Here is a 461373-nt window from a genome sequence, read left to right on the forward strand (position 1 = left end):
GCTTTGATTGTGCCAGCCATAGCTTTAGGTTTGCCGATTATGGATACTGCGTTTGCTATTGTACGTCGCTACACGAATGGCAGACCAATTTTCCAGCCGGATAAAGGACACCTGCACCATCGACTGCTGGCAATGGGAATGACGCAGCGTCAGGCTGTTTTACTGATGTATATCATCAGTGCTATACTTGGTATTGCTGCAGTATTGCTGACCGAGGTTGGCGGTTATTATGCGGCAATAATTATAGCGCTTATTATTACAGCCGTAGTTTTCGGTGCGAAAAAGATAGGTATTTTGAACGATCGTTAATTATTAATCTCAGTAAGCTGATTTGGTAATCCATTGCATACCGTATTGAATAGTTGGGAGACGAAGTCGTGAAAAAAATCAAGCTAATGACAGTTTTCGGTACGCGTCCGGAAGCAATCAAAATGTGTCCGTTAGTTTTGGAAATGCAGAAATACCCTGATTTTATTGAACCAATCGTAGCTGTGACGGCGCAGCACCGCGAAATGTTGGACCAAGTGCTGCAGTTATTTGCAATAAAGCCGGATTATGATTTGAATATCATGACCGCTGGACAAACTTTATATGACGTTACTGGCCGGGCTTTGGCAGGATTAAAGGACGTATTGGCAGAGGCACAGCCTGATATGGTGCTGGTGCATGGTGATACAACTACGACCTTTGTCGGGGCTTTGGCATCTTTTTATGCCCAGATTCCAGTGGGGCATGTAGAAGCCGGACTGCGGACAGGAAACAAATTTTCTCCGTATCCTGAAGAAATGAATCGTAAACTTACCGGAGCCATTGCTGATATACATTTTGCTCCTACCTCTACCAGTAAGAATAATTTGCTGAAAGAAAATATTGATCCGGCGGCAATCGTAGTGACTGGTAATACGGTAATTGATGCGTTGCAGACTACAGTTAAAGCTGATTACCGTTTTACGGACTCTGGATTGCAGAAAGCTCTTGCAGGAGGAAAACGCCTGATTTTAGTTACAACGCACCGCCGCGAAAATTTAGGTGAACCGATGCGGCATGTTTATCAGGCTCTGCGAAAGGTTTTAGAAAATCATCCTGATGTTGAAGCAATTTTTCCGGTCCATAAAAATCCTAAAGTAAGAGAAATTGTTGATGAAGAATTGGGTAAGCTTGCGCAGGTGCATTTGATTGAGCCATTGGATTATGAACCTTTTGCCAATTTGATGGCGAAGGTAGATATTGTGCTGACTGACAGCGGGGGGATTCAGGAAGAAGCTCCTGCCCTTGGCAAACCTGTATTGGTTCTTCGTGATACTACGGAGCGTCCTGAAGCGGTTGATGCAGGTACTGTAAAGCTTGTTGGCACTGCTTATGATGATGTATTGAGAGAAACAAGTCTGTTGTTGGATGATAGTAAATATTATCAAAGTATGGCTGAAGCTGCTAATCCGTATGGTGATGGCAGGGCCTGCGAGCGGATCATCAGAAAGATTTTGCATGAAAATGGTTATGACATCAAAATTTTATCTGAATTCAGTCCTAATTAAGATAGACAAAAATTGTGAAAAATATTAAAATTATTATGATTTATTCTTGATTTTTTCCAAAATGCCTATTTTGTTTTTATATTTAGTTGAAGCCGGACAGTTTTATGAGGTAGTAAAAACTGATGAAAATGATTGACTTCACCCCTTTAGTAACAATGGGGTATAAAAAAGTTCTGACAAGATTGGCTATTGCATCTTTTGCAGTAGCTCTTGCCGTGAAAATGGCGGGTTATCAGGAGCTGGCTTCCGGGCTTGCTTTAGGCGGTGCAGTTGGGCTATTGGATACGTTGATTATGTTTGTGGGGATTCAGCGTTCACTGCCGCAGGGAGAGCCAGAAGCGGCGCTTAAAACCATGAAGCGCTTTCGTTGGGTCAGAAGAATAACAGCCGGTGCTTTAGTTATTGTGATGTTAAAGTTGAAATACCATGTTTTTGGTGTATGCATGGGGTTTCTGCTGATACATATATTTTTAATATTTAATCTAATATTTATCGCGTACCAGCTCAATAAAAAGCAGGGCGTGAAGAAAGGAGTGTGAGAGAATGGGAACAGAAGCAGCTGCTATGGCTAAAGAAGCTGAGAACGCAAATGAGATAATTCATTATTTTGCGCAGGAATGGGCGCCAGGAGTTGTAATACATATGCAAACCATGTATATGACATGGATTACAATGGCGATCGTGTTTCTACTGTTCTTTATTGCTTCTAGAAATCCGAAGCTGGTTCCAAGTGGCTTGCAAAACGGAATGGAGTTTTTTATTGATTTCCTAAACGGATTGATGGAAGAGACTTTGGGGATGAAGGGACGCAAGTATATGGCGCCGTTTATGATCACCTTGTTCATGTTCATTTTCATTGGCAATGAACTTGGTATGCTGCCGCAAATCGGTGTACATTGGACTTCCCCGACCAATGATATCAACACTGTTTTTGCGCTTTCTTTAATGGTAGCCTTTGGCGGATATGCAGTTGGTGTGCATCAGCAGGGAATAGGACATTTTAAACATTTTATCAGTCCTAAACCAGGCTTTTTACCGATCCACCTTCTTGATGCTATCACAAAGCCGCTGACCATGGCCCTTCGTCTATTTGGTAATATCCTGGCAGGCGAAATTCTGTTGATCGTTTTGTATCAACTGACTCCGTGGGTCATCCCGGAGCTTTGGGTAATGTTCAGTTTGTTTATCGGCTTCTTGCAGGCCTTTATTTTTACGATGCTTGCTTTAAGCAGCTTTGCCATCGCATTTCATGATGAGCATTAAGCATTAATCAACTCTAAAATTTTTCTTATTTTGAAAGGATGAATGAAATGACTGAAAACGCAATCATTACCGCTGCATCTTTAATCGGCGCGGGTCTTGTTTGTTTAGGCGCTGCAAACGGCGCTGGTACTGGTAACGGTCACCTCTGCGGCAGAACTATCGAATCTATGGCTCGTCAACCGGAAGAATCCGGTAAATTGATGACTACTATGCTGATTTGTGTAGGTTTGGTTGAATCCATGCCTATCTTGTGCTACGTTATCGCTATCGTTCTCGTATTTGCTAACCCCTTCATTAAATAATTTCGTAATGGAAAACCAGAAAAGGAGCGTGCTATAATTGGTTAATTTTAACGCTACACTTATTGCGCAGGTCCTGAACTTTTTGATTCTCGTTTTCATTCTTGCGAAATTTGCTTATAAACCCCTGATGAAGATCATGGATGACCGCAAGAATAAAATTGCCGGCGATTTAGCTGCTGCTGAAACTGCTAAAACTGATGCTGAAAGCATTAAAGCAGAATATGCTGCTAAATTAGCTGCTGCACGTCAAGAAGCTCAAGCCATTATCGACAATGCGCGTAAAACAGCGCAAACTGCGCACGATAAGATTCTTGCTGATACTAAAGCAGAACAAGATCAAATTGTGAAAACTGCTAAAGAAGCTATTGCTCTTGAGAAAAAGCAGGCTCTCAGCGAAATTCGCGCCCATGTTATCAATCTTAGCCTGGTTGCTGCCAGCAAGATTGTTGAACAAAAATTAGGCTCTGAAGAAGACAAAAAATTAGCAGGCGATATTGTTGATGCTGTATTGAAACAATAATTTGCTTGTTGCTCAATAGGCCGGACGAAATTAACACCGCCCTTTAGCGAAAGGCGGTAATAATGAGAGCCGGTATACGGAGGTGATTGGTACAATTATGAAGAGTGAAGAAAATATTGCTTTAATTAAGCAAGAATTGTCCGACTTCAAAATTGATCTTGGTTCTATTAAAGAACTCTTAGATGTAAAAGTTACTACAGCTAAAAAATTAACTGTAGATGAGTATCAATCCATTTCTGCAATTCTTACCGAAAAGTTAGGCCGCGACATTTTCCTTAATAAAAATGTTGATCCTTCTATTCTCGGTGGTATCATCGTTCAAATTGGCGACAAAGTATATGATGCTTCCGCACTTCGTAAACTGAAGAAAATGGAAGTTGTTATGAATGGTATTGACGTTCATGACTATGCTTTGGAAAAACCAGAAGCAATGACTGATGCTCTCAGCGAAAAGCTGGAGAATTACAATGTGGATGTTAACTTAGAAGAGGTCGGTATAGTTGAAAAAATCGGTGACGGCATCGCTACCGTTATCGGTATGAAAAACGCTATGGCCGGCGAATTGGTTGAATTGCCGAACAATGTTTCCGGTATGGTACTGAATCTGAATCCTGACTCTGTTGGTATCGTTTTAATGGGTGGCGAAACCCTCATTAAAGAAGGCGATTTGGTTCGCCGTACCGGCAATATCATGGATGTTCCTGTAGGCGAAGCTTTGCTGGGTCGTGTTGTCAGTGCTATTGGTGCTCCTATCGATGGCAAGGGCGAGATAGCTTATGCAGAAAAACGCCCTGTTGAATCTCCTGCTCACGGTATTGCGGATCGTGAATCTGTTGATACTCCGCTGCAAACTGGTATCAAATGTATCGATGCTCTCGTCCCTATCGGACGTGGTCAGCGCGAACTTATTATCGGTGACCGTGGCACAGGCAAAACTGCTGTTGCTATTGATACTATTATTAACCAAAAAGGCCTCGGTGTTATCTGCATTTATGTAGCTATCGGACAAAAGGCTTCCAACGTAGCACGTATTGTTCGTACTTTGGAACAACATGGGGCTATGGATTATACTATCATCGTTGCAGCTACTGCTGCTGATTCTGCTCCTTTGCAGTATCTGGCTCCTTATGCTGGTGTAACAATGGCAGAATACTTTATGGATCAGGGCAAAGATGTACTTTGTGTATATGACGATTTGTCTAAACATGCTGTTGCTTATCGTGCTATGTCCCTGCTGCTCCGCCGTCCTCCAGGACGTGAAGCATATCCCGGTGATGTATTCTACTTGCATTCCCGTTTGTTGGAACGTGCTGCTAAATTGAATAAAGAACTTGGAAATGGTTCTATCACCGCATTGCCTATCATCGAAACACTGGCTGGTGACGTTGGCGGCTTTATTCCTACTAACGTAATTTCTATTACTGACGGTCAGATCTTCCTGGAATCTGAATTATTCTATTCCGGTATCCGTCCGGCAATTAACTCAGGTTTGTCCGTATCCCGTGTAGGCGGCGCGGCTCAAATCAAAGCAATGAAATCCGTCGCAGGTACTCTGCGTTTGGACTTGGCACAATATCGTGAGCTTGCAGCGTTCGCTCAGTTTGCTTCCGATCTTGATAAAGCTACCAAAGCTCAGCTGGATCGCGGCCAACGTTTGACTGAAATACTGAAGCAAGGCCAGTATGTGCCGTTGCCGGTAGAAAAACAAGTTATGGCTATCTACCTCGGTACTAAAGGTTATTTAGATGATGTTGCAGTAAAAGACATCACTCGCATGGAAAGTGAATTCCTTGATTTCATGGATGCAAACCATCCTGAAATTGGTGCTTCCATCCGTGACGAAAAGAAAATCACCGACGAAAATGAAGCAGCTTTGAAAAAAGCGATCGTTGAGTTCAAGGATACCTTTATTGTCAGTGAAGGTAGGTGATTGACTGATGGCTACTGCACGCGAGATTCATCGCCACATGAAAGGCATCAAAAATATTGGTCAGATCACTAAAGCTATGAAAATGGTTGCTGCCGCCCGATTGCGTAAAGCGCAGGAAAAAGCAGGTTCCAGCCGCCCATATGCTTTGAAGATCAAAGAAGTATTGGCTAATATTGTTTGTGATAAGGGCATGGTGGCCGGATTAGACGCCAAAAAGCATCCTTTGCTGCAAAAACGCGAAGTCAAAAAAATCGGCTATTTGGTTGTATGTTCTGATAAAGGTCTTGCCGGTGCTTATAGCAGTAATGCTTTAAAAAAGGCAGTTGCCGAGATTTCTGAAATTGAAGGAGACGTAGTTATTATCACCAGTGGACGCAGAGCAAGAGATTTCTTTACGCGTCGTGGTTATAATGTTATTTCTTCGCATCTTGGCTTCTCTGATAAACCCAGTTACAATGATGCTGTGGCTATCGCTACCGATGCGGCTGAACGTTTCGGTGATATGCAGTTTGATGAATTGCATATTGTTTTCACTTTATTTAAAACCGCTCTGTCGCAAATTCCGACAAGCGATATCATCCTTCCGGTAGAACCACCGGAAAAAGAAACCGGTGCAACTAAGAAAAGTGTCGAATACCTTTTCTTACCCGAAGCTGAAGAAATTTTGAAGGTTTTGGCACCGCGTTATCTTGAAACTATTGTTTATGCCGCACTGGTACAATCTGCTGCCAGTGAATTGGGCGCTAGAATGACCGCGATGTCTTCTGCTACGGATAATGCCGGCAAGCTGGTTAAGAATCTGGAACTGTCTTATAATAAGGCACGTCAGGCACTTATTACCCGTGAGCTCAGCGAAATCTGCGGCGGCGCCGAAGCATTGAAACAACAATAAGAATAATTCGTAGGGAGGCTAAAACCTTGAATACTGGTAGAATAGTACAAGTTGTTGGCCCTGTTGTTGACATTGAATTCCCTCCGAAAAGTATGCCTGCAATCCTGAACGCTATCAAAATCGATGGTACAACTGACGATGGTAAAGTGAAAATTCACCTTACCTGTGAAGTTATGCAGCATATCGGCTACAATGTAGTCCGTGCGGTTGCAATGAGTTCTACCGATGGTCTTGTTCGTGGAATGGAAGCTGTTGATACCGGTGCACCAATCAGTGTTCCGGTTGGTCCTGGTACTTTGGGCCGCATATTTAACGTATTGGGTGAAACTGTTGACCACGACGAGAGAAAAGTTGATGCTGCCGACTACTGGCCTATCCATAGACCGGCTCCGACTTTCGACCAACAAGCTACAACAACTAAAATTTTAGAAACCGGCATTAAAGTCGTTGACTTGATCGCTCCGTATGCACTTGGCGGTAAGATCGGTCTGTTTGGCGGCGCAGGTGTTGGTAAAACAGTTATTATCATGGAGCTCATCCATAATATCGCTACCGCTCATGGTGGTTATTCCGTATTTGCAGGCGTTGGTGAACGTACACGTGAAGGCAACGACTTGTGGTGCGAAATGAAAGAATCAGGAGTTATCGATAAGACAGCTCTTGTTTACGGTCAGATGAACGAGCCTCCTGGAGCTCGTATGCGTGTAGGCTTGACCGGTTTGACTATGGCGGAATATTTCCGTGATGTTGGCGGCCAGGACGTACTGCTCTTTGTTGATAACATTTTCCGCTTTATCCAGGCTGGTTCCGAAGTATCCGCATTGCTTGGCCGTATGCCGTCTGCAGTAGGTTATCAGCCTACTTTAGCTAATGACATCGGTGCTTTGCAAGAACGTATTACTTCCACCAAGACTGGATCTATTACCTCTGTACAGGCTGTATATGTGCCTGCGGATGACTTGACTGACCCTGCTCCTGCAGGAACATTCGCTCATTTGGACGCTACCACTGTACTTTCCCGTCAAATTGCAGAGCTTGGTATTTATCCGGCAGTTGACCCGCTTGACTCCACCAGCCGTATCCTTGATCCGCTGGTTATTGGTGAAGAGCACTATAATGTAGCTCGTGGCGTACAAGCTATTTTGCAACGTTACAAAGAATTGCAGGATATTATCGCAATTCTTGGTATGGAAGAATTGAGCGAGGACGACAAGCTGACTGTTGCCCGTGCTCGTAAAATCCAAAAATTCCTCAGCCAAGCATTCTTTGTTGCTGAACAATTTACCGGTACTCCCGGTCAATATGTTCCGCTGAAAGAAACAATCCGCGGCTTCAAAGAAATCCTGGAAGGCAAACATGATGATTTGCCGGAAGGTGCTTTCTATATGGTTGGTACCATTGATGATGCCGTTGCTAAAGCTGAGACTATGAAGGCTGAATAATGGCTAATTGTATGCAATTAGAAATTGTCACTCCGGATAAATTGCTTTTCAGCTCCGATGAAATTGTATACCTGGGCCTCCGCACTAATGATGGCGGTATTGGCATCGAGGCTAACCACATTCCTGTTATTGCCAGCTTGGACATCGCGCCGATGAAATATCGTCTGGCAGATGGCACAGAAGGTTATGTTGCGATTTGTGGTGGTTTTATGGAAATGAACGCTAATAAATGCACTATTCTGGCGACTATTGCTGAAATGGCTGACGATATTGACAAAGCCAGAGCAGAAGCGGCTAAAGAACGTGCTGAAGAGCGTTTGAAAAATAAGACCGAAAACCTGGATGTTAACCGAGCTCAGTACTCTCTGAGAAGGGCTATTGCCCGCTTGGGTGCATACAATAAATTAGGACGTTGATCGCATACGACAATTAAATTAAAACCCACTGTGTAAAACAGTGGGTTTTTTACTTGCTAAAAGAACTTTTCTATAGTATTCTGTTGATAAAGGAAGGTGATCAGAAGTGTCGGATCCAATTATGGATATTTCGGGAAATAAAATGCTGCATCTGAAACAAGATCTCGCGTTTCTGCGCCAACGTTTGGCTGAGTGTTCTGAGGAAAGTGCTAAGCAAAGCATTCGCAGGGAGATTATGGAAAAAGAAACTTACTATAATATCCTGGCAGATCGCCAAAGATTAAGCAAATAAAAAACTACCAATCAAATGATTGGTAGTTTTTTATTTGAAAATTATTCTTTAATTAATTTTCCGTTTTGCATCTTATAACAGAAATTTTTGTTTTGATCCCAAAAATTGATACAAATAGAGGAGCCGGCTTGCAGTTCAAAGCGGAGTTCGCTTTCACTAAGCAGATTCTTGTTTATACAAAGGCGGGCAAGTTTATCCAGATCAGCTTCCGGAAGTTCACTTACAGGAACTAAACGATCGCGAGGATATGAATTATTACTGGTACTGATAATGTCCATATAAACAATTTTACCTGTAATATAATCAGAAATTGCTTTAAGCAAAGCATCGATCCCGTCTTGATTAGAAGGGAAAAAACGCGGCGTTTTGAAGTAAATTACTTTGAATTCGTGATCAAAATCATTGCTGAAAATATTGATAGGCAAACCGCCGTTAGGGTTATGGATTGTGATCACTGCTTCATTGGCAGTAGGGATTTTGAAGTCTATCTTTGCATCAGGGCAAATGTGCGAAAGCTTGTTCTGAAGCTCGCGAGCTTCTATTTCTGCATTTATCATAGTTTTTCATCTCCTTTAATCAATATTATAACACTTTGACGCTGTAAACTTGCGAAGAAACTGTGATAAATGTGAAATTTTTCAAAACCATTAAAAGTCATTGTACAAGTACATCAAAAATGATAAAATATTACAGTAAGTTTTATTTTATGGAATTAACTTGTTTTGTATAAATATAGAATTTTTTAGGGGGCTATCTGGGTGGAGAAATTAGTTGTCAAAGGCGGTAATCGTCTGACAGGCTCTGTGAAAACTAGTGGAGCAAAAAATGCTGTATTGCCTATTATTGCTGCGTCGATTTTGGGAAATACCCCAAGTCGTTTAGAGGAGATTCCTGCTCTTGATGATGTACGTACGATTTGTGCTGTTTTAAATTGCCTTGGTATCAAAGTCGATGCCAGTGAACCCCATGTACTGAATATAGATAGTACGGAAATAACTTCCTGTGAAGCACCTTATGAGTTGGTACGCTGTATGAGAGCATCATTTCTTGTCATGGGTCCATTGTTGGCTCGTAAAGGAAAGGCGCGTATTTCGCAGCCTGGCGGCTGTGCGATTGGTACACGTCCGATTGATCTTCATTTAAAAGGTTTTGAAGCTCTTGGCGTAAAAATAGAACAGGGACATGGCTATATTGAAGCTACGGCGCCGAATGGGTTAGTTGGAACTACTATTTACTTTGATTTCCCCAGTGTTGGTGCTACGGAAAATGTGATGATGGCGGCCGCTTTGGCAGAAGGAACTACTATCTTGGAAAATCCTGCGGAAGAGCCTGAAATAGTAGATCTGGCTAACTACCTGAATCAAATGGGAGCAAAGATCCGTGGCGCAGGCACGAATGTTATCCGCATTGAAGGAGTAAAAGAGCTTCACGGTGCTGATCATACAGTAATTCCTGATCGTATTGAAGCTGGAACATATATGATTGCTGCTGCTATGACTGGCGGAGATATCGTTGTAGAGAATGTTCTTACAGAACATCAGAAACCTTTGATTGCCAAATTGCGTGAAGCCGGCGTAACAGTTGAAGAAGATGTCGACAGAGTACGTGTGGTAGGTGGAGAAAAGCTTAAGGCTATTGACATAAAAACCTTGCCTTATCCTGGTTTCCCTACAGATATGCAGGCACAGATGATGGCAATGATGGCGATCGCCGAAGGTCGCAGCAAAGTCACTGAAACAGTATTTGAAAATAGATTTATGCACGTGGTGGAATTAAACCGTATGGGAGCAAGTATTACTGCCGAAGGTCGCAGTGCAGTTGTTGATGGTCCGGCAAAGCTTACAGGCTGTCAGGTGCGAGCAACGGATCTACGTGCAGGGGCAGCAATGATTTTAGCTGGGTTGGTTGCTGAAGGGACAACCGAGATTTGTGATATTTATCATATCGATCGCGGTTATGAAGAAATAGTAGCTAAACTTCAGGGATTAGGCGCTGATATTAAACGTGTCGGCGGGAATGATTAAAAGCGGGTGAAAAAATGTTTTTTAATAGTGTTGATATAGGTATTGATTTGGGGACTGCCAATATTTTGGTTTTTATCAAAGGGAAGGGGATCGTTTTGAATGAGCCTTCTGTTGTGGCAATTGATAAAGACAAAAATAAGATTTTAGCCGTAGGTGAAGAGGCGCGCCAGATGATTGGACGTACGCCCGGCAATATTGTTGCCATTCGTCCTTTGAAAGAAGGCGTTATTGCCAACTATACAATTACCCAAAAAATGCTGGAATACGTAGTTAATAAAGTTGCAGGTAAAAGTTTTTTCAGTAAACCGCGTATTATGGTATGTATCCCTACCGGGGTAACTTCAGTTGAGAAACGTGCTGTTTTAGAAGCTACGATGCAGGCTGGGGCTTCGAAAACATATTTGATAGAAGAGCCTCTAGCAGCTGCTCTTGGAGCAGGTTTGGATATTGCAGCTGCAGCTGGCAGTATGGTTGTCGATATCGGCGGCGGAACTACTGATATTGCCGTATTGAGCTTGGGTGGGGTTGTTGTTGACGCCTCCTTGCGGATTGGCGGCGATGCTTTTGACGAAGCTATTATCAGGCATGTCAAACGCATTCATAATGTTTTGATTGGTGAGCGTACAGCAGAGGAGATAAAAATTAATGTGGCGACGGTGCATCCTGAAGGAAGGCAGGTAGAGCAGGAGGTTCGCGGACGTGATCTGGTGACTGGACTGCCGACTACTATCAAAGTCACGTCTGAGGATGGTCGTAAGGCTTTGAGAGAGTCTGTTGCATCACTGGTTGCATCAGTAAGATCAGTTTTGGAAAAATGTCCGCCTGAATTATCAGCGGATATAGTTGACAAGGGGATTTATCTGACTGGCGGCGGTGCGCTGTTGGATGGTATTTCCCAAGTATTGAAGGACGAAACCGGTATTGATACTTATGTCGCTGAACAACCGCTTGACTGCGTCGCTTTGGGGACAGGTAAGGCTTTAATCGATTTGAATAAACTGCGTCCCGGTTCTATTGTTGGTAACGGTAGTTTGTAAGTGCTAATACACAGTCCTTGCGGCTGTGTATTATTTTTTAGGAGGTTCGATAGAATGTTGCAGACAAAATATTTTTTTAAAATAATATTAACGGCACTTTTGATTTTGCTTCCTGTTCAGGCCTGGGCGGCGACAGTAAATAAAATGCGTTACAGCAGCAGCCCTACACGGGTAAGGATTGTACTTGATACTGATGAAAAAGTTAAGTACAAGGATGATAAACAGGGTTCATCAATAGTAGTGAATATTGATGCAGCTGTTGCTAAAGAAATGAGTGAAAAGGTCAAAGACCCAATCATTAAAAGCGTGGTTTTGAAAAAAGACGGACGTAAGGCGTCTAAATTGGTTGTGTCTCTTAATAAAGAGCAGCAGTATAAAGTATTTGCATTGCAGCAGCCAAACCGTATTGTTTTAGATATTTACCGTATCCTGGTGACTAAAAACACAGTGAACCAGGGCAAAGGATTGCAATATACCTTCTGGCAGGATGATATGGAAGGTCTGCCGATTCAGATGCATATTTTGGAAGTAGCACCGAATAGTGATTATAAAATACTGCCGTTTTCGGGAGCTATAGACAGGAACGGACGTGGAAGGCTGCTGAAAGCCGTTAATACTTTAGGGGCGAAAGCAGCTGTCAATGCTTCATATTTCGATACCAGCGGCTGGATTATTGGCAATCTAAAAATCGACGGCGAGTGGCTTGGTATGGAGGATAAGGCCCGCAGTGCGTTTGTTATTGCTGACGGCAAACCGCAAATCATGAAAGATCTGGCTTATAACGGTAGTGTTATGCTGCCGGCATTGGGCGTAAAACTGCATGTTAAAGGGATCAACAGGGAACGTATTGCGGAGGATGTCGTCATTTATACACATTATTTTGGCCCGTCGACACGAACAAATAGTTTTGGCTGTGAGGTACGTATTAAAGATGGTAAGGTCGCTGAAATCAGTAAAGCAGGGAACCTGCGCATAGACAAAAACAGTGTGATAGTTTCCGCGCATGGAACTAATGCCAAAATACTGGAACAGCTGCAGATTGGCGATAGAGCCAGTGTTCAGCAAACATTGGGGGATACTGTTGCTGATAAAGCTGAAGTGGTTTTGGGTGCAGGTCCGATGCTGGTAGAAGACGGCAAACTAAATGTGCGTTCTGTCAGTGAGCAGATTGCCGGAGATATTGCCTATGGCAGAGCTCCAAGAACCGCTATTGGGGTAAAAAAAGACGGTACTGTGGTGATATTGGTAGCAGACGGACGCCGTACTAATTCTGTGGGGATGACGTTAGATGAAGTTGCTCGTTATATGATTAAACTAGGGGCGGTATCAGCACTTAATTTTGATGGCGGCGGGTCCAGTGAAATGGTACTCAATAATAAGATTTTAAATAATCCTTCTGACGGAAACGAACGGGCTGTCAGTGTAGGCTTAGGCTTATTCTCTAAGAAGAACTGACTTGTCAAAGCTAAATTAGAATAGTATAATACAATATAGGGAGATATGCAGAAATCCCGATGCTTCCTCTTGGAAGGAGTGAGAAAAATGAAAAAAATTAACTGGAAAGTTATTGCAGTGCTGACGGTACTTTGCATTTTAGGCGGAGCTTATACTTTGGCATTCGCAGATACTTCTGTAGATCAGAAAACTACTTTGAATGGCGTTGTTTTGGAAGATGGGCTGGCTGCTGTAGGAATGCAGGTCAGTGAAGGTCAGGTATTGGTTAAAGTCAAAACTATTGCCGGTCCTGCGCCTGCAGCCAGAGCTAATATTGCCGGAAAAGTAACTGCTGTTTTGGTTAAACCGGGCGATAATATCAGCAACGGACAAACTGTGGTGCGTATAGCGGCTAATTAAGAACAAAATTGAAACCGGCGTGCTGCTCTGCTCACGCCGGTTTTGCACTATTATGGAGAGTTATGAAAAAACAGATATTTATTTTAAGCTTAATAATCTGGTGTCTCAGCAGTGCGCTGGTTTGTGCAAATGTGCCGCTGATGCCGGTAGAGGATATTGTTCCGGGTATGCGCGGTATTGCGAAGACCGTCATAGAAGGAGACACTATCGAAGAATTTAATATAGAAGTTTTAGGTGTCATTGGTAACGATGCTATGGGGCATAATATTTTGATTAAAGCCAGTGGTGATGTTATTGATCGCAGTGGTGGTATTGCTCAGGGCATGAGCGGGAGTCCAGTCTATATTAATGGCAGACTTGCCGGCGCGGTGGCATTCGGTAAAGCTTTTACCGATCCCAAGTATTGCTTTTTAACGCCTATAGGCAGGATGCTGGATCTTTTAAATGAACCGGCACCGCGTCCGTCAGAATTTTTACCGAAAAATACACCTTTGATGGCAGGCGGTTTTACAGAGTCAGGTGTACGTTATTTGAGTGAAAAGCTGGAACCGTTTGGACTGAAAGCAACAGGTGTCGGCGGCAGCGGCTCTTTTTCGAGCACGCAGCCTTTACAGCCAGGAAGTGCCGTAGGTGTTTCTTTAATGCGTGGTGATATCCAGTTAGGGGCATTGGGAACAGTTACCTGGGTTGGCGATGACGGTGAAATTTTGGCATTTGGCCATCCTTTTATGCAGCGCGGTGATTCCTGTTATTTTATGAATAAGGCCTGGATTTTAGCTTCTCTGCCCAATTTGGAATCAGCTTATAAAGTTGGTAATATAGGTGAAACTATTGGTACTATCACTCAGGACCGCAGTGCTGGAATTGCAGGTAAGATCGGTCAGGGTCCGCCTGTTGTACCAGTGTATGTTTCTGTTACTGATGGAGCCAGAGGCATCAATAATAGCTCACGTGTGGAAGTTATAGATGATGAAGTTTTGCTGCCGGCAATGCTGGATGCAGTAGCTTATAATACTGTTGCTAAAACTATGGATCGTGAAGGCGGCGGTACAGCAAGATTTTCTTTCCGTATTGATGGCAGAGGTGATATCAGCGGGCCGATCAATGTTCAGCGGGAAAATATGTATTATGCAGCGGCAGGAATCGGCAAACTGATCAATCAGGAATTGGTGGAAGCAGGAACGATTTTAACACAAAATAAATTTGAAAAAGTTGATATTTACGGAGTCAATATCAATATTGTTCTTGATGATAAAGCAGAAGTAGCCGAGATTATCAGTGCTGCAGTAAGGGAAAAAGAGGCTGCACCTGGGGATACTGTCCATATTGATGTGCAGCTGCAGCCTTACAGGGCGCCAAAAGTTACGAAGACCGTACTGTTTAAGATACCGAAAGAGCAGCGGGAAGGTAAATTGCCTCTGACTGTCCGCGGCGGCAGCTCACTGGCATGGATTCAGAATCTGCTGAGGAAACAGCGTGAAGAGGGTGTGCCGGCACAGCAGAAGGATAATCGTAAAACTTTAAATGATTTTATAAAAAGTATCAACGAAGCTGATCAGAATAATGATCTTATTGTGGATATTGCCGCCGGCCAGGGCGCATCTAACGCAGCAATGCAGTCGGGTGGCGGATTTGCGTCTATGCTTGAGGGCAGTCCGATGAAACAAAAAACTACAATGAATTTTATTGTTGACGGTACAACAGATATTGTTATTGATGTAGTAAAATAATTTGTTGACAGAAGCCATAAAAAAGCCATAAAAATAAAGTATATTTAAAAGCAGGGAATTTGAAGTAAAAAATTGAATTATAGACAATTATTGTTTTATTTGTGAGAGAAAGGAGCTTTCGTAATGCTGCAGACTATATGTAACGACATAGGCAAGATTATGCTTGAAGGCTGTGCTAATGCCGGTCGGATGATGCTGCTCTTTACGGATACTCTTAAGCGTATCAGCAAGGCTGACGGGAAGGAAACCGTCAGACAAATGGCGAAGCTGGGAGCTGATTCACTGCCGATAGTTATGATGACGATACTTTTTACAGGTATGGTTTTTTCTGTACAGACAGCGAAGGAATTTGTACGTTTTGGTGCTTCTTCCTCAGTTGGTGGTATTGTAGCCATTGCGATGGGGCGCGAACTGGTACCGGTCTTGACAGGTGTTGTCGTTGCTGGTCGTATTGGTGCAGCCATTGCTGCGGAAATCGGCACGATGAAAGTAACAGAGCAAATCGACGCATTGAAAGTAATGGCTACAAATCCTACAACTTATCTGGTTGTGCCAAGATTTTTGGCAATTGTTTTAATGATGCCGGTGCTGATTGTTTTTGCTAATACAATTGGTAATATTGGCGGTTGGCTGGTTTCTCATTATTATGCCGGAATTAGTACTTTTACTTATATAAATTCTATAAAAATGTTTGCTGAGCCATTTGATATGGTTGGCGGTATGCTTAAAAGTGCTGTTTTTGGCGGTATTATTGCTATTGTAGCCTGTTATAAAGGGCTGGGTGCCAAACAGGGTGCTGAAGGTGTTGGTATCGCTACGACTGGTTCAGTTGTTTTATCTATAGTCCTTATATTTATAACTAACTACTTTTTGTCAATTTTATTGTATGTTTAAAGGAGGTACTGCCTGTGGCAGAACCGATTATAAGTTTAAAAAAATTAAATATTACTTTTGGTGAAAATGTGGTTATAAATAATATTGATCTGGATATCAGACAAGGGGAGACTCTTGCCGTTTTAGGTCCGTCTGGCAGTGGTAAAAGTACTATTTTACGCGCAATGATAGGTTTGCTGCAACCTACTGCCGGAGAAATTTTTGTTCAGGGGGAGCAGGTAAGTTCTCTGGATGAAGATGGCTGGAACAAACTGCGTCAAAAGATGGGAATGGTATTTCAGTATTCTGCTTTATTCGATTTTTTGACAGTTGGTGAAAATGTTGCTTTTGGACTGCGCCAGCATACTGATAAAAGTGAATCAGAAATTCAAAGCATCGTTGATGAGATGTTAGAACTTGTTGGCTTGCCTCAATCAAAAGAACAATATCCGGCTGAGTTATCAGGTGGCATGAAGAAAAGAGTCGGTTTAGCCAGAGCTATAGCTAATAGACCGGAAATAGTTTTATATGATGAACCCACGGCGGGGCTGGACCCGATCATGTCAAATAATATCAGCCGTTTAATCAGGAAAACGCAGCAGCAATTGCAGGTGACATCGGTTTTAGTAACTCACGATATGGAATCAGCTTTTTATGCGGCGGACAGGATTGCTATGCTTTATAAGGGAAAAATCGTCGCTTTGGGCACTGTTGAAGAAATAAGAAATGGTCATAATCAAATTGTGGACGCGTTTGTTCGCGGTAAAGAAATCAGAGAGGAGGCGGTACAGTAATGAGTTCAAACGAAGTAAAAGTTGGCGCTTTAACTTTAGGCGGTATCGGACTTTTAGCAGGAATCATTACTTTTTTAGGCGCTTTCAGTTTCTCTGGCAGCGGTTATAAACTGCAGATTTCTTATCCGCAGGTTGGGGGGCTGATGCCGGGACATGTAGTAAGGTATGCCGGCGTACAGGTTGGCACTGTTAAAGAAGTTAATGTAAATGGTGACAGTGTTGATGTAGTGGCTGATATCAATAAAGATATCAAGATTCCTAAGGGAGCGGTTTTTTCTTTGGGGTCTGATGGTATTTTAGGGGAGCGTTTTGTAGATGTGCTGCCTCCTGTAAAAATGACAGGACAATATATTCATCCCGGCGATAAGCTGGAAGGTGAGCAGGGAACAGGGCTGGATGAGTTTATGAATGCTTCATCTAAAGTTCTGGCAAAAGTTGAGGGGATTGCAGAAGCGCTGAATAACGTTTTTGGCGATCCTGAAGTACAGCGGTCGATGCGTGACGGGTTTGTAAATGCCCGTGATATCAGTAATAATATGAACACTTTTACTAAGGTCATGGCAGATGTTGCTGTAGCTAATCAGCAGGAAATAAATTTGATGGTACAGCAGATGAGTGAAATGGCCGTAAGAATGAATAACGCTGCCAGCCAGATGGAAAACATCATGGTTGAGACAAATAAGGGTGGCGCTGGACAGAATATGGCAAGAATCATTGAAAATCTTGCTAATGCCAGCGGCAGAATCGAAAAAGCCACGGAATTATTGGAAAAGGTCGCAACAGATCCGCAGACTGAAGCTGATATCAAAGCTACTCTGCATAACGCCAGAGAAGCAAGTGATAAGGCTAACAGAATGCTGGGAGTTTTGGATACGGCAAAGGTGCAGGCTGATGTAACACGCAGTGTCAAGGGCAGTGACTGGCGCAGCAATTTGGGAGTTACCTTTACTCCTAAAGAGGATACATTCGTTTATATCGGCGGTTATGATATTGGTGATGCCAACAAACTCGATCTTTCCTTAGGAAAGAATTTTGGGTCTGCTGCTGTAAGTATGGGAGCGATGCAGGGAGAATTTGGCGTTGGCTTTGATTATAGACTGGGAAATTCTTTTAAGCTGTACAGTCAGGTCTATGACTTTAACGATACGAAAGTAAAAGTCGGCGGGGAGTTGAAGCTGACAGATAATCTTTCATTGCTGGGTGAGCAGACTGATGTGCGTAATGGCAACAAAAACAATACTTATGTCGGATTGCGCAGTTATTTTTAAAAAAAGGTTTGACTTTTGGGTTATAAAAAAATATAATTTTCTTATACTGACTAGCCAGTCAGTCGATTGGAGGTACGAAAATAATGTTCAATTATAAAAAGAGCCGAAAGGTGCTGGTGCTTACGGCTGCAGTAAGTTTATTATGCAGTCAGTCGGTTTTTGCCGAAACCTTGGAGCTTGATTTAGACGATGCTGTACAAAGAGCTTTGACAACAAATCCGGCGATTAAGATCGCTGTATCTGAAAAGAAAGGTTCCAGAGCGGAACTTAATGCAGCACGTGCCGGACGTGGTATCAGTATTGATGCGGAACATAGATCTGGACGTGGTGGATATGCAGATCCACAGTGGAATACAGCTACTAGCAGTTATAGCAAAAATCTTGGTAATTCTCACAGTAATTCTATTACCGCTTCGATTCCCATTTATACTGGTGGACAATTATCAGGAACGATAGATCAGGCTAAGGCTAATTACAAAAGCTATGCTTTGGGTGAAACCAAGGCTTACATCGAAATGAAAAAGACGGCTACAGACGGCTATTTCAGCCTGCTGCAGGCTGGCAATATGGAAAACCTCTATCAGGATTCTGTTAATCAGCTGGAAGAGCATCTGAAAAATGTACAGGCGCAATATGATGTAGGCGTTGTAGCCAAGGTAGATGTACTGCGCAGTGAGGTTTCTTTGGCTAATGCACAGCAGCAGCTGATTCAGGCTACTAATAATTATGATGTAGCTGAAGCCTCGTTGAACAAGATTATTGGAACTTCCTTAGATACGACCTTAAAACTTAAAGACAGTCTGCAGTATACTCCTTACGAGAATGATATGCAGTATTGCCTTGATTACGCTTCAATGAACCGTGCGGAGCTGGAGCAAAGCCGTTTAGCTGTAGACGCGGCTAAAGGTGCTGTCAAAGTGGCTAAAAGCGGCTTTTTGCCGAAAGTTACTGCATCTGCAACTGAATCTTGGGGCGGTAGTGGTAGTAACTGGCCTGGTGATGACAAAGAGAACTGGTCCGTAGGCATTGGGGCGACAATGAATATTTTTGACTCTGGCGTTACCTTGTCTAAAGTACATGCGGCGGAAGAAAAACTGCTGCAGGCAGAAGAAACTTATCGTGATACAGTAAATTCTGTGGAACTGGAAGTGCGCAGCAATTATCTGGGACTGCGTGAAGCTGAGAAACGTATCTCTACTACACAGGTAGCGGTCGCTAAGGCTGAAGAAGATTTCCATATTGCGCAGGTTCGTTATATGGCCGGTGTAGGTACTAACCTGGACGTTATTGACGCGCAGGTTGCACTGACCGAGGCAAAAACGAATTTTGTCAATGCTTTGTATGATTACAATACTTCGAAAATTGCATTGGAAACTTCGATGGGTGTACCTGTAGCTGTTACTGCGGCTGCGAATACAACAAATCTGCCGACTATGTCTACAGAAACTGCAGCAGAATAATTATAAAAATCCCGCTCAGGCGGGATTTTTTATTTTATAATTAAAATGAAGGAGGTTTTTGTTTTTTGTCGAAGTAAAATAAGTTGTATTATGACTTTTACTGCGGAGGCAGAACATGAATAAACTATTTCGTTGGTTGCTGGGAATTGCGGCAATAGTCGGCATAGTATATTACAGTATCATAAAATTTATTGTGCCGGGATATTTGGCTCAGATTCCGCCTTTGGTGTCGAATTTAGCTAAGGATTATATTACTGGTTCTATTGATATTGCCCGTGTAGAATGGAATGGTGCCTTAGAATTGTCCGTATTTGATGTGCAGGTGAAGGACAAGAAGCAGCAGTTGATTGCTGATTTGCCAAATGTTAAGCTGCATATCTCGCCTTGGCATGCTCTTTTTAATACAAATAAAGCTTTAGACAGAGTTTCTTTGGAAAAGCCGACTATTTATTTAACACTGAATAAAACAGAGCAATGGAACGTGCAGGATTTTTTGAAACCGTCAGATTCTGATGAGACACCGTTCTATGGAATCTTAGATATTGCAAATGGACATATTGTAACCAAAACTCCATATGGGGAATGGGATTTTGGTTTGAATGGTTCTGTTGACGGTGGGGGTAATCCGAAATTTGCTATTGATGCGAAACTGTTACATGATGAAGACGCTTTGGAACTCAAGGGCCTGATTGACATGAAGGCTGTAGGCAGTTTAACAGTAAAGAGCGACCATTTTGCTTTAACTGCGTTTGCCCCTTTAGCAGAAGAGTTTGGAAAAGTTAAAAATTTCCAGGGTGCTGTTGCGGATGTTAATCTTTTGTGGACTAATAGTGGTGAAGATATCGCTATGTCGGGCACCGTTGTTTTGGAAAAACTGACAGGCGTTGCTGTTTACGGAGATGAGGAATTTCCTGTAGGTATTGACGGAAAGGTTGCTTTTAATGACAAAGCCGTTAAATCAGACAAACTTTTACTGACTGTAGATGGACAGACGGTACAGCTTAATGGGGATCTTGATTTTAAGGACAAGGATAACATTCAGGGGCGCGGGTTACTGACTGCCGACTTACTGAAAATAAAAAATGAAGAAGTTCGAAAACTTTCTGTACCTTTTAGAATCATTGATAACAAGGCACAGATAAATACTGCACGTGCTGAATTTGGCGGAGGCAGAGTTGATTTTCTGGCAGAATATGATCTTGGAAGCGGAAATGTAGTAGCAGCACTTGACGTAGAGCATGTCAAAACTGCGCCGTTGCATGACAGACCATACGATGTTTTTACTGTAGATGGCAGCATGGCGATGAAAGGCATAATCAAAGATGATAAGTTTGAAGTCAACATGGCCGCAGATACGGTGCGTTTAGGTTGGCGTGATTTGCTGCTGCAAAAAGTTGATTTTGACATTGATGCTGACCAAAATGGCCTTAAAATTAATAATTTTTCGGCGTTTACAGAAACAGGAGCATTGTTAGCTCAAGGAACAGTTTCCAGTGCAGGTGAATTTAAACTGCAGGGATCCGTAACAGATTTCCCAATTGCACCTGTTCTTGATTTTATGGGCCAGCAGGGCAGCGGTCTGGCAGCAGTGCAATTTGATGTTTCAGGAACTGAGGATGCGGTTGATTTTACAGGTGTTACTCAACTGAAGCAGGTCAATATAGCTGGACTGGAAATTGAAGAAGCTCATGGTGGACTGAGTATGCAGGATAACATTGTTGTCCTGAAAAATTACAAGGTGACAATGGCCAAAGGTGAAAGTGTTTTAAACGGCAGCATCAATCTCCAGGGTGAAGAGCCTGTTTTTGATTTGGATGTTGAGACAGCAGGAGTAAGAGCCGAACCTTTCATCAAGGTTGTAGCACCGGAAGTGAAGCTTACTGGCAACGTTAATAATATAATGTTTGTAAAAGGGACTTTAACGATGCCGGATATCAGCGGTAAGTTTTTGCTGACCGACGGCAGTGCTGAAGGTTATCTTATAGATAAGATTGAAACCGACTACAGTTATCAGGCCAATAATTTAGTAATCAGTGACTGTGATATTGTTGCATTATCAACAGAGGCCAAGCTTAATGGCCGAATGGATGCAGAAAAAAATCTTGATTTTAAAGTGGATATAAGAGACATTGATCTCAGTGCTTTACCGATTAATGACGATACTGTTGATTTAGACGGATATGCAAATGCACATGGTACCTTGACTGGCACTTTGTCGAAACCATTTTTCCATGGTGACGTCAGCAGTAAATCTATTATGATTAACGGCGAAGAATTGACGGATATCCAATGCAAATTGGATAGTGACGGCGGAATAAAGAATCATTTGCTGGGATCATTTAAGCAGGCGCCTAAAGGTGTGCTTTCTGCAGAGCTTGATTATAACCATGAGCAAAAATTGCTGCAGGGCAATATAGTGGCTATATATGGTAATGTCAGGTCTATACTTAAAATGGCTAAAGCTGATTATAATGTAGATGGTTTGGCTCAGGGCGAAATTGCAATTAATCCGCATGGTCCGGGATCAGGTATTTTTGTTGATGTCTGGGTGGATGATATTTCTATTAATGATCTTAAATATGAAGAAATGAAGTTTAAAGGTCATTTGCAGGATAAAGTCTGGTATTTTGATGATGTCAAACTGATGGAAACAAAGGACGTTACAGATAAGGGAATCGTTGCTGTCGGCGGTAAGGTTGATCTGGCTAATGGGAAGCTGGAACTTGAGGCCGGTGCTGTAGATGCTAATCCTGCGTTGGTAACAGCGTTTATGTCAGATCCTGTTGAAGTTACCGGTGATCTAAATATGTTCGTACAGCTGCATGGAACCTTAAAGGATCCTGAAGGAAACGGTTCTGTGGAAGTGAAAAACGGCAGTGTGGCCGGCATTGGCTTCGATGACTTTACAGCGATGCTTTCGCTTGCGAATGATAATCTGAAAATAGAGCAGGCGATGTTAAATAAAGATATTTATAAGGCCAGTGCCTATGGTGATGTACCGCTGGATTTATTCAGATCAAAAGAACAGCGGCGTGATCCTAACGCGCAGATGAATGTACAGCTTAATTTGGACAATGCGCGACTGGGTATTTTGCAGGTCATTTCGCCAATGGTGGAATGGGGCGTAGGTGAAACGCAGGGTCAGGTTAAACTGGCAGGTACGCTTGAGGAACCTTTGGTTTACGGTGCTGTAAAAATTCCTGATGGGTCTTTGAAATTTAAACATGTACAGACTGTTATTGAAAATATTCATACAGATATAGAGTTTGAAGGCAATAAAGTTGCGCTTAAAGATATTTCAGCCAAGCTTGGCAAGGGTTCATTTAAAGGAAGCGGTACTTATGCGCTGCGCTCCAATGAACGTGAGGCTTATCAGCTTGACCTGGTTGCTGATAACGCAGAAATAGCTTCTGATATTTTTACAGGACGTATCAATGGCAATTTGACAGTAACGCCGCAGAGGTTCATTGTGAGACCAGAAGCAGGAAGCGCGCCGCCTCCTCCTGGAAAAGGTCCTCGCTTTAGTTATCGGCCGCTGCTTAAAGGTGAAGTGCGCTTTGATGACGTGCTCGTCAATATGCCGACAATACCGGAGTTTGGCGAAGGTGAAAGTAATATTGGTCTTGATGTGCAGATAACGCTGGGACCGAAAATCCATTTGTATAATAAATATTTATATGACTTATGGCTTGCCGGAGGATTGCATATCCAGGGCAGTACATTGTATACTAATATAAGTGGCACAATCAGTGCTGATCGAGGCTCGATCAGTTATTTGCGCACACAATTTAAAGTTCGCTCTGCTTCTGCTGCCTGGCCTATACCTGGAAGCGTTCTGCCTACGGTGAATCTTGAGGCTACAGCAAAGTTCCAGCGTTATGATATTGGAATGCGCATTTCTGGACCGCTTGAAGAAATGGACCTACAGCTCAATTCCTCGCCGCCGCTGACCAAAGATCAGATCGTGCGGATGCTGACTCTGCAGCGTGAAGCTACCGGCAGTGAAGGTGTCGACAGCGATGATTTACAGAATTTAATGACTGCCGGTTTGGAAATGGCGGTATTTGGTGACGTTGAACAAATTTTTAAAGAGGCTCTGGGGCTTGATGAATTCAGGGTTTATTCAGGAAAACTGCGGTCTGGTATCGAAATGGATACACGTCGTAACCGTGAGTTCACACCTGATGAACGTAACCAATATAATGTTTTATTCAGTAAATATTTGACGGATAACTTTATGGTTGGTTATACTACCAGTATGGATAATGAGCACCATAGTGTATTTGGTCAGTATGAGATCAGTAAACATTTGAATATAAATTATTCTTTAAATGAAAATAATGAGAATTGGTATGGCCTGGAATATCGGCTAACCTTTTAAATGAAATGAAAGGAGGGAAGCAGATGCTGCAGCAATATTTAACGGAGTTACAAAAAATCAATTTGCTGGAACGGGAAGAAGAACTTGATTTATGGCGTGCCTGCGCTGATGGTGATCAAAGCGCGTACAGGAAAATAATTACTGCTTATCAGCCATTGGTTTTTAAAATAGCAATGGCCTTCCGGCTTACTGAAACACAGACCCTGGAATTGATTCAGGAAGGTACGGTGGGTTTATTGGAAGCGGCTGAAAAATTTGATTATACACGCGGTGTTGCTTTCAGCATTTTTGCTTCCCACCGTATCCGAGGAAGAATGCTTGATTTTCTGCAGGCTGAATATGGCAGCCAGATGTTGTCTTTGGATGGAGTAAATTCAGCAGGCCTTGCCTGGTCTGAATGTTTGGTATCAAATGAAGCTACTCCATTTGAGTTGGCAGAGCGGCATTTTTTAAATGATAAGATAACTCAGGCGATGGAAAGGCTCCCGCAAAAAGAACAGCAGGTTTTGACAGGTATTTATCTGGAAGATAAAAGCGCTGGAGATTTAGCGGCATCAATCGATGTGAGCCTGGGGCACATTTATCGGCTGCAGAAACAAGGTGTACGCAGAGTTAGAGGTATGCTTTCACGATTGATGAACGAATTAAATAAAAGCTAATAAAAGAAAACAGGCGTTATTTAAAACAAGAATTGCTTATATAAGCTTTAATCGTTATATATGGCATATATTAAGAAAATTCGCTATGTGAAAAAATTTTTATATTAGTGATTATATATATATCTTTTATTATTTTAAAATCGCGGAAGGGGGTTTTTACGGTGGCGAAATCCATTTGTGAACATATTCGCAATGTTAAGAGCAGCTTAGAAAATGCTGAAAAAAGTTTCCGTGAAAACAACGGCATGCGCGGTGAATTGGATTTGATGCTGGCTGAAGCGGAAATTAAGCATTTGCGGGAAAAACGCGGCTGGGTTTCTGTTTGGACCAGACAGCGTTTAGCTTTGCTTGCTGCGGCTATCGTAGTATTAGCTGGCTATGGTGGCTGGTTATATGCTGGAACAGTAGAAGAACCTGTGGTGAAGTTGCAAAATCCCGCTGCAGTTATGGCTTCAACTGAGCTGCAGAAAAATTTGCCTCAAACAGAGGCGGCTCCCAATAAAATGGTGCCGACTTTTACAGATAAACCAGAACAAGAACAGAAAACGGTAGTGATACCGTCAGAGTATCCGAAAGAGCAAGTAAAAGAACAGCAGCGTAGTGTGGAGTTGCCTACTGCAGATATGCGGCAGCTTGTGCGTGAAGCGCGCAGAACTTTACGGGATGCTAACTAGTTTAGGGAGGATTTTTGGATGAGAAGAAAAAATATGTTGCGGTCCTTATCTTTGAGCCTGGCAGCGCTTTTGCTGACGACTCCTGTTTGGGCGCAGGAAAACAGTGCGGCTGATGTCGTTGAAAACCAAACCATGACTATCGGTGGGAAAGAGCAGATTGTTACCAAAGCTGCTCTTGAAAAAGCACAGAAAGCACAAAAAGGCAAAGGAAAAGATAAAGGCGGACTGAGTAAAAAGGGGAAAAAGACAGTTTATTATATGCATAATAAGCCATCTGAAGATATTTCCGATCCTCGCTATAAAGGTACTACTGAAGAACAGCCGGCTGAAGCTGGTGATGCTGAACAGCAGGAAGAGGCCAAACGTCCTGTAAGCAGACAGGAAGCTGAAAAAGAGGCTGCCAGAGAAGATGCGGCGAAGTCTGCTCAGGAAGCTGTTGCCAATGCCCCGCAGACAAATACTACAGCAGTCCGTGAAGAAGAGCCGCCAATGCGTCCTCCCGCAGAAATAGAAAAGGCTGCGGCACCGTATTTTGGTCAGCTGGTGACTAAAATTATGGTCAGCGGTAATAATGTGACTCCAACTGAAGAGATTATTAATGTTTTAAAAACTAAACCTGGTATGACTTTGACGTCTGAAGGTTTAGGTAAGGATTTATACGCTATTTATAATATGGGATGGTTCTATGATCTGCAGCCTGAATTTAAACAGGTTCCGGAAGGTGTGCAGGTTACCTATCATGTTATGGAAAATCCTATTTATCAGCAGCTGGCAGTAGAAGGAAATACAAAGATTTCTACAGAAAAAATTGAAAGCTTACTGGATCTTCCCAAAAATCAGCTGATCAATATCAGAGAAGTAAACGCAAAAGTACAGCGTTTGGAAGCTGAATACAATAAAGAGGGTTACATTTTAGCACGTGTTGCGGATATCAGAATGCAGCCTGACGGAACCCTGCTGTTGGTCGTAAATGAAGGTATTGTTGAAGACTTTAAAATTAAGGGCAATACTAAAACTAAAGATTATGTTATTATCCGTGAAATGAAACTGAAAAAAGGCGAACCTTTTAATGCCAAAGATGCCCGCCGCAGTATGCAGCGTATTTATAATCTAGGCTATTTTGAAGATGTTAATATCAAATTGAACCCCGGTCAGCAGCCTAATGCTGTAGAGATTGAGATTTCCGTTGTAGAAATGAATACCGGTACTTTTGGTATCGGTGCCGGCTACAGTGATGCGGACGGATTTATCGGTATGGTATCAGTCGGTGATAAAAATTTCCGTGGTACCGGTGATAAAGTTAATATTCGCTGGGAATTCGGCGGTGCGGATAATAAGAACTATGAGTTCTCTTATACAAAACCTTGGATCGACAGTAAAGAAACAAGCGCAACAATTACTTTGTACGACGTTACCAACGAATATGCGGACTATGACCGTAACGCCGACGAAATTGCCCGTTATGACAAAAAACGTCGTGGGCAGGAATTGACTTTCAGTCGTAAGACTAATAACGAGTATGTCAGCAATTATCTGACGTTGAAGAATCGCGATGATATTTATAAAGGCGCCGTCGACGGCTATAGTACTCAGTATTATGAATCTACATGGTCTGGGAACAGTGATTATAATCCGAAATATGATGGACCAACAGGTGAAGCTGGTGCGAAATATCGCCAAGACAAGAACTTTGGTGTAACGCGCAGTATCGGCGTCGCCAGAGTGTATGATTCACGCGATAATATTTATGATCCGCATGAAGGCAAAAGAAATGCCTATACGATCGAATATGCTGGTTTAGGCGGTGATTTTGACTTTACAAAATACTCCGTTGATTATCGTTATTACTATCGTCAGGGCGCAGAAAATGTTATTGCCGTGCAACTTGGGGCTGGTTATGCTTCTGGTAGGATGCCGCTTAGCCAGAGATTTTCAATGGGCGGCAGCGAGACGTTGCGCGGTTATAAAGATGACCAGTTCAAAGGCAACAGCATGCTGAAGGGCACTGTTGAATATAGAATGCCGATCGTGAAAAAAGTGCAGGGTGTTTTGTTTGTAGACAGCGGTTATGCCTGGGACAAAGACCGTGAAACAGCCTTTGATTTGGGCGAGCTGAAGTATAGTTATGGTGTTGGTTTAAGGATCAACTCACCTCTTGGACCGGTAAAGCTTGATTATGGTTATGGTGATCAGGGCGGACGTTTCCATTTCAGCTTCGGCGGTCAATTCTAAAACAGGCGGTAGTATGCCGTGAAGATTGTAAGAATTTTAGCTGTAGTTTTATTGGCTTGTTTGCTGCCACGGGCAGCAAATGCTGCCATTATTGAAAGTGTAAGCGTTAATGTCCTAGACAGAGGTTCTACCAGTAAGGTTCTGTTAGAGCGGATGTCGGCAAGTATGCAGACTGTTGCTGAACAGCTGCTGCTTGATAAGGACACAGAAAAAGTAGAACCTGTGCGCAGTGAATATACAAGACTTCTGGGAGAAGTTGGGGATAGAGTCCTGAATGGATATCAGATGGAGCAGGTAATGTTGCAGCTGGGGACACAAACGCAGGTTACAATGGTGGTTTCACCCTGGAATGAAGTGATAAATGATGTTTTTGTTGATTTACAGTTTTCAGGAGTCGAAGAAAATACGGCGGCCTTATTGCAGTCGAAACTGCCGGAATTACAAAAACAGCTGGAGGATGTTTTGCAGGGTTCTTCTGCAGATGCGTCCGACTGGGCCGGTGGAGTATTACGCCGGTTAGTAAGGGAAAAGGTTGAAGCTGAACTGCCTGAATTCAGAGCTGCTGTAGATGTGGTGCGTGAAGACAGGCGAACCGTTATACAGGTAGTTGTCTATCCTGTAGGGCAGCTGGTGCAAAGTATTGATTATGAGATGGTTTCTCAGTCTATACCCAATTTGCTGCTGTTAAATATTAAACAGCGTTATGCACAGAAAACACAGGAGTTAAGGGGACTGCCGGTAATATATGTCAGCAGGCATAAAGAAGAGCTGGAAAGATCACTGCTGGCAGAACTCAGTGCAGAGCCTGAAGTAAAAAGACATAATCTGCGTCCAAGCGTAGTTTTGACGCCGGGAGTTAATTCAGGGGTAAGGATTCGTCTGGAATCAGATGAATATAAAATCTGGTTTGAAGGCTACGGTGACATAGGGCGCAATGAGAACAATATTTCCGGACGCGCTCATTTTGGCAAATACATATCAAAACGGGATGAGATTTTCGGAGAGGTCGGAGTGACTTTGGATGATGTCGACTGGGATTTTTCCGCCGGTTATGCGTTGCATCACGGAAAAACGACAGTCAGTTATATGCGACGTAGTCCGCTGGGAGAAAATGTCTATCGCCTGGAACAGGATATAACGCCGAAATGGCGTTTGCGGGCAGAATATTTTTCTGGCAGCGATACTACTGAAATTGGAGTCAGATACCGGATACACGAATTCTTGAGCGCGGAATATGTTTATTCAAATGATAAACCATACTTCAGGATTGTTGGAAATTTGTGATAAAGGTTGAAAGAAAAGATTTTGACTGATATAATTATTTAGTATAATTACAACTGAAAGCAGGGATTTTTATTATGATGCAAAAATTACGTGATCCAAAAAATGTGAAAATGATATCTTTGTTCGTAGCAGCTATCTTTGTTTTAGGCTGTTTTGCTTTAACACTTACCCAAAGTGGTGTTAACAGCGTGGCATCAGCTGCTTCCAGTGAATCGGCTATTGGCGTTGTTAATTATCAGATGCTGCTTTCTCAAGTGCCTGATCTGCAGAATATACAGACAAGTATGAAGCAGGAAATCGATAATGCCCAGAAGGATTTTGATGAAAAAAGTAAAACCATGAATGATACTGAAAAACAGCGTTATTATCAGCAGTTGCAGGAACGGTTATCCAATAAAGAAAAGGAATTAATGGATCCTGTTTTGAAAAAGATTGAAACAACAATCAAAAAAGTTGCTGATAAAAAAGGTTTGTCCGTAGTTGTTGACAAAAATACCGTTGTATACGGCGGTCTCGATATTACTGATGAGGTATCCAAGGCTTTGCAAAGCGGTAAATAATGTCGGACAAGGCCCTTTTTACAAAAGGGCCTTGTTTCTGTTTAACTGCAGGAGGTAAAGTATGCGCTGGTTAACACCGATAATTTTGATAGTCGTATTACTTACTGCTGCCTGTGGTCATGATCCGGGCGGCAAGGATAAAATTGCCGTTATTGATTGGGATAAGGCATTCAGTGCTCATCCTAAACAGACTGTTCTTAAACAGGGTGAAGCTGAATTGCAGAAATTACTGCGTTATCGTGAGGAGCAGGCAGAAATAGCCAAAACTCAGATTGCTGGTTTAACCAGACTGCAGCAGCTGAAACAAAACAGTAAAGCTAATTTTATGGATGCCGGGTTTCAGACACAAATGTATGCTGCTGAAGCAAAAGAACGGAAAAAACTTTTAGATGCTTATGATGCAGCAGTAAAAGAAGCTGATGCTGCTTTAGCCGAACAGGAAAAGGAACTGGAGGATGCGTACCAGCTAAAAATTTTAAATTTGAGATTGCGGCTGGAAGCTATAAAAATGCGTCCTGCAGAACGTGAGGTTGTTCAAAATGAATTAAACCAGGTTCAGTCTGAACGGGAACAGCAAAGACAGCAGATTTTAGCAGCAAAAAATAAAATTATTGGTACTAAAATGGAGCCTTTGGTGGCTGAAACGCAGGCCAGATTAAAACAGCATGCGGAGCAGCTGCAGCAGGAAATGCAGGGAGATATGTCTGGGGTATTATCAAAAGACCAGTCTGATTTGGCGAAAGTTCCGGAAGCTTTGACTAAAGCAATGGCTGCCATCGATAAGCAGGCTGATAAACTGCAGGAAAGTAATGAAAAGCTTAGAGCAGGTATTCGTAACGATATTGAAAGCAATGTGATAAAACTTGCTCACGAGCGGCAGTATACAATCGTCTTTCATAGTGTTAAAGTTAATATCAAAGCGGATGACATTACTGATGATGTTGTGAAGGCTTTGCAGAATATGAAATAACAGGAGCGATAGATTATGAAAAAACAAGTAGTGGCAGGCTTAATGGTGGCAGTTGCAATGGTATCTTTTGGATGCAGTGGGCGTAATGCTGAATTTGGTGTGGTTGATATGAAAGCTGTTGAAAGCAAAGCCGAAATAGTAAAAACGGTGAAAGAAGAGGTTGCTACCAAAGGAAAGGCATTGCAGGAAGAAATGACTAAAGAGATGGAGGGCAAATCTCAGGAAGAACAGAAAAAAATTGTTGAAGATAAAACGGCTGAAATGCAGTTGGTACAATCAGAAGCGCAAAATAAATTAAAAGCAAGCCTGGATTCTGCGTTAAATGCAGTTGCTAAAGAAAAAGGCTTAGGAGCTGTGTTGATTAAAGATGCTGTCCCTCAGGGTGGTGTGGATGTAACTGATTCGGTAATTGAAAAAATGAAATAAAATGTGGCGGGCGGTTGATCTGCCCGCCTTTTTAAAACAGCGGGAGGCAGAGTTATGGAAAAGACTTTGAGGGAATTGGCAGAATATTTGCAGGGGACACTTGAAAATGAAGATCAAAAGTTGATTGTTACAGGCGTAAACGGGTTAGTTGAGGCTGGACCGCAGGATATTTCTTTTGCTGTGCCGCCTCATGTGGAACACTGTCATCTCAGTAAAGCTGGGGTAATGGTTTTAGCACCGGAAGATCCCAAGCTTGATAGACCTGTAATCAGAGTCAAAGATCCGCGTGCAGCTTTTGCGGCCTTGTTGGAGCTTTTTCGGGCCAGGGAGGATGTTGAACGTGTCGTAAGTCCTTTGGCTTTTGTTGCCGCAAGTGCTAAAATTGGTAAAAATGTTGCTATACAGCCGTTTGCTGTAATTGAGGAAGATGCTGAAATTGGTGATGACAGCGTAATTTATCCGCATGTTTATGTTGGAAAGCATGTTAAAATAGGTAAAGCTTGTACCTTTTATCCTCAGGTTACAATAAGAGAAAATTGTGTTATAGGCAATAATGTTGTATTGCAGTCAGGATGCGTTATCGGCGGCGATGGTTTTGGCTATATTACAGATAAAAAGACTGGCAGACACAGCAGTGTACTGCAGGCTGGCAATGTGGTTTTAGAGGATGAAGTTGAAATAGGAAATAATACCTGTATTGACAGAGCTACTGCAGGCAGTACTATTGTTGGTGCGGGAACAAAAATAGACAATCTTGTGCATTTAGGTCATAATGATGTTTTAGGGAAAAATTGTCTGGTCGTAGCCCATGTGGGGATCAGCGGCAGCGTGACTGTTGGTGATAATGTTACGTTTGCAGGACAGGTTGGTACAGTTGGGCATATCACAATTGGTGACAATTGTGTTTTTGGCGGAAAAACAGGTATTACCAATAATGTACCTTCTAATTCGTTTTATGCAGGATTTCCGGCACGTCCGCATAAGGAATGGCTTAAACAGGAAGCGAATCTCAGAAAAATCGGCGATTTGCTGAAAAAGGTTAAAGTACTGGAAGAAACTGTAGCTAAATTGGAAAAATAAGAAACAAGGCGGTGCAAAAGCAGTGCTTGCTTATTATGTGGTTAAGTTTTTCAGCTGGATTATGTGCGTGGCTCCTAAATGTTTACGTAATTTAACAGCTGCGATATTAGGCGGAATTGCGGTTGTTGCTACTCCAAAATGGCGGATGCAAATGGCTGCAGCCAATATACAGGAGTGTCTTGGCGTAGATAAGGCAAGAGCTCAGCAGATAGCAGAGAAAAGTTTGCGCAGATTTGGTAGAATGGTAGTAGAAGTAATGCGCTTCCCTTTGTTAAATAAAGATAATATAACTAAGCTTGTTAATGTTGAAGGCCTGGAATATTTGGAAGAAGCCTATAAACAGAATAAAGGTGTCATTATTGCAACAGGTCATTTTGGCAACTGGGAGCTTTTAGGGGCAACGATTGCTTTGCATGGCTATCCTATGCTTTCTATAACGAGAAAACAGAATAATAAATATATGGATCGCTTCATTAATGAATATCGTGAAATGGTGGGACAAAAGGTTGCCTATAATCGTGGCGAACATGGTTTGCTTGCTATCAGCAGAATACTGAAGGAGAAAAAACTGCTTGGCGTTCTATATGATCAGGATACTAATGACGACGGTGTTGATTTAAAACTTTTTGGAAAAGACAGTATCATTCCTTTAGGTGCTGCTGCTTTATCGCGAATTTATGGATCTCCTGTTTTACCATGTTTTATTCATAATAGTGAAGAGGGCGGTTGTACGGTTAAAATATATCCGCCGCTTTATACGCCTAAGAGCAAGGATAGGGAAAAGGATTTTTATGATGTGACTCAGGAGCTGGTTGTAATTTTGGAGCACGAGATCATCAGTCATCCAGAGATGTGGTTTTGGGTACATGACCGCTGGAAAGACGGGCGTGAGAGATTTGCAGTCAGGAAATAACCGGGGAAAGGCAGGAGGGAATTTTGAAAGAAATAATGCAGCAAACATTGGCAGCTCCTATTGCTTATTCTGGCATAGGGTTGCACTCAGGAAAAGAAGTTGCAATGAAATTATTGCCGGGAAAAGAGAATACGGGTATTGTTTTTGTACGTACAGATCTCTCGGGGCATCCTGAAATACAGGCTTTAGCGGAGAATGTAAGTTCTACGGTTAAAGCTACTACTGTCAGTGAAAATGGGACCGAGGTATTTACAGTTGAACATTTAATGGCGGCATTTTCAATGATGGGCATTGATAATTGCCGCATTGAGATGTCTGCGCCGGAACCTCCAGTAACTGACGGCAGTGCTGCTGTATTTTGTGAGCTGATTTTACAGGCGGGCAGAATAAGGCAGTCGGAGCCAAGAAAAATATATGCTGTTGACAGGGCTTTTTCTGTTTATGAAGATGATAAATATATCACGATTCAACCGTATGATGGTTACAGGATTTCTTTTGTATCTGTTAACGCGCATCCTGCTTTAGGGACACAGTATTTTGATATCGAGCTGACAGAAGAAAAGTTCCTGCAGGAGATCGCTGCTGCCAGAACTGTTGGATTTATGAGTGAAATTAAGCAAATGCAGCAGATGGGACTGGGGCTTGGCGGCAGTATTGAAAATGTTATTATTTTTGATGATGATAAAATTTTATCAGAGACAAGATTTGATAATGAACTGATCAGACATAAAATTTTAGATGTGATTGGAGATTTATATTTATTAGGGCATCTTCGTGGGCATATAATTGCTGTGAAGTCAGGACATGCATTTAATTCTTGTTTAGCAAAGCAAATTCAAGCCTATAGGATCAAGGAGGAGAAATGATGATTACTTTAGACGCTATTGAAATTCAAAAAATTATTCCGCATCGTTACCCAATGCTTTTGGTAGATCGCATTTTAGAGTTGGAACCGATGAAAAGGGCTGTCGGTGTCAAAAATATTACCATGAACGAATTGCAGTTCTTAGGTCATTTCCCTGGTGAACCGATTATGCCTGGTGTGCTCTTAATTGAGGCAATGGCTCAGGTCGGCGGCGTGGCGATGCTGTATCCGGAAGAAAACCGTGGCAAAATTGCGGTCTTTGGTAAGATCGATAACGTACGTTTTCGTCGTCAGGTAGTACCGGGGGATCAGGTTATTACTACAACTGAAGTTGTAAAGATACGTGGAAATATGGGCGTTATTCATTGTGAAGGCAAGGTTGATGGTCAGGTGGCCTGTGAGTGTGATTGTACTTTTGCGATTATGGATCCAAAAAATTCTTAATAAATGAAAAAACGTTAAAATTTGCAGTAAAATGATGAAATAGGAAGTTTTTTGTACGTAATCAGTTAAAACAACCGAATTCAGCGTGCGAAAAAGTAAAAGCTTTGGCAGAATATAGATAATATAGTATAAAGCTGTTTAATTGTTTGATTAAAATTGAGGAGTGAAGGAAATGAGTTCGGTTGTTATTCCTATGCCTAAAATCCATGAAACAGCAATCATCCATCCCAATGCTGTTTTAGGAAAAAATGTTGAAATAGGCCCTTATGCTGTAATCGATGAAGAAGTAGTCATCGGCGACAATTGTAAAATAGGAGCCCATGCGGTGATTCATAAATATACTACAGTTGGTAAAAATTGTAAATTTTTCCCGGGTTGTTCTATAGGTGCTGATCCGCAGGATTTAAAATTTGAAGACGAGAAAACATCGACGGTTATCGGTGATGGCTGTGTTTTTCGTGAATGTACTACCGTCAACAGAGCTACTGGTGAAGGAAATAAAACTATTATTGGTAATAATATACTGATGATGGCTTATACGCATGTCGCACATAATTGCATTGTTGGTAATAATGTTATTATGTCCAATGTTGCAACACTTGCCGGACATGTTATTGTTGAAGACAGGGCTGTTATCGGCGGATTATCAGCAGTGCATCAGTTTTGCAAGATCGGCCGTAATGCTATGATTGGCGGTATGGCACGTGTTGCTCAGGATGTGCCTCCTTTTATGATCGTTGCAGGTGATCCGGCCTTTGTATCGGGTTTGAACAGTGTTGGATTGGCCAGAGCCGGTATGGCTCAGGAAATACGCAGTCAGCTGAAAAAAGCTTTTCGGATTTTATACAGATCCGGATTGCCATTACAGGAGGCTGTTGCTACAATGGAGCAGGAGCTTGACAGCAGCGAGCCTGTTGAGCATTTGATGCGCTTTTTGCGTAATGTAGAACGTGGTATTATTCGTACCCGCAGAGATTAAGGTGGTGACCTGGTGGAGACTATAGGCTTATTGTCGGGAATCGGCCATTTGCCGGTGGATGTAGCTTTATCAGCCAAGTCTATGGGTTATAGAGTTATAGCTGTTGGAGTTGTCCCTGATATAGATCCGGAGTTAGCAGAGGCTGTTGATGCTTATTATGACATTCATATAGGGAAAATTGGTAAGATCATTAGTACTCTGAAGAAAAATGATGTAAAAACAGTGACAATGATAGGAAAAGTTACAAAAGAGCTTTTATATAAAGCAGGAGCTGTTGTTCCTGACCTTAGGGCAATAAAAATACTGGCTTCCGTACCTGACCGTAAAGATGATACCATCATGAACGCTATTGTCAAGGAGCTGGAAGGTGAAGGCATCAAAGTGATGGATCAGACACTTTTGATTCAGCCGTTATTGCCGCCGCCTGGCGTTTTGACCCAAAGAATGCCAACAGAAGCGGAAGTGGCTGACATGGATTTTGGCTTTGCAATGGCGAAAGAAATTGGTCGTTTGGATATTGGGCAGACGGTGGTGGTAAAAGATCGTGCTTTAATGGCCGTTGAAGCTATTGAAGGAACTGATGCCTGCATTTTACGAGGGGGAACACTTGGCAAAGGTGTTATTGTCGCAAAAACGGCAAAACCGGCGCAGGATAACAGGTTTGATATGCCAAGCATTGGCACAAAGACCATGGAATCAATGATAGCAGCCGGAGCGACCGGTTTGGTAATTGAGGCCGGCAGAACGCTGCTTGTAGAAAAAGAAAAAACTCTGGCTTTGGCAGATGCTCACAATATTACTATTGTAGCAAGATAAATGAAAAATAATTGCTAATTATGCAGGCTGAGCGATACGTTCAGTCTGTTTTTGTGTTATAATATAAAATGAATTGTTGTGTAATAAAATAAGAACTAGAAAACTTTTTAAAGTGTTTTGATAGCTGGAAGGGAGCGTTTATGGCTAGAATATTGATTTCTGCCGGAGAAGCTTCGGGAGATATTCATGCTGCTGCGGTGACAAGAGAATTAAAAAATATTGCTCCTGATACTGAAGTTTTCGGTATGGGCGGTGATTGCCTGCGTGAAGCTGGCGGCGAAGTGTTATTTGATATTAAAGAACATGGGGTAATGGGGTTTGCGGAGATTGTTTGCAAATTACCAGCGTTGTTTAAATTGAAAAAAGCTTTTGCCAAAGTAATGGAAGAAAGAAAACCGGACTGTCTGGTGGTTGTTGATTATCCGGGGTTTAATATGCGTTTGGCAAAACTTGCAAAAGCAAAAGGCATTCCTGTAGTTTCTTACATCAGTCCTTCTGCTTGGGCCTGGCATAAAAGCCGTGCGAAGAGCGTTGCTCAGATTGTCAATAAAGTTGCTGCCATTTTCCCGTTTGAATATGAAGTTTATAAAAATGCGGGGGCTGACACCGAATTTGTTGGACATCCTTTGGTGGATATAGTGAAACCGCATCTTAGCAAAGAAGCTGCCTGGAAAAAAGCAGGAAAGAATGCTGACAGGGATTTGATTTTATTACTTCCGGGAAGCCGGTTGATGGAAATACAAAAAATGCTGCCAACGATGTTACAGGCCGCAAAATTAATTTTAAAAAAACGTCCCGATACAGATTTTACTATGCCGCGAGCCAAAACAATTCCTCTGAAAATGCTGGAAGATATGGTAAAAGCTGCAGGAGTACCGGTCAAAATAATAGAAGGTGACAACTACGATGTGATGTTCAGTGCTGATCTGGCACTGGCTACAAGCGGAACAGTGACTTTAGAGGCGGCGCTGTGCGGATTGGGGTCAGTTATCGTTTATAAAACCTCGCCTATTACCGCTTTTATTGCACGCAGAGTTATCAATATACCTAACATCGGCTTGCCAAATATTGTTGCAGGCAAACGTATTTTACCTGAATTGCTGCAGGAAGAATTCACTCCGGAACGTTTGCAGCAGGAGGCTCTGGCACTTTTGGAGCCGGAGCGGAACACGCAGATGAAAAAAGATCTGGCTTATGTCAGTGAGCGTCTGGGAGAGCCCGGTGCTGTACATAGAGTTGCAGAATTGGTTCTGCGTATTGCTGAGGAGAAACAATGACATTATATTTACGAATCTTGAGTTATATAAAACCATATATGCACAGACTGCTTTTTGCTATGGTTTGTACTATTATGGCAGCAGCGGGGAATTTATATATTCCCTGGATTATCAAAGATATGATTGATGAAGTTTTGGCTGATAAGAATGGCACAATGCTGAATTGGATTGCTGCCAGCATTATAGCTATTTTCATCGTACGCGGTTTGTTCTGGTATGGTCAGAATTATTTGATGAGCTACGTTGGGCAAAGCGTAATTATTGATATTCGTGCGGCTGTTTTTAAAAAATTACAGCGTCTCAGCGTATCTTTTTATGACAAGAACAAAACGGGTACGATCATGAGTTATGTTACCAATGATGTCAATGCGCTGCAATCAGCTATGGTTGAGAATACCATTGAGATGATTACAGAAGGATTTATTTTGATCGGTTCTGTAGTAGCGATGATCTATCTGGATTGGCGTCTTACGCTTTTTACAGTCTGCACTTTCCCTGTGGTCTTATGGTTTATGGAATTTTTTGGGAAAAAAATTCGTAAAACCGGCGGCAGAATCCAGGAATGTACTGCGGATATTACTTCGGTTCTGCAGGAGTCTGTGGCTTCTGCCAGAGTTATCAAATCGTTTGTCAGGGAAGATTACGAGGTTGATCGTTTTGACGTAGAAAATAAAGCGAATTTTCGTGCTAATATGAAAAATGCGCAATTGATGGCAACATTGACTCCTGTTGTAGAGCTTGTTGCAGCAATTGGCGTGACAATGATTATCTGGTACGGCGGTAATAATGTTATTAATGGCACGATTACTGCTGGCTCCCTGGTCGCTTTTTTGACCTATGCCGTAAATATTTCTAATCCTATTAAACGTTTAACCAGAGTTATTGGTAATATCCAGAAGGCGTTGGCTGCAGCGCAGCGTGTATTTATGATTATCGACATGCCGGAAGAAATAGCAGAAAGCAGGGATGCTAAGCAATTGCCGGAAGTCAGTGGTAAAGTGGAATTTCAAAATGTTTCTTTTGCATACAATGATAAAGGCAATGTAATTACAGATCTTTCTTTCAGTGTAAAACCGGGTGAGGTAATAGCAATCGTTGGTCCGTCCGGTGCAGGAAAATCCACAATTGCTAATTTACTGCCGCGTTTTTATGATGTAAACAAGGGTGATATCAAAATTGATGGTCACAGTGTCAGAGAGGTTACGTTAGATTCTCTGCGTGAACAGGTTGGTATTGTTCCGCAGGAAACAATGCTCTTTAATGGTTCTGTTTATAATAATATTCTTTATGGACGTCTGGATGCGACTAAAGAAGAGATTGAAGCCGCTGCTAAAGCGGCCAACGCACATGATTTTATCATGCAGCTTACTGATGGTTATGAAACTAAGCTTGGTGACCGAGGGGTTAATCTTTCCGGCGGGCAGCGGCAGCGTATAGCTATTGCCCGGGCAATATTGAAAAATCCACGGATTCTGATTTTAGACGAAGCGACTTCGGCTCTTGATACAGAAAGTGAAAGAGTGGTGCAGGAAGCACTGGACAGATTGATGGTAGGCAGGACTTCTTTTGTTATAGCACATAGGTTATCAACAGTTAAAAACGCAGATAAAATTTTAGTGCTGGAAAAAGGTAATTTAGTCGAATCAGGAACACATGATGAGCTTTTGGCCTTAGATGGGCTGTACGCACATTTATATAAAATTCAGTATCGCAACAAAGAAGCGAAGTGAGGTTAAAGAATGTATATTATTTATAATTTTTTGGTTTTGTGCGTGTGCTGTTTGTTCGTACTGCCTTACTTTCTTTATCGTTGTATCTGTGAAGCAGGTTTTACTACCAGAATGCGGCAAAGTCTGGGAGGGCTGCGTGATGAAGAAATTGCTTCTGTGGCTCAGAAGGACTGTATTTGGATTCATGGCGCTTCTGTCGGTGAAATTGTTGCGACAAGTCCATTAGTTAAAGAAATACGCAAAGCATATCCTGATTCTCCAATACTGGTCTCTGCTGTAACTGTAGGCGGTTATAATATGGCTAAACAGATAATTCAGGAAGCTGATGCTATTATCTATTTTCCTTTGGATATGCCGTTTGTTTCTGAATCTTTTGTTAAACGTATTCAGCCGAGGATATTCATGCCGGTAGAAACTGAGTTGTGGCCTAATTTTTTGCGGGCTATTCGTGAAAGAAATATTCCGGTAATGATGGTTAATGGCCGTATTTCAGAGAAATCAGTAAAAACGTATCGTTATTTATATGGCATTTGGGATGATATGCTGAATACAGTCAGCAGATTCTGCATGCAGTCAAGTATTGACGCTGATTATATCAGTCATTTAGGCGCAGATCCCAAAAAGATTTATGTTACAGGTAATACGAAGTTTGATCAGACTTATGCGGAAGTGACACCAGAGGACCTGGAAAACTATAAAAAAGAATTAGGAATTGAAAATGCTTATCCTGTAATTGTGGCAGGGTCTACACATCCTACTGAAGAAAAAGTTTTATTTGATGTGTTTAATGAAATTATTAAAAGCTATCCTGAGGCCCGTTTGGTTATCGCACCTCGCAAACCGGGACGTGCCGATGAAATCAGTAAACTGGCGAAACAGTATCATTGGGAAAGCGGATTTAGATCAAAACTCCTGGAAATCAAAGGTGCTCGGTCTAAATATCCTGTTTTACTGATAGATACTATTGGTGAATTAGGTCGTATTTATTCTGTTGGTGATGTGGTGTTTGTTGGTGGTTCTTTGATAAAACATGGCGGACATAACGTGCTGGAACCGGCAGCGCATGCCAAACCGATTTTAGTTGGGCCAAATATGCAGAATTTTAAAGATTCATATGCTTTATTGAGTAAGGTCGGTGCCTGCAAGATGATTAATAACAGTGCAGAGCTTACTAAAGAAGTTTTAGATATTGTTGGAAACGATGAACGACGTTTGCAAATGGGAGCAGCATCATTGCAGGTTATTAAAGAAAATCGCGGTGCTGCTGTACGCAGTATTGAATATCTGCAGGATCTGCTGACATTAACGACTGTTGACAGTAAGGTTGAGGCATCCTATCCTACAAATATCAGAAATCTGCATGATGAAGGCGGCGGGCGTCTGCGCCATGGAGATGCGGTGATTCAATATTTATATCAGCTGGCACATGGTCCTAACACCCCATTTTTTGGTTGGATTTTATTGGGGATTTTAAGGATGTTTTCCTATGTATATGAATTTGGTGTTTGCTGTAAATTAGACTTTTATAAATCCGGATTATTGAAACAGAAAAAATTAGATTGCTGTGTCATTTCTATAGGGAATATTACTGTTGGTGGTACAGGAAAAACTCCTACCGCGCAAAAAGTTGCTGTTATTATTAAAAATATGGGTTATCGTGTCGTGATCCTGAATCGTGGTTATCGTTCGCACTGGGATCAGGAGATGGGCGTTGTCAGTGATGGTAAGAAGATTTTTATGACTGCCTATGAGGCCGGTGATGAAGCTTATTTAATGGCGAAAACCTTACCGGGTGTGCCGGTAATTATTGGTAAAAACAGAGCCTTAACAGGTCAGTTTGCTGTGGATAAAATGAATGCTGAGGTTATCATCATGGACGATGGTTATCAGCATTGGCACTTATATCGTGATCTGGACGTAGTTTTAGTTGATACATTTAATATGTTCGGCAATGGCTGTCTTCTGCCGCGCGGGACCTTGCGCGAACCGTTGAGTCATTTGGACAGGGCGGGCTTGTTCCTGCTGACTAAAACAGATCAAAGTTCTCAGTTCAGCCGTCAGGAATTACGCGATACTTTGGATAAGTACAACGGAGATGCTCCTATTATTGAGAGCATCCATCATCCCAAAAATTTTGTGGAAATTGCTGACTGGTATAAAGGCATACATGAAAATGCGAAAGATCTTTCTGAGCTGCAGGGTAAAAAAGTTATGGTCTTTTCTGCGATCGGCAATCCTTCATCGTTTGAGCAGACTCTGGCCTGCATCGGCATTGATATAATTGAAGCTATACGATATCCTGACCATCATGATTACGGAATGCTGGAAATGCAGTATATCAGTGAAAGAGCCATCAGCAAAGAAGTTGTAGCTATGGTAACAACTGGTAAGGACGCTGTTAAAATACCAACGGAATTCATTTATTTTAATAGAGAAATGCCGTTGTATATTTTAAATATGGATATAAAAATTACTGAAGGACGTGAAGTATTTGAGAAAACAATTCTGAACGCCATTCAGAAGGAGACGAACGAGTAATGAAAGTTTTGTGTGTGATACCTGCACGTTACGCTTCTACACGACTTCCGGGAAAGCCTTTGGCACTTATTGCAGGAAAGCCTATGATACAACATGTCTATATGAAAGCCTGTGAGGCCAAACTGCCTGATGATGTTATTGTGGCCACGGATAATGAGAAAGTTTTTGAAACGGTTCATGGTTTTGGTGGTAGAGCGATCATGACATCTCCGGATCATCCCAGTGGTACTGACAGGTTAGCAGAGGTCGCTCTTAATTTTCCAGATGTAGATGTTATTGTCAATGTACAGGGCGATGAACCCATGATACCGCCGGAGATTATTGACCGGCTGGCAAAAGCTTTCGAAGCTGAATCTGATTTAAAAATGGCTACGATGAAAGTATTGATGCGGGAAGAAGATTATAATAATCCAGCGGCAGTTAAAGTTGTTACCGACAATAATGGTTATGCCCTTTATTTTTCGCGCAGCCTAATGCCATATCCCCGTAATAAAACTGAACACTATAAGGTTTATAAGCATGTTGGTATTTATGCTTATAGACGTGATTTCCTTTTGCAATACGCTGCTTTGGCACCTACTGAATTGGAAAAAACAGAAAGTTTGGAGCAGTTGAGAGTTTTGGAAAACGGATATAAGATAAAAGTACTGGAAAGTGATTTTCAAGGTATTGGAGTAGATACTCCGGAAGATTTGGCAGCGGTAAATGAGCTGTTAAGTAAATAAGCGGTTTTATTCCAGAAGGAGGTCGGACATGAACATTGTAAAAGTTGGTGATTATGAAGTTGGACAGGGGCATCCGCTGCTATTGATGGCAGGACCCTGCGTTTTAGAGGGTTATGAGCACAGTTTGATGATCGGTAAGGAAGTTAAAAAAATTGCTGATAAATTAGGTGTGCCTTATGTTTTCAAGGCATCCTATGACAAAGCCAATCGTTCTTCTTACAGCTCTTTCCGTGGACCGGGATTAGAAGAAGGGTTGAAGATTTTAGCACAGATTAAAAAAGATTTAGGTGTGCCTGTTGTCAGTGATATTCATGAAACTATTCAGGTGGAAAAAGCTGCTGAAGTTTTAGATATTCTGCAAATACCGGCGTTTCTTTGCCGTCAAACGGATTTAGTTTACGAAGCAGCAAAAACAGGACGTGTAGTTAATATTAAAAAAGGCCAGTTCCTCGCACCCTGGGACATGAAAAATGTACTGAAAAAAGCTGAGGAGGCAGGCAATCATAATATTATGCTGACTGAACGCGGTGCCAGCTTTGGTTACAATGCTTTGGTTACTGACATGCGCAGCTTGGCAATTATGCGTGAGTTGGGGTATCCGGTAGTGATGGATGCTACTCATAGCGTTCAGATTCCAGGCGGTCAGGGAAAGACTTCCGGAGGTCAAAGCCAGTATGTGCCTCATATGGCCAGAGCTGCTGCGGCTGTAGGCATTGACGCTCTTTTTCTTGAGGTACATGATAATCCGGAAGAAGCGTTGTCTGATGGACCCAATATGGTTCGTTTGGACAAGTTAGAGAAACTTTTAACAGATGTTTTGGCTATTGATAAAATAGTACGCGGTTAGATCTGGTAAGTGAGAGGGAGTTGGAGCATGGAACAAATGTTAGAGCAGGCGCGCAATACTTTGCAAATGGAGGCTGACGCTATTTTAGAGCTCGTACCTCGCGTTGACGAGCATTTTTCTGCAGCAGTGGCTATGATTTTAGACTGTCCAGGACGAGTTGTCATCACTGGTATGGGTAAATCAGGTATCATTGGACGAAAAATGGCGGCTACGTTTGCCAGTACAGGTACACCATCGTTTTATCTCCATCCTGCCGAAGGTATTCACGGTGATTTGGGTATGGTAACCGAAAGCGATGTCGTGATCGCTCTGTCTAATAGCGGCGAAACGGGAGAGGTACTGCATATACTGCCATCCTTAAGGCGTATAGGGGCAAAATTGATTGCTATGGTTGGGAATGCTGAGTCTTCTTTAGCAAAAAATTCTGATATTACTTTAGATGTTGGTGTTTCGCAGGAAGCATGTCCGTTAGGGCTGGCTCCTACATCTAGTACTACTGCCGCATTAGCTTATGGTGATGCGCTTGCTTTGGCCTTGTTGTCCAAACGTAAATTTACTGCCAGTCAGTTTGCTGTTTTCCATCCTGGTGGTTCGTTGGGACGCAAGCTGCTCTTAACTGTTGAGGACATCATGCATAGTGGTGCTGATAATCCTGTTGTTAATGGTGCAACAACTGTTCAGGATGCTTTATTCGTAATTACTGATAAAGGGCTTGGCGCTGTTTCTGTAGTTGACGATAATGAAATTATGATTGGCGTTCTGACTGATGGAGATATTCGCCGTGGGCTGAGTAAGGGGATTGATTTTCTGCAGCGTCCTGTTACTGAACTGATGACCAGGGCCCCTAAAACTATTACTAAAGATAAACTGGCGGCTCAGGCACTGCATCTGATGGAAAGCAACAGTCCTAAGCCTATTACAGTGCTGCCTGTTATTGACGAGGAGCGTCGTGTTATTGGATTATTGCATATGACTGACTTGGTACGTCAGGGTGTGGTATAATGAAAAACATAGAAAAAGCAGCTCAGATAATTAAATTGCTGGTGTTGGATGTCGATGGTGTTATGACAGACGGTTCGATTTATCTTGATGCTGAGCAGGAACTTTTCAAGAGCTTTAATGCTAAAGATGGTATGGGAATCAGCTGCGCTATAAGATGCGGACTGCAGGTTGCGATTATTACCGGTCGCTGCAGTCCAATTATTCGCAGAAGGGCCAGAGAATTAGGGATCGTCGAAGTTTGTGAAAATGTTAAAGAGAAAAGAAGTGCTTTAGCGGAGCTGCTGCAAAAATATAATTTGTCTTTAAATGAAACGGCTTATGTCGGCGATGACCTAAATGATTTGCCAGTGCTTACACAGGTTGGTCTGGCCTGTGCTCCGGCAGATGCTGTAGAAGAAGTAAAACAGGTATGTCATTTTGTAGCAGAAAAAAAAGGCGGCGGCGGAGCAGTGCGTCAAATTACAGAGTTTATTTTAAATGCTCGTGGTGACTGGGATAAAATTGTAAACAGTTATTTACAAGAGGGACAGGGAGACGCTCAATAATGTGGCTTTACTATTTACTGAAAACAATCAGTACCTTGGTATCATGGCTGCCTTATAAGCTGGTGGTGAACATTGGTATCGGCATAGGGCACCTTTATCATACAATTGCAAAAAAACAGAGGATCCGTGCAGAGGAAACTATCAAGGAAAGACTTGGTTATTCTGATGAAGAAGCTAAATGCACGATAAAGTCATTGTTTGTGAAATTAGGCATAACTTTTATGGAAATAATGTATATGCCAGCACTCAATAAAGATAATATTCGTGGTTTGGTTACTTTTGATCGTCCGGATGTGTTATGGGAAGCGTTGAATGAAGGTCATGGTGTAGTTATGCTGGCTTGCCATATGGATAATTGGGAATGGCTGGGTGCTGCTTTATCTTTGTATGGATTTCCTATAAGTGCAGTTGAAAAACCACAGCCTAATAGAGTCTACAGTGATTTTATGAACGAACTGCGCAAAAGCGTAGGTCAGGAAATATTTTCTCGTGGTACAAGTGAAATTCTTGGTTGTGCCAGAGCAATGAAAAAAGGCCGCATGCTGGGCTTGATTGCAGATCAGGATGGCGGATATGACGGTATTTTTGTACCGTTTTTTGGAAAAATGGCAGCTACACCCTCTGGACCGGCATATTTTTCCAGGAAATTTAAAGCTCCTATTATACCTATTTTTATTGTACGTAAAGAAGGTTATTATGGGCATCAGGCAATCGTCAAAGATCCTATTTACTATGAAGATACCGACGATAGGCAGTTGGATGACTATCGCGTTACATTAAAAATGACCAGAATTGTCGAAGAAGTTATCAGGGAATATCCTGATAACTGGTTATGGTTCCAGCATCGCTGGAATACGCCATACACACCTACAGGAAAGGAGCAGGAGCATGTTGAGAAATAAAGGCTTCCAGATGATCGTGGGTGCAATAGTTATAACAGGCGTCATTATTGCCTGGCTTATGCTCGGCGGTGAGGCTCCTTCCAACAATCCAGTTCAGAAAGAAAGCTCTGGGGCGAATGCTAAAGTAAGGAATAGTACTTTGGCCAGAGAAGTGGACGGTAAGAAAGTCTGGGAATTTACTGTTGAAGAAGTTGAACAGATCAAAAGCAGCGGTGAAGCTGTTTTAAAAGGTGTTAAAGGTAAAATTTACCGTGAAGACGGCAGTGTTTTAGAGGTTGTGGCCGGCGGCGGTAAAGTAAAAAATGAGGCAAAGGATTTTGAACTGAATGATAAAGTGGTAGCAGTTCTATCCAGTGGCGGTAAGCTGACTGCCGAAAGCATACGTTGGCAGCAGACTGAAGATGTTATTACAGCTTCGGGGAATGTAAGGCTGCTTAAAGATGATACCTTGGCGACAGGAGACAAAGCTGTTACCAGTAGTGCATTTGAAAGACTGAAATTAGAAGGGCATGCGGAAGTTCAGAGAGGCGGCGATTATAATGAATAAACTGAAAATGACTATCGTTATGATGATAGGGATATTTTTTATGGTGGGCATGCTTGGGACTGCTTGCGCTCAAGGCTCGAATTTCAGTGTGAAGGCTGATACTATTGAATATGATATGCAGTCTGGGGACGGTATGGCCAAGGGAAATGTAGTATTGAAACAAGATGGCGGTACTGCAACTGCTGCTAATGCTGAATTTAACAGCAAAACAAAATCCGGCAGGCTGACTGGCGGTGTTGTTGCTGATCGTGATGACTCGCATGTTGTTTGTTATACATTTGTAATGCATAATGAAGATTATTCTTCGGCGATAGGTGATGCTCGTCTGACTAAAGGTGATAAAACTTTAGCATCTGAACGTGTTGATTATTATAAAAATCGTGAATATGCTGAGACTGTTGGTAGTTGGGCACGTTTGTCCATGGCTGATGGAAGCATTCTGGATGCAGTGAAAATTACTTATGATGGAAAAGTTGGTGTGGCAAATGCGACCGGTGGTGTAGCTATTTCCAGCCCGCCTCGTGATTTGACAGCTTCTGCAGATACCGCTGTTTATGAAACAAATAATAGCGGTTATATAGAACTGATTGGTAACGCAAAAGCGACACAGGATGGGAATACAGTAGAAGGAAATCGCCTGCGTCTGAACAATACCTCTAATAAGGCAGAAGCCAGTGGAAATGTAAAAATTGTTTATGTTCCTAAGCCTGTGGAGAAGAAAGAAAATGTAACTGCAGATGAAAATGCGGCATTACAAATGGCCAAAGCACCTGTGGAGGTCGCCTAGTGATTATAGAAACGAAAGATCTTGTAAAAGAATATTCAGGACGGCGCGTTGTTAATCGGGTCAGTATCACAGTAGAGCAGGGAAGTGTCGTCGGGTTACTGGGGCCTAATGGTGCCGGTAAGACTACGACATTTTATATGATTGTAGGCATTGAACGTCCTGATGAAGGTGTAGTTACTTTAGATGGAGATGATATATCATCTTTGGCAATGTATGAACGGGCCAGGGCTGGCATCGGTTATTTGCCGCAGGAAGCATCGATTTTTCGAAAAATGACAGTTGAAGAAAATATTTTAGCGATTTTAGAAACGACTGTTCTGACTGAGGAAGAACGTGTGAACAAAATGAATTCTTTAATCGAAGAATTTCGTATTGAACACATAAGAAAAAGCAAAGGAACAGAGCTTTCCGGTGGTGAGCGCAGACGTGTTGAAATCGCCAGGGCTTTGGCTACGGATCCTGCTTTTATTCTGTTAGATGAACCTTTTGCTGGAATCGATCCTATTGCTGTATCAGATATCCAGGGAATGATAGCACATTTAGCAAAGCGCGGAATTGGTATCCTGATAACAGACCATAATGTGAGAGAAACTTTAAGTATTGTTGATAAAGCATATATCCTTGCCAACGGTGAAATTTTAATTCATGGTGACAGCGAAACCATCGCTAACGATCCAACGGCACGTAAATATTATCTTGGCGAAAACTTTAGCATGTAGGAGGAATAGGGATGCGTTTACGCTTACTGGATCGTTATGTTTTAAGTGAATTGCTGTACCCTTTTATTTTTGGTATCGCTTCGTTTTCCAGTATTTTTATTGCCAGCTCCATGCTTTTTAAGCTGACACAATACATGACTAAATACGGGGCCTCGGGAGAAACTATTGCCAGATTATTTATGTATAGTTTACCAGAAGTAGTAAATTATACCTTTCCAATGTCGATGCTGCTGGCTTCGCTGATGGCATTTGGTAAATTGTCAGGCAGCAGCGAGATTGTGGCAATGAAATCAGGGGGTATCAGTTATTACCGTATTGTTGCACCTGTACTGATCGTAGCTTTTTTTGTCAGCATGTTTTCTGTTGTTTGGGCAGAGAAGGTAGTGCCGGCGGCAAAAGTACAGTATGGCAGGATTTTAGAATATGAGATTAAAAAGAATACTAAACCGAGAACCCAGGATCATGTTATCATTAAAACTTTGAGTGGCAGTACTCAGAGAATTACTTATGCCCGCCGTTTTGATGAAGAAAAAGGTTTAATGGAAAATATTACGATCGAAGAGTTTGAAAAATCTCATCTGGCGAGAATTCAAACAGCTAAACAAGCTTACTGGGAAAATGGATCCTGGCGTCTGGAAGATGGTACTGTTTATACAATGAACGAAGCGGAAGGCATTAAAAGCACTGCTAAATTTAAAGAGCAGATCATCCCGCTTGATGTAACTCCAAGAGAGATTTCCTGGGAACAAAAAGAACCTGAGGAAATGACAATCAGGGAATTGCGTGAATATATTTCTGTTTTAGAAAGACAGCATCAGCCGACAGCACGCCAGTGGTGTGAAATCTATATGCGGATTTCGATTCCGTTAGCCAGCTTTTTCTTTGCTATGATCGGTGCTCCGTTAGGCACTCAGAAACAAAGAACAAGTTCTTCTATTGGCCTTGGTATCAGTATTATCGTAATCTTTATTTATTATGCGATAATGACACTTACTACAGGTCTTGGTAAAGGCGGGGTGATGAATCCTCTGCTGGCATGTATTATTCCCAATCTGATTTGTTTGGGAGCCGGTGTATTTTTACTGCAGAAGAAAAACGCTTGATTTAAAAAATATATTTTGAAGTAAAGGAGGTGTATTCATGTTCGGATTACGGTTGATTTTAATTCTGGCAGTAGTTGGCGGTTTGATTGCTTTTATTGGTGATAAACTGGGAAGTAAGATCGGCAAGAAAAAACTTTCTGTTTTTGGTTTAAGGCCCTATCATACTTCTGTGTTGATGACCGTTATAACCGGAATTTTGATCGCCTCTATTACTTTGGTAACAATGGCTGTTGCTTCTGACAGTGCTAGAACCGCAATGTTTGGAATGGAAAAGCTTCAGAATGAATTAGCGGCCTTGAACAGAGAAAAAGATCAGGCGTCTGTGGCGTTGGCAAAGGCTCAGGCTGATGTTGCTGAAAAGAATAAGGCAATTCTGGCTTTGGATGAACAGATAAAAGCCAGCGCGGCTGAAAAAGCGGCGATTGAGAATCAGTTAGTTGCTGCTCGTCAGAATTATGAGGAAGCCAAAGGCCAGCTTCAGCAGGCTCAGTCGGCTGTAGGAGAATTGTCGCAGGCTAAGCAGTCTCTTGAAGGGGAAGTAACTAATCTGGAACAGATGACAGAACGTCTGCGGCGAGGAATTTTAGCTATTCGTGAAGGTCAGGTTGTTTTTCGAAGCGGCGAAGTTGTTTATGCAGGAGTTTTAAAAGGCAGTTTAAATGACGAAGAAAATAGTCGGCAAATGCAGTTGTTTTTAGCTACGGCTAATGAAGTGACCCTGCATCGTATGGGAATAGAAGCAGAAGAACCTGTGCAGGCCATATGGATGCCTAATGAGGTAATTGAAGAGGCTTTGACGCGCATTAAAGCTGCGCAGGGGAATATTTTTGTCAGAGTAAGGACTGTTGCTAATATTATTGCTGGAGAACCGGCTGTATGTACGTTGGAATTGGCAGCGGACAATCGTATTTATAAAAATAACGAGCTGATTTTTAGTAAAGAAATAGACCTTGAACAAAGTGAGAGCAGTATGAATGGTGAAATATTAGAGTTTCTGTCTGATATTAACCGTGTAGCTGTTGCTGCCGGAGTCATACCAGACCCGCTTACAGGTAAGGTTGGTAATATGGATGCTGGAACAATGGTCGAAACAGGTGAGAAAATGGCTAAGTATGGCGGGAAAGTTATACTTAAGGCCTATGCTAAAGGTGACATTAACGCTTCTGGACCGGTTTTACTGCGCTTAGAGGTGGAAAATGCCGGAAAATAAAGTATGGTACTTAGGCGTTGATCCTGGTAGTGCTAAAACTGGATTTGCATGGGTAGAGGCAGATGGAAGAATAAAAAAGGTTGCAGTACTGGCAACAGAAACTTTACCAGAAGTGCTGCCGCAAATATTAGGATCTGCTCCAGCTGCTGTGATTTTGGGGAACGGCACTAACTGTGACAGCATAAAAAAAATGCTGATGGAAGTAACTACTGTAATTAAGATATTAATGATAGAAGAAGGCTACAGTACGGAAGAGGCCAGAAATTTGTATTGGCAGGAAAACCCTCCGCAGGGCTGGCGCCGTTTACTTCCTTTGGGTTTGCAAGTTCCGCCTGTTAATTTAGACGGTTACGCAGCGGCTGTTTTGGTACGTCGTTATTTGAAAAAAATAAATACAGTATAATAAAAAGCACAGGAAATTTTCCCTGTGCTTTTTTAGCAGGGAAAATATTGGGCAGCGGCGAATAAAATCAAGGCAGTTTAAAATGGGGGTGGAAAAATGATCAGACTGAAAAAATGTAGTCTGATATGGTTAACACTACTGTTATTGTTGATAGCAACGGCCGTAAATGCGGCAGAAAAAAACTTTGTCGAAATAGATATTTACAGTGTGAATGATTTCCATGGGCACCTGCGTGCTGAAGCTGCTGATCCTGGAATTGCTGTTTTGTCAGGAGTAATTAACGAACTGATGAAGCAAAATCCTGTAGGATCCTTGCTTTTGGGCGGTGGTGATATGTTTTCTGGAACAATTGATGCCAATGAGTATCAGGGACTGCCAGTTGTGACAGCGATGAATAAGATGGGTTTTAGCGCGAATACAGCAGGCAATCATATTTTTGACTATCCTCTGGACGTAATAAAGAGGCAGGCTGCCGCAGCAAATTTCCCTATTTTGGGAGCAAATATTGTTGAGGCTGCAGGTGATAGAGTTGCGGAACCTTTTAAACCATATGTAATGTTGCAGAGGAATGGTTTGACAATTGGTATATTGGGTCTTACTACGGTTGAAACTAAGGAAAAAGCATCGCAGTTTAATTTGCAGAAGGTAAAAATTTTACCGCCGGAACAGATTGCACAGGTATATGTTGATGAGTTGAGAAGGCAAGGGGCACAAATTATTGTTCTACTGACACATATTGGCAGCAGTCAAGGGGAGAAACATGGTATTACAGGGGAGATAGTACCGATTTTGCAAAAAATTCATGGAGTAGATGCCGTTGTCACAGGACATTCACATTTGTGTGTCAGCGGGACATATGGAGATATTCCGGTAATCCAGGCCGGATGCTATGGGGAGGCAGTTGGCAGAATCAATTTGTTATATTCCATGGCAGCTCAGAAGGTTGTTTCTGCAAATTCGCGTATTTATAAATTAAGCGAATTACCGAGAGTACAGGATAATGCAATGGAAAGGTTTTTGGAACCAATATTTAAAAACATAGATTCTAAATATAATGAGATTTTAGCTGTCAATAACCAGGTGCTGACAAATGACCGTAATGGAGAATCAAGAGTCGGAGACTTTTTTATGGATGTTTTGAAAAACGGCTTTAAGGCTGATGTTGCTTTATATAACGGTGGAGCTATACGTGATACTTTGCCGTCTGGAAGGGTAACGGTTCGTGATTTATTGAAAATCTTTCCCTTTGACAGTACCATATATACAGCAGAAGTAAAAGGCAGTGATCTGAGGCAGGTTCTGGAACATGGTATTGGCAACCCGGATATCAGCAGGCTGCGTTTTTCAGGGTTGCAGATCAGTGCTGATATCAGAAGGGAGGAAGGACAGAGAATTAGCAGTGTTACTTTGTCTGATGGCAGCACATTAGCGGATGAAAAATATTATAAGGTCATAAGTAATGATTTTATGTTCAGTGGCGGCGATGGTTTTTACAGCCTGCAAAATGCACGGCATTTGAGGGATTGTGGTAAGGATAAGACTTTTTTTGCTTTTGCGCTGCGAAGCTTGAAAATGGTTGACTATCCTGCTCATGATGAGCGATTACAAATAAAAAAACAGGGAGTCTAAAATGAACGATTTTATGAAACTTAACTGTGATGAATTTTTAGAAAGACTTGCATCTAAAGAACCTGTACCAGGAGGTGGAGGTGCCGCTGCATTAGGTGGAGCCATAGGTGCGGCGTTAACTTCAATGGTTGCCAATCTTACTGTGGGAAAAGAAAAATTTTTATCGGTAGAAGGTGAAATGATTAGGTTGGCAGCCGCAAGTAAATATTTGCGAAAAGAATTGCTTCAGTTGGTACAAGAGGATGCCAGCGTTTTTGAAGCATTTATGAAATGTTATAAGATGCCGAAAGCAACAGATTTGGAAAAAGAACTGCGCCAAATAAAAATTCAGGAAGCTGCTAAAATGGCAGCAGAGATACCTTTGAAAATCGGTGAAAAAGCTCTGGCAGTTTTACTTTTGGCGGCAGAAGCGGCAGAATTAGGTAATCCAGCCGTAATTACAGATGCTGCTGTAGCGGCATTGATGGCCAGGGCAGCTGTACGTAGCGCAGTTTATAATGTAAAAATAAATCTTAATCTGATTAGCGATCAGGACTATTGCTCAGTTCTTGTCGAAAGAATTGCAGCATTGGAGCAAGAAGCCTTATCGGCAGAAAAAAATATTTTGGAGCATACTGATAAAGTTCTGTCATAAAGTAAAATTTGTCAATATTGAGCGAAGTAGGATGAATTGTCTGAAAATTCACAAACAGTTCACTTTTTAGCCCAACTTAGGACAAAGGCTTTTGGTATCCTATAACTGTAAGCCAAGCACTAAGAAAAGCGAAGGTGATATAAATGCATATAAAGGTTTTAGGGCCTATGACGAAACAATGCGAATTGTTATTGCAAAATGCAGCCATCGCGGCTAAAAAACTCAAATGTCATGCTGAGTTTGAACGTGTTAATGATTTACGGCGTGTAGTCGCTTACGGAGTTATGGCCTTACCAGCTTTGGTTATTGATGAAAAAGTTGTTGCAGGCGGCAGTGTGCTGCCTGTTGAAGAAATAATGGAGATTATCAGACATTTGAATTAAATGGCATTAGAGTGAGCTGCTTGAGTATACAAATGTTATATTGATTTTTTACCCCATATCATTTTGATATGGGGATTTTTTTGTTGCTGCATAAAAGTCCCGCCGGGACAGTAAAATAAGACGCTGCGGAAAAGTTTTTTTCTTGTAAGCTCGTTGTAAAATCTAGTATAATAAAAGTCAAGTACAAAATAAAAAGGTGAGAACTGGGGGCAATTATGGTATATTTCTTTGGCTTTCTAGGTGGTCTGGCATTGTTTTTATATGGCATGCAATTGATGGGTGATGGTCTGCAGCGTGCTGCTGGTGAAAAATTGCAGAAAATACTGGAAGCATTGACCGGGGTTTTGATTGTCGGAGTAGCGTTGGGTGCAGCTGTAACTGCTGTTTTGCAGTCCAGCAGTGCAACAACAGTCATGACTGTTGGTTTGGTAAATGCCGGGCTGATGACACTGAAACAGGCGTTCGGCATTGTTATGGGTGCTAATATTGGTACCACTATTACCGCCCAGTTGATTGCATTTAAACTTACTGATTATGTTACTTTGATTTTGGCAATAGGGTTTGCAATGCAGTTGCTTGCTAAACGCCGTCGTGGGAAATATCTGGGGCAGGTACTTCTTGGGTTTGGTATCCTGATGCTGGGCATGAGTATGATGGGACAATCTGTTTTACCCCTGCGCGAGTATCAGGGCTTTGTTGATTTTATTGGCAAATTTTCTCATAATCCGATTCTAGGTATTGGCGTAGGTATTGTAATGACAGTACTTATTCAATCCAGCTCCGCTACTATTGGTATTTTGATTGCCATGGCAAGCCAGGGGTTGATACCTTTGGAAGGTGCAATTCCTGTACTTCTGGGCGATAATATCGGTACCTGCATTACAGCAATCATGGCGGCCTGGCGTGCAAATGTTACGGCAAAACGTGTTGCATTAGCGCATGTGTTGTTCAATCTGATTGGCAGCATCCTTTTCGTGACCTTTATGGGATTGTTCATAAAACTTGTTTTGGCAGTATCACCTGCTCATGATATAGCGCGTCAGATCGCTAATGCGCATACAGCCTTTAATATTATCAATACACTTATTTTTCTGCCTTTTGCTGCTCCTTTTATCAAGCTTGTGGAACGGTTACTGCCTGGCAGTGACGGTGTCATTTCGCGCAAACCGATATATTTGGATGTGAATATGCTTAAAACCCCGTCTATCGCTATGACTCTGGCTGGTAAAGAGGTTGTGCGCATGGGAACCATGGCTCGTCATAATGTTGAACTGAGCATAGCGGCAATGGAAGACATGGACAGCAGGAAAATCGCTTATGTTTTAGAACATGAACCAGTGATAGATGCATTGGAAGAAGAAGTTACCAAATATTTGACGCAAATGAGTGAAACGCAGATGAGCAGGGAATTATCAGCCCGGCATACAGGTCTTTTACATGCCTGTAACGATATTGAGCGTATTGGTGATCATGGTGAAACTTTAGCGAAAAAAGTACGGATGATTTACGAAGATAATGTAAAATTTTCAGATGAGGCTAAAGCCGAGCTGCACACTTTAGGGCAGATGGTGCTAGAAGCCAGCGGCAAAGCTTTGGAAGCCTTGGAAAAAGACGATAAGAAACTGGCTGAAGAAGCCTGGGCATTGTGCCGTCAGGTTAAACAGTATCAGAAAGAGATTCGGAAAAATCATATCGTACGATTGAATGAAAAACGTTGTGATCCGGTTGCTGGCTTTGTAATGCTGGAATTATTAATAAATATGAAACGCGTTTCCGATCATTCAAAAAATATCAGCCAGTTAGTTTTGGGAATTTTTTAAAAGTAAAAAAATATAGAAATTTTTCAAAAAAATGTTGACAAAGATGGCGTTCTGTTCTAAAATACATCTTGTTGCTAATCAATGCGGAAATAGCTCAGTGGTAGAGCACCTCCTTGCCAAGGAGGGGGTCGCGAGTTCGAATCTCGTTTTCCGCTCCACTTGAATATTGGCCCGGCAGAAACCTGCCGGGTTTTTTGTTGCTTCTTGTCAACTTTAGATCCTTGTGATATGATATTATGAGCGATTTATGTCAGTATCTTTTGATATTGGCCTTGAACAAGCTGTTAATTTTGTACACATATAAAACCTAAGGGAGGATTTTTTAATGAACGTATCTGTTGAAAGAGTTGTGAATGACGCAACCCTCAAAATTACTTTACCCGCTGAGGAAGTGAATAAAGGCTTTAAAAAAGCTATAAGCAAAATCGCTAACAGCGTAAACATTCCCGGTTTCCGTAAAGGTAAAGCACCCCGCAACATTATTGAAATGCACTATGGCAAAGATGCCATTAAACAAGAAGCATTCGAAATCGTTGCTAATGATTGCTATACTAAAGCACTTGATCAGGAGAGCCTGATTCCTGTGTCCGACCCCAAAGTTGAAGAATCTGTTTTTGAAGAAAATAAAGATATGGAACTGACTATCAAAGTCACTTTGAAACCTGAAATAGAACTGGGTGAATACAAAGGCTTGTCTGTAGAGAAAAAAGAAGCTGTTGTTGAAGATGCAGATGTTGACGCTGCAGTAGAAGAACTGCGCAGCCGTCAGGCCAAAATGGTAATTGCTGAAGAAGGTACAATTATTGAAAAAGGTGATTTTGCAATTATTGATTTCGCCGGCACTGTAGACGGTGAAGCTTTCAGCGGCGGTGAAGGTAAAGGCTATCCTCTGGAAGTTGGTTCTAACTCCTTTATCCCTGGTTTTGAAGATCAGCTGGTTGGCCTAAAAAAAGGCGATGCTACTGATGTAGAAGTAACTTTCCCTGAAGATTATTTCGTTAAAGAACTGGCTGGTAAAGAAGCTGTGTTCAAAGTTAACGTTCAAGATGTAAAACGCAAAGAGCTGCCTGAGCTGAATGACGAATATGTTGCAGCTAACAGTGAATATAAAACTGTTGCTGAACTGAAAGCTTCGTACAAAGAACGTATGCAGCAGAATGCTGAAAACAATGCGAAGGTTGAATATGAAAAAGCATTGATTGATGCTGCTGTTGCCAATGCTAAATTTGAAGTTCCTGAGATTATGGTCGAAGACCGCATCAGCCAAATGGTTGACGAAATGCGTATGAGTCTGGAAAGCCGTAAAATGACTTTAGAAATGTATATGCAGTATACTGGTATGGATATGGCTAAGATCCGCGAAAACCAGCGTGCGACTGCCGCTGAAAACGTAAAAACTGATTTGGTTCTGGATGCTATTGCTAAAGCAGAAAACATTCAGGTATCTATGGAAGACGTTGATGCTGAATTATCTGCTATTGCTGCTCAACATGGTGCTACGCTGGACGAAGTAAAGAATATCATTAAATCCAATGGTAACATGGGACTTTTGCTTGCAAATATTCTGCGTCGCAAAGCTGCTCACGTTGTTATTGACAACGCAAAATAATGGCATTTTGCCGCCGGCGCTTTAAGCTCCGGCGGCAGATGTGACTTTATTAAAAAATATAACCTTAAAGAAAAGGGGTGTAAGACATGAACTATGTGCCTATCGTTGTAGAGCAATCCAGCAGGGGTGAGCGCTCTTATGACATTTATTCCCGCTTATTGAAAGACAGAATCGTTTTTGTGACCGGCCCTATTGACGACGCGATGGCAAATGTCGTTATCGCCCAGCTGCTCTTCCTGGAATCCGAAGATCCTAATAAAGATATACATCTTTATATCAATAGTCCTGGCGGTAGTGTAAGTGCCGGCTTGGCTATTTATGACACGATGCAGTATATCAAACCTGATGTTTCTACCATTTGCATGGGTATGGCGGCCAGTATGGCATCTGTACTTTTAGCTGCAGGAACTCCGGGAAAACGTTACGCGCTCCCTTATTCCCGCGTGATGATTCATCAACCGCTGGGAGGGGCTCAGGGTCAAGCTACAGAAATTGAGATTCATGCGCGCGAAATTCTGCGTATCCGTGAAGAGATGAATGGTATTTTAGCTAAACATACAGGTCAGTCGAAAGAAAAAATCGCACAGGATACTGAACGCGATTATTACCTGACCAGCGAAGAAGCTAAAGCTTATGGGCTTATTGATGAAGTTGTAACCCGTAAGGCAGCAGCTGAAGAAGCGAAATGATGCATACTAAGGAGATAACAATATGAACTTTGGCGAGGGGAACGACAGCAATATAACTTGTTCCTTCTGTGGAAAAAGAGAAGGCCAGGTCCGCAAGCTGATTGCCGGTCATAACGTCTATATCTGCGACGAATGTATCGAACTTTGCAATGAAATGCTGACAGAAGACCTGAAAGAAACAAATGCTGCTGTTGTCAGTGTAAACGAACTGCCGAAGCCGAAAGAAATTAAAAATATTCTTGACGAGTATGTTATTGGTCAGGAAGAAGCAAAAAAAACTTTGGCTGTAGCGGTTTATAACCACTATAAACGTATTAACTATGAATTAAATAATCCTGCGAAGGATAAAGAAGTAGAACTGCAAAAATCAAATATTCTAATGCTGGGGCCTACCGGCAGCGGTAAAACTTTGCTGGCACAGACGTTGGCAAAGATTTTGCAGGTACCTTTTGCAATCGCTGATGCTACTGCTTTGACAGAAGCTGGTTATGTAGGTGAGGATGTTGAAAATATCCTGCTGAAATTGATCCAGAACGCTGATTTTGATATTGAGCGTGCTCAAAGAGGCATTATTTATATTGATGAGATCGATAAGATTTCTCGTAAATCAGAAAATCCTTCTATTACACGTGATGTATCAGGTGAAGGTGTGCAGCAGGCACTTCTGAAAATTTTGGAAGGTACAGTCGCCAGCGTTCCGCCGCAAGGAGGACGCAAACATCCGCATCAGGAGTTTATTCAGATCGATACTACTAATATTTTATTTATCTGTGGCGGTGCTTTTGCCGGACTTGAAAATATTATCGGTGCACGTATCGGCAAAAAGAATCTTGGTTTTGGTGCTGATATCAAAACAAAAGAAGAAGCAAAAGCTGATACGATCTTTAAAAAAGTTTTGCCTGAAGATTTAATGAAATTCGGTTTGATTCCTGAATTTGCAGGTCGTCTGCCTGTTGTTGTGACACTGGATTCTTTGGATAAAGACGCTTTGATCAAAATCCTGCAAGAGCCTAAAAATGCTTTGATTAAACAATATCAGCATTTCCTGGCTATGGATAATGTAGAACTGGAATTCGAAGACGGTGCTTTAGTGGCTATTGCAGAAGAAGCTCTTAAACGTAATGCCGGCGCCCGCGGTCTGCGTTCTATCATCGAAGAGGTAATGCGTAATGTGATGTATGAAGTGCCTTCACGTATCGACGTTGTAAAATGTGTAGTTACAGAAGCGGCAATCAGAGAACACATGGAACCGAAAATGGTGGTTGCTAGTTAAGCAATTAAAAAAAGAAGGGGAAGGGGCATAGCCTTTTCCCCTTTTTATGTTAAAATAAAGTTGAGTAATGAAAATGCTTTAAAAATATCGTTTGCTGCAGTTAATACTGTTGGCAAAGGAGGGTAATATATGGAAACAAAACCACGTTTAATGCCGTTGCTTCCTTTAAGAGGAATGCTGGTATTTCCAGGTATGATTATAAATCTTGATGTAGGCAGGGAGCGTTCCATTCATGCAGTAGAAGCTGCGATGACTTCCGATAAGCAGATACTTCTGGTATCACAGAAGGAAGCCGTAACGATGGAACCCGGGCAGAAGGATTTATTTAAATATGGTGTCATAGCGGAAATCAAACAATTATTGAAATTGCCAAGTGGAGCTTTGCGGATACTTGTAGAAGGATTAGCCCGAGCCAAAGTAGAAACTATTATCGAAGCTCCGGCTGTCGATACATATTTCCAGGCTAATGCACTGCCGATGGATTCTGTTGTCAGTGAAGATAATGAAGTGGAAGCGCTGCGCAGGATGCTGATTGAAACGTTTGAGCAATGGATTATTGCCAGCAAAAAAGTTAACAGTGAAGTGCTGCTGACCTTTAAGGACCAAACTGACCCAGGACGGGTTGCGGATATGATTGCCGGTTATCTGTCGATAAATATCGAAGAAAAAGAGCAGCTGTTAGAAGCGGTTGATGTTAAAGAACGTATGAATAAACTCTATACGTATTTATGCAAAGAACTGGAAATTGCCGGTCTGGAAAAAAATATTTCACAGCAGGTGCGTAAACAGATAGAACAGAACCAAAAAGAATATTATCTGCGTGAACAGATGAAAGCCATTAATAAAGAACTTGGCGAAGGTGATGAACGTCAGGCCGAAATAGACGAATATAAGAAGCAGATGTCAGAGCTTGATCTGCCGGCTGAAGTTGTTGAAAAAATCAATAAAGAACTTGACCGTCTTTATAAAATGCCGCCGATGATGGCTGAAAGCGCCGTAATCCGCAATTATATCGATGTGCTTTTAAGTTTGCCCTGGGGTAAGTTTACAGAAGATAATTTTGACCTTGAAGTGGCTGCTAAAGTACTGGATAAAGACCATTACGGTTTGGAAAAAGTAAAAGAACGTATTTTAGAGTATTTGGCAGTACGTGCTTTGACCAAACAAAGTAAGGGACCGATTTTATGTTTAGTCGGACCTCCTGGTGTGGGTAAAACTTCTCTGGCACATTCGGTTGCCAGAGCGATCGAGCGTAAATTTACCCGTGTTTCTTTAGGTGGCGTTCGTGATGAAGCAGAAATCCGCGGTCATCGTCGTACATATATCGGCGCAATGCCAGGCAGGATTATTCATGGTATGCAAACCAGCGGTTGCATGAATCCTGTTTTTCTTCTGGATGAGATTGATAAAATGGCTTCTGATTTTCGGGGGGATCCGGCTTCGGCTCTGCTGGAGGTATTAGACCCGGAACAAAACAACACTTTCAGTGACCATTATATTGAATTCCCTTTTGATTTGTCACATGTTTTCTGGATTGTAACGGCTAATACGGTAGAAACTATCCCTCCTGCTCTATTAGACAGGATGGAAGTGATTCAACTTACCAGTTACACTGAGGACGAGAAAGTGAAAATCGGCGAATTGCATTTATTGCCGAAGGAACGTCAGGCACATGGCTTGACTGCAAAAACTTTGAATATTACAGAAACAGCTCTGCGTCATGTTATACGCGAATATACACGTGAGGCCGGTGTACGTAATTTAGAACGGAAAATAGCGGCGATCTGCCGTAAAACAGCACATCGTATTGTGACGAAACAGGTAAAAAGTGCTAAAGTTACCGAAAAAAATCTGACTAAATATTTAGGACCGGTTATTTTTCTGGAAAGCGATCTGACTGCCAAGGCAGAAATAGGTATCTGCACAGGTTTGGCCTGGACCAGTGTTGGAGGTGAATTACTGAAGGTAGAAGTACTGGCTACTAACGGTAAAGGAGGTCTGGTATTGACTGGGCAGTTGGGTGATGTTATGAAAGAATCTGCTCAGGCCGGTTATACTTATATTCGTTCTCGGGCTAAAGAGCTGCATTTGGATGAAAAGTTTTATGAAACTACTGATATCCACATTCATTTACCGGAAGGCGCAATCCCAAAAGATGGTCCTTCCGCCGGCATTACTATGGTGACGGCTATGGTTTCAGCACTGACTAAACGTTGCATAAAAGCGGGTATTGCCATGACTGGAGAGATCACTCTTTCTGGCAAAGTGCTTCCGGTAGGAGGAATTAAAGAAAAAATGCTGGCGGCGCATCGTTATGGTGTAAAAACCATTCTGCTTCCAGAACAGAATATGCAGGATCTGGAAGAACTTCCTGTCAATGTGCGTGCGGCAATAAAATTCATTCCTGTTAATCATATGGATCAAGTGTTGAAATTAGCTTTGGAGGAGTAAGATGAATAAAGGAACCTGGGATATTATTCATGCCCAATATATCACATCTGCTGTCAGAGCAGACCAATATCCGACACCACCGTTAATAGAGGCTGCTTTTATAGGGCGTTCTAATGTTGGCAAATCATCACTGATCAATTCGCTCTGCAGACGTAACGGCTTGGCAAGAGTGAGCTCGACTCCAGGCAAAACACAGACTATAAATTTTTATGGTTTGCAGGCTAAACGCACTACTGAAGGGCAGGAAGAACGTGCTGATTTTTATTTAGTAGATTTACCAGGTTATGGTTTTGCCAAAACAGCTAAAACGAACAAAGATAAATGGTCAGGATTTATCAGTAAATATCTTTCCGGATCTGATAATCTAGGACTGGTCTGTCAGCTTATTGATATCAGGCATAAGCCTTTGGACAGCGATATTGAAAGCTATCACTGGTTACTGGACTGTGGACTGCAGGTTCAGGTTATTTTGACCAAAGCAGATAAATTGTCGAAAAATGCAGCGATGGCTCAAAAAGCATTATTCAAACGGGAGCTGGGACTGGATGACAGCCGTATTATGACCTATTCTGTAACTCAGAATACAATGCGCAGTGAATTGATAGGGCGGATCATGACGGCACTGGAAGGGCATTATTAAGCGAGGGAAATATGTTGAATCGTTTGCTGCTGTTTGTTATGGCAGCCTGTTTAGGAACGTTATTTTTAAAAATGGAATTGCCTATACCATATCTTTTAGGCGGCATTTTTGCTGCAGTAGCCTGTAAGATAGCTGGTTCGCCTGTTACCTGGCCTAAGAATTGGCGTGAATTGGGTTTGCTTGTAGCTGGGTATGGTATTGGCCGTAATTTTACAGCTGATACATGGGAGAAAATGACGCATCAGACCTTTGGGGTACTGGAAGCCACGCTGATAGCTGTAGCTGTTGCTGTTTTAATTGCCTGGTGGACAGCGAGACATACTTCGGCTAATCTGATCAGTTGTGTGATGGGCATTATGCCTGGCGGGCTGACGCAAATGATGCTGATGTCGGAGGATGATCCAAGGGCTGACGCAAATGTTGTTGTCGTTATGCAGACTCTGAGGCTGGTAGGCGTTATTGTAGCAGTACCATTTCTGGTAATCCATGGTTTAGGTGCTCAGGTTATGCAAAACAATGCTATTGTTCAGACAACAGACGGTACGCATTGGCTTATTCTTGTCCCATTGTCGTTTTTAGGCGCTTTTGTTGCGACTAAGTTAAAGGTGCCAACACCGCGTTTGCTGGGGCCGATTCTGGCAACAGCGGCAGGGTCGTATTTTTGGGGAAGTTTACAGCCTGTGCCTGGTTTGCTTATGATGCTGGCACAGGTAAGTATTGGATTATACATGGGCGTAATGCTGGATCCCAAAAAACTTTCGGCTACTAAGGAATTGATGCCTTATATTTTTAGTGGTATCGTTTTGATGATTGGTGTCAGTGTTGTTGTTGCCTGGTCCCTGTCAGAACGGTATGGGTTTTCTTTAGTAACCGCTTTTTTAGCAATGGCTCCCGGCGGAATTGCGGAAATGTGTCTGGCTGGAATGAGTATGGGAGAAGATGTTTCAATCATTCTTACTTACCAATTAGTACGGTTATTGTTTTTGAATATCTGCGTTCCTTTGGGAATCACTATGTATTTTAAAAATAAAAGTCTTGATTAGCAGTATCGTAGCTTACTGAATAAAATAGTAAGCTACGATACTGTTTTATTTGCGAAAAATAATATATGAAAAAATATATTAAAAGACTTGACAAAAGAAATAGTAATAAATATAATTAAGCTAACAAATGAATATTGTAAGCTAAAGGTGCTCTACAGAGCTTAATAGAGAAGTCGGTGCAATTCCGACGCGGTCCCGCCGCTGTAACGAGGAGTAAACTTCAAATGCCACTGGTAGTAATACTGGGAAGGTGAAGTGAGCTATGAATCGGAGTCAGAAGAACTGCCTTAGCTACATCGCTGATTGACCTGCGAGAGACGGGGAGGAGATGCTGCAGAGTTCGTATTTTAGGTAAATACGAAGTGCGAATCTTTTGCTATGAATTTCTGACCGTTTTTCTTAATATTATTTTAAGAAAACGGTTTTCTGTTTTTCTGTGCTTTTGTAAGCGCGTTGAGGTCGAAGTGTGATGGCTAGACCTCGAAAATAAGGTCAGCCATCAGTGTATATATTTATTTGTGACAGGTCTGGACAACCTGCCGGGTTTATTGCCATTCTCAAATTCTCTTTGTGCAAGAACCTTCTTCTCAATTGCCTGCGTAGGGGTGCGCGGCAAGAGCAACCATCACATTTTTTGTGATGGTTGCTTTTTTTGATAAGGGGCTTATAGAGGCAGTTTCGGTAGGAGATTCTCGAACCATTCTGCGATACATAAGTAAGCAAAGTACAGGAGGTGAACATTTACTACCCCGGCACAGAAAATAATTAATGAAAGGATGCCGTATATGGAACAAGATAAAAACCTTACAGCAGAGATTCAGCAGGAAGAAACTTTAGTGGGAACTATCCCTCCGGTTACTTTCGATGAATTTACGCCGCCGTCCTATGAGGAGTGGAAGCAAGAAGTAGTGACTGCTCTTAAAGGCGGTTCTTTTGAAAAGAGTATGTTCACTAAAACTTATGAGGGTATCACCCTGAATCCTATTTATAGATTAGAGGATCAGGAGAAGATTACTCACAATAAAACCTATCCCGGCATGGAAAGCAACCTGCGCGGTGCTAATGCAGGAGGTTATATCCATAAAGTATGGACTATTGCTCAGGAGTGTGATGGAAAAACTCCTGCCGAAGCCAATGAAATGGTTAAATACGAGCTGTTGAAAGGAACTACCGCTGCTAGTGTCGTTTTAGATACTGCGACACGCAAAGGCTATGATCCTGATAAGGCAGAAGTAAAAGATGTTGCTGATATAGGCGTATCTTTGGCTACTGTAGCTGACGTGGAAAAACTGCTGGATGGTGTTGATCTGGAAAAATTCGAAATCGATATTTATGCCGGCGCTTCCAACATCGCTCTTTTGGCTGCTGTAATCACTGTCTGCGAGAAAAAAGGTCTGGCCCTCGAAAAATTACATGGCGCTATTACTGTCGATCCGATTGGCGAACTTGCTTTGGACGGCGAATTAGTTCGTCCGCTGGACGAATATTATGACGAAATGGCACATAGCATTGCCTGGGCTAAAAAAAATGCTCCGCAGCTTAAAACAGTAGTTGTCAATACCGATGTTTATCATAATGGCGGTGCTAACGACATTCAGGAAGTAGCGTATGCTATGAATGCAGCTGTAACTTATATGCGCGCTATGGAACGCCGTGGTATTGATGTCAATACCTTCTGTCGCCACCTGCGTTTTCATTTCAGTATCGGAGCTAATTTCTTTATGGAAATTGCTAAACTGCGCAGTCTGAAAATGGTTTGGGCGCAAATCGTTAAAAATTGCGGTGGGGATGAAGAAGCACAAAAGATCAATCTTTATGTCAGCACTTCTACCTTCTGCCAGACGAAATACGATCCTTATGTAAATCTGCTGCGTGCGGCAACACAATCCTTCTCTGCGGTTGTTGGCGGTATGGACGGCATGTATGTCAAACCTTTCGATCATTGCATTCGTCCCAGTGATGTATTTTCCCGCCGTATTGCCCGTAATATCCAGATCATGGAACAGCATGAATTCAACTTTATTCAGCCGATCGATCCTTCCGGCGGCAGCTGGTATATTGAACCGCTGACAGAAGAATTTACGGAAAAAACCTGGGCTAAGTTCCAGGAAATCGAAAGCCACGGCGGCTTACTGGCAGCGCTTGAAAGCGGCAAAGTACAGGCAGCGGTTAAAGCTATTTTAGAAGAACGTTTTAAAAATCTTGCTACCAGAAAAGATCGTGCAGTCGGCAATAACATGTACCCGAACATGACTGAAGAACTTTTGGAAGTGCCTGAAGTTGATTTCGCAGGAATCCTTAAAGCACGCAAAACTGATTTGGAAGTCAACGTAAAAGTACGCGACAATGCTTATGTAGAAGCTGTACTCAGCGACCTTGGCAAACGTGATGCCAGTGAGTTGGGTTCTTTGATCGCTGATGCTGAAAAAGCATTATTGGCTGGAGCAACTATGGGTGAAATTTCAGCAGCTCTTACCGGCAGTGCTAATGGCGAAAAGGTTGAAGCTATTGCTCCGCATCGCTGGACTGAACGCTATGAAGAACTGCGTATGCGTACGGAAAATTTTGTTGATAAAACCGGTGCAAACGTTAAAATTTTCCTGGCCAATATGGGACCGATCCCGCAGCATAAAGCACGTGCCGATTTTGTTACCTCTTTCATGCAGGTGGCTGCCTTTGAGGTTGTGACAAATAATGGCTTCCTCACTGTCGAAGAAGCTGTTAAAGCAGCGCTTGAGTCCGGTGCCGATGCAGCCATCGTCTGCTCGACTGACGCTACTTATCCGGAACTGGCCCCAGCAGTTACGAAAGGCATCAAAGCTGTAAATCCGGAAATGAAGGTATTCCTGGCAGGTGCTCCCAGCGCAGAACTGAAAGAAATCTGTGATGCTGCAGGTATGGATGATTACATCAGCGTCAAATCCAATTGCTATGAAACCTTGCTCCGTATGCAAAAAGAAAGGGGGATGTTCTGATAATGTCCAGAATTCCTGATTTTAGTCAAATTCCCTTTCAGCAGGCACCCGCACAAGGCGCCGCCGAGTTTGCTGCCTGGAAGGAAAAATTAAAAACTGAAACCGGTAAATCCTTTGAAGAAAATTTTTACCGTACAATGGAACAAATCAACGTAGCTCCTTTATATGATGTGAATGCCTATAAAGACTGCGAACATCTGCATTATATGGCAGGTATCCCGCCATTTTTGCGTGGACCTTATTCAACGATGTATGTAACCAAACCCTGGACAGTACGTCAATATGCAGGCTTCTCTACTGCAGAAGAATCAAATGCTTTCTATCGCCGTAACCTGGCGGCAGGGCAAAAAGGTCTGTCTATCGCATTTGACCTTGCAACTCACCGCGGTTATGACTCCGATCATCCGCGCGTTGTCGGTGACGTAGGTAAAGCCGGTGTTGCCGTTGACTCTATTTTGGATATGGAGATTCTTTTCTCCGGCATTCCTCTGGATCAAATGTCTGTATCAATGACAATGAACGGCGCAGTGCTGCCTGTATTGGCCTTCTATATCCTGGCTGGTGAAGAACAGGGCGTAGACAAATCAGTTATGGCAGGTACGATCCAAAACGACATTCTGAAAGAATTCATGGTTCGTAATACCTATATCTATCCGCCTACAGCTTCCATGCGCATCATCGGTGATATTTTCGAATATACCTCCGCTTATATGCCCAAATTCAACAGTATCTCGATTTCCGGTTATCATATGCAGGAAGCAGGCGCTACTGCTGATATCGAACTTGGCTATACATTAGCCGACGGTCTCGAATATCTGCGTACAGGTACTGAGCATGGTCTTACTATTGACCAGTTTGCACCGCGTTTGTCCTTCTTCTGGGCAATGGGTAAAAACTACTTTATGGAAATTGCTAAAATGCGTGCAGGACGTATGCTGTGGGCGAAAATCGTTAATTCCTTCGGCCCGAAAAAAACCAAATCTATGGCTTTGCGTACACATTCGCAAACTTCCGGCTGGAGCCTGACAGAGCAAGATCCGTTCAACAATATTACGCGTACCTGTATCGAGGCTATGGCAGCAGCTTTGGGGCATACCCAGTCGCTGCATACTAACGCTTTGGACGAAGCTATCGCGTTGCCGACAGATTTCTCGGCTCGTATTGCTCGTAATACTCAATTGTACATTCAGGACGAAACCAAAGTCTGCAAAGTTATTGATCCGTGGGGCGGTTCCTATTATGTAGAGGCACTGACCAATCAGCTGATCCAAAAAGCCTGGGCACATATCCAGGAAATCGAACAGCTCGGCGGTATGTCCAAAGCTATTGATACCGGTCTTCCTAAAATGCGTATCGAAGAAGCGGCAGCACGTCGTCAGGCTCATATCGATTCCGGCGCCGAAAAAATTGTCGGCGTAAACGATTACCGTCTGGAAAAAGAAGATCCGCTTGATATTCTGGAAGTCGACAACACTGCAGTTCGTTTGGCGCAGATCGAACGTTTGAAAAAATTGCGTGCTAACCGTGACAACGATGAAGTTCGCCGTTGTTTGGACGCTATCACCCATTCCATGGAAACCGGTGAAGGCAACTTGCTGGAGCTGGCAGTTAACGCAGCTCGTGCTCGTGCTTCCAAAGGCGAGATTTCTGACGCTGTCGAAAAAGTCTGCGGCCGTCATAAAGCTATCATCCGTTCAATTTCCGGCGTCTACAGCAGCGAATTTGCTGACGAAGATGTTATCAAGGAAGTTCGTCAGATGACAGATGACTTTGAACAGCGCGAAGGCCGTCGTCCCCGTATCTATATTGCTAAAATGGGACAAGACGGACATGATCGCGGGGCGAAAGTTATTGCTACCGCCTTCGCAGATATGGGCTACGACGTAGATATCGGCCCTCTGTTCCAAACTCCGGAAGAAGCTGCGCAGGATGCAGTAGATAATGATGTTCATATCGTTGGTATGAGCTCATTGGCAGCAGGTCATAAAACCTTGATGCCGCAACTGGTAGAAGAACTTAAAAAACGCGGACGTGAGGATATCATGGTCGTTATCGGCGGCGTAATTCCTGCCCAGGACTATGATTATCTCTACGAACACGGTGCAGCAGCTATTTTTGGACCCGGCACCATTATACCTGTCTGCGCTAAAAAAGTACTGGAAGAGCTGAACAGACGCTTGGCGGATTAAGCCATGACAGATACTTATAAACCTTCGTGGGTGCCTGAAGAAGAAAACGATAAATTTGCCTGCCGGGTAATGTACGGTGTTACAGGCGGTCATGAAGGAACTCCAGGTGTAACAGTAGATAAAAAAGACAAAGTAACTCCGGCTATCAAACGCCGTAAGCTGGAAGTCGACGATTACGTCGAAGGTGTCCTCAAATGTGACCGCGCAATTTTATCACGCGCCATCACTTTGGTTGAAAGTAATGCTGCCGCTCATTTTGAGACGGCACAGCAGGTTATCCAAAAACTGCTGCCTTACACTGGTAAATCGACACGCGTTGGGATCACCGGTGTGCCTGGTGCAGGTAAATCCACCTTTATTGAGGCTCTTGGCACAAACCTGTGTCGTGGCGGACATAAAGTCGCAGTACTGGCGGTCGATCCCTCCAGTACTGTTACCAAAGGCAGTATCCTGGGCGATAAAACACGTATGGAACAGCTTTCACGCGAACCGAATGCTTTTATCCGTCCGTCTCCTTCGGGAGGAACTTTGGGTGGTCTGACTCGTAAAAGCCGTGAAACACTGCTTTTGTGCGAAGCTGCCGGCTATGACACCATTTTAGTCGAGACCGTAGGCGTAGGGCAGAGTGAAACTACCGTACGTTCGATGGTAGATTTTTTTCTGCTGGTCGTATTGACAGGCGCCGGCGACGAATTGCAGGGGATGAAAAAAGGCGTAATGGAACTCGCCGATGCAATCGTCGTCAATAAAGCCGATGGTGATAATAAACAGCGGGCAATGGTTACCAGAGCTGAGTATGAACGTATCCTGCAATTTTTACGTCAGGCTACCGAAAACTGGACGACTCATGCCTATACCTGCTCTGCTTATACAGGAGCGGGAATTATGGAACTGTGGAATGATGTTATCGAAGCCTTTATGAAACAAGGCTGGGGAAATGGCGTGTTAGCTGAACGCAGGAAACAGCAGACGCTTTCCTGGGTATATACCATGGTTGAAGAACATCTGCATAATCTGTTTTATCGTTCGCCAGCCATTATTGGCTGCAAAGAAGAGATCGAGCGTGAAGTAGTGGGCGGAAAAATTTCGGCTACTATGGCGGTTCAAGATCTCATCAACAGATTTGCTGCTGCTGAGCTGAGCGGTGTTAATGTTAAAGACAGCTCGCCTTTTGAAATAAAATAATTTTTGGATTCTCCATTGGGGCGCGGCCGCCTGTGGGCCGCGCCATTTTTTAAGGAGGCAATACAGATGAATGATAACCCGGCTATTAAAGGCCTGATAGAATTAATCGAAAAACGTTATGGATTGGAAGTTCTCGACTCTCACTACGTCCTGGTTGATGAAAAATTTAAACAATATAATATGATGCTGTATGTCAAATTACCAAAACAGATGCTTGACGAATTTAAACGCTTATATTCGAATAAAACTAGCGCCATGCATGTTGCGTGGAGCATTGACGATAAAGATAACATTAGATTCCACGCTGCTATTGGCAACAATATCCTTTTGCTTTTAGATTCTCTGCTGTCAAAAGAATGAAAGAAGTGAGAGTAGATGACTAAAAGAAAAACCAGAGCTAGTGTGTGTATTATCGGTTGCAGACGCGACGTTATTAACGCTTAATGAAAAATACGCTTATCTTTTTACAGCATAAGATAAGCGTATTTAAAAATTACGATAGAAGTGCAAATGTTTTCACATAACATAAAATTATTACTAATACTTATTAGTAATATATAACGCAAAAAATATTTAGAAGTTTTTTTACTAAAAGTGTTGACAAGATAATTAGTAATGCTTATAATTAATATAACAAATCAATATTTCATATGGGTGTTCTATGAACTTAAATGTCGATCGGTGTAAATCCGATGCGATCCCGTCACCGTAACAGGTCAGTCCTTGCACAAGCCGAGGTAATACCTGAAGCCGGACAGCAGCCTATATAAGCATCACTGCTTGACCTGCGAGAGACAGGAAGGAGATGTTTTTAACCAATGAGGTTCTGTTTATGTGAGAGTGGCAGAACCGCTTTGACTGATAACATTTGACCGTCTTCGCGCCTTGAGAAGACGGTCTTTTCTTATGATTGTCGTTTTATTCTTGCTGGTCGAAATATTGATTGTTCTACAGAGTAAAAATGCCGGACACATTTTCACTCTGTCCGGCAGATATATTCTGATTTATTTGCTGTTTTCAAGGCTTTCTTAAAAGAATAGAAAATCCTTTCTCTCCTCCTTCGTTGGCAGGCGTAGGGGTGCGCCTGCCAAAACCATCACTTGAACAGTGGTGGTTTTTTTATTTAGTCATGGTGTACTTCGCTGCATGGGTTTACATGGACCATGCAATGTTTTACCTCCGAAAAATTACTTTCAATTGCTTTATGAATATTTTCGGCGATAGTATGTGCTTCCAGTAAAGTCAGGTCGTCGTCAGCGCTTACTTCGACATCTACATAGATGCGGCAGCCAAATTTTCTGGTTTGCAGTACGTCTATGTGGTCAACGCCTTTTTGAGCGTTTATCAGAGCTGTCATCGTATTGATAGTGGCTTCGTCACAGGAGCGGTCGACCATCTTGTCTATGGCATCTTTAAAAATTTCGTATGATGCGTAAACTATCATCAGGCAAATGACTACACTGGCAAGAGGATCTAAAGCAGGATAGCCCATACGGGCGCCTAGAATACCGATAAAGCTGCCTATTGAGGATAATGCGTCACTGCGGTGATGCCAGGCATCTGCCATTAAAGCACTGGAATTTATTTTGGCAGCTGCTTTTTTAGTGTACCAGAACATACCTTCTTTAACGATAATGGAAATTACTGCGGCGATCAAAGCAAGGCTGCCCGGTATTTTCAAATCTTCGGCTGAAGCGTGAAGTATTTTTTCTAAACCTGCGTAACCTATACCAATACCTGTCAGTGCTAAAACTATCGCTAAAATGATGGCGGCGACACATTCCAAACGTTCGTGTCCGTACTGATGTTCTGCATCAGAAGCTTTATTGGATATCTTGACGCCGGCCATAACTATAAAGGTACTGAAGACGTCGGAAGCGGAATGAACGGCATCAGAAATCATTGCGGCAGAATTAGCCAGTATCCCTGCTGCTAATTTACCAACTGAAAGAATTAGATTTACGATGATACTGTTAATAGAAACTTGCATGGCCAGACGTTCGGACTGGGCAATTTTGTCTTGCATGGTGGATAACCTCCCTGGGGTTACTCTTGCAGCGGCACAGATATAATAAAAACATCTGCGGAACTACTACTGTCCCGCAGATGTTTGTTTACGAATCTGCTGCCCGATGGGCCCGGCCGCTAAAACCAAAGGTTTACCGCCTGTTCAGTTTGTACTGTAGCGATATGCAGTGCAAAGAGATTACTTTGATTGTAATTGGTTAGCTGGGGCTTTGTCAAGCAACATTATTTTAATTATTCTTAACTTTACCATAGGTTACTAAAATAGTGCCTTTAGGAGCTGCTAGAGCAGAGCATTGATAGAGAATAATACCATCTTGTTCGGCATTATAGACAGTAATGGTATTGCCGAAAAGATCAGTCAGGTAACCTAGTTTATCACCTTGTTTTATTTTGTCGCCACAACGGCAACTGGAGAACCAACAGCCAGCCTGATCAGTTTCAAGATAAATAACGTCAGTGACATCAACAGGGGTATGTTTTTGTTGTTGCTGTGGACTGCAAAGAAGTTCGAGCTTACAAAGGATATTATGAAGATCGTTTTTATAGGCGTCAATGTCTTCACGCCGGCATAATCCGGCTCCGCCTCGTTCGATAAGGAGAGAAGGGACACCTGAAATGGCGGCATAATTATAGGCACCTGTTGTAGCAGTTGAACGAACCATAAATTTCATATCCAGAACCAAGGCTACTTCGCGCGCTTTTGCAGAAATTTCAGAGTTGGGCAGCCCGGGATAATATACGTATGGATACAATTCTTCATGGATATCACCGCTATGCAGATCAGCATAAAAATCAGCTAAAGGGAAAAAATGTCGACTGAGCAGCCAGGCTGTTTTTTGTGAAAGTGTTCCGTTGACATCGCCGGGGAATTCCCGGTTGAGGTTTTTACCATCATCGGGGGTAACGAAAGCACTGCGTTCCCAAAAGCTTCGAATATTGACGGGATGTATTATAATCAGGCATCCGGAGATAACTTCTGGTTCTATAGCCTGAGATATTTCTATTGCCGCTGCGATACCAGGATATTCGCCACCATGGATGCCGGCTGTTATTAAAAGAGTAGGACCATCATTTTGACCGTTGATGATAGTGATAGGTATTTTTGTATTAGAGTCAAGGACAGGAATGTAAGTTTGCAGTTTCTGCCCTCGTTCTGCTTTTAAACCGCAAATATCCATAGTATCTGACATTTTTATAACTCCTTTGCTTATCAAGTTTTATTTTGTAAGTTTTGATACGATTATTTTAATTTTATTCTTGCTAATCAGTATAACATATGATAGTATGTTCATACAATACCTATTATCAATTAAACTCAAAAACATTTTAGAATGATAACTAAAATACTAGAGGATCTCGACGGAAGGAAATATATCAGTGTGTACAAATGTTTTGACAGACAGGGAATATTTGGGAATTACAATACCCTTTATGCTTTCAACGATGACACAGCCGCTGATGGGAGCGGTTAATACTGCTGTAATGGGACAGCTTCCTGATCCTAAGTATATAGCGGCTGTAGCCTTAGGTGCAATTCTTTTCAATAATATTTACTGGTTTTTTGGTTTTCTGCGTGTCAGTACCTCTGGATATGCCGCTCAAGCTTTGGGTTCTGATTCCAGAGAAGAAGGGTTACTGGCTTTTTTAAGACCGTTGTTCATTGCTGTGATAGTAAGCTGCAGCTGCATAATTTTGCAGAAACCTATTTTGACGGCTTATCTGTCATTGGTTGCTCCGGCTTCGGATGTAGCAGAACTCTGTTCGGCTTACTATGAAATTTTGATTTGGGGAGCACCGCTGGTACTGTTCAATTATGTGTCGTTAGGATGGCTGATGGGGCAGACAAAAGTACGTGCTTCTGTATTTATGCAGGTTTCAAGCAATGTCCTGAATATGATACTTAGTGTATTGTTTGTATTTGTATTACATTTTGATATTGAAGGAGTAGCCTGGGCTACACTTTTAAGTCAGCTTTATGGCGCTGCCGCAGGCTGTTGGCTAATGTATCTTTATGGTAACTTTGATTATAAAAATTTTGATTATAAAACCGTTATAGAGCCTGAGGAGCTAACGAAAATACTTTTGGTCAATACTAATTTAATGATTCGTACGGCTTGCCTGCTGACAGTTAACAATATTATTGCTGCTGCCGGTGCTGCATTAGGAACTGTAGTGCTGGCAGCGAATGCCGTACTGTTTCAGCTGAAAGATATCATGTCGTTCTTGGTCGACGGTATGGCTAATGGTGCTTCTGTTTTTTCAGGAAGGGCTCTGGGACAGAAAAACAGGGCATTATTTTGGCAGATTTTAAAAATGACCTATAAATGGTTGTTTGTGTTGGTGTTTCTGTTAATGCTTGGATTTACATTTGGCAGTACATTTTTAATAAATTGCTTTACAGACTTAGAGGAAGTAGCTGTGTTAGCAGAAACTTACAAATATTATGTTCTTATTTATCCTTTGATAGCTGGCATAGGCCTAGCTCTTTATGGAATGTTTACAGGTGCTACTTATACGGTTCCTATAAGAAATATGATGCTGATTGCTTTAGCTGTATTTTGGCCTGTGGAGAGACTGTTAGTACCTTTACTTGGCAATGATGGCTTATGGATATCGTTTTTAATATTTGTTGGGATTCAGTCTTTAATATTATTTTATTCATTGAGAAAGCTTGGAGAAAAGATTTATAAGATTAAATAAAAGTGTTTACTAAGTATATGGTTTGTGCTAATATTAATACAACTTAATAATTTTATCAAAGGTGCCTCAAGGTTGAATTAGGGAAGTCCGGTGTAAATCCGGCACGGTCACGCCACTGTAAGCGCATATTGCGTAAGTCAGATCGCAGCCTTTGATTTTTGCCATATCCGCGGGTGACGGATCAGCAGCTAGTTCCTGAAATTTGACTTAAATAGGCAGTCTTGCCTGTTTAAACAATATTTTATGATCTCCTGCATCCGTGGTTCATGGCTGCAGGAGATTTTTTTGTAAGGAGATGGGAAGCTTTGAAAAACAAACAGATTTGGGGCAGGATCGGGCAAATCGTATTGGTGCTTTTGGGTATCAGCTTTGTAACATTTGCTTTAGTTATGCTGTCGCCAGGTGATCCGGTCAGGCAAATGATTGCCGGTAATGAGGATATTGTTGTCAGTCAGGTTGAGATTGATGCGCTGAGACATGAATTGGGTTTGGATAAGCCTTTTATTTTTCAATATTTAGATTGGTTAGGAAGAGCGGTACAGGGTGATTTTGGGTTTTCCTATATGGTTAAAAAACCTGTTGTTGAAGAATTGATGCAGTCACTGCCGGCGACATTGATATTAGCGCTGGCTTCTACACTTTTTATGTTGGTGTTTTCACTGCCTTTGGGTATTTATTCTGCTGTCAAACGCAACAGTGTTTTTGATTATGCTGTGAGAGGTCTGACTTTTTTTGGTGTCTCAATCCCTAATTTTTGGATGGGGCTGATGCTATTGTGGATTTTTGGTTTAAAATTAGGCTGGCTGCCAATTGTCGGTGGCAGAGTAAGTCTGGAGACTCTGATTTTGCCAGCTACGACGTTGGGTATAGTTATGGCAGCCAAATATACACGTCAGGTAAGGACGACGGTTTTGGAAGAACTCAATCAGGATTACGTTGTCGGTGCTAGGGCAAGAGGCATGAGTGAAAGCTATATCCTTTGGCGGGAAGTATTGCCGAATGCGATGCTGCCTTTGATCACATTGCTGGGGCTGTCATTCGGCAACCTGCTGGGTGGTGCGGCAGTAGTAGAGATCGTTTTTTCCTGGCCGGGACTTGGTTATTTAGCGGTCCAGTCAATTATTTATCGTGACTTTCAGCTTGTACAGGGGATTGTTTTATGGATCGCCCTTATGTATATGGTCATCAATCTAGTTGTTGATATTTCTTATAACCGGCTTGATCCGCGCCTGCGAAAGGAAGGTAGATAGCATGGAGAATCTTATTAACGGATTAAAGAATAATCGTGCTTTTGCCTTTTCCAGTTTTTTGGTGCTGCTTTTGATAGGGATTGCGTTAGCGGCGCCGTTGCTAGCTCCTTATGATCCGTTGGAAGCTACGATGAAAAATGCTTATCTGCCGCCTTCGAGTGAACATCTTTTTGGAACTGATAAGCTGGGGCGAGATAATTTCAGTCGGGTTTTGTATGGTGCCAGCTATTCTCTGAGCAGTGTTTTGCTGTTGGTAGCGGTCATTTTTGCAGTAGGCACTTTGCTGGGTGTTCTGGCCGGTTATTTTGGCGGTAAGGTAGATACGGTTATTATGCGTATTTCTGATATGATGATTTCCTTTCCCGGGATGATACTGGCCATTGCTATTGCCGGTATCATGGGCGGCAGTCTGATCAATGCGATTATCGCTTTGACTATCGTTACCTGGACTAAATACGCTCGTTTGGCACGCAGTATGGTATTAAAGATAAAAAAACGTGATTTTGTCGAAGCGGCAGTTGTCAACGGCGGTAAACCGACACATATTTTGTGGAAACATATCGTGCCTAATATTTTACCGTTAATGATTATTACAGCAGCTTCGGATATCGGCGCTATGATGATGGAACTGGCAGGGCTTTCATTTTTAGGTTTCGGTTCGCAGCCGCCGGCTCCTGAATGGGGATTGATGCTAAATGAAGGCCGTCAGCAGCTGCAGACGGCTCCCTGGCTGATGTTTTTTCCCGGTCTGGCTATTTTTCTGACGGTAGTAGTCTTTAACCTATGGGGCGACAGTTTGCGTGATGTGCTTGACCCGCGTCAGGAAGATTAAGTTCAGCTGTTGAATAAAGTTTTATATACAGTCAATAAAATAAAAAGGATTTGAAAGGGAGATGTATGATGAAAAAAACTATTAAATTTACAGCAGCTGTTGCAATGATAGGCTTGATGGCATTTGCTTCAGCCGGTTGTGGCGGCGATGACAAAAAAGCTGCGGCAGCCAAAGACACTTTGAAATTTGGCGTTACTAATTTTGCCGACAGTCTGGAACCAACAGATAACTACTTTGGCTGGATTGTTATGCGTTACGGCTTAGGTGAATGTCTGGTAAAATTTGATGAAAAAATGAATTCTACTCCGTGGCTGGCAGAAAATTGGCAGGTCAGTGACGATAAGCTTACCTGGACTTTTAAAATCAATGATAAAGCAAAATTTTCAAACGGTAACAAAGTAACTGCAGAGGCTGTAAAAAAATCTATTGAACGTACTTTTGAAAAAGCCGCCCGTGCCAGAGCAATGTTTGAATATGACAATATCAGTGCTGACGGGCAGACGTTGATGATCAAAACTCACACTCCTGTTGCTACATTACCGGGAATGCTTGGTGATCCGCTTTTTATTATTATTGACACCAGTGTAACTGACCGTGATTATGCTAAGCAAGGGCCTATCTGTACCGGTCCATATATGGTCAATACGTACAGTAAAGCTAAAGCTGTTATGGATGCTAATCCTAATTACTGGGATGGCGAAGTACCGTTTAAGCATGTTGAGATCCCGACTATTGATGATCCCAATACACGCGCTATGGCCCTGCAGTCCGGTGAGATTGATATGGCAATCAATATTGCTCCAGGCGACATGTCGTTGTTCAGCAACAAAGATAAGTACAATATCAGTGCTATTGCTTCCCTGCGTGACGTATTGGCACGTATTAACGTTAAGGAAGGCAAGCCGATGTATGATAAACGTGTTCGAGAAGCGTTGCTGTCATCTTTGGACCGTGAAACCTACTGTAAGGTTTTACTGAAGGACACATTTACTTCTGGCGGACCGTTGATGCCGCCTTCTGTCGATTATGGATTTGATCAGTTAAAAGATCCTAATACCTATAATGTAGAACGTGCTAAGAAACTGTTGGAAGAGGCTGGCTGGAAAGATACCAATGGCGATGGCTATGTTGATAAAGAAGGTAAAAATCTGGAGATGGACTTTATTTTCTACAGCGGTCGCGCAGAATTGCCTTTGTTTGCTGAAGCTACCCAGTCCGATGCTAAAAAGGTTGGTATCAAGGTTAACCTGAAAAATGTTGATTACAATGTTTTGGACGGGATTGGTGTGCGAGGTGAATATGACTTGCTGATTTCCAATATTCTTACTCTGCAGGCAGGCGACCCCGAGGTCTTTATCAATCAGTACTGGAAAACAAATGTTAACGGTAATAATCCGCAGAACGGCAGCGGTTACAGCAATCCTGCCTATGATGCTCTGAGCGATAAGCTGGCAGTAGAATTTGACCCGGCGAAACGTCGTCAATTAGTAATCGATATGCAGAAAATTATTCTTGATGATGCGGCAACGATTATTTTTGGTTATCCGCAGACAAATATGATCAGTAATAATTCTATTGCCAATGCAGAAATTTTACCGTGTGATTATTACTGGCTGACGAAGGAGATCAAGCCTGCCCAGAAATAATCTGTGGGAAGAAGGGACACTGTAATGCTTTTAAAAGTTACAGATTTGGATATCAGTTACGGCAGCAAGGCTACCGTAACTGGTGCCAATATAGAATTGAAAAAGGGTGAGATTTTATCTATCGTTGGCGAGAGCGGCAGCGGTAAAACAACGGTGATACGTGCTATTATGGGCTGTTTGCCGGGTAATGGACATGTAAGCGGCGGCAATATCATTTTTGACGGCAGAAACCTGCTGGATAATACGCCGCAGCAATGGCGTGAAATGTGTGGGACTGAGATTTCTATGATTTTTCAGGACAGCGGTAATATGATCAACCCTATTCGCCGTATCGGCGAACAGTTTATTGATTATATTCTGACTCATGCGCCGCAGATTTCCAGACGGGAAGCTTATGATCTGGCTATTAAGATGCTTGATGATGTAAGGATGCCCAATCCTGACAATGTAATGCGCAGTTATCCGTTCGAATTATCAGGGGGGATGCGCCAGCGTGTAGGTATAGCTTTGGCGATGACCTTCAGCCCGAAACTGCTTTTGGCTGATGAGCCTACAAGCGCGCTTGATGTCACAACGCAGGCGCAGATCATCAGGCAGATCGTTGATGTTCGTGACGAATACAATGCCGCGGTGATCATAGTTACTCATAATTTGGGTGTAGCTTCGTATATGTCAAATAAAATCGTTGTGATGCAGAATGGTATGGTTGTGGAGAGCGGACTGCGGGAAGAGATTATCGGCGATCCACAGCATGAATATACTAAGGAACTGCTGGCGGCTGTTCCGGTTGTGGGAGGTAAGCGTTATTATGCCTGAGAACGTAAAATTACACCCGCATGAGAACTGTAACTGCGACCGTGATGGAGTTGCATTACCGCCAGAAATAGTATTGGAAGTAAAAAATCTGACGAAAAAGTTTCAGGTAGATGGCGGCAAGGTTCTCACTGCCTGTGATAAAGTAAATTTAAATGCTTACAAGGGACAGACTCTTGGCATTATTGGTGAAAGCGGCTGCGGCAAAAGTACTTTGGTCAGAACTATTTTACAGATCCATCCGGCGACAGAGGGCGAAGTAATATTTGAAGGACAGAACATTTTGAAATTGGAGGGAGAAGCGCTTCGCCAGAACCGCCGAAAAATACAAATGGTTTTTCAGGATCCTACAGCGGCTTTTAATCCGAAAATGCGGGTAAAAGATATTTTATGTGAGCCTTTATTGAATTTTGGGTTACTGAAAAATTCTGAAGTTGACGCAAAAGCTGCAGAGTTATTACAAATGGTGGAGCTGCCAGTGGAATTCAAAGACCGTTTTCCTCATAGTATGAGCGGAGGTCAGCGTCAGCGTTTGGGTATAGCCAGGGCACTTTCTCTGGAACCGCAGATTATTGTCTGCGATGAAGCCACTTCAGCGCTGGATGTTTCTGTACAGGAAAAAATTTGTGAATTGCTGGTACGGCTGCAGCGGGAAAAAGATATTACATATCTTTTTGTCTGTCATGATATTGGTCTGGTTGATTTGATGAGCCATCAGGTCGCGGTCATGTATCTTGGTAATGTAGTAGAATTATTGGAAAAAGGTCGTTTGTCTGTTAATGGTGTCCATCCTTATACTAAAGCTTTGATAAAATCTATCTTTAAAGTGGATTTCAAACCTGGAGAAAAAATTCAGCCGTTAGAAGGCGATATTCCGAGTCCATTGGCTTTGCCGCTGGGGTGCCCATTTCAGAGCCGCTGCGAGTATTGCCAGGAAATTTGCAGAAGCGAAAAACCACAATTGCAAGAAATTAAGAAAGGTCATTTTGCAGCCTGTCATTTTGTTAAATAATTTTTTAGTATATTGCAGCAGTCTTAATGGGTGCTGCAATATAAAAATATTTTTTGATGAATAAATACTTATTTATTCATATTTAAACACAGCCAAATAAGTACGCTTTTAAAAATATAAAATCGGTAAAAGTGTGCTTAGCATATATATTTTTTAGGAGTTGATTATGATGAAAAAAACTTTGGTGCTTGCTATGGCAATGGTGCTGGGAGTGACTGCTTCAGTGTATGCCGCTAATCCTTTTTCTGATGTTCCGGCCGGGCATTGGGCTTATGATGCCGTTAACAGACTGGCGGCAGCCGGAATTATTGATGGTTATGGCGATGGTAATTTTGGCGGCGAACGTCTGATGACACGTTATGAAATGGCACAAATTGTAGCAAAAGCTATGGCTAAAGGCGCTAATGTTGACCGCCTGGCTGTAGAATTTGCCGATGAACTGGACAGCTTGGGAGTACGCGTAGCAGCTTTAGAGAAAAAAGCGGATAATGTGAAGATTACAGGACAAATCCGTTATGAATATGCAGGGCGTGACGGAGATTTTAAGAAAGACAAAGGCAGTGTTGCAAAAAATCGTCTGCGCACTCGTTTATTTGTAAATGGCAGTGTAAATGAAGACTGGACTTATACGGCCCGTATTCAAAATGACCAGAATCTTGCTAATGATTCCGGTGATGAAGATACCAAACTCAATCAAGCCTATGTTACAGGTAAATTGGGTGGATTTAATGTTATGGCAGGGAAAGCGCCAGTATTTTTAGCTAATGGCAACCTTTATGACGATACTGCAGAAGTTATTCAGTTAACATATGGTAAAAATGTAAAAATTAGCGGCTATTGGGGGCAAATTACTGAAAAAGATTCCGGTTATATGGCAGATAAGGCCTATGGCGCCAGTTTATCTGGTAAAATCGGCCGCTTGGATTTAGCTGCCGGTTATGATAGATTTGAAGATTTAGATGCCGGGTTTACGAAAATTTCTAATAACGCGGTCTGGAATGCAGGGGCAAATTATAATTTTGGTGACTTTATTTTAGGGGCGATGTATCTTAATTCTGATATTTCTGATAAAGCTGTTGAAAAAGGTGCTGATACGGACGGCTTTGTCATCAGTGCTGCTTATAAGGGTGCCAAGGCCGCCAAACAGGGGACCTGGGGACTTTGGGGAAATTATTATGATCAGGGGGCAGGTACATTTATTGCTCATACGATGAAAGCTGGTGACTGGGGATACTTCACTAAAGAAGGCTTTAAAGGTTATGGTGTTGGTATAAATTATACTTTGGCCAAGAATATGGTTTATAATTTGGATTACTATGATTTGGAAGGTAAAGAAAGCGGACGTGATTCTCAGATTATTTGGAATCGTTTACAGGTAACCTTCTAAATTTGCAGTAACTGAAGCAGGTATTTTGAGAAAGATTAAGGCTATTTTAACAGGCAGTTTCCATATTAAATGAATGGAAGCTGCCTGTATTATTTTTCTCAAAAGTTTTGTAAAATTTTTCAAAAAACTATATATGAATATTTGCTCATGTGTTATAATAAGATTACAGTAAAAGTAAGGAGGCTGGAAAATGAGCAAAACACAGCATGCTTTAGAAAATTTACATGAACATAACAGTCAGGGCTGCGGACATGATCATCATCACGAAGATGAAAGCGGCCATGACCATGATGCAGCCTGTGGCTGTGGGCATGATCATCATGTGCCCGGGCATGCAGATGAATGTCAATGTGAGCTCTGCCATCCACATGAGGAATATTGCGATGTTTGTGGTGAAAGCTTGGAAAATTGTATCTGCAGAATGCCTGATGCTGATTGTATAAAACGAGTTTATGCTTTAAAAAATCTGGGTTGTGCCAACTGTGCCGCCAAAATGGAATATAAGATTAAAGAATTGCCTGGAGTAGAATATGCTTCAGTAAGTTTTGTAACAAAACAGCTGCGTCTATCGGCCAAAAATCACGAGGTATTGCTGCCGGCCATTCGTGAAATCTGTGCTTCTATAGAATCGGATGTAGAAGTTGTGCCACGCAGTGGGATGATGCCGTTCAACTTTGAAAGCAAGGTATACCTGTTAGAGAACCTGGGCTGTGCCAATTGTGCCGCAAAAATGGAGAAGGCTATCAATGATTTGCCGGATGTTTCTGCTGCAACGATAACTTATGCTACGAAACAACTGCGGCTGACAGCGAAGAATCACGCACAATTGCTGCCACAGGTCCAGGCAATTTGCAGTACGATCGAAGCAGGTGTAAAAGTAGTTGAACGTATAGGCAAGCCGGTATTGGCTGAAAATATTAATCAGCGTAAAAAAAGCGGTGGAATACTTTCAATGTCGGATGAACAGCGTTCACTGGCAGAAATAGTGTTTGGCGGAATTTTGTTTATAATCAGCGAAATTACCGGACTCGTGCCGGAAGCTTATCATATTTACTGTCTTGTTGCCGCATATATTCTCTTGGGCGGAAGGATTGTTTTAACCGCTTTAAAAAATAGTACGAAGGGACAGTTTTTTGATGAAAACTTCCTGATGACAGTAGCTACTTTAGGTGCTTTTGCTATCAATCAATATGAAGAAGCTGTTGGAGTTATGCTGTTTTATCGTATCGGAGAATATTTTGAGCATCGTGCGGTTGAAAAAAGTCGTGGTCAGATTATGGAAGCTGTCGATATGCGTCCGGAAGTAGTTAATTTGCTGATTGGTGAAGATGTGCGTGTTATCCCGGCAGAGGAAGCCAATGTTGGTGACATTTTACTGGTACGTGCCGGTGATCGTATTCCTTTGGATGGAGTAGTTATAGAAGGTGAAAGCCTGCTTGATACTTCTCCGGTGACAGGAGAACCTGTGCCGGTAAAACGCAGTTTTGGCGATGAAGTTATTTCTGGTTGTATTAATACGTCAGGGATGCTGAAAATCAGAGTAGAAAAAGTCCTGGCTGAATCTATGGTCACCAAAATTTTAGACTCTGTAGAAAATGCTGCTGCCAGCAAACCACAGTTAGACAGGTTTATAACACGTTTTGCGCGTATCTATACTCCGTTTGTTGTGGCAGTAGCTGTTTTAACTGCTGTGATACCCGGCTTTATAACAGGAAATTGGGAATATTGGACTTATACAGCCTTAACATTTCTGGTTATCAGCTGCCCATGTGCACTGGTGCTGAGCGTGCCTTTGGCGTTTTTTTCAGGCATTGGAGCCGGCTCGAAATATGGAATTCTTTTTAAGGGCGGCGTTACAATAGAAGCCCTGAAAAATGTTAAAGCAGTGGTTATGGATAAAACAGGTACTGTGACCAAAGGGAATTTTGTTGTTCAAAAGCTGGTTCCGGTAAGTGGCATGGAAGAAGATGAGCTGTTGAAGCTTTGTGCCTCCGCAGAACTTGTTTCCAGTCATCCGATTGCTACAAGTATAGTAAATGCGGCCAAAGAACGTGAGTTGAAACTCGAACGGCCGCAAACATTTGAAGAAATTGCCGGTGAAGGATTAGTTGTCGAGGTTTCAGATGGAAAAATTTTGTGTGGCAATAAAAAATTGTTAGAACGTTTTGAAATTGATTTTTCTGTTAGGGAAGAAGATAATTATGGTACGGAAGTGCTGGTTGCCAGAGCCGGAAAGTATTTAGGACAAATAATTATTGATGATACATTGAAAGAGGATGCGGTAGCTGCTGTTACCTCCCTTAAAAAGATGAATTTAACTACAGCCATGCTTACAGGTGATGCGGCAGAAAGCGCACAGGCAGTGGCACGTGCTGCTGGAATTGACGAAGTAAGAGCTAAGCTTCTGCCGCAGGATAAACTCAATGAGTTGGGCCGCTTACGCAAACAATATGGTGGAGTGATGTTTGTCGGTGATGGTATAAATGACGCTCCCGTTTTAGCAGGCGCCGATGTTGGCGCTGCCATGGGCAGTGGTGCTGATGCTGCTATTGAGGCAGCAGATGTTGTATTTATGAACTCGGAAATGCAGGCTATTCCTCAGGCAATTGCCCTAGCGAAGGAAACAACCAGAATTGCCTGGCAGAATGTATTTTTTGCTTTGGCAATTAAGATTATTATCATGGCTGCTGGGTTGGCAGGCTATGCGTCTATGTGGGCGGCTGTCTTCGCCGACACTGGTGTTTCCATACTCTGCGTTTTGAATTCCATTCGTATTTTGTATAAAAAAATATAAATATTATTATTCAATCATTATAAGGACAGCAGATTAAAACATGCTGTCCTGATTTTTTGAAAAAACTTTAAATTTAAAAGTTTAAAGGGATAATAAAATCATTGTACAGGTAAATAATTTTGTTGAAATATTGTGAAAATATCAGAAGCAATAAATTGTTGTTGACAAAATAAGTTAGCAGTAGTAAACTTTAAGAGGTTAGCGAAAGCTAACTTTTTAAAAGTGGGCTAGTTAGCGTAAGCTAATGTGAGGAGGGCAAAAGTATGATGACATTAAAAGAAGTTCCTATCGGTTCTACCGTAACTATCAAAAAAGTTTGTGCCACCGGACCTTTGAAACGCAGAATTGTTGATATGGGTTTGACAAAGGGGACACCGGTGACCGTCAGAAGAGTCGCGCCACTGGGAGATCCATTAGAAGTAACTGTACGCAGCTATGAGCTTTCGCTGCGCAAAGCAGATGCGCAGAACATTCTGGTGGAATAAATTTTGATTTAAAGTTAGTGAAAGTTGATTCGAGGAGGGACTATTTTGAGTAAGACATTAGCACTAGTGGGCAATCCAAACAGCGGTAAAACCACACTATTTAATAATCTTACAGGCAGTAAACAATACGTTGGAAACTGGCCTGGTGTAACCGTTGAACGTAAGGGCGGCAAACTTAAAAAACATGATGGCTTTGAGGTCATGGATCTGCCGGGTATTTATTCTTTATCTCCGTATTCTCCGGAGGAAGTAATAACCCGTAATTATCTTTTGGAAGAAAATCCTGATGTTATAGTTAATACAGTTGATGGATCGAACCTGGAACGTAATCTGTATTTAACGATGCAGCTTTTGGAAATGGGCTGTAAAGTTGTAGTTGCGCTCAATATGATGGATCTTGTCAGAGCTAACGGTGATGTACTGGACACGGAGCTGCTCTCTAAAGAGTTAGGGTGCCCGGTTGTGCCGATTACAGCTACCAGCGGTGAAGGTGTGGAACAGCTCGTGGCAAGGGCGGTGCAGATTGCTCAAACACAATGTGACAGAAAAGACCCCAACAGCTTTTCAGAAGAAGTTGAACGCGTATTGCAGGAAATTGGCGAAATGGTAGCGCCTATGCCGCATATAGAACGCCGCTGGCAATTAGTCAAGGTATTGGAACGTGATGGGCAGCTGCTTGAAAAACTGAAATTATCTCAAGGTGTGTTTGACAAACTAGAGGTCTTGATTACCCGTTTTGAACAGCAGGCTGATGATGATGCGGCAAGTATCATCGCTTCCGGACGTTATCAGAAAATAGACTCAATGCTGCGCAGCTGTTATAAAAGTGCCAATGTTGATTATGCAAATACTGTTTCAGAAAAAATAGATCGTATTGTAACTAACCGTGTTTTGGGATTACCTATATTTTTAGGCATCATGTGGGCTGTTTATTATATTTGTATCCAGACCTTGGGCGATGAAACTATCGGCTGGATGGAAGAATTATTTGAAGGCATCAGTGAATACGCAGGTGCTTTGCTGGAAGCAGCTGGTGCTTCTGAAGTTATGTCAGGGCTCGTACTTGATGGAATCATTGGCGGTGTTGGCGCCGTACTTGGCTTTGTACCGCAGATTTGCCTTTTGTTCTTATTTTTGTCTTTCATGGAAGACTGTGGCTATATGGCACGTGTTGCTTTTATTATGGATCGTATTTTCAGGCAATTCGGGCTTTCAGGCAAGTCGTTTATTCCGATGTTGATCGGTACCGGCTGCAGTGTTCCCGGTATCATGGCAGCACGTACGATTGAAAATGAACGTGATCGTAAACTGACGATTATGCTGACGCCGTTTATTCCTTGTAATGCTAAACTTCCGGTGTTTGCTCTGTTTGCGGCAGCTTTTTTTCCAGAGCAGTCTTGGGTCGGTCCTTCGATGTATCTCTGGGGTATAGTGATGGTTGTAGTTTCAGGTATTCTGTTGAAAAAAACCAAGGCTTTTGCCGGTGAACCGGCGAACTTTGTTATGGAATTGCCTGCATATCACTGGCCGCGGGCAAAAGATATTCTTATTCATACTTGGGAACGTGCCCGCGGTTTTATTGTTAAAGCCGGCACGATAATTTTCCTGGCCTCCGGATTGGTGTGGTTATTGCAATCCTTTGATTTTTCGTTTGAAATGGTTGATGCTCAGGACAGTATGATGGCTGTTATCGGTCATTATCTGGCACCTGTGTTTGCTCCACTTGGCTTTGACAGCTGGCAGACTGCTTTCGCAGCAATTACGGGCTTCTTAGCTAAAGAAGTAGTTGTTTCTACATTTGGTATCTTGGCTGGAGTTGCTGAAGCTACCGAAGAAGATCCGACTTTGATTACCACTATTCAAAGCATGTTCACGCCTGCCAGTGCGTATGCATTTATGATTTTTACATTGCTGGCATCTCCGTGTTTTGCTGCTATTGGCGCGATCAGGCGCGAGATGGGCAGCTGGCATTGGACTTTCTTTGCCCTCCTATATCAAACAGGCTTGGCATATTGCATGGCTTTGCTGATATACCAGATCGGCAGCAGAATGTAATGACTGTGCTGTAGTTTGATGTTTACTTTAAAAACGCAGGCTTTTGCCTGCGTTTTTATTTTTCATATTGTTCACAAATATGGCAGATGTGTTGGCAATGGCATGTTTACTGAATTTTTTATAGCGTTTTTATATAAAAAATTTTTAAAGGTATAGTATTTTTATGGCTGATGTGAGAAAATAATATATGTTTGAGTTTAAAAGTTTGAAGTTGTCAGGGATCAAAGGAGCGCAGAATATTGGAACCGATAAAGAGACAAAGAAAAGAGTCTGATTCAGTATATACGATTATGTTGATACCTCATAAAGGGCACGAACCCAGGAGCATCCATTTTCGCCTCAGCCTGTTGAAAAAGGTTGGTATTGTTTGCGGTTTGCTCTGTTTACTTGGTGCAGGTGTTCTTTTTCAGTCTTCGCATATTTTGTACAAGGCACATCAGGATCAACAGGAACTGTTGACCTACAGGAGTGAAAAAGCTGTTCAGGAACAGAAAATAGGTCAGCTTTTGCAGGAAAATGAAGCTATTGAAAAAGAAATGGCAGAGCTTTCCAAACTGGAAGAGGCGGTTCGGCGAGAGCTTGGTGAAGGCGCAGTGCAGCCTTCACGTTCCGGGATCGACCGCAGTCAGTATCTTGGACAAGGCGGACCTCAGGCGGCTAAAGTAGAAGCTGTTGATATCTATGCTGCGCAGAACAAGGTGCTGCAGGAAAAGGTCAAAGATAGAAAAGCTACGTTGAATGATTTACTTGGCAGATTACGCGAGTTGAACCAGCGCAAAGCAGCGCTGCCGACACTTTGGCCAACTAATGGAGGGACTATTACTTCATATTTTGGCGGACGCAGCGATCCTTTCGGTAATCGTTCTTATGACTGGCATCCGGGAGTTGATATTGCCAATGACTATGGAGCTCCGGTTTATGCCAGCGCGTCTGGCACTATTGAAGAGGCTGGCTGGGTGTCCGGTTATGGCCGTTATGTAAGGATTCAGCATGGATATGGTTACGAAACAGCTTATGGTCATATGAGTAAATTGGCAGTTCAGGCAGGGCAAAGCGTAAGTAAAGGTGATGTCATCGGTTATGTTGGCAGCAGCGGGTATAGTACTGGGCCGCATGTGCATTTTGAAGTGTTGGTCAACGGGCAGACAACAGATCCGTTGGAATTAGTAAGATAATAAAAGGAGAAAACTATGTTTGGGAAAAATAAAAAAGATGTAGTAGCAGTCAGCACCTTGCCTTTGGAAGAATTTGAGTTTTTGCTTGGAAGAAATTCGATCCTGTGCGGCAATTTGCAGACTAAGGGCGCATCGCGTATTGATGGCCACTTTAAAGGCATTATTGTTTCGGAAAACGATGTTTTAATCGGGCCCAACGGTGTGATAGAAGCGAATATTTTTGGGGAAAATGTTACTGTGGCCGGGAATGTTACAGGTAATATAGTGGCCCGCGGCACTTTAGAGATTTTAGCCTCTGGAGTTTTAAACGGTGATATTAAAGCGGGAAGTTTAGTTGTTGAGCCGGGGGCCGTTCTGCGTGGCAACATAGGCGGCATCGAAGGTATTGAAAACCCTGAGCTGTCTCAGGCTGGCGTTTCTGAGTAATAATAGAATTTTGTTTTTACAAATAGCTGATTCGAGAAGAAATGCTTGACACTGTGAGCGGCAATTGATAATATTATAGCTACCTAAATTTATATTTAAAATGACGATGACCGGAAGTAGTAAAAGTACAGAGCTCACAGAGAGGGTATGCCAGGCTGCAACGTACCTAGCTTTATGGCTTTGAAGTCGTCCGTGAGTCGGTAGGCTGAAATCAAAGTAGGTTTATCCGTTAGCGCACGTTACGCGTTTCAAGTGTCCGGACTAAACTTTGATTTAAGTCTGGGAAAATAGGTGGTACCGCGGAGTTTTTCGTCCTGTTCTTAATTTGGAACAGGACTTTATTTATTTTTAGGAGGCAGTAAAATGGCAGAAGAACACAATATTCCTAAAGTTTATGATCCGGCTTCGGTCGAGAAAAAATGGTATAAATATTGGGAAGAACACCGTTATTTCCATGCTGAGGTAGAAGCAGATAAAAAGCCGTTCAGTATTGTTATCCCCCCACCGAATATTACCGGTCAGCTGCATATGGGACATGCGTTAGATAATACTTTACAGGATATTTTGATCCGCTGGCATAGGATGATGGGCGATAATACTTTATGGATGCCCGGTTATGATCATGCGGGGTTGGCTACTCAGATCAAAGTAGAGGAAGTTTTAAAAAAAGAAGAAGGAAAGACCAGGTATGACTTGGGCCGTGAAGAATTTATTAAACGTGTCTGGGAATGGAAAGATAAATATGGTGACCGTATCATCGAGCAGTTAAAAAGCCTGGGTGTTTCCTGCGACTGGGAACGCAAACGTTTCACTATGGATGAGGGCTGTTCACAGGCAGTTCGTGAGGTTTTTGTTTCTTTGTACGAAAAAGGGCTTATTTATCAGGGCAGCCGTATTACTAACTGGTGTGTTAACTGCAATACTGCTTTAAGTGATATTGAAGTTGAACATGAAGATGATGCCGGAAATTTGTGGTATGTCCGCTATCCTGTTGTTGGTGAGATGGAAACTTATCTTACGATAGCCACTACACGGCCTGAAACGATGCTGGGTGATACTGCTGTTGCAGTCAATCCTGAAGATCCGCGCTATGGTCATCTGGTCGGTAAAATGCTGCAGCTGCCATTAACCGAACGTCAGATCCCCATTATTGCTGACAGTTATGTCGATTTAGAATTTGGTACAGGTGCTGTAAAAATTACTCCTGCTCATGATCCTAATGATTTTGAAATGGGTATGCGTCATAATTTAGAGAGTATCGTAGTTATCGGTATGGATGGCTATATGACTGAAGAGGCCGGCAAATTTGCAGGCCAGGAACGTTATGAATGTCGTAAAAATCTGGTACACGAACTGCAGGAAAAAGGTTACTTAGTAAAAATAGAAGAGCATAATCATGCTGTAGGCCATTGTCAGCGCTGTCGCAGTGTAATAGAGCCGTTGGTTTCCAAACAGTGGTTTGTAAAAATGGAGCCGTTGGTAAAGGCGGCTGTAGATTGTGTTGAAGACGGCAGAACACAGTTTGTTCCAGAACGGTTTACCAAAACTTATACCGGCTGGATGGAAAACATTCGTGATTGGTGTATTTCCCGTCAGATTTGGTGGGGGCACCGGATTCCTGTGTGGTATTGTGATGCTTGCGGCGAAGTTATTGCATCGCGCGTTGATATTGATAAATGTCCGAAATGCGGTGGTGCGGTACATCAGGATGAAGATGCTTTGGACACATGGTTCAGTTCAGCTTTATGGCCGTTCTCTACTATGGGCTGGCCTGAAAAAACAGATTTGTTAAAGCAATTTTATCCAACCAGTGTTTTGGTGACAGGTTATGATATCATTTTCTTCTGGGTTGCGAGAATGCTGATTATGGGTATGGAGTTTATGAAGGATATTCCTTTTGATAAAGTCTTTATTCATGGTTTAGTGCGTGACAGCCAGGGACGTAAAATGAGTAAATCACTCGGCAATGGTATCGATCCGCTGGAAGTTATTGAAAAGTACGGCGCTGATACTTTAAGGTTTATGCTGATCACAGGCAATACTCCTGGTAATGATATGCGTTTTTACTGGGAACGCGTAGAAGCAACACGCAATTTTGCTAATAAGATCTGGAACGCATCACGTTTTGCTTTGATGAATATGGAAGGTTATGATGCAGAAGCCAAGCAGGCTCCATATACACTTGCTGATCAATGGATACTTTCGCGGCTGCAGCATACGGTTAAAGATGTTACTGAACTTTTGGGCCGATTTGAGCTGGGTGAAGCAGGGCGTCTTATTTATGATTTTATCTGGAGTGAAGTTTGTGACTGGTACATTGAACTGGCTAAGCCGCGGCTTTATAATAAGGAAGATCCTGAGGCAAGAGCTACGGCACAGCATGTCCTGGCAGAGGTGCTGACATCGGCTATGAAGTTACTGCATCCGTACATGCCGTTTATCACTGAAGAAATCTATCAGTGTCTGCCGCACGAAAGTAACAGTATCATGATTGCACCATGGCCTATTGTTGATGAGAGATTGTTTGATGATAAAGCAGAAACTGGTATGACGGCAATTATGGAAAGCATTAAAGCTATTCGTAATATGCGTGCGGAAGTCAATGCTGCTCCAGGCAAAAAGGTGCCGGCTATTTTGTTAGTGAATGCAGAACTGCGTGAGATCGTTGAAGCCAATAAAAATTATATCAATTTGATGGGCAGTATCGATGAGCTTATAATTGATGATATTGGGGCTGGCAAGCCTGAAAATGCTATGGCCGCTGTTATTGCCGGAATCGAGGTATATTTGCCTCTGGCAGGATTGATCGATGTAGAAAAAGAAACCCAGCGTCTTAATAAAGAACTGGAAAGTATGGATAAAGAAATCAAACGTGTTACCGGTAAGCTAAATAATGCAGGCTTTTTGGCAAAGGCTCCGGCTGATGTAGTTGAAAAGGAAAAGGCTAAAGCAGAGGAACTGAGCGGTAAAATGGAAGCCGTGAAAGAACGTCTGACTTATTTGGCAACTTTAAAGTAACAGCCGAAGCGGCGCGGATACTCCGCGCCGCTTTTTGTGTTTTTACTGTCGTAATTAATTGGAGGTTAAAATGAATTATCAGGAGACATTGGCATATCTGGATAGTTTGGGGAAATTTGGCATTCGTTTGGGAATGGAACGTATTGAAGGATTATTGCGGGAATTAGGGAATCCTGAAAGAAAAATAAAGACCATTCATGTTACAGGAACAAATGGCAAAGGTTCTGTCAGCAGTATGATAGCGAATATTTTGCTTGCTGCTGATTTGAAAACAGGTAAATTTACGTCACCGCATTTGGTAAAGTATAATGAAAGACTTGTTATCAACGGGCAGGATATTGATGATTATAGTTTTGCAGTTCTGATTACTATTGTGAAAAAGGCGGCAGACAGTGTGGTGGCAAAGGGCATTTGTGAGCAGCCGACACAGTTTGAGGTTTTGACTGCTGCTGCTTTTATGTATTTTGCTTTGGAAAATGTAGATTATGCAGTCATTGAAGTTGGCATGGGGGGACTTTGGGATTCAACTAATGTTATCATTCCGGTAGTTTCTGTTATTACTAATGTCAGTTTGGATCACACTGATCGCTGCGGTGCGACTGTAGAACGGATTGCGATGCAGAAAGCAGGAATTATTAAGGAAAATGTTCCGGTAGTAACGGCCGCAGATGGAGATGATGCATTGGGACCGATTAAAGCTGTCGCGATGTTCAAGCAGTCCAAATTGTATATTTATGGCAGTGCTTTTTGGGGCACAGAAGTGAAAAGCACTATGGAGGGGCAGACTTTTACTTTGCATGCAGGTGAGTATTATAGTTCTGACTACAATATTAATTTGCCTGGCGAACATCAAATAGCGAATACATCTTTAGCTGTAGTTGCTGCTAAACTTGTCTCCAAACAGGATGACAGGATCAATGAATTAGCTTTGCATATTGGTGTTGCTAACACTATTTGGCCAGGCAGACTAGAGCGTATTTCTCAAAATCCTGACGTGATTTTGGATGGAGCTCATAACCCGGCTGGAGCAGATGCTTTAAGAAATGCTCTCGATAAATATTATCCGCAGCAGAAAAGGACGTTTGTTTTTGGGATGATGGGTGATAAGGATATGAAAAGCGTCATAGGGAAGCTTTTCAGACCTATGGATACAGTTTATACGGTAAAGGCAGACGAAGGTGGCAGAGCAGCATCTGCTGAAGAATTGGGCAGCCTTATTGGAAATCAGGCTGAAGCTATGAACAGTTTGGCATCTGCGTATGAAGCCGCTGTAACCGGAGCTGATGCAGACAGTGTAATATGTGTATGCGGTTCCCTTTATTTGGTAGGGAATTTTAAGAATATGCTTTTGAAAGCGAAAGCTGGGTGTCATTGATGACTGCTGCAGCCGTAAAATATGCCAATTTAGAAAAATATGTATATTGGCTGTTGTTGGCGACAATAGCTGTTATCCCGCTGCAGCAGGAAGTTTCTTCGGCAATGGTGGCAGTCACTGGCTTCAGTGGCTTTATTGTTGCGTTTTTGCGGCGCCATGAAAAAAGGAAGCCTGTTTTACCACGTTTTGTACAGATTTTATTATGGTTACTGTTATTACTTGGTTATTGGTCGCTGCATAATTCAGCTGATGAGGTATTGTCTACCTACAATTTTATTTATGTTGTCGGTCAATACGCGCTATTGGTCTGGCTGATTTTGCATTATGCTGTTGATAAAAAAACATCTGCAGCTAGTGACTTGGATTTGCACAAGTGGCATGAGTGGCCCAGGCCTCTGCAAATAATAAGTGTGTTTTTGGGAATGTCATTGTTTGTTTCGGTATATGGCATTGTACAGCATTTTACTGGGGTTGTACCTACTGAGGCCTGGGTTGATAATGATGCTTTTCCGGAATTGAAAACACGTGTTATTTCCACTCTGGTCAATCCGAATATTTTGGGCGGATATCTTGTACTGGTTATTTCATTGATTACAGGATTGCTTAGTACAAGTAAAGAAAAAATGTGGCAGCTGGTACTTGGCAGCGGAATTTTAATAGCCGGGCTTTGTTTGCTTTACACATATTCACGTGGGAATTGGGTTGCTTTAGCTGTTGGATTATTGTTGTTTTGCGTATGCTTTTGCCGTCGGGCTTTATTGCCTCTCATAGGCATTGGTATTTTGGGAATGTGGTTTGCCCGTGGCGCAGTATGGCATAGGATAATTTCTATTTTTGGGACTGAAGATACTTCTGTTGCTCTTAGATTTGCCTATCTGGAAAGTACGTTATTTATTATTAAAGAACATCCGTGGGGTGTTGGCTGGTATGGATATCAGTTTATTTATCCGGAATATGATTTTTATCTTAACAATCCTGACGTCATTATGTATCATTGTCATAATTTATTACTGAATATTACGGCAGAACTGGGTTGGCATGGATTGGCAGTATTCTTGCTTTTATGGTTCTGTATTATCTGGAAAGCTGCTGAATTGGCCCGTTTTGGTAAAAGCAGATGGCTTCAGGGTTTTGGCAGAGGTTATTTAATGGCGTCTGCAGGTATTTTAGTGGGCGGTTTGACTGACCATGTTTATTTTAATATGCAAATGGGACTTTTGTTTTGGCTTTTTGCAATTTTAATAATGGTCTGTTCAGAATTTAACAGAAAATTAACAAAAGCATAACCATAAGAGGAAGATTTAGATTTAGCTTTACAGGAAAAACTTGGCAAGTTACAATAAATTCAGGGAAATATGGAATCGTAGGGGGAGCGGAATGAATTTAAATGACGTGCGAAAACTTTTAGACGCTAAAATATGCGTAGGTGAAGAATATCTTGGTCGGCAGGTTGAAACCTGTTGCGGGTCTGACCTTATGAGCGATGTCTTAGCCTTTACAAAATGTAAAACTCTGCTTTGCACAGGGTTGGCTAATATGCAGGTTATAAGAACAGCGGATATGACTGATTTATGCGGTGTGATTTTGGTAAGAGGGAAACTGCCCGGAGAAGATATGCTGAAAGAAGCTGCCCAAAACAAACTCCCGATTATGTCGACAGAATATACATTGTTTGAAGCCTGCGGGATTCTTTATAGTAATGGCTTGAGAGGCTGTTCCAGAAAGGCGGAAGAGCAATGAGTGATTCTAAATCAGTAAAAATGCATTATGATGTTGCCGGTGACGATTTTGACAGGGCTGGTGAAGCTTCTGCCGGATTAAAGCGGTTGCTGCAGAAAATTGGCGTTCCGGCAGATATAATCAGACGTATTGCTATTGGAACATATGAAGCTGAGATGAATGTAATCATTCATGCCGGCGGTGGTCAGGTTGATGCTGAAATTTTTCCTGAAGAGACGGTTGTATATATTGCTGATCAGGGACCGGGAATCCCTGACATTAAACTGGCAATGCAGGAAGGCTGGTCTACAGCACCGGATCATGTAAGACAAATGGGGTTTGGCGCCGGTATGGGTCTGCCGAATATGATGAAGTGTTCAGATGATTTTGATATCCAATCGACAGTTGGCTCAGGTACTAATATAAAGATGAAATTCAAACATATCAGTGAAGACTTATAAGAGGGGTGATACGATGGCTGGAGGATATTTTCATTCCATACGCCTTTTACGGTCTCAGTGTCAAGGCTGTGTAACGTGCGTTAAAGCTTGTCCGACCGAGGCCATTCGTGTCCGCAATGGTAAAGCAGAACTTATAGAAGCACGTTGTATTGACTGCGGCGAGTGTTTACGGCGTTGTGGCTATCATGCTATCGTGGCGGAAACGGATAAACTGGAAGAAACTGAACAATTTAAATATAATATCGCTTTGCCTCCTCCTTCTTTATATGCGCAGTTTCCGCCTGAAACAAGTGCGGCGGCTATTTGGGAAGGGTTACATAGACTGGGATTTGATGAAATTTTTGATGTAGCAGTAGCTTCTGAATATATTTCTTTGGAAATAGCTGCTTACCTGAAAAATTATAACGGTGGCAGAAAACCTTTGATTTCCTGCACTTGTCCGGCGGTTTTAAGGCTGATTCAGGTCAAATTTCCGGAACTCATCAAACAGGTAGTGCCTGTACTTCCTCCAACAGAAGCTGCGGCTATTTATGTAAAAAATGAAGTTATGCAGCGTACCGGCTTAAAGTCTGAAGAAATAGGTGTCTGGTTTATTGCACCTTGCCCTTCTAAAAATGCTAATATCAGGCAGTCCGTTGATGTCCGGCATACACAAATCAACGGCAGTTTAAGTATTGCAGAGATTTATGGAAAAATATTAAAAATCATGGGCGGAGAGATTCAGCCGGATAAAAAGGTGACTGCTGGATCTTCTTATGGTATGAGTTGGGGCAGTTATGGTGGGGAACTGGAAGCTGCAGGAATTGAAAACGGTCTGGCTGTACACGGTATTAATGACGTGTACGACGTGCTGGAGCAAATTTCCCTGAATAAGATGCGCGATGTCGATTATGTAGAGTGTTCTGCCTGCAGTGGCGGCTGTATTGGCGGGCCGCTGACTGCTGAGAATAAATTTGTTGCTGAGAAAAATTTGAAGCTAAGGCTGAGTATTATGAGGCAGAATGAACCTGATGATCGTCTGGCTACCATGGCCCAGAGTATGATATGTGAGGATTTTCCCAAATCGGCTTCCTATGTAAAAAAATTAATCCCGCGGCCGATGATGCAATTAGATGACGATATTTTAGAGGCTATGAAAAAGTTTGAAAAGATGGAGGAGGTCCTCAGATCTTTGCCGGGGCTTGATTGTGGAGCATGCGGAGCACCAAGCTGTCAATGCCTGGCGGAAGACATCGTTCAGGGGAAAGCCAATGAAATTGACTGTATTTTTAAATTAAGGAGCAGTGTAAAACGCCTGGCACATGGTATGCTTGAACTGGCAAAGCAGATACCTATAGCCAGCGAGCCGGAAGAAGAACTGCGGGAGGATGGTGAAAGCGATGCAAGTACGTGAAGTTATTGAAACTTTAGGGTTAAAGCTGATGACACATGAGGTTCCTGTGGATGTGGATGTTATTGGTGGCTATGCCTCTGATCTTCTGAGTAATGTTATGGGGCAGGCGGCTCCCGGTATGATTTGGGTGACAATGCAGGGGCATCAGAATATAGCGGCAGTAGCTTCTTTGATTGGTCTGTCGGCAGTTATTGTGGCAGGCGATGCGCCTATAGAAGAGGATACCCTGAAAAAAGCAGAACAGAACGACGTTTTGATATTGGCTACATCTTTACCTGCTTATGATGTCATTGGAAAGCTTTATGAACTTGGTATCAGGAATGTAAAATGAAAACCGTTATCGGAGATTTTCATGTCCATACCTTGCTTTCCCCGTGTGCTGAAATCGAAATGACGCCGCATCATATAGTGATGCAGGCTGCTGAATATGGTATACAGCTGTTGGCGGTTACTGACCATAATGCTTCGGCTAATGCTGTGGCGGCGATTCAGGCTGGTGAACGTTATGGTATTAAGGTGTTCCCGGGAATGGAAGTTGAATGCAGGGAAGAAGCGCATATAGTGGTTTTGTTTGACAATTTGAAACAGCTGCGGCGGTGGCAGAAAATAGTCGATTTTTCAATGCGTGGCCTCAAAAACATTCCTGAACGGTTTGGAGCGCAATTTGTCGTTGATGATGATGATAATTTTGTTGCAGAAGAGGAAAGAATGCTTTTAGGACCATTGCAGCTATCTGCGCAGGAGGTTGTACGAAAAGTAAACGAAATTGGCGGGCTGTGTTTAGCTGCCCATATAGATAGACCGGCATATAGTTTGCTTGTACAGCTGGGATTTATTCCTAATGATATGGGCTTGCAAGGAGTAGAGATAAGCCGTAACAGTTTAGCAGAGTTGGAGCAGCTGAAATTGAAAAGATTATCTGGGAATTTACCTTATGTCACTAATTCTGATGCTCACAGAATGCTTGAATTTTTGGAAGGCCCCAAGAATAAAATTACCATTGAAGAAGCGACTATTTCAGAATTAAAACTTGCACTTGCAGGAAAAGACGGGCGTAGTTGGTTTCCGGGTTATTTTATTAATGATCTTGAATATTAGTTACACTAAAAGTATAAAGTATACACTATTCATGCTTGAAAATCATAAATAGTGTTGATTATATACGTTTTTTTTGCTATAGTAGTATTCGTACATTAAAGTTTAGGGAAATGGAGAGTGTACTATGAATATGGTTGACAAAAGATGCAGTTGCTGCGGCGGAGAAAATCCTGAAAAGGTGCAGATTGATGCTATTCTGGCTAGATATCAGGGTAAAAAAGGATCTTTGATCCCGATTTTGCAGGAAGTACAGGCTCTGTACAATTATTTGCCCAAAGATGCTTTAGAGTACATTGCTGCCAGTACAGGAACACCCATTGCTCAAATTTATGGTGTTGTTACTTTTTATTCCCAGTTTCACCTTAATCCGCGCGGGCGTAATATTATCCGCGTTTGTCAGGGAACTGCCTGCCATGTACGTGGTGGTAAAGTAATTTTGCAGACTATCGAAAAAGAGCTTGGAATTAAGGCCGGACATACTACGGAAGATCTGCGTTTTACCCTTGAGACTGTTGCTTGTATCGGCGCTTGTGGTTTAGCACCGGTTATGCAGGTTAATGAAGATACTCATGGTCGTTTGACTCCGGACAAACTGTCGGCTATTTTAGCTAAATATCAATAACAATCATGCGTGAATTGTCTTTGCATATCCTTGATTTAGCGCAGAATTCCATAGAGGCAGGAGCTCATAATGTAATAATAGAAATAAATGAGAATGAAAATGGATTTTTTGTTTTTCGTATCAGTGATGATGGACATGGTATGAGTGAGGAAATGGTGCAGAAAATTCGCGATCCCTTTGTGACTACGCGGACTACACGTAAAGTAGGTATGGGAATACCTTTTATGGACATGGTCACTAAACAATGCGGAGGACATTTGTTAATACAATCTCGTAAGGGTAAAGGTACTGTCGTAGAAGCTGCTTTTGCAAAGGATAATATTGATCGCCCGCCTTTGGGTGATATTGTATCAAGTATTAAAGTGCTGCTGGTAGGCACGCCGTATCTGGAACTGAAGTTTATCTATAAGATAGGTACATCGGGATTTGATATTGATACGAGGGTTATCAGATCTCTCCTTGGTGATGAAGCAGACTTTACCAGACCTGAAGTTTATACATGGTTTGAAGAATATTTAAAGCAGGAAATATCGCAGTTGAGGTGTGAGCAGGAGGTATAAAATGAAAACGTTGGAAGATTTGAAGGCCCTACGTGAAAAATTAAAGGCAGACATGAAAGTTCGTCAGAATGACGGCACTAAAATAATCATAGGTATGGGTACATGTGGTATTGCTGCAGGCGCGCGCGAAGTGATGTCTGCCGTTTTGAATGAGCTTGCAGTGCGTAAACTTAATGATGTTCAGGTACAGCAGACGGGCTGTATCGGTATGTGTGAGAAAGAAGTCCTGGTAGATATTGTCCGTCCTGGAGAACCTCGTATTACTTATGGTAAAGTAAAACCTGAGGACGTGAAAAAGATCATTGCAGAGCATGTTGTCAATGGCCGTATTGTTGAAGAAATGGTTGTAGGCAAAATTATGCAAGACTGATTTGATAAAATTTGGAGGGAAATCATATGCAGCACATTAGAGCACACGTCCTGATTTGCGGAGGAACAGGATGTAAATCTGCCGGTTCAAAGGAAGTACAGCTTGCTTTTAGTCGGGCTATTGAAGCTAAAGGCCTGAGCGACGAGGTTATGGTAGTAGAAACAGGCTGCCATGGTTTCTGTGAACATGGTCCGCTTGTTATAGTGTATCCTGAAGGTACTTTTTATTGCCAGGTAAAAGCTGAGGATGTAGAAGAAATAGTTGAAAGCCATTTATTTAAGGGCCGTATTGTTGAACGGTTGCTTTATCATGAACCGCTTACTCATGAAAGTATACCTAATTATTCGGAAATAAATTTTTATAAGAAACAGCATCGGTTAGTTTTAGAAAATTGCGGCGCTATCAATCCTGAACAAATTGAAGAATATATTGCTGTCGGCGGTTATGAAGCTTTAGCTAAAGCTGTAACTACCATGAGTCCTGAAGATGTTATTGAAGAAATCAAAAAATCAGGTCTGCGTGGACGTGGCGGCGGCGGATTTCCTACAGGAATGAAATGGCAGTTTGCTAAAGCGTCTGTAAGTGATAAAAAATATGTTATCTGTAATGCAGATGAAGGTGATCCTGGTGCATTTATGGACAGGAGCGTCTTAGAAGGCGATCCGCATAAGATATTAGAAGGTATGGCTGTCTGTGGTTATGCTATAGGTGCAGATGAAGGCTATATTTATGTACGTGCGGAATATCCGCTGGCCATTAAACGTCTGCGCATAGCTATTGAACAGGCTGAAGCTATGGGGTTGTTAGGTGAAAATATTTTTGGTTCCGGGTTCAGCTTCAAACTGCATATCAAGGAAGGCGCCGGTGCGTTCGTTTGCGGTGAGGAAACTGCATTGATGGCATCAATAGAAGGGAAACGCGGTATGCCGCGGCCAAGACCGCCATTTCCAGCAGTTGCCGGACTTTGGGGAAAGCCGACCAATATCAATAATGTTGAAACTTTTGGTAATGTAGCTGCAATTATTACTAATGGCGCTGACTGGTATGCTGGTTTTGGTACTGAAAAGTCAAAAGGAACTAAAGTATTTGCGCTGACTGGTAAAATAAATAACACAGGTCTGGCCGAAGTTCCTATGGGTATTACTATGCGCGAAATTATTTATGATATCGGCGGTGGTATTAACGGAGGTAAGAAATTTAAAGCAGTTCAAATAGGCGGTCCATCTGGTGGCTGCCTGCCTGAATCAATGCTTGATCTGTCTATAGATTATGATTCGTTAACAGCGGCAGGTGCTATGATGGGTTCTGGCGGATTGGTAGTTATGGATGAAGATACCTGCATGGTAGATGTTGCAAAATTTTTCCTGAATTTTACTCAATCTGAATCCTGTGGCAAATGTACTCCCTGTCGTGAGGGGACTAAGCGTATGCTGGAAGTCCTGACACGTATTACTGAAGGGCAGGGGAGAGAAGGCGATATAGAGCTGTTAGAAGAACTGGCCAGAAATATTAAAGAGACTGCTTTATGTGGATTGGGACAAACTGCTCCTAATCCTGTATTGAGTACTTTAAAATATTTCCGTCATGAATATGAAGCTCATATCAAAGAAAAACGCTGTCCTGCCGGTGCCTGTGAAAAGCTTGCCAATTATGAAATTACTGATGCATGCAAAGGCTGTGGGTTATGTGCACGCCAGTGCCCGGTTAATGCCATTTCCGGAGAAGTGAAAAAGAAACATGTTATCGATGTAACTAAATGTATAAAATGCGGTGCCTGCATGGCGGCTTGTCCGTTTAAGGCCATTACTAAGGGTTAAGGGAGGATTATATAGATATGGAAATGATTACCTTAACGATCAATGGGCAGACTGTACAGGCCCCTAAAAATGCTACTATTCTTGAAGCCGCGCGTTCTGCCGGCATTCATATTCCTACGTTGTGCTATCATTCTGAACTTGCTCCGGAAGGGGCCTGCAGATTGTGTGTCGTAGAAGCTACCGGAGCGCGTACGCTTGTAGCCTCCTGTGTTTATCCTGTTGCAGAAGGTATGGTAGTGAAAACGAATACGGATAAAGTCCGCGCAGCAAGACGAATGGTCGTAGAATTGCTGTTGGCCAATCATCCCAAGGACTGCCTTGCGTGCCAAAAAAGCGGTGACTGTGAACTGCAGAATATAGCTGCTGATTTGGGATTACGCAAGATCAGATTCGAAGGCGGAGCCCGTAAAGCACATACTATTGACGCCAGTAACCCCTGCTTAGTGCGCGATCAGGAAAAATGTATTTTGTGCGGACGTTGTATACGTGTTTGTCGTGATGTGCAGGGAATGAGCGTCTACAGCTTTGCTGAGCGCGGCTTTGACACAATTGTTTCTACTGCTTTTGAACAGGATCTTGGAAAAGTAGAATGTTCTTACTGTGGACAATGTGCGAGTGTTTGTCCTACTGGAGCTATAGTGGAAAAAGATGATACGGAAAAAGTATGGTCGGCTATCAATGATCCTGATAAGATTGTTATAGTTCAAACAGCTCCGGCAGTACGCGTGGCTTTGGGTGAAGAATTGGGTATGGAACCAGGTTCTATCGTTACAGGGAAAATGGTTGCAGCATTGCGCAATCTAGGGTTCGATAAGATATTCGATACTAATTTTTCGGCTGATTTGACGATTATGGAAGAAGGGCATGAGTTCCTCCATCGTTTGACTAACGGAGGTGTATTGCCGATGATAACCTCCTGCAGTCCTGGCTGGGTAAATATGATAGAGCTTAAATATCCTGATTTGTTACCACATCTTTCTTCTGCGAAATCACCCCAGCAAATGTTTGGCGCTATTGCTAAAACCTATTATGCTGAAAAAGCTGGTATTGATCCGGCAAAAATAGTCAGCGTTTCGGTGATGCCGTGTACTGCTAAGAAGGCGGAAGCAGCACGTCCGGAGATGAATGCTTCCGGATATCGTGATGTAGATGTTGTTATTACTACCAGAGAACTTGGCCGTATGATACGGGAAGCAGGACTGGATTTTAAACATTTGCCTGAAGACAGCTATGATTCTCCGCTGGGTACAGGTACAGGTGCTGCTGTTATTTTTGGTACTACCGGTGGCGTAATGGAAGCTGCTCTGCGTACTGTAGCTGATGTTTTAACAGGTGAAAATTTGCAGACTGTTGATTACAATGATGTGCGGGGGATGGAACAGACCCGCGAGGCGGAACTGACTATTGCAGGAAATACTGTAAAAATAGCAGTTGTTCATACTCTTGCTTCTGCACGCAAGATATTAGAGCGTATCAGAGCCGGTGAGGCAGATTATCAGTTTATTGAAGTTATGGCTTGCCCTGGTGGCTGTATTGGCGGCGGCGGTCAACCGATTCCCGTTAATGCAGAAATTAGAAGAGCCCGTAGAGAAGGGTTGTTTGATTGTGATAGTGCCAATGAGTTACGAAAATCACATGAAAATCCGGAAATTAAAGAGCTTTATGATACTTGGTTAGGTAAACCTCTCGGAGAAAAAGCTCATAGTCTACTGCATACGCACTATCATCAACAGATACGTTGAAAGTACTAATTTGATACCACAAAACACCTCTTGAGTAGTTTTGCTCAAGGGGTGTTTCTTTGTAAATTGTAAAGAAAATGCTTGCCATGTTACAGTTTTACTGATATCATATGTAGTATAGCGTTTTAAAGAAAAAATGTTTAAAAACTAAAAAAAGTAGTGATTTTGCCTAAAATTTACTGCTTCTTTATGTGTTATAATAGAGCTGGACACAAAAAGTTCAAAAAGAAATCACAATTAAAGTTTTTTTTTGAAGGATTTTTTGTTGGAATGTCGAAGTAAATTAAGCAGAACTAAATATCTTGGATATGTTTTAGCGGTTGGTAGACAGAAGAACGAAGAAGTTCAACTGAAAGCTTTACCTGCTGACAGTTTGCGATTCAGAGCGTAGCCACTTTGGATAGAAGTAAGCTGGCACTTGGCTATGTTTTGTTTTAGTAAATCAAAACTTCTAAGTGCTCCTTTTTTATGGGTAAAATCTTATTCGGCAAATAATACTTTATGCTTTTATAGTTGGTATTTAGCCGACTAAGTGTATTTTTACTAGTGAAGTTAATAGACTTCGCTGGCATTAGCCACAATTTGTTTTATTTACAAGGAGGAAGGTAAACATGATCGACATTAAAGATCGCGTATGCGAAGCAGTAGCCGGCAAAATTATGAGCGCCGAAGCAGCTGCAGAATTTGTAAAGGATGGCGACAACGTAGGTACCAGTGGTTTTACTCCGTCTGGTTATCCTAAAGCTGTGCCTCTTGCTCTGGCAGAAAAAGGCAAAAAAACTCCTTTCCAAATCAACGTTTGGACCGGTGCTTCTGTAGGTCCTGAAATGGATACCGCAATGACTCAAGCTGGTATCGTTGCTCGTCGTATGCCTTACCAAACTAACAATGATCTGCGTAAAGCTATCAACAACGGTTCTGTAAAATATACTGACCTGCATTTGAGCCATGTTGCTCAAATGACTCGCTATGGTTTCATGGAAAACCGCAGATGTGTAGACGTCGCTATCGTCGAAGCCTGCAAAATCATTGACCTTGGCAATGGCCAGGTTGGTTTGATTCCTACAACTTCCATGGGCAATTCTTCTTCTTATGTTCAATGTGCTGAAAAAGTTATTGTTGAAGTAAATACTTCTCAACCAGTAGAATTGGAAGGCATGCATGACTCCTATGTGCCTTTGGATCCTCCGAATCGTAAAGCTATTCCTGTTGAAAAACCGGAAGATGTAATCGGCACTCCTTATATTCCTTGCGATTTGGACAGACTCGTTGCAGTAGTTCCCTGCGATATTACTGATAAAGTTCGTCCGTTGGGCGAAATCGACGAAGATGCTCAAAAAATGGGTAAAAACTTGGTTGAATTCTTTAAATCTGAAGTTGCTGCAGGTCGTTTGCCCGCTAATCTGTTGCCGCTGCAGTCTGGTGTAGGTTCTGTTGCTAACGCAGTTATCAACGGTTTGGTTAACTCTGATTTTGAAGATTTGACTGTATATACCGAAGTTATTCAAGACGGTATGTTCGACTTGATCGATGCTGGCAAACTCCGCGTTTGCTCTGGTACCGCTTTGAGCCCATCCCCTGATTGCCTCAAAAAATTCTATGACAATGTAGAAAAATATAAAAAATATATCATTCTGCGTCCGCAAGAAGTTGCAAACAGCCCGGAAGTTGCTCGTCGTATCGGTGTCATTGCAATGAACACTGCTATTGAGGTTGACATCTATGGTAATGTTAACTCCACTCATATTTGCGGTACTAAGATTATGAATGGTATCGGCGGTTCCGGCGACTATGCTCGTAATGGTTATCTGACCGTATTCTTCACTACATCTCTTGCAAAAGGCGGAGCTATCAGCTCTGTAGTTCCTTTCTGCTCTCATGTTGACCATACTGAACATGACGTTGATGTTATCGTTTCCGAACGCGGCGTAGCTGACCTTCGTGGTTTGTCTCCAAAAGAACGTGCTTTGGTTATCATTGATAAAGTTGCTAATCCGAAATATCAACCGCTGCTTCTTGATTACTTCAAGAGAGCTTGCGAAGCTTGTGGCAATAGCCAAACTCCGCATATTATGGATGAAGCTTTCTCCTTCCATGATCGTTTCGTAAAAACCGGCACCATGGAAAAATAATTCTTAGTCAAGACGATTGACTGAGATTGTTGTCTGAAATATTTTGCCGGCAGATAGTTAGTTCTGCCGGCAAACTTTACAGCTTATCTGTAAATAAATTCTGTTGACGAGGCCTTCGGGCTTTGCCATATACACCGTCTATGACGGACACTCTCACCATAATTCGGTCAGTCCAAACCGGATTGTGCAAAAACAATATTCTTAAGGAGGATTTGAGAATGGCAAATGAAACTCTGAAAGCTGGATTTGACAAGTACATGGCTGGCGTAGAAGCTAAACTTGCTAAAAATCCCGAACGTGCAAACCTTGAGCCCAACAGGCTCTACACCCCTCTCGACATCGAAGGCTTCGACTATGAGAAGGATCTTGGCTTCCCTGGTGAATATCCTTACACTCGTGGTGTACAACCTACTATGTATCGTGGCCGTTTCTGGACCATGCGTATGTATGCTGGTTTCTCCACTGCGGAAGAATCCAACAAACGTTATCGTTACCTCTTGGCTAACGGTGGCAGCGGCTTGTCCTGCGCATTCGACCTTCCGACCCAAATCGGTTATGATTCTACCGATCCGATGGCTGAAGGCGAAGTTGGTAAAGTTGGCGTAGCTATCGACTCCTTGGCTGATATGGAAATCTTATTTGACCAAATTTCTTTGGATCAAGTTTCCACTTCCATGACCATCAACGCTCCTGCATCCGTACTTCTTTGCATGTACATCGCAGTTGCTGAGAAACAAGGCGTTTCCGCTGACAAACTGCGCGGTACTATTCAAAATGATATTTTGAAAGAGTATGCTGCTCGCGGAACTTACATTTTCCCGCCGAAACCCTCCATGCGTTTGATCACCAATATTTTCGAATATTGCTCCAAAAACGTACCGCTGTGGAATACCATCTCCATTTCCGGTTATCATATCCGTGAAGCTGGTTCCACCGCTTCTCAAGAAATCGCTTTCACCATCGCTGACGGTATCGCTTATGTTGAAGCAGCTATCAAAGCTGGTATGAACGTTGACGATTTTGCTGGTCGTCTGTCCTTCTTCTGGAACGCTCATAACAACGTACTCGAAGAAGTTGCTAAATTCCGCGCTTCCCGTCGTGTATGGGCTAAAGTTATGAAAGAAAGATTCGGCGCTCAAAAACCGAAATCTCAAATGCTCCGCGTACATACTCAAACTGCAGGTTCCATGCTGACTGCACAACAACCGAACAACAACATCGTTCGTGTTGCTCTGCAAACTGCTGCTGCTGTAATGGGTGGTACTCAATCTTTGCACACTAACTCCAAAGACGAAGCTTTGGCATTGCCGACCACTGAGTCTGTAACCATCGCTCTCCGTACTCAACAAATCGTTGCTTACGAATCCGGCTTGGCTGACACCGTTGATCCGTTGGGTGGTTCCTACTATGTTGAAGCTTTGACTAACAAAATCGAAGCTGAAGCTTGGGAATATATCAAAAAGATTGACGAAATTGGCGGCGCTCCTGAAGCTATCGCTAAAGGTTATATCCAAAAAGAAATCCAAGACTCCGCTTACAAATGGCAAATGGACATTGAAAAAGGCGACCGTATTATTGTTGGCGTAAACAAATTCCAACAAGAAGAAGAACCGCCGAAAAACTTGCTGCGTGTTGACGGCTCCGTTGGCAAATTGCAAGCTGATAAGATTGCTGCCCTTAAAGCTCGTCGTGACAATGCTAAAGTTGAAGAAACTTTAGCTGCTCTGGAAAAAGGCTGTGCTGACGAATCCGTTAACCTGATGCCTTTGATTCTTGACGCTGTACGTGCTTATGCAACTGAAGGCGAAATCTGCGGCGTAATGAGAAAAGTATTCGGCGAATATCAATCTCATACTGCTCTGTAATTTAGAGCCAACAATAATAGGGAGGTAAGAAATAATGTCTAATATTAGAGTTTTAGTAGCAAAACCGGGTCTGGACGGCCATGACCGCGGTGCTAAAGTTGTAGCTCGTGCATTGCGCGACGCTGGTTTTGAAGTTATTTACACCGGTATTCGTCTGACTCCGGAACAAATCGCTGAAGCTGCTCTGCAAGACGACGTTAAAGTTGTTGCTTTGAGCCTGCTTTCCGGCGCACACAACACCCTTTTCCCGAAAGTAGTTGAACTGCTGAAAGAAAAAGGTTTGACTGATGTTCTGGTTATCGGCGGCGGCGTTATTCCTGACGCTGACATTCCTGGTTTGAAAGCTGCTGGCATTGCCGAAGTATTCACTCCTGGCACTCCGACTGGCAACATTGTTGAATTCATCAACGCTAACGTAAAATAATTAAGGTTCTCAAAAATTTTGCAGGCCGGGCTTGTCCCGGCTTGCATAATACAATTTTTATTGGACCTCAACAAGGCGGTGTGATCATTGAATATTGTTGAAGGCGTATTAAACCATTCTCGTTTAGCATTAGCGAAAGCTATTACTGCCGTAGAGAACGAGTATGATAACGCTGTTGAAATAATGACAGCCATTTATCCCCACACCGGTAATGCTTATGTCATCGGAATAACCGGACCTCCGGGCGCTGGCAAAAGTACTTTGACCGACAAGCTTGCTAAAGAATATCGTAAACGCGGTAAAACAGTTGGTATTATCGCAATTGATCCTACAAGTCCTTTCTCCGGCGGTGCAATTTTAGGCGACCGTATCAGAATGTTGGACCTTACTGCCGATGAAGGCATTTTTGTTCGTTCCATGGCTACTCGCGGTAGTTTGGGTGGATTATCCCAAAAAGCGGGCGATGCTGTTAAATTGATGGATGCATATGGTTTTGATGTTATTATTGTTGAAACTGTTGGCGTTGGTCAATCTGAAGTAGATATTGTTAAAACTGCTGATACTACAATGGTTGTTGTTATTCCTGGTATGGGCGATGACATTCAGGCTATTAAAGCAGGTATACTTGAGATCGGTGACCTTTTCACGATCAATAAAGCTGACCGTGAAGGTACGGACAAGCTGAACATTGAGATTGAAATGATGTTGGAATTAAATCCCGAACATGTTGGCTGGCGTCCTCCGATCAATCGGACCATTGCCAGCAAGGGTGAAGGTATAGAAGCTGTTGTTGACTCTATTGAAGAGCACAAAGCATATTTGATTGAATCTGATCAATTGAGCAAAATACGCAAAGCTCGTATTAAAAACGAAGTTACTGCTATGCTTAATGACAGGGTCAACCGTTATATCGACAAGAATGTTGTAGCTACTTCCGAATTTGATATTTTAGTTGAAAAACTTCAAATTCGTGAAATTGAGCCGTATTCTGTTGTCGCTGACATTGTTGGTAAAGTTTTAAGATAAAACAACCAAAATTACTTTTAGGAGGAATTTGAAATGTTTAAAACAATTTGTGTTGACCATGTAGGTATTGCTTGCAAAGACCTGGATCTTTCCAAGAAATTCTACACTGAAGTTCTTGGCTTGAGCTGCACTGGTGAAGAAGCTGTTCCTGAGCAAGGTGTAAAAACCGTATTTATTCCCTGTGGCGAAACTTTGCTTGAGCTCCTTGTTGATATCACTGAAAATGGCGATGGCCCTATCGGCAAATACATCGCTAAAAATGGACAAGGTATCCAACATATCGCTGTTCGCGTTGATGATGTTCAAGCAGCTATTGATACCACTATTGAAAAAGGTGCTGCTATGATCGACAAAGCTCCTCGTGGCGGTGCTGGCGGAATGGATATCGCTTTCGTTCATCCGAAATCCGTAGGTATTTTGCTTGAGTATTGCGCTCCGGCAAAAAAATAATTCCGTAAAATACGGAATTACAAAAATCTTTTGAAGATTTTATTTTAAGTTGTTACATACTACACGGATGCGGACCAAAGAGTCTGCATCCGCGTAGATGTATATAAAATAAGGTTCTCCCAATAATGATGGAGGTGTAAGATTTGTCTACTCAAGCAAAAATTGAGAAAATGCTCAAAAAGTCCGAAGTAATTCTGGCTGCAGGCGGCGAAAAACGCGTTGCAAAACAACACGAAGCCGGCAAAATGACTGCACGTGAAAGAATTGCTGCACTCCTCGACGAAGGATCCTTTGTTGAATTGGATCGTTTCGTAAAACATCGTTGCACAAACTTCGGCCAAGAGAAGAAAGAACTTCCTGGCGAAGGTGTAACTACTGGTTACGGCACCATCGATGGCCGTCTGGTTTATGTATTCGCACAAGATTTCACTGTAGAAGGTGGTTCTTTAGGCGAAATGCATGCTGCTAAAATCGTAAAAGTACAACGCCTGTCCCTGAAAATGGGTGCTCCGCTTGTTGGCCTGAACGATTCCGGCGGTGCTCGTATCCAAGAAGCAATTGACGCTTTGGCTGGTTACGGCAAAATCTTCTTTGAAAACACTATTGCATCCGGCGTAGTTCCTCAGATCTCCGCTATCATGGGTCCTTCTGCTGGCGGCGCTGTATACAGCCCGGCACTGACTGACTTCATTTACATGGTAAAGAACACTTCTAAAATGTTCATTACCGGCCCCGCAGTAGTAAAATCTGTTACTGGTGAAGACGTAACCCAAGAACAACTGGGTGGCGCTATGACCCACAACAGCACTTCCGGCGTTGCACATTTTGCTGCAGAAAACGACGAAGACTGCTTGCAACAGATCCGTTACCTGCTGAGCTTCCTGCCTTCCAACAACATGGAATGCGCTCCTATCGTAGAAACCGGTGACGACCCGATGCGTATTGATGACTCCTTGAATACATTGCTTCCGGATAACTCCAACCAAGCATATGATATGAAAGACGTAATCAAATCCATCGTAGACAACGGTGAATTCTATGAATCCCAACAATATTGGGCAACCAATATTATCACTTGCTTTGCACGTATGGATGGTCAAACCGTAGGTATCATTGCAAACCAACCTAAAGTAATGGCTGGCTGCCTGGATATCAACGCATCCGACAAATCCTCTCGTTTTATTCGCTTCTGCGATGCCTTCAACATTCCTTTGCTGAACTTGGTAGACGTACCTGGCTTCCTGCCTGGCTGTAACCAAGAATACGGCGGTATCATTCGTCACGGCGCAAAAATGCTGTATGCATATTCCGAAGCAACTGTACCTAAAATTACTGTAGTAACCCGTAAAGCATACGGTGGTTCCTACCTGGCAATGTGTTCCCAAGATTTGGGCGCAGACCAAGTAATTGCATGGCCGACTGCAGAAATCGCAGTAATGGGACCTGCAGGTGCAGCTAACATCATCTTCAAAAATGATCCTGATGTAAAAGCAAAAACGGAAGAATATATCGATAACTTTGCAACTCCGTACCAAGCAGCAATGCGCGGCATGGTAGACATCGTAATCGAGCCGAAAAACACCCGTCCCACCATCATCAACGCTTTGCAAATGTTGCAGTCCAAACGTGAAACTCGCCCGGCAAAACGCCATGGCAATATTCCTTTGTAATTTGCAGCTTGCAGTATAGTGCTTAATTAATTAAGAAGAATGAGGTGAAATAATGGGTCCTGTAACTACTAATCCTTGGTTGATTGCTGCTATCAATATGACCATAGTTTTTGGCGTATTGGCTATGCTGGGTTTCTTGATGAAAGTTATCTACTTTGTAGATCCTACTCGTCAAAAAAAAACAGCTAATCCAGTAGCAGCACCGGCACCTGCCGCAGCACCTGCTGCTGTTGCAGCTCCTGTGCAGGATGACAGTGAAGTAATTGCTGTTATTGCAGCAGCTGTAGCTGCTCTTGGTCATTCCGCAGAGCAAATAGCCTGCGTACGTCGTCTGCCCGAAGCAAGCTGGACACAGAATGCTCATATTGAAGCAATTAGTGTACGTAAAGAATGCTTCTAATTTGGGGTTAATAATTAATCTATTTTATTACGAGATTTTAAGGAGGATTAACATCCATGAAAAAATATACCATTACCGTTAACGGCACTGCATATGAAGTAGAAGTTGAAGAAATGGGCGGCGCTGCTGCAACAGCTCCTAAAGCTGCTGCTCCTAAAGCTGCACCGGCACCTGCCGCTGCTCCCGCTCCTAAAGCTGCTGCACCGGCTCCGGCTGCAAAACCTGTTGCTGCTGGCTCTGCAACCATTTCTGCTCCTATGCCTGGTAAAGTTCTCGAAGTAAAAGTTAAAGCTGGCGACGCAGTTAAATCCGGCGACGTATTGATGATTCTCGAAGCAATGAAAATGCAAAACGAGATCATGGCTCCGGCTGACGGCACCATTTCTGACGTTCGCGTTTCCGCAGGTCAAACTGTTGGTACCGGCGACGTTATGATCGTAATGTAATTTGCGTCATAAGAAAGCAATAACTTTTATATTTAGAAGAGAGCTTATTTGTGATTGAAACTAGAAGCTCTCAAATAATTGAACATTGGGAGGATATAAATGGAAGCATTTGTAGTTGCTTTACAATCCGTATGGAATGACAGCGGTTTCTCCGCTTTCACCATGGGTAATGCTATCATGATGCTTGTTGGCATCATTCTGCTGTACCTTGCTATTGGTAAAGGCTTCGAACCATTGCTGCTGTCTCCGATCGCATTCGGCTGTTTGCTGGCAAACGTTCCTAAAACCGGTTTCGAAGATCAACCGGGTGTTATGCAGGTAATTCTTTATGGTATTCACCATGAAATTTTCCCGCCTTTGATTTTCTTAGGCGTAGGTGCAATGACAGACTTTGGTCCGTTGATTGCAAACCCGAAAACTTTGCTTTTGGGCGCTGCAGCTCAAGCAGGTGTATTTATTTCCTTGCTGGGCGCTATGATGCTCGGATTTACCGTGCAAGAAGCATCCGCTATCGGTATTATCGGTGGCGCTGATGGCCCGACTGCTATTTACCTGGCTGCAAAAATGGCTCCTAACCTGTTAGGTGCTATCGCAGTAGCTGCATATTCTTATATGTCGTTGGTTCCTTTGATCCAACCGCCTATTATGAAACTTTGCACTACCGAAGCTGACCGTAAAATTGTTATGGCACAATTGCGTCCTGTAACTCGTTTTGAGAAAATCGTATTCCCGATTGCAACCACTATCGTTATCAGCTTGTTGCTTCCGCCTGTAACTGCCTTGATTGGTATGTTAATGCTGGGCAACTTGTTCAAAGAAGCTGGCTGCTTGGATCGTCTTTCTGACACAGCGCAAAATGCTTTGATGAACATTGTAACGATTATGCTGGCAACTGGTACTGGTTTGACTATGAAAGCTGAATCTTTCCTGAACTATCAAACCATCTTGATCATCTGCCTTGGTCTTGTTGCTTTCGCAGCTGGTACTTTTGCAGGCGTTATCTTTGGTAAAATCATGTGTGTTCTGGATGGTGGTAAAACCAATCCTCTTATCGGTTCCGCTGGTGTATCCGCAGTTCCGATGGCAGCACGTGTATCCCAAGTTGTTGGTCAAAAAGCTAACCCTTCTAACTTCCTGCTCATGCATGCTATGGGCCCGAACGTAGCTGGTGTTATCGGCACCGCAGTAGCTGCAGGCGCAATGCTTGCAATGATTGGTGCTGCTAAATAACTAAAATTGAAACAGGTGCATCTTTTATGGTGTGCCTGTTTTTTATTATGCTAATTACCCATATATAAAGGAAATAATATGTTCATTTTAAATTTGGACATAGTTAACCTTCAACTATCAATATTTTAGTTAAATATTGCTTAAAAATCTGTTGCCTGTGCCACATAATTAAAAGTTTTTATTAAAAACTTTTAATTATGTGGCTTTTTGTTTAGATTTCATTTGCTGGCAAATAAAATTAGATGAAAAATACTTTCTTGTTATAATCTAGAAGTGAAATTTTTGTGAAAGAAATAATAAAAAAGTGTGACCTGTGCAACAGAAAAAAAGAACGTTCCTGATTATAATTAGTGTCAGGAATTTTGGAGAACTCTTGATGAATGGCAAAAAGTACCAGTAGTCAAGATCCAAAATTTTACATCCTTAATTTGTAGGGATGTATATAAAAATGTTCTCCTAATAATGATGGAGGTGTAAGATTTGTCTACTCAAGCAAAAATTGAGAAAATGCTCAAAAAGTCCGAAGTAATTCTGGCTGCAGGCGGCGAAAAACGCGTTGCAAAACAACACGAAGCCGGCAAAATGACTGCACGTGAAAGAATTGCTGCACTCCTCGACGAAGGATCCTTTGTTGAATTGGATCGTTTCGTAAAACATCGTTGCACAAACTTCGGCCAAGAGAAGAAAGAACTTCCTGGCGAAGGTGTAACTACTGGTTACGGCACCATCGATGGCCGTCTGGTTTATGTATTCGCACAAGATTTCACTGTAGAAGGTGGTTCTTTAGGCGAAATGCATGCTGCTAAAATCGTAAAAGTACAACGCCTGTCCCTGAAAATGGGTGCTCCGCTTGTTGGCCTGAACGATTCCGGCGGTGCTCGTATCCAAGAAGCAATTGACGCTTTGGCTGGTTACGGCAAAATCTTCTTTGAAAACACTATTGCATCCGGCGTAGTTCCTCAGATCTCCGCTATCATGGGTCCTTCTGCTGGCGGCGCTGTATACAGCCCGGCACTGACTGACTTCATTTACATGGTAAAGAACACTTCTAAAATGTTCATTACCGGCCCCGCAGTAGTAAAATCTGTTACTGGTGAAGACGTAACCCAAGAACAACTGGGTGGCGCTATGACCCACAACAGCACTTCCGGCGTTGCACATTTTGCTGCAGAAAACGACGAAGACTGCTTGCAACAGATCCGTTACCTGCTGAGCTTCCTGCCTTCCAACAACATGGAATGCGCTCCTATCGTAGAAACCGGTGACGACCCGATGCGTATTGATGACTCCTTGAATACATTGCTTCCGGATAACTCCAACCAAGCATATGATATGAAAGACGTAATCAAATCCATCGTAGACAACGGTGAATTCTATGAATCCCAACAATATTGGGCAACCAATATTATCACTTGCTTTGCACGTATGGATGGTCAAACCGTAGGTATCATTGCAAACCAACCTAAAGTAATGGCTGGCTGCCTGGATATCAACGCATCCGACAAATCCTCTCGTTTTATTCGCTTCTGCGATGCCTTCAACATTCCTTTGCTGAACTTGGTAGACGTACCTGGCTTCCTGCCTGGCTGTAACCAAGAATACGGCGGTATCATTCGTCACGGCGCAAAAATGCTGTATGCATATTCCGAAGCAACTGTACCTAAAATTACTGTAGTAACCCGTAAAGCATACGGTGGTTCCTACCTGGCAATGTGTTCCCAAGATTTGGGCGCAGACCAAGTAATTGCATGGCCGACTGCAGAAATCGCAGTAATGGGACCTGCAGGTGCAGCTAACATCATCTTCAAAAATGATCCTGATGTAAAAGCAAAAACGGAAGAATATATCGATAACTTTGCAACTCCGTACCAAGCAGCAATGCGCGGCATGGTAGACATCGTAATCGAGCCGAAAAACACCCGTCCCACCATCATCAACGCTTTGCAAATGTTGCAGTCCAAACGTGAAACTCGCCCGGCAAAACGCCATGGCAATATTCCTTTGTAATTTGCAGCTTGCAGTATAGTGCTTAATTAATTAAGAAGAATGAGGTGAAATAATGGGTCCTGTAACTACTAATCCTTGGTTGATTTCTATCATCAATATGACCATAGTTTTTGGCGTATTGGCAGCCTTGGGTGTTTTGATGAAAATCATCCAATTGGTAGATCCAACGCAAAAAAAAACTGAGAAACCAGTAGCAGCACCGGCACCTGCCGCAGCACCTGCTGCTGTTGCAGCTCCTGTGCAGGATGACAGTGAAGTAATTGCTGTTATTGCAGCAGCTGTAGCTGCTCTTGGCCATTCTGCAGAAGATATCGCTTATGTACGTCGTCTGCCCGAAGCTGGCTGGACACAGAATGCTCGTATTGAAGCAATTAGCGTACGTAAAGAATGCTTCTAAAACAAAGTTAGGTTTTAGCAACACTTAAGTTTAATATATTTTAAACAATTTTGAAGGAGGGTATTCCCTGTGAAAAAATATACCATTACCGTTAACGGCACTGCATATGAAGTAGAAGTTGAAGAAATGGGCGGCGTTGCTGCTCCTAAAGCTGCTGCACCTAAAGCAGCTCCTGCTGCTGCACCGGCAGCAGCACCCAAAGCAGCTCCTGCTGCTGCACCGGCTCCGGCTGCAAAACCTGTTGCTGCTGGCGCAGCTACTATCAGTGCTCCTATGCCTGGTAAAGTTCTCGAAGTTAAAGTTAAAGCTGGCGACGCAGTTAAAGCTGGCGATGTATTGATGATTCTTGAAGCAATGAAAATGCAAAACGAGATCATGGCTCCGGCTGACGGCACCATTTCTGACGTCCGTATTTCCGCAGGTCAAACTGTTGGTACCGGCGACGTTATGATCGTAATGTAATACAAACAAGCTGAGAGACCTTGAAAAGGTCTCTCAACTAAAAAATTTGTAGGAGGAAATTATGGAAGCATTTGTAGTTGCTTTACAATCCGTATGGAATGACAGCGGTTTCTCCGCTTTCACCATGGGTCATGCCATCATGATGTTGGTAGGTATTATTCTTTTATATTTGGCTATTGGTAAAGGTTTTGAACCTTTGCTGTTGTCTCCGATTGCATTCGGCTGTTTGCTGGCAAACGTGCCTAAAACAGGTTTTGAAGACCAACCGGGTGTTATGCAGGTAATTCTTTATGGTATTAATCATGAAATTTTCCCGCCTTTGATTTTCTTAGGCGTAGGTGCAATGACAGACTTTGGTCCGTTGATTGCAAACCCGAAAACTTTGCTTTTGGGCGCTGCAGCTCAAGCAGGTGTATTTGTTTCCTTGCTGGGCGCTATGATGCTCGGATTTACAGTGCAAGAAGCATCCGCTATCGGTATTATCGGTGGTGCTGATGGCCCGACTGCTATTTACCTGGCTGCAAAAATGGCTCCTAACCTGTTAGGTGCTATCGCAGTAGCTGCATATTCTTATATGTCGTTGGTTCCTTTGATCCAACCTCCTATTATGAAACTTTGCACTACTGAAGCTGACCGTAAAATCGTTATGGAACAACTGCGTCCGGTTTCTCATTTTGAAAGAATCGTATTCCCGGTTGTTACTACTATCGTTATCAGCTTGTTGCTTCCGCCTGTATGCTCTTTGATTGGTATGCTGATGTTGGGTAACCTGTTCAAAGAAGCTGGTTGTTTGGATCGTCTTTCCGATACTGCACAAAATGCTTTGATGAACATTGTAACGATCATGCTGGCAACTGGTACAGGTTTGACTATGAAAGCTGAATCCTTCCTGAACTATCAAACTATTTTGATCATTGTTCTTGGTTTGATCGCTTTCGCAGCTGGTACTTTTGCCGGTGTTGTATTTGGTAAGCTCATGTGCATTCTGGATGGTGGTAAAACCAATCCTCTTATCGGTTCCGCTGGTGTATCCGCAGTTCCGATGGCAGCACGTGTATCCCAAATCGTTGGTCAAAAAGCTAACCCTGCTAACTTCCTGCTCATGCATGCTATGGGCCCGAACGTAGCTGGTGTTATCGGTACCGCAGTAGCTGCAGGTGCAATGCTTGCAATGATTGGACCTGTCAAATAATTTATAGTATAAACAGAAATAGGTGCACTTTATCGTGCACCTATTTTTTTTGGAAAAAGAAAAATATAAAGCAAATCATTATGCTGTAGTAAAGAGAAGTACAAGCTTTCTTTATAGTTTCAAGTAATAATGCAGTCCTGAAGCTGGTTAACCAAGATAAAAACATTAATTTTTCTTTTGGTTATTTTGAATAATGTTTTTTGAGTGGACAAAGAATCTTAAATATTGTAAAAATAGTATTATTGTATTATATTAATATACCTTAATGTCAAAAAAGCTGTAAATTAAATAAAACTTACACTTTTAAATTTGAGTGCATAGTGGTATAATGAAGCATAAGGTGTTGCAAGAAAATTCATAGAAAGCAATGCTAAGGATCTTTTACAAAATTCTCTTTATTTTGATATACGCGCCCCGAACGCGCTGTATATAAAATTAATTTAAAAGGAGGAATTATAATGTCCCCAGCAGTAAAATGTCTCATTCTTCTGGCTGTTGTTGCATTGTTATTTGTAACCGAACTCATTCCGCTTGCAATAACAGCTATGGGCGGCGCTATCGCGTGCGGCCTGTTAGGTTTTATCCCTGCTAAACAAGTATTTTCTGGTCTCTCTAATTCGACCGTAGTACTCTTTGCAGGCATGTTCGTAGTAGGTGCAGCCATGTTCTACACAGGTCTTGCACAAAAAATCGGTAATACTGTAGTTCATTTCTGCGGTACCGGTGAAAACAGCTTGATGTTTGGTTTAATGTTTGTTGGTGCTGCTTTGTCTTCTGTATTATCCAACACTGGTACTGCAGCTTGTCTGCTGCCGGTTGCCTTGGGTATCTGCTCTGCAGCTAAAATCCCTGCTTCCCGTCAATTGATGCCTTTGGCATTTGCCTGCGGTCTCGGTGGTATCATCACTATGGTTGGTACTCCTCCGAATATCATCGCTAACGGCGCTTTGGAAGCTGCTGGTATTGCTGACAAATTTGGCTTCTTCGAATTTGCCTGGATTGGTATCCCTGTAACAGTAGCTGGTATCATCTATATGATGTTCTTAGGTAAATACCTGCTTCCGAAAGCTGAATTGGATGCCGACCAGGAAATTGAACAAGAAGTTGAAGCTAACGAAACTTCTGCTTCTAAACAAGTAGTTTCCGGCGTTATCCTGTTGCTCGTAGTTTTGACTATGGCTATCGGCATCAAGGGCGTTTCTTTGGAAATGGCAGCTATTATCGGCGCAATCGTTTGCGTATTGACTGGCTGTTTGACTGAAAAACAAGCTTATGCTTCTATTGACTGGGTAACTATCTTCCTGTTCGCAGGTATGATGCCTGTATCCACTGCAATGGACAAAACCGGCGCTGGTAAATTGATCGCTGAATGGACCGTAGGTCTGATGGGCGGTACTCCGTCTCCGTTAGTTGTTACTGCAGTCTTGTTTATCCTTTCTTGCGCTTTAACACAATTTATGTCCAACACTGCATCTGCAGCTCTGCTGTGCCCGATTGGTGTTGCGATTTCTAAACAACTTGGCGCTGATCCGAAAGCAGTATTGATGGCTATCGCAGTTGCAGCATCCTGTGCATTTGCATCTCCGGTAGGTACGCCTCCGAACACTTTGGTTCTTGGCCCTGGCGGATACAAATTTATGGACTATGTTAAAGCAGGTACCGGTCTTGTTATCGTATCCTTTATCGTATCCCTGATTGTAATTCCTATCGTATGGCCTTTCTTCCCCGGCAAATAATTTGTTAGGAAGATAGACGAAAGTATTATTATAAGAGCAATAAATTAAACAGACGTGATAACTATCACGTCTGTTTTTTTATGTTTTAGCTATGAATAAAAAATTGTCAAAAAGTATCAAAATGGTATAAATATGCATAACGAAGACAGTTAACAGTTTTTGAACTTTTTTGTTATACGAAAATTGTGAAAAAATCTTGAAAAAAATTGGCTTATCTGTTACACTTGTTACTGTAAGCTGTTAATTAAATTTTGTTAACAATTTTGTAACTAAAGATAAGTTTTTTAATAATATGCAAAAAATAGCAAATTTAATCATTCTAGCTTACATATATAATAGGAAGTAATTTGTTACTTCCTTAAAACATTTTTAACTTTTTGAAGGAGGATTCTCATGTCTCAAGCAGTAAAATGTCTTATTATGTTAGCTGTTATTGCTCTGTTATTTGTAACCGAACTCATCCCGCTTGCAGTAACGGCTATGGGCGGCGCTATCGCGTGCGGCCTGTTAGGTTTTATTCCTGCTAAACAGGTATTTTCCGGCCTCTCTAATTCTACCGTAGTACTTTTTGCAGGTATGTTCGTTGTTGGTGCTTCTATGTTTTATACAGGTCTTGCACAAAAAATTGGTGCTTCTATTGTTAAAATTTCCGGTACTGGTGAAAACAGTTTGATGTTTGGTATTATGCTTGTTGGCGCCGCATTGTCCGCCGTATTATCCAACACTGGTACTGCAGCTTGTCTGCTGCCGGTTGTACTTGGTATTTGTTCTGCAGCAAAGATTCCCGCTTCCCGTCAATTGATGCCTTTGGCATTTGCCTGCGGTCTCGGTGGTATCATCACTATGGTTGGTACTCCTCCGAATATCATTGCTAACGGTGCTTTGCAGGCTGCTGGAATGAAAGAGCAATTTGGTTTCTTTGAATATGCTTGGATTGGTATTCCTGTAACTTTAGCCGGTATGCTCTACATGATGTTCTTAGGCAAATATTTGCTTCCGAATAAACAAATTGATGCTGATCAGGAGATTGAACAAGAAGTTGAAGCTAACGAAACTTCCGCTTCCAAACAAATCGTATCCGCAGTAATTTTACTTTGTGTAGTTTTGACTATGGCTATTGGCATTCCTGGTGTATCTTTAGAAATGGCCGCTATCATTGGTGCAATAGTTGCAGTATTGACTGGCTGCCTGACTGAAAAACAAGCTTATGCTTCTATTGACTGGGTAACTATCTTCCTGTTCGCAGGTATGATGCCTGTATCCACTGCAATGGACAAAACCGGCGCTGGCAAAATGATCGCAGAATGGACTGTAAGCCTGATGGGCGGTTCTCCGTCTCCTTTAGTTGTTACTGCAATTCTTTTCATTCTTTCTTGCGGTTTAACACAATTTATGTCCAACACTGCATCTGCAGCTCTGCTGTGCCCGATTGGTATTGCGATTTCTCAACAACTTGGTGCTGATCCGAAAGCAGTATTGATGGCTATCGCAGTTGCAGCATCCTGTGCATTTGCATCTCCGGTAGGTACGCCTCCGAACACTTTGGTTCTTGGCCCTGGCGGATACAAATTTATGGACTATGTTAAAGCAGGTACCGGTCTTGTTATCGTATCCTTTATCGTATCCCTGGTTGTAATTCCTATCGTATGGCCTTTCTTCCCCGGTAATTAAATTTACTTCGGAAAAACAGTAAATTTTATAAAATGAATTATGTAAAAACAGGCGTGTATATCACGCCTGTTTTTTAATACTTGTTTTTGTGAATTTTTTTAGAGGAACGGCTTTAGAGTGTATCCTTTATAGCAAAAATTTGTTATAATAAGAAATGGTCTAAAGGTGTGTTCAGTCCTTGGATAATAGAGAATGAAGGGATTGTTTTGTTTGAACGAAATATATAGAGAAGAATCTCAAGTCAGTGATCGCAGAATGCAGATATCATATGGCGGTTTGGCCGTTATAGTTTTATTATGGATTTATGAAGGGTATCGTTATGTCAATACAGGATATTTTAGCCCTTTAGGTTGGGGCTTTAATATTTTATTTCTGCTGATGTGGATATGGCGTGTTGTTTTTAAGTATACATATATTCTACGTGATGGCGAGATGGAAGTCATAAGCCATGGCGTGGGAATTAGACGCAGTTTTAAAGTGGATTTGACTAAAACTGAAAGTTATACCAATAAATATATCAAAAGTTTTTTTAAGAAAACTAAAATCCGTCATTATATTCACAGGTATTCTTCAGTAGATCCTAATGAACAGCGTTTGTTAGTGTTTACTGAAGGTAAAGATAATAAAAGGCTGGCTGGTATTATTTTTAAATGCAGCGAAAAATTTTTGCGCGAACTGCGCAAACAGATGCCTGATAAATTTTTAAACTTAAATTGAGTTATTGAGAAAGGATGAAAACAATGGAAGCATTGGTAAATGTAGATAGTTCTTTGATTTGTGCTCGTATCATTCAAGTTTTCGTTGGCGCTTTTTTTTATATTTTTATGATTGCTAAGGCAGTTGGATCAGAAAATAAGGCAAAATGGTTCAAAAGACGTATGAAATACACTTTTTTCAATAAAAGAGGTATTTTTGGCGAATATATTAACTTTGGCTATCCTATTACATGGCAGGGTGTAGGTATTTTTGTCGCTATTTACGGCGTTATTTTTGGATTTGGTTATTGGTATGTTTTCATACACGCCTATAATTAAGGAGAGTATTTATGGCAGAAATGAGAGCTGAATTAGTAGGATTATTGATTGAGAAGCATGGTGAAAGAGCGAAAATAAAGCTTGATAAAGATAAAAGTAAAGGGGAAAAAATACCTAAATATTTAGAAGCCTGGTGTCCTATCAATGCCAAAGTTGGCGATGTAGTCGGTGTTGAATATCAGGAAATGAATAAACGTAAGATGCAGATGATATTGTATGGCTTTCCTGTATTGTCAGTGATTGCCGGTGCTGTTTTTGGAAACAGTATCGCTGTATTTTTCGATATTGATAAGACAATGCCTGTGATGCTGGGTGTAGTTATCTGGCTGTTGGTCGCTGTTAATTATGCGCGTATCTTTAAACGGGATGCAGTGCGCGAAGGTGTACAGCCTGTGGTTATAGAAATAGAAGCGCCTGACCCGATAGTTTTTGATGATACTGAAGATGAAAATGAAAAAAAGCAGGAGATGAGCTGATGCGGGTAAGGTTAGCGTCCGGATCTCCGCGTCGTTTAGAATTGTTGCGTCAGATTGGGTTGGATGTTGATGTATACACCAGTGCCTTTGATGAAGTTAGCGGAGCTAACGCTGAAGAAGTGGCAGCTGTGAATGCTTTAGGTAAAGGGCGGGTAGTTGTTGGACAGGCAGGCAGTGAAATACCTGTGATTGCTGCTGATACGATGGTCGTTTTGGAAAATGAAATACTTGGTAAACCATGTGATAATAATGATGCAGCAGTGATGCTGCGTAAATTATCTGGCAGAGTGCATCGGGTTTTGACAGGTGTTGCTGTTTTTTATAAAACACAGAATGTAGTAGAAGTAGTAGAGACTAAAGTATGGTTTAGAAGCTTATCAGAAATTGAGATTAATGCTTATGTTGCGACCGGAGAACCTTTAGATAAGGCTGGAGCCTATGGTATTCAGGGACGTGGTGCAGTTTTAGTTGAGAAAATAGAGGGCTGCTATAATAACGTCGTGGGGTTGCCGCTCACCCGCTTGTATCAAATGATGGCACAAATTGGAGTGAAGGGCTTTTGAGCCAGTGTATAAAAGAATTGTCACTGGATGACAGACCGCGTGAAAAATTGATGCAGCAAGGTGCTGCTGGGTTAAGTAATTCTGAGCTTTTAGCTATCTTGATACGTACTGGCACCCAGAAGCGTTCTGCTTTAAGAATTGCAGAAGAATTGACTGCTTCAGGTGGTTTATATCAAAATATAGCTTGCGTACACAGTGTTGCCGAGCTTGCTGAAGTAAAGGGACTGGGGACAGCAAAAGCTGCAACGATTCTGGCTGCATTGGAATTAGGCAAGCGTATTGCGGCAGCTGGAAGTCAGGTCAAGTTAAAAATAGAGTCTCCTCAAAAAGGTGCTGAGATTTTATTGCCAAGATTGCGTTACGAAAGACATGAAAAATTCTTGGTGTTATTATTGGACAGTAAAAATCAGGTTATAAGAATGGAACAAGTTTCAGAAGGGTCTGTCAATAGTTCGGTTGTGCATCCGCGCGAAGTGTTTGCCCCGGCGTTGCTGCACCATGCTGCTGCTATTTTGGTAGCGCATAATCATCCTTCTGGAGATCCTAAACCAAGTCAGGAAGACAAAGAACTGACTCAGAGTCTGGCAGAGACTGGAATAATTATGGGAATTCCGCTGATTGATCATCTGGTCATAGGCGATGGGATATTTTTTAGTTTTAGAGAGCAAGGTTATTTAGATAAATGAGGTGTTGAAGAATGTTTGGTATTTTTAAAAGTTTTGCTCATGATATGGGAATCGATTTGGGAACTGCGAATACTTTGGTACATGCGAAAGGCAAAGGTATCATTATCAGAGAACCTTCGGTAGTTGCCGTTGATAAAGAGCATAAAGAAGTGCTGGCGATTGGCGCTGAAGCTAAGCAGATGATTGGTCGTACCCCTGGCCATATCGTAGCTATTCGCCCGATGAAGGATGGGGTTATTGCTGATTTTGATATTACCCAGTCGATGCTTAAATACTTTATCAAAAAAGCGATTGGCAAACATTCTTTAGTACGCCCGCGTATTGTTGTCGGCGTTCCTTCTGGTGTTACTGAGGTTGAGAAACGCGCGGTTATTGATGCTACTGTACAGGCCGGCGCAAGAGAAGCCTATTTGATTGAAGAACCAATGGCGGCCGCTATTGGTGCGGGACTGCCCGTGCAGGAAGCTACCGGCAGCATGGTTGTTGATATTGGCGGCGGTACCTGCGAAGTGGCTGTTATTTCTTTAGGTGGTATTGTTATCAGCCGTTCTATTCGTACTGGCGGTGACGCAATGGACGATGCTATTGTCCGTTATATCAGGAAAACATTTAGCCTGCTGATTGGTGAGCGGACAGCGGAAGAAATAAAAATTACTATTGGTACTGCAATGGAACTTGAGGAAGCAACAGAAATGGAAATTCGCGGTCGTGATCTCGTGACAGGGCTGCCTAAAAATCTGCTTATCAATGCGAATCAGGTTTGTGAGGCGTTGAGTGAACCGGTGGCTAATATTGTCGATGCTGTACGCAATACTTTGGAGAGAACTCCACCGGAACTGGCTGCCGATATTATGGATCGCGGTATCGTTATGACAGGAGGCTCTTCTTTGCTGCGTAATCTTGACCGTTTACTGAGTAAAGAAACAGGAATGCCGGTCTATGTTTCTGATGATGCTTTGTCCTGTGTTGCTTTAGGTACTGGTATCGCGGTTGAAAATGTAGATATCTATAAAAAAGGATTTATGGCATCTAATAATAAATAAAGGCTGAATTATTATTGTGAGTAAGAAAAATATGAGCCTGCTTCTGATTGTGATAGCGTTGTTAGCCCTTATGGCTTTAGCTGTTGAAGGAAGAGTACGCTTTCCGGTGTTGAATAGGGCAGTAGTTGCGATCATAAGTCCTGTCAACAGCGGCGTCCAGACATTTACAGGCGCGGCGTCTTCTTTGGGAAATAAGCTGAAAGCTATTACGACAATGGAAGCAGAAAATGAGCAATTAAAAAAAGAGAATGCTGAATTGCGAAGAGCTAATATAGCTATGGCTGAGTTTTATGCCGAAAACCAGCGTTTGACCAAGCTTTTGCGATATAAAGAGCACGTGCCCGAACAAAAATTACTGCCTGCAAAAGTTGTAGGGCGTAATATGGGCGATCTGCAGGATGTTGTAATCATTGATCGTGGTTCGGCAGATGGTCTGGACAAAGAGATGGCTGTTGTTACGGGTGATGGCATCGTCGGGCTGATTGAAGAGGTTTATCCTGATGCTGCTAAGGTCATGCTGATTACCAGCAGCCGTTGTAAGATCGGGGCGCGTATTTTGCGGGCTGATTCCAGAGCCGTTGGTGTTATCTGTGGAAGAAGTATGGAAAATATGCCTTTAGAAATGGAGCATTTGCCCAGGGAAGCTGATGTAAGAAAAGGTGATGTTGTTATTACCAGCGGTTTCAGTGGCAGGCATCCGGCAGGTTTGGTAATTGGGACGGTAAGAGAAACCAGCCCTGAGGCGGCAGGTCTTTTACTGAACGCAGATGTTGACCCTGCTGTTGACAGCAGTAAAGTAGAAGAAGTTTTTGTTGTTACCGGGTACAGCAATCCGGCAGCAGCAACAAGTAAATTAAATAGTAATATCGAAGGGGGACAGGCACAATGAGGAAACTGATTTGGCCCGTCCTGTTTCTGTTATTTTTATCTTTACAGATGAGTTTGCCGCAAACACAGTGGTTTAAATTTGATTTACCGCTTTTGCTGATTTATTGCTTTGCTATGCTGAGAGGTGCATTTGCCGGCGGGATAGCAGGCTTCCTTGTAGGGTTGCTGCAGGATCTTTTAACCGGAGGCATTTTTGGTTTTCATATCTTGACAAGGACTGCGATAGGATATTATGTTGGATATACAAAAGAAAAAGTATTTAAAGACAGTATGTTTTACAATATTGTGGCGGTTGGCGCAATAACAGTTGTTTTGCGGTGCTGTTATTTTATTCTGCAGCTTATTATGGCCAGGGGCTTTTCGGTCTTACTGTTAGAACTGGCTCTGCAGGATACGGTTGCTTATTGCCTGGGAAATATTATTTTTGTAATTCCGTTGTATCTGCTGACCGAAAGGCTGCAGAAGTGGATAGAACTGGATGATGGACTGCATTAAACAAAGGAGGTCAAATTGTGCTGAACAAAAGATACGCGCGCCGCTTGGAAGTTATGCTGGCAGCAGCAGTATGCATATTTTTAATTTTGCTCGGCAGAATGGCCTATTTGCAGCTTTATAAAGGCGATTATTATGGTAATCAGGCTGATGGTAACAGGTTGCGCAGAACAAAGATCACTGCGCCGCGCGGCCTTTTTTTTGATTATAAAGGGCAGGAATTAGTGAATAATCTGCCTGGTTATGCTGTGGCGCTGCAGCGTCAGGGACAGCGTGATAACGAAAAAGTGATCGGAGCATTGTCTGAAATATTAGATATGCCGGAAGAACAAATAAGAAAGCGTATTGCCGCTAATCAAAACAGTTATGAACCAACACGCTTAAAAAGTAATGTTTCTCCTGAGATCGTAACAAAAATAGAAGAACGCAGGCTGGAATTACCTGGAGTTTTGCTGGAATTACAGCCGATCCGAAATTATTTGTATAAAGAACTGGCAGTTCACGCGTTAGGATATGTTGGCGAGGCCAGTGAATATGATATTACTGAAGGCAGCTATAAAGGGATGCCCGGCGGTAGTATCGTTGGTAAATTTGGTATTGAAAAAACTTTTGATAAAGTGATCCGCGGTACAGACGGCAGCTTTGATGAAGAAGTTGATGTTGCCGGTAATGTAGTTAAACAACTGGGCCAGCGTGATCCTATCCCAGGTAAAAGCCTGCAGCTGACCATTGATAGAGGACTGCAGATAGTTATGGAAAAAGCTGTTGATGAGCAATTAGCATATCTGCGGTCCAGCGGTATTGCCCCTAATGCCAGAGCAGCGGCTATTGTAGCGATTGATCCACGCAGCGGTGCGGTAAGAGCGATGGTAAGCAGACCTGCTTTTAATCCTAACCTTTTTGTAAATGGGATATCGGAAAAGGACTGGCAGGTTATAAATAACGATCCTAATTATCCTATGGGAAACAAAGTAATATCGGGCGAATATCCTCCGGGATCAACGTTTAAGATCATTACAGGTACGGCGGCATTGGAGCTTGGCAAGGTAACGCCGGAAGAATTGATTTTTGACTCCGGCCAGCACTGGCTGGTTCCCATGGGCAATGCCGGCGGAGAGGCTCTGGGCTGGATTAATTTCCAGCAGGCTTTAAGTATGTCGGATAATGTATATTTTTATGAAATGGGCAACCGCTTAGGAATCGATAATCTGGTCAATTTTGCACGCAAATTCGGTATGGGTAAAAAAACAGGTATTGAACTTGAGGGAGAAGCTTCCGGGCTGCTTCCGACACCTGAAAATAAACGCAAGATATTTACAGGGGAGGACTGGACTCTGGGCGATACTTTTAACGCTTCTATCGGACAGGGGATAGACCTTGCAACACCTCTGCAGATGGCCGTGATGATGAGCTGTATTGCCGGTGGCGGTATTTATCACCAACCGTATTTAGTAGATAAAGTGCTGAATAATGACGGAAGTACTTTTGAAGTGCGTCAGCATCAGGAACCGTATGCTTTGGGAGTATCACAAAAAACTCTCGAACTGATCAAACAGGGTTTGATGGGTGTAGCACAACCTGGCGGAACGGCTTCTTATTTTGCTGATCTGCCGAAGCCAATGGCAGCGAAAACAGGTACGGCAGAAAATCCGCATGGACGTGATCATGGGTTATTTGTGGCCTATGGACCTGCAGATGCTCCGGAACTGGTTGTTGCAGCAGTAGTTGAGCAGGGCAGTTTCGGTTCCACTTCAGCTGGTCCGATTGTATATAAAGTTTTTGAAGAATGGTTTAGAGAAGAAGGTTTGATACCGCCACAAGCGGTTAAGTAAGCAGAAATTGCGGAAAGGATAGCAAATGCAGCAAAATAGATATTTTCGTAATTTGGACTGGTGGCTGGTTATAGCTATTTTGGGTTTAGTCGGAATAGGTATTTGTCTGATTGCCAGCGCTACTCATTCCTTTGCCGTAGCGACAGGTAAAGCCTGGCATGTTGAACGGCAAAGTCTGTTTTTAGCAATAGATTTGGCCCTGGTTATTTTTTCGCTGCGCTTTGACTATCGCCTGCTTAAAGATATTGCCACCCCCTTATATGTTTTTAATATTATCCTGCTTTTAGCGGTAATGTTTTTAGGACACAGTCAGCTGGGCGCACAAAGATGGATTCAGATCGGGCCTCTTAGTATTCAGCCCTCTGAATTTTCAAAAGCAATAATGATTGTCTGTCTGGCGGCGTTTTTAAATAAAAGATTGGAAACACTTGATAGTTTTACTGATTATTTACCGGCGCTGGCTTACGTTTTTGTACCTTTTATATTGGTTATGAAGCAGCCTGATTTGGGCACGTCGCTGGTTTTTATGGCGATTTTGCTGGGGATGCTGCTCATCAGCGGTTTTAAGGTCAGATGGCTGATGTATATGAGCGGCGCGCTTATTGCTTTAATGCCTGCATTATGGCATATTTTGAAAGAATATCAAAAAAACAGGATCAGGGTATTTTTAGATCCTGAGCTTGACCCTTTTGGGGCCGGCTATCATGTCATCCAATCAAAAATAGCTATTGGTTCCGGCCTTTTGACAGGCAAGGGCTGGTTTTTGGGTACGCAGAGCCAACTTAACTTTCTGCCCGAGAATCATACGGATTTTATCTTTGCTGTCGCCGGCGAAGAATTTGGATTTATTGGTATTATTATTATATTATTATTATATTTGATCGTTATTTGGCGCGGTTTGACCATTGCACTGAATGCCGAAGATGATTTTGGGACCTTGCTGGCAGTGGGCATTACCTTTATGTTTATGTTCCATGTACTGGTAAATATTGGAATGACTGCTGGGATTATGCCAGTTACAGGTGTGCCGCTGCCGTTTATGAGTTATGGAGTGAGCTCGCTGACTACGAATATGCTGTTGGCCGGGTTGCTGCTGAACATCAATATGCGGCGTCAGCAGCTGCAATTTTAGAGGAGGAACAGCATGGAAAAAGAATTGACTATCGATATATTCAGCAGTGTGCAGAAACCTGCTCGATATACAGGCGGAGAATTTAACAGCATTGTAAAAACTTCGGAGGAAACTGAAGTAAGTATTGCCCTGGCCTTTCCAGATATTTACGAAGTTGGGATGAGTTACCTGGGATTTAAAATTTTATATCATATTTTAAACCTTGAAAACGGTATTGCTGCTGAAAGAGTTTATGCACCCTGGGTAGATATGGAAGCAAAAATGCGTGCTAATGCTATTCCGCTGCGAACTTTGGAGACGGAAAAGGTCTTGCAGGATTTTGATTTTGTAGGCTTTACTTTGCAGTATGAGCTTTCTTATACAAATATTCTTAATATGCTTGATTTGGGTCGGATACCTGTAAAAACAGAGGAACGTACAGAAAAAGATCCTTTTATTATTGTTGGCGGACCATGCGTATATAATCCGGAACCTCTGGCAGATTTTTTTGATCTTGCCGTTGTTGGTGAAGGTGAAGAAGTTATGGTCGAGCTGATGGATACCTATAAAAAATGGAAACGTGAAGGTAAGCCTGCTGGCCGGAAAGGTTTCCTGCAGCGTGCGGTAGCGATCAAAGGCATTTATGTACCATCATTTTATGATGTTGCTTATAATGAGGATGGTACGGTAGCAGCAGTTGTTCCTAACTGTGATGCTGCGCCTGCAGCAGTTGAAAAACGAGTTATTTCTGATATGAATACGGTCAATTATCCGGCAGCGCCGATCGTGCCGTTTGGAGAAATAGTGCATGACAGAATTATGCTGGAAGTTTTTCGCGGCTGCAGCCGCGGCTGCCGTTTTTGCCATGCAGGTATGGTTTATCGGCCTGTGCGTGAACGCAGGCCGGAGCTTTTGAAGGAACTGGCGCGTCAACTGGTGGATAATACCGGTTATAACGAGATTTCACTGGTATCTTTAAGTACGGCAGATTATTCTTGTCTTGCGCCGATGATACATGATATGATCGAAGAATTTAAAGACGAAAAAGTCAGTGTGTCATTACCCTCGCTGCGCATTGATAGTTTTTCTGTAGATCTGGCGAAAGAAGTGCAGGCTGTACGGAAAAGCGGATTGACTTTTGCACCGGAAGCAGGCAGTCAGAGAATGCGTGACGTGATAAATAAAGGCGTTACAGAAGAAGATTTGATGAATGCGGTTGGTGCTGCTTTTGCGTCAGGCTGGTCGTCAGTAAAATTATATTTCATGATAGGCCTGCCTGGTGAAACTGATGAAGATGTACTGGCTATCGCTAAACTGGCGAAGGCAGTACAATATAAATATCAGGAAGTAACGGGGCGGCGCGGTGCAAAAGTAACCGTCAGTGCTTCTTCTTTTGTGCCGAAACCCTATACTCCGTTTCAATGGGTACCGCAGGATGATATAGCAGAACTACGGCGTAAACAGTTTTTATTGAAAGACGCGCTTAAAGTAAAAAACATCACCTTCCAGTATCATGACTCTGTGACCAGTGTTATGGAAGCTGTTTTTGCCCGTGGTGACCGCCGTTTAGGAAAAGCCTTATATCTGGCCTGGCAGCGCGGCGCTAAATTTGACGGCTGGAGTGAACATTTTTCTTATGACCGCTGGCTGGAAGCCCTGCAGGACGCAGGCTTGAATAAAGAATTCTATATAGGCCGCGAACGCGGAGCCGATGAATTATTCCCCTGGGAACATATTCAGCCGGCTGTAGCACGCGGTTTTCTGCGCAGGGAATATGAAAAAGCCCTGGCAGAAGAATTGACACATGACTGCCGTCACGGTGTCTGCACCGGCTGTGGTGTTTGCCAAAAACTGGGAGTAAAAATAATCGACTGGAAAGAGCAGGGCTTAGTATGAAATTAAGGATGCAGATAACTAAGGAGAAAGAAATACGTTTTATTTCCCATTTAGAATATGTGCGGACTATTGAAAGAGCTATCCGACGAGCTAAATTACCTGCCGCTTATTCAGAAGGCTTTAATCCGCATTTAAAGTTTTCACTGGCATCAGCGCTCGGTGTCGGCGTTGTCAGTATGGCTGAATTTGTAGAGATAGAACTGGCCGAGCCGATGGAAGTACACGAGGCTGTACAGAAAATGACTGCGGCTCTGCCTCGCGGCATTCGGATTATGGCCGCAGATGTAACTGCGAACAACGCGCCGGCACTGATGGCTTCCGCCGGCGGAGCCGATTATGTTGTTGAGCTTCCCTATTCAGGTGAGTATATTGAGGCCGTAGCTGCTTTTAACGCGTCGCCAAGTGTTATTTACGCCAAGGCAGCGCCAAAGCTTAAAAACAAAATCAAAGAAATCGATGTAAAATTTTATATACCGGAAATATGTGCCAGTCAGAAAAATGATGTGCTGACTTTAAAATTTTCCTGTCGTATCACACCTAATGGCAGTATGAAAGCAGCAGATCTGTTAAATACCCTGAATCAGCATTTTGGAATGCAGCTGCCTGTTGAAAAGGCAGATATTACCAGGCTGGATCTGTACCGTGCAGCTGCTGATGGCAGCCGGCTGCCGATGCTGGAACATATGGACGAGGCTATTTAATAGTTAAGGAAAGGAGGGGCTTTTGTATGGAAACCAAAATTATTATCAGTGCTACGGCAGAAGAAACACGTATGGGACTGACTGAAAATGGCCGTCTGATGGAATATTTAGTAGAACGCAGCAGTGAAAAACATCTTGTCGGCAATATTTTTAAAGGCCGGGTGAATAATGTTGTTCCCGGTATCCAGGCGGCTTTTATTGATATTGGTTTACAGCAGAATGCCTTTCTTTATCTGGGTGAAAGTAATGATATTACTGAAGGTAAGTCCATATTAGTTCAGATAACGAAAGATGCCAGGGGCAGCAAAGGACCTTCTGCAACGCGCGAGCTGACGTTGCCTGGGCGCTATGTGGTGCTTTTACCACTGGCGGATTATATTGGCGTGTCACATAAAATAGAGAATAAAGAGGAACGAACCCGTTTAAAAGCTATTGTTGAGGAAGCAAAGCCTGATGGTATGGGAATCGTCATTCGTACGGCGGCTATTGGTGCCAGTGAGGAAGCGTTGCTGGAGGATATCAGGCATTTGTGTGCTAACTGGCGTGTCATTGAAGCACGCGGTAAAGTAGAAAAAGCTCCTGCAACCTTGTATCGAGAATTAGACTTATCAGTACGTATCGTACGTGATTATCTGACAAATGATGTTTCACAAATTATTCTGGATGACAAAGCAGTATATGGACGTGTCTGCGAGTTACTGAAGAATATGCCGGGCGGTACAACAGGCCGGGTTCTGCTGCATGAAAATCAGGAAGACGTTTTTGCTTACTATGGACTGAGGGAAGAAATAGATACTATTTCTGACAGACGGATAGACTTAAGCTGCGGCGGCTATCTGGTGATCGATTATACAGAAGCTATGACCGTTATTGACGTCAACAGCGGCCGTTACAGCGGCCGTGAAAATTTGGAAGAAACTATTATGCAGATCAACCGTGAAGCGGCAGTCGAGATCGCCAGACAGCTTAGACTTCGGGATATTGGCGGTATTATAGTTGTAGATTTCATTGATATGCATACGCAGGAGCATCAGCAGGAAATACTGCAGGTGCTGCAGCAGGCACTGTCTAGTGATAAAATGAAGCCGCGTGTTCAGGATATTACGGTTTTGAATTTAGTTGAAATCACGAGGAAAAAAGCTCGGCAGAATCTTTCAACGGTCCTGTATGCACCCTGTCCTATCTGCCAGGGCGGCGGCAGAGTACAATCACGCGAAACAATCGCTTTGGAAATAAAACGGCGTCTGCGGACATTACTTGCTAAACCATGTGCATCACGCAGTATTTTGATCTCTGCTAATCCCTGGATGGTAGAATGGCTGCGGGCTAAAGACCTGCGGCAGTGGGAGCGTGAACTGGCCTGTAAGATTAACGTCGAAGCAGATACTGGTCTGCATATAGAAACCTTTTCGATTTTAGACAATACCGGTGTTGACAAATAACGCTGCTTGTAATAAAATACTTGAGTATAGACTGATTAAGTCTGTCCCCAACCGCGCAGAGAGGTTCCGTAAACTCTTTAGAGTACCGAATTTGGCGAGTCTATCATAAGGGAGGTGCAAATAGATGTACGCAATCATTAAAACCGGCGGTAAGCAATACCGCGTTAGCGAAGGCGACGTTCTGAACATTGAAAAATTGGACGTTGAAGCTGGCAGTGAAGTTGTTTTTGACGAAGTTTTGACCGTTGTTGCTGACAGCGATGTTAAAATCGGTAAACCCGTTGTTGACGGCGCTAAAGTAACTGCTAAAGTTGTTGAACATGGCAAAGCTGAAAAGATTTTTGTTTTCAAATATAAAGCAAAATCCAACTACCGCAAACGCCAGGGTCATCGTCAACCGTTCACTAAAGTTGAAATCTCTAAAATCGAAGCCTAACAGCGATGATAACAGTAGATTTATTTAAGAACGAACAGGGCTTGATAACAGGCTATAAGGTCAGCGGTCACGCAGGCTTTGCAGCAGCAGGCGAAGATATCGTCTGTGGAGCGGTCTCTGTTTTGACGCAGACGCCAATCCTTGGCTTGGAACAGCATTTGAAATGTCAGCCGTCCTATCACGTAGATGAAGAAGACGGTATTTTAGAAGTAAACTTGAATAATACTCCGAATGAATTGACTCAGGCTATTCTGGCAACTATGGAATATGGTTTGCTGGGAGTAGCAGAGCAGTATCCGAAGTACGTTCGCATTCATACATACAGGAGGTGAATCGCAATGTTTAAACTGATCCTGCAATTGCATGCTCATAAAAAAGGTACCGGTAGCTCTCACAATGGTCGTGATTCCAATGCTCAACGTTTGGGCACTAAAGCTCACGAAAGCCAATTGGTAACTGCCGGCAGCATTATCGTACGCCAACGTGGTACCAGATTCCATCCCGGCAACAATGTTGGTATGGGTAAGGATTACACTATTTACGCTACTATCGAAGGCCGTGTTAAATTTGAACGTAAAGGCCGCGACAAACGTCAAATCAGTGTTTATCCGGTAGAAGAAGCAGCAATGTAATTTAAAATTAAAAGCACTCACTTATGTGAGTGCTTTTTTATTAAAAAAATAGCAGCAGATAAGTATGGCAGTATTTGTAAAAACCACCCGTAAAACGGGTGGTTTTTATTTTTACTTAGCAAATATTTCTTAAATTATGCTCGAATATTACAACTTCAGGAGTAATTTTATACATCTTTGGTTGTAATATAGCCTGGTGTTTGTTTCTATAATCATCCCTAAGGAGTAAAATAAATACCATAATTCTAACTTTGGCAGTCTATTTGCAGATAGAGACTTCTATTAAAATATAAGTATAAGCCGAAAATATTCACATGGTTGGTATATGGATGCTTTTAAAGATTTTTTAGTGCCAAGTATGCAAATATTTGTAAGTGATATTAAAGGAATAAATATGCAATATAAGTATTTGGAATTCTTTGAGATTATATTTGTTTTGTTGTAAAAAGGCAATTGAAACGATATAATCATTTTACACTGCCGTATAGTTGTTTTGATGTTGTACTTAAGGAGATGAAAATGATGCGCAACACTTTTTCTTCACAGGAGTGGTTGAAATTTATTGGGAAGGAAAAATTACAAACCTTTCAGGATTCTTTTGCCCGTGTTGATAATATCAGTTTATGCTTTTTTGATTTAGAAGGCACTCCATTAACAGTGTGGTCAAACTCAAGTCTTCTTTGTCACCAGATAATTCAAAATAATAAAAAACGCTGTCAGCAGGAAAAAGAAAAATCAATGTGTTTTCTCAAAAAAACTCAGCAGATAAAATTGTTTACGTGTTATTTGGGGTTAACGTATTTTATGTGCCCTGTTTATTATAATAACAAGCTGGTTGCTATTGCCTACGGCGGTGGCATTGCTACAGAGGCGCAGACAGTGCCTCAGGAAATTATAGAACGTTATAATATACCCTTAATGCCTCAGCGTAAGCTGCAGCGGATAGGGGAATTGCTGGTGCAGACAATGGCTCTGGTAAATTTTGATTTAAATGTTGTTGAAAATATTGGGGCGGAAAAAACTGAAGCTGATCTAAATGTTTTTAACGGTATTTTGAGCAGGCGTGAAGCAGAAGTGGCAATGCTTATCTGTCAGGGATTGAGTAATAAACAGATTGCAGAACAGCTTTTTATCAGTGAAAAAACCATAAAAACACATGTCAGCAATATCCTGAGCAAACTTGATATTAAAGATCGGATGCAGTTGATTTTGGAGTATTGCAGGATAGTACCTAATGCGTAATAAAATCGAATGGGGCAAAGAAGATGAGCATAAAGAAAAAACTGAGTATTTTTGTTTTGGTTTTGCTATTGGTACCCATGCTTTTATTAGTACTTTCAACGCAGCATTTTTTTGACAGACAGATCCAGGAGAATGAACGCAACTATTTACAGGTTGCGATGAAAACTGTTCGTAATGATATGGAAAACAGGATGGACGAGATGAGAAAAGCAGGATTGCTTTTCGCAGGTGATTCAGATATTAATAAAGCCATGTATGATGATAGAAACAGACTTGCTATGGCTTTAAATAATTTAAAACGTAATTTTAATTATCTTGACTATGTAGTTATTGTAGATCGAGAGAACCGTATATTGGCAAGCAGTTCTCCCTATCTGTTATATCCAGATGGCAGTGCTGTTAAAATCCTGGCTGCCAGCAGCATGCTGTTTGGGAAAACGCATGTATCAGAAGAAGTTGTCGGGCTTGAAGAACTGTTTACTAAAGATTCATTTGAATATGACAATTTTTCGATCAAAATACTTAACCAGTCTCCGGGGGCGCAGGAGTATCTGCATAAAGCTCTGATGGGTATAGTTGTAGTACCGATCAGAGATAAATCTGCTGATAACGACGTTATCGGAGCTATTGTATTATGTGATGTACTTAATAATGATAACTACTTTGCTGAGCGCTACAGCAGAAATCTGGATAATTCATTTCTGGCTTTTTCCATTGACGGGATAAGGATTGCCTCGAATATTCAGACTGATACTAAAAGTAATTTTGTCGGCAGCAGGGCCCCGCATGAAACAGGTAAATATTTGGAAGACGATAAACAGTATTTTGGAAAAGTGGATGTCGATGATGAAATACATGTTTTTTTAGATCAGAAAATTTTTAACAGTGCTGATGAACCAATCGCTGTTGTAGGAATTGGCATCCCAGAAGAAAAATTTTCGGGAATTGTCAGTAATAATTATAAGTATGTCTTAGGTCTTTTTTTCTTATGTCTGTGGGCCATGCTTATTTTAGGGCAGCTGCTGGCTGAAAAAATAAGCTGTCCGATTGTGCATGTTACCGATTTGACTAGAGATTATTATGAAAAGAATTTTGGTAACAAAGCAATACTTAATGGGAAAAAGGATGACGAAGGTGCTATGCTGCAGGAGATGTTTGAAAAGTTTACAACTCAGTTAGAACTTAGGAAACAGGAGAGCAAACTGTATTTAGAGCAATTGGAATGTGAGCATCAGCAACAGAAGCAACTGGCGTTTGAACTGCAAAAAAACAATGAGCAGCTTGAACTTAATGTTGCGGAAAGAACTAAATATTTACAGGAGGCATTGAATGAGCTGAAGAAAGTAGATGTGGCGAAATCCCAGTTTATGGCGAATATCAGTCATGAATTGAGAACTCCGCTAAATGCTATAATCGGTTCTTCTGAAATTTTAAAGGACGATATATTAGGTGAACTGAATCAGAAACAGAAAAAATATGTAGCTAATATTTTCAGCAGCAGTACTCATCTGCTGCAGCTGATCAATGATATTCTGGATATATCCAAGATCGCCAGCGGGAAAATGACTCTTAATTACAGCGAATTTTATTTGAAAGAAATTGTTTTGCAGACTGTGGAAAACGTGAAAAGTTATGTGACAAGTAAACAGTTAAAAGTAAAGTTGAAATTTGAACCTGATGATTTTATGATCGAAGCTGATGCGGCCAAGCTAAAACAGATTTTATATAATCTGTTATCAAATGCAGTAAAGTTTACCGGAACTGGCGGGCAGATAGAAATCTATGTTTATAAGCGTGAAGATGTTGCCGAATTTATTGTGCGCGATAATGGTATAGGTATAGCCGAGCAGGATCAGAAAAAAGTATTTGTGGAATTTGAACAGGTCGACAGTTCTTATACCCGTGAATACGAAGGTACAGGACTGGGTCTGCCACTGGTAAAAAAGATGGTTGAGATGCATGGTGGATATGTCTATTTAAAAAGTGCTTTAGGTGAAGGAACGGAAGTAATTTTTTTGATTCCGCTGCAGCAGGGAATGAAGAAACAGTGAAAGGTGAGGTGCGTAAATGAAAACTGTTTTGATAGTGGATGATAATATTAAAAACCTGGACTTGTTTAAAGATTTTGTTGAAAGCTGGGGCTATGAAACTGTTACTGCCCAGCAGGGGAAAGATGCTATCAGTTTAGCTGAACGATATCTGCCGGATATTATCCTGCTTGATGTCATGCTGCCGGGAATGAGTGGATATGAAGTTTGCAGGGAATTAAAAGAAAATACAAAAACGCAGCATATCCCCGTGGTAATGATTACTGTTCTTAATGATATTGCGGACAGGATTCATGGCTATAAAATAGGCGCTGACCAATTTTTGGTAAAACCTGTAGACTACAATGAACTGCATGCTATTTTAGACAGTTTATTTGGTAAAAAAAGCATGTTTGATGAAATGGAAAGCAGAGGCACAGTTATTGAGAGCCTGAATGTTTTGCTGAAACAGTGTTTATCCTCGGAAGCTGTGGTTGTTGCTGACCGCAAATTTCATTATTGCCGTAAGCTGTGTGACTATCTCAATCTATCTAAAAATGAAACTGAGCAGGGACTGCTGCTGGTACGGATACAGGATATCATCGCTACTTTATGTAAACAGAAGGGGACTGTCCCCGAGGATGAAATGACTTTTTTAGAGCCGCTGAAAATGGACAAATGGGTTAAACCACTGTTGCTGTATATTCGCGGCTATTTGAACGGTGTTGATGAAACCCTGCAGAGAAAAATTAATGAATACCATTTAGAAAAGCTGGCCGGTATCAGTTTTGTTTTAGACCGCTATGGCAGTATTTTAGTAAGTGAAAACGGCGATGATAACAAAGCATTGTTAAAACTGCGGCAGGAATGCAGCCAATATGCCTACCCGGATGATGTGGTAAGATTATTGGAGCAAATCGTCAATGATGAATTGTTTATGAAAAGTTTAAAAGATAAATAATTGGTATGAAGCCATAGGACTAAAGTATTAGTCCTATGGCTTTTTTGTATTTAATAATACGGCCTAAGGCTCAAGAAGTCAGCTGGGAAATATTGTACAATCGAAACAGAAAGTAATGATACGCAAAGCTTTTGGCAGAGAGGAAGATTTTTATGGCAAGATCATTATCCCCTATAGGTGTTCAACAGGATTTGTCAGGTCGTATTTTTGATATCCAGTCTTATTCTGTACATGACGGTCCCGGTTGCCGTACGCTGGTATTTTTATCAGGATGTCCGCTGCGCTGCGAATGGTGTGCGAATCCGGAAGGTTTAGAGAATCGTGTACGGACTTTATTTAGGGTAATGAAATGCATCAACAGGACTCAAGACTGTACCCGGTGCATCCCAAAATGCCCGCATCAGGCAATCTCTATCAGCGATGAAAAAGAAATACCCCTGGCAATAGACTGGGAAAAGTGCAGACATTGTGAAAGTCATGAATGTGTGGATGCTTGTTTACAGGAAGCTTTTGTCCCGGCTTCCAGAGATATGAAGGTTTCCGAACTGATGAAAATTTTTGACCGTGACAGGCATTACTGGTCTGGTAAAGGTGGGGCTACTTTCAGCGGCGGCGATCCTATGTATCAAAAAGATTTTTTGCAGGCGGTACTGAAGGAGTGCCGTAATGCTTATATCCATACAGCGATTGAAACGAGCGGATTTTTCCCTCAGGAAACCTATTTGACAACTATGAAATATGTTGATTTTGCATTTAATGATCTGAAGCATATGGATTCTGATAAGCATAAAGAGAAAACCGGAGTTCCAAATGAACTTATTTTAGCAAATATCGCGGCATTGGCACAATCAGATTGGTCGGGAAGACTGGTCTTGAGATCGCCTGTTATCGAAGGCTTTAATGACAGTAAAGAAAATATGGCGGCCATTGCAGAGTTTATGCACAGTGTTGGTTTAACGGAATTCAATCTTCTGCCATTCCATCGTCTTGGCGATTCAAAATGGAAGTCTTGTGGTATGGTTTATCCTTACAGTATGTATGAAGCTACGCATCCTGAAAAATTAGAAGCTTTGCAGAAGGTGCTGCTTGATTTAGGCATCAAAGCCTATGTTGGTTCTGACACCCCATTTTAAAATTCCTCAATAAAACAGCGGCAGCGCATTGGTTTTGCTTGGACCAGTGTGCTGCCGCTGTTTTTGTGTTTAGGACCTGCTAGTACCTGAGGTGTATCAGCGTTTGATTTTTTCAGACTTACAACTCCTACTGGCGGCTCAATACTTAAGATTTTTCGCATAGTACACTTAAGGCAACCTAAGGATGCAGCAAGCGTGAATACTGAATGGATGACTGCTTCTAAAAATGCTGCAGGTCTTATAGTGAATTTTATGTAAAAAAGGAGGATTTATTATGGCAAGAAAACTCGTTGACGTATTGGAAGAGCAAGGTATGTCCTTGAATCTCCAAGCTGGCGGTGAAGCGCCGAAAGAGATGGTTGACCGCGAAGTAAAAGAAGGTGCTACAGAAAGAGCTGCTAAGTTGAAAGATATTTATCTGCAGACATTGTCTTCTGTAACCTGCGAATTTCCCTATTGGTATAACCGTGTATTTCAGGCTAATGAGGGTGACATTATGGAAGTGCGCCGCGGCAGAGCATTAAAGGCGGGCTTCGAGCATTTGACTCCCAGTATTTATCCAGGTGAGTTGCTTGTTGGTGCTAAGACCCAGTACTATCGTGGTTCTTTCCCGATGCCGTGGTTATCTGAAGGATTCTTTATGGCGAAGGAAGACGAACTGTACCAGGCCGCTTTAGCTTCCGGTTCTGCCAGTGCTGACCAGGTCAGTGCTTATGGCGCTGGTGGCGGCAACGTAACTGAAAGTTTTGGTAACGTTGTTTCCATTGCCGGTAAATATGGTATCCGCAAAGACGAAGTTCGTGTTTTAACTAAACTGGCTCGTGAGTGGGTTGGCAAATCTGTGGATGATGTTGGTCATCGTTATGAACAAATGGTTCCGGAATATCCGATTAAAGAAGCTGTTATGCGCAGCCTGATTTGTATGTTTGATTCCGGCTATACACTGCCGCAGGGCCGTGAAGTAATCAATTATTTCTATCCGCTGCAATATGGTTATGACGGTTTGATCAAAATGTGTGAAGAAGGTATTGCAGAAACTGCAGGACGTCCTGACGGTGATGGCATTATCGGTATGAGCAGGCTGTATTTCTACGAAGCGGTCAAACTTGTTTTGGAAGGTATCCAAACATGGCATCTGCATTATGCTGATGAAGCCAAACGTTTGGCTGCAACTGAGAAAAATGCTAAACAAAAGAAAGAATATGAAGAGATAGCTGAGATCATGGAGCATATCGCTCATAAACAACCACGTAATTTCCGTGAGGCTCTGCAAATGATTTATATGGTCCATATGGCTTCTGTTAATGAAGATGCTATTTCAGGTATGTCGCCCGGACGTATTGGACAGGTATTATGGCCATGGTTTGAGCAGGATATGGAAGCCGGACGTATCACTGAAGCTGAGGTATTGGAACTTTTAGAATGCTACCGTGTAAAAATGACCTGTATTGATTGTTTTGCTTCAATGGGTGTTGTTGGCGGCGTACTTTCCGGCAATACTTTCAATAATGTCTGCCTGGGAGGTTTGACCCGTGACGGTCAGCCGGCTGCCAACAGACTGGAAATGCTGCTGCTGGAAGCTGGTATGACTTGTCAGACCACACAACCGACACTGTCAGTACTGTATGATGATAAATTGCCGGAAGAATTTCTGTTGAAAGCTGTAGAGTGCGAAAAGAGCGGTACCGGTTATCCGGCCTGGATGAATAACCGCGGCGGTATCGAATTTATCATGAAAAATTACGGGCCGGAAGGTATGAACCTGGAAGATGCCCGTGCCTTCTCGATCGGCGGCTGTTTGGAAACTTCGCCTGGTATTTGGAAAGAACTGGAATTGAATGGCAAGAAATATTGGATCCCGGGCGGCGCAGGCCAGCCGACTTCCGTAGGTGTACATTTTATTTCCAATCCGAAAGTTTTGGAAATGGTTCTTACCAATGGCTATGACAGGCGTATTGATTTGCAGGTTCTGCCACCTCATAACAAAACATTCAAAACTTATGAAGAATTGTATGAACAATTCCTTGAATATTATGATATCGTCATCGATTGCCTTGTAACTACCAATAATATTCAGCATGATGTATGGCGTAAACATAACATGTCGCTGGTAAATTCCTTCCTGAAACCTGACTGCCTGGCAAAAGGCCAGCATATTGGCAATATGGGCTACCGCTACAATGCTACTTATAACATTGAAGACACAGGCACTATCAATATGGTCAATTCTTTGTACAACATTAAAAAATTGGTGTTTGAAGATAAGAAATATACTCTGGAAGAACTTACAGATGCGCTTATTAATAACTTTGGCTTCAAAAATGCTGATGAAATTGGCAGTTTCTCGCTTGAAGCTCAGGAAAAACGTGATGATGATGACGGACGTTACGATCAGATCCACGCAGATTGCCTGAGATCCTTTAAATATGGCAACGATATTCCTGAAGTCGATGGAATTCTGGCTGAATTTGAAGACTGGTACTGTGGCTGCGGCGATAAATATGAATCCTTGTACGCTAAGCCGTTCTATGTTTGCCAGATGTCTGTATCTACCCATGCTCCGCAAGGTGCAGCAACACTTGCATCTGCTGACGGGCGTCTTTCCGGTACTACTTTTGCTGACGCTTCTATGTCTGCATATCCTGGTACTGACCGCAATGGTGCCTATGCATTATTTGAATCCGCTACTTGCTGGGATCACAGCAGATCTCAAAACTCACAGATGAACCTGAAACTGCATCCGAATGCAGTAAAAGGTATCGAAGGTTCTAAGAAATTGTTGGATCTGACCCGTTCTTACATGAGAAAAGGCGGCTTCCATATTCAATTTAATATCGTCGATTCTAAAGTTTTGAAAGATGCTCAAAAACATCCTAATAACTATCGTGATTTGTTGGTACGTGTAGCCGGCTTTACTCAATACTGGGTAGAAATCGGTAAACCGATCCAAGACGAAGTTGTTGCAAGAACCGAATACGAAGGAGTGTGAGTCACAATGGCTAAAAATAATCATGCTGATTGCCGTAATTTTACCCCTATTGACGTTGCTAAAGGTATCTGCCATGCCAATAACGACAGTATTATCCTTATTGACAGCGAAACCTGTCCGATGTTTACGCCTATTGCTAAATGTAAATGCTGCAAATGCTTTATAGAAGCTGACGAAAACAACATTGGTATCTGCGATGGCTTTAAGAAAAAAGACTGGACTTACGGTGATTTGAAAGCCGTATATTGCGAACAGTTTACAAGTAAATAAGTCTATTACAATACTTCCTCCTTAACTAAAGTAAGTTGGCGGATGCAGGAGCCTGCATCCGCCTCTTTTCAAAATGGAGCTGAAATTTGTAATTACTATTAACTCATAATCTTTTATAGATTTTTGAGACGAAGGGATGGTTTATATGGATGCGAAAAAAAACTCTTATTTTGTAGTCGTTGCTGCGTGGCTGGCAGTATTTTGCCTGTTTGGTTACCGCTCTACTTTTGCTATCCTGGCCGGGCCAATGTCGCAGACGATGGGTTGGACCGGGGCACAGGTATCGTTAGGCTATTCGCTGATGATGAGCATTTATGCCATTACAGCGTTCTTTAGCGGTATGATTTTGGATAAATGGGGTACAAAACCTGTTTATACTATTGCCGCAGTTTTTTGTATGCTGGGCTTTTATCTGACAGCGAAGGTTGAATCTTTATATTCTTATTATGCGGCTTATGCTATTTTTGCCGGTATCGGAACAGGTATGCTGTGGGTATCATCTACCATTTCCATTCGTAAATGGTTCGTTGGAAAATATTATGCCAAAATGTGGGGTATTGCTTTTGCCGGTGCCCCAATGGCGCAAATCGTACTCAGTTTGGGCGTGAAACCGATGCTGGTCGAAAATGCAGGACAATGGCGTGATGCAATGACAATTTTGGGTTGGATTTCGCTCGTAGCACTTTTACTGGCGGCATTACTGGCAAAAAAGAACCCGGAACAGTATGGCTTACATGCTTTTGGCGAAGTTCCACCTGCTAAAGGCACGGCAGCCCAACAAGAGTATCCCTGGAAAATTGGAGAGGCTTTTAGCACGTTTCCGATTTGGGGTTCGATTCTGGCATTTTTGACCAGTATGGTTGCTGAATTTTTGATTTGGACTCAGGTCGTTACCTATTGGACCAAAGATTTGAAAATGACTTTAGATAATGCAACTAACCTTTATATCATCATTGGTATCGCCGGTATCTTTACGATGCCGCTTTTGGGTATCGTATCTGATAAATTAGTTGTAGCGATGAAAAATGAGATCAAAGCCAGAAAAACAATGCTTATTTTCGGCCCGGCTGTAGGCGCAGTAGCTTGTTTGCTGCTTATGACAATGGGACCGCAGTCTACCACTTTGGGTGCTTTGATCTGCGTACTGTTTGCAGTTTATTGGGCAATTGAACCGGGTGGCGTCGTTGGCTATGCCGGTGCTATCTATGGGCGCGTCAGTCTGGGCAAATTGTGGGGGCTTGCCACCCTGATTGTTATGGGTATAGGACCGGCGCTGGGCAGCTTTATGGGCGGATATCTTGCCGATACTACCGGTAACTTTATTGCTTCTATCAAATTTGCTCTCTGTTCTTTTGTTCTTTCGGCGATTATAGCTTTTATTTTACCGCTGAAAATAAAAGTGCCTGATCAACAGGGTGTAGTTTTAGAAGAAAACGAAGACTATACAGAATAAATAAGATTTTAAAACAGTACTGTATTTAGAAAATATTTGTTTAGGGGCTGGAAATATGAAAGTATTGGTAATTGGCGACAGCTACGGTTTACCGCGATATGCAAAAAACAGCTTTAATGTAGAACTCGATTACGCAGGAACATATCCCGAGCAGCTGCGCAGGATGCTCAGCGCAAATTTTACCGAGGATGTATGTCTGGTAAATCGCTGCCGCCATGCTAATACAAGCTTAAGTCTTATAAAAGGCGAGGCCAATGAAATAGAATTTTTACGCCCGGATTATACGATATTACAATTGGGTCTGGTAGATTTATGGCCGGCGGAAGGAAGAAAAATCTGGCCGCTTTACTCTGAACAATACGGTCGTGACCCTTGGGTAACGCCTGATGAATATAAAAATAATCTGCAGCTTTTTCTAAATTTTGCCAAGAGCAGAGGGAGCAAAGTGATTGTTATCAATAATCCTCCTGTAGAGAAAGTCCATCTGTTAAAACATGCAGGTTTAGAAAAAAAGATCGTTCTGTATAATAACCTGCTGACAAGATTAACGCTTGGTAAAAGCGTTAATCTACTGGACTGGTATGACAGGATAAAAAGTCTGGATGTGAAATGTATTTTTGGCAGTGATGGTATCCATCCTACCAGAGAAGCGGCAAATTTACTGGCACGATTGTTACTGCAGCAGATAAGCTTATTTGAGGACGGTGTTGTAAATGGATAGAAAACAGCTTTTGGAAAAGATTATCGCCCGTGAAGCAGCGATGTTTATCGCTGTTAAAGCCAGTGAACCAGCTGATTGCCAGGAAATGCTGAAAACTTTTTATCTGATGCGTGAAATGAGCCATTCGGTTTTAGCGGCTGATACACTGACATCGTATTTACAGGACCTGGAAACGGCAGCAGCGGCAGGGCGTAACTTAATGACAGAAAAATATGCCCGTATGGAAAATTTGATACCATCGTTAAATGAAAATGAACTGATTTACAAAATAGTAGATATCGAAAGAGAATGGCTTTCTGAAGTACATAAAAAATATCCTTTGACAATAGCTGTTGAAGGCGGCTTTACTACATACGCAGTTTGCGAATTGGAAACGTATTCTGATGCAACTTTAAATTTATATTATCGTGATATCTTTTTAGCCGCGACACAAAAACGTAATTTAGTTGAAGAACGTTACCAATATCTGTATGGTAATTTAGGATTTAAAGATTTGGAGGAAGTTGAAGCTTTAGCACAAAAGCGTGCTGCCGTAAAGGAGTGAAAAATATGCAGAGAAATGAGATCATGCAGCGGATCATTGATTTGGAGACCGAAATGTTTATGAGTGTCAATGCGGAAGAAGCTGTTCCTGCTAATACCATACCTGCATTTAAGGAAATGCGCCGTATGACATATTCTGTTTTATCGGATAAAACAGTTGCTTTGTGGCTGTGCGATTTGGAAACAGCGAAAAAAGACGGACGTAATGTTATGACTGAAAAATATGCTTTGATTGGTGATCAGATACCAACCCTGCGGGACAATCCACAGATCGAAAGGATCGTTGATATAGAAGAAAAGTGGATGAATGAATTAGCCTTTAAATATCCACATGCTGTTAAAAGAGAACGGGCTAATGCGGAACTTTTTAGAAAGTATGCGTTATGTGAATTGCAGACATGGTCACCTGCTGCAGTAAATTCGTATTTTGAAGATATAAAAAAAGCTATGGAAGAAGGACGAAATTTAGCAGAAGAACGTTATGATAATCTGTATCAGAATATTGGTAAGGGAAGATTGCGTGATGTGGAAGATTCATTAAAATAAAGTTTTCAGTAAGGTTTTTTGTTTATACAAAGAACCTTACTTTCTGTTATAATGGTAAACAGAACACTTAAGAACGGAGTGGTATGATGCTGCGGAAAATTTTATTATTGATGAGTTTGAGTTTTATACTTTCAATAGGGGTTGCCTGCGCTGCTGAAAGAACATATGAAGTGACTGATGGTGGTTGTATTGTCAGCTTGCCTGAACAGTATGCAGTAACAGTTGTGGAAAGGCCGACCGATCCAAATGACGAACTTGGGGTTCAGGTCGCGCAGCTTTCAATAAGTGCCCCTGTTAATAAATCGATGACAATGCATGTTATGGTGGAAAGCAGTAAATTGACAAAAGAATTGCCCGACCTGAATTATAGACCTGGCGGAGTGATGAAGGACTATTTTGCGGAAAATCTGCAAAACAGCGGTTGGCAGGAGCCGGTAGTCGCAGGTGAGCTGCAGAATGGGAAGATGTATTTTATTAAATTCAGCAGCTATATAGCTGACAGCGTAGGGCAGAAATATGACGGACAGATTTATGCCACCCTTAAGAATGGTAATTTGATTTATCTGATGATAATGAGTAAAGAACGGGCTTTGACAGCGGACGAAAAAACATTTTTAGAAACGACTGTCAAAAATTTACAGTTTAAAGATGCTATACTGGTAAATACCAATGCACAAAATAAATAAAAGGTTCCGTACGTTAAGTACGGAACCTTTTATTTATAAAACAAAAAAACGGCTGCGACTCGCACCACCGTAGTCGCAACCGCTTTTTGAGGTTGAAAGGATGAAAATAATTGAGAGAGAAGGGAGGAGGTAATTGCATTTAATGCTTTTGCCTTGTCTATATAATACAGTATTGTAATAGGGTTTGCATCTTACAATGATTACATAATCTGTTTAATATAATTACATAATTATATTAGGGCTAAAAGTTTTTCAAGCTAAACCTCAAAAAAATATTTTGCTTTTTACGAGAAGGCTTGATAAAATGCCATTAAGAATTGGCAGGTGGTGAAAAAATGCAGACAGTGGCATGTTTTGGTGATTCTTTGATTTATGGTTTCCCTTTTGGCCCGCGTACATCGTGGCTTGCTGAAGCTGAAAAAGTCACTGGAGATAAATTCTTAAATTATGGAGTATGCGGTGATTGTACAGATGATATTTTATTTCGCCTGCAAACTATGTTTTTACCGGCTCATATTAAACATATTTTGTTTCTGGGAGGAGCTAATGATATCATTCAAATGCGTCCGCAGAAATTTATTCTGGAAGATTTGGATAAAACCTTGAGATATTGTCAGAGTAAAAACTTTGATTTGGGTATTGTTTTGCCGCTTGTAACGGCGGAAAGCAGGTTAAACGAATATATTTTACCGCTGCGGGATGTAATAAGCGCACGTTTTGCAGAGCGGACATTGCTGCTGGATCTGCAGCCTGCTGTTGGACTGACTGCTGCAGAACTGAAGGATGCTTATCTGGATGGCGTACACCCGACGGCAGCCGTTTACAGGGCGATGGGAACATATGCCGCGCCGCTGCTTAAAAACTGGCTGGAAAAAGATAATAGTAAATAAAGAAACTTTGCTTTCACCGGCCTTTTTGTATTATAATAAAGAAATAGATAAGTAGGCAGGCGTTAAATTTAACGAGACATTTATGCTGAATATTTAATTATTGAAGATAGAGGAGAATATCATGTTTATTGATCGAGCGAGAATATATGTCGAAGCAGGTGCCGGCGGCGACGGCCGCAGCAGCTTCAGACGCGAAAAATTTGTTGAAAAAGGCGGTCCGAACGGTGGGAATGGCGGTCGCGGCGGCGACGTGATTTTAAAAGCTGATAAAAATCTCAATACTTTAATAGATTTTCGTTACAAAAGAAAATTTGTTGCCAAACGTGGCGGACACGGCGGTAATTCCAACTGTACAGGCCCACGTGCCGATGATGTGATCGTAAAAGTACCTCTTGGAACTTTAGTGCGCGATGATGCTACCGGTGTGCGCCTGGCTGATTTAACTGAGGACGGACAGGAATATGTTATTGCTAAAGGCGGCCGTGGTGGTAAAGGCAATGCCTGCTATGTTACAAGTACCAACAGAGCACCGACTTTTGCAGAAAAAGGTGAACCGGGCGAGCTGCGCTGGATAAAGCTGGAGTTGAAGCTTCTGGCTGACGTTGGCCTGGTAGGTTATCCGAGTGTCGGTAAATCCAGTATCATTGCACAGGTTTCGGCTGCAAGGCCTGAAATTGCCGCTTATCATTTTACTACATTGACCCCTGTTTTAGGAGTGGTGCGTATCGATGCTGAACGCAGCTTTGTTCTTGCTGATATTCCCGGACTTATCGAGGGAGCGCATGAAGGTGTTGGCTTGGGGCATGACTTTCTGCGTCATGTAGAACGTACAAAAGTACTGCTGCATGTTTTGGATGTTTCCGGTACCGACGGACGTGATCCTATTGAGGATTTTGAAAAAATCAATTTTGAGCTGTCTCAATACAGTGAACGTTTAGGACGCCGCAAGCAGCTGGTAGTTGCCAACAAAATGGATTTGCCGGAAGGCCAGGAAAATTTCCAGCGTGTTAAAGAATATGTTGAAGCTAAAGGCTATGAAATCGTTAAGGCTTCGGCGGCTACCGGCGAAGGTCTGCAGGAACTGATGTATAAGGCTTATGAGATGCTGCAGAACTTTGAACCGGAACCGGACGAAGAAGAGAATATCATTATGGATGAAATAGACCCGGACAGTTTTGAGATCACGGCTTGTGCGGATGCTGATTTTGAAGTAAAAGGGAAAAATATCGAGCGTTTGGTAGCTATGACCAATTTTGATAATGACGAAGCTTTGTATCGTTTCCAGCTGATTTGGAAAAGCCTGGGGATTGATGCGGCTTTAAAAGAAAAAGGTATTCAGGAAGGTCAAACCGTACGTATCCGCGATATGGTATTTGAATTCAAAGAATACTAAGATTTTAACGAGGGGATTGAGCTGGATGACTTTTGACCGCTCTGCACTTAAAGAAGCTAAACGTATCGTAGTGAAAGTTGGTACCAGTACCATAACTTACGCTAACGGTAAACGTAATTTTGAACAGATAGACCGACTGGCCCGGGAACTTGCCGACTTACAGAATCAGGGTAAAGAAATGATCCTTGTTACTTCCGGTGCCGTTGCTGTAGGGGTAGACCGTCTGGGGCTGTCCGAAAAACCAAAGACTATTCCCGGTAAGCAGGCTGCTGCTGCTGTGGGGCAGGGTATTTTAATGCACACCTATGAGAAGCTTTTTGCCGAATATGGACAGATCGTAGCGCAGGTGCTGCTTACTAAAACAGAATCTTTGGACAGGCACCGCTATACAAATTCCCGCAATACCTTTATGGAGCTGCTGAAAAACCGGGTAATTCCTATTGTCAATGAAAATGACGTTGTAGCTTTAGATGAATTGAAAATAGGCGATAATGACAATATGTCGGCTCTGGTTGCCGGCATCGTCGATGCTGATCTGGTAGTTATCCTTTCTGATGTGGACGGATTATATACCGCAAACCCACAGACACATCCCGATGCGAAACTAGTGAGTATCGTCAGTGATATTACTCCTGAAATTGAGGCCAGTGCCGGTGGTGTTGGCAGCAGCTTGGGTACAGGAGGGATGTTTACCAAGATCCAGGCGGCTAAAGCCGCTACCAGTTCAGGTATCCATCTGGCAATTGCCCGCGGTGATGAAAAATATGCCATAGCCCGTATTTTGCAAGGTGAAAATATAGGTACAGTTTTTGTTTCGAAAGAGAACAGGCTGCAGTTTCGTAAACGCTGGCTGGCTTTTGGAGCCCGTATCATGGGCAAACTTGTTATTGACGAAGGCTGTGCCAAGGCCGTGCGTAAAGCCGGTGGCTGCAGTATTTTACCGGCAGGAATCACGGCAGTTGAAGGACAGTTTGAAGCGGGAAATACCGTCAGCGTTGTCGATATGGCAGGGCACGAACTGGCTCGCGGGTTAAGTCACTATTCTTCAGCCGAGCTGGAGCAGATCAAAGGTGCAAAAACTTCGGAAATAGAAGATAAAATAGGCCATAAAAATTACGATGAGGTTATTCATCGTGATGATCTGGTTATTTTAGGTTAGGAGGTATCTGACATGACAACTTATGAAATGGTGCGTACTAAAGCCGAAGCGGCACATCGTGCGGCCGGTGAACTGGCAGTAACTTCTACCGTGATCAAAAATAAAGCTCTGTTGGCGATGGCAGACGCGCTTGAAGCAGGGGCTGCGGAAATTTTGGCGGCTAATGCCAAAGACATGGAAGCCGGCCGTGCTAATAATATGAAAGAATCGATGTTAGACAGATTGGCGCTTTCCCAGGTACGTATCAACGCTATGGCTGAAGGTCTGCGTCAGGTAGCGCAGCTTGAAGATCCTGTCGGTAACGTTTTAGACGGGCGCAGGCTGCCTAACGGTTTAACTGTGACTAAGGTACGTGTTCCTCTTGGCGTTATCGGGATTATTTATGAAGCCCGTCCGAATGTTACGGCTGATGCGATCGGTTTGTGCGTAAAATCAGGTAATGCGGTTATTTTGAAGGGCGGCAGCGAAGCGCTGCAGTCTAATATTGTCATTGCCGGCATACTTACGCAAGCGGCAGAGGCGGCAGGTATCCCTGCTGGAGCAATACAGTTCGTTGACAGCAGTGATCGCCAGGCAGTAACTGATTTAATAAAAATGAACGGACTGGTCGACGTAGTTATTCCCCGCGGCGGTGCTGGACTTATTCAGGCAGTGGTACAGAATGCAACGGTTCCTGTCATCGAAACAGGCATCGGTGTCTGTCATACTTATGTGGATGCAGGTGCAGACTATGATATGGCGCGTGCGATTGCGATCAATGCTAAAGTACAGCGTCCGGCAGTTTGCAATGCTATGGAAACATTACTGGTGCATGAAGACGCTGCTGCTGAATTTTTGCCGCAGATGCTGACAGAATATTTTGCCGCCGGCGTCACTATTATCGGCTGTGGTAAGACGCAGGTTTTTGATAAACGAATCCAGGCAGCTACAGAAGCAGACTGGGCCACAGAGTACGGAGATCTGCGTTTATCAGTAAAAATAGTAAGCGGATTGGAAGCGGCTCTTGCACATATTGCTAAATATGGGACTAAACATTCTGAATGTATCGTCACCAGTGACTATAACCATGCCCGCACGTTCCAGCAGCGTGTCGATGCTGCTGCAGTTTATGTTAATGCTTCAACACGTTTTACAGACGGCTTTGAATTCGGGTTCGGCGCTGAAATTGGCATCAGTACACAAAAACTGCATGCACGCGGACCAATGGCTTTGCCGGAGCTAACCAGCAGCAAATATCTTATCAGCGGCGACGGACAAATACGTGGTTGATTTTTAAACTAAAAGCAGCCTGCGCCTAGCGCAGACTGCTTTTTCTGTTTTTAGAAATCACTTTTTTGTCATACTTTTTGCAAAAAATGTCATTAAAAAAACACAGAATTTCGTTATCATAGGTTTTGACCAAAAGAATGGAATAAGTTATAATTTTAAACATAGTACGAGCTGATAAGAATTGTTAATTTTACGGAAGTAAAGAGGGATGTATGATGTTAGCATGGATAAAACGTAATAAGTATCTGCTGGGATTTTTGATAGCTGTGATAGCGATCGGTTATTTTGGCTATGGTTATTATAAAAGCAGTACCGAAGTTAAAGAAACGGTGCGGACGGCGACCGTTGAATATGGACATTTATCGGACAGCATATCAGCTACCGGCAGTTTAAGTGCCGTAGATAATGTCGATATCAGTTCCAAAATAACCGGCCGTATCGTTGAAGTCTGTGTTGAAGAGAACGATCATGTCAATGCCGGACAGGTACTGGTACGTTTAGATGATACTTCGCTGGCGGCAACACAAACACAAATGCAGGCCAAAATGGAAAATGCTTTAGCGACTTATAATCGTTACAGTGCACTGCTGGCCAAAGGAGCTATTTCAAAATCTGATTATGATCTGGCAGAAGCCGATTATACAGTTGCGAAAGCAAATTATGACCAGGCTACCTCTAATGTTAATGATACTGTCATCACTACACCGATTTCCGGTTATGTCATAGGCAAACCTACCCCCGTTGGTCAGACGATCAGCTCTGGTATTTCCGAACCTCAGGTCATCATGTCTATTGCCAATCTGGATAATATGCAGATCGAAACCATGGTTGATGAATCTGATATTGGACAGGTAAAAGTAGGGCAGAAAGTAAACTTTACAGTTGATTCCTATCCGGACAGAACATTTGAAGGTATAGTAAGACTGGTATCCCGTAAAGCTGTTACCGAAAATAATGTTATTTATTACACCGTTTATGTAGATGTAGCCAACTCGGAAGGTAAATTGCTGCCAACAATGACAGCCCGCGCAAATATTATTGTCAATGAAGCAGACGGTGTACTGATGGTACCGGCTAATTGCCTGCGTACTGAAGGCAGCAGCCGTTATGTACAGGTTTATAATGAAGCAACAAAAGAGATCCGCAACGTAGATGTTGAAGTCGGTCTGAGCGGTGACGATAAGGTCGCAGTCAGCAGCCCTGAACTTAAAGAAGGCGATAAAATTTTGGTTAAGGCCGCTAAAGCAACGCAAACTAACAGTAATCGCATGGGTGGCCCTCCGATGCACTGATAAAATGAAAGGAGCTGCGCATATGACTGCTGTAATCAGGCTTGAAGATATTATGAAAACATATGTTATGGGCGATGCCGTAGTCCATGCGCTCGATCACGTCAGCGTAGAAATCGGTGTCGGTGAATTTACTTCTATTATGGGACCGTCCGGCAGTGGTAAATCAACAATGATGAATATTCTGGGCTGCCTGGACAGACCAACCTCCGGACAATATTATCTGGATGGCAAAGAAGTCGCCGGCTATAGTGACGATGAACTGGCGCGTACGCGCAATGCTAAAATCGGCTTTGTTTTCCAGAACTTTAATCTGCTGCCGAAACTGTCAGCACAATTAAATGTAGCTTTGCCTTTAGTTTATGCCGGTATTGCCGAAGAGGAAAGGCTGGAACGGGCTAAAACAGCTTTGGAAGCAGTGGGACTGGGTGACAGGATCGACCATAATCCAACGGAAATGTCAGGCGGTCAGCGTCAGCGTGTGGCTATTGCACGCGCACTGATCAATGACCCGGCCATTATTATGGCGGACGAACCTACCGGTAATCTTGATACCAAATCCAGCTATGAAATTATGGATATCTTTAAAAAAATGAATGATAACGGCAAAACGGTAGTCATGGTCACACATGAGCCGGATATCGCCGAGCAGACCAAACGTATTTTAACTATGCGTGACGGTAAGCTGGTCAGTGACGAATGGAGGGCTGACCATGTTTAACGAATCTATCAAAATGGCCATTGACGGAATGATTTCCAATAAGCTGCGTACATTGCTGACGCTCTTGGGCATCATTATCGGTGTCGGCGCTGTTATTGCCATGGTCAGTTTGGGCTTTGGCGTTAAGGAACAGGTCAAAAACAACATTTCCAGTCTGGGCAGTAACCTGCTTATCGTTATGTCCGGTGGACGTACTGCCAGCGGCGCACGCTTGGCAGCCGGTCAGGGTGCGCGTCTGACGGCGGAAGATGCTTACGCTATTGAAAAACAGATCGAAGGCATTGCTTATATTGCCCCGGCTGTTTCTTCATCTTATCAATTAGTTGTCGGCAACCAAAACTGGACTGCCAGTGTTGAAGGAACGACACCTAATGTACTGGATATCCGCAGCTATAAATTAGCTGAAGGCCGTAATATGACTGAACGTGATCTCAGCAGCAGAGCCAGAGTTTGTGTTATCGGACAGACGATTGTCGATAATCTGTTCCCCGAAGGCGATGTTGTTGGCAAAACTCTGCGTATCAATAAAGCACCGTTTCAGGTAATCGGTGTCCTGGAAGCCAAAGGTCAATCGGCTGGCGGCCAGGATCAGGATGACGTGGTATACATACCGCTGACAACGGCGCAAAACCGCATGATGGGTATTACCCACATCAACAGGATCACGATCCAGGCCGAAAATGAAAATGTTATCGACCAGGTGCAGGGCGAAGTAGAACAGCTGCTGCGCCAGCGGCATAAAATCAAAGCAGGCGATGATGATGACTTCACCGTACGTAATCTGGCAGCTTTGATGGAAACAATGATGGAAACTGCTAATACCATTACCCTGCTGTTAGGCTGCATAGCTGCTATCAGCCTGCTTGTCGGCGGCATCGGTATTATGAATATCATGCTGGTTTCTGTTACCGAACGGACACGGGAAATAGGTATCCGTAAAGCACTTGGAGCGACTTACAACAATATTCTGCTGCAGTTTCTGATCGAAGCTATGGTGATCGGCGTTGTCGGCGGTACACTGGGTGTGATTTTAGGTATCGGTTCCTCCTATGCCATCAGCTATTTTGCCGGTTGGCAAACGGTGATCTCCATACCGACTATTATCATTGCGGTGGTATTCTCCGTTGGTATTGGTTTGTTCTTCGGCATCTACCCTGCACGTAAAGCTGCACTTTTAGATCCTATCGAGGCGTTGCGCTATGAGTAAAAATTATTGCAGTGAACATGAAGTTAAGCAAAATATCACTAAAAAAGTAACCTGTCACGAAAAAATGCAGGCCTTCTTAGATTATCTAAGAAGGCCTAAAACTGTTTTTGATTTAAAAGACCGTACTAAAGCACTGCTGCTTTTAGTTGCCATCATTATTGGCGTTCAGTATCTGCTGAAAAGGTTTGTTTTATAAAAGTTTAACACCCGACCTTATGAAAAGGGTCGGGTGTTGTATATTGTTGGGAAAGTGATGATTGAAAAACTAAAATAAATTATGATCCAACAAAATGATAAAAATCTTTTTAAATTATTCATAATTAACTGTATATTTTATTATTTAAAAATCTAATATGTTTTAAATAAAAGTGCTGTTCAAAGATTTTTTTGCCAATTTTTTTTCGTTATACATCATTGAATCTGCTTTTTGGATCATAGTTTGTAGCATTGTATCAGAAAGAATAAATTTATTGGAATGTGAATAGCCAAAATTTGCTGTTATATGTAAATTGTTTTTTGTATCGTAACATATTGCATATAATCTTGCCTTTAATTTATCAATTTTATATTGAATGTGGTCTTCAGTACAGTTTGTTAGTATGATAATGAATTCATCGCCACCGAAGCGTATTACAGAGTCTTGGGTTCTTACATTAGCTACTAAGGTTTGAGCTATATTTTTTAAAAGCTTATCTCCGATTAAGTGACCATAAGTATCATTAATGAGTTTAAAATCTTGTAGATCCATAAAAATAATAGTTAATTTTTCTGGAATTTTAGAGTTTTTATGCTGGAGAAATAGAAATTCGTTTAAATAGCGTCTGTTATATACTCCTGTTAATTCGTCTTCATAAAGTTTTCGCTGAGTTTCGTTGAGCAAAGCAAAAAAATTTTGTCGTTGAATAGGGGTTTCCAGAAGATGATCAGAAGTTCTACTGATAATTTCTAATACTGCTTTTACAATTTCTTTTTCTGTCAATATAATGTAAATTGGTTGCGAAACTACATAGAAAATATTATTTGACAAAAATTCGTGCTTTGTTTTGGGACATTGATCGGTTAATGCACATATACTGCTGCAGATTTCACATCTGTTTTTTTTATCCCATACTTTATAGCATGAATATTTTTCGCGATGAATTTTACCGTTTTTTATTGTTAGAATAGCGGTTTCGATTGGATCCACTAATCTTACAACATCAAATAAAGATTCAAGGTATTTCATAGTGGTTTTTATTTCAGCAATTGAAAAATGTGTTTTCATAATTTTGTGTACTCCAGATGAAATAATAATTATTATTTGCTTAAATTCATAAATAATTATATATGAAAGTTGGATTTTTAAAACCCTAAATTCAAATTTGGCATTGACATAAGATGGCAATTTTATTGTTGCTTTATTATGTCTGTGTTATCGTATTATAATAGAGGTGATATTATGAATTTCTCAGATAAATTAGTATTTTTATTATCGGTTACGCATACTTCGAACATTAAATTGGCTAAGGCTATCAATGTAGATCCATCAATGATTAGCAGATTGAGAAAGGGTCGGCGGAACATACCGAGGAATATCAATCATATAAAAGCAATGGCAAAATATTTTGCTAAGCGCTGTAATGGAGATTATCAACGTTTTACATTAGCTGAAATTTTAGGAATGGAAAGAATAAGAACTTTTACAGAGGAACAGCTTATTGAGGATGTTCTCTTAGAGTGGCTTTCAGGAACGATGAGTGACGGAATAAATAATGCAGGTTTGTTTTTGAGAGCAATAGATTGTTGTATGATTCCCAATAATAAAGGGGAAAGTGATATTGATAAAAATGATGTTTTAAATTTGGAATCCAAAAGAATTAAACACGTGGAAGATGGAATAAATATTTTTTTTGGCAATGAAGGCAAAAGGCAGGCATTGGAACTTTTTTTGAGCAGGATACTGGAGCAAAAAAAATCTTGCATTATAAAGATAACAACAGATGAAAATACAGAATGGTTGCTGGAAAATTCTGAATATACTAAATATTTATCAAAGATATTGAATAAGTTAATCAATATGAAATGTTACTTTAAAATAATAATACCTGCTGTTACAAATCTAAATGGTATTCTTGAATTAATGAATTTATGGTTGCCTTATATATTAAGCGGTAATATAGACATGTATTATTATCCACGTTTAAAGGATGAACTTTTTCGTCGAACCTTGTTCATAGCTTCTGATTGGGCTGTACTTTCGTCTACCTCAATTTCATGTTGTAAAGAACAGGGTCTTACATTATTAGGTTTTGATAAAAAAGTAATTATTGGGTTTGAAAATGAATTTGACGGATATATTATGTTGTGCCGTAAACTTGGAAGAACTTATGATTTTGAGCAGTACAGATCTATTTTTTTTAGGCATGCGTTGGAAAGAACTGGCAATTTTCCTAATTGTATTTCTAGAAGCAGATCACTATCTTTTACTACGATACCTAATGATATCTTGAATAGATTGATGGATAGTTGCGGGATTACTTCTAACAGAACATTTTTAGAGATTATGATGCGGGATAATTGCCATTTGTATAATGTAATAGAAGAACAGCTATTTATAGACATAATGCCATTGGCCGCTTTCAACGATATACTAAAAGGAGTAGTTCCGATTGCCGGATCAGAAATTATATTTGGAAAACAATACTATTATTCTGCATATGATTACAAAAAACACCTTGTTAATTTGTTAGAATTGCTTGAAAGAAATGTAAATTATTATGTGATACTGGATGATGAATATGATATTTGTCAGAATATTATTCATATCAAAGAGGGAGCATATGTTATTTTATTAAGGAAAAAAGAACCAAATTCTATTATTGAAATATCAGAAAATAATATGGTTGCTGCATTTTGGGAATGTGTTTATAGAAAAGTTATAAAAAAATACAAATTGGATGTAAAAAGGAGGGAAAGTATTTTTGAAATAACAAAACTTATTCAGCAACTTGAACATTATGGAGTTTGAAAATAAGCTGATTATTGAATTATCAGTTGTTTAGTAAAAAATATTATTTGACTATATTAAATATTTGCGTATAGCTGTGTAAGCTTACCTGTTTTTAGTATAATATAGCGATAATTTAGCAAGTTGTAGAAATTTAGTATTTATGCATATCTTCTCAAGTTACTGTTGAGAAAGGATTAAAGGTGAACTAAGATAGTATCTGGGCTTTTTCTCCATTTAGTAAAACATTCTTTGTCAATTAGCTATGTACGAGCAAATTTGTACAAGAAATAATTTTTTCAGTCATACTTGGTATGAATGCATTGATAGCCTTCGCAATTTCTTTCATTAATAGTATGGTGTTAAAATGCGTTCTAATGATTTTCGTAATCAGTGACCATGTTGTTTTTTTTAGACAATCTTGTTGCCTCTTTAAATATGTAGTTTCTATACTTGTACTAGTTCTATATTGAAAGTTCTAATTACATTTGCATCCCGCCAAGATATTAATCCTTGCTTATATGTGGTAATTAGAATATCTTTTTTTACGTAAAACTATGATTTGTCCTATTTATATGCTTACCTATGAGAGTGGTGAATTTGTATATAATCAAGGACATAATATTTATGGCACACTTGAACAAAAGGCCGCATTGCGCGCTATTGTAAGTTGAGGTATTATAAAAGTAGATTTTGATGGAATTTTATGTTTTTTTGCAATTAACTAAATTTGGAAAAGTGGAGTATTTTTAGTATTATATAATTAGTATTTTAAGGAGGGTAAATTTATGGAAAATCAATCATATGTGGAATCAGTTAAGCGTACAAGTATTGTACAAAGCTTTTTTGCCCAGGTTTATGGGTGGATGTTTTTTGGACTTTTATCAACGGGGATAGTCGCCTATTATACGGCACATTCTCCGGCGTTGTTAAATCTGATCTTTGGCAGTCAAATAACGTTTTATGCGTTTTTGTTTGCGCCGATCGTGTTGGTTATGATCATCAGCAGCAAAATCAATTCGCTGAGTGCGAGTATGGCCAGCTTTCTGTTTTTTGTTTATTCAGCTGTAACCGGCGTTACACTGTCGGCAATTTTTCTTATGTATACGCAGGAGTCCATTGCAACGACTTTTGGGATAACGGCAGGTACTTTTGGCGCAACAGCTCTTTTTGGATATGTCACTAAAAAGGATTTAAGCAAAATGGGCAGTATCTTGTTTATGCTTTTGATTGGTTTGATCATCGCTTCGGTCGTCAATATGTTTTTGAAAAATGACACTATGATGTGGATTCTTACTTATGTGGGGATCGTTATCTTTGTTGGCCTTACTGCTTACGATATGCAAAAGCTTAAAAAAATCGCTCACAGCATAGATGACGATGAAAGCAGTATTGCTAAATTTGCGGTGCTGGGTGCTTTGACTTTGTATCTTGATTTTATTAACCTGTTTTTACGGCTGCTGCAGATTTTTGGTAAGAAGCGTTAAAAGTTATCTGTTTTGAGAACAGACGGATTGTTTATAGATGCGGGAGATTTTGTTGGTGAATGTAAAAAACAGCTGACCTTTATTTTATGGTCAGCTGTTTTTATTTGTTCAGCAGTTATAAAAGTTGAAAATAGTTAGAGTATCCAATGAAGTATTAAATAGGTATCTTCTGATTAGAATGTCCATTCAGCTCCAAGACGCCAGGTACGGCCATCAATATCGTAAGCATGATTATCGTCAATATTGAAGGTTTTATCAAAAATATTATCGACGCCGGCATAGGCTCGGAAGTTTTTAGTAAACTGTTTGTTGACGATAAAATTAAGAGTGTTATAGGTATATTCGTTATCATAAGTTATGCTGTTATTGGTGGTTCTGGATAAATAGTCTACATACCACTGGCTCCACAAGGTTGCTGTTAATGGATTTGGTTTATTGTCGCTGTAAACTAATTGTACCGTACCGTTGTGTTTTGCGCGTCCGTTTAAAAAGCTGTTATCTGATTTGTCACGGGCGTCTAAATAAGTATAGGTTGCTTTGACTTGCCAGTTATTATTAAAACTGTAACCAACTTCCCCTTCAATACCGTCGATCTCTGCTTCAGAAATGTTTTCGTATTGTGTTCTCATAATTATTGAAGGCGGCATACCGATAATCTGCACAGAGCCGCTTTCAATAAGGTTTTTTACGTTGTTATGGAAATATCCGAGTTTAGTAAAAGCTTTGCCTTTTTCGCCTTCGATACTGATGTCAAAAGAAGTCGATTCTTCTGGTTCCAGATCAGGGTTTCCCAAAACCTGGACGCGCATAGATCCCATGGTTCGATCCATTGAATAATAGAGCTCGGCAATGCTTGGCGCGCGATAACCTTTGCCGTAGTTGATTTTTAAACGGCTGTTGTCGCTTAAATTATAAGTGCTGCCTATTTTAGGGGAAACATGGCTTCCGAAGCTGCTGTGGTTATCAAAACGGATGGAAGGAACCACGAAGAAACGGTCGTTGATTTGCCATTCGTCCTGGATATAAGCTGAATAGGTTTCCAGATTTTTCTCGGAACCATATTTGCTTATTCCGTAGAGAGTATCTTGGTAAACTTTGTCCCCGCCGGCGCCTAGACGAGTTCCTTTATTACCAAGATTGCTGTATTCTGCGCCGTATGTCAAGGTATGCTGATCTGTCAATTTAGAAGAATTTTTTCCTTCGATAACTAAAGTGTTGTATTCGCTGCGATCCCAGTCTGTCCAGTCGATGCCATTCCAGTTAGAACTGGGACGTTTTTGGTTTGCCTTTTTTAATGTATTATAGTAAGCCCTGATATTATAATTGTTTTTGTCATCTTTACCGTAATAATTTATGCTGTAATCAGAACGATTATTGTTATACCATTCGATATTGCTGGAATCAAAGGCTGTAAACTGTTCTTTCATAAAAGAGGCGTCAAAGTCGAGGCCTCTGTTTTTGCCAAGGTCGTAGTTTGCAGAAAGGTTAAGGTAGCGTCGTGGACCGTACATGTTTGTGCTGACGCCATCTGACTTTGATACTTGTTTGCGGATATCTTCAAGATTACCACTAATTTTAAAGCTAAGATTTCCTTGTTTTCCTGAAGCGTAGGTCATATTGGTTCCCATTTCTTTGGAACCTGTATATACGCCGATGCTCGCGCTGGGATCGGTTGCTTTTTTAGTGATAATGTTGATGACACCGCCCATAGCGTCGCTGCCGTATAGTGCGCTGCCGGGGCCGCGAACTATTTCTATACGTTCCACGTCGTTGATATTGATACGGCTCAGTTCGTATACGTTAGCTGTAACACTGGTGTTTTCACCTGCCATCCGTCTGCCGTCGATCAAAATCAAAGCGTGGGAATTATTCATGCCTCTGATTTGAACAACATTACCGGTCATTCCGGTTTCCTGAACGTCAAGACCAATAGACATTCTTAAAGCATCACGGACACTGTAGGCGCCAAGATTTTTGATTTTTTCCTGGGTGATGACTTCTGTTGCCATTGGGACTTTCTTTTCAGATAATGCTGTTTTGGTGGCTGTTACAACATATTCGTCCAGAACGTATTTTTCCAAGTCGTTCTGACTTTTGCTTGTTTCCGCAGCGTAGACATTATTGACGAGTGCGCTGCATAGACATAGGGCTAATAATACCTCCCTGTTTTTCTTAAAACTACCCATCTCATTACACTCCCTTACGTATGGAAATATATTTATTTGCTATGAGGTATTTATAAATTGGCCTCATAAACAAAAACGTGGTTAGCGATCGCTAACCACGTTGATTATTACATAACTTCACAATTTTGTCAATAATAAAGTTAGCTTTAGCTAACTTTATTTGTAATTTTTACGAAACAGTGTAGGGGAAGCAGACAGGATAACAGTTTTCGTCCTTTTGCAGAGTGGTGATCAGAGCTTTTACGTCATAAAGATGTTCGATGACTGGCTCGGTAAAAACTTCACTTACTTGCCCGTCTGCAACTATTTGGCCGTTTTTGACAGCGACTAAACGCTGGCTGTAACGAGCTGCATGGTTAAGGTCATGCAGTACCATAATGACTGTTAACTGTTTTTCGTAATGCAGCCGTACTACTAATTCCATCAATTCCAGCTGATGGTGTACGTCTAAATAGGTAGTAGGTTCATCTAAAAGCAGGATCTGCGGCTGTTGGGCCAGTGCCATTGCCAGCCAGGCTCTTTGGCGTTCGCCGCCTGAAAGTGTATTGATAGAGCGGCTGCGGAACTTATCCAGTTCTGTGATTTTTATCGCTTCTTCTACTGCGGCAAGGTCTTCTTTCTTTAGTGAATCAAAGAATTTCTGGTAGGGCAGACGGCCATATCGTATCAGTTCTTCTACAGTTATGTCGGAAGGAGCGTGAGAGGATTGCGGCAGTACAGAAATTATCTGCGCTACGCTTTCGGTGTTCATAGCGTTAATATCGCTGCCGTTCAGATAAACTGTACCTGCATATGGCGTGAGCAGCCGGCAGAGTGCTTTTAACAGGGTGGATTTACCACTGCCGTTGGGGCCAATGATAGATACGATCTCGGGTTTGGGAAAGCTGATATTCAGATCATCGATTATTTTATGAGCTCCATATTGCAGAGTAATATTTTGTGCTTTTAGTGTGGCTGCCGCGGTATTCATTTTCTCATCCTCCGTTTTAATAGATACAGGAAAAAGGGTGCGCCCAGGAATGACATAAAAATACCTACCGGTACTTCCAGCGGAGTGAACAGGGTGCGTGCGGCAGTATCTGCCAGGGTTACGATAACTGCGCCGCTGATTGCCGAGCATGGCAGCAGATATTCATGGTCAGAGCCAACTATGAGACGCATGATGTGCGGGACTATCAGTCCGACAAAACCGAGCATACCGGCTACGCTGACTGCTGATGCTGCCAGCAAAGCCGAAAGAATGATCAGCAGAGTGCGGATACGTACAACACGAATACCAAGGTTTTTTGCAACTTCTTCGCCTAGCTGCAGGGCATTAAGCTGCCTTGCACATAGAAGTGTTCCCAGAATACCTATAAAACTATAAGGCAGGATCATTTCGACATGGCTCCAGCTGCGGCCTTGAAATCCGCCTGCCATCCACATGACTGTACCCTGTATACGTTCTGAATAAAATACGCTCAAAGCAGTCATACCACCACCGAAAAAAGCGGCGATGGCTACGCCGGCTAAAATCATACGCAGTGGATTGATGCCTTTTTCCCAGGCAAGGAAAAATACCAGGCCAGTAGATAAAACAGCGCCGATAAAAGCGGCGGCAGGTACAAGGTTCATTGCTTCGGGGGCTAAAATCATCAGGAACATAGCAAACAGCCCGGCTCCGGAACTGACACCGATGATACCGGGGTCAGCCAGAGGGTTGCGCAATACGCCCTGCAGGATACAGCCTGCAAGCGCCAGGTTGGCCCCTGTCAATGCTGTGACCAGTGTGCGCGGCAGACGCAATACGTTGACGATACGGGTAGTATCAGCAGTGCCACCTCCTGTAAGTGCAGTATATATATCAGTATAGGTGATCGTTATAGCGCCGCAGGAAATACTTATAAAGAAAGAGAGGAGTAAAAATATGCCTAAAGCACAGAAAATTATTATACGTAATTTATTTCTTTTTTCGAGGCTGATCGGGTTCAATTGCTGCCACCTGCTTTATCAAGATATTGCTTCATGATTTTCATAGCGTCGATAGTGTGCGTGCCTGGATTTACCAGGAATAAGTTTGACGGCAGTTCATAGACGTGGCCTTTTTTTACGGCATTGATATCGTGCCATAGAACATTGTTTTGCATGTCGTTTCTAAGCTTTTTAATAATTTCTGTTCCCTGATCCATGGTGATGATCAGGATAAGATCGGGATTTTCTTTGCCGATATATTCCAGGCTCAGAGGTGCGTAGGCTGAATCTTTGACTGGTGCGGCATCGGCGATGTTACGACCACCGAGGCGTTTTAGAAGATCGCCGCTGAAGCTTTGAGATGTAGCCATGTTGAAGCTGTCTGATGAACCGAAGATGATCATTGTTTTAGGACCAGAAGCAGGAGCTGCATCTTTTACAAGCGCTGAGTAATTTTTTTCTATTTCTTCGCGTTTGATTTGCGCTTGCTGTTCATGGCCTGCTATTTGACCGTAAAAAGAAATGGTATCTAAAACATTTTCGTAAGATGTGATGCTGTTGATGTAAACAGGAACGCCGATTTTTTTGAATGGTTCAATGAGCAAAACGTTAAATGGAACGTTAGTGCCGATAACGAGATCAGGCTTTAGTGACATTATTTTTTCGACGTGAGGGGCATAAATAGCTCCAACATCGGGAATATCTTTGATTTGTTCTTTTATGTCTTCAGGATAGGAATCGCTGGTGGCTTTTCCAGCCGCCTTTCCTCCGATAGCAGTGTAAATTTCTAGATTGGAGGGGTTTAAAAATATTATTCTTTGTGGGTGTTCCGGCATGACAACTGTTTTTCCGATACTGTCGGTAACAGTTAATGTCCCTGGACCGCTCAATTTTGATTCGCTTTGAGCAAATAAAAAATAGCCTGTTAAGGCTAAAAGTAAGACAAAAAATGCTAATACAAATTTTTTCATATAAGCCTCCTAATAGTTAGCGTTTGCTAACTATTAGGATACCACATTAGGCTATATCTTTGTCAATATCGGCCGAAAAATATTTAGATTATAGCATTAAAAAATTTCCTTTTTGCAAAATCTCTAATATAGTTGTGCAAGCTTGCCTGTTTTTGGTATAATATAGTGATAATAAGGAAGGTGGGTAAACGAGTGAAGAGCAAAAAGCTTGGCATTATGGGCGGCACTTTTGATCCTGTTCATTTGGGGCATCTGCAGACAGTCAAGTTTATTTACGAGCATTTGGGCTTGGAAAAAATAATTTTTGTTCCTGCGTTTATTGCGCCTCATAAGGTTGGTCTGGAGTTTGCACCTGCTGCTGACCGTTATCGGATGACGGAGCTGGCAACGGAGCCTTATCCTTATTTTGAAGTTACTGATATTGAATTGCAGCGCAGCGGAGTTTCCTATACTTATGATACGGTTATGGAGTTAAAGGCCCGCTATTCAGAATATGAGCTGTATTTTATTATTGGTGCCGACGCTGTGCCGATGCTGAACACCTGGCACCGCATCAGGGAATTGCTGGCAGAAGTGACTTTTATAGCTGCTGACAGGCCCGGTTATGGGCAGACTATTGACAAGGTTTGCGAATTTTTTGGCGAGCCTGCTAAGAATAAAATTATACTTTTGGATACTCCTGAAGTAGATATTTCTTCGACTGGCATTCGTGAACGTGTCAGACGAGGACTTTCTATTAAGGGTCTGGTACCGGAAAGTGTAGAAAAGTATATTTTAGAGGAGCATCTCTACCAGTCTTAATGGTAGTGAGAGGAGTTGTTATCATGCTGGATATCACAGAAATGAAAAAACTTCTTAAAGCATCTTTGCCTCATAAGCGTTTTAAACATTCTTTGGCTGTATACGATACTGCTCTTGAACTGGCAGTTTTTTACGGACTGGATAAGGAAAAGGTTGGCGTTGGGGCATTACTGCACGATTGCGGGCGTGAGATACCTACGCGTGATCTTTTGATGCATACAATTGCTTTGGGTTTACCGATGGATGATGTCGAAAGGAATCAGCCTATTTTACTGCATGCCAAACTGGGCGTATATTACGCCCGGGAAAAATACGGCGTTACCGATCAGGAAATTTTGGATGCTATCCGTTTTCATACTACTGGTGCGGCAGGCATGAGCAAGATGGCGATGGTTGTCTATCTGGCTGATCTGCTGGAGCCGACCCGTGATTTTGCAGGTATCGAGGAAATGCGCCGGCTGGCTAAGGTTGACCTGGAACAGGCCATGATAAAGGCTTATGCGCAGACGATACGTTATTTGCTGGAATACGACCTTTTGGTACACCCTCATTGCATAGAGGGGTATAACGAATTGGCGGCTAAGTTTAAAAGGCTTAAATTGAATTTGTAGGAGATGCCAATGTCTGTGGAAGAAAATAGAGAAAGCAGGCCTGTCCGCAAGAAACGTAAATTACGTTGGGGCAGGCTGGTATTTGTACTGTTGGTTTTGGCGGTACTGCTGACGGGAGCTTTTTGGGGAACAGTCTGGATCTATGACAATTTTATCAATCCGCCGAAGGTTGATGTTGTTGGTGCCAGCGACAAGATAACCCAAAATGAAAAATTGAACAAGCGCATCAATATTTTGCTTTTGGGTATAGATGACGGTGACAGTGATGCTGCTCCGGATGAACCAAAGCGAACTGACGCGATGATGCTGGCCAGCTTTGACCCCGGCGATAATAAGGTTGCGCTGCTTTCGCTGCCGCGTGACACCAAGGTGCAGATCCCGGGCCGGGCTGGTTGGGATAAGCTGAATGCAGCCTATGCTTACGGCGGTGTGATGATGGCCAAGCAAACGGTAGCCAATCTGCTGCAGGTACCGATCCATTATTATGTTTTAGTGGACTGGCGTGCGTTTATTGATGTTATCGATCTGATCGGCGGCGTTGATTTATATGTGGAAAAGGATATGTATTATGAAGATCCTTATGCCGATCTTGTTATTGATATTAAACATGGCTATCAGCATCTGGACGGTAAGCGGGCAGGCGAATATGTGCGTTTCCGCAAAGATGAGCTGGGTGATATTGGCCGCGTGCAAAGGCAGCAGAAGTTTATGAAAGCGGCGGCAGCACAGATTTTCAATATCGATACGGTGACTAAGATCCCGGCGCTGTTTTCGACTGTTGACAGACATGTGGAGACCGATATGAACACTTTGACGATGATCAAGGCTGCAAACAGCTTTAAGCTGTTTGGTGACGAAAAGGTCAAGTCGGGTATGCTGTATGGTAATTTTGACGATACAGAAGGTATCAGCTATTGGGCTACATCACGCGAGGAAGTTCAAAAATCTTTGGACGAAATCGGCATTCCCTATATGAAAGATGATGAAGATGAACAAGAATAAAGGAGGCGAAAAGATGGATTTTACTACTAAAGAAATTGCACACAAGATCGCGGCGGCAGCCTGCGATAAAAAAGCAAAGGATATTTTGCTGCTGAATATGGAGAACATTTCTCCTGTAACTGATTATTTTATTATTGCCAGCGCTGGAAATAATATTCTAGTTAAAGCTATTGCTGACAATATCGAAGATAAATTGGCGGAGGCAGGCATTTTTGTTACTCACAAAGAAGGCTATGCTGAAGGTCGTTGGATTTTGTTGGATTATGGTAATTGTGTTGCGCATATCTTTATTGAAGAAGAACGCGAGTTCTATAATCTGGAACAACTGTGGGCTGATGCTCCGTCGGAAGAATTTGTGGAGAGCAAAAATGACTGATGAAAAAGACATGGCAAAGCAGCTTAAATATCGTGCGGGTGACGTTGTTACTTTAAAAGTGGCACGTCTGGGCGAAATGGGCGCTTTCCTTGACGCTGGTACGGGCGATACTTCTGATGATATCCTGCTGCATAAGCTGCAGCAGACGGAAGCGGTCAATGTTGGCGATGAAGTTAAAGTCTATTTGTATAAAGATCCGCATGGCCGTTTGACGGCGAGCCAGAAATTACCGAAAATGCGCGAAGGGCAGATCGGTTACGTTAAGGTTTTAAGTGTGACCAAGGACGGCGGGTTTGTGGATATCGGCGCTGAACGCGGTGTATTTTTGCCGTACAGCGAAATGCGAGGGCATGTGTCGCCGGGTCAGCTGGTCTGGATAAAGCTGTATCGCGATAAAACAGGACGCCCTGCTGTCAGTATGCGGGTGGAAGAAGAAATGCTGAAGGCTTCCAAACCTGCTGTTGGTGTCAAGGTCGGCGACAGCGTGACAGGTACTATCTATAATATCCTGCCGGAAGGCTTCTTCATTTTTACTAATCAGCGCTTTTTGGCGTTTCTGCATCGCAGTGAAGTTCCCGGCGGGCGTTTGGATTTTGGTCAGGAGATCACGGCTCGCATCACTTATATTCGTGAGGATGGCAGGGTAAATCTGTCCTTACGCCAGCAAAAAGAAAATGCTATGATCGCCGATGCGGAAGATATTTTAAATTTTTTACATAAACGGAATGGTAAAATGCCTTACTGTGATACTACACCGATGGAAATCATTAAGGAAAAATTTGGTATCAGTAAAGCAGCTTTCAAACGTGCTTTGGGGCATTTGATGAAGGATGGCCTGATCGTGCAGGAAGAAGGCTGGACTATGCTGACTGAAAAAGGACTGCAAAGCGAAAAATAAGTAAAGACTCTCGTTTGGGCGAGAGTCTTTTTTTATGCGCGTTATTTGTGGATGTTAAAAAACATTTCTTAAAGAACAAATATTGGAAATTGTTTAAGAGTAAGGTATAATGTAGACAATAAGAAGTTTGAAATAGAAAGAGGAACTATTATGGACTCTAGCGGCTTAAAAGAAGATATTTTTTACAGTTCCAGCTGGATGCAGGAAATATTGGAAATCAGTAATATTGGTTTATGGCTTTTGGAAATAAACAAAAATAATACTGACGTGCGTCTGTATGCCGATGATAAAATGTTAGAACTTTTAGGGCTGCAGAAGAGTTTATCGCTGGAAGATAACTATAAACATTTTGCGCAAGGCGTGCTTGCAGAAGATCTGGAAATAGTGCAGAAATATATTGAACAGATGCTGACGACCAAAAGGCTGGTAGAGGTTCAGTATCGCTGGAAGCATCCATGGTGGGGCACAATTTTTATTCGCTGCAGCGGCAAGTTATATAAAGAAGACGATAATGCTTATTATATTCGCGGTTATCATCAGAATGCCAGCGATGTTGAGGTCTTAAGACAGGCCAATATCGAAAAGAGCAGGCAGCTGATAGAAGTTGTACGTAAACGTGATTATTATGACGAGCTGTTTCAGTCCGTATTGTGCGGTATCGTTCAATACAGGCCACAGGCTGACGGAAGTATTGTTTTTCAAAATGCCAATATGGAAGCTATCAGGATTTTTGGTTATGAAAAAGAAGAATTCTGGAAGCGTAAATCCTGGCGGATAGAAGATCTGGCTGCGCCGGAAGACTGTGATAGAGTATATCAGAGCATGAACGCGATACTGCTGGGCAAGGGGAAACAGTCTTTTGAATATCGGGCGCTGAGGGCCGATGGTACTTATTGCTGGATCATTGGCAGCGGTGAATATATCAAAAATATTGACGGAGAACGTGTTATTCAAAGTGTTTTTCTGGATATTGATAACAGAAAGCAGATGGAGCTGCTTAATCAGGAATTGCTGGAGCAGGATAAGGGTACTCAGGAACTGCTGCGCCAGGTTCTGGAAGGAACAAAAATTTTCCATTTTTATTATTATCCGCAAAAACGTCTGGAAGTTATGCCGGTAAGAACCAGTAAATATTTTAACTGTAGTATGGAATACAGGAATATTCCGGAAAGCTTTGTGGAAGATTTTGTGAGCGGTGAAAGTAAGGCAGATTGCTATGCGATGTACGAAGCTATTCATAATGGGGCTAAAACTGCATCTTCCACATTCTGTGACAAGAACAAGCAGTGCTGGGTGCGGGTAACAATGACTGTTATGTCATGGGATGATCAGCAGCAGCCGACTTTTGTCATTGGTATCATTGAGGATATCAGCGAGCAAAAAGGAATGGAGCTTGAAAAAATCGAGCTGCAGCCTATTTATAATTTTACGATAGAACATGACTATGATGCTGTTTGCATCTGTGATTTAAACAGTGGTGATTATGTGATGCGTTTTGCCGGTTATTGCGCTCATTACGGCTTGCCGCTGCGTGGCAGCATTAATGAACAGCTGCCGGTATTTATAAAAGAGTTTGTTTGTGAAGAAGATTGTGAGCATTTAAAAAGCTGGAGTATTGATAGTTTGCTGAAGTGCCTGGAGCAGGAAGAGGCTGTCATGCTGTATTTCCGTTCATCCGCTAAAGACGGGTACAGATATAAAGAAGTTAAGCTTTCATATTTTGGTAAATTAAAAGAACGGCTGCTTTTGACGATGCGCGATATCCATGAACGCACGATGCAGGAGGAAGCAAATAAACAAATCATCAGTGACGCATATCAGCTGGCTTTACAGGCCAATCAGGCCAAAAGTGAATTCTTTTCAAAAATGTCGCATGATATCAGAACGCCGATGAATGCTATTATGGGGCTGGCGGCTTTAGCGGCACATTGCGACGACAAAGATCATGTAGATGATTATTTGAAAAAAATTGTCACTTCTGGCAAACATATGCTGGAGCTGTTGAATGAGGTTCTGGATATGTCGAAGATCGAAAGCGGCAAAACAGAATTGAACTCGGAAGCATTTTTATTAAAAGAAAAAGTTGAGGAAGCATTAGATATCATTAAACCTGCTGTTGAGGAGAAACGGCATCAGCTGATTGTGGAAACAGAGGCACTGAAAAATATAACTGTGCTGGGTGACGCGTTGAGACTGCAGCAGATATTACTTAATCTGTTGTCCAATGCCGTTAAATATACGCCTGATGAAGGTGTGGTAAAGCTGACGGTTACTGTTAAGCCGTTACCGCATGATCTGGCTGTTTTTGATTTTATTGTAGAAGATAACGGCATTGGGATGGAACAAAGTTTTATCGAGCGTATTTTTGAGCCGTTTATAAGAGCAGAAGATTCTCGGGTCAGTAAAATACAGGGAACTGGTCTGGGCATGACGATCAGTTTGAACCTGGCAAAACTGATGAACGGGTCGATCGATGTTGAGAGCTGTGTTGGTAAGGGCAGTAAGATCACTGCTTCTGTTTGTCTGAAGGTGCAGCGTCAGAACGGAGTTGCGGTCGAGTATGAACAACCTGCCGGTGATAACGAAAATGCTGCTGATATTGATTATAGCGGTAAACGGGTACTAGTAGTTGAGGATAATGCAATCAATCTGGAAATTGCTTTAGAGTTTTTGAAGCTGTTGGGCTTGACTTGTGAATCCGCTGGTGATGGTGCAGAAGCATTGGAAAAATTCCTGGCGGCGCCTGAAGGATATTATGATTTGATTTTTATGGATATCCAGATGCCAACTATGAATGGCTATGAAGCGGCAAGAGCAATCAGAGCTGCTTCTCGCAGTGATGCGGTCTGGATTCCGATTATTGCCATTACTGCGAATGCTTTTTCGGAAGACGTGAAAATGGCGCTGGCCGCGGGGATGAATGCACACATAGCCAAGCCGTTTGAACTAAAGCTTTTGAAAAAAATAATACGTCAATGGCTGAAATAAGACGACTGAAAGAAGCTCCGTTTTGTAGGGGCTTCTTTTTTGTGTTATAATGCAGATATCTATTTCAGAAAAGAGCGGAGAGAAACCATGGATTATTTTGTCTTGACAGTTGCTTCGTTGATATTATTTGCTGCTACTTTTTTCAGTACTGTAACTGGTTTTGGCTTTGCGCTGATCGCAGCTCCTGTATTAACGATGGTCATGGGGCCGAAAGAGACAGTTGTATTTGTTATTATCGCCGGTGTTATTGTGCGTGTGATCATGATGTGGCGTACCTGGGGAGAATTTGAGTGGCCGACAGTTTTGATAACAGCTGCCGGCAGTCTGTTGGGGATTATTCCCGGAGCGTATCTGCTGAAAGTGGCTGATGCTAATCATTTAAAGATTTTATTAGGGATAGCGCTTTTGCTTGTAACGCTTTTGATGGAATTAAATTTTGTGCCTGAGGTCAAAAATAAAAAGCTGGGACGTGTTTCTGCTGGTTTTTTAAGCGGTTTTTTCAGTGCGACTACCAGTATCAGCGGGCCGCCGATCGCTTTATATTTTTTGAGTGAGAATATGGAGAAAAATTTGCTGCGCGCCAATATGATCTGGATCTTTGCTATCGGCAGTTTTTGTACTTTAGGCAGTTTTTTTGTTGCGGGTACATTTCAGGGTGGAAATTTGATTGCTTTGTCGCTGTATGTGTTGCCGGCAGTACTTTTAGGCTGGTGGCTGGGAGAAAAAATGTTTTTCCGTATCAATCAGCATTTATTTAAGCGCATTGCGCTGCTTGTAGTATTGATAGGCGGGGTAATGACTTTGGGAAGTGGCATCAACGGTGTGCTCCATTGATTTTGTTGTAACATTGTTTACAATAGACAGTGCATAAAAATTAATTTTTTTGAATTTTATGCTTTTGCTTGACACCTTTTTGATACGGGTCTAAAATAACAACAATTAAGTTTTACACAAGAAATTTAAATTAGGTGGGTTGATCGTGGAATCTGTTTTGAGAACTAATTGGGTAAATGAATATGCTTTTGACTTTAGCCGGGGCTATTTTTATTTTAGCGCTGGTTATTTTACTTGCTCAAAACTGCATAATTCTATTACCGTAAACAGATGCCGATACCGTAGCTGAGATATGCTGCTGTAAATAAGAAGATGAATTTTTAATCAGGCTCTCTTACGAGGCCTGATTTTTTTTATTATCTTGTGTAAATAAAAATGAAATTAAGGAGTGGAGATAAATGATTATAGTAATGAAACCGGGGATTCCCGCAGAAGAGGAATTGAGAGTAAAAAGCTTGATGGAAAGTAAGGGGTTTCAGATCCATGAAAGCCGCGGTGCTAATTTTACCCTGTTCGGTGTAGTAGGCGATACGGCTGCCTTCGATATGAATCAGCTGAGAGTATATGACTGCATTGACAAGGTTATGCGTGTGCAGGAGCCTTATAAACGTGCTAACAGGATGTTTCACCCGGAAGACAGTATCGTAGATGTATGCGGGGTGAAGGTGGGAGGCAAACAGATCACGGTAATGGCAGGCCCTTGTTCAGTAGAGACGCGGGAACAGATTATCGGCGTGGCGGAGGATGTGAAGCAAATGGGCGCTGCGATCCTGCGTGGCGGCGCTTTTAAGCCGCGTACTTCTCCATACTCTTTCCAGGGACTGCAGGAAATCGGACTGGATTTATTAAAGGAGGCTAAAGCTGTTACCGGGCTGCCGATCATTACAGAAATTATGTCAGCAGATAAGATAGAACGTTTTGTAGAAGATGTGGATGTGATTCAGGTAGGCGCCCGCAATATGCAGAATTTCGAGCTTTTGAAGGAGCTGGGCAAGACAGATAAACCGATTTTGCTGAAACGCGGTTTGTCTGCGACGATAGAGGAGTGGCTGATGTCGGCTGAATACATTATGGCCGGCGGTAATGATAGTGTTATTTTATGCGAGCGTGGTATCCGAACCTTTGAAAATTATACTCGCAACACTTTGGATCTGAGCGCGATCCCGGCAGTAAAAAAACTCAGTCATTTGCCGGTGGTGGTTGACCCCAGCCACGCGGCTGGTATGTGGTGGATGGTAGAGCCGCTGGCTAAGGCAGCAGTAGCCGTAGGTGCTGACGGACTGATCATTGAAGTGCATAATGATCCTGAGCATGCGTTATGTGACGGAGCTCAATCCCTGAAACCTGAACGCTTCGGCAGGTTGATGCAGGATCTGAAGATCATAGCAGGAGCCGTTGGACGTGAGCTATAACAGGTTATAATTAAATTTAACCATATAAATTAAAAGGAGAGAACAAAAATGATTATTGTAATGAAACCAGGCGCACCGATGCAGGAATGTGAGAAGATTAAAAACGGACTGATCAATAACGGCTTCCAGATCAATGAGATAGTCGGCGTGAATATGACGATCCTGGGCGTTATCGGAGATACCAGTACTTTAGATATCAATCTGCTGCGCGTTAACGATTGGGTAGAAAAGGTCATGCGTGTGCAGGAGCCGTTCAAACGGGCAAACAGGATGTTCCATCCGGAAGACAGCGTAGTGGATGTCAACGGGATCAAGATCGGCGGCAAAAAAATCATCGTTATGGCCGGTCCATGCTCGGTAGAGACCGAAGAGCAGATCATTTCCGTTGCTAAGTCGGTAAAGCTCGGCGGAGCCGCTATGCTGAGGGGCGGAGCTTTCAAGCCGCGTACTTCACCGTATTCTTTCCAGGGATTGAAAGAAAAGGGATTGGAGCTCTTAAAAATCGCTAAACAGGAAACCGGCCTGCCGATCGTTACCGAAATCATGTCAGCTGATAAAATCGAACGTTTCGTGGAAGATGTGGATGTTATTCAGGTAGGGGCCCGGAATATGCAGAATTTCGAGCTTTTGAAGGAGCTTGGCAAGACAAATAAACCAATTTTGCTGAAACGTGGTTTATCAGCGACGATAGAAGAATGGATCATGTCGGCTGAGTATATTATGGCCGGCGGTAATGATAATGTTATTTTGTGTGAACGCGGTATCCGTACCTTTGAAACTTATACCCGTAATACTTTGGATCTGAGCGCGATCCCGGCAGTAAAAAAACTAAGCCATTTACCGATCGTCATTGATCCGAGCCATGCTTCCGGCATGTGGTGGATGGTTGAACCGATGGCCAAAGCTGCTATCGCAGCCGGTGCAGACGGATTGATCATTGAGGTACATAACGATCCCGAGCATGCACTGTGTGACGGGGCACAATCACTGAAGCCGGAACGCTTTGCACACCTGATGGGTGAATTGAAGGGTATTGCGCAAATAATCGGCAGAGAGATGTAGGATATAGTATAATAATGTTAAAAACGGCTGTTTGCTTGATAAAAAACAAGAAGCCGTTCAAATTATCGTAGGATTGTAGAATGGAGAAAGTTTAACGAGGTGAACGTAGTGGAAAGTGGTTTTAGAAGCACGGATTGGCAGCAGCTTACTTTTGCTGTGGTAGGTATGGGACTTATCGGCGGTTCTTATGCCAAAGCGCTGAGGCGCCTGGGCGTAAAGAAGATCATCGGTGTCGATACTGACGGCAAGGTGCTGCGGCAGGCTCAGGAACAGGCTGTTATCGACGAAGCTCTTTGCGGGGCAGGCCCAGGACTGCAGGCGGCAGATGTAGTGATCTGTTCGGTTTATCCGGCAGCTACGCTGGATTTTGTAAAAAGTGCGGTGCCTTTTTTGCAGAGTGATGTTTTGATAACCGATGCTACAGGCATTAAAGGCAGCTTGCCTGAGGACGTGCAGCGACTGCTTACCGGAAGGATGGAATTTATTGCGGGGCATCCGATGGCCGGCCGTCAAGGCAGCGGTTTGGGTATGTCCCAGGCCGAGATTTTTGACGGTGCCAATTATATCGTGGTGCCGGCAGCTTTTAACAGCAGTGGGGCGATCGAATGGCTGAGCAGCTTTGCAGGCGCGATTGGCTGCGGGCAGGTAGTGCAGGTTGATGCCGTTGAGCATGACCGCATTATCGCCTATACCAGTAATTTGCCTCATGCTTTAGCGGTAGCGCTGATCAACAGTGCTTCTTATAATGAAAATACGAAATATTTTATTGCCGGCAGTTTTCGCGATGGAACAAGGGTCGCAGATATCAATCCGTATTTATGGAGCGATTTGTTTTTGGCGAACCGGGAAAACGTTCTGCAGGAATTAGCTGCATTCAGCCAGCAGTTGGAACGCTGGCGCGAAGCGCTGACAGCTGCCGACGCGCAGGCCCTGCAGGAAATGATGCGGGAAGCTGCGATTAAAAGAAAGGATTTGTACTGATGCGTACGATTACAGTAGCGTTAGGTGAGAAAACATATAATATTGAAATCGCAGCCGGGCTGCTGGATCAGATCGGGGCAAAGGCCAGAGTGCTTTCTCAGGCGGTAAAAGCGGCAATCATCAGCGACAGCAACGTAGATCCTTTATATGGCGAAAGGCTGGAACGCAGCCTGGCTGCCAGCGGGTTTGAGGTTACGAGGATAGTTTTTGCCGCCGGTGAGCAAAGTAAAAATTTAACTGTGCTGGGTCAGGTTTATGACGAACTGGCACGGGCAGGCTTGACGCGCAGTGATTTGATCCTGACTTTGGGCGGTGGTGTGCCGGGCGATTTAGGCGGATTTGCGGCAGCTACTTTTTTGCGCGGCATTGATTTTATTCAGGTACCGACCTCGCTTTTAGCGCAGATCGACAGCAGCGTAGGAGGCAAGGTGGCTATTGACCTGCCGTCAGGCAAAAATCTGGCAGGCAGCTTTTATCAGCCAAAAGCAGTATTTATAGATCCGGATTTATTGAAAACTTTACCGCTGCGGTTTTTGCATGATGGTTTGGCTGAAGCGATCAAATACGGCTGTATTCGCGATGCCGGCCTGTTTGCTCAGATCGCTGCTGTTAAAAGTGATCAGGAGCTGCTGGAGCAGGCGGACATTATTATTGAGACCTGCTGTAATATCAAGGCGCGGATCGTTGAAAAAGACGAATTTGACACAGGAGAACGTATGCTGTTGAATTTTGGGCATACTATCGGGCATGCTATTGAAAAATGCTGCGGTTTTACTACTTATACTCACGGTGAAGGCGTTGGCATCGGTATGGTACAAATGACGCGTCAAACGGAGAAGCTGGGCCTTACGGCAGCAGGTACTGCAGAGGAGTTGAGCCGCGTACTGAAAAAGTTTGCTTTGCCGGTAAGTGCAGTATTTGATGCTCAGGAAATTTTACAGGCAATGGCTTTGGATAAAAAAAAGAGCGGTAAAAAAATTAACCTGGTAATTATTGAAAAAATAGGCGTCGGACGCCTGCATAAAATAGACTGGCAGGATATACCTGCCTATATTGGATAGGAGAGCTCATGACGACATTGAAGATTACACCGGCAAAGCTCAACGGCAGTGTTTGCGTGCCGTCATCTAAAAGCATGGGGCACAGGGAAATTATCTGTGCCGGACTGTCGGCGGGAACCAGTATTGTTGATAATATCAGTATGTCTGACGATATGGAAGCTACTCTACGCTGTCTGACTGCATTGGGGATCGGTTTTCAAAAAGTTCCTTCAGAAAGATCAGGACGCACAGCTTTGGCTATTAATGGCAGTGGTAATGTTCGAGTTTCGCAAAGTACTGCCGATTGCGGAGAATCAGGTTCGACATTGAGGTTTATGATCCCTCTGGGGGCATTGTGCGGTGAGCCGCTGACATTTACTGGTCACGGAAAGCTGGTAACGCGTCCGCTGCAGGCTTATTATGATATTTTTGACAGGCAGGAGCTGTCTTATACAACTGCCTCTAACGGGTATTTGCCTTTGACGGTGAACGGTGTGCTGAAAAGCGGCGATTACGAGCTTCCCGGTAATGTCAGCTCGCAGTTTATCAGCGGTCTGCTGTTTGCTTTGCCGCTGCTTGCAGGCGATTCTGTTTTGAAAATTACTTCTGTACTGGAGTCGCAGAGCTATGTGGATCTGACCTTGTCGTGTCTGGCAAAATACGGAATCGTTATCGAACACGAAAATTATTATAAATATCATATCGGCGGCGGTCAGAAGTATCGCTGCGGCAGGAACATGGTGGAAGGTGACTGGTCTCAGGCGGCGTTCTGGCTTGTAGCCGGCACGCTGGGCAGGCAGATTACCTGTACTGGACTAAACAGGGACTCGTTGCAGGGGGATATGGTCGTTGCGGATATTATCAACCGGATGGGAGGGAAAATAACCTGTGATGCCGAAGGTAATCATACGGCCTCGAGTGCGTCGACTAATGGTGTAGTTATCGATGCGGCAGACTGTCCTGATATCATTCCTGTCTTAACGGTACTGGCAGCGGTCAGTGAAGGTACAACTGAAATCATCAATGCAGGACGGCTGCGTATTAAAGAGTGTGACCGTCTGGCAGCGATGACCAGTGAATTGAATAAACTGGGAGCCGCAGTTACAGAACTGTCTGACGGGCTGATTATCAAGGGGCGGCCGGAAGGTCTGCAGGGCGGCTGCGTTGATTCCTGGAACGATCACCGCATCGCGATGAGTTTAGCGGTAGCGAGTCTGGTTTGCAAAAAGGCGGTTATTATTAGTGGCAGCGAATGTGTTCAAAAATCATATCCTGAATTTTGGCAGGATTTTACAGCCTTAGGCGGAATGATCAAAACTGTGGGAACGGGTGAAAGTATATGAGCGGTGTTTATGGCAGAAAAATAAAAATGACGATTTTCGGCGAATCCCATGGTGCTTCTATTGGTCTTGTGATTGACGGGTTACCACCGGGGCTGGGAATTGATATTGATTTTATTAAACGCGAGATGGAAAGGCGTGCTCCGGGCCGCAATCTGCTTTCGACCCAGCGTCAGGAAAAAGACGCTTTTTTGATCCAGAGTGGTGTTTTTGAAGGGCGGACGACGGGGACACCTTTGTGTGCGCTGATCCCTAACAGCGATAGTCATTCTAAGGATTACAGTATTCTAAAAGATAATATGAGACCGGGGCATGCTGATTATTCCGGTAAGATCAAATATAAAGGCTTCAATGATTACCGTGGCGGCGGGCATTTTTCCGGACGACTGACTGCGCCGCTGGTGTTTATGGGAGCTGTTGCCAAGCAGGCTCTGGCTCGGTATGGCATTGTTATAGGGGCACATATCAATAATGTGGGTGAGATTTTTGACAGGAAGTTTGACCCATTGGGAGAAGATGCTGAATTATTGATGAGTCTGCGGCAGAAGGAATTTGCCGTATTGGACGATGTACGTGGGGCAGAGATGCAGGCGCTGATTTTGGAAGCGCGTGAGCGTCAGGATTCTATTGGCGGCAGTATTGAGTGCATGGCGCTTAATTTGCCGGCTGGTTTGGGCGAACCATTTTTTGATTCACTGGAAAGCCGTCTGGCACATGTGCTGTTTTCTATTCCGGCGGTAAAGGGGCTGGAGTTTGGTATGGGCTTCGGTTTCTGCCGCAGCACCGGTTCACAGGCTAATGATCCGCTGTATTATGATGGAGATTCTGTGCGAACTGAAACTAATAATAACGGCGGTATTTTGGGTGGGATTACCAATGGCATGCCTGTTGTATTCAAGGTAGGGTTCAAACCAACGCCTTCTATTTCCCTGCCGCAGAAAACGATAAATGTGGCTGAGCATACGAATACGGTATTGGAAATTAAAGGTCGTCATGATCCCTGTATCGTGCAGCGGGCAGTACCTGTCGTGGAAGGTGTTACGGCCTGGACTGTTTTAGATATGCTGTTGACTGCGGATATTGACGGTGAGGTGTGAGCATGGAAAAATTGGATTTAGAGGCGATCCGCCGCCGTATCGACAAGATCGACGCCCAGCTGGTTGCGGCGTTGGAAGAACGGATGGAGGCAGTGCTGGAAGTTGCGGCCTATAAAAAACAGCAGGGGCTGCCTGTGCTTGATGCGGCTCGGGAAGCTCAGGTGCTCTCAAAGGCCTGTATGCGTTTACAGCATAAAGAGTATGCACCGGCTGTTACAGCGATGATGACGACCATCATGGAGCAGAGCAAGGCTTTGGAGCATGTACTGCTGGCAGAGCCGCGAGTTCTGCCGCAGGAGGAGGTCATGGAGGTTGGCTGTTTTGGAATGCCGGGGTCTTACAGTCATCAGGCTTTGGAGAGATATTTTGCAGGACAGCATATAAACAGACATCATTATGCTTTGTTTGAGGATGTAGTGCAGGCGGTCAAAAACGGTGAGATCAAATACGGTGTTTTGCCGATCGAAAATTCTTCGACCGGAGGTATTACCGAAGTTTATGATCTGCTGCGGCATCACGATTGTTCTATTGTTGGTGAGCAGTGCGTGAAAATAGAGCACAATCTCTTGGGCGTTCAAGGTGCTAAGCTCGAAGATGTTACTACTGTTTATTCACATCCGCAGGGCTTTGCACAAAGTAAAGAGTTTTTTCATCAGTATCCGCAGATGGAGTTAGTGCCTTATTTCAGCACATCTAAAAGTGCAGAAACAGTGAGGGAAAAGCAGGATAAGCATTTGGCGGCGGTGGCTGGTAAGCAGGCTGCGGAAATGTATGGGCTGCAGATTCTTGCCGCCAATATCAACTATAATTCCAATAATTATACCCGGTTTATCGTCATTTCTAACGAAGCGGAACAGGCGCCTAATGCTAATAAAATTACGGTAGTAGTGGCAGTAAAACATGAACCGGGGTCATTATACAGGACTTTAGGACATTTTTATCACAGCGGTTTAAATATGATGAATTTGGAATCCCGGCCGATCGAAGGTAAATCATGGGAATATTTCTTCCACATCGACCTGGTAGGCAACCTGCGTGAAGAAAGAGTACGTCAGGCATTAGAACAGCTTTCCGACAGCTGCGCATATTGTAAGATATTAGGCAATTATCCTGCCGATGGTAGATAGGAGGTTTGTGTTATGGTTCATTTTGGCTTGATTGGAGCGCGTTTGGGACACAGTTTATCACCGCAGATACATCAGCTGATCTTTAAAGAATTGGGTGTCGAAGGAACATATGATCTGCTGGAGATACCTCCTGAAGAATTATATGCGAGCGTGCATGAATTGCGTGGTAAATACTGCGGAGTCAATGTAACCATTCCGCACAAGATCAATGTAATGGCTGCTTTGACTACTTTAAGTATGGAAGCGCAGGCTATTGGAGCCGTTAATACGATCCATTTTCATAACGGTGCAATTCGCGGCTATAATACCGATTATGCAGGTTTTGGGCGTTTGCTGGAAAATAACGGCATCGAAGTACAGGGCAAAAGCGCGGCTGTTTTAGGTACGGGCGGCGCTTCAAGAGCTGTACTTCAATATTTAATCGATCACGGTGTTTCTAAGATATTTTTAGTTTCCCGTAATACTCAAAGCATAGCTCCGTATATGAAAACCTTGTGCAGTAGTGTACCGACGCAATTCGTCAACTACGTACATTTAGAGCGTTATACCGGTGATTTACTGATCAATTGCACTCCTGTTGGGATGTATCCCAAGACCGATGTATCGCCGGTAGGTCTGGAAACTGTCGAGCATTTTGAAACAGCGGTCGATCTGATTTATAATCCCGCTAAAACTTTGTTTTTGCAGCAGGCAGAGCAGCTGGGTAAAAAGGCTGTGAACGGGATGCTTATGCTGGTAGCTCAGGCTGTAGCAGCAGAGGAGATCTGGCTGCAAAGAGAAATTTCAAACGATGTCATTTTAAAAGTTGCCGCTGAGATGGAAAAACAGCTATGAAAAATATCGTCTTGATCGGAATGCCGGGCTGCGGGAAATCAACTTTGGGCAGATTGTTGGCGCAGCATCTGAAGCGTCCTTTTTATGATGCTGATAATGTGCTTGAAAAGCTGGAAGGCAAGACTATCAAGGAGCTGTTCGCAGTCAGCGAAGCGTGCTTCCGCGATGCTGAAACCAGGGCAGTCAGGCATCTGTCAGAATTGGAAGGGTGTGTGATCGCTGCCGGCGGCGGTGTAGTCAAACGCTCAGAGAATATCGAGGTATTAAAAAACGGCGGCATTATCGTTTTTATAGACAGGCTGCCAGAAAAAATTGTACAGGACATAGATACAGAAAGCCGCCCTTTATTAGCAGCAGGGCGGCAGAAAGTTTTTGACTTGTATGCGGAACGAATCGAACTATACCGCAGGTATCACGATCATATCATAGATAATAACGGTGAGCGGGAAGCAGCGTTACAGGCATTACTGGAGTTGGCAAGGAGAGAAAGCTGATGAAAAAAATTTTGGTTTTGAATGGTCCGAATATCAATATGCTGGGCGTACGTGAAAAAAATATTTATGGTCAACAGGATTATGCAGCCTTGTGTGAATATATCGGGCAGGAAGCTGCGGCATTAAATGTGGAAGTAGAAGTAAGGCAAAGTAATTTTGAAGGTGAATTAGTCACGCTGATCCAGCAGGCTTATGGAAAATTTGACGGTATCGTTATCAATCCTGCGGCATTGACGCATTACAGTGTAGCTTTGCTGGATGCTATAAAAGCAGTGGCTTTGCCGACGATAGAAGTGCATTTGAGCAATATCCATGCCAGGGAAGAATTTCGGCATAGATCAGTAACGGCTGCTGCCTGCCTGGGGCAGATATGCGGGTTGGGTTTCCAGGGTTATGCTTTAGCGCTCAGAGCGCTGGCGGAAAAGGGTTAAGCTTATAAAAACTGAAAAAGAAGTAAAAGATGTAAAGCACAACTGGGTTGTGCTTTAATTTTTGTTAATTTCAATATACTCTAGTATATAAACATCAAAAATAAACAATAAATAGGGTTCAAGAACTTTACAAAATTAAATTTTATGTTATATAATTTATGCATAGCAAATTTTGCATACCTGATAGTGAAATTTATATGCTAATATGAATATTAGGAAAATATATGGGGAGGCTTATTCATGATGATTGATTACTGTTCCATCGGCAAAAGAATCAAATTGACGAGGATCAAGCAAGGTGTTCTGCAGAAAGATCTGGCAGAGAAGATCGGTATTTCCAAACCGCATATGAGCAATATTGAAACTGCTCATACTAAAATTGGACTGGAGACACTGGTTGCCATAGCTAATGCTTTGAACACTTCTGTTGATGAATTTTTGAGTGATACTGTCAGCAACAGTCAGGTTATTTTTAATGATGAGTTGAAAACAGTGCTTGAAAGAGCCGATATGGAAGAATTAAAGGTTATTTGCAAACTGGCACGTGTTATTTTGAAAAAGGATTAAAGCTGTTGCAATAATAAAGCAGACTGCGAGCTGTAGCTCGCAGTCTGCTTTATTTTATTTATTCGGGTTTGATTTTAAAAACAGCCGCATAGATGACCGGCAATACGATCAAGGTCAGCAATGTAGCAGCGGACAGCCCACAGGCAATGGCTACGGCCATCGAATTCCAGAAGGGGCTGGTAAACATCGGTATCAGTCCCAGGATCGTTGTAAGTGCAGCCAGCATAATAGGGCGGAAACGTACGATAGCTGATTCCAGTACGGATTCCCAGGGAGATTTGCCGGCCTGCAAATGCAGGTCTATCTGATCTATCAGCACGACGGAATTACGAATGATGATACCAGTCAGGGCCAGGATACCAAGTTCGGCCATAAAACCAAGCGGTGCGTTGAAAATTATCAATCCCAGCATAACGCCTGTTACGCCAAGCGGTGCGGTACAAAGAATGATAAACAGCTTGCGGATATCTTTCAGCTGCAGCATCAGGAGTATCATCATGAGCAGCAGCATTACAGGTACAGGTTCTAACAGATAACCTAAAGTTTTAGCGCTGTCTTCCAAACTGCCTCCGATTTCGATCGTAACGCCATTCGGAAGATTTTGCCTCAGATCTGCTAGGTCATCGTAAACCTGCTGCGTGATATCGTTGCCGGTAACGCCTTCGCCGATACCGCCGCAGACTGTGATTGTCGGCAGCAGGTTACGGCGCCAGATCATACCGTTTTCTGATTCGTAACTGAGACGGGCTACCTGTGACAACGGCACCGCACCTGCAGATGTGGGGATAGTTAAGGTCTCAAGCTCGGTGACGGTAGATCGGTCAACAGGCTGCAGACGGAAAACCATGTCAATAGCCTGGTCTCCTTCCAGATATTGAGCTACGGTATAACCGGAAATTTCGGCCTGCAAAGCAGTGGCGACTTCTTTACGGCTCAATCCCATCTGCCGCAGTTTATCGTTGTCGATGGTAAGTTTAGCAGCTCCGTTTTGCTCCATCCAATCGAAACGCGTCATGGTCACGGCTGGATTCTGAGCCATAACTGTGCGTACTTTTTGTGCATATTCTTTAACAATATTGTCATCCGGACCGGTTACGCGCAGCATCACAGGATAAGCTGCCGGCGGACCCAGCGGGATAGAACGTGAATAACTGACGACATTGGGGAGATTAGCTGCTACAAGCTCGCGTATTTGCGGTTCTAAACGTTTACGGGCATCAATATCTTTAGCAACTACTACCAGCTGTGCATAATTGTTACGCGGTTGGACAGGGTCCATTACGAGGACGAAACGCGGAGCACTTTTTCCAACATAAGAACCGATGCTTTCAACATCAGGATTATCCTTCAGCATATTGGTCAGTTTCAGGGCGGCTTCATCCGTGGCTTTGATACTGCTGCCTTCAGGTAAATTGAGCTCTACCAGAAGTTCAGGACGCACAGAAGCCGGAAAAAATTCCTGCTTGATCAGCGGGACTAATAACAGGGAACCGATAAAGATACTGACCGTGCTCAGAATAACTATTTTCTGGTGCAGCATCGACCAGGAAAGGACGCTGCGAAACTTTTTATAAAAAGCAGTATTGTAAACATCGTTTTCGTTAATGAGCTGTTTAGGCTTGATCCAGGCGTGTCCCAAAACAGGCGCTACAGTTGCTGAAATGACCCAGGAAAGCAGCAGTGCTGTTGAGATAACAGGAAAAAGTGAAGAAGCAAATTCGGCGGCACTGGATTTGGCGAAAAATATCGGCATAAAGCCGGTACAGGTAATCAGTGTACCTGTCAGCAGCGGCATGGCACAGGTTTCAAAGGCATAGCTGGCCGCTTTAGTGCGTTCCCAGCCTTCTGACATTTTGACTTCCATCAGCTCGACGACAACGATCGCATCGTCTACCAGCATGCCCAGAGAAATGATCAGCGCTCCCAGAGATACTTTGTGCAGATCGATGTTCATGGCATACATGCCGATAAAAGTTCCTAAAAGTACCAGCGGTATGCAGACCGAAATGACATAGCCGCAGCGCCGTCCCAGACTGAGCAGACTGACTGCCAGCACGATAAGGATGGCTTCAAGCAGGCTGTCGGTAAATTCACCGATGGCGTTTTTTACTACCTGCGGCTGGTTGGCGACTTGTCCCAGTTCGAAGCCGAGCGGCAGTTCCTGTTGGATTTGCCGAACAGCCTGATCAAGATTTGCACCCAATTTGATATTATTACCGCCGTCTTCCATAGAAATGGCGATACCTACGGCTGGCTGACCATTAAAGTACATTTTCGGTTCAGCCGGTTCAGCATAGCCGCGTTTGATTTCGGCAATATCACCCAGACGGAAGGTACGGTCATTAGCCTGGATCGGAATATTGCTGATATTGGCCAGTGTATCAGGGGAACCGGTCAGACGCAGATAGGTATTAGTGCTGTCACTTTCAGCCATGCCGGACGGTGTGACAGCTGTTTCTGCCTGGATCGTAGAAGCCAGTGTATTGATCGGTATGCCCAGCTGTGCCAGCTTGGCATTAGACATCTGGATATAGATTTTTTCAGGCTGTACTCCTACTAGTTCTACTTTTTTGACATCAGGTATCTGAAAGAATTTATCTTTGATATTTTCGGCTACTACGCGCATTTCCTCATAGGAGAAGCTGTCAGAGGTGACTGCGTAGATATTTCCATAGACGTCGTCAAAACGGTCGTTGAAAAACGGTCCTAAAGCACCATCGGGCAAGTCACCTTTGCCATCATTGACAATATTACGCAATTCCAGCCAGCGCTGTTTGATTTCTTTGACCGGTACTGTATCCTGCAGATAAACATTGATAACAGCAGTTCCGGGACGTGAATAGCTGGTTATCCTGTCAATATTAGGTACTGTCTGCAATTGTTTTTCGATCTTGTCTGTCAGGTGTTCTTCTACCTCTTTAGCGGTTGCTCCCGGCCAGGCTGCCGAAACTACCATTTGCTTGATAGTAAAACTTGGGTCTTCGCTGCGACCTAAGGAATTATAAGAATAGATGCCCATGACCAGACAGAGAAACATAAAAAAGTAAATTATTTGCTTATGTTTGATCGACCAGGCGGCCCAGTTATTTTTCATTGGCTGACACCAGCTTCCAGACGGACGTTTTGGTCTTCTGCCAGTTTGTTGACGCCGCCGACAACGACGATATCTCCCTGCTGCAGACCGTCAGAGATCCTGACGTTATTGCCTTCATAACCGCCGATAGAAACTTCATGGGTATGTACTTTATTATTGGTAACGAGCCAGACCTGAGGGTTTCCTCCTGTTTGATAAATGGCGGTGGCCGGCAGCAAAATACTGCTGTCAGTACCGTTTTGCAGGTGTACTTTGGCAGTCATCCCCAGTTTGACTGCTGCAGGCATTTGCGGTACGGCTACACGAACTTTGTAGGTGCGGGTAACGCTGTCAGCCATTGGTGCTATTTCGCGGATATAACCATCTGCCGAAACGTTTTCTAAAGCCCAGAAATTGATCTTGGCTGACTGTTGAGGATAGATTTTATCCAAATGGTTTTCAGGGACATAGATCTGGATTTCCTGTTCGCCGCTTTGGACAACTGTCACAACAGGAGTTCCGGCAGCTACTACTTGACCCACTTCGCCGCTTACATTGGCTACTACGCCGTCATGGTCTGCAATAAGCTGCGTATAGGATAATTGGTTACTGTTGGTGATCAGTTGGGCCTGGGCTTGACGCAGGCTGGAAGCGGCCGCTTCCATCTGCGTATTATATTGCTCCATCATGGCTTTGCTGACACCACCGCTGTTGTATAAGGCCGTGTAACGGGATGCATTGTCGCGGGCCAGCTTATAATTGGCTTCGGCGGCTGTTACAGCTGCCTGGCTGGCTTCAAAACTCTGCTCGATGTCTTTGGGGTCGATTTGCATCAGGATATCGCCGGTTTTTACTGTATCGCCTAAATTGACGCTGCGGCTGATGATTTTACCGGCAACCTGAAAGGCCAGATCGCTTTTATAACGACCGCGTACCTCGCCGGGATAGGAAGATGTATTATCGACAGTTTCTTTACCGACGGTTACAGTACGGACATAAGGAACTTCTTTTACGATATCGGGCTTTGCGAAAACATTGCTGATTATATGGCACAGCAGCAATATAGCCACTGTTGCTGCCAAAATATACAAATGACGTTTTGTAAATGGAAGCTTGCTGAAAATTTCTTTGATCGACATGTCGGTGCCCTCCTGAACTAATTGGTAATGGAAGACAAATAAGTGTTTAAAGCTTCTTCCAAATAAGTGCTTTCAGTACCATTTTCAAAATGTCCCAGATCACGGATCTGATCATGTGTGAGAAAAAAGAAAACGATGATGCTTTCCAAAGTAAAAGCTACATGTGTAGGCTGCATATTATTACGGATACTGCCGTCAGCTATGGCTTCTGTAACCAGCTCGGACATAAATTTATGGATTTTGTATAAGCGGTTTTTAATAAAGCTGTCACACATAAAAGTGGGGGTCAAAAGCTCGCGGTAAATGAGATGGATACGGTGAGGATGCAGCTTCTGTACCTCGGAAATTGCAGTGATATATTCGCGCAGCTTAGCCAGAGGAGCTATGTCCTTACTGCTGACTCGGGCGATCAGATTTAAAAATAAATTTGACTGTTCGTTGAGAACTTCCTGATAAAGATTTTTTTTGCCGCCGAAATAGTAAGAGATCAAAGCGCTGTTGACCCCGGATTTTTTTGCGATTTCTTTGATGGAAACGCCATTAAAGTGATTAGCTGCAAATAAATCGGTTGCTGCTAAAAGAATTTTTTCTGCTGAAGAGGCAGATGCTTCAACTGGATTCATATAGAACACTCCTTTGAATATTAATTAAACAATTAATTATTAATAATTATATCACCAACTGGATCGTAACGTAAATATGTAAAAATAAGAAAAGACAGTGTAGAATACTTGCTAATCTGCTATAATAAATTAATAAATATCAAGGAAAGAGAGTTTGGCTATGACAGTGGAAACGATACTATTATTGCTGCTGGTTTTAATGCAGGCGGTGATTTTCATAATGCTGTGGCGGCTTCTGCAGACACGGCGGCAGCAGGGACAAGAACTGGGAGCTGAGGTGAACAGTCAGCTGGAAAGCCTGGAACGACGTTTTTATGAGAATGTACGCGATCTGCGCAGCGAACAAAACACTCTGGCCCGTGCGGCCAGAATGGAAAGTCAGGCAGCTTCTGACCGTTTGGGAGAGCAGCTGGATAAAAAACTGGAAAAGCTGACGGAAAGCACTGCGGCTAATTTGGAACAGATCCGCCTGACTGTTGATGAAAAACTGCAGTCGACTTTGGAACGGCGGTTGGGAGAATCCTTTCAGCAGGTCAGCCTGCGGTTGGAGCAGGTTCATCGAGGGTTAGGTGAAATGCAGACCCTGGCCGGCGGTGTCGGCGATTTGAAACGCATCCTTTCTAATGTAAAGAACCGTGGTATCTGGGGCGAAATGCAGCTGGGAGTTTTGCTGCGTGATTTGCTGGCACCGGAGCAATTTGCCGAAAATGTTGCTGTGAAGCAGGGCAGTGCGGAAAGGGTTGAATTTGCGCTGAAGCTGCCGGGCAGCAAGGATGAAACGGTATGGCTGCCGATTGATGCTAAATTTCCGCAGGAGGATTTTCAGCGCCTGCTGGAGGCGCGCGAGCAGGCTGATACAGCTGCTGCCGATATTGCGCTCAAGCAGCTTGAACGGCGGCTGAAAAGTGAAGCCAGGGATATCCAGAATAAATATTTGTGTCCGCCGCAGACGACTGATTTTGCGATCATGTATTTGCCGATCGAGGGGCTGTTTGCCGAAGCGGTAAATTTGCCGGGACTGCTGGATGAGCTGCAGAGAACGTACCGCGTTTGCGTGGCAGGGCCGACTACCTTGGCAGCGCTGCTCAACAGTCTGCAAATGGGTTTTAAAACTTTGGCTATCGAAAAACGTACTGGTGAAGTCTGGCGAACGATCGCTGCCGTTAAGCAGGATTTTGTGACTTTCAGCTTATTGCTCGATAAAACAAAAAAGAAACTGCAGGAAGCCAGCGGGCATATCGACGCTGCAGCCAGACGCAGCCGTGTAATCAATAAACGTCTTGACGGCAGGAAAGACGAAGGAGATACTTTGGAGTGGCAGGAGGAGGTTTTGCATGAACGAGAATAATAACGAACAGGAACAGCCGCTTTATAAGGAGCAGCCCTGGTGGGTGCAGATTTTTGTGGCATTGTACGCTATGTTCTGGCTGACGATGATCTTTGCTGCAGGGCTGAACAGCCTGTACATTGGCAAAATAGATATTGACAGTGTCAGCATGGCTGTTGCTTTGACAGTTGGTATTTATCCTTTGATAAAAATGTTGGAAAAACTGTAAGATGTATTACACAAAAACATTTTTGTGCTGCTTGACAAGCCAAAAGTGTCGGACTATAATTGATACAAGCTTGAAAATTACATAGTTCATTTATCCGACGATGGAGAAAAGTAAGTTGGCAGGCGGCAAAGAGAAGCGGCGGTCAGTGCAAGCCGTAACGTCTAAAAACTGAATTCCGCTCCGGAGGAGACAGGGGTAGCAACCTGTCCGGGTCCGACCGATATATCGGCAATGAGGCCGCGCTGTGCGGCGAAAAAAGGTGGCACCACGTGAGTAGAACTCTCGTCCTTGATTGTAATTGATCAAGCCGGGAGTTTTTTATTTTACAGGTGAATGGAGCGATGGACAATGAAAATTATTGTAACTGAAAAAATTTCCGACAAAGGTGTGGCTTTGCTGCAGGCAGTGCCGGATTTTGATGTAGACGTGCGTTTTGATATCGAAAGGGAAGAACTGCTGAAGATCATTCCTGAATATGATGCAATCGTAGTTCGCAGCGTTACTAAGATCAATGAAGAATTTTATAAGCACGCCACTAATTTAAAGGTGGTTGGCCGCGCCGGCAACGGTGTTGATAATATTGAGATGGAAGGGGCGACTAAACGCGGTATTATCGTTGTCAATACCCCGGAATCTAATATCGTATCGGCTGCCGAGCATACTATCGGTCTGCTGCTGAGTTCTGCCCGTAATGTCGTCAAAGCTCATAAAATGATCGAATCCAGGGTCTGGGACCGTACCGGTTTAAAAGGCAGCGAGCTGCTTGGTAAAACTCTGGGCATCATCGGCCTTGGCCGTATCGGCGGTTTGGTGGCTACCAGACTTCAGGCTTTCGGGATGAAGATCGTAGCTTATGATCCGTATATTGCCGATGCACGTTTCCGTAAATACAGCGCCGAAAAATGTGAAACACTGGATGAATTGCTGGAACAAGCTGATTTTATCAGTATCCATACGCCTAAAACGGAAGAAACTTTTGATATGATCACAGCCAAAGAATTTGCAAAATGCAAACGTGGCGTGCGTGTAGTAAACTGCGCCCGCGGTGGCCTGATCAATGAAAATGACCTGGCGGCAGCTATCAAGGAAGGCATCGTTGCCAGCGCCGGTATCGACGTACTGGTAGACGAACCGAAACCGATCTCGCCGCTGATCGATCTGCCGGAATGTGTCTTAACGCCTCATCTTGGTGCTGATACAACAGAAGCGCAGGATAATGTGGGTATTGCCATTGCAGAAGAGGTCATTGCAGCTTTGCATGGAGAAATGGTGCCGAATGCAGTCAATCTGCCGACTTTGCAGCCGACAGAGCTGAAAGAAATGCAGGGCTACCTGACCTTGGGCGAATATCTGGGCAAGCTTTATTATCAGCTGGAAAAAGCAGCTGTCGAAAAGGTAGAGATCATCTATACCGGCGAGGTTGCAGAAATGGAAACAGGTATGCTGACGCGTGCTGTTTTAAAAGGCGTTTTTGAACCCATCCTCAAGGAACGCGTTAATTATGTCAATGCCGCGCTGACTGCAGAAAGCCGCGGAGTCGACGTTATAGAGAGCAAACATGCAGGCAAACATAATCTTTTAGAGGTCAAGATCCATTCTAAAGGTAATATCTTTACCGTAGCCGGTACTGTCTTTGGTGAAAAAGAGATCCGCGTCATCGAAATCGACGGTTACCAGTTCGACCTTACTCCGGCTCCGTTCATGCTGGTGGCACGCAACCAGGATAAACCCGGTATGATCGGGCAGATCGGCACGCTTTTAGGTGCGAGCAAGGTCAATATCGCGACCATGCAGGTCAGCCGTAATCTTAAAGACGGTAACGCCATGATGTTTATGACCGTGGACAGCGAAGTAGGTAAAGAAACACTGAAACTGCTGCAGGGGCTCGACGGTATCCTGCAGGTCAACCTTGTAAAACTGTGATTACGAGCTTCAACAGAGAAATTGGTATCGTCGTTTTGATGGGTTATGTCGCTTTTAAGGACTTGAACGAGGATATCAACCTTCTTGCATATATCGTGATGGGACTTGCTGTTTGCCATATGTTCATCAAATATAAACGGCGTAACGATTAAAAAAACACCCGTTACTCATTGAGTAACGGGTGTTTTAGTATCTATATCCGATAAATTATTCGGCAAAAATCACTTTGCCGTCTTTAAAGGCCTGGACACGGGCCAGTGATTCTACACGGAAGCCGGCGTCGATAAGGCGCTGACGCCCCGGCTGGAATGATTTTTCGATAACTATGCCGATACCTACTACTTCGCTGCCGGCCTGCTGGACGATGTTAGCCAGACCAAGGGCCGCTTCGCCGTTAGCCAGAAAATCATCGATGATGAGGATTTTTTCGCCGGCCGGTAAAAATTTTTTGAGCACGGTCACATCACTGGTGACTTTTTTGGTGAAGGAGTATACTTTGGTGCTGTAAGCCTCGCTGCTCATAAGCGCCGATTTCTGTTTGCGTGCGAATACTACCGGTACATGCATACACAGACCGGCAGGCAGGGCGCAGGCGATCCCTGAGGACTCGATCGTAAAGATTTTAGTAATGCCGCAGCCTGAAAAACGGCGGTGGAATTCTTTGCCGATCTCCATCATCAATTCAGGGTCGATCTGGTGATTTAAAAAAGAATCGACTTTTAAAATAGCGTCGTTTAAGACCAAGCCTTCGGACATGATTTTTTCTTTGAGCAGTTTCATGGACAAGCACCTCGAACTTTTTACTTTCTTATAATATTATAGAATATGATATTATTGACATTTAGTCCAGTGTTTTTGTAAAAGAAAAACAAAATTCAGAAAAATCACAAAAGAATGATACAAAAAAATCTTGACAAGCATAGAAAATGCTGGCATAATGTAAAACATAGCACGAACAAATTAGCTTTTGTTTGTACAACTTGATAATAAAGGCATTGAATGGGAACAAAGTTGCTGATGTTACCGATTTTAGAGAGACGGCGGTTGGTGAAAGCCGTAGCGGTACAGCGATAAGACTCACCCGGGAGCCGCGTTTCTGAACCAGCAGTAGGAAACGACGCCGGCGCAGCGTTAGGCGTTTAGAGCGAAGGCTCTGAGACAATGAGGTCAAATTAGGGTGGTACCGCGGTGAAAGTCGCCCCTATCTGCTAAGCAGGTGGGGGCGTTTTTTTATACCAATTTTCCATGGGAGGTGGCAAAATGGAGCAGATCCTATCTATCGTAGTGCGTAACCAGCCCGGTGTTCTGATGCGGGTCGCGGGCATGTTCTCGCGGCGCGGCTTTAATATCGACAGTCTGGCAGTCGGCATTACGCAGAATCCTGAATTTTCGCGGATGACTGTTACCATGCAGGCTGACGATGCAACTATCAAGCAGGTCTGCAAACAGTTGGCCAAGCTGGTCGAGGTAGAGGCTGTGAAAGTCCTGCCGCCTAAGGCAAGTGCCAAACGCAGTATGGTCATGGTCAAGGTGCACGCCGGTGATAAACGGCTCGAGCTGCTGCGGCTGGCAGATGTTTTCAGGGCCCACGCTGTCGATGTAACCGGGGAGTCGCTTATCTTTCTGGCTACAGGCATCGATGATAAGCTGAATGCTTTTGTCGACGTGATGCGTCCCTACGGTATCCTGGAAATGGTACAGACCGGCCTTGTGGCGCTGGAACGGGGCGATGCGGCTATGGATGTCAGCAAATCGCGTTATTCCTGGCCTGAAAGCAGTTGTAAACCTTCAGCTATTTAGTAATATGTCAGTTCTCAAAATTAAATAAATCTGGTAAACAAAAAGGAGATGTAGACACAATGGTAAAAATGTATTATGACAAAGACGCAAACTGGGAAATGCTTAATGGTAAAACTATTGCCATTATCGGCTATGGTTCTCAAGGCCATGCACATGCCCTTAACTTAAAAGAAAGCGGCGCTAAAGTTATCGTAGGTCTTTATGAAGGCTCCAAATCCTGGGCCAAGGCAGAAGCGGCAGGTCTGACTGTTATGACTGCGGCTGATGCAGCTAAAGCAGCCGACGTAGTCATGATGCTGATTCCTGACGAAAAACAGGCTGCCACTTATAAAAAAGATATCGCGCCTAATCTGAAAGCCGGTGCTGCTCTTGCTTTTGCGCATGGTTTCAATATCCATTTTGGGCAAATCGTACCTCCTGCTGACATCGACGTGTTCATGGTCGCTCCTAAAGGACCAGGTCATCTCGTACGCCGCGTCTTTACTGAAGGCGCAGGCGTGCCCTGTCTCGTAGCTGTGCATCAGGATGCCAGCGGCAAAGCTTACGACATTGCGCTTGCCTATGCCAAAGGCATTGGCGGTACACGTGCCGGCGTGCTCGATACTACCTTCCGCGAAGAAACTGAAACAGATCTTTTCGGCGAACAGGCTGTGCTTTGCGGCGGTGTTACCGCTCTGATCACTGCAGGCTATGAAACTCTGGTAGAAGCAGGCTATAAACCTGAAAGCGCATATTTTGAATGTATGCATGAAATGAAACTTATCGTTGACCTGATGTATGAAGGCGGTATGGCTAAAATGCGCCACTCCATCTCTGATACTGCCGAATACGGCGACTATGTGACCGGCAAACGTATCATCACCGACGAAACTAAAGCTGCTATGAAACAGGTTCTGACCGAGATCCAGGACGGTACCTTTGCTAAGAACTGGATCCTTGAAAACCAGGCTAACCGTCCGGCGTTCAATGCTATGCGCCGCAAAGGCGCCGAGCATCCGATCGAAGAAGTCGGCAAAAATCTGCGCGGCATGATGAGCTGGATGAAAAAATAATCAGTACACACCTTAGGCAGAGCGGGGCTGAGGCCCCGCGATCTGCTTCGTATAAACTTAGGAGGGTTATAGTTATGGGTATGACAATGACGGAAAAAATCCTGGCCCAACATGCAGGCCGCGATGCGGTCCAGGCAGGTGATCTGCTGGTTGCCCAGGTGGATTTGGTTTTAGCTAACGACATCACCGGACCGCCGGCGATAGCTGAATTTGAAAAAATCGGACGTCCTGTTTTTGATAAGGATAAGATCGCGTTAGTTCCGGACCATTTTTCTCCGTGTAAGGATATTAAGTCGGCAACTATGTGTAAACGCATGCGCGATTTTGCACGTCAGCATGAAATCACCAATTATTTTGAAGTTGGCCGCATGGGTATCGAGCATGCGCTTTTACCTGACAGCGGTCTTGTTGCTCCCGGTGAGATCATTATTGGCGCCGATTCTCATACTTGTACTTATGGCGCTCTGAACGCGCTCAGCACCGGCATGGGTCAAACCGATATTGGTGCGGCTATGGCCAGCGGCACTACCTGGTTCAAGGTGCCTGCCACGATCAAAGTCGAGCTGACCGGTAAACTGCCTAAATATGTCAAGGGCAAAGATATCATTCTTACGCTTATCGGTATGATCGGTGTCGATGGTGCCCGTTATCAATCGTTGGAATTCTGCGGCGACGGCGTTGCCGAACTGGCAATGTCCGACCGTTTTACTATCTGCAATATGGCGATCGAAGCCGGCGGCAAAAATGGTATTTTCCCGGTCGACGAAAAAACTATTGCCTATCTCAATGGTCGTGTCAGCCGTCAGTGGACAGCGGTTACTGCCGATGCTGACGCAGTATATGACCGTGTGATCACTATCAAATTAGATGATCTGGTGCCGGTCGTTTCGTATCCGCATCTGCCTGAAAATACACATCCGGCGTCTGAATCCGGCCATATCAAGATCGATCAGGTCGTTGTCGGTTCCTGCACTAACGGTCGTCTGGAAGACCTGCAGCAGGCTGCTGAGGTGATGCAGGGGCGTAAGGTACATCCGCATGTCCGCGCTATTATTATTCCTGCTACTCAGGAAATTTATAAAGAAGCTATGCGTTTAGGCTATATTGATACCTTTATCGATGCCGGTGCGGCAGTTTCCACCCCTACCTGCGGACCGTGCCTGGGTGGTTATATGGGTATTCTGGCCGCTGGCGAACGTGCTGTTTCGACTACCAACCGTAATTTCCGCGGACGTATGGGGCATGTCGACAGCGAGGTCTATCTGGCCAGCCCCTATGTGGCGGCTGCCAGTGCGATCACAGGCTATATCGCAAGCCCTGAGGAGGTAATGAAATGAGTAAAGTATGGCGTTACGGCGACCACGTCGATACCGACGTTATCATACCCGCCCGTTATTTGAATATTGCTGATTTTGACGAATTGGCCGAGCACGCTATGGAAGATATCGATACTACTTTTGCTTCTAACGTGCAGCCGGGCGACTATGTTGTTGCCGGCAAAAACTTCGGCTGTGGTTCTTCGCGCGAGCATGCTCCTGTCGTTATCAAAGTCAAAGGCGTAAAATGCATTATTGCCGACAGTTTTGCCCGTATTTTTTACCGCAATGCAATCAACATCGGGCTGCCGGTGCTGGAAATTGGCAAGGATGTTGAAAAAATTGCAGCCGGTGATGAATTGGATGTAAATATGGCTGCTGGCGAGATCAAAATCGTTAACAAAGGCATTACTATCCAAACCAAACCATTGCCGGAATTTATTCAAAAGATCGCTGACTGCGGCGGCCTTATCAACTATGTCAAAGGAGAACACCAAGAATGAAGATCACTTTACTGCCGGGCGACGGCATTGGCGTCGAGATTGTTGACGCCGCTGTGGAAGTACTTGATGCTGCTGCCAAAAAATTCGGTATGACTATAGAATATGATAAACAGCTGATCGGCGGCGCCGCTATCGACGCTACAGGAGTACCGCTGCCGGAAGCTACTATTGCATCTGCAAAAACTGCTGATGCCGTGCTTCTAGGTGCTGTGGGCGGACCCAAATGGGATAATGTTGCTCCCGAGATCCGTCCTGAAAAGGGGCTGCTTGGAATTCGTAAAGCGTTGGGTCTGTACTGTAACCTGCGTCCGATCAAGGTTTCCCGTTTTGTCGCACATTTATCACCGCTTAAAAATGAACGCGTCAGCGGCACTGATCTTTTGATCGTACGCGAACTGACCGGCGGCATTTATTTCGGCGCTAAAAATGAAGCTGCTCCTGATGCTGATGGCGTAGAGACGGCTTCTGACGTTGAAATCTATACCCGCCCGGAAGTAGAACGCATTGCCAGATTTGCTTTTGAAGCTGCTAAAAAGCGCCGCGGTAAAGTAACTTCCGTCGATAAAGCTAACGTATTGGCTTCATCCAGGATGTGGCGCCGTATAGTTGGCGAAATGCAGGCGCAGGATTACAGCGGGATCGAACTGAATAATTTCTATGTAGATAACTGTGCTATGCAGCTGGTGCTCAATCCGGGCCAGTTCGATGTAGTGCTTACCAATAATATTTTCGGCGATATCCTTTCGGATGAAGCGTCAGTGATTGCCGGGAGTATCGGAATGCTCCCTTCTGCAAGCCTTGGTGACAGCACCGGTATGTATGAGCCTATTCACGGCAGTGCTCCTGATATTGCAGGGCAGGGCATCGCTAACCCCTTGGGAACTATTTATTCCGTAGCTATGATGCTGCGTTATTCCTTGGATCAGGATGCTGCTGCCGAGGCTATCGAAGCGGCAATTGACAGAGTTTTGGAAAAAGGTTATCGCACTCCTGATCTCTGCGGTGAAGGTCTGACTAAAGTTTCGACCTCGCAGATGGGGCAGCTGATCGCCGCAGAACTGGCCTGATGTATTTTTGAGTATTGGAAGGAAGTGAGTTTATGCAGATGACCGGCGCAGAAGTAATGGTCAAATGTTTGGCAGAGCAAGGAGTTACTACGGTTTTTGGTTACCCCGGCGGGGCGATCCTGCCTTTTTATGACGCTTTGCGTGAAGCGGCTGACATTCGGCATATCCTGACGGCACATGAACAGGGGGCTGCCCATGCTGCTGACGGTTATGCCCGTGCAGGCGGTCAGGTCGGCGTCTGTATAGCGACTTCCGGCCCCGGAGCGACCAATCTGGTTACGGGGCTCGCCAATGCTTTTTTAGATTCGATACCTGTCGTAGCGATTACCGGCCAGGTGCCGGTGGCAATGATCGGACGCGACGCATTTCAGGAAGTAGATATCACCGGGATCACCATGCCGATCACCAAACATAATTTCCTGGTCAAGCGTCCTGAACATTTAGCGCAGACGATCCGGCTGGCCTTCCAGCTGGCGAAAACAGGCCGTCCCGGCCCGGTGCTGGTAGATGTGCCGCGCGATGTGCAGACCGCTTTGCTTGATTATGAGCCGGGCGAGCTGGAACCGCTGGCGAAAGAGCTGCCGGAAGAAAAACAGATCGCTGCCGCAGTGGCGGCAATCAATGCTTCGCAGCGCCCGGTCATGCTTGTAGGCGGCGGTGTTATCAATGCCGATGCGGAATATGATGCCATGCATTTATGCGAAAAGCTGCGTATCCCGGTTGTCAGCACCCTGATGGGATTAGGCGCTATCAGTGCCTACCGCAGTCTGTTTTTAGGGATGACGGGACTGCACGGACACGAACGCGCCAACAACGCCGTTAAGGAAGCCGATCTTATCCTGGCTGTTGGCAGCCGGTTTAACGATCGTGTTACCGGTGAACGCAGCAGTTATAGCGCGAATAAAACTGTTATCCATTTAGATATCGACCCGGCGGAGCTGGATAAAAATATTTATTCCAGTATCGGTATTTCCGGTCATATGAACACAACTTTGCAAATGCTGGAGGCAGGCAGCGTCAAGCATGATCTTGATGCCTGGTGGCAGCTGATCGAAAGCTGGCCCAGTATGGACGAGGACTTCGGCGGCGAAGCTGCACCGCAGTTTTTCAAGGCCCTGAACCCGGTTATCAAAGATAAGGATTATATTATCACTACGGACGTCGGGCAGCATCAGATGTGGGCTGCTCAGCATATCAAGATCCAGTTTGCCCGCCAGTGGATTTCTTCAGGCGGATTGGGAACGATGGGCTTTGGCTTGCCGGCGGCTATGGGCGCACAGCTGGCCCGCCCCAAAAGCAGGGTGATCAGTATCAGCGGTGACGGCGGATTCAAAATGACCGGCTCGGAGTTGTTTACGATCGCCAGCTATAAATTGCCGGTGACGGCGATAGTCTTTAATAACAGCGGCTTAGGCATGATTCGTCAGTTGCAGACCGTGCAGTTCAATAAACGGTTTACTTCCTGCGAAATGCCCGGCTATGTCGATTTTGTCAAATACGGCGAAGCCTTTGGCGTAGCCGGAGAGCATGTCGATACGCCTGAAGCCCTGGCAGCAGCAGTTGAAAAAGCTATGCAGCTGGACGCGCCTTATATCATCGAAGTTGCTCTTGACCCTAAAAATATGGTACAGCCGATGGTCACTCCCGGTTTGGGAATCGGTGACTTTGTAAAATTTAAAGAGCAATAAAAAACCAGCGTGTACTTTATAGTACACGCTGGTTTCTTTTTATTGTCGGTCATTTACGGTTGATAATATTACCGGCACAGTTTTCAGCGTCTGCGCTTGTCGTTGTCATGCAGAAATTTGCGAGCTTTTTTCATACCGCCAATATCTTTGAACATGGTACTGAATTTTTCCAGTTCGATCTGTTTGGAATCAAGGCCTTCATAGCGTACTTCCTTCTGCAGCTTTTGATAGCTGGCCAGTCTGTCCGCGGCAAGTATTCCGTCTGTGATAGCTTGCTGAACGGCACAGCCTGTTTCGTGGGTATGGGTACAATCACGAAAACGGCATTGCTGGGACAGTTCGTCGATATCAGCAAAGCTTTTGGATAAATCAGCCGTTTCTAAACCCAGTTCCCGCATTCCCGGAGTATCGATGACTAAAGCCTCGTTTGTAAGGGTGATGAGTTCGCGTCTGGTTGTTGTATGCCGGCCCTTATCATCATTTCGCAAACCGTTGGTAACAAATTCAGTGCCGGCCAAACGGTTGATAAGAGTTGATTTGCCTACGCCTGAGGAACCGATGAAGGTAGCCGTACTGCCGCACTTCAGGCAGGGAAGTATTTGCTCGTGACCGGCATCGGCCAGTGAAGAAGTGACAAGTATTTCAGCGCCGATGGCAACGGACTCGGCCGCCGCTTTTTTAGCAGCTACGTCATTACATAAATCAGCTTTGGTTAAAATGACTATCGGCAGTGCGCCGCTGCTCCAGGCAATGGCTAAATACCGTTCCAGACGCCGCAGATTAAAATCGCTGTTCAATGACATACAGATGAATATCGTATCGATATTGCTGGCTACTACCTGCTCAGCGTTACCTGTACCGGCAGCTTTGCGGATAAACGCGCTTTTGCGGCGCAGTACATGATGGATGATCGCTCTTCCTTCAAAAGTATCTGTGCGGTCAAGCAGAACAAAATCACCGACGGCAGGGAAATCTGAAAGTGCGGCGGCATTAAAGCGCAGCTTGCCTGAAACCTCTGCCAATACTTCTCCGGTTTCGGTTATGACACGGTAAAGATCCTTATACTGGGCTGAAATGCGTCCGACAGGGAAACAGCCAAAACTGGCTGCTTCTTCAGCGAATTTCGCGGAAAATCCTAATGTTTGTAAATTTATTTTAGACAATTTTTTTATCCTCCTAAAGGTTATATTAAAGCCTTTTGGGAGGTTCGGCAAAATATTAGATTATGCAAACCTCCCGGTCTGCTGCAATATCCGATGTACCATATGTAAACATAAAAAATTCCTCTTTTCTTAATAGATTTATCTGCAGGACATACCTGTATTTTACAGGCTGAACTTTCAGTATGGTTTCATCGTATTCTATAAGTGAATATTTGTCAATAGCGGTATTATATAATTAAATATATTAGAAATATTTAATGTTAAACAGTACTTAAACTGGAGTTTGGATAAGAACTGGTTTTCAAAAAACAAGTTATTGAGTTCGCCATGAGGTTTGTTATACTGAAAGAAAGAGGCGAGAATAATGTTATTAACAGAAAATATATCAGCATTGCATGGATGTGCTGATTGCCCGGAAATTGGCATAATAAAAGCAGTACACGTTTGAAAACGTGTACTGCTTTTTAGCTGTTGTTTATTTGCGGTGTTTCAAGCGGCAGATGAGCTGCGTTATCGTGCCCATAGGGCAATAAACGCACCAGGAACGCGGCTTGAACAGCAGCAGCGTGATGATACCGAGAATGCTGGAGGTCAGCATGATGCTGTAAAATCCAAAAGCAAATTGCGCGACCCATGGCTGCGCACCGCCGCTGTAAGCCCAGTGCCAGGGTACGTCAAAAGTCCACAGCAAGCTGACTGTCTTATGAAAATAGATAGCATGGGTAAAGACCAGGTAGGTAGAAACCAGCATATTGACAAACATCGTTGTAAAAAACAGCAAGAAGCCATAACGGAAGGTATGTGAGCGCAGCCAGGAGGGGATATCGCGTTTTGGTGAAAGCTTCCAGCTGTTGCCGATCAGCTCGAACAGCTGCCCGCGGCCGCAGTATTTATTGCAATATGATTTAGTGCCGAATGTAGAAGCCATGATAAGCGGAATGAAAAAGCACAGCAGTCCCAGCCAGGCGAAAAGAATATTAAAAAAGCCCAGAGCCAGATACAGCGCCGTCAGGACCCAAAGATAATCATACCAGTGATTGCGTTTAGACATCAGCAGTCACCACCTTGATCACCGATGCCGGACATTCGCGGGCGCACAGACCGCAGCCGATGCAGCGAGCCAGTTCTACAACTGCGCTGATACCATCGGGCACGCTGATCGCCTGAAGCGGACAGGCCTTAGTGCAGGTGCCGCAGGATACACAATATTCCTTATCAACTTGCGCATAACGCTTGCTACTCATTTTATCGCCTCACCGACAAGATTCATTCTAACTTTATTGTAACCTATTTATGATCTTTTAGCCATATTTTATTAACTGCAGGTTAAGCCGCAGCGTTGTAAAATTTTCTGCAGTAACACGTATTTTTGCGGTACAATAAAAGAAAGAGAATAATTGCGGATGGAGTGATGGGAATGAAAAAGCAAACCGCATTGATGAACCATTGGCAATTATGTCAATATCTGCGTAAACTGCATCTGCCGCAGGTCGTACCGCCGCCTGACCTGGCGACGCTGAAGCTGCTGCAGGACGCGCATTTGAAATATGTGCCCTATGAGAATCTGGATATTTTGGGCGGCAGGCTGACTTCGCTCGAGCATGATGATATGTTTGCCAAAATCATTATGAAAAACCGCGGCGGCATTTGCTTTGAGCTGAACGGCCTGTATAATTGGCTGCTGGAATCCCTGGGCTATAAAGTCACAAGTTATGCTGCCCGTTTTATCGACAGGCTGGAGGAATACCAGATCCGCCGGCATCGGGTAATGTGCATCGAACTGGAAGATAAACGTTATCTGACTGATGTTGGCGTCAACAGTGAAAGTCCGCGCTGTCCGCTCGAAATGGCAGAGGGCAAAGTGTAGAGTGACGGTATCAGCGAATATAAATTCAGCCGCGATCCGTTCTTTGGCTGGCTGCTGTGGCAGAAGGAATGGCGTAAACCCTGGAAAAGGCTGTTTGGCTTTACAGAAGAACCGCAGCTGGATATGGATTTTATTCCCGCCTGCATTTATACCGACCTTCATCCGGATTCGCCGCTCAATAAAGGCAAAGCGATCTCTGTTTTTCGCGAAGACTGCAATATAACGATCAGGGGAAATCTTTTAAAGTTTTATCTGGGCGGACGTGTCAAATACCGCTATACCATCAATACTAAATACGACTTAAAGGGAGTGCTGTGGGAGTATTTCGGTATTGCCGTCGATTATCCGCTGCCTAATGGCGGTATTGACCAGAATGATTAAATTTTAGCTTGGAAAAAGTTGCTATGATTTGAAACTTTATGATAGAATAAATTAACTAAAAAAAGTGAGATTATGACTGCTGAAAACAGGCAATTTTTATTGCCGCCCATTATCAACAGAATATTGACGCTGCTTACGGAGCAGGGCTTTGCAGCCTATGTTGTAGGCGGTGCCGTACGCGATCTGCTGCTGGGAAAAACACCCGGCGATTTTGACGTTGCAACATCGGCCCGACCCGAGTCTGTTATCAGCATTTTAGAACCGGCCGGGTTTACTGTTGTTGGCGAACTGGGGCAGAATTTCGGTGTCGTCGTTGTGCATCGGGACGGACAAACGGTAGAAATTGCTACCTTCCGCGGCGAAGCCTACGGCGGTGATGCGCATAAACCGGAGCAGGTCTGGTATTGTGACGATCTGGAGGCTGATTTGTCGCGGCGCGATTTTACCGTCAATGCCATGGCTTTGGATCAGTCCGGTAATGTATACGATTATCACGGCGGCAGGCAGGACCTGCAGCAGAAAATACTGCGTACTGTCGGTGATGCGCCTGCCCGTTATCGGGAAGATGCTTTGCGTATGTACAGAGCCTGCCGCTTTGTCGGTCAGCTGGGCTTTGATTATGTACAGCGGCAGGGCGCCGGCCCGGCATTTGGTCAGCCGCAGACGCCGTATTACCTGCCGCAGAGCTACAGCTTTCCTGTTAGCCGCAGTGCCGGGCTATCACTGGAACGTGTGCGGACAGAGCTGGACAAGCTGCTGCTCGGCAAATGGGCCGGCAAGGGATTGATGCTGCTGCTGGCGACAGGGCTGGCGGCCGGCCGCTGCCGTGTGCGTGAACATGGAACTTATCGGGAAATAGATGTTTTGCCGGAGCTGGAGCATTTGGCGGGATTGCCGCAGAACCAGCGTTTTCATTGCTACAATGCATGGGAGCATACTCTGGCGGCTATTGATAACAGTCCGCCTCAGCTGGCAATACGCTGGGCCCTGCTTTTGCACGATGTAGCCAAAGGGCTTCCGGGTATCCGCAGGCTTAATAAAGAAGGTCAGCCCAGTGATCATGGGCACGAAGCTGAAAGCGCCGTTATGGCAGAAGTTATTTTAAGCCGGCTGCGTTATCCGGCCTCCTTTGTCAAAAGAGTGGTCTGGCTGGTGGCGAGGCATATGCGCTTTGCACCGATGCTGGTGACAGGTGAGCGCACATTGCTGCGTTGGCTGCGCAGCGAGGCGGCCGGCGGTAATTTTAAAGACAGTCATGAAATGACTGCTGCTTTTGAACAGCTGGTAGCAGTATTTTTAGCAGATATGGGTGCGACCCACGCCGGTAAGAATACCGAACTGATGGCGGAAGGACGCGCTTTGGGAACGGCGGTGCTGGAACTGGCCCGCAGTAAAATGCCTGTTCATACTAAGGATCTGGCGATCAGCGGCCATGATGTACTTGTGCTTTTAGAAGATAAAAGTAAGATCAGGGCTGCCATGCAATATTTATTACAGAGAGTGCAAAGCACCAATCTGCCTAACGAAAGGTCTGCTTTAGAGGAAGCAGTCAGAGGCTGGCAGAAACGTCACTAAGAAAGAAGGGAAACTAATGCCGCAAAAGAAATTGTTTGCCGCACTGCTTGTTGCAGCATCAGCGTTGCTGATGCTGGGTATGAGTAATGAAAATCAGATACCATATCCGTCAAATTATGATACCAAAAGTGCTGGGGCGTCGTCCTACAATGGACTGGCCAATGTGCCGAAATCGCCTTATTTTCAGCAGCTCGATTTTTATAATATGCAGCCTACTGATTCGCTTGTGCTGCTGCCTAAGTTCCGTACCTATCAGCAAACTACCGAATATACCTGCGGCCCTGCCGCTGCATTGATGGTGGTCGAACATTTTCAGGGACGCAGCGAGGAAGATGAACTGGCGATCGGCAAGATCATGGGAACAAAGTCCTATACCGGGACTAATACTAAAGGTATGGTCAAATATTTTAAGAAAAAAGGCTGGCAGGTAACTTCGTCAGCTGATAAAGATAAAACACCGCAGAATACACAGGAATTTAAAGCATTTGTAGTCGAGCATCTTAAACGCAATGTACCTATTATGGTCGAAAATGTAGACTGGGGCGGGCATTGGCGTGTTATTATCGGCTATGACACGATGGGCACGGATGACATAACCAGCAGTGACGTACTGATTATGGCTGATCCTTATGATACGGCCGATCATTTACAGGACGGCTACGTTGTTGTGCCGGCTGAAAAATTCTTCTATATGTGGTTCGATTCGCATCTGTTTGCAGCCAGTGACCGTAAGCAGCAGTGGCTGGCAGCAGAGCCGCCGGTCGGATATGAACCTCTGATAGATATGAAAACACAGGACGGTACCGCACAATAAAACAATGAAAAGTGAAAAATTGAACCGCAGACTTGCTTATGCAAGTCTGCGGTTTTATTTTTTATCAAAAATACAGTGCTGATGATATTTGCATAGTGATGCTCCTTTCAAAAGTGGTTGGCATAGAGTGTTTTACCCCTGCACTATACATATGGCATTGAGAAGGGTGAAAGTTTACGTGGTCTGTAAAAAATTTTAAAAGTTTTCCGCAGGTGGTTTTTATAACTGCCATGAGTTTTTTAGCAGCAGTTGCCAGCATTTACATGATATTTGTGAAAAATATGTGAAATAATATTTTGACACGTAAACTTTGGTCTTGTTCATTGCCATATGTATTATGAGACAGTATTACTATTCAATGACGTTAGCAGAGTCTTTTAAAAGCATTTAGGTTTTTACTTCTCTCGCAGGTTGTTTTTAAGTAAAACCAAGAAGTGTTAACAAAAGAGTAACTCAATACTAACGTTGTAAGCAGAAGATACTGCCTGTAAATTTTTTAGGACAGAAGGAAGTTGTGCAAGTTTTCATTTATGCAAAAAATCTTGCGCTCAGATAATGATTATGGTAATATATCAAAAATATTGTAAATAGATATAAAATATTTGCAAAAGGAATGATAACTTGTACTGCATAAATTTCAATCAGCAAATACAAAATTTGTTGGGAAAATATGGAAGGAAAGAGAAAAATGAGAAAACAGAAGTTGGAACGGGCGGTTGTATTAAGTTTGATGCTGGCAGCGCTGCAGCAGAACAGTGTTTTGGCCGGCGATGCTATTTCCAAAGAAGAATATACCGGTGATAAAGATAAATATTATTCGTATCAAGACGCGGTATCAATAGATAAATTTGTTGAGAGTCAGTTTAGTTATAAAGCGGCTTCGGCTGTTTCCGCAGGTTCCACTGGTGGAAACGGTTTTAGGATCGAACTGTCCTTTGATAAAAATCTTACTGTTGACCTTGACGATCCGACAGCAGCAACAGATAAGGATGTTTATGCCGTTCGTGCCGGTAATTATGCCACCATAAACATTGGCGGCGAGCTGTTATCGATCACGAATAACGCGATACACAGTGATCCAAATGACTATACTGTTAATTACGGTATTTACGGTTCCCAAACTTCTAAGATCAATATTACAGCGCAGAATACAGAAATAAATTTGGGCGGCAACAGCCAAGGCAAGGATGAGACCTACAATGCAACAGGTATCTATAATGCGGGCATTGAAAATTACGGCGGAGATTTTTTGGCTAAAAATCTCAAAATAACCGGTATGATGCAGGGCAATTTTATCGGTATAAATAATTCAGGAAAATTTGCAGCTGATAATATCGATATTCAGGCTGTCAGCGAAAGCGGTAGTATGTACGGTATCAAGAATACCGGAACGGGCGGGTTGGATTTTAAAGATGTCAATATTGAGCTTGAACTGAAAAGTGGTTATGCGCTGACAGGCATCAAAAGTAAGAGTAATTTGACTGCGGACAATATCAATATAAAATTACAGAATGGAAACACAGGACTGTATGTGACAGATACTGCGTCTGCTCCTGATCTACTTGTCAAGGGTGCTTTGAATATTGATATTGTTACGAGTTCTGAGAGTGCCGTAGGTGCTTATGCCAAGGGCAAGCTTACTGTAGGCAAGGAATTGAACGTTTTCATTGACGGCAGCAAGTCTTTTAATGTCAACGGTATTGTTTCTGATATAGATGACGGGATGACTGATGCTAAAGATAACGTCAAAATGGTTTTGATAGGGCCGAGGGTATTTTATACAACGTATGTTGTCGGCTTTACAGGCAATACGCTTTTGGAGGGACGGAAGAATGACCTGCTGATCACTTTGGACCAAAAGGAAGGAGCAGCGGCGCAGGGACGGGCTGCTATTATGGGGGACAGGATAACCGGTTCTATGGGCAGCCTGGAAACAGGAAATGGTTCAGAAACAAATATTATGATCAATGCCAAGCCTGCGGGTGGTGTAAATCGTTCGAAACTGATCCAGGGGGTCTGGAATTATAGCACCGCTAGAGAGAGCAAACATGCGGCTGGTTCTGTTGTGAATATTGCTATTGACGCGACCGGAATGCAAACAGGTACGGCAAATAAGGATGCTGAATATGGAGTTTTAGGTGTTTTAAGTACGGCAAAAACTGTTTTCGAATCTGGTTCGCAGACTAATGTCAGCCTGCTTGGCAATGCGGTAGATGCCGCGGGACAGAATGGTACTGTAGGGCTCAGCGGCAAAATAACGGCAGCCGGAGATGTAAGTGTCGTTATAGCCAGTGAAGGCGGTATTGGGATCAGAACTGTTGCAACGGTAGCCGGAGAAGCTGCTGAGTATAGCGGTGATGTCATTGTACAGACAAACAAAGGTCTGGCCGTTGGCGTGACTGATTGTTATAGGGATGCGCCAGTACCGGTTACAGGAGGAACTACAGCCAGCGTTACTATTGATCCAGCGGCCGGGAAAACCATACAGCTGACGGGTGATGTGAAGCATTTAACTACGGATGCGGTTAATGGTTCGCTTATTGATATCAGCATGAAAAATGGGCAGTCATTCTTACGTGGAGCCAGCTTGGGGGTCAGCAATGATAAAAACAGGACTACTGATCTGAGTTTTGATAATTCTTCGCAGTGGTTTATGACTGCCGACAGTGAAGCAACCACCTTGGAAAATAAAAATAATGCTGTGGTCGATATGCGGGCTGGGGCAGATAAGTTGGAAGTACGGGATTATAAGGGCACCGGCGGCAGTTTTATTTTAGATACTGATCTAGCAAGCGAGGTCAATGGCGATAAAGTACATATCAAAAATGCTGATGCAGGCACTACTTACGTCAGCGTTAAAGATGTCAGCCTTGCCAATAACATACAGGTAACGGGTATAAAAAACCTGCTATTGATCACTGATGACAGTAAAAATGCTGTTTTCACAGGCAAAGAGTTGAATAACGGCGGTTTGTGGGATGTAACGCCAACAATAAAAAAAGGGACTGAGGCGTTTGATGCTGCGGGTAATGCTGTCGGCACTGAAGAGCAATGGTATCTGACTAAAATAGAAAAAACTGTCAATGACGATACGGAAGTACTGCTGGATGGTGCCGATAACAGCTATGCTTTGTGGCGTAGTAGCAATGATACACTGCGCAAACGGTTGGGCGACTTGCGTTACCGTACGAATGAGCAGGATGGTGACGATTTGTGGGCCCGTTACGTAGGCGGAAAATTTGGCAGCGGCAGTTTTGATGGCAACTATAACCTGTTCCAGCTGGGCTACGATAAAGCCGATAACGAAAAAAGCACTTACGGTTTTGCCATAGACCGCGGAACAGGCAAGGCTGGCTACAGCAGTGGCAGCAGTAAGGATAAGCTGCTGTCAGGCAGCCTGTACGGTACCTGGTATGGAGAAAAGGGCAATTATACTGACGTTGTGGCACGGATAGGTCAGTTTAGTACGGATATCAAATCCTATGGAGAATATGCGGATAAGGCAGATTATAAAGCTCATGCGTACAGCCTGAGCGTGGAATATGGCAAAACGATCAAGGTGAACCGGGAACGGGGCACGTTTATCGAACCGCAGGTGCAGTTTACAGCAGGACGTTTAGGCAGCGCACACTATACTACTGACCGCGGAACGGAAGTGTATGCCGGCGGAATGAACAGCTTCATCGGCCGGGTAGGCTTGGTAGCAGGTCAAAAGGCCAAAGACGGCAGGAGTGATTTTTATATCAAGGGTTCGCTGCTGCACGAGTTCGGCGGTGAACGGGATATCACGATGCAGGCTGCTAACGGAGAAACTCTGGCGACTTCCAAAGATTATGGTGATACCTGGTTTGAGCTGGGTCTTGGGACTAATATCAAACTCAGTAAAACCAGTCAGTTCTACGGCGATATCGAACGCAGCTTCGGGGCCGAGATCCAAAAGAAATGGCAGATCAATGCCGGGGTGAGATTCGAATTTTAAAACTTTAAAATTGTCGGATGTGGCGGATATCACGCGCTATATTTATAGATGCCGCCTGCATCAGCAGGCGGCATTTGTTTTGCAGGAGAAAAGAGGGAACAGGGGTGTCGAAATGAGCGGGCAGAGAATAAAAAAAATTGATACCAGTGAAAAAGATTTTGAGGTTTATACTCAGGTCAAAGACGCTGTCTGCATGATAGATATTGAAAAAAATGAGCTTATCTATATGAATGAGGAAGCCAAAAATATTTCCAGGAAATTTTTGGCTGATGGGAATTATGTTGGCAAAAAGTGTTATGAAGTTTTGCATGGACAAAAAACAGTATGTTCTTTTTGCCAGAATAAGCTGCTTTCCCAGGAGGGTTTCTTATTAGAAGAGGTTTATCAGCCGTTTTTGAAGCGATATTTGCAATTAAAAAGTATTTTGGTTTGTACGAATAATAAAAAAGTGCGTTTTCAGGTTTTATCTGTTATTAATTCAGAAACCATAAAACTGGAAGAAAAACGTATTTATGAAAAACTGGAAGAAATGCGTCGGACGGATATGCTGACAGGAGTTTTTAACCGCTCATACTATGAAGAAGTTGCTGAAAGTATTGCAAATGACCTGCCGGAGACTTTAGGTGTAACTGTTATTAACATCAACGAGATGAAAAGGATCAACGATCAGTATGGTTCTGTTTTTGGCGACGCTATCTTAAAAGAGGTCGGTAAAAGTCTGCTTGAAGTATTTGAGGGCCATTGCTTTCGTATTGACGGCGACGAGTTTGTCGTTTTGAGCATAAACCAGACTAAAGCTGAATTTGAACAAGCTCTGAAAACTTTTAAGGAAAAGATAAAAGCTATTAAAAATGTCAGCACCGCTGTAGGCAGCAGCTGGAAAAGTACTGGTCTGGACATGCAAAAACAGTTTATGACTGCAAATAAAAAAATGAAAGAAGTCAAAGATACATATCATACACATTTGCACAGCATAGACAGAAAATATTTTAAAGCAGCTAAAAAACTGCTGCAGGAAATTCACAAGCGGATGTTTACCGTTTATTTGCAGCCCAAAATAAATTTAAGTGATGAAAAATTAAATGGAGCGGAAGCTTTGGTACGAAAGCTGAACGGTAAAGGCAACCTTGTTCCGCCAATTGATTTTATACCGGAATTGGAACAGAATGGACTGATCTGCTTTGTCGATTTTTTCGTTCTGGAAACTGTTTGCGAATATATACATAACTGGCAGAAACATGGCAAAAAATTTATCAAGGTATCTGTTAATATGTCGCGTACGACTTTACGAAAAAAGAATGTCGTGCAGAAGGCGGTGGCTATTTGCAGCAAGTATCAGATCGAGCCGCAGATGATCGAGATCGAAATTACAGAAAGTATCGGCGGCCTGGAGAAAAAATTAATTACCAGGCTGATGGATGATTTTCATGCTGCTGGTTTCAGTATTGCTTTGGACGATTTTGGCAGCGGGTTTTCCAATATTGCCGCTTTGGCAGAAAATGATTTTGACGTGGTAAAATTTGATAAAAGTTTGATCGATACCATTTTTGAAAATGATAAGTCGCGTACGGTCATTCAGCAGGCGATCAATCTTTGCAACGCGGTAAATAAAAATATTGAAACTGTGGGTGAAGGGGTTGAAACAGAGCAGCAGCTGCAGATTTTAAAGGAGTATGGCTGTGATATTGGTCAGGGCTATCTGTTTTCACGGCCAATACCGGAAGAAAAGTTTTTGAAATATTTTTTGACAGGAGAAAATGGAGAAAAATGTGATTAACAGGTTGGCGATTGAAGTATAAAACAGCGTTATTCAATAAAAATCCCGATGTGGAGCGTGCTTCACATCGGGATTTTTATTAACAGTGCAGTGATTTGTAGAGCTGCAAAATCAATTACAATAATGAATATTAATTTCAAATAAATTTCCCTTGCGTTTTTAAATGACATATGTTATATTAAAGGTGCGTTAGCGAACGCTAACTAAAGCGACTGAATTTATGTTTATATAAGGAGGCAGTTATTATGTCATTGATCAACAAGGAAGTTAACGATTTTAAGGTTCAGGCCTATGTAGGCAACGATTTTAAAGAGGTTACCAAAAAAGATATTTTAGGGAAATGGTCGGTGTTCTTTTTCTATCCGGCTGATTTTACTTTTGTGTGCCCGACTGAGTTAGAGGATCTGGCGAATAAATACGAAGAATTCAAAAAAATCGGCTGCGAGATTTATTCCGTATCCTGCGATACTCATTTTGTTCATAAGGCATGGCATGATGCATCGGATACGATCAAAAAAATACAGTATCCGATGTTGGCTGACCCGACCGGGGCTTTGGCAAGAGATTTCGATGTGATGATCGAAGCTGACGGCCTGGCCGAAAGAGGCAGCTTTATCGTTAATCCGGAAGGTAAGATCGTAGCTTATGAAGTTATTGCCGGCAATGTCGGACGTAATGCTGACGAGCTGCTGCGCCGTGTGCAGGCTTCGCAGTTTGTTGCCGAACATGGCGATCAGGTGTGCCCTGCCAAATGGCAGCCTGGCGCAAGCACTTTGAAACCCAGTCTTGATCTGGTAGGGATCATCTGATCATGGAACGGATGTATGATGTCATCATCATCGGCGGCGGGCCTGCGGGCCTTGCCGCTGCCGTTTATATGGCCCGGGCCAAGTATAAGACGCTGGTTATCGAAAAAGAGAAGATCGGCGGTCTGATCACGATTACTTCCGAGGTGGTAAATTATCCGGGCGTTTTAAAAACTACGGGTAAAGAGCTTACTGAGCAGATGCGTCTGCAGGCAGAAAGCTTCGGGGCGGAGTTTTTACTGGCAGAGGCTTTGGAAAGTAAGCTGGACTGCGATATCAAAGAGGTGCATACCGATAAGGGAACCTTTAAGTCGCTGGGTGTGATCATGGCTATGGGAGCCGTGCCACGGCAGGTGGGTTTTACAGGCGAGTCAGAATACCGCGGGCGCGGCGTAGCATATTGTGCTACCTGTGATGGCGAATTTTTTACTGGTCTGGATGTATTTGTTGTGGGCGGTGGTTTTGCTGCTGCCGAAGAAGCGATTTTTCTGACCCGTTATGCGCGGCATGTGACAGTGCTGGTGCGCGGTGATGATTTTACCTGTGCCGGGTCGATCGCCGATGAAGCGAAACGGCACGAGCAGATAACAGTACTGTATAATACTGCCATGCTGGAAGTCGGCGGAGGAGACGTACTGCGTTATGCTGTTTATGAAAACTGCAAGACCGGTGAACGTACACGTTATGAGACCAGTGACGCGACTTTCGGCGTATTTGTTTTTGCCGGGTATGTTCCTGTAGGCGGCCCGCTGTTGAACGGTTTGGAAACTGACTGTGAAGGTTATCTGGTCACCGATATGGATCAAAAGACTAATCTGGACGGCGTTTATGGCGCCGGTGACTTATGCATCAAAAATCTGCGGCAGGTGGTCACAGCGGTGTCTGACGGCGCTAAAGCGGCTACTTCGCTTGAGAAATATGCTGCACAGCTGCACGATAAGTTGAAGCTGCCGCGTTTTGCAGTAACTAAAAAGCAAATCACGGAGCCGGCAGTTAAGCAGACGGAAGCAGCTGCTGCCGATGACGGCGCGTTTATTTCGGAAGCTATTAAAACGCAGCTGACGCCTGTTTTTGCAAAATTTACAGATGATTTATTACTGCGGGCCGCATTGGATAACAGCCGGGCGGCGGCAGAAATACGCGGCTTTTTAAACGAGCTGACGCCCTTAAGCGCTCATCTGCGCTGGGAAGAAGCCGGGGAGGCTGCAAACGGGCTGCCGTATATCGAGGTCTGCCGTGCGGACGGAACGTCTTTAGGATTCCGTTTTCACGGTGTGCCGGGAGGTCATGAGTTTAATTCATTTATCGTGACACTGTATAATGCGGCCGGGCCGGGTCAGGCTATCAGTGAGGAGCAGTTGGCTGCGGTCAAAGCGCTGAGCGGAAGGAAAAAGCTGCAGGTGGTCATTTCATTGTCCTGTACGATGTGCCCCGAGCTGGTAATGGCAGCCGGCAGGCTGGCAGTTGAAAATGACGGGATCGAGATAGATGTATTTGATATCAATTTGTTCCCGGAGCTGCGCGAGCAATATAAAATTATGAGTGTGCCTTGTCTGATTTATAATGATAAGATCAGCTTTGGTAAAAAGAATATCGATGAACTGCTGCAGCTGATTGGCTGAGATGCAGGTTAATAAAAACAGGTTCACCGCTTTAGCGGTGAACCTGTTTTGTTATTATTGACCAGCTTTCAGCTCAGTCCAGTAACGGTCGTACATAGTGATACTGTCGCCGATATCGGTCAGCCATTCGCCTTTGGGGATGCTTTCTTTGCCAATTTTCAGCATGGGGTCATCAAGATAGGCTTGGGAATGATATTTGAGTGCTTCGTCATTAGGATTGGCGCAGTTCATAAATTCCCAGTTTTTAGCGCTGACCTTGGGGTCGTACATATAGTTCATAAATTTCTCGGCCAGTTCTTTATTTTTACAGCCCTTGGGTATGGCGAAGTTATCTGACCAGATCAGTGAGCCCTGATCTGGGACAACAAAACCGACATTATTATTTTCTCTGTAGGTAAAGGCGGCGTCGCCTGACCACATAATGCCGATCCAGCCTTCTTCAGCAATAAACTTTTGTTTCAGGTTTTCGGTATCGTAGGCAATAACACTGCTGTTGAGCTGCTTCAAGTCTTTGAAGGCTGCTTCTGCCTGAGCCGGGTCAGTGCTGTTATTAGACCAGCCATGTTTTTTCAGGGCTACACTGAAAACTTCGCGGCAGTCATTCAAAAGCAGTACATGTCCTTTATATTCCGGGTTCCACAGATCGTCCCATTTGGCAGGAGTTTCTTTGACATATTTTTTGTTATAGATGATACCGGTGATGCCGGTGGTATAAGGCAGGGTATATTCGCCGGTCTGGTCAAAGGGCAGCTTGCGCAGGTCAGCACTGATGTATTTTGCATTGGGGATCTTGGCAAGATCCAGTTTTTCCAGCATATCCAGCTTGCGCATGGTAGTTACCATATAGTCGGAAGGCATGATGATATCAAACTGGGCTCCGCCTGCCTGCATTTTAGCCAGCAGTTCTTCATTGTTAGAAAAAACGTCATAGGTGATTTTGCAGTTGTTTTGCTTTTCAAAATCAGATATAACATCGGGATCAAAATAATCTGCCCACCCGTAAAGGTTCAGGACCTGGGGCGCTCCGGCATCTTTAGCTGAGTTGTCCGATCCGCAGCCGCCCAGCAGAACGGCAAAGCAGAGAGCGGTCAGTAAATATGTAAGTTTTTTCATAAAGCTAAACACTTCCCCTTTAATGTGTTATAAAAAAGGCTGCCTCATGGGAGACAGCCTGATCTTAAAGCAGAGTTAAATAAACAGAGGTCGCTACGTGTTTATTTAGCGGTTTTGAGTTCAGTCCAATAACGGTCATACATAGGCAGGGCTTCGCCGATATCGATGAGCCATTCGCCTTTGTCGATGTTATCCATACCGACCTTGAGCATGGGATCGTTGCGGAATTCTTCACTGTGGAATTCCATTGCTTTTTCGTTAGGGTCGTTATAGCCGATATATTCGTAGTTTTTAGCGCTGATCTTGGGTTCGTAAATGAAGTTGATGAATTTTTCAGCTAAAGCTTTGTTTTTAGCGCCTTTGGGAATAGCAAAGGTGTCTGCCCAGATGGTAGCGCCTTCCTTGGGGATCACAAAGCCGATGTTTTTATTGTCTTTGTAGGTGTAGGAAGCATCACCTGACCACATAGTACCGATCCAGGCTTCTTCTGCGATAAATTTCTGCTTGATAGTATCGGTGTCGAAAGCCAGTACGTTTGGAGCCAGCGTTTTCAGGTCATTAAAAGCTTTTTCTACCTGAGCCTGGTCAGTGGAATTGTTGGAATAGCCGTTTTTCTTCAGTGCCATACCGATAACTTCGCGGTTGTCGTTAAGCAGAATCACGCGGCCTTTATAATCCGGGTTCCACAGGTCTTCCCATGAGGTGGGAGTTTCTTTGATAAAATTTTTGTTGTAGACGATGCCGGTAATGCCCCAGGTGTAAACAAGGGAATGCTTGCCGGTGGGATCGTAAACAGGAGCCTTCAAGCTGCTGACGATATTTTTGGCATTGGGTATTTTATCAAGATCCAGCTCTTCCAGAAGGTTCAGTTTCAGCATAGTTGCTACCATGTAATCGGAGGGCTGGATGAGGTCGTATTGCGCGCCGCCGGCCTGGATCTTGGCCAGCAGTTCTTCATTATTGGCAAAAACGTCGTAATTTACTTTACAGTTGTTTTGCTTTTCAAATTCGGCAATGACCTCCGGATCGAAATTGTCGGCCCAGCTGAACAGGTTCAGCACTTGCTTGTCGCCGCCGGCGGGAGCTGCTGCGTCCTTTTTGGGAGCGTCACCGCCGCAGCCCATGAGAGCCAACGTTAAAATAGCGATGAGGAAAACAAAAAGTTTTTTCATTGTCGGATCACCCTTTCATCATTTTATTTGTTGTTTATATTGTATCACAGTTAGTTGTGATATCAATCGGAGTTTTTATCAGATGTGTGCTGCGGCTGCAGGATCTGAGCGATCACGACCAGCGTGATCGTTGCGAACATCAGCAGTGTGGACAGGGCGTTGATCTCGGGTGAGATGCCGCGTTTGACCATAGCGTAGATGTAAAGCGGCAGCGTAGTAGAATTGGGACCTGCCACAAAGAAGCTGATAATAAAGTCGTCGATAGATAGCGTAAAGGCGATCAGAGCGCCGGCCACGATACCTGGCAGTGCCAGCGGTAATGTGACGTAGCGGAAGGTCTTCCACGGAGTCGCATACAGGTCCATTGCTGCCTGTTCCAGTTCATGCCGCATACCTTCCAGTCTGGCGTTGACAGTGATGACAACGAAGGAAACACAGAAGGTGATGTGTGCAAGGATAAGGGTAGTTTTACCAAGCGGTACCTGTGCCTGAGCAAATAGTACCAGCAGGGAAAGACCCATAACGATTTCCGGGATCAGGATCGGCAGGTATAAGAGGCCGTTGATGACCGGTTTGTACTTGTATTGGTAACGATTGAGCGCGATAGCGGCTATCGTGCCCAGCGTAGTCGAGGCTATTGTAGAGATCACAGCAATAAAAAGGCTGTTGGTGAGTGCCTCTAAAACGCGGCGGTTTTGGAAAAGAGCTTCATACCAGTTGAAGGTGAAGCCTGTCCAGACGGCGTTGATCCTTGATTCGTTGAAAGAATACATGGCCAGGATCAGCAGCGGCAGATAAAGGAAAGCCAGAATAGCCAAAGAATAGGCTACCATCAGATGGCTACGCCACGTCTTTTGCATCGCCGTCACCTCCTTCCTGTGCCTGCAGAGCTTTGTAGTACAGGATGATTAGCACCAGACTCAGTACGGCCAGCACTATGGAGAGCGCCGAGCCAAAGGGCCAGTCACGGGCTGACAGGAACTGGTTTTGGATGAGATTGCCGATGAGCGCCGATTTAGCTCCGCCCATAACGTCGGGAACAACGAACATCCCCAGCGAAGAAATGAAGACCAGAATTGTACCGGCAGCAATACCGGGCATGGTCAGGGGCAGAGTAACTTTACGAAAGGCTGTCAGCGGTTTGGCACCCAGATCGGATGCTGCTTCTAAAAGCCGGGTATCCAGCTGTTCGATAGATACATAGATCGGCAGCACCATAAAGGGCAGCAGTGCATAGACCATACCAAGCATAACGGCCATATCATTGTAAAGCATCTGCAGCGGCTGGTCGATAAGGCCCAGATTCAACAGCAGCGTATTGACTACGCCCTGTGAACGCAGGATAATGACCCAGGCATAGGAACGGATCAGAAAATTGATCCAGAAAGGGATCATAACCAGTATCAGACCGGGCTGCTGCCATTTTTTAGGCAGCTGGGCTATGGTATAGGCCAGCGGGTACCCCATCAGGATCGTGGCAAGCGTAGTTACGATAGCTACGACCAGGGTATCTGCAAAAATTTTAAGGTATAAGGGTTCCAAAAACCGCAGGTAGTTATCAATGGTAAAAGAAAAGATGACCTGTCCATACGGTGTGCGTCCGGCAAAGGACACTGCAACGACGATCAGCAGCGGTATGACGAAAAAGATGCTGAGCCAGAGCAGGGCCGGCGCTACCAGCAGTTTACCGTTTTTCATCATCGCTGTACTTTCACCTCGTCTCTTTCGTACCACCAGATGCCGACGCGTTCGTCGGGCGTCCAGCGTTTGACGTCGTCAAAGTACTGATATGCGACTACGGTCTGGTTCGAGTTGTCAAGACGGACAAAGACTTTGTCGATAGTGCCGTAGAAGACAACATCGACGACGGTGCCGTAAAAAGCAGGCTCGGGGTGCGCTGCGGCTTTATCTTCGCTTTCAGCTTCTTCGCAGAGGTTCAGCTTTTCCGGCCGCAGGGCCAAAGTTTCAGTTTCAGTATCGAAGAAATTACTTTCGCCGATGAATTTGGCAACAAATTTTGTGGAAGGATAATGATAAATATTATCAGGATTGTCGTCCTGTTCGATAACGCCTTTATTCATTACGACGATGCGGTCAGACATGGTCAATGCCTCTTCCTGATCGTGCGTTACATAGATGAATGTCAGACCCAGACCGCGCTGAAGGTTTTTCAGTTCCAGCTGCAGATTTTTGCGCAGCTGGTAATCCAGCGCGCCCAAAGGCTCGTCCAGTAAGAGGACCTTGGGATTGTTGACCAAAGCGCGGGCAATTGCGACACGCTGCTGCTGTCCGCCGGACATTTGCTGGGGACGGCGGTTGCGGAACTCTTCGAGCTGGGTAAGATAAAGGACCTGAGCAACACGTTCCTTTTGTTCATCGGCAGGAACTTTTTTCATCATCAGGCCGAATTTTATGTTTTCCTCAACAGTCATGTGAGGGAATAACGCGTAATGTTGAAATACCATATTCACATCACGTTTATAGGGCGGCAAGGCAGTGACGTTTTCGTCGTCCAGATAGATACTGCCCTCGGTAGGAGTTTCCAGGCCGGCGATCATGCGCAGCAAAGTGGTTTTGCCGCAGCCGGAAGGACCGAGCAACGTAATAAATTCTCCATCGTAAATTGTCAGATCGAGAGAGGGGATAATGACGTTATTACCAAATTTTTTTGTGATTCCCTGTAAACGGACCATTTCTTTCATTTTTTGCTTGTCACAACCTTTCGTAATGCAGATTTTATCCTTATGCAGATAACAACTTATTATATACAGATTTGACCCAAAAATTCAATAATTTTTTGTAAAATTTAGAGGTATTTTGCTAAAAAACAGAGAATATTGATACTCATACGCAATAATGACAGTTTTTGATGATTTTTTGCGGAAAAATTCCAAAATTTGGAGGCTTTTTATTAATGAAACGATTGATACTGGCATTGATTTTGTTGGTAGTTGTTTTAATAACCGGCTGCGCTGATGCCGGCAGGCGTGATCAGGATAAAAAATCGGTGCATAGCCCGGCGGTAACGTTAGGGATCGAACGCATCGGCGAGTATGAGCAGCTGTTTGCAGGGAAGCGTGTGGGTCTGATTACAAATCAGACCGGTGTTGACAGTAAGCTGCGCAGCAGTGAGGATATTTTACTGGCGCATACTGATCTGACAGGGATTTTTGTGCCGGAGCATGGTTTGTTCGGCGCCGTGGCTGCCGGAGACGATGTGGACGGCGCTGAATACAAAGGTGTGAAGGTATACAGTCTGTATGGAGCGGCAAGACGGCCAACGCCGGCAATGCTGGATTCGATCGATGTGATGACTGTTGATATTCAGGATGTGGGTGCCCGGCATTATACTTATGTTTCAACTATGGCCTATGCTATGGAAGAATGTGCTAAAGCCGGTAAAAAGTTTGTTGTTTTCGACCGTCCCAACCCGATTGGGGGATTGATGGAGGGGCCGCTGCTGCGTCAAGAACAGGCAAGCTTTATCGGCCTTTATCCGGTGCCTCTGCGTCATGGACTGACTATCGGGGAATATGCCATATATATCAACGATACGCAGAAGCTTGGCCTTGATTTGACGGTGATTCCGATGAAGGGCTGGCAGCGGAAAATGTACTGGCAGGATACGGGGCTGCCGTGGGTAGGCACTTCGCCGCAGATACCTACAGCTGCTACGGCTTTATATTACGTGACTACGGGTATTTTGGGGGATACTAACCTTTCGGTTGGTATCGGAACAACAAAACCATTTTATTATGTAGGTGCTCCCTTTGCTGAAAAAGATGCGGTTGCGGATAAATTGAACAGTTTGCAGCTGCCAGGCGTGTATTTCAGACCGGCGGCTTTTATTCCAGCTTACGGAGCGTTTGCAAAAGAGCTGTGCCAGGGTGTGGAAATTTATATTACTGATGTGGAGATATATCGTGCCGCGCTTACCGGGGCGAATATCCTGCGCTGCATTGAAGAATTGTATCCTGACAAGGTTGTTTACCCGGCCCGCTATGGCGGTAAAGGCTATAAAATAGATATTGCCCTGGGCGAAATGGCTTTGCGCGTGGGGGTGCCATTAGAGCGCCTGCTGCCGCGTTGGGACAGGGAAGCACAGGAGTTTGCTGAGCAGGTGCGGCCGTATCTGCTTTATAAATAATGAAAGGATTGGAAGTAAATGCTGAATAAGGTTTTTGTAGAATTTTTATATGAAGCGGCGCACATTCAGCGCTGGAACGATCACATCCGTCCTAACGGCTTCACGGAGCTGGATAAGCAAGCGCATAAAATGATGATTTTGTATGTGCTTGCAAAGTATGAGGAGCAGGATCATCAGGCAAAACTGAACTGGCGAGTACTGATCGAAGGCGGTATTTTTGAATTTCTGCATCGGATCGTGCTGACTGATATCAAGCCGCCGGTGTTCCATGAATTGATGCGTGTGCATGGTAAAAAACTCAATAGTTGGGTTTATGAGGAACTGCGACAGCGGATACCTGATCTGGATCCTGTTTTTATGGCTAAAATGCAGAGACATTTTGATGAACCACAGGAAAATTATCTGGAAAAGAAACTTCTGCGTGCTGCACATTATCTGGCCACTCAGTGGGAATTTGGTATTATTTATCATTTCAATCAGGGCATTTACGGTGTTGAGGAAACGAAAGCGGCTATAGAAAGTGAGATCGAGGATCACTATGATCTTGCAGGAGTGCAGAAATTGTCGCTGAAAGGTAAAACCAGCAAGTTTGTTGATCTGGTAGGTCAGCTGCGTTTTCAGAAACGCTGGGCGCAGTCTCCGCGTGTGCCGGAAACTTCAGTAATGGGCCATGTGCTGATCGTAGCTGCTCTGGCATATTTCTGTGCTGTAAAAATGCAGGCTTCAGATGAGCGTATCGTCAATGATTTTCTGTGTGGATTATTCCACGACCTGCCTGAGGTGCTGACCCGCGACATTATTTCGCCGATCAAACGCTCAATCCAGGGGCTGGACGATCTGATCAAGGATATTGAAAAACGTCAGGTTGCAGAAAAATTGCTGCCGCTGCTACCGCATAGCTGGCATGAGGATATCCTGTACTTTACTGAAGATGAATTCAGTAACCGGGCTGTTGTTGACGGTGAGAAGATTACCTGCAGGCCGGAAGAGATTGGGCTAAAATATAATGAGAACGGTAAGGGATATAGGGCCGTTGATGGTACTGTGTTAAAATGCTGCGACCATCTGGCAGCTTTTGTGGAAGCCTATCTTTCAATAGAATATGGTATCAGTTCGAAGCATTTGCGCAATGGCATGGAAGATTTACGGGAACAATACAAAAATAAGGTCGTTTGCGGTTTGGATTTTGGGAAGCTTTACGAGGAATTTCCTCGTTTGTGATGTGGAAAATATTAAAAATGCATAAATTTGCAGAAAGTGTATAAATTGCTAAAATTTTCAAAAAATTTTCTTTGTGCGTATAAAAATAGCTAGACTGCCGCTTGTGCTTAGAGTTATAATAAAGCTGAGGGGATACATTATACAAAATTCAACTATGTATTTTGGAATGTAGGGATAACTAGAAATGTAATAAAATTATGCTTAAATTAAAAAATATTTAAAGGAGGCATCATTATGAATCTGTTTGAAATGGCAAAAATTCCTCTGAACAAAGCAATTGAGGTCATGAAACTTGACCCGAGTGCTGCGGACATTATCGCAACTCCTGAACGTACTCTGGAGGTTTCCATTCCTGTTCGTATGGACGATGGAACTACAAAAGTATTTACCGGTTATCGCAGTCAGCACAGCACCATTATGGGGCCGGCTAAAGGCGGCGTTCGTTATCATCCCGGAGTCAACATGGACGAAGTAAAGACTCTGGCTTTCTGGATGACCTGCAAATGCGCAGTTGCAGGTTTACCTTACGGCGGCGGCAAAGGCGGCATAGTTGTTGATCCTTCTAAACTTTCTGAAAGAGAACTGGAAGGCTTGACTCGCGGCTTTATTGACAGGATCGCTCCGATCATCGGCGAGAAAATGGATATCCCGGCACCTGATATGAATACCAATGCTAAAATCATGGGCTGGATGATGGATGAATTCAGCAAGATTAAAGGCCAGTTTGAACCGGGTTTCGTTACCGGCAAACCGATCTGTCTGGGTGGTTCTTTAGGCAGAAACGCAGCTACCGGACGCGGCGTTATGGTAGCTGCCGGCGAGGCTATCAAAGCTTTGGGTATTAAGCCGAAGCAGGCTACCTGCGCTGTGCAGGGATTTGGTAATGTTGGCAGCTGGACTGCTAAACTGATCCATGATATGGGTGTAAAGATCGTTGCTTTAAGTGATATCAACGGTGCCATCCATAATCCCAAAGGTATGAATCCTTATGATGTTGAAAAACATCTGCAGAAAACAGGCAGCGTTGTGGGTTATAAAGGTTCAAAACCCATCAGCAATGAAGAACTGCTGGCTATGGATGTTACGATCCTTGCTCCGTGTGCAATGGAACTGCAGCTGACTAAAGCCAACGCAGCCAAGGTACAGGCCAAGGTAATCGTTGAAGGTGCTAACGGACCGACAACTCCTGATGCAGATAAGATTCTTGACAAAAAAGGTATTCTCGTTGTACCTGATATCCTCGCTAATGGCGGCGGTGTAACTGTAAGTTATTTCGAATGGGTACAAAACCTGTATCGTTATTTCTGGACTGAAGAAGAAGTTATCGAAAAACAGGAAAGTCTGATGATAGATGCTTTCAAGAAAGTTTACGATACTGCCAAGGAGCATAAAGTTAATATGCGTACAGCGGCTTATATTGTAGCATTGGGTCATTTGGCAGAATCTATGAAATATCGTGGTATGTACTAAGAATAATAAAAGGGCGGCTAAAAGCCGCTCTTTTTTATTCTCTGATGCAAAAGGTGCGCTTTAAAAAGACAAATGTAAACAAATAATCGAGAAAGTTGTTGCGTTTTGATTTTATACGTTGACTTGCTCCAGTAAGAGTGATAGAATTTTTAATTATAAACGTACAAAGTAGCTACTATTATTGTACAAACTAATAATGTTGGAGGGGAAGAACTTATGAAATTTGCTAAACGTATGGAACGTATGCAATCGTCTGAAATCCGTGAACTGTTAAAATTGACGGCACAGCCGGATATTATTTCGTTTGCCGGCGGTTTACCGGCACCGGAACTGTTTCCGGTGAAAGAAATAGCTAAAGTATCACATGACCTGGTGGAAAAAGAAGGTCAGCAGCTGCTGCAGTATGCCACGACCGAAGGGCGTCCGACTCTGAGGGCTAAAATTGCTGCCAGAATGAAAGATAAATATCATACTGAGGTTGATCCGGATGAGATTTTGATCACTACCGGTTCACAGCAGTGTCTCGATTTTGCAGGTAAATTGTTCCTTGATCCCGGTGATGTTGTTTTATGTGAAAGTCCTTCTTATTTGGGTGCACTTAATGCCTTTAATGCCTATGAGCCTACTTTTGTAGAAGTGCCAACTGATAATGTTGGTCTGATTCCGGAAGAATTGGACAAAATCTTAAGCACTACCGACCGTTGTAAATTTATTTATGTTATCCCCGATTTCCAAAATCCGACCGGTCGTACCTGGAGTTTGGAACGCCGCAAAAAGTTTATGGAAGTGATCAACAAACATAATCTGCCTGTGCTGGAAGACAACCCTTATGGCGAGCTGCGTTATGAAGGGGAGATATTACCGTCCTTAAAATCTATGGATACCAAAGGTCTGGTTATGTTCCTCGGCACTTTTTCCAAGATTTTCTGTCCGGGACTGCGTTTAGGCTGGGTCGCTGCCTCTAAGGACGTTGTCAGTGAATATGTAAAAATCAAACAAAGCGCCGATCTGCATACCTCTAATTTTGACCAGGGGATAGCTGACGCTTATATGGAAAATTATGATTTGGATAAGCATGTTGAAGAGATCAAAGCCCTTTATAAAAAACGCCGCGATCTGATTTTAAAAACTATGGCGGAAGAATTTCCGGCAGGTACGGAATGGACACATCCTGAAGGCGGGTTGTTCCTGTGGCTGACTTTCCCGCAGGGCTGCAGTGCTGATAAGGTTTTCCACAAATGTATCGAGATGAAGGTTGCCGGCGTTACCGGTGATGCCTTCTACCCTAATGGTAAAACTGACCGTAATATGCGTATCAATTTTTCCAATATGCCGGAAGAGAAAATCATCGAAGGTGTAAAACGGATGGCGAAAGCTATCAGAGAATGTATGTAATTGGATAAATAAACCCCGCTGCGATTAATCGCAGCGGGGTTTATGTTTATTTGCTTTGGGTCTTCCAGGGTACTATTTTATGTTCCAGCCATTGCAGACCTAAATTGAAAATGAGTCCCAGGAGTGAAAGAACGATAACGCCGGCCATTAAACGGTCGGTGATCATCAGATCTCCATAATGCAGGATCAAAGCGCCGATACCTTCTTGTGCCGCGATCATTTCGGCAGCTACAAGTAGCAGCAGTGAAGTGCCCGCTGCCAGACGCAGCCCGGCAAAGATTACCGGCAATGCGCTCGGCAGAACTACGCTTTTCATCGTCAGCCACCAGCTGGCATTAAAGCTGACAGCTACCTTGATCAGCAATGTGTCGACGTTTTTGACACCTGAATAGGTATTCATCGCAACGGGAAAGAAAACGCCCAAAGCAATGATAGTGACTTTAGATAATTCACCGATTCCAAGCCAGAGAATAAAAAGCGGCAGTAAAGCGATTTTTGGGATCGGATAAAGGGCATTGACGATCGGTGTTCCTATTCGGTCCATCAGCGCAGAGGTGCCGGTGACGAGCCCTACCAGCAAACCGATGATGCTGCCTAAAGCAAAGCCCAGCAGAATGCGGTAAAGACTGGCTGTCAGACTGCGGCTGATTTCGCCGCTTGTAATAAGCTTGCCGAGTGCAGTAAGGATTGCGCTTGGTGCCGGTAGAAACAATGAGGAAATCAGACCTGTACTGCAGATTATTTCCCATACTGCCAGTAAGAAGGCTATCGCAGCGAAAGATATCCAGGCCGGATAAGTTTTCTGCCAGTGAGTCATACGGTTGTGGATTTTATATTCAGCCATTAGCTTCCACCTCCATCAGAGCCGCACGGGCATCACTGCTTATATGTTCCCAGATGATGCGGATAAATTCGGCTATCTGAGCGGTATTTTCAGTTTTTTCCCTGTCAGCTCGCGGAATTGCAATGGTCAGGATTTTTCTGACTTTACCGGGGCGTCTTGATAAAAGCACGACTCTGTCAGCCAGCATTACCGCTTCCTGAATATTGTGAGTAACATATAAGGTGCTGAGTCTGGTCTTTTCCCAGAGAGTAACAAGCTCTTCCTGCATGATCGTGCGAGTCTGTGCGTCCAAAGCAGAAAATGGTTCATCCATTAAAAGGAGGTCAGGATTTATGACAAGCGCCCTGGCGATACCGACTCTTTGCCGCATACCGCCGGATAACTGGTGCGGAAAGGCTTTTTCAAAACCGCCGAGTCCAACTAAATTGATATAGTGCTGGATCCGTTCTTTCTGTGCTGTCTTTGGTACGCCTGTGGCTTCAAGTCCAAAGGCAATATTTTCATAAACGCTGCGCCAGGGAAACAGGCCTGTTTCCTGGAAGACGATGCCCATAGCAGGAGTATGGCCTTCCGTCAGATCTGTGAAATAAATACTCCCATCGCTTGGTGACAGCAACCCTGCTGTAAGATTGAGCAGAGTCGATTTACCGCAGCCGGAAGGCCCTACCAAAGCTACAAATTCCTCGCTGTGTACAGTCAGGCTGACGTTTTCAAGTACAGACAGCTGTTTGCCTTGAGGATCGATGAAATTTTTGCTGACATTGTCGATAACTAATTTCATTTAAACTACTGCCTCCGGTGTTGTTTGATAAAGTATAAAAATAAGGAAAACTTTGTTGAGAAATTATTTTTGCATAGCCTTGCTGAGCAGGCTGGTATTGGTGACGGCTTGTGGATCAAGCTTGCCCTCGATCATGCCATGAGAAGTATACCAGTCTATCTGAGTCTGGATATCGCTGTCCAGCAGTTTGCCGTCACGATCGATATAAGGCAGGCCGAGCTTGATGTCAGCTTCAGGAGCTTTAACATATTTGGCGATAATGCCTACGACTTCGTCCAGCTTTTTGGGGTCTTTATTGTCAATAGCTGCATCATAGTAGTAATTGCAGGCTTTTTTGTATGCTCTTAAGAAACGTACTGCTGCATCTTCATTTTTCAGGAATTTGGGAGAAAAGAAAAGGGCAGAGGTTTGATAGGGGATAACGTCACCGACTTGGGTGACAAGTTTACCATAGCCTGCAGTCTGCACTTTGGTGATATTGGGTTCGTTGAGTATGGCTCCGTCGATTTGTTTGCTTTCAAGAGCGGCCATAACAGCACTCAATTTGCCAAGAGGTACGATCTCCACATCTTCAAGAGTCAATCCTTTGGTTTCCAGCATCCGCCCAAGCATATAATGGAAGGTAGAACCTTTTTGAGTAATGCCGATGCGTTTGCCTTTGATATCTTCGAGCTTGGTAATTCCATTGTTGTAGTTATCGGAGGTGACTAAAAGTGCTGAGGAAGAAAAGCCTTTTTGTTCACGGCCTTTATCGGCAACGATAGCAAGTTGTTGACCGCTGGCAGCCATATTGAAGAGACTGGCAGTGATACCGGTAGCGCCGACGTCTACTTTAGAGGAAGCTGTAGCCACAGCAATAGGATGAGCTGCGTCAAACCACTGTTGATCTATTTCAAGGTTTTCTTCGGCAAAGTAGCCTTTATCTAAAGCGATAAAAAGCGGTGCAGAACTGGTAAGGCGAAGCATACCCAGAGATACTGCTGTTTTTGCTTTGGGGTCAGCGGATTTTTTGTCCTCACCGCCGCAGCCTGCCATCAAGAACATAAAACAAACTGATGTAAACAAAATCAAGATTTTTTTCATTTATTTCCCTTCCTTATATTGTACGCTAAGTACAAAAATGTAGTGCAGACAAAATAATGTCTTTCATAATTTTACAATATCTCCAAGTTTTTTGCAGTATTTTTTGCAGAAAAAAAGAAGAATTTTTAAATAAATATTTAAATATCTATAGACAAAAATAGAAAAAACTTTCAGTAAGGTAAAGGAATTGGTATAATGTATAAAGATGAAAGTATTTTTTAGAACGGAGGCCCGCATGGGAAATATCATAAATTTGAAAAAAATGATTTCGGCAGCCATGTTTGCAGCTGGACTGCTGGTCAGTATGAACAGTGCTTCGGCACAGCAGGCTGAGCAGGAACCGCTGACGCTGTTGCAGCTGGATGTTGACGGTAACAGCAGTCTGGAAACTGTGGAACTGTATGGCGGTCAGATGACTCGCGGCAGCAGTTACAGGAATGATTTTTTATTGCTTTTAAAAGGCAGTGACTCTGAATTGCTGACGGCATATGTACCAAGTATTAATGGCGGTTACGACTGCAGTTTAGAAAAAGCAAGGTTTACTGGCAGAGGCGAACAGCTGATTTTGTCTGTTGGACAGGGAGGCGACGATGGCAGTATAGAATATCGTATCATTGACTTTGCTGATCCTAAGTCGGTGAAGGAGATTTTTACTGGCAGCGATAATGCAGGTGTAGCGGCAACTGCGGAATTTATGCCGGATTTTCGCAGTAAAATTGCTTTTGCAGACGGCAGCACTAATTATGAACTGCTTCCCAAAGAGAAAGAGTTTTATGAACAGCGTGGGCTTTATGACGTTGACGGTACCTTATTAAAGGGGTATCGACGCCCGTATGTCGGGAAAATACATTCGCTGGTTGCTGTAGATATGGAGCAGGACGGGATTTTGGAACTGTTGTCGCTGCAGAACATCAGTGGGTTAAACAGGGAAGACCTGCTTGGCAAGCTGGCCGGGGTGTGGTCATATGATGACAGCAGTGGATGGAAATTAAAAAGTAAAACTTTTTACAGCGGCGGCAAAAATAAAGACGACAAATTCCATCGCAGCTATAATGAAAAAAACTGGCGGATTTTACCGAGGCAGGCGGTGCATGACAGCAGCAGCGTAACTTATCCTGTTTTTACTGCGATTGCGGCGCCTGAGGTGCAAAATAAGCTCAATGGAGATTTTGCGATTATTGCTGGTCCTTATTTGCAGAATCTGTCAACTGGAGGCTGCGAACTTGATTATACATTGACCTTCGTCAGTGAAAAGTTTATCAGTATGGTGTTTTTTGGTGTACTGGATGAAGGTGAAAAAGAAATTTTTGCTAAGATACCATTAAATATTGATGTACAAACTGGAGCACAATTGGCACTTGGTGATGTTTTGAATTTACGTGATGCCGATTTACTTCCTGTTTTAAGGTTGCTGACAAAGAAAGATAAGGTGGATTTCAGTAAAGGTATTCCTGAAAGCTGGTATTATAACGGGACTAATTTTGTGTTTTGTCAGCGAAGTGAAACCGGCGAGTGGTTGGAAGCAACGGTGGCTGCAAGCGATCTGAAAAAGTTTTTACTGAAACCGGAATTATTTTAAAGAGAACTGACTGGTCAGTCAGCAAATAGTGAAAAACAGAGAAAAAATACGAAAAATTAAGAAAAAAGGCTTTAATCGGTTAAAATAGCGGTTGCGTTTATAATTACGATAAACTATAATAAGAGTATTCTTGAAAATAGCGGAGCCGTGCGCCTTTTTACAGGGCGCAGCCGTTTTTTTGAATACGTGAGGAGGATATATTTATGCTGAGTTTTTTTGATAAAGGCCGAAGGAAAAAGGCCTTGGCTGTTGCGGTAGCGGCATTTACCGTGATGGCTTTGGCTGGCTGCAGCAAAGAGCAGCAGGCACCACAGGCAACGTTGGTTAAAACGATGGAAGTTATCAAACGCGATACGCCGATCGTTTATGACTATACAGGTTTTGTGCAGGCGCAGAAAGAAGTCAATTTGATGGCGCAGGTCAGTGGACAGATCACAGGAAAGTATTTCCTGGGCGGTGAAAAAATAACTGCGGGACAGACCTTGTTTACTATTGATCAGCGTACATATCAGGCAAAAGTTCTGAATGCACAGGCCGGACTTGCCAGTGCCCAGGCAACTTTGATTCGTACCAGCCGTGATCTGGAGCGTTATAAAAAGCTATATGAGCAGAACGCTGTTTCCAAGCAGGAGCTTGATAACAGGGTCGCTGAGGCCGAACAGGCGCAGGCTGCTGTTGATGCACAGCAGGCTTTGCTGGAAAATGCCAATATTGATCTGGGAGAAACTAATGTCGTTGCGCCTTTTGACGGACGTATAGATACCAATGATCTTTCTGTAGGCAACTATGTTACTGCCGGTCAGACTGTTCTTGCTACTATTTCTAATACAGATCCGGTATTTGTAGAATTCAGTCTGGCAGAAAACGAATATTTAAAACTTCTGAGCGCTCATAATGATGCAGGTGGAGCGTCGTTGGAAAATCTGACGATCGTTTTGAGCGATGGCAGTACTTATTCTGAAAAAGGCCGTGTCGATCAGGTCAACCGCAGCATTACGCAGGGGACAGGCACTTTGTCGCTGAAAGCTGAATTCCCAAATCCTGCTAAGATCCTGCTGCCTGGCATGTTTGCTCATCTGCAGGCCAACAGCGGTACTGTACATGACGCTAAGCTGATTCCGCAGCGTGCTGTAACCGAGCTTATGTATAAGAAATTTGTTTATGTACTTGGCGATGATAATAAAGTATCCATGCGCGAAGTTACATTAGGGCCACGTATCGGTCGTTTGTGGCTGGTTGAAAGTGGTCTGGAAGGCAACGAAACGGTTGTTGTCGAAGGCATCAACAAAATTAAACAGGGTTCTGAGGTAAAACCTGAACCGATGACCGAGGCAGAATTGGATACTGCTGTATCTTTGAAAGAATCCTAAGGAGGTAACTAGTTGTGGCACGCTTTTTTATAGACCGTCCGGTCTTTGCGATAGTGCTGGCAATACTTATTACCTTACTTGGTACTATTGCCGGATTCAGCCTGCCAATTGCTCAATACCCGGATATCACCAAGCCGCACATTGCCGTTTCTACGAACTATGTGGGTGCTAGTGCGGAGGTTGTTGAGGAATCTGTTGCGCAGGCGATCGAACAAAAAGTTAATGGTGTAGAAAATATGCTGTACATGAACTCTACTAGTACCAGCGTAGGCGAATACACACTTGACGTATATTTCAATCTTGATAAAAATGCAGATATCGGTTCTGTAGAGGTGCAGAACCGTGTTTCTCAGGCTTCGTCCTCCATGCCGTCAGAGGTAAGTGCTTACGGTATCACGACAGCCAAGAAATCTGCCGAGACCATCATGTATTTTGCGTTGCACTCACCTGATGGAACGTTTGATACGATGTTTCTTACATCTTATGCGATGACAAACTTCCTTGATGCCTGCAAACGCGTTAAGGGTGTTTCCAGTATTGATATTTTTGGTCAGGAATACGCAATGCGCCTATGGCTGCAGCCAGATAAAATGGCTCAGTTGGGTGTGACCGCAGATGATGTTTCCAATGCAATCAAGAGTCAGAACATTCAGGCTCCTGTTGGTTCTATTGGTACGCGTCCTACAGCGGAGCAGCAGGAATTCCAATATTCTGCTAATGCCCAGGGGCGTTTGTCGACTCCGGAAGAGTTTGGTAATATTATTGTCCGTTCTCAAAACGGCAATAACCTGAAGCTTAAAGAAATTGCGAAAATTGAAGCTGGTGCCCGCAGTGATAACGTTGCTGGTTATCTGAACGGCGGTTCTTCTGTTGTTTTCCCTGTTTACTTAACAAGCGACGCTAACGCTTTGGAAACCGTCAATAACATCAAAGCCGTATTGGCCGATGCTGAAACGCGTTTTCCGGAAGGTATGGAGCTGACTATTGTTCAGGATAATACCCAGTTCGTACGCGAAGCGCTGGAAAAAGTAGCTCATACTTTCTTTGAAGCTTTGGCGCTGGTTATTCTTGTTGTATTTATTTTCCTGGGCAGCTGGCGTGCAACGCTTATCCCGCTGCTGGCAATTCCTGTTTCTTTGGTTGGTACCTTCGGTGCGTTCGTGCTGATGGGATTTTCGATCAATACTTTAACAATGTTTGCGATGATTCTTGCTATCGGCCTCGTTGTTGATGACGCGATCGTTGTTGTTGAGGCAGTTGAGCATCACATCCAGGATAATGGAATGACTCCAAAAGAAGCTACTTATCGGGCGATGAAAGAAGTTTCCGGTCCTGTTGTGGCGATTGCGTTCGTTTTGGCAGCAGTATTTATCCCGGTTGCATTTACCGGCGGTACTGTTGGTCAGCTTTATAAACAGTTCGCTTTAACGATTTCTGTTTCTATGGCGCTGTCAGCTATCGTAGCATTGTCTCTGACTCCAGCGTTGTGTGCATTGCTGTTGAAACCGCATGATAAAGACGAAGTCAAAGGACCTATTGGTAAATTTATCCATAAGTTCAATGTCTGGTTTGCCAATACTTTAAGTAAATATGTTAAAAATGTTGAAAAATGTATCCGTCATGCAAAAATCTCAATGGCCGTTTTGCTGGTTATGGTTATTTTATTGGGCTGGGTAGCTAAGGTTACTCCTACCGGATTTGTGCCAAGTGAAGATCAGGGTTATTCTGTAACGTCATTTAATTTGCCGGAGGGTGCATCCAGTAATCGTGGTATTCAGGCTATGATGGAGCTGGGTGATAAGATCAAGTCGCTGCCGGGCGTTAAATATGTTATGGAAGTATCTGGCTTTGATATCCTTACTGGCGCCCCTAAGTCCAGTGCCGGTCTGATCGTTGCGGCGATGGAAGATTATGACAAACGTGATAACAGTGCTCAGGATATAGTGCCGCAGATTTACGGCATCGGTGCCCAAATGCCGCAGGTAAGCGTTATGGCGTTTGATCCGCCTGCATTACCGGGTGCGTCCAGCACAGGCAGTTTGAGTATGTACCTGATGAATCTGGGCGGTGACGATATGGAGCGGATGCAGGAAGTTGCTAACGAATTTCTTGCTAAAGCCAATCAACGTCCTGAAATTGGTATGGCTTATACCACCTTTAATACTAATACGCCGGTTTATCAGTTTAACGTAGACCGTGAAAAAGCAGAGTCTCTAAATGTACCTGTAGCAAGCGTATTTACAGCTTTACAGACTTTCCTCGGCGGCAGTGAGATCAATGACTTCAATGCTTTTGGCCGTACTTGGAAAGTAGTTATGCAGGCGGATGCAAAATATCGTACGAATGTTGATGATATGCGTTATTTCTTTGTACGCAGCAATAACGGCGATATGGTGCCTCTTAATACCTTGGTTACTGACGAAGGTAAAACAAGTTCTGCTACTGTAACCCGCTTCAACGGTGTACGAGCTATTAAAATAGCTGGTAACCCTGCTACAGGATATAGTACAGGTCAGGCTATGACTGCACTGGAAGAAACTGCTGCAGAAATTTTGCCGACTACTTATACCTATGAATGGGTAGATCAGAGCCGTGACGAACTGGAAGCAGGAAACAGATCAACACAGATTTTCATTATTTCTCTGATCTTCGTATTTTTGTGTCTGGCAGCTTTGTATGAAAGCTGGACTATCCCGTTGGCAGTTATGCTGTCAGTGCCTGTTGCCGCCCTTGGCTGTTTTGGCGCTCAGTATCTGCGCGGTTTGCAGAACGACGTTTATATGCAGATCGGTTTGATCATGCTGATTGGTCTGAATGCTAAAAATGCGATTCTGATCGTAGAATATGCAAAGATGAACATGGAAAATGGCGAACCTGTAGTTAAAGCGGCGCTTGATGCTGCCAGACTGCGTTTGCGTCCGATTCTGATGACATCCTTCGCGTTCATTCTTGGCTGTGTGCCTTTGGCGATTGCAACAGGTCCAGGTGCCGGTGCCCGTGTTTCTATGGGTAATGCCGTTGTTGGCGGTATGACCTTTGCTACGATGATCGGTATCTTTATGATCCCGGTATTATTCGTTGTCGTTGAACGTATTTTCAACAGAAAAAAACACAGCGAAGAATAAATTTAGGTGTTTTGTAAATATATAATGCCCCGTCTTGAAGACGGGGCATTATTTTTTTGCAGGATTTTTTTTATTTATGTGGTATTTAAAAAAGGTAACTGAAAATTTCTGACAAAGAGTGTTTAGAGGTAAAAGCAGATGAATGAATTAAAAAATAAAAGTAAATTTCTCAGAGATGTCTGGTACCTGACCAAAAGTTATTGGCAGTCAGAAGAAAAGGGAAAGGCTTATTTGCTGTTGACGGCAATCATAGCACTAACTTTAGGCGTAGTGTATATGCTGGTGCTGTTGAATAAATGGAACAATTCCTTTTATAATGCACTGCAAAATTACCAGACCGAACTTATTTTTGATGAGCTGATACATTTCGGCTGGCTGGCTGTGATCTACATTATTCTGGCAGTTTATGCCTTTTATTTGCAGCAGGTACTGGTGCTTAACTGGCGTCGTTGGCTGACTAACAGGTATATTGATGAATGGTTGAAAAATAAGACCTACTATCGTCTGCAGATGTTCGGCTCTGATACTGATAACCCTGACCAGCGTATTAGTGAGGATGTGCGTTTGTTTGTTGAGATGACGTTAAAGTTCAGTATCGGTGTTTTAAAGGCTTTTTGTACTTTTGTGTCTTTCGTATTTATTTTATATGAACTGTCAGGTTCACTGGAATTTACTTTGGCGGGGCAAGTATGGCATATTGAAGGCTATCTGGTTTGGGTAGCCTTGGTTTATTCCATTGTTGGCACAGGGCTTACTCATTTGATTGGTAAAAAACTGGTAGGGCTGAATTTTGTTCAGCAACGTTATGAAGCGGATTTTCGTTTCAGTATGATGCGAATGAGGGAAAATGCTGAAAGTGTAGCGTTTTACAGCGGTGAGAAACAGGAAGGCGGCGTATTTAAGAAGCGTTTTAAATTGCTGCTGGATAATTTCTGGAAGATAGTAGAAAAACAAAAACAGTTGGTCTGGCTTAATTCCGGCTATTCACAGATTGCAATTATTTTCCCTTTCGTAGTGGCTATGCCGCGTTACTTAAGTAAGGAAATAACATTAGGCGGCCTGATCCAGATTGCCAGTGCCTTTGGCAGGGTGCAGGAATCATTATCATATTTTGTAGATATGTATGCTTCTTTGGCTGAATGGCGGGCAGTTGTAGAGCGTCTTACGGGTTTTGGGGTACATATGCACGAGGTAAAACAGGAAAAACCGCAGATTGATCTTGAACGAATGGAAAGTCGCAACGATACTATCGTAGCTGCGTCCTTGCAGGTTGAATTACCAGATGAAAGGATCTTATTGAAAAATGTCAATTTTACTTTAGTACCCGGCCGAAATAAAAATATCCTGATCAAAGGCGCAAGTGGCAGCGGTAAAAGTACATTGCTGCGTGCTGTGGCTGGTATCTGGCCATATGTGCATGGTAAATTGGAACTGCCTGCTGCCGAGAAACTGATGTTTATTCCGCAAAAACCTTATTTACCATTGGGAACATTGAAAGAAGCGTTGCTTTATCCAGGCAGTTGCCATAAAACAGATGAAGAGTTGGTGATGTTGCTGGAGCAATGTCGGATTGGCTACCTGGCAAAAGACCTGTATGTCGAAGCAGACTGGTCACATGTGCTTAGCGGCGGTGAACAGCAGAGGCTGGCTTTTGTAAGGGCACTGATCTATCAACCGTCATGGCTGTTTTTAGATGAAGCTACTTCTGCTTTAGATGAGGAGACAGAAGCGGTGATGTATAAGCTTGTTGAAACTTTAATGCCGGATACTACCATAGTCAGTATTGGACATCGCAGTAGTTTGAGCAGTTTCCACCAAATAGGGTTGTTTATTGATAAAGGTCAGCACAGTGTTATTGAACGGGCTTTGTGAAAATAATATCAGGCATAGAATTTTGTAAGTAGAATTTACTGTTTTTTGTTAAAAGAAATTTTTACTTTGCTGTGATTTGCTTATATAATAAATAAAGAAGCAGTTTTTCAGAAAGGAAGTGTAAAAAATGATGCCATTGGAAATAGCTCCTAAAATTTATGATGTGGGTGTTGTTGACTGGGCTGTGCGTGATTTTCACGGATATAAGACGGAACGCGGTGCTTCATATAATTCATATTTGATCATGGATGAAAAAATCTGTTTGATCGATACAGTAAAAGCGATGTTTGCTGAAGAATTATTGGCAAAGATTGAACGTGTTGTCGACCCTGGAAAAATTGATTACGTAATAGTGAACCATGTGGAACCGGATCATGCAGGGGCATTGCCGGCGCTGGTCAAAGCGGCTCCGAATGCTAAGTTTTTTATTACAGCTCAAGGGAAGGCGGAAGCAATTCGTCATTATGGTGATTTATATGATTTTCAGGTCGTGAAGGATGGCGATAAATTATCATTAGGCAAACGTGAATTGACTTTTGTAACTTTACCAATGCTGCACTGGCCTGACAGTATGGCAACCTATTGTGCAGATGATGGGATTTTGTTTTCTAATGATGCTTTTGGCCAGCATTATGCGGCTGCTAAACGTTTTGATGATGAAGTGGATCTGGGAATACTTTTTTATGAAGCAAAAAAATATTTTGCCAATATACTCTGGCCATATGCGAAATTAATTGATAAAGCGCTGGCGAAAGCAGCGGCGCTTGATTTAAAGATGATAGCTACAGCCCATGGTATTATCTGGCGCAGTCATATTCAGGAAATTATTGCCAAATATGCTGCCTGGGGCAAAGGTGTGAGCGGCAGCAGTGTAGTTATTGCCTATGATACGATGTGGGGCGCTACGGAGCAAATGGCTCGTGCTGTGCTGGAGGGTGTTGTCAGTGCCGGTAGTGATGCTGTGCTGCTGCGTATGAACGAAACTCCGAATAGTACTGCTGTTGCGGATTTATTTGAAGCAGGTGGTATGATCATCGGCTCTTCAACACTGAACAGCGGAATGCTGCCCACTATGGGCAGTCTGCTTGTATACCTTAAAGGCTTAAACCCAACAGGTAAAAAAGCAGCTGTTTTCGGTACATATGGCTGGGCCGGCGGAGCTCAGAAAGATATGGAAGCTTTGCTGACAGCGGCTGGTTTTGAGTTGGAACCGGGTTTTACCTGTAAATGGAAGGCACAGCCAGAAGACCTGGAAGCAGCAAGGCAGCTTGGTTATGAATTTGCCAGGAAGCTGCAAAAATAAAAAAATTGATCAAGCAGACGAGTTTTATGCGTCTGCTTGTTTTTTTTCTGCTGAAAAGATGTTCACGAATAATTTACTTGCCAAAAGTCGAAAGGTCAAATATAATAGAATTAATCTAATTATAGATGCCGGCAGAAAAGTTTGACTTTAATGCTGAAACGATAAAAGGAAGGTAATTAAGATGAGAAATCTTGCAGATGCAATAGAAAATTTCATCATCAGACAGCTTTTAGAGGACAGAGAGGACGCTGTTTTAGTACAGCGTAATGAACTTGCCGATAAACTGTCGTGCGCACCGTCGCAGATCAGTTATGTGCTGAGCACGCGCTTTACTCCTGAACGGGGGTTTATGGTCGAATCCAGACGCGGAAGCGGCGGCTTTGTCCGTATTGTAAGGGTGATGCCTCATGAATTGCAGGAAGAGAACTGTGAGCCGACAGTGCATGATTTGATTGAGCACTGGGCTGCTAACCGTTTGATCAGCAGGCGCGAAAAATCACTGTTGCAGTATATGATGGAAATTCTGGATGCTGATGAAGCTAAAAAAAGAGCTGTTTTGGAGACGGCTATTACTAAAATGACAGAACGTGAGTGAGGTGAATTGATATGTTATGTCAGAAATGCGGATTAAAAGAAGCTGTGGTCCACGTGGTATGCGTGGTCAACGATAAACAAATCGACAAATGGCTGTGCTCGGATTGTGTTGAAGAATTGGCTCCGTCTAATTTTTTGTCGGGAACTGTTTTCAATGCCAAAGAGTTTTTAGATGGGCTGTTGAAACCAAAAGCTAGAGAAGAACAGATCATGAATCGTTTTACTGAACGTGCCAAAGGTATTTTGGAAGACGCGATGCGTTTTGCATTGGATAAGGGTCATGATCATGTTGGAACAGAACATATCTTGCTGGCGTTGCTGAGTGTTGAAAATTGTTTTGCCAAGAAGATTCTAGAAAAACTTGGCATTGATAATCAGGCGGTCATAAAAGAGCTGGAAAGCTGGATGGAGCCCGCTGGCAGCACTGAGCTGATGATCAGTTATACCCCGCGTGCCAAACGGGCCTTAGAGCTTGCTGGTGAAGCAGCAGCAGCTTTTAAGCTGCACTATGTAGGGTCCGAACATTTGCTGTTGGGCTTGTTGCGTGAAGGAGAAGGCGTGGCTGCTCAGGTATTGCGGCGCTTTAACGTTACGGCAGAACAGGTCATGAAGGTCATTAAGGCTGTTTATGATAATCAGCCATTGACAGATGGCAATTATAATGCTGGCGACAGCGATGTGGAAACAAAGAGCAATGTGTTGGAAATGCTGTCGGAATTTGGCCGCAATCTCAATCAGCTGGCTTCAGATGGAAAAATTGATCCCGTTGTTGGCCGCGAAAAAGAGGTTGAACGCATTATTCAGATTCTGTGTCGGCGTACAAAAAATAATCCGGTGTTGATTGGAGAGTCCGGCGTTGGTAAAACGGCTATTGCCGAGGGCCTGGCCCAGCGAATTGTTGACGGTAATGTTCCGGAGATACTGCGTGAGAAAATTGTGTTCTCGCTGGAGATCGGGTATCTGGTGGCGGGAACCAAATACCGCGGTGAATTTGAGGAACGTTTGAAAGAATTACTGGAAGCGGTAAAAGAAAATAAAAATATTATTCTTTTTATTGACGAACTGCATACTATCATCGGAGCAGGTGCCGCAGAGGGCGCTATTGATGCTGCAAATATTATAAAACCGGCTTTGGCCAGGGGTGAAATGCAGGCTATAGGAGCCACTACTTTAAACGAATACCGGAAAAATATTGAGAAAGATGCGGCACTGGAACGTCGTTTTCAACCTATCGTTGTAGGTGCTCCTGATGTTAATGATTCAATTGAGATTTTGAAGGGACTGCGCGATAAATATGAAGCCTTTCATCGTATTCAAATCACAGATGAGGCGATTATGGCGGCAGTGCGTCTGTCTGATCGTTATATCACTGACCGTAATCTTCCGGACAAAGCTATCGATTTAATGGATGAAGCCTGTTCGAGGGTACGGCTGCAAAGCTATAAGATTTCCTTGCCGCAGCGGGAAATTGAACAACAGCTTGAAAAAGTGCGCATTGAAAAAGAATCGGCTATTACTCAGCAAATGTATGAACGTGCTGCTGAATTGCGTGACGCAGAACGCAAGCTGCAGGAACAGCTTGATGGTGAGCGTCAGTCGCAGCGCAGTGGATCAAGCAGTAAATTGACGGTAAGTGAAGAAGATGTTGCCGAAGTAGTTGCTTCCTGGACAAATATTCCACTGCGTAAGCTTACCGAAGGTGAATCTAAAAGACTTATTCATTTGGAGGAGGCGCTGCATGAGCGTGTGGTCGGTCAAAATGCGGCTGTTGACGCTGTTGCAAAAGCTATCCGTAGAGCCAGAGCCGGGTTTAAGGATAAAAACCGCCCTGTAGGATCGTTCCTGTTCTTAGGACCTACCGGGGTAGGTAAAACAGAGCTGGCTAAAGCGCTGGCAGAGAACCTTTTTGGCGATGAACGTGCTTTGATTAGATTTGATATGTCTGAATATATGGAAAAGCATACTACTTCTCGGTTGGTAGGTGCTCCTCCTGGTTATGTTGGTTATGAAGAAGGCGGTCAGCTGACAGATGTTGTGCGCCGGCGGCCCTATTCGGTAATTTTGCTGGATGAAATTGAAAAAGCGCATCCTGATGTTTTCAACTTGCTGCTGCAGATTATGGAAGACGGCCGCTTGACTGACGGGCAGGGACGGACTGTTGATTTTAAAAATGCTGTTATCATTATGACCAGCAACGCTGGTGCCAGAGCTTTACTGGACAGCAAGCCGTTGGGATTTGCGACTGGTGAGAAACAGGTAAACGACGGACGCAAAAGTGCTGTATTGGAAGAAGTAAAAAGAATCTTCCGTCCTGAATTTTTAAATAGAATTGATGAAATTCTGGTCTTTGATCCGCTTGGTGAAGCAGAACTGCGGCAAATTGTCGAACAGATGCTCAAAGAACTTTCAGGTCGTTTGCAGGAAAATGGCCTTGATATCAAGGTTACTGATGAGGCTAAGGCCGAGCTTTTAAAAGCTGGCAAGGATACGCGTTATGGTGCACGGCCTCTGCGCAGGGCTTTAAGGAAACTGGTTGAGGATCCTGTTTCCGATTTGTATCTGGCTTCAGAATTAAAACGCGGTGATACTATTTTGACCCGTACTGATGAGGCTGGTAAAATCTATTTTGATAAAGAAGAAGCGCACAAGGAAGAAGCCTTGGTTGCAGCTGGAGAGGAACGTCCGTAATGGCAAAACCGAAAATACGTTTCGTTTGTCAGTCGTGTGGTTATGTAACGGCTAAATGGTTGGGAAAGTGTCCGGAATGTGGTCAATGGGACAGCTTTGTCGAAGAAATGGACGTGCCTGAACGTCCTGGACAGAGTTACCTGCCTGTAGGCGAAACCGCTAAGCCCAAACCGTTGCATCAGGTGGCGGAACAGTCCCTCAGTCGTCTGCAGACAGGTATCCGTGAATTTGATCGTGTGCTTGGGGGAGGGATTGTTCCCGGCAGCCTGGTTTTGTTGGGCGGAGACCCGGGCATTGGCAAGTCGACTATGCTTTTGGATGCCGGCATGAAGTTTAGCCGGAATAATATAAAAGTTTTGTATGTTTCTGGTGAAGAATCAGAAGCGCAAACAGCAATGCGGGCGAGACGTTTAGGCAGCAGCGGTGAAAACCTGCTGGTGATGACGGCTACCGATTTGAATATTATTTTACTGCAGGCACAGGAAGTGCAGCCGGCATTGTTGGTAATTGATTCTATTCAGACTATGTACAACAGCGAGCTGCCTACTGCAGCCGGCAGTGTCGGACAGGTGCGCGAGTGTACGGCGAAATTGCTGCGTTTTGCAAAAACCAGCGGCATTGCCGTGCTTATTATCGGTCATGTGACTAAAGACGGTAATATTGCTGGCCCACGATTGCTTGAACATATGGTCGACGTGGTGCTGCAATTTGAAGGGGATAGATCCTATTCTTTTCGGGTGCTGCGTGCCTTGAAAAACCGTTTTGGCTCTACAAATGAAAGCGGTATTTTTTCTATGGAAGCCAGTGGGCTGCAGGAAATAAGTAATCCAGCAGGATTATTCCTGGAAGAACGCAGTAACGATGCTTCCGGTTCAGTTGTTTGTGCTTGCCTGGAAGGTAACAGGCCTATTTTAGTTGAAGTGCAGGCTTTGGTTGCCAAAACACCTTATGGGATGCCCCGACGCACTGCTGTTGGATTTGATTATAATCGGGTCACTATGCTTTTGGCGATTTTGGAACGGCGCTTAGGAATGGATTTTGGCGCTTACGATGCTTACGTCAATGTGGTTGGCGGGATGAGAGTCACTGAACCAGCTGCAGATCTGGCTGTGGCTGCTGCGCTGGTGTCCAGTTATCGTAATCGGCCGATTCCGCATGGCGTATTAGTCATGGGTGAAGTGGGGCTTACAGGAGAAGTGCGACGAATAGGTTCGCCGGAAAGGCGTATCAAAGATGCTATGAATCTTGGCTTTAAAAGATTTGTTTTGCCAATGGGCAAGCTGTCATTGGATGAACCCTGCAATGGTATTGTGCAGGTTAAAACTTTGGAAGAAGCGCTGGATAAGGTTTTTGCTTAAAAGAGCGGAGGTTTCTCCGCTCTTTTTGTTTATTTTAAAATAAAATCAGAAAATTTATATAAAAAATGATTGACACAAATATGGAGCTATGATAAAATAATAAAATTTTGACAAAAATAACAGGAGGTGTTAAAATAAATACATATAAAAATAGCGTGTTCCTTAGGAGGGCAGAAGATGTTTGCAGTAGGAGACAAAGTCGTATATCCGATGCACGGCGCCGGAGTAGTAAAAACAATAGAAAAGCGTGAACGTGACGGTCAAAGTGTCGACTATCTGATCCTGGCAATGCTTCTTGGAGAGATGAAGGTCATGGTTCCGGTCGACAGTGTGGAACGTGTTGGCTTGAGGCATGTTATCGAAAATGATGATATTGATGCCGTTGAAAAAGTTTTGGAAGAACGTCCTGATAATTACAATAAAGCTATTACATGGAACAGACGCTTTAATATGTATTTGGAAAAAATGAAAAGCGGTAATGTTTTTGAAGTTGCCGATGTAATAAGAACATTGCAGGTGCAGGAGAATGAAAAAAAATTATCTACCGGCGAGCGTAGATTATTGGGTACAGCCAGACAGATTTTGATCAGCGAAGTGATGCTTGTAAAAAATGCTGAACAGCAGGATATTGAAAACTGGCTGAATAAGTTTTTTTAGTGAAATACGTCGGATTTTCCGACGTATTTTATTTTTTTAGCTGTTTTTAATACGAAAATTGTAGTAAAATATTATATTATCCATATTATTTAAAGAAAGGAGGTGTAAAGATGTTAAACAGGATTTTGAAGCTGACCATTGTCGTTGTGTTTGCGCTTACCGGACTCATACTTACTGAATATTTACTGCCTTATATTTCGGATTTTTTTGGTTACGATCTTTATGACAACGGCTTTTTTGGCATAGCTTTGGCAACTATTGTTTCAGGTGCTGTGGGCATCTTTGTTTTTGGTGGTCTTGGTGTAGCTGTTGCACCGGTGCTTATTTATCATATTATGGGCTATACGGAACGTATGGCGATCGTTTTATCCAAGGTGCCGACCAGTGATATTCTTGTTATGACGCTTGGTATTGGTATTGGTTTGATTTTGGCTAACCTTTTGGGTGGGCCTTTTTCGCATTTGCCGATTATTGGTCCCTATATTCCTTTGATCTTTAGTCTGGTGCTTTCTATTATTGGGGCGAAAGTTGCTTTACGTAAGCATAAGGATATCGTAGGCTTTTTTAACCGCAGTATTCCTAGCTTAAAAGGTGCGGTAAAACCGGCTGCAGTTAAATCGTTGGCGCTGAGTGACAGATTGTACAGTAAAAATAAATTACTGGATACCAGTGTCATTATCGACGGTCGTATTATTGATATTCTGAAAACAGGTTTTCTGGAAGGTCGTTTGATCGTCCCCAACTTTGTTTTGGAAGAATTGCAGAAGCTGGCAGATTCGTCTGATAATCTGAAACGGGCCAAAGGCCGCCGAGGTTTGGATCTTATTCAGGAGATACAGCAGAAAAATAAAGAACAATTGCTTGTAGAAGATACTGATTTTGAAGATTTGAATGAAGTAGATGCTAAATTGGTGAAATTGGCTAAACAGACAGAAGCTGTTATTATAACTAATGATTTCAATCTTAATAAAGTTGCCGAGATACAAGGTGTCAGTGTGCTTAATATCAATGATCTGGCTAACGCCATTAAACCGGTGGTTCTTCCGGGGGAAGAGATGAATGTTTTTGTCGTTAAAGATGGCAAAGAAAATAATCAGGGCGTTGCTTATCTTGAAGATGGTACAATGATCGTTGTTGAAGGAGGTAAAAAACTGGTAGGTGAAAATACTGCTGTTGTAGTAACTTCTGTCCTGCAGACTTCAGCAGGTAGAATGATTTTCGCAAAACTGAAATAGCGGGGGTGTTTATGGAAAAAATCATAGCGATTGTTCCGGCTGCAGGGCTTGGAAGCCGCTTGGGATTAGGTAAAAATAAAGCTTTTGCCGACGTGGGCGGATTACCGCTTCTGGTACAGTGTATGAGGATGCTGGCTGACACAGACTGTGTAAGCAGAGTGATAGCTGTTGTACGGCCTCAGGAGGTAAAGGAAGCAGAATTGATGCTGGAGGAATACAGTAAGGAGTATTATCCGCTGTTGCCCTTCTGTGTTGTGGCCGGCGGAAAGGAAAGACAGGATTCTGTTGCTAATGCTCTGTCTGCAGTTACGGAGAGTGATGGTTATATAGCTGTGCATGACGGTGCTCGTCCTTTTGCCGGCAAAGAGGTTTTTAAAAGAGTGTTAAACGCTGCTGCCGATAGCGGTGCGGCTATTGCTGCTGTGCCTGTTAAGGATACGATTAAGGTTGTGGATGAAAATAATCTTGTGCAGTATACGCCTGTGCGCAGTACTCTGCGTGCTGTGCAGACACCGCAGATTTTTAAAATCAGTATTTTAAAGCAGGCATACGAGCTTTTGCAGAAACAGCATGGTAATGTAACGGATGACGCTTCACTGGTAGAACGTTTGGGAATAGCTGTTGCTGTTGCTGAAGGAAGCTATGAGAATATTAAGATTACAACGCCGGAAGATTTGATCATGGCAGAAAATTTATGTAAAAGCAGAGGTCTTGTAAGATGATAGAAAAAAATAATAACTGGCCGCAGTTTCGTGTAGGCTGCGGGTACGATGTACATAAACTTGCTGCTGACCGTAAATTGATTTTATGCGGAGTTGAGATTCCTTATGAATCAGGGTTGTTAGGACATTCTGACGCCGATGTGGCCCTTCATGCATTGATGGATGCTTTGCTTGGCGCAGCGGGTCTTGGTGATATTGGCAGGCATTTTCCGGATACGGATATGAAATTTAAAGATGCCGATAGTATGCTGCTGTTGAGGCAGGTGGTTGGTTTACTGCAAAAGCATGGCTGGCAGATAAACAATGCCGATGTGACTATTATGGCACAGCGGCCTAAGCTGGCTCCCTATATTGAACAGATGGCGGCTAATATTGCCCGGGAAATGCGGATTGAAAGAAGTGCTGTCAATGTAAAAGCAACGACAACAGAGAAATTAGGTTTTGTTGGACGGGGCGAAGGGATGGCGTCAGAGGCTGTTGTAAGTATTATCAGAGGATGATGTAAATTCGCTTTACTGAAACGAGGTACCCATATATGTCCTTGTGGTATCGTTTGAGTACATAGTGAGGTCTTTACGGACTTAGCACTCATACATGCCCTTGTGGTATAATATTCAAGATAAGTATTTTTGGAGGGATCATTCTAATGTCTAATGAAATCAGAGTAAGATTTGCACCGAGTCCGACTGGACCGTTCCATATCGGCGGCGCTCGCAGTGCTTTATTTAACTGGCTGTTTGCCCGTAAAATGGGCGGCAAGCTTGTTTTGCGTATCGAGGATACTGACCTTGAGCGTTCCAGCCGCGAATCTGAAGAGAATATCAAGGCTGCCTTAAAATGGTTAGGCTTGAATTGGGACGAAGGTATTGATGTAGGTGGGGAATACGGTCCTTATCGTCAAACAGAGCGTCTTGAACTGTATAAAAAATATACTGATCAGCTGCTGGCTGAAGGTAAGGCCTACTATTGTTACTGCACAGATGAAGAGCTGGAAGCAGAACGTCAGGCTTTGTCTGCCAAAGGGCAAATGCCTCGTTATATGGGCAAATGCCGTAATCTTACTTCTGAACAAATAGAACAGTACAAAGCTGAAGGACGCAAACCAACCGTACGTTTTCGTGTGCCTGCTGATCAGCAGATACTTGTCCGCGACATGGTTCGCGGCGATGTCGTTTTTGACTCTAACGGAATCGGAGATTTTGTTATCGTAAAATCTGACGGCATTCCTACTTATAATTATGCTGTAGTAATTGACGATGCGTTGATGAAAATTTCTCATGTTATTCGTGCTGAAGAGCATTTGTCAAATACTCCGCGCCAATGCCTTATTTATGATGCGCTGGGCTTTACACAGCCTACATTCGGTCATATTTCATTGATTTTAGGTAAGGATCGCACAAAAATGTCTAAACGCCATGGCGCTACTTCTGTTGATCAGTATCGTCAGTTGGGGTATCTGCCGGAAGGCATTGATAATTTCCTGGCATTACTGGGCTGGGCTCCGAACAGCGAACAGGAGATTTTCAGTATGGAAGAGTTGATTCAGGCCTTTTCGATGGAGCATGTCGCTAAAAATCCCGCTGTTTTTGAAATCGATAAACTGAACTGGATCAATCAGCACTATATGCGGCAGTTGGATGAGGAAGCTTTTTTTGCCGCAGCTAAGCCGCATATGGTTGCTGCCGGCTATATGACAGGTGATGAGTGTGGCGAAAAGCTGGAATGGCTTAAACGTGTAGTTGCTACAGCCAAAGAGCATGTTGCTTTTGCTGCGCAGATCCCTGAATGTGTCGCTATGTATTTCAGTGATGAATTTGAATTTGAAAATGCAGAGGCTGCTGCAGTTCTGCAGGAAGAATCAGTACCAACAGTAATGAATATGCTGTTCGAAGAATTGCCTAAGCTGGAAGTTTTAGATGGACCTGCTGTAAAAGCTGCTTTCAAAGCTATCCAAAAAGCTACCAAGCTGGGTGGCAAAGCTGTATTTATGCCGATCCGTGTTGCTTTAACAGGAAATCAGCATGGCCCGGAACTGGCTGAAATGGTGCCGTTGCTTGGTTTGGAACGTACAGAAGCCAGAATTAGGGCGAGCCTTGCTAAGGCAGGTATTACTCTGTAGAGGAGAGCTTGGAATGACGATTAGAGTTTACAATACATTGACGAAACAAAAAGAAGAGTTTGTACCGGTACATCCGGGTAAAGCTAATATTTATGTCTGCGGTGTTACGCCTTATAACCATCCGCATATTGGTAATGCGCGTCCATTTGTAACATGGGATGTTATCCGCCGTTTTTTGGAGCATGAGGGCTATGATGTTCTGCATGTACAGAATTTTACTGATGTCGATGACAAAATAATCAACACTGCCAATAAAGAAGGCGTTTTATGGAGTGATGTCTGCGGACGTTATATAGATGCTTATTTTGAGGTAATGGATAAGCTCAATGTGCGTCGTGCACATGTATATCCGCGTGTTTCTGAGCATATGGAGGAAATCATTGAAACTGTAAAAGCTCTTATTGATCGTGGTTATGCCTACGAAATGGACGGCGATGTTTATTATAGCGTTGAAAAATTTGAGCATTACGGTGAACTTTCCGGGCGTAATCTGGAAGATATGATGGCAGGTGCGCGCGTTGATGTCAACGATAAAAAGCATAATCCAATGGATTTTGCCTTGTGGAAGGCTGCTAAACCGGGAGAGCCTTCCTGGAGCAGTCCCTGGGGTGAAGGACGTCCTGGCTGGCATATCGAATGCTCAACAATGAGTATGAAATATTTGGGAGAAACCTTTGATTTTCATGGCGGCGGCAGTGATTTGATTTTTCCGCATCATGAAAATGAGATTGCACAATCTGAAGGCTGTACAGGTTGCCATCCCTTTGTTAAATACTGGCTGCATAACGGGTTTATCACTGTTAATGAAGAGAAAATGTCTAAATCATTAGGTAATTTCTTTATGGTCATTGATATCCTCGAGCATTATGAGCCGGAAACACTGCGCTTTTTTATTCTTTCCACTCATTACCGTAGTCCATTGGACTTTAGTGATGAGAGGTTGGCGGAAGCGCAGCGCAGCTTGTCCAGGTTGAAAACGGCTCAGGAAAATCTGCAGGCCTTAATGGCTTTGATGAATGCTGGCCCGACAGAGGAAAGCCTGAAGCTGCGAAGAAAAGTTTTGGAACTGCGCAACGAGTTTATGGAAGCCATGCGTGATGATTTTAATACTGCTTTGGCAATCAGTCATATGTTTGCTTTGGCAAAGGAAATTAATATTTATCATCAAAGTATCGTCAGCGTCGGCAGTAAACCGGATGGAAAGCTTGTGTCTATATTGCAAAGTGTTTTCTCTGAAATGTGTTCTATTATTGGAGTACTGGAATCAACTCAAGGTGCTGTTGAAGCTGAAAGTTGCGGTTTGGAAGAACCACTGATGGAAATGCTTATTGCTATGCGCCAGGAAGCCAGGAGCAATAAGGACTATGCACAGGCTGATGCTTTACGTAATAAATTAAGCGAGATAGGAATTGTTCTGGAGGATACGCCTCAAGGCGTACGTTGGAAAAAACAGTGAAGTTTGAACAATATCAGCAAATAAAAGCTCATGCTTTGGCAGCCTGTACGGCTGCCGGGCTGACTTACGGAGAACCGAAACAACTTAATCCGATACTTTTGGCATATATCGGTGATGTTGTTTTTTCTCTTTATGTAAGGTTGAGGCTGCTGCCAACCTCAGGGCAGGTTCGTGTTATACATGATTTGGGTTCAAAAATGGTATCGGCGGTTATGCAGGCGAAGGCAATGGAGGCATTGCTGTCGGATTTGACGGAAGAAGAAGCCTATATTGCCAAGCGTGGCCGTAATACTAAATCGATAGTGCCTAAAAGCGCCTCCGTACATGAATATCGTATGGGAACAGCATTTGAAGCGCTGTTGGGCTGGTTATTTTTGAGCGACAGGGAAGAACGACTGGAGGAGATATTAGAGCGTTCTTTTGTAATTATTTCTGAGGCTATGCAGAAGAAAGGGTGAATTAACATGGAAGTAAAATTACTCAGACACACACCAGAACCGGAAAAGACAGTTGCTATGAGCGCACGTCTGTGCTATTCTCCCGTTGGTGCAGCCCAGCTTGAAGAAACAATGTCTGATGAACAGGCAGCAAAATTAGTGCGTAAACTTGTGGAAATGGGACATTTTTCGACATTGGAACATGTTACATTTACTTTCGCTATAGAAGGAGTTTCCAGAGTATTGACGCACCAGCTGGTGCGTCACCGTATCGCTTCTTATTCACAGCAATCGCAGCGTTATGTAAAAGAGCATGATTTTGAAACTATTATGCCTCCTACTATTTCCTCAAGGCCTGAGGCAAAAGCTAAGTTTGAACAGCTTATGGCTGATATTCAGGCTAGGTATAATGAATTTACTGATGAATTTGGAATCCCGGCAGAGGATGCCCGTTATGTACTTCCTAATGCGGCTGAAACTAAAATTGTGGCAACATTTAATGTCAGGTCTTTGATGAATTTCTTTAGCCTGCGCTGCTGTAATCGTGCCCAGTGGGAGATCAGGCAGCTTGCAGAAAAAATGCTGGCTGAATGTAAAAAAGCCGCACCGGTATTATTTGAAAATGCCGGTCCTACTTGCGTAAGTGAAGGTATATGCAGAGAAGGTGCAATGAGTTGCGGACGTTTGGACGCTATTTTAGCGGCAAAACAAAAACAACAGTGATAATTAGGAGGAGCTATGTCTGAAGAAATTCTTGCCGGACGCAATTCTGTAACAGAAGCCTTGCGCAGCGGCAGATCTATTAATAAACTGTTGGTGCAGGACGGAATCAAAGGCGGCAGTGTCAGTGAGATTATTGGCCTGGCGAAGACTGCGGGCGTAGTTTTGGAATTTTGTAAAGCTGAAAGATTGGATAAACTGGCAGATGGCTTGCGGCATCAGGGGTTTGTTGCCTTAGCTGCACCTATTCGCTTTCACAGTTTAGAAGAGGTTTTGGCATTGGCAAAAGAGAAAGATGAAACTCCTTTTTTGCTGCTGCTTGATGAGCTGCAGGACCCGCAGAATGTGGGAGCGCTGATTAGAACGGCGGATGCTGCTGGTGTGCATGGTGTGCTGCTTCCCAAGCGTCGCAGCTGTCCGCTAAATGCTGTGGTAGCGAAAATTTCTGCCGGTGCTGTTGAATATGTCCCAGTAGTTCAAATTGGTAATATTCCGCAGACGATTGAAGAATTGAAAAAACTTGGTTTTTGGATTGCCGGTGCGGATATGAACGGTGAGGATTATTACAAAAGTAATTTGACTGGCCCGATGGTCATTGTAGTTGGTGCTGAAGGAAAAGGACTGGGACGCCTTGTAAAAGAGAAGTGTGATATCATTGTCAGTCTGCCGATGCAGGGGGGAGTTTCTTCGCTGAATGCTTCGGCGGCAGGTGCCGTTTTGCTGTACGAGGTCGTACGTCAGCGCCGGGTGCAGGCGGGCTTTTAAAGTATGAAAGAATGGCTTGTAGTGGACGGTTACAATGTTATCAACAGTTGGCAGGATTTTCGTAAATTCCGTGAAGAGAACCTTGAGCATGCCCGTGAACTTTTAAAAGAAAAATTAGCCGAGTATATAGCTTTTAAAGGATATTCAGGAATTGTTGTTTTTGATGCCCAGGAAGTACAGGGAGTTGCATCATTCGAAAAAAACGGAGCTTTGGAGATTGTTTTCACGAATGAAGGTGAAACCGCTGATTCATGGATTGAACGACGCGTATATGATCTTGTTAAGAGCGGAAGCAGTGTTTTTGTTGTGACCAGTGATTATGCAGAACAGCTGAATGTTTTAGGGAGTGGGGCCTATAGGATTTCGGCGCGTGAATTTCGTGAAGAATATCTGCTTACAAAAAAACAGATCGCGCAGCGCAGCGAAAGACTTGCTAGGGGTTTGGGACGTAATGAACTTGGCGGCAGGCTGCAGGAGCATATTCTGGATCATTTTGAAAAGCTGCGGCGCAATACCTAAAAATTGACGCTGACATAACTATGGAGTATAATGAAAAAGCTGACAGATGCAGGAAATTCCTAGGAAACGGAGGTTGTGCCAATGAGTACGGAAACGCCATATAATCCCTATGCTGCTTTTGAAAACATGGCGGATGAAGATGTCGTCTTAAAGGCTAAACAAGAAGATAACGCACTTGCCCAGGAATATCTTTTGCATAAATACCGTAATTTTGTGCGGGCTAAAGCCAGAAGCTATTTTTTAATAGGCGCCGAACGCGAGGATATCATTCAGGAAGGAATGATAGGCCTTTATAAAGCTATCCGTGATTTTCGCGGCGATAAACTGTCATCTTTCAGAGCTTTTGCTGAATTGTGCGTTACTCGACAGATTATTACTGCTATAAAAACAGCTACCAGGCAGAAGCATATTCCTCTTAATTCATATGTTTCTTTGAATAAGCCTATTTATGAAGAGGATTCTGATAGAACGTTGTTGGATATTATTTCCGGTGTTAAAGTTGCTAATCCTGAAGATATGATTATCAGCAGGGAAGAGTTTGCTGATATTGAGAATAAGATGAATAATATTCTCAGTGACCTTGAGTGGAAGGTTTTGATGAGTTATCTGGATGGCAAATCTTATCAGGAAATTGCCGTTGAACTGGATAGGCACATCAAATCAATTGATAATGCTTTGCAGAGAGTGAAACGCAAATTAGAAAAGTACATTACAAATCGTAATGATAACACTGATCTGAGTGAGGTTTATAGTGGGCTTTTAGCTATTGATCCCAGCGAACGGTTCAGTCATCGTAAACGTGATTAATAAATTGATAAATGTGAAACAAAAAAGCAACATCATTTAGATTTTTCTGAATGATGTTATTTTTTTAAAGGATTTCGTAAATAAACAGCGAATATAGCAATAACTAGAAAGTGAAGGGCAAATTTTACGCTGAGCGTAATTGGGAGGTAATGGACATGAGCCAAGTAGAAGAATTTGTAAAAATTGTAGAAGGCGTTAAAGATCACGATGTAAAAGTAGTTATCGTAACAGGTAAACCGGGCAGCGGTAAAAGTAAAGTATTGCGTGAAGCTGCTGAAGAGAAAAAGTGGGATTACATCGATTGCCGCCTTTTAATTACTGAAAAATTTTTGGAGGTTCCTCCTGGAGAACGTCAGGCAAAAGCACCTGAGATGATGGCAGACATATTGGAAGGATATGACAGCGAAGTTATTTTGTTGGATCGTCTGCAAACACTGTTCGTACCGGTGTTTCATATTGATGTTGATGCTTTGCTGCATAAACTTAGTGAGAAATTTGTGATTGTAACAGCTTGGCCGGGTTACCTTGAAGAAGGAAAACTCTGTTATGATAAATTTGATGGAACGGAATCGATCCGTATCAGTTCGGAAGGTTTTACGGTTTGGAACGTTGATTAAAAAGCGAGGTAAGCAATGAGCCAAGCAAAGAAAAGACTGGCAGTTTTGACTGGCGGCGGCGATTGTCCCGGGTTAAATGCAGTCATCAGGGCTGTAGTGAAAACAGCTCTTAATAATGGATATGAAATATTTGGCATAGAAAATGGTTTTAACGGCCTCGTGACAGGCCGGATGGGACTGATGGATTACAAAGATGTTTCAGGTATTCTGCCGCGGGGCGGAACAATTCTTGGAACAACTAACCGCGACAATCCCTTTAAATTTGCAGTAGAAGAAAACGGGGAATTGGTTTATTATGATAAACGCGCGGAAGTATTGGCTAATCTTGAAAAACATGGTATTGAAGCTTTAGTGGTTATCGGCGGAGACGGCAGCTTAAATATAGCTGCAAGGCTGGCTAAAGAATGCGGAATAAAGGTTGTGGGGGTACCTAAAACGATCGATAACGACCTTCCGTGTACAGAACGTACTTTTGGTTTTGACACAGCAATGGCGATGGCTACAGAAGCTTTGGATAGGATCCATACAACGGCAGAATCCCATCATCGCGTTATGGCGCTGGAAGTTATGGGACGTTATGCTGGCTGGATCGCATTGCATTCAGGCATAGCCGGCGGAGCAGATGTTATTTTGATACCGGAGATCCCTTACAGTATCAACTCGGTTATCGGAAAAATCAGGGCCCGCCAGGCTGCTGGGAAACAATTCAGTATTATTGTTGTAGCTGAAGGGGCACGACCTGTGGGCGGGGAAATGTCGATCGCGCGCATGGTCAAGGGCAGCTTCGAGCCCATCCGTCTTGGCGGAGCAGGAGAAAAACTGGTTCGCGAGATAGAGGAAAAAACGGGTATCGAATCGCGGTGTACTGTATTAGGTTATTTACAAAGAGGCGGCACGCCTACACCTTTCGACAGAGTTCTTTCTACGCGTTATGGTGTAGCAGCGGCCGAGGCTTGCATGCGCAAGGAATATAACGTTATGGTATCACTGCAAAACGATAAGATCGTTACGGAGCCTATTGAGAAGGTTGCCTCCGAGCCACGGTTAGTACCAGTAGACAGCGATATAATTCGCACAGGACGTCAAATGGGCTTATGTTTTGGTGACTGACCCAATAAGTAAAACAAAAGAACTTTAGTTTACAGCAACATTCAGAGGACAGCGGAAATGGACGCCGCTGTCCTTTTCTTTATTATTCAGATAAATTTCAGGTAAATTTATATAATTAAACTTGGCGGTAGCGATAATAACCTGTATAATGTAGAAGTTAGTAAAATTTATGTGGCAATGTAATTATGGAAGGATAGATAATTATAATGGATCAGAATCTTATAGCGGTAATAGTAGGCTTTGTAGAAGGGGTAACGGAGTTTTTGCCGGTGTCATCAACAGGTCATATGATTATAGTAGGACATATGCTGGGTTTTGATGGTCCGGCGGCAGATATTTTTGACGTTTTCGTACAGCTGGGGGCGATTTTGTCAGTTATTTTTATTTATAAAGAACGTTTTGCTAGATTTTTTACAAAAGAAGGCTGGCAGGCTGATAAAGGGCTGAGCGTCTGGCATGTAGCCGCTGGTATTGTGCCTGTAATGGGCGTGGCTTTTTTTGCATATAAATATATTAAAGAATATCTTTTTTCTCCATTTACAGTAGCGATAGGATTGGTATTGGGTGCTTTATTAATGATGTATGCTGAATATAAGACTAAAGATAACCAAGCAGAATTATTGGATGATTTAGATAAGATCTCTTTAAAACAGGCGGCGCTTGTTGGGGCGTTTCAGTTGCTTTCGTTGTGGCCTGGTTTTTCCCGGTCGGGAAGTACTTTGGCGGGTGGACTTTTAGTAGGTTTAAAACGTGAGACTGCAGCAAATTATACTTTTTTGATTGCTGTACCTTTGATGTTTGTAGCCTGTCTTTATGATCTTTTAAAAAATATCAGTATTTTAACAGTAGATGATCTGCAGATGTTGGCGATTGGTTTTGTGGTTGCTTTTGTAGTTGCTTACTGGTCCGTGCTGTGGTTTTTAAAATTTCTTCATAAATATAGCTTGACATCTTTTGCATATTATCGTATCATACTTGCTGTAGCTGCTTTAACATACTTTTACTTTTAAAGAGTTTTGTAAAAAAAGTTACTGAATTAATTGAAAAGTAGTTGACAAAATGATTATGTTAATATATAATCTTCCTTGTCACTAATTAAGTGCTGGCATAGCTCAACTGGTAGAGCAGCTGACTTGTAATCAGCAGGTTGTGGGTTCAAGTCCTATTGCCAGCTCCAAATGGAGAGGTTCCCGAGTGGCTAAAGGGAGCAGACTGTAAATCTGCCGCGTTTCGCTTCGTTGGTTCGAATCCAACCCTCTCCACCACTTTCTTAATTAGTTTTCATCGCGGGGTGGAGCAGTTGGTAGCTCGTCGGGCTCATAACCCGAAGGTCGTTGGTTCAAGTCCAGCCCCCGCAACCATTTTGATTATTTGGTTGCGATGCTGATGTAGCTCAGTCGGCAGAGCGTATCCTTGGTAAGGATAAGGTCACCAGTTCAATCCTGGTCATCAGCTCCAAATAAATATGGCGGCGTAGCTCAGTTGGCTAGAGCATTCGGTTCATACCCGGAGTGTCCGCGGTTCAAATCCGTGCGCCGCCACCAATAAAAAATAAAACCTCAGTGATGGGGTTTTTTTTATTATAGTCATAAAACCAAGCAGGAGTTTACAGGCAGACAGCGAATATGGTAAAATGGCGTCAAAGCCTATTTTATAAAAAACAAAAGAGATTCGGAGGAAAAATGAATGGCAAAGCAAAAATATGAAAGAACAAAACCGCATGCTAATATCGGCACCATCGGTCACGTAGACCATGGTAAAACAACCCTGACCGCAGCAATCACCAAAGTATTGGCTTCTAAAGGCGGCGCAGAATTCATGGATTACTCCATGATCGATAAAGCACCTGAAGAAAGAGAACGCGGAATCACCATCAACACTTCCCACGTAGAATATGAAACAGCAACCCGCCACTACGCACACGTAGACTGCCCGGGCCATGCCGACTATGTAAAAAACATGATCACCGGCGCAGCACAAATGGACGGAGCGATCCTCGTAGTATCCGCAGCAGACGGCCCGATGCCGCAAACTCGTGAGCACATCCTTCTTGCTCGTCAAGTAGGCGTACCTGCAATGGTAGTGTTCCTGAATAAAGCAGATATGGTAGACGATCCGGAACTGATCGAATTAGTAGAAATGGAAGTACGTGAACTGCTCTCCAGCTACGACTTCCCCGGCGACGACATTCCTGTAGTAGTAGGGTCTGCACTGAAAGCACTTGAAGGCGACGCAGCATACGAAGCAAAAATCATGGAACTGATGGACGCAGTAGACGCATACATTCCTATTCCGGAACGCGCAACTGACAAACCGTTCCTGATGCCTGTAGAAGACGTATTCACAATTACCGGCCGTGGCACAGTAGCAACAGGCCGTGTAGAACGTGGTATCATCAAAGTAGGCGACAATATTGAGATCGTAGGAATGACAGAAGAGAAAAAAGCAACAGTAGTAACGGGCGTAGAAATGTTCCGTAAATTACTGGACGAAGCAGTAGCAGGAGACAACATCGGCTGCCTGCTGCGTGGTGTAGACCGTAAAGATATCGAACGCGGTCAAGTACTTGCAAAACCCGGCAGCATCCATCCGCACACAAAATTTAAAGCAGAAGTATATGTACTGACGAAAGAAGAAGGCGGCCGTCATACACCGTTCTTCAACGGCTATCGTCCGCAGTTCTATTTCAGAACAACAGACGTAACCGGCGTAACTGAATTACCGGAAGGTATTGAGATGGTAATGCCTGGCGATAACGTAACCATGGACGTAGAGCTGATCACTCCGATCGCAATCGAGCCTGGTCTGCGTTTTGCAATTCGCGAAGGCGGCCGTACTGTTGGCGCCGGCGTTGTTGCTGCTATCAACGAATAAGTAAGAGAGCGATAACTTGGTTTTCTGCTAAGACCGGTCCGACATAGACCGGTCTTAGCATATTTTTGAAAGTTTGTTGACATAGAGTGTTAACTGTGGTACTCTATATTAGTGAAATTTTGTGATTGGTAATCTATGAGTAAGAGAGGTGTTAAATATGCGCAGTTTAGTTACCATGGCTTGCACTGAGTGCAAACAACGCAACTATCAAACCAACAAAAACAAAAAGAACGATCCTGATCGTATCGAACTGAATAAATATTGCAAGTTCTGCAAAAAACACACTTTACATAAAGAAACTAAATAATTTTTGTTAACGTGTGATTTAGTATCAGGTATTCAAGCAAGGATGTGAAAAAATGGCCGTTCCGGAAACTACGGGTGTGAAGAACGCAGGCGGTATTACACGCTTTATGCGTGAAACTAAAGTAGAACTGAAAAAAGTAACCTGGCCTACCAAACAAGAGCTTATTGCTAATACTGCAGTGGTTTTGATTGCGGTTGTTATTTGTGCAGCATTGATTTGGGTCATTGATTCCTTCTTCAATGTTGTTTTTCGCTTGATTTTGCAATAAGGCTGCGTAAGGAGGAAAGGGAAGCTTCCCTATCATTAATATGGAATCAGAAAAACGTTGGTATGTAATCCACACTTATTCCGGTTATGAGAATAAGGTAAGCGCAAATCTGGAACGTAAAGTTCATTCCTTGGGTATGGAAAATGAAATTTTCCGTATTGTGATACCTATGGAAAATGAGGTTGAAGTAAAAGACGGTAAAAAACGCAGCGTCCAGAGAAAGGTTTTTCCTGGTTATGTGCTTGTAGAGATGATTGTAAATGATCGCTCTTGGTATGCTGTGCGTAATACACCGGGTGTGACCGGCTTTGTCGGTTCCGGTACTAAACCGATTCCTTTGACTGATGAAGAAGTCAAACAGATCATGCGCTCCATGGGCGTAGAAGAAAGCCGCCCCAAAATTGATTTACAATTACAACAGATGGTTCGTTTGAAAACTGGTCCGTTTGCCGGCTGTGTCGGCAGCGTTTCTGAAATCAATGAAGAACGTGGTAAACTGAAAGTTTTGGTTAGCATGTTCGGACGCGAAACACCTGTTGAGATTGATTTTACTCAGGTTGAAGAAGCTGAATAATAAGGAGGTGTAATAAATGCCGAAAAAAGTCGTAAAAATGGTAAAATTACAGGTACCGGCTGGTAAAGCTACTCCGGCTCCTCCTGTAGGCCCTGCACTTGGCCAAGCTGGTGTAAACATCATGGCTTTTGTTAAGGAGTTCAATGAACGTACTGCTCAACAAGCAGGTTTGATCATTCCGGTAGAAATTACCGTATTTGAAGATCGTTCCTTTACTTTCATTACAAAAACTCCTCCGGCACCGGTTTTGCTGAAAAAAGCTGCTGGTCTGGAAAAAGGTTCCGGCGAACCAAACAAAAAGAAAGTTGCTCAATTGAGCCGCGATAAAGTTCGCGAAATCGCTGAAGCTAAAATGGCTGACCTGAATGCTGCTGATATCGAAGCTGCTATGAGAATGGTAGAAGGTACTGCGCGCAGCATGGGTATAACCATCGTTGACTGATTTATAGTCGACTATTTATGTGGGAGGAATTATCCGTTTGTACCACAAGGAGGAAAGTTTAATGGCAAAATTTGGTAAAAAATATCAAGACGCTTTGAAACTTATCGAAGCCGACAAATTCTATGCTCCTAAAGAAGCAGTAGAATTAGTTAAAAAAACTTCTGTTACTAAATTTGACAGCACTGTAGAAGTTGCTTTCAAATTAGGCGTAAATCCTAAATACGCTGACCAACAAGTTCGTGGTGCTCTAGTTCTTCCTCATGGCACTGGCAAATCTAAATCTGTTTTAGTATTTGCTAAAGGCGCTAAAGTTCAGGAAGCAGAAGCAGCTGGTGCTGACTATGTAGGCGGCGAAGAATTGGTTGCTAAAATCCAAGGCGGCTGGACTGATTTCGAAGTCTGCGTTGCAACTCCTGATATGATGGGTGTTGTAGGCCGTTTGGGTAAAATCCTCGGTCCTAAAGGCTTGATGCCGAACCCGAAGGTTGGTACAGTTACTATGGATGTAACCCGTGCTATCAACGAAATTAAAGCCGGTAAAATCGAATATCGTACTGATAAAGCTGGTAATGTTCAAGCTCCTATTGGTAAGGCTTCTTTTACCGAACAACAACTGTTGGAAAACTACATCACTTTGGTCGATACTCTGATCAAAGTAAAACCGTCTGGTGCAAAAGGTCAGTATATTAAATCTATAACTGTATCTACCACTATGGGACCTGGCGTAAAAATTGACGTTTTGAAAGCTAACAGCGACAAATAAGATTTTTGATGTAGTAACAACTTTATAAATCAGAAGATAATCGGGCCATAGACAGCAGGTGCGGTAACGCATAAGTAGAAATACACCTGCCGAGGCTGGAGACGATGAAGATAGACCTTCGCGACCTCCGGCTTAGGCCGAGAGGTCTTTTTGATTTTATAAAATCATTTTTTAAGAAGGAGGTGTGATGCATGGCAGTTATTAGACCTGAAAAAGCAGCTAAAGTTGCTGAGATCAAAGAATTGCTGACAGCTTCCAAGTGCACTATTCTGGTTGATTTTTGCGGTTTGACCGTAGCTCAGGATACAGCATTTCGCCGCAAAATGCGCGAAGCTGGCGTCAAATATGGCGTTGTAAAAAATACAATGCTGCGTATTGCTGCAAATGAAGCCGGCATCGAAGGTTTAGAGCCTGTATTGGAGAAAAACACTGCAATTGCAGTTGCTCCTGAAGATCCCGTTGCTGTAGCAAAAATTATTTGCGATTTCGCAAAAGAAAACAAAGCTCTGACTATCAAAGCTGGTGTACTCGACGGTCAAGTTATCGACGAAGCTGCAATTAAAGCTTTGGCAGAACTTCCGCCGAAAGAAGTCCTCATTGCAAAAATGCTGGGCAGCATGAATGCTCCAATCAGCGGTTTTGTCAATGTACTGCAAGGTACTATCCGCAACGTTGTTTATGCACTCGAGGCTGTTCGTCAGCAAAAAGAGTCCGCATAAGCAGTGTGTCTAACCAAGCAAGTTAAAACAAAAAATAAAACATTTGAATTTATGGAGGTATATATAATGAACAAAGAACAAATCATCGAAGCTATTGAATCTATGACCGTACTCGAACTTTCCGAATTGGTAAAAGCTCTGGAAGAAAAATTCGGCGTATCCGCTGCTGCTCCTGTAGCTGTAGCTGCTGCTCCTGCTGCTGGCGGCGCTGCTGCTGCTGAAGAAAAAACTGAATTTGACGTAGTTTTGACTTCCGCTGGCGCTGGCAAAATCAACGTTATCAAAGTTGTTCGTGAAGCAACTGGTCTTGGCCTGAAAGAAGCAAAAGAAATCGTTGACGGCGCTCCTAAAGCTGTTAAAGAAAAAATCTCCAAAGCTGACGCTGACGCTTTGAAAGCTAAACTTGAAGAAGCTGGCGCTTCCGTAGAATTGAAATAATTTCAATTAGAACTTTAATAAGCTTCCTGTTTTGCAGGAAGCTTATTTTTTATTTTATTACTTGCTATTGACAATAGAAAAACTTTGTGATATCATAATAAACTACAGTAAATAAATGAATTGCAGGTATTTTGATAACGGTCACGATGGCTCAGTGGTTGGGAATCGTGTACTGCTCATACGGTAAAGATGAAGTTCGTTCATCGAAGACAATACGCAAGGTCCTTGAGACAATCTGGAACCTTGCTTTTTTTGTCATTCGTGAAACGGGCTGAGTTTGGCCTGCCTGACAAAATATGAAGGGGTGAGGGATTACATGTTTAAACCGGTTCCCGTAGGCGATAGGACTCGGTACAGTTATGCCAGAATCAATGAAGTATTACCAATGCCTCATTTGATTGACATCCAAAGAAAATCGTATGAGTGGTTCATGCGAGAAGGTCTTTGCGAAATTTTTCATGACATTTCTCCGATCAAGGATTTTACAGGTAATTTAGAACTTTCGTTTGAGGGCTTTACGTTAGGGGATCCTAAATATAGCGTTGAAGAATGTAAAGAGCGTGATGCTTCTTACTCGGCACCATTAAACGTAAACGTTCGCTTGCTTTACAAAGACACCGGCGAGATCAAAGAATCTAAAGTTTTCATGGGTGATTTTCCACTGATGACTGAAACCGGTACTTTTATTATCAACGGTGCTGAACGTGTTATTGTCAGTCAGTTGGTTCGTTCTCCAGGCGTATACTACAATGTATCCATGGATCCCAGTGGTAAAAAAATGTATGGTACTACTGTTATTCCAAACCGTGGTGCCTGGATTGAATTTGAAACAGATGTTAATGATGTTATTTATGCTCGTGTAGATCGCACCAGGAAATTACCTGCTACGGTTTTACTGCGTGCTTTGGGTTTATCCAGCAATGCTGAGATTTTGGCATTGTTCGGTGAGCATCCTTCCGTTTTGGCAACTTTGGAACGTGATGCAACTACCAATCGCGAAGAAGCTTTAATTGAGATTTATAAGAAACTGCGTCCAGGCGAACCGCCTACTTTGGAAAATTCTACGCAGTTGATTGAAGCTACATTTTTTGATAATAAGCGCTATGATCTTGCCAGTGTAGGTCGTTATAAACTCAATAAAAAATTGGGCTGGCGCCGTCGTTTGCTGGATAAGGTTATTGACGCACCGCTTGTTGATACTTCTACCGGAGAAATTATTCTGCCGGCAGGTACTAGAATTGATGATAAAGCTATTGATATCATCGAGCAAAGTGAAATTTTCAGCGGCGTAGGATTGAAAGAGGTTTTCATCCGCGTAAAAGAACAAGTACTGAAATTAATCTGTACTGCTGATATTCCCGAAAAACACCGTACTGTAACCGTAGAAGACGTTTTGGCATCTTTTGGTTATCTGCTCAACCTGATGGATGGTTTAGGTACAGGCGACGATATTGACCATTTGGGTAACCGTCGTGTACGTAGTGTCGGAGAATTATTACAAAATCAATTCCGGATCGGTTTAGCCCGTATGGAACGTGTTGTTAAAGAGCGCATGACTATCCAAGACGTAGATGTAATCACGCCGCAGGCTTTGATTAATATTCGTCCTGTTGTTGCGGCAATTAAAGAATTCTTTGGCAGCAGTCAGTTGTCTCAGTTTATGGATCAGAATAACCCGTTAGCTGAGTTAACACATAAAAGGCGTCTGTCTGCACTTGGCCCTGGTGGTTTGAGCCGCGAACGCGCCGGTTATGAAGTGCGTGACGTACATCATTCACATTATGGTCGTATGTGTCCTATTGAAACGCCTGAAGGTCCTAATATCGGACTTATAGGTTCTTTGTCTACCTTTGCTATTATCAATAAATATGGTTTTATGGAAACTCCATATCGTAAGGTTGATAAAGAAGAGGGACGTGTTACTGACGAAATCGTTTATCTGACGGCTGATGAAGAGGACGAATATATTTGTGCCCAGGCCAATGAACCGCTTGATGAAAACGGTTATTTCTTGGGTGAACGTGTTACGGCACGTTATCTGAATGAAGTTTTGTCTTTGCCTCCGAATCAGGTTGACTATATGGACGTTTCTCCGAAACAGGTTGTATCTATTGCTACGGCGCTGATACCGTTCTTGGAAAACGACGATGCGAACCGCGCATTGATGGGTGCTAATATGCAGCGTCAGGCTGTGCCGCTTTTGTGTACGCAGTCGCCTGTTGTTGGTACCGGTATGGAATATAAGGTCGCCGTTGACTCTGGCGTATGCGTACTTGCTAAACGTGCGGGTATTGTTGAGCGTGTTGTTGGCAATGAAATCCGTGTACGTGCAGAAGATGGCAGTGTTGATGTTTATGAACTTTTAAAATTTAAGCGTTCTAATCAGGGAACTTGTGTCAATCAGCGTCCTATCGTCAATAAAGGCGATAAAGTAGTTGAGAAGCAGGTGCTGGCAGATGGCCCGGCGACTGATCATGGTGAATTGGCGCTTGGACACAATGTAATTGTTGCTTATATGCCGTGGGAAGGCTATAACTACGAGGATGCTATTTTGCTGAGCGAAGATCTGGTCAAAGCGGATATCTTTACATCTATCCATATCGAAGAATATGATTGTGATGCCCGTGATACTAAGCTTGGCCAGGAAGAAATTACCCGTGATATTCCCAACGTTTCCGAAGAAGCATTGAAAGATCTTGATGAACGCGGGATTATCCGTATCGGAGCAGAAGTACGTCCTGGCGATATCCTTGTTGGTAAGGTTACGCCGAAAGGCGAAACTGAGCTGACTGCAGAAGAACGTTTGCTGAGAGCTATCTTTGGTGAAAAAGCCCGCGAAGTTCGTGATAGCTCGCTGCGTGTGCCACATGGCGAAGCTGGTAAAATTGTCAGCGTTAAAGTATTTACCCGTGAAAACGGCGATGAGCTGCCGCCTGGTGTAAATGAACAAGTTCGTGTGCATATCGCGCAAAAACGTAAGATTTCTGAAGGCGATAAGATGGCAGGACGCCATGGTAATAAGGGTGTAGTTTCCCGCATCATGCCGCGTGAAGATATGCCGTTTCTGCCAAGCGGAGAGCCGGTTCAAATCGTATTGAATCCTTTGGGCGTACCTTCCCGTATGAATATCGGACAGATTTTGGAAACTCATTTAGGCTGGGCTGCACGCGCTCTAGGCATGCAGATTGAAGCCGGTGCTGAAGGTTTGGCTGATCGTTTTGAGAAAGCCGGTTATGATGTTGAAAAATATGGAATGCCTGAAACTGTAGAAATCGATAAGTTCGGTGAAGAAAGCATCAAAGCAATGAAGATGTCCGTACCTGTTTTTGACGGTGCTCATGAAGAAGATATGAATGCTACTCTTGATTTGGCTGGAGTAGATCCGAGTGGTAAAACAAGGTTGTATGACGGTCGTACAGGTGAACCTTTTGATAACAAGGTTACAGTTGGCTGCGTATATATGCTTAAGTTGCATCACTTGGTTGACGACAAGATACATGCCCGTTCTACCGGTCCGTACTCTTTGGTTACCCAACAGCCTCTTGGTGGTAAAGCTCAGTTTGGCGGGCAACGTTTTGGTGAGATGGAGGTTTGGGCCCTGGAAGCTTATGGTGCCGCTTATACTCTGCAGGAAATTCTCACAGTCAAATCTGACGACGTTGTGGGCCGTGTAAAAACTTATGAAGCTATTGTTAAGGGTGAGAACGTTCCTGAACCTGGTGTGCCCGAATCCTTTAAAGTTCTTATCAAAGAGCTGCAAAGTATCGGTCTCGATATTAAGGTGCTCAATGAAGACGAAGAAGAGATTTCCATGCGCGACAGTGATGATGATGTCACTGAAACTGCACGTGACCTCGATTTGAACATCGACGGCGAGATTCCGGCTGTTGCTGCTGTTGAAACAGATGAATATACTGTTGATGAAAATAGCGTTGAAGATGCGGAATTTGATTTAGTTGCAGATATTGGCAACTTTAACATGGAAGCTAAAGATGAGTTGGACGGAGATGTAAATAACTCCGACGATATTGAATAGAAGGGAGCGATCGATTCTTGTTGGATGTAAATAATTTTGAGTCTATGCGTATCGGTCTGGCTTCACCGGAACAAATCAGAACTTGGTCCTATGGCGAAGTAAAGAAACCGGAAACTATTAACTACAGAACTTTGAAACCGGAACGCGACGGTTTGTTCTGTGAAAGAATATTTGGACCTACCAAAGACTGGGAATGCCATTGCGGTAAATACAAAAGAATTCGTTATAAAGGTATCGTCTGCGATAAGTGCGGCGTTGAAGTTACCCGCTCCAAAGTTCGTCGTGACCGTATGGGTCATATCGAACTGGCTGCACCTGTTTCTCATATCTGGTACTTTAAGGGTATCCCGAGCCGGATGGGATTGATTCTTGATATTTCGCCCAGGTCGCTGGAAAAAGTACTGTATTTTGCTAATTACATCGTACTTGATGCCGGCGATACTCCTTTGGTGAAAAAACAGTTGTTGAGCGAAGGCGAATATATCGAAGCCCGCGACAAATATGGCAGCGGTTTTAAAGTTGGTATGGGCGCTACTGCTATCAAAGCACTGCTGGAAGAGATCGATTTATCTGCATTAACTGCGGAACTGCGTGCTGAATTGAAAGAGGTAAGCGGACAAAGAAAAATTCGTGCCGTACGCCGTTTAGAAGTCTGTGAAGCTTTCCTGAAATCAGGCAATCGCCCTGAATGGATGATTTTGGATGTTGTTCCTGTAATTCCTCCGGAACTGCGTCCGATGGTACAATTAGACGGCGGACGTTTTGCGACTTCTGACCTTAATGATTTGTATCGTCGTGTCATCAACCGTAATAATCGGTTAAAAAGATTGCTTGAACTCAATGCTCCTGATATCATCGTACGTAATGAAAAACGTATGCTTCAGGAAGCTGTTGATGCTTTGATTGACAACGGACGCCGTGGCCGTCCAGTAACAGGTCCTGGTAATCGTCCTTTAAAATCTCTTTCTGATATGCTGAAAGGTAAACAAGGTCGTTTCCGTCAGAACCTGTTAGGTAAACGTGTTGACTATTCCGGTCGTTCTGTTATTGTAGTAGGGCCTGAATTGAAAATGCATCAATGTGGTCTGCCTAAAGAAATGGCGCTGGAATTGTTTAAGCCTTTTGTCATGAAACGCTTGGTTAACAGCGGTCAGGCTACTAATATCAAAAGTGCAAAACGCATGGTAGAACGTGCTACTACTGCTGTTTGGGATGTTTTGGAAGATGTAATCAAAGAACATCCTGTGCTTTTGAACCGTGCACCGACTTTGCATAGGCTTGGTATCCAGGCTTTTGAGCCGATCTTGTCTGAAGGGCGTGCAATCAAACTGCATCCTCTGGTATGCACTGCATACAATGCCGACTTTGACGGTGACCAAATGGCAGTCCATCTGCCGCTGTCTGCTGAAGCACAGGCCGAGGCCAGGATGCTGATGCTCTCGGTTAATAATATTCTGGCCCCGAAAGACGGAAAACCTGTTGCTGTACCTTCGCAGGATATGGTTTTAGGTTCATATTACCTGACAATCATCAAAGAAGGCGCTAAAGGCGAAGGGATGCGTTTCAGCAGCTTTAATGAAGCTTTGCTGGCTTATTTCCACGGTGAAGTTGAACTGCAGGCACGTATTAAGATTTATATCCCGAACAAGGATATTTATGAAGAACCTTCCAGCGAAGGGGTAAGTCTGGTAACGACTACTGTCGGCAATGCGATACTTAATGAAGAACTGCCGGTTGAAATGCGGTACTTCCATTTAGAAGATGAAGTAAACGAATCCGGTAAAAAAGTTAAAGTATGGCATTTGAATAAACTGCTTGATAAAAAAGAATTGGGACGTCTTGTTGCTAAGGCACATAAATTGTATGGCAATTTGCGTACGGCTGAAATCCTTGACGTTGTTAAGAAAATGGGTTATGACAATGCTTGTAAAGCAGGTATTTCCATTGCTGTTTCCGATATCAAAATTCCGCCTGAAAAGGCAGAGATTTTGGCTGCTACGGAAAAAGAAATCGATAAAACTGAGCGTATGTTCCGTCGTGGTTTGATGAGTGAGGACGAACGTTATCGCAAGGTTATCGAACTTTGGGGCAAGGCTACTGATGATGTAACCAATAAGCTTATGTCGTCCACAATGGATCCGTTTAACTCTGTGTATATGATGGCTAATTCTGGTGCCCGTGGTAATACGCAGCAGATCCGTCAGCTGGCTGGTATGCGTGGTTTGATGGCAGATCCTTCCGGTCGTATCATTGACCGACCGATCAAGGCTAATTTCCGTGAAGGCCTGACTGTTTTGGAATACTTTATTTCAACTCATGGTGCTCGTAAAGGTTTGGCTGATACAGCATTGCGTACTGCTGACTCCGGTTATCTGACCCGTCGTTTGGTTGACGTTGCTCAGGATGTGATCGTACGTGAAGATGACTGTGATATCGTTGGTATCAATCTTGTAAAAGAGCGCGGACGTCTTTGCAAAGCAACCTTGGGTTCCAGTCAGAATAAACTGCGCGAGATTGTTATTGGACGTAATTTGGCAGCTGGTATTACTGATCCTGCTACAGGTGAGTTAATTGTCGAAGCTGATACGATTGTGACAGAAGATTTGTATAACAAATTAGCTGCAGCAAAGGTCATGGAAGTAGTTTTATATGCTACTGACGATATGAGCGGAGAAGAAACCGAGACAATTCAGATTAATATCAGCGATGAACAATCTAATGCTGTATTGAAAGAAGCAATGATGCATCATTTTGATGGCCGAGAAGTTGCTGAAGATGTTGTGGCAGCTGATGGTACAGTGCTGATCGAAGCCGGTGCGACTTATGACGAAGCAATTATCGACGCTATTTTGGCTAATGGTACTGTCCGCGATGTTAAAGTTCGCAATAATGCAATCGAAGGTATTGAGATTGAATCGATTACCGAAGGTAAAAATAAACAAACTGTTATTGAATCTTTGCGCGACCGTATCGTAGGACGTTATCTTGCTGAAGATATTTTGGATAATGATGGTAATATCTGTTACCATATCAATGATTATGTTACTGAAGATATGGCGGATCAGATTTCTTCGTTGCGTGAAAAAGTAAAAATCCGTTCCGTACTCAATTGCAAAGCCAAAGTCGGCGTTTGCCGTAAATGTTATGGCCGTAATCTGGCTACAGGTAGAAAAGTTGAAGTTGGCGAAGCTGTTGGTACTATTGCTGCTCAATCCATTGGTGAACCTGGTACTCAGCTCACTATGCGTACGTTCCACACCGGTGGCGTAGCAGGTGACGATATCACTCAGGGCTTACCCCGTGTTGAAGAGCTGTTTGAAGCCCGTAAACCGAAACATCCTGGTTTACTTACTGAAAATGCTGGTACTGTACACATTGGTGAAGAAAACGGCATCCGTAAAGTAACTGTTACCAGTGAAGATGGGGAGCAGATTTATACTATTCCTTATGGGTCTAAACTCGCTGTTACCGAGGGCATGGTAATTGCTGTTGGCGATCGTCTGACTGAAGGGTCACTCAATCCGCATGATATTTTGCGTATCAGTGGTGTGCGTGCTACTCAGCGTTATCTGGTTCAACAGGTATTGGGAGTTTATAAATCTCAGGGTGTTGAGATTAACGATAAGCATATCGAAGTTATGGTTCGCCAAATGATGCGTAAAATCCGCATCGAAGAAGCTGGCGATACTTATATGCTGCCGGGTGAATATATCGATGTTGCAGAATTTGAAGCACAGAATGCGGAAATGCTGGAAAAAGGCTTACAGCCTGCAGAAGGACGTCCGGTGCTGCTTGGTATTACCAAAGCATCTCTGGCTACTGATTCTTTCCTGTCTGCTGCATCCTTCCAGGAAACTACACGCGTGCTGACAGATGCCGCAATCAAAGGCAAAGTTGATCCGCTTTTAGGACTTAAAGAAAATGTTATCATTGGTAAACTTATTCCGGCTGGTACCGGTATGAATCGTTATCGTGATATCAAAATCAAATATAACACTACTAATAGCGACCAACAGTAAAATTACAGACTTTTAAGTAAAACCTCTACTCCTTATCATAAAGGAGTAGAGGTTTTTATCAAATTAAACAACAGAATTTCATTAATTTTTGAAAAAAGCGAACGATAGGATGATTTTTTGTTAAAAAGTTCACATTATAATTGACACATAGGGAAGCTATTGGTAAAATTATAATAATAAATAAGATGGTAGAGATGACCCGAGAAGGATTTTTAGTTGCGCATATAGCAGTTGAAAGATTTCGACTTGGGTTTTATTTTTTCTCACAGATACTTTAGGAGGCAGAAGCATGAAAGTTGCTATTATTATGGGAAGTAATTCTGACTGGCCTATTCTTGAGCCGGCAGAAAAAACTCTGAAAGAATTTGGAGCAGAGGTAGAGGTGATAGTTGCTTCGGCACACCGTACTCCGGATGTGGTACATGAATTTGCTGCTGGCGCACGCAATCGCGGCGTAGAGGCTATTATTGCCGCTGCCGGTGCTGCTGCCCATTTAGGCGGTGTTATTGCTGCTTACACTACAGTGCCTGTAATCGGTATTCCCATCAATGCCACACCTTTGAATGGTATGGATGCGCTTTTAAGCTTTGTGCAAATGCCTGCAGGTATTCCTGTAGCGACGATGGCTATTAATGGCGCTAAAAATGCTGCTTTGTTTGCAGTACAGATACTGTCTGTAAAATACCCTGAACTGGTTACTAAATTAGCAGAAAATCGTTTGCAGATGCAGGAAGAAGTAAAAGCCAAAGGTGAGAAGCTCGCAAAAATGCGTGCTGAGGGTAAGTAAGAAATGGTTGAAAAAGGAGAATTAACTGTGCCTGGTATTGACTTTGAATTAGACAAATTACATGAAGAATGCGGTGTTTTTGGTATTTATTCGCATAAAGACGATGTTGCACTCAATACTTATTGGGGATTGTATGCATTGCAGCATCGTGGGCAGGAAAGTACCGGTATTGTTACTACTGATGGCAGCAATATGCAGGTCAAAAAAGGCATGGGTCTGGTAGCTGACGTTTATAAAGACGGTGTCGGTGATCTTACTGGACACATAGCTATCGGACATGTACGCTATTCAACAACTGGTTCCAGTATGGCATACAATACTCAACCGCTGCGCGTTTATTTTGACGGCGGTAACTTGGCTTTATCGCATAACGGTAATTTGACTAATGCTGCCGAATTGCGGTCTCGCTTGACCAGAGATGGTGTGGTTTTTCAGACTACTGTTGACACAGAGGTTGTTTTGAGCCTGATTGCCCGCTCGCGGAAAGAGAAAGTTGAAGACCGTGTTGCTGAAGCAGTTAATGAAATCAAAGGTGCTTTTGCTATTTTGATCATGACTGATCATAAATTGATTGCAGTGCGTGATCCTTACGGATTCAGGCCATTATGTTTGGGTAAGCTTGATGGCGGTTGGGTAGTGGCTTCTGAATCATGTGCTTTTGATTTGGTTGGCGCAGAATTTATTCGTGATGTCAAACCGGGTGAAATGCTGGTTTTTGAAGATGACTATGCCGAACCTAAGAGTATGATGTGGTCCAAAGAGATGCCGTCTAAATGTGCGCACTGTATTTTTGAATATGTTTATTTTGCCCGTACGGACAGCGTTATTGATAAACAATGTGTTTATCAGGCACGAATCAATATGGGGCGTGAGCTGGCAAAAGAAACTAAAGAGATCCATCCGGATATTGTTATTTCTGTACCTGACTCCGGTACTGCGGCAGCTGTTGGTTATAGCTTAGAGTCAGGTGTACCTTTTATGGAAGGATTAACGAAAAATCGTTATGTTGGCCGTACTTTTATTCAGCCAACGCAAAAGCAGCGTTTAAATGCTGTTCGCTTAAAATTAAATCCAGTAAAGAGTGTTGTTGCAGGCAAGTCCGTTGTTATGGTTGATGATTCTATCGTTCGCGGTACTACCAGTGGTAAGATCGTCAAATTACTTAAGGATGCCGGTGCAAAAGAAGTGCATGTCTGCATCAGTTCCCCTCCTGTAACGGACCCCTGCTATTATGGCATTGATACTTCTGTGCGAAAGGAATTGATTGCTTCCACGCATACAGAAGATGAAATCTGCCAGTATATCGGCGCTGATTCTCTACACTATATTTCGCTGGAAGGATTAAAACGTTCTTTGAGCAGTATGGATCCTGAAGGTATGTGTTATGCTTGCTTCAATGCAGGTTATCCCGATAATGCGGAAGAAACTATCCGTCAAGGTTCGAAATATATTTTTGAGAACAAATAATTAGGAGGTCCCCATGAGCGAGCAAAGCAAAAAACAAATGACTTATGCCGATGCGGGTGTTGATATTGATGCTGGTAATCGTGCTGTTGAATTAATGAAAGAAAGTGTTCGTGCGACTTATCGTCCTGAGGTTATCGGAGATTTGGGCGGGTTTGGCGGTTTGTTTGCACTGAATTCTGGAAAATATGAGGAACCGATTCTTGTTTCCGGGACTGATGGTGTTGGCACTAAGTTAAAATTGGCGTTTATGGCCGATAAGCATAATACTATCGGTCAAGATGCCGTTGCAATGTGTGTTAATGATATTTTAGTGCAAGGTGCTGAACCTCTGTTTTTCCTTGATTATATTGCTGTCGATAAAGTTGATGCGGAGAAAGTTGCAAATATAGTGCAGGGTGTCGCCAAAGCCTGTCAAGAATCGGGTTGCGCTTTGATTGGCGGTGAAACTGCTGAAATGGCGGGTTTTTATTCCCAAGGCGAATATGATATTGCGGGTTTTTGTGTAGGTGTTGTTGAAAAAAGTAAAATGATTACCGGGGATAAAGTTGCTCCTGGTGATGTACTTTTAGGATTGCCTTCCAGTGGTGTGCATTCCAATGGTTTTTCTTTGGTTCGTAAAATTTGTTTCGAAGTGATGAATTATGATATGAGTACTGAGATTCCGGAATTTGGCTGCAGTTTAGGTGAAAAACTGCTGACACCAACACGGCTCTATCCTAAATCCTGTCTGCCTCTGATCGAAAAATTTGATCTTCACGGTATGGTGCATATTACTGGTGGCGGTTTCTACGATAATATTCCACGTATCCTGCCAGAAAAATGTGATGCGGAAATCAATGCCGCAGCTTGGGAAATACCTGTGGTTTTCAAAAAATTGCAGGAGTGGGGCAATGTGCCCTGGGCAGAAATGTACCGTACGTTCAATATGGGGATAGGTATGGTTTTAGTAGTTGCTCCTGAAGAAGCGGATGCCGTGCGTAGTCATCTTACTTCTGTAGGTGAACCTTTCTATGAATTAGGAAATGTTGTTGCCGGTAATAAAAAAGCAATTATGAAAGGCGGCGTTTTCAGTGAGTAGCCGTAAAATTGGCGTCTTGGTCAGCGGTCGCGGCAGCAATCTGCAATCCGTATTGGACAGGATAGCCGACGGCTATTTACCTTTGGAAATTGCTGTTGTTATCAGTGATAAGGCTGATGCATATGCTTTGGAACGTGCAGAGAAAGCTGGAATAGCTGCTGTAGCAATTCCACGTAAAGAATGTGTTTCTAAGGAAGAGTTTGAAGGCAAGATTGATGCAGCTTTGCGCGCTCATGGTGCAGAACTTGTTGTTTTAGCCGGTTTTATGCGGATATTGAGCGGGAATTTTGTTAATAAATGGACACAGAAAATCATAAATATCCATCCGGCACTTTTGCCAAGCTTTCCAGGCCTTGATGCCCAGGGGCAGGCTTTGGAATACGGTGTGAAGATTGCTGGCTGTACTGTACATTTTGTCGATGAAGGAACAGATAGTGGTCCGATTATATTACAGAAACCTGTGCCTGTTTTAAATGACGATACAGAGGAATCTTTAGCAGCACGAATTTTAGTTGAAGAACATAAGGCGATGCCGGAGGCTTTACGTTTGTGGGCGTTAGGCAAGCTGGAAATACAGGGAAGGCGCGTTATCGTGCATCCTTGAGATGAGGTGATAAATAATGAGAATCAAAAGAGCGTTATTGAGTGTATCTGATAAAACCGGTATTGTGAAGCTGGCCCAATTTCTACATGACATTGGAGTAGAGATTATTTCAACCGGCGGAACGATGACTGCTATCAGAGAAGCCGGAATACCTGTAACTTATGTCAGCGATGTGACTGGTTTCCCTGAAATTATGGATGGTCGTGTTAAAACTTTGAATCCTAAGATCCACGGTGGTATTTTGGCTGTACGCAGTAATCCCGAGCATATGGCAGCTTTGGAAAAACATGATATAAAACCGATAGATCTAGTGGTTGTCAATTTGTATCCCTTTAAAGAAACAATTGCTAAACCAAACGTTACAGAGGCAGAAGCGATAGAAAATATTGATATTGGCGGTCCGGCAATGGTGCGTGCCTCTGCTAAAAATTTCCGTGATGTAATTATTGTTACTAACCCAGCCCGTTATACCAGCCTGATTGCTATGCTGCAGCAGTATGGGGACGCAGACATCAAAACACGCAAAACATTGGCCAAAGAAGCCTTTAACCATACTTCCGAATATGATGCTATGATCTGTGAATACCTGACCAAGCAGTTGGTTGAAGGTAAATAAGATGAAAAGGTTGATGAAATAATGCGTTTATTATTAATCGGCGGCGGCGGACGTGAACATGCTCTGGCCTGGAAGTTGGCGCAAAGCCCTCAGGTGGAAACGATTTATGCGGCACCGGGAAATCCTGGTATCGCTTTGCTTGATAAATGTGAATGTATTGATTTACCATTGCAGGAATTAGAAAAACTTGCTGATTATGCTGAGGCTAACTGTATTGATTTAACAGTTGTTGGTCCGGAAGCAAGTCTTGTTGAAGGTATTGCCGATGTTTTTAAGGCAAGAGGTCTGGCATTGTTTGGTCCCAGTAAGGCGGCTGCAGAGCTGGAAGGTTCTAAAGCTTTTTCTAAACAGCTGATGGAAAAATACGGGATCCCTACAGCTTTTTTTAAAGTATGCGAGGATATAGAAACAGCCAAGGCTTATATCAAAGAAAAAGGCGCTCCGATTGTTGTTAAGGCGGATGGTTTGGCAGCAGGTAAAGGCGTAGTTGTTGCTATGACTGAAGCAGAAGCATTTGCTGCTGTTGACGATATGATGGGAGACCTTAAATTTGGCGGTGCCGGCGCACGTGTGGTTTTAGAAGAGTTTATGGAAGGCGAAGAGGCATCCTTACTGGCGTTTACTGACGGTGATACTATCGTTTCCATGATTGCAGCACAGGACCATAAAAGGATAAACGATAATGATGAAGGGCCAAATACTGGTGGTATGGGAACATATGCTCCTGCTCCTGTTATGACTGATATTATGCGGCTGAAGGCTGTGGAAAAGGTTTTAAAGCCGACTATTGCAGCAATGAAGGCAGAGGGAAGACCGTATCAGGGTTGTTTATATGCAGGTTTGATGATTAACGGCGACGACATTAAAGTAGTTGAATTTAACTGCCGTTTTGGAGATCCTGAAACACAGGTTATTATGCCGCTTCTTGATGGTGATTTGGCAGAAATAATGCTGTGCTGCGCTACAGGTACTTTAGCTCAGGCTGATATCGGCTGGTATGATAAAGCTGCTGTATGTGTTGTTATGGCTTCAGGTGGTTACCCTGGAAGCTATAAACAAGGCTTGCCTATCAGTGGCTTGGAAGAGACTGCTGCAAGGGAAGACGTTGTTGTTTTCCATGCAGGAACTAAATGTGCTGATGGCCAAATAGTTACTGCTGGCGGTCGTGTGCTTGGTGTCACAGCCGTTGGGAAAAATATCCGTGAGGCGAAAGATAAGGCTTATGAAGCTGCGGGAAAAATCAGCTTTGCTGATGCCCATTATCGTAAGGATATTGCCTGGCGCGCATTAAAAAAATAATAATGACGTCCCAATGCTTTGGCACTGGGACGTTTTGTATAACTTAAATCAGCTTAAAAAGCCTACAAGCTCCAGATAAAATTTAGAGAAAAGGAAGATGAATACAATGGCATTTTATTATGATGAACCCGCTCATACTTTTAGTGAATACCTGCTTGTTCCTGGTTATTCCTCAAAAGAATGTGTACCGACGAACGTTGATTTACGTACTCCTTTAGTAAAATTTAAAAAAGGTGAAGAATCAGCGATTACATTGAATATTCCTCTTGTTTCTGCTATCATGCAGTCTGTTTCTGATGATAAAATGGCGATAGCGCTTTCCAAAGAGGGTGGTATATCCTTTATTTATGGTTCCCAGACTATTGAAAATGAAGCTGCTATGGTGGCGCGTGTAAAAACACATCGTGCCGGTTTTGTCAGCAGTGATTCTAATATCCGACCAGACAGCACTTTGGCAGATATCGTTGCTCTGAAAGAAAAAACAGGTCATTCTACGGTAGCGGTTACTTCTGACGGCACTGTGAACGGCAAATTGGAAGGCATTGTTACCAGTCGTGATTATCGTGTCAGCCGTATGGATTTGAATACGAAGGTCAGCACTTTTATGACGCCAATCAATGAAATGATTGTTGGCGGCAAAGAGACTTCGCTGCAGGAAGCAAATGATATCATTTGGGATAATAAACTGAATACATTGCCTATTATTGATGATGAAGGCCGTTTATTGTATATGGTTTTCCGTAAAGATTATGCTACTCATAAAGAGTATCCTTTAGAGCTTTTGGACAGTAAAAAACGTCACGTAGTAGGGGCTGGCATTAATACCCGCGACTATGCTGAACGTGTACCGGCTTTGGTTAATGCCGGTGCCGATGTGCTTTGCATTGATTCTTCAGAGGGTTATTCTGAATGGCAGAAATTGACTTTGGATTGGGTTCGCGAGCATTATGGAGATACAGTAAAAGTGGGCGCTGGCAACGTTGTAGATGCAGAAGGCTTCCGCTATTTGGCCGAGGCCGGTGCTGATTTTGTGAAGGTTGGTATCGGCGGCGGTTCTATCTGTATTACCCGCGAACAAAAGGGTATAGGTCGCGGTCAGGCAACGGCTTTGATAGAAGTTGCTAAAGCTCGTGACGAATATTATAAAGAAACGGGAATTTATGTTCCTATCTGTTCTGACGGCGGTATTGTTTATGATTATCATATGACTCTGGCATTGGCAATGGGTGCTGACTTTTTAATGCTTGGCCGTTATTTTGCCCGGTTTGATGAGAGCCCGACGAATAAAGTAAATATCAACGGTAATTATATGAAAGAATACTGGGGTGAAGGATCGAATCGTGCCCGTAACTGGCAGCGTTATGATATGGGCGGTGCATCTAAGCTTTCTTTTGAAGAAGGTGTTGATTCTTATGTTCCTTATGCCGGTACGTTAAAAGATAATGTAACGCTTACTTTGAGCAAGGTGCGTTCTACTATGTGTAACTGCGGCGCTCTTAACTTGGACGATCTTAAGAAAAACGCAAAAATGACCTTGGTTTCTTCAACTTCGCTGGTTGAAGGCGGTGCTCATGACGTTATTTTGAAAGATAATAATATGAACAACTATGTGAAATAAGTTCTATAAAGCTGATAAAATGTTATGTGCATTGTATACATGCTGATTTATATTGACTTCTTGCGCATAGAACTGTAAAATTAACACATAATTTATTTGATGGAAAGGCGTGTTAGAAGAATGAATTTGAAAAAATTAGTTACAGCTGCTGTATGTACTATGCTGATGGCTGCAGTTGCTTTTACTGCTGGTTGCGGCGGAGAGAAAAAATCTGACAAAAAAGTATTGAAGGTTGGCATGGAATGCGCTTATGCTCCTTACAACTGGTCTCAGACCAAAGCTGACGGCGGTGCTGTAAAAATTGCAGGCAGCAATGAGTATGCTTATGGTTATGACGTAATGATGGCTAAGAAGCTGGCTGATTCTATGGGTGCTGATCTGGAAATCCATAAAATCGAATGGGATGGTCTGGCTCCCGCAGTTGTCAGCGGTAAGATTGACGCTGCTATTGCAGGCATGTCTATTACTTCTAAACGTAAAGAAACTGTAGATTTTACAAAACCATATTATTATGCAACGGTAGTTGCTCTGGTAAAAAAAGATTCCGAGCAGGCTAAGGCTCAAAGCGTCGCTGATTTAAAAGGTTCCGTAGCAACTTCTCAGCTTAATACAATCTGGTATGACCAGATTGATCAAGTTCCCGATGTAAAAAAATTGCCGGCTATTGATACGGTACCTGGTATGATTGTTGCATTGACTTCCGGAAAATGCAATCTGATCGTTACTGATATCCCTACTGCAAAAGCTGCCGCTTTTGCTAATCCGGAATTGACTGTCTTGAACTTTGAAGAAGGAAAAGGCTTCAAAACTTCTCGTGAAGATGTTGAAATTGGTATCGCTGTGAAAAAAGGCAATACAGAGCTTGTTAAGGCAATGGATGCTGTTTTGGAAAAAATGACTGCTGCTGATTTTGATAAAATGATGGACGAAGCTATTAAAAAACAACCTTTAGCTCAATAATAGTTACCGGTTATGCCTAAAGGGACGGCAATTATGCCGTCCCTTATTTTCCTTTTTTACCGTATTATTCTTTTGCGAATTAAGGGATATCTGTGCTATAATAAATAACAGTGTTTTATCAATTAATTATGTTAGGTGGAGGAACTTATGACAACAATGCCCGAGTCATTTTTTGGATGGGTGACTTTTTTACTGCATCAATATGGTGATGTTCTGTTAAAAGGCGCTTGTGTGACCTTACTTTTGGCTATTGTCGGCACTCTGATCGGTTGCGTAATCGGTCTTGTTGTAGGTATTATCCAGACTATTCCCGAGGATCCAAAGGCAAGTGCTGCCAAAAAGGCTCTTGTAAAAGTGACTCAATTGGTCTTGAATGCTTATGTAGAACTTTTCCGCGGTACGCCGATGATCGTACAGGCTATGGTAGTATATTATGGTGCTATGAGTATGTTTAACATTGATATGTCACCAATGTTTGCCGGTTTTTTAGTTGTGTCTATCAATACGGGCGCATATATGGCGGAAACTGTACGCGGCGGTATTGAATCGATCGATCCGGGTCAGCGCGAAGCTGCTGTGGCTATCGGCATGGATCATTTTCAGACGATGCGCTGTGTAATTCTGCCGCAGGCCCTGCGTAATATCATGCCTCAGATCGGTAATAATCTGATCATCAATATTAAGGATACATCGGTTTTGAATGTAATTTCTGTCACAGAGCTGTATTTTGCTTCAAAATCGGCAGCAGGCGTATATTACAGGTACTTTGAAATATTCTTCATTACCTGCGTTATTTATTTTATTATGACTTTTACCGCTTCAAGACTTTTGCGCTGGTGGGAAGGGAAAATGGATGGACCTAAGGATTATCAACTGGTGTCTTTTGATCCCATGCAGGATCCATGTGGTCATTTTCCTGTTAATGTGGCCGGTAAAAAGAGAAAGGACGGTAATTATTAATGACTGCTGAACAAAGTAAAGAATTGTTATTATCCGTCCAAGGGTTGAAAAAGAATTTTGGAGAACGTGAGATATTAAAAGGTATTGATTTTGATGTGCACAAAGGTGATGTAGTTTGTGTTATCGGACCTTCAGGCAGTGGTAAATCAACATTAATCCGTTGCGTCAATTATTTGGAACAACCAACTGACGGAGTTATCAGCTACCGCGGTGAAAATGTTTTGGAATGTTTTAAGAATCTTCCCTTATACCGTACTAAAGTAGGCATGGTTTTTCAACAGTTTAATTTGTTTAACAATATGACTGTTTTGGAAAATTGTGTTGTAGGTCAGGTTAAGGTACTGGGGAAAAAGTCTGAAGAAGCAAAAGCAATTGCCATGAAATATCTGGAACATGTTGGTATGGCAAGCTATATCAATGCAAAGCCGCATCAGCTTTCCGGAGGTCAGAAGCAGCGTGTGGCTATTGCCAGAGCTTTGGCTTTGGAGCCGGAAGTATTATTGATGGATGAACCTACTTCTGCGCTTGATCCCGAGATGGTAGGCGAAGTTTTAGCCGTTATGCGTGAACTGGCAGAAGAAGGTTTGACGATGGTGATCGTTACACACGAAATGGCATTTGCCCGTGATGTTTCCAGCCGCGTTATTTTCATTGATCAGGGTGTGATTGCTGAAGATGCCAGCCCGGATGTTATTTTTACCGCGCCTCAGAATCAGCGTACGAAGGATTTCCTGAGTAGGTTCAGTTTAACCCGTTGTTAGCAGGAAAAAAACCCTTCTGTGTAGAATTTACATGGAAGAGATTTTTTATTGAAAAAGCTTGGGAAGGATTATCGGTATGAAAAAAATTTGTTTTGTTTTAGCTTTGTTCGTAATATATTTTTTACCGTTTACAATTACAGAAGCCAGTATGGGGAGGAATACGCTGCTGTTCGTGCCTTTAGATAACAGGCCGGTTTGTTTGGATTATGCAGTGGAAACTATGCAGGCAGCCGGATGGAATGTGGAAACGCCGCCATTAGAATATATTGCCAGCAGTGATCATAGCGGTAATCCTGATAAATTGTATGAATGGCTGGCGGCGCGATCCGCAACAGCCAATGCGATCGTTGTTTCATCAGATGCGCTGATCTATGGCGGACTGGTTGATTCGAGGACGCATCATCTGCCGAAAGACGTTTTAACAGAGCGGGCAGAACGTTTATTAAAGTTGAAAGCGCAGGGTGGTGACCCCTTTGTTTATGTATTTACAACTATCATGCGTTCTCCCAAAGCCAGCAGTGCTCCTGTAGAACCTGCTTATTACGCCGAATGGGGACCAAAGCTGTTTAGAATGGGAGCCTTAGAAGATAAACTGGATTTAAAAGAAATCAGCAGAAAAGAACGTAAAGAACTGGCAGCGTTACAGGCGGAAATACCTCAAGCTGTTCAAGATGACAGAGCGCAGCGCCGCAATTTGAATATAGCAACTACGGAACTTTTGCTGCATGGCGTAGAAAGCGGTAATTTTGACTATTTACTGATTGGCCGCGATGATACGGCACCATATTCACAGGCCCATAAAGAAGCACGCAAAATGGACATTCTTGTCAGAGAACTGCCAAAAGAAAAAATTCGCTTTTTCTCAGGCGCGGATCAGCTTGGCCTGATTTTATTAAGCCGTGCTGCCAGCAGAGTCAGTTATGAGATTCCTATGGTCTATATTGATTTTGCAGAAGGCAAAGGCGGAGCGACTATACCGACCTATGAAGATGACCCGATTGCTTTCAGCGCAGCAGAGCATATTCATGCTGCCGGTGGCTGGCCTACCGCTAAATTAACGAGGGCAGATTTGGTGTTGGCTGTTAATACTCCGTTGGACGGAGTGACGTTGGAAGCCTCTAATCCAAAAAATACGGGTGAGATAACAAAACAGACAGAAGAATTTGTTGCGGATGTTAAAGGATATCTGAAGCAGGGCAAGGCAGTCGCAGTAGCTGATATTGCTTATGGCAATGGTGCAGATAATGCTTTAGTCAAAGAACTGTTTAAGGAAAATCTGGCGGAGAAACTTGCTGCTTACGGTGGCTGGAACACTGCTGGAAACACATTGGGCTTTGCTTTGGGGCAAGGTTTACTGGCTAAAAGTATGGATGCGGCCGACCGTCAATCCTTACTTACTGTAAGATACCTGGATGATTGGGCTTATCAGGCCAATGTGCGTAATAAGACTTATGTGGAATTGATTTGGCCTAATTATTGGCCTAACAGTGGACTTAACACTCAACAGGTGCAAGAGGCTGAAGCCGTTATCACCAAAGATATTTTAGAGCTGGCACAGCCTGTTTTAGGTGACAGAGTAAGTAAGTATAATTTCACTTTACCATGGAAACGGATGTTTGAAGTAGAAGTAAGCAGAAAATAAAACAGAAAAACCCGGCAGACATTATAGTCTGCCGGGTTTTTCTGTTTTAAAATTGTTTTTTAGATGATTTTTATATTTGAAATTCAAAAAATATATTGCTATAAAGACAAAATAAAATATTTTAAATAGATGATAATTAGTGTATAATAAAATATAAATATTAACTAAAACAAATGGAACGTATAATAAAAGACCAAAATAATCTTTAGAAGATGGGTGAATGATGAAGACAAAAGCTCAAAGCCATAAAATGATAGTTACGGTGCTGGTGATATTAATTTCCTGTTTTTTTGTGAATACTGTTAATTGTAATCCTCAGGGAAATAATACAAGAAAACAGCAGGAGCGAGCGATTTTGGTAAATTCTGTAGACGATGAACGCGGTTTTATTTTTTTAAAGAAAAAACTCCATGATCAAAACGATGTGATCATTTATTCTGTCAATCAGCAGGGGCTGGCCGATTATGGAGTTAGTGAATCTATGGGGCAGGCCATGGAATATGCTGCACTGAGGAAAGACAGACAATACTTTGATTTGCTTGCAGCACAAACTGATAAATATTATTTGGACCGGGCCGGCTATTACTACTGGAAAATTAATGCTGAAAATTATGCTGGCGAACAAATTTCTGCACTGGTGGATGATTTAAGGATATTTAAAGCATATTATTTGGCTGCTCAAAATAATATGGGCGACTATAGTAAACAGTTGGCTTATGTGTCTGAGTCTATTTATAAATTTGACAGTGATGGCAAGTATTTATATGACTTTTATGATGACAGAAGTCAGCAAAAAGCAGACTATGTTTCGCTTTTTTATTTGGATATGAACAGTATAGATATGCTGAAAGCGTATGATAAACAAAAATGGCAGGAGTTGTGGCAAAATTCACGCGAATTGCTGCAGAAAATAGAAAAAAGAGAATATGGGTTTTATCCGGTTGCTTTTAGTTACAGTGAAAAAAAATATGTTTGGAATGAAACTGGCATAAATATGGTTGAAAATTTGTATACTGCTTTAAATTTGTATAATGCAGATGGGGATACAGGCAGCTTGCTTAAATTTATGCGAGAAGAAATAAAAACAAATAAAAAAATAGCTAACTGGTATAATTTTGATGGTTCTGTTAAAGACGAAAATGAGTCTGCGGCAGTGTATGCTTTAGCGGCCCGTTTATTTTGGCTGAACAATGACAGTAAGTATGCTTTGTGGTGCTATAGTAAGGTTTTGGCATTTCAAATAGAAGATGTTTCAGATTTTGGCGGCGGGTTTGGTGATCAGGATTCTGGTATGGTTTACGCTTTTGATCAGTTGGAAGCATTACTTATGTTGAGGATGGTGCAGGGAATTGGTGAATAAAGAATTTAGACCGGATGTTATCTGGTTTAATAGTTTTATTATTACTGTTCTGTGTGTATTTGCCGTTATTCTTGTACGGTTTGAAGCACTGAATATATTTTTTGCTTTTGGACTTTTTGGTGTTTTTCTTTTGGTGGCAGTGCTTTCATATATGATTGGCTTGCAGCGGGGGCTTTTGCTCTCGGTAGGTGTTACTTTTTGCTATGGTAGTTATCTTATTTATGCAGTAATAATCAGTAAAGAAATGACGACAGTTGATCCATTGGATGTAGCGTGGCTTTTTTTGATACCGTTGATAAGTGTTTTAGCAGCCAAATTAGGGGAATGTATTTCCAGGAATGAGTCTTTAGCCAAGGATATTGAAGCGATAGCTGAACTGGTTACATTAGATGGAGATACGGGATTCTATAATAATCAGGGGTTTTTTAAAAAATTAGATGAAGAATTTTGGCGTGCTAAACGTTACAACGAAGCTTTTACATTGCTGTTGCTGCAAATTGCCAATTTTGATGAAATCCAGCTGGCCTATGGTAATGTTGGTGCAAGCCGAATATTGATAGCAGTTGCTAAAAATATTGACCTGAAAATGCGCGGTACAGATGTCAAAGGACTTTTAATAGATAATATGTTAGGTATTTTAATGCCCGGAACCAATGCTGAAGGTGCGGTTACTGTGGTAGAAAAGTTGCATTTGTTTTTGACAGTGGTAGCAGTTGAACTTGAAGATGGTAAAAAAAATATAAAAGTTAAACCAAGTATAGGCGCAGCTTCTTTTCAAGAAAGCGATATTGATGTTATTGAAGTGTATGAAAGAGCCAGAACGGAACTTACTTATGATAGAGGTTAAAAAATAATAGCTGTTTTTGGGGGATATATGGACGCGGAAAGATTATTTTTTATTTCAATGGGTGCAACCTGGCTGATACTTTTTTATCATGTATTTTTAACTGTTGGTGGATACAAGCATTTTTTGAAAACAATGCATGATGATGACGTTGATATGAAAATGGATTACTATCCTTTTGTCAGTGTGTTAGTGCCGGCGCATAATGAAGAAGCCGTTATTGGCAGGACGGTTGAGGCATTGGGAAGATTTGCCTATCCTAAAGATCGTTATGAAATAGTGGTGATAAACGATTGTTCAAGTGACAAAACGGGTCTGATTTTAGAAGAGAAGCAAAAGAAAATTCCACAGCTGAAAGTTGTTACTTTGCAGCCGCCGGTGGGTGCTAAGGGAAAATCAAATGCGCTGAACCATGGACTGAAAGTCAGCTGCGGTGAATATGTTGCTGTTTATGATGCCGATAATACTCCGGAAAGAGGGGCTCTACTGCAGTTAGTTTATAAATTATATACTAATGATAAATTGGGGGCTGTTGTTGGAAAGTTTCGGACACGCAATCGTAATGTAAACTATCTTACGCGCTTTATAAATATTGAGACTTTGAGTTTTCAGTGGTTATTGCAGGCCAGCAGGTGTTATTGGTTTGGTCTTACTACTATTCCTGGAACTAACTTTGTTGTGCGGAGAAGTATCCTCGAAAGTATTAACGGCTGGAATGATCAGGCGTTAACCGAAGATACGGAGCTGACAATTCGCATTTATGATTTTGGTTATACCATCTTTTGGTACCCGCATGCCGTAACTTGGGAACAGGAACCAGAGTCGCTGCGTGTCTGGATGAAACAGAGGACACGTTGGGCACGTGGAAATTTGTGGATCATCAGCCAATATTTACTGCGGATATTTCAGCTTAAAGACAGAAAAATCGGTACAGATATAGTTTATTTTGCTTTTACATATTTTGTATTTTTTGCGGCTGTGATTATATCGGATATATTGTTTGTTTTAGGCGCACTGGGAATAGTTCGTCTGAGTATAGATGCGCCGTTGTCACTGATATGGATGTTGGCTTATGCGCTTTTTGTAACGGAAACCTTTATTTCACTTTCCTTAGAGCGTGGCGAAGGCAGCTTAAGTAATTTATTTTTGATTTGTCTGATGTATTTTACATATTGCCAATTGTGGATCATTTTAGTATTTAAGGCGCTTTACGAAAGCTTGAAGGACAAGATTCAGGGAAAGGGGTTCCACTGGTATAAAACAGAGCGGAGCTCTAATTAAAGAAAGATATGGTCAGGAAAGGTTCTAGAAATATGCAAAAAAAAGCTTTTGTGAGACGCGATATGGCAATATTTAATGGAATTGTGCTGCTGCTGTTGATTGCAGCAGTGATTACATTGTTGTGTTTTTTGAACAATGAAAAAGAATTAGTGTTTCTTATTTTTGCGTGTCTGAGTTTTAATATTATCACTGCCTATTCGTTAGGAACTACGAAGGGACTTTATTTATCGATTGTTTTTGTAATGTTTTTTAGTATGTACAGTTTATATGACATCGTATTACTGGAAAAAATGGGGGCGGATGTCTATATTGATTTTTTGGCATTGCTATGTTTTCCTGTTGGAGGTTTCTTAGGTGGAGAATTATCAGCGGTGGTAGAGAAAAATATGTTTAAAATAGCCAGTGTGTCTGAACTGGAAAAACTTGTTACTCTTGATGGGAGTACCGGTTTTTATAATCAACAGGGATTTTTTAAACAACTGGAAGAAGAAGTAGGACGTGCTAAACGTTACGGTACAAGTTTTTCCCTGCTTTTATTTCAGATTAGCAATTTGCAACAGCTGCAATCTATTTATAAGAAACAGGATATTATGTTCATCAAAAAAACTGTGGCAGAAATTGTTGCCAGTAAATTGCGCTTTACTGATTGTAAGGGGATTTTAGATGACGGCAGTATTGGCGTGATCCTTCCTCAGACAGAAAGCGGCGGCTTAAATATTGTTGTGAGCAAAATAGATACTGCTGTCGGACTGATACCGGTCAAGCTCAGTAGCGCCAAGCGCATGGTGCGTGTAAGGACTTCACTGGGGTATGCCACGATTGAAAATACGGACACAGATTATAAAATGTTATACTTGCGGGCGAAAGAAGATTTGGTGAATGGCAGCTAGGATGCTTTTAGTCAAAAAAATAATATTGGTATTGTTAATGTTGATATTGGGGACAGGCACCTGCTTTGCACAGACTGCTGGCAGAAATTTCCTGCTCTATGATCTGCAGATGCGCTACGGTGGAACTTTCCCGCTGGTTACTTCGCTGGCAGAACATCTGGGACATTTTGAGGAGGATTATGTCCTTGTAGCTGTGGATGATTGGCAACCAGGGTTGTTGCAAGATGCAGATACTATAGTTTATGCCGGGCTTCAGCAAAGAAAGCTGCCGCGGGAATTGGTAGAAGAAATTGCAGGGGCAAGGCAGGTTCTGTGGTTTGAAGATAATATTGAACAGCTTGCAGAAGTTAAAGGCTGGCATGATTTTAGATCATTGGGTAAGGTAAGTGATTGGACTTATATAAACTTTAAGGGAAGAAGTTTTTATGATTGGATGAGTGTTGAATATACTGATCCAGGAAAAAACGTAAATGTTATAGCAACCGCAAAAAAGTTTATTGATGAAGTACCAGTAATTTGGCAGCGTGAAAATATTTATTATTCTGGAATGTTGGAATTTAATGAGCTGTTTGATGATTATATGGGCTATTTACTGCATCAGGTATTTAAGCGGCATACTGATGACCAACGACCAAAAGCGTTTTTAAGGGTTGAAGATGTAAGTCCGATCGTTGATCCTAAAGCCGTTAAGGCTGTGGTGGAGAAAATAGAGAAATATAATATTCCCTTTGCTATCGGTGTAGTCCCCGTTGGAATTATGGACGGGAAAAAACATTATTTACACGAGCGGGAAGAATTGGTAGAAGTGCTGCAGGAGGCTCAAAAGCGTGGCGCCAGCATTATTATGCATGGCTACACTCATCAAAATGAATTTTCACCGACGACTGGCGAAGGCTATGAATTTTGGAATGCTAAAGATGATAGACCAATGGAGGATGAAGAAAGTTTTACTGTTCCCCGTATAGAAGCAGGCATTTCGGAATTACTGCGCTGCGGATTAATTCCATTAGCTTTTGAAGCTCCGCATTATGCCGCAAGTCAAAAAACATATGAGATTCTGAGTAGATATTTCAATATTTATTCCGGTCAATTGCAGATTTCTGATGATACGGATAGCGTTACTATGACCTTACCGTATATGACGAGATCAAGATACCTTTATGGAATGTTGGTTATACCTGAGAATATGGGGTTTTATGACGGCGGCGAGTTTGTGGTAGAAGAAATGATGAATAAAAGTGCTTCGCTTAAAACTATACCAGGCGCTGTTGCTTGTTTTTTTTACCATGGTTATTTAAAACCAGATAAAGTTGGCTCTATTATTGAGGGTTTGCAAAAGCAGGGTTACGAATTTTTAGATTTAAAATATCTGCCGGTAAAAGTGCAGGCACCAGGAATCGTAATTACAGCAGCAGATGGTGTTGTAAATGCGGTTGTGGCTGAAGAAGTAAAGCAGTCATGGCAAACTGCTGCAGGAGAACAATATTTAAAAATTAACAAGATCGTCAGTGTTCAGGCGGCAGTTTTAGTAGTAATTTTAACTGTGTTTGTATATATAATTTTAAAATTAAAGCGCAATACAAAAAAACATTATGAGAAATGATTAATATTAAGGATGTGTTGGGAGTATGCTCAAGAGAGTATGTTTGTTGATGGCGATGATATGGTCTTTGGGATTCATATGTACAGCGGATGCTGCACCAATGGAACTCGGACTCAAGCCTGTTGTGCTGGGGAATGAATACAGTATAAGTTTATTTATGGATGACAAGGTTTTGCGCAACCCCAATGCGGCACTGACAGGATTTTTGGAAATTAAACCCGGTATGAAGCTTTCCGTGGCACCGGTTTTGGATTTGTGGTATTCGTATTCGCCGACAATCCTGCCGGATATTTCGACAATGACAGTTTCAGTGAATGGAATCCCTGCGGAAAGCCGCAGACTTGTTCCAGATGGTGCTTTTAGGAGTAATTGGCAGGTTGCGCTGCCCTTGACCAGTTTAAGAGAGGGGATTAATGAAATTACCATCAGTGTTTTGCACAGGTCTATTGAGGGCCTCTGTAAAGATATTGATAATGATGCTAATTGGTTTATTATACGTCTGGAAACAACAATAAAATTCAAAGTTGATGCTATGAATTATAGTTTGGCCAATTTCCCTAATCCTTTTATAGATGAATATTTTGGCGCCCGGAATAATGTTACTTTTTCTCTTGCTAATATCAATGATAATAATATTATATCGATGCTGCGGCTGTCGTCGTTTATGGGACGAATGTCGGGTTATGGTTCGCCGGTGGTTTGGGAAGCGAGGCTGGAACAGCCAGATGCAGTGCTTGATACAAATGTTATAAGATTGGGCGGACAGGTTGAGGCAGATGTAAACTTCAGCGGTGATACAGCATTTTTGAAATTATTTCCTTCCCTTAACGGTCATTATAATTTAAGTGTGGGGGGAAATAATGAAAATGGTGCCAAGCTGGGCGTTAACGCTTTGTGTAATAATAAATTTGTTAGAACATTGAGCGGCAGTGAAACACAGTTTTCTTTGCCTGTGCAGGCTGAAAAACTTTCCGGTAAAAAAGGTTTAGACAGTAAAGGAATTTATACGCTTAGTGATATTGGCTATAATGACGATATTTTAGCAGCTGGTGCTTTTCATCAGGAAGCAGAAATATTTATTCCCAAACCTTCTAATTATGATATTGAAGAAGGTTCTTATGTGGAATTGCATTTCAGGCATGCCAAAATTCTGGATCGTAAGAAATCGGCCGTGACTGTTTATGTCAATGATATTCCGATCAGATCAGAAGTGCTGACCGCTGAGAATGCTGACGGCGGTATTTTAAAAGCTGAGCTGCCGGTTTTGCCGGCTAATCAGCAAGGATGGCGTGTGCGGTTTGCCTTTTATCATGATCTTGGTATAATCGACTGTTCTAAAAGATATGACGATGTTGCCTGGTCGGTGATTGAGAAAGAAACCAGCATCTATTTGGCAGTAAGCAGCCATTCGAGACAGGAGAGTCTGGCAGACTTTCCCGGGTATTTCAATACTGACAGCAATGGTGATATTGTGCTGACCATGTGGTTAAGTCAGACACCGGATAATGATGAACTGACGGCTGCAGCGCAACTAGCTTACTGGATCGGTCAAAATAATACGGGTAACATAGTCTGGAAAGTACAGCTGGGACCACAAGCAGTTATTAGTAATGACAGTGGAACTGTTATTACTACCGGTCAAAACAGAGTTTTAACGGATAAACGGACAATTGGTGACAGTTTGCCTGTAACTGTTAATGCAGATGGAACAATAAAAACCAGTGAGTGGTTAAGTATTGCTACTGACGCAATATATAGAAAAAATATTTTTCAGGTTGCGCGTAAGGGCGATAATGTAATTTATGCCTTTACCTATGCTAATATCGAGAATATGAAAAGTTTTATGCGTTTGGCTTTTATTAATGGAACCAGTCTTAATGGGCAGGTCGCTTTAATAGATGCTAATGGACAGACTCTTACTTTTGCAGAGGAAGTAAAACATCAGGATGCTGGACTTAGCAAAATTTTTAGAAATTTTTCCGGTAATCGCTTGGGAAGTTATCTGGCGGTGATCGCTGTAGTTGTTTGTGGGACGCTGATAATGATGTGGTATTCCAAACGTCGCAAATAAGAACTGACGAAAGGATAAAGGGAAGATGCAAAATAGAATCATAACGATGTGTTGCAGCATCTGCATGTTGATTCCTTTAGTAGGTAATGCAAGTGCTATTACGGTCCCACCGGATGTTAAAGATGTTGCTGATAGTGCAGCTGAGTTAGCTAAAGGAGTGGATTACAGGAAGCGCTTTGAGCAGGAAGAGGACGAAGCCGCTTTAAGTAAGCAACAGATGGAAACGGAAATGGCTGCTTCCTGGTCAACGGTAGTGAGCTTGTTAGAACAGGCAGAGAAAAACAGAGCTCTGTTGAATGCTAATCAGGAGCTGCTGCAGCATATGCAGCGGGACAATAATTCATATGAGCAAAAAGTCCGGGAGCTGGAAGAGAAAAGTAGAAATGCCTGGGCCGCAGCTGCAGCCCAGGTCAATTATGCAGAGGCGCTTGATGATGCACAGGTAGAAGGAAGCTTGGGTGGAGAGCAGGTAGGTACTGCATATGCCTATGCAGGTAATTTGCAACATCAGGCCGAAAACATTGATGTTGAACTGGAAAAAGTTTTTCTTGAATATGAAGCGCTGCAGAATAAAACTGATCTGCTGCTGGGCGTAAGAGCCGAAGCCGCAGCCGAACTTGGTGAACAGGAAAATGAATTGGCAGAAGCGGTGTATAATGCAGGCGGGTCTATGGATTATGCGTTGGCAAGCAGGGATTATTACGAGCGGCTATTGAAAGAAAAAGAAAATCCTTATCAGGATGTATCTGGCTTTCTAAGCAACAATTTTTATAATTGGCACGGAAACGGTTGGAGTGGCAGCCAGTTTGTCCAGCCTTATTATTTTGGATATGCCAATAAAAATAGCTATTGGGGGCTTAACTTCAATTATGTAAGTTCAAAGAATACAACGCCGGGACATGAAGGCAAGATAAATACTTTTACAGATACTTTATTATATTTTTCAACGAGAAATAATAAGGATAAATATATAGTTGATTATAATTTGGGTATTAATATTCCTACGGGAAAAGCGAAGCTGTCAAGCTACGAACGCAACGCCAGAATGGATGAAGATCTGGTGAGATTTGCTGAGTTTGGTGAAGGTTGGAACTTTACTCCCGGAATAGCGGTTACGCGTAGAATAGGGGGGGACAAAGATCTGCTGACGTTGGGAACAAACTACTCAGTCAGAGGTTCTTATGATCCTACCAGTGATATCGATGATGACAAATTCAATCCTGGTAATGAATGGCAAAAGTATTTACGCTGGCAGCACGCTGAAGAAAAATGGCAGCTGGTAGGTGAGCTTCTTCATACCAGTTCTGCAGAAAGTAAGATTGCTGATGGCAGTGTTTTTGATACAGGCGCAGTTTGGGAAACGCGGTTGACCTATAACCGTAATTTAGCCAAGGATCAGGACTTAATGTTGTACTATTGGTACTATCATGAGAATAATGAAATTATTTTGAATAAAAAAGTTGAAGAATCTCCAGTACATTATTTTGGTGCGGAATGGAAAAAACATTTATCTAAAAAAACAGACCTGCGTCTGGCTGCGGATATCATGATAGCCGACGGTATTAGATATAGCTCGCTGACGGATTCATATGTAGATAATAGAAAAAAAGTTGCTTTGGGCATAGGCTGTGATTTAAAAATGGATGAAAGAAATAAATTGTCGTTGAAGGTACAGCACTTTTCTATGCGCGACGGAAAAAACTCTAATGGCGCTGATGCCAGAAGGTACCAGGGATTTAATTTTCTTACAAGTTTCTACCATACATTTTAGGAAGGATAGCCTAACATGATAAAAAACAGAGATTTACCAGCATATTTTTTTATATTATTGGTTAGTACGTTTTTGACTTGCTCTGTTGATGCTCAAGAAAAGGCTGAAAATAAGATATATGCAGATGAACATATGCAATTTTTGCTGCCAGAAAAATTTAGAGGTGAATCAGATACAGAAAAACCTTTTCAAGTTTGTTTGACTGATGACGCTGGCAGCAGAATATATTTTGCAGTTAGAAAAAGAGCGGATAAAACAATTGCAGGAGGGATTACTAACGAGGCAGGAAACATAACGGCTGCAGAAAAGAAAATAGCGGTTGCTGAAACTTTAATTGTTTCTGATTATGGCAGCAAATTGTGGGGACTACAAAAACAGAAAATAAATTGGATTCGTATGCAGAGATCAGAGGATTCAAATGATTGCTTAATGATTTATTTTTGGCAGGCGAAAGGAATGGAATACCTTTTTTTGCTGGAAGGATCGCAAATAAAAATGGATTTACTGGCAATGGAAGTAGAAAAAAATATAATTTTTTAAATACGGAGAATAAAATCCAATCAAATTGACCTCAAATTTAGCAAAATTTGAGGCTTTTCTTTTATATTTAAGAGCTGGTGATAAATTATGACTGAATTTGTCAAAAATGCTGAAATAATACATATAAAATATCCTCTGAAAATGGAAATACGAGTCCCAAAAGATTACAAAATTAAGATTTTTTGTGTAAAACATATTACAAAGTTACGCAAAAGAAACGCTAGGGTCCGTGTAATACAAAAAACACGGTTTAATGCGGGTTTGCGCTTGTAAAAAAATCAAGAAAAAGTATTGACACAGCCAAGTGGCAGTGATACAATATGTGAGTATCTCGGGATAGCTATGCGCTTTTACAAGGAGGGTTTGTGATGACAGTAGAGTTGTTAAAGCAAGCAACGAAGCGAGTTGTCGGGAACAAGCAAACCGCTAAAGCGATTCAAAAAGGCACTGCAAAAACAGTTTATATAGCTGATGACGCAGATGTACGGGTTGTGCAGCCGCTGCTTGATGCCTGCGCTGAAGCTCGGGTGGATGTAGAAAAAGTAGCGACAATGCAAGAACTCGGCAAGGCCTGCGGAATTCATGTCGGTGCAGCGACAGCCGCGATACTCAAAGTTTGATAGGGATCTGGAAGCTCTGCTGAAGGATTTTTATAATCATTAAAATCTATTTATTCGGAAGGAGGTGCCGATATGCCTACAATTAATCAATTGGTTCGCAAAGGAAGAGAAGTTTTGACTGTAAAATCCACTGCCCCGGCATTGAAAGAATGCCCGCAAAAACGTGGAGTTTGCACTAGGGTTTATACTACAACCCCGAAAAAGCCTAACTCTGCTCTTCGTAAAGTAGCTCGTGTACGTTTGACTAACGGTATCGAAGTTACTGCTTACATCCCTGGTATCGGCCACAATCTGCAGGAACATAGCGTTGTCCTGATTAGAGGCGGAAGAGTTAAAGATCTTCCTGGTGTGCGTTACCATATCATTCGTGGTGCACTTGACACTGCAGGCGTTGCTAACCGCAATCAAGCCCGTTCTAAATACGGTGCTAAACGTGCTAAAGCAGCTAAAAAGTAATCAAGTCTACACAACGAATTGATAATCCATAAGGAGGGAAACACATGCCGAGAAAAGGCCCTGTAACAAAAAGAGACGTTTTGCCGGATCCTGTATACGGCTCAAAACTTTTGACAAGATTTATTAATAAGATTATGCTTGACGGTAAAAAAGGCGTTGCTGAACGCATTGTATATGATGCTTTCGATCTGGTTCGTGCTAAAACTGGTAAGGATCCTCTCGAAGTATTCGATGCAGCTATGAAAAACGTTATGCCGCTTTTAGAAGTACGTGCTCGCCGCGTTGGTGGTGCTAACTACCAGGTTCCGGTTGAAGTCCGTGCAGACCGTAAGACCACCCTTGGTATTCGCTGGCTGGTCAACTACTCCCGTTTGCGTGGTGAAAGAACCATGTGCGAACGTGTTGCTGGTGAGATCATGGACGCAGCAAACGCTACCGGCGCTGCTGTGAAAAAACGCGAAGATACCCACAAGATGGCTGAAGCAAACAAAGCGTTTGCACATTACCGCTGGTAATGGCCCGATCCCTATAACGAGGAGGATAAAAAAGTGGGCAGACAATTTCCGCTTGAAAAAACAAGAAATATCGGCATCATGGCTCATATTGATGCTGGTAAAACTACTACGACTGAACGTATTCTGTTCTACACCGGTAGGGTTCATAAAATCGGTGAGACCCATGATGGCGGCGCTACCATGGACTGGATGGTTCAAGAGCAGGAACGTGGTATTACCATTACTTCTGCTGCGACCACCTGTCAATGGGATGGACACCGCATCAACATCATTGATACGCCAGGTCACGTTGACTTCACTGTAGAAGTTGAACGTTCTCTGCGTGTACTTGATGGTTCTGTTGCAGTATTCTGCGCTAAAGGCGGCGTTGAACCTCAGTCTGAAACAGTATGGCGTCAGGCTGACAAATATGGCGTACCGCGTATGGCGTATGTAAATAAAATGGATATTACCGGCGCTGACTTCTACAATGTAGTACAAATGATGAAAGATCGTTTGAATGCCAATGCTGTACCTATCCAATTACCGATTGGTTTCGAAGATACCTTCCAGGGTATGGTCGATCTGATCAAAATGAAAGCTATCGTTTACAGCGACGCTCTGGGTAAAGAAGAAGAATTTGTTGATATTCCTGCCGATATGGTTGAAAAAGCCAACGAATACCGTCAAGCTTTAATGGAAGCTGTAGCTGAAAGCGATGACGAGCTGATGATGAAATATCTGGAAGGCGAAGAGCTGACGGAAGAAGAAGTTATGGCTGGTATCCGCAAACAAACTATTGCTTGCAAAATGACTCCTGTCTGCTGCGGTTCTTCTTACAAAAACAAAGGCGTACAGCCTTTGCTGGATGCTGTTGTAGCGTTCATGCCTGCTCCTACTGATATTCCTCATATCAAAGGCGTAAATCCTGAAAGCGGCGAAGAAGACGAACGTCCGTCGTGCGACAGCGAGCCGTTCTCTGCACTGGCTTTCAAAATTATGACTGACCCGTTTGTTGGTAAACTTGCTTTCTTCCGTGTGTACTCCGGTACTCTCGGCTCCGGTTCTTACGTTTACAACTCTACCAAAGGTAAGAGAGAGCGTATTGGCCGTATCCTGCAAATGCATGCCAACCATCGTGAGGAAATCGACATGGTTTATTCCGGTGATATTGCAGCAGCAGTAGGTTTGAAAGATACCACTACCGGCGATACTCTCTGCGACGAAAAAGCTCCGATCATTCTGGAATCCATGGTATTCCCTGATCCGGTAATCTCCGTTGCGGTTGAACCTAAAACTAAAGCTGACCAGGAAAAGATGGGCATTGCCCTTCAAAAACTGGCAGAAGAAGATCCGACTTTCCGTGTTCATACTGATCCGGAAACAGCACAAACCATCATTTCTGGCATGGGCGAGTTGCATTTGGACATTATTGTTGACCGTTTGCTGCGTGAATTCAAAGTAGGCTGTACTGTTGGTAATCCGCAGGTTGCTTATCGTGAAACTATCCGCAAATCTGTTAAGTCCGAAGGTAAATTTGTACGTCAGTCCGGTGGTAAAGGCCAATATGGTCACTGCTGGTTGGAAATTTCACCTCGTGAAGCAGGTGAAGGCTTCTTGTTTGAGAACAAAGTTGTTGGCGGTGCTATTCCGAAAGAATACATCGGACCGATCGAAAACGGTGTTAAGGAAGCTATGGAAAACGGCGTAGTTGCCGGTTACCCAATGGTTGATATCAAAGTTACCGTTTATGATGGTTCTTACCATGAAGTCGATTCTTCTGAAATGGCCTTCAAAATTGCAGGTTCTATGGGCTTCCGTTCTGGCGCTACTAAAGCCGACCCGGTTATCCTTGAACCTTATATGAAAGTAGAAGTTACTGTTCCTGAGGACTACATGGGCGATGTTATCGGCGATTTGAACTCTCGCCGTGGTCGTATCGAAGGTATGGAAGCTCGCAATGGCGCTCAAGTTATCAACGCATTTGTTCCGCTTTCCGAAATGTTTGGTTATGCTACCGACCTGCGTTCTAAAACTCAAGGCCGAGGCAACTACTCTATGGAAGTTGACCATTACGAAGATGTACCGAGAAACATTGCTGAGGCTATCATTGCCAAAAACAAAGGCACTCAAGCCTAATATAAAGTAAAACCTAATTTAAGGGAGGAAAAATAAATGGCAAAGCAAAAATATGAAAGAACAAAACCGCATGCTAATATCGGCACCATCGGTCACGTAGACCATGGTAAAACAACCCTGACCGCAGCAATCACCAAAGTATTGGCTTCTAAAGGCGGCGCAGAATTCATGGATTACTCCATGATCGATAAAGCACCTGAAGAAAGAGAACGCGGAATCACCATCAACACTTCCCACGTAGAATATGAAACAGCAACCCGCCACTACGCACACGTAGACTGCCCGGGCCATGCCGACTATGTAAAAAACATGATCACCGGCGCAGCACAAATGGACGGAGCGATCCTCGTAGTATCCGCAGCAGACGGCCCGATGCCGCAAACTCGTGAGCACATCCTTCTTGCTCGTCAAGTAGGCGTACCTGCAATGGTAGTGTTCCTGAATAAAGCAGATATGGTAGACGATCCGGAACTGATCGAATTAGTAGAAATGGAAGTACGTGAACTGCTCTCCAGCTACGACTTCCCCGGCGACGACATTCCTGTAGTAGTAGGGTCTGCACTGAAAGCACTTGAAGGCGACGCAGCATACGAAGCAAAAATCATGGAACTGATGGACGCAGTAGACGCATACATTCCTATTCCGGAACGCGCAACTGACAAACCGTTCCTGATGCCTGTAGAAGACGTATTCACAATTACCGGCCGTGGCACAGTAGCAACAGGCCGTGTAGAACGTGGTATCATCAAAGTAGGCGACAATATTGAGATCGTAGGAATGACAGAAGAGAAAAAAGCAACAGTAGTAACGGGCGTAGAAATGTTCCGTAAATTACTGGACGAAGCAGTAGCAGGAGACAACATCGGCTGCCTGCTGCGTGGTGTAGACCGTAAAGATATCGAACGCGGTCAAGTACTTGCAAAACCCGGCAGCATCCATCCGCACACAAAATTCAAAGCAGAAGTATATGTACTGACGAAAGAAGAAGGCGGCCGTCATACACCGTTCTTCAACGGCTATCGTCCGCAGTTCTATTTCAGAACAACAGACGTAACCGGCGTAACTGAATTACCGGAAGGTATTGAGATGGTAATGCCTGGCGATAACGTAACCATGGACGTAGAGCTGATCACTCCGATCGCAATCGAGCCTGGTCTGCGTTTTGCAATTCGCGAAGGCGGCCGTACTGTTGGCGCCGGCGTTGTTGCTGCTATCAACGAATAATCTTTAATTAGATCCCGAATGAGGGGCTAATAAAAGCCCCTCATTTACTTATGTTTATTTGCATGGCCCTGCGATGATGTGAGAGGTTGCTTGCCTGCTAGACAGGGAGATTTTCACGGAGTATGTCCGTTCTTAGAAACTGGGCGATTAGGAGGAAAAAAATTAATGTCAAAATCACAGAAAATCAGAATACGCTTAAAAGCGTATGATCACAAAGCGCTTGATCAAAGTGCTGCAAAAATTGTAGAAACTGCGAAACGTACCGGAGCTCAGGTTTCCGGCCCTATTCCGCTTCCTACTGAAAAAAATATCTATACGATTCTGCGTTCCCCTCATGTAAACAAGGATTCTCGTGAACAATTCGAGATGCGTACCCACAAAAGACTTGTAGACATTCTGGAACCGACTGCGAAGACCGTTGATGCTTTAATGCGTCTTGACCTTCCTGCCGGCGTAGATATCGAGATTAAACTGTAAGGAGGAGGTGCAATAATGGCTAAAGGAATCTTAGGCAAGAAAATTGGTATGACCCAAATTTTTGAAGCTGACGGCAGATTGATCCCTGTTACTGTTGTAGAAGCAGGACCTTGTGTTGTTGTTCAAAATAAAACCGAAGAAACAGACGGTTATAATGCTGTTCAACTTGGCTTTGGTGAAGTTAAAGAAAAACATATGACCAGACCAATGAAAGGCCATTTTGACAAAGCCGGCGTAACTCCGGTTAAATTTGTCAAAGAATTGCGGTTGTCTGCTCCTTCTGAATATACAGTCGGCCAACAAATCACTGCTGACATTTTTGCTGCTGGAGAACTGATTGATGCAACCGGTATTTCCCGCGGTAAAGGCTTTGCAGGCACTATTAAGCGCCACAATTTCGCTCGTGGTCCTATGAAGCACGGTTCCAAATCCCATCGTGAACCTGGTTCCATGGGTCCTATGCATTCCGGTCCTGGCGGTAGAGTTATCAAAGGCAAAAAATTGCCTGGCCGTATGGGTAATGCACAAGTAACTGTTCAACGTTTGACTGTTGCTAAAGTTGATGTTGAACGTAATCTTATTTTGGTCAAAGGCTCCATTCCTGGTGCCGCTGGTTCTTTTGTTGTAATCAAAGAAACAGTAAAACCTAATAAATAAGAGCGTAAGCGAAAGAAAGGAGGATGCTTCTAATGCCGAAGTTATCAGTATATAACATCTCCGGTCAAGCTACCGGTGAAGAAATAGAATTGAATGATCTCGTGTTTGGCGTTGAATTTAATGAAGCTGTTGTACATCAAGCAATTGTTATGCAACAGGCTGCTGAACGTCAAGGCACTTCTGCTACCAAAACCCGCGGTATGGTTCGCGGCGGCGGTCGTAAACCATGGAGACAAAAAGGCACCGGCCGCGCTCGCAGCGGTTCTACCCGTTCTCCGATTTGGGTAGGTGGTGGTACCACTTTTGGTCCCCAACCTCGCAGTTATGCGAAAAAAATGCCCCGTAAAGCTCGTCGTTTGGCAATTCGTTGTGCATTGTCTGCAAAAGTTGCTGCCGGTGAACTTATCGTTGTTGAGGGCTTGAGCTTTGATGCTCCTAAAACTAAAAATGTTGTAACTATGCTGTCTGCTTTTGATGCAGCTGATAAAAAGGCTTTACTCATCACTGACGGTTCTAATGAAAATGTTGAGCTGTCTTCACGCAACATTTCGAAAGTCACTGCACTTTCCAACGGTTGCCTGAACTGCTTTGATCTGCTTCATAACAATAAAGTGTTCTTAGCAAAAGACGCTGTAGCTAAAATTGAGGAGGTGCTCGCATAATGGCTGCTAACCCTCGCGATATTTTACTCCGTCCGATCATTACTGAAAAAACTTCCGTAATGCTTCAAGACAACAAATACACTTTCCAAGTTCCTTTGACTGCCAACAAAGTGGAAATCCGCCAGGCAGTTGAACAAATTTTCAAAGTAAAAGTGTTAAACGTAAATACTGTACGCGTATTTGGCAAAACCAAACGCATGGGTAAATACGTTGGCAAACGTTCCGATTATAAGAAAGCAATCGTGAAACTTGCTGAAGGCAATACGATTCCCCTTTTCGAAGGAATGTAATTTGACGTAATAAGGAGGCAAATTAAATGGCTATTAAAAGCTTTAATCCGTATTCTCCTTCGAGGCGCTTCATTACAGTGTCTACCTTCGAAGAGATTACAACTGATAAGCCTTACCGTCCGCTGGTTGAAAAACTGCAAAAACATGCAGGTCGTAATAACACTGGCAAAATGACTGTTCGTCATCAAGGCGGCGGTAATAAAAGACAATATCGTATCATCGATTTTAAACGCAATAAAGACGGTGTTCCGGCTCGTGTTGCCACCATCGAATACGATCCTAACCGTAATGCACGTATCGCTTTAGTAAACTATGCTGATGGCGAAAAACGTTATATCCTCGCTCCTTTAGACCTTAAAGTAGGCGATGTTATCGAAAGCGGACCTGATGCTGATATCAAAATCGGCAACTGCCTGCCTTTGAAAAATATGCCGCTTGGTACTATGGTTCACAATGTTGAGCTTAAAATTGGCAAAGGCGGTCAAATTGCCCGCGGTGCTGGTACTTCTGCTCAGTTGATGGCTAAAGAAGGCGATTATGCTCTGCTTCGTCTCCCTTCCGGTGAGATCCGTAAAGTGCATATCAACTGCCGCGCCACTATTGGCCAAGTTGGCAATATCGACGCTGAAAATATCTGCATCGGTAAAGCAGGCCGTTCTCGTTGGCTCGGTATTCGCCCGGCTAACCGCGGTGTTGTAATGAACCCGAATGACCATCCGCATGGTGGTGGTGAAGGTCATTCTCCTGTTGGCCGTAAACGTCCTGTTACTCCTTGGGGTAAATGTGCATTTGGTACTCGTACCCGCAAAGAGAAAAAAGCTTCTAGCAAATTAATCGTAAAACGTAGAACGAAATAATTATAAGGATAGAGAAAGGAGGCTAACCTAGTGTCCAGATCAATCAAAAAAGGACCGTATGTCCATGCAAGTCTTCAAAAGAAGATTGAAGCGCTGAACGCTTCTAACGATAAAAAAGTCGTAAAAACATGGTCTCGCAGCTCCACTATTCTTCCGGATTTCTTGGGCCATACTATTGCTGTCCATGATGGACGTAAACATGTGCCTGTATTTATCACTGAAGATATGGTAGGCCACAAACTAGGAGAATTTGCTCCTACGCGTACTTATAAAGGCCATGCCGATAAGAGTACATCTTTAAAATAAGGGGAAAGGGGGCAAAATAACATGGAAGCAAAAGCTATTGCAAGATATGTTCGCATCGCGCCGCGCAAGTTGCGTATCGTGATTGATCTTATCCGCGGCAAAGCTGTGGGTGAAGCATTCGCGATCCTCAAACATACCCCTAAGGTTGGTTCTGAGGTTATCGAAAAGGTACTGCGCAGTGCAGTTGCAAACGCTGAACATAACTATGATATGAATGTGGATAATCTGATCGTATCTTCCTGCTTTATAGATCAAGGTCCGACCATGAAAAGAATCCATCCGCGTTCCCGTGGGCAAGCGTTCAAAATCTTAAAACGTTCTAGCCACGTAACAGTTGCTGTTAAAGAAAAATAATATCCCGGAAAAAGGAGGGAAAAGATAGTGGGTCAAAAAGTTAATCCGCATGGTCTCCGCGTAGGTATTATCAAAGATTGGGATTCCAAATGGTATGCTGACAAAGACTATGAGAAATTCTTATTAGAAGATATTAAAATTCGTGAATTCATTAAAGAAAAACTGTTCTTGTCCGGTATCTCTAAAGTAGAAATCGAACGCGCTTCGAATAGAGCCCGCATCTCTATCCATACTGCTAAACCTGGTATGGTAATCGGTCGTCAGGGCAGCAACATTGAATTGCTGAAAAACGACTTGAAAAAAATGACCGACAGCGTAATTGATATCAACATCGTTGAGGTAAAAACCCCGGATATGGACGCAACTTTGGTTGCAGAGAACATTGCATCTCAATTGGAACGCCGTATCGCTTTCCGCCGTGCAATGAAACAATGTGTTGGCCGTACCATGCGCATGGGCGCTAAAGGTATTAAAGTTCAGGTTGGCGGTCGTCTGGGCGGTGCTGAAATCGCTCGCAGCGAAAGCTATCGTGAAGGCAGCATTCCTCTGCATACTCTGCGTGCTGATATTGATTATGGCACAGCAGAAGCTCATACCACTTATGGCCGTATCGGCGTAAAGGTATGGATTTACAAAGGTGAAGTCCTTCCTGAAAGCAAAGAAGTAGCGCAAGCTGCTCCGGTGAAGGAGGCATAAACTAATGTTATTACCGAAGAGAGTTAAACATCGTAAACAACATAGAGGCCGTATGACTGGTCGTGCAATGCGCGGTAACAAAATCGCTCATGGCGAGTATGGCTTGGTAGCATTGGAACCCGCATGGATCACCAATCGTCAAATCGAAGCAGCTCGTATCGCAATGACACGTTATATTAAACGTGGCGGTCAAGTATGGATTCAAATTTTCCCGGACAAACCGATCACTGCAAAACCGGCTGAAACTCGTATGGGTAGTGGTAAAGGTTCACCTGAATATTGGGTAGCAGTAGTTAAACCCGGTCGTGTTATGTTCGAAATGAACGGAGTTAGCGAAGAGATCGCTAAAGAAGCTATGCGTCTTGCTAGCCACAAATTGCCTATTAAATGTAAATTTGTGACCCGCGCACAGCAAGAAGCCGAAGCTGCCGCACAAGAAAAGGGTGGTGAAGCTTAATGAAAACAACAGAAATTCGTGAAATGTCTGCTTCCGAGTTAGACAGCAAATTGGCTGGTTTGAAAGAAGAACTCTTCAACCTGCGTTTTCAAATGGCAACCGGACAATGTGAGAATCCGATGAAAATTCGCGAAGTCAAAAAGTCTATTGCCCGCATCAAGACCATTCAGCGTCAACGCGAGTTAAATGCCTGAGTGTGTTTGAAGTATGAAGAAGGAGGAAACAGTCGTGACCGAAGAAAGAAACGCACGTGTTACCCGTATCGGTAAAGTAGTAAGCGACAAAATGCAGAAAACTGTTGTAGTTGCTATTGAGCGTTTTGTTCAACATCCGCTTTACAAAAAAGGTGTAAAACATACTATCAAATTCAAAGCTCATGATGAAAATAACGAAGCGCATATTGGCGACGTAGTTCAAATTATGCAAACTCGTCCGCTTTCCAAAGATAAATGCTGGCGTGTTATTGGAATTTTAGAGCGTGCAAAATAAGATATTGCCGATCGGATAAATTGGCAAGGGAGGGAAAACCATGATACAACAACAAACCATTCTTAATGTTGGTGACAATACTGGCGCTAAGAAAGTTATGTGCATTCGCGTATTGGGCGGTTCTTACCGTAAATATGCTAACATTGGTGACGTTATCGTATGCGCTGTTAAAGATGCATCACCCGGTGGCGTTGTAAAAAAAGGTGACGTAGTAAAAGCAGTTGTTGTTCGTTCTGCAAAGGGCGTTCGTCGTCCGGACGGTTCTTATATCCGCTTCGACGAAAACGCAGCAGTTGTAATTAAAGATGATAAGAGCCCGCGCGGCACCCGTATTTTCGGGCCTGTTGCTCGTGAACTTCGCGATAAAGATTTCATGAAAATCATTTCTCTGGCACCGGAAGTGCTGTAAGAAATCTGATAATGCACATAAGGAGGTGTTCCTGAAATGACTGCAGCAATCAAAATGCATGTAAAAAAAGGCGATACCGTTTTGGTTTTGTCCGGCAAAGATAAAGGCAAAGAAGGAAAGATCATTGAAGCTCTGCCTAAAAAAGCTAAAGTAGTCGTTGAAGGCGTAAATAAAGTAAAACGCCATACAAAACCGTCTCAGGCTAATCCCCAAGGCGGCATCATTACTAAAGAAGCTGCTATTGCTTCTTCCAAAGTAATGTTAGTATGCCCGGCTTGTAAAAAAGCTACTCGTATTAAAAAGACCGCAGTTTCCGGCAGCTTCGTAAGAACCTGCAAAAAATGCGGCGAAGTAATTGATAAATAAGATTCCGGGAAAGGAGGAAATTTTGAATGGCAAAAACAAGATTGCAAGAAAAGTATTTGTCCGAAGCTGTTAAAGGCATGATGGATAAATTCAACTATAAAAATGTTATGGAAATCCCTAAAATCGAAAAAGTTGTCATCAATATGGGTATCGGTGAAGCTGTAGCTAACAGCAAGGCATTAGATTCTGCTGTTGCAGATCTGACTTTGATCGCTGGTCAAAGACCAGTCATCACTAAAGCTAAAAAATCCATTGCAGCTTTTAAATTGCGTCAAGGGATGCCGATCGGTACCAAAGTTACCCTGCGCGGTGACCGCATGTATTACTTCCTTGATAAGTTGATGAACATTGCTCTTCCGCGTGTACGCGATTTTCGCGGCGTAAATCCCACCGCTTTTGACGGCCGTGGCAACTACGCATTGGGCATGAAAGAACAATTGATTTTCCCGGAAATTGAATATGATAAGATCGATAAAGTCCGTGGAATGGATATCATCATTGTTACTACCGCTAAGACTGACGAGGAAGCCAGAGAATTACTCAGACTCCTCGGAATGCCGTTCAGCGCATAAGTGAGGAGGGAATACCTTGGCTAAAAAAGCCCTGATTGAAAAATGGAAAAATGAGCCGAAATTTGAAGTTCGCCGTTATAATCGCTGCAAGGTTTGCGGCAGACCACATGGCTATATGCGTAAATTCGGTCTCTGCCGTATCTGCTTCCGTGAATACAGCTACCAAGGCGCTATTCCGGGAGTAACCAAAGCTAGCTGGTAAAACAGCAAATTAGGAAGGAGGGTATTTAAGTATGGTAATGACTGACCCGATTGCCGATATGCTTACCCGTATTCGTAACGCAAACTCGGTTCATCACGATAAAGTTGAAATCCCCGGCTCCAAAATCAAAGTAGCTATTGCTGAGATTTTGAAAGCTGAAGGTTTCATTAAAGATTTTGAAGTAATTGACGATAGCAAACAAAATGTTATCCGCGTCAGCCTGAAATACGGTGCTAATAAGGAAAAAGTTATTTCCGGTATCAAACGTATTTCTAAGCCCGGCTTGAGAGTATACTCTCAAAAAGATCAGCTGCCCAGAGTCCTCGGTGGTCTCGGTATCGCAGTGATCTCCACTTCTCAAGGCCTGATGACCGATAAAGCTGCCCGTAAGGCTGGTCTCGGTGGAGAAGTGCTGGCATACGTCTGGTAATACTTGAAAGATAGGAGGTGCTCATAAGTGTCTAGAATTGGTAAACAACCAATTACTGTACCCGCTAACGTTACAGTTACTATTGAAAATAATTTGGTTACCGTTAAAGGTCCCAAAGGCGAATTATCTCGCCAAATCAATAAAGATATGAAATTGACTCTGGAAAACGGCGTACTGACTGTTGAACGTCCGAGTGATGAAAAAACTCATCGTTCCATGCACGGTCTTTCCCGTACTCTGATCAACAACATGGTTGTCGGTGTAACCACCGGTTTCAGCAAATCTTTAGAAATTGCCGGTGTCGGCTATCGTGCCGCTAAACAAGGCAATAACATCAACTTTACTCTCGGGTTCTCTCATCCGGTAGTAAAAGAGCCGCCTGCAGGTATTACTTTTGAAGTTCCGGCTCCTAACAAAATCGTTGTCAGCGGCGCAGACAAAGAAAAAGTCGGCGCAGTTGCAGCTGAAATCCGCACTCTGCGTCCGCCTGAACCCTATAAAGGCAAAGGTATTCGTTATGAAGGCGAATACGTTCGTCGTAAGATGGGTAAAGCTGGCGCTAAAGGCAAGAAGTAATTTCTAAAAGAAGGGAGTGAAACTCTTGCTTAACAGAGTTGATAAAAATGAGAAACGTCAAAAACGTCATCTCCGTTCTCGTCAATATATTATCGGTACGGCAGAAAAACCTCGTTTGAATGTATATCGTTCCTTGTCCAATATTTATGCACAAGTGATTAACGATGTAACAGGCGAAACGATTGTTGCTGCCAGCACTGTTGAGAAAGACTTGAAAGCTAACTACGGCGGCAATACTGAAGCTGCTAAAGCAGTTGGCAAGGCTATTGCTGAAAAAGCTTTGGCTAAAGGAATTAAAGAAGTTGTATTTGATCGTGGCGGTTACCTGTACACCGGTCGTGTTGCTGCACTGGCAGACGCGGCTCGTGAAGCTGGACTGCAATTCTAATAGAAGGAGGAATAAAAGTGGCGAATTTCGAAAAACAAGAAAGCGACTTAAAAGAGAAAGTCGTATTCATCAACCGCGTTGCAAAGGTTGTTAAAGGCGGACGTCGTTTCTCCTTCTCCGCACTCGTTGTAGTTGGTGACGAAAACGGTCATGTTGGTATGGGCCTTGGTAAAGCTGCCGAAGTTCCGGAAGCTATCCGCAAAGGCGTTGAAGATGCTAAAAAGAACCTGATTACTGTTCCTATGGTTGGCACTTCCATTCCTCATGAAATCATTGGTGTGTTCGGCGCAGGCCGTGTGTTCTTGAAACCGGCTGCAGAAGGTACCGGCGTTATTGCCGGCGGCCCTGTTCGTGCCGTACTTGAATTGGCAGGCGTACGTGATATCTTGACCAAATGTCAAGGTTCTAATAACCCTAACAATGTTGTTCGTGCAACTTTGGAAGGTTTAAAATCCCTGAAAAGTGCTGAAGCTGTTGCAGCTCTGCGCGGAAAAACCGTACAAGAATTACTTGGCTAAGGAGGTAGCATGATGGAACAAGTTAAAATCACGCTGACCCGTAGCTTGATCGGTTACCCGCAGGATCAACGCGCAACCGTAAAGGCTCTGGGCTTAGGAAAAATCAATTCTACTGTTGTTAAAAACGACACCCCGACTATTCGCGGTATGATTCACAAAGTTGAACATCTTGTGAAAGTTGAAAAAGTTGAAGCTTAAAACAAGGAGGTGTGCTACAGATGAATTTGCATGAATTATCTCCCGCTCCGGGATCTAAAAGAGCCTCCGTTCGCGTTGGCCGTGGTCTCGGTTCCGGACTTGGTAAAACATCTGGCAAAGGTCAAAAAGGACAAAAATCCCGCTCCGGCGGCGTAAAACGTCCTGGTTTTGAAGGTGGTCAAAAACCTTTGTATCTGCGTTTGCCTAAACGTGGATTCTATAATAGATTTGGCATGAATTATGTCGAAATCAATGTTGGTAGTCTCAATTGCTTTGAAGACGGCACAGTAGTTGAACCTGTAATGCTGATCGAACACGGAATGATCAAAAACATTCGTGATGGTGTTCGTATCCTCGGCAACGGCGAGCTTACTAAAAAGCTCACGGTTCAAGCTATGGGTTTCAGCAAATCTGCTGAAGAAAAAATTATTGCTGCCGGCGGAAAAGTAGAGGTGATCTAAGTGTTCGCAGCCCTCGCTAATATTTTCAGAATTACGGAACTCAGGCAAAAAGTTGTATTTACTCTAGCCATGTTCATCGTTTTTCGGGCTGGAACACATATCCCTGTTCCTGGCGTTAACGTAGCCATGATCGAGCAGCTTTTCCAAAGCGGTAATTTGTTTGGCCTGCTTGATATGTTCTCCGGCGGCGCCTTGAGCAAATTCTCAATTTTTGCTATGAGTATTACTCCATATATCAATGCGTCCATTATCCTTCAATTATTAAAGGTCGTTGTTCCTACATTAGAACAATGGTCCAAAGAAGGTGTGGAAGGTCAGAAAAAGGTTACTCAGCTGACTCGCGGCGGTACAGTTCTGCTTGGTTTTATCCAGGCTTTAGGTATGGCTTATGGTCTGAGATCAGCAATCAATAACCCCGGGATCATGTCGATTCTGTTGATTGCAATCAGTTTAACTGCTGGTACGGTATTTTTGATGTGGATCGGTGAACAGATTACGTCTAAAGGTATCGGTAACGGTATCTCGCTGATCATCTTTGCTGGTATCGTTTCCAGACTTCCTGATGGAATGCATGTTATTTTCCAATATCTGCAAGCCGGCACGGTTAACATTCTGAACGTGATTTTGTTCGCGGTGATAGCTTTGGCGATGATTGTCTTTGTTGTAGCGATCTCTCAAGGTATTCGCAAAATCCCGGTTCAATATGCAAAACGTGTTGTTGGCCGTAAAATGTACGGTGGTCACACCAGCTACATTCCTTTAAAGGTCAACCAGGCAGGCGTAATTCCGATCATCTTTGCATCCTCCGTGCTGATGTTTCCGGTTACGATTGGCCAGTTTGTAGACATTCCTTGGGTAAAAACTGTTGCAGGCTGGTTTGCATGGGGTACTCCTCTTCAAACTACTTTGTATGTATTGATGATTTTATTCTTCACTTACTTCTATACCGCAGTAAGCGTGAATATAGCTGAAATGTCGGATAATATCAAAAAATATGGCGGTTTTATTCCCGGACTGCGTCCTGGCAAACCGACAACTGATTACTTGGATAAAATCATGTCCAGAATCACTCTGGCCGGCGCAATCTTTCTCGCATTGATTGCTCTGATGCCGAATGTTGTTGGTTGGATTACCGGTATAGAGGGTATCTATTTCGGTGGTACGGCCCTTTTGATCGTAGTCGGTGTTGCATTGGATACAATGAAACAAGTAGAGTCTTTGGTTTTGATGCGTCATTACCAGGGCTTTATGAAATAGGAGGAAGATTAGAATGTATATTCTTTTGATGGGACCTCCGGGTGCCGGTAAAGGCACTCAAGCAGAAAAACTCATTGCTGAATACAAAATTCCGCATATCTCTACTGGTGATATGTTCCGTGCAGCTGTTAAGCAAGGCACAGAATTAGGTAAAGAGGCAAAAAGATACATGGACGCCGGTGGCCTCGTGCCCGACGTCGTTACCATCGGTATTGTTCGGGAAGGCTTAGCCAAACCTGAATGTGCCAATGGCTTTATCTTGGATGGATTTCCAAGAACCGAAGAGCAGGCTGTTGCCCTCGACGGCATTTTAACTGATCTGGGCATTAAATTGACCGGTGTGGTTAATATCGTAGTTCCTGACGCTGAGCTTGTAGGCAGGGTCACCGGCAGACGTATCTGCAAGGCCTGCGGCGCTACATATCATGTAGAATACAATCCCAGTAAGGTGGAAGGTATGTGCGATAAATGCGGCGGCGCGTTGTATCAACGTGACGACGATAAAGAAGAAACTGTAAAAAATCGTTTGCATGCATATCATTCGCAAACGGAACCGTTGATCGAGTACTACAAAAAACAAGGCGTATATCATGAAATCGATGGCCTGCAGGAAATCGGCAAAGTTTACGCTGATGTTAAAGCTAGTCTCGGGGCGCTGAAGTAAGGAGGTAAAACGCTGTGTCCAAACAAGACGTAATTGAAGTTGAAGGCACAATCTTAGAATCCCTACCGAACGCCATGTTCCAAGTTAAATTGGAAAACGGTCATGTGATTCTGGCACACATATCCGGTAAGATACGTATGAACTTCATCAAAATTTTGCCTGGCGATAGGGTTACTGTCGAGCTTACTCCGTACGATTTAAGTCGTGGAAGAATTACTTATCGGTTCAAATAACCAAAGACAGGCAAGAGGAGGTTTAAAATATGAAAGTCAGACCGTCTGTTAAACCAATATGTGAAAAATGCAAAGTCATTAAACGCAAAGGCCATGTAATGGTAATTTGCGAAAACCCGAAACATAAACAAAAACAAGGCTAAGAAGGAGGTGCAGCGTTAATGGCACGTATTGCTGGTGTCGATTTACCTAGAGACAAACGTATTGAATACGCACTGCCGTACATTTATGGCATCGGTCTTACCCTGTCTCGTGAGATCCTGAGCAAAACCGGTATCAATCCTGATACCCGCGTTCGCGATCTGACAGAGGAAGAAGTTGCAAAACTTCGTGAAACTATCGATGGTGATTATAAAGTAGAAGGTGACCTCCGCCGTGAGGAATCCCTCAATATAAAACGCCTGATTGAAATTGGTAGCTATCGCGGCCGCAGACATCGTATGGGCTTGCCCGTTCGTGGTCAAAATACCAAAAACAATGCTCGTACTCGCAAAGGTCCGAAACGTACTATTGCAGGTAAGAAGAAATAATCAGTGAGGGAGGGATAAACGAGTGGCTGGTAAAAAAGTTGTTCGCAACAAAAAGAAAGTAAGTAAAAATATCGAAAGTGGCGTAGCTCATATTCGTTCCACTTTCAATAATACTATCGTTACTATTGCCGATATGAACGGTAATGTACTCAGCTGGGCATCTGCCGGCGGCTTAGGCTTCCGCGGTTCCCGTAAAAGCACTCCGTTTGCTGCTCAGATGGCTGCTGAAGAAGCAACTAAAGCTGCAATGGAACATGGCTTGAAACAAGTTGAAGTATTCGTTAAAGGCCCCGGCGCTGGTCGTGAAGCAGCTATTCGTGCTCTTCAGGCTGCAGGTCTCGAAGTTAACTCCATTAAAGACGTTACTCCGATTCCTCACAACGGCTGCCGTCCGCCGAAACGTAGAAGAGTTTAATTTATTGGAGGTGTACCCGCTAAATGGCAAGATATACTGAGGCTGTATGCCGTCAATGCCGTCGTGAAGGCGCAAAACTGTTTCTTAAAGGTGACAGATGCTACAGCGACAAATGCGCTTTTGCTGTTCGCTCCTATGCTCCTGGTCAGCATGGTCAAGCACGCAAAAAAGTATCTGAGTACGGTATTCAGTTACGTGAAAAACAAAAAGCACGCCGTATTTACGGTATGTTAGAACGTCAATTCCATAATACCTTCGTTAAAGCCGAAAAACAAAAAGGTATTACAGGTGAAAACCTGCTCGTTCTTCTGGAAAGAAGAATGGACAATGTAGTTTACCGTCTTGGCCTGGCCGATAGCCGTAGCCAAGCTCGTCAATTGGTAACTCATGGTCATATCGCTGTTAACGGCAAACGTCTTGATATCGCTTCCGCTTTGGTAAAAGCCGGCGACGTTATCAGCGTTATGGAAAACAGCCGTGGTAAAGAATACTTCAAAGGTATGGCTGAAACCCTGGCTTCCAAAACTACTCCTGCTTGGCTCGTTCTCGATGCTCAAAGCTTGAGCGGTAAAGTTGATCGTTTCCCGACCCGTGAGGAAATCGATGTTCCTATCGAAGAACATCTCATCGTTGAGTTGTACTCTAAATAATTAGTTGAACATCTGCCACCCAACATTAGGCGTATTGTGGTAATACGCACGAGAAGGAGGCTTTCCGCATGATCGAAATAGAAAAACCTAAAATGGTCACCGCTGAGATCAGCGATGACGGCCGTTATGGCAAATTTGTATGGGAACCGTTGGAAAGAGGCTACGGTATCACGCTGGGCAACAGCCTTCGCAGAGTATTGCTTTCTTCTTTACCCGGTGCTGCGGTTACAGCTGTTAAAATTGACGGCGTGCTGCACGAATTCTCTACAATTCCAGGCGTAAGAGAAGATGTTGCGGATATTATCCTCAACATCAAGGCTCTTTGCCTTAAAGTAAGCAGTGAAGAACCAAAAACTTTACGTATCGAATGCAGCGGTGAGCAAGAAGTTACTGCAGCAGACATCCTTGTTGATGCCGACGTAGAGATTTTGAATCCTGAGCTGCATATTGCGACCTTGGACAAAGATGCGAAACTCAATATGGAGATTGCCATCGACAAGGGGCTGGGCTATGTTCCTGCTGATAAGAACAAACGCCCTGATCAACCGATTGGTATGATTCCTGTGGATTCCATTTATTCTCCGATTACGAGAGTAAAATTTGGTGTTACCGATACTCGTGTTGGTAACGTTACCAATTATGACAAGCTGACTTTGGAAGTTTGGACAGACGGAAGCGTTGAGCCGGACGAAGCAATCAGCATGGCATCCAGTATCATGATTGATTACCTGAAGTTGTTCCAAACCGGTACCGCTGCTTCCAGCAGTATGGTCACCGTAGTTGGCAGTTCTGAGACCGCTCCGGTCGAGGAGCCTGTCCAAGCAGGTCCTGGTTCCGTTTCCATCGACGATCTTGATTTGTCCGTACGTTCCAACAACTGCTTGAGACGTGCAGGCATCAATACTGTTGATGAACTGGTTCAAAAGACCGAAGAAGACATGATGAAAGTACGTAACTTAGGTCGTAAATCCCTCGATGAGGTTAAGAAAAAATTAGCCGATTTGGGACTGGCTTTACGCAATAGTGACGAAGAATAAGAAGGGGGTCGGAAACGAATGGCATACAGAAAACTGGGCCGTAATTCCAGCAACCGTAAAGCTTTGTTTCGCAGCATTTTGAGCTCCTTCATCAAACACGAGAGAATTGAAACTACTGTGACTAAAGCTAAGGAAGTTAGCAGCCATGTAGCCAAATTGATTACTTTGGCAAAACAAGGCGACTTGCATGCCCGTCGTCAAGTTCTTGCAGTTCTCGTCGATGAAGAAGCTACCAGAAAGCTTTTTGATGAAATCGCTCCGAAATATGCAGAAAGACAAGGCGGCTTTACTCGTATTTACAGAGTAGGTCCTCGTCGCGGTGACGCTGCTGAAATGGCAATTATCGAGCTTGTTTAAGAATAAGCATGAAAACCAGGAACTTTTGTTCCTGGTTTTTTTATTATTGTTAGTGGGAAATTCCCAAAGGGACACAGTTAATTCACAAGTGGCATTAGCAATACAGGATAAAAAAGATGTATAATAATTATATGAGAAAAAGTTAGAAATATGTGAGGAATAATTTATGAAGGTAAATGAAGAAAATCCACTTGGAAGTGAAAAAATAAGCAGACTTTTACATGATTTTGCTTTACCAAGTATTATAGCTATGCTGGTAGGAGCCTTATATAATATTGTTGATCAGTTTTTTATTGGGCGCAGCGTTGGGATGTACGGTAATGCGGCTACTAATGTCGCTTTGCCGTTAACTACGGTATGTACTGCGTTAGGGCTGCTTTTTGGCGTTGGCGGTGCGTCTAATTTCAATTTGAAACTTGGGGCAGGTAAACGCGAGGAAGCGGCTAAATATATTGGTAATGCCATAACGCTGCTTGTTGGCAGTGGTGTGGTGCTAGCGGTATTTGTACTGGTATTTTTAAAACCTTTGATGATCGCTTTTGGCGCAACAGATATTGTTTTAAAGTATGCGCTTATTTTTGCGGGAATCAATTGTCTGGGTTTCCCGTTTTTGATTTTGGGGACGGGGGGCAGCACTTTAGTGCGCGCTGACGGCAGTCCTAAGTATTCAATGATTTGTATGCTGACCGGCGCTTTTATCAATCTGATTCTCAATCCGCTGTTTGTTTTTGTAATGGATTGGGGTATTGCCGGATCAGCATCTGCAACTGTTATCGGGCAAGTTGTGTCGGGGCTTATGGTCGCTGGATATTTAAGAAAGTTCAAGACTTTGCCGTTGTCTAAAAACGATTTGCTGCCAAACTGGGAACGTTCCCGTTTGATCTCGGCACTTGGCGCTGCCAGCTGTTTTAATCAATTTGCGATTATGGTAGTGCAAATAACATTAAACAATACTTTGACTCATTATGGCGCAGATTCAATATACGGCAGTGAGATACCTCTGGCCTGTTCAGGGATCATTACGAAAGTAAATATGATTTATTTTTCAATCATTATTGGGTTGTCACAGGGGCTGCAGCCAATAGTCAGTTTTAATTACGGCGCAAAAAAATACGGACGTGTTATAGAAGCTTACTGCTTAACGCTGCTGATAGGAACGGTAGTATCCATTATTGCTTTTGCCTGTTTTCAGCTTTTCCCGCGGCAGATCATTGGTTTCTTCGGTGAAGGATCAGAAGCTTATTATCAATTTGCGGAGGAATATTTCAGAATTTATTTGTTCTTCACCTTTTTAGATTGTATCCAGCCGATTTCTTCCAATTTTTTTACGTCCATTGGTAAAGCAACTAAAGGTATCATTCTTTCCCTGACCAGGCAGATTATTTTTTTACTGCCTCTGATTGTCATACTACCTTTGTTTTATGGTATTAACGGCGTTATGTATGCAGGTATGACAGCGGATTTTGCGGCTGCTGTCCTGGCCGCATATTTAGGCTGGCGTGAAGTACAGCTGATGCGCAGCTGGATGAAAGCTGATAAATAATAAGAAAATCATCTTTTATTGGAAGGATTAAAAATGGAGAAAGAATTGAAAATCAAAATGTATTCTTTCACACTGGATTGCATAAACCCTTATGCGTTGGCTAAATTCTATGCAGAGCTGCTAAATTGGGAAATCCCTTTTTATGATGAGAACTGGGCCTGTATAGGAGTACCTGGAATGTCCCAGGGAGCTTATCCGGGAATACTTTTTCAGCGAAATCCAGAGTACTGTCAGCCTGTGTGGCCGGAAGAACCGGGAGTACAGCAGCAGATGGCGCATTTGGACTTTGCAGTCAATGATTTGGAAGAAGCGGTTCAGCATGCGATTAACTGCGGAGCAACAATGGCAGCTGAACAGTTTTCTGAAGAATGGCGTGTGATGTTTGATCCTGCAGGGCATCCTTTTTGTCTGTGCCGTATGAAAGCAATTTTTGAAAGCGAAAAATTTGCTTTGCTATAGAATTGAAAGATACTTCTGAGAAATTCTTTTTATACATATGGATATCAGTATTAATTTATGGAAGCTGCGGTAAAGTAAAAATAGCCTTGTTTCAAATGTTGCAGCTGCAAATTCGAGAATAAGAAAGTTTGAAAATAAGATCCGGACTGTTCCGGGTCTTATTTTTGTAAAGTTAACCAAGTGTGCTGGAAGCGGTTGACGTACCTGGGCTGGAATAATATAATATAAAGGTACTGAATTAAGCGGAGGTTTGCCATGCAAACTATAATTGAAGTAAAAAATTTAACACATGTTTATACAGACAGTGAAAATAAAGAAATAAAGGCTTTGGATGGGATCAATTTAGAAATAAGACAAGGTGAATTTGTTGCTGTTATTGGTGCCAATGGCAGTGGTAAAAGTACTTTAGCGCGTCATTTTAACGCTTTGCAGAGGCCAAGTGAAGGTGTGTGCCTGATCGAGGGTATGGATACTACGGTAGAAGAAAATCTTTGGGATATTCGCCAGCATGTGGGGATGGTGTTTCAAAATCCTGATAATCAGATCGTGGCGGCAATTGTCGAGGAAGACGTTGCCTTTGGACCGGAAAATATAGGGGTGCCGACGGCAGAAATAAGAACAAGAGTGGATGCTGCGCTGGCGGCAGTAGGTATGAGTGATTATGCCAAGCATGCTCCGCATCTGCTTTCCGGCGGTCAAAAACAGCGCGTGGCGATCGCAGGTGTTTTAGCATTGGAACCCAAGTGTATTGTTTTAGATGAACCGACGGCTATGCTCGATCCACAGGGACGCAAAGAAATAGTAACTACTGTCAAAAAATTGAACCGGGAAAAAGGCATTACCGTGGTTTATATAACTCATTATATGGAAGAGGCGCTGCAGGCTGACCGAATCATTGTTATGGGAGAGGGCAAGCTCAAAATGCAGGGGACGCCGAAAGAGGTGTTCAGTCATGTACGAGAGTTATATGCTTTAGGCTTAGAAGCGCCTTTAGCTGCTAAAATTGCCGATGATTTGCGGCAAAGCGGTCTGAATTTACAGCAGGGAATTATTACAAATGAGGAGTTGGCTGAAAGCATATGCCGATAACATTAGAAAACGTAGAATTTACATATATGGCCAAAACACCCTACGAACGCAAAGCGCTGCAAGGTGTTTCGCTGACTGTGGACAAAGGGGAGTTTGTTGCTGTGATCGGGCATACCGGCAGCGGAAAATCGACTTTAGTGCAGCATCTGAATGGCCTTTTAAAACCGTCGGCAGGTAAAGTAACGATTGATGGACTGGATATCAGCGGCAAAGGTGAAGCCGTAAAAAAAGCAAGACACCAGGTTGGTATGGTTTTCCAATATCCTGAACATCAGATTTTTGCTGAAACTGTTTTTGAGGATATTGCATTTGGACCGCGGAATAAGGGGATGCAGGAGAATGAGGTTAAGCAGCAGGTCCAAGACGCGATGAGATTTGTGGGTTTGGATTTTGAAACCTTTGCCAGCCGGTCTCCGTTTCAGCTTTCCGGAGGACAAATGCGCCGCGTGGCGATTGCCGGGGTAATAGCAATGGATCCTGATTATCTGATTTTAGACGAACCTTCTGCCGGACTTGATCCGCGTTCACGTGATGCTGTTTTTGCAGAAATCATGGCTTTGTATAAAAAACGCCGGATGGCTGTGATTTTAGTTACGCACAGTATGGAAGAAGCAGCCCGTTACAGTAACCGGCTGCTGGTTATTTCCGGTGGACGCGTCATTTTAGACGGAAGTCCTGCTGAAATTTATCAAAATCATAAAAATGAACTTTTGGCGGTAAGCATGGACGTACCGCAGCTTTTTAAACTCAGTGATGAACTGCGTGCACGCGGGATGGAAATCCAGGCGGATACCATGACTGCGGAAGCACTGGAAGCGCAGATCAAAACAGCAAAGGGGTTGAAATAAATGCTGACTGACATTGCGCTTGGACAATATTACCCGGGAAATTCTCTGATTCATAAGTTGGACCCGCGGACGAAGATACTGATAACATTATTTTTCATTGTCGCTATTTTTCTGGCCTCAGGAGCCGTATCTTATGGAATACTTTGGGGTTTCGTATTTTTGATTATTCTTTTATCACGTCTGCCGCTGATGCTGGTTCTAAAATCAATAAAGCCGCTGTGGATCATCATTGTTCTGACAATGGTAATCCATATGTTTACAGGGCAGGGTGAAAATGTAATTTTTTCCTGGAAATTTTTTAAAGTAACGCAGGAAGGTCTGGAAATGGGCCTGAAAATGTCGATGCGTCTGATTCTGCTGCTGCTGATTTCTTCGATACTGACATTTACGACTTCACCAATAGTTTTGACTGACGGGATAGAGGCTCTGCTGCGCCCATTTAAACGTTTTGGCGTACCAGCGCATGAGCTGGCAATGATGATGACGATCGCCTTACGGTTTATACCTACGCTGCTTGAGGAAACAGACAGGATTATGAAGGCACAGACCGCACGCGGGGCTGATTTTTCCAGCGGCAATCTGATGCAGAGATCCAAAAATATGCTGCCGCTTTTGATACCTCTTTTTATCAGTGCGTTCAGACGTGCCGATGATCTGGCGGTAGCAATGGAAGCACGTTGTTATCGCGGTGGAGAAGGACGCAGCCGTATGCACGAGCTCGTTTATTATGGACGTGACTATGCGGCATTAGCGACAGTGTTTGTTTTGATTGGTCTGATGGCGTTTATTCGCTGGGGGAACGCGTTATGCGTACTCTGAAATTAACAGTGGCTTATGACGGCACTAATTACCATGGTTTTCAGAAGCAGACTAATGCTCTTACAGTGCAGCAGGTGCTTGAAGAGAAACTATCCTTGCTCTGCGGCGAAAAAATCGTTACAGCCGGTTCTGGACGTACTGATACGGGTGTGCATGCACGGGGGCAGGTAGTGTCGCTGACAACCAGCGGTAGTATTCCATTGGAGAATCTTTTAAAGGCCTGTGCAGGAATCCTGCCGAAGGATATCGTGCTTTGGCAGGCTGAGGAAGCTGACGAAGGTTTTCATGCCAGATACAGCGCTTGTTGGAAACGTTATTGTTATCGCATAGTGCAGAATAAACATGCGGACCCTTTCCTGCGTAACTATGTCTGGCAAATGCGGGAATATCTGCGGCTTGAAGCGATGCAGGAGGCAGCACAGCTGCTTTTGGGAACACATGATTTTTCGTTTTTCCGTTCGGCCGGCAGTGTGCAAAGTTCGCCTGTTAAAACGATTTACCGCGCTGAATGGCTGCCAAAAGAGCAGGGAGAACTGGAATTCTGCATTGAAGGTAATGGATTTTTATATCATATGGTGCGTAATATCGTCTGGCATCTGGTAGAAGTCGGCAAAGGCACTAAAAGTATTGCTGCATTTAAAAGTGAATTTGCAGCAGGCAAGCGTCATTTTAAGGTTGCCCCGGCGCCTCCTCAGGGACTTTATTTAGATTATGTTGGTTATATACCGCATTTTCTGGCAGATATTGAAAAAATCAGAAAATAATCCTGATTTTACTTGACAAAAAATGTCAAGATGGTTACAATATACATACGTGATTTTACGCCTATCTCCACTAGCCCCGGAGAGAAACGATAAAATTACATCGAACAGGAAATACTTTAGGGAGGGACATAAGGATGAAATCTTTTATGGCTAATCCGTCCAATATCGAACGTAAATGGTTCGTTGTTGACGCAGCTGATAAAACTCTTGGCCGCATGGCAGCCGAAGTTGCAAAAATCCTTCGTGGCAAACACAAACCGACTTTTACTCCGCATATGGATACCGGAGATCATGTAATCGTAATCAATGCTGACAAAGTAGTTTTGACCGGTAAAAAACTGGTTCAAAAAGTTTACTTCCGTCATTCCGGTTACCTTGGCGGCGACAGCTACACAAAAGCTGGCGATATGCTCGCTAAGAACCCGGTAAAAATGGTAGAACTCGCAGTTAAAGGTATGATTCCTAAAAATCGCCTTGGCAGCCAGATCTACACTAAACTGCATGTATATGCTGGTCCTGAACACCCGCATGCAGCTCAAAAACCTGAAACTTTAGAAATCAACGTAAGATAATCCGGAGGAGGAAACGTAAATGGCAGTAGTTACTTATAGTGCGACTGGTCGTCGCAAATCTTCAGTTGCTCGCGTTCGCCTGGTTCCGGGTGAAGGTAAAATCGTTATTAACGGCCGTGAGCTGACCAATTATTTTGGTCTGAAAACATTGGAACTCATCGTTAACCAACCGCTTGAAATTACTGAAACCAAAGGCAAATACGACGTACTCGTAAATGTTATTGGCGGCGGTATTTCCGGTCAGGCAGGTGCGATCCGTCATGGTATCGCTCGTGCTTTGCTCGACGTTGACGCTGAATATCGTCCGGCTTTGAAAAAAGCTGGCTTCCTGACTCGCGATCCGCGCGAAAAAGAACGTCGTAAATACGGTCTTAAAAAAGCGCGTAAAGCAAGCCAGTTCTCGAAACGTTAATCATTGGGAACAGAAGTTCAAAACCCGCACAATTTGTGCGGGTTTTCTTTTTGTCAATATGAAAAGACTCCTTTGAATTAACTAAACAGGATTAAAAAAATAAATACTGTTGTTATAATATGCAGTAAAAGTATGCTTTTTATTTAGTTTATGTAATCATTTTAATAAAGATGACGTTTTAGAGTCGTATTTTTTCTCTTGACAAGTATCAGGCAAGTAGGTATAATAACTTTTAACAATTCAAAAATTTTCACCTCAAAGACTGTGAAGGGAACAAGATAAAACTGGCAGGCCTAAGAGAGTCGACGGTTGGTGCAAGTCGATGGCAAAAGTTTTATGTATAGCTCATCCCGGAGTTGTCTGCTTGATATGTAGAGCAGAACGTGTGGCAACGTTAAACGCCTGGGCCTTGTTTGAGGCTGAGAGGGCTGCTTGGCAGCTGAATTAGGGTGGTACCGCGTGGAGAACAGTTCCTCGCCCCTATGCATTTATCGTAGGGAGCGGGGATTTTTTATTTCCGCTTCCGAAGTTGGGCCGCTGCGCCGGCATAAACAGATTGGAGGCAAATATTTATGAAACAAGCAAGTAAACAGTATATTCCTTTTCAGCCGCTCCAGTGGCCGAATCGCCAATGGCCTAATAAAACTATTACCAAGGCGCCGATTTGGTGCAGTGTTGACCTGCGCGACGGGAATCAGGCTTTGGTTACGCCGATGCAGCTGGAAGAAAAGCTGCTGATGTTCAAGACTCTGGTAGATATTGGCTTTAAAGAAATAGAAGTTGGTTTTCCGTCTGCATCTGAAACCGAATATGAGATCCTGCGCACTTTGATCGAAGGGCATCATATTCCCGATGATGTAACGATTCAGGTACTGGTACAGGCGCGTCCGGAACTGATCAAAAAAACTTTTGAAGCAGTTAAAGGCGCTAAAAACGTTATCGTACATTTTTATAACTCTACCTCTACCTTACAGAGGAAGGTCGTATTTAAAGAAGATATGCCAGGCATTATCAAGATCGCAGTGGCGGGTGCAAAACTTATCCGTCAGCTGACTGAGGAAGAAATTGCCAGCAGCGGTATGAATATTCGGTATGAATATTCTCCTGAAAGCTTTACCGGTACTGAAATCAATTTTGCTATTGAAATATGCGAGGCAGTAATGGAAACCCTGGGGGCAACGAATGAGAACCCGATCATTCTGAATCTGCCTTCAACAGTGGAAATGTCAACGCCGAACACATATGCGGATCAGATCGAATATTTCTGTACTAAGATGAAAAACAGGGAAGCTGCTATTATCAGCATTCATCCGCATAATGACCGCGGGACAGGTGTTGCTGCGGCTGAACTTGCCCTGCTGGGCGGAGCAGACCGCATCGAAGGAACATTGTTTGGCAACGGCGAGCGTACTGGCAATCTTGATATTGTGACAGTTGCTTTGAATATGTATACTCAGGGCGTTGATCCGGAGCTTGATTTTTCCAATATTCTGGCGGTCAAAAAAATTTATGAGGCCTGTACCAAGATGAAGGTGCCCGAGCGTCAGCCTTATGCGGGTGAATTGGCGTTTACCGCGTTCTCCGGTTCGCATCAGGATGCTATACGTAAGGGTTACGAATATATGGCGGAAAGCGATACTCCTTATTGGGAAGTACCGTATCTGCCGATCAATCCTGCTGATCTGAGCCGTGAATACGAACCTGTTATCCGTATAAACAGCCAATCCGGTAAAGGCGGCGCAGCTTTTGTGCTGCAGCATGCTGTCGGTTACAGGCTGCCGAAGGAAATGCATCCTGAATTTGGCAATATCGTGAAGGCTGCTTCCGATGCTTTTGGTGATGAATTGAAGGAAGAACAGATCGTTGACTTGTTTAACCGTGAATATGTAGAGTTTGATGGTAAATACAAACTGGCTTCTCACAGCTTCCTGGAACAACGGGAGTTGGATGGCACTACACATACTCGTTTTGAAGGTAAAATCGATGTTTGTGGTGATATGAAAGAAGTTGCCGGTGTCGGCAACGGCCCGATAGATTCATTCTTCCAGGCGCTGGCAGGAATCGGCGTAGAGGGCTATGAATTTGTTAATTATCACGAACATGCTATTTCCCGCGGTTCTGACGCGAAGGGTATTTGTTACATAGAACTGAAGATTCCCGGTAATGGACATATCTTTGGTGTTGGTATCGACAGTAATATCAACGTAGCTGCGCTTTTGGGTATCCTATGCGCTATTAACAGAGCTGAGAAATAATCAGAGCGGTGTAAAAATCAGATAAAAAATATTAAGACAGGCGTAGTTTGGTTATCTTGCAGATAAAGGCACAGTACTGATAAAGTACTGTGCCTTTTGTCGTAAATTTCGTGTAAAAGTGAAAGGAGGCAGGCAGGAGCTTTGCCGCAAAGCTAGAAATAAACAGCAGCAATAGCAGAGAAAATTACGGATCAATAACAGGAAGAAGGGGAGAAAGTGTAAATTGCCAAGTCTGTAATGATAGTAAAAATCTGTCGTAAAGAAGGATGAAAATTTTATGGCTAAAAATAAAGTGATCCTAGGGCATCTGTCTGGCAGTGCTGTTTTCTTAAATCCAGTTTGTATGATCGTAACGAAGATGCATTTTAAAGAACCTGATGAAGGAATTATCATCAGCAAAGAAACAATTCATACGTGGGAATTTGTAACTGATGAAGCTATCAAAGATGCTTTTGCAGGAAAGTCTGATTGTGCACTTGAGGGGATGACAGAAGAATATGGTCAGGAGCTCATGGGGGCAGTGTTAAAACCTCCTAAAGCATCTGTGTATCAGCTGGCCGTTCAATTTGAGAATGGGGAATACAGTCTGCTTGAGTTGGATGGATATTATGCTAAAGCGTTTATCGATGCTTCAGCTAAAGAAAAAGCAGCTTTATGTGAGCCTGCTCAGAGCAGGGAGAAGAAGATTTCCTGCATGAAAAAAGTTGTCGCAGGCTGTATTTCGTTAGTTTCCCTTGCAGGACTGCTGTTATTGTTGTAAATGATAGATTAAAATAAAACAATGATTATTAAAAATGAAGGCCGCTGCTTTTAACAAGCAGCGGCCTTCATTTTTTAGGGGTATTGTGAATGTAAGGTTAAACAAATTTATAGCTTTTCAGGATACTATGCTGCACTGCTTTATACAGGAAAACTGCTAAAATAACAGATGGCACAGCGCTTACCGCCATGGAAACAGCACAGTTGATTGCAGATAGATAGGCTATCTGGTGCGGAAGTCCTAAAACGAAGACTTTAAAGCCATAGCGAATCAGCGGTTCGGTGATAACATTGACCAGGCAGCCGAAAACAGCCGCTATAGTTACGATCTTAGTCGCTTTTTTGTCATCTGCCGCAGCCAGGTTAAAAACTTTATGAGCAATAAAGGCTACCGCCAGTCCCAATAGAAATTTGGCTAAAAAAGTCGGCGGTGCTGATGTGGTATAACCGGCTAAAATGTCTGCAAGGGACAGACCTATTGCACCTGTAAGCGCTCCGTATTTTGCCCCCAGAATCAGAGCAGACAGGAGGATAAAAGCATGACCGATATAAATTTTGCCGGTCATACCGCCACCCATGGGGATCTCGATCCGCAGATAAGTAAAACAAACGAAAGCCAAAGCTGCAAACATACCTGCCAGCGTCAGCCTTGTAATATTGTCATTACGCATAAAAAACACCCTCTTCAGTTAAATCTACAAAATATAGTATAAAACAAAACTGGTTTGTGTAAAATAGACAGAAGTTGAAAAATAAAGCAGGACAGTTAGAAAAAGCAGGTAAATGTGGTAATACTGCGGCAGGCAGAAAAATAATTCACAAAGGTTTTTCAGAAAAAGATATATGAATAATGACTCATATGTTATAATAGATTTAAGGAATGAATTGCTGCCTGCTGCGTATAATTTCAAGCTTCTGTAAGGCAGAGTTATTATTTGACAAAGCCTGTACAGGTTGTTAAGATTGAGTTATAAGATGTAGAGGGGCAGTTTTTGCTAACCTTAAAATTTAAGCTGTCGATTTTACTGGCAGCACTGGATCAAATTCCGAAATGGAGGCATAAATTATGGAAAAAGCGAGTATGTATATTTTTGGTATGTCGTGCGCAGGTTGTGTTGCCGGCGTAAAAATGGCATTGGAGGATGTACCGGGCGTAAAACACGCAGCAGTAGACCTGGAGCAGTGCATGGCAGTTGTAGAATATGAAGCCCCGGCTACAGTGGAGCAGTTGGAAATGGCAGTAAAAGAAGCTGGTTTCACTGTTGAAAAATAAAGCTTATGAAAACAGTAACTATTAAAATTTCAGGAATGCATTGTGCTGCCTGTTCTAATGGCGTGGAACGTTCTTTAAAGAAGGTTCCAGGTGTCGACAGAGCGGAAGTCAATCTGGCGACTCAGTCGGCGTTGGTGCGTTATGATGAAAATCAGGCGACGATAGAGCAGCTGGAAGCAGCTGTGACCAGAATGAGCTTTGGTGTCGTACATGATGCGCCGGGCGAAGAATCGACAGCTGAACAGAGGGCGGAACAGGATGCCCTTGATTTAAAGAAACGTTTGAAAGTGGCGGCTTTCTTTTTTGTGCCGCTGTTATATTTGGCGATGGCGCCGATGGTTCCGGGTAAATTTTTGCCTGTACCGATAGATCCGGATCAGATGAGCGATGTCTATGCTTTTGTGCAGTTGTTGTTAACGCTGCCGATATTGTATGCCGGCAGTCCGTTTTTCAAAAATGGTATCATCAGCTTGAAAAATGGTGTTCCGTCGATGGATACACTGGTTGCTTTAGGTACGGGGGCTGCGTTTATTTACAGCAGCTATTCAACCTACGAAGTTCTGGCAAGAATAAATCCGCATGCTGTGCATAGTCTTTATTTTGAGTCTGCTGGTGCTATTTTGACTTTTGTTTTATGTGGTAAGTTTTTAGAACTGCGTGCGAAAGGTGAAGCTGGACACGCTATCAGCAGCCTGCTTAACCTGGCGCCGAAGACTGGCTTTATCTGGAAGGACGGCGGAGAAGTAGAGATTCCGCGTGAAGCGATACTGACTGGTGATATAGTTATCGTCCACCCAGGCAATCAGGTACCGGTCGACGGGGTGATCACAGATGGACATGCCAGTATTGATGAATCGATGCTGACCGGTGAAAGTATGCCTGTAGGTAAAAGTGTCGGCGAAAATGTTTTTGCGGCTACAGTAGTTACCGACGGGTATCTGCGTTTTAAAGCTGAAAAAGTCGGTAAGGATACGATGCTGTCGCAGATCATGCAGATGGTAGAAGCGGCTCAGGGATCGAAAGCGCCGATTGCCAAAACAGCTGATAAAATTGCGGCGGTTTTTGTGCCAATAGTGCTGGTGATAGCTTTAGTCGCCGGCTTGAGCTGGTGGTTTGCCGGCTCTGGCAGTAAGTTTGCCATTCAGGTCTTTGTTGCTGTACTTGTTATTGCATGCCCATGTGCTTTGGGACTGGCGACACCGGCGGCAATCATGGTCGCTGTAGGTAAGGGTGCTGAAAAAGGCGTGCTGTTCAAAAATGCAGAAGCTTTAGAAACAGCCCATAATGTAACAATGGCGGTTTTTGATAAAACCGGTACGATTACGAAGGGCAAACCGATAGTAACAGACGTTATCGGCTGGAACGGAGCCAAAGAAGAAGCGATAACAAGGCTGGCGGCGGCAATTGAACAAGGTTCAGCTCATCCGCTGGCAGTAGCTGTCAAAGAACGGGCCGCAGGGATGGAACTTCCGACCTGTACAGATTTTAGAACTACGGTAGGCGGCGGTATCGCTGCCCGTTGTGAAAATACCAACGTACGGTTGGGAAATTTGTCCTTTGTACAGCCTGTGGCAATGATTCCTCCGAATGCCATAGAACTTGGCGAAAAATTAGCGTCAGTTGGTAAAACGATCGTTTATCTGACGATCGGCCGTAATTTATGCGGTATTTTTGCTATCGCCGATACGTTGAAGGAAGAAACCCAGGAAGCAATGCAGAAGCTGCACGAGCTGAATATCCGTACCGTTATCCTGACCGGCGATAATAAACGCGCTGCTGCTTATATTGCGCAGCAGGCTGGCGTGGACGAAGTAGTAGCTGAGCTGATGCCTGGTCATAAGGCCGAGCTGATCAAAAGCTTCCAGCAGGGTGGGGAGATCGTCGCCATGGTTGGCGACGGTATCAACGACGCACCGGCTTTGGCGCAGGCTGATCTGGGCATTGCCGTTGGCGGCGGGACTGATGTGGCGATAGAATCGGCGCAGGTCGTGCTGGTCAACGGAGATATTCGTAATATCAGTACTACCCTGCGTTTAAGTAAGGCTACGATCCGCAACGTTAAAGAAAATCTGTTCTGGGCTTTTGGCTACAATATTATTGGTATACCTGTAGCCGCAGGAGTGCTGCACATTTTCGGCGGACCTCTGCTTGACCCGATGATCGCTGCGGCCGCAATGTCGCTGAGCTCGGTTTCGGTAGTAAGCAATGCCCTGCGTTTAAAACGCTTTAAGTAATCTAAAAAAATTAAAAGTAATAAAGTGAATATTGATACATGTTTTTTACATGCTGAGGCCTGTAAAAATACAGAAAAAGGCGAAAGCCCCGTTTACATTTTGTAAGCGGGGCTTTTTTATTGCCCTTTCTAAGTACTGGGATACAGCTGCGAGGACTTATGGGAGGACAAAAAGCAAAAATAAAAATGTTTCACAATTTAAAAATTCGCAAAACATTAAAATAATAAAGTATTTCTTATAATATTCCACCATTGTGGATAAAGATAATAGTAATGTAAAGCCAGGGAGGTGAAAGCTATGGAACTTGATGATGAAAAACTGAGCTTCTCCAAAAAGGTTGTCGGAACGGTGACCTGGTTATTTGTCGGCATCATAATGTTTTCGGCCGGCACTTGGTTAATATACAGAGAAATACCGGACAGGCTGATAGATTATGTTGACGGGCCGTTTTCTGTTATCATCAGCGGTTATTTTGCCAAAGCCGGTATGGAAAACTTTTTGAAGCTGCGGGGAGGAGCTAAAGAAAAAGGCACCTAGAAAGGGGGGCTGGCTTATGATTTGTTATTATCTGTTTCCAGGTCCGCACTGAGAAACGTATGACGCAAAAGCATTTATCTAAATTATCAGGTATCAGTACAAGTATGATCAGTGCGATCGAATTAGGCGAACGGCATCCGACTGTTCCGGTTCTTGACGCTTTGGCAAGAGCACTGCAGGTTAAGGTGACCGATCTTTACAGCCGTAAATTTTGATTATGAGGAGGAGCCGTGATGGCGAAAAAGCAATACTTTGAGAATTTGTTGGGAGCGATGCAGGAATCAATTTTAAAAGCGCACAGCATGATCGAAAATCAGCACTTGAATGTTATGAAACGTTATTTTGACGAGTCGCAGAAACCGCTGACTTTTGATATCCAATATCCTCGTATCAATCCTGACACAGGCGAACTGGAATATGTACTGGTGCAGGTGCCGAAAATTGCGCTGGTACCGATGAATTCCCTGAAGCTGAAGGAGATGAAGCTAAAGTTTAAAGTGAAGCTGAGCAGCTGGGACGATGGTAAAAGCAATGACAGCGGTCTGCTGGCAAATATTTTGTCTTCCAACAAAACGGATACCGATAATTTTGTCGATGTAGAATTGCTGTTTGAGTCTAACGATCCTCCTGAAGCAGTTATGAAAATCAATGATCAGATGGTGAAAATACTGCCCTGATAAAGTACAAACAGAAAGGATGTAGTTAATTATGGCATTAGTAAAAATGGCGGAAGAATTCGGCGGTTTGCCAATGGAGTCTTTGATCGGCGGTCCGCTGCAGGCTGCCTGTGACGCACAGACGATGCTGGCCGGCGCAACGGCTCGCTTTATTGAAGAGGTCGGCCTGGTTAAGGAAGGCGATAAACAGGTCGTACGTACCGTAGGGTTCAGCTTTACCCGCAGCGCTAACGGCGATGACGGCAATGGTCCCGCTTCTGAAAAAGTGGAAATGAATATCCCGCTTTTGGCGATGGTCAAAGTTCCGTCTCTGTCGATCGATCTGGTAGATATTACCTTCGATATGGAAGTAAAATCTTCGGAAACTCAGTCGGAAATCGACGATAAAAAAGGCGAGCTGGAAGCAGAGATGGGTTTGCAGATCGGTCCTTTCAGCATGAAAGCCAAAGTTAAGGGATCTATCTCCAGTCATAAGGAAAATACCCGTAAGAGTGATAATTCCGCAAAATATCATGTGCAGGTCCGCGCTACTCAGGGCGAGATGCCGGAAGGTCTGTCCCGTGTTTTGGATATCCTCAATACGGCGATCAACCCCACAAGTATCCAGAAAACTGCGGCAGCAGGAGCACAGGGGCAAGAACATTATACAGCTGATAATGATGTTGCCTGATGAGGTGTAAAGGCAGGTAACTATGATGACGAAACCATTTGATGTAAGTGCGGTGGGCTATGTAAAACGTGTTGTTATCGGCAATACCGATCCAGAAAAAACAGTAAATGAGGAAGACATTGAAAAGCAGCGTCAGCTGCTAAACCGCTGTCTGTCAGATTCTCCGCGCGGACGGATCATCGGACAGGAGAAGAATTTCTATTTGCTGAATATCGGTGAGCATCAGGTGGTGATGCAGTACATAGTTTACCATGTTGGTTTTGCCAGAAGGCCGGTATGGCTGGAAGATTAAGAAAGCCGCCTGTTATGGGCGGCTTTTTTCAAAGGAGGGAAAATGAAGTGGAAATAGATAATAAGATCAATCTGGGGTTCAGCGGCGGCGGTTTCAGAGCTACGTTTTACTGTCTGGGGGCTTACCGCAGATTAGTAGAGCTGGGACTTGAAAAACATGTCAGTGAAATAACCTCTGTATCCGGCGGCAGTATTGCGGCAGGTGCTGTCATCAGCGCTTTGGCAGAAGGTGATTTCAGCAGTTTGCTTGATTTTGACAGGCGGGTGACAACGAAACTGATCAATCTGGGGCAGTGCAATTTCCGCAGGCGTATCATGACAAAAGCATCCTGGCTCGCTTATCTGCTGCCATATCTGCCCAAGCTGCAGCAGTTGGCTCTGGCGGCTGCTTTAAGGCCGAAGATGAGTAAAGCTTTTCCACAGGTGTTGGACGAAGAACTGTTTGAAGGCAGAAAAATGAAGCAGGCAGAGGCAGCGACAGAATGGAGCTGCAATGCTACCTGTATCAATACCTTAAAAAGATTCAGGTTTAAAAGTAGTGATATTTACGGTTATCTGCTGGGGCGCAGCAGTGATATCGACGATATCCCCATTGCTTTTGCCGTTGCGGCTTCGGCTGCTTATCCGGTAGGCTTCGCACCTTTGGAACTGGATGTAGAGGCAAGAGAATTCAGGGATCTTTACGGTACGGGAACGCAGAAACCGGAAAATCCGGCCAAGCTCTATCTGACTGATGGCGGCGTTTATGATAATCTGGGCAGTGAAAGTATGTTGAAATCGCCTGTTCCATTACTGATGCTGGATGCATCCGGTGCAAGCCAACCTTTGTGGGATAATTCACACATGAGCAAGTTGGAGCTTGCCAACCGTACTTTGGCAGTAGGGCTGGATCAGGTCGTGTATCTGCGCCGCCGGCTGCTTTTTGAGGTGAAACAGCATCAGCAGCTTATTTTAGGTCGTGGGCTAGGAAAGATTATAGAATATTGGCGCGAGCGTGGAACCAGGGGAATGAATATGGAACAGCTATTGCAGGTGGAACAGCTGTGTGCTGCACTGAGGACCGATATGGACGGCTTCCACGATGTCGAGATAGAGTATCTGATGTGGCTGGGAGCGGTAAAAATAGATTATGCTTTAAGATTGCTGCTGCCCGGCAATGAACAGCTGCAGCAAAGCAAAATGCCGGAGCTGCCAGATTATGACGCAGGTTTTGCAACAGCAGTGCTGGAGCGCGGTGGTAAAATGAGTATTTTTAAGCCGCTGCATCACGATCTGCATTTAAATTAAGGAGCGGAACATATGAAGAAGACTTCATTTTTAGCGATACTTTTGGCTGCGCTGGTGCTTGCAGCCGGCGTTGTTACTAAAGACAGCGAGCTGATAAAAAGTTATGTGCCGGTTTTGCTGGAGCAGTTACAGACGATGGATACTGCAGTACCCGAAGAAATGCCGCCAAAAGCGGAGGCAAAAACACAGGAAGCTGTGAAAACTGCTGACGATATCCTTGCCGTTACAGCTTTGGATATTGGACAGGGAGACAGTATCCTGGTACAAATGCAGGGGAAAAATATCCTGATCGACAGCGGCGACCGCAGCGAAGCTGCCAGGCTGCTGACCAAGCTGGAAGAAAATCATGTCGAGCAGATCGATATGCTGATCGCTACACATCCGCATGCCGACCATATCGGCGGTATGAAAGCGGTGCTGAACAGGTTTCCGGTAAAACATGTTTATGACAGCGGTCAGAATTATAAAACTAAAATGTATAACGACTTTCGTTTGCAGATAGAAAAGGAACAGATTCCTTTTGAAGTACTGCGCGGCGGTCAGGAAGTTCCGGTCAATGAAATGGTGAAGCTGAAGGTCCTGAGTCCGCAGACGCTGTATAAGGGGACTCCTTCTGACACCAATAACAACAGTCTGGTGCTGCGGTTGGAGTATAAAGATTTTGCAATGCTGCTGACCGGGGATATTCAGGCCGAAGTAGAACGTGATCTGCTGCAAACTGACCCTGAGGCACTGCAGGCGCAGGTTTTAAAAGTGGCGCATCACGGCAGTAAAACATCATCGATCAATGAATTTTTAGCTGCTGTCAAACCGAAAATAGCGGTCATCAGCAGCGGCGAAGGTAATAAATATAAGCATCCCAGCCCGGAAGTGGTACAAAGACTGTACAATTTACAGGCCGATGTTTTCAATACGGCTTTATGCGGCGATATTATTATAAAAAGCAATGGCAAAACCTGTGATATAACTGTTGAGAAGTTTTATGATGAGCAGCAGGCGCAGGCAGCCTGAGACGGAGGGATAGAAAATGCGTGAAATAACATTGCAGGAATTGGCGGCGCTGGCTGAAAACGCAAAGGGTGAGATCAGAAGGATTTATTTGCACTGGACGGCGGGGCATTATAACAATACTTATGACGACTATCACTTGAATATCACAGGTGATGGTACAGTGTGGAGCAGCTGCGGGAAACTGACAGAATATAAAGAGCATACCTGGCATCGTAACAGCGGCGCAGTTGCGGTAAGCATCTGCTGCTGCGCCGACGCGGTGGCTTATGCCGATGGCGGTGTGGACTTTGGCAGCGTGCCGCCTACACGGCAACAGTTAGAAACCTTGGCGCGGGTAGTAGCGGTTTTGTGCCGGGGACTGGATTTGCCGATCGACGATAATTATGTTATGACTCATGCAGAAGCGGCTGACCTTGATGATTATGGGCCGGCAACGACTTTTGAAAGATGGGATCTGTGGAAGCTGGCATCTGCCGACGGAACTTTGCAAGATGGCGGTGCTTTGATCCGCAGCAAAGCGAAAGCCTGCTGTCAGTGGTAATAAAAAAGCCGTAACGCTGTTGGATCGGCGTTACGGCTTTCAGGTTTTTATTTAGTTGCTGCTTTAACAGGCAGCTGCGTTAAAAGTTCGATTGTAGAGCCGTCGGCAAAGGACAGACTGCTTAGAGAAGCCTTCCAAGTCACTTTGCTGAAATCGCTGTTCATAACCTTGGCATCATCAGTCAGAAAAGGGTTCAGCTCCCAGTTGAATTTATAAACTGCGGTCTGTTTGGCGGCAAGGTCTTTGCTGCTGGCAAAATTACCACTGTAAAATAATTCATTATCAGCGTTGTAAAGCTCCAGAACACCGGTAAAATACTGCAACTCCCTCATCGCGTTGTTAGTCAGCTGAATATCTGCTTCTAACAGGCGTATAACGCCGGAATAAGGAGCCGAAGTTATAAAGATTTTTTGCGGAGAAACGGCAACAGCGTCGCCGATCTGCTTTTGTACAGGAGCGTTAAGTTCAGCCAGTTTGTTTTGTAAGGCCTGATCACGTTCATTGATCAAAGTTTTCAGATTGTTGATCTTGGTTATCTGCCAGGTATCGTCAGTAAGCTGCTGCATAGCAAGTTCTACTAAAAAATGTTTGTCTAATTCGCTGTCGAAAACTTTGATGGTTACGACAGCGACACTGCCATTTTTCTGAATCTTTTCCACACCCTGATACTGCATAGAATTGACGCCTGTCTTGTTTTTCAGATTATTGACAATATCAGTGCCGTTGTTTTGCAGCATCGGCGAGTCAGCATCACTTGGATCTGCTTCTTCCATAGTACCGCCGTTGACGTATTGTCTGGTCTGGTCGATCAGGATCGGGACGGCAACACCTTTGATATTCTGTACTAACGCAGCCAGAATCGGGCTTGACAGGCGTTCGTTACCAAAAGAGGCAACAACGACATCGTCATAAGCACTGCTGTAAAGTGTTTCCATATCGACGTGCTTTTCAAAAGCCGCAAAATCGTGCTTTTGTACTGCGCTGCCAATAAGGCCCAACGAATACTGCGGCGTTTTGACCCAGTAGGCAAAGTACCATGCCACTGCGGCGGCTATTGCGATAACGGCAAACAGCAGCAGGTATTTTAATTTTTTTGTTTGCATAAGTGCATCCCCTCAAAAACTTTAAATTTATTATAATGCCTATTATACTACGACTTTGAAAGGATGCAACTTTTTTAGTCAACAATATAAATAAATTTTGTTTTAAAACTTAACAAGATAATAAAAAAGCTCAGACGTTGGAAAAGTATCTTTCCAGGCCCGAGCTTTTTTGCGGTTGTACGCTTTGGAATTTGCGGGACGTTTGGTTACCGGGTCAATGTTGCCCCAGTTTTTGCGACGGCTTTTGTTGATCTCCTGCTGCGTCTTTTTCGACAGCTTGACGAATGGAATGAATTTTGCCATAAAGTTCACCTCGTTTGTGGTTAGTTAAAGGTATTATAACATGGATGAAGGGATAGAAAAAATTAATAATGATATTTTTAAGAAAACAAAGAGTACTAAAATTGTAAGAATATTATAAGATTGATTATAGTATTTTATAGTTATAGAGAATAAAGGCCAGTGTCTAAATGGCACTGGCCTTTATTTACTTATTCTATTGACATTATTATTTTTTTGTTTTATAAATGAGTAAATTTTCTGCTGTTTCAGCGGCTTCCTGTACAGTATAAGTTATTTCATTGTAAATATCGTTATTACGCTTCAACCGTTCTTTAAAGTAATTTGATAAGGCTTGATCTGTACAATATACAAAACAACCTTTCATGCCACGGCTGAGTAAAGTTTTATAGGTGTTTCGGATAATTGTATCAGCAAATTTCAAGGCAACTTTATCACCTTTTCTACATTTTGTTACAAAGCCTTTCAATGACTGATCTGTGCGAGCACGTTTTGAAAAATCTGTGATAATGTGACCATTTTCAAATCGTAAGTCATCGCCTATAATAACACCTATATAATCAAATTCTAAACCTTGTGAAGTATGTATACAGCCGATTTGTTCTACTGAATCTGTGTCAATAGCCCAAGTTGTAGTATTACTAAAATTCCATTGAGCTTTGAAGTGATGTTCAGGAAAAATGATATCATATTTTGATGGATGGTTTTTTGATTCCCAATTCCAACAATATCCTGCTAATAGGCGTGCCTTGTTGTGGTACTTGTTTTCCTTGATTATAGCATCCCGCATTTCATTTGGATCGTCAAAAATTTTAAAAGTATAGTCATCGTTATTAAAAATATCATTAGCTGTACGGCGAATTTCCAAAACATCACTAAGCCAAGCTATATAACCGTCTGATCCGTTGCATCTGAATTGTGAATCGAGTTCTGCTTCTATAATTTTGGCATGTTGCTGTTTTGCAAAGTATTTTATTTGTTCAATTGTTCCGATATCCTTTGATGTGACTCTTTGATCTTCGTCGATGAAGAAAACAGAAAGCCGTGCGGCGTTAATTATTTCTTTGATCTGGTTTTCTCCAATATTTGAATATAAGCCAGATTTTTCATTTAATCTGTGGGCTTCATCAACTAGCAACACTTCAAAATCATTTGTTTCAGAATCAGTAAAACTGCCGGATCCCTTAAATAATTCATGAACATAATTTTTACGATAATTACCCTGGCGTAATTTTTCAAAATAAACATTTCGAGGAGCGCTATTTTTAGTTACATAAACAGCAAGTTTACCCTCACTGATAATATCAGATAGAAGATTTATGGCTAAAACACTTTTTCCAGTGCCGGGTCCTCCTTTTATAATAAATACTTTTTTCCCTTGAGTATCATTTTTAAGGTGATTTACTGTATACATAATATCTTCATAAATTATTTTTTGTGATTCGATCATGATAAATTCTTGATTACCGCTAAGCATACTGGCTAAGGAGTCCTGCAAAGATTTTGAAGGTTTTATTTTGCCGCCGTCTATGCGAAAAATAATAGAATTATCATCACTCTTTTTTATATATTTTGCAATAAAAGACCGTAATTTTTTGGCATCTGCCTGTGTGAAAATTGGCGCTTCTCTGATGATCTCGAAGAATTCCTCGTCTATAATGGGATCTTTCCCTACTATAAGATAATTATGCAAAAAGGCGCAGGGGTGCAGTGTTATATTTTCCTCCTGGACGATTTTATTATATTCTTGTAATGTTTTGGAGTAGGACCATGCTTGATATGATGGATGAGTTACTTCTCGTTCCGCATTCCCAACATAAGTTTTTACAATGGAGTTTTTACCTTTGACAGTTTTAGCTTCCTGCCATTGTTTTAACTCAACAATCATAGCGTGTTCGCTGTTATCAGTATTTTTACCGGATATTATAAAGTCAACTCGTTTAGAAGTATATGGAAGCCTATATTCTATGGCAATTCCAGAATCATCTGGTATAGTAGGCGTGTTTAAGACATTATACATATGACGTAAAGAATTTCTCCAGGATAATTGTTCGGATATACTTACTTCACCAAGTTTTTTTCTAAATGCATCATAGACAATATTACTAATGATGCCTTTTTCTACATATTTCATAAAAGTGTTTTTATTTGAATTATAAATTATCATAAATGTACCTCAAAAATCAGTGTATTTTTTACAGTTATTTTTGGAGTCAGAAATAGTATATTTTTCTTCATTTTTGGTTATTTTTTCAGAAATAATTTCTTGGATGTCAAATTTGTAATATTCTGCCAGATATAAACAATAAATCATAACATCAGCAAGTTCTTCTTTTACTTTATTTCGATCAATATTTTCATAAGACCATTGATAACATTCAAGAAGTTCTCCTGCTTCAATAGAAATACTTTTTGCAAGATTTTCAGGGGTATGAAATTGTTTCCAGTTACGTTCTTCTCGAAAAGCAATTAAATTTTGTATAATTTTATTCATGGACAGATACCTCATAAAATATAAGTTATATGTTTATTATACTATAAATATAATATAAAAGAAAAAAGAAACAATAAATGTAAGTTAAGTGGGCGATTTATTTTATCAAAAAAATCTTGTCTAATTTTATTCTTTTTGATAAGTTTTTTAGTTTCTATCCCCGCTAAAATCGTCACTGTTTCGCCTGTTCATAAAAGAATAAAGAAATAAACAAGAAAAGATACAAGATAAAAAAATAAATGTTTTGTATTTACGTTACAGCATCGTGGTATATTCTGCTAACGTACTATCTACAAAGTAAATTCAGTTTAGAGTTTTAATATACTATTTATCTCAATACTAACACAGTAAGCAGAATATAAAGACAGGTATTACTTGCTAACGTACGTAAGCAGTAGTACGCGAAACAAAATTTAAAAATATTTTTAAACTGCCCTTGATATAACAGGGGCAGTTTTCTTTTGCCCCGAAGCAGGGAAATGATTACAAAACAGTGGTTAGCAGAATCATTTGTGTAAGCAGCCTGATTTTTGGAATTTGGACTATGTATTTAGTCTGCGATGGAGAAAATACTGGCTAGTAAGAAGTTACAGGCAGGTGATTTAGAAGAAAATTTATGTAGGGCTGTCGACGAATGAGCTTGAGCAGCAGCGGGTGCGTAAAGGCTGTGGTGCAGATGGATTTCCTTTTTAGTCTGTCCGGAAAAAGAAAACTCACTGCTGCAGCAGTGAGTAAGTAGTGTACTGAATTTTGCTGTTCAGGTAAATCATGCAGGGTAAGGTGCTTAATGTCCGTGGCCGCTATGACTACCGCAGCCGTGTGCGCTGCAGGTATGGCCTGCGCCGCCGTGTTCCTGTTCGTGGTGGTCGCATTTTACTGCCGGGTCATAGTTCAGTTTATTATTGAGCAAAGCATTTACTGCATCATCGGCCTTGCCGGTAACGCCGCCATAAAGCTTGATGCCTGCTTGTGACAATGCCATTTGGGCGCCGCCGCCGATACCGCCGCAGATCAGAGTATCGACGCTGTGTTCGTGCAGAAATTGTGCCAGCGCGCCATGGCCGCTGCCGTTGGTGCTGACGATTTCTGTTTTGACGATGTCAGTGTTTTCGATGTCGTAAATTTTAAAGAATTCGGTGTGTCCGAAGTGTTGAAAGATGTCGCCGTCCTGATAAGTAACTGCGATTTTCATTGTTATACCGCTCCTTTACTGTGATTGTTATGAGTTTGCGACATATGCCGTAAACATTTTTAGCATAGCACTGTTCGCAGCCTGTGTCAATAAAGTCGGGGATGACATAGTACCTGCTAAAATAAAAAGGCTCGCCGCCGTTGCAGACGCGAGCAGAAGAAGCTTGACTGTGAGAGATATTTTGATCTGTTTGTGCTTAGGTCGCTCATCATCGATATGTCAGCGTAGCGGCTGTCGTTTACGCTGGCGACGCGTAAAATATTTTGCCAGTCGATAGGCGACGGTACGATATTGCGTGGTCAGATAGACGCCGCTGAGAATGAGTACGCCGCCTACGGCTTGTGCGGCGAGAAAGTGTTCATCAAGAAACAGTACGCCGCAGACGATGCCGACCAGCGGCATGATATTCATAAATACGGCTGCCTGACTGGGTCCGACGATGCCGGTGCCTTTGTTCCAGAAGATCATGGCGATCAGCCCGCCGGCAAAAATGACGAACAGATATGAGCCAAGAGCCAGCGGCGAAAGCAGCGAGGGCAGTTCGAAATGGCCAAAATAAGCAGCGCCGGCTGCCGTGGTAAGCGAACCTAACAGACCCGACCAGGCGACGATGGCAAAGGGGGAAACATCGTCGATGATGCGCACGACGATGATAGAATACAGTGCCCAGGCGACCTGACTGGTAAAAAAGAGTACGTCGCCGATATTAAAGCTCAGCGTCAATATGGCCGCAAGCGAACCGTTGCTGAGCAGGTACAGCGCGCCGCACAGGCTGCTGCAGATGCCGAGCCATTGCAGGCGGTGCAGACGTTCATGGATCAGCACAAAGCTGAGCAGAGCCGTCACGATGGGCGTGAGTGTGGCGATAATGGTAAAGTTGGTGACTGTCGAATATTGCAGCCCGGTAAATTGGGTAACGTTATTGATGCAGACGCCAAGGATGCCCATGGTAAATAAAGCCGGCCAGGTCCTGCGTGGCGGCAGCAGCTTTTCGCCGCGCCAGGCAAGCATAGCAAACAGCGTCAGGGCTACGATAGTGTAGCGAATGCTGACCATAGGTATGGGCGACATTTCCCTGACGACGAATTTGGCGAACATAGGTTGAATACCCCAGATGACGCAAGTACAGATCAAAAGTGCCGAGGCGGTAAGCTTGTTCGTTTGCATGGCAGTGCTGACAGACCTTTCGATGATGATTTATAAAGTGCCGGGCATCTGCCCGTAACTTAAAAGCTTAACAGTCGTTCAATGATTTCTGCCGCCGGCGTTTGACCAGATATCTGGCCAGTTTATAGGCCAGCAGGCGGTACTGAGTAGTCAGATACACACCGGCGATGATAAGAGCGCCGCCAACTGCTTCGGAAGTATAGAAGCTTTCGTCGAGAAAGGCGATGCCGCAGATGATGCCTACTAACGGCATCAGATTCATAAACACGGCGGCCTGACTGGGGCCGATAACGCGGATGCCTTTGTTCCAGAACAGCATACCGACCAGGCTGCCGATAAAAATAACGTAAAAATAGGACCCCCAGGCTAAAGCGGAAAGGTCATAGGGCAGTGCAAACTGCCCGGTCAGGATACTGTAAGCAGCCGTAGTCAGCGAGCCAAGCAGCCCGGCCCAGGCTACAGCGCTGTAGGCAGATACATATTTACTGACCTGCGCGACAAGAATGGTATAAAAAGCCCAGGCGACCATACTGACGCAGAACAGGATATCACCTAAATTAAAGTTCAGGTTGATAATCGTTGAAAGCGAACCTTTGCTGATCAGGTAAACGGCGCCGATGATACTGGCGGCGATACCGAGCCATTGCAGCTTGTGCAGCCGTTCATGCAGCAGCACCAGACTTAAGAGTGCGGTCACGGCAGGCGTCAGCGAGGCAATAATAGTAAGGTTGGCTACGGTCGAGTATTGCAGGCCTGTAAATTGCGCAACATTGTTGCCGCCAACGCTGAGGACGCCCATCAAAAACAGCGGCAGCCAGGCCTTGCGTGGTGGCAGCAGTTTTTCGCCGCTGTAAGCCAGCGCTGCCAGCAGCACTACGCCTACTGTAAAATAACGGATACTGACCAGAGGGATCGGGTCGAACTCGCGGACGACAAAAGTGACGAACATCGGCTGTGCGCCCCAAATGATGCAGGCGGATAAAACCATCAGTGTTGCTGCGGAAATATTTTTGGGCATGGAAACGCCTTCTTCGCTGTTTATTTTACCAGCTGCGGTGTAAAACCCTGCGTGTCACAGCTGACAAGCTTATAGGTGATGCCGTTGCGGATACCTTCAAAAACCATGCTTGCATCGCTGCCGTGGATATGGCCGAAAACGCAGTGCCTGACGCCGTAACGCTCCAGCAGTTCGGCAAAAACAGATTCATTTGCAGCGTCATAAAGAGGCGGATAATGCAGTGCGGCTATGATATCGCTGTAGCCGGCTTGTCTGGCAGCTTCCAGTGAAGCCTCCAGGCGCAGTCCTTCACGGCGGTAGATAGCGGCATCGTCCGCGTTAAAATTGTCAGATGAAGGCAGGAGCCAGCCACGACTGCCGCATATGGCAGTCGTGCCGCAGGTAAAAAAGTTGTTTTGCAGAAAGCTGAAATTATTTTCTGTCGCAGTCTGCATCTTTTTTAAAGATGACCACCAGTAGTCATGGTTGCCGCGCAGAATGATTTTGCGCCCGGGCAGGGCGGCGATCCAGTTCAGGTCGGTCAGAGCGTCTTGCAGGTCCATGGCCCAGGAGGTGTCGCCGCAGATGATGACGGTATCGTCGCTGCGGATAAGTTGATGCCAGTTGGCTGCAACCTTGGCGGCGTGGTCTGCCCAGTGTTTCCCGAAGATTTCCATAGGCTTGGACGGAGGCTTTCCGGAAAGGTGCAGGTCGCCGATAGCGTAAATTTTCATGAATTATGCTCCATTTTTGCTGCTTAATGTTAACTTTATGTTAGCTTATTTTAAGAAGGAATGCAAGGAATTGCTGACAGGTTTGACCTCAGCGCGAAAATAAATGCCTGTGTCTACTGCCAAAGTCTGATTAATCCGTTTAATATAGATATAAAGTCTGAATTAGGATGCGAGAATCTTTTTCCTTTCTATCCCTGGTTGCTGTTGCCGCTTTCAGCATTTTTATACAATGAAAGTATCAAAACGCAGGGGAGGGGCAACTATGACAAAGCAGCAGGATTTCAGTATGTGGTCAATGAATTTTATTTTGTTTTGCCTGGCTAATTTTTTGTATTATGGAGCTTTTTATTTGTATATTCCGGTATTGCCGCAGTATGTGGAGATGTTGGGCGGTACACCTGCCGATATCGGGCTGGTTGGTGGCGCTTTCGGCCTGTCGTCCTTTATTATACGGCCGTATTTGGGTAAATTGGCCAACGAATGGGGTCGTAAGCGTATGATGCTTCTGGGTACGATTTCTTTTGCACTGTTGTTTCTGCTGTTCGGCAGAGTTACCGGCGTGGTGCCGCTGGTCGTACTCAGGCTTGCGCATGGTGTTTGTCTGGCGATGTATCTGGCGGCATCGGCTGCCTATATAGCCGATTATGCGCCGGTAGACAGGCGCGGCGAGGTGCTGGGGATTTATCAGACCTGCAGTGTGGTTTCTATGGCTGTTTTTCCAGCAGCAGGCATTTGGATCCTTCAGCATACACAAAGTTATCCTTTTTTGTTCAACGTGACTTTTGTTACGGCATTAGTATGCTTTTTCGTGTTACTGCCGCTCAAGGAAACGAATCCTGTTTATGAGCAGGAACAAAAACTGGATCTGCTGCCGATTTTCAGGCGGCGGGTAATTTTTATGTCTTCGCTGTGCCTTTTGGGTGCATCACTGGTCTATGGCGCGATTCTTACTTTTTTACCGATTTATGCGCAGCAGCGGAATATAAGTGATTATGGTATTTTTTTCGTAGTCTATGCTTTGGCGACGATGGGCAGCAGGGTCTTTGCCGGTAAGCTGTCCGATCATGTCGACAGGCGTCTGGTAATTTTGCCGTTTTCACTTTTGGTTGCACTGGCGGCTATGTGTTTCTTTATTATGGATAACGTTTGGACGCTTGGGCTGATCGCAATATTATTCGGACTGGGATATGGCGCTTTAGTGCCGGCGCTTACTGCACTGGTCGTTGATGTTACCCGGCCGGAAGAACGTGGACCGGCACTGGGTTTTTTTACTGCTTTTATTGAAGTCGGCATCGTCGTCGGCGCTATGGGGCTGGGGTTTATTACCGGGATATTGGGCTATGCCAATATGTTTGCATTGTCAGGTATCATCGTACTGGTGATCACACTGGCATTTTGGCTGTTGTTGCAGCAGCGTCATACTATTAAGCTGGAGGGAGAGTAAGCAGGCTCCAGATGAGCGCAGAGCATTAAAAGCCGCCTGCAGCGCGTACTAGGCAGATGGGGAAGAAAAGACTTGAAACTCCGCGGATTTGTGATATAATGGTTAAAGTATTTGCAGAATGAACAAATTCGGTGAAGCGGAGTAGTAACCACAGATCCCTGTTGCAGAAAGTTGACGGCAGCTGCGAGTCAATACGGGAGCAAGGTGAACTCGCCGCGGAGGAGCCGCGTCAAAAGCGCGGACGCATAACCGGCGTTACAGGTTTTGAGTGGCCGAGATTTTTTTTCGGCAATCAGGGTGGTACCGCGAAAGCTATTTCGTCCCTGGCCTAACAGCCGGGGACTTTTTTATTTGCCGCGCTGCGGTGGTAAGCAAATTTTAGGAGGTTATGAGAAGAATGATCGAAGAAAAGTATACTCCCCATGCCATAGAAAGCAAATGGCAGAAATATTGGGAAGATAACAAGGCATTTAAAACTGATATTGATGCAGGCAAACCCAAGTCTTATGTGCTGGAAATGTTCCCGTATCCTTCGGGCAACCTGCATATGGGGCACGTACGCAATTATTCCATCGGCGACGTAGTTGCCCGCTTCCGCAGTATGAACGGTTTTAACGTGCTGCATCCGATGGGCTGGGATTCTTTTGGTATGCCGGCTGAGAATGCCGCGATCAAACATGGTATCCACCCTGCTAAATGGACGATGGAAAATATCGCCAACATGACCCGTCAGCAGAAGGAACTGGGATTGTCCTATGATTGGGACCGCGAAGTTGCCACCTGTAAGGAAGATTACTATAAATGGACCCAGTGGTTCTTTGAGCTGTTTTATAAGCGCGGTTTGGCCGTCAAGAAAAAATCTGCTGTCAACTGGTGTGGTGAATGCAACACTGTTTTGGCTAATGAGCAGGTTATCGACGGACGCTGCTGGCGCTGTGACCATGAGGTCGTCAAAAAAGATCTGGAACAATGGTTCTTCAAAATTACCGATTATGCGGAAGAACTTTTGGATGATTTGAAACTTTTGAACGGCTGGCCGGAACGCGTTAAGACGATGCAGAAAAACTGGATCGGGCGCAGTGAAGGTCTGGAATTCAGCTTTGACGTGCCCTGCATCAATGCTAAGCTACCTGTTTACACTACCCGTCCGGATACGGCATTTGGCGTTACCTTCGTGGTCCTGGCTGCCGAGCATCCAATGGTAGAGCAGTTGTGCCGGGATAATCCGAAGGCAGACGAGATCAGGGCTTTCTGCGCCCGTGTGCGCAACCAGTCCGATATTGAACGTACTTCCAGCGAGTCGGAAAAAGAAGGTATCTTTACCGGGAAATATGCTGTCAATCCTTTCAATGGTCGCCAGGTAGAGATCTGGGTCACCAACTATGTCCTGTACGATTATGGCACCGGAGCTGTTATGGGTGTACCTACAGGTGATCAGCGCGACTGGATGTTTGCCGATAAATACGGTCTGGATAAGATCGTTGTCGTTACTCCTAAAGACCAGGAATTAAAAGTTGAAGATATGACTGCCGCCTATGAAGAAAAAGAGGGCGTGCTGGTAAATTCCGGCAAGTTCAGCGGCATGGAGATGCATGCTGCAATCAAAGCTATTATGGATTATGCGGAAGGACAGGGCTTTGGTTCCCGTCATGTCAACTACCGTCTGCGCGACTGGCTCATCAGCCGTCAGCGTTATTGGGGGGCTCCGATCCCGATTATTTACTGTCCTGACTGCGGCGAAGTTCTTGTGCCGGAAGCAGAGCTGCCGGTACGTTTACCGGAAGACGTCAAGTTTGATGCGGGCAGCGTTTCACCGCTGGCAACCAGTGAAAGCTTTGTTAACTGCACCTGCCCCAAATGCGGTAAGCCGGCCCGCCGCGAGACCGATACTATGGACACTTTCCTGTGTTCTTCCTGGTATTATCTGCGGTATACCGATCCGAAAAACGATACTGCTCCATTCAGTAAAGAAGCTGTTGATTACTGGGCTCCGGTCGATCAGTACATCGGCGGTATTGAGCATGCGATCCTGCATTTGCTGTATTCACGTTTCTTTATGAAGGTATTGCGTGACGCAGGCCTTGTAAAATACGACGAACCATTTACCAACCTGCTGACTCAGGGCATGGTCATTAAAGACGGTGCGAAAATGAGTAAATCTTTAGGTAATGTCGTTTCTCCGGAAGAGATCATTTCCAAATACGGTGCCGATACTGCTCGTCTGTTTATTATGTTTGCTGCTCCGCCTGAAAGAGAGTTGGAATGGAGCGATCAGGGCGTGGAGGGTTCCTTCCGTTTTATCAACCGTGTCTGGCGTGTCGTCAGCCACTTCCAGGGTGAGCTGGCCCAAAAGGTCACCGGCTATGATACTTCAAAACTGGATGAAGCTGATAAAGAGCTGCGCCGCGTGCTGCATAATACGATCAAAAAAGTTACCGACGATATCGAGCAGCGGTTTAATTTCAATACTGCAATCAGTGCGATGATGGAGTTGGTCAATGCTTTATATGCTTATAAGGAAGCTCAGAAAAATTACAATGCCGGTCTGGTTTATGAAACCGTTTCCGCTTTGCTGCGGTTGCTTGCTCCTTTCGTACCGCACGTAACCGAAGAATTGTGGCATGGCGTCATCGACGCTGACAGCAGCGTGCATGCACAAAGCTGGCCTAAAGCCGAGGCAGAGGCCATGAAGGTCGATAATGTCGAGATCGTGCTGCAAGTCAACGGTAAGGTCAAAGGCCGTTTGGTTGTACCTGCGGAAGCCGGCAGGGAAGAACTGGAAAAACTGGCTTTGGCGGATGAACATATCGCTGCTATGGTCGATGTCGGCAAGATCGTGAAGATTGTCTGCGTACCCGGACGTTTGGTCAATATTGTTGCCAGACCTTAAATCGCAGAAAAAAATTAAATAGCTGGATCAGTAAGATCAAATCATAAAGACGCTATGGCAGAGTTCCTAAGGTATAACGAATTTATTGTTGACCTCAGGAACTCTGCTTTTTTGCGTTTTAAAGGGGCTGGATAGCGATGATGGAACGAGGGCTGAGAGGAAAAGTAGCAGCTTTGGGGGCTGCCGTAGTTTTATGTGCCGGCGGCAGTCTGCTGGGAAGCAGCCCGCAGGATACTGCTGCTGTTGTGCCTGTACCGGCAGCTGGTATCAGTGCGGTACAGACTCGGGGAGTCAAGGTATATGTAAGCGGTGCGGTAGCAAAGCCGGGTTTATATGAAATTCCCGCAGGGAGCAGAGCTACTGCGGCTATCGCCGCTGCCGGAGGAATGACACTGGAAGCTAATCCCGATAAAGTTAATTTGGCAAAGCTGCTGAAAGATGGTATGCAGGTAAATGTGCCGCGGTTAAGTGCCAGGCAATTGCGTGAGCAGACTGCGCCGGTAAATGCAGGTGCAGCTGCTGAGGCAGCAGGCGCAAATACTTTGGTCTCGGTAAAGACTGCTGCTGAGAGTGGCAGGGGCACAGCAAAAGCTGGCGGCAAGGTACATTTGAATACGGCTACGGCTGCCGAACTGACAGCGTTGCCTGGGGTCGGTGATATTACCGCGCAGCGTATACTTGAGTATCGGGCGGCGCATGGGTTTGCCAGTATCGAGGATGTTATGAAGGTCAAAGGGATCGGTAAGGCCAAGTTTAGCAAAATGCAGCCTTATCTGGAGCTGTGATGCAGCGTCAGCTGGAACAGATCATTGTCGCCGCCACACTGGCATTTCTGCTTGGCTGCCACGCAGGGCTCAGTAAGCTGTTGCCGTTGATACCAGCATTGATACTGGCGGCATTTTTTCTGCTGCTGCTTGCCTGGGGCTGCCGCCAAAAGGCTGGAGTAAAGTTGTTGGCCGCGGCAGGTATTGGTTTGTGTTTTTGTTGTGGCGCTGCCAGTGGCAGCGGGGCCATGCGTCAGCCGCAGCTGCCTTTGCAGACTTTTACCGGTCAGGAAGTACGGCTTTTCGGCAGAGTGGAAGCTGGCAGTGTCAAAGTAACGCCGCAGGGAACCAGTCTGGTGCTTGCCTGTCATACGCTGCAGCAAGCGGTGCAGACAAACAGTGCGGAACTTGGCAGCTCTTTACCCGATACAGCAATCGCAGTATCGGGTAAAGTACGTGTGCTCGTCCAAGGGCAGGATCTTAGCGAGAAAATAACCAGTGGCGTTATTGTACAGGGAACGCTTAAACCATTGACTGATTTTGCCAATCCGGGTGGTTGGGATGGCGGGCTGTGGAGCGAATTGCAGGATTTACAAGGGCGAATGTCTATAAAAGGCAGTGAGCTGTATTTGTCCGGGGACGGACAAAGTATCAGGCAGTATATCGGCGGACTGGCTGCAGGGCTGCGTTCAAATCTGCAGCATACTGTACCGGGACAGGCCGGGGCTGTTTTAGCCGGTATGACTTTAGGTGGTTACGACGGTATCAGCGCGCAGACGCGGGAAGATTTTGCTGCTGTGGGATTGGCGCATCTGCTGGCTGTATCTGGTACGCATATAGCAGTGGTGACAGGCTTTCTGCTTGTACTGCTGCGGCGCCGTAACCACTGTACTATGGCGCTGCTGGCAGGGATTTTATTTTTTTATGCGGCTTTGTGCGGGTTCAAACCGCCTGTACTGAGGGCTTTGCTTATGTCACTGGCACTATTTGGAGCCGGTGTTAGCGGCAGGCTGCCGCAGCGCAGTAATATTTTCTGTGCTGTGGTCATACTGTTGCTCTGCTATGAACCGCGCTGGCTTTGGGACGCAGGTTTTCAGTTATCATTTACCACAACAGCGGGGCTGCTGTATTTCTACCCGGTACTGAGCGGCCTGTGTACCCGTTACTTACCTGTGGGGATTGCCGAGATCCTGGCAGTATCTTTAACAGCACAGCTGGCGGCTTTGCCGTTTTTGATCCATTATTTTCATCAGCTTTCACTGAGTGGGCTGGCAGCTAATCTGCTTCTAGTACCGCTGCTGGAACTGGCACTACTGCTGACACTGGCGGGATATGCCCTCCTGCCGATATTTGGGTTGGGAAAGCTGCTGTTTTTACTGGCAGGGCTTTTACTGCACCCCTTGCTGAATATCATTCACTGGCTGGCATCCGGCGGCTGGGCAACTGTCACTGTTGGCAGCTGGCCTCTTTTATGCGGCGCTGTCTATTATTTACTGTTGTTGCTGCTTTTCGGCAGCAGCGACTGGGATGATTTCACTGCTTGCGAAAGACGGTTGCTGATCGGTTTATGCTGCTGTATGCTGGTGGGGATCGGGATTTATGATAAATTCAGGCCGCAGCCTCTGACCGTACATTTTATCGACGTGGGACAGGGGGATGCGGCACTGGTCGTAACACCGCAGCGTCAGACGCTGCTGATTGATACCGGTGGTCTGCGTGGTGACTATGATACGGGCAGCCGTATCGTTCTGCCCTATCTGCGTTACCTGGGGATTCGCAGTCTGGATATGCTGCTTTTAAGCCACGGACACCACGACCATGCAGGAGGAGCGGCCGCAGTAGCTAAAAATATACCTATACGCAGGCTCATTCTGCCTCAGGAACAGCCTTCAGCAGATATACAGGCACTGCTGAAGAATACCAAAGCGCAGCTTATATATGCCGAGAGCGGCACAAATTATTCCCTGGGCAATACTGCAATACAGATCATCAGCGCGCCTGTCGGCAGAGCTGACAGCGATGCAAATGAAAGCTCGCTGATCGTGAGGGTTGTATCTGCTGACGGCAGCATTGTTTTTACAGGTGATGCAACAGAAACGGAGGAACTGCTGGCAGCGGGACAGATTCAGCCCGGTCAGGTATTGAAGGTCAGTCACCATGGCAGTAATGCTTCTTCTTCAATGCCGTTTTTAGCGGCAGTCAGTCCGCAGCTGGCGGTTATCTCAGTCGGTGCGGCCAACAGCTACGGCCATCCTGGCAGTGAAACGCTGCAGCGTCTGGCAGCCTGCGGGGCTCAGGTGCGGCGTACAGATCAGGACGGAGCGCTTAAAATCATTTTTGACGGCAGCCAGGTAAAATGTTATAGTTATCGGTATCAGAAGGAATTTTTTTAGTGGCTTGAAGGAGTACAAACATGGAAATCACGGCAGAAAAAATTATGCAGCAATTAAGTGCCGGTACACAGGTAGCTGGTGTAATCGCAGTGTTCGGCGAAGAAGGCTATTATAAAGATAAAATAGCCGCTGCTTTACCGCGGGCTGTTTTTGGCGACGCCGCGCTGGAAGACAGGGAAATAACTGTTTTTGAGCGTGATACGGATATAAAGGAAGTATCTGCTGCTGTCAATACCTACCCTTTTTTCTCAGGACGCAGTCTGGTTATCATTAAAGATGAAAAGCTGTGGGGAGGTAAGGATGGCGGCGAAAAACGCAAACAGCAGCAGGAAGAGCTGGCAGAACTGCTGGCGGATGTGCCTGAACATTGTCAGGTACTGCTGTTAGGCGAAAAAATCGATAAACGCGGTAAACTTTATAAAAGCCTGCTTAAAACTGCTGCGATGGTGGAATGCAAGTCTCTCAAATCCTATCAGCTGAAGCCCTGGCTGGACGAACAGGCTGCGCTGCGCGGCTGCCGTTTTGATTATGAAGCGTCACAAACGATCATGGAATATCTGTCGGTAACTGACAATGCGCCGCTGCTGCTGCTGGAACAGGAAATCGAAAAACTATCGGTTTACGCCGGTGAACGTAAGATCTGGACCAAAGATGATATCGAGCAGACTTTCGCTGCGTTGCCTGAAGTTTCGCGCTTTGCGCTGCTGAACGCCATTGCCGAAAAGAAGCTGGGGCAGACTTTGGAGCTTTTGGGTGAAGAACGTAAGCACGGTAATACTGTGCTGGCGCTATGCGGCCTGGTTTCGTTCCAATTGCGACGTCTTGGACGTGTCAAAGAACTTCTGGAAGGAAGGGCCTCGCAGGCCGAGATCGCTTCAGAGTTAAAAGCCGCGCCTTTTGCTGTAAAAAAAATGGCGGAGCAGAGCCGCCGCTTTGGATTGGGTGAACTGGAACGGGCACTTTTGGAACTATCACAGCTCAATATCGAAATCCGCTATGGCGGCCGGCAGTTTGAAAAGCTGGAAGAAATATTGATCCGGCTTTTGAGCAAGTGATATTTGGTGTTTGGTTAAAAAAAGTGCTTAAAGTTTGTTTTAAACACTGGACAAGCCTGACTGTTGTTTGTTATAATGATGGCGATAGATCAATGGGGATCTTTCTATTTTATTGCTTAAAAATAGGAAGGTCCTTTTTATATTTGTATTTCAGCTTCAGCATTGGGAAAGGAGCGCGGCACAGTGCCGCAAGTGATTGCTATGATGAACAAAGAAATGTTGTATTACATTAACCCTGAACAGCAAACCCCGGAGGAACTGAAGGCTTTGCTGGAAATGCACCCGGAAATCAAATTTGTTTCTTTTATGGGTGTTGACTTTGCCGGTAACGATACCGACGAAAAAGTGCCCATCAATTTATTTATCGAAGATATCAACAGCTTCCTGGAAGGTATGGCTGCTCAGACTGATGGTTCTTCCGTTGTTTTGCCGGGCATTGCTACTTTAAATAACGCCCGCGTCGATATGAAGGTCGACAAAAGTGTCAACTGGTATATTGATTATAATTACGAGCATTTTGATGCTCAGACAGGTAAAATGGTCGGAACCCTGCGCATACCCTGTTTCCTGATCCACAACGAAATCTTTGTTGATTCCCGTTCGATCCTGCAAAACAGCCTGGATTATGTGGAAGCACAAATGCTGGAAATGTTCAAAAAACATCCGCAGATAGCAGGTCTTGAACATGTTGACCTGTCTCAGATCGAAAAACTGGTCTTTACCTGTGCTACCGAGCTGGAATTCTGGGTCAAATCTCCGCGCGAAGACGCACCGATCGAAGCCCTTTCTTCTTCGCAGATGATGCAGGAGCAATACTGGCAGCGTACCCGCGGTAACGTGCGTACCGCTTTAGAACAGACTATAGAAATGATGGAAGCTTATGGTCTGGAACCGGAAATGGGCCATAAAGAATGCGGCGGCGTACGTGGACAGATCGACGGCGCAGGTCATATGACGCATGTTATGGAACAGCTGGAAGTAGACTGGAAATTTAACGTCGGTCTACAAACTGCTGATAACGAACTGCTGGCCCGCATTATCGTTAAAGAGGTTTTTCGGATGAACGGTCTGGAAGTTTCCTTCCAGGCTAAACCGATCCCCGGCGTTGCAGGAAGCGGAGAACATACCCATGTCGGTATTGCCGCAAAACTCAAAAATGGTAAAATGGTCAATCTGTTTGCGCCCGGCGATATGAAAGCGGATTTTCTGTCCGCTATCGGTTACGGTTCAATGATGGGCCTTTTGAAGAACTATGAGGTCATCAATCCTTTTATTTCAGCTACGATCGATTCATTGAACCGCTTGAAGCCAGGTTTTGAAGCCCCTGTCTGTATCGTTACCTCTTTGGGTATCAGTCCGCAGGTCCCTTCCCGTAACCGTACGATTCTGGCAGGTTTGATCCGCGATATCGACAGTCCGATGGCGACCCGTATAGAAATGCGTTCGCCTAATCCTTATACTAATACCTATATTGCTATCGCTGCTTTCTATCTGGCAATGTGGGATGGAATCAAGGCTTGTGTGGAATCAGGCAAAAATTTGAAGGAACTGGAAGCCGAATTGTCCAAAAAGGCCGGCGTTGAAGGCTTCTATCTGGAAAAAGACCGCGAATACCGCAGCGAAGATGATGTTTTTGAAGACTTCAGCGAGGAAGAACGCAGCCGTCTGTTTGGTAAACCGCCTGCAACTGTGTGGGAAAATATGTGCGGCTTTAATAAATATCCTGAAAAGAAAGCTGCTCTTACCAGCGGCAATATCCTGCGCGCAGAATTTATCGATTCTTTTGCCAAAGGTGCCTTGGTTCGCTGGCAGACCGAGCTCTTAAACAGGATCATCCCCGAATTCCATGCTGAGATCGTGGCAATGAAATGTCTGCATGACACTGGCTTCTATAATAAATGTGACGATGAGCTGTGGGAGAAGATCGCAGCGCTGCGTGTTATGTTGGCTAAAGATTCTGTCGAGGCTCCGTGTATCTTTACTATGATCCGCGATGCTTTTAGCCGCGGCGATTTTGATGCCGCCTCCAAGTTAAAGCTGGAAATGGTAAAAACAATGGAGAAGCTGAGAAGCTGTTATCACGATTACAAGCAAAATATCATAGACTGATAAAGCATATACGTTTTGGATCCGCCGGAAAATATTATCGGCGGGTCCTATTATTTTTCACAAAATGTTTTCTTGACTGGAGCGCAGACCAGACCTATATAATTTAAACAAGGAAAAAGAAGAGGGCGCTGTTGTCGTCCTTTTCCGCAATGATATCAACATTTTTTACGGAACTGCTTTTTATGCGGCAGGTAATTACGGTCTTTTGGGAGCGGTATAGCTTGGCATAAAACAGTATGGTAGCGGGAGAGAGGGGAAAAAATGAGATGGAGTAAAGCTTTTTCAAAAACTGGCCTGCTGGCATTGATGCTTGCCGTGGTCGGGATCGGTATCTTTTTTTATGAACGTCAATATTGCGGCGCCGAACAGCCTGCGCGTTACGAGCCGCAGCAGCTGCGGCAGGTGATTACTGCCGACAGTAAAACCTCGCGGACTATTATGTGGCAGACGCAGGCGCCGGAAAGCGATGCCTGGGTGGAATATAAGCTGCAGGGCGAAAATGAGCTTCACAGGGTGCGGGCGCAGGGTAAAGAATTTGCAACAGATTCAGGGACGGTTTATCAGCAAAGTGTGACGCTGACAGCTTTGGAGCCGGGAACTGTTTATGAATACAGGGCTGGCGGCGGCAAAGAATTTTCTGCCTGGCAAACGTTGAAAACAGATACCGGAGGCGCTTTTACGGCTTTGATCTTCGGCGATTCGCAAAGCCTTGATTATAATGTCTGGCGTAAGACTGCCGCTTATGCTTACAGTCACGATCCGGAAGCCGCCTTTTTCATCAATATGGGCGATCTTGTAGATAACGGCGAGCAATACAGCCAGTGGCGCAGTTGGTTCCGTGGAGCGTCCGGGCTGTTGCCGCAGATTCCGGTTGCTCCTATCAGTGGCAACCATGAAAATTATTCGCTGCAATGGAAACCTTACCGCGGCGATTTATATCTTAATTTGTTCGATCTGCCCCTGAATGGGCCGGAGGGTTTGCAGAAGCAGGCTTACAGCTATGATTACGGCGATGTGCATTTTTCTGTAATCGATACGCAGCAGGAGGAATTAAACGAGTGGCAGCCTGAACTGATCGCAAGTCAGGTGAGCTGGCTGGAGCGCGATCTGGCCGCCAGTGATAAGAAATGGAAAATCGTGTTGGTGCACCGTAATCTGTTCCGCTATCAGGACGGCAGACCCAATGAACTGGGCTCGGCACTTTTTCCGGTTATTGACCGTGGCAATGTCGATGTAGTTTTTTCTGCTCATAATCATACCTACGGCCGTTCTGCTCCGTTTAAAAACGGTAATGTGGCATCACAGGGAACGATCTATATTTCTTCGGGCCGCAGTGGTGATAAAACATGGGCCGGTTCGCGTGCCAAGCCGCAGGAGGTCGCTTTTGACGGCGTGCTTGACCAGCCTAATTATATGAAGCTGACTGTTAATGACGGCAAGCTGACAGTGACCAGCCTGAAGCAGGACGGCAAGCTGATCGATACGGTGACGCTGACGAAATGACAAGCTCTCGATTTTTTGATATAATATTATTATTAACAAATCAATGAATGGAGTGACATCATGGCTAAAGACAGTTCTTTTGACGTTGTATCGCAGGTCGATATGCAGGAAATGGACAATGCGGTCAATCAAACGAAAAAGGAGATCGCCCAGCGTTATGATTTCCGCGGCAGTGATGCCAGCATCGAATTAGAAGAAAAATGTATCAAATTGGCAGCTGAAGACGAATATAAGCTGAACGCTATCATCGATATGCTGCGTGCCCGTATGGCTAAACGTGATATCCCGCTGCGCTGCCTGGAGCTGGGTAAGGTAGAGCCGGCATCCAAAGGCACAGTTCGCCAGACACTTACTATCCTGCAGGGTATACCGAAGGAAAAAGCCAAAGCGATCGTAGCCGCGATCAAAGCGACTAAATTGAAAGTCAATGCTCAGATGCAGGACGATCAGGTACGCGTCAGCGGAGCTAAAAAAGACGATCTTCAGGCTGTTATCCAAACGCTGAAAGCAGGCGACTTCGGCGTAGATTTACAATTCATCAATATGCGCTAAACTGGATTTTTATACTTCCTACGTAACGTAGGAAGTATTTTTTTATTTTATTGTTTTTGCCAGAGTTTGCCTATATAATAAATATAATCCATATTGCAAACTTGCAATAAATTTGGTGACAAGGAGCTGATTTGTTGAATTGGAGAAAGAGGTAAAGAGATTAAAGCTACATGGTTTCAATAATCTGACGAAAAGCCTGAGCTTTAATATGTACGACATTTGCTACACTAAGACGGTAGCAGACAGGGAGGCTTACCTGCAGTATATCGACGAGCAGTATAATGCCGACCGTCTTACGGAAATTTTAACAAATGTTTCCAACATTATCGGAGCAAACATTCTGAACATCGCCAAGCAGGATTATGAGCCGCAGGGCGCCAGTGTCACTATCCTCATTGCCGAAGGCTGTCTGCACAGCGTTGGTGCTGAAGATAACAGTTCCGCTCCGGGCCCTTTACCGGAAACAGTTTTAGCCCATCTAGATAAAAGCCATATCACGGTGCATACCTATCCCGAATATAACCCTATCGGTGGTATCAGTACCTTTCGGGCCGATATCGACGTATCTACCTGCGGTGAGATCTCACCGCTGAAAGCGCTTAATTATCTGATCCACAGTTTCGATACCGACATTATGACTATCGATTACCGTGTGCGTGGTTTTACGCGTGATATTACAGGACATAAACTGTTTATAGATCACAATATCACTTCAATTCAAGATTATATCCCTGAGCTGGTAAAGGAACATTACCAGATGATAGACGTGAACGTGTATCAGGAAAATATTTTCCATACCAAGTGTAAGCTCAAAGATTTCGACCTTGATAACTATCTGTTCGGGCTTAGCAAAGAACAGCTGCATCCAGGCGAAGTAAAACGGATTGAGGCCAAGCTGCGTCATGAAATGGACGAGATCTTCTACGGCAAAAATATGGACCGCATCAATCTTTAAGGAGGAGTAAGTATGCTGGATTTATGGTTTTCTGAATTTCACGCTCCCGACGCCAAACTTTCGATTTTGGTCAAAGAGCAATTATATAGCGAGCAGACTCCCTTTCAGAAAATAGACTTTTTTGATTCGGAAACTTTTGGTAAATTTTTCACTTTAGACGGGCTGATTATGATTACCGAAAAGGACGAATTTATTTATCATGAAATGATCAGTAATGTGCCGATGGCAGTTAATCCGGACATCAAAAAGATCTTGATCATTGGCGGCGGTGACGGTGGTACTGCACGTGAGGTCTGCCGCTTTAAAACAGTAGAGCAGGTAGATATGGTCGAAATCGATGAACGTGTCGTACGTCTGTGCCAGAAATATTTTCCACAGACTGCTTGTGCGCTGGATAATGATCCGCGGATCAATCTGATTTTTGGCGACGGGTTAAAATTCGTACAAGACGCGCCTGAGGGTGCATATGATTTGATACTCGTCGATTCTACAGATCCGCTTGGACCTGGCGAAGGTCTTTTTACGACCGAGTTTTACCGCAATTGCTACCGGGCGCTGAATGATAAGGGTATCTTGATCAATCAGCACGAATCACCTTACTATAAAGAATATGCGTATGAAATGCGCCGGGCGCATAAAAAACTTGCTTCGGTATTTTCCATAGCAACAGTTTATCAATTTTATATGCCTACCTATTCTTCTGGACACTGGTTGTTCGGGTTTGCTTCGAAAGGTCTTGATCCAGTGAAAGATGTGGACTTTAAACGCTGGTCTGAATTTGGGCTGCAAAATCGTTATTATAATCCCGGGGTACATCTCGGTGCTTTTGCTCTGCCTAATTATGTACAGGAAGAACTTCAAAAAGAAGATTAATGATTCGTAACAAGGTATTCAGGTTTGTCTGCAAAAGCGGCAACACATTTATTGTGTTGCCGCTTTGTGATTTTATAACATAGATGGCTTTGTTTGAAAAATGTGTGATAAGATTATTTTTTTGTAATTTTATTTTAACAGTATTGCTGGATATATGTATGTGTGTTATGATTTATTTATAAAAATACAAGCAAAACTTTAAAGTGTATTTGCATAGTATTTTTGCTATAAGAATAATAATTGGGTGAAGTTTTACCTGTAGAATTAAGAGGTGATAAATTATCAGATACAGTAAAGAATTTATGGAAGTCCATAAAAATAAGAATGGTGGGATAATGGTGAAGAAAGTAATTTTGTATTTATTAACTATGATCTTTGCACTCAGCACAGCTACGGCACTTGCTGCAGAACCTGCTGACGCTCCTGTGTCTATGCGTGAAAGAATGGAAAAAATCAGGGTGGAGAGAGACCCGGTATATCAGGTAGAAAAAGCCAAAAGAATGGAAAATATGCCTAAAGTAGCTGTGCTTTATGTAAATAATGCCGAGACTACTTATAATGACGAAGTAGATGGAGTGGTTTTAGGCAATTTGGAAAAATGCATCAATGATGATAAATATATTTATATCAATGGTGAACCATATATCGAAAAGTTAAACAAAGTTGGTATTGTTGATATTACTACGGCTGAAAGAGCCGATATAGTTGATGCTTTTGAAGGTGAAGATGTTGATTATGTCGTTTTTATTGAAGTGCAGCCGTTTATAGCAAGAGACAAAGTGACGTTCTTTACAGTTGGTAAAGATATAACGACTACTGTACCATTGAAAATCATTGATTTGGTAAATGGTAAATATTTATATAATGGCAAGGTTACTGAGAAAGCTTCCGACAGCACAATGATCGGCGGCATAGGTAATAAATCGGTTGCCATGAAAGCCCTGAATAAGATCAACGAACAGATCACTTCTGTTTTAACTGTCAGATTGCCGGAAGAAAAACCTGTTGCGGTAGCTGCTGATAAAAAATAGGTTCTATAATGAAAAAATATTTTGATAAAAGGCTTATGGGGGTCTTTTTAATGATATTTGTATTTTTTACTGCGGCCTGCGAAGCTGAAGCGGCTAAAAGCTTGCGACAGAAAAGCAGCGTGCTTTTGGTGTTTAACAATATCGCCGGAACACGTTATGATGAAAAGCTTACCCAAATAGCATTGGAAAAGCTGCAGAAGAAAATCGAAGGAATTTATCTTGAAATCGATGCTGAACCTTATGGTGAAAACTTCAAAGAAAAGTCATTCGAAAAAGCTTCATTTGCAGAATTGACGGCGCAGGTTGATGGCTGCGGGGCAGATTATTTTGTTTATACCGAGCTGCAGCCCATTACAAAAGAAACACATTTTAATTTTATATATTTTGATAAAAATGTGGAAACCGGGCTGGTTTTGCGGATCGTGGATTTAAAGAATGATAAAGAACTTTATAATAAAAAATATTTGATAAAAGCTGAAGATTCTACTGACTATTTCTTTATCGGCAGCGGATCAGTTGCACAGAAGGCGTTAGATGCCATACTGTTCAGAGCTGGCGAAGCGATTTCAGTCAAGCTTCCGCTTTAAAAATAATCTTTAACAGCCTCCAACAAGTTTTATTACTTGTTGGAGGCTGTTTTTTGTAAAACAGTTCGTTTTACAAACTTTACATTGATTTTACAAAACTGCACTAACGGATTTTACTTTGCTGGGATATGCTATAGCCATAGTCAGAAAACTAAAAATAAATCATAAAAATTTTGGAGGCTATAGTGATGAAAATGAACAAAAAAGCAGCAGGTATTTTATTAGCAGCAATGAGTACGATGATTTTTACCGGCTGCGGCAGCAGTGAATCGGAAAAGAAGGCTGATAATGCGGCAGCAGGCAGTAAGATCGTTGTTATCTCCCGTGAGGATGGAAGCGGTACACGCGGTGCCTTTATAGAATTGTTCGGTATTGAGAAGAAGGATGCTGACGGCAAAAAAATCGACCATACTACTGATAATGCTGCCATTACCAATAATACTTCGGTCATGATGACTACTGTCGCCGGTAATAAAGACGCTATCGGCTACATTTCACTGGGCTCTTTAAATGATACAGTAAAAGCGCTGAAAATCGATGGTGCAGAAGCAAGTGCAGCCAATGTAAAAAGCGGTGCTTATAAAATCGCCCGTCCGTTCAATATCTGTACGAAAGATGGTTTGAGCGAAGTTGCCCAGGATTTCGTTGCTTTCATTATGTCAAAAGAAGGCCAGGAGGTAGTAGCTAAGGCCGGCTGCATCGGCGATGACAAAGCTGCGCCTTATAAAGGAACCAAACCGGCAGGTAAAGTAGTTGTAGCAGGTTCGTCTTCCATAACTCCGGCAATGGAGAAACTGAAAGAAGCGTATATGAAAATCAATCCGGCTGCTAATATCGAGATCCAGAGCAGTGATTCCACTACCGGCGTTAAATCTGCTGTCAGCGGTATATGTGACATTGGTATGGCTTCACGCGACTTGAAGAAGAGCGAGCTGGAACAGGGCTTAAAAGCAACTGTTATCGCTACTGACGGTATTGCGGTAATCGTAAATAAAGATAATAAAGTCGGCGATCTGAAAAAAGAACAGGTCGAAGCGATCTTTACCGGCAAGATTACTGAATGGAATAAACTGTAAGCAGATAAAACTGAACACTGTAAACTAACGGCTGCCTCTAGGGGCAGCCGCCTGTATAATGTGAGGGAGTATGGAGAAGCGTAAAGAAGAAATAATGAAGTTTGTTTTTCTGCTGGCGGCGTGTGCCTCTATCGCTACAGTAGCTATGATTTGTCTGTTTTTGTTTGCCAACGGGCTGCCGACTATCGGCAAAATCGGCGCTGCAGATTTTTTCTTAGGAGAAAGATGGCGTCCTGCCAACGATGTCTACGGCATTCTGCCGATGATCCTGGGCAGCTTGTACGTTACGCTGGGAGCGATCGTCGTTGGAGTTCCGGTCGGGATTTTGACGGCTGTCTTTATGGCGCGTTTCTGTCCTGAGAAAATATACAATGTGCTGAAGCCTTCTGTAGAATTGCTGGCTGGTATTCCTTCAGTTGTCTATGGTTTTTTCGGACTGGTAGTGATGGTCCCGTTTATCCGTGAACATATCGGCGGTACCGGCAGCAGTATGCTTACGGCTTCACTGCTTTTAGGCATGATGATTTTGCCGACACTGATCAGCGTCGCTGAAGCCGCGTTGCGTGCGGTGCCTGACAGTTATTATGAAGGGGCTCTGGCTTTAGGAGCAGGGCATGTCCGCAGTGTATTTTTTACAGTCGTGCCGGCTGCCAAGTCGGGGATTATGGCGGCGATCATTCTGGGAATGGGACGGGCCGTCGGCGAGACGATGGCTGTAATTATGGTCGCAGGCAATCAGGCCAGAATGCCTATAGGTATTTTAGAAGGCGTGCGCACGATGACAACAAATATTGTCATTGAAATGGGATATGCTGCGGATCTGCACCGTGATGCGTTGATTGCAACGGCTGTTGTTCTGTTTGTATTTATCCTGATTATTAATTTGACTTTTTCGTACCTGAAAGGTAAGGTGGTGCAGCAATGACGGGTTTAAAAGCGCAGCTTAACCGTAAGCTGCATGAATGCGGACGCGATCCGCTGTCGTTGTTTTTACTGGGCTGTGTGATTGCTGCAGCGCTGATTACTTTCATGGTGTTGAGTTTTTTACTGGGGTATATTTTGTGGCAGGGGCTGCCAAATATAGAAACAGGTTTGTTTGCTTTGCAGTATAATTCAGAAAATGTTTCTCTGTTTCCTGCTTTGGTTGATACAGTGCTGATGGTAATAATGGCGCTGGCTATTGCGACTCCGCTTGGTATATTTGCGGCGGTCTATCTGGTCGAATATGCCAGCCGCGGCAACAGGCTGGTAAGCTTGGTACGTGTAACTGCTGATACTCTTGCCGGTATCCCTTCGATTGTATATGGTTTGTTTGGTATGCTGTTCTTCGTTACTTATTTGAAATGGGGCTATTCCTTACTTGCCGGCGCCTGTACTGTTGCGATCATGATTTTACCTCTTATCATGCGCACGACAGAAGAAGCATTAAAAGCTATCCCTGACAGCTACCGTGAAGGCAGTTATGGCTTAGGGGCAGGCAAGCTGCGGACCGTTTTTGCCGTAGTTCTGCCTTCAGCGGTTCCCGGTATTCTGGCGGGCGTTATTCTTTCCATTGGCAGAATCGTAGGCGAAACGGCAGCGCTTATTTATACAGCCGGTACGGTGGCGGCACTTCCTGACGGGGTGCTGTCGTCAGGACGAACTCTGGCAGTACATATGTATGTGCTGGCCAGCGAGGGTTTGTACATGAAACAGGCTTATGCGACGGCTGTAATTTTAGTTGTGATCGTTGTTGCTATCAACGCTCTGTCGAGCAGACTGGCAAAACAATTGATGAAGGGAAAATAATATGGATACGAAAATAGCTATTGAAACTTTGGATTTATATTACAGTGAATTCCATGCGCTAAAAAATATCAATATGCGGATACCGGAAAAAGAGATTACTGCATTTATAGGTCCTTCTGGCTGTGGCAAATCAACACTGCTGAAATCTTTGAATAGAATGAACGATCTTATCGAAGGCTGCCGTATTACAGGCAGGGTTTTGCTGGACAATGATGACATTTATGCCAATGACGATGTTAATTTGCTGCGTAAACGTGTGGGCATGGTTTTTCAAAAGCCGAATCCTTTTCCGATGAGTGTGTATGATAATATTGCTTTCGGACCTCGAACACATGGCGTCAAAGGCAAAGCTAAGCTGGATGATATGGTGGAGGAGGCTTTGCGTAAGGCGGCAATCTGGGATGAAGTCAAGGACAGGCTTGATAAAAGCGCTTTGAGTTTTTCTGGTGGTCAGCAGCAGCGGCTCTGCATTGCCCGCGCGCTGGCGGTACAGCCGGAGGTTTTGTTAATGGACGAGCCTACTTCGGCACTGGACCCGATTTCGACCCTGAAAATAGAAGATTTGGCATTGGAATTGAAGCAAAATTATACTATCGTGATTGTAACGCATAATATGCAGCAGGCGGTGCGTATTTCTGATAAAACAGCCTTTTTTCTTTTGGGTGAAGTGGTAGAGTTCAACGATACTGATAGTTTGTTCTCGAACCCGCAGGAGAAAAAGACTGAAGATTATATTACAGGGAGGTTTGGCTGATGGTAAGGAGCAGATTTGCGGCTCAGATGGAGCTTTTGAACACAGAACTGATCGTAATGGGCACTTTGTGCGAGAATGCTTTGGAGCATGTGATGCAGGCTTTGCAGGAAGATAATGATGCTTTGAACAGAGAAATTATTATTTTAGGCAAACGCACAGAGGAAAAAGAGCGGGAAGTAGAGAATATTTGTATAAATCTGCTTTTGAAGCAGCAGCCTGTCGCTTCTGATTTGCGCCAGATTTCAGCGGCGCTGAAAATGATTACGGATTTGAGCCGTATCGGCGAACAGGCGGGCAATATTGCTGAGATTTTAGGCAAGGCTGAATTTGGCAGGGATTACGATACAACGCTTTTGCAGCAAATGGCGACAGCGGCGAAAAAGATGGTCAGTACCAGTCTGGACGCTTTTGTGAAGGGCGATCTGCGCCTGGCTCAGCAGGTAGAGCGTGACGATGATGTCGTTGACGAATTGTTCAGCAGGGCAAAAAAAGAATTGATCCAGGTCATACGCAGCACGCAGGATAGCGGAGAGCAGGCTATTGATTACCTGATGATCGCCAAGTATTTTGAAAAAATCGGCGACCATGCGGTAAACATTTCCCAATGGGTGCTGTTTATGATTACAGGAGCACATGAGGAGGATACTGTGCATGATCTTTTGCGTGGAGGACGATCCTAATATTCGTGAATTAGAAGTTTATACATTGCAGTCAGTTGGTTTTAAAGCTCTGGGCGTAGGCAGCGGTGATGAGTTGTTCAAAGCGCTGGAATGCGGCAAGCCGACTCTGATTCTGCTGGACATCATGCTCCCGGGTGAAGATGGCCTTAGTCTGCTGAAGCGGCTGCGCAGCGATAAACGGACCGCACAGGTGCCGGTGATCATGGCAACAGCCAAAGGCTCAGAATTCGACAAAGTTCATGGTCTTGATAATGGGGCTGATGATTATATAGCCAAACCTTTCGGCATGATGGAAATGGTGTCGCGGGTCAAAGCCGTACTGCGGCGTTATAAGCAGGAGGATAAGCAGAGCAGGCTTACTGCCGGCGAGTTGGTAATGGAGATCGACAAACACCGCGTGATGGCCGGTGGTCAGGAGGTAGTTCTGACATTTAAGGAATTTGAGCTTTTACATAAGCTGTTAGAGCGGCCGGGACAGGTTTTTACGCGCGAACAGCTTTTAACTGATATCTGGGGTTATGATTTTGCCGGCGAGACACGTACTGTCGATGTTCATGTGCGTACGCTGCGGCTGAAACTGGGCGAAGCAGGAGCATTGGTAGAAACTGTACGCGGCGTCGGTTATCGTATAGGAGCTGGCTATGAGAAATAAAATTTTCAGCGGTCTGCTGTTTTTGTCAACGGCGGCTGTTATCATTGCTTCCGTGCTGATTGCGGTTATTATGTACCAGGGGTCGATGACCACAATGCAGCGTGATTTGAGACAGGAAGCAACTTTTATAAAAATGGGTCTGGAACAGAGCGGGAAAAGCTATCTGCAGGCATTGACCATGGAAAGCGGTAAGCTGACTCGTGTTACTTTGATTGCTCCTGACGGCAGGGTCATCTATGACAATCATGTGGCAGCCGAAAAAATGCTTAATCATAAAGATCGTGAGGAAGTACAGGAAGCGTTAGCAAGTGGAATTGGTTTGGCCGAGCGTATGAGCGATACTCTGTCAGAAAAAACTTTTTATTTTGCGCTGCGGCTGGATAATGGTGATATACTGCGTGTTGCAAGAACGACAGACTCTGTTTTTGCGACGGTGGCCGGCAGTATTCCCTATATGATCGCGGTAGTGCTGGTGGTGGCTTTGGTGGCTATGCTTCTGGCACGGCGGATTACTGATAAAATGGTTTTACCGCTGGATCAGGTGGATCTGGAAAACCCACTGGAAAATGATACTTATGATGAACTGGCACCGTTTTTAACACGGATCGCCCAGCAGCAGAGGCAGGTTTCAGAAGGCTTAAAGCAGCTGCGGCAGAAGCAGAATGAACTGGCGGCTATTACTCAGAGTATGAATGAGGGTCTGATCCTTTTGAATGACCGGCAGAATATTTTATCGATCAACGACAGTGCCGCCAAATTATTTGGTTTGCAGGATCATGAAGTCGTTGGTAAAAATATTCTGACTTTGGAGCGAGGCCAGGAAGTGCAGGAGCTGCTGCAGAAGGTAGCTGTGGGCGGCAGCGGTGAAAGTCTGTATCAGAAGGACGGGCGCTTTTATCAGCTATGCGGCAGCAGTGTTGGCGGTAAAGGCAGCGTATTGCTGATTTTTGATGTTACTGAAAAGCGTGCAGCAGAAACACTGCGGCGTGAGTTTTCTGCAAATGTTTCGCATGAACTGAAAACACCGCTGCAGTCGATTTTGGGTTATGCTGAGATTATGAAAAACGGGTTAGTTCAGGAAGGAGATAAGCAGCGCTTTCTGGAAAAAATCTACAGTGAGGCCGGGCATCTGATTGTGCTTATCGATAATATTATGAAACTGTCGCGTTTAGACGAGTCGGCGAATAATATGAACAACCTGGAAATTATCGAATTGAAAAAGCTGGCTGAAGGTACAGTTCAGCGTCTGCAGGAACAGGCTGCCGGAAAAAATGTCGCAATAAGCGTCAGTGGCTGTGAAGCTGAGGTAGAAGGGGTACCTGCAGTTTTGAGCGAGGTTATTTATAACCTTATTGACAACGGGATCAAGTATAATCGTGAAAACGGCAGCGTTGAGATTACAGTAGCCGTAATTCCCGGTGAAGCAGTACTGACATTTAAGGATACCGGCTGCGGTATCGGCAGTGCTGATAAAGAGCGGGTTTTTGAACGCTTTTACAGGGTTGATAAAAGTCACTTTAAAGAAACCGGCGGCACAGGTTTGGGACTTTCCATAGTCAAGCATGGGGTGATGTTCCATAAAGGTCGCATTGAGCTGGAAAGTGAACTGGACAAAGGGACTACTATAAAAATCTTTTTGCCGCGGAAATAATTTAAACACCCTCCACCAATAATTATTTGATGGAGGGTGTTTTGTTTTTATTGTAAAATTAATAATAAAACTTTATATTTAATTGCTCAAAAGATATAATTTTGTTAAAATGAATATAAATATTAAAATATAATAAACAAGCTTGATTGACAGGAAAGATAAGGTAACAATTTTCATATGAAGCTTCTTAAAAGTACTTTTGTTTGGTTAGCGATAATAATGTCTATTTGTGCCTGTGTGACTGCGAATGCTGCAGAAACACAGGCTAAAAAAGTTTTAAAGGTGGCATTCCCTGAAACACGCGGTATATGTGAGACATACGCAGATGGCACACGTGGCGGTGTCGTCTATGAATGGTTAGTTGAAATCGCTAAATATACAGGTTGGGAATATGAGTTTATTGGAGATTCCATTAGCCAGTCAATAAAAAATATGGAACATAATAAATATGATCTTATGGGTGCTGTGTTAAAGTCACCTGGATTTGGTGAAAACCTGTATTATCCTGAACATCTGATGGGTTATAGCTACAGTTTGCTGATTTATAACAAAAATGACCAGAATATCAAGGGATTTGATATCAAAAGTCTGGAAGGGAAAACGATTGGTGTTTTTGCCAAGGCTACTGATAAAATAAAGCGCTTAAATAATGTTTTAGAATTCAATGATATAAAAAGCGATATCAAATATTACGGTACTTCTGATGAATTTGAAAGTTCTTTGGATAATGGTGAAGTGGATCTGCTTTTAGTAAGCGATCTTTTTAACAAGCTGGCTGATTATAATGTCGCATTGCGTTTTAATTCTGAACCTTGCTATATCGTTGCAAGGAAGGACGATCCGGAAACAAGTGCGCAGCTGAATGAAGCTATAAAAAAGATTTATGCAGTCAATCCGAATTTTGGCGAAGCCCTGTTTCAAAAATATTTTCCTGTCAATTACAGTAACACTGCTGTATTCTCAGAACAGGAAAGTACGTTTATACATAAAAATGGCCCATTTAAGGTAGCTGTAGTAAAAAACAATTATCCTTTTTATTATATTAAGGATGGTGAACCTAAAGGTATCGTTCCTGAAATTTTTGCATTGATTGCTGCTCAGATCGGAGCGGAGTTTGAGTATATAACGGCTGCTTCCTATGGGCAGACTTTGGAATTGGTCAAAAGCGGTCAGGCAGATATCCTTGGTTATTATATCAATGAAAATGACGCCTTTAATCCTGATGGTTTAAATATCACCAAAAATTATATGATGCTTAATTCTATCATCATGCGTAATAAGTATACACATTTCCCAAATGATAAAAATATTGCTGCAGTCATAAACGGCAGCTGTGCATCGCGTAATATCAAACATACAGACGTTGCGCATTTTGATACATATGAAGAATGTCTGAATGCAGTAGATTCGGGAGAAGCTTCTTATAGCAGAATACCTGTCGTTGTTTTGGAAGATCTGTATATGAGTGATTATTATACTAATATCATTCCTGTTATAGAGAGTCCTGAGATATATTTGTCTTTGGGGGTCAGCAGCAGTAATGATATACAGCTGTATTCTATTTTGAATAAAAGCCTGGTCAACCTGTCCAATGAGCAGACTGCGCAGATTTTATCCAATAATACCTTGATGTCTGGCAAGAAAGAAATGTCTTTCAAGGCTTTGGTTTATTCTAATCCGGTCATATTTTCTCTGATCATAATTGGGTTTATTTTACTTGTGGTAACGATTGTTTTTATGTATTTTTGGTTTAAAATGAAAAATCAGGTCATTTATTTTAAAATGAAAAAAGTAGAAAACATCAGCAAGGTGCGTTCAGAGTTCCTTTCCAGGATGTCACATGAAATAAGAACTCCTTTGAATGCAATCATCGGATTGGCTAATCTGATGCGGCTTTCCGGTGAAGGGGATCCTGTGACGCAGAAAAATATTTCCAAAATTGATTCTTCTGCTAAATTTTTATTATCGATCGTCAATGATATCCTTGATATGTCAAAAATAGAAAGCGGCAAGATCCAGATCGAAAGCAGACCTTTTTCTATGGATAATCTGCTGCGGCAGCTGAGCAATATTTTTCTGATGATGGCGGAAGAGAGGAAAATCAAATTACAGTTTAAATGCTGTTTTACACATAAAAATTTTGTTGGAGATGAGCTGCGTTTAAAGCAGGTTCTTATTAATTTGCTCTCAAATGCCCATAAATTTACAGAAAACAATGGCGAGATAACGGTGACGGTTCTGGAAAGTGCTACTGAAGAAGGGGTTTCTGAGCTGCGTTTCAGTGTTTGTGATACAGGTATTGGTATTCCTGAAACAGATCTGGAACGTATTTTTGGATCGTTTGAGCAGGTTTTCCGAAAAAGCCTCAGCAATCAGCAGGGAACTGGGTTGGGGCTGGCTATCAGCCGCAATTTGGTAGAATTGATGGGCGGTATTTTAAGTGTACGCAGTGAGGTTGAAAAAGGTTCTGAATTTTTCTTTACTATCAAGCTGCCTGTTTACGAAAAACAGTTTGATGAAATCCTGGAGAATAATAACGAAGTCAGAATACATAGTTATTTAGCGGGTAAAAATATTTTGTTGGCAGAAGATAATGATCTTAATGCCGAGATTGCCGTAACGATGTTGGAAATGCAGGGGGTACACGTTGAACGCGTTGTAAACGGACAGCAGGCTGTAGACAGGTTTCAGGAAACTTTGCCAGGCACTTATGACCTGATTTTAATGGATCTGCAGATGCCGCTAAAGGGCGGGCTTGAAGCTGCTGCAGAGATCAGGTCTTTGAGCAGGGACGACGCACAGGAAATACCAGTTATCGCTATGACCGCCAATACGCTGCAGGAAGATCGTGAGAAAGCGCTGGCTGCGGGAATGAATGCTTTTATTCCCAAGCCGTTCGATGTGGAACAATTGTATAAAAGTATTGAAAAGTTTCTGCATTAGCTGATAGTATTTGCTGAAGTCATAACAAAAGAAACTTTTATCAAGGAGAGGTTGCTTTGCAGCAAAAATATTTGTGTTTCTTGGCTATATTTTACCTGGTGCTTTTCTCAATGAAAACCGCGGCTGCAGCGGGTGAAGCGGAATTTTATTTGGAGCCGATGATAGTTACGGCCGCGCGTTATGACAATAGTACAGGTAAACCAGGTTACTATAAAGTTGATGAAAAGAAGCTGGAAAACGGCAATTATGATAATGCTTTGGATGTGATTCAGCAACTTCCGGGTGTTACTTTGATGGCAAGGGGCGCCAGCGGTGGTATGAATGCCTATAGTAAGATTTTGCTGAATGGTTCTGACCGTTATTTGGTAATTATTGACGGTGTGCGTTCTAACTGGAACGGCAGCAGTTATAATGATTTTGATTTCGGTGTACTGCCGGCTGGAATGCTGGAAAGTGTAGAGGTTTTGCCGTCAGCAGCCGGAAGCGTTTACGGTAATGCTGCTAAAGGCGGTGTGATCAGGATAACTACAAAAAAAGCTGTTGAAGGTGTTAAAACCAGTATCAATCTGGAAACGGGCAGTTATGGACGTGAGCAAGAGAATATTTTACATTTAGGCAAAAGCGGTGAATGGAGCTGGTCGGTTTATGCCCGAAAAAGTATTATGGGCGATTACAGTAGTGCAAGGGAGAGTATACCTTCATACGAAAATGTTGAAAATGCTGGTATCAAATTGACCAAAGCCTGGGGTGAAACTGCTGATCTGACTTTAAGCTACAGCGTTTTCAGCGGCAGGTATAAATCAAAGATCTTCAATTATAAGAATACGGAACCTGATGAAACTAAGCCGCCAAAGTTAGTTAAAAATATTTTTATGACCGATGCCCGCAAGACAGAAGATAATCTAACTCTGGAATATGAGCGTAAATTTTCGGATACAGAAAATAATATTGTGGGTATTTACAGACGCAGCAGCAATTCCGCCTATGATAGAAGTTTAAATGTTGAACGACCATGGCTGCTTGATTTACAGACGGAAGGTTTTTTTGACCGTTACAGTAAACAGTGGCACCCAAAACATACTTTGACCGGCGGTGCGGAATATTACAAGGATAAGGTCCTTAATTATCAGGATCTGGCAGCAAAATATAGTGACGGAACTGTGATCAGTAAAGCTGTTTATCTGCAGGATGTCTGGCAGCTGGCTGACAGCGTCAAAGCTGTCGGCAGTCTGCGTCAGGATTGGAATTCTTATGCAGGGAGCAAGCTTTCTCCTGCTTTTTCGTTGGAATATCAGCCCTCTGAAAAGGTATTATATACTTTGGCCTATACAGAATATTTTGCGCCGCCCAAGCAGCTGCAGATATTTTCTCCTGATTATGGTGACGAGGCGCTGAAGCCAGAAGAAGGTAGGGTTTATGAAGCGGGATTAACTTATATACCGGATGAGTCTTCGTCATTAAAAATTAATGTTTTTCATCGTGATGCAACTGATGTCATTGCAGTAGATATAAGTTTACCAAAATATCTTCGTCGATATGCCAATATTGCGCATGAGAAAGCAACAGGATTTACTGTTTCCGCATCGAAACGGTTTTCAGAAAAGTGGCGTTCTCTGGTGGCTTATACACAGACGAAAGTGGATACAGAACGTAAAAATTCAAGCCCTGTAAGTACGATGATACCTCACGGTGAACTGTTGCTTGATTTGATGTACGAATATGATAAGTATAGTGTGCTGCTGCAGGGGCGCGGAGTTTTTGATCAGGCTAACGGCCGTGGTGAAAATCGTTTTGCCAATAATAATTACTGGGTATGGAATGCTTCATTGAACTATAAACTGCAGAAAAATACCAGGCTTTATGTGAAGGTCAATAATATTTTTAATCAGTTTTATTCCAATTGGGACAATGAGAGCGGCGGATTTCTTGGATTTGATGAGTGGTATGCCGAACCTGGGCGTAACTATCAAATTGGTATAAACTACAGTTTTTAATGCTTCAGGAAAACATCAAAAGCCATCTGTGTATTTGCAGATGGCTTTTCTGTATTGTGGAATTCTGGTGTTTAGCTCAAAGTTAAAGAAAGAGAGATGTTTAGATTAAATTTATTAAATGTTTATCTACAAGTTGCTGATCGGTATGCAAAAAAAATCAGAAGACATCCGATGCAGATGTTGATTAATTGCTGTAGTGAAGGTGACAATAGAGGTGCGCTGCTGTTACCTAAAAAAGCAAGCAGACAGAGAAATAAGAACGTTGCACTTATACAGCCACAGGTGAAAGAAAGAAGCTGCTGTCTGTTGAGCCGGTACTGGGAAACTTGTGCTGAAAGCATACCTAACCAGAAAATAATCGTCAGGGGATTGCTGAGCGTAAGCAGTCCTGCAGCGTAAAAACTGCTGATTTGTGGCAGCATAATAGTGGCAGTTGAAATCTGTGGATGAAAAACATCAGCTAAAGCAGTAACTGCAAAGTAGAGAAGCACGGCAGCACCGCAATAACGTAGTTTTTTTTGTATGCCCGGATAATTTTTCAGGCAAGTTCCTAAACCATATAATGCCAGCAGGATATAGAAAGCGTCAACCAAAACTACTGCCAGTACGGCTTTCAACGCTTCGGTTATTCCCCGGGCAATAGCTGTTTGCAGAATAAAAAGACAAACCGGACCGATTGACAGCTGTAAAATTATACCAAGGCGCAGACCGCGTATAAAAGAGTTCAGCAATTTAACTCTTCCTTTAGCGTTGCCAGAGTAATAAAGGTATTAGAACTGCTGACGCCGGTGATTTTTTTTAGCTTATTAGTAAGAAAGCTTTCCAGAGCATCGGTATCGCTGACGCTTACTTTAAGCAAATAGTCGTAAGCTCCGGCAAGATGATGACATTCAAGTACATCCGGAAGAACGGTTATCTGACTGCGGAAAGCATTGATATGCTCGGTTTTATCAATATTTACAAAAATAAAAGCTAAAAGTTTTTGCCCGGTCTGCCGGCGGTCGAGCTTGATTGTATACTTTTGAATAATCGAATTTTGTTCGAGTTTACGTATTCTTTCGGCAACAGCAGGAATTGACAGTTTTACTTTTTTACTTATCTCAGAAGCGGTGACGCGCCCATTTTCCTTTAAACAGTCTAGAATTGCAGTATCAATATTGTCCATAAAAACCTCCTTAAGTAAATAATATAGCAATTCTTTATTAAAAGTAAATAATTTATTGAAAAACGATAAATATTTAAGTAAATAGGCAGATAATATAAAAAAATACCGTTGGACTAAGTTGTTCAACGGTATTTTAAGACAGTTATTTCTTTTTATCTTTTTTCAGTTCTACATCAATTTCAAAAAGTCTGTTCCAGGGGAAAGAAATATCAAAATTACTTTTTTCTGTAAATTTATAACGTCCTGATAAATCTCGGCAAACGCCTAAAGCCAGATCGTGAACTGGTTTCTGATAAGGGCCGAGAAGGTAAACTGCATTTTTTTGATTTTTGCTTTCCAAAAATGTAGTAGCACTGCGTCGGGCATTGGCCTGATAATACCAGTCGTCTATAACTCTGATACGCATCAGTTTTTCAGCATCCGGTTTTGACATCTGCGGAGTCAGTATACCCTGACAAATGGCAAATCCAACGGTATTGTCCGCAGTATTCCAGCCATTATAGGCTGTCAGCCGTTCCAACTGCCCCTGTTTAGCCAGTTCGTTCATAAAGCCATTATCAGCTCCGTTAGAATAAGCTACGTCGGCCAAAGATACCCGGTAGCCGTTATCCATAAGCTGCTTGAGCTGTTTGATATAGGCACGGTTTTGCGGTGAAGAGAAAAACTGATTGGAAGGAGCGGTAGAATCCATCATTATGCCATCAAAGGGCGTGTTTAGTGCCAAAACAACGTCTGCGTTAGCGGCACTGGTAGCAGTACGGCCGTCTACTGCTAAAATCTGCTGTGGCACTGATTGACCTAAGGTCATATCAGAATATTGCGGCAGCGTTCGCGGTCCCCAGCCATCTGCATAATAGGCGTAAACACGTGGCTGATAACGCTTCAGTTCGTTTCCGGCTCTGGTCAGCAGCAGCAGCCCGAGCTGGTCGACACCGGGGATTATCTGAAAAGTTCGCTGCGTAAGATCATAGGTTTCCTGAGTGAGCTTGCGTGCTTCCATATGTGTATGCGATAACGGAGCATTATCGTCCTTGCCGATTGCGAGAAAGTGAAAACGGTTGCTGCGGGTCATTTCCGTCAGCTTGCTGTTGATATTGAGATTTTTTTGGCGTCGTTCCAGCCAGTCCTGCAAATCTGCTTTAGGCAGGTTGGTAGACAAAGTTTTTTTCGTTAAAGCATCTTTGAGGCTGAGTCCAATCAAATCTTCGGAGTCACAAAGCTCGGAATAACGAAAAATAGCCGGACCGATTTTCGAATAATATGGAGGCTCAACAGCGCCAAAACTGGCGCGCGGAGTTCTCATCAAGGTAGAGAAAGCATAAAGCCGTACTGGGAACTGATCACGCAGTGTTTCGAGTCGCTGCAGACGCTGCTCTAAAACTGCCTGCGGTTCGTGATGAGTACGTGATGCAACCAGACCGCCGTAGATCAGACTGTCTGTGGAAATGACGGCAGCGTCTGCCTGAGGCGCACGGCTGACGAGCCATTTCCATAATTCATCAGGACTGCCGTTTCGATTATATGAAGCCAGATATTTATCAGGCGGAAGCAGCACTTTGTAGCCCGCTGCTTCCATTGTTTTGGCAACATAAGAGGAACAGACAGGACGGTTATCCAAAGGTAAAAACAACAGAGTTTCTTTTTGGTTTTCCTCTGCCTGAGCCGAACTAAAAGATAGAAGCAGCAGGGAAAACAGCAGTATTTTTCTGAATGGATTATTCCAGATCTTCATCGGGGCATCTCCTAAAACTATTACTAATCTTAATATAATTATAAGGTAACAATATAAATTTGGCTACAAGAATTTTACAAATCAAAATTATTGACAATAATTATTGTTAAGTTTATAATTAAACATAGTCACATAATCAATCGGTTATGCGAAGGAAGAGGCTAACATATCTTTCCTGCAGAGAGAGGCGCCCTGGCTGTAAGCGCTTTGGAAAAATGATAGACCTTACCACCTTCAAACCACATTGCGGAACCTCTGCTCTGGCAGTTAGTATGCAGTGTCGTATGCCGGCGTTAACGGTACCGAGTGGACTTGCCAGCGGCAGGTCAATTAGGGTGGAACCGCGGTCAACTCCGTCCCTTTCCAGGGAACGGAGTTTATTTATTTTTAGGAGGCTAGTAAAATGGCAAATGTTAAAGTAACCTTAAAAGATGGCAGTGTAAAAGAAGTTGCTGCCGGAACGACATTGCTGGAAGTAGCAAAAGGTTTGTCGCAGAAACTTGGCAAACAGGCGCTTTTGGCTGTGGTAGACGGTGTGAATAAAGATTTGACAGATAAATTGGAGCATGATGCATCAGTTGAATTTGTTGTTCCTGAAAGCTCTGAAGGACTGCATGCGATTCGCCATACGGCGGCACATATCATGGCCCAGGCAATTCAGCACTTGTTCCCCGATACTAAATTTGCTATCGGACCTGCTATTTCTAATGGTTTTTATTATGATTTAGACAGCGAGCATGTTTTTGTCCCGGAAGATCTGATTGCTATTGAAAAAGAAATGGCTAAGATCGTTAAAGCCAATCTTCCGCTTGTACGCAGTGAATTGCCGCGCAGTGAAGCGTTGAAAATGTTTGCAGACAAAGATGAAAAATATAAGGTCGAACTGATCAATGATCTGCCTGAAGATGCAGTTATCAGCACTTATACGCAGGGGGATTTCACAGACTTATGCGCAGGGCCGCATTGTCCGTCGACCGGCAGGGTAAAAGCTTTTAAACTGCAAAGTATTGCCGGCGCTTACTGGCGTGGTGATGAAAAAAATAAAATGCTGCAGCGTATCTACGGCACCGCTTTTCCTAGTAAGGAAGAACTGGACGCTTATCTGCATATGCTTGAAGAAGCTGCCAGACGTGATCATCGAAAACTTGGCAAAGAGCTGGATCTGTTCAGTATCATGGAAGAAGGTCCTGGATTCCCGTTTTTCCATCCCAATGGCATGGTAATCCGCAACGAGCTGATCAATTATTGGCGTGAAGTGCACAGACGTTATGGTTATCAGGAAATCAAAACTCCGATGATCTTGTCCCGTAAGTTATGGGAGACTTCTGGACACTGGGACCATTACCGTGAAAATATGTATGTTACTGAGATCGACAACGAAGATTACGCTATCAAACCCATGAATTGCCCCGGTGGTATGCTGGTCTATAAAACTCATCCGCATAGCTACAGGGAATTACCGATCCGTGCCGGCGAGCTTGGACTGGTACATCGTCATGAATTGTCCGGTGCTTTGCATGGCTTGTTCCGTGTGCGCTGCTTTACGCAGGATGATGCTCATATTTTTATGATGCCGAGCCAGATCAAAGACGAGATCCAAAATGTTATTCGTTTATTTGACGAGGTTTATGCAACCTTTGGGCTGAAATATCATGCCGAGCTTTCGACCCGCCCGGAAGATTCAATGGGTGATGCCGAAACCTGGGAAACTACAACTAATGCTTTGAAGAGCGCAATGGAAGATTTTGGACTTGATTATGTGATCAATGAAGGCGACGGAGCTTTCTATGGCCCTAAGATCGACTTTCATCTGACAGATTCTATCGGTCGTACATGGCAGTGCGGCACTATTCAGCTGGATATGCTGCTGCCAGAAAAATTTGATTTGACCTATACCGGCGAAGATGGTTTGAAGCATCGTCCGGTTATGATCCATCGTGTGGTTTATGGTTCTATAGAGCGTTTTATCGGTATCCTGATTGAGAACTATGCCGGTGCTTTTCCTGCCTGGCTTGCTCCCTGCCAGGTGCGTGTAATGCCGATTACCGACAAGCATTATGAGTATGCTAAAAAATTGAGTGATGAAATGTTTAAATTGGGGCTGCGCGTTTATCTTGACGATCGTAACGAAAAAATCGGTTATAAGATTCGTGAAGCACAGCTGCAGAAAGTTCCGTATATGCTTGTTATCGGTGATAAAGAAGTTGAAGACGGTACAGTTGCTGTGCGCCGCCGCGGCGAAGGAGATATCGGAGCTATGAAGCAGGAAGATTTTATTGCCATGCTGCAAGAAGAAATTGCCGATAAAAAATAATCAGATATGAATGTCGTGCTAGATAAGTGGTAACGGAAATAGATAATAATTATTGAAAAAACGAATAAAAAGTGTTATAATATACCCAGTAAAAACGGCATTTTAAGCTGTTAAGGAGGATGTTATCATGAATAAAAAAGTTTATAAGGTTTTTAATGAACAAGTCCAGGCTGAATTGTATTCTGCATATATGTATCTTGCGATGAGCCTGGATATGGAAGCTAAAAATTATAAAGGTATGGCTAAATGGCTTTATCTGCAATATGAAGAAGAACGTGAACACGCTTTGCGCTTCGTAAAATTTATGCAGGACTGCGGTGTGCAGCCTCAGCTTCTGCAGATTGATATGCCGGCGGCTGATTACGGTACCCCTCTGAATTTGTTCAAAAAAGTTTTAGAGCATGAAAAATATGTTACTTCCCGTATTTATGATATGTATGAAGTAGCTTTGAAAGAAAAAGATTACGCGGCTCAAAGTTGTCTTAAATGGTTTATCGATGAGCAGGTAGAAGAAGAAGCCAATGCTTCTGAGATTGTTGAAAAGCTGGAAATGATCGGCGATAATATTTCCGGATTGTTTTATCTTGACGGACAGCTGGGAGCAAGAAAAGATTAATAAATATGTTGACACAAAGTTAACATTATGATATTATATCCAAGTAACAAAGCAGAAGCCGCTCGCTTCTCACCTTGCAGCAAAAGCTCGACAGGGTCGGATATGATTTTCAGCGCGGGCAGTATTATCTGCTCGCGTTTTTTATTTAATTTTGGAGGTGAACGGTTATTAGCAAAGAAAGCTTGCGTATCAATGAAGAAATTCGGGCACGGGAAGTGCGCGTTATTGCCGGTGAAGGCGAACAGCTGGGTATTATGTCCGGTCGTGATGCTTTGCAGCTGGCGCAGGAAAGACATCTTGATTTAGTGGAGATCGCTCCTACAGCGAAACCTCCGGTGTGCCGGATTATGGATTACGGCAAGTATCGTTACGAGCAGCAAAAACGAGATAAAGAAGCTCGTAAAAAGCAAAAGACCTTTGATATCAAAGAAGTCAAATTGCGCCCCGGTATTGAGGATCATGACTTCGGCGTCAAATTCAAAAATGCAGTGCGATTCCTGGAAGACGGCGACAAAGTAAAAGTCACCATCATGTTCCGTGGCCGCGAATTATCGCATCCTGAGCTTGGCGAAGTGTTGCTCAAAAAAATGGCTGAACAGCTCAAAGACATGGCTGTCATTGAGCGTGCACCTAAATTAGAAGGCAGAAACATGATTATGATTGTTGCGCCTAAAGCTACCAAATAAGGAGGACTTAACAATGCCTAAAATGAAAACCCGCAGAGCTGCTGCTAAACGTTTTAAAAAGACTGGTACCGGTGAATTCAAACGTGCTAAAGCTTTTAAAAGCCATATTCTTGAACATAAATCTCCTTCCCGCAAGAGAAACTTGCGTAAGGCTGCACTTGTTCACAAAACTGATCATGAACGCGTAGCAAAAATGCTGCCGTACGCATAATAGATAAGGGAGGCTGACTATAATGGCAAGAATTAAAGTGGGCGTTACTGCTCATCGTCGTCATAAAAAAATCTTAAAACTGGCTAAAGGCTATCGCGGTTCTAAACATTTGCTGTTCAAAAAAGCTAATGAAACTGTTATGAAAGCTTTGAGCTATGCTCGTCGTGACCGTCGTGCTAAAAAACGCGAATTTCGTCGTTTGTGGATCGCTCGTATCAACGCTGCTACCCGTGCTAACGGCATGAGCTACAGCCGTTTCATGAATGGTCTGGCTAAAGCTGGTATTGAAATGAACCGTAAAGTTTTGGCTGATATGGCTATTTATGATGCAGCTGCTTTCACCAAACTGGTAGAAGCTGCTAAAGCTGCTCTGTAAGAATTACTGCTTACAGTACAAATGAATTGAATTGCTGCTGCGGCAATAAAAAACAGTGTAAGTCTTAGGACTTACACTGTTTTATTTTAAGTTGTTATTTAATGTTATTAAGGATAGTAACTAATTCACCAGCGCTGATATCACCGGCAACAGGAGTAATAATACCTTTGCCTGCGATTTTTACAGTGCCGCCCTCAGCATAGGCATTTTGAGTATTCTGACCTGCATGATAGATCGCTGCAAGATTGCCTGCTACGAAGTAAGAACGCTGCATACCGCTCATATTGCCTGCAGCAGCCGGGGTCATAAAGGTCTTTCCGTTAATTTTCACTTCGCCGCTGTTAGCGTCAACAGTAACCTTGCCGTTGCTGTATTCGGTAAGCTTTTTGGAATAATTATTGCGGCGGTCGCTGTCTTTCGGATGAGTAGACGGGTTGAGTATGTCGCTGAGAACATCTTTTTTAGAGCTGTCGCTGGAGCTTTCGATAACTGCCTGCCAAACAGCTGCAGGAGCGCCTACATTATAACCGGCATCAGCCATATAAGTGAAGGCGATATTGTCAGCTTCCCATTCGTTGGGTTTGGTAACGCCGGTGTTTTTGGCATGGACTGCTACTACTTGTGCTGCCAGACCGTTAGCACCGCCGATTTCAGAGCCTACAGTTTTCATCACGAAGTCAACGGACATCTTTTTCTTTGCGCCTTTGATTGGATGTTCTTTCTGACCGTGTACAAGCTCATGGGCGATAACGGCCGCCAGTTTATCTTCATTGTAGTCCAGGAACCAGAAAGCGCCGATATTTACGGACATATTGTGCCCTAATGCACAGTAAGCATTGAAAAATTCCTGATTATTAACGAAATAATTATATGGTTTACTATTGATGGTTGCGTCGCTTTTGGCGATGGCCGGGGTCATACGCTGCATAATGCGGCCAAGCATGGCATTGGCATTATAATCGCTGTTGACGCCGTCTTCCTGTTTCAGGGCTTCGAACAGCTCATGGCGGCCTTCGTTATCATAATAATTCAGTGCCTTGTTGATTTCCTGCTGTTCCTTGGCGGCGCCTACGGCTTTGCCGGCAATACTGCCAAGGTTGATGGCTTCAGCCTGCTGTGGCAGAGTAAAGCTCAGTACTGATACGGCTAAAAGAGCCGCACCTACTATTATTTTAGATTTTTTAAACATTGATATCCCCCTTTGTGTATATTCTGTGAACTATTATAGCAAACAAAATGGTAAAAGCAAAGTTTTGTTTAAGGAATATTTTTAAGATAAAAAGAATTTTGCTTAATTTTTACGTCAGCAGTATAATTTAAGGTGAGTTTTTTATGAAGCAGTAGATAAAGACAAGATTTCTTTTGATGAAAATGAGGGAACCATATGGAACAGGTTTTAACTAAGGCACTGGCGTTTGTAGCCGTTATTGCCTTAGGTTATTTCTTAAAGAAGCGCGGCTTTTTTAAACCGCATGACTATGAACTTATTGCCAAAATAGTCTTAAATATTACGCTGCCATGTGCCGTTATTACCAGCTTTGCAGCTTTTAAAATGGATTATACGCTGTTTATATTGACTCTGATCGGTTTTTGTGGAAATTTGCTGATGATTGCCTGGGGATTTATATTGACGCGTTATCAGACGAATGCGGCAAAGATTTTTTACGTATTTAATCTGGCCGGTTATAATATCGGCTGTTTTACTTTACCGTTTGCACAAAGCTTTTTGGGCCCTTTCGCTGTAGTAGCTACTTGTATGTTTGATGTGGGTAATTCGATTATGTGTACTGGCGGAACTTATGCTCTGACCAGTGGGCTGGTGCATACAGGTGAAAAATACGAGCCTGTGAATCTGCGCAGTATAGCTGCTAAACTTCTTGGATCTGTGCCTTTTGTTGTTTATATGCTGATGTTGGTCTGTGCGGTACTACAGCTGCATTTACCTCAGCCTGTTTATACTCTTACTGGTCTTATCGGCGGTGCCAATACTTTTTTATCGATGCTGATGATCGGAATGATGTTTGAAATGACGTTGGATTTAGATAAGCTGAAGCAAGTGAGAGAGGTAGTGCTGTACCGTTATGTTTTTGGAATTGCCCTGGCATGGCTGTGTTTTTATCATGTGCCGCTGAGTGCAGAGGTCAAGGAAGTACTGACGCTGGTTTTTTTGGCGCCTTCTACGGCTATCGGCCCGATCTTTATTGCCAGAATGGGCGGTAATGTGGAACTGGCCGGTTTTGCTAATTCCATAACTATTGTGCTCAGTATTATTTTGATGACGCTGTTTTTTACATTTCTGCACATTTGATTTGTAATTAAATAAAGCGGTCTTTTAGTAAGCAAGTAAAATTGACAAGCATAAAGTAATGAGAGTAAACTTGATTTATATTCAATAAGTAATATTTAGCGGCTTTTGTCGGGATGGTGAAAAATTTGTTGTTTTTGATCAATTTATTGCACAAATGGTTAAAGCTGCTTAATCGTAGTTTGAATGGCAGCCAGATGGTGGCGTTTACTTTTGCCATGCTTATCTTATGCGGTTCACTGCTGTTGATGCTGCCAATGGCCAGTGCTGACGGCAGTAGTATGCGTTTTATCGACGCTTTGTTTACAGCGACCTCTACTTCATGCGTAACAGGACTTGTTGTTGTAGATACAGGGCATTATTTTTCCTGGTTTGGAAAATTAGTGATGATCGTTCTCATCCAGATCGGTGGGTTGGGCATTATGACTCTGACCACCTTACTGAGCGTGGCGGTTGGTAAAAGGATCAATCTGAGAGAAAGGCTGTTTATTCAGGAATCGCTTAATCTGAATGAACCTTCCGGGGTAGTACGGTTGTCGTTAAATGTTGTTAAATACGCTTTGACGATCGAATTTATTTTTGGGACTATTCTGGCCTGGCATTTTTATTCTGCTTTGGACATGGGGCTTACAGGTATTGCCTGGGGTTACTGGCATGCTATATCGGCTTTTTGCAATGCCGGGTTTGACTTGTTTGGAGATTATGCCAGTCTGACAGGGCATTATAACGATATAACTCTGAATTTGTGTATTATGGCGCTGATAACCATCGGTGGTATTGGTTTTACGGTTTTGGATGATCTGCGTCGTAACCGGAAATGGAAGAAGCTGCGTTTGCACAGTAAAATAGTGCTGACGGCCAGCGCGATCCTGACTTTTGGCGGTACGCTGGTGATCTTGGCTTTGGAATATACGAATCCGGCTACTCTTGGCGGCATGCCCAACGAATTGGACAAATGGATGGCGGCTGCTTTTCAGGCGGTTACCTGCCGCACTGCCGGGTTTAATACGATCGATTTGACTGATATGCGGGCCAGTTCTCTGTTTTTTATGGTTCTTTTAATGGGGATCGGTGCTTCGCCGACGTCTACTGGCGGTGGTATGAAAACGACAACTGTGCTCGTTCTGCTGGTATCGACGTGGGGACTTCTGCATGGCAGGCGTGATACGGTGCTGTTTGACAGGAGGATAGCTTCGGAAACAGTCGATAAAGCTTATAATGTTTTTACAGTTTGCCTGTTGTGGATGCTTGGAGCGTATTTTTTGCTCCTGATCTGCGATGGTGGGCTGCATCGGGCGGATTACGTTTTATTTGAAGTGGTTTCTGCATTTGCGACTGTTGGTCTGGGAGTTGGGATTACGCCAGACTGGAACGACTGGGGCAAACTGATTCTGGTTTTGACTATGTATGCCGGACGTATCGGCGTGCTGACCTTTGTTTTATCCTTCCTTCATTCTAAAGATGATAAGATCAGATATCCTTCGGAAAATATTATGATTGGTTAAAGGCGGTAACGATAATGATTAAAAAACAACGTGAAAAACAATATGCTGTTTTCGGGTTAGGGCGTTTTGGTACGAGTGTAGCATTGACACTTAACGAACTTGGTTATCAGGTCATGGGTGTTGATACTGATGAAGATAATGTTCAGCGTCTGGCACATGAGCTGACTCATGTTGTAACGGCAGATTCTTCTGATGAACGTACGCTGCGTTCTTTGGGCGCTCAGAATTTTGATGTGGCAGTCGTGGCGATCGGGGATTTGGAAGCGAATATGCTTACGACCTTACTGCTTAAGGAAATTGGTGTTCCTGTGGTTGTCGTTAAAGCTATCAATCAGGTTCATGGAAAAATGCTCAAAAAAATCGGCGCTGATAAGATCGTTTATTCGGAACGTGATATGGGGCAGCGTGTAGCGCATAACCTTATTTCCAACAGTATCGTCGATTATATCGAACTGTCTGATACCATCAGCTTGATGAGTATCACTGTGCCGCCAAGTCTGGCAGGGAAAAACCTGATCGAATCCAATCTGCGCAGCCGCTATAATGTCAATATCGTGGCGATTAAGCATGGCAGTGAAACTCTGGTCAATCCCGATCCCAAAATGGTACTTAACCTCGGCGATGAAATGATCATTATCGGTGAGCATAGTAATATTAAAGCACTGGAGGAAGTGGTCTGATGAAAGAACTGAGCAGCGTAAGTAATCCAATCGTTAAAGCTGCCGCAGAGCTGAAACAAAAAAAATATCGGACAGAACAGCAGGCTTTTTTAGTGGAGGGAATGCGATCGGTGGAGGAAGCTGTAAACTGTGGTATAGTGAAACAGCTTTTTGTGCTTAAAGGAACTAAAACTGCTTCGGCAAGGCAGGCCGCTATTATAGCAGCGGCTGCGGCAGAAGGAGTTGAATTGTATGAGGTTACCGAACCTGTAATGAAAAAAATTGCCGACACAGAAACGCCGCAGGCTCTGACTGCCGTTGTTGCCAAACAAAGTGCGGCCTTAGAGGAACTGGCTGCAGCCGGTGGTATTGTGCTCGTATTAGACCGCATCGGCGATCCTGGTAATCTGGGAACGATGATTCGTACTGCTGATGCGGCAGGTATCAGCGGCGTAGTACTACTGGCTGGCTGTACTGATATTTTTGCACCGAAAGCAGTACGTTCTACAATGGGATCACTGCTGCATATACCGGTAGCTGAAGGTATATGCGAAGCAGACTTTATCAGCTGGGCACGTAAGAACGGTTATGAAATAACGGTAACTTGCCTGGAAAATGCAGACAGTTTATATCAAACAGATTTACAGGGCCCGGTAGCAGTTGTTGTCGGCAGCGAAGCAGAGGGTGTTTCAGACGGCTTGCTGGAAGCAGCCGTAAAAAAAGTTTTTATCCCGATGGAAGGGCAGGCCGAATCGTTGAATGCTGCTGTGGCAGCTGGAATCGTTATGTTTGAATGTCTGCGGCAACGGCTTGCAGGTAAAGGCAAGTTGTGATAAAATAAGTAACGTTAATTGAATACGCCCCATTTTTTCGACACTATGACCGAGAGAGTACGCCAGACGTGCGACACAGAGAGCGAGGCCACGGCTGCAAGCCTTGCGATACACTAAAGCGGAAGTTCACTCGTGAGTGTTTGCGCTGAAGGCTTTGGTTTGTAGGCGCAACGTCAGTCGCGTTAAGACAGCAGAGTACAAATTAGGGTGGTACCGCGGAAGCATAACTTTCGCCCCTTACCAGGGGCGGGAGTTTTATTTTTTTATAGGAGGAAGAATATGAGAGAAGAATTGCAGGCACTTAAGGAACAAGCGCTGGCAGAGCTGGGAGCAGTAACGACTCCAGACGAACTCAAAGATTTGCGCATCAAATATTTGGGTAAAAAAGGCCCGATGACAGAAATTCTGCGCGGTATGGGCGCACTGCCGGCAGAAGAAAGACCGAAAATCGGACAAATCGTCAACGAAGTAAAAAGCGCCTTGGAAACGGCTATCAATGCCAAAACCGAGGTTTTAGAAGCAGAGTCCTTAAAAGCAAGGCTGGCAAATGAAAAAGTGGACATTACTTTGCCTGGACGCACACAAAACTGCGGGCATCTGCATCCGGTGACACTGACACTGCGCGAGATCAAAAAGATTTTTATGCGGATGGGGTTTGATGTCATGGAAGGCCCTGAGATAGAAAGCGATTATTATAACTTTGAAGCTTTGAACCTGCCACAGGATCATCCGGCACGGGATATGCAGGATACATTTTATATTACTGAAAAATTTTTGCTGCGTACCCAGACTTCACCTGTGCAGGCTCGTACAATGCAGGCCTGTGAGCCTGACACACCGATCAGGATGATCGCCCCTGGAACAGTTTACCGCAACGATTATGATGCTACTCATTCTCCGATGTTTCATCAGGTAGAAGGTTTGGTACTTGGTGAAAATATCAGCCTTGCTGATTTAAAGGGGACGCTGGAAACCTTTTGTAAAGAGATGTTCGGCGGCAGTGTGGAGATACGCTTGCGTCCCAGTTATTTCCCCTTTACGGAACCAAGTGCCGAAGTAGATATTTCCTGCGTTATCTGTGGCGGCAAAGGCTGCCGCGTCTGCAAGAATTCAGGCTGGCTCGAGATTTTGGGTTCAGGTATGGTTCATCCCAATGTGCTGCGGATGAGCGGTTACGATCCGGATAAAATTAATGGTTATGCTTTTGGAATGGGTGTTGAACGCATCGCTATGCTTAAATACGGCATTGACGATCTGCGCTTATTCTTTGAAAATGATTTGCGGTTTATCCGCCAGTTCAAATAAGGAGGAAGATTATGTTAGCATCTATTGACTGGTTAAAAAAATATGTTGATATTAATGTCACTCCTGAAGAGTTGGCTGAAAAACTGACACGCGTAGGTTTGGAAGTTGAAAGTGTGAACTATCTGGGAGCGGGGTTGGAAGGCGTTGTTACCGGCAAAGTAACACAGATTGAGCGGCATCCTAATTCTGATCATTTGTGGATTTGTATGATGGATTACGGCAGCGGTGAGATCGTACAGATTCTGACTGGTGCGCAAAATGTCCATCAAGACGATATCGTACCGGTTGCAGTTGTTGGGTCGCAGCTTCCCAGTGGGATGAAGCTTAAAAAAGCAAAAATGCGCGGACTTGATTCTTTTGGAATGTTGTGCAGCGCTGAAGAGCTGGGCATTGATGCTAAGCTTTTGCTGCCGGAACAGCGCAATGGTATTTTCATCCTGCCGCCGGATACACCGATTGGCGTAGATATAAAAAAGGTTTTGGGACTGGATGACGTGGTGTTGGATATTGACCTGACCGCCAACCGCGGTGATTGTACAAATATCATTGGTCTGGCACGTGAAGCTGCTGCTGTTTTGGGTACGGAATTCAGAATGCCAGATATGAGCGTACAGGAAACTGCCGGCGGCAATGCTGCCGAAATGGCGAAAGTAGATGTGCAGGCGGCGGATCTGTGCAGTCGTTTTGCTGTGCGGATATTGAAAAATATTAAAATCGGTCAGTCGCCGGAGTGGATGCAGAAACATCTGCGTGCCTGCGGTATGCGTCCCATCAGTAATGTTGTCGACGTGACTAACTATGTAATGCTTGAATTAGGGCAACCGATGCATGCCTATGATTATGACAGGGTCAGTGGACATACGCTGATCGTTCGGCGTGCTGCTGAAGGTGAGAAGCTGGTGACGCTGGATAATCAGGAGCGGAGTCTTGATTCCAGCATGATCACTATTGCTGATACTGAACATGCGGTAGGCCTGGGCGGTGTTATGGGTGGTTTGGAAACAGAAGTTACTGCCGATACCGTAAATGTTATGTTAGAGGCCGCTACTTTTAACGGACCTTCGATTCGCCGTACTTCGAAAGCATTGGGATTACGCAGCGAAGCGTCAGGGCGCTTCGAGCGCGGTGTTGATACCGTGCTGACTCATAATGCGCTTAATCGTGCAGCACATTTGCTGGAACAGATGGGTGCCTGCGAGACTGTCTGCGGTATCGTAGAAGCTTATCCGACTGAGGCGCAGCCGGCTGTTGTTAAAGTTAATCCGTCTGCTATCAATACCCGCATTGGTGTAGAGATAGAGACAGGGGAAATGATTTCTATTCTGCAGAAGCTTCAGTTCGAAGTACATGAGGAAGGAGAAGATCTGGTCGTTACAGCGCCCAGCTGGCGTTATGATGTGACCTGTGATGCTGATATCAGTGAAGAGATCGCGCGTATGCATTCGTATGACAAGATTGCCTCACATATGCCTGCTCTGCCTTTGGTACAGGGGCGTCAGGATGTGATTGAGGACGTACTCGATAGTGTGGAGGATTATTTGGCTTCGGTCGGACTGAGTGAGGTTATGACTTACAGTTTTATCCATCCATGTTCTTTTGACAAGCTGGAATTACCTGCAGATGATGAACGCCGTCGGTTTATTGAAGTAATGAATCCTATCAGCGATGAATTCAAAGTTATGCGCACTACTTTAGTACCAAGTATTTTAAGTACAGTTGCTTATAATTTGGCACGTCAAAGTGAAAGTGTCAAAATTTTTGAAGTCGGGCGCACTTATCTGCCGAAAGCGCTGCCTTTGACAGAGTTCCCGGTTGAAAAGCGTGTATTGTGCGCTGCAATGAGCGGTAAACGTAATGTGTTAAACTGGACTGAGGGAAAAGATAATGTAGACTTTTATGATATGAAAGGTGTCGTAGAAGGGCTTTTGAGCAAATTACAGGTCACTGATTACAAGCTGATACTGGCAACACAGCCATATCTGCATCCGGGAAAGAGCTGCGCAATCGAATATCAGGGAGAGCTGATTGGTTATTTCGGTGAAGTGCATCCCACGGTTGCTGCTAACTTTGAACTGAGCAGTGAAACCTATGTTCTGGAGCTGGCAATCGAACCTTTGGTCGCTGCTGCTGTTAAGGTGCCTAAATATAAACATCTGCCTAAATTCCCCGGTACTTCGCGTGATATAGCTGTCGTTGTACCGTTGGAAGTAAGTATGCGCGAGCTTGAAGGCGTGATTCGCGCTAATGCAGGCGAGCTTTTGACTGATGCAAAGGTGTTTGATGTGTATACCGGTAAGCAGGTAGCAGACGGCTGTAAATCCATGGCCTTTAATCTTACTTTCCAGGCCGGTGATCGTACCTTGACTGATACGGAGATAGATACGGTAATTAAAAATGTAGTTGATAAAGTAGGAGAAGAATATAAAGCTAAATTAAGAGCCTGATAAATGATTTTTTAACAGCCCTTTATAAATAAGGGCTGTTTTTTCGTAAATAATAAAACTGCATCGGCTATCGTCAAAGGTGTTATAATGGAATTGTATGAAAGAAGGTGCATTTTATGAAAATCATTGACGCGCATATGCATTATTATGATATAGACAAGTTTTATGAGGTCGCAGAAAATGCAGGACATGAAAATACTGCGGCTTGTTGGCAGCAGATATGCCAAGAGAATAATATTGTTTTTGCTGTGGCGATGGGTAATTCTGAAGATGCGCCCAGTCGTTACGGCGGCAGTACACCGAGACTGATTAATCTAAGTGGTCCTTTTGATGAGAAAAATTATAACCAGCCTCTTTCAATGGGGTATTGTTTAGGCGTCAAAAGTGAAGATATTACACTGGCAAATGCTGAAAAAACAGCTCAGGAATTTGAGCACTATCTGAGTGATCCTCATTGTCTGGGCATAAAGTTTTATCCAGGTTACCGGCCTGTATTTATTTATGATGAACGTCATTATCCGCTGTTTGAATTGGCCCGGCATTATAATGTGCCTGTGGCAGTGCATACAGGCGATACAGCAACGCCTGCTGCTAAACTGCGTTATGCCCACCCGTTGACGGTGGATGAGGTAGCTGCTGATTTCCCGGACGTGCAGTTTGTTATCTGTCACTGCGGAAATCCATGGCTGCTTGACGCAACTGAGGTGGCTACGAAAAATGATAATGTAGCTGTAGATCTGTCCGGTTTACTGGAAGGAATACCGGGGCCGCATTTTTATAGGCAGAATCAGGGTTATTTTGATTATTTGGGTATGTGGCTGCGTTATATGAACCGCTGGGACAAATTGATGTATGGCAGTGATTGGCCGTTAATCAATATTCCTGATTATATAGCGATAATGCGTCAACTGATCCCGGAAGAACATCAGGAAGCATTTTTTTACAGCAATGCTTTGCGGGTTTATAGTCGTATACAGAAAATTTTATAAAATCTACAAAAATCCTATTTGCGTATGCAAATAGGATTTTTTTGTATTAACGTAGATTTTACAAGGGTTTGTTAATATTTATGAGTGCTAAATTATGAAGAATGTGGTATAATATATACGTTTTTTTATGAGCTTTTATGAGTTTTGAATGTGAGGTAGATGGGAATGGAACTTATATATATAACTCTTGCTGTGTATGGTATGGGTGCCGCTACGGCACTGTTTCCTAAAAAAATGGAGATGGCGGCACATTACTGTGCGGTTTTGGCAGCAGTATTTGGCAGCGGAGCTCTGCTGTATCAGTCTGCGGCTTATCTGATGCAGGGAAGTGGGAGCCTGCTGAGCGGCAGCTGGGCATTTTTTACTTTCAATGCTGATCGGTGGAGCGCAGTTTTTTTATTGATTACGGGCTTGGCAGGAACAGTGACGAGCATTTATGCTTGGGGTTATGCTAAAAGCTATCTGGGTAAAAGGCTGAGACTTTTGGGCGGACTCTGGAATGCATTTTTGCTTTCTATGGTGCTGGTTTTACTGGCTGCTGATGTTTTCAGTTTTTTACTGGCTTGGGAGCTGATGGCCGTAGTAAGCTTTCTGCTGGTCAACCACGAAGCTGAAAAAAAAGCTGCACATAATGCAGCGTATCAATATTTGGTTATGACCCATATCGGAACAGCGGCAATCATGATTGCTTTTTTGATGATAGGCAGTCAGGCAGGGTCTTTAGATTTTGCTGTGCTCGGTCAGGGAGTGTTGAGTGATAATGTTCGTAATGCGGCGTTTATCACTGCTTTTGCCGGTTTTGCATTAAAAGCGGGGTTATTGCCGCTGCATGTGTGGCTGCCTAATGCGCATCCTGCTGCACCAAGTCATGTTTCGGCGCTGATGAGCGGCGTTATGCTGAAAATAGCCTTATATGGTTTCGGACGTTTTGTTTTTCAGTTTCTTGGCCCGATGGAATTCTGGTGGGGGGCTTTTGTGCTGGTGGTAGGTCTGCTATCAGCAGTTTTGGGTGCTTTATATGCACAGATGGAAAAAGACATCAAAAGGATCTTAGCATATTCATCTGTAGAAAATATGGGGATTATTTTCGGAGCTTTTGGTTGTGGGATGGTACTTATGACAACGCCACGGCATGACTATGCATTAATTGGTTTTTTGGCCGCTGTTGTACATTCCTTGAACCACTCGGTGATGAAATCACTGTTGTTTATGTCGGCAGGGGCTGTAATGCATGCTACCGATAGTAAGGATATTGAAAAAATGGGTGGCTTGGGTAAATTGATGCCATGGACTGCGGTTTTTACACTGGTAGGTTCGATGGGCTTGTCTGCCCTGCCTCTGACAGGTGGTTTTGTGGGGGAGTGGCTCGCACTGCAGAGTTTTGTTACTTTGGCCGGCAGCAGTGAAGGACAGGGGCTGCGGCTTTTAGGAGCACTGGCTTTTGTTCTGTTCGGTTTAGCAAGTGCTTTAGCAGTTGGTTGCTTTGTGCGTCTTTATGGAGTAGTTTTTTTGGGACGGAATCGAAGCAGGCTCGTAGAACGTGCTCACGAAAGCGATTGGTCGATGCGTTTGGGAATGGGGTTGGCGGCAATATTGGTATTGCTGCTTGGTATTGTCCCGGGGCCGGTAGTCGCTGTGCTGCAAACGGCAGTGCAGAACCAGCAAACTCTTTGGCGCAGTTTTGCAGATATGCAGAAGGTTTGGTGGTTTGGCAGCGGAAGTTATGCAGTTTATGCACCGTTACTGCTATTGATAGTATTGTCGGTTGTTTTACTGGCTGTGGCCCTTATGACCTGCGGCGATAAAAGCTTTGTTCATCGTGAAGTTACTTGGAACTGCGGTACTTATCCTACAGCGCGCCAGCAATATTCAGCTACTGGTTTTTCCAAGCCGCTCCGCCGGGCTTTTGATTTTTTGCTGAAGCCAAAGCGAACGGCAACCTATCTGAAAAAGGGCAATCCGTATTTTGGGCGGCAGCTGGAATATAAATTATCGATCCCGGATCAGTTTACAGAAAAGCTATATGTACCGATTCAGCACTATATGGTCTGGTCTGCTTCTTTTCTGCGTCGTATTCAGCAGGGTAGCGTACGTCTGTATATCAGTTATGTAATGGTGGCTATGCTTTTGGTTTTGATTTGGGGGGCGATGTAAATGGCTATGCATATTTATGATTTGGGCTGGATGCTGGCACAAGTGTTGCTGCTTTTGTGCAGCGCTCCTTTAGTTGCCGGTATCATAAAAAAAGTGAAATCCTTGCTGCAGAATCGTATCGGTTCCAGTATTTTCCAGGAATATTTCGATCTTTATAAATGGTGGCAGAAGCCTACAATACTTACGCCTTATACCAGTCTGGTTTTTATTATTGCGCCGCTGGTATATTTTGCCAGTGTAGTAGTGGCAGCGGCGATGCTGCCTAACTTTTTTGGAATTCAATTCAGTTTTGGAGATGTTTTTGTTTTTATTGGTGTTCTAACGCTGGGGCGCTTTTTTATGACTTTATCGTCTCTGGATACGGCTACGGCGTTTGGCGGCATGGGTGGATCCCGTGAAATTTATATTTCTGTTTTAGCAGAACCTGTAATTTTGCTGGCTGTACTGGTGAATGCGCTGCGCAGTGGCAGCACAACTTTAGCGGGAATGGCGCTTGATTTTCAGGCGGTTTATTTAAGCGTAGCCAGCGTGCTGACATGTATTGCTTTCTTTTGCCTGCTGCTGGCTGAGAATGGAAGAATTCCTGTCGATAATCCTGATACGCATTTGGAACTGACAATGATTCACGAGTGTATGCTCCTTGAATATTCCGGACGGTTGCTGGCAGTGATCCATTTGGCAAGCATGCTGAAAATATTAGTATTTTTGGTCTTGTTTGCGTTGTTGTATCTGCCGCTTTCACTGCCGTTGGCAGTGAAAGTGCTCTTGGCAGCGACAGCGGTAAGTGTTATGGAAACTCTGAAGAATAAAATGCGTCTGTTCAAAGTTCGCGTATATCTGGCCGCAGCCGGTATTTTACTGCTGCTGGCAATTGTAGCGCAGTAAGGAGGGGTATGATGAATTTTTTGGTAATCGTCTTATTGTTCGTTGTCTTTTTGCAGACCCGTATTATGGACCTGCGCCGGGCAATCATCTGCCTTAGTGTTCAATCGGCTGTTATTGCTCTTGCCTGCTTTATTTCCGGTATTGCGCATGGCGAGGGTATTCATATTTATGCTCCGGGATTGCTGACAATTATCGTAAAAGTCCTTTTAGTGCCTTATGCAATGCTGCGGCTTGTCAGTAAGCTGGCTGATGAGCGTGAGCTCATTTCAGAGATCAATGTTAATTATTCAACTTCCGCAAGTGCAGTTTTTCTGGTTCTGAGTTATCTTATTGTTGATAAAATGCTGCCCGGAGTGGAAGGTCGCGATATTCTGGCGCTTTCCATCGTAATGATTTTGACTGGTCTGACGTTGATCGTTATGCGCAGCCGAGCTATTATGCAGATGGTAGGCTTGATAACAATGGAAAATGGTATTTACCTTTTAGGGATGGCGATGACGGAAGGTCTGCCTCTGGTTATAGAAATGGGTATCTTTTTGGACGTGCTGATTGCTGTCATGGTACTGGTAATACTGACTAACCGGCTGCGTTTGTCGTTTATGACGACAGATACCAATGTGTTGAGAAAGCTGAAGGGGTGACGGGATGCTGGAGCTGATTTATATAATTTTTGCTTTGCCGGTGGTTTGTGCGGCTTTAGCTATCAGCGGCGTTTTAGGCAGCGGCAGTTTGCTGCACTGGCTTAATCGCTTGACTGCTGCTGCTGTAGGCGTTGCAGTTATTCTTTTAGCACAGAGTTTTACGCCAACACAGCCTTTTAACAGTGAATATGTTTATCTGGACGCGCTTAATGTCTGGGTAATACTGATCATTACAGCTTTATATGTAGCGGCAGCATGGGTTTCCAAGTCATATCTGCTGCGCGAGCACAGCCGTGGCTATCTTAGCCGTACGCCTGGTTTGATTGGCCGTTATTATGCTTTGTTCCAGATGTTTGTTTGGACTATGTTTCTGGTACTGATGGTAAAAAATCTGGGATTGATGTGGGTCGCTATCGAGGCGACAACGTTGGTGTCTGCTTTTCTGGTATCATTTAAATTTACCCGCAGTGCTCTGGAAGCGACCTGGAAATATGTGATGGTTTGTACTGTTGGTATTTGTCTGGCACTTTTGGGAACAATGATCCTGTATTATGCGCAGATTTCGGCACTTGGGGCTGAAAAGGCTTTGAGCTGGCTGTGGCTGACCGAACATGCAGAACTTCTTAACCCGTCGCTGACAAAGCTGGCTTTTTTATTTATTTTTATTGGTTATGGTACTAAAATCGGTATGGCTCCGATGCATACATGGCTGCCTGATGCTTATTCAGAAGCTCCGTCTCTGACCAGCGGCCTTTTATCCGGAGCTTTATGTACCTGCGCTATTTATGTATTGCTGCGTAACATAGTAGTTGTGATACCGACTGTAGGTGTAGAATTTATCAGTACGCTGTGCCTGGCATTTGCGGCACTGACCATTGCTGTAGCTGTACCGTTTGTAGTAGTGCAGCGCGACATCAAGCGTATGCTGGCTTATTCCTCAATGGAAAATATAGGTCTGATGATAGCGGGTATCGGTGTTTTCAGTCAGCTTTCTATTGGCGCGACCTTAGTGCATATGTTTAATCATGCACTGATCAAATTTGTATTGTTCTATATAGCTGGTACTATAGTGCAGGAATATCAGACTAAAAATATGATGCGTATTCATGGAATGATCGGTGATGTACCTCATACTGCGACGTTTTGGCTTCTGGGTATTATTGGAATTTTAGGTATGCCGCCGTTGGGTTTGTTTTTTAGTAAATTTTATATTTTATACAGTTTGTTTTTAAGCGGGCACTATCTGTTGGGTATAGTGATCATTGTTCTGCTTGCCGGGATACTGATCGGTATTTTGTACCATGCCTTACGAATGCTGTGTGATAAAGCTAAACGAAAGCCTGTCGGAGACTTGCTTGAGCATGCGGATACGCCGTTTCTGGCAGCGCTGCTTTTAGGCAGCGTCATCATAGGTGCCGGAATCGGTGAAATACCTTATTTGGAAAAACTGCTGGCTCAGGCGGTACGGATAGTAGGAGGCGGTCAATTTTGATGAAGGTTAAACCAGAAGGCCTGCGGGGGGCTGCTAATATTTGTTCACGCGGTGGCAGGCATCCGCTGACAGCAATGTTCGGGGCCGATGAAACCAGCTTCGGCGGCGGGTATGCTGTTTACTGTCTGTTTGAAAATAAAGAAAAGCATGATATAGATATCTTAAAGGCTGAATTTGATGCAGGCAGTGATCTTCATTATCCAGCATTAACACCTGTTTTACCGGCTGCTGCCTGGTATGAACGTGAACTGCATGATATGTTCGGGTTTATACCGGATGATCATCCGGATCTGCGGCCGTTGGTTTTGCATGAAACTTATCCTGAAGATTTTCATCCGCTGCGCAAATGTGTTGATATTGATGCTGATGTGCGTGGAGAGCGAAAGTATGAAATGGCTGTTTCGCACGGCGATGGGCTGTTCGAAGTACCTGTCGGTCCTATTCATGCAGGTATTATTGAACCGGGGCATTTTCGATTCAGCCAGGCCGGTGAAGCTATTCTGCAGTTAGATGCCAAGTTGTTTTTTACTCATCGGGGAATCGAAAAAGCAGTAGAAGGTAAAACTCCAGAGGAAGCACTGCTGATTGTAGAACGGATTTGCGGTGCCTGTTCTGTGGCCAATACCTTGTCGTATTGTCAGGCACTGGAAAAGCTGTCCGGTCAGAATGTACCCAGACGAGCCTGGCTTATCCGTACAATAGCTGCAGAGTTGGAACGTCTTTATAATCACATCGGCGATACAGGTAATATGTGTGCCGGAGTCGGATTTGCGCCTGTTATCAGTATGGGCAGCCGCTTGAAGGAAATACTGCTGCGCTGTAATGAGGCGATAGCCGGCAATCGTTTTCTGCGTGGCCTGATAGTTCCGGGCGGTGTAAAATATGATTTAACTGAGTCTTTATGCACTGAACTAACAGTTGCTTTAACTAAAGTTGAAAATGAATACAACGATATTGTGCAGATCATTGCCGAGCAGGACGGATTTTTGAATCGTGCTAAAACTACTGGTATTATCAGTAAAAATGTAGCGCTTGACCTGGCGCTGGTCGGAGTTGGAGCCAGAGCTTCGGGTGTGGACTGTGATTGCCGCAGGGATCTGCCATATGGTTTATATGCCGAATTGCCTTTTAATGTAATTACGAAAACCGACGGCGATGTCTATGCCAGGCTGCAGGTACGGATGGGTGAGGTTGCCGAATCGATCACTTTGATTAGAAAAGCATTGAAGCTGTTGCAGCAAGACGATTCGCAGCTGCATTGCGGTGAACTGGCGTATAAAATTCTGACTGGCAGCTGGGGGATCAGCGAATCAGCACGTGGCAGTAATCTGCATTGGCTGATGCTGGATGCAGACGGATGTATCGAAAGATTATTTATCCGTTCAGCTTCCTATCCTAACTGGCCGGCGCTTACCATAGCTGTGCAGGGAGATATTATTCCGGATTTTCCGCTGATCAATAAAAGCTTTGAATTATGCTATGCCTGTCTGGATCGTTAGGGAGGAACAATAATGCTTAAATTGTTACAGGGGATTTTGGCGAATAAGATAACAACAGAAGATGTAACGACCAGCGGTGCTCCAAGAATGCGGGGACAACTGACTTGTGGAACTGACTGTAATGGCTGTGCAAAATGTGCGGCTGTTTGCCCGACTGGTGCTGTTGCGCTGTGTGATGGCAAACCAGTATTGGATTATAAACGCTGCCTTTTTTGCGGTAAATGTGTAGAAGCGTGTGCTGCAGGTGCGCTGCTGCATACTGATATTGATACTTTGCCGGAGATATTGACAGATGTACAGATGACCATAGAACGAGAGATCAGGGCCAAGCTGGGGCGTTCACTGCATGTACGGCATTTGGATGCCGGCAGCTGTAATGCCTGCGATTTTGAAATGGGTGCGTTGAGTAATCCGCTGTATGATCTGCATCGTTTTGGTATTGCTTTTGTGGCTTCACCGCGACATGCTGATATGATAATGGTTACAGGCGTGGTAACACGTAATTTGGCGCAGGCAGTGCAAATGACTTATGAAGCAATGGAAGAACCGAAGCTGGTAATGGCCTGTGGTGCCTGTGCTGCCAGCGGAGGAACGTATGGGTCTACCTATGCTATTGTCGGTGCATTGGATAAAGTATTGCCGGTAGACATAGCTGTGCCAGGCTGTCCGCCAAGACCGTCGGCTATGCTTATTGCTTTGACAGCGGCTGCCGACTTGCTAAAAAAACGTTTATAAAAATATATTGTGTTTACGGCTCAATAATGGTAATATTGAGAAAATACAAAATGAAAGGAGTGCGCCCATGGTTATTTATCGCTCTGCTACTTTTGATGATGTAGAGAAGCTTCATAAACTGCTCAATGATTATGCTGCCGAAGGCCTGATGCTGCCGCGTTCGCGTAATTCCATCTATGAAAATCTGCGCGATTACGTGGTGGCCGTTGAGAACAATCATGTGATTGGCTGCGGCGCACTGCACTTTGTTTGGGATCGTCTGGCTGAGATTCGTTCTTTAGCTGTTGATCCTGAACGTAAAACACAGGGAATTGGACGAAAAATGGTTGAACTGCTGGAAGCTGAAGGCATTGAACGCGGAGTGAAGATGTTCTTTACCCTTACTTATCAGCCGGGATTTTTTGCAAAATGTGATTATATCGAAACGGCGAAAGAAAAGCTCCCGCAGAAGGTTTGGAAAGAATGTGTATATTGCCCGCAATATCCGTATTGCAACGAATTGGCCTTTGTCAAAACGACCGTTGATTATGAACCCGGCGACATAATGTTCTAGATCAGGTATCGTTTGCTGCAAGCTGAAGGTGCTGCGGTGAACAGGAATGCAGAATTTTCCGGAGGAAGTCGACATAATTATAAAGGCTTTTTGGTGAATAAATACTGCTATTTGTGTTTGCATATTATAGGCTGCCGGAGCGGCAGAATTTGATATTGGTTAAATGATGAGAATGTCGTGATGGTAACTTCTGTCGCGGCATTTTTTATAATGTTAACTGATGTGCAGGGAGGAAACTATGGAAAAAGCAAGGTTTAAGTGGGTGCTGCGTGAGCGCAACCGGAAAATTGCAGCGAAAACGGAAGTTTTTACTGAGCAGCAGGCACGTCGAGTGCGGAGTTTTCACAGCAGTTTCAAAGAGTATAGTCCAACACCGCTGATAGAACTTACCAGTCTGGCGCAGCATTTGGGTATCAAAAACCTTTTTGTCAAAGATGAATCCTATCGCTTTGGACTCAATGCTTTTAAAGTTCTGGGCGGCAGTTTTGCTATTGGTAGTTATATCGCTAATGAATTAGGTGAAGATATAGATGATTTACCTTATATGCGTCTGGTCTCAGATGAGGTGCTCAGTTTGTTGGGGAGCAAAACATTTATTACAACTACTGACGGTAATCATGGGCGTGGTGTTGCCTGGACAGCCAACAGATTGAAGCAGCAGGCTATAGTTTATATGCCTCAGGGCTCTGCGGCAGAACGTCTGGCCAATATTCGTGCCGAAGGTGCGCAGGCCGAAATCACAGATATGAACTATGACGATACAGTACGATATACCAGTGAGCTGGCACAGAAAAACGGCTGGATCATTGTACAGGATACAGCTTGGGATGGGTATACAAGGATACCTCTGTGGATCATGCAGGGCTATATGACAATGGCTTTGGAAGCGTATGAGCAGCTGCCGGTCAAGCCTACGCATATCTTTTTGCAGGCCGGGGTCGGCTCTTTGGCAGGTTCTGTACAGGGATTTTTTGCTGATATTTATGGCAGTTCCTGCCCGCTGACTTTTATAGTTGAACCCAAAGGGGCCGATTGCCTTTATCAGACAGCCGCGGCAAATGACGGCAGCTTGCATAGTGTAACAGGCCGTCTTGAGACGATTATGGCTGGACTGGCCTGTGGAGAGCCAAACAGTATTGCTTGGGAAATACTTGGAAATTTGAGCGATGGTTTTATCAGCTGTCCTGATTATACCGCTGCTCAGGGAATGCGTATTTTGGGAAATCCGCTGGCGGGTGATACGAAAGTCAGTGCAGGTGAAAGCGGTGCGGCGACCGTGGGACTGGTGGCAGAAGCCATGCGCGACGAGCGCTTAAGTGATCTGAAACAGGCCTTGCAGCTGGACGAAAACTCGGTGGTGTTGTGCTTCAATACCGAAGGCGATACTGATAAAGAAAATTATCGTCGTATCGTTTGGGACGGAGCTTACAGCAGGGAATAGTGGAAGATTGAATAATAAAATATGGTTTTGGAAACTGGCGCTTGAAGGCGCCAGTTTTTATTATGTCTTAAGACTGTTGAGACCGAAGGTAGAAATAAAAAAACACTCGCTATGCGGGGGGAAAGCTTAATCAAAGGTATTACCAAAGTTATAATGTAGAGTGTTCAAGCCTACAAAATAACAGGAAAGAGGTAGTAACTTATGGCAGAATGTTTAGCACATAGTAAGTGGGTATGCAAGTAGCATATAGTTTTTATCACAAAATATATGAGAAAGATGATTTGCAATGAATTACGAGAGGATATAAAGGAGATAATAAAAGATTTATGTAACTGGAAGGGTATAAAAATAATAGAAGGACAGATGATGGCATATCAATCAACGGCTTGAATGAAGTAAAATACAGTGACATTAAGGCGATGGCAGTAATAAGACCTAATAGACCTTTGGCATACCACTCTTTTTTTGAATGGCATTTATTTGCTTTTAATAATAGATATTTTTTGGGCAATAATTGTGGAGTATTTGGAAAAACTGAAGAGCAAATAAAACATAAATAATAAGTCACTAATTTTTGAGGAGGAATTTTAAATCAGTCGTAGAATTTATTAAATATTTAGATAATTAATTCAAGCTAGGAGTAGAATTGATATGGAATTGAAATTAGGTTTGGATATTGGTGTAGCGTCTGTTGGCTGGGGAATTATTGATGAGAACTATAATGTTATAGACAGTGGTGTAAGATTGTTTCCAGAAGGCAGTGCAGAAGAAAATTTAACCAGGAGAACAATGCGCAGCAGTCGTCGACGTATACGAAGGATGCATCATCGTTTGCAGCGGATGAGAATTTTATTATCCAATACATTAGCAATAAATTTTCCTGAACCTCAAGGGAATATTTATGAAATAAGAAGCCGTGGCTTGCAGGAACTGTTAAGCAGGGAAGAACTGTTTTTAGCTGTCATGCATTTAACTAAAAGGCGCGGTACGCATTTTTTAACTGCAGAAGATATCGAGGGGAAAAATAACAACGGTAAAAGTACAGAAGAAATACTTGCTGAACAGGAAGCCTGTTTGGCTAAAAAGTATGTTTGTGAAATACAATATGAAAGATATTTGACTGATAATGGAAAAGTACGTGGAATAGAAAATAGATTTCGTAATAAAGATTACCTAAGAGAATTAGAGCAGCTTTTAGCTGTTCAAAGTAAGTTTTATGATGAAATAGAAAAAAATGCAGATGCGATTTTAGAAATTTATAAATCAAAAAGAGAGTACTATGAAGGTCCTGGTAGTGAGAAAAGTCCTACTCCTTATGGACGTTATCGTTATGATGAAAATGGTAATGTGATAAAAATAGACTTGATAGATCTGATGCGTGGAAGATGCACTTATTTCCCCGATGAGAAACGTATAGCTAAAGGGGCATACACTGCTTGCCTATTTAATTTGCTTAATGATTTAAATAATTTAAAAGTTGGCGAAAGAAAGCTAACAGAAGATGAAAAAAAATATTTTGTTAAAGAATTTATTGATAAAGGCAAAAATATTACTTTAAAAATAATTGCTAAAAAAGTTGTTAAAGATGAAAATGAGATCACGGGATATAGGATAGATAAAAATAATAAGCCGTTATTTACGGAATTCAAACAATATAAAAGCATCTTGAAAATATATCAAGCTTTTGATAAAGCAGATTATGCAGAGGGTAATCTTGATTTATGTGATAATATCAGCGAAATTTTAACTCGTTTAAAATCGGTAGAAGAAAGAAAAATTGCACTGATGAATTACGGTATCGAAAAAGAGATTGCACAGGAACTGTCAAAAGTATCAGGCTTTACTGAATATCATTCCTTATCTAAAAAAGCTATGGATTTGATTATGGGTGATTTATGGGCAACTGATAAAAATCAAATGCAGATTTTTTATGATGCTGGGATGACAGAGGTCAATAAAAATGACTATATTGGTGAAGAAATAAAATTTGATGGTAGCGATTGGATAGTTTCTCCTATTACTAAGCGTGCTGTGGCTGAAAGTGTAAAGGTAATTAATGCAGCCAGAAAATTGGTGCGAAGAAAATATGGACAGGAATTCAGCCATATAATAATCGAAATGGCCAGAGAAAAAAACAGCGCTGAGGAGAAGCAGAACAAACAAAAAATACAAAGAATAAATGAAGAACGTGGTAATGCTATTAGAGAATTGACCTTAGGTAAAAAAATCACACCACGTCAATTTGAGATCATAGGTTTATTAAAAGAGCAGGATATGAAATGTGCCTATTCCGGAAAATCGGTATCGTTAACGCAAGTATATGAGAATATGTTGGAAGTAGATCATATAATTCCAAGATCTTTATCTTTTGATAACTCGCGGAACAATAAAGTGGCTGTATTGGTAAGTGAGAATCAGAAAAAAGGCCAGCGCACACCGTTTCAATATTTAAACAGTGGCGCAGGCGCTATTACTTATGCTGATTACAAAGCAATGGTTTTAAAGAATAATAGTTATTCAGCAAGGAAAAAGGCTAACTTATTGTATGAAGAAGCACCTGAAAAGGAATTGCGCGGTTTTATAAACCGAAATTTAGTTGATACAAGATATGCTTGCAGAGAAGTATTGAATATGCTGCAAAATTATTTTAACGCTAACGAAATAAATACCAAAGTAAAAGTGGTTAATGGCTCGTTTACGTTTGATTTTCGTAAAAAAGCCAAGCTAGATAAAGATAGAGATGCAACTTATGCTCATCATGCACAGGATGCATTGATCGTTGCCGGATTGTTTAATACTGATTTAATAAAAAAAATTAATAGTATAATTAAAATGTCAGATAGTTTTTTAGATGAAAAAAAGACTATCATATTTGACAATGGAATGGTGGTCAACACTGTTACAGGTGAGTTTGTTAGCGAAGCCGATTTCTCTGCTAATAAATATATTCAATTTATCAAGCAAATAGAATTGCGACCGCAAAAGTATTCTCATAAAGTTGATAGGAAGCCTAACAGGCAATTATATGATCAACAGATAAAATCTACAAGGACTTGTTTGAACGCAAAAGGCAAAGAGGAGATATATGTTGTAACTAAATATAAAAACATTTATACAGTTGGGCTGGGAAGCTGCGGTGATAAATTAAAGAAGCGTATTTTAGAAAAGCCGGAAAGCTTGTTAATGTACCGTAACGACCAAGAAACATTTAAAAAATTTAGAGAAATAGTCGATTTTTATAATGACGCTAAAAATCCTTTTGCTGAATATTTTAAAGAACACGGGCCCATCAAGAAATTTGCAAAAAAGGATAATGGACCGGAGATTTTTGATGTAAAGTTTTTGGATGGGCGTTTAGGTGTGCACAGAATCAACAGTCGGCAGCAAGGTAAAAATAAGTCGGTTTATTTGCAAATTAAGTCTTTTCGAGTGGATATTTATCAAGAAGGTGAACAGTATAAATTTGTAAATGTGCCTTATGATATGTTGAAATTTTCTTCCGGGGTATACAAAATAGATATGGAAAAATATCTGCAATCAAAACAAAATAAAAAAATCACGAAACAGGCTATATTTTTATTTTCACTTTATCATGGTGAAGTCTTTAGCTATGAGAAAGAAGGAGTAAAGTATTGGTGGCAATTTAGCTGTTTGAATAATGATACTAGTAATGTGATAGAGGTTAAGTATATTGATAAACCATCTCCTGCTGCAACACAAGGAAAAAGAATGATCACCATCGGGAGTAAGATCAAAAATATGAAAAAATATCATGTTGATGTTTTAGGTAATATTTATCCGGCTAGTAAAGAGATATTACAAACGGAAATAAAGTTGTAGGTGCAACTATGGGTTGGAGAACGCTGTATATCGAAGATAGTCATAAAGTTTCGCTATATTTGAATAACCTGAAAGTGGAAAACGGTGTTGAGCAGTATGTTGTGCCCATTGCCGATATTGATACGGTGATTTTTAACAATTATAAGATGTATATGACCGTGCAGTTATTATGTAAGTTGAGTCAGAATAATGTTTGTGTGATAGTTTGTGAAAAAAATGGTTTACCTGAACTTATGATAAATCCTATAGCCGGCAATTTTTCGGCATTTAGGCAGCAGGAATTGCAGTTGAATCTGGATGATGGCTGGCGAGGGTTGTTGTGGCAAACTATCATCAAAGGTAAAATTGCTAATCAGGCAGAAGTTTTAGAATGTTTTTCTGCAGATATGCAGGCGATAGAATATTTACTGGCTTTTGAAGAACAGGTAGATTTGGATGATGTTACCAATAGAGAGGGGGTGGCTGCTAAAGTTTATTTTAGATCGCTTTTTGGTGAATTATTTATTCGCGAACGAAATGCTGCTGATTCAATAAACATTGCGTTAAATTACGGATATGCTATTATTCGATCTATGCTGGCTCGTTCTGTTGTGGCAAAAGGGTTATTGCCAACGCTTGGGATCAAACATCGCAATCCATATAATCATTTTAATTTAGTTGATGATTTTATCGAACCTTATCGTCCATTGATTGATCAGTGGGTCTACAGTAATATCTATGAACCATCACAGCCTTTTGCACGAGAGAAACGCTTGGGATTAATTGAAGCGTTAACAGGAAAAATCATTTATGATAACAAAAAATATTGCGTAGCTCAGTCAATGAATATTTATATTGATAGCATCATCAATTTCATGAAAACGGGTGAGGAGAATTTGATAAAAATGCCGAATGTAAGATTTGTGAAAGAGAATGAGTGATTATAGATTCATGAGGATATTATTATTTTTTGATTTGCCCGTTGATGATGCTATAGCCGTAAGACGGTATACTAGATTCAGAAAATTGCTTATCCAATCCGGCTATCAAATGCTGCAGTACTCTGTTTATTGTAAGATATGCCCTAATCGCGACACTGTAAAATGGCATATGGACTATTTAACAAAACACTTACCATCCGATGGTTCTATTATGGTGTTGATGGTAACAGAAAAACAATATCAGTCTATTCAGCATTTGGTTGGTACTAAAAAAGCTTTGGATAAAAAAATAACTACAGCAAGATTGCTGAAATTTTGAGAGGTTATTTATGGATGGGATGCTTTTACTGGAAGGTTATAAATTAAAGCAAGCTGTATATTTAAATTTGCAGAAACATACTATTTTTATTACTCATTCTGATTATTATACACCGGTAGTTATGTTTGATTTACTGGAACGTTATTTTGGCAAAAAAGATTTTTCGGAGAAGTATTTGCAAAGCAATATCCAAATAAGCTTAAATAACGATAAACTAATGCCAACAGATTATATTGTTTACAGAATAAAACCGGTGATAGATTTAGAAGCTGAGACTAAAATAGTTAAAAAAAGCGTTTTAGGACAATTTTTAGAACAAAAGTATCGTGATCAAGAAGATGTGTTTCAAAGTGTAAGCGAAACCATGGAAACTGAGATATTAGCGAAAATCAATAATACATTAACAGCTTATGGAATGAAAATGTGTTGCCAGGAGCAGAATATTTTTAACTTTGCTAAGATGTTAACGTTAAACTGTTATGTAGAAAACGAAGAAATTTTGTTCAAGGAGCATAGTCAATATCAAGCGAAGAAATTTTTTCTTGATTTAATAAGCAAGCTGGTAACAGAAAAACCAAAGCTATTGTTATTTGAATTGCCTGAATATGGATTAGATGATAGTGAAATAAAAGCTTTGTTTCATAGCTTAATAAATGTTGATAATATCGAAAATGTACTGATCTATACTAATTCTAAAGAAATACTTGAATATGTAAGGGATATCTATGCGTATCATATTATAAAAGCTGGGAGTATATTGGGTTTTGATGATTACGATGAAATGGAACTGTTAATTTCTGATAAATTTTATAATGGAAAAAGCAAGGAGCAGTTGCTGGATGAGTTATTAAAAGCTGTATTCAACGAAACAGAGTATAATGAAAAATTTGGTGATATCGACAAGTTATTTCGGAAATAAGATTGACAAAACTATAAAACAGGTTATAATAAAAGTATCACATTTATTGCATTAAGAATTTACAAATCCTACTAAAACAAGACTTTATGTCGAAATCACATTCCTTTAGGAATGGCAAAAAATAATGTTGTATTTTAAACCATAGCAATTTCGATTTTGGTCGGATTTGTCTATGTTTTTTTTGTTTAAAACTGTCATATTAGGAATGTATAAGGGCATATAACCGTTGTTGAGGTTTTAGTACTTTGTAAATTCTTAATGTGATAAAACAAAGTAAGAATCATAGTAGTTTTGTTAGACGTTTTAGTACTTTGTAAATTCTTAATGTGATAAAACTCGAGCGTTGCAGGATCATTCAAACGGTTGGTTTTAGTACTTTGTAAATTCTTAATGTGATAAAACGTTTCACCTCGTTTCTATTAAAAGTATAACGTTTTAGTACTTTGTAAATTCTTAATGTGATAAAACATTTTCGAGACGACAACCGATGCATTGTTTGTTTTAGTACTTTGTAAATTCTTAATGTGATAAAACTTCTCGTCCTGAACAGTAAGAGAGGGCATGGTTTTAGTACTTTGTAAATTCTTAATGTGATAAAACTTGTCAAGTATTTTTTTGAAAAATCGCAAAGTTTTAGTACTTTGTAAATTCTTAATGTGATAAAACCGCTCTTGCTCGTGCTAAAGATAGTACTTTGTTTTAGTACTTTGTAAATTCTTAATGTGATAAAACATATGGAGTTAGCGTATAACTTTGATGAACGTTTTAGTACTTTGTAAATTCTTAATGTGATAAAACTTGTCTGTGTTGACGCAACAATCGCATCTGTTTTAGTACTTTGTAAATTCTTAATGTGATAAAACCTACTTTGTCCGGAAACGGAGAAGCGGCAGTTTTAGTACTTTGTAAATTCTTAATGTGATAAAACCCGTAAGAGATTCAGACCTTTTGAATAATAGTTTTAGTACTTTGTAAATTCTTAATGTGATAAAACAGTTCCTCTTCCCAATCTTTACCCTTTTTGGTTTTAGTACTTTGTAAATTCTTAATGTGATAGAACTCGGAAACTTTTTGATGATGAATATGATTAGTAGAGGTTATGGTTGTCAATACATTGTTTTGCAGAACTTGAGGAGGTTTTATGGAACGAACTCATCGTATCATGTTTGTTTGTCACGGTAATATCTGTCGTTCGCCAATGGCAGAATTTTTGCTGAAGGACATGATCAAAAAAGAAGGGCTTGCGGACAGGTTTGTGATTGCATCGGCAGGTACAAGCAGGGAAGAAATAGGTAATCCTGTGCATCAGGGAACACGTAAAAAACTGGCGCAGGATCATATCAGTGCGGCGGGTAAATACGCTGTGCAGCTTACCAAAGAAGATTATGAAAAATATGATCTTATTTTGGGTATGGATCGTGCCAATATCAGTAATATTCTGCGGATCATAGGCAGTGACCCGCAGGAAAAGGTGCATCGTCTGCTGGATTTTACCGAGTTGCCGCGTGACATTGCTGATCCCTGGTATACTGGTGATTTTGAAATTACGTATGCGGAGATCAAAGCGGGATGCGCAGCATTGCTGAAGCACTTGCGCCGATTTTAAAAAGTTAAAGGCTCCCGAATTTTCGGGAGCCTTTTGTTTTTTTAGTTAAACATTCTGGGGCAGACAGTCTTTGATAAAATCACTGACTGTTTGATTGAATTTTTCTGCTTCTTCATAAAAGAGCATATGACCGCTTTCTGTAAAAGCTACAAATTTACCATTGGGGATTAGAGACGTCAGGTAAGTGCCCTGCTTGATTCCCCAGGCAAAAACAGGTCCGTCGGCGTTGACGACCAGCGTGGGAACAGTTATTGTTGGCAGAACGTTAGTGAAATCTGTTGCAATATAGTCGCTGTAGATGGCTGCTGAGAGCCAGGGCGGCAGCTTGCGGAATTCTTCAATTACCCAGTCTGTGCCGGCTGGTCGTTTGCCGTCTTTAAAAATTGCGTTTGCAAAAAATTCAAAATATTCTTCCCGTTCGTTGACCAATCGGTTGACCTGTGCATTGAACCCTTCCATATTGTAGTTGCGCAAACCCTGACTGTTCCATTCTTCAGGACTGAAAGGGAATGGCGTCATATCTATCAGCCCCAGACCGATCAGATTGCTGTCGGTTTTATATTGCTGCCAATAGGAAAGCACTGTAGGTCCGCCTAAAGACCAGCCCATGAGGATAAAATTTTTCAGACCCAGAAATTCAGAAAGTTCGCGGATATCCTGTGCGTAACGGGCAACGATTTGGCCCTGCAGACCTTTGGAGGATTTGCCGTGCCCGCGGTTATCCATAACTATTACCTGAAAGTGCTTGGAAAGTTCTGGAATATTGTGCTGCCAAAATCTGGAAGAACACTGCCAGCCATGTACAAGAAAAAGTGGCTGACCTTTACCATGAACTTCATAATAAAGATGCGCCTGGTCTGAGGTAGTAAAAAAGCCGTTCGTCTGTGTCATAATATCACACTCCTTTTCTTTATTATAACTCTTTTCCTGCTTGATAGATGCTGTTTTATTTGTGAAATAAAAATGCGCAGTTAAAAAAACTGCGCATAAATTTGAAAATGGATTATTTAGTTTGTGCTGGAACCAGAAGTTTCCAAAGCAATCCTAATAAAGCGCCACAGACTGAAGGTACGATCCAGCCGAAGCCGTCGGCATAAAGGGGGATTGTGTTGCCAAGTATGGTTTCTAAGGCTGAAAGTTTGATACCTGCTGCCTTTAGTCCATCCAGCAAGGCAAAAATAGTTGTAAAGAACAGGCAGCAGCGATAAACTCGTTTATCGCCATGGAAAAGCTTAGAGGTTACTCCCAACAGAACTAAAGCAATAATAATCGGATAAAGGGCGCAGAGAATAGGTATCGAAAAAGAGATGATATTAGTCAGACCAACGTTGGAAACAGCAAAGCTGAAAACACAGATCGCCACTACAAACCTCTGGTATTGGACCTGTTCGTGTGTTACTTTGGTAAAATAAGAGGCTGCAGAAGCTGTCAGGCCAATACTTGTGGTCAGACAGGCAAAAAAGATCATTAGACATAAAACAACATTGCCGGCCGCACCAAGATAATAGTTGGCGATATCAGCTAAAGCTACACCGCCGTTAGGAGAAATTCCAAGAATGCTGACGCTGGTAGCGCCGGTATAAGCCAATGCTACATAAATAAGAGCTAGGAAAAATGCTGCGATCAAACCGGAGTAGACACAGATTTTTGTCAGCAGACGGTCATCGGTGATACCCTTGAGTTTAATGGCATTGATGACGGTTGCGCCGAAGAGAAGCGTCGCCAGAAGATCCATTGTGTTATAACCATCCTGAAAGCCGCTGAGAAAAGGAAGGTTTATATAACTGCCTGTTGCCGGCTGCATAGGACCCATTGGAGCAAGCAGAACGTTGATGATAAGTACAGCCAGACTTAATAGCAGCATTGGCGTTAAAACTTTTCCAAGCCAGTCTACCAGTTTAGATGGATTTATAGATAAGACATAGGTTACGATGAAAAAGAAAAGCGAATAAATAGCCAAACCTGCGGTATAGTAGTCTTCAGGGACAAAAGGTCTGATACCGACGTCATAAGACACCGCACCTGTACGAGGAATCGCAAACAACGGGCCGATCGTCAGTACTGCCAGCATAACTATGATTTTGGCAAAGTTCGGATGAACAGGATCTGCCAGGGCATTGGGGTTATCGTTTTTAGTTAGTGCCATAGCAATAATACCCAAAAGCGGCATACCTACGCCGGTAACGCAGAAGCCAATCGCAGCTGACCAGAAATGGTCGCCTGCGGCTTGGCCTAATGCCGGTGGAAAGATTAGATTGCCGGCACCGAAAAAGGACGAAAAGAGCATCAACCCTACTGGTAAGATTTCCCAAAACGTCAGGTTCTGTTTCATAAAAAGTCTCCCATCGTGAATAGATATAAAATTCTGATAATTCTACTATTAAGTAAAGGCTGCCCTCAGGCAGCCTTTAAATTACTGGATGATGAGGCGGAAATACTTCTTTTTACCCTTACGGATAAGCAGGCTTTTTTCTGCATCAAACATTGAAGGCGCAAAGCTTGCCTCAGGATCGGACACTGTATTTTCGCCAATATAAAGTCCGCCTTGCTGGATCATTTGCCGGGCTTCACGTTTACTGCTGAATATTTTACCTGAGGTTAAAACATCAATTATTTTACCTTCTGCATCAGCAGCAGTGATTTCAATAGTCGGGACATCGGTAAGTGCGCCGCCTCCTCCAAACAGTGCTTCAGCAGCCTGTTGTGCTTTTTCAGCTTCAGCTTCTCCGTGTACCAGCTTTGTTACCTCATAAGCCAGAACTTTTTTTGCTTCGTTGATCTCAGCATCCTGCAGGGAGCTTAAGCGGCGTACTTCTTCCATAGGCAGGAAGGTAAGGAGTGACAGGCAGTTTTCAACGTCGCTGTCGTCGATATTACGCCAGTATTGGTAGAAATCATATGGTGAAGTCTTTTCTGGATCGAGCCACAGGGCTCCTTTTTCTGTTTTGCCCATTTTGCGTCCATCGCTGGTAGTAAGTAATTTACAGGTCATGCAGTATGCTGGTTTCTGTTCTTTGCGGCGAATCAGTTCAACGCCGGCCAGCATATTGGACCATTGGTCATCACCGCCGAGCTGCATGATACAGCCGTGTTTTTTAAACAGCTGCAGGAAGTCATAAGACTGCATGATCATATAGTTGAATTCGAAGAAAGACAGGCCTTTTTCCAAACGTTTTTTAAAGCATTCCGCTGTCAGCATACGGTTTACTGAGAAATGTACACCGACATCGCGCAGCAGTTCGATATAATTCAGTTCAAGCAGCCAGTCGGCGTTGTTGACCATAATAGCCTGGCCTTCAGAAAAATCGATAAAGCGTGCCATCTGTTTTTTAAAGCAGGCTATGTTATGAGAGATAAATTCAGGAGTCAGCATTTTACGCATATCGTCTTTGCCGCTGGGGTCGCCAACCATACCGGTCCCGCCTCCTAAAAGACAGATTGGACGATGTCCGGCACGCTGCATATGGCTCATAACCATCAAAGCAATAAAATGACCTACATGCAGGCTGTCGGCTGTGGGGTCGAAACCAATATAAAAAGTGATTTTTTCCTTTTCCAGCAGCTCTTTGATCTCATCTTCGTGGGAGAGTTGCTTTAAAAAACCACGTTCCTTTAATACGTCATAAACGGACATGAAATAACCTCCTAATATTACTGAAAACTTCCTCGTGATAAAGTGAAGAAGCAAATCTTCTAAACATTATACAACGAATGGGCTGGTTTCGCAAATAAGAAAAGACGCTTCCTGAAAGAAGCGCCTTTGATGCACAAAAATGAATTGTTTTTATAATTGCGAAGTACAGTGCGGGCAACGGGTCGCATCGTCAGCGATTGCAGTTTTGCAGAAGGGGCATAAACGCGGTTCTGGAGCCGGAGCCGGCGGAGGCGTAAGCCTGTTGATTTGTTTGATCAGTACAAAAATAGCAAAAGCAATGATCAGGAAATTAACGATAGTATTTATAAAAAGACCGTAGGCTAAAATAGGGGCATGTGCATCCTGAGCAGCCTTTAAAGTATCGTAATGCTGTCCGTTCAGGCTGATGAATAGTCCGGAAAAATCTACTTTGCCAAATAAGAGACTCAAAGGGGGCATAATAATATTATCTACTAAAGACGATGTTATTTTGCCGAAGGCGCCGCCGATAACAACGCCGACTGCCAGATCGATAACATTTCCGCGCATAGCAAATTTTTTAAACTCTTCAAAAAAAGACATATTAACAACTCCCATCATAAATTCAAAATATTTTATATATATTCGCTTTAAGTTATAATAATCCTGCCGGCTTGACTGCAAATCGTCAATAATTTATAATAATTCTGTAACAATTAGGCAGTGAAGGAGGGAAAACCATGAGAGATGACTTAGTAGTACCAGGCGAGCATGAGGAAAATTTTGTACTGGCTAAAGATGCGCGTGTAGTTACAGTGCCGTTTACTCCGCTGGAACAGCGTATGGCTAAAGAAAAGCCGTATCTGATGGAAGGCCTTGCCAAATTGAAAGAGATCTTGGGAGAAGACAGTTTCAAACGCTTGATCAGTAATGTGCATAATATCAATTTGAGCGGACCGAGAATCATGCTGGTCGCCGATAATGAGCTGCACCGTACTAATATCGAACGCGAATGTCTGCCTGCTATCGCAGAAGCATTCAACGTTACTAATATTCGTGTAGTTACACAAGGCTGATGTCTGAAAAGCTTCTCTGGCAGCAGGGAAGCTTTTTATTTTAAAAATATAAAAAATATCATTGACAAACTATTTGTTATTTTATATAATATTCACGTTGCAGTAAGTGATGTAACTTAAGTCGGGGCGTGGCGCAGTTTGGTAGCGCGCTTGTTTCGGGTACAAGAGGCCGTGAGTTCGAATCTCGCCGCCCCGACCACTTAAAAAGTTAGCCGCAGAGCGTATCTGCGGCTTTTTTATTTTTCTTGAAATATGTCTAAAAAGTGGTCTGTCAACAATTTTGTCAACAATAATAGTTAAGTGTATCTAAGCTAAGATAAAAATTGTTGTATATTTTCTCCGTATTTTTGCATAGCTTTGGCATGCGTGTCTTTAAGAGGTGTTGCGTAAGTTACTCTGGTAAATTCTGCATCAGAATGGCCAAGCAATTCTGATATGTCTGCCATACTTACACCCTGATCGCGCATATTGGCGCCGAGAGAATGACGGAAGTCGTGAATTCTCATACCGGCAAGGTGTGGCTGCTCCTTAAATAGCTCCTGCATTTTTTCGTTTTGTTCTTTGAATTTTCGCCAGCGGCGTTCTATAAAATCTTTGATGTGAGGACGACCATCTTCGGGAAAAACGTATAATAAATTAAGACTATTCTGCCATGCTGGATCAGAATGAGTTGGATCAAGTTTTCCATCCCGTATAAGCTCCATTCTTTGCTTAAGAGCATTTTTATGACAAGATTTGATGAATCCCATGTACTTTGCTATTTCTCGCCATACAAAGGGTAGGAAAGGTACAAAACGCTCTGATGTTCTGGTTTTTAGAGGTGCAAGTGTTGGGATACCATCAATACGCAATAAGTTATGTTTTACCTGTACACCTGATTCAGAAAGATATTGTAATTCAACACCGCAGATCTCTGATATTCGTAACCCGCAAAAACCTGCAAGCAGACAGGGGATATAAAGATCAGCATAAGCCTCTTTTTTTACGATGTCTAATATTTTCAATAAATATGACAGCTCTGCGTGGATTCCTTTAGGCCCCGGTTTCGGTGGTAACTTTAATCGTCTGGCAGGTGATTTTACTATAATGTCATTATCCGCTGCCCAGGTAAACGCTGAACGTAAAAAGGATAGCTCTTCACGGATAGTTTGCTGTGAAAGTTTATTGTCTTTGTGCAGCCACTGACGATAAGCCTCGACATCAAAGACATCCACTTTTTGAATTTCTTTTGAACCTAAGGGCTGCTTGGCTACACGGTTTTTAGCTGCGGTATATTGTGTCCGTGTAGCAGGCCTTATTTCTATCTTAGTATCAATGAATTTTTCTAAGAGAGCAGTTACAGATATTTTTTCCGGCTTTATATAGATCCGTTGCTTGATTGCTACTCGAGCTTCTGCTTCAGCATCTAATGCTTCTTTCGATGTTAAGTAACCGGTAGTAGACCATATTTTTTCGTACCTGCCATTTGGCAATTTCTGACCGGTACTGATTACATAATAATATGGCTTTTTTCGTCCTGCTTTTTTTACGATAGACATAAAAAATCAGCTCCTTTACTGTAATTTGAGTATGCAGTAGCAGAGCTGATGTGCTATAATATTTATAGTAATCAGCTCGCTTGCGACGAAGTGGGGCAATTACGTTGACCGTTCGGTGTTGGTAGCACCGGGCGGTCTTTTTTGCAACTTTTAGTATGGATTAATGTTTTGCATGGTACGATTAAAACTACCTTCTTCAAATTTAATAAAATCGTTTTCTATTAATTCGGAGAATTTTTGATAGCCTAATATTGCGGCTAAATTTTTCATTAAATTTATTCTATTATCATCTGAATGATAATAGATAGTTGTAGTCATGTTTTGCAAAGTTATAAGCTCATTTAAAATAAATCTGTCACTTAAAGTTAATGAATGGCCAATTACATATAAATTATGTTCTAGATTTGGGTTATAATAAACTGAATCAGCACGAAATCTTGACTTAATATCATTGATCCATTTTCTAAAATTTTTATTACATTCTTTAGAAGCTCGTTGAAAATATTTTCTAAAAGGGGTAAACATTGGGTCGATTGTTTCACTATTCTCATCAATTCCTAATACTAAATTATCATTTTCGTTTTTGCAAGCTTCGCCATGAATAAAACAGACTTCAATATTGTCTGACTGTTTGTAATTTCTTAATGTATTAGTGTAATTGAAAGTTAGTAACTTAATATCCTTTTTATCTAACAGGTTGTTTATAAAACTTATTTTAGGACATGGTAATTCATTAACTATTCCAGATAGATAAAGCTCAAAGCATTTTGTGAAAATTTCCAACTGTTTTAAAATAAACGTTACGATGTCTTCAAAAGACAAGAAGATTGTATTACATGTAGTAGTTATGGCTATTGTTGCTTCGAAATTAAACTGGGGATTTGGTGAACCTATCGTTAATATTATAAAATAATGTTTTCCTTTGTAGTTTATGCTGTGCTGGTTAATTCGAACATCGAGTGAATAAAGTAATTTTGAATTTTTTTTGCAATAATTTACTATTGCCATTTCTAAAAAATTTAGATTAATTGAATCAGAAAAATTGGCGTTTAATAAACCAAGTGCTCTATGTTCATCTACCTTTGCTTTTATTATTTCCAGTTGTTTAACAAGATATTCAATTTCTTTCTCAAAATCACACCAATTTTGATTTGATGTTGTTTTATTGTGAAAATAATCATACCATATATTATTTATATTATTATGAAAACACAACTCTTTAATATTATTTAAAAGATCCTTATTCGAAGGATTTTTAACAAAAGGGTCAAGTATTGTTGAAGGACTAGTTGCATAATTATTAGGGTGAATTTTTTCTAGAAAATCCAAAAAATCTTTGTATGTTGTTGGTAGTTTATGAGCAAGGTCAAAACCGTTACCTATCAATAAAATATCCATCGTTACACCTCTCAATTAGTTTTAAACAATATCATCTTGAAAAGCTATCGCTTTACCTAAAATTCTGAACTGGTTAAAGTCAGATATCTTATAACGTAAAGGTTTTACTCGTGGATTTTCTGTGCGAAGCTCAATGCAGTCATCATCGATGTAGACACGTTTCAATGTAACAGAATCGTTTATAGATACGGCCGCTATTTCACCGTTCTCAACTTCTGGTTGTTGGTGGATGAATACAATATCATCATCATAAATACGCGCCCCTACCATGCTGTCTCCTTCAGCTCGCAAGCAGAAGCGTGAACGGTTCCGTTGCATTGCACATAGCCGCCAAAAACTTCCTCTGACATTATGGGTTTCCCGCAGGCGATCTTGCCCAGCCGGGAAATCTTTTTCTATATTTCTGAAAACTTTTAAAATAAACTAGGCTATGAATACTTTGCAAATAATAAATATTAACAAAATAACGGTACAACGGGTCAAAACTGAAAATTCTGGGGATTTAAACATAAGGTATACCCCATAAGGCCAAAACAATATAAGCATAGCCCATATAAAAGTTTTGCTTTTACCGTTGTAGGTAAAAGATTTTTTTTGCATCTGGGCGTCTATTTTCCGTTCAACTACGCCTTCATCTGTTTCTGAACAGGCGTTAGTAACGGATGAATTGTGAAACACCGGTAACGACACGTTATTATTAATGTCCTCGGGTATAAGGCCCGAATCAATTAAATGTTGTTTTGCGTTTTTAAATATAGTTGTTTTTGTACTGCCGCCATAGTACTCTGAGTTACCTGTTCGAAGAGTACCAAAAAAGCGCATATCTTCCCCGGTGTAATTGTTTATTAAAGACGAAACCATTTTTCGATCCGTCATAGCGTCGGTCGCAAATTCATAAAAAAAATTTTTGTAGGGAGATTTATTTAGGTTAGATTCTCTATCGTTAGAAAGGTGTCGATATACGCAGAATATGAAAAAAGCTAATTTGTCAATTTCAGATAATTGTGCGAAAACCAAGTTGTACATTGCTTTTTTTCCGGTATAATTTGAAAAAACTATGTCTTTTTCATCTGCGAATTCCATCAACCCTGCTTTAGGCGGATCACTATCACGGTCTAATTTTTGACTAATAATAGCCTGTAAATCCATGGCTGTCATTTCTGGTAAAATTGCATAGCCAAGGGACTTTGCTAGATTTATTTGTTTATCAGATGGTGGCTGCGGTAAAATTTCAATCGTATCTGCGGGTTCGTAGTCCATAGTAACTAATTTATCATTTATTTCGTTCTCTGAGCGAGCCCAGACTTTTATTGTTCGAATACGATTTGTTGGTTTATATTTTGCTTTTATTTTAAATAGTGTTCTATTGAGCATAAAGCACCTCGAGATTTTTGTTTAAAAGTGCATTTGGGAATGGATAAGCGACCCGGACTTAAAGCTATTTATTTATGCCTTTGCGCTTCAATTTCGTCAACACAAAGGTTCTTACCACAATCTTTTTCATAATGCTCCTGCTCATGCAGGTAAGTTTTCATGTTAGATTCCCTCGTTAAGCGGGCATTCAAGATGAAAATTGCCTCTCCATCAATATCTTCTCTAACAAAGCCTCGAACGTCGTGAGGCAAGTCATATAAGATAGTTCTACTCATTGAGATCGTCTTCCTCTTTGGCTTTTTGGTAATCAATAAATTTCATAACTTCTTTAATGCTTTCGGGTTTTAGTTTTTTGGTAGCGTCAAATAACACTTTGTATTGAGGATTATCATAAATTTCCTGTGCCATTTTTGCTGCTTCAGGATTGAGGTAATAGCTCCTCCGTGTTTCATTTTCCTCTAAAAGGTAGCTCTTGGGGCAATTGAATATTGATGATAATTTTTCTATTATACCCATTCGTGGTAGAGCTTTTTTTAAAAGCCATTTACCAACGGTAGATTCGCTAACTTGCAGCATTTCGGCAAGTTCACTTTGGTTTATTTTGTTTTCATCCAATAAGCCTCTCAATTTTTTGGCGAAAATTTCTTGAGTTTTTACTATATCTTCTTGCGTCATAGTTTACTCCTCCTAAATTTCTTGATTTTATTATAGACTAAAATTCTAAGAAAAACAACCAAGAAATCTAAAAATATAGAATTATTTTCTAAAAGTTATTGACACTAGAATTATTTTCTAGTAAACTTAGCTATGTAAAGGAGGAATGTAATAATGATAAAAATTTCATTAAAAGCGGCGAGAGTAAATTCTGGATTAGGTATTTTAGATGCTGCACCTAAGATTGGCGTGGGAAAAGATACCCTAATAAAATGGGAGAGAAATCCAGAGCTTGTTAGTCCCATATTCCAAAAAAAGATATCAGAAGTATATAAATTGCCAATCGATATGATTTTTTTTGGGATATAACTAGAATTAAATTCTATAAAGTGAAAGGTGGGAGCTGAAAACTATGCCAAGACCAACTAAAAAAGAGCAGCGGGAGCGAGCTTTAAAGCAAGTGCCGCGCCGTATGCTCTATCCAATTAATGAGGTACGAATATTGCTGTGTTGCGGAAATGAATTTTTACAGCAGCTTTTTGATGAAGGGCGGTTATCTTATGTATTGCGCGGGAAATATCGCTATGTGACTCAAAAAGCCATTGATAATTATTTGTTAGATGAGGAGGTGAAGTAGCTAATGCCAGAACAACTGCCCAAGGAAATATTTAATCTGATATCAGACAGGGCCGGGGCAATAAAATGCGTCGAAGCTTATACCAAAGTGATCCTGTTTTGCGCGGGTAAAATTCCGGCGTACATCTTAGACGACTTGTTTGATTCAGCAAACTCTTTTAATAACAACGTAAAATCCCTGGAACTTGAATTAAGCAGTAACGGTTATGCTTTTGACCAGCTGGAGCGGCTGACGGATATGGTCATTGCCGCTGAAAAAGAAAAATACCACATTGGAGGTGAGTAGTTATGACGGATCAAGAAATCATCAAAAAACTGCTGCAACGGATAGAAGCACGGTTTTTGATAGCCGAATCGAGTGAATCCATGTTTGGAAAAAAGGCTGCTGCCGGTTTTTGGAAGGAGTACAACATACTGCTGGATTTTGCCTTTGAAATTGGCTGCGCAGATCTGTGGTACAAAAGATTGAAAGAATTGTGGAGGACTAACCCATGAAAACATTAGGGATTTATATTTGGTACTTTTTTGCTGAGAGTGAAATTTTTCCGAAGATCCTGATAGCCGCATCACTGATCATCTTTGGAATGTTTTTAGAAAGGGCGTGGTGAGATGTGGAAAGAGTTAGGTTATCAAATTGCGGTAATTGCTATCGGAACCTGGTTTGGTGTATTTGCCGGCTTATGGCTCTGGTGCAAAATGAATTAAAGAAAAGAGCCATCAGCACGGCAATGCTGACAGCTCAGGGTTAATACATTGGTCGTGAACAACCTGTATTGCCTACATTATAGCATAATTTTGAAAGTGAGGAAAAATAATATGGATATCAATGTAAATGTTAACGTGAAATTTGAGGAAACTCCGGCACTTATTAATTGTTTTAGTGCTTTTAGTACTGCGCTGCAGGCTATGGTAGGTACCTTAGCAATGGCTACCACTACTGTCCACACTGTTGCTGAAGATACTGCACCAGCAAAAAGCAGCAGGAAAAATTCAAAAGCTGCAAAAGCTATTCCAGCTATTGATGCTGTTACCGAACCTGTGCCGGCGGCCAAAGATGAAAGCGCATCCGCACCAGCGGTTATAGCAGAACAAACCGCAGCTGTTACGCCGGAGCCAGATAAAGAAGTGGAAAAGGTTCTTACTATGGATGATGTTAAGGCTGCCTGCATGGATTTTATCAAAAAGAATCCTGATAAAAAAGCCAAGCTGGCCGAATGTTTCCAAAAGGTAGGTGGTACTAAGTTATCCGATACCCCTGCTGAAAAATATGCTGAGCTGCTCGAGCTGGTGAAAGGGCTATGAGTGATCATGCCTTTTTAAGTGCGTCAGGCAGTAGTAAATGGTTAAGCTGTCCGCCATCGGCAAGACTGGAAAGCCATTTCCCCGATAAAGGCAGCGAGTATGCAGCAGAAGGTACTCTGGCCCATGAGCTGGCAGAGATCCGGTTACGGTACATGAATCTTGAAATTTTGCAGGTTGAGTATGAAAAAAGATTGCAAGCAGTAGAGGCTGATCCGAGATATTCCGCAAGTATGAACGACTATATTTCTGACTACGTAGATACTGTATGGGAACGCTATTCAGGTTTAAAAGTTCAAAACAATGGGCAAGCCTATCTGTTTATAGAACAGAAACTCGATTTCAGTCCCTGGGTACCGGAGGGATTTGGCACCGGTGATGTGATCATCATTGCCGGTGACACTATTGAGGTGATTGACCTGAAATACGGCAAGGGCGTACCTGTTTCGGCTGAAAATAATTCGCAAATGCGTTTATATGGTCTTGGAGCTTACAATAATTTTGGTCTGTTATACGATTTTAAAAATGTTTCTATGACGATCGTGCAGCCAAGATTAGACGATATCAGCTCTGAAACGCTGACGCTTAATGAATTGCTTGCCTGGGGCGAAGCTGTAAAAGGAACTGCCCAAATGGCGATGAAAGGCGAAGGCGAATACCGTGCTGGTGATCATTGCAGGTTTTGCAGGGCTGCGGCTACCTGTAGACATTTGGCAGATTACAATCTTGAAATTGCTAAATATGAATTTGCTGAAGCCGACTTGCTTTCAGATACTGAAGTTTCCGATATCTTGCTGCGCGCCGGAGCTTTTACGAAGTGGATAGATGCCCTGCAAAAACATGCACTTGATGCAGCCGTCAATAATGGGAAGAAGTGGCCTGGCATGAAACTGGTTGAGGGACGCAGTAACCGTAAAATTACTGATCCTGAGATTCTGGCGGAAATTCTGCGCAATGAGGGCTATGCGAATGAAACTATTTATAAACCAACAGAACTTCGTAGTCTTACAGAGCTGGAAGCACTGGCCGGGAAAAAGAAATTTAGTGAACTGGCGGTGGGCCTTATCGAAAAGCCGCCGGGAAAACCAACATTAGTAACTGAACAAGATAAACGCCCGGAGTGGGCACCTGAAGAATCTATTATCGCACTATTTTAGGAGGAATGATTATTATGGCAAAAACACAAATCACTACAGGCAGAGTTAGATTTTCTTATTTGAATGCTTTTCATCCGCGGGCAGATAAGCAGGGCGTGGAAAAATACAGCGTGATGCTTTTGATCCCCAAATCTGATAAGGTGACTTTGGCAAAAATGAAAGAAGCTATCCAAGCTGCGAAAGATACTTGGGTAACAAAAGGGAAAAAATTGCCGGCACAGCTAAAATCAACCTTGCATGATGGCGACAGCTTAAATCCAAGCGGTGATCCGTATGGTCCTGAATGTGCAGGGCACTATGTGATGAACGTTTCCAGTACCAGAAAGCCGGTTGTGGTTTATGCCGACAGAACACAGATTACCGAAGAATCAGAAATCTATAGCGGTTGCTATGGCCGGGCCATTATTAACTTCTTTGTTTACGACAGCCAGGGTAATCGCGGCGTATCCGCAGGGCTTATGGGAATTATGAAATTGTCGGATGGTGAGCCGCTCGGCGGCGGGATCGTTCGAGATGAAGATTGGGATGACGGTTTTGATGATTCGTCCGATGCGGATGATCTGTTAGGTTAAGCGCAATGACCAGACTAAGCATTGACCTTGAGACTTATTCATCAAGGAACATTAAAAAAGTTGGAACTTATGCTTACGTCGATGCTCCTGATTTTGAAATCCTTTTATTTGGTTTTGCGTTTGATGAAGAACCGGTGCAGGTTATTGACCTTGCTCAAGGTGAAAAACTGCCCGCAGATGTGCTGCGGGCTCTTTTTTCTCCTGATGTATTGAAGACTGCATATAATGCTAACTTTGAAATGACGTGCCTGAGCAAGTATTTCAAGAAAAAGCTCAATGCGGATCAATGGGCCTGTACTTCTGTACTTGCTTTGACTTTAGGGTTGCCGGGATATTTGGCTGGTGTGGCGCAGGCGCTGAATTTTCCTGACGATAAACAGAAAATGTCCATCGGGCGGCGATTGATAGAGTATTTCTGTAAGCCCTGCAGGCCTACTAAAACGAACGGCGGGCGGCTGCGGAACCTGCCGCAGCATGATGGCAACAAGTGGGAATTATTCAAGCAGTATTGTGGCCAGGACGTAGAAGTCGAACGCACTATTTTAAATAAACTGGATAGATTCAGGCCAAATGAAAAAGAGCAGCGGCTTTGGGAGCTTGATCAAAAAATCGTCAGTGCCGGTATCCTTATCGACCGGGCACTGGTAGAAAATGCTATCAAATGTGATGAACAGATAAAACAGGATGCTATGCAGCAGTTGAAAGATATTACGGGTTTAGATAATCCGAATAGTGTTGCCCAGATCAAGGGCTGGTTAGAATTTGCTACTGGGGTGCGGGTACCAAGCCTGACAAAAAGTGTAGCACAGGAAATGCTGCAAAGTGATTTGCCTGCAGAAGTAAAAAAGGTATTAGAGCTGAAGCTGCTTATTTCCAAGACTTCAGTAAAGAAATATTCAGCAATGATCGGAGCTGCCTGCAGCGACGACAGGATCCGCGGGCTTTTACAGTTTTATGGAGCTAATCGTACCGGCCGCTGGGCCGGACGTATCGTACAGGTACATAACCTGCCGCAGAATCATCTGGTGGATCTGGATGACGCCAGAAATCTTGTCAGAAATGGCGATTTTGATATGTTGGATATGTTTTACCCTAATGGTTCAGATGTACTTAGCCAGCTGATCCGGACGGCGCTGATTGCATCGCCTGACAGAACTTTTATAGTAGCCGATTTCTCTGCTATTGAGGCACGTGTAATTGCGTGGCTGGCCAGTGAAAGATGGCGGCAGGAAGTATTTGCTACTACAGGCAAGATCTACGAAGCCTCAGCGTCAAAAATGTTTCATGTGCCAATCGAAGAAGTTACGAAAGGCAGCACGTTACGCCAGAAAGGTAAAGTCGCAGAACTGGCACTTGGTTATCAGGGTGGTGTCGGCGCGTTGAAACAAATGGGTGCGGATAAGATGGGCCTTACTGATGATGAACTGGCTGATATCGTGACAAAATGGCGTAAGGCCAGTCCGAAAATAGTACAGTTCTGGTGGGATGTAGAAGCTGCAGCAAAAGAAGCGATCGGCAAAAGAAATACTGTTCAGTATCGGCATGGTATTGCTTTTCAGTTTGAAGCAGGGATGCTTTTTATCCGGTTGCCATCCGGGCGCCGTATAGCATATGCAAAGCCGCGGTTGGAAGATAACGGTATGGGCAGAACGTCTATTACTTATCTCGGTGTAAACCAGACTAATAAAAGCTGGTGCCGCTTGGAAACTTATGGCGGCAAATTGGTTGAAAATATTGTGCAGGCCACGGCAAGAGATTGCCTGGCCGAAGCAATGCTGAAACTGGATACGGCCGGATATAAAATACTGATGCACGTACACGATGAAGTGATCATTGAGGCAGAGCCGGCTGCCGGTGAGCTGGAAAGAGTAATAAAAATAATGTCTGAAAACGTTTCCTGGAATAGAGGCCTGAAGCTTGATGCGGATGGCTATACAACACCTTATTACAGAAAGGATTGATAGATTATGTCAAATACGTTTAGCGCAGTTGAGAATCAAATAAAGATTTTTAAAGAAATGCAGGATGAAATTGCTAAAGATATCTGCATTTTATCAGACGAAGAACGCCGGGAGCTGGAAGGTTATGTCGATAACCAGCTTCGCCAGTGTGAGCTTTATCTAAAATTAAAACCGGTAAAAAAAGAAGCAGAACCAGCAGTGAAATCAGAGAAAAAATCTTCGAGAGGCAAGAAGGCAAAATCTGCAGCTCCGGCTCCGGCCGCAGAGAAATCTGCCGAAGAAACTTTGGGTCAGGATTTGTTTAACGAAGAACCGGAGACTCAAACAGCAGAAATAGATATCGATGATCTTTTAGGTTAGGGGGTGCCCGTGATGGGGACTTTACTTGCAAAAATCGTAATTCCTAAAATGTTTGACTTTATTCAGGCACCTGTCGCTTTGGGTGAAGGCCCTTATAAGGATGACAACATTTATGCTCATTACTGTAGTTCCTGCGAGCAAACCTTCACCGCAAGGTGGGGGTATACCTGCTTTAATGGCTGGCAGACCTGGAACGGTAATTTTTTCAGCTGCCCAGGATGTAAAGGATCTTCCAAACATAAAGGGTTTGCGCATGACATCGGGGTAGGTATACCTGAAAAAATGATTTTATCGCTTTATGAGTATAAGAACCATATCAGTTTGAGAATTTCATATACAGAAGTGACTTTTGACGATATTCGCTTTTGTGCTATTAAAAAGCACTACCACGAAACAATAATGTTTGATGTCCATAAAAGAAAGTCTTATTTTGAAACCAAGGATGCTGTTAAATACGAAATATCCAATCCAGCGGAACGGGAGTTTGGGGAACAATCTGTTTTGAAATATCTTACTCATAGCAGCATCGCCTGGAAAAACAATAAAAAAGATTTTGCGGATATGCTGCTTAAATTGCGTACTGCTATCAGCAAAAAGGTTAAAGCATTGCATGATATCAAGCTAAAAGCTATGCATGTACCAGCAGGCAGTTCGATGGGCGCGCTTATTTTTCCTTTGAGTAATATTGCCTGGCGTTTGGCCGTGACGGATGCGCCCAATCTACCAACAGCTTTTAATGATCGTTCGTGGCGCAGTGATTACCGGGGTTTTGTAGAAGCTCATTATATGGATAAGATATCGTTAGAACCTTTTTTAGAGAAAGTGATAGCTAAAACACGTACTGGCCTGTCTTATCCGCAAAGCGCATTGAACGTTATGGGGATTCGTGATACAAAGGCTTTTAGAAAAATTATTGCCAAAGGCGGACTTTTAGAAGCTGGCCGGCTAAAAGCGGCCGTAGGGATATCAGCAGATTACAAAGAGCAGTTATTATTGGCCAGTGCGCTTGCCAGCGTTGGGGAGCTGGGGCTACGTATAGAAAGATCTTATGCGTTTGGAGAACTAAGTTTGAATTTTTTGAAGATCGCTTCAGACCGATATAAAAATAATGCAGCTTATTTTCTGATCAAGCATTATAGCCCTTCGGATATAGATGATTGCAGTCGAATGTATTTTAAGCTTGCAGCTGAAACGCAGGAACTTTTGTGGCTAGAAAAACCTTCTATCGCACAAATCCATGACTGGCTTGTAGAAAAATGGGATGCACAGAAAAATAAAGATTATTCGTTGCAGATACCGGAACATGTAGTAAAGCGTTTGGCGATGCAGAAAGACAGATTGAAATTCTTTCTTCCGGAAACCGCGCATGAGCTGCGCATGGTCGGTAATAAACTGCATAACTGTGTAGGCTCTTATGCTGAACGTGCGCTTGCCGGCAAATGCACTATAGCGGTTATGACTGATGATGAAGGGAAATTATTAGTTTGTATTGAAGTGGCCGGCGGAGAAATCAGGCAGGCTAAACTCAATCAAAACAGATCGGTTGCCCGGGATCCTGAATTGAATGCAGCAGTAATAGAATGGGCTAAGGAAGCCAAGTTAAAGATAAATACCGGTGACATAGATACCGGCAGCGGCAAGAATGAACTGAGGAATGCGATATGATCCCCGCAAAATTTACTATAGCTATCGGCGGTAGCCGGAAGGCTAAACAATGGAAAAATAAAGAACTCAGCTGGCAGGATATTCTGACCAAACTTCGGACGACAACCAGGACGCGGGAGAGTGCTGCGGAGTATGCGAATCTGTCTAAAAGCAGGCAGGACGAAATAAAGGACGTTGGCGGTTTTGTAGGCGGCTATATCAAAAATGGCCGCCGCATTGCCGGCAATGTAGCCAAGCGGCAGTTGGTCACGCTGGACGCAGATTTTGCGGACAGCAGTTTTATGACGATCCTTGATCTGGTACTTGGCGATGTTTGTTACGCGGTTTATTCAACGCATAAGCATACACCGGAGAAACCACGGCTGCGCGTTGTGATCCCCTTGGCCAGAGCGGTGCAGCCGGATGCGTATCAGGCTGTTGCCCGGCGTATTGCTGATGATATTGGTATGGATCTTTTTGACGATACCACTTATGAAGCTGAAAGGCTGATGTATTGGCCAAGCACTCCCGCAGACGGTGAGTATGTTTTTTTCGCTAACGATAGCGAGAACTGTTTGGATCCGGACGATGTGCTTGCTACATACGATGACTGGCGTGATACTTCGACTTGGCCAGAAAGTTCAAGAGCAAACAAACTGCGTCAGGCAGCTGCTAAAAAGCAAGGTGATCCTTATGAGAAACCTGGAGCAATAGGCGCTTTTTGCAGAACATATTCAGTGCCGGATGGGATAGACTGCTTCCTTAATGATGTGTATGAGCCTTGCGGTGAAGGCCGTTATACCTATAAACAGGGAAGTACGTCAGGCGGGCTGGTGGTGTACGAAGATGGAAAATTTGCATACAGTCATCACGGTACCGATCCAGTCAGCGGAAAGCTGGTAAATAGTTTTGATCTTATCCGGCTGCACCTTTTCGGTGATAAAGATGCTGATGTTGAAGTCGATACCGAAATAAACAACCTGCCGAGTTATAGCGCAATGCAGGATTTTGCGATGAAAGACGATGCCGTTAAAACTGAACTGGCTAAAAAGCTGCTGGAAGAAAGTGACGATTTTGGAGCTGTGCCCGCAGATATCGATTGGATGAGTAAGCTGGAAATGACGCCGAAAACCGGTGAAATAAAATCAACGCCGCGTAATCTGAAACTGATTTTAGAAAATGATATCAATCTGGTTGGTAAAGTTGCCTATAACGATTTCAGTTTTCGGACGGTGCTGCTGGACAGTATGCCCTGGCGGTCGATCAAACAGGGCGTTACCTGGAACGATACAGATGATAGTTGCCTGCGTAATTATTTAAGCAATGTTTACGGTGTAAAAGGACAGCAGGTTATTTATGATGCCTGCGCGGAGGTTTTTACCCGCAACCATTTTCATCCGGTCCGTGACTATATCAAGGCTACAGAGTGGGACGGAACACCGAGGGTAGATACTCTCTGGATCGATTATCTTGGCGCTGATGATACTGACTATGTACGTACAGTGACCAGGAAGCATCTGGTAGCTGCAGTAGCAAGGGTATTCAGTCCCGGGTGCAAATTCGACAATGTGATAATTCTTTGCGGACCGCAGGGCATCGGTAAAAGTACGATGCTGAAGAAACTCGGCCGTGAATGGTTCTCAGACAGTCTTACCAGCGTGCAGGGCAAGGAAGCCTATGAACAGCTGCACGGAGTTTGGATTGCAGAGCTGGGCGAGTTGTATGCTACGAGAAAGGCTGAATCAGAAGCGGTAAAACAGTTTTTATCGAAGTCGGAAGATATCTTTCGTGTGGCTTATGGGCGTAGAACAGCATCATTCCCGCGGCAGTGCGTATTTTATGGGACCACGAATGAAACTGTATTTCTCCGAGATCGGACGGGCAATAGAAGGTTTTGGCCGGTTAACGTAGGCGGCCCGCATGATAAGAGCTTTAAAGATTTTACAGAGGCAGAAGTAGCGCAGGTTTGGGCAGAGGCTTATTATCTGTGGCAACAGGGAGAAAGCCTGTATCTGGACAAAGATATGGAAGCAGAAGCCGCTAAAGCACAGTCAGCGCATACTGAGGAATCCGAGAAAGTTGGTCTGGTGCGGGAATACCTCGATACTTTGCTGCCAGAGAACTGGGATAGTTTGGATCTGTATGAGCGCCGGGATTTTTTGGAAAGTGATGAACTTACTGAGCCCGGGACAGTGCAGCGGTATAAGGTTTGTGTGCTTGAGATATGGTGCGAAGTGTTTAAAGGAGACCCAAAGAACCTTAATAGTTTGATGTCCAGAGAGATCAACAGCATCATGCAAAATATGCAGGGCTGGGATCCGGCACGGAGTAGTCTGCGATTTGGGAAAATGTATGGCACGCAAAGAGCCTACGTGCGAAAGACAATTTAGCGTCAACAGAGGTGTCAACAAAAACACGAAACGTCAACAAACTTTAGCGAGCTAAAGGGAATACCGTCAACAATGTCAACAAAAGTTAGAACACTTTTTAGAAAAAACAAGGTTGAGCGGGAACAATGTCAACAGTAAAAAAGTTTTGTTGACGGTAAGTGTTGACGGCATAAGTCCAGTAATTAAGCGGTGAAAGCTCTTGCCGTCAACAAAGTAAACAAAAATAATACTATAAAGATATTTTATGAAATATACGTATATACGCGCGTAAGGAATAGTAGAGAGTATATAAATATATAAGGTATAAGGAAAAAGTTTGTTGACATTGTTGCGAAACAAATGTCCGCGAAGGGAGTGTTCTTGTGGAGAGGACAGAAAAAGATGTTGAGCGGTATTTATGCAAACGAGTGAAAGAGCTGGGCGGTAAGGCCTATAAATTCGTGAGTCCAGGTAATGCAGGTGTGCCGGATCGGGTAATAACCATTCCGGTACAAACCGATCTTGTGATAGGGCTGACATATTTTGCTGAGGTAAAGAAGCCTGGGGAGTCACCGAGACCATTGCAAAAAGTTGTAATGCAGCAAATGGCGCATAAAGGCGCTAATGTTTTTAACGTTGCAACATACGAGGATGTTGACGATGCTTGTGAGGATATGAAAAAGGACCGTAGGGATATTGAGGTTGCTGTAAGGTATGCGGAAAAAAGAGGGGTATTATAATGGCTGACGTGTTTAAGCCGCATAGCTATCAGGAGTTTGCGATAAAAAAGATACTGGAATTGCCGGCGTTGGCACTCTTTTTAGACATGGGGCTTGGCAAGACGGCCTGCAGTCTCATTGCCATAACGCAGCTGCTATGGGATTACTTTTCGGTGTCTAAGGTTCTAATCGTGGCGCCGAAAAAGGTTGCAGAAAGTACGTGGGATAGTGAGATCAAAAAATGGGATATCACGCAGCAACTTAAAATATCAAAGATATTGGGCACAGCAAGCGAACGCCGGCGGGCACTGGCTGCCGAGGCCGATATTTATATTATCAACCGGGATAATGTGGTCTGGCTTATGGAGCAGCTGCACTGGCGTCCTAAGATGTTTAATATGCTTATTCTTGACGAAAGCAGCAGCTTTAAAAATCATCAGGCAAAAAGATTCAAGGCACTTCGGAAAGTGCGGCCGTATTTCGAGAAGGTGTTAGAGCTGACTGGCACACCGGGTGACAAATTAATGGACCTGTGGGCGCAGATATATTTACTGGACGGCGGTAAAAGACTGGGACGGACAATAACGGAGTACCGTAATCGCTGGTTTATTCCAGACAAGAGCAATGGTTATGTGATTTATTCCTATAAGCCAAAACCGGGAGCAGAGCAGGAGATATATTCAGCGATCAGTGACATTACTTTCAGTATGAGCGCAGCGGATTGGCTGGAGCTGCCGGAGCGTATCGACAATGTGATCAGCGTCGATATGGGTACCGGGGCAAGAGCCAGATATAAAGAGCTTGAAAGACTTTTGGTTTTAGAACTTCCGGAAGGTGATGTTACAGCTGCTACCGCAGCAACACTTTCAAACAAACTTCTGCAGATGGCGAACGGAGCTGTTTATGACGAAAACAAAGGCGTTATAGACATTCACGATGAAAAGCTGGCGGCATTGAAAGAAATAGCAGAATCAGGAAATCCGATACTGGTCTTTTATGCATACCGGCATGATCGGGACAGGTTGCTTAAATGGTTCAATTATGCAAGAGAACTGAAAACGCCTGAAGATGTCGACGATTGGAACGCAGGCAAGATAAAAATGCTTATTACACACCCGGCTTCTGCTGGCTACGGACTGAATTTGCAGGCTGGCGGCAGCACGATAGTCTGGTTTGGACTTACATGGAGCCTGGAACAGTACAAGCAGGCCAACGCCAGACTATACAGGCAAGGTCAGCAGCAGACCGTAATAATACACCATTTGGTTACTAAAGGTACTATGGACGAGCAGGTAATGGCGGCGTTAGCGCATAAGGATGCCAGCCAGGCAGAATTGCTGGCAGCAGTTAAAGCGAGGGTCGAACAATATAGAACAGGAGTTGAGTGACTAATGACGGAACAAGAATTTATACAAGCAGTAAAAAATAAATTGAATTATATACAGGGTATGTTTGAGGTCAAGAATGATCAGTATTCAACAGACAAAGATCCCTTGGCGAATTTTACGACCGGCGCGAGACTGATGTATGGGGATAATGACCTTTTGATGCAGTATGAAGCGCTAAAAGCATATGCCGCGAAACATATTGCACACGTTTATAATAACGGGCTGACCGGTGCCAAAGTACAGGAGAGTATCGATGACATAATCTGCTACTTTGTAATTGCATCAGTTTTGGCAGATCAAGAACTGAAGGAGCGTGGTTAAATTGGCACATAAGTGTAAGGGATGCGTGTGGAGCCGTCAAGTAAGCGAGAATAAAGTTTATTGTCGCAGGGTAAATTGTGTAAAAGAAAATCGGTTTCGGAGCGTGATCGGTATGTTAGGGCAGGTGCAGCATGGTCATCAGCTGAGCGAATCTGAAAGTGCTGCGATAGATATTGCTGCAGATGTTTTACGGACAGAGGGGTGATGCGATGCCTACGACGGATGAAATAAAGCAAAGGTTAAAAAGTGCATGGGTCTGGCAGAAGCAGCTTGAAGCGGATTTACAAATGCTGCAGGATCTAAAAGATTTGGCAGAGCAAATTACGCCGGTCTATAGCTTGGCTCCTGGTGGCGGTGGTAGTAATGATAAATTGGGTGGTACGGTTGCGAAGATGGCTGACGTGGAAGTGTCTGTTCAAAACGATATTAAGCAGCTTACAGATGCATTAGCGGTGACGAGAGAGCTAATTAAAATGCTTGGAGACGAGAAGCTGCAGCTGATATTGTTCAAGCGGTACTTGAATTACCAGCGTTGGGAAGTTATTGCCGCGGATTTGGGGTATAGCTATCGTAGAGTTACCCAAATGCATGGCGAGGCTTTGGTCAAAATTGCAAAGATTTCCTAGAATTTCCCTATTGACCTGTGTTATACTGTATGTGTAGAAATTGACAAAAGCCGTTGATCTGGTAAAGAATCAGCGGCTTTTGTGGTATAATAGAACCATCTAAAATGGGATGGTGATTGTTTATGGAATTTTTAGGGCCGATGGGGAATGTTAAATGGCCTTTAAGGTCGAAGGTTTGGAAGTATATGAATATTGCTAAGTTTTTATATTTGCTAAAAAGTCACAAACTGTATTTTTCAAAAGTTACAAAGTTTGACGATCCTTTTGAGGGTGTAGTGGGTGAAGCAACAAGACGTTATCGTAAATCAGGTCAGACAGAAGAAATGCAAAATAGTATAAAATACTTATTTGATAAATATGAAAAAGAAGCTAAAAATAGTTTTGTAAATTGTTGGCATGTTAATGATTACGAAAATTTGGCGATGTGGCAAATTTATGCAGACTTAGAATCTGGAATAGCAATTCAATCGGACTTTAGAAGTTTAATTAAGGCTATTAAAGAAAAAAACATCGAATATAAAGAAACTTTATATATAGATAAAGTTCAATATGTTGACTTTGAGAAAGAAAAAACCGTTATTTTTAAGCCGGTTATGCCTCTTTTTTATAAACGAAAATCGTTTGAACATGAAAAGGAATTAAGAATAGTGCGGCTAAATACCTTGCCTGCAGATAATGGGTGGTGTATAGATGTTAATTTAATTTCATTAATAAAAAAGGTCTATGTTGCTCCTAAAGCACCAGATTATTATAAAGAAGCAGTAGAAGAATTAATCAATAAATATGATTTAGGAAATATACAAGTAATTAGATCAGATAATTTAGTAAAGCGTCCAGAAAATTAAAACATTTTCAAAGCACTCACTTTAGTGAGTGCTTTTCTTATGTCCATTTACAGGAGAATTTTCATAGGTTCTTCCTGAGGGCGGCGAGCCTTGCGGGTCTTTCGAGCCCCGAAAAAGGTTTAGATTTAAAAATATTTTTTCCTATTTCCTTCTCTTTGTAGTAGACAGGCGGTGAAAATAGAAGTGGTTAAAATTCTGAAACGTGGCTCTGCAAGAGAGCTTGCCGAATTATTGGGCATCAGCGAACGACGTGTAAATCAGTTGGTAAATGAGGAAGTTTTGCATCGTGAAATAGAAGGAGACTTCGTTTTGACAATGGCAATAGCTTCGTTTTATGAAAATAAATATTCCAGCAAGGATGAAGATGATTATTGGTCTGAAAAAGCATTGCATGAAGCTGCAAAACGTAAATTAGCTGAACTTGAATTGGCAAGGCGACAAAATCTGTCACATGATGCGGCAGATGTCGAAAGAGTTATGACAGATATGTTATCTAAATTACGGAGTCAGCTTTTGGGCATACCAGCAAAGATGGCTGCTAGACTGGAGAATCAGAGCAGAAGTGTTATTATGACGGAACTTTCTAAAGAAATTAAGTCAAGGTTAACTGAGCTTAGCGATTATAATCCGGAGATATTTAGTAATGAAGAAGACAGTTGATCTTTTCAAAAAAATAGTAAAACAGTCATTGATGCCGTTATCAGATCAAACTGTATCCGAATGGGCTGATAGCTATAGGATGATATCTGGCGAAGCTGCTGCAGAGCCTGGGCGGTGGCGAACAGATCGTGCTCCATATCAAAAAGCCATTATGGATGCTTTTACTGAACCAGGCATAACTAGGGTGGTTGCAAAGACCGCATCTCAGGTTGGAAAGTCCGATATCATGAATAATGTTATTGGTCGGTTCGCGCATCTGGCACCCGCACCGATAATGATGATCCAACCAACTATCGAAACATCACAGGACTATAGTAAATCACGTATAGCGCCGATGATCAGAGATACAAAGGTATTGAGAGATATTTTTAAAGACGTAAAAAGCCGTGATGCCGGCAATACTATTCTTTCTAAACAGTTCCCAGGCGGCAGACTTATCATGGCGGGTGCTAACAGTCCTGCCGGTCTTGCCAGTAAGCCGATAAAAATACTGCTGGCAGACGAAGTTGACCGCTTTCCAAAAAGCGCCGGCACAGAAGGCGACCCGGTCAGCTTGGCTGCAAAACGTATGACTACATTTTGGGATAGCGTAATGGGGCTATTCTCAACACCGACCAATGCTGGAGACAGTCGAATCGAAGATGAATATATAACAGGGACTCAGGAAGAGTGGCAGCATCAATGCCCAAAGTGCAAAGAGTGGCATTTAGTCACACATCGGGATATGCATACTGACTACGACTGTTCTGTTGATAAAAAGGGAACAAGGCAGATTATCGTTAAGTCAGTTATTTGGCGTTGCCCAGATTGCGGGTTTGGGTTTACAGAAACTGAAATGCGGCAGGCCGCACAAAAATATATTGCACAGAACGCTTCGGCTCTCACTAAGGGGGTACGGAGCTTTTTTGTTAACTGTTTTGCATCACCTTGGGTGAACTGGTCAGATGTAATGCAGGAATGGTTGGAAGCACAGGGCGATCCAGAGCGTGAAAAAGTAGTTGTTAATACTCGTTTTGGAGAAGCATATGAGCGCAAAGGAAATTTTGAAAGTCATGAGCAGTTTATGCGCAGGCGTGAAAACTATGGCGCCGAGCTGCCGGAAGGCGTACTGCTTTTAACAGCGGCCGTTGACGTACAAGACAACAGGCTCGAGTATGAGATTTGTGGCTGGGGAATGGCTGAAGAATGTTGGGGAATAAAAAAGGGCACTATTTTGGGCGTGCCGGATACACCTAAAGTGTGGGATATGCTGGACGAACAGCTGGATAAGGAATATCGCTTTGCGTCAGGTAAGGGTCTTTTGGTAGCCAGGACGTTTATCGATTCCGGCGGCCACTACACGAAAGAAGTTTATGCGTACTGTAAAAAACGATTTGCAAGGCAGCGTTTTGCTATAAAAGGTTCATCGACACCAGGAGTGCCGTTATTGCATAAGTACGCTAAGGTTAAAACCGTAAGGGGACATACGATACCGCTGGTAATGTTGGGCACAGATAGCGGCAAACAATATGTTATGGATCGGTTATCGATTGAAGAGCCTGGACCTAAATATTTTCATTTTCCGCTTGATAAGAGTGATAGCGTAACTGTACAGCTAACTCGTGGCTACGATGAATTTTATTTTAAAGGCCTTATATCTGAAACAAAAGAGCCTCGTCGGAAAAATGGAGTATTAGTATATCAGTGGGTAAATATAGCTAAAGATAAACGGAATGAGCCTTTGGATCTGCGGGTTTATAACCTCGCATGTATGTTAAGCGTAAATCCAGATTTCGAGGCTTTGGAAAAATTGATCAACAGCCCGAATGTAATCAAAGAACAATCGGTAAAGTCTAAACTGAAAAACAAGCCTAAATGCGGCTACGGCTGCATTAGAAAAAGTGTGAGGGGGGATTATTAGTGGCAAGTACGGTACTTAATGAACGGTTAAAGCAGTATTTATCTGCAGAACAGTCTATTTTGGTAGCAGGGCAAAGCTACAGAATTGGCAATAGAACGCTGACGAGAGCTGATTTATCAGAAATAAGAAAAGAAATAAATGATCTTATTGCTGCAGGAGCGACTACGGATGAGGCAATGTATCCAAGAGGGCATCGAACAAAGCAAGTTATTATGCGGGATTAGGAGGATAGATGATGGTGAAACGTAAAAAAGTAATACCGGCTAAGGCCAGGCATCCTACTGAGGGAAATGAAAATAATAAAAAAATAATAATAGTGAACAGCGGCTATTCAGAAGGCGGCGCCAGTAGGACACGAAGTACTTTACGTGGCTATAATCCCTTGAAATCCAGTACTAAAGCAGATGTCGATGTAAATTTAGCAACATTAAGAAACCGCAGTGCAGATTTAGTATGTAATTCTCCGCTTGGTTCAAGTGCTATTAATACTTCGCGCAGCAATGTTATAGGCGCTGGTCTTAAAGTTTCGCCTAAAATAGATTATAGGTTGCTGGGATTGACTGCAGAGGAAGCTAAAGAGTGGCAGCGTCAGGCGTTTCGTGAATTTAACCTTTGGGCAAACAGCACGGCCTGTGATTTGTATCGAAAAAATAACTTTTTTGATATGCAGGATATTGCATATATGAGCTATCTTGTAGATGGTGACGGGTGGGCGGCGATCAAGTATCGCAGGCCGGTACCTGATAATCCGTATTGTTTGAGAGTACAGCTTTTTGAGGCCAGTAGGGTCTGTAACCCAAACAGCAGTGGTTCGTATGGTTCTCCATCTTATTACGATGTTGAAATGACTAATAATAAAAACGGGAATCGTATTATCAACGGTATTGAAATAGATTCAGATGGGGCTGTTGTGGCTTATTGGGTCGCAAACAGGGTGCCTTTTGATTTAAGTGATCCTGCCGCAGTTTTAAAGTGGCAGCGAGTGGAAGCATTTGGCAAGTTAAGCGGCCGGCCAAATATTTTACAGATATCGCATGAAGAACGACCCGAGCAGTACAGAGGCGTACCAATATTGGCGCCGGTGATCGAGGTATTGAAGCAGGTCAGCCGCTATACTAATGCGGAGCTTACGGCCGCCATCATTAAATCGTTTTATACTTTGTTTTTTACGACTAATAACAATATTGATGATATGAATGATGTTCTAAGTTCAACTTATGGTCAAGCGGAAGCCGTAACACCAGAAGACCTGGCTCATGTTGAAGTTGGTCCAGGAACGCTTAATCTGCTGCCTTCTGGTGTCGATGTAAAGTCGATGGACGCAAGCCGTACAATGTCAACTTTTGAACCATTTACAAATATGATGATCAGTCAGATCGGTGCAGCTATTGGCACACCGGCAGAGGTGTTACTTAGTCGTTTTCAATCTTCATACTCTGCGGCACGTGGGGCATTATTACAAGCTGCCAGCAATTTTAAAACCAGACGTACCTGGTTTGCACGTGATTTTTGTCAGCCTGTTTATGAAGCTTGGCTGGCAGAGGCGGTTGCTATCGGTAGAATTAGTGCTCCTGGCTATGGTAGTGATCCAATCATAACTAAGGCATGGAGTAATGCTGATTGGTTTGGTCCTGTTATGGGGATGTTGGATCCAGTAAAAGAGGTAACTGGCGCAGCCTTACGCGTAAAATATGGTTTCTCTACCGGTGAACGTGAATCTGCGGAACTTACAGGGACTGATTACGATAGTAATATCGATCAGATAGCTATAGAACAGCAAACATGGCGAGTTAAAGGATTGGAACCGCCTAAGGCTGATAATACTGGTGGGAATGGGGGTGATAATGATGGAAAAATTTTGGCAGGTGAAGAATGATGTTAGTGGCGACGCTGAAATATTGATCTACGGTCCAATCGCAGCAGAGCGATCCTGGTTTGGTGATGAGGCAACGCCGCAGCAGTTTGCCCAGGATCTTAACGGGCTGGGTGGCAGAGATGTTACAGTACGCATTAACAGCGGCGGCGGTGATGTGTTTGCGGCACATGCTATTCACAATTTGCTCAAAAGCTATAAAGGGAGTGTCACGGCGGTAATTGACGGACTGGCTGCCAGCGCAGCAACGGTTGTAGCCGTGGCGGCAGATAAAATCATTATGCCGTCCAACTCGTTGATGATGATCCACGACCCCGCTATCGGCCTTAGCGGATACTATCCTGCGGCAGAACTGACGAAGTTGGTAGAAGCGCTGGCTACGATCAAAACAAGCATTGTCGCTGCCTATCGCAAGCGTTGTAAGGTATCGGACGAAGAAATCGAAACGATGATGTCCGACGAAACATGGATGGGCGCCGCAGAATGTAAGGAAAAAGGTTTTGCTGACGAGATCATCGGAGGAGTTACTGCTGCGTTAAATGGCAATACTTTGGTGATCAATTCAGTGTCTTATGATTTGAACCATTTTGCTAATAGTGAAGCGGTAAAAAATAAATTTAAACAAAGTGAGGTTAGAGATATGCCAAGTGGTAAATTAGAAAAAATTCTTAATGCTTTAGGTTTGCAGGAACTGTTGGAAGATACGCAGGCCGCAGCACCCGGCGCAGGTCAGTCCCAGGCGAATAATGCGCTTCCGGCGACGGCTGTTGATAATGCCGCAGCGGTGGAAGCCGCAGTGGCCGCAGAGCGTCAACGTGTACTTGATTTAGAAGCACTTGATAATGGTCAAAATGTCGCAATTACCGCGATCATCAATGAGGCTAAGAAAAGCGGCAAAACTGTTAACGAAGTAAAAAATTATGTAGAAGCGATTAAAAATGCTTCTCCAGCAGGGGTGGTGGCTAATGCTGCGCAGAATGTTGTAGCCACTATGGTAGCTGACAATAAAAGTTCCGGTGTTGATGGCGTTGCTGCCAATCCTGCGGCCGATGAGGCAGCTGTAAGTGCGGCGGCAGATGCGAAAGCATTGGATAAGATGGCCAAGGTAATGAATAGTAAATTTGGAGGTGCGAAATAATGGAAATGATTTCCAACATGAACGGAACTCATTATGATGAGCTTATTGGTGGTACAGCAGTACCGGTACTTACTAAAAACGTAACGCTGAAAGGAGTTACGGCCAGTTATAAGCGTGGTACCCTTCTGGCTTTGGTTAACGGTAAATATGAAATTGTTGACAGCACAGCTTCTACCGGTGCAGAAAAGGCATCGGCAGTTTTGGCACATGATACGGACTTAACCGGAGCTGACGTTGTTGTCACAGTTTATATCAGCGGCCAATTCAATCGCGAAAAACTTATTGTGGCACAAACCGCTGACAACGCTACTGCTCATGAAGAAGAACTGCGTGCGGTCAATATCTATTTGACCAGCATGAAATAAGGAGGATGAAGATAATGCCTATTAATATTGATGATACCAGAACTTTGCTGCAGGCGATTGAGCGCACCAATCCGCCGACTACGACATTGATTGATACTTTTTTCCCTGCGGTTAAAACCTTTTTGACGAATACCGTGGATATGGAATACCGCAAAGGCGGTCGCAGAATGGCGCCGTTTGTGGTACCGGGAAGCAAGGGTGTAAATATGAGCCGTAACGGTTCGCAGATCAGGTCTTATAAAGCTCCGCTGATGCGCCCTAAACGGACTATTGAAGCGTCTGATATTGAGCGTCGTGGTTTTGGGGAAGATATCTACAGCACTCGTACCCCGGCAGAACGTGCTCAAGAATTGCGCGCTTATGACATGGCAGAATTGGTGGATGCCTGCGTCCGTCGTCAGGAGTGGATGGCTGCACAGCTTTTGATCAACGGTGAATACGAATGCAAAGGATATGCCGACGATGGTGAAACTGTTGTGGTTGATACGATTACATTTTCTGAATTTGACAATAAAACAACTCTGTCCGGATCGGACACATGGGATAATGCTTCTGCTAAAATTTATGAGGTCATGGGTGACGCATCTCAGAAGATCCGCCGCAACGCGGGTATGATCCCTACAGTGGCCCTGTGTTCACAGAATGTAGTGTCTTACCTGATCAATAACGAACAGCTTTATAAATATTTGTTGGTGCCCAGCCGTGAAAATTTAGCACTGATGAGCATTCAGCCGAAGCTGGTAAGACCGGAATTGCTGCGAGTTGGTTATATTGAATCCCTTAATCTGGAAATATACGCTTATGATGGTGTGTACGAGGGTGACGATGGCAACCTTGCCCAGTATATCCCTGATGATCATATGATTATTGGTGTACCCGGTCGAGGTAAACGTCTCTTTGGTGCAGTAACGCAGCTCGAAGACGACAAACAATTTCGTACTTATGAAGGCGCATACATTCCGAAGGTCACCGGCAATACAGAAAGCGATACGACTACTCTGGCTATGTCCAGCCGCTGCGTAGTATGTCCGGAGTTTTTGGATGATTGGGCGACCTTGAAAGTTAAATAAGGAGGTTTGTAAATGCAACAAGTATTGATAAAGAAATTTTCCTTGCGCCGCAATGGCGTCGAGTATAAGGCAGGAACGATCCTCGAACTGCCGGAAGTTGAAGCGAATGCGCTGGTAGCAGGTGCGCCGAAAGAATTTGAAAAAGTTTCGGTGGAAAGTACAGAAAAAGCAGAAAGAACATTGAAAGATTTTACCAACACCGAACTGAAAGCTTTATGCGAAGAAAGAGGCTTAGAAGTGCCTAAGGCAGCTAATAAAGCAAAGCTTTTAGAACTGCTGGAGGGTGCGGCCGATCAGCAAGATGAGACCGATGGTGATAGCCTACCTCCAGTCAATGCCGCAGCTACAGTAAAATGAAAACCTTTCGTGAGCAGATAGCCGCAGATAATACTGCGGCTTTTATTAACTCGTTAGAATTTGCCGATAAACATAACTTGAATGGTACCGAATGCAGCGCCATCTTGCAAGACATTTCTGTTGCAGAGGGGTTATCTACGGGGACTGGATCCAGCCAAACTTATCCTGGTATTTATGGCAGTCGGTTACAGGTAAATTGCTTGGCAGAAGCTTTGCCTGAGCTTCCTGTATATGGACAGCTTTTCGGCGTCAATGATAAGCAGTATCTGGTTGAGAGCTGTGCTGATGACATGGGAATTTTGACTATCCAATTGGTGGCGAATGACAGATGATATCTATTGATGCAAAGGAAATAGAAAAAGCCAAGAGTCTGCTTAAGAATTATCCTCAGCAAGTAATAGCGGCGGCAGCGAGTGCAATAAATCGTACGTCTGCAATGGTAAAGACTGAAGTATCTAAAACCATCAGAAAAAACTATCTGATATCAGCAAAAGATATAAAGTCTACTTTAAGTATTAAACGTGCTTCTCGGTTAAAGCTTACTGGAATGATCAGTTCTATAGGGCAAGCACCGTTGATCACTGCTTTTAGAGTACGGGCATATAAGAAAGGGCCAGTAAGGGTGCAAGTAATGAAAAAAAATAAACCCAAACCGGTTCCAGGTTTATTTATTGGTTCTTCATTGAAAGGCTATGTTGGAGCTATGCAGCGCAAAAATTTAAGTATGCGTTATCCTTTGCGCATACCTCATGGTCCCAGTGTTCCGCAGATGTTTTCAGCAGAACGCTCAATGAGTGTGATTGCCCCGTTTGCAGAAAAAACATTGAATCAAAGATTTTTACATGAAGTTTCATACCGTTATGGGAAATTTGGAGGACGTTAATGACACAGGTTGAATTAATGGAAAATTTGACGGGTTTTCTAAAAAATATTGTCCGAGAGTATGAATCGCAGCAATCTGATGGGACTTATTCTCCGATAAATGTTTATCCGGGATACCTGCCAGTGAAAACTAATGCCAAGGAAAGTGAATCATGTATTTATGTGCTGGTTCTTGAATGTGAAGATGGTGATGAGCAGAGTGCAGCAAAGGTTGAAATAGGATTTAGTATCATTGACGGTGATACTTCTGAGGGGTGGCGCAGCTTGTTTAATCTTATGGAACATGTACGTCAGGCATTGCTTAAAAAGCGTACTGTAGTAAATAAGCATCGGCTTATACTACCTATAAAGTCTAAAGTAGTAGAATATCAACCCTTCCCCCAGTGGCAGGGATTAATGACGGTTAGTTATACATTGGGTAAACCAGTAGAGGAGGAAATAAACTATGGCTATTAACAAGAAAAATGTCCAAGCAGTAAAAGCTGAGCGTTTTATTTATGTTGGTCCGTCTTACAAAAACGGAAAGTTATTGAAATATCAGGTATTCATTGGCGGGTTACCAACTCATATTGATGATGTATTTGAAAAGTGTCCGCAAATTAAAAAACTGTTTGTAGCTATTTCAGAATTGCCAGAAGCTGAAAGGGCTATTGCAAAAGCGGGAACACCTATGAATAAATATTACCAAGCTGCTGTTTTGGCAGAAAAGGAGGAATAACATATGGCATATAAGCATGGCGTATATACATCTGAGGTGCCAACATCTATTGTTCCAGCAGTAAATTCTACTGCTGGGTTACCAGTTGTTTTTGGTACGGCTCCAATTCATTTGGCAAGTAACAGAGCAGAGGTTAATAAACCTATTTTGTGCTATACATATGCAGAAGCGGTAGCGGCTATGGGATATAGTGAAGATTGGGAGAAATACACTCTTTGCGAAACTATTTATAGCCAATATTCGCTTTATGCAGTTTCACCGACAGTTTTTGTTAATGTTTTAGATCCCAAAAAACATAAAGCGCCGGTCAGTGATAAAGAGGTTCAGTTCAACAGTGAAAAAACGGTGATTGTAAATGATCCAGTGTTACTTGAAACATTGAAAGTAAAAAAAGCATCTGCCGGACAACCACTGACGGAAGGCGTTGACTATGAAGCTGCTTTTGACAGTGATGGGAATTTAGTAATTACTGCATTAAGTGGCGGACAGCTTACAGACAGTGCTTTTTTGGACTATGAAAAAATTGATCCCTCAGCCGTGGATAAGGATGACATTATTGGTGGTATTGATATCAGTACGGGCGCATACACAGGTCTTGAGAATCTTTCAAAAGTATTTCCTCTGTATCGTTTAGTACCTGGTATGGTGCTTGCTCCTGGTTGGACACACGATCTAGAAGTGGCCGCTGTTATGACTGCCAAAGCAAGTACTATTAACGGTTTGTTTAAAGCTTCTGTTTTGGTAGATGTTCCGGCTGACACAGTAAGAAAATATACCGATGTTCCGGCTTGGAAAAATAATAACAATTATGTTGGAGTGGATCAAATAGTCTGCTGGCCTATGGTAAAACTTGGCGAAAAGAAATATCATCTTTCTACTGCGGTAATGGGTGCGATGGGCGTTTTGGATGCAAAAAATGATGATATTCCCTATGAAAGTCCTTCAAATAAAAATATACAAATGGATGGTTTATGTTTGTCTGATGGAACTGAAGTGGTTTTAGATCTGGAACAAGCTAATTATCTTAATGGGCAGGGTGTAGTTACTGCCCTGAACTTTATCGGTGGGTGGAAGTTGTGGGGGAATCGTACTGGTTGTTATCCTGCAAATACAGATGTAAAAGACAATTTTATTTGTTTACGGCGTATGTTCAATTGGCATGCACAGACCTTTATTCAAAGTTATTGGTCTAAAGTAGATAACCCGATGAACAAACGACTTATTGATCTTGTCGTGGATAGCGAAAATATTCGCATTAATGGATTTGTTTCAAGAGGGTTCTTGCTTGGTGGAAGAATTGAATATTTGAAAGAGGAGAATCCAACAACAGATCAGATGGATGGTATTGTAAGATTCCATACTTATTTTACGCCGCCGGTTCCGGCACGTGTCATTGAAAATACTATCGAGTTTGATACGTCTTATCTTGAGACGTTGTTTGGTTAATGAGGAGGATGAAAGATGAGTAATAATGTTGTTCCGGAAAAGCTAATTAACTTTAGAGCCTATAATGACGGAAATGATCTTCTTGGCGTAACTGATGTCCAACTACCGTCTTTGGATGCAATGACCGAAACAGTAAAGGGTGCTGGTATTGCCGGTGAGGTAGACAGCCCTGTTTTAGGGCACTTTGGAAGTATGGAAACTGTACTTAACTGGCGTACGATTTCTAAACCTGGAATGAACCTAGCATCTCAAAAGGGGGTTAGCTTAGACCTGCGCGGCGCGCAGCAGTTTTACGACCCTGAAAAAAGTGAGTACGTCGTAAAGGCTGTAAAATGCGTGATCCGCGGCGTGCCGAAAAAAACCGAACTCGGCAAATTAGACGTTGGAACGACTACCGGATCCAGCAACACCATTGAAACTAATTATATTAAAGTGATTATTGCTGGCGAAACCGTGCTGGAAGTTGATAAATATAATTATATTTCTAATATTGGCGGTACTGACTATCTTGCCGATGTCCGTGAGGCGTTGGGTCTGAATTAAAAATAAATAAAGGGGGCGGCCCGCAGAGTGGTGCCCCTTTTAAAATTTGGAGGTAAATGATGAAAGTAGATTATAAAAAACTTAAACAAGGATTGGGAGAACTAACGGGATATGATTTTGCGGCCGCAGAGCAGCAGGCAAGGATTCTTGGAGATGGTACCCCTGAAATTGTGTACTCTAAAACATTCCATGCTGTTATTGCGGCGAAGGTTTTAGGTGTCACAATTGATGATATTAAGGGTTTACCAATTAGGGAATATGTTGCAGTGACTTCTAATGTATCAGTTTTTTTAGTAGGCACTTTGACCGATCAAGCCCTGCAGGAGTTATCCGGGAAATAGCAGTATGCTTATTTGAATATGGTAATGTTCATTTTTGGTTTAATCAACCAGTGAACGAATTAGAGAAATGGCTTGAAACAATAAGTGCCGTAAATAAAAAAAGAAAGCCCACTGCATGAATAATGCTGTGGGCTTTTAACGTAAATATTCTTTCTTTATTGGGGAACGCGAACAAACTTCGTCACAGTCTTTTAATACTGCTATCACGTCGGGGTCTTGGATGCCGTCATACGTATCAGGATCGTAGAGAGGCCTGTAAACGCCATCATATTTAGCAGAAGAATCATATTGTAATGCTTTTTCTTCCCGTCTATTTTTAATCATTGCATGAAAGAACCCGACTATACACATCAATATAAAACCAATACAAAACAAAATTGCAAGAATAATCATAAAGCTCACCTCTTTATAGTTATTATACTATAAATTTTTAATGGAGGCAAAAAATGGCGAATATATTTACGACAGCATTTGTTATAAATGGAATGCTATCTAATAGTTTTACATCATCGACCAAGATGGCAAATTCGCAATTGACAGAATTACAACAGACTGTTAAAAGAATAGATCTTGCTCAAAAAAATTAAATGCTGAGTTTACTAATGGAGCTATGAGCGTAGAGCAATATGAAAGAAAAATGGGTAGATATCAAGATACGCTTAATAAAACTCAGCAACAACAGAAGTTGTTACAGGATAGATTGAATAAAAAAAATATTGCAAATTCTCAGTTTGTAGAGAGACGCCAAAGTTTCTTAACTACCGCAGCTGCTATTGGCACTATTGCTCAGCCGTTCATCTCTGCAGCTCAGACTGCAATGAAATTTGAATTTGCTATGTCTAAAGTTGGCGCTATTGCGAATGCAACAGGTCCGGAATTGACTTTGTTGACGCAAACAGCAAGGTCATTGGGCGAACAAACAAAGTTTACTGCGACGCAATCCGCTGAAGCAATGAGTTATCTGGGCATGGCCGGTTGGAAAACAAAAGAGATTGTTGCAGGTATGCCAGGATTATTAAATTTAGCTGCTGCCGGCAATACTGATTTAGCACGTACTGCAGATATTGTTTCTGATAATCTGACTGCTTTTGGGTTAAGTGCTGATAAAGCGCAACATATGGCTGATGTTTATGCTGTTACTATAACATCCACAAATACTAATGTGGAAATGTTGGGAGAAACGATGAAATATGCTGCTCCTGTAGCACACGCATTTGGGGCATCGATGGAGGAGACAGCCGCTTTAGCAGGTATTATGGCTAATAGTGGCATTAAAGCGAGTAATGCAGGTACAGCGCTGAGAGCTGGTTTAATTAGATTGGCCGGACCGCCTAAAATGGCAAGTAAAGCGCTAGAGCAGCTGGGGCTGTCAATGGAAGATTTGACAAATGAACAAAAAGAAGCTGCAATGGCTTTAAAAACTTTGGGTATTGAAACTGGCAATGCAGAAGGTCCTCAAAAGATGGCTATCATAGTAGGCCAATTGCAAGAACGAATGAAAGGATTAAGTAAAGAAGAACAGCTGGCTATGTCGAAAGCTATTTTCGGGCAGCAGGCAGCAGCGGGGTGGCTGGCAGTACTACAGGCAGGACCTAAAGTGCTTGGTGATTTGACAAATTCTTTAGTTAACAGTGATGGTGCGTCTGAAAAAATGGCAAAGCAGATGAATGCTAATGCAGAAGGTGCAATTATACGTCTTTCTTCGGCATTTGAGTCGTTGCAAATATCATTAGCAAATGGATTTTTACCTGTCATAGCTAATGTAGGTGATTCTTTAGCTGTATGGACGGGGAAGTTATCGGCTTTAGCTACAGCACACCCAATAGTAGCACAGGGGATCATATACACTATTGGAACTTTTGGGTTATTATGGCTTACATTTAAAACGGGTAGAGCTATTATCTCCGGCTATAATGCGTTTATGGCTACCTGTGCTTTATGGCAGACGACTTTGGGAAATTGTACGGTAGTATTAAGATCAAAAACAATGCTTCTTGCCGGCACACAAAGGACTGTGGCTTTGGCAACGAAGCTGTGGAGTGGTGGAATGATGTTGGTAAATGCGGCTATGGCAGCTTGCCCTATTGGTTGGTTATTGATTGGAATCAGTTTATTAGTCGTTGCCGGAACTATTTTATACAGGCATTGGGATACAGTCAAACAGTTCTTTACAACTTTGTGGGACAGTCCAATAGCTAGAATAGCCTTTTTTGTCACTGGGCCTGTAGGTTGGATCATTGGCGCGGTTACTGCAATAATTGCTAACTGGGATACATTAGCGGCATATTGGGATTATTTTTGGGATAATCCATCTGCTGCAATATTTAGATTCACAAGTTATATTCAGGAACAATTTACAAGTGCCGAAACCTGGCTTCGCGAAAAATGGCAATCTATCAGTAATTTCTTATCTACTCCTATTTTTGGCAAAGTTAATATTACGGCATCCGGTAATGGTGCAGAGGTTGCAGAAAATGCGTATGGCGGTATTTATGGCAGGGGGGCATTTCTTACTACTTTTGCAGAAAACTCTGGTGAAAGTGCGATACCACATACTCCTAATAAACGTAATATAGGCTTGCTGGCCAAAACTAATGAAATCATGGGTAATCCATTGGGTACCAGTGGCAGTATAAATGCGACTTTTGCGCCGCAGATCACCGTACAAGGGAATGCGGATACTGCTGAAATTTCAACTTTATTAGATCAAAAAATGCGTGAATTTAAAGCAATGTTGGCAGAAGTGCAGAATCAGAACAGGAGGCTTTCGTATGGCTAAAACCTATTACACAATCCAGGGCGATATGTGGGATGGCATAGCAAAAAAATTATATGACGATGAAAGTGGCGTAAACGCGCTGCTGGAAACAAATCAGCAATATGCTGACATAGTTGTTTTTCCGGCAGGTATTATTTTGGATGTGCCGGATTATGAAAAGCCTACTCCGACCAACTTGCTGCCGCCGTGGAGGCGTTAAATGGAAGCACGTAGAATATCGGCGATCATAAAATATAATAATAAAGATATCTCAGTTGATATCAGTAAATATCTAAAAAGCATCAGCTATACCGATAATCTATCGGGAGAAGCCGATGATTTGCAGATAACATTGGAAGACAAGGCAGGGCTTTGGCAATCGACATGGATGCCGGAAAAAGGAGCACTTCTAGATGTAATTCTGCAGCAAAAATATTGGCAAACTTTGTCGGCGTTACCACAAAGTTTGCGTTTGGGATTGTTTGAAATCGATGAAATAACAAGCAGCGGCTATCCGTCAGAAGTACAAATAAAAGCAGTTTCCGTGCCTGATAATAATACTCTTAGAGGTACTGAACGTAGCCGGAGTTGGGAAAAGGCAAAGCTGCAGGTAATCGCTAATGATATAGCTTCAGCTGCAGGAATGTCATTGTTTTGGGACACAGAAGAAAATCCGGTGCTGGATAGGGCAGAACAGACAGAACAGTCTGATCTGTCTTTTTTATATGCAATTTGTAAGGATAAAGGCCTGGCATTGAAAATAAGTGATAAAAAAATCATTATTTTTGATGAAGCAAAATATGAAGCGGAAAAAGCAAAGATAACAATAGTAAAACCAGGTACCGTTTATAAAAAAGAGTCTGGAATGAAATATTTGTTTGTTGGTACTGGCTACAGTTTGCGTACTAAAATTAGAGATATTTATGCTGCCTGCAGAGTTAGTTATCAGCAGGGCAGTTCAAAATCTAATATTGAGGCAACTTATACTGCTGCTGGTAAAAAGGGAAAAACATTGCAAGTAAATGAACAAGTTGAAAGTGTTGCGGAAGCATTAAATTTAGCAAAAAAACGGTTGCGCGAAAAAAATAAAGACGAAGTTACTGGATCTTTAAATATGTTGGGAAACTTTGTCTTATTATCTGGGGTTACAGTTAATTTATTAGGATTTGGAGCTTTTGATGATAAGTACTTGATAACCAGAGCATCACATGATATTGGTAGCGGTTATACGACAAATATCGATGTAAGAAGGTGTTTAAATGGATACTAATTTTATAAAAAATATAATTCGTATCGGGAGGGTATCTTCTGTTGACGTCAATACAAATACTGCAAGAGTAGCTTTTTCTGATAAAGACGATTTGGTATCTGGTAATTTGATGATTATAAATCGTGGAAGCATGGCTGATAAGGATTACTGGATACCTGATATTGATGAGCAAGTTCTGTGCTTAATGATGCCAAATAAAAGTGGCCTGGGATTAAATGAAGGGTTTATTTTAGGATCTTTTTTTTCGGCAGAGGACGCACCGCAGGAGCGAAGTGCTGATGTAAGGGCTGTAAAATTTGGTGATGGTACTGTTATAAAGCATGATCGTAAATCCGGAAGTTTAACTGTAAATGCTACAGGTGATATTAGTATTATTGCTGGTGGAACGATAACAATTCAGGGAGCGGTAGTTAAAATAAATTAACGGGGTGATGGATATGCTGTATGCGACAAGATTAGGCGATACTGATACAGGACATGATGCTTGCCCAGGGACTGTGCTTGTGAGTGTCAGTACGAATGTAATAATTAACGGTAAAGGTGCAGGACGTGTCGGCGATAGTTATGCTCCGCATGGATGTATCGTGCATCCAGCACATACAGCGCATATCGCCAGCGGCAGCAGTACAGTTCTTATTAATGGACTGCAGGCAGCAAGGGTAGGTGATCCGATAGACTGTGGAGGCAGTGTTGCTTCTGGAAGTCCGGATGTAATCATAGGAGGTTAATATGCAAGTTGGATCTATGGGAGATATTCCTTTTGTTGTGTCATATGGCAAAATCCGTACTTTTAGTGATTATGGACGTAGTGGTTCCGGTCGCTGGGCGAAACATGATTTGATTGGGCGTAAACCAGTAATGGAATTTTTAGGTCCAGATGTCGAAAAAATTAGTATGAAAATACAGTTGCGAACTGATCATGGTATAAATCCCGAAAGCGAGTTGGAACGGTTGCGGAAAATGAGAGATACTGGTACGGTTTTCCCATTTATTTTGGGCGGGGCACCGGTATCTAATAATTATTGGATGTTAGAGGATATAGGTGAGAATGTAAGCTATTGGCGGGCTGGAGGTAAAATACTTTCTGTTACCGTCGATATTACATTGACGGAATATTCTACAGAGGAGGTGGGCTGATGGAGTTTGAGCTTACTGCCGGAGAGAGAACTGGTGTGGATTTTGAACCGAAAAATGTACAAAGGGAGATATTACAAAATTGCAGTACGATACTTAGCACGTCTAAATTTAGTGTACCATTAGATCGTGATTTTGGGATCGAAGCAAATTATGTAGACGCGTCGCTATTATCGGCTAAAGCAAAAGCTGAGAGCGAGATATTTGCTGCTTTAAAAAAATATGAATCACGAGTTACGGTAAAAGAAATTACTTGGAGTGCTGATACAGAGGGCGCGTTAAGAGCGAAAGTGAAGGTGGTCATCAATGAAATTTAGTGAGCTGCCAGACATTGAATTTGTCAGTGCAGACGAACAGGAAATATTATCGGATATCATAAAGCTCTATACGGAAATAACCGGAAGAACACTCGCACAAGGTGATCCTGTCCGGTTATTTTTATGTGTAATTGCAGCAATTATCCTGATGCTATGCAATAAGATAAATTATACCGGAAAACAAAATCTTTTGAGGTATTCATCTGGCGCTAACCTGGATCATTTAGGCATACTTGTTGGGGCAGAGCGTATTGGTGCAAAGGCAGCTGTTACAACAATTAAAATAACCTTGTCTGAAGTGCGGCTTGTAGCGACAACCATTCCAGCAGGAACTCGGGCAACAGCAGGTGATAATGTATTTTTTGCTATTGACCAGGATGTGACTGTCATGGCGGGTGAGGTAGACGTTGATGTAACTGCTACGTGTACTGTGGCTGGGGTTCTCGGCAATGGCTATCTACCAGGAGAAATCAATAAAATTGTTGATCCAATACCATATGTCTCAAGTATGGTCAATATCACGACTACGGAGGGTGGTTCAGATGTTGAGAGTGATGATTCTTTGCGTGAGGCTATCCGTGAGGCTCCGGAAGGATTTTCGGTAGCAGGTCCTGTTGGCGAATACATTAAAATTGCTAAACGTGCGTCGGCTTTGATCGTTGACGTATCGGTAATATCCCCGGAGCCGGGAAAAGTACTTATTACACCGTTACTTGTTGACGGAGGAATACCAGGCGAAGAAATGCTTGATATCGTAAAAGCGGCGTGTAACGATAGATCAGTCAGGCCGCTTACTGATCAGGTACAGGTGGCTGCACCGGAAGTGGTCGATTATGATCTTACACTTACGTATTACGTTGATCGAGCAAATGAAGCTAAATCCGTTGCCATTCAAAGTGCTGTAATGAAAGCTGTGGAGGATTATATTGACTGGCAAAAATCTAAGCTTGGTCGAGATATTAATCCGGATGAGTTGATCATTCTTATTAAAAAGGCTGGCGCCAAGAGAGCGGTTATATCAGCACCTATTTTTCAGGTTATTGCTGATAATCATGTGGCTATAGTCAAAAATGTTAGCGTTACATTTGGGGGACTTGAAAATGAATGACCTTCAAAATCTGAATTTAATCGAGTTGCTACCCGCCAGTATTGCTGGTGACGAAACGATAAGAAATATCTGTAATGCCATTGCAGAAAAATTACAAACGATTAATGAAAAAGCTGAATTAGTTTTGTTGCTGCCACGATTGGATCAGTTGCCGGAAATATTGGTGGATGAATTGGCTTGGCAATATCATGTTGATTTTTATGATTATGCGGCAGACATCAACAAAAAACGGACGTTGGTGCGAAAGGCCATTGATTGGCATCGACGTAAAGGGACTCCAGCGGCGGTAGAAGAAGTTTGCGCCGCTGTATTTAAATCTGCAAAGGTTTGGGAAAACTGGGAATATGGTGGAGAACCGTATCATTTCCAAGTCAGAATGATATCTGAAGGGATCCCAAACCAATCGGTTTTGGATAATTTGTATAGAGCAATTAAAGAAAGTAAAAATGTTAGGAGCTGGCTTGACGCTTTAAGTTTTGACCGTCAAATAGCTGGTTCCTTATTTATTGGCGGAGTTTATTCGTCAATGAGAAAAGTTGAGATTTTCCCGTCACAAATAAAACCACAGATTTTAAATATCAATAGTTATTGTGGAACTGCAATCTATGTACACAAAGGAGTTGAAGTAACATGCCAAACTGGGCAAATTTAATGTTGACTAAACAAGGAAAGGTATTGCAGGCAAAAGCTATTGCCGGTAATACTTTAACAATTACTAAGATGAAATTGGGGGCAGGTATTATTCCAGATGGAGTATCACCAGAAGATCTTACTGATTTGATTCAACCCAAGCAAGTTTTAGGATTAACGGCAATCAGTGTTAATGGTGGATTAGCTAAAATTCAAAGTATTGTTACTAATGCGGAACTTTCAGAAGGGTATTATATTCGTGAGTGCGGTGTATTTGCAAATGATCCTGATGTTGGGGAAATAATGTATGCGATAATGACAGATACCTCTCCTGATTTTCTGCCTTCCGCATCAAGCTCTGTTGTGATTTCAGAAGAATTTAGTATTAATGTAGTAACGGAAAACATGGCGAATATTACGGCGATTATTGATCCTGAAGGTATAGTCACAGTGGCTAATGCAAGAAAAATTGCAGAGGATAAAGTTACTGAGCATAATGAAGATACAGAGGCTCATTTAAATGACTTTAATTTAAAAGGGCTTGTTATTGGGACCGATGCCGTCAAAGCTACTAAAAAAGGTGATTTACTTTCTCTGGTGGCCGGTAAAGGAATTAATTTACTTAGTGATATTAAAAATAAGATAATCACGATCGTTGGAAAAAGTAAGAATGCATGGAATCCGAATGAGGTAATTATAGACGGTGATATAAGATATACCGAGGACGGTAACGGCCCAAGCTGGGCTTATTTGTTATGCAAAACAGCAGGCACGACAGGAGCTACCGAGCCGACTTTGGCCAATAATGTTGTTGTAGGTCAGGAGATAAATGATGGTACTGTTGTATGGACTGTACAAAAAAACAGTAATGCATTAAGCTTTGCTGGAAAAGAAGCAGATCTTTTTGCATTATTAAATAGCCCTGCTTTTACGGGAACGCCTACAGCACCAACAGCAGCAAAGACAGTAAATAATACTCAAATTGCTACGACAGAATTTGTTCATTTGCTTGCCGGCGCTGCGAACAATGGTGGTATAGTCGATTCGTTGTTGGCTCAAAATGGCTATGTAAAATTCGCAAATGGGTTAATTCTACAGTGGGGATATTTAGTTACCAATAGCTCCCATGTCTACAATAACTTTTCCTGTGAATTTTAATTCTGCTTGTTTTGCCCTATTTTGCGGACTAAGAAACACCGATACCAACAACCCAACAAACTACGATTCAGAAGTACAGCCACGTAACTGGACAACCACCAAATTCAACGTATACAAACAAAATTATGGCGGTAATCCATGGTTTGGTAGTTTCATTTGGTTTGCTATTGGCCGATAGCCAGCCAGTTACAAGCTATAACCCTACTGCTACCCTCTGAGTTACGTGTAGACATGAAAAAATTTGTATTTGTAATACTCGTTGCTGCAAAAGTATATTCGTAATTTATAGCCCTCTTACTTCCGTAAATACCAATTACAGAGTTAGTAAATTTAATTGGAAATGTTTGTGTTGATTCAGAATTTCCATATCCCCACTGTTCAATGACCAATTACCCAATAGTTATAACCGTATCCTCGATAGGTTGTAATTGATGTTTTGCTTAAACCTGTTACAGTTTGATCAGCGTTTCCAGTAGCATTTCCTGTTTCGTTATATTGAGCAAACCCTTTTAAAGCTGCTACGCTAAACGCAATTGGGAAATTAGTTGTTTGTCCAGTAGACTTTCCCCACTGTTTAAAGGCCTACTGCTATTGCAGATCCACTAATACTTGATACCCAACTTTCATTTGTTGCGCATGAAGCTGTATAACCAGTTAGTGAAATTGTTCCGGAATCACCATACCAAGTTCCCGATGATTGTGATCCTGTGCGTGTCATGGTAATGCCGCCAGCAACAAATTCTGTGAACGGTATTGCCCATAAACCAGGGTTATTTCTCCACTGTTTAGCTGACCCCTAATACGATCCAACTTTTGCCGACAGCAATAGCAGATCCGATGTACATCCCAACATTAGACACACTATAAAAAGTATTTGCTGCATTTGGACTTCCACTATGGTCAGTACCAGAAATTACTGCAAAGGTTTTAGAAATAGCAACAGGAAAAGTTATGTAGACATGGGAGCTATTGGTAACTAAATATCCCCACTGTAGCTAACAGCCAACAATGAAAAATCCAACTGTATCCCATACACCAGCAGTAGTACCTGCCCTAAGAACTATTGTTGTCTTTGTAAAACCACCACAGGATGCATGGTTACCACTATTGCCAGTAGAAATAGCTACAGTGAAAGGCGCTTCCTCAAAAGGGATTGGCAGATCATAAGTTACAGGATTTGTACCATGAACTGTTTGATATCCCCACTGTCTAAATAAATATTCCGAACCAGACAGCTCCGTCTAATTCTATAGGAGCTTTTGCCCAAATGAAGCGCAATTTGTTCGCTGTAGATGCGTTAATGTTCCAAACAGTCTGAGTAGTTCCCGGCCAAGTAGTAGATGCGGCTAGTAGTATGTCTATTGACGCAGCCAAAAAGCATCTGGAAAAGGATACCGGCGTGGTTACGTCAGTGTAGATGGCTCCGACAGCAGCCGTATAATATCCCCACTGTATCAAGCACCTATAGCAATCCATTGAGCATCCTTGTTCTGATCACTGTTATCCGCAACGTCAAGCGTAAACCCTGATAAAGTATTGCTTTCTCGTGCCTTGGAGTCCATAAACACATTGCCTTGATGATTCGTTACTAAACGTCTAAATTTTGTAAATGGGATAGGAAATATTACCCAGCCGTGTATATTCATTCCCCACTGTTTCTACCAGCAAACGGCAAGGTATCCTAAGCCAGTGAAAGTATATCGAGAATCAAAAACGAACCCTGTAACCCCAACATTGACATTATTAAAGTGGCTCATTGAATGCCATAAAAATGTTGATCCTTTTGGATCATATCCTGTAGAAAAAGCACAGAATGTACCGTTTACTGAAAGTGGCAAAGTGAAATTAACATTCTTATAATCGACTGGATCAAAAACAGTAAATCCCCACTGTAGCTTTAGAATCCAATAGCAATAACATTTGGTAATGAAGTTCGTGCGGTACTAGGTGAATCTGTTGCCCAACCGAGCACACTATAACTGTTATTATTAACGATGCTTACATCCACTGTATGCCAACCGCCAATGCCGGCAGACGTTATTGCTAATGCACTATTAGGGAAAGGTATAGGAAATATATTATTTCCACGTACTGTCGGCTTTCCCCACTGTTTACAGCGCTATAACAAGCCAGTAAAAATTACGACTTGCGGCCTTATTTGTATCAACGTCTACAACAATAGAAGTTGACGACATACTTTTAATCCCGATATCTCCTGCTCCATTGCTGTCTGTCAAACATGCAAAGCCAGACAGAGGATTTATTACAGGCAAAGGCAATATGACTATATTCTTTTCAGCTGTCCCACTATCAAATCCCCACTGTGGCTAAGCACCTAAAAACAAATAGAAAATGTTTGCATTTGCATAACCAGTACCAGCGTTATTGGCATACATATAAATTTTAAAATTAGTATTAGTTATGTCAGTTATTGTTGCGTATTCTGCAGCAGCGACCGGATCTCCGTTGAATAAAGCTAAACCACCAAAGCATTCGTTGAACGAAACAGGGAAGTTTATTATCTTAAGATTAACAGTATCTCCTAAGATTTTTCCCCACTGTTCAATATCCAAGTGAAATTGCAGTAGTGGTGGGCCTGATGTATGAAACGGGGCTATTATATCCAGCTGCAAAACTCCATCCGGTAAGGGTGTAATCGAAAGTAAAACCACAAAACTCTCTTGCCGGAAAGCCAGGGGCGCCAACAACTACTGCCGTATAAACACCATTGAATTTTAAAGCCCAAGCGCCTGAGCCGCCAGTTGAATATCCCCACTGTAAATAAGAAAGGATGATAAAATTGAAAAATGAAGAATTAAAATATTATATTATGCTTGACGAAGAAGGTAAACGTGTTTCGCCAGGATACCGTGAAGATGGTGATGTACCAGATGATGTTAAAGAAAATGGAATTTTAGTAACAAAATCTGAATTTGCAATGCTTTTAAACGGTTACCTTAGAGATCCAGAAACAGGAGAATATAAAGAAATACCGCCATATGAGCCAGGGCTTAATGAATTAAAAGCATCTAAGCTATTGGAAGTTGACGCTTGGACTGAAAGTAAAATCACAGGAGGGTTTACATCTGAATGCAGTGGCGAGATGGTAAGATACGACAGTGATAAGGATACACAGCTCACAGTTTCTAGTGATCTTAATACAATCAATTCAGCTCCTGATAAGTTTTCTAAATATTATCCAAATGGCTATCCTATGAGAGGTTATCCTGATGGTGAAACCGAAAAAATAATTTGTTACCTAACTGTTGAACAACTCATTCAATGGAATGTAGATTTAGGGTTACACAGAGGGGCCTGCAAACGGGCCGGCTGGGAGAAACAAGCTTTGGTTGAAGCTGCTGACAGCAAAGAAGCTTTAGAGGCCATAATTTTAGAAAAATAATAAGGAAAGGCTGAAAAAGCGCATAGATACTGCACTTTTATAATAAAAATTAATGCAAAAATATCATACCGAATTCAAACCGCCTGCGCCCCTGAGAAACCAAGGGATTCAGGCTTTTTTGTTGCGTAAATTCGTGCCGGGTTAATACCACTAAAGGCTGTCAAATAAGGTCTATAGCCTTTTTCAGTTCGTGCAGGGATTTGTGAGTATAGACTCTTTTTGTTACGCCTTGCGAAGCGTGTCCGAGGATACGTTTGATTGCCGTTTCGTTGGCGCCTGCATTATCTAACATAGTGGCGCAAGTATGGCGACACTCATGCGGAGTGTGTTTACAACGGCTGGCTGTCATTACAGCATCAAAGCGCGCCCGGTATTGGTGATAGGTGAGCTGATTACCATCGTCAGTTGTTATGAGGTATTTACCGGGTTGAGATAGCCAAAACTCAAAATAGGGCAGTGTTTTTTTACTAATTGGTACAGCCCGGTTGCGCCCGGCCGCTGTTTTGCTCTCTCGAACGATAAAATACCGCTGTCGTAGCTTCACATCGTTTTTGAGGACAGAAAGCAACTCGGACGTGCGAACACCAGCGTATACCATCATTAACACTGTCATAGCCCATTTATCGCCAAGTTTTTTTACACGGTTTAACTGTCGGGTGTTAAAAGGTGTTTTAGGGTATTTAACTACGTGCTGATCTATGTCTATGTATTGGCTAATATTAGCGGCAGGGTCAATGATTTCATATTTTACGGCATATGTGTACATATGGTGCAATATCTGTCTAACTTTTTTCTGCATAGCATAATGGGCACCGGCATTACGTGTATCACGAATTACAGCCTGCAGGTCGCCGATTTTTAGTTCAGTAAACTTCTTGCCATACAATCTATGGCAGTGCTTGTATGCCGAAAGGTAATTGACTTGCGTAGTTTTTGCGAGTTTGGGAAACCGTTCAGCCCGCATCAATTCAAAGACCTCTGAAAAGGTGATCAACGTTGGTGCGAATAGGGAAGGGTTTTTGTGATACTCGGCAAGCAAAGCAAGTCCTTCAATTTCTGTGGCAGTGTCACCGATTGACTTTTGGCGGCCGTTGATAGTGACTTTTACGGACCATGGACGGCGACGGTTACCGTCAGTGCGTAGCACTACGCTACCAAAACCGTTTGGTAGCTTCATACGTTTTCTTTTTTTATTCAAAAAATATCACGCTCCTTTAAGGAGCATTATACAGGAGGAAAAAATGAATTGGGAATCCTTTAAATATGCAGCCATCGGCGCCGCTCAAACTTTAACTCAAGGGTGGTCTTATAAAACCTTAATAGCGGCAATGCTGGCCATGATTTTTCATAAACACGCTATATTGTTTTACAGTTTTGCCTTTTTAGTATTTATTGATTGTTTCACAAAATGGGTAGCGATTGCGTATTCGTATCTTAAAGATAAGGGTGTATTGTCACCGACACTTTGGGATTCTATAAAAGGCATAAAAGAGGCCAGGGCAGCCAAAAAGATAAAAAGTGAAGTTATGAAGCACCGTTTCCTTGGGAAAATCGGTGTTTATTTAATTTGTGCGTTGTCTGCAGCTGTCGTTGATGTAGTTATGAGAGTTTTAGATAGACCAACTTTTGCCGTTATGACGGTTATTGGGTACCTTGTTGTGACGGAGTTGCTTAGCATTATCGAAAACTTAAATGATGCCGGAGTTGAGGCTATGAGTGGCTTGGTCGCTTTTATTAAAAAGAAACTATGAGTTCTAAAATTTTTTAGGGAGTGTGGTTAATATGGCTTTGTATGTAAGTAAACATTGGAGTGTAACCGAATGGGATTGTTGGCGCCGCAGCAGGAATGAGTATGCGTGGGATAACGAAAATGGCAGGTTGTGTACTAACGACGAAAAGACTGCGAACCTATTCCGTCTTTTTGATATGTTGAGAGATTGGAATCCTAATTGGGTTATAAACACTACCAGCTACCGTGAAAAATATGGGACCGACTTTAAATCAGGCTTTCGAACTATAGAAGTAAACTTAGCTGTTGGTGGAGAGTCTAACAGCTATCATACCCGTGGCTGTGCGGCCGACATACATATATCCGGGCAGGACGATACGGATATTGCTTTGGCGGATACCGTTATTGCTGCAGCTAAAGCATGGGGCATTGAAGATCAGCTGGGGATTGGTTATTATGGCGATTGGATTCATGTAGATACCAGAGGCTACAGTAGCAGGTGGTAAAATATTTATGAGAGGGGCTTTCTTTAATTAAGGAGAAATGATATTATTATAAATAAAATTGAATGTATAAGGAGCGTTATTATGTCTCAATATAACAGAAATTTTTTAACTAATGTAATCTTAAGGATAGACTTTGCAGATAAAGAGATAAGTTTAGAAAGTATTTTAGATAATGCTATAAAAGATACGTGTAAAAAATTTTTTCCAATATTAGATGAAAAAGACCAAGAAATTAATGATATTAGAATAAATCCAGCTGATTTAGAAAAAACTGTTGTTAGTAAAAGAACAATAAAAGAATGGCATTTTTGGGGAACAAGTAAAGAGAAGCATCTTACAATCAACAGTTCTGGGATAGTGATTGATTGTAAAAATTATAGAGATTTTGAAACCTTTAATAGAGAATTTTCAGAAATATTCGCTGCTTTTACTAAAAAATTTGTTGATGTTAAATTTAGTAGGGTAGGGTTACGTTATATTGATCAAATTAAACCTGAAGGTAAAGGTCGCAAAAAATGGTATAGTTTCTGGAAAACTTATATTAATAGTAAATTATTGTCAGGAATTAATTTTTTTGAAAAAGATAATAATTTTGTTAGGCATATGAGCGATTTACATATGAATTATGAAGATTATATGTTACATTTAAGATATGGTATATATAATTCAGATTTCCCAGCAGTTAATAAACAAGTGAATTTTATAATTGATAATGATATATATACAACGGGTAAGTATTCAGCAGCGGAAGTTGAGACAGTTATAATTAAGTTTCATGAAAAAGCAAAAGAAGTGTTTGAGAATGCAATTACAAATCAATTAAGAGATTATATGGAGTTGTAATAATGGCAAGTTTAGAAGAGTCCTTAGAAGGAAATAGTGAGAATCAGTACTTAAGTGAACAACAGAGTAATAATGATGAATTGATGGAATATATTCCAGAATATACTAAAATAACATATGGTATTACTAAGCCGCATCGAATAACCGTAAGAGGTGATTTGAATAGTGACCAAGGTTAATTTTGATAAGGGAAATAGAATTAAACAGGGCGATATAATAAAGGATGTTAGGTGTACAGAAAATATTTCTATTGATAATAATAAGATAAAAGTAGATTTCATTGTTTTTCCATTAATTATTGTTTTAACACAGGATTGCGATTTAACATGGGATTTTGAATCAAGAAATGGTGGATTAATTAATCAAGATAAAAAATTAATGTCAGTTATGATTGCACCTTTATATAATTATGAACACTTTGTTTTAGGAGAACATTTAAGTGATCTTAGCAGACAAGGAACACGTTTTAGTAGTGAAAATAAAAAGAAGCTAAAGCAAAACGAGACTCCTAGATATCATTTTTTAGAATTTGATGATACTGTTCCAATAGTAAATTCGGTAATTGATTTTAAGCACTATTTTACAGTAAATGTTGTAGAACTTGAAAATCAAAAAAGCAATGATTTTATTTGTAATATTTCAGATTTGTTTAGAGAAGATATATCACAACGATTTTCAAATTATTTAGCAAGAATTGGGCTACCAGTTTAAATACCAAAAGCACTTTGCGAAAGCAGAGTGCTTTTTTCTATGGAGGAATAACATGTATGAAAAAATCAAAAGTTGGATATCTAATAATCGCTTTTTTATTGGTATGGGTATTGGTGCAGTTCTTTTTCTTGCCTGCTATCTGTTCAGCCACAGAGCCGGTTTATCTGATAAGGGAAACCGAGCTAACGACACTGGAACAAAACTCCAACAGGCAATTGAAAATCAACAGTCAATTAGCCAAGGAATTGCAGATAGCCAAAGATCGGTTGAAAGTATCGGATCAGGAATTGAGCGAAGCCAAGCAGCAGAAAGAGATGCTGCAGAAGCAGTTGACCGAGCTGGAAGCCTCGTCGAAGAAACAAGAAAACTTACAGAAAGAAATCTTGAAATCCTTGCCACCATCCGCGCCAGGGGTCCTGCGGGAAGTGGGACTGAAAATTGATGTTGAAAAATATGTAAGGGGTGTCAGCTATGGAGTGAGCCGGCTGATCGGATCCCAATATATTGGTCTGCGCGGGGAATATGATTGGCAAGATAAAAAAGCCGGTGTATGGTTGACTTATAGTTATTAAGACCACCTTTACTGATAACTATTTATATACTATACTTGTTAATAGAATAAGTGTTTTTAGAGAGGAGATTTTTGTTATGACTAGTGCTAATGTGATTGTTATAAATGAAGCTAGTAGAGGGAAAGAAGGGGGGTGGATTTTGTGTTTTCAATATTGCAGGTATGAATATAATGACTCAAAGCCAGAAAATGGATATCGTTTTATTTGGAGAAAACCTAATGGTAATCTTCAAGGTGCGAGAGGCCAGGCAAGAATTCCATCAATTGCAGATATACAAGAATTAACTTCAGTAGCAATACGTGAAGAATGGGGACACTATTTATCTGACAATACTGCTGCACAAGAAAAATAGAGGTGTTATAGATGACAAAAGAAGATGAATTAATGGAATTTCTGTATGAAAAGGTTTTTGATCCGGTTTTAGCTTCCAACAAAGCATCAAAAAAGATTAAGGCTGGAGTAAATCTTACAATTAATAGAATGAAGAAACGTGATGCGCATGGAATGATTCAATTTTTCTGGTCATCTATAGTAGGGACTGACCACAGTATTGATTTTTCAAAACAAATGAAAAAAGAGGGCTTTAATCGTTTTGAAGATATAATAGAGGATTTTCGGCTAAAATTTAATGATAATTGGCTAAGGAAATAAAGAAATGGTTATTAAAAATAGTGAAAATAACGTATAATATTTCATCGTTAATTTTGTGATTTCTGTCAACAATCTGTCAACAATAGGGCGTATTTTTGACAGATTGAGTTAGTTCTACTTAAAATGTAATTTTTTTCGAAACGTAGTAGTGGCAAGGATTTAAAGCCTTTTTTAAAGCATAGTTAGTAGTGTTAAAAAGTGCCTAAAGGGATTTCGGGTACAAGAGGCCGTGAGTTCGAATCTCGCCGCCCCGACCACTTAAAAAGTTAGCCGCAGAGCGTATCTGCGGCTTTTTTATTTTGTTTTAAAGGAAGTATTTAAAGTGATTTTTGCTGGAGCAGTGAAAAAATTTCCCATAGTGTTTCTTTTCAAATAGCTATCTGAATTTTACCAGATACGCCATATAGCAAAACCATAATATAAAAACATAAATGATCAGTCTTGAAAGAGAAATCATAAAATAAACCCTTCTTTATTTCAAAAGTTAAGCTATATTGTTGTAGCTATTAATGGTGACTTCTTGTTTATCAATTATGATATCATGCTCTTGTCAAAGAAAAAAGCCGACATTCTGCTTTTATTTATTTACTAAATGTTGGCAAAGCTGTTTCACTGTCTGTGGTTTTCCCCAAAACTGCAGTTTGTATCAAGATTGATTTCGAAAATACGTGCCCAGGGCAGGTTTACATTGATGTCGATACCTGTTAAATAATAATTGCTGTCGTTATTGCGATAAAAAGGTGTACGGCCAAGGTCTCCATATAGAAGCTGAATCTTTTGACGCTGTAAAAAGCCACGAATAAGCGTTTCTGCAAAAAACTTGTTGTCTCCCAAATCAGTTGGCTTATAGCCTTTCAGTTTCAGTAATGTAGTTAACTGTGCATGCATTAATTTCTGATAGGCATAATCATCAAGTAAACGTTCAACTGTGAAGTTCAGATTTTGGGCATACAGTGACGGATGTTCTGATTGCGGTAATCGGTGCAGCTGGCCGGTAAATAATGTTGCTTGACTAAGCGCGGTTCCCAGTGAATTACTTAAAGTATTCCAGCCTGAAAAAGCTGCCAGCCTGCTGAGCGGTACTTTAGCCTCCAAAAGCTTAGGTATTAAAAGTTCGTTTTCAGTATAGTTGGCCGTAAGATCAACCAGCGCAATGTGGCGGTCTGATATAAGCAGGGGTTTAAGTTTTTGCAGCATAGCTTTATTAGGCTGATTGTCGGCGTCGCCGCAGTGTACGAATAAAATAAAGTCGGCGACAGCAGCATCATCTGTAAGCTGACCGCCGATAAAATTTATTTTGTCCCGGATGTTTGCGTCAACAGAACAGGGCATATAGGGCATGATTTTAGCTGCGACTTTAGGCGAGGAATACTCTACAAAAATGCGTGGCTTGTAATTATACAGTTTATTATAATATCTGGTCAGCAGTAAAACTGATATTTCATCAGCTCCACTTGTAATAAGCCCGCTGGAACCTAAATCTGCATGTTTCATATATGCCAGCGCATGATTAGCATTACGATTAGGAAGCCCGAATGGCTGGGCGTCGTCCTGCCCTATAGCCAAAGTCAGACCGTCTGCGCGTGCCAGCTGGACCAGTTTTTTGTTAAAACTGTCGTTATCGGCATACAGACTGCTGTACTTCGTTTTAATATCATCCGGTATGCGTGCATCGATCGCCAGCAGCTGCCTGGTAAAGTAAGGATCGCCGAATGTTTCTGCCATATCCTTTAATGTTGCATAACGCATCAGATGCCATTGATACCAGCTGTCCGGTATAAGCTGATCGCTGACCAGCAATCTTGGAATGACGGAAAAAAACGCCATATCGATTTGTGGGTTGAGAGCATGCTGTTTGTTTACGAAAGTCAAAAACTTTTCTTCATCGTTAATTGTTCCTAAAGGTACGCGTGAGCCCAGCAGACTGCCGTGTACTAAAAGATCAGCTGATAAAATTGCGGCTGGATGCTGCGGCATTTCATTTTTCAGCCAGGCAAACAGTTTTTCTTTATCAGCAGGTGTGTTATAATTGTCAAGAAGTTCTTGCGGCGGTGTAATTACGTTGATAGAAGCCAGTGCTCCCAGTTTTCTGACCATAGCGCTGCAGGGAGGGCGGCTGTCTAACGGAGCCAGCAGCAGCGAAGTATCGGCTTTTACAGGCTGAGGCGTAAATGGGACAGTTGCAGGCATACCGCCGAATAATTCATAAAAATAGGCGCAGAGCAGCAGTAATGCGAGCAGAATAAATTTTTTCTTGTTCATAGGCTGTCTCCTTTGCCGTTCTTGTTATATTTATTATATTACAGATACGGAGTTTTTTGAATGCGGATAATTACGGGAAAGGCACGGGGGCTGAAATTGACTGTGCCAAAGAATATGGACGTACGTCCCACGGCTGACAGGGTCAAAGAATCTCTGTTTAATATTATTGGCACTAAAATTATTGGCGCACGTGTGTTGGATATGTTTGCCGGAACAGGTAATCTGGGGTTGGAGTCGTGGAGCCGCGGCGCTGATGCGGTTACTTTTGTCGATGAAAGCCGGGAATCGCTGCGCCTGGTACAAAGCAACATCGTTAAATGCCGGGCGGAGGCTGATGTTCAGGTTCTCAAAGGCAGCGCGGTAAATATTATCGAACATCTGCATCATCAGGGATTAAAATTTGATTTTGCATTCTGCGATCCTCCCTATAATAAAGGCTGGGTTCAGAAAGTTCTGCAGAAAATGGAACACTTTCAAGTACTTGAAGACGGAGGCTATCTGATCATCGAACATTCGAAGCACGATGAAATAGGCGTGCTGGCAGCGTGCTTTGAGCTTGTGCGTCAGGAACCCTATGGTGAAACTTTACTTTCGTTTATAAGATTTGCCAAAGTATAATAAAATGTTGTAAAATAATAAAATAAATTTGTAAAAAAATAGCAGGAATACAGAAACGTACGTCGAATAAGGAACAAGATAATTGAATTTATGACCAGACTGCGTTGCAGCTTCTAGGAGGTTAAACAGTGCGTAGAGCGATCTGTCCGGGTAGTTTTGACCCGGTTACTAATGGCCACCTCGATATTTTTGAACGGGCGAGCCAAATGTTTGACGAGATCATTATCAGCGTTTTTCATAATCCGGGTAAAGATAAAGCAATGTTCACCATGGAGGAAAGGGTAGAAATGCTCAGGGATGCGACAAAACATATCCCTAATGCCAGAGTAACCTGTTTTTCCGGTCTTTTAAATGAATTCTGCAGGCAGGAAAAAGCTCCTTTTATTGTAAGGGGCTTACGTGCGTTTTCTGATTTTGAATATGAATTTCAGCGCGCTCTGCTCATAAAAAAAATAGACAATAACTTAGAAACAGTCTTTATTATGACTAATGCTAATTACTCTTTCCTAAGTTCCTCTGGAATAAGAGAATTGGCAACCTTTGGCGGTTGTATCCATGGTCTTGTTCCTGAATGTGTGGAAGATCGGATCAAAAGCCTTGTTATAAGCAAAGAATAATATTAGAAAGAGGTTGAGTTTGATGATGATTGATAGAAGTACAAGTGCGACTTTGGACAGAATTTTTGATGAAATGTATAACCTTATTTCTGAGGCTAACCGTATACCTCTTACTGATAAGATCATTATCGAAGAGAGCGATTTGGCGGGTATCCTGGATGATTTGAAGGAAGCGATTCCCAAAGAAGTCAAAAGCGCTACCAGACTGCTTGAAGAACAAAAAGCAATCGTCACCAAAGCTCATGAAGAAGCTGACAATATTGTTTTGCAGGCTAAAACCGAAGCTGACCGTATTTTAGAATTGGCAAAATCCGAATCTGAAAGACTAATGCGTCAGGAAGAAATTTCCAAACAGGCAGAAGCCTTTGCTGAAGATGTAAAGAGTACTGCTTTGCGTAATCAGCAGGAAATGAAAGACGAAGCTGATGCTTATGTTGAGCGTGTAAAACACGATGTGCTGCAATATGCCGATGATATGCTTGGCTATTTGAGCGGTAGTCTGCAGTCCGCTTTACAGGCTGTAAACGATAACCGCGCTTCCGTTAATGCTGAACGTGAAAGCGTTATGTCTTCACGCCCTCAGCGTGATATGGAACTTCTGGCGATGGAAGAGGAAGAAGACGAAGAATAAGCTTTTGAAAAAAAGTAAGCCTTCCGCTCAAGCGGAAGGCTTTTTGTTTTGTTGCTTTATTATTTTTGAATATAGATCGGAGAGACAGTATAATCGTTGTTATATTGTGGTTGGTGGTTCTTTTGCAAAAGTGTCAGCAGATTAGTTGCCGCAATATCAACGGAAAGCTGCTGCTCGACTTTCTCTCCGTATTTTTCCAAGACGTTGCGGCCCAGTTTGATAATTACAGGCAGCTGAGCAGAATCCTGCATTTCTTTCAACAGTTCGCGGCCGCGGTCGTTAAAGGCCAGAACACGGATGTAAGCTGGGTCTTTGGCATTATCGAACATAGCGCGATACTGCTGCAGTAAAAGCTGCATCAGCAGTCTTCTGACACGTGAAGCGGGATAACGTTTGGTAACTGTGGCGCTGACTACGTCTTGGAATGTAGTGCAGGAAGCAGCTTCTGCCAGACGGTTTTCCAATCCTTCGCTGCATTGGCAGGCTGCGGCTATTTGGGCCGGTGTCAAAGAACGCAGCTTGTATAAAAGCAGATGGTTCAGAATTTTATCACTGATATCCATTCGGTGCTGAAGATCTGCCTCACGCAGCAGCTGGGCTGTAGTTGCCGGAACTGTGCTGAGCAGCGCTTCATCGATGCCATAGCCGCGATAATGCTCACGAATGGCTGTTGCGCCGGCAATAGGCCCGTTGATGGTTTTATCTTTATAGCCGCTGCCGCGGCGTTTAACGACGACAGGTTCGATCTCGTAACCGCCGTGCAGAAGCTGGCGGCAATATTCTAAAGCCAGGATATTGTTAGGATGTTCAGCAATCGTCAGCATGGAAGGGTCTTCCGCCAGCGTAAGCTCTAAAGACTTGGCATAACTGTGCCCTTCATCCAGATAATGATGCAGTGCATCCTGAAAAACAGGTTCGTTCAAAAATTCTGCGGTCAGCATCAGCTGCTGCGAATTGGCTGCTTCCGCACCAAAAGCAAGATGCGATACCATCCCGGTAGCAGCCAGTAATTTTACAGCTCCTGCAGCAAAAAATTCCGCACTGCGGCAGGTGAAAACTGTCGGCAGCTCTAAAACAAGGTCAACGCCGCCTAAAACGGCCATTCTGGCACGGGTCCATTTGTCAGTCAGGGCAGGCAAGCCGCGCTGTACAAGGCTGCCGCTCATAGCGGCAATGACAGGCCTGTTGCCGGCTATCCGCTTTGCTTCGCGCAGATGATGGGCGTGGCCGTTGTGGAAAGGATTATATTCTGCTACGATTCCTATTGCTTTGCTCATTCATATTCTCCCTCATTTATAATGTTTATACTAGCGATTATCATTTAAATAGTGTATACTATATGATATAATAAAACGTGCTATGAGCGCAAGCTAAATTTTGCACAAATGGAGGAAAACTGTGATTATTTTCGTTGTCAACTGCGGTAGCTCCTCAATTAAATATCAGCTTCTTAATATGAACGGCGAGCAGGTGCTGGCCAAAGGTCTGATAGAACGGATCGGTATGGAAGGTTCTGTTCTCAAACACACGCCTACGGGCAAATACACAGTAGATATCAGCGCCGAGATACCTGACCATTCCGTTGGCATCCAGATGGCGCTGGATGCTCTGACTAATGAAGAATATGGCGTTATTGACAGTATGGATGAAATCGATGCTGTTGGCCACCGTGTAGTGCACGGCGGCGAACGCTTTACCGATTCGGTACTGATCAGCGATGATGTTTTGAACGGGATCGAGGCCTGCGCTGAGATTGCGCCGCTGCACAATCCGCCGAACCTGTATGGTATCAAAGCCTGTATGCGCCTGATGTATAATACTCCTCAGGTAGCTGTTTTTGATACGGCGTTCCATCAGACTATGCCAAAAGTTGCCTATTTGTATGGCCTGCCTTACGAAATGTATGTCAAATACGGACTGCGCCGCTATGGCTTCCATGGAACTTCCCATAAATATGTAGCCCAGCAGGCGGCCGAAATGATGGGCGAGCATATGAGCGACCTGCGTTTTATTACCTGTCATTTGGGTAATGGCGCCAGCATTGCTGCGATCAAATATGGTAAATCCATCGATACCAGCATGGGGTACACACCGTTGGAAGGACTTGTCATGGGTACACGTTCCGGCGAGATCGACCCTGCTATCATTCCTTTTTTGATGGAAAAAGAAAATATGAATGCACAGCAGATCGACGATTATCTGAACCGTCGCAGCGGTATTTTAGGTATCTCAGGGCTATCCAGTGATTTCCGTGATCTGGAAAGTGCCGCTAACCGCGGTGATGAACGCAGTCAGCTTGCTATAGACATTTTCGCTTATAAGGTCAAAAAATATATTGGCGGCTATGTTGCTGCCATGGGTGGCGTTGATGCCATCATCTTTACAGCAGGTCTGGGTGAAAACTCTCCGTTTATGCGTGATAAGATCTGTAATGGTCTGGAATATCTTGGTACGCGTATTGATCCGGAACTTAACAAGCTGCGCGGTAAACAGATGGAAATCAGTATCAAAAGGGCGCGGGTCAAGATCTTTGTGATTCCCACGAATGAAGAACTGGTCATTGCCCGTGATACACTGAATATCTGCCGCCGCATCATTAAATTATAATAAAAGTTACGCTTTTTTCTTGACAAAGATTTAGAGCATAGCTATAATTGATACGATTGGTGAAATATGATAAAGATAAATGTCGCAGAAATCAAGAAAAGACTGGTCGGTAAAAAAGACTTTTCCTATGAACTGAAACCAGCAGAATTGAACATTACCGAAGCGGATCTTCCGCTGACAGGAACGGTGACCGTAAAAGGCACGATATCCAATGTCGGTGATGTTTTGCTTTTGGAAGCTATGGTTGAAGCCATGGTCAACAGGACCTGCGGACGCTGCCTTAAAGCCTTTACAGGTAAGAGTACGGCTGAAGTATTGGAAAAATTCTATCCGGCAAGTGCTGAGAATATCGAAAATGATGCTTTTATTTATGAATCTGATATCGTCGATCTGACGGAACCGATTCGTGAAAGTCTCCTGCTGGCAGAGCCCCTTCAAGCTTTGTGCAGGATCGATTGTCAGGGCTTGTGTCCGGTCTGCGGCGCCGATAGAAATAAAGGCGACTGCGGCTGTGATACTACCACAGTCGATCCCAGGTTGGCGGCATTAAAGCAATTCATCAAAAATTAAATTCACATTCATTAGCTTGAGGAGGTGTATCAAAGATGGCAGTACCAAAGAGAAAAATGTCCAAAGCTCGCCGCGATTCCCGTCGCGCGAACTGGAAACTTACAGTTCCTGGCTTAGTCGAATGTCCGCAATGTCATGAGATGAAAATGCCGCATCGCGTTTGTCCCGAATGTGGTTATTACAACGGCAAACAAGTTATCGTTAAAGAACAATAATCTTGCAGCTTTAAATCCCCGTACCTTAACGGTACGGGGATTTTTGCTTTTTATTGGCTGGTACTAAAGTGATACAGGCAGAGTAAAAAAGCTGTTTGAAAACCGTCGGGCATTTGATTGTGACTAACTTGTGAATTATTAGGAAAATTAAGCATGGAATTAAAATTTTTACTTGCTTTTTTTATTGTGAGCTTTTATAATACCTCTAGATATTAATAGTTGGTACTAAAGTCGGGTGATAAAATGAATTCTTCCAAAAAAATAATACGGCAGGAAAATCTGTCCAAGATGTTGGAACGCAATCCATTTTTGACAGACGAGCAGCTTGCTAAAGCACTTGAAGTCAGTATCCAGACAATCCGTTTGGATCGCCTGCGAATGAATATTCCGGAAGTACGTGAACGTACACGTCAGATGGCCGAAAATGCGCAGACAAAATTGAAAGCCATCGACAAAAAAGATATTGTCGGCGATCTTATTGATCTGGAATTGAATAAGATCGGTATTTCGATGCTGAAAATAACGCCGGAAATGGTGCTGGAAAAAACAGGCGTCGCACGCGGTTACTATATGTTTGCGATGGCCAATACCCTGGCTCTGGCTGTAGTCGATGCAGATGCGGCCTTGACAGGGGTGGGTAATGTTAAGTATAAAGTACCGGTCTATGCCGGTGCAACCTTAGTCGCTAAGGCGGAGGTGATCCGCCGTGAGCATGATAAATATGTTATCTGGGTCAAAGTTCGCAACAATAACGAAGAAGTGTTTCGTGCTAAATTCATTATTGTATCACTGCCCAACGAAAGGATCGAGAAATAGTGAAAATTGCGGTTGATGTGATGGGAACTGACTATGGACCTCAAGAACTGGTTTTGGGAGCTGTCCAGGCTGTCAGAGCGTATGACTGTGAAGTCGTTCTCGTAGGCGACTCCGAAATTATAAAAAAACTGCTGGAGGAATATAATGCTGCTGATGAACGAAAAATCACAGTACATCATTCCAGAGAAGTTATTAATATGGATGAACATCCAGGTATAGCAGTAAAAACTAAAAAAGATGCGTCTATCGTCGTTGCTACGAAGCTGCTGCGTGATAAAGAGTGTGATGCGCTGGTATCGTCCGGAAGCACAGGGGCGGCAGTAGCCGCAGCATTGTTTGGACTGGGACGCATCAGGGGCATCGAACGTCCGGCTATCGCGACTCCTATCCCAAGTCTTACCGGGACGACAGTAGTTTTAGACAGCGGTGCTAAAGTCGACGCCAAACCCGAACATATGGTGCAAAGTGCTATCATGGGCAGCGTTTATGCTGAGTTGATGCTGAAAATAAAAAATCCGCGCGTCGGGCTTTTGAATATCGGTGAAGAAGAAACAAAAGGTAACGAGCAGGCTCTTGCTACTTATCCTCTGCTCAAGGCTGAAGAACATATCAACTTTGTCGGTAATGTAGAAGGCCGTGACATTAACAAAGGCACTGTTGACGTAGTCGTCTGCGACGGGTTTGTCGGCAATGTAGTCCTGAAGTTTGCAGAAGGTCTTGCAAGTGCTATAATGAAGTTAATGAAAGAAGCTATTTTGAATGGCGGTTTTCTGGCCAAGCTGGGCGGACTTTTGATCAAACCGGCTATGAAGGGGCTTGCCAAGCGGCTTGATCCGGCTGAATACGGCGGTGCGCTGCTTTTGGGTGTCAAGGCACCTTTTATTATCTGCCACGGCAGCAGTAAAGCAAAGGCTATCAAAAATGCAATCGGCGTGGCTATAGATTTTGCTGAGCGTGATGTAGTTGAACATATTGCCGGCAATATCGTGAAATCAAGAAAAGGAAACGAGGAAATATAAATGGAAAAAGCAGTTGGTATTTTAGGTCTGGGCTGCTATGTGCCTGAAAAGGTGCTGACCAACCATGATCTTGAAAAAATAGTAGAAACCAGCGACGAGTGGATCGTTGAACGTACAGGCATTAAAAACAGGCATATTGCCGCTGAAGGCGAAGCTACATCCGATATGTCCGTTATTGCGGCAGAACGTGCTTTGGCTGACGCAGGCGTAAGCCCTGAAGAAATCGAACTGGTCATCGTGGCAACTGCTTCTGCTGACCATGCTTTTCCCTCTACCGCTTGTCTGGTACAGGACCGTATCGGCGCTAAAAACGCAGCCGCATTCGATCTGTCCGCAGGCTGCTCCGGCTTTGTTTACAGTCTGGGCGTAGCAAGCCAGATGGTAAAATCCGGTTTGTACAAAAAAGCGCTCATCATCGGTGCTGAAACTTTAAGCCGCATTATGAACTGGGAAGACCGCAATACCTGCGTTCTTTTTGGTGACGGTGCAGGAGCGGCGGTCATTGGTGAAGTCGAGGATGGTCTTGGTGTTTTGGGTATCGATCTCGGCAGCGACGGCAGCGGCGGCAAATATCTGTTCCAGCCGGCTGGAGGCAGCCGCAGACCGGCTTCTCACGAAACAGTAGATGCAAGAGAGCATTTTATCCATATGAACGGCAATGAAGTATTTAAATTTGCAATCCAGATCATGGGCAAAACGGCTAAACGAGCTTTAGCTAAAGCAGGTCTTGAACCGGCTGATGTCGATCTTCTGGTTCCGCATCAGGCTAATATCCGCATTATTAACAGTGCTGCTAAACGTTTGAAAATGCCAATGGAAAAAGTTTGGGTAAATGTCGATAAATACGGCAATACTTCCGCTGCTTCCATTCCCATTGCCCTGTGCGAGGCGCAGGAGCAGGGCGTACTTAAAAAAGGCGGTACAGTACTGTTGGTTGGTTTCGGTGCTGGCCTCACATGGTCTTCCATTGTGCTTAAATGGAGTAAATAAACCTGCAAGAACAATTGAGCAAAAGACGAAAGAGAGGTTTTCCCAATGAGCAAAATTGCATTTGTATTCCCGGGACAAGGTTCCCAAACTGTAGGTATGTGTAAAGATCTTTATGATAACTATACTTGCGCTCGCAAGGTTTTTGAAGCTGCTGACGAAGCTTTGGGTTTCTCCATCAGCGATATGTGTTTTAATGGTCCGGAAGATCAGCTGCGTCTGACCTTTAATACTCAACCGGCTATCCTGACTGCCAGCGTAGCCTGTGCTGAGGTGCTGAAAGAAAACGGACTGAGCTGCGAAGTTGCTGCTGGCCATAGCCTGGGTGAATATTCTGCTTTGGTTTTGGCAGGTGCTTTGGACTTTGCTGATGCTGTCCGTATCGTTCGTAAACGTGGCCAGTTCATGCAGGAAGCTGTTCCTGTTGGCGAAGGCAGCATGGCCGCTGTCTTAGGTCTTGAAAGCGATAAAATCATTGATATCTGCCGTACTGTTGAAGCTGAATGCGGTGAAGCTGTACAGGCAGTAAACTTCAACTGCCCTGGCCAGGTCGTTATTGCAGGCTCTGTAGGCGCAGTGGACAAAGCTTTGGCGGCGTTGAAAGAAGCCGGCGCCAAACGCGCTGTTCTTCTTCCCGTAAGCGCACCTTTCCACAGCACTCTTATGCAGCCGGCTTCCAAACGTCTGGCTGAAGTTTTTGAAACTATTACCTTCCACGACGCTAAGATTCCTGTCGTAGCTAATGTAACTGCAACTGAAGTTACCAAAGGAGAAGAAATCAAAGAATCTCTGATCCGTCAGGCTGCTATGCCTGTACTTTGGGAAACCTCTGTCAACCATATGATCGCAGGCGGCGTCGATACTTTTGTCGAAGTCGGCCCAGGCAAGGTTCTGTCCGGTTTTACTAAAAAAATTGCCAAGGGTATGGCTGCTTTGAACGTCGAAGATGAAGCAAGCCTTGAAAAAACACTTGCTTATTTTAAGGAGGTTCGTTAAAATGCAGTTAGAAGGTAAAATCGCACTGGTTACAGGTGCTTCCCGCGGTATCGGTAAAGCTATCGCAGTGGCGCTGGCTGCTGCAGGAGCTGATGTCGCTGTCAATTATGCCGGTAACAAAGCTGCTGCTGAAGCAGTGGCTGCTGAAATCGAAGCTATGGGACGCAAAGTTCTGCTGCTGCAGGGTGACGTTGCCAAGCTTGAAGTCTGCACTGAAATGATCGATGCCGTTATCAAAGAATTCGGCCGTATCGACATTTTAGTCAATAATGCAGGCATCACTCGTGACAATCTACTGATGCGTATGAAGGAAGAAGATTGGGACGCAGTGCTGAACACTAACCTCAAAGGTGTTTTCAACTGCACTAAAGCAGCTGTCAAATACATGATGAAACAAAGAGCGGGCCGTATCGTCAACATCACCTCTGTCGTAGGTGTAATGGGCAATGCCGGTCAGGCCAACTATGCTGCAGCAAAAGCAGGCTGCATCGGTTTCACCAAATCTGTAGCTAAAGAAGTTGCAGCCCGTGGCATCACTGTTAACGGTGTTGCACCTGGTTTTATCAAAACTGATATGACCAGCGTTTTACCAGAAAAAGTAGTAGCCGATATGGAAGCCGGTATCCCGCTGGCGCGTCTTGGCGAACCTGAAGATATTGCCAAGGCAGTATTGTTCCTTGTAAGTGACGATGCTGCTTACATAACCGGTCAGACTTTACATGTTGACGGTGGTATGGTAATGTAATTATGCAATTCTTAAAAAAAGACCTTTGGAAGGAGGTGAATCGTAAATGAGCACTTTCGAAAAAGTAAGAGACATTACTGTCGAGCAATTGAGCGTTGACGCTGATGAAGTAAAGATGGAATCATCCTTCATCGATGATCTGGGCGCTGACTCCCTCGACATCGTTGAATTAATCATGGCTTTCGAAGAGGAATTTGAAGTTGAAATCCCTGACGAAAAAGCTGAAAAAATCCGCACCGTGGCTGATGCAGTCAAAATGTTGGATGAAGAAAAATAATCTTTTAGCAGCTCAAGGGAAAGCTCTTAGGAGCTTTCCCTGACAGTTGCAGTAGTCCTGAAATGGGGGATATTTGTTGAAACTACCAGTACTTAAAATAGGTGATTTGACAGCCGAAGTACCGATCATACAAGGCGGAATGGCTATCAGACTGTCTACCGCGCGTTTGGCGGCAGCCGTTGCGCAGGAAGGCGGAATAGGACTCATCGCAGCGTCCGGCATGGCGTTTGACGAGCTGCGTAAAGAGATCCGGCTGGCCAGAAAGCTTACCGGCGGGAAAGGCATCATCGGCATTAATGCCATGGTTGCGGCCCGCGAATTTCTTGGGCTAATTACCACTGCTGCCGAAGAAAAAATTGACCTGATCGTTGCCGGTGCCGGTTTTTCAAGAGATATTTTCGCCGTGGGGCGTGAACATAACGTAGCCGTAGTGCCCATCGTTTCCTCTGTCAAACTAGCTAAAATATCTGAAAAGCTCGGTGCAGCCGCTATTGTAGTGGAAGGAACAGAGGCGGGAGGACATCTTGGGACTCAACAGTCCATCAAAGATATTCTGCCTGACATTGTCAAGGCGGTCAATATTCCGGTTATCGCCGCCGGCGGAGCTACTGACGGTGCAGCTGTAGCGGAGCTTCTTAAATTAGGGGCCAGCGGTGTGCAGATGGGCAGTCGTTTTGCCGCCAGCGAAGAATCCAACGGTGCTCCGGCGCTGAAAGAATTATATCTCAAAATGACCAAAGAGGACGTTGTACAGATCGACAGTCCCGTTGGCTATAAAGGCAGGGCGATCCTTAATCCTTTTGCCAAACAGGTTCTGGAAGGTACGCAGCCGCGTCCCCGCACCTGTGATAACTGCCTTAAACAATGTTCCCGCAGCTTCTGCATCATCCGTGCGCTCACCAGAGCTCAGCAGGGCGATGTTGAAACCGGCCTTGTTTTTACAGGTGCCAATATGTGGAAGATCAAAGAAATTTTACCCGTGAAAGAAATTTTCAGAAGACTGAAAGAAGAAATAGCAAAAATTTAATTTGAGGTGATTTATTTTGAAAAGACGAGTCGTTATTACCGGTGTTGGCCCGATTACTCCAATCGGCATCGGCAAAGATGAATTTTGGGGCAATCTGATCGCTGGTAAATCCGGTATCGGTCTCATTACCCAGTTTGATGCTTCTGATCCTGGCTTCACCACTAAAATTGCAGGCGAAGTTAAAGATTTTGATTTCGCTAACTATGGCGATAAAAAAGAAGGCAAACGTATGGATCGTGTGACCCAGTTTGCTGTAGCTGCTGCTAAACTGGCAGTGGAAGATGCTGAACTCGATCTGGAAAAAATTGATCCCGTTCGTGCCGGCGTTTGCGTTGGCAGCGGCATTGGCGGCATCCATACCTTCCTCGAGCAGTCTTTAAAATATGGCGAAAAAGGTCCAGGCAAAATCAGTCCGTTCTTCATTCCGATGGAGATCCCGAATATGCCTGCCGGCCAGATTTCTATTGCTTTAGGCTTTAAAGGCCCTAATACCGCTATCATCACAGCTTGTGCTACCGGCACTAACTGTATCGGCGACGCTCTGCGCACTATTCAATATGGCGATGCCGATATTATGATCGCAGGCGGCACAGAAGCTGCTGTTTCTCCTGTTGCTATAGCAGGCTTCGGTAACATGAAAGCTCTTTCCACCAACAACGAACATCCTGAAAAGGCTTCCTGTCCGTTCGATAAAAAACGCGACGGTTTTGTTATGGGTGAAGGTGCCGGCGTAGTAGTTATGGAAGAGCTGGAACATGCTTTGGCACGTGGAGCTCATATCTATGCTGAAGTAGTAGGCTTTGGCATGAATGCCGACGCTTATCACATCACTGCTCCTGATCCGAGCGGTGAAATGCCTGCCCTGTGCATGCAGCAGGCTATCGACGATGCTGGTATGAAACCGGAAGACGTTGATTACATCAACGCTCATGGTACTTCTACCCATCGTAATGATTTGAATGAGACTTTAGCTGCTAAAAAGGTTTTTGGCGATCATGCTTATAAAATGACTATCAGCTCCAACAAATCCATGACAGGACATTTGCTGGGCGCTGCAGGCGGCGTAGAAGCAATTGCTACCGTCATGACCATTGAGAATGGTATTATCCCTCCGACGATCAACTATGAAGACCCTGATTTAGAAGAAGGTCTGGACCTTGACTATGTTCCTAACGTAGCCCGTAAAGCAGAAGTAAGAGCGGCTCTGTCCAATAACTTCGGCTTTGGCGGCCATAATGCCACCATTCTCTTCAAAAAATATCAAGCTTAATTGAGAATAGAGTGATTTAAATGCAAGACACGCGCAAAGAGCAGCTGCTGAAGTTCTGTCAAAGCCTTGGCATCGAAATGCACAAGCTGGAACTTCTAAACAGCGCTCTGACGCATACATCATACGCTCACGAATCTAAAGAATTACCGCGTCCGGAACATAACGAACGCGTAGAATTTTTAGGCGACTCCGTGCTCAGCGTTATCGTCAGTACATATATGTACTGCACTTTCCCCAACCTTAACGAAGGAGAACTTACCAAGCTCAGGGCCCATATCGTCTGCGAAGCATCGCTGGCTGAATATGCCCGTAAAATAAATCTTGGTGATTACCTGCTTTTAGGAAAGGGAGAAGGTTTGTCGGGAGGACGCGAACGCGCTTCTATCCTGGCCGACGCTTTTGAATCTGTACTTGGGGCTTATTATTTAGACCAGGGTATGGAAGCAGCCCGTGTATTTTTACTGGGGTTAATGAAAGCCGAGCTGGATTTTATCTGTACGCACGGCATTTGCAGTGATTTTAAAACAAGGCTGCAGGAAGTTGCGCAGCAGGATGGCGATGTTGATATCGTCTATGAGCTGATCGGTTCCAAAGGTCCTGAACACAACAAACATTTTGCCACCATTGTTTCCGTTAACGGCAAACATATCGGTTCAGGCGAAGGCAGGACGAAAAAGGAAGCGGAACAGCAGGCTGCTAAAAGCGCTCTTGAAAAAATGGGCGCGCCTTTGACAGGCTTTCCTAAATAAAATAAACCCTTGCCGGTTTACCGGCAAGGGTTTTCTTTGTCTGCTGTTCAGCTCAGTGTGAAGGTCCATACAGGTTCAGCAGAACTACACCGCTGACGACCAAAGCCATACCGACGGCGCCGATGGCGTTGATGCTTTCGTGAAAGACCAGCATTGAAATGATGGCTGCGGCAACGACACCGATGCCTGCCCAGGTTGCATACGCAATGTTCAAATCAATAAACTGCAGTGAACGGGACAGAAAATAAAAAGCGCCTGTGTAAGCTGCAACTACTACCAGCGAAGGTGACAGCTTAGTAAAGCCCAGTGTGTATTTCAAAAATGTTGTGCCCAGTAATTCCAAAACAATAGCTAAACCTAAATATACAAATCCCATGATATCCTCCTAATCATCTATGGCGTCACGTAAAGCCTTCATCCAGGCAAAGCCGCCTTCCAGCAGTGCGTTGCGCTGGGCGTCAGTCATATTACGCAGCGCCCGTTCTTCAAAATCATCCATTTTTTGTAAAAGCCCGTCGGCATAAGCAGCTCCCTGACTGGTAAAAACCAACAGCTTGACGCGTTTATCAGTAGGGCTGATTATTTTTTCGACGAAGCCTTTGTCTTCCAATCCGGACAGAATACTGTTGACCGTCTGTTTGGGCAGCATCAGTTTTTCGCAGATCAGATGCTGGGTACAGTCATTTGGAAATTCCTTCAGCAAATACAGGGTCAGCAGTAAATTGTTATTGAGTCCGTGTGATTTGGCCCAGCGTTCATAGACGGCGTTTGTGCCGAACCAAAGGTCGTAGTAGCCGTGGCGTATCCGTTGCAGCTCTTTATGCATAAGCGCCCTCCTTTTTTAATAAAGTCCGAAATCGGACTAATTGAATTATAACAACATTTTCTAAAAAAGGCAAGTAAAATTTTGTGAATGACACCAGGGCGGATGGCGGGCATTGACCGGGAGCGGTGATACGGGTATAATGCAATTATCAAGCATGTTGATAAAAATGCAGGCGCACTAATAAGCCGCATTATAATAAACGTTTAATGCAAGGAGGCAGGGCAGTGGCAATCATACCTGTGTTTATACCGCATGCGGGCTGTCCGCACCAGTGCGTGTTCTGTAATCAAAAAACTATCAGCGGTCAGCAGACTGCGTCGTCGAGAGACGTAGAGCAGCAGCTCGAACGCTATCTGCAATGGATCAAACCGGGCCCTTCCAACGAAGCGGCTTTTTACGGCGGCTCGTTTACAGGTTTGCCGGCCGACTTGCAGACAGAACTTTTCCGACCTGTAGATAAACTTTTGGCGGAAGGTGTTATTGGCAGTGTTCGCTTATCTACCCGACCAGATTATATTGATGCCGCCCGGTTAGAGCTGCTGCAGGCACACGGCGTAAAAACGGTAGAACTGGGTGTGCAGTCGCTGGACGATAATGTTCTGGCAGCGGCAGAGCGGGGGCATCAGGCCGCCGATGTTTATAAGGCTGTTTCTTTGCTGAAACAGTATGGCTTTGAGATCGGTCTGCAGTTAATGGTAGGTATGCCTGGCCAAAGCTTTGACAGCGTCAAAGCTACGGTTGAGCAGGTGCTCAGGCTCGGTCCTTCTTTTGCCCGTATTTATCCCTTGCTGGTAATAAAAGGCACGCCGCTTGAGCATATTTACGAACGTGGTGAATTTGAGCCTCTGACACTGGAAGCAGCAGTTGAGCAAAGTGCTTATGTATACAGCAAATTAACCCTGGCGGGGATCAAAGTCATTCGTGTTGGCTTGCAGGCCGATGAAGAGTTGTGCAGTGAAGGTAATATTGTTGCTGGACCGTTCCACCCATCTTTTGGTGAACTTGTGCAAAGCTTTTTGCTCTATGCCGAACTGACTCCGCAGCTGCAGAGGCTGTTTTGCCAAGGCGCGGGAAACATAGTAATAACCTGCCCGAGCAAGCTGGAATCAAAGCTGCGCGGGCTGAAAAACAATAATCTGCGGCGCTGGCAGCAGCTTGCAGGACCGGTTCCTGTAAATATCAAAGCAGGGCCTGATGCAGAACGTATTATGATAAGCTGGAGGTTGGACGATGAGTGAATGTCAGAGCTTTGACCCGGTCGCTGACACAGACAGCAGGCTGCTCATTCTCGGTTCCATGCCCGGTGTTCGTTCCTTGCAGATGCAGCAGTATTACGGACATCCGCAGAATCGTTTTTGGCCGTTGGTGACGATGCTTTTAGGCTATGCTGAGGTTCCTTTGGATTATGCGGATAAAAAGCAGATGCTTTTAGATAACCGTATAGCTCTTTGGGACGTACTGGGTTACTGCGAACGTGAAGGCAGTCTTGATTCGGATATTACCTGCGAGCAGCCTAACGATCTGGCCGGATTTTTGCAGAATCATCCGCAGATACATACTATCTGCTGTAATGGAGGCAAAGCTGCCGCCGCCTTTAAAAAATATACCAGACAGCTCGATCTGCAGAGGATTACTGTGCATTTCCTGCCTTCTACCAGCCCGGCCAATGCCCGCTGGAGCCTGACTAAGCTTTTGGAAGCGTGGCAGGTTATCAATACCGGACGTAAAAAAATAAAAAAGCCTT

Annotated in this window: 456 protein-coding genes, 7 tRNA genes, 2 pseudogenes, 1 CRISPR repeat array, 4 riboswitches and 8 other annotated features (2 of these 478 cut by a window edge); of the genes and pseudogenes, 407 read left to right on the forward strand and 58 right to left on the reverse strand. The window is 43.1% G+C overall.

Features of this window, described 5'->3' with window-relative positions:
• From PFJ30894_RS03955 to PFJ30894_RS04005, 11 genes are all read left to right on the forward strand, one after another.
• Positions 1-309 carry the 3' end of a glycosyltransferase family 4 protein gene (locus PFJ30894_RS03955; RefSeq protein ID WP_021718170.1) on the forward strand. It extends 702 nt beyond the left edge of the window, so the window shows 309 of its 1011 coding nt (coding positions 703-1011); its start codon lies beyond the left edge, outside the window; it ends in the stop codon at positions 307-309.
• A gap of 68 nt (positions 310-377) precedes the next feature.
• The gene (gene wecB / locus PFJ30894_RS03960; RefSeq protein WP_021718171.1) at positions 378-1535 is read left to right on the forward strand and encodes a non-hydrolyzing UDP-N-acetylglucosamine 2-epimerase; all 1158 of its coding nucleotides are present in this window, start codon (positions 378-380) and stop codon (positions 1533-1535) included.
• 122 nt (positions 1536-1657) lie between these two features.
• Positions 1658-2074: an ATP synthase subunit I gene (locus PFJ30894_RS03965; protein WP_021718172.1), complete on the forward strand. Its 417-nt coding sequence runs from the start codon at positions 1658-1660 to the stop codon at positions 2072-2074.
• 4 nt (positions 2075-2078) lie between these two features.
• Positions 2079-2798, forward strand: a complete 720-nt coding sequence (gene atpB, locus PFJ30894_RS03970) for a F0F1 ATP synthase subunit A (protein ID WP_021718173.1) — start codon at positions 2079-2081, stop codon at positions 2796-2798.
• A gap of 38 nt (positions 2799-2836) precedes the next feature.
• Positions 2837-3100 carry a F0F1 ATP synthase subunit C gene (gene atpE, locus PFJ30894_RS03975; RefSeq protein WP_113077761.1) on the forward strand — a complete coding sequence of 88 codons (264 nt, stop codon included), beginning with the start codon at positions 2837-2839 and terminating at the stop codon, positions 3098-3100.
• Between the two features lie 37 nt (positions 3101-3137).
• Positions 3138-3620 carry a F0F1 ATP synthase subunit B gene (atpF, locus tag PFJ30894_RS03980; protein WP_021718175.1) on the forward strand — a complete coding sequence of 161 codons (483 nt, stop codon included), beginning with the start codon at positions 3138-3140 and terminating at the stop codon, positions 3618-3620.
• 97 nt (positions 3621-3717) lie between these two features.
• On the forward strand, positions 3718-5550 hold the full coding sequence (gene atpA, locus PFJ30894_RS03985; RefSeq protein ID WP_021718176.1) for a F0F1 ATP synthase subunit alpha: 1833 nt from the start codon (positions 3718-3720) through the stop codon (positions 5548-5550).
• A 7-nt stretch (positions 5551-5557) separates the two neighbouring features.
• Positions 5558-6442: an ATP synthase F1 subunit gamma gene (gene atpG, locus PFJ30894_RS03990; protein WP_113077760.1), complete on the forward strand. Its 885-nt coding sequence runs from the start codon at positions 5558-5560 to the stop codon at positions 6440-6442.
• Positions 6443-6468: 26 nt separating this feature from the next.
• Positions 6469-7884, forward strand: coding sequence for a F0F1 ATP synthase subunit beta (gene atpD, locus PFJ30894_RS03995; protein ID WP_021718178.1), 1416 nt, complete (start codon positions 6469-6471; stop codon positions 7882-7884).
• The gene (atpC, locus tag PFJ30894_RS04000) at positions 7884-8300 is read left to right on the forward strand and encodes an ATP synthase F1 subunit epsilon (protein WP_021718179.1); all 417 of its coding nucleotides are present in this window, start codon (positions 7884-7886) and stop codon (positions 8298-8300) included. The genes atpD and atpC overlap by 1 nt, the downstream gene beginning before the upstream one ends.
• A 106-nt stretch (positions 8301-8406) precedes the next feature.
• Positions 8407-8592, forward strand: coding sequence for a hypothetical protein (locus PFJ30894_RS04005; protein WP_044491851.1), 186 nt, complete (start codon positions 8407-8409; stop codon positions 8590-8592).
• A gap of 41 nt (positions 8593-8633) precedes the next feature.
• Here the strand turns inward: PFJ30894_RS04005 and PFJ30894_RS04010 are convergent, their stop codons facing one another.
• Positions 8634-9149 carry a hypothetical protein gene (locus PFJ30894_RS04010; protein ID WP_021718181.1) on the reverse strand — a complete coding sequence of 172 codons (516 nt, stop codon included), beginning with the start codon at positions 9147-9149 and terminating at the stop codon, positions 8634-8636.
• Between the two features lie 201 nt (positions 9150-9350).
• On the opposite strand from PFJ30894_RS04010, the gene murA reads away from it, so the two are divergent.
• The 52 genes from murA (at position 9351) to PFJ30894_RS04270 (ending at position 69130) form a co-directional block, all read left to right on the forward strand.
• Positions 9351-10616 (forward strand): UDP-N-acetylglucosamine 1-carboxyvinyltransferase, encoded by a 1266-nt coding sequence (gene murA / locus PFJ30894_RS04015; protein ID WP_125669110.1) that lies wholly within the window; start codon positions 9351-9353, stop codon positions 10614-10616.
• Between the two features lie 14 nt (positions 10617-10630).
• The gene (gene mreB, locus PFJ30894_RS04020; protein WP_021718183.1) at positions 10631-11653 is read left to right on the forward strand and encodes a rod shape-determining protein; all 1023 of its coding nucleotides are present in this window, start codon (positions 10631-10633) and stop codon (positions 11651-11653) included.
• Between the two features lie 54 nt (positions 11654-11707).
• Entirely contained in the window at positions 11708-13108 is a 1401-nt protein-coding gene (locus tag PFJ30894_RS04025; RefSeq protein WP_125669111.1) for a phosphodiester glycosidase family protein, read from the forward strand.
• Between the two features lie 87 nt (positions 13109-13195).
• On the forward strand, positions 13196-13507 hold the full coding sequence (locus PFJ30894_RS04030; RefSeq protein ID WP_125669112.1) for a hypothetical protein: 312 nt from the start codon (positions 13196-13198) through the stop codon (positions 13505-13507).
• Positions 13508-13569: 62 nt separating this feature from the next.
• Positions 13570-15237: a SpoIVB peptidase S55 domain-containing protein gene (locus PFJ30894_RS04035; protein WP_125669113.1), complete on the forward strand. Its 1668-nt coding sequence runs from the start codon at positions 13570-13572 to the stop codon at positions 15235-15237.
• Positions 15238-15360: 123 nt separating this feature from the next.
• Complete coding sequence (locus tag PFJ30894_RS04040; RefSeq protein WP_021718187.1) at positions 15361-16131, forward strand: MlaE family ABC transporter permease; 771 nt, start codon at positions 15361-15363, stop codon at positions 16129-16131.
• Between the two features lie 26 nt (positions 16132-16157).
• Complete coding sequence (locus tag PFJ30894_RS04045; protein WP_125669929.1) at positions 16158-16904, forward strand: ABC transporter ATP-binding protein; 747 nt, start codon at positions 16158-16160, stop codon at positions 16902-16904.
• The gene (locus PFJ30894_RS04050; protein WP_021718189.1) at positions 16904-18172 is read left to right on the forward strand and encodes an MlaD family protein; all 1269 of its coding nucleotides are present in this window, start codon (positions 16904-16906) and stop codon (positions 18170-18172) included. The genes PFJ30894_RS04045 and PFJ30894_RS04050 overlap by 1 nt, the downstream gene beginning before the upstream one ends.
• Before the next feature lie 83 nt (positions 18173-18255).
• A complete protein-coding gene (locus tag PFJ30894_RS04055) occupies positions 18256-19632 on the forward strand; it encodes a TolC family protein (protein WP_113077756.1) in 1377 nt (458 codons plus the stop codon).
• Positions 19633-19747: 115 nt separating this feature from the next.
• Positions 19748-24013, forward strand: a complete 4266-nt coding sequence (locus PFJ30894_RS04060) for a translocation/assembly module TamB domain-containing protein (RefSeq protein ID WP_125669114.1) — start codon at positions 19748-19750, stop codon at positions 24011-24013.
• A 23-nt stretch (positions 24014-24036) separates the two neighbouring features.
• Positions 24037-24672 carry a sigma-70 family RNA polymerase sigma factor gene (locus PFJ30894_RS04065; RefSeq protein ID WP_113077754.1) on the forward strand — a complete coding sequence of 212 codons (636 nt, stop codon included), beginning with the start codon at positions 24037-24039 and terminating at the stop codon, positions 24670-24672.
• A gap of 161 nt (positions 24673-24833) precedes the next feature.
• Positions 24834-25346 carry a hypothetical protein gene (locus PFJ30894_RS04070; protein WP_125669115.1) on the forward strand — a complete coding sequence of 171 codons (513 nt, stop codon included), beginning with the start codon at positions 24834-24836 and terminating at the stop codon, positions 25344-25346.
• Positions 25347-25364: 18 nt separating this feature from the next.
• Complete coding sequence (locus PFJ30894_RS04075; RefSeq protein ID WP_125669116.1) at positions 25365-27578, forward strand: BamA/OMP85 family outer membrane protein; 2214 nt, start codon at positions 25365-25367, stop codon at positions 27576-27578.
• 18 nt (positions 27579-27596) lie between these two features.
• Complete coding sequence (locus PFJ30894_RS04080; protein WP_113077752.1) at positions 27597-28862, forward strand: hypothetical protein; 1266 nt, start codon at positions 27597-27599, stop codon at positions 28860-28862.
• Between the two features lie 74 nt (positions 28863-28936).
• Positions 28937-29422, forward strand: a complete 486-nt coding sequence (locus PFJ30894_RS04085; protein WP_197714980.1) for an OmpH family outer membrane protein — start codon at positions 28937-28939, stop codon at positions 29420-29422.
• A 61-nt stretch (positions 29423-29483) separates the two neighbouring features.
• Positions 29484-30392: an OmpH family outer membrane protein gene (locus PFJ30894_RS04090; RefSeq protein ID WP_125669117.1), complete on the forward strand. Its 909-nt coding sequence runs from the start codon at positions 29484-29486 to the stop codon at positions 30390-30392.
• 15 nt (positions 30393-30407) lie between these two features.
• Positions 30408-30818, forward strand: coding sequence for an OmpH family outer membrane protein (locus PFJ30894_RS04095; RefSeq protein ID WP_113077750.1), 411 nt, complete (start codon positions 30408-30410; stop codon positions 30816-30818).
• A 54-nt stretch (positions 30819-30872) separates the two neighbouring features.
• Positions 30873-31898 (forward strand): UDP-3-O-(3-hydroxymyristoyl)glucosamine N-acyltransferase, encoded by a 1026-nt coding sequence (gene lpxD, locus PFJ30894_RS04100; RefSeq protein ID WP_113077749.1) that lies wholly within the window; start codon positions 30873-30875, stop codon positions 31896-31898.
• Between the two features lie 22 nt (positions 31899-31920).
• The gene (locus PFJ30894_RS04105; RefSeq protein ID WP_021718200.1) at positions 31921-32811 is read left to right on the forward strand and encodes a lysophospholipid acyltransferase family protein; all 891 of its coding nucleotides are present in this window, start codon (positions 31921-31923) and stop codon (positions 32809-32811) included.
• A gap of 35 nt (positions 32812-32846) precedes the next feature.
• The gene (gene lpxC / locus PFJ30894_RS04110) at positions 32847-33677 is read left to right on the forward strand and encodes a UDP-3-O-acyl-N-acetylglucosamine deacetylase (RefSeq protein ID WP_125669931.1); all 831 of its coding nucleotides are present in this window, start codon (positions 32847-32849) and stop codon (positions 33675-33677) included.
• The gene (fabZ, locus tag PFJ30894_RS04115) at positions 33677-34120 is read left to right on the forward strand and encodes a 3-hydroxyacyl-ACP dehydratase FabZ (RefSeq protein WP_125669932.1); all 444 of its coding nucleotides are present in this window, start codon (positions 33677-33679) and stop codon (positions 34118-34120) included. Before lpxC ends, fabZ begins: the two co-directional genes overlap by 1 nt.
• 172 nt (positions 34121-34292) lie before the next feature.
• Positions 34293-35099, forward strand: a complete 807-nt coding sequence (gene lpxA, locus PFJ30894_RS04120) for an acyl-ACP--UDP-N-acetylglucosamine O-acyltransferase (protein ID WP_113077748.1) — start codon at positions 34293-34295, stop codon at positions 35097-35099.
• A gap of 12 nt (positions 35100-35111) precedes the next feature.
• A complete protein-coding gene (locus PFJ30894_RS04125; protein ID WP_021718204.1) occupies positions 35112-35915 on the forward strand; it encodes an LpxI family protein in 804 nt (267 codons plus the stop codon).
• Positions 35916-36055: 140 nt separating this feature from the next.
• Positions 36056-37192 carry a lipid-A-disaccharide synthase gene (gene lpxB, locus PFJ30894_RS04130; protein ID WP_021718205.1) on the forward strand — a complete coding sequence of 379 codons (1137 nt, stop codon included), beginning with the start codon at positions 36056-36058 and terminating at the stop codon, positions 37190-37192.
• Positions 37189-38922, forward strand: a complete 1734-nt coding sequence (gene msbA / locus PFJ30894_RS04135) for a lipid A export permease/ATP-binding protein MsbA (protein WP_125669118.1) — start codon at positions 37189-37191, stop codon at positions 38920-38922. Before lpxB ends, msbA begins: the two co-directional genes overlap by 4 nt.
• Before the next feature lie 9 nt (positions 38923-38931).
• Positions 38932-41460: a tetraacyldisaccharide 4'-kinase gene (lpxK, locus tag PFJ30894_RS04140; protein WP_125669119.1), complete on the forward strand. Its 2529-nt coding sequence runs from the start codon at positions 38932-38934 to the stop codon at positions 41458-41460.
• On the forward strand, positions 41460-42185 hold the full coding sequence (kdsB, locus tag PFJ30894_RS04145) for a 3-deoxy-manno-octulosonate cytidylyltransferase (protein ID WP_021718208.1): 726 nt from the start codon (positions 41460-41462) through the stop codon (positions 42183-42185). The genes lpxK and kdsB overlap by 1 nt, the downstream gene beginning before the upstream one ends.
• A gap of 28 nt (positions 42186-42213) precedes the next feature.
• Positions 42214-43032: a 3-deoxy-8-phosphooctulonate synthase gene (kdsA, locus tag PFJ30894_RS04150; protein ID WP_125669120.1), complete on the forward strand. Its 819-nt coding sequence runs from the start codon at positions 42214-42216 to the stop codon at positions 43030-43032.
• A gap of 36 nt (positions 43033-43068) precedes the next feature.
• Positions 43069-44034 (forward strand): KpsF/GutQ family sugar-phosphate isomerase, encoded by a 966-nt coding sequence (locus PFJ30894_RS04155; RefSeq protein ID WP_044491876.1) that lies wholly within the window; start codon positions 43069-43071, stop codon positions 44032-44034.
• A complete protein-coding gene (locus tag PFJ30894_RS04160; RefSeq protein WP_125669121.1) occupies positions 44034-44579 on the forward strand; it encodes a KdsC family phosphatase in 546 nt (181 codons plus the stop codon). The genes PFJ30894_RS04155 and PFJ30894_RS04160 overlap by 1 nt, the downstream gene beginning before the upstream one ends.
• Positions 44579-45481: a lysophospholipid acyltransferase family protein gene (locus tag PFJ30894_RS04165; RefSeq protein WP_125669122.1), complete on the forward strand. Its 903-nt coding sequence runs from the start codon at positions 44579-44581 to the stop codon at positions 45479-45481. Before PFJ30894_RS04160 ends, PFJ30894_RS04165 begins: the two co-directional genes overlap by 1 nt.
• On the forward strand, positions 45468-46028 hold the full coding sequence (gene lptC / locus PFJ30894_RS04170; protein WP_021718213.1) for an LPS export ABC transporter periplasmic protein LptC: 561 nt from the start codon (positions 45468-45470) through the stop codon (positions 46026-46028). The genes PFJ30894_RS04165 and lptC overlap by 14 nt, the downstream gene beginning before the upstream one ends.
• Positions 46021-46815, forward strand: coding sequence for an LptA/OstA family protein (locus tag PFJ30894_RS04175; RefSeq protein WP_021718214.1), 795 nt, complete (start codon positions 46021-46023; stop codon positions 46813-46815). The genes lptC and PFJ30894_RS04175 overlap by 8 nt, the downstream gene beginning before the upstream one ends.
• On the forward strand, positions 46815-47534 hold the full coding sequence (lptB, locus tag PFJ30894_RS04180) for an LPS export ABC transporter ATP-binding protein (protein WP_021718215.1): 720 nt from the start codon (positions 46815-46817) through the stop codon (positions 47532-47534). Before PFJ30894_RS04175 ends, lptB begins: the two co-directional genes overlap by 1 nt.
• Positions 47535-47545: 11 nt before the next feature.
• Positions 47546-48637: an LptF/LptG family permease gene (locus tag PFJ30894_RS04185; RefSeq protein WP_021718216.1), complete on the forward strand. Its 1092-nt coding sequence runs from the start codon at positions 47546-47548 to the stop codon at positions 48635-48637.
• A 37-nt stretch (positions 48638-48674) separates the two neighbouring features.
• Positions 48675-49847, forward strand: coding sequence for a DUF3084 domain-containing protein (locus PFJ30894_RS04190; protein ID WP_021718217.1), 1173 nt, complete (start codon positions 48675-48677; stop codon positions 49845-49847).
• A complete protein-coding gene (locus tag PFJ30894_RS04195; protein ID WP_125669123.1) occupies positions 49834-50250 on the forward strand; it encodes a RuvC family protein in 417 nt (138 codons plus the stop codon). The genes PFJ30894_RS04190 and PFJ30894_RS04195 overlap by 14 nt, the downstream gene beginning before the upstream one ends.
• A gap of 96 nt (positions 50251-50346) precedes the next feature.
• On the forward strand, positions 50347-51879 hold the full coding sequence (locus PFJ30894_RS04200; RefSeq protein ID WP_125669124.1) for a bifunctional metallophosphatase/5'-nucleotidase: 1533 nt from the start codon (positions 50347-50349) through the stop codon (positions 51877-51879).
• Between the two features lies 1 nt (position 51880).
• Positions 51881-52513 carry a cyclodeaminase/cyclohydrolase family protein gene (locus tag PFJ30894_RS04205; RefSeq protein ID WP_021718220.1) on the forward strand — a complete coding sequence of 211 codons (633 nt, stop codon included), beginning with the start codon at positions 51881-51883 and terminating at the stop codon, positions 52511-52513.
• Positions 52514-52656: 143 nt separating this feature from the next.
• Positions 52657-52896: a thioredoxin family protein gene (locus PFJ30894_RS04210; protein WP_021718221.1), complete on the forward strand. Its 240-nt coding sequence runs from the start codon at positions 52657-52659 to the stop codon at positions 52894-52896.
• A 215-nt stretch (positions 52897-53111) separates the two neighbouring features.
• Positions 53112-54716, forward strand: a complete 1605-nt coding sequence (locus PFJ30894_RS04215) for a Na/Pi cotransporter family protein (protein WP_046430254.1) — start codon at positions 53112-53114, stop codon at positions 54714-54716.
• A gap of 83 nt (positions 54717-54799) precedes the next feature.
• Positions 54800-54874, forward strand: a tRNA-Gly gene (locus tag PFJ30894_RS04220).
• A gap of 167 nt (positions 54875-55041) precedes the next feature.
• Positions 55042-56325, forward strand: a complete 1284-nt coding sequence (tig, locus tag PFJ30894_RS04225; RefSeq protein ID WP_021718223.1) for a trigger factor — start codon at positions 55042-55044, stop codon at positions 56323-56325.
• 86 nt (positions 56326-56411) lie between these two features.
• A complete protein-coding gene (gene clpP / locus PFJ30894_RS04230; RefSeq protein ID WP_021718224.1) occupies positions 56412-57014 on the forward strand; it encodes an ATP-dependent Clp endopeptidase proteolytic subunit ClpP in 603 nt (200 codons plus the stop codon).
• A 22-nt stretch (positions 57015-57036) separates the two neighbouring features.
• Positions 57037-58287: an ATP-dependent protease ATP-binding subunit ClpX gene (gene clpX, locus PFJ30894_RS04235; protein WP_021718225.1), complete on the forward strand. Its 1251-nt coding sequence runs from the start codon at positions 57037-57039 to the stop codon at positions 58285-58287.
• A 129-nt stretch (positions 58288-58416) separates the two neighbouring features.
• Positions 58417-60738, forward strand: a complete 2322-nt coding sequence (lon, locus tag PFJ30894_RS04240; RefSeq protein ID WP_113077740.1) for an endopeptidase La — start codon at positions 58417-58419, stop codon at positions 60736-60738.
• A 1-nt stretch (position 60739) separates the two neighbouring features.
• A complete protein-coding gene (yihA, locus tag PFJ30894_RS04245) occupies positions 60740-61378 on the forward strand; it encodes a ribosome biogenesis GTP-binding protein YihA/YsxC (protein ID WP_021718227.1) in 639 nt (212 codons plus the stop codon).
• Between the two features lie 11 nt (positions 61379-61389).
• Entirely contained in the window at positions 61390-62421 is a 1032-nt protein-coding gene (locus PFJ30894_RS04250; protein WP_113077739.1) for an AbrB family transcriptional regulator, read from the forward strand.
• Positions 62422-62549: 128 nt separating this feature from the next.
• A riboswitch (cobalamin riboswitch) is annotated at positions 62550-62725 on the forward strand.
• A 481-nt stretch (positions 62726-63206) separates the two neighbouring features.
• Positions 63207-65396 (forward strand): methylmalonyl-CoA mutase family protein, encoded by a 2190-nt coding sequence (locus PFJ30894_RS04255; protein WP_125669125.1) that lies wholly within the window; start codon positions 63207-63209, stop codon positions 65394-65396.
• 2 nt (positions 65397-65398) lie between these two features.
• The gene (scpA, locus tag PFJ30894_RS04260) at positions 65399-67585 is read left to right on the forward strand and encodes a methylmalonyl-CoA mutase (RefSeq protein ID WP_125669126.1); all 2187 of its coding nucleotides are present in this window, start codon (positions 65399-65401) and stop codon (positions 67583-67585) included.
• 3 nt (positions 67586-67588) lie between these two features.
• Positions 67589-68770, forward strand: coding sequence for a methylmalonyl Co-A mutase-associated GTPase MeaB (gene meaB / locus PFJ30894_RS04265; RefSeq protein WP_125669127.1), 1182 nt, complete (start codon positions 67589-67591; stop codon positions 68768-68770).
• A gap of 66 nt (positions 68771-68836) precedes the next feature.
• Positions 68837-69130: a hypothetical protein gene (locus PFJ30894_RS04270; RefSeq protein WP_046430270.1), complete on the forward strand. Its 294-nt coding sequence runs from the start codon at positions 68837-68839 to the stop codon at positions 69128-69130.
• A gap of 275 nt (positions 69131-69405) precedes the next feature.
• Positions 69406-69550, forward strand: a riboswitch (cobalamin riboswitch).
• Between the two features lie 343 nt (positions 69551-69893).
• Here PFJ30894_RS04270 and PFJ30894_RS04275 read toward each other — a convergent pair.
• Positions 69894-70796, reverse strand: coding sequence for a cation diffusion facilitator family transporter (locus PFJ30894_RS04275; RefSeq protein WP_125669128.1), 903 nt, complete (start codon positions 70794-70796; stop codon positions 69894-69896).
• 67 nt (positions 70797-70863) lie between these two features.
• Positions 70864-70954: riboswitch (NiCo riboswitch) on the reverse strand.
• 71 nt (positions 70955-71025) lie between these two features.
• Positions 71026-71988 carry a M14 family metallopeptidase gene (locus tag PFJ30894_RS04280; protein WP_125669129.1) on the reverse strand — a complete coding sequence of 321 codons (963 nt, stop codon included), beginning with the start codon at positions 71986-71988 and terminating at the stop codon, positions 71026-71028.
• Between the two features lie 187 nt (positions 71989-72175).
• On the opposite strand from PFJ30894_RS04280, the gene PFJ30894_RS04285 reads away from it, so the two are divergent.
• The 75 genes from PFJ30894_RS04285 to PFJ30894_RS04655 all read left to right on the forward strand — a co-directional run bounded on the left by PFJ30894_RS04285 (position 72176) and on the right by PFJ30894_RS04655 (position 152583).
• A complete protein-coding gene (locus tag PFJ30894_RS04285; RefSeq protein WP_125669130.1) occupies positions 72176-73498 on the forward strand; it encodes an MATE family efflux transporter in 1323 nt (440 codons plus the stop codon).
• A 53-nt stretch (positions 73499-73551) separates the two neighbouring features.
• Positions 73552-73689: riboswitch (adenosylcobalamin (AdoCbl) riboswitch) on the forward strand.
• A 114-nt stretch (positions 73690-73803) separates the two neighbouring features.
• Positions 73804-74748 carry a nickel ABC transporter permease gene (nikB, locus tag PFJ30894_RS04290; protein WP_021718237.1) on the forward strand — a complete coding sequence of 315 codons (945 nt, stop codon included), beginning with the start codon at positions 73804-73806 and terminating at the stop codon, positions 74746-74748.
• 1 nt (position 74749) lies between these two features.
• Positions 74750-75580 (forward strand): nickel transporter permease, encoded by an 831-nt coding sequence (gene nikC, locus PFJ30894_RS04295; protein ID WP_125669131.1) that lies wholly within the window; start codon positions 74750-74752, stop codon positions 75578-75580.
• A gap of 68 nt (positions 75581-75648) precedes the next feature.
• Positions 75649-77226: an ABC transporter substrate-binding protein gene (locus PFJ30894_RS04300; protein WP_125669933.1), complete on the forward strand. Its 1578-nt coding sequence runs from the start codon at positions 75649-75651 to the stop codon at positions 77224-77226.
• 24 nt (positions 77227-77250) lie between these two features.
• Positions 77251-78042, forward strand: a complete 792-nt coding sequence (locus PFJ30894_RS04305) for an ABC transporter ATP-binding protein (RefSeq protein ID WP_021718240.1) — start codon at positions 77251-77253, stop codon at positions 78040-78042.
• On the forward strand, positions 77978-79051 hold the full coding sequence (locus PFJ30894_RS04310) for an ABC transporter ATP-binding protein (RefSeq protein WP_408634576.1): 1074 nt from the start codon (positions 77978-77980) through the stop codon (positions 79049-79051). The genes PFJ30894_RS04305 and PFJ30894_RS04310 overlap by 65 nt, the downstream gene beginning before the upstream one ends.
• Positions 79052-79217: 166 nt before the next feature.
• Complete coding sequence (locus PFJ30894_RS04315) at positions 79218-80438, forward strand: S-layer homology domain-containing protein (protein WP_021718242.1); 1221 nt, start codon at positions 79218-79220, stop codon at positions 80436-80438.
• 421 nt (positions 80439-80859) lie between these two features.
• A complete protein-coding gene (locus PFJ30894_RS04320) occupies positions 80860-83232 on the forward strand; it encodes a heavy metal translocating P-type ATPase (RefSeq protein ID WP_125669934.1) in 2373 nt (790 codons plus the stop codon).
• A 263-nt stretch (positions 83233-83495) separates the two neighbouring features.
• Positions 83496-83717, forward strand: a complete 222-nt coding sequence (locus tag PFJ30894_RS04325) for a FeoA family protein (protein ID WP_021718244.1) — start codon at positions 83496-83498, stop codon at positions 83715-83717.
• Positions 83718-83762: 45 nt separating this feature from the next.
• Positions 83763-85772: a ferrous iron transport protein B gene (feoB, locus tag PFJ30894_RS04330; RefSeq protein ID WP_167457023.1), complete on the forward strand. Its 2010-nt coding sequence runs from the start codon at positions 83763-83765 to the stop codon at positions 85770-85772.
• A gap of 239 nt (positions 85773-86011) precedes the next feature.
• Complete coding sequence (locus PFJ30894_RS04335; RefSeq protein WP_021718246.1) at positions 86012-86947, forward strand: M23 family metallopeptidase; 936 nt, start codon at positions 86012-86014, stop codon at positions 86945-86947.
• A gap of 15 nt (positions 86948-86962) precedes the next feature.
• Positions 86963-87373: a bactofilin family protein gene (locus PFJ30894_RS04340; RefSeq protein ID WP_021718247.1), complete on the forward strand. Its 411-nt coding sequence runs from the start codon at positions 86963-86965 to the stop codon at positions 87371-87373.
• A gap of 97 nt (positions 87374-87470) precedes the next feature.
• Positions 87471-87693: a binding site (T-box leader), on the forward strand.
• Positions 87694-87736: 43 nt separating this feature from the next.
• Entirely contained in the window at positions 87737-90391 is a 2655-nt protein-coding gene (locus PFJ30894_RS04345; RefSeq protein ID WP_046430632.1) for a valine--tRNA ligase, read from the forward strand.
• Between the two features lie 70 nt (positions 90392-90461).
• Positions 90462-91766 carry a bifunctional folylpolyglutamate synthase/dihydrofolate synthase gene (locus tag PFJ30894_RS04350; protein ID WP_125669134.1) on the forward strand — a complete coding sequence of 435 codons (1305 nt, stop codon included), beginning with the start codon at positions 90462-90464 and terminating at the stop codon, positions 91764-91766.
• A complete protein-coding gene (locus PFJ30894_RS04355) occupies positions 91766-93052 on the forward strand; it encodes an O-antigen ligase family protein (protein ID WP_113077728.1) in 1287 nt (428 codons plus the stop codon). Before PFJ30894_RS04350 ends, PFJ30894_RS04355 begins: the two co-directional genes overlap by 1 nt.
• 91 nt (positions 93053-93143) lie before the next feature.
• On the forward strand, positions 93144-93506 hold the full coding sequence (locus PFJ30894_RS04360) for a DRTGG domain-containing protein (protein ID WP_021718251.1): 363 nt from the start codon (positions 93144-93146) through the stop codon (positions 93504-93506).
• Positions 93503-93946 (forward strand): ATP-binding protein, encoded by a 444-nt coding sequence (locus tag PFJ30894_RS04365; RefSeq protein ID WP_021718252.1) that lies wholly within the window; start codon positions 93503-93505, stop codon positions 93944-93946. Before PFJ30894_RS04360 ends, PFJ30894_RS04365 begins: the two co-directional genes overlap by 4 nt.
• A gap of 13 nt (positions 93947-93959) precedes the next feature.
• Positions 93960-95339 carry a [Fe-Fe] hydrogenase large subunit C-terminal domain-containing protein gene (locus tag PFJ30894_RS04370; protein ID WP_125669135.1) on the forward strand — a complete coding sequence of 460 codons (1380 nt, stop codon included), beginning with the start codon at positions 93960-93962 and terminating at the stop codon, positions 95337-95339.
• Positions 95326-95670 carry a hypothetical protein gene (locus PFJ30894_RS04375; protein ID WP_021718254.1) on the forward strand — a complete coding sequence of 115 codons (345 nt, stop codon included), beginning with the start codon at positions 95326-95328 and terminating at the stop codon, positions 95668-95670. The genes PFJ30894_RS04370 and PFJ30894_RS04375 overlap by 14 nt, the downstream gene beginning before the upstream one ends.
• Positions 95667-96437, forward strand: coding sequence for a PHP domain-containing protein (locus PFJ30894_RS04380; protein ID WP_021718255.1), 771 nt, complete (start codon positions 95667-95669; stop codon positions 96435-96437). Before PFJ30894_RS04375 ends, PFJ30894_RS04380 begins: the two co-directional genes overlap by 4 nt.
• Positions 96438-96561: 124 nt before the next feature.
• Positions 96562-97059 (forward strand): NADH-quinone oxidoreductase subunit NuoE, encoded by a 498-nt coding sequence (gene nuoE / locus PFJ30894_RS04385; RefSeq protein WP_021718256.1) that lies wholly within the window; start codon positions 96562-96564, stop codon positions 97057-97059.
• Between the two features lie 5 nt (positions 97060-97064).
• Positions 97065-97619 (forward strand): ATP-binding protein, encoded by a 555-nt coding sequence (locus PFJ30894_RS04390; protein WP_021718257.1) that lies wholly within the window; start codon positions 97065-97067, stop codon positions 97617-97619.
• 1 nt (position 97620) lies between these two features.
• Positions 97621-97989, forward strand: a complete 369-nt coding sequence (locus PFJ30894_RS04395; RefSeq protein ID WP_021718258.1) for a (2Fe-2S) ferredoxin domain-containing protein — start codon at positions 97621-97623, stop codon at positions 97987-97989.
• A gap of 26 nt (positions 97990-98015) precedes the next feature.
• Positions 98016-99806, forward strand: coding sequence for an NADH-quinone oxidoreductase subunit NuoF (gene nuoF / locus PFJ30894_RS04400; RefSeq protein WP_046430641.1), 1791 nt, complete (start codon positions 98016-98018; stop codon positions 99804-99806).
• A gap of 17 nt (positions 99807-99823) precedes the next feature.
• A complete protein-coding gene (locus PFJ30894_RS04405) occupies positions 99824-101548 on the forward strand; it encodes an NADH-dependent [FeFe] hydrogenase, group A6 (protein WP_125669136.1) in 1725 nt (574 codons plus the stop codon).
• A 611-nt stretch (positions 101549-102159) separates the two neighbouring features.
• Positions 102160-103680, forward strand: coding sequence for an acetyl-CoA hydrolase/transferase family protein (locus PFJ30894_RS04410; protein WP_021718261.1), 1521 nt, complete (start codon positions 102160-102162; stop codon positions 103678-103680).
• Between the two features lie 218 nt (positions 103681-103898).
• Positions 103899-105545, forward strand: a complete 1647-nt coding sequence (locus tag PFJ30894_RS04415; protein WP_021718262.1) for an acyl-CoA mutase large subunit family protein — start codon at positions 103899-103901, stop codon at positions 105543-105545.
• A gap of 34 nt (positions 105546-105579) precedes the next feature.
• The gene (locus PFJ30894_RS04420) at positions 105580-105969 is read left to right on the forward strand and encodes a cobalamin B12-binding domain-containing protein (protein WP_021718263.1); all 390 of its coding nucleotides are present in this window, start codon (positions 105580-105582) and stop codon (positions 105967-105969) included.
• An 87-nt stretch (positions 105970-106056) separates the two neighbouring features.
• Positions 106057-106995, forward strand: coding sequence for a methylmalonyl Co-A mutase-associated GTPase MeaB (gene meaB, locus PFJ30894_RS04425; RefSeq protein ID WP_021718264.1), 939 nt, complete (start codon positions 106057-106059; stop codon positions 106993-106995).
• Between the two features lie 33 nt (positions 106996-107028).
• The gene (gene mce / locus PFJ30894_RS04430) at positions 107029-107445 is read left to right on the forward strand and encodes a methylmalonyl-CoA epimerase (protein WP_021718265.1); all 417 of its coding nucleotides are present in this window, start codon (positions 107029-107031) and stop codon (positions 107443-107445) included.
• A 170-nt stretch (positions 107446-107615) separates the two neighbouring features.
• Positions 107616-109115 carry a methylmalonyl-CoA decarboxylase subunit alpha gene (gene mmdA / locus PFJ30894_RS04435; RefSeq protein ID WP_044491883.1) on the forward strand — a complete coding sequence of 500 codons (1500 nt, stop codon included), beginning with the start codon at positions 107616-107618 and terminating at the stop codon, positions 109113-109115.
• Between the two features lie 52 nt (positions 109116-109167).
• On the forward strand, positions 109168-109515 hold the full coding sequence (locus PFJ30894_RS04440) for an OadG family protein (protein ID WP_113078240.1): 348 nt from the start codon (positions 109168-109170) through the stop codon (positions 109513-109515).
• A gap of 56 nt (positions 109516-109571) precedes the next feature.
• Complete coding sequence (locus PFJ30894_RS04445) at positions 109572-109961, forward strand: biotin/lipoyl-containing protein (protein ID WP_125669137.1); 390 nt, start codon at positions 109572-109574, stop codon at positions 109959-109961.
• Between the two features lie 99 nt (positions 109962-110060).
• A complete protein-coding gene (locus PFJ30894_RS04450) occupies positions 110061-111191 on the forward strand; it encodes a sodium ion-translocating decarboxylase subunit beta (RefSeq protein ID WP_125669138.1) in 1131 nt (376 codons plus the stop codon).
• A gap of 507 nt (positions 111192-111698) precedes the next feature.
• Positions 111699-113198, forward strand: a complete 1500-nt coding sequence (gene mmdA, locus PFJ30894_RS04455) for a methylmalonyl-CoA decarboxylase subunit alpha (protein ID WP_044491883.1) — start codon at positions 111699-111701, stop codon at positions 113196-113198.
• Between the two features lie 52 nt (positions 113199-113250).
• On the forward strand, positions 113251-113595 hold the full coding sequence (locus PFJ30894_RS04460) for an OadG family transporter subunit (RefSeq protein ID WP_125669139.1): 345 nt from the start codon (positions 113251-113253) through the stop codon (positions 113593-113595).
• A 69-nt stretch (positions 113596-113664) separates the two neighbouring features.
• Positions 113665-114057, forward strand: coding sequence for a biotin/lipoyl-containing protein (locus PFJ30894_RS12025; protein ID WP_021718268.1), 393 nt, complete (start codon positions 113665-113667; stop codon positions 114055-114057).
• A 61-nt stretch (positions 114058-114118) separates the two neighbouring features.
• Positions 114119-115249: a sodium ion-translocating decarboxylase subunit beta gene (locus tag PFJ30894_RS04470; protein ID WP_113077340.1), complete on the forward strand. Its 1131-nt coding sequence runs from the start codon at positions 114119-114121 to the stop codon at positions 115247-115249.
• Between the two features lie 458 nt (positions 115250-115707).
• A complete protein-coding gene (locus PFJ30894_RS04475; protein WP_046430653.1) occupies positions 115708-116985 on the forward strand; it encodes an SLC13 family permease in 1278 nt (425 codons plus the stop codon).
• Positions 116986-117378: 393 nt separating this feature from the next.
• Complete coding sequence (locus PFJ30894_RS04480) at positions 117379-118656, forward strand: SLC13 family permease (protein ID WP_046430655.1); 1278 nt, start codon at positions 117379-117381, stop codon at positions 118654-118656.
• 210 nt (positions 118657-118866) lie between these two features.
• Complete coding sequence (locus tag PFJ30894_RS04485; protein ID WP_044491570.1) at positions 118867-119373, forward strand: hypothetical protein; 507 nt, start codon at positions 118867-118869, stop codon at positions 119371-119373.
• A gap of 23 nt (positions 119374-119396) precedes the next feature.
• The gene (locus tag PFJ30894_RS04490; protein ID WP_021717258.1) at positions 119397-119690 is read left to right on the forward strand and encodes a hypothetical protein; all 294 of its coding nucleotides are present in this window, start codon (positions 119397-119399) and stop codon (positions 119688-119690) included.
• Between the two features lie 11 nt (positions 119691-119701).
• Positions 119702-120166 carry a SoxR reducing system RseC family protein gene (locus PFJ30894_RS04495; protein ID WP_125669140.1) on the forward strand — a complete coding sequence of 155 codons (465 nt, stop codon included), beginning with the start codon at positions 119702-119704 and terminating at the stop codon, positions 120164-120166.
• Positions 120163-120729 (forward strand): Maf family protein, encoded by a 567-nt coding sequence (locus tag PFJ30894_RS04500; protein ID WP_370841206.1) that lies wholly within the window; start codon positions 120163-120165, stop codon positions 120727-120729. Before PFJ30894_RS04495 ends, PFJ30894_RS04500 begins: the two co-directional genes overlap by 4 nt.
• A complete protein-coding gene (gene radC / locus PFJ30894_RS04505) occupies positions 120726-121415 on the forward strand; it encodes a RadC family protein (RefSeq protein WP_125669142.1) in 690 nt (229 codons plus the stop codon). The genes PFJ30894_RS04500 and radC overlap by 4 nt, the downstream gene beginning before the upstream one ends.
• A gap of 11 nt (positions 121416-121426) precedes the next feature.
• Positions 121427-122458 carry a rod shape-determining protein gene (locus PFJ30894_RS04510; protein ID WP_125669143.1) on the forward strand — a complete coding sequence of 344 codons (1032 nt, stop codon included), beginning with the start codon at positions 121427-121429 and terminating at the stop codon, positions 122456-122458.
• Positions 122459-122474: 16 nt separating this feature from the next.
• Positions 122475-123347 (forward strand): rod shape-determining protein MreC, encoded by an 873-nt coding sequence (gene mreC / locus PFJ30894_RS04515; RefSeq protein ID WP_125669144.1) that lies wholly within the window; start codon positions 122475-122477, stop codon positions 123345-123347.
• Positions 123344-123841 (forward strand): rod shape-determining protein MreD, encoded by a 498-nt coding sequence (gene mreD / locus PFJ30894_RS04520; protein WP_125669145.1) that lies wholly within the window; start codon positions 123344-123346, stop codon positions 123839-123841. The genes mreC and mreD overlap by 4 nt, the downstream gene beginning before the upstream one ends.
• Before the next feature lie 17 nt (positions 123842-123858).
• Positions 123859-125670 carry a penicillin-binding protein 2 gene (mrdA, locus tag PFJ30894_RS04525; protein WP_231997946.1) on the forward strand — a complete coding sequence of 604 codons (1812 nt, stop codon included), beginning with the start codon at positions 123859-123861 and terminating at the stop codon, positions 125668-125670.
• Positions 125671-125695: 25 nt separating this feature from the next.
• A complete protein-coding gene (rodA, locus tag PFJ30894_RS04530) occupies positions 125696-126802 on the forward strand; it encodes a rod shape-determining protein RodA (RefSeq protein ID WP_125669146.1) in 1107 nt (368 codons plus the stop codon).
• Positions 126803-126814: 12 nt separating this feature from the next.
• Positions 126815-128677 (forward strand): TIGR03960 family B12-binding radical SAM protein, encoded by a 1863-nt coding sequence (locus PFJ30894_RS04535; RefSeq protein ID WP_125669147.1) that lies wholly within the window; start codon positions 126815-126817, stop codon positions 128675-128677.
• A complete protein-coding gene (locus tag PFJ30894_RS04540; RefSeq protein WP_125669148.1) occupies positions 128674-129378 on the forward strand; it encodes a TIGR03936 family radical SAM-associated protein in 705 nt (234 codons plus the stop codon). The genes PFJ30894_RS04535 and PFJ30894_RS04540 overlap by 4 nt, the downstream gene beginning before the upstream one ends.
• Before the next feature lie 26 nt (positions 129379-129404).
• Positions 129405-130820: an Rne/Rng family ribonuclease gene (locus tag PFJ30894_RS04545; RefSeq protein ID WP_125669149.1), complete on the forward strand. Its 1416-nt coding sequence runs from the start codon at positions 129405-129407 to the stop codon at positions 130818-130820.
• Between the two features lie 124 nt (positions 130821-130944).
• Positions 130945-131256, forward strand: a complete 312-nt coding sequence (gene rplU / locus PFJ30894_RS04550) for a 50S ribosomal protein L21 (protein ID WP_021717270.1) — start codon at positions 130945-130947, stop codon at positions 131254-131256.
• 5 nt (positions 131257-131261) lie between these two features.
• Positions 131262-131588 (forward strand): ribosomal-processing cysteine protease Prp, encoded by a 327-nt coding sequence (locus tag PFJ30894_RS04555; protein ID WP_021717271.1) that lies wholly within the window; start codon positions 131262-131264, stop codon positions 131586-131588.
• 6 nt (positions 131589-131594) lie between these two features.
• Complete coding sequence (rpmA, locus tag PFJ30894_RS04560) at positions 131595-131888, forward strand: 50S ribosomal protein L27 (RefSeq protein ID WP_021717272.1); 294 nt, start codon at positions 131595-131597, stop codon at positions 131886-131888.
• 519 nt (positions 131889-132407) lie between these two features.
• Positions 132408-133130 carry a LuxR family transcriptional regulator gene (locus tag PFJ30894_RS12030; protein ID WP_269461230.1) on the forward strand — a complete coding sequence of 241 codons (723 nt, stop codon included), beginning with the start codon at positions 132408-132410 and terminating at the stop codon, positions 133128-133130.
• Between the two features lie 23 nt (positions 133131-133153).
• Positions 133154-135181: an ATP-binding protein gene (locus PFJ30894_RS04570; RefSeq protein ID WP_125669151.1), complete on the forward strand. Its 2028-nt coding sequence runs from the start codon at positions 133154-133156 to the stop codon at positions 135179-135181.
• A 16-nt stretch (positions 135182-135197) separates the two neighbouring features.
• A complete protein-coding gene (locus tag PFJ30894_RS04575; RefSeq protein ID WP_125669152.1) occupies positions 135198-136118 on the forward strand; it encodes a response regulator in 921 nt (306 codons plus the stop codon).
• A gap of 152 nt (positions 136119-136270) precedes the next feature.
• Positions 136271-137251 carry a 4-hydroxyphenylacetate decarboxylase activase gene (hpdA, locus tag PFJ30894_RS04580; protein WP_125669153.1) on the forward strand — a complete coding sequence of 327 codons (981 nt, stop codon included), beginning with the start codon at positions 136271-136273 and terminating at the stop codon, positions 137249-137251.
• Between the two features lie 274 nt (positions 137252-137525).
• Positions 137526-140240: a 4-hydroxyphenylacetate decarboxylase large subunit gene (gene hpdB, locus PFJ30894_RS04585; RefSeq protein ID WP_113077329.1), complete on the forward strand. Its 2715-nt coding sequence runs from the start codon at positions 137526-137528 to the stop codon at positions 140238-140240.
• Between the two features lie 6 nt (positions 140241-140246).
• Complete coding sequence (gene hpdC, locus PFJ30894_RS04590) at positions 140247-140510, forward strand: 4-hydroxyphenylacetate decarboxylase small subunit (RefSeq protein WP_021717279.1); 264 nt, start codon at positions 140247-140249, stop codon at positions 140508-140510.
• Positions 140511-140655: 145 nt separating this feature from the next.
• The gene (locus PFJ30894_RS04595) at positions 140656-141963 is read left to right on the forward strand and encodes an MFS transporter (RefSeq protein WP_231997948.1); all 1308 of its coding nucleotides are present in this window, start codon (positions 140656-140658) and stop codon (positions 141961-141963) included.
• A 55-nt stretch (positions 141964-142018) separates the two neighbouring features.
• Positions 142019-142684, forward strand: a complete 666-nt coding sequence (locus PFJ30894_RS04600; RefSeq protein WP_125669155.1) for an SGNH/GDSL hydrolase family protein — start codon at positions 142019-142021, stop codon at positions 142682-142684.
• Positions 142677-143228, forward strand: coding sequence for a DUF4125 family protein (locus PFJ30894_RS04605; RefSeq protein WP_021717282.1), 552 nt, complete (start codon positions 142677-142679; stop codon positions 143226-143228). The genes PFJ30894_RS04600 and PFJ30894_RS04605 overlap by 8 nt, the downstream gene beginning before the upstream one ends.
• Positions 143229-143233: 5 nt before the next feature.
• The gene (locus PFJ30894_RS04610) at positions 143234-143773 is read left to right on the forward strand and encodes a DUF4125 family protein (RefSeq protein WP_021717283.1); all 540 of its coding nucleotides are present in this window, start codon (positions 143234-143236) and stop codon (positions 143771-143773) included.
• An 83-nt stretch (positions 143774-143856) separates the two neighbouring features.
• Positions 143857-144459, forward strand: coding sequence for a hypothetical protein (locus tag PFJ30894_RS04615; protein ID WP_125669156.1), 603 nt, complete (start codon positions 143857-143859; stop codon positions 144457-144459).
• A 335-nt stretch (positions 144460-144794) separates the two neighbouring features.
• Positions 144795-145349, forward strand: a complete 555-nt coding sequence (locus PFJ30894_RS04620) for an SGNH/GDSL hydrolase family protein (protein ID WP_125669157.1) — start codon at positions 144795-144797, stop codon at positions 145347-145349.
• A 121-nt stretch (positions 145350-145470) separates the two neighbouring features.
• Positions 145471-146742, forward strand: coding sequence for a GTPase ObgE (obgE, locus tag PFJ30894_RS04625; RefSeq protein ID WP_021717286.1), 1272 nt, complete (start codon positions 145471-145473; stop codon positions 146740-146742).
• A 25-nt stretch (positions 146743-146767) separates the two neighbouring features.
• A complete protein-coding gene (gene proB / locus PFJ30894_RS04630; protein ID WP_021717287.1) occupies positions 146768-147901 on the forward strand; it encodes a glutamate 5-kinase in 1134 nt (377 codons plus the stop codon).
• 12 nt (positions 147902-147913) lie between these two features.
• Complete coding sequence (locus PFJ30894_RS04635; protein ID WP_125669158.1) at positions 147914-149170, forward strand: glutamate-5-semialdehyde dehydrogenase; 1257 nt, start codon at positions 147914-147916, stop codon at positions 149168-149170.
• A gap of 212 nt (positions 149171-149382) precedes the next feature.
• On the forward strand, positions 149383-150462 hold the full coding sequence (locus PFJ30894_RS04640) for an efflux RND transporter periplasmic adaptor subunit (RefSeq protein WP_231997949.1): 1080 nt from the start codon (positions 149383-149385) through the stop codon (positions 150460-150462).
• A 22-nt stretch (positions 150463-150484) separates the two neighbouring features.
• Complete coding sequence (locus tag PFJ30894_RS04645) at positions 150485-151180, forward strand: ABC transporter ATP-binding protein (RefSeq protein ID WP_125669159.1); 696 nt, start codon at positions 150485-150487, stop codon at positions 151178-151180.
• Entirely contained in the window at positions 151173-152387 is a 1215-nt protein-coding gene (locus PFJ30894_RS04650) for an ABC transporter permease (RefSeq protein WP_125669160.1), read from the forward strand. The genes PFJ30894_RS04645 and PFJ30894_RS04650 overlap by 8 nt, the downstream gene beginning before the upstream one ends.
• Positions 152380-152583 carry a hypothetical protein gene (locus PFJ30894_RS04655; protein ID WP_021717292.1) on the forward strand — a complete coding sequence of 68 codons (204 nt, stop codon included), beginning with the start codon at positions 152380-152382 and terminating at the stop codon, positions 152581-152583. The genes PFJ30894_RS04650 and PFJ30894_RS04655 overlap by 8 nt, the downstream gene beginning before the upstream one ends.
• Positions 152584-152745: 162 nt before the next feature.
• Here the strand turns inward: PFJ30894_RS04655 and PFJ30894_RS04660 are convergent, their stop codons facing one another.
• Complete coding sequence (locus PFJ30894_RS04660) at positions 152746-153651, reverse strand: GGDEF domain-containing protein (RefSeq protein WP_125669161.1); 906 nt, start codon at positions 153649-153651, stop codon at positions 152746-152748.
• A gap of 174 nt (positions 153652-153825) precedes the next feature.
• Between PFJ30894_RS04660 and PFJ30894_RS04665 the strand changes: the two genes are divergently transcribed.
• Together PFJ30894_RS04665 and PFJ30894_RS04670 are read left to right on the forward strand one after the other, a co-directional pair.
• Complete coding sequence (locus PFJ30894_RS04665; RefSeq protein WP_125669162.1) at positions 153826-155394, forward strand: helix-turn-helix domain-containing protein; 1569 nt, start codon at positions 153826-153828, stop codon at positions 155392-155394.
• Between the two features lie 767 nt (positions 155395-156161).
• Positions 156162-156860: a Bax inhibitor-1/YccA family protein gene (locus PFJ30894_RS04670; protein ID WP_021717296.1), complete on the forward strand. Its 699-nt coding sequence runs from the start codon at positions 156162-156164 to the stop codon at positions 156858-156860.
• Positions 156861-157033: 173 nt separating this feature from the next.
• Here PFJ30894_RS04670 and PFJ30894_RS04675 read toward each other — a convergent pair whose 3' ends face one another.
• The 4 genes from PFJ30894_RS04675 to PFJ30894_RS04690 all read right to left on the reverse strand — a co-directional run bounded on the left by PFJ30894_RS04675 (position 157034) and on the right by PFJ30894_RS04690 (position 161967).
• Positions 157034-159046, reverse strand: coding sequence for a TonB-dependent receptor plug domain-containing protein (locus tag PFJ30894_RS04675; protein ID WP_125669163.1), 2013 nt, complete (start codon positions 159044-159046; stop codon positions 157034-157036).
• A gap of 169 nt (positions 159047-159215) precedes the next feature.
• A complete protein-coding gene (locus PFJ30894_RS04680) occupies positions 159216-160016 on the reverse strand; it encodes an ABC transporter ATP-binding protein (protein WP_125669164.1) in 801 nt (266 codons plus the stop codon).
• Positions 160013-161008, reverse strand: a complete 996-nt coding sequence (locus tag PFJ30894_RS04685; protein WP_442417833.1) for an iron chelate uptake ABC transporter family permease subunit — start codon at positions 161006-161008, stop codon at positions 160013-160015. Before PFJ30894_RS04685 ends, PFJ30894_RS04680 begins: the two co-directional genes overlap by 4 nt.
• A 5-nt stretch (positions 161009-161013) precedes the next feature.
• Complete coding sequence (locus PFJ30894_RS04690; protein ID WP_125669166.1) at positions 161014-161967, reverse strand: ABC transporter substrate-binding protein; 954 nt, start codon at positions 161965-161967, stop codon at positions 161014-161016.
• A gap of 192 nt (positions 161968-162159) precedes the next feature.
• On the opposite strand from PFJ30894_RS04690, the gene nadD reads away from it, so the two are divergent.
• From nadD to PFJ30894_RS04780, 18 genes are all read left to right on the forward strand, one after another.
• Positions 162160-162768 (forward strand): nicotinate-nucleotide adenylyltransferase, encoded by a 609-nt coding sequence (gene nadD, locus PFJ30894_RS04695; protein WP_125669167.1) that lies wholly within the window; start codon positions 162160-162162, stop codon positions 162766-162768.
• A gap of 23 nt (positions 162769-162791) precedes the next feature.
• Positions 162792-163379, forward strand: coding sequence for a bis(5'-nucleosyl)-tetraphosphatase (symmetrical) YqeK (yqeK, locus tag PFJ30894_RS04700; RefSeq protein WP_231997951.1), 588 nt, complete (start codon positions 162792-162794; stop codon positions 163377-163379).
• A 9-nt stretch (positions 163380-163388) separates the two neighbouring features.
• Entirely contained in the window at positions 163389-164381 is a 993-nt protein-coding gene (locus PFJ30894_RS04705; protein ID WP_125669168.1) for an LCP family protein, read from the forward strand.
• A 13-nt stretch (positions 164382-164394) separates the two neighbouring features.
• The gene (gene rsfS, locus PFJ30894_RS04710) at positions 164395-164757 is read left to right on the forward strand and encodes a ribosome silencing factor (protein WP_113077309.1); all 363 of its coding nucleotides are present in this window, start codon (positions 164395-164397) and stop codon (positions 164755-164757) included.
• The gene (locus tag PFJ30894_RS04715) at positions 164750-165655 is read left to right on the forward strand and encodes a CvfB family protein (protein WP_125669169.1); all 906 of its coding nucleotides are present in this window, start codon (positions 164750-164752) and stop codon (positions 165653-165655) included. The genes rsfS and PFJ30894_RS04715 overlap by 8 nt, the downstream gene beginning before the upstream one ends.
• Positions 165656-165805: 150 nt before the next feature.
• On the forward strand, positions 165806-168643 hold the full coding sequence (locus tag PFJ30894_RS04720) for a hybrid sensor histidine kinase/response regulator (protein ID WP_125669170.1): 2838 nt from the start codon (positions 165806-165808) through the stop codon (positions 168641-168643).
• Positions 168644-168730: 87 nt separating this feature from the next.
• A complete protein-coding gene (locus tag PFJ30894_RS04725; RefSeq protein WP_021717303.1) occupies positions 168731-169477 on the forward strand; it encodes a sulfite exporter TauE/SafE family protein in 747 nt (248 codons plus the stop codon).
• 398 nt (positions 169478-169875) lie between these two features.
• Positions 169876-170889, forward strand: a complete 1014-nt coding sequence (aroF, locus tag PFJ30894_RS04730; RefSeq protein WP_125669171.1) for a 3-deoxy-7-phosphoheptulonate synthase — start codon at positions 169876-169878, stop codon at positions 170887-170889.
• A gap of 48 nt (positions 170890-170937) precedes the next feature.
• Positions 170938-171951, forward strand: coding sequence for a 3-deoxy-7-phosphoheptulonate synthase (gene aroF / locus PFJ30894_RS04735; protein WP_021717305.1), 1014 nt, complete (start codon positions 170938-170940; stop codon positions 171949-171951).
• Between the two features lie 108 nt (positions 171952-172059).
• Positions 172060-172932: a prephenate dehydrogenase gene (locus tag PFJ30894_RS04740; RefSeq protein ID WP_231997953.1), complete on the forward strand. Its 873-nt coding sequence runs from the start codon at positions 172060-172062 to the stop codon at positions 172930-172932.
• A complete protein-coding gene (gene aroB / locus PFJ30894_RS04745) occupies positions 172932-173993 on the forward strand; it encodes a 3-dehydroquinate synthase (protein ID WP_125669172.1) in 1062 nt (353 codons plus the stop codon). Before PFJ30894_RS04740 ends, aroB begins: the two co-directional genes overlap by 1 nt.
• Before the next feature lie 8 nt (positions 173994-174001).
• Complete coding sequence (gene aroA, locus PFJ30894_RS04750; RefSeq protein ID WP_125669173.1) at positions 174002-175315, forward strand: 3-phosphoshikimate 1-carboxyvinyltransferase; 1314 nt, start codon at positions 174002-174004, stop codon at positions 175313-175315.
• Entirely contained in the window at positions 175312-176409 is a 1098-nt protein-coding gene (gene aroC / locus PFJ30894_RS04755; RefSeq protein WP_021717309.1) for a chorismate synthase, read from the forward strand. Before aroA ends, aroC begins: the two co-directional genes overlap by 4 nt.
• A 2-nt stretch (positions 176410-176411) precedes the next feature.
• Positions 176412-177536: a prephenate dehydratase gene (gene pheA / locus PFJ30894_RS04760; protein ID WP_021717310.1), complete on the forward strand. Its 1125-nt coding sequence runs from the start codon at positions 176412-176414 to the stop codon at positions 177534-177536.
• A 12-nt stretch (positions 177537-177548) separates the two neighbouring features.
• Positions 177549-178370 carry a shikimate dehydrogenase family protein gene (locus PFJ30894_RS04765; RefSeq protein ID WP_021717311.1) on the forward strand — a complete coding sequence of 274 codons (822 nt, stop codon included), beginning with the start codon at positions 177549-177551 and terminating at the stop codon, positions 178368-178370.
• Positions 178367-178864 (forward strand): shikimate kinase, encoded by a 498-nt coding sequence (locus PFJ30894_RS04770; protein WP_021717312.1) that lies wholly within the window; start codon positions 178367-178369, stop codon positions 178862-178864. Before PFJ30894_RS04765 ends, PFJ30894_RS04770 begins: the two co-directional genes overlap by 4 nt.
• Positions 178864-179295: a type II 3-dehydroquinate dehydratase gene (aroQ, locus tag PFJ30894_RS04775; RefSeq protein ID WP_021717313.1), complete on the forward strand. Its 432-nt coding sequence runs from the start codon at positions 178864-178866 to the stop codon at positions 179293-179295. The genes PFJ30894_RS04770 and aroQ overlap by 1 nt, the downstream gene beginning before the upstream one ends.
• Positions 179296-179535: 240 nt before the next feature.
• Complete coding sequence (locus PFJ30894_RS04780) at positions 179536-179862, forward strand: helix-turn-helix domain-containing protein (protein WP_021717314.1); 327 nt, start codon at positions 179536-179538, stop codon at positions 179860-179862.
• 58 nt (positions 179863-179920) lie between these two features.
• On the opposite strand, the gene PFJ30894_RS04785 is transcribed toward PFJ30894_RS04780, so the two are convergent.
• Genes PFJ30894_RS04785 through PFJ30894_RS04795 form a run of 3 tightly spaced genes read right to left on the reverse strand, consistent with a single transcriptional unit; the run spans position 179921 to position 184697 of the window.
• Positions 179921-182956, reverse strand: coding sequence for an efflux RND transporter permease subunit (locus PFJ30894_RS04785; RefSeq protein ID WP_125669174.1), 3036 nt, complete (start codon positions 182954-182956; stop codon positions 179921-179923).
• The gene (locus tag PFJ30894_RS04790; protein WP_125669175.1) at positions 182953-184074 is read right to left on the reverse strand and encodes an efflux RND transporter periplasmic adaptor subunit; all 1122 of its coding nucleotides are present in this window, start codon (positions 184072-184074) and stop codon (positions 182953-182955) included. Before PFJ30894_RS04790 ends, PFJ30894_RS04785 begins: the two co-directional genes overlap by 4 nt.
• Positions 184075-184091: 17 nt before the next feature.
• On the reverse strand, positions 184092-184697 hold the full coding sequence (locus PFJ30894_RS04795; protein ID WP_113077301.1) for a TetR/AcrR family transcriptional regulator: 606 nt from the start codon (positions 184695-184697) through the stop codon (positions 184092-184094).
• 160 nt (positions 184698-184857) lie between these two features.
• Between PFJ30894_RS04795 and PFJ30894_RS04800 the strand changes: the two genes are divergently transcribed.
• The 4 genes from PFJ30894_RS04800 (at position 184858) to PFJ30894_RS11810 (ending at position 188328) form a co-directional block, all read left to right on the forward strand.
• A complete protein-coding gene (locus PFJ30894_RS04800; RefSeq protein WP_125669176.1) occupies positions 184858-186045 on the forward strand; it encodes a DNA recombination protein RmuC in 1188 nt (395 codons plus the stop codon).
• Positions 186032-186253, forward strand: coding sequence for a hypothetical protein (locus PFJ30894_RS04805; RefSeq protein WP_021717319.1), 222 nt, complete (start codon positions 186032-186034; stop codon positions 186251-186253). The genes PFJ30894_RS04800 and PFJ30894_RS04805 overlap by 14 nt, the downstream gene beginning before the upstream one ends.
• An 88-nt stretch (positions 186254-186341) precedes the next feature.
• Positions 186342-186546, forward strand: a binding site (T-box leader).
• 55 nt (positions 186547-186601) lie between these two features.
• Positions 186602-188176 (forward strand): phosphoglycerate dehydrogenase, encoded by a 1575-nt coding sequence (serA, locus tag PFJ30894_RS04810; protein ID WP_167457024.1) that lies wholly within the window; start codon positions 186602-186604, stop codon positions 188174-188176.
• Positions 188173-188328, forward strand: coding sequence for a hypothetical protein (locus PFJ30894_RS11810; RefSeq protein WP_021717321.1), 156 nt, complete (start codon positions 188173-188175; stop codon positions 188326-188328). Before serA ends, PFJ30894_RS11810 begins: the two co-directional genes overlap by 4 nt.
• Positions 188329-188383: 55 nt before the next feature.
• Here PFJ30894_RS11810 and PFJ30894_RS04815 read toward each other — a convergent pair whose 3' ends face one another.
• A complete protein-coding gene (locus PFJ30894_RS04815) occupies positions 188384-188956 on the reverse strand; it encodes a xanthine phosphoribosyltransferase (RefSeq protein ID WP_113077298.1) in 573 nt (190 codons plus the stop codon).
• 206 nt (positions 188957-189162) lie between these two features.
• Positions 189163-189382: a binding site (T-box leader), on the forward strand.
• A 54-nt stretch (positions 189383-189436) separates the two neighbouring features.
• Here PFJ30894_RS04815 and ilvN point away from each other — a divergent pair.
• From ilvN to ilvB, 6 genes are all read left to right on the forward strand, one after another.
• Positions 189437-189976 (forward strand): acetolactate synthase small subunit, encoded by a 540-nt coding sequence (ilvN, locus tag PFJ30894_RS04820; protein ID WP_021717323.1) that lies wholly within the window; start codon positions 189437-189439, stop codon positions 189974-189976.
• A gap of 59 nt (positions 189977-190035) precedes the next feature.
• Positions 190036-191028: a ketol-acid reductoisomerase gene (gene ilvC / locus PFJ30894_RS04825; protein WP_125669177.1), complete on the forward strand. Its 993-nt coding sequence runs from the start codon at positions 190036-190038 to the stop codon at positions 191026-191028.
• A 74-nt stretch (positions 191029-191102) separates the two neighbouring features.
• A complete protein-coding gene (gene leuC, locus PFJ30894_RS04830) occupies positions 191103-192365 on the forward strand; it encodes a 3-isopropylmalate dehydratase large subunit (protein ID WP_125669178.1) in 1263 nt (420 codons plus the stop codon).
• Positions 192362-192847 carry a 3-isopropylmalate dehydratase small subunit gene (locus tag PFJ30894_RS04835; RefSeq protein WP_125669179.1) on the forward strand — a complete coding sequence of 162 codons (486 nt, stop codon included), beginning with the start codon at positions 192362-192364 and terminating at the stop codon, positions 192845-192847. The genes leuC and PFJ30894_RS04835 overlap by 4 nt, the downstream gene beginning before the upstream one ends.
• On the forward strand, positions 192844-193914 hold the full coding sequence (leuB, locus tag PFJ30894_RS04840; RefSeq protein WP_125669180.1) for a 3-isopropylmalate dehydrogenase: 1071 nt from the start codon (positions 192844-192846) through the stop codon (positions 193912-193914). Before PFJ30894_RS04835 ends, leuB begins: the two co-directional genes overlap by 4 nt.
• 32 nt (positions 193915-193946) lie before the next feature.
• Positions 193947-195602 (forward strand): biosynthetic-type acetolactate synthase large subunit, encoded by a 1656-nt coding sequence (gene ilvB / locus PFJ30894_RS04845; RefSeq protein ID WP_113077293.1) that lies wholly within the window; start codon positions 193947-193949, stop codon positions 195600-195602.
• Between the two features lie 83 nt (positions 195603-195685).
• Here ilvB and rsgA read toward each other — a convergent pair whose 3' ends face one another.
• The 3 genes from rsgA to PFJ30894_RS04860 form a co-directional block, all read right to left on the reverse strand.
• Positions 195686-196765 carry a ribosome small subunit-dependent GTPase A gene (gene rsgA, locus PFJ30894_RS04850; protein WP_125669181.1) on the reverse strand — a complete coding sequence of 360 codons (1080 nt, stop codon included), beginning with the start codon at positions 196763-196765 and terminating at the stop codon, positions 195686-195688.
• A gap of 475 nt (positions 196766-197240) precedes the next feature.
• Positions 197241-197816, reverse strand: coding sequence for a 4Fe-4S binding protein (locus PFJ30894_RS04855; RefSeq protein WP_125669182.1), 576 nt, complete (start codon positions 197814-197816; stop codon positions 197241-197243).
• Positions 197809-198009, reverse strand: a complete 201-nt coding sequence (locus PFJ30894_RS04860; protein ID WP_021717331.1) for a 4Fe-4S binding protein — start codon at positions 198007-198009, stop codon at positions 197809-197811. The genes PFJ30894_RS04855 and PFJ30894_RS04860 overlap by 8 nt, the downstream gene beginning before the upstream one ends.
• Before the next feature lie 194 nt (positions 198010-198203).
• Between PFJ30894_RS04860 and PFJ30894_RS11910 the strand changes: the two are divergent.
• The 7 genes and pseudogenes from PFJ30894_RS11910 (at position 198204) to PFJ30894_RS04900 (ending at position 209586) form a co-directional block, all read left to right on the forward strand.
• Positions 198204-199013: pseudogene (locus PFJ30894_RS11910) on the forward strand (arylamine N-acetyltransferase family protein).
• A 72-nt stretch (positions 199014-199085) separates the two neighbouring features.
• A complete protein-coding gene (locus PFJ30894_RS04875; RefSeq protein WP_125669185.1) occupies positions 199086-200588 on the forward strand; it encodes a CCA tRNA nucleotidyltransferase in 1503 nt (500 codons plus the stop codon).
• 16 nt (positions 200589-200604) lie between these two features.
• Complete coding sequence (locus PFJ30894_RS04880) at positions 200605-201402, forward strand: peptidase C39 family protein (RefSeq protein WP_125669186.1); 798 nt, start codon at positions 200605-200607, stop codon at positions 201400-201402.
• A gap of 688 nt (positions 201403-202090) precedes the next feature.
• A complete protein-coding gene (locus PFJ30894_RS04885) occupies positions 202091-205381 on the forward strand; it encodes an autotransporter outer membrane beta-barrel domain-containing protein (protein WP_167457026.1) in 3291 nt (1096 codons plus the stop codon).
• A 79-nt stretch (positions 205382-205460) separates the two neighbouring features.
• Positions 205461-207158 carry a bifunctional diguanylate cyclase/phosphodiesterase gene (locus PFJ30894_RS04890; protein ID WP_125669188.1) on the forward strand — a complete coding sequence of 566 codons (1698 nt, stop codon included), beginning with the start codon at positions 205461-205463 and terminating at the stop codon, positions 207156-207158.
• 245 nt (positions 207159-207403) lie between these two features.
• Positions 207404-207967: an alkyl hydroperoxide reductase subunit C gene (ahpC, locus tag PFJ30894_RS04895; protein WP_125669189.1), complete on the forward strand. Its 564-nt coding sequence runs from the start codon at positions 207404-207406 to the stop codon at positions 207965-207967.
• Between the two features lie 2 nt (positions 207968-207969).
• A complete protein-coding gene (locus tag PFJ30894_RS04900) occupies positions 207970-209586 on the forward strand; it encodes an FAD-dependent oxidoreductase (RefSeq protein ID WP_125669190.1) in 1617 nt (538 codons plus the stop codon).
• Between the two features lie 54 nt (positions 209587-209640).
• Here the strand turns inward: PFJ30894_RS04900 and PFJ30894_RS04905 are convergent, their stop codons facing one another.
• The 5 genes from PFJ30894_RS04905 to PFJ30894_RS04925 all read right to left on the reverse strand — a co-directional run bounded on the left by PFJ30894_RS04905 (position 209641) and on the right by PFJ30894_RS04925 (position 214573).
• Positions 209641-210699 carry an ABC transporter substrate-binding protein gene (locus PFJ30894_RS04905; protein ID WP_125669191.1) on the reverse strand — a complete coding sequence of 353 codons (1059 nt, stop codon included), beginning with the start codon at positions 210697-210699 and terminating at the stop codon, positions 209641-209643.
• A gap of 101 nt (positions 210700-210800) precedes the next feature.
• Entirely contained in the window at positions 210801-211871 is a 1071-nt protein-coding gene (locus PFJ30894_RS04910) for a polyamine ABC transporter substrate-binding protein (protein WP_125669192.1), read from the reverse strand.
• A gap of 62 nt (positions 211872-211933) precedes the next feature.
• Positions 211934-212731 (reverse strand): ABC transporter permease, encoded by a 798-nt coding sequence (locus tag PFJ30894_RS04915; RefSeq protein ID WP_113077280.1) that lies wholly within the window; start codon positions 212729-212731, stop codon positions 211934-211936.
• Positions 212712-213569 (reverse strand): ABC transporter permease, encoded by an 858-nt coding sequence (locus PFJ30894_RS04920; protein ID WP_044491593.1) that lies wholly within the window; start codon positions 213567-213569, stop codon positions 212712-212714. The genes PFJ30894_RS04915 and PFJ30894_RS04920 overlap by 20 nt, the downstream gene beginning before the upstream one ends.
• Positions 213569-214573: an ABC transporter ATP-binding protein gene (locus PFJ30894_RS04925; protein WP_021717344.1), complete on the reverse strand. Its 1005-nt coding sequence runs from the start codon at positions 214571-214573 to the stop codon at positions 213569-213571. The genes PFJ30894_RS04920 and PFJ30894_RS04925 overlap by 1 nt, the downstream gene beginning before the upstream one ends.
• 212 nt (positions 214574-214785) lie before the next feature.
• On the opposite strand from PFJ30894_RS04925, the gene PFJ30894_RS04930 reads away from it, so the two are divergent.
• The 4 genes from PFJ30894_RS04930 (at position 214786) to PFJ30894_RS04945 (ending at position 220104) form a co-directional block, all read left to right on the forward strand.
• Entirely contained in the window at positions 214786-216018 is a 1233-nt protein-coding gene (locus tag PFJ30894_RS04930) for an exo-beta-N-acetylmuramidase NamZ family protein (protein WP_167457027.1), read from the forward strand.
• An 18-nt stretch (positions 216019-216036) separates the two neighbouring features.
• Positions 216037-217239, forward strand: a complete 1203-nt coding sequence (locus PFJ30894_RS04935; protein WP_125669194.1) for an HD domain-containing protein — start codon at positions 216037-216039, stop codon at positions 217237-217239.
• Positions 217240-217473: 234 nt separating this feature from the next.
• Positions 217474-218709: a Glu/Leu/Phe/Val family dehydrogenase gene (locus tag PFJ30894_RS04940; RefSeq protein WP_125669195.1), complete on the forward strand. Its 1236-nt coding sequence runs from the start codon at positions 217474-217476 to the stop codon at positions 218707-218709.
• Between the two features lie 216 nt (positions 218710-218925).
• Positions 218926-220104 (forward strand): aminotransferase-like domain-containing protein, encoded by a 1179-nt coding sequence (locus tag PFJ30894_RS04945; RefSeq protein WP_021717348.1) that lies wholly within the window; start codon positions 218926-218928, stop codon positions 220102-220104.
• Between the two features lie 46 nt (positions 220105-220150).
• On the opposite strand, the gene PFJ30894_RS04950 is transcribed toward PFJ30894_RS04945, so the two are convergent.
• The 3 genes from PFJ30894_RS04950 to PFJ30894_RS04960 form a co-directional block, all read right to left on the reverse strand.
• Positions 220151-220948 carry an ABC transporter permease gene (locus tag PFJ30894_RS04950; RefSeq protein WP_113077276.1) on the reverse strand — a complete coding sequence of 266 codons (798 nt, stop codon included), beginning with the start codon at positions 220946-220948 and terminating at the stop codon, positions 220151-220153.
• Entirely contained in the window at positions 220941-221729 is a 789-nt protein-coding gene (locus tag PFJ30894_RS04955; RefSeq protein ID WP_125669196.1) for an ABC transporter ATP-binding protein, read from the reverse strand. Before PFJ30894_RS04955 ends, PFJ30894_RS04950 begins: the two co-directional genes overlap by 8 nt.
• A 63-nt stretch (positions 221730-221792) precedes the next feature.
• The gene (locus tag PFJ30894_RS04960; RefSeq protein WP_125669197.1) at positions 221793-222812 is read right to left on the reverse strand and encodes an ABC transporter substrate-binding protein; all 1020 of its coding nucleotides are present in this window, start codon (positions 222810-222812) and stop codon (positions 221793-221795) included.
• A 235-nt stretch (positions 222813-223047) separates the two neighbouring features.
• On the opposite strand from PFJ30894_RS04960, the gene PFJ30894_RS04965 reads away from it, so the two are divergent.
• The 101 genes from PFJ30894_RS04965 (at position 223048) to PFJ30894_RS05465 (ending at position 313419) form a co-directional block, all read left to right on the forward strand.
• Positions 223048-224391: a hypothetical protein gene (locus PFJ30894_RS04965; protein ID WP_125669198.1), complete on the forward strand. Its 1344-nt coding sequence runs from the start codon at positions 223048-223050 to the stop codon at positions 224389-224391.
• Positions 224392-224594: 203 nt separating this feature from the next.
• On the forward strand, positions 224595-225761 hold the full coding sequence (locus tag PFJ30894_RS04970) for an efflux RND transporter periplasmic adaptor subunit (protein WP_021717353.1): 1167 nt from the start codon (positions 224595-224597) through the stop codon (positions 225759-225761).
• A gap of 14 nt (positions 225762-225775) precedes the next feature.
• Positions 225776-228886, forward strand: a complete 3111-nt coding sequence (locus tag PFJ30894_RS04975) for an efflux RND transporter permease subunit (protein WP_021717354.1) — start codon at positions 225776-225778, stop codon at positions 228884-228886.
• Between the two features lie 138 nt (positions 228887-229024).
• Positions 229025-230758, forward strand: a complete 1734-nt coding sequence (locus PFJ30894_RS04980) for an ABC transporter ATP-binding protein/permease (protein WP_125669199.1) — start codon at positions 229025-229027, stop codon at positions 230756-230758.
• Between the two features lie 127 nt (positions 230759-230885).
• Complete coding sequence (locus PFJ30894_RS04985) at positions 230886-232061, forward strand: FprA family A-type flavoprotein (protein ID WP_021717356.1); 1176 nt, start codon at positions 230886-230888, stop codon at positions 232059-232061.
• 181 nt (positions 232062-232242) lie between these two features.
• Complete coding sequence (locus PFJ30894_RS04990; protein WP_021717357.1) at positions 232243-232656, forward strand: CtsR family transcriptional regulator; 414 nt, start codon at positions 232243-232245, stop codon at positions 232654-232656.
• A 206-nt stretch (positions 232657-232862) separates the two neighbouring features.
• Positions 232863-235343: an ATP-dependent Clp protease ATP-binding subunit gene (locus PFJ30894_RS04995; RefSeq protein ID WP_125669936.1), complete on the forward strand. Its 2481-nt coding sequence runs from the start codon at positions 232863-232865 to the stop codon at positions 235341-235343.
• Positions 235343-236701: a DNA repair protein RadA gene (gene radA, locus PFJ30894_RS05000; protein ID WP_021717359.1), complete on the forward strand. Its 1359-nt coding sequence runs from the start codon at positions 235343-235345 to the stop codon at positions 236699-236701. The genes PFJ30894_RS04995 and radA overlap by 1 nt, the downstream gene beginning before the upstream one ends.
• Positions 236702-236878: 177 nt before the next feature.
• Positions 236879-237358 carry a CarD family transcriptional regulator gene (locus tag PFJ30894_RS05005; protein ID WP_021717360.1) on the forward strand — a complete coding sequence of 160 codons (480 nt, stop codon included), beginning with the start codon at positions 236879-236881 and terminating at the stop codon, positions 237356-237358.
• A 110-nt stretch (positions 237359-237468) separates the two neighbouring features.
• Positions 237469-238593: a PIN/TRAM domain-containing protein gene (locus tag PFJ30894_RS05010; RefSeq protein WP_021717361.1), complete on the forward strand. Its 1125-nt coding sequence runs from the start codon at positions 237469-237471 to the stop codon at positions 238591-238593.
• A gap of 11 nt (positions 238594-238604) precedes the next feature.
• Complete coding sequence (gene ispD, locus PFJ30894_RS05015) at positions 238605-239315, forward strand: 2-C-methyl-D-erythritol 4-phosphate cytidylyltransferase (RefSeq protein ID WP_125669200.1); 711 nt, start codon at positions 238605-238607, stop codon at positions 239313-239315.
• Positions 239312-239815: a 2-C-methyl-D-erythritol 2,4-cyclodiphosphate synthase gene (gene ispF / locus PFJ30894_RS05020; protein ID WP_113077267.1), complete on the forward strand. Its 504-nt coding sequence runs from the start codon at positions 239312-239314 to the stop codon at positions 239813-239815. The genes ispD and ispF overlap by 4 nt, the downstream gene beginning before the upstream one ends.
• Positions 239816-239961: 146 nt before the next feature.
• Positions 239962-241434 (forward strand): glutamate--tRNA ligase, encoded by a 1473-nt coding sequence (gene gltX / locus PFJ30894_RS05025; RefSeq protein ID WP_021717364.1) that lies wholly within the window; start codon positions 239962-239964, stop codon positions 241432-241434.
• A 13-nt stretch (positions 241435-241447) separates the two neighbouring features.
• On the forward strand, positions 241448-242890 hold the full coding sequence (cysS, locus tag PFJ30894_RS05030; RefSeq protein ID WP_046430478.1) for a cysteine--tRNA ligase: 1443 nt from the start codon (positions 241448-241450) through the stop codon (positions 242888-242890).
• Positions 242887-243348 carry a Mini-ribonuclease 3 gene (locus PFJ30894_RS05035; RefSeq protein ID WP_125669201.1) on the forward strand — a complete coding sequence of 154 codons (462 nt, stop codon included), beginning with the start codon at positions 242887-242889 and terminating at the stop codon, positions 243346-243348. Before cysS ends, PFJ30894_RS05035 begins: the two co-directional genes overlap by 4 nt.
• A gap of 6 nt (positions 243349-243354) precedes the next feature.
• On the forward strand, positions 243355-244050 hold the full coding sequence (thyX, locus tag PFJ30894_RS05040) for an FAD-dependent thymidylate synthase (RefSeq protein ID WP_021717367.1): 696 nt from the start codon (positions 243355-243357) through the stop codon (positions 244048-244050).
• Positions 244051-244065: 15 nt separating this feature from the next.
• Positions 244066-244812 (forward strand): 23S rRNA (guanosine(2251)-2'-O)-methyltransferase RlmB, encoded by a 747-nt coding sequence (gene rlmB / locus PFJ30894_RS05045; RefSeq protein ID WP_125669202.1) that lies wholly within the window; start codon positions 244066-244068, stop codon positions 244810-244812.
• A 3-nt stretch (positions 244813-244815) separates the two neighbouring features.
• Positions 244816-245331: an NYN domain-containing protein gene (locus tag PFJ30894_RS05050; RefSeq protein WP_021717369.1), complete on the forward strand. Its 516-nt coding sequence runs from the start codon at positions 244816-244818 to the stop codon at positions 245329-245331.
• A gap of 81 nt (positions 245332-245412) precedes the next feature.
• Complete coding sequence (gene sigH, locus PFJ30894_RS05055) at positions 245413-246138, forward strand: RNA polymerase sporulation sigma factor SigH (protein ID WP_021717370.1); 726 nt, start codon at positions 245413-245415, stop codon at positions 246136-246138.
• Between the two features lie 155 nt (positions 246139-246293).
• Positions 246294-246755 (forward strand): BREX-3 system P-loop-containing protein BrxF, encoded by a 462-nt coding sequence (gene brxF, locus PFJ30894_RS05060; protein ID WP_021717371.1) that lies wholly within the window; start codon positions 246294-246296, stop codon positions 246753-246755.
• Positions 246756-246770: 15 nt separating this feature from the next.
• Entirely contained in the window at positions 246771-247865 is a 1095-nt protein-coding gene (locus PFJ30894_RS05065; protein ID WP_021717372.1) for a 6-phosphofructokinase, read from the forward strand.
• A 206-nt stretch (positions 247866-248071) separates the two neighbouring features.
• Positions 248072-248875: an undecaprenyl-diphosphate phosphatase gene (locus PFJ30894_RS05070; protein WP_021717373.1), complete on the forward strand. Its 804-nt coding sequence runs from the start codon at positions 248072-248074 to the stop codon at positions 248873-248875.
• Positions 248876-248966: 91 nt separating this feature from the next.
• Positions 248967-249042 (forward strand) — tRNA-Thr (locus PFJ30894_RS05075).
• A 3-nt stretch (positions 249043-249045) separates the two neighbouring features.
• Positions 249046-249130: transfer RNA gene (locus tag PFJ30894_RS05080), tRNA-Tyr, on the forward strand.
• A 20-nt stretch (positions 249131-249150) separates the two neighbouring features.
• A tRNA-Met gene (locus tag PFJ30894_RS05085) sits at positions 249151-249226 on the forward strand.
• A 21-nt stretch (positions 249227-249247) separates the two neighbouring features.
• Positions 249248-249323: transfer RNA gene (locus PFJ30894_RS05090), tRNA-Thr, on the forward strand.
• A 9-nt stretch (positions 249324-249332) separates the two neighbouring features.
• Positions 249333-249409, forward strand: a tRNA-Met gene (locus tag PFJ30894_RS05095).
• A gap of 142 nt (positions 249410-249551) precedes the next feature.
• A complete protein-coding gene (gene tuf, locus PFJ30894_RS05100) occupies positions 249552-250739 on the forward strand; it encodes an elongation factor Tu (protein ID WP_113077255.1) in 1188 nt (395 codons plus the stop codon).
• A gap of 157 nt (positions 250740-250896) precedes the next feature.
• Positions 250897-251046, forward strand: coding sequence for a 50S ribosomal protein L33 (gene rpmG, locus PFJ30894_RS05105; RefSeq protein WP_021717071.1), 150 nt, complete (start codon positions 250897-250899; stop codon positions 251044-251046).
• Positions 251047-251098: 52 nt separating this feature from the next.
• A complete protein-coding gene (gene secE, locus PFJ30894_RS05110; RefSeq protein WP_021717070.1) occupies positions 251099-251314 on the forward strand; it encodes a preprotein translocase subunit SecE in 216 nt (71 codons plus the stop codon).
• Between the two features lie 40 nt (positions 251315-251354).
• Positions 251355-251888 (forward strand): transcription termination/antitermination protein NusG, encoded by a 534-nt coding sequence (nusG, locus tag PFJ30894_RS05115; protein WP_021717069.1) that lies wholly within the window; start codon positions 251355-251357, stop codon positions 251886-251888.
• A gap of 16 nt (positions 251889-251904) precedes the next feature.
• On the forward strand, positions 251905-252330 hold the full coding sequence (rplK, locus tag PFJ30894_RS05120; protein ID WP_021717068.1) for a 50S ribosomal protein L11: 426 nt from the start codon (positions 251905-251907) through the stop codon (positions 252328-252330).
• A 61-nt stretch (positions 252331-252391) separates the two neighbouring features.
• A complete protein-coding gene (gene rplA / locus PFJ30894_RS05125; protein ID WP_021717067.1) occupies positions 252392-253093 on the forward strand; it encodes a 50S ribosomal protein L1 in 702 nt (233 codons plus the stop codon).
• Positions 253094-253120: 27 nt separating this feature from the next.
• Positions 253121-253255, forward strand: a sequence feature (ribosomal protein L10 leader region).
• 29 nt (positions 253256-253284) lie between these two features.
• Positions 253285-253812, forward strand: coding sequence for a 50S ribosomal protein L10 (gene rplJ, locus PFJ30894_RS05130; protein WP_021717066.1), 528 nt, complete (start codon positions 253285-253287; stop codon positions 253810-253812).
• 66 nt (positions 253813-253878) lie between these two features.
• Positions 253879-254250 carry a 50S ribosomal protein L7/L12 gene (gene rplL / locus PFJ30894_RS05135; protein ID WP_021717065.1) on the forward strand — a complete coding sequence of 124 codons (372 nt, stop codon included), beginning with the start codon at positions 253879-253881 and terminating at the stop codon, positions 254248-254250.
• 316 nt (positions 254251-254566) lie between these two features.
• Positions 254567-258286 (forward strand): DNA-directed RNA polymerase subunit beta, encoded by a 3720-nt coding sequence (gene rpoB, locus PFJ30894_RS05140; RefSeq protein ID WP_125669203.1) that lies wholly within the window; start codon positions 254567-254569, stop codon positions 258284-258286.
• Positions 258287-258303: 17 nt separating this feature from the next.
• A complete protein-coding gene (gene rpoC, locus PFJ30894_RS05145) occupies positions 258304-262305 on the forward strand; it encodes a DNA-directed RNA polymerase subunit beta' (protein ID WP_167457028.1) in 4002 nt (1333 codons plus the stop codon).
• A gap of 289 nt (positions 262306-262594) precedes the next feature.
• Complete coding sequence (purE, locus tag PFJ30894_RS05150) at positions 262595-263092, forward strand: 5-(carboxyamino)imidazole ribonucleotide mutase (protein WP_125669204.1); 498 nt, start codon at positions 262595-262597, stop codon at positions 263090-263092.
• A 27-nt stretch (positions 263093-263119) separates the two neighbouring features.
• Positions 263120-264559 carry an amidophosphoribosyltransferase gene (gene purF / locus PFJ30894_RS05155; RefSeq protein ID WP_113077375.1) on the forward strand — a complete coding sequence of 480 codons (1440 nt, stop codon included), beginning with the start codon at positions 263120-263122 and terminating at the stop codon, positions 264557-264559.
• Between the two features lie 13 nt (positions 264560-264572).
• The gene (gene purM, locus PFJ30894_RS05160; RefSeq protein WP_125669205.1) at positions 264573-265637 is read left to right on the forward strand and encodes a phosphoribosylformylglycinamidine cyclo-ligase; all 1065 of its coding nucleotides are present in this window, start codon (positions 264573-264575) and stop codon (positions 265635-265637) included.
• Positions 265630-266241 (forward strand): phosphoribosylglycinamide formyltransferase, encoded by a 612-nt coding sequence (gene purN / locus PFJ30894_RS05165; RefSeq protein ID WP_021717059.1) that lies wholly within the window; start codon positions 265630-265632, stop codon positions 266239-266241. Before purM ends, purN begins: the two co-directional genes overlap by 8 nt.
• 16 nt (positions 266242-266257) lie before the next feature.
• A complete protein-coding gene (locus PFJ30894_RS05170; RefSeq protein WP_021717058.1) occupies positions 266258-266857 on the forward strand; it encodes an mGS-like domain protein in 600 nt (199 codons plus the stop codon).
• Positions 266858-266878: 21 nt separating this feature from the next.
• Entirely contained in the window at positions 266879-268156 is a 1278-nt protein-coding gene (gene purD / locus PFJ30894_RS05175) for a phosphoribosylamine--glycine ligase (RefSeq protein ID WP_125669206.1), read from the forward strand.
• Between the two features lie 106 nt (positions 268157-268262).
• Entirely contained in the window at positions 268263-269774 is a 1512-nt protein-coding gene (locus PFJ30894_RS05180) for an IMP dehydrogenase (RefSeq protein WP_021717056.1), read from the forward strand.
• Between the two features lie 120 nt (positions 269775-269894).
• Positions 269895-270734, forward strand: coding sequence for a transporter substrate-binding domain-containing protein (locus PFJ30894_RS05185; RefSeq protein ID WP_021717055.1), 840 nt, complete (start codon positions 269895-269897; stop codon positions 270732-270734).
• A 156-nt stretch (positions 270735-270890) separates the two neighbouring features.
• Positions 270891-271694, forward strand: coding sequence for an amino acid ABC transporter permease (locus PFJ30894_RS05190; RefSeq protein WP_044491505.1), 804 nt, complete (start codon positions 270891-270893; stop codon positions 271692-271694).
• Complete coding sequence (locus PFJ30894_RS05195) at positions 271694-272455, forward strand: amino acid ABC transporter ATP-binding protein (RefSeq protein WP_125669207.1); 762 nt, start codon at positions 271694-271696, stop codon at positions 272453-272455. Before PFJ30894_RS05190 ends, PFJ30894_RS05195 begins: the two co-directional genes overlap by 1 nt.
• A 76-nt stretch (positions 272456-272531) precedes the next feature.
• A complete protein-coding gene (locus tag PFJ30894_RS05200; protein ID WP_125669208.1) occupies positions 272532-274097 on the forward strand; it encodes a DUF4127 family protein in 1566 nt (521 codons plus the stop codon).
• A 220-nt stretch (positions 274098-274317) separates the two neighbouring features.
• Entirely contained in the window at positions 274318-275457 is a 1140-nt protein-coding gene (locus PFJ30894_RS05205; protein WP_125669209.1) for a hypothetical protein, read from the forward strand.
• Positions 275450-276304 carry a GGDEF domain-containing protein gene (locus tag PFJ30894_RS05210; protein ID WP_125669210.1) on the forward strand — a complete coding sequence of 285 codons (855 nt, stop codon included), beginning with the start codon at positions 275450-275452 and terminating at the stop codon, positions 276302-276304. Before PFJ30894_RS05205 ends, PFJ30894_RS05210 begins: the two co-directional genes overlap by 8 nt.
• Before the next feature lie 27 nt (positions 276305-276331).
• Entirely contained in the window at positions 276332-277582 is a 1251-nt protein-coding gene (locus tag PFJ30894_RS05215; protein WP_125669211.1) for a glycosyltransferase family 2 protein, read from the forward strand.
• A gap of 62 nt (positions 277583-277644) precedes the next feature.
• Positions 277645-278472, forward strand: coding sequence for a diguanylate cyclase (locus PFJ30894_RS05220; RefSeq protein WP_167457029.1), 828 nt, complete (start codon positions 277645-277647; stop codon positions 278470-278472).
• Entirely contained in the window at positions 278462-280075 is a 1614-nt protein-coding gene (locus tag PFJ30894_RS05225) for a DUF2334 domain-containing protein (protein ID WP_125669213.1), read from the forward strand. The genes PFJ30894_RS05220 and PFJ30894_RS05225 overlap by 11 nt, the downstream gene beginning before the upstream one ends.
• Before the next feature lie 25 nt (positions 280076-280100).
• Positions 280101-282146: a cellulose biosynthesis cyclic di-GMP-binding regulatory protein BcsB gene (locus PFJ30894_RS05230; RefSeq protein ID WP_125669214.1), complete on the forward strand. Its 2046-nt coding sequence runs from the start codon at positions 280101-280103 to the stop codon at positions 282144-282146.
• A gap of 25 nt (positions 282147-282171) precedes the next feature.
• Entirely contained in the window at positions 282172-283917 is a 1746-nt protein-coding gene (locus tag PFJ30894_RS05235) for a hypothetical protein (RefSeq protein WP_125669215.1), read from the forward strand.
• Between the two features lie 15 nt (positions 283918-283932).
• On the forward strand, positions 283933-284457 hold the full coding sequence (locus PFJ30894_RS05240) for a hypothetical protein (protein ID WP_046431692.1): 525 nt from the start codon (positions 283933-283935) through the stop codon (positions 284455-284457).
• A gap of 368 nt (positions 284458-284825) precedes the next feature.
• A complete protein-coding gene (locus tag PFJ30894_RS05245) occupies positions 284826-285077 on the forward strand; it encodes a L7Ae/L30e/S12e/Gadd45 family ribosomal protein (protein WP_125669216.1) in 252 nt (83 codons plus the stop codon).
• 72 nt (positions 285078-285149) lie between these two features.
• Positions 285150-285533, forward strand: a complete 384-nt coding sequence (gene rpsL, locus PFJ30894_RS05250) for a 30S ribosomal protein S12 (RefSeq protein ID WP_021716908.1) — start codon at positions 285150-285152, stop codon at positions 285531-285533.
• A 44-nt stretch (positions 285534-285577) separates the two neighbouring features.
• The gene (gene rpsG / locus PFJ30894_RS05255) at positions 285578-286048 is read left to right on the forward strand and encodes a 30S ribosomal protein S7 (RefSeq protein ID WP_021716907.1); all 471 of its coding nucleotides are present in this window, start codon (positions 285578-285580) and stop codon (positions 286046-286048) included.
• Between the two features lie 33 nt (positions 286049-286081).
• On the forward strand, positions 286082-288166 hold the full coding sequence (fusA, locus tag PFJ30894_RS05260; protein ID WP_125669217.1) for an elongation factor G: 2085 nt from the start codon (positions 286082-286084) through the stop codon (positions 288164-288166).
• A gap of 36 nt (positions 288167-288202) precedes the next feature.
• Positions 288203-289390: an elongation factor Tu gene (gene tuf / locus PFJ30894_RS05265; RefSeq protein ID WP_113077255.1), complete on the forward strand. Its 1188-nt coding sequence runs from the start codon at positions 288203-288205 to the stop codon at positions 289388-289390.
• Positions 289391-289555: 165 nt separating this feature from the next.
• The gene (rpsJ, locus tag PFJ30894_RS05270; protein WP_021718969.1) at positions 289556-289867 is read left to right on the forward strand and encodes a 30S ribosomal protein S10; all 312 of its coding nucleotides are present in this window, start codon (positions 289556-289558) and stop codon (positions 289865-289867) included.
• A gap of 15 nt (positions 289868-289882) precedes the next feature.
• Entirely contained in the window at positions 289883-290524 is a 642-nt protein-coding gene (gene rplC / locus PFJ30894_RS05275) for a 50S ribosomal protein L3 (protein ID WP_113077254.1), read from the forward strand.
• 32 nt (positions 290525-290556) lie between these two features.
• Positions 290557-291186 carry a 50S ribosomal protein L4 gene (gene rplD, locus PFJ30894_RS05280; protein ID WP_125669218.1) on the forward strand — a complete coding sequence of 210 codons (630 nt, stop codon included), beginning with the start codon at positions 290557-290559 and terminating at the stop codon, positions 291184-291186.
• The gene (gene rplW / locus PFJ30894_RS05285) at positions 291186-291476 is read left to right on the forward strand and encodes a 50S ribosomal protein L23 (protein WP_021718966.1); all 291 of its coding nucleotides are present in this window, start codon (positions 291186-291188) and stop codon (positions 291474-291476) included. The genes rplD and rplW overlap by 1 nt, the downstream gene beginning before the upstream one ends.
• 26 nt (positions 291477-291502) lie before the next feature.
• Positions 291503-292333: a 50S ribosomal protein L2 gene (rplB, locus tag PFJ30894_RS05290; RefSeq protein ID WP_021718965.1), complete on the forward strand. Its 831-nt coding sequence runs from the start codon at positions 291503-291505 to the stop codon at positions 292331-292333.
• A gap of 30 nt (positions 292334-292363) precedes the next feature.
• Positions 292364-292639 (forward strand): 30S ribosomal protein S19, encoded by a 276-nt coding sequence (rpsS, locus tag PFJ30894_RS05295; protein WP_021718964.1) that lies wholly within the window; start codon positions 292364-292366, stop codon positions 292637-292639.
• Between the two features lie 21 nt (positions 292640-292660).
• Positions 292661-292993, forward strand: coding sequence for a 50S ribosomal protein L22 (gene rplV, locus PFJ30894_RS05300; protein WP_021718963.1), 333 nt, complete (start codon positions 292661-292663; stop codon positions 292991-292993).
• Positions 292994-293020: 27 nt separating this feature from the next.
• Positions 293021-293689: a 30S ribosomal protein S3 gene (rpsC, locus tag PFJ30894_RS05305; RefSeq protein ID WP_021718962.1), complete on the forward strand. Its 669-nt coding sequence runs from the start codon at positions 293021-293023 to the stop codon at positions 293687-293689.
• Positions 293690-293693: 4 nt separating this feature from the next.
• Entirely contained in the window at positions 293694-294146 is a 453-nt protein-coding gene (gene rplP, locus PFJ30894_RS05310; RefSeq protein ID WP_021718961.1) for a 50S ribosomal protein L16, read from the forward strand.
• Entirely contained in the window at positions 294146-294340 is a 195-nt protein-coding gene (gene rpmC, locus PFJ30894_RS05315) for a 50S ribosomal protein L29 (protein WP_021718960.1), read from the forward strand. Before rplP ends, rpmC begins: the two co-directional genes overlap by 1 nt.
• 34 nt (positions 294341-294374) lie before the next feature.
• Positions 294375-294635: a 30S ribosomal protein S17 gene (gene rpsQ, locus PFJ30894_RS05320; RefSeq protein WP_125669219.1), complete on the forward strand. Its 261-nt coding sequence runs from the start codon at positions 294375-294377 to the stop codon at positions 294633-294635.
• A 40-nt stretch (positions 294636-294675) separates the two neighbouring features.
• Positions 294676-295044 (forward strand): 50S ribosomal protein L14, encoded by a 369-nt coding sequence (gene rplN / locus PFJ30894_RS05325; RefSeq protein ID WP_021718958.1) that lies wholly within the window; start codon positions 294676-294678, stop codon positions 295042-295044.
• A 36-nt stretch (positions 295045-295080) separates the two neighbouring features.
• Entirely contained in the window at positions 295081-295410 is a 330-nt protein-coding gene (gene rplX, locus PFJ30894_RS05330; protein ID WP_021718957.1) for a 50S ribosomal protein L24, read from the forward strand.
• Positions 295411-295436: 26 nt separating this feature from the next.
• Complete coding sequence (gene rplE, locus PFJ30894_RS05335; protein ID WP_021718956.1) at positions 295437-295982, forward strand: 50S ribosomal protein L5; 546 nt, start codon at positions 295437-295439, stop codon at positions 295980-295982.
• 16 nt (positions 295983-295998) lie between these two features.
• Entirely contained in the window at positions 295999-296184 is a 186-nt protein-coding gene (locus tag PFJ30894_RS05340; RefSeq protein WP_044492131.1) for a type Z 30S ribosomal protein S14, read from the forward strand.
• Between the two features lie 31 nt (positions 296185-296215).
• Entirely contained in the window at positions 296216-296614 is a 399-nt protein-coding gene (rpsH, locus tag PFJ30894_RS05345; protein ID WP_125669220.1) for a 30S ribosomal protein S8, read from the forward strand.
• A gap of 27 nt (positions 296615-296641) precedes the next feature.
• A complete protein-coding gene (gene rplF / locus PFJ30894_RS05350; protein WP_021718954.1) occupies positions 296642-297190 on the forward strand; it encodes a 50S ribosomal protein L6 in 549 nt (182 codons plus the stop codon).
• 25 nt (positions 297191-297215) lie between these two features.
• Entirely contained in the window at positions 297216-297578 is a 363-nt protein-coding gene (gene rplR, locus PFJ30894_RS05355; protein WP_021718953.1) for a 50S ribosomal protein L18, read from the forward strand.
• Between the two features lie 17 nt (positions 297579-297595).
• Positions 297596-298096, forward strand: coding sequence for a 30S ribosomal protein S5 (rpsE, locus tag PFJ30894_RS05360; RefSeq protein ID WP_021718952.1), 501 nt, complete (start codon positions 297596-297598; stop codon positions 298094-298096).
• Between the two features lie 12 nt (positions 298097-298108).
• Positions 298109-298294 carry a 50S ribosomal protein L30 gene (gene rpmD, locus PFJ30894_RS05365; RefSeq protein ID WP_021718951.1) on the forward strand — a complete coding sequence of 62 codons (186 nt, stop codon included), beginning with the start codon at positions 298109-298111 and terminating at the stop codon, positions 298292-298294.
• 20 nt (positions 298295-298314) lie between these two features.
• Positions 298315-298755: a 50S ribosomal protein L15 gene (gene rplO / locus PFJ30894_RS05370; RefSeq protein ID WP_021718950.1), complete on the forward strand. Its 441-nt coding sequence runs from the start codon at positions 298315-298317 to the stop codon at positions 298753-298755.
• Positions 298756-300012 (forward strand): preprotein translocase subunit SecY, encoded by a 1257-nt coding sequence (gene secY, locus PFJ30894_RS05375; RefSeq protein WP_113077251.1) that lies wholly within the window; start codon positions 298756-298758, stop codon positions 300010-300012.
• Positions 300013-300025: 13 nt separating this feature from the next.
• Complete coding sequence (locus tag PFJ30894_RS05380; RefSeq protein WP_021718948.1) at positions 300026-300676, forward strand: adenylate kinase; 651 nt, start codon at positions 300026-300028, stop codon at positions 300674-300676.
• Between the two features lie 14 nt (positions 300677-300690).
• Positions 300691-300909 (forward strand): translation initiation factor IF-1, encoded by a 219-nt coding sequence (gene infA, locus PFJ30894_RS05385; RefSeq protein WP_021718947.1) that lies wholly within the window; start codon positions 300691-300693, stop codon positions 300907-300909.
• A 29-nt stretch (positions 300910-300938) separates the two neighbouring features.
• Positions 300939-301052, forward strand: coding sequence for a 50S ribosomal protein L36 (rpmJ, locus tag PFJ30894_RS05390; RefSeq protein ID WP_004092858.1), 114 nt, complete (start codon positions 300939-300941; stop codon positions 301050-301052).
• 18 nt (positions 301053-301070) lie between these two features.
• Positions 301071-301439: a 30S ribosomal protein S13 gene (gene rpsM / locus PFJ30894_RS05395; RefSeq protein WP_021718946.1), complete on the forward strand. Its 369-nt coding sequence runs from the start codon at positions 301071-301073 to the stop codon at positions 301437-301439.
• Between the two features lie 22 nt (positions 301440-301461).
• A complete protein-coding gene (gene rpsK / locus PFJ30894_RS05400; RefSeq protein WP_021718945.1) occupies positions 301462-301854 on the forward strand; it encodes a 30S ribosomal protein S11 in 393 nt (130 codons plus the stop codon).
• 23 nt (positions 301855-301877) lie between these two features.
• On the forward strand, positions 301878-302504 hold the full coding sequence (gene rpsD / locus PFJ30894_RS05405; protein WP_021718944.1) for a 30S ribosomal protein S4: 627 nt from the start codon (positions 301878-301880) through the stop codon (positions 302502-302504).
• A 68-nt stretch (positions 302505-302572) separates the two neighbouring features.
• Positions 302573-303541: a DNA-directed RNA polymerase subunit alpha gene (locus PFJ30894_RS05410; protein ID WP_021718943.1), complete on the forward strand. Its 969-nt coding sequence runs from the start codon at positions 302573-302575 to the stop codon at positions 303539-303541.
• A gap of 18 nt (positions 303542-303559) precedes the next feature.
• Entirely contained in the window at positions 303560-303898 is a 339-nt protein-coding gene (gene rplQ, locus PFJ30894_RS05415; RefSeq protein ID WP_021718942.1) for a 50S ribosomal protein L17, read from the forward strand.
• Positions 303899-304064: 166 nt separating this feature from the next.
• Positions 304065-305441 carry an MATE family efflux transporter gene (locus tag PFJ30894_RS05420; RefSeq protein ID WP_125669221.1) on the forward strand — a complete coding sequence of 459 codons (1377 nt, stop codon included), beginning with the start codon at positions 304065-304067 and terminating at the stop codon, positions 305439-305441.
• Between the two features lie 33 nt (positions 305442-305474).
• Positions 305475-305900 carry a VOC family protein gene (locus PFJ30894_RS05425; RefSeq protein ID WP_125669222.1) on the forward strand — a complete coding sequence of 142 codons (426 nt, stop codon included), beginning with the start codon at positions 305475-305477 and terminating at the stop codon, positions 305898-305900.
• A 255-nt stretch (positions 305901-306155) separates the two neighbouring features.
• A complete protein-coding gene (locus tag PFJ30894_RS05430; protein ID WP_021718939.1) occupies positions 306156-306989 on the forward strand; it encodes an energy-coupling factor transporter ATPase in 834 nt (277 codons plus the stop codon).
• A complete protein-coding gene (locus PFJ30894_RS05435; RefSeq protein ID WP_021718938.1) occupies positions 306980-307837 on the forward strand; it encodes an energy-coupling factor transporter ATPase in 858 nt (285 codons plus the stop codon). Before PFJ30894_RS05430 ends, PFJ30894_RS05435 begins: the two co-directional genes overlap by 10 nt.
• Positions 307838-308656: an energy-coupling factor transporter transmembrane component T family protein gene (locus tag PFJ30894_RS05440; protein ID WP_125669223.1), complete on the forward strand. Its 819-nt coding sequence runs from the start codon at positions 307838-307840 to the stop codon at positions 308654-308656.
• A complete protein-coding gene (gene truA / locus PFJ30894_RS05445; RefSeq protein WP_113077247.1) occupies positions 308644-309420 on the forward strand; it encodes a tRNA pseudouridine(38-40) synthase TruA in 777 nt (258 codons plus the stop codon). The genes PFJ30894_RS05440 and truA overlap by 13 nt, the downstream gene beginning before the upstream one ends.
• Positions 309421-309554: 134 nt before the next feature.
• Entirely contained in the window at positions 309555-309992 is a 438-nt protein-coding gene (rplM, locus tag PFJ30894_RS05450; protein ID WP_021718935.1) for a 50S ribosomal protein L13, read from the forward strand.
• Between the two features lie 19 nt (positions 309993-310011).
• On the forward strand, positions 310012-310404 hold the full coding sequence (rpsI, locus tag PFJ30894_RS05455) for a 30S ribosomal protein S9 (protein ID WP_021718934.1): 393 nt from the start codon (positions 310012-310014) through the stop codon (positions 310402-310404).
• 255 nt (positions 310405-310659) lie between these two features.
• Positions 310660-310889 (forward strand) — a binding site (T-box leader).
• Between the two features lie 87 nt (positions 310890-310976).
• Complete coding sequence (gene leuA, locus PFJ30894_RS05460; protein ID WP_125669224.1) at positions 310977-312659, forward strand: 2-isopropylmalate synthase; 1683 nt, start codon at positions 310977-310979, stop codon at positions 312657-312659.
• A gap of 277 nt (positions 312660-312936) precedes the next feature.
• Positions 312937-313419 (forward strand): hypothetical protein, encoded by a 483-nt coding sequence (locus tag PFJ30894_RS05465; RefSeq protein ID WP_113077245.1) that lies wholly within the window; start codon positions 312937-312939, stop codon positions 313417-313419.
• Between the two features lie 97 nt (positions 313420-313516).
• Here the strand turns inward: PFJ30894_RS05465 and PFJ30894_RS05470 are convergent, their stop codons facing one another.
• On the reverse strand, positions 313517-314089 hold the full coding sequence (locus PFJ30894_RS05470) for an ECF transporter S component (protein ID WP_021718931.1): 573 nt from the start codon (positions 314087-314089) through the stop codon (positions 313517-313519).
• Between the two features lie 395 nt (positions 314090-314484).
• Here PFJ30894_RS05470 and PFJ30894_RS05475 point away from each other — a divergent pair, with 395 nt between their 5' ends.
• The 10 genes from PFJ30894_RS05475 (at position 314485) to PFJ30894_RS05520 (ending at position 321939) form a co-directional block, all read left to right on the forward strand.
• The gene (locus PFJ30894_RS05475) at positions 314485-314691 is read left to right on the forward strand and encodes a heavy-metal-associated domain-containing protein (protein ID WP_197714983.1); all 207 of its coding nucleotides are present in this window, start codon (positions 314485-314487) and stop codon (positions 314689-314691) included.
• 5 nt (positions 314692-314696) lie between these two features.
• Positions 314697-316925: a heavy metal translocating P-type ATPase gene (locus PFJ30894_RS05480; protein WP_021718929.1), complete on the forward strand. Its 2229-nt coding sequence runs from the start codon at positions 314697-314699 to the stop codon at positions 316923-316925.
• Between the two features lie 297 nt (positions 316926-317222).
• A complete protein-coding gene (locus PFJ30894_RS05485; RefSeq protein ID WP_125669225.1) occupies positions 317223-317462 on the forward strand; it encodes a hypothetical protein in 240 nt (79 codons plus the stop codon).
• 59 nt (positions 317463-317521) lie between these two features.
• Complete coding sequence (locus tag PFJ30894_RS05490; protein ID WP_021718927.1) at positions 317522-317677, forward strand: helix-turn-helix domain-containing protein; 156 nt, start codon at positions 317522-317524, stop codon at positions 317675-317677.
• Between the two features lie 18 nt (positions 317678-317695).
• Entirely contained in the window at positions 317696-318139 is a 444-nt protein-coding gene (locus tag PFJ30894_RS05495) for a DUF2589 domain-containing protein (RefSeq protein WP_021718926.1), read from the forward strand.
• Between the two features lie 28 nt (positions 318140-318167).
• Positions 318168-318809, forward strand: a complete 642-nt coding sequence (locus PFJ30894_RS05500; protein WP_113077241.1) for a DUF2589 domain-containing protein — start codon at positions 318168-318170, stop codon at positions 318807-318809.
• Between the two features lie 25 nt (positions 318810-318834).
• Positions 318835-319101, forward strand: a complete 267-nt coding sequence (locus PFJ30894_RS05505; RefSeq protein ID WP_021718924.1) for a hypothetical protein — start codon at positions 318835-318837, stop codon at positions 319099-319101.
• On the forward strand, positions 319086-320387 hold the full coding sequence (locus PFJ30894_RS05510; protein ID WP_113077240.1) for a patatin-like phospholipase family protein: 1302 nt from the start codon (positions 319086-319088) through the stop codon (positions 320385-320387). The genes PFJ30894_RS05505 and PFJ30894_RS05510 overlap by 16 nt, the downstream gene beginning before the upstream one ends.
• A 12-nt stretch (positions 320388-320399) precedes the next feature.
• Complete coding sequence (locus tag PFJ30894_RS05515; protein ID WP_021718922.1) at positions 320400-321398, forward strand: ComEC/Rec2 family competence protein; 999 nt, start codon at positions 320400-320402, stop codon at positions 321396-321398.
• 16 nt (positions 321399-321414) lie between these two features.
• Positions 321415-321939, forward strand: a complete 525-nt coding sequence (locus PFJ30894_RS05520; protein WP_113077239.1) for a peptidoglycan recognition protein family protein — start codon at positions 321415-321417, stop codon at positions 321937-321939.
• A gap of 47 nt (positions 321940-321986) precedes the next feature.
• Here the strand turns inward: PFJ30894_RS05520 and PFJ30894_RS05525 are convergent, their stop codons facing one another.
• The 8 genes and pseudogenes from PFJ30894_RS05525 to PFJ30894_RS05560 form a co-directional block, all read right to left on the reverse strand.
• A complete protein-coding gene (locus PFJ30894_RS05525; protein WP_113077238.1) occupies positions 321987-323042 on the reverse strand; it encodes a hypothetical protein in 1056 nt (351 codons plus the stop codon).
• A 102-nt stretch (positions 323043-323144) separates the two neighbouring features.
• A complete protein-coding gene (locus PFJ30894_RS05530; protein WP_125669226.1) occupies positions 323145-323345 on the reverse strand; it encodes a hypothetical protein in 201 nt (66 codons plus the stop codon).
• A gap of 205 nt (positions 323346-323550) precedes the next feature.
• Positions 323551-325509: a DUF2075 domain-containing protein gene (locus tag PFJ30894_RS05535; RefSeq protein ID WP_125669227.1), complete on the reverse strand. Its 1959-nt coding sequence runs from the start codon at positions 325507-325509 to the stop codon at positions 323551-323553.
• A gap of 9 nt (positions 325510-325518) precedes the next feature.
• Positions 325519-325836, reverse strand: a complete 318-nt coding sequence (locus PFJ30894_RS05540) for a nucleotide pyrophosphohydrolase (RefSeq protein ID WP_125669228.1) — start codon at positions 325834-325836, stop codon at positions 325519-325521.
• A gap of 784 nt (positions 325837-326620) precedes the next feature.
• Positions 326621-327028 (reverse strand): annotated as a pseudogene (locus tag PFJ30894_RS05545) (NifB/NifX family molybdenum-iron cluster-binding protein); the annotation flags it as partial.
• Positions 327029-327247: 219 nt separating this feature from the next.
• Positions 327248-328126: a DMT family transporter gene (locus tag PFJ30894_RS05550; protein WP_049896977.1), complete on the reverse strand. Its 879-nt coding sequence runs from the start codon at positions 328124-328126 to the stop codon at positions 327248-327250.
• 136 nt (positions 328127-328262) lie between these two features.
• Positions 328263-329213, reverse strand: a complete 951-nt coding sequence (locus tag PFJ30894_RS05555; RefSeq protein WP_125669230.1) for a DMT family transporter — start codon at positions 329211-329213, stop codon at positions 328263-328265.
• A gap of 20 nt (positions 329214-329233) precedes the next feature.
• On the reverse strand, positions 329234-329926 hold the full coding sequence (locus PFJ30894_RS05560; protein ID WP_125669231.1) for a metallophosphoesterase: 693 nt from the start codon (positions 329924-329926) through the stop codon (positions 329234-329236).
• A gap of 262 nt (positions 329927-330188) precedes the next feature.
• Between PFJ30894_RS05560 and PFJ30894_RS05565 the strand changes: the two genes are divergently transcribed.
• The 21 genes from PFJ30894_RS05565 (at position 330189) to PFJ30894_RS05665 (ending at position 357620) form a co-directional block, all read left to right on the forward strand.
• A complete protein-coding gene (locus PFJ30894_RS05565; protein WP_167457030.1) occupies positions 330189-331370 on the forward strand; it encodes an MFS transporter in 1182 nt (393 codons plus the stop codon).
• A gap of 122 nt (positions 331371-331492) precedes the next feature.
• Positions 331493-331698 (forward strand) — a binding site (T-box leader).
• Between the two features lie 69 nt (positions 331699-331767).
• Positions 331768-334260: a leucine--tRNA ligase gene (leuS, locus tag PFJ30894_RS05570; protein ID WP_125669939.1), complete on the forward strand. Its 2493-nt coding sequence runs from the start codon at positions 331768-331770 to the stop codon at positions 334258-334260.
• A gap of 137 nt (positions 334261-334397) precedes the next feature.
• On the forward strand, positions 334398-335045 hold the full coding sequence (locus PFJ30894_RS05575) for a helix-hairpin-helix domain-containing protein (RefSeq protein WP_113077229.1): 648 nt from the start codon (positions 334398-334400) through the stop codon (positions 335043-335045).
• Positions 335045-337417: a DNA internalization-related competence protein ComEC/Rec2 gene (locus PFJ30894_RS05580; RefSeq protein ID WP_125669233.1), complete on the forward strand. Its 2373-nt coding sequence runs from the start codon at positions 335045-335047 to the stop codon at positions 337415-337417. Before PFJ30894_RS05575 ends, PFJ30894_RS05580 begins: the two co-directional genes overlap by 1 nt.
• A 20-nt stretch (positions 337418-337437) precedes the next feature.
• Positions 337438-338472 carry a DNA polymerase III subunit delta gene (holA, locus tag PFJ30894_RS05585; RefSeq protein ID WP_125669234.1) on the forward strand — a complete coding sequence of 345 codons (1035 nt, stop codon included), beginning with the start codon at positions 337438-337440 and terminating at the stop codon, positions 338470-338472.
• Between the two features lie 204 nt (positions 338473-338676).
• Positions 338677-340581 (forward strand): type I glutamate--ammonia ligase, encoded by a 1905-nt coding sequence (locus PFJ30894_RS05590; protein ID WP_125669940.1) that lies wholly within the window; start codon positions 338677-338679, stop codon positions 340579-340581.
• Between the two features lie 261 nt (positions 340582-340842).
• The gene (locus PFJ30894_RS05595; RefSeq protein ID WP_125669235.1) at positions 340843-342084 is read left to right on the forward strand and encodes a purple acid phosphatase family protein; all 1242 of its coding nucleotides are present in this window, start codon (positions 340843-340845) and stop codon (positions 342082-342084) included.
• Positions 342085-342144: 60 nt separating this feature from the next.
• Positions 342145-342636: a YajQ family cyclic di-GMP-binding protein gene (locus PFJ30894_RS05600; RefSeq protein ID WP_021718904.1), complete on the forward strand. Its 492-nt coding sequence runs from the start codon at positions 342145-342147 to the stop codon at positions 342634-342636.
• A gap of 139 nt (positions 342637-342775) precedes the next feature.
• Positions 342776-343591 carry an adenosylmethionine decarboxylase gene (gene speD / locus PFJ30894_RS05605; protein WP_021718903.1) on the forward strand — a complete coding sequence of 272 codons (816 nt, stop codon included), beginning with the start codon at positions 342776-342778 and terminating at the stop codon, positions 343589-343591.
• Between the two features lie 12 nt (positions 343592-343603).
• On the forward strand, positions 343604-344464 hold the full coding sequence (speE, locus tag PFJ30894_RS05610; RefSeq protein ID WP_125669236.1) for a polyamine aminopropyltransferase: 861 nt from the start codon (positions 343604-343606) through the stop codon (positions 344462-344464).
• A 335-nt stretch (positions 344465-344799) separates the two neighbouring features.
• Complete coding sequence (locus PFJ30894_RS05615; protein WP_125669237.1) at positions 344800-345495, forward strand: hypothetical protein; 696 nt, start codon at positions 344800-344802, stop codon at positions 345493-345495.
• A 50-nt stretch (positions 345496-345545) separates the two neighbouring features.
• A complete protein-coding gene (locus PFJ30894_RS05620) occupies positions 345546-346082 on the forward strand; it encodes a hypothetical protein (protein ID WP_125669238.1) in 537 nt (178 codons plus the stop codon).
• Positions 346083-346270: 188 nt separating this feature from the next.
• Positions 346271-347158: a substrate-binding domain-containing protein gene (locus tag PFJ30894_RS05625; RefSeq protein ID WP_021718899.1), complete on the forward strand. Its 888-nt coding sequence runs from the start codon at positions 346271-346273 to the stop codon at positions 347156-347158.
• Positions 347159-347228: 70 nt separating this feature from the next.
• Complete coding sequence (pstC, locus tag PFJ30894_RS05630; protein ID WP_113077222.1) at positions 347229-348083, forward strand: phosphate ABC transporter permease subunit PstC; 855 nt, start codon at positions 347229-347231, stop codon at positions 348081-348083.
• Positions 348080-348946 (forward strand): phosphate ABC transporter permease PstA, encoded by an 867-nt coding sequence (gene pstA / locus PFJ30894_RS05635; RefSeq protein ID WP_113077221.1) that lies wholly within the window; start codon positions 348080-348082, stop codon positions 348944-348946. The genes pstC and pstA overlap by 4 nt, the downstream gene beginning before the upstream one ends.
• 1 nt (position 348947) lies before the next feature.
• Positions 348948-349700 (forward strand): phosphate ABC transporter ATP-binding protein PstB, encoded by a 753-nt coding sequence (pstB, locus tag PFJ30894_RS05640; protein ID WP_113077220.1) that lies wholly within the window; start codon positions 348948-348950, stop codon positions 349698-349700.
• Positions 349700-350380, forward strand: a complete 681-nt coding sequence (gene phoU / locus PFJ30894_RS05645; protein WP_113077219.1) for a phosphate signaling complex protein PhoU — start codon at positions 349700-349702, stop codon at positions 350378-350380. The genes pstB and phoU overlap by 1 nt, the downstream gene beginning before the upstream one ends.
• A complete protein-coding gene (locus tag PFJ30894_RS05650) occupies positions 350352-351032 on the forward strand; it encodes a winged helix-turn-helix domain-containing protein (protein ID WP_021718894.1) in 681 nt (226 codons plus the stop codon). The genes phoU and PFJ30894_RS05650 overlap by 29 nt, the downstream gene beginning before the upstream one ends.
• A complete protein-coding gene (locus tag PFJ30894_RS05655) occupies positions 351022-352683 on the forward strand; it encodes a sensor histidine kinase (protein WP_046430154.1) in 1662 nt (553 codons plus the stop codon). The genes PFJ30894_RS05650 and PFJ30894_RS05655 overlap by 11 nt, the downstream gene beginning before the upstream one ends.
• Before the next feature lie 219 nt (positions 352684-352902).
• Positions 352903-355626, forward strand: coding sequence for an ATP-binding protein (locus PFJ30894_RS05660; protein ID WP_167457031.1), 2724 nt, complete (start codon positions 352903-352905; stop codon positions 355624-355626).
• A 110-nt stretch (positions 355627-355736) separates the two neighbouring features.
• Positions 355737-357620 carry a TonB-dependent receptor plug domain-containing protein gene (locus tag PFJ30894_RS05665; protein WP_125669240.1) on the forward strand — a complete coding sequence of 628 codons (1884 nt, stop codon included), beginning with the start codon at positions 355737-355739 and terminating at the stop codon, positions 357618-357620.
• Between the two features lie 122 nt (positions 357621-357742).
• On the opposite strand, the gene PFJ30894_RS05670 is transcribed toward PFJ30894_RS05665, so the two are convergent.
• The 3 genes from PFJ30894_RS05670 to PFJ30894_RS05680 all read right to left on the reverse strand — a co-directional run bounded on the left by PFJ30894_RS05670 (position 357743) and on the right by PFJ30894_RS05680 (position 360517).
• Positions 357743-358351, reverse strand: coding sequence for a LysE family transporter (locus PFJ30894_RS05670; protein ID WP_125669241.1), 609 nt, complete (start codon positions 358349-358351; stop codon positions 357743-357745).
• The gene (locus PFJ30894_RS05675) at positions 358345-358785 is read right to left on the reverse strand and encodes an Lrp/AsnC family transcriptional regulator (protein ID WP_125669242.1); all 441 of its coding nucleotides are present in this window, start codon (positions 358783-358785) and stop codon (positions 358345-358347) included. Before PFJ30894_RS05675 ends, PFJ30894_RS05670 begins: the two co-directional genes overlap by 7 nt.
• A gap of 142 nt (positions 358786-358927) precedes the next feature.
• Positions 358928-360517, reverse strand: a complete 1590-nt coding sequence (locus tag PFJ30894_RS05680; RefSeq protein ID WP_125669243.1) for a DUF4127 family protein — start codon at positions 360515-360517, stop codon at positions 358928-358930.
• 137 nt (positions 360518-360654) lie between these two features.
• Positions 360655-360881 (forward strand) — a binding site (T-box leader).
• Between the two features lie 39 nt (positions 360882-360920).
• Here PFJ30894_RS05680 and thrS point away from each other — a divergent pair.
• The 5 genes from thrS (at position 360921) to rplT (ending at position 364720) form a co-directional block, all read left to right on the forward strand.
• Entirely contained in the window at positions 360921-362831 is a 1911-nt protein-coding gene (thrS, locus tag PFJ30894_RS05685) for a threonine--tRNA ligase (protein ID WP_125669244.1), read from the forward strand.
• 127 nt (positions 362832-362958) lie between these two features.
• Positions 362959-363447: a ferritin gene (locus PFJ30894_RS05690; RefSeq protein WP_021718886.1), complete on the forward strand. Its 489-nt coding sequence runs from the start codon at positions 362959-362961 to the stop codon at positions 363445-363447.
• Between the two features lie 43 nt (positions 363448-363490).
• Positions 363491-363597: a sequence feature (ribosomal protein L20 leader region), on the forward strand.
• Between the two features lie 32 nt (positions 363598-363629).
• A complete protein-coding gene (gene infC, locus PFJ30894_RS05695; protein ID WP_021718885.1) occupies positions 363630-364133 on the forward strand; it encodes a translation initiation factor IF-3 in 504 nt (167 codons plus the stop codon).
• A 13-nt stretch (positions 364134-364146) separates the two neighbouring features.
• Entirely contained in the window at positions 364147-364344 is a 198-nt protein-coding gene (rpmI, locus tag PFJ30894_RS05700; RefSeq protein ID WP_021718884.1) for a 50S ribosomal protein L35, read from the forward strand.
• A 22-nt stretch (positions 364345-364366) separates the two neighbouring features.
• Positions 364367-364720, forward strand: coding sequence for a 50S ribosomal protein L20 (rplT, locus tag PFJ30894_RS05705; protein WP_021718883.1), 354 nt, complete (start codon positions 364367-364369; stop codon positions 364718-364720).
• Between the two features lie 94 nt (positions 364721-364814).
• Here the strand turns inward: rplT and PFJ30894_RS05710 are convergent, their stop codons facing one another.
• A complete protein-coding gene (locus tag PFJ30894_RS05710) occupies positions 364815-365909 on the reverse strand; it encodes a M48 family metallopeptidase (protein ID WP_021718882.1) in 1095 nt (364 codons plus the stop codon).
• Between the two features lie 195 nt (positions 365910-366104).
• Here PFJ30894_RS05710 and PFJ30894_RS05715 point away from each other — a divergent pair, with 195 nt between their 5' ends.
• The 21 genes from PFJ30894_RS05715 (at position 366105) to PFJ30894_RS05815 (ending at position 391764) form a co-directional block, all read left to right on the forward strand.
• Positions 366105-367028: an AEC family transporter gene (locus PFJ30894_RS05715; RefSeq protein WP_113077210.1), complete on the forward strand. Its 924-nt coding sequence runs from the start codon at positions 366105-366107 to the stop codon at positions 367026-367028.
• 113 nt (positions 367029-367141) lie between these two features.
• Positions 367142-368530, forward strand: coding sequence for a TrkH family potassium uptake protein (locus tag PFJ30894_RS05720; protein ID WP_113077209.1), 1389 nt, complete (start codon positions 367142-367144; stop codon positions 368528-368530).
• Positions 368531-368544: 14 nt separating this feature from the next.
• The gene (locus PFJ30894_RS05725) at positions 368545-369210 is read left to right on the forward strand and encodes a potassium channel family protein (protein WP_021718879.1); all 666 of its coding nucleotides are present in this window, start codon (positions 368545-368547) and stop codon (positions 369208-369210) included.
• Positions 369210-370022, forward strand: a complete 813-nt coding sequence (locus tag PFJ30894_RS05730; RefSeq protein WP_125669245.1) for a TrmH family RNA methyltransferase — start codon at positions 369210-369212, stop codon at positions 370020-370022. The genes PFJ30894_RS05725 and PFJ30894_RS05730 overlap by 1 nt, the downstream gene beginning before the upstream one ends.
• Positions 370023-370301: 279 nt before the next feature.
• Positions 370302-371327, forward strand: a complete 1026-nt coding sequence (gene pheS / locus PFJ30894_RS05735; RefSeq protein ID WP_021718877.1) for a phenylalanine--tRNA ligase subunit alpha — start codon at positions 370302-370304, stop codon at positions 371325-371327.
• Positions 371328-371338: 11 nt separating this feature from the next.
• Positions 371339-373771: a phenylalanine--tRNA ligase subunit beta gene (gene pheT / locus PFJ30894_RS05740; protein WP_125669246.1), complete on the forward strand. Its 2433-nt coding sequence runs from the start codon at positions 371339-371341 to the stop codon at positions 373769-373771.
• 116 nt (positions 373772-373887) lie between these two features.
• The gene (locus PFJ30894_RS05745; protein ID WP_021718875.1) at positions 373888-374760 is read left to right on the forward strand and encodes an amidohydrolase family protein; all 873 of its coding nucleotides are present in this window, start codon (positions 373888-373890) and stop codon (positions 374758-374760) included.
• A 165-nt stretch (positions 374761-374925) separates the two neighbouring features.
• Positions 374926-376914: a proton-conducting transporter transmembrane domain-containing protein gene (locus PFJ30894_RS05750; RefSeq protein ID WP_231997958.1), complete on the forward strand. Its 1989-nt coding sequence runs from the start codon at positions 374926-374928 to the stop codon at positions 376912-376914.
• Complete coding sequence (locus tag PFJ30894_RS05755; RefSeq protein ID WP_125669248.1) at positions 376915-377799, forward strand: respiratory chain complex I subunit 1 family protein; 885 nt, start codon at positions 376915-376917, stop codon at positions 377797-377799.
• A gap of 8 nt (positions 377800-377807) precedes the next feature.
• A complete protein-coding gene (locus tag PFJ30894_RS05760) occupies positions 377808-378440 on the forward strand; it encodes a hydrogenase (RefSeq protein WP_231997959.1) in 633 nt (210 codons plus the stop codon).
• A 4-nt stretch (positions 378441-378444) separates the two neighbouring features.
• Positions 378445-379932 (forward strand): proton-conducting transporter transmembrane domain-containing protein, encoded by a 1488-nt coding sequence (locus tag PFJ30894_RS05765; RefSeq protein WP_021718871.1) that lies wholly within the window; start codon positions 378445-378447, stop codon positions 379930-379932.
• Positions 379932-381431: a hydrogenase large subunit gene (locus tag PFJ30894_RS05770; protein WP_125669942.1), complete on the forward strand. Its 1500-nt coding sequence runs from the start codon at positions 379932-379934 to the stop codon at positions 381429-381431. Before PFJ30894_RS05765 ends, PFJ30894_RS05770 begins: the two co-directional genes overlap by 1 nt.
• Before the next feature lie 12 nt (positions 381432-381443).
• Positions 381444-382166 (forward strand): NADH-quinone oxidoreductase subunit NuoB, encoded by a 723-nt coding sequence (nuoB, locus tag PFJ30894_RS05775; RefSeq protein ID WP_021718869.1) that lies wholly within the window; start codon positions 381444-381446, stop codon positions 382164-382166.
• A gap of 67 nt (positions 382167-382233) precedes the next feature.
• Positions 382234-382719, forward strand: coding sequence for an N-acetyltransferase (locus tag PFJ30894_RS05780; RefSeq protein ID WP_021718868.1), 486 nt, complete (start codon positions 382234-382236; stop codon positions 382717-382719).
• A gap of 238 nt (positions 382720-382957) precedes the next feature.
• On the forward strand, positions 382958-384160 hold the full coding sequence (dpaL, locus tag PFJ30894_RS05785) for a diaminopropionate ammonia-lyase (RefSeq protein WP_125669249.1): 1203 nt from the start codon (positions 382958-382960) through the stop codon (positions 384158-384160).
• A gap of 276 nt (positions 384161-384436) precedes the next feature.
• Complete coding sequence (locus tag PFJ30894_RS12105) at positions 384437-384550, forward strand: hypothetical protein (RefSeq protein ID WP_167457032.1); 114 nt, start codon at positions 384437-384439, stop codon at positions 384548-384550.
• Between the two features lie 261 nt (positions 384551-384811).
• Entirely contained in the window at positions 384812-388000 is a 3189-nt protein-coding gene (cas9, locus tag PFJ30894_RS05795) for a type II CRISPR RNA-guided endonuclease Cas9 (protein ID WP_125669251.1), read from the forward strand.
• 8 nt (positions 388001-388008) lie between these two features.
• Entirely contained in the window at positions 388009-388920 is a 912-nt protein-coding gene (cas1, locus tag PFJ30894_RS05800) for a type II CRISPR-associated endonuclease Cas1 (RefSeq protein WP_125669252.1), read from the forward strand.
• Positions 388921-388930: 10 nt separating this feature from the next.
• Positions 388931-389239, forward strand: a complete 309-nt coding sequence (cas2, locus tag PFJ30894_RS05805) for a CRISPR-associated endonuclease Cas2 (protein ID WP_197714985.1) — start codon at positions 388931-388933, stop codon at positions 389237-389239.
• Positions 389240-389249: 10 nt separating this feature from the next.
• Positions 389250-390158 carry a P-loop NTPase family protein gene (locus PFJ30894_RS05810; protein WP_125669254.1) on the forward strand — a complete coding sequence of 303 codons (909 nt, stop codon included), beginning with the start codon at positions 389250-389252 and terminating at the stop codon, positions 390156-390158.
• Positions 390159-390392: 234 nt separating this feature from the next.
• Positions 390393-391218: direct repeats of the CRISPR family, unit length 36 nt; unit sequence GTTTTAGTACTTTGTAAATTCTTAATGTGATAAAAC.
• A gap of 81 nt (positions 391219-391299) precedes the next feature.
• A complete protein-coding gene (locus PFJ30894_RS05815; protein WP_125669255.1) occupies positions 391300-391764 on the forward strand; it encodes a low molecular weight protein-tyrosine-phosphatase in 465 nt (154 codons plus the stop codon).
• Between the two features lie 45 nt (positions 391765-391809).
• Here PFJ30894_RS05815 and PFJ30894_RS05820 read toward each other — a convergent pair whose 3' ends face one another.
• The 4 genes from PFJ30894_RS05820 to mscL all read right to left on the reverse strand — a co-directional run bounded on the left by PFJ30894_RS05820 (position 391810) and on the right by mscL (position 395980).
• On the reverse strand, positions 391810-392655 hold the full coding sequence (locus PFJ30894_RS05820; protein ID WP_046430141.1) for an alpha/beta fold hydrolase: 846 nt from the start codon (positions 392653-392655) through the stop codon (positions 391810-391812).
• 112 nt (positions 392656-392767) lie between these two features.
• Positions 392768-394096, reverse strand: a complete 1329-nt coding sequence (gene brnQ, locus PFJ30894_RS05825; protein WP_125669256.1) for a branched-chain amino acid transport system II carrier protein — start codon at positions 394094-394096, stop codon at positions 392768-392770.
• Positions 394097-394177: 81 nt separating this feature from the next.
• Complete coding sequence (tyrS, locus tag PFJ30894_RS05830; RefSeq protein ID WP_125669257.1) at positions 394178-395398, reverse strand: tyrosine--tRNA ligase; 1221 nt, start codon at positions 395396-395398, stop codon at positions 394178-394180.
• Positions 395399-395548: 150 nt separating this feature from the next.
• Positions 395549-395980 carry a large-conductance mechanosensitive channel protein MscL gene (gene mscL / locus PFJ30894_RS05835; RefSeq protein WP_113077200.1) on the reverse strand — a complete coding sequence of 144 codons (432 nt, stop codon included), beginning with the start codon at positions 395978-395980 and terminating at the stop codon, positions 395549-395551.
• A gap of 137 nt (positions 395981-396117) precedes the next feature.
• Between mscL and PFJ30894_RS05840 the strand changes: the two genes are divergently transcribed.
• Together PFJ30894_RS05840 and PFJ30894_RS05845 are read left to right on the forward strand one after the other, a co-directional pair.
• Positions 396118-396453 (forward strand): hypothetical protein, encoded by a 336-nt coding sequence (locus PFJ30894_RS05840; protein ID WP_021718861.1) that lies wholly within the window; start codon positions 396118-396120, stop codon positions 396451-396453.
• 122 nt (positions 396454-396575) lie between these two features.
• Positions 396576-396652: transfer RNA gene (locus PFJ30894_RS05845), tRNA-Pro, on the forward strand.
• Between the two features lie 112 nt (positions 396653-396764).
• Here PFJ30894_RS05845 and PFJ30894_RS05850 read toward each other — a convergent pair.
• From PFJ30894_RS05850 to PFJ30894_RS05875, 6 genes are all read right to left on the reverse strand, one after another.
• Positions 396765-397991: a tyrosine-type recombinase/integrase gene (locus PFJ30894_RS05850; protein WP_125669258.1), complete on the reverse strand. Its 1227-nt coding sequence runs from the start codon at positions 397989-397991 to the stop codon at positions 396765-396767.
• Positions 397992-398141: 150 nt separating this feature from the next.
• Entirely contained in the window at positions 398142-399389 is a 1248-nt protein-coding gene (locus PFJ30894_RS05855; protein ID WP_125669259.1) for an AbiH family protein, read from the reverse strand.
• A 21-nt stretch (positions 399390-399410) separates the two neighbouring features.
• Positions 399411-399809, reverse strand: coding sequence for a LexA family protein (locus tag PFJ30894_RS05860; RefSeq protein WP_331852187.1), 399 nt, complete (start codon positions 399807-399809; stop codon positions 399411-399413).
• Positions 399810-399812: 3 nt separating this feature from the next.
• Entirely contained in the window at positions 399813-400763 is a 951-nt protein-coding gene (locus PFJ30894_RS05865) for a hypothetical protein (RefSeq protein WP_125669261.1), read from the reverse strand.
• 68 nt (positions 400764-400831) lie between these two features.
• Entirely contained in the window at positions 400832-401038 is a 207-nt protein-coding gene (locus tag PFJ30894_RS05870) for a hypothetical protein (RefSeq protein ID WP_125669262.1), read from the reverse strand.
• Entirely contained in the window at positions 401031-401438 is a 408-nt protein-coding gene (locus PFJ30894_RS05875; RefSeq protein ID WP_125669263.1) for a helix-turn-helix domain-containing protein, read from the reverse strand. Before PFJ30894_RS05875 ends, PFJ30894_RS05870 begins: the two co-directional genes overlap by 8 nt.
• Before the next feature lie 153 nt (positions 401439-401591).
• Between PFJ30894_RS05875 and PFJ30894_RS05880 the strand changes: the two genes are divergently transcribed.
• The 31 genes from PFJ30894_RS05880 to PFJ30894_RS06030 all read left to right on the forward strand — a co-directional run bounded on the left by PFJ30894_RS05880 (position 401592) and on the right by PFJ30894_RS06030 (position 426607).
• The gene (locus tag PFJ30894_RS05880; protein WP_197714986.1) at positions 401592-401786 is read left to right on the forward strand and encodes a helix-turn-helix transcriptional regulator; all 195 of its coding nucleotides are present in this window, start codon (positions 401592-401594) and stop codon (positions 401784-401786) included.
• A 43-nt stretch (positions 401787-401829) separates the two neighbouring features.
• Positions 401830-402054: a hypothetical protein gene (locus PFJ30894_RS05885; protein WP_125669265.1), complete on the forward strand. Its 225-nt coding sequence runs from the start codon at positions 401830-401832 to the stop codon at positions 402052-402054.
• A 3-nt stretch (positions 402055-402057) separates the two neighbouring features.
• Entirely contained in the window at positions 402058-402339 is a 282-nt protein-coding gene (locus PFJ30894_RS05890; protein WP_125669266.1) for a hypothetical protein, read from the forward strand.
• Positions 402340-402341: 2 nt separating this feature from the next.
• Positions 402342-402548 (forward strand): hypothetical protein, encoded by a 207-nt coding sequence (locus PFJ30894_RS05895; RefSeq protein WP_125669267.1) that lies wholly within the window; start codon positions 402342-402344, stop codon positions 402546-402548.
• A 321-nt stretch (positions 402549-402869) separates the two neighbouring features.
• Positions 402870-403355, forward strand: coding sequence for a hypothetical protein (locus tag PFJ30894_RS05900; RefSeq protein ID WP_125669268.1), 486 nt, complete (start codon positions 402870-402872; stop codon positions 403353-403355).
• The gene (locus PFJ30894_RS05905) at positions 403352-404509 is read left to right on the forward strand and encodes a DUF2800 domain-containing protein (RefSeq protein ID WP_125669269.1); all 1158 of its coding nucleotides are present in this window, start codon (positions 403352-403354) and stop codon (positions 404507-404509) included. The genes PFJ30894_RS05900 and PFJ30894_RS05905 overlap by 4 nt, the downstream gene beginning before the upstream one ends.
• Positions 404510-404523: 14 nt before the next feature.
• The gene (locus tag PFJ30894_RS05910) at positions 404524-405081 is read left to right on the forward strand and encodes a DUF2815 family protein (protein ID WP_125669270.1); all 558 of its coding nucleotides are present in this window, start codon (positions 404524-404526) and stop codon (positions 405079-405081) included.
• Positions 405082-405086: 5 nt separating this feature from the next.
• A complete protein-coding gene (locus PFJ30894_RS05915) occupies positions 405087-407042 on the forward strand; it encodes a DNA polymerase (protein ID WP_125669271.1) in 1956 nt (651 codons plus the stop codon).
• Between the two features lie 6 nt (positions 407043-407048).
• The gene (locus PFJ30894_RS05920) at positions 407049-407402 is read left to right on the forward strand and encodes a hypothetical protein (RefSeq protein ID WP_125669272.1); all 354 of its coding nucleotides are present in this window, start codon (positions 407049-407051) and stop codon (positions 407400-407402) included.
• 12 nt (positions 407403-407414) lie between these two features.
• Positions 407415-409067, forward strand: a complete 1653-nt coding sequence (locus tag PFJ30894_RS05925; RefSeq protein WP_231997969.1) for a PcfJ domain-containing protein — start codon at positions 407415-407417, stop codon at positions 409065-409067.
• Positions 409064-411436: a virulence-associated E family protein gene (locus tag PFJ30894_RS05930; protein ID WP_125669274.1), complete on the forward strand. Its 2373-nt coding sequence runs from the start codon at positions 409064-409066 to the stop codon at positions 411434-411436. Before PFJ30894_RS05925 ends, PFJ30894_RS05930 begins: the two co-directional genes overlap by 4 nt.
• 362 nt (positions 411437-411798) lie before the next feature.
• On the forward strand, positions 411799-412155 hold the full coding sequence (locus PFJ30894_RS05935) for a PDDEXK family nuclease (protein ID WP_125669275.1): 357 nt from the start codon (positions 411799-411801) through the stop codon (positions 412153-412155).
• Positions 412155-413522, forward strand: a complete 1368-nt coding sequence (locus tag PFJ30894_RS05940; RefSeq protein WP_125669276.1) for an SNF2-related protein — start codon at positions 412155-412157, stop codon at positions 413520-413522. Before PFJ30894_RS05935 ends, PFJ30894_RS05940 begins: the two co-directional genes overlap by 1 nt.
• Before the next feature lie 3 nt (positions 413523-413525).
• The gene (locus PFJ30894_RS05945) at positions 413526-413843 is read left to right on the forward strand and encodes a hypothetical protein (protein WP_125669277.1); all 318 of its coding nucleotides are present in this window, start codon (positions 413526-413528) and stop codon (positions 413841-413843) included.
• A 209-nt stretch (positions 413844-414052) separates the two neighbouring features.
• Positions 414053-414469: a hypothetical protein gene (locus PFJ30894_RS05950; RefSeq protein WP_125669278.1), complete on the forward strand. Its 417-nt coding sequence runs from the start codon at positions 414053-414055 to the stop codon at positions 414467-414469.
• A 122-nt stretch (positions 414470-414591) separates the two neighbouring features.
• Complete coding sequence (locus tag PFJ30894_RS05955; protein WP_125669279.1) at positions 414592-415314, forward strand: DUF2971 domain-containing protein; 723 nt, start codon at positions 414592-414594, stop codon at positions 415312-415314.
• Positions 415315-415497: 183 nt separating this feature from the next.
• Positions 415498-415974 (forward strand): hypothetical protein, encoded by a 477-nt coding sequence (locus tag PFJ30894_RS05960; protein WP_125669280.1) that lies wholly within the window; start codon positions 415498-415500, stop codon positions 415972-415974.
• Positions 415958-417874, forward strand: coding sequence for a phage terminase large subunit family protein (locus tag PFJ30894_RS05965; protein WP_125669281.1), 1917 nt, complete (start codon positions 415958-415960; stop codon positions 417872-417874). The genes PFJ30894_RS05960 and PFJ30894_RS05965 overlap by 17 nt, the downstream gene beginning before the upstream one ends.
• On the forward strand, positions 417874-418098 hold the full coding sequence (locus tag PFJ30894_RS05970; RefSeq protein WP_125669282.1) for a DUF6148 family protein: 225 nt from the start codon (positions 417874-417876) through the stop codon (positions 418096-418098). The genes PFJ30894_RS05965 and PFJ30894_RS05970 overlap by 1 nt, the downstream gene beginning before the upstream one ends.
• An 8-nt stretch (positions 418099-418106) precedes the next feature.
• Entirely contained in the window at positions 418107-419750 is a 1644-nt protein-coding gene (locus tag PFJ30894_RS05975; RefSeq protein ID WP_197714987.1) for a phage portal protein, read from the forward strand.
• Complete coding sequence (locus PFJ30894_RS05980; protein ID WP_167457033.1) at positions 419719-420885, forward strand: head maturation protease, ClpP-related; 1167 nt, start codon at positions 419719-419721, stop codon at positions 420883-420885. Before PFJ30894_RS05975 ends, PFJ30894_RS05980 begins: the two co-directional genes overlap by 32 nt.
• On the forward strand, positions 420885-421250 hold the full coding sequence (locus PFJ30894_RS05985) for a head decoration protein (RefSeq protein WP_125669284.1): 366 nt from the start codon (positions 420885-420887) through the stop codon (positions 421248-421250). The genes PFJ30894_RS05980 and PFJ30894_RS05985 overlap by 1 nt, the downstream gene beginning before the upstream one ends.
• A gap of 14 nt (positions 421251-421264) precedes the next feature.
• A complete protein-coding gene (locus PFJ30894_RS05990; RefSeq protein WP_167457034.1) occupies positions 421265-422320 on the forward strand; it encodes a major capsid protein in 1056 nt (351 codons plus the stop codon).
• A gap of 12 nt (positions 422321-422332) precedes the next feature.
• The gene (locus tag PFJ30894_RS05995; protein ID WP_125669286.1) at positions 422333-422677 is read left to right on the forward strand and encodes a hypothetical protein; all 345 of its coding nucleotides are present in this window, start codon (positions 422333-422335) and stop codon (positions 422675-422677) included.
• Positions 422674-423009 (forward strand): hypothetical protein, encoded by a 336-nt coding sequence (locus PFJ30894_RS06000; protein ID WP_125669287.1) that lies wholly within the window; start codon positions 422674-422676, stop codon positions 423007-423009. The genes PFJ30894_RS05995 and PFJ30894_RS06000 overlap by 4 nt, the downstream gene beginning before the upstream one ends.
• Positions 423006-423560, forward strand: a complete 555-nt coding sequence (locus PFJ30894_RS06005) for a phage tail protein (RefSeq protein ID WP_125669288.1) — start codon at positions 423006-423008, stop codon at positions 423558-423560. Before PFJ30894_RS06000 ends, PFJ30894_RS06005 begins: the two co-directional genes overlap by 4 nt.
• Complete coding sequence (locus tag PFJ30894_RS06010; protein ID WP_125669289.1) at positions 423560-424015, forward strand: hypothetical protein; 456 nt, start codon at positions 423560-423562, stop codon at positions 424013-424015. Before PFJ30894_RS06005 ends, PFJ30894_RS06010 begins: the two co-directional genes overlap by 1 nt.
• Positions 424005-424277 carry a hypothetical protein gene (locus PFJ30894_RS06015; protein WP_125669290.1) on the forward strand — a complete coding sequence of 91 codons (273 nt, stop codon included), beginning with the start codon at positions 424005-424007 and terminating at the stop codon, positions 424275-424277. The genes PFJ30894_RS06010 and PFJ30894_RS06015 overlap by 11 nt, the downstream gene beginning before the upstream one ends.
• Before the next feature lie 3 nt (positions 424278-424280).
• Entirely contained in the window at positions 424281-425723 is a 1443-nt protein-coding gene (locus tag PFJ30894_RS06020; protein ID WP_125669291.1) for a phage tail sheath family protein, read from the forward strand.
• Between the two features lie 15 nt (positions 425724-425738).
• Positions 425739-426266, forward strand: coding sequence for a phage major tail tube protein (locus tag PFJ30894_RS06025; RefSeq protein WP_125669292.1), 528 nt, complete (start codon positions 425739-425741; stop codon positions 426264-426266).
• A 56-nt stretch (positions 426267-426322) separates the two neighbouring features.
• Positions 426323-426607 (forward strand): hypothetical protein, encoded by a 285-nt coding sequence (locus PFJ30894_RS06030; RefSeq protein ID WP_125669293.1) that lies wholly within the window; start codon positions 426323-426325, stop codon positions 426605-426607.
• A gap of 135 nt (positions 426608-426742) precedes the next feature.
• Here the strand turns inward: PFJ30894_RS06030 and PFJ30894_RS06035 are convergent, their stop codons facing one another.
• Entirely contained in the window at positions 426743-427000 is a 258-nt protein-coding gene (locus PFJ30894_RS06035; protein ID WP_125669294.1) for a LapA family protein, read from the reverse strand.
• Between the two features lie 217 nt (positions 427001-427217).
• Here PFJ30894_RS06035 and PFJ30894_RS06040 point away from each other — a divergent pair, with 217 nt between their 5' ends.
• Genes PFJ30894_RS06040 through PFJ30894_RS12145 form a run of 11 tightly spaced genes read left to right on the forward strand, consistent with a single transcriptional unit; the run spans position 427218 to position 435160 of the window.
• On the forward strand, positions 427218-429386 hold the full coding sequence (locus PFJ30894_RS06040; RefSeq protein ID WP_125669295.1) for a phage tail tape measure protein: 2169 nt from the start codon (positions 427218-427220) through the stop codon (positions 429384-429386).
• Entirely contained in the window at positions 429379-429585 is a 207-nt protein-coding gene (locus PFJ30894_RS06045) for a tail protein X (RefSeq protein ID WP_125669296.1), read from the forward strand. Before PFJ30894_RS06040 ends, PFJ30894_RS06045 begins: the two co-directional genes overlap by 8 nt.
• Complete coding sequence (locus PFJ30894_RS06050; protein WP_125669297.1) at positions 429586-430635, forward strand: phage late control D family protein; 1050 nt, start codon at positions 429586-429588, stop codon at positions 430633-430635.
• Positions 430625-431059, forward strand: coding sequence for a phage baseplate assembly protein V (locus tag PFJ30894_RS06055; protein ID WP_125669298.1), 435 nt, complete (start codon positions 430625-430627; stop codon positions 431057-431059). Before PFJ30894_RS06050 ends, PFJ30894_RS06055 begins: the two co-directional genes overlap by 11 nt.
• 13 nt (positions 431060-431072) lie before the next feature.
• On the forward strand, positions 431073-431363 hold the full coding sequence (locus tag PFJ30894_RS06060) for a PAAR domain-containing protein (RefSeq protein ID WP_125669299.1): 291 nt from the start codon (positions 431073-431075) through the stop codon (positions 431361-431363).
• A gap of 1 nt (position 431364) precedes the next feature.
• Positions 431365-431772: a phage tail protein gene (locus PFJ30894_RS06065; RefSeq protein ID WP_125669300.1), complete on the forward strand. Its 408-nt coding sequence runs from the start codon at positions 431365-431367 to the stop codon at positions 431770-431772.
• Positions 431772-432086, forward strand: coding sequence for a GPW/gp25 family protein (locus tag PFJ30894_RS06070; protein WP_125669301.1), 315 nt, complete (start codon positions 431772-431774; stop codon positions 432084-432086). Before PFJ30894_RS06065 ends, PFJ30894_RS06070 begins: the two co-directional genes overlap by 1 nt.
• Positions 432076-433194, forward strand: a complete 1119-nt coding sequence (locus PFJ30894_RS06075; protein WP_125669302.1) for a baseplate assembly protein — start codon at positions 432076-432078, stop codon at positions 433192-433194. The genes PFJ30894_RS06070 and PFJ30894_RS06075 overlap by 11 nt, the downstream gene beginning before the upstream one ends.
• Positions 433187-433846, forward strand: a complete 660-nt coding sequence (locus PFJ30894_RS06080) for a phage tail protein I (protein ID WP_167457035.1) — start codon at positions 433187-433189, stop codon at positions 433844-433846. Before PFJ30894_RS06075 ends, PFJ30894_RS06080 begins: the two co-directional genes overlap by 8 nt.
• Entirely contained in the window at positions 433825-434982 is a 1158-nt protein-coding gene (locus PFJ30894_RS06085) for a phage tail protein (RefSeq protein WP_125669304.1), read from the forward strand. The genes PFJ30894_RS06080 and PFJ30894_RS06085 overlap by 22 nt, the downstream gene beginning before the upstream one ends.
• Positions 434951-435160, forward strand: a complete 210-nt coding sequence (locus PFJ30894_RS12145) for a gp53-like domain-containing protein (protein ID WP_456299512.1) — start codon at positions 434951-434953, stop codon at positions 435158-435160. Before PFJ30894_RS06085 ends, PFJ30894_RS12145 begins: the two co-directional genes overlap by 32 nt.
• Here PFJ30894_RS12145 and PFJ30894_RS12150 read toward each other — a convergent pair.
• The 6 genes from PFJ30894_RS12150 to PFJ30894_RS06090 form a co-directional block, all read right to left on the reverse strand.
• Positions 435147-435371 (reverse strand): gp53-like domain-containing protein, encoded by a 225-nt coding sequence (locus PFJ30894_RS12150; RefSeq protein ID WP_456299513.1) that lies wholly within the window; start codon positions 435369-435371, stop codon positions 435147-435149. The genes PFJ30894_RS12145 and PFJ30894_RS12150 overlap by 14 nt on opposite strands.
• Positions 435361-435516: a hypothetical protein gene (locus tag PFJ30894_RS12155; protein WP_456299519.1), complete on the reverse strand. Its 156-nt coding sequence runs from the start codon at positions 435514-435516 to the stop codon at positions 435361-435363. Before PFJ30894_RS12155 ends, PFJ30894_RS12150 begins: the two co-directional genes overlap by 11 nt.
• A 251-nt stretch (positions 435517-435767) precedes the next feature.
• The gene (locus PFJ30894_RS12160) at positions 435768-435935 is read right to left on the reverse strand and encodes a hypothetical protein (protein ID WP_456299520.1); all 168 of its coding nucleotides are present in this window, start codon (positions 435933-435935) and stop codon (positions 435768-435770) included.
• Between the two features lie 42 nt (positions 435936-435977).
• Positions 435978-436217 (reverse strand): gp53-like domain-containing protein, encoded by a 240-nt coding sequence (locus PFJ30894_RS12165; protein WP_456299521.1) that lies wholly within the window; start codon positions 436215-436217, stop codon positions 435978-435980.
• Positions 436218-436879: 662 nt separating this feature from the next.
• Positions 436880-437059: a hypothetical protein gene (locus tag PFJ30894_RS12170; protein ID WP_456299522.1), complete on the reverse strand. Its 180-nt coding sequence runs from the start codon at positions 437057-437059 to the stop codon at positions 436880-436882.
• Positions 437060-437309: 250 nt separating this feature from the next.
• Positions 437310-437615, reverse strand: coding sequence for a gp53-like domain-containing protein (locus PFJ30894_RS06090; protein WP_125669305.1), 306 nt, complete (start codon positions 437613-437615; stop codon positions 437310-437312).
• A gap of 167 nt (positions 437616-437782) precedes the next feature.
• Between PFJ30894_RS06090 and PFJ30894_RS06095 the strand changes: the two genes are divergently transcribed.
• Positions 437783-438385 (forward strand): DUF4376 domain-containing protein, encoded by a 603-nt coding sequence (locus tag PFJ30894_RS06095; protein ID WP_125669306.1) that lies wholly within the window; start codon positions 437783-437785, stop codon positions 438383-438385.
• Between the two features lie 160 nt (positions 438386-438545).
• Here the strand turns inward: PFJ30894_RS06095 and PFJ30894_RS06100 are convergent, their stop codons facing one another.
• Positions 438546-439583, reverse strand: coding sequence for a tyrosine-type recombinase/integrase (locus PFJ30894_RS06100; RefSeq protein ID WP_125669307.1), 1038 nt, complete (start codon positions 439581-439583; stop codon positions 438546-438548).
• Positions 439584-439626: 43 nt separating this feature from the next.
• On the opposite strand from PFJ30894_RS06100, the gene PFJ30894_RS06105 reads away from it, so the two are divergent.
• The 8 genes from PFJ30894_RS06105 (at position 439627) to PFJ30894_RS06135 (ending at position 443397) form a co-directional block, all read left to right on the forward strand.
• Entirely contained in the window at positions 439627-440136 is a 510-nt protein-coding gene (locus PFJ30894_RS06105) for a phage holin family protein (RefSeq protein ID WP_125669308.1), read from the forward strand.
• Positions 440137-440167: 31 nt separating this feature from the next.
• Positions 440168-440620, forward strand: a complete 453-nt coding sequence (locus tag PFJ30894_RS06110) for a D-Ala-D-Ala carboxypeptidase family metallohydrolase (RefSeq protein WP_125669309.1) — start codon at positions 440168-440170, stop codon at positions 440618-440620.
• 81 nt (positions 440621-440701) lie between these two features.
• Positions 440702-441463 (forward strand): TIGR04255 family protein, encoded by a 762-nt coding sequence (locus tag PFJ30894_RS06115; protein ID WP_125669310.1) that lies wholly within the window; start codon positions 440702-440704, stop codon positions 441461-441463.
• Positions 441464-441465: 2 nt separating this feature from the next.
• Positions 441466-441642 (forward strand): hypothetical protein, encoded by a 177-nt coding sequence (locus tag PFJ30894_RS11815; RefSeq protein ID WP_167457036.1) that lies wholly within the window; start codon positions 441466-441468, stop codon positions 441640-441642.
• Positions 441629-442174, forward strand: coding sequence for a hypothetical protein (locus PFJ30894_RS06120; RefSeq protein ID WP_125669311.1), 546 nt, complete (start codon positions 441629-441631; stop codon positions 442172-442174). The genes PFJ30894_RS11815 and PFJ30894_RS06120 overlap by 14 nt, the downstream gene beginning before the upstream one ends.
• 56 nt (positions 442175-442230) lie before the next feature.
• Entirely contained in the window at positions 442231-442746 is a 516-nt protein-coding gene (locus PFJ30894_RS06125) for a hypothetical protein (protein WP_125669312.1), read from the forward strand.
• A 76-nt stretch (positions 442747-442822) separates the two neighbouring features.
• Positions 442823-443098, forward strand: a complete 276-nt coding sequence (locus tag PFJ30894_RS06130; protein WP_125669313.1) for a hypothetical protein — start codon at positions 442823-442825, stop codon at positions 443096-443098.
• A gap of 11 nt (positions 443099-443109) precedes the next feature.
• Complete coding sequence (locus PFJ30894_RS06135) at positions 443110-443397, forward strand: hypothetical protein (protein WP_125669314.1); 288 nt, start codon at positions 443110-443112, stop codon at positions 443395-443397.
• 609 nt (positions 443398-444006) lie between these two features.
• On the opposite strand, the gene PFJ30894_RS06140 is transcribed toward PFJ30894_RS06135, so the two are convergent.
• The gene (locus tag PFJ30894_RS06140) at positions 444007-445659 is read right to left on the reverse strand and encodes a DUF4127 family protein (protein WP_125669315.1); all 1653 of its coding nucleotides are present in this window, start codon (positions 445657-445659) and stop codon (positions 444007-444009) included.
• Positions 445660-445719: 60 nt separating this feature from the next.
• Between PFJ30894_RS06140 and rsmD the strand changes: the two genes are divergently transcribed.
• The 3 genes from rsmD to PFJ30894_RS06155 all read left to right on the forward strand — a co-directional run bounded on the left by rsmD (position 445720) and on the right by PFJ30894_RS06155 (position 447525).
• The gene (rsmD, locus tag PFJ30894_RS06145) at positions 445720-446277 is read left to right on the forward strand and encodes a 16S rRNA (guanine(966)-N(2))-methyltransferase RsmD (protein WP_125669316.1); all 558 of its coding nucleotides are present in this window, start codon (positions 445720-445722) and stop codon (positions 446275-446277) included.
• 128 nt (positions 446278-446405) lie between these two features.
• Positions 446406-446894 carry a pantetheine-phosphate adenylyltransferase gene (coaD, locus tag PFJ30894_RS06150; RefSeq protein WP_021717223.1) on the forward strand — a complete coding sequence of 163 codons (489 nt, stop codon included), beginning with the start codon at positions 446406-446408 and terminating at the stop codon, positions 446892-446894.
• A gap of 22 nt (positions 446895-446916) precedes the next feature.
• Entirely contained in the window at positions 446917-447525 is a 609-nt protein-coding gene (locus PFJ30894_RS06155) for an ATP synthase subunit B family protein (protein ID WP_021717224.1), read from the forward strand.
• Positions 447526-447584: 59 nt separating this feature from the next.
• Here the strand turns inward: PFJ30894_RS06155 and PFJ30894_RS06160 are convergent, their stop codons facing one another.
• On the reverse strand, positions 447585-448802 hold the full coding sequence (locus PFJ30894_RS06160; protein WP_021717225.1) for a tRNA(Met) cytidine acetate ligase: 1218 nt from the start codon (positions 448800-448802) through the stop codon (positions 447585-447587).
• Between the two features lie 121 nt (positions 448803-448923).
• On the opposite strand from PFJ30894_RS06160, the gene PFJ30894_RS06165 reads away from it, so the two are divergent.
• From PFJ30894_RS06165 to rnc, 12 genes are all read left to right on the forward strand, one after another.
• Entirely contained in the window at positions 448924-450132 is a 1209-nt protein-coding gene (locus PFJ30894_RS06165; RefSeq protein ID WP_021717226.1) for an acetate/propionate family kinase, read from the forward strand.
• A gap of 66 nt (positions 450133-450198) precedes the next feature.
• On the forward strand, positions 450199-450702 hold the full coding sequence (locus PFJ30894_RS06170) for a YceD family protein (protein ID WP_125669317.1): 504 nt from the start codon (positions 450199-450201) through the stop codon (positions 450700-450702).
• Between the two features lie 35 nt (positions 450703-450737).
• On the forward strand, positions 450738-450917 hold the full coding sequence (rpmF, locus tag PFJ30894_RS06175; protein WP_021717228.1) for a 50S ribosomal protein L32: 180 nt from the start codon (positions 450738-450740) through the stop codon (positions 450915-450917).
• Between the two features lie 243 nt (positions 450918-451160).
• A complete protein-coding gene (gene fapR, locus PFJ30894_RS06180) occupies positions 451161-451733 on the forward strand; it encodes a transcription factor FapR (RefSeq protein WP_113077196.1) in 573 nt (190 codons plus the stop codon).
• The gene (gene plsX, locus PFJ30894_RS06185) at positions 451733-452752 is read left to right on the forward strand and encodes a phosphate acyltransferase PlsX (protein ID WP_125669318.1); all 1020 of its coding nucleotides are present in this window, start codon (positions 451733-451735) and stop codon (positions 452750-452752) included. Before fapR ends, plsX begins: the two co-directional genes overlap by 1 nt.
• Positions 452753-453742 carry a beta-ketoacyl-ACP synthase III gene (locus PFJ30894_RS06190; RefSeq protein WP_021717231.1) on the forward strand — a complete coding sequence of 330 codons (990 nt, stop codon included), beginning with the start codon at positions 452753-452755 and terminating at the stop codon, positions 453740-453742.
• A 45-nt stretch (positions 453743-453787) separates the two neighbouring features.
• Positions 453788-454735, forward strand: a complete 948-nt coding sequence (gene fabD, locus PFJ30894_RS06195) for an ACP S-malonyltransferase (protein ID WP_113077194.1) — start codon at positions 453788-453790, stop codon at positions 454733-454735.
• 1 nt (position 454736) lies between these two features.
• On the forward strand, positions 454737-455480 hold the full coding sequence (gene fabG / locus PFJ30894_RS06200; protein ID WP_125669319.1) for a 3-oxoacyl-[acyl-carrier-protein] reductase: 744 nt from the start codon (positions 454737-454739) through the stop codon (positions 455478-455480).
• A 46-nt stretch (positions 455481-455526) separates the two neighbouring features.
• Positions 455527-455757 carry an acyl carrier protein gene (locus tag PFJ30894_RS06205; protein ID WP_021717234.1) on the forward strand — a complete coding sequence of 77 codons (231 nt, stop codon included), beginning with the start codon at positions 455527-455529 and terminating at the stop codon, positions 455755-455757.
• A 76-nt stretch (positions 455758-455833) separates the two neighbouring features.
• Complete coding sequence (locus PFJ30894_RS06210) at positions 455834-456784, forward strand: NAD(P)H-dependent flavin oxidoreductase (protein WP_021717235.1); 951 nt, start codon at positions 455834-455836, stop codon at positions 456782-456784.
• Between the two features lie 16 nt (positions 456785-456800).
• Complete coding sequence (gene fabF, locus PFJ30894_RS06215; protein ID WP_113077192.1) at positions 456801-458054, forward strand: beta-ketoacyl-ACP synthase II; 1254 nt, start codon at positions 456801-456803, stop codon at positions 458052-458054.
• Positions 458055-458074: 20 nt separating this feature from the next.
• Positions 458075-458803 carry a ribonuclease III gene (rnc, locus tag PFJ30894_RS06220; RefSeq protein WP_021717237.1) on the forward strand — a complete coding sequence of 243 codons (729 nt, stop codon included), beginning with the start codon at positions 458075-458077 and terminating at the stop codon, positions 458801-458803.
• A gap of 52 nt (positions 458804-458855) precedes the next feature.
• Here rnc and PFJ30894_RS06225 read toward each other — a convergent pair whose 3' ends face one another.
• Positions 458856-459179, reverse strand: a complete 324-nt coding sequence (locus PFJ30894_RS06225) for a DMT family transporter (protein ID WP_021717238.1) — start codon at positions 459177-459179, stop codon at positions 458856-458858.
• Positions 459180-459188: 9 nt separating this feature from the next.
• Complete coding sequence (locus tag PFJ30894_RS06230; protein WP_125669320.1) at positions 459189-459629, reverse strand: MarR family winged helix-turn-helix transcriptional regulator; 441 nt, start codon at positions 459627-459629, stop codon at positions 459189-459191.
• Between the two features lie 224 nt (positions 459630-459853).
• Between PFJ30894_RS06230 and PFJ30894_RS06235 the strand changes: the two genes are divergently transcribed.
• Together PFJ30894_RS06235 and PFJ30894_RS06240 are read left to right on the forward strand one after the other, a co-directional pair.
• Positions 459854-460867, forward strand: a complete 1014-nt coding sequence (locus PFJ30894_RS06235; protein ID WP_125669321.1) for an elongator complex protein 3 — start codon at positions 459854-459856, stop codon at positions 460865-460867.
• Positions 460860-461373, forward strand: partial view of a DNA-deoxyinosine glycosylase gene (locus PFJ30894_RS06240; RefSeq protein WP_125669322.1) — the 5' portion only. It continues 2 nt past the right edge of the window; 514 of the gene's 516 nt are visible here — the first part of the coding sequence; its start codon is at positions 460860-460862; only part of the stop codon is in view: it crosses the right edge, with 1 base visible at position 461373. Before PFJ30894_RS06235 ends, PFJ30894_RS06240 begins: the two co-directional genes overlap by 8 nt.

The sequence above is a fragment of the Phascolarctobacterium faecium genome (assembly GCF_003945365.1).
Lineage (GTDB): Bacteria > Bacillota > Negativicutes > Acidaminococcales > Acidaminococcaceae > Phascolarctobacterium > Phascolarctobacterium faecium.

Bases quoted from the DNA above. Each gene is read 5' to 3' on its own strand.
- PFJ30894_RS04200 (WP_125669124.1), top strand. From the start codon at position 50,347: ATGATCAGACTGAAAAAATGTAGTCTGATATGGTTAACACTACTGTTA.
- PFJ30894_RS05910 (WP_125669270.1), top strand. From the start codon at position 404,524: ATGGCAAAAACACAAATCACTACAGGCAGAGTTAGATTTTCTTATTTG.
- PFJ30894_RS04370 (WP_125669135.1), top strand. From the start codon at position 93,960: ATGGCTGGAGGATATTTTCATTCCATACGCCTTTTACGGTCTCAGTGT.
- rplN (WP_021718958.1), top strand. From the start codon at position 294,676: ATGATACAACAACAAACCATTCTTAATGTTGGTGACAATACTGGCGCT.
- PFJ30894_RS05810 (WP_125669254.1), top strand. From the start codon at position 389,250: ATGGATGGGATGCTTTTACTGGAAGGTTATAAATTAAAGCAAGCTGTA.
- PFJ30894_RS05555 (WP_125669230.1), bottom strand. From the start codon at position 329,213: ATGCCCAAAAATATTTCCGCAGCAACACTGATGGTTTTATCCGCCTGC.
- PFJ30894_RS04885 (WP_167457026.1), top strand. From the start codon at position 202,091: ATGAGAAAACAGAAGTTGGAACGGGCGGTTGTATTAAGTTTGATGCTG.
- fabG (WP_125669319.1), top strand. From the start codon at position 454,737: ATGCAGTTAGAAGGTAAAATCGCACTGGTTACAGGTGCTTCCCGCGGT.
- PFJ30894_RS04320 (WP_125669934.1), top strand. From the start codon at position 80,860: ATGCCTGATGCTGATTGTATAAAACGAGTTTATGCTTTAAAAAATCTG.
- PFJ30894_RS05185 (WP_021717055.1), top strand. From the start codon at position 269,895: ATGAATTTGAAAAAATTAGTTACAGCTGCTGTATGTACTATGCTGATG.
- PFJ30894_RS04410 (WP_021718261.1), top strand. From the start codon at position 102,160: ATGATCGACATTAAAGATCGCGTATGCGAAGCAGTAGCCGGCAAAATT.
- lpxA (WP_113077748.1), top strand. From the start codon at position 34,293: ATGAGTTCGGTTGTTATTCCTATGCCTAAAATCCATGAAACAGCAATC.
- rsmD (WP_125669316.1), top strand. From the start codon at position 445,720: ATGCGGATAATTACGGGAAAGGCACGGGGGCTGAAATTGACTGTGCCA.
- rpmC (WP_021718960.1), top strand. From the start codon at position 294,146: ATGAAAACAACAGAAATTCGTGAAATGTCTGCTTCCGAGTTAGACAGC.
- speE (WP_125669236.1), top strand. From the start codon at position 343,604: ATGCTGGATTTATGGTTTTCTGAATTTCACGCTCCCGACGCCAAACTT.
- brnQ (WP_125669256.1), bottom strand. From the start codon at position 394,096: ATGAAACAGAACCTGACGTTTTGGGAAATCTTACCAGTAGGGTTGATG.
- PFJ30894_RS06170 (WP_125669317.1), top strand. From the start codon at position 450,199: ATGATAAAGATAAATGTCGCAGAAATCAAGAAAAGACTGGTCGGTAAA.
- PFJ30894_RS05820 (WP_046430141.1), bottom strand. From the start codon at position 392,655: ATGACACAGACGAACGGCTTTTTTACTACCTCAGACCAGGCGCATCTT.
- PFJ30894_RS05745 (WP_021718875.1), top strand. From the start codon at position 373,888: ATGAAAATCATTGACGCGCATATGCATTATTATGATATAGACAAGTTT.
- PFJ30894_RS04675 (WP_125669163.1), bottom strand. From the start codon at position 159,046: ATGGGTAGTTTTAAGAAAAACAGGGAGGTATTATTAGCCCTATGTCTA.
- PFJ30894_RS05905 (WP_125669269.1), top strand. From the start codon at position 403,352: ATGAGTGATCATGCCTTTTTAAGTGCGTCAGGCAGTAGTAAATGGTTA.
- PFJ30894_RS05925 (WP_231997969.1), top strand. From the start codon at position 407,415: ATGGGGACTTTACTTGCAAAAATCGTAATTCCTAAAATGTTTGACTTT.
- rplV (WP_021718963.1), top strand. From the start codon at position 292,661: ATGGAAGCAAAAGCTATTGCAAGATATGTTCGCATCGCGCCGCGCAAG.
- lpxD (WP_113077749.1), top strand. From the start codon at position 30,873: ATGGAAAAGACTTTGAGGGAATTGGCAGAATATTTGCAGGGGACACTT.
- PFJ30894_RS06105 (WP_125669308.1), top strand. From the start codon at position 439,627: ATGAATTGGGAATCCTTTAAATATGCAGCCATCGGCGCCGCTCAAACT.
- PFJ30894_RS04660 (WP_125669161.1), bottom strand. From the start codon at position 153,651: ATGAAAACACATTTTTCAATTGCTGAAATAAAAACCACTATGAAATAC.
- PFJ30894_RS04175 (WP_021718214.1), top strand. From the start codon at position 46,021: ATGAATAAACTGAAAATGACTATCGTTATGATGATAGGGATATTTTTT.
- PFJ30894_RS05420 (WP_125669221.1), top strand. From the start codon at position 304,065: ATGAAGGTAAATGAAGAAAATCCACTTGGAAGTGAAAAAATAAGCAGA.
- rsfS (WP_113077309.1), top strand. From the start codon at position 164,395: ATGGATTTTACTACTAAAGAAATTGCACACAAGATCGCGGCGGCAGCC.
- PFJ30894_RS06000 (WP_125669287.1), top strand. From the start codon at position 422,674: ATGAAAACCTTTCGTGAGCAGATAGCCGCAGATAATACTGCGGCTTTT.
- atpB (WP_021718173.1), top strand. From the start codon at position 2,079: ATGGGAACAGAAGCAGCTGCTATGGCTAAAGAAGCTGAGAACGCAAAT.
- PFJ30894_RS05010 (WP_021717361.1), top strand. From the start codon at position 237,469: ATGTTAAACAGGATTTTGAAGCTGACCATTGTCGTTGTGTTTGCGCTT.
- PFJ30894_RS05560 (WP_125669231.1), bottom strand. From the start codon at position 329,926: ATGAAAATTTACGCTATCGGCGACCTGCACCTTTCCGGAAAGCCTCCG.
- PFJ30894_RS04935 (WP_125669194.1), top strand. From the start codon at position 216,037: ATGCTGAATAAGGTTTTTGTAGAATTTTTATATGAAGCGGCGCACATT.
- thyX (WP_021717367.1), top strand. From the start codon at position 243,355: ATGGAAGTAAAATTACTCAGACACACACCAGAACCGGAAAAGACAGTT.
- PFJ30894_RS05750 (WP_231997958.1), top strand. From the start codon at position 374,926: ATGGAACTTATATATATAACTCTTGCTGTGTATGGTATGGGTGCCGCT.
- PFJ30894_RS04610 (WP_021717283.1), top strand. From the start codon at position 143,234: ATGCAGAGAAATGAGATCATGCAGCGGATCATTGATTTGGAGACCGAA.
- PFJ30894_RS05895 (WP_125669267.1), top strand. From the start codon at position 402,342: ATGACGGATCAAGAAATCATCAAAAAACTGCTGCAACGGATAGAAGCA.
- PFJ30894_RS05870 (WP_125669262.1), bottom strand. From the start codon at position 401,038: ATGAGTAGAACTATCTTATATGACTTGCCTCACGACGTTCGAGGCTTT.
- tuf (WP_113077255.1), top strand. From the start codon at position 249,552: ATGGCAAAGCAAAAATATGAAAGAACAAAACCGCATGCTAATATCGGC.
- PFJ30894_RS06055 (WP_125669298.1), top strand. From the start codon at position 430,625: ATGGATACTAATTTTATAAAAAATATAATTCGTATCGGGAGGGTATCT.
- PFJ30894_RS05955 (WP_125669279.1), top strand. From the start codon at position 414,592: ATGGAATTTTTAGGGCCGATGGGGAATGTTAAATGGCCTTTAAGGTCG.
- pstC (WP_113077222.1), top strand. From the start codon at position 347,229: ATGGAGAAGCGTAAAGAAGAAATAATGAAGTTTGTTTTTCTGCTGGCG.
- PFJ30894_RS05170 (WP_021717058.1), top strand. From the start codon at position 266,258: ATGAGAATCAAAAGAGCGTTATTGAGTGTATCTGATAAAACCGGTATT.
- nikC (WP_125669131.1), top strand. From the start codon at position 74,750: ATGGAGAATCTTATTAACGGATTAAAGAATAATCGTGCTTTTGCCTTT.
- PFJ30894_RS04300 (WP_125669933.1), top strand. From the start codon at position 75,649: ATGAAAAAAACTATTAAATTTACAGCAGCTGTTGCAATGATAGGCTTG.
- PFJ30894_RS04705 (WP_125669168.1), top strand. From the start codon at position 163,389: ATGTCTGTGGAAGAAAATAGAGAAAGCAGGCCTGTCCGCAAGAAACGT.
- PFJ30894_RS04250 (WP_113077739.1), top strand. From the start codon at position 61,390: ATGTTGAATCGTTTGCTGCTGTTTGTTATGGCAGCCTGTTTAGGAACG.
- PFJ30894_RS05855 (WP_125669259.1), bottom strand. From the start codon at position 399,389: ATGGATATTTTATTGATAGGTAACGGTTTTGACCTTGCTCATAAACTA.
- PFJ30894_RS05650 (WP_021718894.1), top strand. From the start codon at position 350,352: ATGATCTTTTGCGTGGAGGACGATCCTAATATTCGTGAATTAGAAGTT.
- PFJ30894_RS04040 (WP_021718187.1), top strand. From the start codon at position 15,361: ATGCTGCAGACTATATGTAACGACATAGGCAAGATTATGCTTGAAGGC.
- PFJ30894_RS04210 (WP_021718221.1), top strand. From the start codon at position 52,657: ATGCATATAAAGGTTTTAGGGCCTATGACGAAACAATGCGAATTGTTA.
- PFJ30894_RS04095 (WP_113077750.1), top strand. From the start codon at position 30,408: ATGAAAAAACAAGTAGTGGCAGGCTTAATGGTGGCAGTTGCAATGGTA.
- rplD (WP_125669218.1), top strand. From the start codon at position 290,557: ATGCCGAAGTTATCAGTATATAACATCTCCGGTCAAGCTACCGGTGAA.
- PFJ30894_RS05550 (WP_049896977.1), bottom strand. From the start codon at position 328,126: ATGTTCGCCAAATTCGTCGTCAGGGAAATGTCGCCCATACCTATGGTC.
- PFJ30894_RS04915 (WP_113077280.1), bottom strand. From the start codon at position 212,731: ATGCAAAAGACGTGGCGTAGCCATCTGATGGTAGCCTATTCTTTGGCT.
- rpsG (WP_021716907.1), top strand. From the start codon at position 285,578: ATGCCGAGAAAAGGCCCTGTAACAAAAAGAGACGTTTTGCCGGATCCT.
- PFJ30894_RS05490 (WP_021718927.1), top strand. From the start codon at position 317,522: ATGACGCAAAAGCATTTATCTAAATTATCAGGTATCAGTACAAGTATG.
- PFJ30894_RS06045 (WP_125669296.1), top strand. From the start codon at position 429,379: ATGGCTAAAACCTATTACACAATCCAGGGCGATATGTGGGATGGCATA.
- secE (WP_021717070.1), top strand. From the start codon at position 251,099: ATGGCCGTTCCGGAAACTACGGGTGTGAAGAACGCAGGCGGTATTACA.
- PFJ30894_RS04355 (WP_113077728.1), top strand. From the start codon at position 91,766: ATGACTGCTGCAGCCGTAAAATATGCCAATTTAGAAAAATATGTATAT.
- PFJ30894_RS05725 (WP_021718879.1), top strand. From the start codon at position 368,545: ATGATTAAAAAACAACGTGAAAAACAATATGCTGTTTTCGGGTTAGGG.
- rpmA (WP_021717272.1), top strand. From the start codon at position 131,595: ATGTTTAAACTGATCCTGCAATTGCATGCTCATAAAAAAGGTACCGGT.
- PFJ30894_RS05515 (WP_021718922.1), top strand. From the start codon at position 320,400: ATGAAGAAGACTTCATTTTTAGCGATACTTTTGGCTGCGCTGGTGCTT.
- PFJ30894_RS04785 (WP_125669174.1), bottom strand. From the start codon at position 182,956: ATGAAAAATAACTGGGCCGCCTGGTCGATCAAACATAAGCAAATAATT.
- PFJ30894_RS06030 (WP_125669293.1), top strand. From the start codon at position 426,323: ATGATGAAAGTAGATTATAAAAAACTTAAACAAGGATTGGGAGAACTA.
- PFJ30894_RS06010 (WP_125669289.1), top strand. From the start codon at position 423,560: ATGACACAGGTTGAATTAATGGAAAATTTGACGGGTTTTCTAAAAAAT.
- PFJ30894_RS05565 (WP_167457030.1), top strand. From the start codon at position 330,189: ATGACAAAGCAGCAGGATTTCAGTATGTGGTCAATGAATTTTATTTTG.
- PFJ30894_RS05050 (WP_021717369.1), top strand. From the start codon at position 244,816: ATGAAAGAATGGCTTGTAGTGGACGGTTACAATGTTATCAACAGTTGG.
- rpsI (WP_021718934.1), top strand. From the start codon at position 310,012: ATGGCAGTAGTTACTTATAGTGCGACTGGTCGTCGCAAATCTTCAGTT.
- PFJ30894_RS12105 (WP_167457032.1), top strand. From the start codon at position 384,437: ATGATTTGCAATGAATTACGAGAGGATATAAAGGAGATAATAAAAGAT.
- PFJ30894_RS04450 (WP_125669138.1), top strand. From the start codon at position 110,061: ATGGAAGCATTTGTAGTTGCTTTACAATCCGTATGGAATGACAGCGGT.
- rpmJ (WP_004092858.1), top strand. From the start codon at position 300,939: ATGAAAGTCAGACCGTCTGTTAAACCAATATGTGAAAAATGCAAAGTC.
- radA (WP_021717359.1), top strand. From the start codon at position 235,343: ATGGCAAAACCGAAAATACGTTTCGTTTGTCAGTCGTGTGGTTATGTA.
- PFJ30894_RS04315 (WP_021718242.1), top strand. From the start codon at position 79,218: ATGATGAAAAAAACTTTGGTGCTTGCTATGGCAATGGTGCTGGGAGTG.
- rlmB (WP_125669202.1), top strand. From the start codon at position 244,066: ATGTCTGAAGAAATTCTTGCCGGACGCAATTCTGTAACAGAAGCCTTG.
- pheT (WP_125669246.1), top strand. From the start codon at position 371,339: ATGTTAGCATCTATTGACTGGTTAAAAAAATATGTTGATATTAATGTC.
- leuA (WP_125669224.1), top strand. From the start codon at position 310,977: ATGAAACAAGCAAGTAAACAGTATATTCCTTTTCAGCCGCTCCAGTGG.
- PFJ30894_RS04475 (WP_046430653.1), top strand. From the start codon at position 115,708: ATGTCCCCAGCAGTAAAATGTCTCATTCTTCTGGCTGTTGTTGCATTG.
- PFJ30894_RS04715 (WP_125669169.1), top strand. From the start codon at position 164,750: ATGACTGATGAAAAAGACATGGCAAAGCAGCTTAAATATCGTGCGGGT.
- rpsD (WP_021718944.1), top strand. From the start codon at position 301,878: ATGGCAAGATATACTGAGGCTGTATGCCGTCAATGCCGTCGTGAAGGC.
- sigH (WP_021717370.1), top strand. From the start codon at position 245,413: ATGAGTACGGAAACGCCATATAATCCCTATGCTGCTTTTGAAAACATG.
- PFJ30894_RS04670 (WP_021717296.1), top strand. From the start codon at position 156,162: ATGGAAAATCAATCATATGTGGAATCAGTTAAGCGTACAAGTATTGTA.
- PFJ30894_RS05230 (WP_125669214.1), top strand. From the start codon at position 280,101: ATGCTCAAGAGAGTATGTTTGTTGATGGCGATGATATGGTCTTTGGGA.
- atpE (WP_113077761.1), top strand. From the start codon at position 2,837: ATGAATGAAATGACTGAAAACGCAATCATTACCGCTGCATCTTTAATC.
- PFJ30894_RS06190 (WP_021717231.1), top strand. From the start codon at position 452,753: ATGGAAAAAGCAGTTGGTATTTTAGGTCTGGGCTGCTATGTGCCTGAA.
- PFJ30894_RS04655 (WP_021717292.1), top strand. From the start codon at position 152,380: ATGAGTAAAAATTATTGCAGTGAACATGAAGTTAAGCAAAATATCACT.
- PFJ30894_RS04650 (WP_125669160.1), top strand. From the start codon at position 151,173: ATGTTTAACGAATCTATCAAAATGGCCATTGACGGAATGATTTCCAAT.
- aroF (WP_125669171.1), top strand. From the start codon at position 169,876: ATGATTATAGTAATGAAACCGGGGATTCCCGCAGAAGAGGAATTGAGA.
- PFJ30894_RS04050 (WP_021718189.1), top strand. From the start codon at position 16,904: ATGAGTTCAAACGAAGTAAAAGTTGGCGCTTTAACTTTAGGCGGTATC.
- PFJ30894_RS04350 (WP_125669134.1), top strand. From the start codon at position 90,462: ATGAATTATCAGGAGACATTGGCATATCTGGATAGTTTGGGGAAATTT.
- PFJ30894_RS05065 (WP_021717372.1), top strand. From the start codon at position 246,771: ATGAGCCAAGCAAAGAAAAGACTGGCAGTTTTGACTGGCGGCGGCGAT.
- PFJ30894_RS05880 (WP_197714986.1), top strand. From the start codon at position 401,592: ATGATAAAAATTTCATTAAAAGCGGCGAGAGTAAATTCTGGATTAGGT.
- mreB (WP_021718183.1), top strand. From the start codon at position 10,631: ATGTTTTTTAATAGTGTTGATATAGGTATTGATTTGGGGACTGCCAAT.
- PFJ30894_RS04310 (WP_408634576.1), top strand. From the start codon at position 77,978: ATGAATATACTAAGGAACTGCTGGCGGCTGTTCCGGTTGTGGGAGGTA.
- PFJ30894_RS04395 (WP_021718258.1), top strand. From the start codon at position 97,621: ATGAAAACGTTGGAAGATTTGAAGGCCCTACGTGAAAAATTAAAGGCA.
- rplL (WP_021717065.1), top strand. From the start codon at position 253,879: ATGAACAAAGAACAAATCATCGAAGCTATTGAATCTATGACCGTACTC.
- PFJ30894_RS04375 (WP_021718254.1), top strand. From the start codon at position 95,326: ATGCAAGTACGTGAAGTTATTGAAACTTTAGGGTTAAAGCTGATGACA.
- PFJ30894_RS05430 (WP_021718939.1), top strand. From the start codon at position 306,156: ATGCAAACTATAATTGAAGTAAAAAATTTAACACATGTTTATACAGAC.
- tyrS (WP_125669257.1), bottom strand. From the start codon at position 395,398: ATGTCCGTTTATGACGTATTAAAGGAACGTGGTTTTTTAAAGCAACTC.
- PFJ30894_RS04160 (WP_125669121.1), top strand. From the start codon at position 44,034: ATGAAAAACATAGAAAAAGCAGCTCAGATAATTAAATTGCTGGTGTTG.
- PFJ30894_RS04835 (WP_125669179.1), top strand. From the start codon at position 192,362: ATGAGTAAAGTATGGCGTTACGGCGACCACGTCGATACCGACGTTATC.
- PFJ30894_RS04805 (WP_021717319.1), top strand. From the start codon at position 186,032: ATGAACGAGAATAATAACGAACAGGAACAGCCGCTTTATAAGGAGCAG.
- PFJ30894_RS04860 (WP_021717331.1), bottom strand. From the start codon at position 198,009: ATGAGTAGCAAGCGTTATGCGCAAGTTGATAAGGAATATTGTGTATCC.
- PFJ30894_RS05940 (WP_125669276.1), top strand. From the start codon at position 412,155: ATGGCTGACGTGTTTAAGCCGCATAGCTATCAGGAGTTTGCGATAAAA.
- PFJ30894_RS05620 (WP_125669238.1), top strand. From the start codon at position 345,546: ATGATATTTGTATTTTTTACTGCGGCCTGCGAAGCTGAAGCGGCTAAA.
- mmdA (WP_044491883.1), top strand. From the start codon at position 111,699: ATGCTCAAAAAGTCCGAAGTAATTCTGGCTGCAGGCGGCGAAAAACGC.
- rplT (WP_021718883.1), top strand. From the start codon at position 364,367: ATGGCAAGAATTAAAGTGGGCGTTACTGCTCATCGTCGTCATAAAAAA.
- mreD (WP_125669145.1), top strand. From the start codon at position 123,344: ATGAGGAAACTGATTTGGCCCGTCCTGTTTCTGTTATTTTTATCTTTA.
- PFJ30894_RS04815 (WP_113077298.1), bottom strand. From the start codon at position 188,956: ATGAAACTGCTCAAAGAAAAAATCATGTCCGAAGGCTTGGTCTTAAAC.
- pstB (WP_113077220.1), top strand. From the start codon at position 348,948: ATGGATACGAAAATAGCTATTGAAACTTTGGATTTATATTACAGTGAA.
- PFJ30894_RS06110 (WP_125669309.1), top strand. From the start codon at position 440,168: ATGGCTTTGTATGTAAGTAAACATTGGAGTGTAACCGAATGGGATTGT.
- PFJ30894_RS04990 (WP_021717357.1), top strand. From the start codon at position 232,243: ATGAGAAATCTTGCAGATGCAATAGAAAATTTCATCATCAGACAGCTT.
- clpP (WP_021718224.1), top strand. From the start codon at position 56,412: ATGAACTATGTGCCTATCGTTGTAGAGCAATCCAGCAGGGGTGAGCGC.
- PFJ30894_RS05885 (WP_125669265.1), top strand. From the start codon at position 401,830: ATGCCAAGACCAACTAAAAAAGAGCAGCGGGAGCGAGCTTTAAAGCAA.
- PFJ30894_RS05995 (WP_125669286.1), top strand. From the start codon at position 422,333: ATGCAACAAGTATTGATAAAGAAATTTTCCTTGCGCCGCAATGGCGTC.
- PFJ30894_RS04950 (WP_113077276.1), bottom strand. From the start codon at position 220,948: ATGGCTGAATATAAAATCCACAACCGTATGACTCACTGGCAGAAAACT.
- kdsA (WP_125669120.1), top strand. From the start codon at position 42,214: ATGAACATTGTAAAAGTTGGTGATTATGAAGTTGGACAGGGGCATCCG.
- cas1 (WP_125669252.1), top strand. From the start codon at position 388,009: ATGGGTTGGAGAACGCTGTATATCGAAGATAGTCATAAAGTTTCGCTA.
- PFJ30894_RS05815 (WP_125669255.1), top strand. From the start codon at position 391,300: ATGGAACGAACTCATCGTATCATGTTTGTTTGTCACGGTAATATCTGT.
- PFJ30894_RS04490 (WP_021717258.1), top strand. From the start codon at position 119,397: ATGGAAGCATTGGTAAATGTAGATAGTTCTTTGATTTGTGCTCGTATC.
- atpA (WP_021718176.1), top strand. From the start codon at position 3,718: ATGAAGAGTGAAGAAAATATTGCTTTAATTAAGCAAGAATTGTCCGAC.
- PFJ30894_RS06075 (WP_125669302.1), top strand. From the start codon at position 432,076: ATGAAATTTAGTGAGCTGCCAGACATTGAATTTGTCAGTGCAGACGAA.
- lpxB (WP_021718205.1), top strand. From the start codon at position 36,056: ATGGCTAGAATATTGATTTCTGCCGGAGAAGCTTCGGGAGATATTCAT.
- PFJ30894_RS04570 (WP_125669151.1), top strand. From the start codon at position 133,154: ATGAGCATAAAGAAAAAACTGAGTATTTTTGTTTTGGTTTTGCTATTG.
- PFJ30894_RS06040 (WP_125669295.1), top strand. From the start codon at position 427,218: ATGAGCGTAGAGCAATATGAAAGAAAAATGGGTAGATATCAAGATACG.
- PFJ30894_RS06020 (WP_125669291.1), top strand. From the start codon at position 424,281: ATGGCATATAAGCATGGCGTATATACATCTGAGGTGCCAACATCTATT.
- PFJ30894_RS04780 (WP_021717314.1), top strand. From the start codon at position 179,536: ATGATGATTGATTACTGTTCCATCGGCAAAAGAATCAAATTGACGAGG.
- PFJ30894_RS04790 (WP_125669175.1), bottom strand. From the start codon at position 184,074: ATGTCGATCAAAGAAATTTTCAGCAAGCTTCCATTTACAAAACGTCAT.
- holA (WP_125669234.1), top strand. From the start codon at position 337,438: ATGGAAATCACGGCAGAAAAAATTATGCAGCAATTAAGTGCCGGTACA.
- PFJ30894_RS05195 (WP_125669207.1), top strand. From the start codon at position 271,694: ATGACTGCTGAACAAAGTAAAGAATTGTTATTATCCGTCCAAGGGTTG.
- PFJ30894_RS05875 (WP_125669263.1), bottom strand. From the start codon at position 401,438: ATGACGCAAGAAGATATAGTAAAAACTCAAGAAATTTTCGCCAAAAAA.
- PFJ30894_RS04415 (WP_021718262.1), top strand. From the start codon at position 103,899: ATGGCAAATGAAACTCTGAAAGCTGGATTTGACAAGTACATGGCTGGC.
- lpxK (WP_125669119.1), top strand. From the start codon at position 38,932: ATGTATATTATTTATAATTTTTTGGTTTTGTGCGTGTGCTGTTTGTTC.
- PFJ30894_RS04855 (WP_125669182.1), bottom strand. From the start codon at position 197,816: ATGTCTAAACGCAATCACTGGTATGATTATCTTTGGGTCCTGACGGCG.
- PFJ30894_RS04795 (WP_113077301.1), bottom strand. From the start codon at position 184,697: ATGAATCCAGTTGAAGCATCTGCCTCTTCAGCAGAAAAAATTCTTTTA.
- PFJ30894_RS04985 (WP_021717356.1), top strand. From the start codon at position 230,886: ATGATGCCATTGGAAATAGCTCCTAAAATTTATGATGTGGGTGTTGTT.
- ispD (WP_125669200.1), top strand. From the start codon at position 238,605: ATGGAAAAAATCATAGCGATTGTTCCGGCTGCAGGGCTTGGAAGCCGC.
- PFJ30894_RS04440 (WP_113078240.1), top strand. From the start codon at position 109,168: ATGGGTCCTGTAACTACTAATCCTTGGTTGATTGCTGCTATCAATATG.
- PFJ30894_RS04480 (WP_046430655.1), top strand. From the start codon at position 117,379: ATGTCTCAAGCAGTAAAATGTCTTATTATGTTAGCTGTTATTGCTCTG.
- PFJ30894_RS06060 (WP_125669299.1), top strand. From the start codon at position 431,073: ATGCTGTATGCGACAAGATTAGGCGATACTGATACAGGACATGATGCT.
- brxF (WP_021717371.1), top strand. From the start codon at position 246,294: ATGAGCCAAGTAGAAGAATTTGTAAAAATTGTAGAAGGCGTTAAAGAT.
- proB (WP_021717287.1), top strand. From the start codon at position 146,768: ATGACTTTTGACCGCTCTGCACTTAAAGAAGCTAAACGTATCGTAGTG.
- PFJ30894_RS05005 (WP_021717360.1), top strand. From the start codon at position 236,879: ATGTTTGCAGTAGGAGACAAAGTCGTATATCCGATGCACGGCGCCGGA.
- rpsM (WP_021718946.1), top strand. From the start codon at position 301,071: ATGGCACGTATTGCTGGTGTCGATTTACCTAGAGACAAACGTATTGAA.
- lpxC (WP_125669931.1), top strand. From the start codon at position 32,847: ATGCAGCAAACATTGGCAGCTCCTATTGCTTATTCTGGCATAGGGTTG.
- pheA (WP_021717310.1), top strand. From the start codon at position 176,412: ATGGAAAAATTGGATTTAGAGGCGATCCGCCGCCGTATCGACAAGATC.
- PFJ30894_RS05720 (WP_113077209.1), top strand. From the start codon at position 367,142: ATGGTGAAAAATTTGTTGTTTTTGATCAATTTATTGCACAAATGGTTA.
- fabZ (WP_125669932.1), top strand. From the start codon at position 33,677: ATGATTACTTTAGACGCTATTGAAATTCAAAAAATTATTCCGCATCGT.
- PFJ30894_RS05535 (WP_125669227.1), bottom strand. From the start codon at position 325,509: ATGATAATTTATAATTCAAATAAAAACACTTTTATGAAATATGTAGAA.
- rplJ (WP_021717066.1), top strand. From the start codon at position 253,285: ATGGCAGTTATTAGACCTGAAAAAGCAGCTAAAGTTGCTGAGATCAAA.
- PFJ30894_RS06025 (WP_125669292.1), top strand. From the start codon at position 425,739: ATGAGTAATAATGTTGTTCCGGAAAAGCTAATTAACTTTAGAGCCTAT.
- PFJ30894_RS04605 (WP_021717282.1), top strand. From the start codon at position 142,677: ATGGATAGAAAACAGCTTTTGGAAAAGATTATCGCCCGTGAAGCAGCG.
- aroC (WP_021717309.1), top strand. From the start codon at position 175,312: ATGAGCGGTGTTTATGGCAGAAAAATAAAAATGACGATTTTCGGCGAA.
- PFJ30894_RS06015 (WP_125669290.1), top strand. From the start codon at position 424,005: ATGGCTATTAACAAGAAAAATGTCCAAGCAGTAAAAGCTGAGCGTTTT.
- rplX (WP_021718957.1), top strand. From the start codon at position 295,081: ATGACTGCAGCAATCAAAATGCATGTAAAAAAAGGCGATACCGTTTTG.
- rpoB (WP_125669203.1), top strand. From the start codon at position 254,567: ATGTTTAAACCGGTTCCCGTAGGCGATAGGACTCGGTACAGTTATGCC.
- ahpC (WP_125669189.1), top strand. From the start codon at position 207,404: ATGTCATTGATCAACAAGGAAGTTAACGATTTTAAGGTTCAGGCCTAT.
- PFJ30894_RS04460 (WP_125669139.1), top strand. From the start codon at position 113,251: ATGGGTCCTGTAACTACTAATCCTTGGTTGATTTCTATCATCAATATG.
- PFJ30894_RS04025 (WP_125669111.1), top strand. From the start codon at position 11,708: ATGTTGCAGACAAAATATTTTTTTAAAATAATATTAACGGCACTTTTG.
- PFJ30894_RS04800 (WP_125669176.1), top strand. From the start codon at position 184,858: ATGACAGTGGAAACGATACTATTATTGCTGCTGGTTTTAATGCAGGCG.
- PFJ30894_RS04635 (WP_125669158.1), top strand. From the start codon at position 147,914: ATGACAACTTATGAAATGGTGCGTACTAAAGCCGAAGCGGCACATCGT.
- PFJ30894_RS05980 (WP_167457033.1), top strand. From the start codon at position 419,719: ATGATGGAAAAATTTTGGCAGGTGAAGAATGATGTTAGTGGCGACGCT.
- PFJ30894_RS06085 (WP_125669304.1), top strand. From the start codon at position 433,825: ATGCCAAACTGGGCAAATTTAATGTTGACTAAACAAGGAAAGGTATTG.
- mce (WP_021718265.1), top strand. From the start codon at position 107,029: ATGTTTAAAACAATTTGTGTTGACCATGTAGGTATTGCTTGCAAAGAC.
- PFJ30894_RS04545 (WP_125669149.1), top strand. From the start codon at position 129,405: ATGGAAACCAAAATTATTATCAGTGCTACGGCAGAAGAAACACGTATG.
- PFJ30894_RS04275 (WP_125669128.1), bottom strand. From the start codon at position 70,796: ATGCAAGACAAAATTGCCCAGTCCGAACGTCTGGCCATGCAAGTTTCT.
- serA (WP_167457024.1), top strand. From the start codon at position 186,602: ATGAAAATTATTGTAACTGAAAAAATTTCCGACAAAGGTGTGGCTTTG.
- nuoB (WP_021718869.1), top strand. From the start codon at position 381,444: ATGCTTAAATTGTTACAGGGGATTTTGGCGAATAAGATAACAACAGAA.
- PFJ30894_RS04905 (WP_125669191.1), bottom strand. From the start codon at position 210,699: ATGAAAAAACTTACATATTTACTGACCGCTCTCTGCTTTGCCGTTCTG.
- hpdB (WP_113077329.1), top strand. From the start codon at position 137,526: ATGGCAAGAAAACTCGTTGACGTATTGGAAGAGCAAGGTATGTCCTTG.
- rpsH (WP_125669220.1), top strand. From the start codon at position 296,216: ATGGTAATGACTGACCCGATTGCCGATATGCTTACCCGTATTCGTAAC.
- PFJ30894_RS04575 (WP_125669152.1), top strand. From the start codon at position 135,198: ATGAAAACTGTTTTGATAGTGGATGATAATATTAAAAACCTGGACTTG.
- PFJ30894_RS05780 (WP_021718868.1), top strand. From the start codon at position 382,234: ATGGTTATTTATCGCTCTGCTACTTTTGATGATGTAGAGAAGCTTCAT.
- PFJ30894_RS05510 (WP_113077240.1), top strand. From the start codon at position 319,086: ATGGCTGGAAGATTAAGAAAGCCGCCTGTTATGGGCGGCTTTTTTCAA.
- PFJ30894_RS05180 (WP_021717056.1), top strand. From the start codon at position 268,263: ATGGCATTTTATTATGATGAACCCGCTCATACTTTTAGTGAATACCTG.
- PFJ30894_RS04195 (WP_125669123.1), top strand. From the start codon at position 49,834: ATGCCGGAAAATAAAGTATGGTACTTAGGCGTTGATCCTGGTAGTGCT.
- PFJ30894_RS05915 (WP_125669271.1), top strand. From the start codon at position 405,087: ATGACCAGACTAAGCATTGACCTTGAGACTTATTCATCAAGGAACATT.
- PFJ30894_RS06080 (WP_167457035.1), top strand. From the start codon at position 433,187: ATGAATGACCTTCAAAATCTGAATTTAATCGAGTTGCTACCCGCCAGT.
- PFJ30894_RS05485 (WP_125669225.1), top strand. From the start codon at position 317,223: ATGGAACTTGATGATGAAAAACTGAGCTTCTCCAAAAAGGTTGTCGGA.
- PFJ30894_RS05590 (WP_125669940.1), top strand. From the start codon at position 338,677: ATGAACAAAGAAATGTTGTATTACATTAACCCTGAACAGCAAACCCCG.
- ilvB (WP_113077293.1), top strand. From the start codon at position 193,947: ATGCAGATGACCGGCGCAGAAGTAATGGTCAAATGTTTGGCAGAGCAA.
- PFJ30894_RS05690 (WP_021718886.1), top strand. From the start codon at position 362,959: ATGAATAAAAAAGTTTATAAGGTTTTTAATGAACAAGTCCAGGCTGAA.
- PFJ30894_RS04420 (WP_021718263.1), top strand. From the start codon at position 105,580: ATGTCTAATATTAGAGTTTTAGTAGCAAAACCGGGTCTGGACGGCCAT.
- PFJ30894_RS05615 (WP_125669237.1), top strand. From the start codon at position 344,800: ATGGTGAAGAAAGTAATTTTGTATTTATTAACTATGATCTTTGCACTC.
- thrS (WP_125669244.1), top strand. From the start codon at position 360,921: ATGGCAAATGTTAAAGTAACCTTAAAAGATGGCAGTGTAAAAGAAGTT.
- PFJ30894_RS04075 (WP_125669116.1), top strand. From the start codon at position 25,365: ATGAGAAGAAAAAATATGTTGCGGTCCTTATCTTTGAGCCTGGCAGCG.
- PFJ30894_RS04470 (WP_113077340.1), top strand. From the start codon at position 114,119: ATGGAAGCATTTGTAGTTGCTTTACAATCCGTATGGAATGACAGCGGT.
- aroA (WP_125669173.1), top strand. From the start codon at position 174,002: ATGACGACATTGAAGATTACACCGGCAAAGCTCAACGGCAGTGTTTGC.
- PFJ30894_RS04910 (WP_125669192.1), bottom strand. From the start codon at position 211,871: ATGAAAAAACTTTTTGTTTTCCTCATCGCTATTTTAACGTTGGCTCTC.
- PFJ30894_RS05930 (WP_125669274.1), top strand. From the start codon at position 409,064: ATGATCCCCGCAAAATTTACTATAGCTATCGGCGGTAGCCGGAAGGCT.
- PFJ30894_RS05730 (WP_125669245.1), top strand. From the start codon at position 369,210: ATGAAAGAACTGAGCAGCGTAAGTAATCCAATCGTTAAAGCTGCCGCA.
- rpmD (WP_021718951.1), top strand. From the start codon at position 298,109: ATGGAACAAGTTAAAATCACGCTGACCCGTAGCTTGATCGGTTACCCG.
- truA (WP_113077247.1), top strand. From the start codon at position 308,644: ATGCGTACTCTGAAATTAACAGTGGCTTATGACGGCACTAATTACCAT.
- PFJ30894_RS05465 (WP_113077245.1), top strand. From the start codon at position 312,937: ATGGCTAAAAATAAAGTGATCCTAGGGCATCTGTCTGGCAGTGCTGTT.
- PFJ30894_RS04555 (WP_021717271.1), top strand. From the start codon at position 131,262: ATGATAACAGTAGATTTATTTAAGAACGAACAGGGCTTGATAACAGGC.
- msbA (WP_125669118.1), top strand. From the start codon at position 37,189: ATGACATTATATTTACGAATCTTGAGTTATATAAAACCATATATGCAC.
- PFJ30894_RS05215 (WP_125669211.1), top strand. From the start codon at position 276,332: ATGGACGCGGAAAGATTATTTTTTATTTCAATGGGTGCAACCTGGCTG.
- obgE (WP_021717286.1), top strand. From the start codon at position 145,471: ATGTTTATTGATCGAGCGAGAATATATGTCGAAGCAGGTGCCGGCGGC.
- rplO (WP_021718950.1), top strand. From the start codon at position 298,315: ATGAATTTGCATGAATTATCTCCCGCTCCGGGATCTAAAAGAGCCTCC.
- PFJ30894_RS04445 (WP_125669137.1), top strand. From the start codon at position 109,572: ATGAAAAAATATACCATTACCGTTAACGGCACTGCATATGAAGTAGAA.
- PFJ30894_RS05225 (WP_125669213.1), top strand. From the start codon at position 278,462: ATGGCAGCTAGGATGCTTTTAGTCAAAAAAATAATATTGGTATTGTTA.
- PFJ30894_RS04970 (WP_021717353.1), top strand. From the start codon at position 224,595: ATGCTGAGTTTTTTTGATAAAGGCCGAAGGAAAAAGGCCTTGGCTGTT.
- rplE (WP_021718956.1), top strand. From the start codon at position 295,437: ATGGCAAAAACAAGATTGCAAGAAAAGTATTTGTCCGAAGCTGTTAAA.
- PFJ30894_RS05625 (WP_021718899.1), top strand. From the start codon at position 346,271: ATGAAAATGAACAAAAAAGCAGCAGGTATTTTATTAGCAGCAATGAGT.
- rodA (WP_125669146.1), top strand. From the start codon at position 125,696: ATGCAGCAAAATAGATATTTTCGTAATTTGGACTGGTGGCTGGTTATA.
- nuoF (WP_046430641.1), top strand. From the start codon at position 98,016: ATGCAGCACATTAGAGCACACGTCCTGATTTGCGGAGGAACAGGATGT.
- PFJ30894_RS05235 (WP_125669215.1), top strand. From the start codon at position 282,172: ATGCAAAATAGAATCATAACGATGTGTTGCAGCATCTGCATGTTGATT.
- PFJ30894_RS05840 (WP_021718861.1), top strand. From the start codon at position 396,118: ATGAGAGATGACTTAGTAGTACCAGGCGAGCATGAGGAAAATTTTGTA.
- tig (WP_021718223.1), top strand. From the start codon at position 55,042: ATGAACGTATCTGTTGAAAGAGTTGTGAATGACGCAACCCTCAAAATT.
- PFJ30894_RS04535 (WP_125669147.1), top strand. From the start codon at position 126,815: ATGGAAAAAGAATTGACTATCGATATATTCAGCAGTGTGCAGAAACCT.
- PFJ30894_RS05440 (WP_125669223.1), top strand. From the start codon at position 307,838: ATGCTGACTGACATTGCGCTTGGACAATATTACCCGGGAAATTCTCTG.
- PFJ30894_RS04390 (WP_021718257.1), top strand. From the start codon at position 97,065: ATGCGTGAATTGTCTTTGCATATCCTTGATTTAGCGCAGAATTCCATA.
- PFJ30894_RS06230 (WP_125669320.1), bottom strand. From the start codon at position 459,629: ATGCATAAAGAGCTGCAACGGATACGCCACGGCTACTACGACCTTTGG.
- cas2 (WP_197714985.1), top strand. From the start codon at position 388,931: ATGAGGATATTATTATTTTTTGATTTGCCCGTTGATGATGCTATAGCC.
- leuC (WP_125669178.1), top strand. From the start codon at position 191,103: ATGGGTATGACAATGACGGAAAAAATCCTGGCCCAACATGCAGGCCGC.
- PFJ30894_RS06205 (WP_021717234.1), top strand. From the start codon at position 455,527: ATGAGCACTTTCGAAAAAGTAAGAGACATTACTGTCGAGCAATTGAGC.
- ispF (WP_113077267.1), top strand. From the start codon at position 239,312: ATGATAGAAAAAAATAATAACTGGCCGCAGTTTCGTGTAGGCTGCGGG.
- PFJ30894_RS04690 (WP_125669166.1), bottom strand. From the start codon at position 161,967: ATGAAAAAATTTGTATTAGCATTTTTTGTCTTACTTTTAGCCTTAACA.
- rpsL (WP_021716908.1), top strand. From the start codon at position 285,150: ATGCCTACAATTAATCAATTGGTTCGCAAAGGAAGAGAAGTTTTGACT.
- nusG (WP_021717069.1), top strand. From the start codon at position 251,355: ATGGAATCAGAAAAACGTTGGTATGTAATCCACACTTATTCCGGTTAT.
- PFJ30894_RS03965 (WP_021718172.1), top strand. From the start codon at position 1,658: ATGAAAATGATTGACTTCACCCCTTTAGTAACAATGGGGTATAAAAAA.
- rplP (WP_021718961.1), top strand. From the start codon at position 293,694: ATGTTATTACCGAAGAGAGTTAAACATCGTAAACAACATAGAGGCCGT.
- PFJ30894_RS05660 (WP_167457031.1), top strand. From the start codon at position 352,903: ATGTCTATTTGTGCCTGTGTGACTGCGAATGCTGCAGAAACACAGGCT.
- PFJ30894_RS05950 (WP_125669278.1), top strand. From the start codon at position 414,053: ATGCCTACGACGGATGAAATAAAGCAAAGGTTAAAAAGTGCATGGGTC.
- gltX (WP_021717364.1), top strand. From the start codon at position 239,962: ATGTCTAATGAAATCAGAGTAAGATTTGCACCGAGTCCGACTGGACCG.
- dpaL (WP_125669249.1), top strand. From the start codon at position 382,958: ATGGAAAAAGCAAGGTTTAAGTGGGTGCTGCGTGAGCGCAACCGGAAA.
- rpmI (WP_021718884.1), top strand. From the start codon at position 364,147: ATGCCTAAAATGAAAACCCGCAGAGCTGCTGCTAAACGTTTTAAAAAG.
- PFJ30894_RS04720 (WP_125669170.1), top strand. From the start codon at position 165,806: ATGGACTCTAGCGGCTTAAAAGAAGATATTTTTTACAGTTCCAGCTGG.
- rplU (WP_021717270.1), top strand. From the start codon at position 130,945: ATGTACGCAATCATTAAAACCGGCGGTAAGCAATACCGCGTTAGCGAA.
- PFJ30894_RS05470 (WP_021718931.1), bottom strand. From the start codon at position 314,089: ATGCGTAATGACAATATTACAAGGCTGACGCTGGCAGGTATGTTTGCA.
- PFJ30894_RS04405 (WP_125669136.1), top strand. From the start codon at position 99,824: ATGGAAATGATTACCTTAACGATCAATGGGCAGACTGTACAGGCCCCT.
- PFJ30894_RS06070 (WP_125669301.1), top strand. From the start codon at position 431,772: ATGGAGTTTGAGCTTACTGCCGGAGAGAGAACTGGTGTGGATTTTGAA.
- rpmF (WP_021717228.1), top strand. From the start codon at position 450,738: ATGGCAGTACCAAAGAGAAAAATGTCCAAAGCTCGCCGCGATTCCCGT.
- PFJ30894_RS12030 (WP_269461230.1), top strand. From the start codon at position 132,408: ATGATGCGCAACACTTTTTCTTCACAGGAGTGGTTGAAATTTATTGGG.
- PFJ30894_RS05900 (WP_125669268.1), top strand. From the start codon at position 402,870: ATGGATATCAATGTAAATGTTAACGTGAAATTTGAGGAAACTCCGGCA.
- PFJ30894_RS04165 (WP_125669122.1), top strand. From the start codon at position 44,579: ATGTGGCTTTACTATTTACTGAAAACAATCAGTACCTTGGTATCATGG.
- phoU (WP_113077219.1), top strand. From the start codon at position 349,700: ATGGTAAGGAGCAGATTTGCGGCTCAGATGGAGCTTTTGAACACAGAA.
- PFJ30894_RS04765 (WP_021717311.1), top strand. From the start codon at position 177,549: ATGGTTCATTTTGGCTTGATTGGAGCGCGTTTGGGACACAGTTTATCA.
- clpX (WP_021718225.1), top strand. From the start codon at position 57,037: ATGAACTTTGGCGAGGGGAACGACAGCAATATAACTTGTTCCTTCTGT.
- PFJ30894_RS04770 (WP_021717312.1), top strand. From the start codon at position 178,367: ATGAAAAATATCGTCTTGATCGGAATGCCGGGCTGCGGGAAATCAACT.
- PFJ30894_RS04055 (WP_113077756.1), top strand. From the start codon at position 18,256: ATGTTCAATTATAAAAAGAGCCGAAAGGTGCTGGTGCTTACGGCTGCA.
- PFJ30894_RS04065 (WP_113077754.1), top strand. From the start codon at position 24,037: ATGCTGCAGCAATATTTAACGGAGTTACAAAAAATCAATTTGCTGGAA.
- atpG (WP_113077760.1), top strand. From the start codon at position 5,558: ATGGCTACTGCACGCGAGATTCATCGCCACATGAAAGGCATCAAAAAT.
- PFJ30894_RS04060 (WP_125669114.1), top strand. From the start codon at position 19,748: ATGAATAAACTATTTCGTTGGTTGCTGGGAATTGCGGCAATAGTCGGC.
- PFJ30894_RS05990 (WP_167457034.1), top strand. From the start codon at position 421,265: ATGCCTATTAATATTGATGATACCAGAACTTTGCTGCAGGCGATTGAG.
- PFJ30894_RS05540 (WP_125669228.1), bottom strand. From the start codon at position 325,836: ATGAATAAAATTATACAAAATTTAATTGCTTTTCGAGAAGAACGTAAC.
- PFJ30894_RS05575 (WP_113077229.1), top strand. From the start codon at position 334,398: ATGATGGAACGAGGGCTGAGAGGAAAAGTAGCAGCTTTGGGGGCTGCC.
- PFJ30894_RS05520 (WP_113077239.1), top strand. From the start codon at position 321,415: ATGCGTGAAATAACATTGCAGGAATTGGCGGCGCTGGCTGAAAACGCA.
- PFJ30894_RS05475 (WP_197714983.1), top strand. From the start codon at position 314,485: ATGGAAAAAGCGAGTATGTATATTTTTGGTATGTCGTGCGCAGGTTGT.
- PFJ30894_RS05425 (WP_125669222.1), top strand. From the start codon at position 305,475: ATGGAGAAAGAATTGAAAATCAAAATGTATTCTTTCACACTGGATTGC.
- PFJ30894_RS04305 (WP_021718240.1), top strand. From the start codon at position 77,251: ATGCTTTTAAAAGTTACAGATTTGGATATCAGTTACGGCAGCAAGGCT.
- kdsB (WP_021718208.1), top strand. From the start codon at position 41,460: ATGAAAGTTTTGTGTGTGATACCTGCACGTTACGCTTCTACACGACTT.
- PFJ30894_RS05495 (WP_021718926.1), top strand. From the start codon at position 317,696: ATGGCGAAAAAGCAATACTTTGAGAATTTGTTGGGAGCGATGCAGGAA.
- PFJ30894_RS04940 (WP_125669195.1), top strand. From the start codon at position 217,474: ATGAATCTGTTTGAAATGGCAAAAATTCCTCTGAACAAAGCAATTGAG.
- PFJ30894_RS05765 (WP_021718871.1), top strand. From the start codon at position 378,445: ATGCTGGAGCTGATTTATATAATTTTTGCTTTGCCGGTGGTTTGTGCG.
- PFJ30894_RS04665 (WP_125669162.1), top strand. From the start codon at position 153,826: ATGAATTTCTCAGATAAATTAGTATTTTTATTATCGGTTACGCATACT.
- PFJ30894_RS05965 (WP_125669281.1), top strand. From the start codon at position 415,958: ATGAAGAAGACAGTTGATCTTTTCAAAAAAATAGTAAAACAGTCATTG.
- PFJ30894_RS04030 (WP_125669112.1), top strand. From the start codon at position 13,196: ATGAAAAAAATTAACTGGAAAGTTATTGCAGTGCTGACGGTACTTTGC.
- PFJ30894_RS04620 (WP_125669157.1), top strand. From the start codon at position 144,795: ATGCAGACAGTGGCATGTTTTGGTGATTCTTTGATTTATGGTTTCCCT.
- PFJ30894_RS05600 (WP_021718904.1), top strand. From the start codon at position 342,145: ATGGCTAAAGACAGTTCTTTTGACGTTGTATCGCAGGTCGATATGCAG.
- PFJ30894_RS04725 (WP_021717303.1), top strand. From the start codon at position 168,731: ATGGATTATTTTGTCTTGACAGTTGCTTCGTTGATATTATTTGCTGCT.
- PFJ30894_RS04325 (WP_021718244.1), top strand. From the start codon at position 83,496: ATGATGACATTAAAAGAAGTTCCTATCGGTTCTACCGTAACTATCAAA.
- PFJ30894_RS05380 (WP_021718948.1), top strand. From the start codon at position 300,026: ATGTATATTCTTTTGATGGGACCTCCGGGTGCCGGTAAAGGCACTCAA.
- PFJ30894_RS05890 (WP_125669266.1), top strand. From the start codon at position 402,058: ATGCCAGAACAACTGCCCAAGGAAATATTTAATCTGATATCAGACAGG.
- PFJ30894_RS05865 (WP_125669261.1), bottom strand. From the start codon at position 400,763: ATGCTCAATAGAACACTATTTAAAATAAAAGCAAAATATAAACCAACA.
- PFJ30894_RS06135 (WP_125669314.1), top strand. From the start codon at position 443,110: ATGACAAAAGAAGATGAATTAATGGAATTTCTGTATGAAAAGGTTTTT.
- PFJ30894_RS04380 (WP_021718255.1), top strand. From the start codon at position 95,667: ATGAAAACCGTTATCGGAGATTTTCATGTCCATACCTTGCTTTCCCCG.
- cysS (WP_046430478.1), top strand. From the start codon at position 241,448: ATGACGATTAGAGTTTACAATACATTGACGAAACAAAAAGAAGAGTTT.
- mscL (WP_113077200.1), bottom strand. From the start codon at position 395,980: ATGTCTTTTTTTGAAGAGTTTAAAAAATTTGCTATGCGCGGAAATGTT.
- rplB (WP_021718965.1), top strand. From the start codon at position 291,503: ATGGCTATTAAAAGCTTTAATCCGTATTCTCCTTCGAGGCGCTTCATT.
- fapR (WP_113077196.1), top strand. From the start codon at position 451,161: ATGAATTCTTCCAAAAAAATAATACGGCAGGAAAATCTGTCCAAGATG.
- PFJ30894_RS04600 (WP_125669155.1), top strand. From the start codon at position 142,019: ATGAAAGTATTGGTAATTGGCGACAGCTACGGTTTACCGCGATATGCA.
- pstA (WP_113077221.1), top strand. From the start codon at position 348,080: ATGACGGGTTTAAAAGCGCAGCTTAACCGTAAGCTGCATGAATGCGGA.
- PFJ30894_RS05505 (WP_021718924.1), top strand. From the start codon at position 318,835: ATGACGAAACCATTTGATGTAAGTGCGGTGGGCTATGTAAAACGTGTT.
- PFJ30894_RS06035 (WP_125669294.1), bottom strand. From the start codon at position 427,000: ATGATTATTCTTGCAATTTTGTTTTGTATTGGTTTTATATTGATGTGT.
- yqeK (WP_231997951.1), top strand. From the start codon at position 162,792: ATGCTGGATATCACAGAAATGAAAAAACTTCTTAAAGCATCTTTGCCT.
- purM (WP_125669205.1), top strand. From the start codon at position 264,573: ATGAGCGAGCAAAGCAAAAAACAAATGACTTATGCCGATGCGGGTGTT.
- PFJ30894_RS06130 (WP_125669313.1), top strand. From the start codon at position 442,823: ATGACTAGTGCTAATGTGATTGTTATAAATGAAGCTAGTAGAGGGAAA.
- PFJ30894_RS05920 (WP_125669272.1), top strand. From the start codon at position 407,049: ATGTCAAATACGTTTAGCGCAGTTGAGAATCAAATAAAGATTTTTAAA.
- PFJ30894_RS04085 (WP_197714980.1), top strand. From the start codon at position 28,937: ATGATGCAAAAATTACGTGATCCAAAAAATGTGAAAATGATATCTTTG.
- aroF (WP_021717305.1), top strand. From the start codon at position 170,938: ATGATTATTGTAATGAAACCAGGCGCACCGATGCAGGAATGTGAGAAG.
- rpsJ (WP_021718969.1), top strand. From the start codon at position 289,556: ATGTCAAAATCACAGAAAATCAGAATACGCTTAAAAGCGTATGATCAC.
- PFJ30894_RS05655 (WP_046430154.1), top strand. From the start codon at position 351,022: ATGAGAAATAAAATTTTCAGCGGTCTGCTGTTTTTGTCAACGGCGGCT.
- ilvC (WP_125669177.1), top strand. From the start codon at position 190,036: ATGGTAAAAATGTATTATGACAAAGACGCAAACTGGGAAATGCTTAAT.
- PFJ30894_RS04090 (WP_125669117.1), top strand. From the start codon at position 29,484: ATGCGCTGGTTAACACCGATAATTTTGATAGTCGTATTACTTACTGCT.
- PFJ30894_RS04880 (WP_125669186.1), top strand. From the start codon at position 200,605: ATGCCGCAAAAGAAATTGTTTGCCGCACTGCTTGTTGCAGCATCAGCG.
- PFJ30894_RS04955 (WP_125669196.1), bottom strand. From the start codon at position 221,729: ATGAAATTAGTTATCGACAATGTCAGCAAAAATTTCATCGATCCTCAA.
- purE (WP_125669204.1), top strand. From the start codon at position 262,595: ATGAAAGTTGCTATTATTATGGGAAGTAATTCTGACTGGCCTATTCTT.
- PFJ30894_RS06160 (WP_021717225.1), bottom strand. From the start codon at position 448,802: ATGAGCAAAGCAATAGGAATCGTAGCAGAATATAATCCTTTCCACAAC.
- yihA (WP_021718227.1), top strand. From the start codon at position 60,740: ATGAATAAAGGAACCTGGGATATTATTCATGCCCAATATATCACATCT.
- PFJ30894_RS06155 (WP_021717224.1), top strand. From the start codon at position 446,917: ATGATGATTGATAGAAGTACAAGTGCGACTTTGGACAGAATTTTTGAT.
- PFJ30894_RS04645 (WP_125669159.1), top strand. From the start codon at position 150,485: ATGACTGCTGTAATCAGGCTTGAAGATATTATGAAAACATATGTTATG.
- PFJ30894_RS04595 (WP_231997948.1), top strand. From the start codon at position 140,656: ATGGATGCGAAAAAAAACTCTTATTTTGTAGTCGTTGCTGCGTGGCTG.
- hpdA (WP_125669153.1), top strand. From the start codon at position 136,271: ATGGCAAGATCATTATCCCCTATAGGTGTTCAACAGGATTTGTCAGGT.
- leuS (WP_125669939.1), top strand. From the start codon at position 331,768: ATGATCGAAGAAAAGTATACTCCCCATGCCATAGAAAGCAAATGGCAG.
- PFJ30894_RS04215 (WP_046430254.1), top strand. From the start codon at position 53,112: ATGGTATATTTCTTTGGCTTTCTAGGTGGTCTGGCATTGTTTTTATAT.
- tuf (WP_113077255.1), top strand. From the start codon at position 288,203: ATGGCAAAGCAAAAATATGAAAGAACAAAACCGCATGCTAATATCGGC.
- PFJ30894_RS05205 (WP_125669209.1), top strand. From the start codon at position 274,318: ATGATGAAGACAAAAGCTCAAAGCCATAAAATGATAGTTACGGTGCTG.
- PFJ30894_RS04340 (WP_021718247.1), top strand. From the start codon at position 86,963: ATGTTTGGGAAAAATAAAAAAGATGTAGTAGCAGTCAGCACCTTGCCT.
- PFJ30894_RS04920 (WP_044491593.1), bottom strand. From the start codon at position 213,569: ATGAAAAACGGTAAACTGCTGGTAGCGCCGGCCCTGCTCTGGCTCAGC.
- PFJ30894_RS05530 (WP_125669226.1), bottom strand. From the start codon at position 323,345: ATGGCAAAATTCATTCCATTCGTCAAGCTGTCGAAAAAGACGCAGCAG.
- PFJ30894_RS05190 (WP_044491505.1), top strand. From the start codon at position 270,891: ATGCCCGAGTCATTTTTTGGATGGGTGACTTTTTTACTGCATCAATAT.
- PFJ30894_RS04930 (WP_167457027.1), top strand. From the start codon at position 214,786: ATGAAACGATTGATACTGGCATTGATTTTGTTGGTAGTTGTTTTAATA.
- rplQ (WP_021718942.1), top strand. From the start codon at position 303,560: ATGGCATACAGAAAACTGGGCCGTAATTCCAGCAACCGTAAAGCTTTG.
- atpC (WP_021718179.1), top strand. From the start codon at position 7,884: ATGGCTAATTGTATGCAATTAGAAATTGTCACTCCGGATAAATTGCTT.
- PFJ30894_RS06125 (WP_125669312.1), top strand. From the start codon at position 442,231: ATGAAAAAATCAAAAGTTGGATATCTAATAATCGCTTTTTTATTGGTA.
- PFJ30894_RS05580 (WP_125669233.1), top strand. From the start codon at position 335,045: ATGCAGCGTCAGCTGGAACAGATCATTGTCGCCGCCACACTGGCATTT.
- PFJ30894_RS05850 (WP_125669258.1), bottom strand. From the start codon at position 397,991: ATGTCTATCGTAAAAAAAGCAGGACGAAAAAAGCCATATTATTATGTA.
- PFJ30894_RS12145 (WP_456299512.1), top strand. From the start codon at position 434,951: ATGTCTACAATAACTTTTCCTGTGAATTTTAATTCTGCTTGTTTTGCC.
- PFJ30894_RS04510 (WP_125669143.1), top strand. From the start codon at position 121,427: ATGTTTGGTATTTTTAAAAGTTTTGCTCATGATATGGGAATCGATTTG.
- PFJ30894_RS05975 (WP_197714987.1), top strand. From the start codon at position 418,107: ATGATGGTGAAACGTAAAAAAGTAATACCGGCTAAGGCCAGGCATCCT.
- PFJ30894_RS05410 (WP_021718943.1), top strand. From the start codon at position 302,573: ATGATCGAAATAGAAAAACCTAAAATGGTCACCGCTGAGATCAGCGAT.
- rplM (WP_021718935.1), top strand. From the start codon at position 309,555: ATGAAATCTTTTATGGCTAATCCGTCCAATATCGAACGTAAATGGTTC.
- PFJ30894_RS05435 (WP_021718938.1), top strand. From the start codon at position 306,980: ATGCCGATAACATTAGAAAACGTAGAATTTACATATATGGCCAAAACA.
- leuB (WP_125669180.1), top strand. From the start codon at position 192,844: ATGAAGATCACTTTACTGCCGGGCGACGGCATTGGCGTCGAGATTGTT.
- PFJ30894_RS05480 (WP_021718929.1), top strand. From the start codon at position 314,697: ATGAAAACAGTAACTATTAAAATTTCAGGAATGCATTGTGCTGCCTGT.
- PFJ30894_RS04495 (WP_125669140.1), top strand. From the start codon at position 119,702: ATGGCAGAAATGAGAGCTGAATTAGTAGGATTATTGATTGAGAAGCAT.
- PFJ30894_RS05755 (WP_125669248.1), top strand. From the start codon at position 376,915: ATGGCTATGCATATTTATGATTTGGGCTGGATGCTGGCACAAGTGTTG.
- PFJ30894_RS04345 (WP_046430632.1), top strand. From the start codon at position 87,737: ATGGCAGAAGAACACAATATTCCTAAAGTTTATGATCCGGCTTCGGTC.
- PFJ30894_RS04365 (WP_021718252.1), top strand. From the start codon at position 93,503: ATGAGTGATTCTAAATCAGTAAAAATGCATTATGATGTTGCCGGTGAC.
- rplA (WP_021717067.1), top strand. From the start codon at position 252,392: ATGGCAAAATTTGGTAAAAAATATCAAGACGCTTTGAAACTTATCGAA.
- purD (WP_125669206.1), top strand. From the start codon at position 266,879: ATGCGTTTATTATTAATCGGCGGCGGCGGACGTGAACATGCTCTGGCC.
- PFJ30894_RS05245 (WP_125669216.1), top strand. From the start codon at position 284,826: ATGACAGTAGAGTTGTTAAAGCAAGCAACGAAGCGAGTTGTCGGGAAC.
- cas9 (WP_125669251.1), top strand. From the start codon at position 384,812: ATGGAATTGAAATTAGGTTTGGATATTGGTGTAGCGTCTGTTGGCTGG.
- pheS (WP_021718877.1), top strand. From the start codon at position 370,302: ATGAGAGAAGAATTGCAGGCACTTAAGGAACAAGCGCTGGCAGAGCTG.
- PFJ30894_RS04615 (WP_125669156.1), top strand. From the start codon at position 143,857: ATGATGCTGCGGAAAATTTTATTATTGATGAGTTTGAGTTTTATACTT.
- PFJ30894_RS04360 (WP_021718251.1), top strand. From the start codon at position 93,144: ATGAATTTAAATGACGTGCGAAAACTTTTAGACGCTAAAATATGCGTA.
- PFJ30894_RS05070 (WP_021717373.1), top strand. From the start codon at position 248,072: ATGGATCAGAATCTTATAGCGGTAATAGTAGGCTTTGTAGAAGGGGTA.
- PFJ30894_RS06065 (WP_125669300.1), top strand. From the start codon at position 431,365: ATGCAAGTTGGATCTATGGGAGATATTCCTTTTGTTGTGTCATATGGC.
- PFJ30894_RS04980 (WP_125669199.1), top strand. From the start codon at position 229,025: ATGAATGAATTAAAAAATAAAAGTAAATTTCTCAGAGATGTCTGGTAC.
- ilvN (WP_021717323.1), top strand. From the start codon at position 189,437: ATGGAGCAGATCCTATCTATCGTAGTGCGTAACCAGCCCGGTGTTCTG.
- scpA (WP_125669126.1), top strand. From the start codon at position 65,399: ATGTCCAGAATTCCTGATTTTAGTCAAATTCCCTTTCAGCAGGCACCC.
- PFJ30894_RS05760 (WP_231997959.1), top strand. From the start codon at position 377,808: ATGATGAATTTTTTGGTAATCGTCTTATTGTTCGTTGTCTTTTTGCAG.
- PFJ30894_RS05240 (WP_046431692.1), top strand. From the start codon at position 283,933: ATGATAAAAAACAGAGATTTACCAGCATATTTTTTTATATTATTGGTT.
- PFJ30894_RS05770 (WP_125669942.1), top strand. From the start codon at position 379,932: ATGAAGGTTAAACCAGAAGGCCTGCGGGGGGCTGCTAATATTTGTTCA.
- PFJ30894_RS05665 (WP_125669240.1), top strand. From the start codon at position 355,737: ATGAAAACCGCGGCTGCAGCGGGTGAAGCGGAATTTTATTTGGAGCCG.
- PFJ30894_RS06225 (WP_021717238.1), bottom strand. From the start codon at position 459,179: ATGGGATTTGTATATTTAGGTTTAGCTATTGTTTTGGAATTACTGGGC.
- PFJ30894_RS04010 (WP_021718181.1), bottom strand. From the start codon at position 9,149: ATGATAAATGCAGAAATAGAAGCTCGCGAGCTTCAGAACAAGCTTTCG.
- PFJ30894_RS04255 (WP_125669125.1), top strand. From the start codon at position 63,207: ATGGAACAAGATAAAAACCTTACAGCAGAGATTCAGCAGGAAGAAACT.
- PFJ30894_RS04875 (WP_125669185.1), top strand. From the start codon at position 199,086: ATGACTGCTGAAAACAGGCAATTTTTATTGCCGCCCATTATCAACAGA.
- PFJ30894_RS05715 (WP_113077210.1), top strand. From the start codon at position 366,105: ATGGAACAGGTTTTAACTAAGGCACTGGCGTTTGTAGCCGTTATTGCC.
- PFJ30894_RS04960 (WP_125669197.1), bottom strand. From the start codon at position 222,812: ATGAAAAAAATCTTGATTTTGTTTACATCAGTTTGTTTTATGTTCTTG.
- PFJ30894_RS04190 (WP_021718217.1), top strand. From the start codon at position 48,675: ATGTTCGGATTACGGTTGATTTTAATTCTGGCAGTAGTTGGCGGTTTG.
- aroB (WP_125669172.1), top strand. From the start codon at position 172,932: ATGCGTACGATTACAGTAGCGTTAGGTGAGAAAACATATAATATTGAA.
- meaB (WP_125669127.1), top strand. From the start codon at position 67,589: ATGACAGATACTTATAAACCTTCGTGGGTGCCTGAAGAAGAAAACGAT.
- PFJ30894_RS06050 (WP_125669297.1), top strand. From the start codon at position 429,586: ATGGAAGCACGTAGAATATCGGCGATCATAAAATATAATAATAAAGAT.
- hpdC (WP_021717279.1), top strand. From the start codon at position 140,247: ATGGCTAAAAATAATCATGCTGATTGCCGTAATTTTACCCCTATTGAC.
- PFJ30894_RS04035 (WP_125669113.1), top strand. From the start codon at position 13,570: ATGAAAAAACAGATATTTATTTTAAGCTTAATAATCTGGTGTCTCAGC.
- PFJ30894_RS04640 (WP_231997949.1), top strand. From the start codon at position 149,383: ATGATGTTAGCATGGATAAAACGTAATAAGTATCTGCTGGGATTTTTG.
- rplK (WP_021717068.1), top strand. From the start codon at position 251,905: ATGCCGAAAAAAGTCGTAAAAATGGTAAAATTACAGGTACCGGCTGGT.
- PFJ30894_RS05675 (WP_125669242.1), bottom strand. From the start codon at position 358,785: ATGGACAATATTGATACTGCAATTCTAGACTGTTTAAAGGAAAATGGG.
- lon (WP_113077740.1), top strand. From the start codon at position 58,417: ATGGAAACAAAACCACGTTTAATGCCGTTGCTTCCTTTAAGAGGAATG.
- rpmG (WP_021717071.1), top strand. From the start codon at position 250,897: ATGCGCAGTTTAGTTACCATGGCTTGCACTGAGTGCAAACAACGCAAC.
- PFJ30894_RS04205 (WP_021718220.1), top strand. From the start codon at position 51,881: ATGAACGATTTTATGAAACTTAACTGTGATGAATTTTTAGAAAGACTT.
- PFJ30894_RS06005 (WP_125669288.1), top strand. From the start codon at position 423,006: ATGATATCTATTGATGCAAAGGAAATAGAAAAAGCCAAGAGTCTGCTT.
- PFJ30894_RS05200 (WP_125669208.1), top strand. From the start codon at position 272,532: ATGAAAAAAATTTGTTTTGTTTTAGCTTTGTTCGTAATATATTTTTTA.
- PFJ30894_RS05945 (WP_125669277.1), top strand. From the start codon at position 413,526: ATGACGGAACAAGAATTTATACAAGCAGTAAAAAATAAATTGAATTAT.
- PFJ30894_RS04965 (WP_125669198.1), top strand. From the start codon at position 223,048: ATGGGAAATATCATAAATTTGAAAAAAATGATTTCGGCAGCCATGTTT.
- PFJ30894_RS04185 (WP_021718216.1), top strand. From the start codon at position 47,546: ATGCGTTTACGCTTACTGGATCGTTATGTTTTAAGTGAATTGCTGTAC.
- PFJ30894_RS04925 (WP_021717344.1), bottom strand. From the start codon at position 214,573: ATGAAAGAAATGGTCCGTTTACAGGGAATCACAAAAAAATTTGGTAAT.
- rplC (WP_113077254.1), top strand. From the start codon at position 289,883: ATGGCTAAAGGAATCTTAGGCAAGAAAATTGGTATGACCCAAATTTTT.
- rplW (WP_021718966.1), top strand. From the start codon at position 291,186: ATGGCTGCTAACCCTCGCGATATTTTACTCCGTCCGATCATTACTGAA.
- mmdA (WP_044491883.1), top strand. From the start codon at position 107,616: ATGCTCAAAAAGTCCGAAGTAATTCTGGCTGCAGGCGGCGAAAAACGC.
- PFJ30894_RS04155 (WP_044491876.1), top strand. From the start codon at position 43,069: ATGTTAGAGCAGGCGCGCAATACTTTGCAAATGGAGGCTGACGCTATT.
- PFJ30894_RS04540 (WP_125669148.1), top strand. From the start codon at position 128,674: ATGAAATTAAGGATGCAGATAACTAAGGAGAAAGAAATACGTTTTATT.
- PFJ30894_RS04680 (WP_125669164.1), bottom strand. From the start codon at position 160,016: ATGAATACCGCGGCAGCCACACTAAAAGCACAAAATATTACTCTGCAA.
- PFJ30894_RS04945 (WP_021717348.1), top strand. From the start codon at position 218,926: ATGAAATTTGCTAAACGTATGGAACGTATGCAATCGTCTGAAATCCGT.
- lptC (WP_021718213.1), top strand. From the start codon at position 45,468: ATGTTGAGAAATAAAGGCTTCCAGATGATCGTGGGTGCAATAGTTATA.
- rnc (WP_021717237.1), top strand. From the start codon at position 458,075: ATGCAAGACACGCGCAAAGAGCAGCTGCTGAAGTTCTGTCAAAGCCTT.
- PFJ30894_RS05525 (WP_113077238.1), bottom strand. From the start codon at position 323,042: ATGCAAACAAAAAAATTAAAATACCTGCTGCTGTTTGCCGTTATCGCA.
- PFJ30894_RS05220 (WP_167457029.1), top strand. From the start codon at position 277,645: ATGGCAATATTTAATGGAATTGTGCTGCTGCTGTTGATTGCAGCAGTG.
- nuoE (WP_021718256.1), top strand. From the start codon at position 96,562: ATGAATATGGTTGACAAAAGATGCAGTTGCTGCGGCGGAGAAAATCCT.
- PFJ30894_RS06115 (WP_125669310.1), top strand. From the start codon at position 440,702: ATGTCTCAATATAACAGAAATTTTTTAACTAATGTAATCTTAAGGATA.
- PFJ30894_RS04270 (WP_046430270.1), top strand. From the start codon at position 68,837: ATGAATGATAACCCGGCTATTAAAGGCCTGATAGAATTAATCGAAAAA.
- PFJ30894_RS05680 (WP_125669243.1), bottom strand. From the start codon at position 360,517: ATGAAGATCTGGAATAATCCATTCAGAAAAATACTGCTGTTTTCCCTG.
- fabD (WP_113077194.1), top strand. From the start codon at position 453,788: ATGAGCAAAATTGCATTTGTATTCCCGGGACAAGGTTCCCAAACTGTA.
- PFJ30894_RS05595 (WP_125669235.1), top strand. From the start codon at position 340,843: ATGAGATGGAGTAAAGCTTTTTCAAAAACTGGCCTGCTGGCATTGATG.
- PFJ30894_RS04280 (WP_125669129.1), bottom strand. From the start codon at position 71,988: ATGTCAGATACTATGGATATTTGCGGTTTAAAAGCAGAACGAGGGCAG.
- PFJ30894_RS11815 (WP_167457036.1), top strand. From the start codon at position 441,466: ATGGCAAGTTTAGAAGAGTCCTTAGAAGGAAATAGTGAGAATCAGTAC.
- PFJ30894_RS05985 (WP_125669284.1), top strand. From the start codon at position 420,885: ATGGAAATGATTTCCAACATGAACGGAACTCATTATGATGAGCTTATT.
- aroQ (WP_021717313.1), top strand. From the start codon at position 178,864: ATGAAAAAAATTTTGGTTTTGAATGGTCCGAATATCAATATGCTGGGC.
- PFJ30894_RS05710 (WP_021718882.1), bottom strand. From the start codon at position 365,909: ATGTTTAAAAAATCTAAAATAATAGTAGGTGCGGCTCTTTTAGCCGTA.
- PFJ30894_RS06140 (WP_125669315.1), bottom strand. From the start codon at position 445,659: ATGAACAAGAAAAAATTTATTCTGCTCGCATTACTGCTGCTCTGCGCC.
- PFJ30894_RS04900 (WP_125669190.1), top strand. From the start codon at position 207,970: ATGGAACGGATGTATGATGTCATCATCATCGGCGGCGGGCCTGCGGGC.